Here is a 334,348-nt window from a genome sequence, read left to right on the forward strand (position 1 = left end):
GCCGACGGATCCCCTTGAGGACAGCCAGTCGGCGTCGGTCAGTCCATGAGTCAGACCCACCCGGAGAAGCCACCAACATCCTCACTGTCAGTCCATGAATCGCCTTTTCCCCCTCGGAGCAGCACCCGTGCTGCTGATCACGGTGGTGGGCATCAGCGGCTGCGGCGCCGACGAGGCTCCGGAACCCGCCCAGAGCGCCACTACGGTGATCAGAACCGTCACTGAACCGCCGCCGGAGCCGACGACCACGGCACCCGCGTCTGTGGCACCACCGCCGACATCCCCCAGACCGTCGCCACCCCCGCCGACGACGGTCGCCGACGCGGCATCGGTCGTCCACGCGTATGTCGCCGCCATCAACGCCCAGGACTACCAACGGGCCTGGGATCTGGGCGGCAAGAACTTGTCCTCCTCCTACCCGGCCTTCGTCAACGGCTTCGCCACGACCGCCTACGACACGCTGCACATCCTCCGCACCACAGGGGACACCGTCTTGGTCCGGATGGAGGCCGCACAGACGGACGGCACGCTGCGGATCTTCGAGGGCACGTACACCGTGCGGGGCGGCATGATCGTGGGCGCGAACGTTCACGAGGTACCGGGGCCGAGCGCCAGTTCCCCTTACTACGAGAACTGCGACGAGGCAGAGGCGGCAGGCGCAGCACCGCTCGGTCCGAACGATCCCGGCTACGGACCGCACCTGGACCGGGACGGCGACGGGGTGGCATGCGAGCCGTACGTCCCGTGACCGAAGGACGCCTAAATCGGACCCGCTCCGATCAGAGGGCTTCCTTGTTCTCCTTGGGCACCTCTCCCGACCTGCTCACGGGCGGCTCGACGCTCCACGGGAAGTTGATCCACTCATCGGTCCGCTTCCAGACGTACTCGCACTTCACGAGGGAGTGGGACTTCTCGTAGATGACGGCGGAGCGGACCTCGGCGACGTGGTCGAGACAGAAGTCGTGGACCAGCTTCAGCGTCTTGCCGGTGTCGGCGACGTCGTCCGTGATCAGGACCTTCTTGTCGGAGAAGTCGATGGCGTTGGGGACGGGAGCGAGCATGACGGGCATCTCCAGCGTGGTCCCGACGCCCGTATAGAACTCCACGTTCACGAGATGGATGTTCTTGCAGTCGAGCGCGTAGGCGAGGCCGCCGGCGACGAAGACACCGCCGCGGGCAATGGAGAGCACGATGTCGGGCTCGTAGCCGTCGTCGGCGATGGTCTGGGCGAGCTCGCGGACCGCGGTGCCGAACCGCTCGTAGGTGAGGTTCTCGCGTACGTCGCTGCTCATGCTCACACCTGCGTCCGGTGGAAGTTGAGGTAGGACCGGGAGGCGGTGGGCCCGCGCTGCCCCTGGTAGCGGGAGCCGTAGCGCTCACTGCCGTAGGGGAACTCGGCGGGCGAGCTGAGCCGGAACATGCACAGCTGCCCGATCTTCATCCCGGGCCAGAGCTTGATCGGGAGGGTAGCGAGATTGCTGAGCTCAAGGGTGACGTGCCCCGAGAACCCGGGGTCGATAAACCCAGCGGTGGAATGAGTGACCAGCCCGAGCCGCCCCAGCGAACTCTTCCCCTCCAGCCGCGACGCGAGATCGTCGGGCAGGGAGATGACCTCGTAGGTGGAGGCGAGCACGAACTCACCGGGATGCAGGATGAACGGCTCATCCCCCTCGGGCTCGACCAGCCGCGTCAGATCGGCCTGCTCGACGGAGGGGTCGATGTGCGGGTACCGGTGGTTCTCGAACACCCGGAAGTAACGGTCCAGCCGCACATCGATGCTCGACGGCTGCACCATGGATTCGTCATAGGGATCGATCCGTACCCGCCCGGCGTCGATCTCGGCCCGGATGTCCTTGTCTGAGAGAAGCACGTCCCGAGGATACGCAAGGCGCGCGGACCGACCGAATCGGACGGCACCGCGCGCCTGGTACTCCCTTTTCCTACCGCTTCTCCAGGGCCACCGGCACGACACTGCGAAGCCGGGCACAGCGCGGACACCGGACCAGCCGTCCGGGACCGAGCCGCTCGGCCTGCTGCATCGGGAACGAGGCGGTGCTGAACACGTGCCCATCGGCACACTGGACGACGGTGCGCTCCATCAAGTCCTTTGAGTCCCTTCCCCAAGAGCCGCACCCGGCTGCTGCCCGCCGGGCGACGAAACCCCACATTACGGGATGAAAGGGACGGCCCTCCAGGCGGCACTCCGATCCCACCCGGACCCTCTCCAAGACCCCCACCGTACGCCCCAACTCCGGCCCCCCGCAGCCGCATCCCACTCCTGAAAACCAGTCAGGCCCCCGGGGTCCGAGCACCGGGGGCCAGCCATGAGGTAAAGTGAGCGAGCAGTCGGACACCGACTCCGGTCGGCGTCTTACGCGGGTGTAGTTTAATGGTAGAACATCAGCTTCCCAAGCTGAGAGCGCGAGTTCGATTCTCGTCACCCGCTCCATGTGAAACCCCCAGGCCACTGGCCCGGGGGTTGTTTGTTGTCCAGGCCAGTCGCCCGGTCGTATCGACGTCCCTCCCTCCATGACTTCCTGCCCTGGTCTCAGGGAGCGATCTTGTCCGGGCGCGCGGACAATGAGCACGAGGGATGCGTGGTTCCGCGGTTCGGAGGCCGTGGGACATGGGGTCAGTACGGCCATGACGATCGAAGAGCGGACTTCTCAGGTCGCGTGCCTTCCCGTTGAGGGCTCGCGTCGTCGCCCCGAGCCGGTGGAGGGCACGGGTCCGGCTGCGTAGCCGGATCTCCCGGCACATGGTTCGCGGGACGAATGGTGCGGCTGAGTGGCGTCTGCCGAGGCGGTGGTCAGGGCCGCGTACGACTTGCTCCGTGCTGTCGGCCGCACCGCCGCAGGCCAGGCGCCCGGGGCGCGCCGTGCTCACCCGGTCCAGCGAAGGGCTGATCCTGATGTCGGACGAGAGAAGCGAACGCATCGCGGACTTCATCGGGCCGCTCCGGGTGAAACCGGGGTCGAAGGTGCGGCTGGAGCGTGACTACGACCCTGGCTACAAGGCCGGTCTGAAGAAGCGGCACGGGATCGAGCTGCTGCGGACCGGGGTGTCGCTGCTGGCCGAGTACCAGGAGCGGCTGGCCGCCCAGGACACGTACGGTGTCCTGCTCTGTCTGCAGGCACTCGATGCCGGTGGCAAGGACGGGACGATCCGCCATGTGATGAGCGGCGTCAACCCCCAGGGCGTACGGGTCAGCAGCTTCAAGGTGCCCTCCGCCGCCGAACTCGACCACGACTACCTGTGGCGTTATGCCGCCCGGCTGCCCAAGCGCGGCGAGATCGCCATCTTCAATCGCTCGCACTACGAGGAGGTCCTCGTCGTACGGGTCCACCCCGAGAACCTCGTCCGGCAGAAGCTGCCGGACGGCACACGCGGGCCGGGCATCTGGGAGCGGCGCTACTGGGAGATCAACCACTGGGAGCGCTACCTCACGGACAACGGGTTCAAGGTGGTGAAGATCTTCCTCAACCTGTCCAAGGAGGAGCAGCGCACCCGCTTCCTGAAGCGGATCGACCTGCCGGAGAAGAACTGGAAGTTCTCCGCGGCCGACGTCCGGGAGCGGCGCCGCTGGGACGACTACCAGCTCGCGTTCTCCGAGATGCTGTCGGCCACGAGCACGAAGTGGGCGCCGTGGTACGTCGTGCCGGCGGACCGGAAGTGGTTCGCGCGGATCTGCGCAGCGGCGATCCTCGCGCACACCCTGATGGACATCGACCCTCAGTACCCCGACGTGGGGAAAGCGGCACGGAAGGAACTGCTCGTCACCAAGCGGGAGTTGGAGCGGGAGGCCCCCGTCGGGGCATCGGCCGATCCGTACGCCGACCGACATCCGTACGCCGACCGGCATCCGACCGCCGACCGGCATCCGTCCGCCAAGAAGAAGCGCGGCTAGGACCTGTCGGGCCGATGCGCGACCATCCCGGACGCGTCCGCGGCCACAGATCGGGCCACGCATCGGGCCACGCATCGGAGGCAGAACCATGGCGGTGCAGTCCAATTCCGTGGGGGAACAGCCTCGGCCGCATGGCTCTCCGGAGGATGACTGGTACGCGCGCGCTCCCGAGGAGGTCGTCGCGGCGTTCGGCGTCGATCCGGCGGTCGGTCTCCCGGAGGCACGGGCCGCGCAGCTCTTGACCACGCACGGCCCGAACGCGCTGCCCGAGGAGAAGCGGACTCCGGCCTGGCGCCGCTTCCTCCGGCAGTACCGCAGTTACATGCAGATCGTCCTCGTCGTCGCGGCCGTCGTCTCGCTGCTCATCGAGGAGTGGACCACCGCCATCCTGTTGATCGTCCTGACGCTGCTCAACGCGGTCGTGGGCCTGCGCCAGGAGGGCAAGGCCGAGAGCGCGATGAACGCGCTACAGTCGATGATGAAGGCGACGGCACGGGTACGCAGGGACGGCACGGAGGCCGAGATCCCCGCCGAACAGCTCGTCGTTGGTGACATCGTGCTCATCACCGCCGGTGACCAGGTCGCGGCGGACGGACGCCTCATCGAGGCCAGTGCCCTGCAGATCGACGAGTCGGCGCTCACCGGCGAGAGCGTGCCCGCCGCGAAGGACGCCGGCACCCTGCGGGGCCCCCTGCCCGCGCCCGGCGACCGGACGAACATGGCGTTCATGAACACCCCGGTCACCCACGGCAGCGGCGTACTCGTCGTCACCGCGACCGGTGCCGGAACCGAGGTCGGCAAGATCTCCGGAATGCTGTCGGCCACCGAGAAGGAGGTACCGCCGCTCACCAAGGAGCTCGACACCCTGACGCTGTGGATCACCGGGGCGGCCGCCCTGACCATGATCGTGATGTTCGCCCTGGGACGCCAGCGTGACCAGGCCTGGGACGTCCTGTTCGTCAGCGCGGTCTCGCTGGCCATCGCCGCCATCCCCGAGGCCCTGCCGACTGTGACCCAGGCGATCCTGTCGGTGGGCAGCCTCAACCTGGCGAAGCGGAACGCCATCGTGAAGGAACTGCCGTCGGTCGAGACCCTGGCGTTCACGTCGGCGATCAACTCGGACAAGACCGGCACCCTGACGATGAACCAGATGACCGTCGTCGAGGTGGTGAGTCCCACCGACCGGTACACCGTCTCGGGCACCGGATACGGGCTCGACGGGAAGATCCACCATGCCGCGGGTTCCTCCGCGGCATCGAGGACGCGATCCTGCCGTATGTGGTGGCCAGCGACGCGAAGCTGGTGGACGGGAAGGTAGTGGGCGATCCCACCGAGGGCGCGCTGCTGGTGCTCGCGCACAAGGCCGGGCTGGACGTCGATGCCACCAGGGAAGGTCTTCCCCGGCTCGCCACCCTGCCGTTCGACCCGGAGTACAAGCTGATGGCCACCTTCAACTCGGTGGTCGACGCCTCGGGGCGGCAGGGCGTCCGGTGCTTCGTCAAGGGCGCGGTCCCGGCGGTGGTGGCGCGGGCTGCCACCGCGCTCGCGGCGGGCGAGACCGTCCCGTGGGACGCCGAACTGATCGCGCGCGCCGAGGCGCAGACCGAGCGGATGGGCGGCGAGGGGCGCCGGGTGATGGCCGCGGCCACCCGGGATCTGGACCCGGCCGGCTTCGATCCGGACGGCGACCTGCTCGCGTACGTCACCGACCTGCGGATGACCAGTCTCGTCGGCATGGTCGATCCGCCCCGCGAGGACGCCAAGGCAGCCGTGGCCGGCGCGCAGGCGGGGCACATCCGGGTCCGTATGGTGACCGGTGACGACGTCACCACCGGCGCGGCGATCGCGCGGCAGCTCGGCATCCCTGGCGAGGCGGTCCTCGGCGCCGATTTCGCCGCCCTGAGCGAGGAGGAGCAGTTCGCCCGCATCGACGGCATCGGCGTGGTGGGGCGCGTCGCGCCGGAGCACAAGGTGCTGCTCGCCGACACGCTCAAGAAGAAGGGCGATGTCGTGGCGATGACCGGGGACGGCGTCAACGACGCGCCCGCCATCAAGGCCGCCGACATCGGTATCGCGATGGGCAGCGGGACGGACGTGGCGAAGAACGCCGGACGCATGATCCTGTCCGACGACAGGTTCGCCACCATCGTCTATGCCGTGGAACAGGGCCGGAGAATCTACGACAACCTCACGAAGTACATCCGGTTCGTCCTGCTCCTGCTGGTCACGTTCGTCCTGACCTTTCTCGGGGCCACCGTCTTCGACATCGCCGCCGGTGAGCCCTTCACCCCGCCGCAGGTGCTGTGGATCCACTTCGTGGTCAACGCCTCCTTCGGCTTCGCGCTGGGCTTCGACCGGGAGAGCCCCGGGCTCATGCTGCGCAGGCCGCGCCCGCGAGGGGAGTCGGTCCTGACCCGGCCCGTCCTGGTCACGGTCGCACTCGGCGGGCTGGCGATCACCGTCCTCCTGCTGGGGCTGATCAAGCTGGGGCAGGCCCTGTTCGACAGCGTCGGGACCGGTCAGTCGATCGCGTTCACCGCCTTCGCCCTGTGTCTGATCGTGGCCGCGTTCGAGTGCCGCAGCGAGACGGAGTCGGTGCTGACGACGTCCACCTTCGACAGCAGGCAGATGAACTGGGTGGCGCTGGCCCAGTTCGTGCTCGCGGTGCTGGTGACGCAGATGGACGGGTTCCGCCGCGTCCTCGGTACGACCGAGATCAACGCGCGGCAGTTCGGCTGGGCGTTGCTGGCCGCCCTGGCGCTTCTGCTTCTGTGGGAACTGGGCAAGCTCCTGGCACGTCGGTCCAGAGGCGCCTGACGGGTCGGGACCGGTCGGAGAGGACCGGGAGCGGCAGGGCGGAACGAAGGGACCGTCTGTGACAACTCCACGCACCACCCCCGGACTTCTCTCGCGGTTGCGGGCTGTTCCCGGGATCCGTGCCGTGTCGTCGTACCGGCGGGAATGGCTGGTCAAGGATGTGGTCGCGGGAGTCGTCCTGACCACGCTGCTGGTCCCGCAGGGCATGGCGTACGCCGAGCTGGCGGGCCTGCCGCCCATCACCGGCCTCTACACGTCGGTTCTCTGCCTGCTCGGATACGCCGTGTGCGGGCCGTCCCGGATCCTGGTGCTGGGCCCTGATTCCTCGCTGGGGCCGATGATCGCCGCCACCGTGCTCCCCTTGGTGGCGGCCGACGGGGACCCCGACCGGGCCGTCGCGCTGGCGTCGGTGCTCGCGCTCATGGTGGCGGCCATCATGATCCTCGCCTCGGTGGCGAAGCTCGGGTTCATCGCCGACCTGATCTCCAAGCCGACGATGATCGGCTACATGAACGGCCTGGCCCTGACCATTCTGATCGGTCAGCTGCCCAAGCTGCTCGGTTTCAAGGTCGAGGCGGACAACCTGATCGGCGAGTGCGTCGGCTTCGTACAGAAACTCGCCGACGGGGCGGCGGTGCCGGCCGCCGCCGCGGTGGGTGTCGGCGGGATCGTCGTGATCCTGGTCCTGCAACGCCTGATGCCGAAGATCCCGGCCGTGCTCGCGATGGTGGTCCTGACGATCGCCGCGGCCACCGTCTTCGACCTCGGCGAGCACGGTGTCAGCCTGGTCGGTGAACTGCCGGAAGGCTTCCCGCCGTTCACGATCCCCGACATCCGGCCCGCCGACCTGGCGCCGCTGTTCGCCGGTGCGCTGGGCATCGCCCTGGTGTCCCTGGCCGACACGATCTCCAACGCGTCGGCCTTCGCGGCCCGCACGGGGCAGGAGGTCCGCGGCAACCAGGAGATGGCGGGGATCGGTGTGGCCAACCTCGCGGCCGGTCTCTTCCAGGGCTTCCCGGTCAGCACGAGCGGATCCCGTACGGCGGTCGCGGAGCGCGCGGGGGCCAGAAGCCAGCTCACCGGGGTCGTCGGAGCGGCGCTCATCGTCCTCATGCTCGTGCTGGTTCCGGGCCTGTTCCGCAATCTCCCCCAGCCGGCCCTCGCGGCCGTGGTCATCACCGCGTCACTCTCCCTTGCCGACCTCCCCGGAGTGGTACGGCTGTGGCGGCAACGCCGGGCGGAGTTCCTGCTGTGCCTCTCGGCCTTCGCCGGGGTGGCCCTGCTCGGCGTACTGCCCGGCATCGCCATCGCCGTGGCCCTGTCCGTACTCAACGTCTTCCGGCGCGCCTGGTGGCCGTACAACACCGTGCTGGGGCGGGTGCGGGGCCTGGAGGGCTACCACGACATCCGCTCCTACCCGCAGGCCCTGAACCTGCCGGGCCTGGTGATCTACCGGTTCGACGCCCCGCTCTTCTTCGCCAACGCCAAGGCCTTCCGCGACGAGATCAGGCGTCTGGCCGACGCCGACCCGCGGCCGAGCTGGATCGTGATCGCGGCGGAGCCCATGACCGACGTGGACACCACCGCCGCCGACGTCCTGGAGGAACTCGACGAGAACCTCAACGCCCGGGACGTGCATCTGGTGTTCGCCGAGCTCAAGGACCCCGTGCGGCGCAAGATCGAACGGTACGGGCTCACCCGCACCATCGACCCCCAGCACTTCTTCCCCACCGTGGAGGCCGCCGTCGCCGCCTTCCGCCTGCGCACCGGGGCGGAGTGGACGCCCCACACCACCGACGAGCGGTGACCGCGCTTCAGCCGGGTGGAATCCGTTCGCGTGGTTGCTGGTCGCGCAGCCAAGGCCAGCCGTACGGCTCCAGGGTCCGGCACAGCTGGCCCACGCGACGTCGGTGGTGCCGGTCAGTCGTCGGCGAGGTGTTTGATCTTCTCGAACGGGTACGCCCCTACGATCACCACAGCCATGCCGTAGAGCGCGAAGATCGCCAGGCCCCACGTGGAGATCGACTTGCCGCCGCCGCTGAGGACGACGCTGCCGATCGGCACGAGTGGCGCCGCGCTGAGTACGGCGGCGCCGGTGCACCAGAAAGCCACTGTAGGCCATGGGTACCTCTGGGTCTCGTCGTGCCGGGGCGAGCTGGCGGATGTACTTGATGATGAAGGCGGTGACCATATTGACGGCCTTGTTCTTGACCCGGCCGGGAAGGACCCCAGGGCTTGCGTCCGGTCGCACGGGCGGCTTCCGTCGGCACGCGGTCGCGGTCACGCCTGCGGCGGCCCCGCATTGACACCCGTCGGCACGCCACGTTGACTGGCCGCACGGCTTACGGCCACGCCGCTATGGACATCCGGCACTACGCACAGGAGAGCGGCACTTGATGATGTACGACCAGACACGCGCCCAGCAGCCCGCCGACCAGCCCCGGGGTGTGTCCGGGCGCCGTGCGCCGGGACCGGAGCCCGTGTTCCCGGCGGACGAGCGGGAGAAGGTCCTGCGTCGGCTCGGGCGGGCGCTGAACACGTTCCCCGACGCCCCGCTCGACTCTTTGGAGGAGTGCGAGGGCGCCTTCGACGAGGCCACCGCCGAGCTCATGGCGGCCCTTGCCGAGCAGCGCCGGATCCTGCGGGCCGGCTGGGAGGGCAAGGACCCGGAAACCGACGCCGCCGAACTCCATCTCGCGGTGCGGCGGTACCGGGAGATCACCCAGCGGCTGCTGGGGCTCTAGGGGTCGTACGACGCCACTGCCGCCATCAGGTATTCCGCGTCCGCCGGGGCCAGTTCGGGGGGTACGACCAGCAAGTCCCGGCGGGTGTCGTCGGGTTGGAACAGGCCCACCGTGTGGCGGCGGCGCCAGGCGGACTCCCCGCGCAGGCGGACGACGTGGTGGCCGACCAGGATGCGGCCCGGCGCCTCGGCCCACATCTGGGTGTTCACCGTAACGGTGACGATCTTTCCCCATTCCGGGGGCAAGGCGCTGATCAGGGACGGGAGTTCGGCGAGCAGGTGGTGGGAGCGGGGCCACCACGCGCCGTCGACGCGCAGGGACACAGCGCCTCGCGGGGCCAGCCGCAGACGGGCCATGGGGAGGGAGGACGCCATCAGGGCACTCCTGTCTGGGACCCGGCCCGTGGCCGTGCCCGGGTGTCCTCCCACCGTAACCCCGCACGCCGGGAAAGGCTCCGTCGCCGACGAGCTCGGCGTTCTCGCTCCTCGTCAGCCCGGAACAACCGTGGTAGCGTCGATTATTCGGTCATCAAAACATCTGGCTTGCCAACTCCCTTTCTTGTTTCGATGAAATTCGCTGGGCTCCATGGATTCCGCGCATTCCGCGCATTCCGCGTATTCCGTGGATTCCATGGATTGCATGACTTTTCGGCTGTTTCCGGTGCCTCCTAGGGCCGTTGCAACCACCGGCCCCGGTCGGTTTTCCCGTTCAACCCCGTGGAGGCATCATGCGCTGCGTCATCGCCCGCTATCCCTTCGACTTCACCAAGTTCGAGGTCGAGCAGTCGATGTCGGGCGTCAAGCCCGAAGCGGTCACCGGGGTGTCGGTGACCGTCAACCGCCGCGTCTACCCCGTCATGCAGGTCGGGGAAGTGATCACCCGGCAGAACCGCCGCGACTTCACCTCGGGCGAGGTCCGCAGGGCGCTCACCCGGCTCGGTTTCACCTGCCACGACGCCCCGGCCGCCCCGCCCGTGCAGCGGGCCGAGCCCTGGCCGGGGACGGGCACGGGGCTCATGGGCTGAGGACCAGGGCCCGGCACCTGGCGGACGGGTTCGCTCCTGGAGCCGCCGGTACGCACCGCCAGCCCCAGGAGCGCAGCGCTTCGAGCCTCCCGGTGTCGTCCCGGCATACGAGCGTGACGCCGAGGGCCGCCTCGTTATCGTCGAGCAGCCTCTTCTGCAGGCGTCGGGCGAGGTTCCAGTCGCGGCCCTGGTACTGCCGGTACGCCTCGGGCGGGACGACCGTCTCGGGGATGGCGAAGAGCCGTCCCGACGCGGCGAGTTGGTGCAGGCCGGTCGGCAAGTACGCGCCGATTCCGGCTTCCGCGCACCCCTCGGCCCGTACGGGGAATCCGTAGGCCAGTCCTACGGGGTCGGTGTTCCCTGCGAGCAGCAGGGCGAAGCCGGGGCGTCTTACGGCCGTCATCAGACGGTGCTGGAAGCGGGCGCGGGCCTCGTCCCCGCCGGCCGAGCAGTGGGTGTACACCTCGCCCAGCTCTTCCAGGCGGTCGGTGATCTGGCGTCGGGTCAGTGGCCGCAGCACCGCCCCTGCCCTGGGTGACGCGCCCCGTTCCCTGCTCGGCGGTTCCAGCACGTGCGCGGTCATGGCGCGGTCCCTGCTCCGGGAAGGCCACGACCGCCCCGGCATCGACGCTCACCGGGGACGGCACCGGCCGCGAGGGCCGGCGCGCGCGAGATCCTCGGTCCTTCCACCGTACTCCGGGCGGTTCCGTACCCCGGACGGCTCCGCACTCCGGTTCCGTGCCCACCACGGGAGGGACCGGCCCCGGCTACAGCGACTCCGCCAGGCCCGTGAGGCCTGATGGGCTGTCATGCCTCCGGTTCGAGGCGGACCGTCAGCAGGGCGACGTCGTCGTCGTTGTCCGTCGGGCGGGCCCGTGCCAGCAGTTCGTCCGCGAACGCCTCCAGTGGCCGGTGGGCCAGGGCCGCCGCGTGGTGGCGGAGGCGGGCGAGGCCCTCGTCCAGGGAGCAGGTCGGGGACTCGATCAGGCCGTCGGTGTAGAGGAGGAGGGTGGAGCCGGGGGGCAGTTCCGTCGTCGCGTCGGGGCGGGGGCGGTCGGGGGTGACGCCCAGGAGTATTCCGTGGCCGTCGGTGAGGTAGTCGGCCTCGCCGTCGGCGGTGATCAGGAGGGGCGGGGGGTGGCCCGCGTTGGTCCAGTTCAGCTCGTGGCCGCCGTCGGCTCTCCGGTGCACGCGCGCGAAGACCGACGTGGCCATGGAGACCTCGGCGATGTGCTGGGTCGCCTGGTCCAGCCACTCCACGATCCGGCTCGGCGGCTCCTGCTGGGACATGGCGTAGGCCCGGAGCATGTTGCGCAGCTGGGCCATCCCGGCCGCCGCCTCCAGGTCGTGGCCGACGACGTCGCCGACGGCGAGGGCGGTGGCGCCGTCCGGCAGGGTGAACGCGTCGTACCAGTCGCCGCCGACGTGGGAGGCGTCCGGCGCGGCCAGGTAGCGGGCGGTCATGGCGAGGCCCGGTGAGCGCGGCAGCTTCGGCAGCAGATGGCGCTGCATGGTCTCGGCGACCTGGCGCTGGCGCTGGTAGAGGCGGGCGTTCTCCAGGGCGAGGCTGGCGCGGCGGGCGATGTCCTCCAGCAGCGCGGTCTCCTTGGCGGTGAACCGTTCCGGCTGGTCGGCGCGGCCCAGGGTGAGGGCACCCAGCACCTCGTGCATGCTGCGCAGCGGGACCACGACCGCCGAGTGCATCCCGGTCGCCTTGAACAGGCGCCGCTGCTCCACCGCGATGTCGGAGTCGGGCGGGCCCTGGTAGGTCTCGGGCCCGGCGAGGGAGGACGCGACGCCGCGCAGGGCACGGGACAGGGGCATCGGGGACTCCGCCGGCACCGGCGGCATGGGGCCCTGGAGGTCGTCGCGGAAGACGAGGGTGCCGTTCTCGGCGTGGGCGACGGCGAAGCGTTCGACGTCCCCGCGCTCGTCGATGAGGTCGATGACGGACCAGTCGGCGATCCGGGGCACCACCAGGCTGATCAGGCGGCGCAGCGCCTCGTGGATGTCCAGCGTGGAGGTGAGCACGGTGGTCGTCTCGGCGAGCAGCGCGAGCCGTTCGAACTCGGAGAGCCAGCCGTACGTCGGTGGCCGCTGGGCGGGACGCTCGGGGCTCTCCGCAGAGTAGAAGAGGACGAGGGTGGCCTGTTCGCCGGTGATCGTCTCGCAGGGCGTGGCCAGCCAGCCCACCGGCACCAGTACGCCGTCCCCGCGCTCCAGCCACTCCTCCTCGCCCTGCTGCGGGCCGCCGCCGAGGACGCTGCGCCGCATCCGGCACCGGTCGCGCGGCATGGGTTCTCCGCGGCTGGTGCGGTGCAGCAGGTCGTGGGCGTCCTGGCCGACCAGGTGGGCGACGGGACGGCCCAGGAGCTGTTCGCCGTGCGTGTTCACGGCGATGATCAGGCCCTGCTCGTCCACCAGGCAGGCGCCCGTGCCCAGGCTGTCCAGAGCCCGGTCGAGCGCTTCCCGCGCACTGTCCGGGCGCATCATCGCCGCCTCCCGTCGCCGGAGCATCACCTCGGATCACACCTGTGACCCGGGTTCCCCCTGGGACCCTGCTTACCCGCGCAGGGCACGCACCACCACCCGGGGGCGGGGGCCAGGCCGCTCCGGAGCGCCCACCGTACCCCGTGGCCTCGCGTAGGCTGCGCCCCGTTCGTGCACGGTCCTGTACATCGGGGGAGAGACCGCAGGTCATGGCAACGGGGATACGGGGGCGGCGATGGCTGCCGAGCGGGCGGCTGCTCGTGGTCGTGGTGGCGGTGGTCGCCGTCGTGGCGGGCGGCGGCTGGGCGGCGAAGCCGGTGTGGCAGCCGTGGTGGTACGCCGAGCGGCTGTGCGGGGGCCATCTGTCGGGCGGTGAACTCGCCGACCTGCTGCCGACGGAACGGCTGCGGGCGGGCCGCGACACCTTCGGTTCCGGCAAGCCCGTACTGCGCTGCGGGGTGGACGAGGGCGACGGGCGGCACTTCGTCCTGCGCGTGGAGGCGCAGACCGACGCGGGCGCCCGCCTGGGCCCACTGGACATGGAGTTCTCCATCCCCAGGGACCTCACGTACCCCTTCCCCGCGTCCGTCCCCGGCTTCTACGGCAGTTTCGGCCCGGTGATCGTCCAGGACTGCCCGAAGCTCGGGCGCGATCCCGAGGGCCGCAGGCCCCGCCTGGTCACCAAGGTCTACAGCCATGGGGTGGAGGACGCCCCCTCGACCGCTTCCCTGCGTACGGCCGTGCGGATCGCCAACGGTGCCAACGCCGAGCTGGGCTGCGGTGCCGAACCGCTGCCGCTGCCGGACCGCGTCGAGCCCGTCAGGAAGCTCGCCCTGTCCCGGGCGGGGAACACCATGTGCGGCTGGCTGACGCGTACGACGCTGCCCAGGAGCCCCTCCGGCAAGGCCTGGCAGGTCGTCGCGCCCACCGACGACCGCGCCCCGATCACCAGTTGCTCGCTGATCGACTCCGGCACCGGCGAGTCCGCCGTCGACCTCTCCGGCTGGTACGGCGGCTGGACGACCGAGCCCTTCGCCCGGCTGCTCTCCAACAACGCACGGCTCCCGGACGACCGAAGCCCCCACGATGCCCTGCTCGGCACCGCCTTCGGCCGCGCCAAGGCCCGGTGCGCCGGGGAGGCGGCCAACTTCCTCGCCAACAGCTACACCCCGACGGGCACCGGATCGGCCCTGCCGATGAGCGACGTACGCAGACTCCTCGACGAGTTCGCCTCGGACCAGGCCGAACGCCGGGACTGCACCGATCTCGAACTGCCCGGACCGACCGTGTACCCGCGTCGGCACTGACACCCGGCGGGCGAGAACGTTCCGGCGAACGGGAACCTTGCGACGGCCGGGAACCTTGCGACGGCCGGGAACCTTCCGGCGACCGGGTCCGTTCGAGTCCTTACGGCAACTTGATCCGGGGAGGCGAGAGGTGTGCAGCAGCAGCTCCGCGCGCACTCCTCGCGTCCCGCCGCCGTCGTTCTGTCCGCGCTGCTCGCGGTCCTGACCGTCTTCCTGCCGGCGTCGGCCAAGTCGGCACTGGCGTCCCGGGCACCTGCCCCGGCCGGTACGACGGTCACGGCGGGTACTACACCCAGGGCCGGTACGACGGTCACGGCCGGTACGGCGCCCAGGGCCGGTACGACGCCCAGGGCCGGCACGACGGTCGGGGCCGTCCCGTCGGTCGTACGGGTCACCGTCACCGCCGACTCGCGCGCGAGCACCCCCGCCGCGACCCCCACCCCGGCCGCGCGCCCCGTCCTCGGCCCCGCCGAGACCGGGCCGTACCCCTTCCACGGCTTCCTGGGTCCGGGTGCCCAGGACAGCGCACCGCACCGCGCGGTCGGCGGCCCCGGTGGGGCCGTGGCGGACGGGGGCACCGGTGAAGGCCGGGACACCGACGCGCACCGGCCGCGCGGGCCGCCCTTCCGATGGAGCACCGAAGTCCTCGTCGACGCCTGACCCGCGCCTCTCCGCGCCCCGGGGCAGACGTCGGCTCCGTCTGCCTGCCCATCGTGGAGAACCCATGTCCCGTGCGCCCCTGTGGCGGGCGATCATCGCCCTAGGTGTGATCGCCGTATCGATCCTCGTCGCCCTCACCCAGTCCGCCCGCCTCGGCCTCGACCTGCGCGGCGGCACCCAGATCGTCCTGGAGACCAAGGACGCCCCCGGCGTCCGCGCCGACGCCGCCTCGACCCAGCGCGCCCTGGAGGTGCTGCGCCAGCGCGTCGACGCGCTCGGCGTGTCCGAACCGAGCCTGTACCGCTCCGGCGACAAGCGGATCTTCGTCGAGCTGCCCGGAGTGCAGGACCCACGCGAGGCCGCCGAGGTCATCGGCCGTACCGCGCAACTGACCGTCCACCCCGTGCAGGGCGTGACCGACAAGCAGGACAAGAAGACCGGGGCGGCCGAGGACGGCTCCCGCACCCTGCCCGACCCCGATCAGAAGGGCGCCTTCCTCCGGCTCGGGCCTACCGCGCTGACCGGTGAGGGCGTCAAGGACGCCGAGGCCAGGCTCGACCAGCAGGCGATGGCCGGCTGGACGGTCAACCTCTCCTTCCGCGGGCAGGCCGGCAAGGACTGGGCGCGGATCACCGGGGAGGCGGCGTGCGCGGCGCAGGGCGCCCCCGAGCGGCGGGTCGCCATCGTCCTGGACGGCAAGGTCCTGTCCGCCCCCGCCGTCAACCCGAGCGTGGCCTGCGACGTCGGTATCACCGGCGGCTCCACCCAGATCACCGGCGGCTTCGACAAGGACGAGGCCCACGACCTGGCCGCGCTCGTCAAGGGCGGCGCGCTGCCGGTGCCGGTGGACGTCGTCGAGCAGCGCACCGTCGGCCCCACGCTCGGCGCCGACGCCATCGAGGCCAGCACGCAGGCAGCGATCATCGGGCTCGCCCTGACCGGCCTGTTCATCGTCGTCGTCTACCGGCTCCTCGGCGCCCTCGCCACGATCGCGCTCGCCCTGTACGGCCTGATCTCCTACGCCGCACTCGTCGCCCTCGGCGCCACCCTCACCCTGCCCGGCCTCGCCGGGTTCGTACTGGCGATCGGCATGGCGGTGGACGCCAATGTGCTGGTCTTCGAGCGGGCGAGGGAGGAGTACGTCGGCGCCCGTCTGCTCAAGTCCGCCTCGGCGCGCCTGGACAAGCCGCTGCGCACCGGCTTCCGCGAGACCTTCAGCGCCATCCTCGACTCCAACATCACCACGCTGCTCGCGGCCGGACTGCTGTTCTTCTTCGCCACCGGGCCGGTGAAGGGCTTCGGCGTCACCCTCTGCATCGGCGTCCTGGTCTCGATGATCTCGGCGCTCGTGATCACCCGCGTCCTCGCCGACTTCGCAATCGGGCGCCGCTCCGTGCGCGGGCGGCCCGGCCTGACCGGGATCACCTCCACCGGCCGGGTACGGGCCTGGCTCGCCCGGCGCGAACCCCGGCTGGTGCGCCACCGGCGCCGTTGGCTCGGCCTGAGCGGGCTGCTGATCGCGGTCGCGGTCGCCGGGATCGGGCTGCGCGGGCTGGAGTTCGGGGTGGAGTTCACCGGCGGGCGGCTGGTGGAGTACAGCACCAGCAGGCCGGTCGACGTGGACACCGCCCGCGAGGCGGTCGCGGACGCCGGGTTCCCGCGCGCGGTGGTGCAGGAGTCCGGGGACGGGGACATCTCCGTACGCACCGGTGAGCTGAGCAATGACGAGCAGCACGCGATCAAGTCGGCGCTTGCCGAGGCGGGCGGTGAAGTCACCGTCGAGCGGGACGAGATGATCGGCCCGAGCCTCGGTGACGAGTTGCGCCGCAACGCGCTCATCGCGCTCGGCATCGCCGTCGCGGCCCAGATGATCTACCTCAGCGTGCGCTTCCGGTGGACGTTCGCCGCGGCGGCGGTGTCGGCCATGGTGCACGACGTGCTGCTGGTGGTGGGCCTGTTCGCCTGGCTCGGCAAGCCCGTCGACAGCGTCTTCCTGGCGGCCCTGCTCACGGTCATCGGGTACTCCGTCAACGACACCGTCGTCGTCTTCGACCGGGTGCGCGAGGCGCGGCGCCGGGACCCGTCGGCGGGCCTGGAGACCACGGCCGACAGGGCCGTCGTCCAGACGCTGCCGCGCACCGTCAACACCGGTATGGGCGCGCTGTTCATCCTGGCGGCGCTGGCCTTCCTCGGCGGGGACTCGCTCGCGGACTTCTCCGTCGCGCTGATCGCGGGCGTGGTGATCGGCATGGCGTCGACGGTGTTCACGGCGGTGCCGATCGCGGTGCAGTTGGAGGGGCGGTATCCGGGGCCCGCATTGCCTGCGGTGCCTGCCAGGCGGGCGGAGGGCAGGGAGCGGCGGGGGTCGGGGGCGGTGGTCTGAGGGCGGCGCCGGGCTTGGGGTCTAGGGTCCGGTCTGCTCCGTGACGCGTCGGTACGCGGCGCGGGCGTGGAGCAGCCGGGCCGCCGCCGTACCCACGAGCACGGCGGTCAGCAGGCAGGTCAGCCAGAACGCGTCGCGCTGTCCCGTCCAGGTGAGGGTGCCGGCGGGCGGGATGGCGAAACCGTTGAGGAACAGCCAGCACAGGACCGCCGTGCCCGGGGCGGCGGTGAAACGCGCGCGCAGACCCAGCAGGGCGGCGAGCAGGGACAGGACGGCCAGGGCCAGGGAAGGGCGGTTCGGGCCGACGAACGCGTTGAGGAGTTCCACCAGCGCCAGCGCGCCACCGCAGGCCGCGGCCCACACCAGCGGGGTCGCCACGGGCCTGGGTACGGGCCGCACCCCCGTGCTCAGGGACACCCACTCGACCATGCTCGACCTTTCCCTCGGCTGCCCTTCCGCGGTGATCGCCCCTCTTGCCGAATCAGGGCCAAGTGGGCGAAGGTCCGGTTCCGGATGCTCGTTAGGGTGTCATCAAAGTCTGGCCGGAGAAACGTGTGATTGAGACAGGGGGGCAGCCGTGGGTGCTGCGCGGATGAGCAGTACGCCGTTGCCGGGCATCGGGGTGCGGTACGACCTGGTGACGCGGGAGCAGCGGCCCCTGTCGGTGGTGGCGCATCGGGACGGGTCGCGGACGCTGTCTGCGTACCGCAAGGACGATCCGGATGCGTGTGCGTTGTCGGTGCGGCTGACGTCCGGTGAGGCGGAGGCGCTGATCGATGCGTTGATGCCGGCGCATCACAGTCCGAGTCTGCTGTCGACGACCGAGCTGGGTCTGGTGGCGGAGCGGATCGAGCTGGCGGCCACCTCGCACTGGAACGGCCGTCATCTGGGGGAGACGCGGATGCGGACCGAGACCGGGGTGTCGATCGTGGCGGTGCTGCGGCGGGCGGAGGCGATTCCCTCGCCGGGGCCGGACTTCCGGCTCGCGGGCGGGGACACGCTGATCGTGATCGGGACCCGTGAGGGTGTGGACGCGGCCGCGGCCATCCTCGGCCGGGAGTGACTCCTTCGCGCCTGTTGTCGCCCCCGCCGCCCCTTCCCTTTCCCGTCCCCTGGGGGCTCCGCCCCCAGACCCCCGTATCGGCCCTGGACGGGCCTCGTCCTCAAACGCCGGACGGGCTGAAAGAACCGGGCTCGCTGACAAGGGCCGACGGTCTGGAAGGGCCCTGGCGGGATGAAAGGGCCCGGGTGGGCTGAAAAGGCCGGGTGGGCTAAAAGGCCTGGGCGGGCCGAAAAGGCCCAGGCGGACTGAAAGGCCTTGGCGGACTGAAAGGCCCTGGCGGACTGAAAAGGCCCGGGCGGGCTGAAAAGGCCCAGGTGGGCTGAGAAGGCGCCCTACCTGTTCGCCGGCACCGTTTCCGGCTCGGTTGTCGTGGGTGTGGGGGCCGGTGTGCGGTGACGGTGGGGGGTCAGGCGGTGGGCCAGGGGTTCTGTCCAGCGGGCCGCCAGGGGGCCCAGGACGACCAGGATGAGGACGTACGCCGTGGCCAGGGGGCCGATGCGGGGCTCCACGCCTATCGCCAGGCCCGCGATGACGATCGAGAACTCGCCGCGGGCGACCAGCGTGCCGCCCGCTCGCCAGCGGCCCTTCGTCGAGATGCCCGCCCGTTTCGCGGCCCAGTAGCCCGTGGCGATCTTCGTCAGGACCGTCACGCCTGCCAGGGCGAGGGCCGGGAGGAGGACCGGGGGGATGTCGGACGGGTCGGTGTGGAGGCCGAAGAAGACGAAGAAGACCGCGGCGAAGAGGTCCCGCAGGGGGGTGAGCAGGCTGTTGGCGCCTTCCGCGACCTCGCCGGACAGGGCGATGCCGACCAGGAACGCGCCCACGGCCGCCGAGACCTGGAGTTGTTGGGCTATCCCTGCGACCAGCAGGGTGAGGCCCAGCACCACCAGGAGCAGCATTTCCGCGCTGTCGGACGACACGGCTCGGCTGACGAGCCGGCCGTGGCGCAGGGCGATGTAGAGGACCGCGCCTACCGTGGCCAGGGCGATCAGCAGGGTGATCGCGCCGCCGGCCAGGCTCACGCCGGCCAGCAGGGCGGTGAGGATGGGCAGGTAGACCGCCATGGAGAGGTCTTCCAGGACCAGGATGCTCAGGATGACCGGGGTCTCGCGATTGCCGATGCGGCGCAGGTCGCCGAGGACTTTCGCGATCACGCCCGAGGAGGAGATCCAGGTGACGCCCGCCAGCGCGACGGCGGCCACCGGGCCCCAGCCGAGCAGCAGGGCCAGTACGGCGCCCGGGGCGGCGTTGAGGACGAAGTCCACGGCGCCGGAGGGGTACTGGGTCTTGAGGTTGGTGACCAGTTCGGAGGCGCTGTATTCCAGGCCCAGGAGGAGGAGTAGGAGGATGACGCCTATTTCGGCGCCGGTGGCCACGAACTCCTCGCTGGCCTGCAGCGGCAGGATGCCGCCGTGGCCGAAGGCCAGCCCTGCCAGCAGGTAGAGGGGGATGGGCGAGAGGCCGACGCGTCCGGCGAGGCGGCCCAGCAGGCCCAGGGCCAGGATGATGGCGCCAAGTTCGATGAGCAGGGCGGTCGTGTGGTGCACGGGCGTCGGTCCTCCGTCGGTCGGAAGGCGGGCGGTGCGACACGGCACGGGTGCGTCGGCGGGTGCAGCGGCCGTAGTTCGGCCCACTGCTCGACATCATTCACGGGTGAGTAACCTCGGGCTCAACAGAGCGTAAGAGCCCAGTAAAGTACTTCAGCTTAACCAAAAAGGCGAAGATCGCCACAAGATGAGCGCAAGCCCCTGAAACCGGCTTCAGGTGGGGAGGCGGGCGGGCGAGGCCGGGCGTATCGTCCAGATATGGGTGGCGTGCGGCCGGAGCGGGTGTCCGCCATGCAGCACCCCGTAGAGGCTTCGTCCGGTGCCGACGCCGGAGCCGTGGTACCGGACTCACTCCTGACCGACGTCGTACGGGACACCGGGGCGTCGACGGCCTTCCTGTATCTGCTGCCCCCGGGGGAGCGGGTGCTGCGCATGGGGCTGGCCTCCGGTATCTCCGAGCAGATCGCCGCACCCTGGGCCCGTATCCCGCTCAACGCGGCGATCCCGGTGGCGGACGCCATCCGCGAGCGGCGCTGGATCTGGCTGTGCGACCAGGAGGAGACGGCGCGCCGCTATCCCCGGCTCGGGGTGGTCCTGCCGTACGACTTCATGCTCCTCGCGGTCCCGATCACGGGCCGGGGCGTGGTGTGGGGCGGGCTGGTGCTGCTGTGGCCCGCGTGGCATCCGCCGCGGCTGAGCTCGGCCGAGCGGGAATCGATCGCCCGGTGCTGCCGGAGCGCCGCGAAGCTGTGGCGGGGGGCCGTCGACAGCGGCCGTCCGCTGCCGCGACTGGAGCGGCCGCGGCTGCTTTCGGCGCCCCGGCCCAGCGACATCGACCCGGCCCAGGCCATCGCGGCGCTGGGCTTCACCGAGCGGTTGCCGATCGGCTGCTGCGCCCTGGACCTGGACGGGCGGCTGCTGTTCATCAACGCCGCCGGGGCGGAACTGGTGGACGCCGACGCCGCCTCGCTGCTGGGCCACCGCCCGTGGGAGGTGCTGGCCTGGCTGCAGAACCCGAGGGTCGAGGAGCGGTACCGCGCGGCCGTGGTCGCCCGTCAGCCGATCTCCTTCACCGCGCGGCGGCCGCCGGACACCTGGCTGTTCTTCCAGATGTATCCCGGCGACAGCGGCATCAGCGTGCACATCACCCCCGCCGACGGGGAGCCGCCCGGCGCCCAGGAGGAGACGCGGGTGAGGCCGGCCGAGCCGGTCTCCGCGAACGGGCTCTTCCACCTGACGCACTTCGCCACCGCCCTCACCGAGGCGGTCGGGGTGGAGGACGTCGTGGAGCTGGCCGCCGACCAGATCGTGCCCGCCTTCGGCCCCCGGGCGCTGGCGCTGGGGACCGTGCACGAGGGCAGACTGCGGATCGTCGGACACCGCGGCTACAGCGCCGAGCTGATGGCCCGCTTCGACGGCATGTCCCTCACCTCCGACACCCCCGCGGTGCGGGCCGTCAACACGGGCATGGCGACGTTCTTCCCCTCCTTCGCCGATCTCAAGAGGGCGTACCCGAGGGCGGTGCACCAGGACGGGATGGCCGCCTGGGCGTTCCTCCCCCTCATCGTGTCGGGGCGGCCGGTGGGCTCCCTCGTCCTCGGCTACGACGCGCCCCGCCCGTTCCCGCCCGCCGAGCGGGCCATCCTGACCTCCCTGGCCGGACTGCTCGCCCAGGCCCTGGACCGGGCCCGCCTCTACGACACCAAGCACGCCCTCGCCCACACCCTGCAGACGGGACTGCTCCCCCGCGCCCTGCCGCAGATCCCCGGGCTCGCGGTCGCCGCCCGCTACCGGCCCGCCGGGCGCGGCATGGACATCGGCGGCGACTTCTACGACCTCATCCCCGGCGCCCCCGCGACGGCCACCGTGGCGATCGGTGACGTCCAGGGCCACAACAGCACCGCCGCCGCCCTCATGGGACAGCTCCGCACGGCCGTCCGCGCCCACGCCACCGCCGGGTCCTCACCCGGTGAGATCCTCGCCCGCACCAACCGGCTGCTCACCGACCTCGACCCCGGTCTGTTCGCCAGCTGCCTCATCGCCCAGCTCGACCTGGAGCACGGCCGGGTCAGGCTGGCCTCCGCCGGACACCCCCCGGCCGTCCTGCGGCGGCCCGACGGCGCGACCGATGTGCTCCGGCTGCCGCCCGGCCTGCTGCTGGGTATCGTCCCGGACGCCGACTACGCCTCCACCGAGACCGCCCTGCCGCCCGGCGCCGTCCTCGTCCTCTACACCGACGGCCTGGTCGAGAAGCCCGGCACGGACATCGACGACGCCATCACCACGCTGGCCCGCCGGCTCTCGACGACACCGCCGTACGACCTGGACACCCTGGCGGACACCCTGCTGCACCACGCCGAACTGCTCTCCGCCCCCCGCCTCGACGACATCGCCCTGCTCCTGCTGTGCCCGCGGCACACTCCCTGACGCCCCGCTACCTCGCGGCGCCCGCGGCCTTCGTCCTCGGTGCCGTCGACCGGGGGAGCAGGGCCGCCGCGACCAGGCCCAGGACCGCGATCGCCGCGAGGGTGATCATCGACGCCGCGTAGGCGTGTTTCGTGAGGCCCGACACCAGGATGGTTCCGGCGACCGCTGTACCCAGGGACGAGCCCAGGTTGGAGACGCTGCGGGAGAGGCCGGAGATCTCGCCCTGCTGATGTTCGGGGAAGCTGGACTGGACGATGTTGACCGACGGGGTCAGCATCACGCCCAGGCCGAGGCCGATCAGGAGCAGGCCCGGGGCGAAGGCCCAGGGGTTCGGGGTGCCCGCGACCAGGGCCAGCAGGACGCCGATTCCGGCGGCGGTGAGCAGGAAGCCCGCCATGACCAGGGTGCGCTGGGCCCGCCGCTCGGCCAGCCGTTCGGCGGCCAGGGACGAGGCGAGCAGGCCGAGGGTGGCGGCGGTGAAGATGACGCCCGTCTCGATCGCGTTGTAGCCGCGGACGACCTGGAGGTAGGTCGCCACCACGAAGGATGTGCCCATCAGCACCAGCCACTGGACGTTCTGGGTGATCAGACCGAGGTTGGAGGTGCGGTTACGGAAGAGGGACGGGGACAGCAGCGGTTCCTCCCCCGCCCGCTCCTTGGCGCGCGCCGACCGGAAGAACCACACGAGGACCAGTGCGCCGCCCACCATCAGGCCCAGCGTCAGCCACCCGTTGTTGTCCGCCGCCAGTACGCCCATCACCACGAGGATCAGGCCCGCCGCCGACAGCACCGCGCCCCGTACGTCGAAGGGCCGCTCGGGGTCCGGGGGCAGCGGGTCCTCGATCTTGCGGCTGAGCAGGACGATGCCCGCGATCACCAGGGCCTGGAAGACGAAGGCCGCCCGCCAGGACAGGCCCCAGGTGATGAGCCCGCCGATCAGCGGACCGGCGGCGGCCCCGATGCCGCCGAGCCCCATGATCACTCCGAAGGCCCGGGCCCGGGAGGTCGTCTCGGTGAACAGCAGCGTGGTGAGGATGTAGACGGGCGGGATGAGCAGGGCCGTGCCGACGCCCTCCAGGATCGAGTTGCCGAGGATGAGCACGCCCAGACCGGGGGCGGCCGCGCTGAGCAGGGCGCCGATGCCGTAGATCACCAGCCCGGCCAGGAAGCACCGTTTGCGGCCGTAGCGGTCGGTCAGTTTGCCGCCGGGGATCATCAGGGCCGCCATGACCAGCAGGAAGACCGTGATCGCGACCTGCACGCCCTGCACCGTGGTGTCGAGGTCCTCGCTGATGTCGTTGATCATCACGTTCATGTTGGAGCCGGCGAAGCTGCAGATGAACTGGGCGAGGGCGAGTGGCAGGAGGACCCCGGACGTCCCCGGGCCGGATGTCATCCCGCTGCCCCGGACGGCACGGCCGTCATCCGCTCCGCCGCCGTGTCCAGCTGCTCGTCCAGCGCCATGGCCGCGGCGACCAGCGCGAGGTGGGTGAACGCCTGCGGAAAGTTGCCGAGCTGCTCACCGGACGGGCCGAGTTCCTCCGCGAAGAGGCCGACGTGGTTGGCGTAGGTCAGCATCTTGTCGAAGGCGTAGCGGGCCTGGGCCAGCCGCCCGGCCCGCGCCAGGGCCTCCACGTACAGGAAGCTGCACAGGTTGAAGGTGCCCTCGGAGCCGCGCAGGCCGTCCGGGGAGGCCGCCGGGTCGTAGCGGTAGACGAGGCTGTCGCTGACCAGTTCCTCGCCCATGGCGTCCAGCGTGCTCAGCCAGGACGGGTCGCGCGGGGAGAGGAAGCCGACCCGGGGCATCAGCAGCAGCGAGGCGTCCAGCACGTCGGCGTCGTAGTGCTGCACGAACGCCTCCCGCTTCGGGTTCCAGCCCCGGTCGACGATCTGCTCGAAGACGGCGTCCCGGGCCTGCCGCCAGCGCGCCAGGTCCGCGGGCCGGGACTGCCGGGCCGCCACCCGGATGCCCCGGTCGAAGGCGACCCACGTCATCAGCCTGCTGTAGGTGAAGTCCTTGCGGCCGCCGCGGGTCTCCCAGATGCCCTCGTCGGGCCGGTCCCAGGACTCGGCGAGCCAGTCGAGCATGGAGGCGAAGGAGCGCCAGCCCCGCACGTCCGCGACCGCGCCGCCGCGCGCGAGGGCGTCGGCGGCCTCGCCGTAGATGTCGAGCTGGATCTGGTCGGCGGCCCCGTTGCCGATGCGCACCGGGGACGAACCCCGGTAGCCCTCCAGGTGGTCGAGGATCTCCTCGGGCATCCGCGGGTCGCCGTCGACCCGGTACATGATCTGCAGCGGCTCGCCGGACGCCGCGCCCCCGGCCGCCAGCCGGTCGCGCAGCCAGCGCCGGAAGTCGTGGGCCTCCTCGGTGAAGCCGAGGTCGATCAGGGTGCCGACGGACAGGGAGGCGTCCCGGACCCAGGTGTAGCGGTAGTCCCAGTTGCGCTCGCCGCCCATCTGCTCCGGCAGCCCCGCGGTGGCCGCGGCGATCGGCGCCCCGGTCGGGGCGTAGGTGAGCAGCTTGAGAGTGATCGCCGACCGGTTGACCATGTCCTGCCAGCGGCCCCGGTAGCGGGAGGAGCGCAGCCAGCCCAGCCAGAAGAAGCGGCAGGCGTCGAACTCGCCCCGGATGGAGTCCCGGGACAGCGGGGGCGGCGCCGCGCCTCCGCTCGCCGCGCTGGTGAGCACGACCGCGGCGAACTCGCCCGCCGACAGCGTGAAGCGGGCGGTGAGGTCACCGGCGTCCTCGTGCAGCACGGCGGGCTTGCTGACCTGGAGGTGCAGGTCCAGGCCGGGGCCGTGGAAGACCGCCGAGCCGGTGTCGACGTGCTCCAGGGTGTGCGCGGCGCGTCCGTAGTCGAAGCGCGGTCGGCACACGAGGGTGAAGGGCAGGGTGCCGCGCACCACCCGCACCACCCTGATCAGGCGGTGCCGGTCGGTGGGCGCCGCGCCGGTCAGCGGCGGCATGAAGTCGGCCACCTCGCCGACCCCGTCCGGGGCCATGAACCGGGTGATCAGCACCGCGGTGTCCGACAGGTACAGCTGCCGGACCGTGAGACCGGTCCCGTCGGGGAGGTCGGCGGCGAGACGGCAGTAGCCTCCCCGCTCGCTGTCGAGGAGGGAGGCGAAGACGCTGGGCGCGTCGAAGCGGGGGGTGCACCACCAGTCGACGGTGCCCCCGGAGGAGACCAGCGCCGCGGTCTGGAGATCACCGACCATGCCGTGGTCGGCGATCGGCGGGTAACGGTCCACCAGATGCCTCCTTCCCCACGGGCCCGCGGGCCGAAGGGCCGGCCCGCACACCGAGGGCTTGCCTACAGAGTGCGCCCGGACGGACCGGGGCGCACTCCGTGGCGATCAGGCCCCGGGCCGCGGGATCAGCAGGTGCCCTGGATCCACTGGTTGGACTCGCCCTGGTCGTTGGCGATCGGGTCCCACTTGTTGCCCCAGCCCTTGTCCAGGCAGAAGGACTTGCCGCTGTAGTTGTTGTCCGAGTAGACGACCACGGAGCTCCACGAGGTGCCGGTGCCGTTGTTGAACCAGGAGGAGTCCTGGTGGGCGATGTAGGCGTTGATGGTGCTCGACCAGACGGGGTTGGAGTGCTTGAACTCGGCGATGCCCCATCCGTCCTGCTGGTAGTTGATGCCCCTGTACACGCACAGGGACCCGGACGGGCAGTTGCCCGGGTTTTCCCGGCTGTAGGTCGGCTGGGTGCCGTCCGCCTGGGCGGTGGTTCCGGCGATCGGGATCAGGGCGGTGGCCAGGGCCAGCCCGAGCAGGGCGCGCTTGCGCATACGCATGGAGCTCTCCTTGTACACGTGGGTTCCCAGTGGGTTGTCCCAGTGGGCTTCTCGTGGGTTCTTGTGGGTTGCTTCCGGCGGCATGCCGGGTTCGGTGGGGGCTCAGCCGGTCTCGGTGACCGTGCGGGCCCAGTCCAGCGCGGTGGTGACCGTGCGGGTGTAGTAGCGGGTCTGGCGGGCGTACTCGTGCCGCGCGGCGTCCCGTACGTGCTCCCGCTGCAGCCGGGTGCCGGTCCTGGACAGCCCGGCCGAGCGGTTGCACTCGGCGTCGGCGACCGCCACCTCCACCTCGCGCTCGCGCGCCTGCTCCGGGGTGCGGGAGTTGTTCTCCTTCGCCACGGCGCCGACGGCCCGCGAGGTGTCGGGGTAGTCCAGGCCCCGCTTCCTCATGCAGGCGCGCCAGTCGGCGAGGGCCTCGGTGTAGCGCGGTTCCGCCACTACGTCGTCGTAGGTGACGTAGGCCAGGTTCACCACGGTCGCCTTGGCCTCGGTCCACTTGCGCAGATCGCCGTAGAGCGCGCGGCGGGCGTCGGCGCGACAGCCGTCTGCGGCGGTGAAGATCTCGCCGCGGCCGGGCGCCGGGACGACGATCGCGTCGGGCTTCGTGCCGTTCAGGGCGCGCTCGTACGCGGCCAGGCGGGACGGCGTGAGGGTGGCGAGGTAGCGGTCCTGGGAACTTCTGGGCGCCGCGGACTTCCCGCCCCGGTCGCCGCTGCCGGCCGCGTCCGCCAGGCCGTACCCGTGCTTACGGGCCCAGTCCACGTCGTCCAGCCCGAACCGGCGCTCCGGTACCTTCGCGCGCGGGGCGGCCGGATCGAGCCGGTACTGGAAGCCCGCCTCCCGCATGCACGCGGCGATCAGCCGCTCCTCCGCCTCGCCGAGCAACACCCGCTCGGCGTCGGTCAGTTCGGTGCGCAGGGAGCCTTCGGCCCTTCCGTCCGGGGTGTCGGCGGCGGAGCAGGCGGTGACGAGCAGCAGGCCCGTCACGGCGAGCGCCCGGAGCAGATCCTTTCCGCCCATCGGGACTCCTCATCTCGTCGGTCTCGATCTCGTCGGTCTCGATCTCGTCGGTCTCGGTCTCGTCGGTCTCGGTCTCGTCGGTCTCGCTTCGACGCTGCGGAACGTATCCGCCTCGAAGGCGCCCGCGTCATCCGGAAGTTCACGGGATGACAGCTCGGAAGGGGCTGCGGTAGAGCCGGGCCGGCGCCCCCGGGTCTCCGTCAACTTGCGGATGTCGTACGGCTGATGGGCCGCCGTAGCGTCGGCCGGTCACCCACGGCCCGAACGAGAAGGAGCCCCCCTGTGACCCGTACGACCGCCCGGTCCCGGCGCCGGTCCGCCTGCGCCCTCACCGCCGCCCTCGCCGCCCTCGCCCTCGGCCTCGGCGGCGCCCCGCCGGCCGCCGCCGGCCCCGACCCCGCCGGGCAGGTGGAGGTGCCCGCGGGGGTGAGCGCGGGCGTCGCGGTCTTCGACCGCACGACCGGGACCTTCACCGAACGGCACAACGAGCACCAGAAGTTCCGCTCGGCCTCCGTGGTGAAGCTGCTCATCGCCCTCGACTATCTGCGCACCCACGACCCGCGCACCCTGCCCGCCGCCGACCGCACCCGGCTCGACGCGATGCTGCGCCGCAGCGACGACGCCGCCGCGAGCCACTACTGGGCGCTCGGCGGGCGGACCGCGATCGTCGACCGCTCGGTGGCCCGGCTGGGGCTGACCGACACCGACCGCCCGCCCGCCGGGTACGAGGACTACTGGGGCTATGTGTCGCTGTCGGCCGCCGACACGGTACGGATCTACCGGTACCTGCTGGACACGGCCGAGGCTCCGGTGCGGGACTACGTGATGGGCAATCTGCGCCAGTCCACGCGCTGTGGCGCCGACGGCTTCGACCAGCACTTCGGCATCCCTGGCTCCTTCGAGCGGCCGTACGCGGTGAAGCAGGGCTGGTCGGGCTTCGGTGCCTCCGGCGACTGCGGGCCCAAGCCCGCGGCGAGCAGGACCGCGCGGGCCGCCGCCGGGGTCGACCTCACCAAGGAGGCCCTGCACACCACCGGCACCGTCGGGCAGGACGACCGCGCCATCGTCGCCGTGTTCACCCTGCACCCCGACGGCACCCCGTACGGCTCGGCGTACACCGCCGTCAACCGGCTCACCCGCTCCCTCGACGTGCCCGGCGCCGTCCGCCCGGAGGGGACCTGGGTCGGCACCTGGGGCTCGGGAGTGAAGGTCCGCCCCCGCCCGACCACCGTCGACTCCGCGCCGCTGACCTCCCTGCCGGCCGGGGCGGAAGTGCTGGTGAGCTGCCAGAAGCAGGGGCAGGAGGTCAGCGTTCCGCCCTACACGAACACCTGGTGGGCCCATCTCCCGCAGTACGGCGGCTACATGACGAACATCTACCTTCGTTCACCAGGCAACCAGCTCCCCGGCGTGCCCCTCTGTTCCTCGTAGAGGACACTGGCGAGCGGCCACTTCACCACCCACCGGAGTGCCGCTCGGCCAGGCCGATTTCGGGGGAGGGAAGTCTGCCGATGAGCGGCATTCTGATCCATGTGCCATCAGCGCACCGCACGGAACAACCGACCACCCTGCGTCTGGGACCCGGGGAGTCGGCACGCTTCGGCCGGGGCTCGGCGGCCCGTCCGGTCGAGCTGGTGCTGCCCGACCCGGCGGTCTCCCGGCTGGCCGGGGAGATCCGGGTCACCGAGGACCACTGGCAGCTCACCAACTACTCCACCAGCCACAGCTACCTGGTGGAGAACCCGGAGGGCGCCGGGGAGTACCTGCGCGTCCCGCCGCGCCGGTCGGGGGCGCCGATCCCGTTCGAGTTCGCCCGGGTGGTGCTGCCCACCCGGGGTTCGACGGTGAGCTTCCAGGTGTTCGCGCCGGACCACGTCTATCTCGACGCCGACGATCCCGGGGGCGCCTGGGGGACGCGTACGGTCAACGCGTACTCGCTGGACGAGACCGCCACGTACTTCCTGGTCCTGGTGGCGCTGTGCGAGCCGCGGCTGCGCGACGAGTCGGCGGTGAGCGTGCCGACCACCCCGCAGATCGTGGAGCGCATCCGCAACCACCCGGGGCTGTCGAATCTGACCGCGCGGGCGGTGACCGCGCACCTGGACTACCTGGCCGAGCAGAAACTGCGCCTGCGGGGCGAGGCGGAGGGTACGGCCCGGCGCACCGGAAAGCGGGAGGCCGTGGTCGGGGTCGCGCTGCGGTTCGGGCTGGTGCGCGAGGAGCATCTGGCGCTGCTGCCGTCCCGTACGGCCGAGCCGGCGGGGGGTCGTCGATGAGCACGACGGGCGAGAGAGCGCTGCACATCCCCGCGGGCCTGCGGGTGGGCCGCTGGGAGGTCACCGAGCCGATCGCCGACGGCGGCTGGGGGCGGGTGTACGCGGGCCGGGACACCGAGGAGCCGGACGGACCGGCCGTCGCGCTGAAGTTCCTGCCGGTGTCGGGGCTCGCGCCGCGGCGGGCCGAGCGGCTGGCGGAGACCGCGCGGCGGGAGATCGAGTTCGGCACCCGGGCCCACCATCCGCGCCTGATGCGGCTGCTGGACTCCGAGGTGCTCGACGAGACCGGTGTGCCCGGCCTCGACGGTGCCGTCGTCCTGGTCATGGAACGGGCCGGGGGCAGCCTCCAGGACCTCCTCGACGCCGCCGACGGCAGGCCCCTGCCGGAGGCGGACCGGCTGCTGACCGAGGTCTGCGAGGGGCTGGCCCATCTGCACGGGCTGGGCTGGGTGCACGGCGACCTGAAACCGGACAACGTCCTGATCATGGCGGACGGTTCGGCGCGGCTGTCCGACTTCGGGCTCACCGCCGAACTGGACGGCACCCGCGGCACCCACGGCTACATCCCGCCCCTCGGCTCCCCCGACTACCTGCCGCCCGAGCGGTGGCGGGCCCCGCTGGACGAGCGCGGGGTGCGGGTGCGGACCACCGCCGACGTGTGGGCGCTGGGCGTGATGATCCACCAGGTGTTCACCGGGGGTGCCTCGCCCTTCCCCGGCGCCACCTTCACCTCCCGCGCCTCCGCGGTCCAGGAGTACGCCGAGGGCCGGGCGCCGCTGCGGCTGCACGCCGTCGTACCGGAGTTCTGGCGGGCCCTGGCCGCCGACTGTCTGCTGCCCACGCACACCGAGCGCGCCGCGCACACCGCCGAGAGCCTGCTGGAGCGGGTCCGGTCCGCCGGGCACGGCCAGGAGCTGCCCGCCGCCCGGCCGCGCAGGAGCAGACGGGCGGCGGCGCTGACCGCCGGCGCCGCACTGGCCGTGCTCGGCGCGGGCGGTGTCACCTGGGAGCTGTGGGACTTCGGCGCGGGCGGCTCCGGCAGGAACTCCGGGCGTACGGCGCAGCCGGTGCGGCTGACCGTCTACAACGCCGACGACACCTGCCGGCCCCGCGACGACCAGCACCCGGAGTGCAGCCTCGGCCTGGCCGTCGACCCGACCGAGGCATACGTCCTGGACAACACGGTCCGCACCCGGGTGTGGCACGGCGACCGGCTGACCGCGGAGTGCGTGCTGGAGCGCGGTGTCCCCGTCACCGACGAGGCGGGCGTCCGCTCGTCGACGTGGTTCCGGGTGCGGCTGCCCCAGCCCGAGAAGGGCGCTCAGAACGTACGGACCACCGCCTGGCTGCCCGAGGCGCGCACCCGGGACAAACCCGCGCTCCCGGCCCTGCCGGCTCAGCACTGGTCCCTGACGCCGCCGGTCTCGTCGCCCTTGAGGTAGATCGCGCTGACGTAGCCGACCCCGCCCGCGTTCAGGGGCAGGCGGACCCACTTGTCGTTGGTGATGCCCTCGTCGGTGATCCTCTCGCCGACGACCCAGCAGTGGGCGGGGTAGGTCTGGCCGGGGTAGACGACGCTCTTCTTCTCGCACGAGGTCGAGGCGCAGGCGCGCACGTTGGCCTGCGTCCACGCCGTCACCGTCGTGCCCCCGCCCCCGCCGCCACCGCCGGGGGTGCAGGGCAGGCCGACGCCGCGGTCGCGCAGGTAGGGCACCGGGTCGATGCCGCGCACCGAGGTGGAGGTGCCGACCCGGACCCTGAGGTGGAGGTGGGATCCGGTGGACTCGCCCTCGGAGCCCATCAGGGCGATGCGCTGGCCGGCCGTGACGCGCTGACCGACGGAGACGTCCCGGTGGTACATGTGCCCGTACTCGGTCACGGTGCCGTCGGGGTGCAGGATGCGGATCCACTGGCCGTAGCCCTGGGCCGGTCCGGAGGCGATGACCTCGCCGGGGCCGACCGCGTAGATGGGCGTGCCGCGGTTGTTGGCGATGTCGACGCCGTCGTGGGAGCCGCTGTAGCCCTGGGTGACGACACCGGCGGTGGGACAGGAGGCGGTGTACGCGGCGGCGGCCCGCGGTGCCGCCTGCGGTGCGGCCGCATGACCGGGGGCGGCCGCCGCGAGGGGGAGCAGCAGGGACGCCGCGGCGGTGAGGCCGGTCCGCAGCCTTCTGCCGCGCAGACCAAGACGCATGGGTTCCTCCCGGGGGACAGCGAGTGGTGACGAGTGGTCGGACTCGGACGCTAGCGGTGCGCAAGGCCCGCACGGCATCCGGAAGTTTGCGGAGAGACGGTGCCCGGCCCGGCCGGTAGTCCTGGACCGTCGTCCGCATCAACGAGGGGGGAACCCGTGCGTGTCGCATCCCTGCGGGCCCGGTGGCGTGTGCCGCTGTGGGCCACGCCGATCGCGTGTCTGCTGCTCGTCCTGACCGGCCTCGCCGCACCGCCGGCCGACGCGCGGGAGCCGCGGAGCTGGCGTATCGACCTGGCCGGGCCGGAGGCGGACGAGGGCAACGTCGTCCGCCGTTCCGGCGGCATCACCGTCGAGGACGACCGGCACCGCACCCCGTCCGAACCCGGGCACTCCCACGCGGTGTTCACCTCCCCCGCGCAGGGACTCGATCGGGAGCTGACCACGTTCACCGTGCGCACCGACGCCGGTGTTCCCCGGGGCACGAAAGTGCTGACGGAGATCCGGGGCAACGGCCGTACGGGCACCTGGACGCAGTGGCAGACCGTGTCCGGCTCCGCCCCGGTCGCGCTCCCGCGGGCCGTCTCGCTGCTCCAGGTCCGGCTCACCCTGCTCGGCGTGCCCGGGGGTGCCTCCCCGACCGTCCGCTCCGTCACCGTGAAGGCCGCCGCCGAGCAGCGGGCCGCGCCGCGCACGCCCCGTGCCGCGTCCGGTCCGACGTACCGGCTCTTCGCGACCCGGGAAGGGCTGACCGGGCAGACCACCGCCAACGGGCATGTCATCCAGCCCCGCGACCACTTCGTGGCGCTGCCCTCGCGGCGGATGCTGGCGAGCAACGGCGGGCACGAGTACCGGGTCAGGCTCTGCTACCGGGGCCGCTGCGAGACGGCGCCCGTGTGGGACGTGGGGCCGTGGAACACCCGCGACGACTACTGGAACCCCTCCTCGCAGCGGGAGATGTGGAAGGACCTGCCGCAGGGCACGCCCGAGGCGCAGGCCGCGTATCAGAGCGGCTACAACGGCGGGCGCGACGAGTTCGGGCGGCGGGCCGCCAACCCGGCCGGCATCGACGTCGCGGACGGCACCTTCTGGGACGGGCTCGGCATGACCGACAACGACTGGGTGGACGTCACCTTCATGCCGGACGGCGGGGGCGAGTCCACGACGGTGACGGCGTGGACGCAGGCCAACGTGCGCGCCTGCGCCTCGACCTCGTGCGAGAAGAAGAGCGTCGTCTACCCCGGCCAGACCTACCCCGCCCACTGCTGGGTCGTCGGCGAGAGGATCACCGACGAGGGCATCACCAACGACAAGTGGGTCCGCCTGCCCCTGAACGCGGGCGGGGTCGGCTACGTCAGCGCGATCTACCTCAAGGGCGACGAGACCGGCGGCGTCAGGGACCGCTGCTCCTGAGGGAGGTCGGCTCGGCGACGACGGCGTTGTCCGGGGTGAGCGCGCAGGTGTCGGTGACGGTGACGCCGTCCGTTCCGGTCAGCTCCACCTCGACGGCGCCGCTGGTGTCCTTGCTGTAGGCGATCGAGCAGATCAGCTGCTGCCGGGCGACACGGTTCAGGGGCCCCACGCCCAGCGGCAGCCGGGCCGCGACCCGGCCGTCGATGGGTTCGCCGACCTCGGTCTTCCCCTCGAACCTGTCGGGCAGGGCGGTCGTCAGACCGGCGGCCAGGTCCTCCTCGCTCGGCCCCAGGAGCAGATCGACGACGACCCGGTCCGTCGGCGGACGGACCGGTTCGGGTTCTCCGTCGACGAGCAGGTGCGCGTACCGGATGACGGGGTGCAGCCGTCCGTCGGCGCTGGGGAAGAAGAGCAGCAGGTCGGACCTGCTGTTGACGAAGGCGTCGATGCTGGCGGGGCCGCCCGCCTCGATGACGTCGCTCTCCTGGATGCCGCAGCCGCCCAGCAGCACCGCGGCCGCCGCGGCGACGCCGACGCCGACCCCCGTGCGGCGCCCGCGCGCACGTCTCATCCCCCGGCCCCCTCCGCGTGCAGCGGTATGACGACGGTGAAGACGGCGCCCCCCTCGGGCCGGTTCCCGGCGGTGATCGTGCCGCCGTGCAGCTTCACGTTCTCCTCGGTGATCGCGAGCCCCAGACCGCTGCCCGCCGAGCGGGTACGGGCCGCGTCCGCCTTGTAGAAGCGGTCGAAGATGTGCGGGAGTACGTCGGGGTGGATGCCGGACCCGCTGTCCGCGACCTCCAGGACCAGCGCCTTCTCCTCGGGGGCGGTCAGCCGCACGGTGACCGGGGCCTCGCCGTGCCGCAGGGCGTTGCCGACGAGGTTGGCGACGACCAGGTCGAAGCGGCGCGGGTCGAGCCGGGCGCGGATGCCGTCGGGCAGCTCGGTGACGACCCGGCCGTCGGTCCAGTGGCGGCTGAGCAGGGTCTTGCGGATGGTCTCGGCGACATCGACCTCGTCGGTGTTCAGGTCGGCGGCGCGGGCGTCGAACCGGGAGATCTCGATGAGGTCCTCGACGAGCACGGCGAGCTTGCCGGTCTCGGCGCTGACCAGGCGTACCGCCCGCGCGGTGTCGGCGTCGAGGTGGTCGGCGTCCTCGTCGAGGACCTCGGTGACGGCGAGCATCCCGGCGAGCGGGGTGCGCAGTTCGTGGCTGACGTCGGAGGCGAAGCGGCGGGCGCGCTCCCCGGCCTCGCGCAACTCCGTGACGGAGCGCTCCAGTCGGGCCGCGGACTCGTTGAAGGTGCGCGCCAGGTCGGCGAGTTCGTCGCTGCCGCGCACCTTGATCCGGGTGTCCAGTTGCCCGCTGCCCATGCTGCGGGCGGCCTTTCTGAGTTCGCGCACCGGGCGCAGCACGCTGCGGGCGGCGATCAGGCCGGGGATCAGCGCGATCACCAGGCCGGGAAGGGCGCCGTCCCGGGCGGCCAGCATCAGGGCCTCGACGTTGACCTGCTCGTCGGTCATCGGCATGACGGCGTACATGATGACGCCGCTCGGTACGGAGGTGTCCGGGCCGAACCGGGCGACGGTGGGCATGGCCATCGTCAGGTAGGGGACGCCGTCCTTGACGACCCGCTGGAAGCTGCCGCGCGGGTTGGCGCGCGCGGCGCGGCGCAGTTCCGGGGTGATGACGGTGGACTCCCGGTTCTCGCCGGAGGAGGCGCGGATCGACCCGTACTCGGCGAACACCACCCAGGGGTGTGGGCGGCCCCGGCGGGCGATGCTGCGCAGCATGTCCTCCATGGCTTTCTGCCCCTGGGGGGGCAGCCCGAAGGCGGTCTGCTGGACCTGGTCGCGGAACGAGGAGACCGCGGTGTCCTGCGCGGTCTGGAGCACCGCGTTGCGGGCCTCGCGGTAGGTCAGGGCGGCGGTCGTGCCGGCGCTGACCGCGGCCACCACCAGGAAGGCGAGCAGCAGCCGGGTGCGCAGCCCGAAGGCGCGGGCGCGCAGCGGGACCGTGCGGGGCCGCCCGGCCTGTTCGCCGGGGTGCGGGTCGGCGGCGGTCACAGCGGCCCGAAGCGGTAGCCGAAGCCCCGCAGGGTCTGTACGTAGCGGGGCCGGCCGACCTCGTCCTCGATCTTGCCGCGCAGCCGGGCGACACAGGCGTCCACCAGCCGGGCGTCGGCGTGGTAGCTGTGCTCCCAGACGTGCTCCAGCAGTTGCTGTCTGCTGAACACCTGCTCCGGGGCGGACGACAGGTGCAGCAGGAGCTTCAGCTCGGAGGGGGCGAGGGCGAGCGGCTTGCCCGCCTTGGTGACGGTCAGCCCGACCCGGTCGATGGTCAGCTCGCCGTGCGTCTCCAGGGCCGGGCGGCCCGGCCCGCTGTCGACCAGGCGGCGCAGCACGGCCCGGATGCGGGCCTCGATGACCTCGGTGCGGGCGGGTTTGACGATGTAGTCGTCGGCCCCGGCCTCCAGTCCGATGACCACGTCGAAGTCGTCGCCGCGCGCGGTGAGCATGATGATCGGCAGCTGGCTGCGCTCGCGGACCTGGCGGCAGACCTGGACGCCGTTCATGCCGGGCAGCATCAGGTCGAGCAGCAGCAGGTCGGGGCGGAACTCGGCCATCGCGGCGAGTCCGGCCTCGCCGGTCGCGGCGGCGCGTACCTCGTGGCCTCGGCGGCGCAGTCCGAGTTCGACCCCTTCGCGTACGGAAGGGTCGTCCTCGATGAGGAGCACGCGGGGCATCTGCGGTTCTCCCTCGGTGGTCAGGTCAGGTCCGGGCCGCTCTGCGGCGCGCCTTGGCGAGCAGGGCGTCGAGTTCGGCGAGCTTGAGCGGACGGGCGAGCAGGGCGAAGGTGAGGATGACGGCCAGGGCGCCGGCACCGGTGGAGACCACCGCACCCGCCCGCTCGGTTCCCACGGCCGCGAAGTGGGCCAGCGCGGTGGCGGGGACGGCGGCCATCAGCAGCCGTACGTGGGTTGCGGCGGCGGTGGAGCGCAGCGGCCGGTTGGCGCCCAGGCGCCGGGCCAGCACCCGGGCGGTCACCGCCCAGCCGACGCACAGCGCCAGCGAGTACGCCGCCGCCATGCCGGGTACGGCCCAGCGGGCGGGCAGCAGGTGGGCGGCGGCCACGGACAGTCCGGCGTTGCAGGTGACGATGACGAGGTTCAGCAGGAACGGCGTACGGGTGTCGGAGAGCGTGTAGAAGGCGCGGGAGAGCACGTACTGGCCGGACAGGGCGATCAGGCCCGGCGCGAACGCCATCAGGATCCCGGCCATGGCCGCGGTGTCGGCGGCGCTGGTGCGGCCGTACCCGAAGACCAGGGCCATCATCGGGTGGGCGAGCGCGAACAGGGCGCAGGCGGCCGGGACGACGGCGGAGCCGCAGACCCGCAGCGCGTGGGAGACGTCGCGGCGTACGGCGCCGGTGTCGCCGTCGGCGGCGGCGGCGCTCATCCGGGGTATCAGCGCGGTCACCACGGAGACGGTGATGATGCCGTGCGGGACGACCCACAGCAGGTAGGCGTTGTTGTAGGCGCCGAAGCCGGGTCCGCCCGCCAGGCCGGCGGTGGTGGCCAGGCGGGTGGTGACCAGGTACGCGGCCTGGTTGGCGAGGACGAGGAGCACCAGCCAGAACGCCGCGCGCAGCGGGCGGGTCAGTCCGCTGCCGCGCCAGTCGAAGCGGGGCCGGAAGCGGAAGCGGGCCGCGCGCAGGGCGGGCAGCAGGGCGAGGGCCTGGGCGGCGATCCCGGCGGTGGTGCCCCAGCCGAGGACGGCGGTCTCGGTGGCGGTGAGGGTGTCGCCGCCGCCCAGGGCGAACGCCAGGTACAGCCCGAACACGCCCATCACGACGAGGTTGTTGAGCACCGGCGCCCACATCATCGCGCCGAACCGGCCGCGCGCGTTGAGGACTTGGCCGAGCAGCGTGAACAGGCCGAGGAAGAAGATCTGCGGCAGGCAGTAGCGGGCCAGGGCGACGGTCATGGCGGCCTGTTCGCCGGTGTAGTCGGTGTAGGCGTCGACGATCGCGGGCGCCGCCCACACCGCGGTCGCGGTGATCGCGAGCAGCGCGAGCACGCAGACCGTGACCAGCCGGTCGGTGTACGCCCGTCCCCCGTCGGCGTGTTCCTTGGCGGCCTTGACCAGCTCGGGCACGAAGACCGCGTTGAGGGCGCCGCCGAGGAGCAGCATGTAGACGATGGTGGGCAGGGAGTTGCCCACCGCGTAGCCGTCGGCGGTGGGGCCGATGGTGCCGATGGCCGCCGCGACGACGGCGGAGCGGGCGAAGCCGGTGGCGCGGGCGACGATCGAACCGGCGGCCATGACGGCGCTGCCGCGGGCGGCGGAGACCGGCTTGGCCTTCGTCTCCGTCGCTGCCGTGTGCGTCACCGGCGGTTGAGGTACGCCTGGAAGGCGCGGTAGAGCGTGTGGTTGGCGCTGCCGGCCAAAGGTTTCTCCCATTCCCCCAGCGTCTCGACGACGTGTCCCCCGGTGCCGAGCTTCCAGCGCAGCAGTCCGTACTCACGTTCGTCCGGATCGAGTGTGGAGGGTACCCCGCGCATGTCGTACACATCGGCGCCCTGGGCGTGGGCGTCCAGCAGCATGCGCCACTGCAGGGCGTTGGAGGGGCGGACCTCGCGGCGGTGGTCGGCGGAGGCGCCGGTCTGGTACCAGCAGCGGCGGCCCACGGTGATCATCGTGTGGGCGGCGAGGATCTCCCCGCGGTGCCGGGCGAGGTAGAGCTTCATCCGGCCGGGCTGCTCGGCGTTGAGGGCGGCGTACTGGCGCTCGTAGTAGGCGAGCGACCGCCCGAGCCGGAAGCCGTCGCGCTGCTCGGTGATGGCGAGCAGCCGGTAGAACTCGGGCAGGTCGGCGGCGCTGCCCACGGTCACCTCCACGCCCTCCTTCTGCGCCCGGCGGACATTGCGCCGCCACTCCTGGTTGAGCCCGGACCACAGGTCGTCGGTGCCGCGTCCGGCGAGCGGTACGTGGAAGACGTGCCGGGGCTGGGCGTCGCCGTCCTTGTCCTCGCCGCAGCGCCGCCAGCCGCGGGCGCGCAGCCGTTCGGCGACGGCGGTGCCGAGCGGGTCGACCTCGCTGGCCAGCACGTCGGAAAGGCGCCGGCCCGGTCCGGCGAGCGGCTTGAGGTGGGCGGCGTCCCAGCGCCGGTACGCGGGCGACGGGCCGATGCGCACGGCGAAGGCGCCCGCCCGGCGCAGATGGTCCAGCAGCGGCTGGAGCCAGCCGTCGACATCGGGGTCGTTCCAGTCGGCGACCGGTCCCTCGGGAAGGTAGGCGAAGTACTTGCGGGTGCCCGGGAACTGGCGCAGCAGCACCAGCGCCACCCCGGTCAGCCGCCCGGCCTCCGGGTCGGGACCCCAGCCGAGGAGCTGGGAGCGCCAGCCGTCCTTGACGTCGGCCCAGGACGGGCACTGCAGGAATCCGGCGCCGAGCGCGGCACCCTCGGGGGAGGCGAGGAAGGCGCGGTAGGTCTCGGGGGTGACGGGACGCAGAACGGTGCCCGGGTTTCCCGCTTGCTGCGGGCGGCTGGGCGGAACGAGCAGCGCTGACACGGCGTTTGCCTCTCCTTCTCCCCGGACCTGTCGCGGGGTCGGAAAGGATGCTCACAGCGGGCCGTGACCGCCCCGTCCGGCGAATGTGACGGGACCATGACCATTGCGCACCAGAGGCCGTCATCTACCGCCGGAGGGAACTGACCTCGGGTTTTCCCGCTCTACAGTCACGACATCCACCGATTTTGTCGCTCCTTGCGGAGGCCCCGTTGTCACGCATACGTGTACTCACCCATGCCCGCACCGCAGTGGTGGCCGCCGCCCTGCTGGCACCGCTCACCGCCACCGCGTGCTCCTCCGGCTCCTCCGACTCCGCCGACGGCAAGGGCGGGTCGGGCGGCGGGGCGGACCGCCCGGTCACAGTCGCCGTCACCCCCAAGGGCGAGCAGGTACCGGCGGGCGAGCCGGTGAAGGTTACCGCGGACGGCGGCCGGATCACCTCGGTGACCGTGACCGACGGCAAGGGCGGCGAGCTGCCCGGGAAGGTCGCCGCCGACGGCCGCACCTGGGTCTCCGCCCGCAAGGCGGTGCCCGGGGCGTCGTACACGGTGACCACGAAGACCCGCAGTGCGGGCGGCACCGTCAAGAGCAGCGAGGCCGCGTTCAGCACGGCCCCGGCCGAGAAGGTCAACAAGGTCGACTGGCGGCCGGGCGCCAAGTCCACCATGGGTGTCGCCCAGCCGATCTCCCTGGTCTTCGACCACCCGGTGAAGAACAAGGCCGAGGTGGAGAAGCAGTTGAAGATCACCACCTCCGACAACACCGAGGGCTCCTGGGGCTGGATCCAGGACTACTCCGGCCGCGACCGCGTGGACTGGCGGCCCAAGTCGTACTGGAAGCCCGGCACCGAGGTCACGCTGAAGGCCGAGCTGAACGGCACCGACTCCGGCCCGGACGGCGGCTGGTTCGTCCGCGACTACGACACCAGCTTCACCGTCGGCGCCGAGCAGATCGTCAAGGTCGACCTCGACAAGCACCAACTGACCCTGCAGCGGGACGGGAAGACGGTGCGCACCATCCCGGTCTCCGGCGGCACGCCCGGCGGCGACAAGCGCTCCTGGCGGGGCACGGCCGTGCTCATGGCCAAGGAGGGCACGATCAACATGAACTCCGAGACCGTGGGCCTCGGCAACGCCTACGACAAGATGGTCGACTACTCGATGCGCCTGACCTGGTCCGGCATGTACGCGCACGCCGCGCCGTGGAACGCCGCCTACTTCGGCAACTCCAACCACAGTTCCGGCTGCATCGGCATGAGCACCGAGAACGCCGCCTGGTTCTACGGGCAGGTGCGGCCGGGCGACCCGTTCGAGATCAGCGGCGCGGAGACCAAGGGGGTCGTCGCGCCCGGGAACGGCTTCGGCGCCTGGAACCTGTCCTGGGACGAATGGCAGCAGAAGAGCGCGCTGCGGTCGTAGGGCCGTGTGTGTCGGCCAGGACCGTGTTGTCCGGGAACTCCCCCGGAATTGTCCGTGATCTGCAACGGACGGATCCTCCGGCCCCCTTTCGTCGTCCTGGCAATTGGTCGCGAGGGGGCTCGGGATCAGTGGGGCATCAGGTGAACTTCGGGAAGGCGGGGCGGACATGGCGCGGCACGTGGCTGGACGGGGCTGGTACGGCAAGCTGGTCGGGGCGGCCCTCGGGGTGACGGTGCTGGCCACCGGCGCCTCGGTGTGGGCGGCGCAGGCCGGTGCCGCGGGGTCTCCGAAGGCCAGCGCGTCGGCCGCGCCCAAGGTCAAGGCCGTCGACAAGAGCATCGCCCACGCCTCCGACGCCGGGCCGCGCGGCGTCAACATCACCATCGACGACGGCCCCGACCCCGTCTACACGCCCCAGGTGCTGGCCCTGCTGAAGGAGAACGGCGTGAAGGCCACCTTCTGCATGGTCGGCACCCAGGCCCAGGCCCACCCCGACCTGGTGAAGAAGGTCGTCGCCGACGGACACCGCCTGTGCGACCACTCCGTGTCCCACGACACCACCATGGACCGGCAGTCCAAGGCCTACCAGAAGAAGCAGATCCTCGACGCCGAGCGCATGATCACCGAGGCGTCCGGGGGGGTACGCCCGATGTACTACCGCGCCCCCGGCGGCGCCTTCACCCCCTACAGCCGCGGCGTCGCCGCCTCCCGCGGCATGCGCCCGCTGGGCTGGAACGTCGACACCAAGGACTTCGAGCAGCCCGGCGCGGAGGCCATCGTCGCCACCGTGAAGGAGCAGGTGTCCAACGGCCCCACCATCCTGTTCCACGACGCGGGCGGTGACCGCGCCCAGACCGTGGAGGCCCTGCGCCAGTGCCTGCCCTGGCTCAAGGAGCAGGGCTACGCCTTCGGCTTCCCGGAGCGGTGAGCCGGCAGCACGCAGACCGTGTCGAGCCCCAGGACGTGATTGAGCCGCCCGAACGCCAGCCACGATCCCAGGCACATCGTCAGCTCGACGATCTCCGGCTGGCTGTAGTGCGCGGTCATCCGGGACCAGAACTCGTCGTCGAGGTGGTGGTGGTCGAGGGCGTAGCGTTCGGCGTATTCGGCGGCGAGCCGGGTGCGTGCGTCGAAGGCGTCCGTGGCGCGCCAGTCGGCGACGGCGTCGAGGAAGCCGTCCTCGACCTTCTCCCCGTCCCGGTCGGTGCGCCAGTCCAGGCAGAACAGGCAGCCGTTGATCTGCGCGATGCGCAGCCGGGCGGCCTCGAACTCGCGCAGGGCCAGGGTGGTGTGCTCGTAGACGGCCAGGGAGAAGGCCCCGGCCGCCGGGCCGATCCCGGGCACGAGCTCGCCCCAGACGTAGCCGAGCGGGTCGGCGCCCTCGGGAATGTCGATCCGCATGGTCACCTCTTCCCCAGCCGTCCCACGGCGGGCCGCAGCGGGACGTCGAGCGCGTCGTAGAGCCCCGGTTCCGCCTCCGTCAGCCAGTCGATGGCGTTGACCAGCCGCCCGGCCGCGGTCGCGTTGCCGCCGGCCGCCCGGTTCTCCCCCTCGTCCGTGGCCTCGACCGTGACCTCGATCCGGGGCCGCCCCTCGATGACCACCCGGTGCGCACCGGCCCCGCCGCCCGGCGGTACGGGCCAGTCCGGGGCGCAGGAGGGATGGATCCGTGTGACGTGCTCGACGACGATGCGCGCCTCCCCGCCCACCATGCCGCGCACTTCGAGCCGTACGGCGCCCTGGGTCCCGGCGGCGAAGTCCCCCATGCCGGGTGTCGTCACGTCCGCCGCCAGCTCGCGCCGCTCCACGACCTCCTCGATCCCGTCGAGCTCGGCGCCCAGCGCCCGCGCGATCATCCGCAGCTGCCCGCCCCAGATCATGCCCGGGATGCCCTCGGCGAGCATGAGCGGCTGGTAGTCGAGGGGATGCCCCATGCCGATGAGATCGCGGACGGCGTCCGGCTGGTCGTAGGTGGAGTAGTCGAAGATCTCCTGGGCCCGAACGACGTCGATCTGCGATCCCAGCCCGCTGACCAGCGCGGGCAGCACGTCATTGGCCCAGCCGGGATCGACACCGGACACGAACAGCGCCCCGCCCCCGGCCTCGGCGGCGTCCCGCAACGGCCGGCGTATCTCCTCCGGGGCGTTCACGCAGTCGTACATCCCGTACAGGGACGGCGTGACGACGACGGCACCGGCGCGCAGCGCCCGCGCGATGTCGTCGAGGGCCCCGTCGGGCCGTACGTCACCGGAGGCGGCGTAGACGAGGGCGCGGGGCGAGCGGGCGAGCACGCCGCTTGTGTCGTCCGTGGCGACCACCCCGAGCCGCCGTCCCAGTTCCGCCAGTTCACCGGCGTCCTTGCCGACCTTGGCGGGGCTGGACACCAGCACGGCCACCAGATCGAGCAGCGGATGCGCTACGACGGCCCGGATGGCCGCACGACCGACGTTCCCCGTACCCCAGACCACGGTGGGAATCATGCGCGGAGGGTAAGGCCGGGCCGCGAAACTTCCCAGAGCCGTGCAGCGGTCAGATGAGCTCGCGCTGAGGAGCCTCGGCGCCGTCGCCCTCCGGTTGCGGCCTGGGTCCGGGCACCTCGACGCGGTCCCACGGGCCGATGACGCGCACATACCCGTACACGACGGAGGCCATGGCGAGCAGCAGCACCGGCCCGCTCAGCCAGGGCAGCTCGGCGAGCCGGACGGGGATGAAACGGTACGAGAGCAGGAGCGCGACGAAGACGACGGCGCCGTAGGCGGTGAGCCGGAGCCCGGAGCGGTCCCAGCCGCGGTCGTAGGTGCGCAGGGCGGCCTCGATGGTGAGGGTGAAGACGACACCGGCGAGGAGGTCGGCGCCGTAGTGGTAGCCGAAGCCCAGGGTGGCGGCGAGGGTGGCGACGAGCCAGATCGTGCCCGCCCAGCGCAGGCCGCGGGGGGCCTTGCGGGTGTGGATGAAGATCGCGGTGGCCCAGGCGGTGTGCAGGCTGGGCATGCAGTTGCGCGGGGTGATCCCGTCGAAGGGGATCGGGTGCGGGGCGCTGATGGTGGGCGCGGTGTCGGGCCAGAGGTCGGCCACGGCCCAGGGCAGGGTGGGCGGCGAGTCGGGCTGCCAGAAGCTGATGTCGGCCCACTGCTCGTTGCCGACGCCGTAGGCGTAGAGGGGCCCGACGACCGGGAAGATCATGTAGCAGGCGGGTCCGAGGAGCCCGATGACGAGGAACGTCCGCACGAGATGGTGGCGCGGGAAGCGGCGCTCGGTGGCGACGTTCCGCAGTTGGTACAGGGCGGCGATGACGGCGGCGACGGCGAGCTGGCCGTAGACGAAGTCGAGAAGGTTGAACCCGATCTTCCCGCTCGCCACGACGACCCGCCCGACCAGCCAGGAGGGGTTGCCGAGGGCCTGGTCGGCGGCGGCGACGTACTGGTCGAGGACGGTGTGCCGGGTCTTGGAGGTGATCACCAGCCAGGTGTCACCGGTCTTGCGCCCGGCGACGAGCAGCAGCCCGAGCCCGACCCCCTTGAGCAGCAGCACGCGCTCGGCGCCGGCACGACGGGTGAAGGCAATGACGGCGTGGGCAAGGATCACCCACAGCGCACCGGTCCCGTACGGATGCCCACCCCCGGTCCCCCAGTCGAAAACGAACCGCACGCCGACGATCACAAGATCGATGCCAACGGCAGCGGCCAGCGCCACGAATCGCTGGCGCCAGGTCAGCACGACCATCATCAGCGCCATACCGGCGTAGAGCAGCCCGCCCGACTTGGGCGCGAAGATCACCTCGCGGGCCTGGTTGGTGAGCGGTCCGGACATGCCGTAGTGGCGGGCGGCGAACTCCAGCGCAACGAGAAACCCGAGGGCCACGATGCCCACGGCGGCCCAGAGTTTTGATATTCGTCCCAATTTCAGCCACTTTGCTAGTCACCGACCACACCCGCGGCGCCCCTCACCCGCCCCGGTCAAGACGGAATAATCGCACCTCGCGTTGCCCACCCTGGACTCAGTGTGTCGGTTTCCACTCCCGGGCCAGCAGTCCGAGGACAACCTCGTCCAGGAACTCGCCCATCACCCACGCCGAGTCGCGCAGGACGCCCTCGCGGGTGAAGCCGTTGCGTTCGGCGGCTCGGAGCATGGGGGTGTTGTCGGCCAGGGTTTCGATCTGGAGGCGGTGCAGGCCGCGGACGGTGAAGCCGTAGTGGCAGAGGGCGGCCACGACGTCCGTGCCGTAGCCCTTGCCTCGGCAGGACGGCAGCAGGCCCACGCCGATGTGCGCGAAGCGGTTGTGGGTGTCGATGCCCCACAGGTTCGCGCTGCCGATCAGCGTCCCGCCCTCCAGCTCCACGACGGAGAAGGGGACGCGCGTCTCGTCGCCCTGGCCGTCCGTTTCCAGCCGCGGGTCCTTCGCGGAGACCGGGCGCCAGGGACCGCCCTCGGCGCGCGCGGAGTTGACCACGTCGTTGTAGAGCTCGGCCCGCAGGATCGCTACGTCGTCCTCTTCACGGGCCCTCAGCCCGACCTTGCCGCGTATCAGCATGCGAGCTTCCTATCCGTGCGGGGTGCGGGGCGGCAAGGCAATAAACAAGCGCGAGAGCACCTGGCAACGTTCGCCACTCCTGTCGAAATGTTTCGTTTTCTTTGGTTCGGAGTCTGATCTTGTCTTGCGGAGCGAAGGTATGTTTCTCGGGGTTCAGGTCCTTTAGCTGGCCTGATGACCACCCTTCGGCTTCGAATGTTTCGTAACTCACGCCGAAACTCTTGACACTTGTCGTGGCCCGGCCAACACTCCCACCCCATGAAGAACTCACTCGCGCGGTTACGACTACTCATCAGCGGCGCCTGTGCCGTGCTGCTGGTCGCGTTCGGCGGGGGCAGTGCGCACGCCGACACCGTGGTCACCACGAATCAGACGGGGACCGACAACGGGTACTACTACTCCTTCTGGACGGACGCCCAGGGCACCGTCTCCATGAACCTCGGCTCCGGCGGGAACTACAGCACGCAGTGGAGCAACACCGGGAACTTCGTCGCCGGCAAGGGCTGGGCCAACGGGTCGCGGCGGACCGTGACCTACTCCGGCACCTTCAATCCGTCCGGCAACGCCTATCTCGCGCTGTACGGATGGACCGCCAACCCGCTCGTCGAGTACTACATCGTCGACAACTGGGGCACCTACCGGCCCACCGGCACCTTCAAGGGCACGGTGACGACCGACGGCGGTACGTACGACATCTACAAGACGACCCGGTACAACGCCCCGTCCGTGGAAGGCACCAAGACCTTCGACCAGTACTGGAGCGTGCGGCAGTCCAAGCGGACCGGGGGGACCATCACCACCGGCAACCACTTCGACGCCTGGGCCCGCGCCGGCATGCCCCTCGGCAGCTTCAACTACTACATGATCATGGCGACCGAGGGTTACCAGAGCAGCGGCAGCTCCAACATCACCGTCGGCGGCACCGGTGGTGGAGGCGGGGGCGGCGGAGGCGGCGGTGGCGGTGGCGGGTGCAGCGCCACGCTCTCCGCCGGGCAGCAGTGGAGCGACCGGTACAACCTCAACGTCTCGGTCTCCGGCGCCGGCAACTGGACCGTCACCATGAACGTGCCGAGCCCCGCGAAGATCCTCTCCACCTGGAACGTCAGCGCCAGTTACCCCAGTTCACAGGTCCTCACCGCCAAACCCAACGGCAGCGGCAACAACTGGGGCGTCACTATCCAGCACAACGGCAACTGGACCTGGCCGTCCGTCTCCTGCACCGCGGGCTAGGGAGAGGAGGCCCCGCACCCATGCGTCCCCTACTCGCGAAAGTGACGGTCGCCGCAATGGCCGTGGCAAGCACGCTCACCGTCGACACCGCGGGCGCGGCACCCGCCGCGGCCGCCACCTGCAACGGCTACGTCGCCCTCACCTTCGACGACGGGCCGTCCAGCAACACCCCGGCGCTGCTCGGCGCGCTCACCCAGCACGGGCTGCGCGCCACCATGTTCAACCAGGGCCAGTACGCCGCCGCCAACCCGGCGCTGGTCCGCGCCCAGGTGAACTCCGGTATGTGGGTCGGCAACCACAGTTACACGCACCCGCATCTGACCCAGCTCGGCCAGTCCCAGGTCGACTCCGAGATCGCCCGCACCCAGCAGGCGATCGCGGGCGCGGGCGGCGGCACCCCGGTGCTGTTCCGGCCGCCGTACGGCGAGACCAACGCCACCGTGCGGTCGGTCGCGGCCAGGTACGGGCTGCGGGAGGTCATCTGGGACGTCGACTCGCAGGACTGGAACGGCGCCAGTACCGACGCCGTCGTGGCCGCCGCCGGACGGCTCACCAACGGCCAGGTCATCCTGATGCACGACTGGTCGGCCAACAGCCGCGCCGCCATCCCGCGCATCGCCCAGCAGCTCGCCGCCCGCAACCTGTGCACGGGGATGATCTCCCCGCAGACGGGACGCGCGGTGGCCCCGGCCTCCGGGAGGAGATAGGCACCGCCGCGCGTACGGGCCCCGCCCGTTCACCAGGTGGGGCCCACCCGCAGCAGCAGGTCCCGGACCTCGCGGACGTGCGGGTTCTCGGGAGTTCCCGGGCGCTGGACCAGGTACCCCGTGTTGATCGGCGCGTCCTCCGGGTCGTGCAGCAGGACCAACGCCCCCGATTCCAGCTCGGGTTGGCAGAGGTAGCGGGGCAGCACCGAGAAACCCGCGCCCGCGACCACCGCCGCCAGCACGCCCCGCAGGTCCGGCATCGTCACCGACGCCCGGCAGTTCAGGCGCTGCCCGAACACATGCCGCCAGTAGCGCCGCAGGATGGGGAGGTCCTCGGCGTAGGAGATCAGCGGGACGGTGTGGAGGGCGGTGGGGAGGTCGCCGCCGGTGCGGGAGGCCCACGCCGGGGCCGCCACCAGGACGAACTCCTCGTCCAGCAGGGGGGTCGAGAGCAGGGTCCGGCCCCGGGGGCGGTGGGTGGAGATCACCAAGTCGTGGCGGCCGGAGCGCAGTTCGTCCAGCAGCGGGTCGGTCAGGCCCGGGGTCACGCGGAGCCGTACGCCCCGCGCCGCCAGCGGGGCCAGTGCGGGGAGGACGCGCAGGCAGAGGAGTTCGGCGGGGCCCGCCAGGTGGACCGGGGGCGGCGGTCCCGCCTCCGCCGGGTCGTGGCCGGTGGCCGCGAGCAGCGCGTCCAGCGGGGCGGCGACCCGGGCCGCCAGGTCATGGGCGTACGGCGTGGGCGTCACGCCCCTGGGCTGCCGGGCGAACAGCTCGCGGCCCGCCTGCCGCTCCAGGGCCTTCACCTGCGTGGTCACCGTCGGCTGGGAGATGCCCAGCAACTGCGCGGCGGCGGTGAAGGAACCGGAGCGGTACACGGCGAGGAACGTCCGGAGCAGATTCAGGTCCTGGGTCACCGGCCCGGCGCCGTCACGAAGTTCGCTCACGACCGGGACCTTAGTGGGCCGTTCAGGCGAGCTTCTTCAGCAGCTCCGCGGCGGTCTCCTCGGAGGACGCCGGGTTCTGGCCGGTGACCAGGTTGCGGTCGACGACGACGTGCGACGCCCACGGCTCACCGGCCCGCACGTCCACGCCCGCCTCGGTCAGCCGGGTCTCCAGCAGCCACTTCGCCTTCGGCGCGAGCCCGGCCTGGGTCTCCTCGGCGTTGGTGAACGGCGCCACGCGGTACCCGGCGAAGGCGTTGGAGCCGTCCTCGCGGGTGGCGGCCAGCAGCGCCGCCGACCCGTGGCAGACCACGCCGAGCGGCTTGCCGGAGTCGAGGACGTCGATCAGCAGGCGGCCGGAGACGGCGTCGACCGCCAGGTCCTCCATGGGGCCGTGGCCGCCGGGGTAGAAGACGGCGGCGTAGTCGTCGAGGTTGACGTCCTCCAGCCGGACCGGCTTGTTCAGCTCGGTCATCGCGGCGAGCGCGGCGGCGATCTCGTCCGCCTTCTCCTGGCCCCCGTTGACCTCGGCGGCCAGGCTGCCGCGGTCGACGGTGGGCACGACACCGCCCGGGGTGGCGACGACGATCTCGTGGCCCTCGGCCGTGAAGCGCCGGTACGGGGCGACGGCCTCCTCGGCCCAGAAACCGGTGGGGTGCGGGGTGCCGTCGGCGAGCGTCCAGTGGTCGGCGCCGGTCATCACGAACAGGATCTTCGACATGGGGTGACTCCGAGGGGTTGGGGGGTGCGTGCGATGCCTCGACCGTAAGCCCGCTCACCCATAGGTTTCCAATGGGGAATCCAATCGGGTGTATTGGAATTCCTATACCGGCCGCACCGGCCGGTACCGGCCACCCCAGCCACCCCGGCCGGCCCTACGCCTCCGCCGGAGTCCCGTTCGCCGGCCCGCCCGCCTGCACCAGCCCCGTCTGGTACGCGATCACGACCAGCTGCGCCCGGTCCCGCGCGTTCAGCTTCGTCATCGCCCGGTGGATGTGCGTCCGCACCGTCAGCGGGCTGACCACCAGCAGCTCGGCGATCTCCGTGTTGGACTTCCCCTCCGCCGCCAGCGCCATCACCTCCCGTTCCCGGCCGGTGAGGTCGGCCAGCCGCTCCGGGGGCGCCAGCTGGGTGCCCGGGGCCGGGGAGGTGAGGAAGCGGGTGATGAGGGTGCGGGTGGCGCCGGGGGACAGCAGCGCCTCCCCGGAGGCCACCGTGCGGATACCGGACAGCAGGGCGTCCGCGGTGACGTCCTTGCCGAGGAAGCCGCTGGCCCCGGCCCGCAGCGCCTGGGCGACGTAGTCCTCGGTCTCGAAGGTGGTCAGGATCAGCACCCGGGTGGCGGCCAGCTCCGGGTCGGCACAGATCCCGGCGGTGCCGGACAGTCCGTCGGTGCCGGGCATGCGGATGTCCATGAGCACCACGTCCGGGCGGTGGGCGCGGGCCAGCTCCAGCGCCTCCGCGCCGTCGGACGCCTCGCCGACGACCTCCATGTCGGGGCAGGAGTCGATCAGGATCCGGAAGGTGGCCCGCAGCAGGGCCTGGTCGTCCGCGAGCAGCACCTTGACGGTCATACGGTCTCTCCTTGAACGGCGGCGGACGGCTGCAGCGGCAGCGCGGTGGTGACCTCGAAGCCGCCCTCGGGGCGGGGGCCCGCGCACAGGTCGCCGCCGATGGACTGGGCGCGCTCCCGCATGCCGCGCAGCCCGAAGCCGCCGGAGGCCGTGGCGGGGGCGGGCGCGGGGGCGGGGCCGTCGTTGCTGACGGTGATGAGGAGGCGGGAGTCGGCGTAGGTGAAGGTGACGTGGGCGGCGTGGGCGGAGGCGTGCTTGGCGACGTTGGTGAGGGCCTCCTGCACGATCCGGTACGCGGTCAGGTCCACGCCCGGTGACAGCGGCCGGGGCGCGCCCTCCTGGTGGACGGTGACCTCCAGGCCCGCCGAGCGGTACGAGTCCACCAGCTCGGGCAGCCGGGCCAGCCCCGGTGCCGGTTCCAGGCCCTCGCCGTCGGGCCGGTCGTCCTGGCGCAGCAGGCCGAGCGTGGCCTTGAGCTCGCGCAGGGCGGAGGAGGTGGTGCCGGTGAGGTCGTCGAGGATCTTCCGGCTCTGCTCGGGGTTGCTGCGCGCGAGGTGGGCGGCGGTGCCGGCCTGGGCGTTGGCGAGGGCGAGGTGGTGGGCGACGACGTCGTGCAGTTCGCGGGCGATGCGCATCCGCTCCTCCGCGACCCGCAGCCGCGCCTCCTCCTCCCGGGTGCGTTCGGCGTGCTCGGCGCGGGCCTTGACCGCCTCCAGGTAGTCCCCGCGCAGCCGGGCCAGGCTGCCGCCGACGAGCGGCAGGGCCATCCAGAACACCGGGCCGATCACGGTCAGCACCGGGGAGAGGTCGCGCATGCCGTCGGAGAACAGGTTCACGGTGAGCAGTGCCACGGTGACGACCAGCGCGTACCACCGGACCGTCCGGCGGTCGCAGAGCACCGCCAGCCAGTACATCGCGGCGAGCAGCGGGGCCAGCAGCAGCGGGGTGAGCAGATAGCCGCGGGCGATCGCGGCGATGGTGACCCCGGCGACCACGACGACGACCGTGCGGGTGTGGGTGCGGTACTTCAGCAGGACGAAGCAGGACAGCCCGAGCATGACCTCCAGCGACTCGGTCGTGTTCGGCCGGGTGACGCCGGGGAGGCTGAGCTGGGTGCCGAGGGAGGCGCAGCCGATGAGGGCGAGCACCATCATCACGTCCAGGAAGCGGGGGAAGCGCGGGAAGCGGGACGCGTACTGCTCCACGCGCTCGGTGTAGCGCTCCAGGCTGGTGGTCATGGTCGGCTCTCTCGGTGAGGGGGGCTGGCATCCATGGTGCGCGATGCGGGGCCGCCCGGGTGGGTGACGGACACCCGGGCGGCCCTGTTGTGCCCGGTCAGGCGCGGGCGAGATCCTTCTCGGCCGGTTCCTCGGCGGGCTCGGCCGGGCGGCGGGTGAGGGCCTCGCCCTCCACGTCGACCCGCGGCAGGATCCGGTCCAGCCACTTCGGCAGCCACCAGGCGCGCTCGCCGAGCAGGGCGAGGACGGCCGGGACGATCGCCATCCGGACGACGAAGGCGTCCAGCAGGACGGCCGAGGCGAGTCCGAAACCGATCATCTTGATCATGGAGTCGCTGTCCCCGATGAACCCGGAGAACACTGCGATCATGATCAGGGCGGCGGCCACGACCACCCGGGCGCTGTGCTGGAAGCCGGAGGTCACGGCCTGGGCGGGGCGTTCGCCGTGGACGTACGCCTCGCGCATCCGGGAGACCAGGAAGACCTCGTAGTCCATGGCGAGGCCGAAGACGATGCCCACCAGGAAGATCGGCATCAGGCTCATGATCGGGCCGGTGGTCTCCACGCCCAGGAGTTCGGCGCCGTGGCCCTGCTGGAAGACCACGACCACCGCGCCGAGGGAGGCGAGCACCGAGAGCAGGAAGCCGGCGGCCGCCTTCAGCGGGACCAGGACCGACCGGAAGACCACCAGCAGCAGGATCACGGCGAGCCCGACCACCACGAGCAGGTACGGCACCAGCGCGGACTGCACCTTCTCGGCGATGTCGATGTTCATCGCGGTGGTGCCGGTGACCTCGAAGGTCGCCCCGGTCTCGGACTCGATGCCGGGCCGGTCGCCGCGGATGGTGGTGACCAGGTCCTTGGTCTCCTGGTCGGTCGGCGCGGTGGCCGGGACGACGGAGAAGACGGCGGTGTCACCGGCCTCGTTGAACTGTGCCGGGGACACCGACACCACGCCCTCGGTGCCGCCGATCTCCTCGGAGACGGTCTCGGCGGCGGCCTTCGGGTCGTCGGCGCCCTTGGCGTCCACGACGACGGTCAGCGGGCCGTTGAAGCCGGGCCCGAAGCCCTCGGCGAGCGCGTCGTAGGCCCGGCGCTGGGTGGTCTCCGTCGACTTGGACTCGTCGCCGGGCATTCCGAGCTGGAGCTCGGTCATCGGCAGCGCCAGGGCGCCGAGGCCCGCGACGGCGGCGAGCAGCACGGGCAGCGGGCGGCGCAGCACGAAGCTCGCCCAGCGGGTGCCGCCGTTGGGCTTGGGGGTCTCCTGCGCGGCATGGCCCGCCTTGCGGGCCTTGCGGTCCTTGCGGGTCAGTACGGCGTTGGGCCAGAAGCCGAGCAGGGCCGGGACCAGGGTCAGCGCGATGAGGACGCCGACGACGACCGCGCCCGCGGCGCCCAGGCCCATCTCGGTCAGCATCGGGATGCCGACGACGGAGAGACCGGCGAGCGCGATGACGACGGTGAGCCCGGCGAAGACGACGGCGGAACCGGCGGTGCCGACGGCGAGCGCGGTGGCCTCCTGGGGCGCCCGCCCCTTGCCGCGCTCCTCGCGGTAGCGGGAGACGATGAACAGGGCGTAGTCGATACCGACGGCGAGACCCAGCATGATCGCCAGGGTGCTGGTGGTGTCGGTCAGGCCCAGGGGGCTCGCCAGGGCGGTGATGGACATCAGGCTGATGCCCACGCCGATGACGGCGGTGAGCAGCGGCAGTCCGGCGGCGGCCAGCGAGCCGAAGGTGATCAGCAGAACGACGGCGGCGACGGAGATACCGATCGCCTCGGCGGTGCCGCTGGGTCCGCCCGTGTCCTCCATGGCGTCACCGCCGGCCTCGACGGTGAGCCCCGAGTCCCGGGCGCTGTCCAGGGCCTCGTCGAGGTGGGTGCGGCTGGCGTCGGTGAGCCCGGCGGCGTCGACCTTGTAGGTCACGGTCGTGTACGCCGTGGAGCCGTCCTCGCTGACCGCGTCGTCTTTGAACGGGTCGACGGTGCCGGCGACCTGCGTACCGTCCCCGAGTTCGGCTATGGCCGCCTCGACGGCCTTCCTGTTCTCGGTGGCGGTGACCTTCTCGCCGTCCGGCGCGACGAAGACGACGCGGGCGGTGGCACCGTCGGCGGCGGCTCCGGGGAACCGCTCCTCCATCAGGTCGAACGCCTCCTGCGATTCGATCCCCGGCATGGAGAAGGGTTCGTCCTCGGCTTCCGCCGCGTTCATGCCGGCCATGGCCACGGCGGCCAGTACGGCGGCCCAGACCAGGGCGACGGTCCAACGTCGCCTGAAGGCCGAGCGGCCCATTCGATACAGGAAAGCAGCCACGGGGAGGTCTCCACATCTGGGTGTCCGAAGGTGCCTCCAGACTCCTGAAGAAGGGGGTCCCCTGTCGTCGTCCGGCTGCCGACACTGCGCGCTACTGAATCCGCAGTACTAGGCCCTTCCGTGCTCCCACCGGGGGACGAGAGCGGTGTCGCCCTCAGGTGTCATCGGACGGCCGCGTCGGCGATCGCGGAGCTCCCGGACGGCCCCCTCGTACGGCGGTCCCCGGCCCGACACCGGACGGGCGGAGACGACGCGGCCGGGCACGGGCGGGGCTGCCGCGGCCTGGCACGGGCGAGGCGGGCGAGGCGGGCGCGGGAGGGCGACCGGCACGGGAGGGCGCGGGATGGGTGGAGCGGGACGGGAGGGCGCGGGATGGGTGGAGCGGGACGGGAGGGCGCGGGATGGGTGGAGCGGGACGCGGATGCGCGCAGGCAGCGCGGGCAGGGACAGGCGGCGCGGCCGGGCGCGGAAGGCACAGGCAGGCGGGGCCGGTACGGCTGGGCGCCCACGCAGGCGGTGCGGAGGGTGGCTGCGGATCAGGCGGTGGTGACGGTCTAGTACGTCCGGCTCACGCCGTCGTCCCCGGCTCGGTCGGGGCGATGTCCGCGATCAGGGCCTCGACCAGGTGCCTGATCTCGTCGCGGATCGGGCGGACGGCCTCGACGCCCTGACCGGCCGGGTCGTCGAGCTTCCAGTCGAGGTAGCGCTTGCCGGGGAAGACGGGGCAGGTGTCGCCGCAGCCCATGGTGATGCACACGTCGGACTCCCGCACCGCGTCCACGGTGAGGATCTTGGGGATCTCGGCGGAGATGTCGATGCCGACCTCGGCCATCGCGGCGACGGCGGCCGGATTCACCCGCTCACCCGGGTTGGAGCCGGCGGAGCGGACCTCGACGCGGTCCCCGGCCAGGTGGGTCAGCCAGGCGGCGGCCATCTGGGAACGACCGGCGTTGTGGACGCAGACGAACAGGACGGACGGCTTCCTGCCGGGGGTCTGGGGCATGAGGGCTCTCTCGTCTCGCGGCGGCGGCACCACGCCGCCCATGACATCAGCATCCGCTGGTATCAGCGAACAGTGATGTGACAGTATCAGCGCATGCTGACTTCAGTCGATCCTGATGTGATCCGGGCGCTGAGCGATCCGCTCCGACTGCGGATCGTCACCCTGCTGGCGCGCGAGACGCTGTGCACCACGCACCTGGTGGAGGAGACCGGGGCCAAGCAGACCAACCTGTCCAACCACATGAAGGTGCTGCGCGAGGCCGGACTGGTGGAGACCGAGCCGTGCGGCCGCTTCACCTACTACAAGCTCAGGCCCGAGGTCCTGGCCGGTCTCTCGGACCGGTTCGCCGAGCTCGCCACCTCCGCCCGCGCCGCCGCCGAGAACAAGAGGTCCTGCCCGTGACCCGCGCCGAGGCGCCCGCGACGACGCAGGAGGCATCCGTCGTCGCCAAGCTCTCCACCCTCGACCGCTACCTCGCGGTGTGGATCCTGCTCGCGATGGCCGTCGGCCTCGGGCTCGGCCGGCTCGTCACCGGCCTCGACGACGCCCTGGCGAAGGTCGAGATCGGCGGCATCTCCCTGCCGATCGCGCTCGGCCTGCTGATCATGATGTACCCGGTGCTGGCCAAGGTCCGTTACGACCGGCTCGACACCGTCACCGGCGACCGCAGGCTGATGGTCTCCTCGCTGGTCATCAACTGGATCGTCGGCCCGGCGGTCATGTTCGCGCTCGCGTGGACCTTCCTGCCGGACCTGCCCGAGTACCGCACCGGCCTGATCATCGTGGGCCTGGCCCGCTGCATCGCCATGGTGATCATCTGGAACGACCTCGCCTGCGGCGACCGCGAGGCCGCCGCCGTGCTCGTCGCCCTGAACTCCGTCTTCCAGGTCCTCGCGTTCGGGCTGCTGAGCTGGTTCTACCTCGACCTGCTGCCCGGCCGGCTCGGCCTCGGCGACGGCGACCACCTCGACATCTCCATGGGGAAGATCGCGCTGAACGTCGTCATCTTCCTCGGCATCCCGCTGCTGGCCGGGTTCCTCACCCGCCGCCTGGGCGAGAAGAAGCTGGGCCGCGCCGCCTACGAGACGAAGTTCCTGCCGAGGATCGGACCGTGGGCGCTGTACGGGCTGCTGTTCACGATCGTCGTCCTCTTCGCCCTCCAGGGCAGGACGATCACTTCGCAGCCGCTGGACGTGGCCCGGATCGCGCTGCCGCTGCTGGTCTACTTCGCGGTGATGTTCTTCGGCACCTTCGCGCTCGGCAAGGCCGTCGGACTGGCCTACGACCGCACCGCGACCCTCGCCTTCACCGCCGCCGGCAACAACTTCGAGCTGGCCATCGCGGTCGCCATCGCCACCTTCGGCGTCACCTCCGGCCAGGCCCTGTCCGGCGTCGTCGGCCCGCTCATCGAGGTCCCGGTACTGATCGGCCTGGTCTACGTCGCACTCGCCTGGCGCAGGAGGTTCGCCGCCGACGCGCGGACGACTGCCCCGTGACCCGGCCCACCGATGCGATGGTGATCGGCGGCCGGGAAGAGCTCGCCGCCGGTCACCGCCCGTGCGGCGCCCCCGGAGCGCTGCCGACGGGCGTGGCCGCCGGTCATGCCGCGGCCGCGGCACCCACCAGCAGCTTGCCCATCGCCGCCAGCACGGACGGCTCGACCCGGTAGTAGACCCAGGTGCCGCGCCGCTCGGAGGTGAGCAGTCCGGCCTCCTTGAGCTTCTTCAGGTGGTGGGAGACGGTGGGCTGCGAGACGCCGACGTCGGAGATGTCGCACACGCACGCCTCGCCGCCCTCGTGGGAGGCCACGGCCGAGAACAGCCGCAGCCGCACCGGGTCGCCGAGCGCCTTGAACATCCGCGCCGCGGTCTCGGCCTCCTCGGCGGTCATCGGGCGTTCGGTCAGCGGCGGGCAGCACGGCGCCACACCCTGGCCGTCGGCCCCGAGCAACGGCAGCACCTTCGCATTCGACATGCATCTATGTTGACACACGTCGAATCAGACGAACAGCGGGTGAACGAACAGCCGGCCGACGGACAGCGGGTGTACGAACGGCCGGCCGACGGACAGCCGGTCAGCGGCTTCGCAGGTGCGCCGCGAGGCGGCGGGCGACACGGGCGGCGTCCCGGCCGACCCCGCGCAGCGAGTTCGAGGACAGGGAGCGCTGCCACTCCAGCCCGGTGAACACCAGCCCCGGCACGGCCGTCGAGACGCCGCCGCGGTGCCGGGGCCGCCCCGCCATGTCCAGCGCGCCGTCGAGCCCGGCCAGGTAGGGCAGGTCGGGCCGGTAACCGGTGGCCAGCACGATTACGTCGGCCTCCTCCCGGGTGCCGTCCGCCCAGCAGACCTTCGCGCCGTCGATACCGGTGAAGACCGGACGGCGGTCCGGGGCGCCCTGGGCGAGGGCGGCGCGGTAGTGGCCGTCGTCGATGACGGGCTGCACGGGCGGCCGGCTCACCAGAGCACCCAGCGGGAGAACGTCCAGCCCGGTGCGCTTCAGCCAGAAGTGCAGGTCGCGCCCGCCGATCCGCTGCCGGGCGAAGCGCACCGGCGCACGGCTGGCGAGCGTGACGCACGCGGCCGCGGCCAGCTCGGCGGCGATCTGCACCGCGGAGTTCCCCGCGCCCACCACCACGACCCGCCGTCCGGCGAAGGGTTCCGGGCGGCGGTACTCGGCGGCGTGCAGCACCGTGCCGGTGAAGCCGCGCAGCCCCGGAAGCGCGGGGCGGTGGGGGTTGCCGAAGGTGCCGGACGCCGCGACCACCGCCCGTGCCGCGAGCACGCCGCCGCCCGCCGACTCCACCTCGAAGCCGCCGCTGGCGCGCCGTACGGCGGTGACCCGGCGGCCGGTGCGGATGTCCGCGTCCAGGCGGGCGGCGTACGCCGCGAGGTAGGCAGCGACCTCGTCGCGGTGCGGGTAGCGGTCCGGATCACCGGGGAGCGGCATCCCCGGCAGGGAGCTGTAGCGGGCCGGGGAGAACAGGGTGAGGCTGTCGTAGTACCGCGGCCAGGACCCGGCCGGGGTGTCGGACGCCTCCAGGACCACCGGCCGCAGACCCTCGCGCAGCAGGGCGTGGGCGGCGGCGAGGCCGGACTGCCCGCCGCCGATCACCGCGACATCGACGTGTTCCATGGACGAACCTCCTGGTTCGATAATTGTCTATGTTGACGTCTATCGATACAGGTGTCATGCTGGGCCGCGCAAGCCATCGACAGATGTCGAAATACGCGAGGAGTCGCCGTGAACGCGCCCGCCACCACCCAGCTGCCCGTTATCGTGATCGGCGCCGGACCCACCGGTCTGGCCGCCGCCGCCCACCTGGTCGGGCGCGGTATCGAACCCCTGGTCCTGGAGGCCGGCCCGGCCGCCGGCGCGGCGGTGCGGGAGTGGTCCCACGTGCGGCTGTTCTCCACCTGGGGCGAGGTCGTCGACCCGGCCGCCGAGAAGCTCCTCGCCCCCACCGGCTGGACCAGGCCGGACCCGGCGACGTACCCCTCCGGCGGCGACTGGGCCGAGCGGTACCTGCGGCCGCTCGCCGACGCCCTCGGCGAGCGCGTGCGCACCGGCGCCCGGGTCACCGGGGTCTCCCGGGCGGGCCGGGACCGGATCGTCGACGCCGACCGCGAGCAGCAGCCCTTCGTCGTGCACGTCACCCACGCCGACGGTCGCGAGGAGCGCGTCTTCGCCCGCGCGGTCGTCGACGCCTCCGGCACCTGGACCACCCCCGCCCCGGCCGGCGCCAGCGGACTCCCGGCCCTGGGCGAGCGCGCGTCCGCCGACCGTGTCTCCTACCGCGTCCCCGACCTCAAGGACCCCGCCGTCCGCGCCCGTTACGCGGGCAGGCGCACCGCCGTCATCGGCTCCGGCGCGTCCGCCTTCACCGCCCTCGCCTACCTCGCCGACCTCGCCAAGGCCGACGACGGCACCGGCACGAAGGCCGTGTGGATCCTGCGCCGCGGCATCTCCGGATCCACCTTCGGCGGCGGGGAGGCCGACCAGCTCCCGGCCCGCGGCGCCCTGGGCCTGGCCGCCAAGGCCGCCGTCGACGAGGGTTACGCCGACGCCGTCACGGGCTTCCGCACCGAGGCGATCGAACGCGACGGCGAGCGGCTGGTCCTGGTCGGCGAGGACGGCCGCCGCCTCGACCCGGTCGACGAGGTGATCGTGCTGACCGGCTTCCGGCCCGACCTGTCCTTCCTCTCCGAGATCCGCCTCGGCCTCGACGAACGCCTCCAGGCCCCCGTCGCCCTCGCCCCGCTGATCGACCCCAACCAGCACTCCTGCGGCACCGTCTACCCGCACGGCCACCGCGAGCTGGCCCACCCCGAACCCGGCGTCTACCTGGTCGGCATGAAGTCCTATGGCCGCGCCCCGACGTTCCTGGCGATGACCGGTTACGAGCAGGTCCGTTCCGTCGTCGCCGCCATCGCGGGCGACCTCGAAGCGGCCGACGCCGTCGAACTCACCCTCCCCGAGACCGGGGTGTGCGGCGGCGCCGGACTCTTCGACGCGCCCGGGGCAGCCGAGGGCGACAGCGGCTGCTGCGCGCCCGCGCCCCAACTCGTGCAGTTCGGCGCCCCCGCCACGCTCGGCGCGGCGGCCGACGAGTCCCCGGCGGGCGGCTGCTGCGGCTCGTGACCGGACTCGGCACCCCCGCCCGCGGGGCCGCGACCGGAACGGGGTACCGGTCGCGGCCCCGCGCCGCCCTGCCCGCCCTCTGTCTCACCCAGATCACCAGCTGGGGCATCGTCTACTACGCGTTCCCGGTCCTGAACCCGGAGATCACCCACGCGACCGGCTGGTCGGCCGGGGCGACCACCGCGGCCTTCTCCCTCGCCCTCGTCGTCTCCGCCCTCGCCGGAATCCGCGTGGGCCGGATCCTGGACCGGCGCGGCCCCCGCGCCGTCATGACCACCGGTTCCGCCATCGGCACCGCCGGTCTGCTGCTCGTGTCCGCCGCCCCCAACCTGCCTGTCTTCTTCGCCGGTTGGGCGCTGACCGGACTCGCGATGGCCACCACCTTCTACCAGCCCGCCTTCGCCGCCCTCACCCGCTGGTGGGCCCCCGACCACGTGCGCGCGCTCACCGTCGTCACCCTCGCCGGCGGACTCGCCTCCACCGTCTTCGCGCCCCTGACCGCCCTGCTCGCCGCGCACCTGTCCTGGCGCCACACCTACCTGGCCCTCGCCGCGCTGCTCGCGGTCCTGACCGTCCCCGCGCACGCACTGGCGCTGCGCGCGCCCTGGCCGCCCGCCCCGATCCCCGCACGGGACACGGCCGACGGCGCCGCGACCGTCGTCAGGAGCCGCCCGTTCCGGCTCCTGGCCGTGGCGTTCACCCTGTCGGGGTTCGCGATGTACGCCGTGGTCGTCGCGGTCGTCCCGCTGCTGCTCGAACGCGGCTACTCGACGGCCCAGGCCGCCTGGGTGCTCGGCATCGGCGGCGCGGGACAGACCCTCGGCCGCACCCTGTACGCGGCGCTCGCCCGCCGCACCACCCCGACGGCCCGCACCACGGCCCTGATCGCGCTCGGCGCCCTGACCACCGCCGCCTTCGCCGCCGTCCCCGGGCCGTACGCCCTGCTGGTCGCCGTGTCGGTGGTGGCCGGCATGGTCCGCGGCAACCTCACCCTGCTGCAGGCCACCGCCGTCACCGACCGCTGGGGCACCGCCCACTACGGCCGTCTCTCCGGGATCCTCGCCGCGCCGTCCACCGCGGCGGCGGCACTCGCGCCGTTCGCCGGCGCCGCCCTGGCGGTCCCCCTCGGCGGCTACGGGCCGCTGTTCCTCCTTCTGGCGACGGTCTCCGTGGCCGCCGCGCTCGTCTCCCCGTGGACGGCCCCGGGAACGCGTCGGTCTCCGTCATCACGCCCAACGCCCGGCGGTGGATCTCCGAAATGACGCCCAAAACCCGGCGTGTATACGACCCCTGTGACTGATGAGACGTCAGTGAAGCTGGTGGGACTTTAAATTACTGAACCGTAACCTACCGACTGGTATCGATCAGTCGGTTACCGCCAGTACGGTCCTGGCGAACCGTTCCCGCACTCCTGCCAGCCGCTTCACAGGAGGTTCGCCATGCCCGTACGCAGACGGCTCCTGGCCGCGAGCGTTCTCACCGCCGCCTGCCTGGGCGCCCAGGCCCTGTGCGGAACCGCCGCCACCGCCACCGACGAGGTCGTGTCCCGGGGTGTCACGATCCCGGCCTTCTACAACCCGCCCACCACGCTGCCCGCCGCGGACGGCGCCCTCGTGCGCACCGAACCGCTGAAACTGGCCCTGAGCCTGCCGAGCCTGGACGGCCCGCTGCCGGGCCGGGCGACCCGGCTGATGTACAAGTCCACGGACTCGAACGGCAAGCCGGTCGCCGTGACCGGTGCGTACATCGAGCCCTCCGCCGCCTGGAAGGGCGGCGGTCCGCGTCCGCTGGTCGTGGTGGCGCCCGGCACCATGGGGCAGGGCGACCAGTGCTCGGCCTCCATGGGCCTTGAGCACCCGATCCAGTTCAACGGCGAGACCGTGTCCGTCGGTTACGAGGACCTGACGATCTACCGGCTGCTCGCCAAGGGCACGGCGGTCGTCGTCACCGACTACGTGGGCCTCGGCGCCACCGACCGGCTGCACACCTACGTCAACCGCCTCGACGAGGCGCACGCCGTGCTGAACGCGGCCCGCGCCGCCCGCCAGGTGTCCGGGGCCTCGGTGACGGCCGCGTCGCCGGTCGGCCTGTTCGGGTACAGCCAGGGCGGCGGGGCGAGCGCCGCGGCGGCGGAGCTGCAGCCGTCGTACGCCCCGGACGTGAACCTCGTCGGCGCGTACGCCGGTGCCCCGCCCGCCGATCTCTCCGAGGTGACGCGGGCCATCGACGGCAAGGAGCTGGCCGGGGCGCTGGGCTGGTCGCTCAACGGGTTCGTGCAGTCCGACCCGAGTCTGAAGCCGATCGCCGACGCACACCTGACCAGCAAGGGCCGGGCGGCGATGACCGACCTGTCGACGATGTGCGTGGGCGACGCGATCTTCAAGTACGCGGGCGCGGACAGCGAGGACTGGACGAACGACGGCCGCTCGATCAGCGAGATCATCGCGGCCTACCCGAATCTGACGGCGTTCATCGACCGCCAGCGCATCGGGAAGCTGAAGCCGCAGGCCCCCGTGCGGGTGGTCACGGGCATCAGCGACAACCTGGTCCCGCACGGCCAGGCCCGGCAGCTGGCCAAGGACTGGTGCGCCAAGGGCGCGAACGTGACCTACGAGGCCGAGCTGATCCCGCCGCTGGGCAGCTCGCTGCTCAACCACATGACGCCGCTGCTGACCGACCAGGGCGAGGCGGTCGACTGGATCACCGACCGGCTCAAGGGCCGCGGCGTGTCCTCCAACTGCTGGAGCATGCCGCTCCAGCCCTGACGCAAGCGGGCCTCAGTCCAGGCGGTCGGCGAGCCCGGCCGCCTGGAACGCCGCCACCACGTCCTCACGGGTCTCGGTGAAGTGGGCCCAGCTGTCGCAGTGCACCGGCACGACCCGGCGGACGTCGAGAAGGCGGGCGGCCTCGGCGGCCCCGGCGCTGTCGAGGACCAGCGCGGCGCCGCCGAAGAAGGCCGGGGAGCGGGGGGCTCCGGCGAACAGGATCGCGGTGTCGACCGGACCGAAGCGGTCCGCGATCTCCTTGACCGCGTCCAGCGAGGCGTTGTCGCCGCTGACGTAGACCGAGGGCAGGCCCTCGCCGGTCAGGACGAAGCCGGCCACCTCGCCGAGGACGCCTTCCACGGCCTCGCGCGGGCCGGGCCCGTGGATCGCCGGTACGGCCGTGACGGTGACCGTGCCGCCGCCGGGCCGCTCCAGCTCCACGCTCTCCCAGTCCGCCAGGCCCTTGGCGGTGCCGCCGAGCCGGGTACCGCCGCCCGGGGTGGTCAGGGTGAGCGGGACGTCGGCGAGCAGGGCCCGGCCGGAGTCGTCGAGGTTGTCGGCGTGCTCGTCGTGGGAGAGCAGGACCACGTCGATCCGGCCCAGTTCCGCCGGCTGGGCGTTCGGCGGGGCCAGCTTGCGCTGGGTCGGGCGGCCCGGCCGCACGTACTCGCGGGGGGTGTCGAAGGTGGGGTCGGTGAGGAAGTTCAGACCGCCGTAGTCGAAGAAGGCGGTGGGCCCGCCGAGAACGCGGATGGGCAGGTTGCTGGACATGGACCTGGACTCCTCACGGATAGAAGGTGGTTTATCCGTGAGAGACACTACCCCTTTCTCACGGATAGCCGCAACGCCTACCATGAGAAGCATGAACGGAACCGTGGCCTCCGACAGCACCCCGCCGCCGCCCGTGCCCGGCGCGGAGCAGTACCCGGCGCTGGACTTCGCCAACAGCGTGTACGCCGTACCCGGCGGGCACTACGTGGACCTGCTGGGCGCCCCCGAGGGCGCCGAACAGTGGCTGGTGGAGCACGGGCTGGCCCCCGCCGACGCGGGCATCCGGGAGACCTGCGCGGCACAGCTCAGGTCCCTGCGCGAACAGGTCCGCGCCCTGCTGGCGGCCCAGATAAACGGCACCCCGGCCCCGTCCGGTGCCCTGGCCGCGGTGAACGACGCCCTCACCCGCGCCCCGGCCGCCGCACTCCTGCACTGGGACGCGGTACAAGGCCTGCACCGCCGGACGGCCCACCCCACGAACCAGATCCTCGACCACGCCCTGGCGGCCCTGGCCACCAACGCCGCCGACCTGCTGACCGGCCCCGACGCCCCCCGCCTCACCCCGTGCGCCTCCCCGCCCTGCATCCGCTGCTTCCTCCGGCACGGCCGCCGTCAGTGGTGCTCGACGCGCTGCGGGGACCGGGTGCGGGCGGCCCGGGCGTACGCGCGGCGGACGGGCGCCCGGGAGGACTGAGCCCCGGGAGGACCGGCCTCAGTACCGGACCGCCCTGGCCACCGTCGCCTTCACGTCCCCCGACAGGTCGCGGTGGCTGCGGGCCGTGGCGTCCTTCGTGGCGCCCGCCGCGACGTCCGGGACGGTGACGACGGTCGTGTCGAGGCGGTTGTCGTTCTGGTCGGTGAAGTCGATCTGGACGAGGAAGGACTTCGTCGAGTCGGCGGTGTTCTCCGCGGTGAGCTTCACCTCGGCCTTGCCGCCGGACGTGGACGGCGTGCCCAGGGTCACCTCGTCCTTGGCGTTCACGCCGTTCTTGACGTCCTGGAACCGGCGGTCCGCCTCCGAGGCGAGCGACTCCGCCGCCGACTGGGCCCGGCTCACCACGCTGGAGGGGGTGTCGTCGTCGGAGCAGGAGGTCAGGGCCGCAGAGGCCGCCAGCGCGGCGGCGGACAGCAGGCAGAGGGTCCGGTGGCGGGACATGGGGCCTCCAGGAGCGGCGGGTTACTTCGATTGAAGGGCCCGGACAGGGCTCTCGCACCTCGGCGCCTCACCCGTACGGCCCACTCCCGTGGTGGGCGGGCGTGCCCCGTCGGAACGTGGAGCCGACGACCCACCGGCGGGCGGCGCGCACCGCGCCGGCCGCCCCGGAGGAGACGGGACGACGCCCCATGACACAGCAGCCGCAGTCACACCCCCAGCAGTCGCAGCAGACCGGTGAGGGGGCGCGGGGAGGGCAGCCCCCCGTGTGGGACGAGGCCCATCGGCCCGCAGGGCCCGCGCCGGGTACCACCGGGTGGGCCGGGCCCGTGCCCGGGGCCACTCCCTGGCAGACCGGGGGGCTCGTCTTCGCCGGTGTGCTGATGATGGTCAACGGCGTGGTCGCCGTGCTCCAGGGCATCTCCGCCATCGCCACGGACGACGTGTACGAGCGGATCAACGACTACGTCTACAAGATCAGTCTCACCGGCTGGGGCGTCATCCTGCTCTGCCTCGGCGCCGTCGCGATGGTCGTCGGCTGGGGCATCCTGCAGGGCGCCTGGTGGGCCCGGATCACCGGTATCTTCCTGGCCTCCCTGAGCCTGGTGGCCAACTTCCTGTTCCTGCCGTACCAGCCCGTCTGGTCGGTCCTCATGGTCGCGCTGGACTTCTTCGTGATCTGGGCCCTCGCCACCGCTCCCGACCGTGAGAAGAGCCGGGAGAAGAAGACGAGGGCCCAGAAATAGTCGGCCCCGACCGGTCTCACACGTGTCCCAGGCCACCACTCCCGAAGGACCCGCTCGATCCGGGCAGCCAGCGTTTGCGCCGCTGATCCTTTCCGGTCCTGCTGCCCGCGTGCCGGAGCTGGTACGGCATCAGCCGTTCCCCGCCCTCCACGCGCGGCAGCTCGTCGGGCTCCCGCATCTCCCGCATCTCGTGGACCGGCCCGCCCTCGGGCATCTTCGGATGGTCCTCGGGAGAGGGATGCGGCAGCTCACGGTCCATGACCCGCATGCCGAAGTACACCGCCAGCACCAGTGCGCCGGCGATGAACAGGCCGCCCACAAAGGCCGCGACCACGTTGAGTACTTCGCTTGACGTGGCCGCCAGAACAACCGTCGTCGTACTCATATCCCAATTATCACTCAATCGGACGATTAGGCGCTTCCTGCGCACGGGGCCCGTGCATGACGCTCGTGCACTGCGACGCCACTGAGCGCCCCCCTGCTCCCCTGCTCCCCTACGTGAGCCACACCGTCGTGTCCGGGCCCAGCCGTCCGTCCGGCTCCAGCGGCGCGCTGGCGAGGACGACCTCCCCGGCCGGAAGGGGTACGGGGGTGTCCGACAGGTTGGCGACGCACCGCCAGCCGTCGGAGCGGGCGAACTGGAGCACACCGTCGGGGGCCTCGTCGGCCCAGGCGAGGTGTTCCCCGTCCAGCAGCTTGCGGCGCAGCTTGAGCGCGCCCCGGTACAGCTCCAGCGTGGACCCCTCGACGCCCTCCTGCGCCTCCGCGGACAGCTCCGCGAACCACTCCGGCTGCGGCAGCCAGGTGCCACCCGCGCCGAAGCCGTACGAGGGGCCGCTCCGCGTCCACGGCAGCGGCACCCGGCAGCCGTCGCGGCCCTTGCGTACGTGGCCGGTCTGCTCCCAGATGGGGTCCTGGAGTACGTCCGGGGGCAGGTCGGCGACCTCGGGGAGGCCCAGCTCCTCGCCCTGGTAGAGGTAGGCGGAGCCGGGCAGCGCCAGCATCAGCAGGGTGGCGGCGCGGGCCCGGCGCAGGCCCGCCGCGCGGTCCACGGCGGGGGCGGTGCCGCCGGACAGCAGCCAGGCGTTGTCGTCGGTGCCCGGGGGCAGCATCAGCCGGGAGGCGTGCCGGACGACGTCGTGGTTGGAGAGCACCCAGGTGGCCGAGGCACCGGCCGCGTGGGCGTCGGCGAGGGAGTCGGCGATGACCCGGCGGAGCTGTCCGGCATCCCAAGAGGCTTGCAGGTACTCGAAGTTGAACGCCTGGCCGAGTTCGTCGGGGCGGGCGTACAGCACCCGGCGGTCGCCCGGGACCCAGGCCTCGGCGACGGCCATGCGGGGCGGGGAGTAGGAGTCGAGGACGGTGCGCCAGTCGCGGTAGATCTCGTGGACCTCGTCGCGGTCGTAGAAGGGGTGGCTGCCCGGGGCCATCGCGGACAGGGCGTCCTCGCCGGTGAGTCCGGGGGCGCCGAGGTCGCGCAGCGGTTCGGAGAGGTCCTTGGCGAGGGCGTGCGCGACATCGACCCGGAAGCCGTCGACGCCCCGGTCGGACCAGAACCGCAGGGTGGTGCGGAAGTCGGCGCGCACGTCCTCGTTCGCCCAGTTCAGGTCGGGCTGCTCGGGGGCGAACAGGTGCAGGTACCACTGCCCGTCCGGCACCCGTCGCCAGGCGCTGCCGCCGAACACGGACTGCCAGTCGGTGGGCGGGAGTTCGCCGTGCGCGCCGCGCCCGTCGCGGAAGACGTAGCGCTCCCGGGCCGCCGAGCCGGGGCCGTCGGCGAGGGCCCGCCGGAACCACGCGTGCCGGTGGGAGGTGTGGTTGGGGACGATGTCGACCATGACCTTCAGGCCCAGGCGGTGGGCCTCGGCGACCATGGCGTCGAAGTCGTCGAGGGTGCCAAGGCGCGGGTCGACAGCGCGGTAGTCGGCGACGTCGTAGCCGCCGTCGGCGAGTTCGGAGGGGTAGAAGGGGCTCAGCCAGAGGGCGTCCACGCCGAGGGCGGCGAGATGGGGGAGGCGCTCGGTGACGCCGCGCAGGTCCCCGAGCCCGTCGCCGTCGGCGTCGGCGAAGCTGCGCGGGTACACCTGGTAGACGACGGCCTGCCGCCACCAGTTCGGGTCCTTGAGGGAGAGGTCGGGCACGGCGGGGCGGGCAGCGGTCACGCGATCTCCTCTGCGGCGGTGCGGTTCTCCACCATCCCTGCCACCGCGTCCGCGCCCTCAACCGGACCGGGTCCGGAGTACGGGATTCCCTGTGTGGGGGAATTGTGACGGAGGCTTGAACTCCACAACCGTTGCCGCAGGTTGACAGGGGATCAGGCCCCCACCACCATGGGTTTCGCGCTGGGGCCCATGTGACCAATGAGCCCAGTGTTTCTTCGACCACCACCCCGGTACGGCACGGCCCGCCGTCGCTGTGCGCTGCCCGCCTGCCGTCGCCCGGGTTCTGCTCACGCCAAGATGGGGATTCGCATGTCCATAGCGAGACGTGTCATCGCGCGGCGCCTGCTGGGGACGGGCGCCGTGTCGCTCGCCCTGTGCGCCGCCACGGTCGCCGCCGCGTCCGGCGCCCACGCCACCGGCACTCCGGGCGGGGACGGCTGGAAGACCGGGGGCCACTACAAGCCGGGGACCGGTCCGGGCACCGAGACCGCCACGGACCGGTGCCAGTTCTCGCTGGACGGGGTCACCTTCCAGGACTCGGTCAAGGTCGACGGCGAGAACCTGAAGCCGGACGAGAACGGCAAGGTGCACATCAAGGTCCGTACCGCGGGCGACGCGACGGCCTGCACCGCCTCCCTCGCCTCCTACCTGGCGCACGGCCCGACGTTCGCCACCTCCGGCCTGCAGGTCCTGGTCGGCTTCGACACGGTCACCGTGAAGCCGGGCGAGACCGACTCCCTCGACATCCCGGTGCCGGACAAGGGCTGCTACGGGCAGATCGACCTCTACCGGGGCGCCATCAAGTACGACGGCGACTTCGACGCCGACGACGGCTTCGAGCACGGCGACGCGCCCAAGGGCCCGGACCGCCCGGTCATCAAGGACAAGCTGATCGCGGCCTGGAACGGCGGTACGTCGGACTGCACGATCGAGTCCCCGCCCGCGTCGACGCCGCCCGCGTCCACCCCGCCAGAGGAGTCCGCCCCGCCGTCGGAGCCCCCGGCGAGTGAGCCGCCGACGAGCGAACCCCCGGCCGAGGAGACCCCCGAGGAGCCGACCCCCTCGGAGTCCACCACGCCCCCGGCCCCCACCCCGAACGGCGGTGACGGCGGCAACCTCGCCGAGACGGGCGCCGACAGCACGACGCTCCCGGTCACGATCGGCGCGGCGGTGCTCCTGGCGGGCGGCGCGGCAATCGTCCTGACGACGACCCGCAGGCGCCGGGGGCAGTCAGGCTCGTAACGCAGGTACGTGAGGGCCGCGGGCACCCCCGGGGCAGGGCCTAAGCGCCCTCCACGGCCCCCAGCCACAGCTTCACGTACCGCTCCACGTCCACGTCCAGGGCCACGTCGACCAGCGCCTGTTCCCGCTCCCCGTGGTGGATCTCCGCCTCCCCGGGACGGGCGCGGCGGTCGACGATCGTCTGGCCGCGCGTGGGGCCGGGCGCGAGGGAGACCTCGACCGGCAGCAGCGCGGTGGTGAGCCCCCCGGGGTCCACCACCGCGCACACGGCCCCGGCGTCCCCCAGCCCGCCCGACGGATCGTCCCCGTCGGGATCGGGCGCCGAGGGACGGTGGGCGAGCAGTTCACCGGCGAGCCGCACCCGGGGCTCGGAACTTGCCCGCAGCCGCTCCACGTCCCCGGCGGGGACCAGCACCCGCTGGAACACGTCGAGCCCGTACATGGTGAGCGGCACCCCCGCGGTGAGCAGAATCGCCGCGGCCTCGGGATCGTGCCAGACGTTGAACTCGGCGACCGGGGTGGCGTTCCCCGTGGCCACCGCCCCGCCCATGAACACGATCCGCGAGATGTTCCGCACCACCTCCGGGTGGGTCCGCAGCAGCAGCGCGATGTTCGTGAGCGGCGCCGTGGGAATGAGAGTGACGGGAGTCGGCGAGGCGAGGATCTCGCGGCGCAGCAGGGTCACCGCGTCCACGTCCACCGGACGCCGGGTGGGCGCCGGCAGCCCCAGGTCCCCCATCCCGTCCACCCCGTGCACATGACTGGCGGGCCGCGCCGGTTCGATCAGCGGCCGCTCGGCGCCCCGCGCCACCGGGATGTCCCCGGCCCCGGCCACCTCCAGCACGGTGAGCGTGTTCCGGACGACCCCGTCGACATCGGTGTTCCCGGCCACACAGGTCACCGCCCGCACGTCGAGCCCGGGATGCCGTACGGCGAACAGCAGGGCGAGTGCGTCGTCGACCCCGGTGTCGCAGTCGATGATCACCGGAATGGGCTGACCGGTCATACGAGGGTCCCCTCTCCACCACGTGTCGCTACGACGACCTTACGCAGCGTTTCACCGTTCGGCCCCTCACCCGGACGGACCGGCGCGCTGGCCGCGAGACGCGCGGGGTGGTGCCTTGAAGGCACGTCCTTTGATCTTGGGAAGCGTCTGGAGGTCCGTGATGGCCCGCTCCTCGGCCCGTGTGCTGGTCGGTCCGGTTGTCGCCCTGGGGGTGCTGGCGGCGGTGAGTGGCTGCGGCAGCGGCGGGGCGAAGGGCGGCGCCGAGGAGTCGGCCGCGCCCAGGCCCGCCCGCAGCGCCCCGCCCTCGCCGGTGTCCGCCCCGGCGCTCACCGAGGCGCAGGCGCACGCGGCGCTGATCACCGAGCAGGATCTCGGGGAGCCCTGGTCGGCCACTCAGGGGGCCGCGACCTGGCGGGACGGGATGCTGAAGACCACCGTCGAGCAGCAGGACTGCCGGCGCCTGATGGACGCCCTGTACACGGAGGAGTTCTTCGGCCCCGAGGTCCGCCCCCGTGCCGTGACCGGGCTCGACGACGACTGGGACGGGGCGCAGATCCGCTACCAAGTCCTGGCGCACACGCCGCGGGACGTGGACCGGACGCTGGAGTGGCTGGCCTCGCTGCCGTCGAAGTGCGCCGAGTTCACCGCCGTCACCGCGACCGGGGCACGGCAGCACGCCTGGGTGAGCGAGTTCGAGCTGCCCGAGGCCGGGGACGCCCGGCAGGGACTGCGGATCACCCTCACCGCGCCCGGCGACGAAGAGGCCGAGGACGGCGGGGAGACCACGCTCACCCTCGATCTCGTCGCCGTGCGCGTCGGTGAGGACGCCCTCGTCTTCACCAACGGCGGCCTCGGCGAAGTTCCGGAGGAGGCGACCTGGGCCACCGCGGACATCGGCGCGCGGCGGCTGGAGGAAGTGCGCAAGCAGGGGCGGGCCCAGGTCTGAGCCCCGGTCACTCCGCGCGGAAGCGCAGTTCGTGCGCGACCACCGCGCGGGCCGCCTCGGTGACCGTACGGCCGTCGGCGAAGGCGCGGGCGCGCAGAAGCGCCAGGGACTCGTGCGCGGAGGTGTCCGTCTGGGCCATGACCATGCCGACCGCCTGGTAGACGCAGTCATGGCCCTCGACCAGCGTGTCCAGCCAGTCGGCACGGCCGGACTCCTGATCGAGGTCCTCCGTGTTCCGGGCCAGCGCCATCAGCGCCGTCGTCACCGCCCCGGCCAGCGCCCGCGCGGTGTGCTGCTCGGCGGCGGTGAGCGCGCCGGGGGTGTCGCGATACAGGTCGAGCGTGCCCACACACAGCTCGTCGTCGCCCAGCGGCAGCGAGTACGTCGCCCGCACCCCCGCCTCGGTCGCCTCCTCCGCGAAGACCGGCCACCGCTCCGCGTCGAGGCCTTCGGTCAGGTCGCACGCGTACACCGCCCGCCCGCTGCGCGCCGCGCTCTGACAGGGCCCCTCGCCGAGCGTGGCCTGGATGTCCGTCACATACGCGGCCTGCGCCCCGCTCTCGCACAGCCGCACCGGCATGTCCTCGTCGTGCAGGGAGACGCTGGCGCTGGTCACCGGCAGCAACTCCACGGCGACGGCGCACAGTCGGCGCGGGACGTCACCCGGCCCCCCTGCCGCGCCGGGCACGGCGGTCCCGTTGGTCCCACGGCCGTCTCCGTTGCCCTGCCGCACGGTCACCACCTCCGAAGCGGCGCGCCTGCCCCGCCGCCCATCCCGGGTTCCGGCCCCCGACTACCCGAGGCCCCCGGGGCGAAACCGGTCCCGGCCGCTCACACGGGCGGCTGGGCGGGCGCGGGCCCCAGGGTGGTGGTCCCGGGCGCCGTACGGTGGCCGAGCCCCGTCCGGTACGCGTCCAGCGCCGCCTCCACCCGTCCGGTACGGCGGAACAGATCCCCCAGCAACCGGCACAGGTCGGCCAGGTCACCGGCGGCCCCCGCCCGCTCCAGCAGGCTCAGCGCACGCACGTAGTGCTCCTCGGCGGCCTCCGTGTCCCGGGCGTCCTCGGCGATGATGCCGAGCAGCCGGTGGGCGGCGGCGGAGTGCAGGGCGCCGCGCTCGGGGCTGAGGTCGCTGAGCACCTCGCGCAGCAGGCCCGCCGCCTCCTCGGACTTGCCGCGCCGGTGCAGTACGTCCGCCAGCTCCACCGCGACCTGGCTGGTGTAGAGCGCGGCACGCTTGGCGGACAGCATCGCCCGCGCCTCCCGCAGCTCCTCCTCGGCCCGCTCCAGGTCACCGTTCTGCGCGCACACGTATCCGCGCATCCAGTGGCAGTGGGCCAGTTCGGTACGGATCTGAAGGCCCCGGTACAGCTCGGCCGCCTTCGCAAGCGACGCGTCGGCCTCCGCGATCCGGCCCTCGGCGAGCAGGGTGCGGGCCACGGATCTGTGCATACGGGCCACCAGCGCCGGGTCACCGGCCTGCGGGGCAAGCGCGAGCGCGAGTTCGGCGGCCTGGGCGGCGCGCGCGTGGGCGCCCAGGTCCATGTACGGGCCGATCGCGCTCGCGTACAGCAACAGCAGCGCGTCCGGGTCGTGCAGGCCGCTGCGGTTCAGCTCGTCGATCGTCGATTCCAGCAGGTAGACGGCGTACCGCAGCTCCCCGGCCAGGTAGTGCGCGAGCGCCCGCCCCCTCAGCGCCGGGACCCGCGCCGTCAGCGGCGCCCCGCGCAGGGCGGCCTCCGCCAGCTCGAAACGGCTCCGGGCCTCGTCCAGGTCCCCGGTGTCGATCCCGCACTCGCCGAGCCCGATCAGCGCGGCCACCCGCTCCTCGACCAGCCCCGCCGCCTCGGCCTGCGCCAGCACGGCCGAGAACGCCGTCACGGCCGCCTCGGTGTCCCCCGTCGCCAACGTCCGCTGCGCGTCGGTCAGTTGCAGCCGCAGTTCCGTCGCCACGCGGGCCGAACGGCCGGTCACCAGCTCGTCGTACGCCACGCCGAGCCGTTCGGCGATGTGCTTCAGCGCTTCGTCGGAGGGGCGGACCCGGCCGGCCTCCAGGGTGGAGATGTAGGCGGGCGTGTACGCGGGCTCCGCGAGCTGCTTCTGCGTCAGCCCGCGCTCGGCACGCCACCGCTGCACCCGGCGACCGATGGTCAATGGGTCGTCGCGCTCCGACATGGCCCAACTCCCCTAGTACCTCTTGCCGTTCGACTCCGACAGCCCCTAGGTTAAACCCGGAGTTAAGCCTGATTACCGAGGTCGCTTAATACATTTTGTCAATACACCGCTTGCGAGGTCGCCGTGCTCGAACGAACCAGCACAAGCGTGCGCTATGTCCGTGGTGTGGCCGCGGCGATCGTGGCCGTGGCCACGCTGGTGCTAGCCGCCAACACCGGACCGGCGAAGGCCGCGGAGTCGGTTCAGGAACCGACAGCCACGGCATTGACGAAGGCGGAGTAGGCCTCCGGGGAGAGGGTGACCACTCCGTGGTCGGGATTCTTCGAGTCGCGGATGGCGATGTGGGGGGTGAGGTCGGCGACTTCTACGCACTCGCCGCCGCTGCTTCCGCTGTGGCTCGACTTGCGCCACGAGACGGAGCCGACGGTGGCGCATTCCACGCAATCGCCGCCGCTGGTGCCGCTGTAGCTGGACTTGCGCCATGAGACCGCCCCGAGGGCGGCGCACTCGACGCAGTCTCCGCCGCTTGAGCCGCTGTACGAGGACTTACGCCACTCAGCTCGGGTCAGTTCCAGGCTGCTCTCCATAGCGTTCCTCCATGACGCGGGCGATCAGGTCGGCCGAGTCCTCCATGGAGAGGGCGGCGGCCTGCAAGCGAGCGTATCCGACTGAACGCTCCCTGATCACTTGTGGGTTGGCGGTCATGTGCCCCTGGTCGTAGCTCTCACAGTAGAAGAGGTCGGGGTGGTCGTCGAAGCGCAGGAGATTGAATGAGCCCATCATCCCCGGGTGCGCTCCAACCATGTACGGCAGCACCTGGATGTGCACCCACGGGTTCTCCCGGAAGCTCAAGAGGTGGGCGAGTTGGCCCCGCATGACCTCGCGGTCGCCGACGAGCTGGTACAGCACGGACTCGTCCAGCACCACCCACAGCGCGGGCGGTTCCTGGCGCTCCAGGATGCGCTGCCGATCCATGCGCGCGGCCACCATCTCGTCACCCCTGTCCGCATGGTCGAAGGTCAGCAGGGCAGTCGCGTAATCCCGCGTCTGCAACAGCCCGTACACCAACTGGCACTGGTACGCGGAGATGTACGAGGCCGACGCCTCCATTTCCGCGTACGGCTGGAACCAGCTCGGGAGTTGGCTCCGTAAGACCAGCCCCACCAACCGCGTGAACATCCCGTCCGTCATCAGCGCCGCGTCCGCCCGCTCGGCGAACTCCCGTGTCGGCACCTTCAGGGTCGTCTCGATCTGTCCGACGAGCGAACCGGTACAGAAGATGACGTCCCCCAGCTCCCGCTGGGTCAGCCCCGCTTCCTCGCGCTTCCTTCGCAGTTCGTACCCGAAGTAGTCCAACGGAGAGGCACTCGGGTCCAGTTCACGAATGTTCGCCATGTAGCCGAGAGTAACGACGCGACTACTCTCGCGTGACCCAAATCACGAAATTGACGCCAGTGAAGTCAGCCGTTGCTGCACATGATCCAGCGCCCCCTGTCGACGGCCTGGCACCCGTGCCCTCAACTCGGCCAGGGCGGAGCCCAGTTCACGCGCCGCCCGAGGGTCGCTGATCCGCCCCCACTGGTGGTGCGCCCGGTCCACCGCCGACTCCACTTCGGGGTGCTGCGGCGGCTGCCCGGCGCCGAGGCGGGCGGAGGCGACCCCCAGCCAGGCACGGCAACTGCGCACCGCGTCCCCGGCGAACATCGCGAGGTCGGCCCGGACTTCCGCCCAGTGCAGGGCCTCCGCCGAACCGGGACCGTGGGCGGCGAGCGCGAGCCGTTCGTGGTGCGCGGCCAGCGCGTCCGCGTCGCCGTGGCGGCCGGCGTTGACGGCCTCGCGGATGGTGGTGTGCGGGTCGGGCGCCGGACCGCCCGACGCGCCGAGGACGATGTCCCGCATCACCTCCCCGCCCAGCCGCGCCAACGCCTGCTGGTGCAATTCCGCCGGCTCCGGGCGCCGCCCGCTGCGCAGGATCGTGGCGACGGTCTTCATGTACGAGGGGACAGCGACGGTCCGTCTCCCCGGCGGCGGCGCGATACGGCCGTAGACCGCCGCCTCCCGCCCGGAGTCCAGCGGGCGCGTCCGCAGCAGTTCCCAGGTCTCGGCGTCCGCGTGCAGGTCGAGGATCAGGGAGGTGGTGCCCGGTGCGCGCAGGCGCAGTTCGTCGCGGACCCAGTGCCAGGGCAGGGCGGTGTAGCGGACGGTGGACGGGGTGGTGCGGGCCAGGGCGAGGTGCACCTGCCGCTGTCTGCGGTCGAGTTGGAGCTGGCCGGTGACGAAGACGGTGAGCGGTCCGGGGGCGGTCGCGGCGGCGCGCAGGCGGGTGAGGACGGCCTGCGGTTCGAGGGGGTCGGCGAGTTCGACGACGTTGGCGGTGTCGGTACCGGCCAGGACAGCGGGCGGTACGGCCGCGAGGACGGGGAGCACGGAGGCCGCGTCCACCAGGCAGCCCTTGCCCGCCGGAGCGGCGGCGAGCAGCAGCACGGTTCCGGGCATCGGTCCCTCCCCATCCCCCGGCGATCACGTACGGCAGCACCGTAACCTCTGCGGCTGCAAAGGTGGGTCCCGCCGGCCGGATCACGGCGGCCGTCCGGCGGGCCCCGCGGGCCGTACCGCGAACACGGTGGTGTCGTCGGCGAGGAGGCCGCCGCAGTAGCGCAGGGTGCCGTCGCGGACGTAGGCGACCAGGCGGTGCGGATCGGTGAGGCGGGGGTCGGCGGCCACGGCCTGGCCCAGCTTCTCGACCAGCGGGTAGAAGGCGCCGGTGCTGTCGCGGGCCTCGGTGACGCCGTCGGTGGTCAGCAGCACCGTCTCGCCGGGCGCGAGCGGGGTGCGCAGCACCGGGGGCGGGCCGGTTCTGCCGCCGAGCCAGCCGAGGCCCAGCGGGAGGCCGTCGGTCACGGGGAGTTGCCGTACGCCCGAGGGGCCGACGATGAGCGGCGGGTCGTGGCCGAAGACGATCGACTCCACGACGCCGGTGCCGCTGTCGCCCGCGGGGAAGTTCAGCAGCACCGCCGTGGCGAAGCGGTCGGAGTCGGCCCGGCCGAGGGCGGCGATATGGCCCGAGTGCCGGACCATACGGGTCTCCAGGCGCTCGGCGACCACCGCGAGGTCCTCCTCGTGGTAGGCGGCCTCGCGGAAGGTGCCGAGCAGCGCGGCGGCGGCCTCCACCGCGCCGATGCCCTTGCCCTGCACGTCACCGACCAGCACCCGGGTGCCGTGCGGGCCGGGCTGGACGTCGTAGAAGTCGCCGCCGACCGCCTCCACGTCGGCGGTGAGGTACACGGCGGCGTGGTCCAGGCCGCCCCAGACCGGCGGCAGCGGGCGCAGCACGGTACGGCGGATGGTCTCGGTGACGTCCCGCATGTGCAGCATGCGCTGCTCGCCGCTGACCCGCACCGCGCAGGCCAGCGTGGCGAGGACACCGCCGATCGCGGAGAGCATCAGGTCGCCCGGCCCGGCCTGGTACTCGTTGGGCAGGAAGCTGTCGGCGACGGCGTAGGTGGTGGTGGACAGCACCGCGAACGCGGCCGTGCCCCACACTCCGCAGATCGCGGCGGCGATACCGGGCACGAGGACCAGCCAGGAGATGATCCGGAAGTCCTTGCCGGTGTAGAAGTCGACCCAGGTGATCCCGACGAGCAGCACCAGCGGCGGCAGCCAGGCCACGCTCCGGCCGCCCAGCCGCAGCATCTGGTGACGCTGGACCGGGTTTTCGGTGGCGTCGAGCGCCAAGCGGCGGGCGGGCCGGCCGCTCACCGGTCTGAGTGCGCGCCGCCCGCTCATGCCGCCAGCGAAACACGGGGGTGTGCGGCCCGCATCTCCGACTTGCCAGGGTGCACGCCCCGGGTGTGCTCTGGATGTCGGGGGCGAGGAGGAAGGAGTGCTCTCATGGCTCACGCGGCACCCACACCCGGACGCCCGATGGCCAGGACGACCATCACACCCGACGTCTTCAGTGAGCGCACCCACAAGATGGCGCGCTACGGCATCCCCGTCGTCCTCGGTCTGATCTACGGCCTCTGGGCCGCGGCCAACCGGCGCGACGGCGGTGAGATCACCGGCTGGAACATCCTGTTCGGGTTCGTCACCGCGATCGCGTTCATGGTGCTGTGCATCGCGGTGGCCCAGTTCGCGCCCAAGCTGAAGCGGGAGCTGCACTCGCTGGTGAAGTCAGGCTTCGCCGGCGCCGCCATCGGCTTCCTCTACAGCCAGACCGGTGCGAGCGTGCTCAGCTCCGCGGGGCTGGGCCTGGCGGTGACGGCGGGCGTGTTCATGGTGTTCTTCTACCGCTACTACACGCACGAGGACGGCGAGGGGAACCCGCTCCCGCGCTGAGGGGACACCGCGAGGGAACACCCGCCGACGGACACACGCGTGGGCCCCGGCTCGAACGGCCGGGGCCCACGCGCTCCCTCACCTACCCCTCACCAGCCGCCCAGCGGGCTCCACTCGCCGGACGACGTTCCCAACGGCTCCTCCCAGTTGGTCCAGCGGCCGTCCTTCCACTGCGGACACGGGTCCGAGCAGGTCGGCACATGGGCCCGGCCGACGTCGACGAAGGCGGCGGCGGCCCAGCCCTGGGCGCCCTTGAGCCAGTACCAGTACGGGTTGCCGTTGACGCTCTGGCCGCGCACCTTGCACTCCACGCGGTCCTGGCTGCCCGGGGAGAGCCAGGTGACGACCGGCGAGTGGGTGGTCGGCGCCTGCCGGACGTTGAGCTTCGTGTGGGAAATGACGGTGCCCCAGATCGGACCGTGGTGACCGCCGCCGCTGCCGCTACCGCTTCCGTCGGCGTATGTCGGCGGGGCCGGCGCCGCCGCCGTCGCGCCCGCTGTCGCGGCGACCAGGGAGCCGCCGGTGAGCAGGGCCACGGCCAAGGTCCGCAGGGCCGGAGTGGTGCGCATGATCGGCCTCCTTCTCCCCAGCACCAGGAAACACCCGTTCGGGTGAACCCTCCACCGGAGCGCGGACAGCCCAGGTCACCCCCGGGGTGCGGCCCCTCGGCCAACCGGCGGCGCCCCGCTGGCGGCACGGGCGGGCAGGGCTTTGCCTGGAGCCGTGTCCACCCGTCTGCGGAACGCCCTGTCGGCCGCGCTGATCGCGCTGGCCTGCCTCCTGGTGCCGTTCGGGGCGCTCGCGGCCTGGGCGTCGTACGGGCTGGCCGACACCGGCCGGTACGTCACCGCGATGGCGCCGCTGGCCTCCGACCCGGCCGTGCGGGAGGCGGTCGCGGACACCGTCGGCGACCAGGTCATCACCGAGACGCGCGCGGGACCACCGCTGCGGCCCTTCGTACGGGACGCGGTGCGCTCCTTCCTCGCCACCGACGCCTTCCGCACCGCCTGGGACAGCGCCAACCGCGCCGTCCACGACGCGGTCCTGCGCGCCGTGCGCGACGGCACCGGGGGCGACGTACACGTCGACCTGGCGCCGGTGGCCGCGCAGGTGAAGGCGCGCCTCGCCGCCGACCACGTACCCATCGCCGCGCACATCCCGGTGCGGCACACCGAGGTCGCGGTGCTGCCCGGAAGCGAACTGGAGCGGCTGCGCAGGGGGTTCACGGTGCTGGAGATCGCCGGTTTCTGGCTGCCGGTGACGGCCGCGGTCCTCGCCCTCGCCGGGATCGCGGTGGCGGCCTGCCGTCGGCGGGCGGTGACCGCGATCGCGCTGGGGACCGCGCTGGGCGGCGCGTTCCTCGCCCTGGCCGTGGCGATCGGCCGCCGGCTGACCCTGGCCGACCTGCCGGACGATGTGCACCGTCCGGCGGCGGGCGCGGTGTACGACGCGCTCACCGGGACCCTGCGCACGGTGTCCTGGCTGCTGGTCGCGGTGGGACTGACGGTCGCCCTGGGTACGTGGCTGCTGACGAGGCGGCGGCAACCATCGGCGCCGACGCCCCGTCCTTGAGGGAGTGGTCCTGTTCCGGCGGGGAGGGGCTGGGAGTTGAGCACTGCGGTCGAGGAACCGGCGCGGACGCGCGCGGGCGGACGGCGCTTGCTGTCCTGGTGCGCGGGGCTGCTGCTGGCCGCGGTGAGCGTGGTGGCGGGCTGCCGGGCCGCGGACAGCGACGGCATCACCCCGATCCCCCAGTTGCTGGCCTTCTGGCCCTGGCTGCTCGTGCCCACGGGCCTGGCACTGGGCTGCACACTGCTCGCCCGCTGGTGGACCGGGCTGGTGTGGGGCGTGGTGGTGCTCGGCGTGCTGGCCTGGTTCATCGAGCCGTACGGCACGGTCGACGAGCCCCGCACCCCGCCCCTGGCCTCCTTCCGGGTGCTCACCGCGAACGTCGAGTTCGGGCAGGGCACCGACGCCCTGGTCGCCGTGGTGCGCCGGGAGAACCCGGACCTGGTGTTCATCGCGGAGTGCGACCAGGAATGCGCCGAGCGGCTGCCGACGGACGGGTACCCGCACCGGGTGGCCGAGGTGGCGGCCGGCTCGGAGGGCTCGGTGATCCTCAGCCGCTTCCCGCTGCGCGCCACCGACGGCGTCCCCGGCACCCTGCGCATGCCCGGCGCGGTCGCCGACGTGCGCGGCACCGACGTACGGCTGCAACTGGCGCACCCCATGCCGCCGTTGCCCGGCCAGGTCGACCTGTGGCGCCGTGAGCTGGGCGCCCTGCGGGACTTCGCCGCCGCCGACGGCTCGACGCCGACGATCCTCGCCGGGGACTTCAACGCCTCCCAGGACCACGCGGCCTTCCGCCGCGTCCTGGACACCGGCCTGCGCGACGCGGCCCGGCTGACCGGCGCCGCCCGCACCCCGACCTGGCCCGCCCGCACCGCGCCGACCCTGGGCGCGCAGATCGACCACGTGCTGCTGTCGGAGGACTTCTCTGCCCGCCGGACCCGCTTCCTGGACCTGGCCGGGAGCGACCACCGGGCGGTACTGGCGGACATCACCCTGCACGAACACTGACGGACATGAGTACGGCCGCCCTGTGCAGGAGGGCGGCCGTACCGGTGGGGGGTGGAGCCGGGACTTCTCGGGTGGCGCCTAACGGCCCGACTTCTCCAGCACCTTGTCCGCCGTGACCTTCTCCATCGCGGCGGCGAGTCCGTTGGCCCACAGCTGGTTGACGCGGGCCCGCTCCCGGGAGTCCGGGTAGGCGTTGGTGCAGGACGTGCCGGGGCCGCCGCCCGACATCAGCTCGCTGCACGGACCCGAGTAGTGGTCCGGCAGACCGAGCACATGGCCGGTCTCGTGGGCGGTGACGCGGGTGGAGTCGTACTGCTGGTTCTGCCGGTAGTCGAGGAAGATGTAGCCCCGGCCGTGGCCGTCGGTCGAGGCGTACGACCCGCGCGAGTCGTTGCCCTCGTAGTACCGGAAGTCGGCGTTCGAGCCCGGCTGGAGCCGGACGTTGGACACCGAGCTGTTCCATATCTGGGTGCTGCGGGCTATCTGCGCGCTGAACGACGGGGCCCGGGAGGCGTCGTAGACGACGGTGACCGCGGCCGTGCTGGTGGGGTTGGCCGCCCGCTTCTCCGCGACGGACTCCAGGACGGCCTGGAAGAACGCGCGGTTGGCGGCGGCTTCTGCGGAGGCGCCGGAGTAGCCGGCGGCCTCGGTCCCGTGGGGGGAGGCGGAGGCGGGTGCCGCGGTGGACAGACCGAGCGCCGCCAGGGTGACGGCGACGGCCGCGGCCGTGCGGGCGGACCGGGACATGGGCAGGGATCCACTCATCGATGACTCCATTGGTGGGGGGGTGAGTCGTCACCGGTGAGTCTCGGGGCCCGCGGGGGCGGCTGTGATGATGGCAACCGGCGATAGCACCGGCCTATCGGGCGCCCAATTCGCGCGCCTCGGAAGGGGTTTGTGCGTCTGGTGCAACTACCGGTTCCGTTTTAGCTTCAAGGACATGGAGCTTGAGGTCCGGCACCTCCGCGCGCTGTGCGCCATCGCCGACACCGGCAGCCTGCACCGGGCCGCCCGGCAACTCGGTGTCGCCCAGCCGTCGCTGAGCACCCAGCTGCGCCGTATCGAGCAGGAGCTCGGCGGCGCGCTGTTCCTGCGGGCGCGCACCGGCTGCCGTCCCACTCCGCTGGGCCGCCTGGTCCTCAGCCGGGCCCGTCCGCTGGTGGCCGAAATGCGCTCCCTGGTCGCCGAGGCCCGCTCCGCCGCCGCGGGCGGCCCCCGGCTGCGGGTCGGCTCCACCGCGAGCCGGGCCCTGGCGGGCTGGCTGCGCCGCCTGCGCGGCAGCGGCCAGGAACCCGCCCTGCACATGGACGTCTCCGCCAACACCCTGCTGCGCATGGTCGCCGCCGGCCAGCTCGACGTGGCCTTCGTCCACGAGGTCGAGGGCACCCCGCTGCGCGTCCCCGCCGAACTCCGCCTGCGCGTCCTGCTGGAACGCGAACCGCAGTTCGTCCTGCTCCCCGCCGACCATCCGGCGACCGCGAAGACCGAGGTCGAGCTGTACGACCTGGCCGGCGACCGCTGGATGATCGACCCGAGCGTGGACGGCGAGTGGGACGGGGTGCGCCGTATGTTCCGCGCGGCCGGGGTCGACCCCGACGTCCTGCACGGCGACTACCACACGGCGAGCGCCCTGGTGGCGACCGGCGAGGTGGTCACGGTCTGCCAGCCCACCGCCCTGCCCCGCCCCGACCTGGCGGTACGCCGGTTGCGCGGCGACCCCCTGGGCGTACGCCTGCTGCTGGCGGCCCGCACGGAGACGGAGCTGGACGGAGTGTTCCCGGCGCTGGCGGAGGCGTACTGGGAGGCGGCCCGCCAGGCCCCGGCGTACCGGACCTGGCTGGACCGCGAGCAGCCTCAGACCCTGATGCCTCAGACCCCTCAGACCCCTCAGACCCCGATGTCCCGCCCGTCCTCCCGCCACACGGCGACGACGGCGGGCCGCACATAACGCCCCGGCCCGTCGGGCCAGCTGGAAGCAGGATTCTCGACGTCCGCGCCGTCGACCTCCCCCGGATGCTGTACGGCGACCAGCACCCGCCGCTCCTGCACGATCGGCCCGCAGGTCTCGGCGCCGCGCGGCACGGTCAGGAACTGCTTCAGCTCCCCGCGCCGTTCCCCGCGCGTGGCGACCCCGAAGAGCCCGTCGTGCGAGCCGAGCGCGGAGCCGTCGGTGGAGATCCACAGGTTGCCGTGCGGGTCGAAGGCCACGTTGTCCGGGCAGGAGATCGGGCTGACCCGGTCCTTGGGGAACCCGGCGAAGTAGGTGGCGGGGTCGTCCGGATCACCGGCGACGAGGAAGAGACTCCACCCGAACCTCGTACTGTCCGCCCGGTTGCGGTGCTCGGTGAGCTCCAGGATCTGCCCGTGCTTGTTGGCGTTGCGCGGGTTGGCCTCGTCGGCGGGGGCGTAGCCCGGCTTGCCGCGGTTGCTGTTGTTGGTGAGCGCCACGTACACCTTGCCGGTGTGCGGGTTGGGCTCGATGTCCTCGGGCCGGTCCATCTTGGTGGCGCCGACCTTGTCCCCGGCGAGCCGCGTGAAGACGAACACCTCCTCGGCGGTCATCCCCTCCACATGGCTGACGGCGCCCTTGGCGGTGGCGGTGGCCAGCGGAATCCACTCACCGGCCCCGTCGAACTCCCCGTCGGCGGGAAGCCGCCCGCTGCCGTCGACCTCGATGGCGGGGGAGTCCCCGGTGAGCCGGGCGACGTAGAGGGTGCCTTCGTCGAGCAGCGACAGATTGTGCTCACGGACGCCCCGCCCGCTCCCCTTCCGCATCCGCTTACTGCCGACGAACTTGTAGAAGTAGTCGAACCGCTCGTCGTCCCCGCTGTAGACGACGGGCCGCCCGTCCGGGGTCAGCCGCACGGTCGCCCCCTCGTGCTTGAACCGGCCGAGCGCGGTGTGCTTACGGGGCGTGGAGTGCGGGTCGTACGGGTCGAGCTCGACGACGTACCCGAACCGGTGCACCTCGTTGGGCTCCTGAGCGATGTCGAACCGCTTGTCGAAGAGCTCCCACTTCCGCTCGGTGGCCCCGGAGCCGATGCCGTACCGCTTGTCGCTGTCCCGGCCGCCGTTGGCGAAGTACTGGTTGAAGTTCTCCTCGCCGTGCAGGGTCGTGCCCCACGGGGTGGTGCCGCCGGAGCAGTTGTTGAGGGTGCCGAGCACCTTGGTGCCGGTGGGATCGGCGGAGGTCCTGAGCAGCTCGGACCCGGCGGCGGGCCCGGTGATCCGGAACGGGGTGGTGGCGGTGACCCGCCGATTGAGCGGATGCCGGGACACGGGAACCAGCCGCCCGTCCCTCCTGCTCCCCTCCACCACAACGGCGGAGAGTCCGTGCGCGGCCCAGGCGATCTCGACCTGCTGCCGGGTGGGATTGTCCGGGTCGTACCCGCGGAACATGAGGATTTCGTCGGTGTACTCATGATTAGCGACGAGAATCTGCCGGTTGTGCTCGCCGGGGAGCGGCAGCAGGGAGAGGAAGTCGCAGTTGTACCCGAACTGCTGGGCCTGCGCCTTCGCGGTCTGCTTCTCGGGATTGAAGGCGGGCGCACCACGCAGGATGGGCTCGCCCCAGCGGATCACGACATTCTGCCCGTACCCCTGGGGCACGGTGACGGCGTCACGGGTGTTGGGCGCGACGGGGGTGAACCGCAGCCCGCGGGCACCGCGCTCGGGGCCGGGCTTGTGGGGAGGGTGCGGATGCGGGTGTTTCTGCGGGGCGGCGGCGGCCGGGGCGGCGACACCGGCGGCCGTCGCCGCGGTCACGACGGCGGCGGCACGCATGACACCGCGGCGGCTGAGGGCGCCGGCGATGACGTCGCCGACGTACGGGTTGGCGGTGGTGTTGGGCACCTCGTGGAAACAGGCGTCACCACACCGGAAACGGCAGGTCATGGCGGAACGGCCACCGGGGTGGGAACCGTCGGAGGTTCGGACGATCGGCAGTGGAATGCGCACGGTTGTTTCTCCCCTTGGATGCCCTGGGATGCGGCGTCTCGGACGGTAGGGGGGCGCGTGTGCGAAAACGGGGACGTGCGGTGAACTACGAATGAACTGGAGTAAGAGGAAACCCGGTTCGTCCGGGAGGTGGTCCCCGCCGAAGATCGCGGACTCGGGCGGCTAACCTTACGTGTCCGTCCTGGCCAGGGATTGACGGAACAACTCATGCGAAGGGTTGCGCACATGGGCATTCTCACTCTCCTGCGGAACGCATTCGGCCGCTCCCGAAAGGAGCGCACGGCCGAGGCAGAGGGTGCGACGGAGACGTCGACGCCCATTTCGTCCGCTCCCGAGCAGGCCTCGGCTCCGGCACCGACGGTCCCGGACCCCCGCCCGTCGACGGACACGGCGGACGACGAACACGAACTGGTAGCAGCAGCCTTCGACAACGTCACCGTCCCGAAGCAGACGTCTCCGACGGACGAGCCGGTCACCGAGCCGGCGGCAAAGGCCGAGCCCGAGCCGGTGGCGGAAGAGCCGAAGCCGGAGCCGGTGGCCGAAGAGCCCAAGCCGGTCGCCGAGCCCGAGCCGGTCGCGGAAGAGCCGAAGCCGGAGCCGGTGGCCGAGCAGCCCAAGCCGGTCGCCGAGCCCGAGCCGGTCGCGGAAGAGCCGAAGCCGGAGCCGGTGGCCGAGGAGCCCAAGCCGGTCGTGGAAGCGGCACCGGAGCCGGCGATCGAGCCCGAGCCGGAGCCCGTGGTCGAGGAGCCCGTGGCCGCGGCTGCGGCGGAGCCGGTAGCGGAGCCTGCCGCGGAGGCGGAGCCGGTCGCGGCGGAGGTTGCCGAGCCGGTCGCGGCGGAGGTTGCCGAGCCGGTCGCGGAGCCGACCCCGGACGAGCCCGCAGCCGCCGACGGCGAGGAAGCCCCGCAGGGGCCACCCGCACCCGACAACGAAAGCCGCACGGGTGGTGCGGGTGGGAACACCCCGGCCGAAGGCGAAGCCGAGGCCGAACCCCCCGCCAACGAACCCGCAGCCGGCCCCGCCACCACCCTCGCCCGCGTTAAGACCCGCGCCCCCGGCCTGGCCACCGCCTACAAGGCCGCCACCACCGCCCTCAAGAAGCACGACCTCACCGGCACCCGCGCCAAGACCTACCTCGTCCTGGACCGCTCCGCGAGCATGCGCCCGTACTACAAGGACGGCTCCGCCCAGGCCCTCGCCGAGCAGACCCTCGCTCTCGCCGCCCACCTCGACGAGGACCCCACCCTCCACGTCACCTTCTTCTCCACCGAACTCGACGGCACCGGCGAACTCACCCTCACCGACCACGAGAACAAGATCGACGAGCTGCACGCAGCGCTCGGCCGCATGGGCCGCACCAGCTACCACGTGGCGATCGAGGAGGTCATCGCGGCCCACGAGAAGACGGGCACCCCGGAAACCCCCGCCCTCGTGATCTTCCAGACGGACGGCGCCCCGGACGCGAAGACCCCCGCCACCCAGGCCCTCACCAACGCCGCGAAGACCCACCCCCACATCCACTTCGCCTTCGTCGCCTTCGGCGAGCACGACAACAAGGCGTTCGACTACCTCCGCAAGCTGAAGACGGGCAACACGTCCTTCTTCCACGCGGGCCCGACCCCCCGAGAGCTCACCGACGCCGAGCTCTACCAGGGCGTACTGGAGAACTGGCGCCCGTAGAAACACGGAGAAACACCGGGCACCGGCCGCCCCCTTCCACCCCGTAAAACGGAAGGCGGGCGGCCCACCCATGTCGGCTACGATTTCAAGGTTCGTATCCAAGGCTCGTATATCGACCCGACCCGGGAGCAGCCACACATGGCTCGACACCTCATCACCAGCGCCCTTCCCTACATCAACGGGATCAAGCACCTGGGCAACATGGTGGGGTCCATGCTCCCGGCGGACGTGTACTCCCGGTACCTCCGCCAGCGCGGCCACGACGTCCTGTACATCTGCGCGACCGACGAGCACGGCACCCCCGCCGAGCTGGCCGCGAAGGAGCAGGGCCTGCCGGTGGACGAGTTCTGCGCGCAGGCCCACGACGCGCAGAAGGCGGTCTACGACGGCTTCGCGCTGGCCTTCGACTACTTCGGCCGCAGCTCCAGCGCGGAGAACCGGGACATCACCCAGCACTTCGCCCGCAAGCTGAACGAGAACGGCTTCATCGAGGAGCGGGCGATCCGCCAGGTGTACAGCCCGGCCGACGGCCGCTTCCTGCCGGACCGCTACGTCGAGGGCACCTGCCCGCACTGCGGCTACGACAAGGCCCGCGGCGACCAGTGCGAGAACTGCACCCGCGTACTGGACCCGACCGACCTGATCAACCCGCGCTCGGCGATCTCCGGCTCCACGGACCTGGAGGTCCGCGAGACCAAGCACCTCTTCCTGCTCCAGTCGAAGCTGCAGCACGAGGTCGAGGCGTGGGTGGCCCGCCACGAGGACGACTGGCCGCAGCTCGCCTCCTCCATCGCCCGCAAGTGGCTGAACGAGGGCCTGCACGACCGCGCCATCACCCGTGACCTGGACTGGGGCGTGCCGGTCCCGGCGGACACGTGGCCGGAGCTGGCGGCCGAGGGCAAGGTCTTCTACGTCTGGTTCGACGCCCCGATCGAGTACATCGGCGCGACCAAGGAGTGGGCGGACCAGGACCCGGACAACCGCGACTGGAAGTCGTGGTGGTACGACGTGGACGACGCCGTCCGCTACACCGAGTTCATGGCGAAGGACAACGTCCCGTTCCACACGGTGATGTTCCCGGCCACCGAGCTGGGCGTGCGCGAGCCGTGGAAGAAGGTCGACTACGTCAAGGCCTTCAACTGGCTGACGTACTACGGCGGCAAGTTCTCCACCTCCCAGAAGCGCGGTGTCTTCACCGACCAGGCGCTGCAGATCCTGCCCGCCGACTACTGGCGCTACTTCCTGATCGCCAACGCCCCCGAGTCGGACGACTCCTCCTTCACCTGGGAGCACTTCACGGCGACGGTCAACAAGGACCTCGCCGACACTCTCGGCAACTTCGTCAACCGCGTGCTGTCCTTCTCCAAGAAGCGCTTCGGCGAGGAGGTCCCGGCGGGCGGCGCCCCCGGTGAGGCGGAGACCCGCCTCGGCGAGGAGATCGCCCGTCTCCTGGCGGAGTACGAGGAGCACATGGAGGCCCTCCAGTTCCGCAAGGCCGCCGCCGCGCTGCGCGCGCTGTGGTCGGCGGGCAACTCCTACCTGGAGGAGAAGGCCCCCTGGCTGGAGATCAAGACCGACAAGGACGCGGCGGCGCTCACGCTCCGCACCGCGATGAACCTGATCCACCTGTACGCGGTGGTCTCCGAGCCGTTCATCCCGGCCACCTCCGCCGCCATGCGCGGCGCGTTCTCCCTCACCGAGGACACCCGTACCTGGGTCACGGAGGACGAGGCGAAGGCCCTGGCCTTCGTCCCGGCCGGTACGCCGTTCACGGTGCCGCCGGTGCTGTTCGCCAAGCTCACGGACGAGGACCTCGAAACGTACAAGGAGCGCTTCGGCGGGGAAACAGCGGCGTAACAGCCCTTCTCGGACCCCTCACTCACCAGGTATATCTGGCCATGATCACGCGGCCGACCGAGGCCGCGTGACGTACGAGTGGGGGGTCCTCTCATGGCTCTTTTCGGCAACGCGCACCCGATCGACCCGGCGCAGGCGGCGCAGGACTACGCCAAGCTGCTCGGCCAGGGCGAGACGGTGCACACGGCCTACCTGCTGATCCGCGACACCATCCTGTTCACCGACCGTCGCCTGATCCTGATCGACAAGCAGGGCATCACCGGCAAGAAGACGGAGTACCACTCCATCCCCTACCGCAGCATCACGCACTTCGCGGTGGAGACGGCCGGCACCTTCGACCTCGACGCCGAGCTGAAGATCTGGGTCTCCGGCAGCCAGCTCCCGATCACCAAGACGTTCACCAAGGGCGTCGACATCTACGAGGTCCAGGCGATCCTCACGCAGTACGTGGCGCGATAGCCCGTACCGGCCAGGCCAGGCCCTGGTTACCCGCGGTTCGGCGGGCGATGACACCTATCTTCACTATTTAAATAAATCCCTATAGTGTTCGATTTCAACTTTCATCGCCCGCCTCTCAGGAGGCGCACCCCTACCGAGGAACGCCGTGAAGCGCATCCTGATCAGATCCGGAAAGAGCCCTCTCCGGGTCGCCAGTCCCACCGAGTTCATCCACCAGGACCTCATCGGGACGAACACCGGCAACCTGCTCTTCAGTGATTCCGCGCACAAGATGCTGACCACGCCGAACACCGTGGTCACCTCCAACGGCATCCGCACCAACCACTCCGCCGAGCGGGCCGCGGAGATCAACGAGCAGTACGACGTCTTCGTCGTCCCGCTCGCCAACGCCTTCCGCCCGCAGTTCCAGGCGTCCCTGGACCGGCTCTCCAAGCTGATCGAACAGCTCACCATCCCGGTGGTCGTGTTCGGCGTCGGTGCCCAGGCGACCGACGACTACGCCACCGACATGCTCAAGCCCATGGAAGCCTCCGTGAAGCGGTTCGCGCGGGCCGTCCTGGACCGCTCCGCCTCCATCGGCGTCCGCGGCGAGCTGACCGCGAGCTACCTCAGGGACCACGGTGTCCCGGCCGACCGCATCGACATCATCGGCTGCCCGTCGATGTTCCTGTACGGCGACACCTTCCCCGAGATCCGCGCGACCGAGATCACCGCCGATTCGCGCATCAGCATCAACATGTCGCCGAACGCCCGTCCGGTCGGCGACATCGCGGGCCTCGCCGCCCACGCCCACGCGCGCTACCCGAACTTCACCTACTACGCGCAGAACACCGTGGACGCGGAGCTGCTGCTGTGGGGCGACACCTCCCTGGAGTCCGGCGCCCAGGACCCCTTCCCGATGCTGCTGACCCACACCCTGCTGCGCGAGAACAAGGTCCGCATGCCGCTGGACCCGAAGACCTGGATCGACGAGCTGCGCGGCTACGACTTCGCCTACGGCACCCGTATCCACGGCAACATCGCCGCCCTGCTCGCCGGTACGCCCGCGGTCGTGCTCACCCACGACTCGCGCACCCTGGAGCTGTGCCGGTACTTCGACATCCCGCACCGCCCGCTGTCCGGGCTGCCCGCCGACACCGACCCGCGCGACCTGTACGAGGCCGCCGACTACTCGGCCATGATCAAGGGCCACGGCGAGCGGTTCGAGCGCATCACCGCGTTCCTCACCCGCAACGGCCTGGACAACGCCTACCAGCACGGCGACGGCGGCGCCGCCTTCGAAGCCGAGCTGGCCGCGCTGGACCTGCCGGCCTCGATGCAGGTCTGGGACGGCACCGAGGACGGCCAGTCGCGCTACCGCATCAGCAGGCTGCGCGAGCGGATCACCGTCTCGGAGACCAAGCTCGCGACGGTCACCAGGAAGAACACCGAGCTGCGCACCAAGCTGACCGGGGCCGAGAAGCGCGCGAAGGAGACCGCCGCCCGGCTCGACACGGCGGTCAAGCAGCTGGAGGCCACCCGCAAGCAGCTCGCGGCCATGGAGCGGCGCCTGTCCGGCGTGGAGAAGCGCGTCCTGGTCCGCCTCGGCCCGGCCCTGCGCCGCCGCAGCCGCAAGCTCACCGGAGCCGACGGCAAGAACTGAGGCCTGCCGCCGCCGCGGTGATCACCCGTTGGTAGCATCCGGCCACTTGTGCGAGGGCAGGGGGCCCTCGTAGGGGAGGGAACCTTCAGTGGGCAGACACGCCCTGAGACGGGGCGGTCTGGCCGCTGCCGTCTCCTCGCTCGTGGTCGCCGTAGCGGCCGTGTCCGTCGTCGTCCTGTCCGAGGGCGACGACCCGGCACAGGCGGCCGAGGCCGCCGCCACCACCCGGATCGCGCTGAGCGATCCCAGCACCTCCGCTCCGCGCGACGACCGCCCATACGTGGCGGGCGAGACCGGCTATCTGCACCGGGCGGCCGGACTGCCGGAACTGCTGTGGACGGACTACGAGACCGGTGACACGGTCACCGTCCGCACCGCGAGCGGCCCCTACACGCCGGTCGACAGCTGCGCCGACCTCTTCTCGGTGTGCCGTACGGCCTGGTACGGCACGGACCGGGACCTGGTCGCCCTGCCGTCGGCGCTGTCCGCCGCCTCCGTCACCCTGTGGGACCCGGCGACGGCCACCACGAAGGACGTGACCTGGGACGGCGACGAGCACGGCGACTACCGCGCGCTGGCCGGGAGGACGATCGTCACCGGCTACTCCCTGATCGACTTCCCCGACGGCAAGCAGCGCACCCGCCGCATCACGGGCGCCCGCGCGAACATCCTGGACCGGCAGATCGTCGCCGCGGACGCCGCGGGCGTGCTGTGGGAGCGCAACGGCTATTACCACTACCTGGACATCGAGTCGGCGACGGCCACGCCGGTGGACGAGGGCAGCGCCACGGAAGTCGTGATGAGCGAGGACCGCATCGGCTGGTACGACTCGTCCACGTCCGAGCTGCACCTGAGGTCCCGCGACGACCTCTCCGCCCCGGCGCAGGTGGTGACGATCGCCTACCCCGAGACCAACCGCGTGCCCGTCCTGGTCGGCGACTGGGTCGTGGTGCCGGCCGGCGGGGACATCGTCGCCGTCTCGCTCACCGACGGCTCCAAGCGCACCCTGCTGCGCAAGGCCGGTGACTTCGTCGTCACCGGCCCCGGCGACACCGCCCTGCTCACCGGCGGCACCGGCGCCGAGGACTGGTGGCTGCGGAGGGTGAGCCAGGCCGAGGACGGTACCCCGGCGCTGGAGAGGGTGTTCCAGGTCCCGGCGACCGAACTGCCCAAGCGGGGCCTGGCGATCGGCCGGGGCAGCCTGCGCGTCGTCGACTCGGGCCGCAGGACCACCCTGCGCACCCTGACCACCGACAACTCCGCCAAGCTGACCTCGACGGCCCCCGCGGACAGCGCCCAGCTGTCGTCCACGGCGGTCTGCCCGCAGCAGGGCAGCACCACCTGCATCCCGCTGTGGGGCAACACCGGCCACGACCCGAGCGACGTCTACCTCAGCAAGTCCAGCACCACCGACCGGCTCAACGCCATCGGCGCGAGCACTCCCCTCACCTTCGGCACCACGGGCGGCGCCGTCGTCGACGTCTCCGACGACTACGCCGTCTACAACGCGGGGAGCAGCCAGTACATCGGCAAGTTCCACGAGGGCCAGCTGCTGAAGCGCTCGGTCCGCGCGGCGGCCCTCAACGGGCCCATCCTGTGGAGTGCCACCACGACCGCGGGCAAGCTCACCTCGTACGACCTGCGCACGCAGAAGAGCCTGTCCACGGTGACCGTGCCGGGCCTGGGCTGCGTGCCGAGCGAACTGCAGGCGGCGGGCCGCTGGGTGTACTGGGCGTGCGGCGCGTCCTCGGCGGGCGTGTACGACACCAAGGCCGGTACGGCGAAGGCGGTCACCCCCGGTGACGTGCTGCTCGGCGACGGCTTCACGGTCCGCCACGACCACAGGGCGGCCACCCTGGTGCTGACCGAGGCGGCCACCGGCACCACCCGTGTGATCGCCTCCCACCTGCCCGACAGCGGGGTCACGGCGGACCGCCGGTACCGCTGGACGGTGGACGAGTACACGGGCCTGGTCGCCTGGTTCGACCTGTTCGAGCGGGTTCAGGTCACCACGACCGGCGTCGCCCCGTCCGCGCCGACGGAGTTCCACACGGAGACCGACTACGAGATGGAGCCGTCCAGCGCATACCCCTGGAACGGCACCTGGCTGCTGTCCCGCCCGGTGACCTCCTGGTCGCTGACCCTCACCTCCGTCCAGAGCGGCCCGAACGGCAAGGGCACCCGCACGCTGACGGGCGGCGCGGCGCAGACGTACGTCTCCGCGTCCTGGAACGGCACCACATCGGGCGGCACCCGCTTCCCGAACGGCTGGACGAAGTGGACCCTGAAGGCCACGGGCCTCGGCACGACCACCGCGTCCACGGTGACGACCGGCGAAGTGTACGTGGACCGCGGCCTGCCGATCCGGCACGACTTCGTCAGCCCCGACGGCCCCGACGGCCGCGGCGATCTGCTTACCCTCAGCTCCTCCGGCGGCCTGACCTGGCACTCCGGCACGGGCACGGGCAAGTTCGACGAGAAGAGGTCGGGCAGTGGCTGGCCCACGACCGCCCGCGCGATCCCCTTCGGCGACCTGAACGGGGACCACTGCAACGACGTCCTCGTCCGTTACAGCAGCGGCGCCCTGCGCCTGTACAGGCCGGGCTGCGGCTCGGCGGTCAAGCCGACGACGTCGTACACGACCCTGGCGACCAGCGGCTGGACCCAGTACGACGTCCTGACCTCCCCGGGCGACGTGACCGGCGACGGCCGCCCCGACCTGCTGACCCGCAACTCCTCCACCGGCACGGTCTACCTGTACAAGGGCACCAGCACGGGCAAGCTCTCGGCCCGTGTGAAGCTCTACGACAACTGGAAGACGTACAAGAAGATCGTGGGCGTCGGCGACATCACCGGCGACGGCAAGCCGGATCTGCTGGCCCAGGACAAGGCCAACACCCTCTACCGCTACAACGGCAAGGGCGACGGCACCTTCGCGTCCCGCGCGAAGCTCTTCACCGACTGGGGCGCCTCGTACAACACGGTCGTCGGCGTCGGCGACATCACTGACGACGGCCGCCCCGACCTCGTCTCCCGCGACTCCAGCGGCTACCTGTGGCGCAACAGCGGCGACGGAAAGGGCTCGTTCGGCTCCCGGACGAAGATCGCGACGGGCTTCGGCGGCTACAAGTTCCTGTCCTGAGCGGCTTTCTGCCCTGAGCGGCGGGCGGCACCCCACGCGGGGTGCCGCCCGCCGTCAGGCCGCCAGGACCTCGATGCCGTGGGCGAAGAGGGCGGCCTGGACGCGGTTGTCGACGCCGCACTTGGCGTAGACGGTGCTGATGTACGACTTCACCGTGCCCGCGCTGAGGCTGAGCCGCTTGCCGATCTGCTGGTTGGTCAGGCCCTGGCCGAGCAGTACGAGAATCTCCCGCTCACGCAGGGAGAGGGGCGGGGGTGCCGCTCCGGTCTCCCGAGCTTCGGCCCGGACGGCGGCGGCCCCGGCCTGGCGGACCCAGGAGGCGGGCAGGACGGCGGCGCCCGCGGCGAGCGTGTGCACCGCGTGCGAGAGAGCTCCCACGTCCGCGTCCTCGGGCAGATATCCGCAAGCTCCCGGAGGCAGACCGACCGCGGAAGGCCGCGCGGCGCCGGCCTCGCCGAGCAGGGCGACCGGGACCTCCGGCTCGTCGCCGCTCTTCAGCGCGGAGAGCAGCCGGCCGACTCCGGGCAGGGTGCGCGACGCGAGCACGACCGAGCGACGCCCGGTCCGTGCCCAGGCGAGCACCTCGTCGACGTCGCCATGGCCTGCGACCGCGAACTCCCCGTGGCTGGAAAGCGATTGCACGAGCGCGTCCCGAATCAGCCGATGGTGATGGGCAATTGACACATTCAGCACAGTTCCCCCGAGAAAAAGCAGTGGGCCAACAAAATGTCAAGCATGGTCAGGGGCAAGTTACTTCAAAGTACTGTCGAGCGTGCCAGCCGGGTCACCTAGTGCACCGGTTCGCCCGGTTTCGCATATCGCGTACGGATTCACGATGCTTACTGGCCAGTAACTGCCGAACGGCCCCGCCGACAGGCGGTAAGGGACTTCTCCGCCGCCGTCCATGATCGACAAGGCTCGGCGTCGCGCCGGGCCGGTGGTGTGCTCGCCCCGCTCCAATCGGGGCGAGCACACACACCATCATCATGAACGAACGCGAAGGAACACTCTTCATGAACCGCTCGGCAGCACGCCGTCCCCTGTCCGCCGCCGCCGTCACCGCCACGGTCCTCGGCGCCTTCATGATCGCGGCCACCGCGACGCCGTTCTTCCTGAAGAGCGCGCTGAACATGAGCAAGGACTCCGCCAGCACCGCCTACCAGGCGATCATGACCGGCATGGACGTGGCCTCCGCCATCGGCCTGGTCTCCGGTGGTCTCGCGGTGGGCTCCATCGTGATCTGGGGCGTCAAGCAGGCCATCAAGAAGGGCGGCAAGAAGGCCGTCATCGCCTAAAGCCTTTCGCTCGGGCGACACAGGCGCAGGCCGGCTCCCGAATCCGGGGGCCGGCCTGCCCGCCCCCTACAGAAGTCCCGGACAGGCAGGCGGCGAGAGGTACGTGGAGATGACCGGCGCGCTCTTCCGGAGGCAGTGGCCCGCCGTGGTGTGCGGCGCCCTGCTGTGGCTCATGGCGTTCGGCGCGGGCTGGTGGTGGGCGCCCGCCGACCCCACCGGGGTGACCCGTGCGCCCAAGGACGGCGACTGGGACCTGTTCACGGAGATCCTGGCGCGGAACGCAAGTGTCTCCGCGGCCCTCTTCCTGGGTGTCGTCACGCTCGGCGTGATGACGATCCCACTGACTCTCCTGACGGGCGTCCTCGCCGGTTACTACGGCGGGCAGGGCAGCGCCGTCCTCGGCGCGGGCGGCGTCGTACGGCACTTGCTGCCGCACATGCCCCTGGAGCTGGCCTGTCTCGCGCTCGCCGCGGCGGCCGGACTCGTGCCGCTGGTGGCCTGGGCACGGGTCGGGCTCACGGGGACATCGGGAGAACCCGTGCGGGGCACCGCGCCGCGCGGGGTGGCGGGCTTCGTCGCCCGCTCGGGGTTCCCGGACGCCTGCCGACTGTGGGGTGTGGCGGTTGCGGGACTGACAGTGGCTGCGGGAATCGAGACTTGGGTGAGCACATGAGTACGGCCGCGTGGGACACGGACACGGCGGAGGAGAAGGACGGGCGACGGCCGTCCGCGCACGGAGCCGGGCTCCCGGCCTACCTCGGGGACGAGACCGGCGAGGTCGGCGAGCCCGCCGCACCGAAGGCCACCCGCCTCCCGGGACGGCGCGCCCACGCCCTCGGCGTCTGCGCCCTCGTCCTCGCCACCCTGGGCTTCGGCATCCCGTTGAGCGGCGAGATACGCGAACGCGTCCGGGACCGGGTCGGCCCGGTCTCCGACGGCGCGATCGACATCGGCACGGCCATCGCCTGGTGCACCACCGCGCTCGCCAACATCGTCACGCTCGGCGTCCTCGGTGTCCTCGTGGGCGTCCTCGGCGCGCTGGCGCTGCGCCACCTGCCGCTGCCCGGGGAGCGCCGGCCCCGCTTCCCCGGTGAATTCACCGACCTGCGGCGGGCGTTCACGCTCGGCTGGATCGCGTTCGTACTCACCAAGCTGACCGGCTGGACCCTGGCCCGGCTCGCCACGGGCGGCTCGACGGCGTGGGCCGTGCCGTCCGTGACCCACCTCGACGCCTGGCTGCCCCTGCTGCCCTGCGCGCTGTTGCTCACCGGCCGCGTTGTCGGGGCGTCCTGGCCGCGCGCCGCCGCCGTCGCGGCCGGGATCACCGCCCTGTACGCGACCGCGCTGTGGTCACTGCCGAGCTGATCCTCCGGGCCGTTACGGCCCTGCCCCGCCCCCACACCACATTTCGAACCACCCCGCGTTTCGGACCACCCCGCGTTTCGGAGAACCATGCTGCACCGCCTCCTCTTCAGCACCCTGGGGAACCCCAAGCTGATCCAGTTCCTGCTGCGCTGCTGGACGGTGGTGACGGACGGCATCGCCCGGCCGGGCGTGCGGATCGCGGGCGGGGTGCTCGCGGCGGCGGCCGGGGCGAGCGCCGTGGCGTACAGCGCGGTCTTCCGGGCCACGACGGAGGAGACCCGGCGGGCCGTGGAGGCGTCCCCGGACCTGCGCGGTGACCCCGGGAACGTCATGGACGTCCTCCACCTGCTCAGCGCGGTCTGGCTGGTCAGCGGTATCGCCCTGCTCGTGCTGGGGCTGCTGGTCGCCCTCGCCCGCTGGGGCAGCGTCCTGATGATCGCGGGCGGTGTGCTGTGGTGGGCGCCGCTCGGCCTGCTCGGCGTGTACCTGCCGACCGCGTCCGCGCCGAAGGTGCTCGCCGTGCTGTTCGTGGCGCTGGTCGTTCCGGCGACCGTGCTGTGCCCCGCGCAGCGGTTCGGCGGTACGCGGGCCGGCGCGACGTCATGACCCGGCCGCGTCACCCCGCGTGGTTCCGCACCGTCGTCGCGCTCTGCCTCGCCGACACGCGCCGGCGGCTCAACCTCCTCGCCGGCACGGGCCCTTCGGCACGGCGGCGCCGGAAGGCGGCCTGGACGGTCGCGGGCGCCGGCGCCGCCGCGGTGCTGGGTGCGCTGACGGTCGTAGGACGCACGCTCGGGGCCCTGGCCCCGCCCGGTCCCGAGGTACGGACCGAACTCGCGGCCTGGACGTGGGCCCCCGTCGCCGTGTGGTTCCTGCACCGGATCCTGACCGCGGAACCGGCGAAGGCCCGCGCGCTGGTGAGCCCGCCGGACGCGGACGTGCTGCGGACGCTCCCGGTCTCCCGCGCCCAGCTCGTCGCCGCCCGGCTGGTCCTGCCCGCCGCCGGCATCGCCGCCGCCGTGCTGTGCGCCACCGCCGCGATCGGGGTGCCCTGGCTCGCGGCGGACGCGGAGGGCCGCCGGATGCTGCCGGTGTTCCTGGTGCACTGCGCGGGCGCTGCCGTGGCCGGTACCGCGCTGCACATCGCCCTGGTGACGGCACTGATGGTCCGGGTCGTCCGGATCCCTCATCTGCCCCGGCTGATCGTCTCGGCGGTGGCGGGCGGGCTAGCCGGTGTCCTCGCAGCGCCCTTCGTGCAGGCTCTGACCGGCGGCGACGGTCCCTCCCGGCAGGACGCCGCCCGGAGCGTCGGACGCGCGCTCACCGACGCGCGCCCCGAGCTGTGGACCGAGGCGCACCGGCCGGAGTCGGCCGCCTGGACCGCGCTCGCGTACGCCGCCGTCACGCTCGCGCTGGCCGCCGCGGCCGTGCTCCGGGTGCGTGCGACGGTGCGCCGCGACGCCGGTACCGGTGAGGGCCGCCCGGCGGTCGCCCCGCGCCGGGGCGCCGCGACCGGGGCGTGGCCCTCGTCGCCGTACGCCCTGGTCGGCCGGGTCACCTGGCTGCGGTTCCGGCGCGGGCACCCGCAGACCGTCGGCGGGCTGGCGCGGCTCCAGCGGCTGGGCGTGCTGCTGGGCGCGGGGTGCCTGGGCCTCGTACTGAGCCTCGGCGAACCGCTGTGGAACCTGCCGTTCGCGGCCGTGGGCGGGATCTTCGTGGCCGCCGCGCTGATCACGACGGGTGAGGTCGTGCAGGTCTGCGGCATCGAGGCGGACCGCGCGGGCTGGGAGGCGCTGCGGCAGTCGCCGCGTGCCGCGGGTGGCTGGGTGGCGGCGAAGGCGGCCACCGCCTCGGTCGCCGTGGCCACGGTGACCGGACCGTTCGCCCTGGGGGCCGCGGCGCTGTGCGGGGTGCACGGCCCGGCCGGATGGGCGCGGGCGGTGCTGGCGCTCGCCGTGGTGTCCGCGGCCGCCGGATGCGCCGTCGTGCTCACCTACTTCTGCGTGCCCCGCTCCGAGTCCTTCGCCGACGGCCGGATCACCCGCGCCCCGGCCGCCGAGGTCACGGAGGGCCTGCTCACCGCGCTCCTCACCGTGCCGGTCACGGCGGGCGCCGCACTGGGCGACCTCGCGCACGCGGCCCTGCTCCTCCTGTCCCTCGGTGCCGGGTACGCCGCGCTGCGCGCCACGGCCCGCAACGACTTCAGTCCCCGGAGTTCCTCGTGATCGACATCAAGAACCTCGTCGTGCGCCGTGGCGAGGAACGCGTGCTGCGCGACTTCGACGCCCATGTGCCCGAGGGCACGTCGGTACGCGTCACCGGACCGAACGGCAGCGGCAAGAGCACCCTCCTGCGCGTGATCGCCGGGCTGACCGCACCGGACGCGGGCCACGTCACCGTCGCCGGGCACCCGCCCGCCGACCCCGCCGTACGGGCCCTGCGCGGCTTCGTCCAGGAGCCACCGCCGCTGTACGAACACCTCACCGCCGACGAGCAGTTGTGCCTGATCGCGGGCGTGTGGCGGCTGCGCGCCCGGGACCTGCGGGAACGCGCCGCCGCGCTGGGGCTCGGCGACCGCTTCGACGTGCTCGTCGGCGAACTCTCCCTGGGCCAGCGCAAGAAGCTCGGCTACCTCTGCGCCACCGCGCACGAGCCGCGCCTGATCCTGCTCGACGAACCCTTCAACGGGCTCGACGCGCAAGCCGAACAGGCGGTACGCGACGACCTCGCCCGCTGGCGGGCCGACGGCCGCACCCTCGTCCTCGTCTCCCACTCCGACGCCTCGGTGGCGGGCCTGGTGGACGACACCCTCACCGTGGGGGCGGACGCGTGATCGAGGTCAGGGATCTGGTGAAGTCCTACGGCGGACGCCGGGTCCTGGACGGTCTGACGTTCACGGCCGAACCGGGCCGCGTCACGGCGTTCCTGGGACCCAACGGCGCGGGCAAGAGCACCACCCTGCGCATGATCCTCGGCCTCGGCATCCCCGACGCCGGCCACGCCCTCGTCAACGGCGTCCGCTACGCCGAACTCCGCGACCCGCTGCGCACCGTGGGCGCCCTGCTCGACGCGTCGGCCTGCCATCCCGCCCGCGGCCCCCGCGCCCACCTCACCTGGCTCGCCCGCACCCAGCGCATTCCCGCGGCGCGCGTGGACGAGGTGCTCGGCCTGGTGGGTCTGGCTCCGGCCGCGCGGCGGCCCGTACGGGGCTTCTCGCTCGGCATGCGGCAGCGGCTCGGTATCGCCGTCGCCCTGCTCGGCGACCCCGGGACGGTGATCCTGGACGAGCCCATGAACGGCCTCGACCCCGAGGGCATCCAGTGGCTGCGCGGCCTGCTGCGCGCCCTCGCCGACGAGGGCCGTACGGTCCTGGTCTCCAGCCACCTCATGCGCGAGATGGCGGTGGTCGCCGACCAGGTCCTGGTGATCGGCCGGGGCCGGGTCCTCGCGGACGGCGGCCTCACCGAGTTCCTGGAGACCGACCTTCCACCGGTCCGCCTGGTCACGCCCCGGCTCGACGAACTCTCCCGCGCCCTGCGGGCGGAAGGCGCCCGGGTGACCCACGACAGCGACCCGCACTGGGCCACCGTGACCGGCCTGACGAGCGCCCGCATCGGCGACATCGCGGCCCGCAACGCCTGGAGCGTGCACGAACTGACCCCCGTACGGCCCTCGTTGGAGGAGGCGTACCTGCGCCTGACCGCGGAGGCGGTGGAGTACCGATCGGCGACGGCCGCGTCGACCAAGAAGGAGGCCGCGTCCCATGCGTCCCTCAAGTGACCGCCAGGCGCCGGGCGGTGGCCTGCGCGACTTCGCCGCCGCCGAGTGGACGAAGCTCCGCTCCCTGCGCTCCACCTGGGCCCTGCTCGCCCTCGGCACCGTGCTCACGGTCCTGGTGAGCCTGCTGTTCTGCGCGCTGATCGGTCCCGAGTTCCGCCGCGCGGACCCCGCCCAGCGGCGCGCGCTCGACCCGGTGGGGCTCACCTTCACCGGGCTCCAGTTCGGCCAGGTGCCCCTGGTGATCCTCGCGGTGATCGCGGTCGGCAGCGAGTACGGCACCGGCATGATCCGCACCAGCCTCGCCGCCGTACCCCGCCGGGGCGTACTGCTCACCGCCAAACTGACCGTACTCGGCGCGACCGGCGCCGTCTGGGGCCTGCTCACCGGCGCGGTCGCCCTCACCGCCGGAAGCACCGTGCTCGGCGCGTCGGTCCCACTGCACACGGACGCGGTACGGGCGCTGGCCGGGGCGGGGGCGTACACGGGCCTGCTCGCGGTGCTCGCGGCGGCGCTCACCTTCATGGTGCGCCGCTCGCTCACCGCACTCGGCGTGCTGCTCCCCTTTCTGTTCGTCGTCTCGGGCGCCCTCGCCGCCACCCCACAACTCCGCTCCCTGGCCCGCCTCCTCCCGGACCGCGCGGGCCTGCGCCTGACCCAGGTCCACCAGGACACGGGCGACCTGTCCCCGGCGGCGGGCGGCGGGGTGCTGCTGCTGTGGGCGGCCGCGGCGGCGACGGGCTCGTACGTCGCGCTGCGCCGCCAGGACTGCTGAGCCGGTCAGCTCTTAACGGCGTACGCCACGAAGCCCACCCACGCCTCCGGCGCGACAGCGAGATGCGGGCCGGTGTCCTGGCACTTGGAGTCGCGGACGTGGATGGTGCCGGGGGTGGTGGCTACCTCTACGCAGGAATCGCCGTCAGGGCCGCTGCTGTAGCTGCTCTTGAACCACGCCAGTTCGCAGGCGTCCCCGGAGGTGGAGGTGCCACTCATGCTCTGCCCAGCCACAGGACCGTCAGCTCGCAACCACATACGTGACGAAGTCGGCCCACGCCTCGGCCGCGACGGCGAAGCGGCGACCGGTGTCGCGGTGCTTGGAGTCACGGACGTGGATGGTGCCGGGGGTGTGGGCGACCTCGACACAAGAGTTGCCGTCACCGCTGCTGCTGTAGCTGCTCTTGAACCACGCCAGCGCGGGGCCGTCGCCGGAGGTGGGGTTGCCGCTCATGATTCTCCAAGCATCTGCTCGATGAACGCCCGCGACTCTCGGGGCGTGAGCGCCTGGGCCCGGATCATGCTATAGCGCAGGTCAAGGATGCGGATCTGCTTCGGATCAGTCACCGGGCGGCCGTTGAACGCCCCCTCGGAACGCCCGACTGCCGTGCCGTCCGGGAACTTCAGCACCTCGATGATCCCGCCCGTGCCGAAGTGTTCCTCAACGTCTATCGGCATGACCTGGATCGAAACATTCCGCAACTCCCCCAGCTCAAGCAAGCGTTCGAGCTGTCGACGCCACACCATTCTGCCCCCGACCGGTCGCCGCAGCGTCGACTCTTCTTGGACGAAACTGAGCGTCGGCGCGGGAGACCGCTCCAAGACCGAACGGCGGGCCATACGCGCGGCCACCATGCGCTCCGTCTCCTCGTCCGAGTAGGCCGGAAGCCACGCGCCGAACAGCGCCCGCATGTGGTCCTCGGTCTGCAGCAGACCAGCGACGTTGCTGTTCTCGTACACCCCGATCTCAACCGCCCGCGCCTCCATCTGGGCCAGGTCCCGCACCTTCTTCGGATACCTGACCTTCTTCACGTCCTCCCAGGCCGCGGCCACGAGCCCGCCCGCGCCCAACACCTCGTCGGCCCTGTCCAGATACTCCTTCCTGGGAATCCGCTTCCCGCCCTCGATCTTGTAGACCATGTCCTCGCCGTACCCCACGGCCTTGCCGAAGTCGGCGGCGCGCATCCCCACCGCCTCGCACCGAAGCTTCAACTGCCGCCCCACGGTGGCGACTACGGCCACGCCCCACTCGTCGTCCGGGTCCACCTCCCACCCCGGCTCGTCCGCCTCGGTCCGTAGCCGTGCCGCCTCCGCGTCCACCGACATGCCCCGCGCCGCCCCTCCGTCGTACCGCCTCGAACCCGCCACGCCTCTACCCGTACGGGGCGCCCCGACAGCCCGGACAGCACCGGACAACGACCGGACAGTCACCGTACGCAAACGCAGCGTCACTCCTCACGGTAGGCAAACGCGGCCACGCTGAGTGACGTGATCCAGAAACTCACCGCACCGGCAGGACAGCCCGCGCACCCCGAGGGCCACATCCGCAACTTCCGTGTCCTGCTGTCCCCCACACCACGCGACGCCCGCCTGGCCCGCCTGCTCGCCACGGAGCAACTGCGCACCTGGGCACTGCCGGTGGACCCGGCGGCGAACATCGTCGCGGAGCTGGCGGCCAACGCGGCCACCCACGGCCGCGTACCGGGCCGGAACTTCCAGCTCATGCTCTACGTGGTCGGCGACACCCTGCGCATCGAGGTCACCGACACACAGGGTGACGGGCTACCGCAGCCGAAGGAAGCCACCGCGGACACCTCCGAAGCCGGCCGCGGCCTGCTCGTCGTCGCCGCCTTCGCCGACCGCTGGGGAGTCGACCGCAACCTGCCACCCCGCAAGACGGTCTGGGCCGAGGTCACCGTCCCTCGGCAAGCGCCGTGAACACCGCCCCGGACAACGCGCGGCCCGTCCTCAGGGCGAAGGCGACACCACGGACTGAGGGCCACCAGCCCGGTGACCTGACACGGCCGTACCCCGGGCGGTACGGCCGTGTCGCGCCGTTCCCGGCCGTCAGGTGCCGGTGTTCGTCGCGTCCGGGTCGACGCCCATCGTGATCGAGCCGGTGACGCCCTTGGCGATGTTCTTCTTGTTGTACTTCAGCTTCAGGAGGCCGCCCGTGGTGCCGGACTGGTCGTAGATCGTGTCCTCCTCCAGCGTCGTGCGCTCCGTCGTCGACGTGGAGTACGGCTCGACCTCGGCGGCGGCGAGGACGGACTCCTCGTCGAAGAAGAACTGGCCGGTGTGGCAGGTGTGGCCGCCCTCGTAGCCGGAGTCCGTCCACGTGCCGTCCACATGGACCTTGGTGTGGATGTGGACGGTGCGGCCGCGGTACCAGCCCGGGAAGATCGTGCGGAAGGTGACCCGGCCCTGCTTGTCGGTCCTCCACGTGCCGCGCAGATAGCGCTCGTCGTCGGTGGGCTCCTCGTGGACCCCGCCGCCGGTGCCGCCGGACGGGGGCTCACCGGTCGGTTCACCGGACGGGGGTTCGCCCGTGGGGACGTCCGTCGGCGCGTCCGTGGGGGGCGTGCCGCCGCCGCCCGTCGACAGGCTCTCGTAGCCCGAGTAGATGCCGAGCGCGTCGCAGTGCCAGATGTCGACGGCGGCGCCCGCGATGGGCTTGCAGGTCTCGCTGTCGATCACCTTGAGGTTCAGGACGAGCGGGATGCCCTCCTTGTCCTCGGTAATGTCCCGCCGGATCTTGTCGGCGTCGATGTAGTACGGGCCCTCGGTGGTCTCCGAGGTGAGGCGGTAGCAGGTCTCGGCCGTGTCGCTCTTCTTGCCGGTCGCGCCGCCCGTACCGCTCTTGCCGCTCTCGTCCGCGAAGGCGCCCGCCGCGAAGGAGGCGCCGACGCCCACCGCCACGGCGGCGCCCGCACCGGCCACGACGACCTTGCGACGCGTCAGATCCCGTTTGTGCTTGGGCCCTTGGGCCGTTTCGTTTCCCGTCATGGGAAGGAACGTAGGGAGCCAGCCTGTCAGGAACATGAGGAGGAGCTGGGGTCCACCCAGGAAACGGGAAACGGGAAACGGGCAACAGGAAACACGAAGGCGCCCGGACCGGGTGGGGTGGTCCGGGCGCCGGTCGTGGGTTACTTCGGCTGCGGCTTGCGCACCGACAGGTGCAGTTCCTTCAGCCGCGCCTCGTCCAGCTCGGTCGGCGCGCCCATCATCAGGTCCTGGGCGTTGCCGTTGAGCGGGAAGGCGATCGTCTCGCGGATGTTCGGCTCGTCGGCGAGGAGCATGACGATACGGTCCACGCCGGGCGCGATGCCACCGTGCGGCGGGGCGCCGAAGCGGAATGCGCGCAGCATGCCCGCGAACTGCTCCTCGACGGTCTCGCGGTCGTAGCCGGCGATCTCGAAGGCCTTGAGCATGATCTCCGGCTCGTGGTTCCGGATCGCGCCGGAGGACAGCTCGACGCCGTTGCAGACGATGTCGTACTGCCAGCCGAGGATGTCCAGCGGGTCCTGGGTCTCCAGGGCCTCAAGACCGCCCTGCGGCATCGAGAAGGGGTTGTGCGAGAAGTCGATCTTGCCGGTCTCTTCGTCCTTCTCGTACATCGGGAAGTCGACGATCCAGCAGAACTGGAAGACGTCCTCCTCGAAGTGCCCGGCGCGCTTGGCGGCCTCGACGCGGACCGCGCCCATGATCTTGGAGACCTCGTCGAACTCGCCCGCGCCGAAGAACACGGCGTGACCGGCGGCCAGGGACAGGCGCTTGGTCAGCTCGGCGACGTTCTCCTCGGTGAGGAACTTGGCGATCGGGCCGGTCAGCGAACCGTCCTCGGCCACCCGCACCCAGGCCAGGCCCTTCGCGCCCAGCGAGACGGCGAAGTCGCCGAGCTGGTCGAAGAACTTGCGCGGCTGGTCCTGGACCGCCGGCACCGGCAGGGCGCGCACGTGCTTGCCCGCGAAGGCCTTGAACTCCGAGCCCTCGAAGATGTCGGTGATGTCGACGAGTTCGAGCTGGGCGCGCAGGTCGGGCTTGTCCGAGCCGTACTTCAGCATCGCCTCGCGGAACGGGATCCGCGGGAACGGCGAGGTGACGTGGCGGCCGTTGCCGAACTCCTCGAACAGCTCGGTCATGAGCTTCTCGATCGGCTGGAAGACGTCCTCCTGCTCGACGAAGCTCATCTCGACGTCGAGCTGGTAGAACTCGCCCGGCGAACGGTCGGCGCGGGCGTCCTCGTCACGGAAGCAGGGCGCGATCTGGAAGTACCGGTCGAAGCCCGAGATCATCAGCAGCTGCTTGAACTGCTGCGGAGCCTGGGGGAGGGCGTAGAACTTGCCCGGGTTCAGACGGGACGGGACGACGAAGTCGCGGGCGCCCTCGGGGGAGGTCGCCGACAGGATCGGGGTCGCCATCTCGTTGAAGCCGAGGGCCGTCATCTTGTGACGGATCGCCGAGATGACCGCCGTGCGCAGCATGATGTTCTTGTGCATGCGCTCGCGGCGCAGGTCCAGGAAGCGGTACTCAAGGCGCCGCTCCTCGTTGACCCCGTCCTCGGTGTTGATCGTGAACGGCAGCGGGGCGGCCGCGCCCAGCAGCTCGACCTCGGAGACCTCGACCTCGATCTCGCCGGTCGGCAGGTCGGGGTTCACGTTCTCCGCGCCACGCGAGACGACCTTGCCGTCGACCCGGACCGTGGACTCCTTCGACAGCTTGTCCAGGGCCTCGTAGGCGGCGGTGCCGGGCCGGGCGACGAGCTGCGTGATGCCGTAGTGATCCCGCAGATCGATGAAGAGGATGCCGCCCAGGTCGCGCCGATTGTGCAGCCAGCCACTCAGCCGGACGTCGCTTCCGACGTCAGAGGCGCGGAGCTCGCCGCAGGTGTGGGACCTGTACCGATGCATCGTCGTTCATCCAGTCTTCGCGGATCGGGGATCTGTTTCACGTGAAACGCCCTCCAAGACTACCGGCCGGGCCAAGATCGCCTCCCCTCATTACCGCGGGGCCGGTGCGGGTGCCTTCGGTGGCAGGGTGCGATCGCCTGTTCTTAGAGTGGGTCAATGCGCACTGGTGAGCCCCTGCCCGCCGTGGGGGAGGTACTCGCCGCCCTGGCTACCGGGCAATGGCACTGGTCCACCGCAACCGGTCTGGTCACGGTGGACGCGGAGGCGGCCAGGCTCCTCGGGCTGCCCGAGGAGGCCGCCACCCTGCGCGAGAACCAGGTGCGCGCCCGGCTCCACCCGGTCGACTGGAACGAGATCACCGGGGTCATCCAGCTCGCCGTCGCCGAGGGCACCCTCGGCGAGGTACGGGTACGGATCATGGACGAGCGGGGCGAGGTCGTCCGCATCACCCGCTCCCGCTTCAAGCCCTCCTTCGACCCGCTCAGACGGGTCTACGAAGTGATCGGCACCCTTCAGGAGGTCACCGAACCCGCCCCGGGCACCCCGGCCGGGCGGCGGGCGGTCACCGGGGACTGGCGGCGCTCCCGGGAGGCGTTCCTGCTGGACGCGGGCCGGGCACTGGCCGAGGCCCGCTCCACGGCGGAGGTGCTCCGGGTGGCGGCGGGGCTGTCGATGCCGGGGTTCTCCCCGGACGGGCTCGCGGTCTTCGGCGTGGAGGGGGACCGGCTGACGATCATCGGCCACCACGGGCAGCAGCCCGGCGACGAGGACCCCTTCACCCATATGTCCCTGGAGACCGACTACCCGGCCGCCGAGGTGGTGCGCACCGGCCGGGCCGTCTATCTCTCCTCGCCCGAGCAGTACCGCGCCCGCTACCCGGTGACCTGGCCGCTGGCGGCCCACTTCGGGCGCCGTTCGTGGGCGTTCCTGCCGCTGACGGTGGCCGGGCGGACCATGGGCGCCTGGATGGCGGCCTTCACCTACCCGGTGGCGTTCACGCCCGACGAGCGCTCGGTGCTGACCACGGTGGCCCGGATGCTCGCCCAGGCCCTGTCCCGCGCGGGCGCCGCCGAGACCCAGCGCGAGCTGACCGACGGACTCCAGCGCTCCATGCTGCCGGTGCTGGGCGTGCAGGAGATCCCCGGCATGAGCGTGGCCGCGCGCTATGTGCCCACCGGCGGCGGACTGCAGGTCGGCGGCGACTGGTACGACATGATCCCGCTGCCGGGCGGCCGGTTCGCCCTGGTCATCGGGGATGTGCAGGGCCACGACGTACGGGCGGCGGGGCTGATGGGCCAGCTCCGGATAGCGCTGCGCGCCTACGCCTCCGAGGGCCACCGCCCGGACGCCGTCCTCTCCCGCGCCTCCCGCTTTCTGCACGGCATGGCGGAGGACGACCCCGACCTGCTCGACCTGCGCTTCGCGACCTGCCTGTACGTCGAGGTGGACCCCGCCTCGGCGACCCTGGACATCGCCCGCGCCGGGCACCCGGACCCGGCGATCCGGATGGCGGACGGCACGGTGCTGACCCGGCCCACGGCGGGCGGGCTGCCGCTCGGGATCGACCCGGACGCGGACTATCCGACGACCCGGCTCACCCTGGAGCCCGGCGAGACGATGCTGCTGTGCACGGACGGCCTCATCGAGACCGGCGGCCACGACCTGGACTCGGGCTGGAAAAGGCTGCGGACGATCCTGGAGGACCACGACGGCGACCTGGAGGCGCTGGCCGACGCCCTGGTCCAGGCGGTGCACGGACCCTCCTCGCACCACACCACGGGCCCCCTCGCGGACCGCCGCGAGGACGACATCGCGGTGCTGCTGCTGTGCCGGGAGGGGGAGGGCTGCGGCTGCGGGGAGACGGTGACGGCGGCCCGGCCGCCGGTGCGCCGCACCGTGCTCACCGTGGCCCAGGACGAGCCCGAGCGGGTCGCGGTGGCCCGGCACCAGCTCAGGGAACTGCTGCACGACTGGGAGTGCGAGGAGCAGGTGGACTCCGCGGTCCTGCTGCTCTCCGAGACGCTGACCAACGTCCTGGTGCACACCGACGCGGACGCCCTGCTGCTGGCGGAGGTGCACCACGGGCTGGGCAGACGCCGGATGCGGGTGGAGGTCACCGACACCAGCGACGACCTGCCGCACCGGCGCAGCCCCGGCGAGCTGGCCTCCTCCGGCCGGGGCCTGATGCTGATCGAGCTGCTGGCGGACACCTGGGGCGTGGACCCGCGGGGCGAGGGCAAGAGCATCTGGTTCGAGCTGGTGGAGCCCGCTCAGGACGAGGAGCCGTAACCGGCCAGGGCCGGGAGCCGGTCCGCTCAAGCCGAGGGGGCCTGAGGCCGGTCCCGCTGGAGCCCGCTCAGCCGAGGGGCCCGGAGTCGGTCCCGACGGAGCCCGTTCAGGACGAGGGGCCCGTAACCGGGCCCGAATGACCCCGCTCAGGACGAGGAGCCGTAGCGGGTCCGCAGTTCTTCCACGACGCCGAAGGCCGCCGCGGTGAGCGGTACGGCGAGCAGCATGCCGAGGATGCCGGCCACGGAGGCACCCGCGGTGATCGTCACCATCACCATCGCGGGGTGCATCTGCACGGTCCGGCTCTGGATCATCGGCTGGAGCACATGCCCCTCCAGCACCTGTACGGCGAGGACGACGCCGAGCGCCCACAGCGCGATCACGAACCCCCGGTCCGCGAGCGCGACCAGCACGGCGACGGCTCCGGAGAGGAAGGCGCCGAGGTAGGGGATGTAGGCGCCGACGAAGACCAGGGCGCCGAGTCCGGCGGCGCCGGGCACGTCGAGGATCAGCAGGCCGATGGTGATGCAGACGGCGTCGATGAAGGCGATGAAGGTGGTGCCGCGCATGAACCCCTCGACGGCCTGGAAGGCCCGCCGGGCCATGGCCTCCAGCATGTCGGCACTGCCGGGCGGGGAGAGCGAGCGCAGGGTCTCGGCGGCGCGGTCGGAGTCGCGCAGGAAGAAGAAGACCAGCAGCAGCGCCAGTACGGCCATGGCGATGGTCTCGCCGACCACGCTGACCCCGCTGATGACGCCGGAGGCGGCGGTGCCGCCGAACTTGGTGAGCAGGTCCCGGGCGTTTTCGGCGATGTCGTCCAGGGAGGTCCCGGCCGCCCCGAAGTGCCGGGCGAGATCCCGGCCCGCGGTGCGCAGCGACCGTACGATCTGGTCCCCGCTGTCGATGAGCGCGGCGACGACGATGTACACGGCGCCGCCTACCACGGCCACCACGGCGACGCAGGTCAGCGCGGCGGCGACGGAACGGTGGACGTGGGCGTTGACGAGCCGCCGGTGGAGCGGCCCGAGCAGTGCGGTACCGAGCAGCGCGAGCAGCACCGGCACCACGGCGGTGCGCAGTTCGGCGCAGAGCAGGACGCCGACGTAGCCGACGCCGGCCACCAGGAGGATGACGGCGCACCACGCTCCGGCGCGGCGCACGGGTTCGGGGAGCAGCGGTCGTGAGTCCTGCACGCTCCCAGCCGATCACGCGCCGGGTGGACCCACCTTCCGGCAGGCCCACCCGGGTGACGGAGCGTCAGTCCTCGCTCTGCGGACCGCTCTCGGTCATGCCGTGCACGGCCGGGATGGTGCCGAGCCGGCCCTTCTGGAAGTCCTCGAACGCCTGCTGGAGTTCTTCGCGGGTGTTCATGACGAACGGGCCGTAGTGCGCCATCGGCTCCCGGATGGGCTGCCCGCCGAGGAGGACGACCTCCAGGTCCGGCGTGTGCGAGTCCTGCTTCTCGTCCGCCCGCACGGTCAGGGACCCGCCCGCGCCGAAGACCGCCGTCTGGCCGAGGTGGATCGGACGGCGCTCGGCACCGACCGAGCCCTTGCCCGCCAGCACGTACGCCAGCCCGTTGAAGTCCTCCCGCCACGGCAGCGTGACCTCCGCACCCGGCGCCACCGTCGCGTGGATCATCGTGATCGGGGTGTGCGTGATGCCGGGACCGGCGTGGCCGTCCAGCTCACCGGCGATGACACGGAGCAGCGCGCCGCCGTCGGGGGTGGTCAGCAGCTGGACGTTGCCGCCGCGGATGTCCTGGTAGCGCGGGGCCATCATCTTGTCCTTGGCCGGGAGGTTCACCCACAGCTGCAGGCCGTGGAAGAGGCCGCCGGACATGACCAGATGCTCCGGCGGCGCCTCAATGTGCAGCAGGCCCGCGCCCGCCGTCATCCACTGCGTGTCGCCATTGGTGATGGTGCCGCCACCACCGTTGGAATCCTGGTGGTCGAAGATCCCGTCGATGATGTAGGTGACGGTCTCGAAGCCGCGGTGCGGGTGCCACGGGGTTCCTTTCGGCTCCCCAGGCTGATACTCAACCTCACCCATCTGATCCATCATGATGAACGGATCCAGGTGGCGATAGTTGATCCCCGCGAACGCCCGACGGACAGGGAAACCCTCACCTTCGAAGCCGCTCGGCGCGGTCGTCACAGCCAGCACGGGACGCGCCACGGCATCCGCCGACGCAGCCACGCGCGGCAGGGTCAGCGGGTTCTCGACAGTTACAGCAGGCATGGGTCCGACTCTCCTTTAGGTGGAAGTTTCCGCAGGTCAGCGAGCATCCGTCGAGATACTCCCCCAACTGGTAGAGTCCTTGGGCTCGCCCGGCGCGTAGTCCACCTCTCCCATCTGGTCCATCATGATGAACGGGTCCAGATGGCGGTAGTTGATCCCGGCGAACGCGCGGCGCACCGGGAAGCCCTCGCCCTCAAAACCGCTCGGCGCGGTCGTGACGGCGAGCACGGGACGGGCCACGGCCTCCGCGGGTGCGGCGACACGGGGCAGCGTCAGCGGGTTCTCGACGGTCACTGCAGGCATGTCGGTACCTCCTTGTGCGGCCAGTTTAGTTGAGCATTGAACTTCCTGCCACTCCTAACGGAAGGAGCCCGGAGGGCATTCCCCCCGGGCTCCCCACGTGCGAGCCGTGGCGGCGTCAGTTGCTGAAGTACAGGTACTTCCAGGTGCCGTACGTCGTGGAGTTGACGTTGTCGCCCGACGAGCCGTTGATGTACGCCGAGCGCATGCGCGCCTTGATGCCCGCCTGGCCGGGGGCCTCCAGGGTCACCGCGGACTTGCCGTTGGTGCCGAGGGAGAAGTACTCCGAGGCCGTGTCGTACCACTTGCCCTGGTAGTAGACCTGGAGGTCGAAGCGCTGCTGGCGGCCCGCGTAGTAGTTCATCGTGGTGGTCAGCAGCGGGTCGGTGTTCTTGTGGAACCAGTAGTACGTGGTCGAGCCGATCTTCGCCTTCTTGTAGTGCTTGGCGACGGTCGTGGACACCTTGGCCTTGGCGTACGCCGTGACCTTCACCGTCTTCGGCTTGTAGCGGGCGTCGCCCTTGAAGACGGCGGTGACGGTGGTGTCGCGCTTCATGTCGACCACGGCGGAGAGGTTGCCGCTGGAGTTGACCTTGCCGGTCTTGATCAGCTTGTTGGGCTTGTCCGAGCCGTAGGGGTTGGCCCAGATCTCGACCGTGCGGTTCTTGTACGTCGTGCCCAGGTGCGCCGTGAACTTCACGTCCGCGCCGTAGCCGTACAGCTTGCCGTTGTTGTTCAGGCTCAGCTTGGTGGAGGCACGGGAGACCTCGACGGTGTCGGAGGCGCTCACGGGGGCGTGCGTGGCGTCGCCCGCGTACTTCACCGTGTACTTCACCTTGCCGCCGGCCGGCGGGGTGTTGGTGAAGGAGTAGGTGCCGTCCGCCTTCACCTTGACCGCGGGCAGCGCCTTGCCGTTCGGGCTGTCCAGGTCGGTGCGGGTGACACTGAGCTCGATGCCCTCGGGCAGCGGGACCGTCGCCGAGATCTTGCCGGTGACGGTGAGCTTCTTGTTCCGCGTCGCGGTCGACGGGGCGTTGACCTTGAGCGTCGGGACATTGAGGTTCGGGCTGGTCAGCGCCTTGAGGCTGTAGCCGCCTGAGCTGTTCGGGACCAGGGCGAAGATCCGGGAGGAGTCCGGGGCCCAGGCCAGGTCGGCGGCGGCGGTGCTGTACGTACGCACCGGCTGGGTCGCGTCCGGCCGGTAGACGGCTACCTTGCTGCCCGTGCTCTGGGCGACCAGACCGCTGCGGCCGATGTCGGCGCGGTGCCCGCCCGGGTAAGCGCCGGCCTTGGTGAACGTGCCGTCCGCGTACGCGTCCCGGTCGGTGCCGTTGACCAGCACCTGGTCGTTGCCCGCGACGAGGTCGATGTCGCCGATCCCGTGGTTCAGCGAGTAGTCGCCGTTGTGCCAGGCGGTCAGCTTCGCGGTGCCGTCCGACACGTCGAGGACGGCCATCGAGCCGGTGGACAGACCGGTCTCGCCGACGGCCAGCAGACCGGGCCGCAGCGGGTCGGTGTCCAGCAGCGCCTGGCCCCACATCCCGACGGAGGTGCCCTCCTTCGGGAACTGCGCCAGCGCCACCGGGTCCGTGCCGCTCGCCGGGTCCACGGCCGGGTCGACCGAACCGAGGTCGCCGTCCCACTGGTCGCCGTAGCTGAACCAGACCTTGCCGCCCGCGTACGCGACATGGACCGGACCGGTGTCGGTGGCGACCGGATAGCGGGCCTTGACATCGAAGGTGGCCGCGTCCAGGGCCACGATCTCGTGCGTGCCCGGGGCAGCGGCGTACAGGGTGGCGCCGTCGTCGGACAGCGCCAGGTCGGACACCCCGGACACCCCGCTCACCGAGGCGAGGACGGTACCGGAGTGATTGGCGGCCAGGACGGTACCGGCCTGCCGGTCGCCGAGGAAGACCCGCTGGCCGCTGGCGACCATGCCCCCGGGCGCCTTGACCACGGCGGTGGCCGCCGACGCCGGAGCCGCGGCCACGACGCTCAGCGCGGCCGAGCCGAACAGGACCGCGAGCGCCGTCGCGGCCGATGTGCTGCGCATGCGCACAGTAATGAACCCCCACACAGGAAACCGGCCCGAGGCCGGTAGATGAGAGCGCCGCGCGGCACCCGGACGCGGACCGCGAAAAAGCGGTGGCGTGCGGGGCGCGGCTGCCTCCGGCACTCTATGGCATGGCTGTGACAATCCGGCAGGGGATATTCCGGCCCCGGGGGGCGCTGCTCCTCGTCGGGGGTTCGGTCAGCCGTACATCCTGCGCATCGCGAACTCCACCATCTGCTCGACCGCCTTGGCGTCGAAGACCATGCGGTGCTCGCCCTCCATGTCCAGGACGAAGCCGTAGCCGGTGGGGAGGAGGTCGATCACCTCGGCGCCGGTGATGACGAAGTACTTGGACTCCTTGCCCGCGTAGCGGCGCAGTTCCTTCAGCGAGGTGAACATGGGGATCACCGGCTGCTGGGTGTTGTGCAGGGCGAGGAAGCCGGGGTTGTCGCCGCGCGGGCAGTACACCTTCGACGTCGCGAAGACCTGCTGGAAGTCCTCCGCGGACATCTGCCCCGTGGTGAAGGCCCGTACCGCGTCGGCGAGCGAGGGCGGGGACGGCTCGGGGTACAGCGGTGGCTGCTGGCCGTACCCGCCGGACATGGGCTGCTGCGGCGGGGCGTAGCCGGTCTGAGCAGCGCCTCCGTCCATGGGCTGGCCGTATCCATACATGGGCGCAAGCCTAGTACCGCCATCGCGGTGAACCGACAGCTGATTGACAAGCAATTGCCCTGGTTCTCACGGCGCCCCGGCTCGTAGCGTCGATGTCATGCGGAGCGACCACGCCGACGGACCCCATGAGCACGACCGCGGGCTCTCCCACGACCTCCCCGTCCTCGCCCGCCGCCGGATGATCCGGCTGATGGCGGGCGCGGGGCTGATCCCGCTGGTGGGCTGCACCTCCGAGACCTCCGAGACCCCCGGGACCTCCGGGGCCTCCGGGGCCTCCGGGACCTCTGGGGCCTCCGGGAAGGCGGCGGGCGGCGCGGCCTCGTCGTCTGCGGAGGAGTGCGCGGCGATCCCCGAGGAGACCGCCGGGCCCTTCCCCGGCGACGGGTCCAACGGCGTCAACGTGCTCAAGGAGAGCGGAGTCGTCCGCTCCGACATCCGCTCCAGCTTCGGCGACTCCGCGGGCGGCACCGCCGAGGGCGTACCCCTGACCGTGACGCTCACCGTCGTCGACGCGGCCGGCGACTGCGGTACGCCCAAGGAGGGCGCCGCGGTCTACGTCTGGCACTGCGACCGGGAGGGCAACTACTCGCTGTACTCGGAGGGCGTCACCGAGGAGAACTGGCTGCGGGGTGTGCAGGAGACCGACGCGAAGGGGCAGGTCAGCTTCACGACCGTGTTCCCCGGCTGCTACCCGGGCCGCTGGCCGCACATCCACATCGAGGTCTACGGCAGCCTCGCCGACGCCACGGCGGCCACCGCGATCACCAGCACCTCGCAGCTCGCGTTTCCCAGGGATGTGTGCGAAAGGGTGTACAAAACGGACGGCTACCGCGAGAGTGGTGTCAATCTCCGCTCACTCTCGATCGAGACGGACACCGTGTTCAGCGACGGCCACGACCGGCAGCTCGCGACCGTGGAGGGCAGCCCAGGGGCCGGATTCACGGCCTCGCTGGTGGTTCCGGTGTGACCCGTCACAGATGAGCGGATCGGGGTTGCGGCTTATTACTGACGGGTAGCATCATCGTAGCTACTTGTTGGTACGTGAACTAGCGCGAGGATTTAGTGCCTCGCCGATTCTCTCTACGGAGCCGTCGCCATGGGGCACTACAAGTCGAATCTGCGGGACATCGAGTTCAACCTCTTCGAGGTGCTCGGTCGCGACAAGCTGTACGGCACCGGGCCCTTCGCCGAGATGGACACGGACACCGCCAAGAGCATCCTTGAGGAGATGACCCGCCTCGCGGAGAACGACCTCGCGGAGTCCTTCGCCGACGCCGACCGCAACCCGCCGGTCTTCGACCCGGAGACCAACACCGCGCCGGTCCCCGCGTCCTTCAAGAAGAGCTACAAGGCGTTCATGGAGTCCGAGTACTGGCGGCTCGGCCTCCCGGAGGAGATCGGCGGCACCACCGCTCCCCCGTCCCTGATCTGGTCGTACGCGGAGCTGATCCTGGGCGCCAACCCGGCCGTGTGGATGTACTCCTCCGGCCCGGCGTTCGCCGGGATCCTCTACGACGAGGGCAACGACGTCCAGAAGAAGATCGCCCAGATCGCCGTGGAGCGGACCTGGGGCTCCACCATGGTGCTGACCGAGCCCGACGCGGGCTCCGACGTCGGCGCCGGGCGCACCAAGGCGGTCCCGCAGGAGGACGGCTCCTGGCACATCGAGGGCGTGAAGCGCTTCATCACCTCCGGTGAGCACGACATGGAGGAGAACATCCTCCACTACGTCCTCGCCCGCCCCGAGGGCGCCGGCCCCGGCACCAAGGGCCTGTCCCTCTTCCTCGTCCCGAAGTACCTCTTCGACTTCGAGACCGGCGAGCTGGGCGAGCGCAACGGCGTCTACGCCACGAACGTCGAGCACAAGATGGGCCTGAAGGCCTCCAACACCTGCGAGATGACCTTCGGCGACCGGCACCCCGCCAAGGGCTGGCTGATCGGCGACAAGCACGACGGCATCCGCCAGATGTTCCGCATCATCGAGTTCGCCCGCATGATGGTCGGCACGAAGGCGATCTCCACGCTGTCCACCGGCTACCTCAACGCGCTGGAGTACGCCAAGGAGCGCGTCCAGGGTCCGGACCTGGCGAACTTCATGGACAAGTCCGCGCCCAAGGTCACCATCACCCACCACCCCGACGTGCGCCGCTCCCTGATGACGCAGAAGGCGTACGCGGAGGGCATGCGCGCCCTGGTGCTGTACACGGCCTCGATCCAGGACGCCATCGCCGTCAAGGAGGCCGCGGGCGAGGACGCCAAGGCCGAGCACGCGCTGAACGACCTGCTCCTGCCGATCGTCAAGGGCTACGGCTCCGAGAAGGGCTACGAGCAGCTCGCCCAGTCGCTGCAGACCTTCGGCGGCTCCGGCTTCCTGCAGGAGTACCCGATCGAGCAGTACATCCGGGACTCCAAGATCGACACCCTGTACGAGGGCACCACCGCCATCCAGGGCCAGGACTTCTTCTTCCGGAAGATCGTCCGCAACCAGGGCGCGGCGCTGAACTCCCTCGCCGAGGACATCAAGAAGTTCCTGGCGCTCGGCACCGGCGGCGAGGAGCTGGCCGCCGCCCGTGAGCAGCTGGCCAAGGCCGCCGTCGAGCTGGAGGCCATCGTCGGCCTGATGCTGACCGACCTGGCCGCCACCGAGCAGGACGTCAAGAACATCTACAAGGTCGGCCTGAACACCACCCGCCTGCTGATGGCCTCCGGTGACGTGGTCGTCGGCTACCTGCTGCTGAAGGGTGCCGCGGTCGCGGCGGAGAAGCTTCAGACGGCCTCCGCGAAGGACAAGGCGTTCTACACCGGCAAGATCGCGGCGGCGAAGTTCTTCGCGGCCAACGTCCTGCCCGGTGTCACCGGCGCCCGCAAGCTCGCCCAGAACGTCGAGCTGGACCTGATGGAGCTGGACGAAGCCGCCTTCTAGGACAACTCCCCTTTCCCACCAGGGCCCGCCCTCCTCATGAACGGGGGGCGGGCCCTGTTACGTCGTTAAGGTGAACCCCATGAGCGAACCCTCACGCTTCGACCGCGGCCACACCGACGACCTCATGACCTTCCTCGCGGCCAGTCCGTCGCCGTACCACGCCGTGGCGAACACCGCCGAGCGGCTGGAGAAGGCCGGGTTCCGGCAGGTCGCCGAGACGGACGCCTGGGACGCCTCCAGCGGTGGCAAGTACGTCGTCCGCGGCGGCGCGATCATCGCCTGGTACGTCCCCGAGGGCGCGGCCCCCCACACCCCGTTCCGCATCATCGGCGCGCACACCGACTCCCCCAACCTGCGCGTCAAGCCGCTTCCCGACTCCGGCGCCCACGGCTGGCGCCAGGTGGCCGTGGAGATCTACGGCGGCCCCCTGCTCAACTCCTGGCTCGACCGCGACCTGGGCCTGGCCGGCCGGCTCACCCTGCGCGACGGTTCCACCCGCCTCGTGAACATCGACCGCCCCCTGCTGCGGGTCCCCCAGCTCGCCATCCATCTGGACCGCGCGGTCGCCTCCGAGGGCCTCAAGCTCGACAAGCAGCGCCATCTGCAGCCCGTGTGGGGGCTCGGTGACGATGTGCGCGACGGCGACCTGATCGCCTTCCTGGAGGACGAGAACGGGCTCAAGCGGGGCGAGGCCACCGGCTGGGACCTCATGGTGCACTCCGTGGAACCGCCCGCCTACCTCGGCCGCGACCGGGAACTGGTGGCCGGGCCGCGCATGGACAACCTGCTGTCGGTGCACGCGGCCACCGCCGCGCTGGCCGCGGTCTCCACCGGCGGCGACCTGCCGTACATCCCGGTGCTGGCCGCCTTCGACCACGAGGAGAACGGCTCGCAGTCCGACACCGGCGCCGACGGCCCGCTGCTGGGCGGGGTGCTGGAGCGCTCGGTGTTCGCCCGCGGCGGCTCCTACGAGGACCGGGCCCGCGCCTTCGCCGGCACCGTCTGTCTGTCCTCCGACACCGGGCACGCCGTCCACCCCAACTACGCCGAACGGCACGACCCCACCCACCACCCGCGCGTCAACGGCGGCCCCATCCTCAAGGTCAACGTCAACAACCGCTACGCCACGGACGGTTCGGGCCGCTCCGTGTTCGCCGCCGCCAGCGAGCGGGCGGGCGTGCCGTTCCAGTCCTTCGTCTCCAACAACGCCATGCCCTGCGGCACCACCATCGGCCCGATCACCGCGGCCCGGCACGGCATCCGCACGGTCGACATCGGAGTCGCCATCCTCTCCATGCACAGCGCCCGCGAACTGTGCGGCGCCGACGACCCGTTCCTGCTGGCGAACGTGCTGACCGCGTTCCTGGAGGGGTAACCGGCGGCGACGGGGGTACCCGCCCGCGACCGGAACCACCGGACAGGGAGGCGGGACCTCATGGGCCTCGGCGGATGCATCATCCTCATCGGCGTGGGAGCCATTCTCACGTTCGCGACCGACTGGGACATGGAGGGCGTCAACCTCGACCTGGTCGGCATCATCCTCATGATCGTCGGACTGATCGGCGTCACCACCTTCAGCAGCATCGCCCGCCGCAGGCGAGTGGTGGTGCCGCCGACCACCCCGGTGGTCGAGGAGGACCCCAACCGGCCGGGCTACCACAACGGTTACGGCGGCTGACCGGGCGTCAGGGTCAGCGGCAGCCGTGCCGGACCGTCCGGCACGGTCCGCACCGGCACCTCCCAGTCCCGCCGGTGCAGATGGCAGGCCGGGTACGGGACCTCCGTGTCGTCGTCGCAGGCCGCCACCGTGGCCGAGATGTGCAGGACGCCCTCCCCGACCTCCGGGTCGAACCGCAGGGTGCGGGACAGCGCCGGGTCCGCGCCCGCGCCCGCCAGCAGCAGTCCGGGCGGGGTGGCGGCGACCAGGAGGCGGGTGGCGGGGCCGTAGCGGGTGTCCGGCTTCTGGCCGGGCGGGGCCTCGAAGGCCACCTCCAGGCGCAGCTCCCCGGCCGCGACCTCGGTGACGTCGACGGCTGCGGGCGGCGGCGCGAGCGTATGCTCGGGCAGCCTCAGCCGGGTCAGGCGGTGCCGCGCGGACTCCACGACCACGATGTCCTCCCCGTCGACCACGGCCCCGCTGGGCTCGCGGAGGTCGGTGGCGAGGGTGGTCAGCTCGCCGGTGCACGGGTCGTAGCGGCGCAGGGCATGGTTGTAGGTGTCGCTGACGGCGACCGAGCCGTCGGGGAGCGCGGTGACACCCAACGGGTGCTGGAGCAGGGCCTGTCCGGCCGCGCCGTCGCGGTGCCCGAAGTCGAACAGACCGGTGCCGGCGGCGGTGCGCACCACACCGTCCGGGTCGATCCAGCGCAGGGCGGAGGTCTCGGAGTCGGCGATCCAGAGCCGGTCGGGGGTGGCGGCGAGCCCGGAGGGCTGCGCGAACCAGGCCTCGGCGGCCGGGCCGTCGACCAGCCCCTCGTTGCCGGTCCCGGCGGCGACGGCGACCGTCCCGGCCGCCGGATCGTAGACCCACAGCTGGTGGATGCCCGCCATGGCGATCCACACCTTGCCCCGCCACCAGGCCACGTCCCAGGGCGAGGAGAGGCCGACCTCCCGCGCGGGGCCCGCGGTCCGGTCCCCCCACCGCCACGGTGACCCCGTACCGGCGAGGGTGGACGTCCGCCCCGACCCCGGGTCCAGGCGCCGGAGCGCGTGATTGACCGTGTCGGCGACGACGACCGTCCCGTCCGGCAGCAGGGCGAGCCCCTGCGGCTCGCTGAACAGCGCCCGCGCCGCGTCGCCGTCCTCAAGACCCCGCCGGTCCCGCTGCCCGATCCGCCGTACGACGCTCTCCCCGTCCGCCGCCAGCTCCACCAGCTGATGCCGGGTCGTGTCGCTGACCAGGACGTCCCCGGACGGCAGGAGCAGCGCCTTCCCCGGGAACCGCAGCACCGTCGGCTCCGGCTCCGGTGCCACGTACGGCCCCTTCCCGCGCCGCAGCGTCCCCTTGGCCGCGTGCTCGCTCTCCAGCTCCGTGACCAGCCGCTCGATCGCGGGCACATGCCCCTCGCCGGAGTACTGCGCCACGACGTACCCCTCGGGGTCGATCACGGCCAGCGTCGGCCAGGCCCGTACCGCGTACTGCTTCCAGGTGACCAGCTCCGGGTCGTCCAGCACGGGGTGCGCCACCCCGTACCGCTCCACCGCGTCCACCACGGCCGCGTGCTCGCCCTCGTGCGCGAACTTCGGCGAGTGCACCCCGACCACCACGACCGTGTCCGGGTGCCGCTCCTCCAGGTACCGCAGCTCGTCGATGACGTGCAGACAGTTCACACAGCAGAACGTCCAGAACTCCAGGACGACGATCCGCCCCCGCAGCTCGGCCAGGCCGTACGGCCGCCCGCCCGTGTTCACCCAGCCGCCCCGGCCGACCAGCTCGGGGGCGCGGACGCGGGCACGTCGGCGGGGCGCGGCATCAGTCATACGGCAAGGGTGCCACCGGCCACCGACAGTCACCCCAGGGCATGGCCCGTGGTCACGTCGACGTGGCCGGGGACCTCCTCGTGCCGGTCCCCGACGGTCGACGTGCCCGAGGGTTCCAGCAGCAGGATGTCGGTCGGGACCGGGGCGAAGGGCTTGTGCTCCACACCGCGCGGGACGGTGAAGACGGACAGCGGCGGCAGGACGACGGTGCGCTCCCCGGACGGCTCGCGCAGAGAGATGCGCAGCTCACCGGAGAGCACCAGGAAGAACTCGTCGGTGTGGTCGTGGGTGTGCCAGAGGTGCTCGCCCTCGACGTGGGTGACGCGTACGTCGTAGTCGTTGACCGTGGTGGCGATGCGCGGGCTCCACTGGTCCGTGAACGAGGCGAGGGCGGCGGGCAGCGATACGGGTTCCTGGGTCATGGAGTCATCGTGCGGTGGCCGGGGCACGCGCACGAGTGCTAGGAATCGCACATGGCGCAAGATTCCTCGCACGCTCCTCGGCCGCACCGGGTCGCCGTCGTCGTCGACGAGGGCACCAACCCCTTCGAAGTGGGCGTCGCCACCGAGCTGTTCGGGCTGCCGAGACCCGAACTGGGGCTGCCGGGACCGCTGTACGAGGTGGTCCTGTGCACGCCCACGCCCGACGTCCGTATGAACCACGGCTTCTTCACCATGACGGGGACGGCCGGACTCGACGCCGTGGACGGCGCCGACACGCTCGTCGTGCCGGGTCGGCCGGACAACGTGGTGCCGCGTTCGGCCCCCGTCCTGGACGCCGTCCGGCGTACCCACGCGCGCGGGGCGCGGGTGGTGAGCTTCTGCACCGGCAGTTTCGCGCTCGCCGAGGCCGGGCTGCTGGACGGGCTGCGGGCCACCACGCACTGGATGTGGGCCGACCGGTTCCGCGCACTGCACCCGCGGGTGCGGCTGGAGCCGGACGTGCTGTTCGTGGACGAGGGACCGGTCCTCACCGCGGCGGGCAGCGCCGCGGCTCTCGACCTCGGCCTGTACCTGGTCCGGCGGGACCACGGCGCCGAGATCGCCAACGCCGTCTCCCGACGGCTCGTCTTCGCCGCGCACCGGGACGGCGGGCAGCGGCAGTTCGTGGAGCGGCCGGTGCCCGAGGTGCCGGACGCGTCCCTGGGCCCGGTGATCGCGTGGGCGCAGCAGCGGCTGGGCGAGCCGCTGACGGTGGCGGACCTGGCGGCGCGGGCGGCGGTGTCACCGGCCACCCTGCACCGCCGGTTCCGTGCCCAGCTGGGGACGACTCCGCTGGCCTGGCTGACCGGGGAGCGGGTGGCGCTGGCCTGCCGGCTGATCGAGCGCGGGGAGGAACGGCTGGACGTGGTGGCGGCGCGCTGCGGGCTGGGCACCGCGGCGAACCTGCGGGCGCGGCTGCGGCGGGCGACCGGACTCAGCCCGTCGGACTACCGGCGGCGTTTCGGAACGCGTGGCGGGGAACCCCTCGTGCCATGAGATTCCTCGTACGCGACCGGCTGCTGGGCTTCGGCGACGACTACTGGATCGAGGACGACCGGGGCGAGAAGGTCTTCCTCGTCGACGGCAAGGCCATGCGGCTGCGGGACACCTTCGAGCTGAAGGACCGGCAGGGGCGGGTGCTGATCGACATCCGGCGCAAGATGTTCGCGCTGCGCGACACCATGGTCATCGAGCGCGGCGACGAGCCGCTCGCCACCGTCCGCCGCAAGCGCCTGTCCCTGCTGCGCAACCACTACCGGGTCTCGCTGGCCGACGGCTCCACCGTGCTGGACGTCAGCGGCAGGATCCTCGACCGGGAGTTCGCCGTCGAGTACGAGGGCGAACTGCTCGCCGTGGTCTCCCGCCGGTGGCTGACCGTCCGGGAGACCTACGGCGTGGACGTCGTACGGGAGGACGCGGACCCGGCGCTGCTGATCGCGGTGGCGGTCTGCGTGATCCACCTGGCGGAGAGGGAGCGGGAGGGCGACTGATACGCCGTCATGGGCGGCGCTGTCGGCGTCGGCGCCCACGGAGCCGGTTCCGTCGAGCTGGCTGAGTCGAGCTGGTCCCGTCGAGCTGGTCCCGTCGAGCCGGTTCCGTCGAGCTGGTCCCGTCGAGCCGGTTCCGTCAAAGGGCGCGCAGGACACGGTCCTTCAGGGCGGGGAACTGTTCCCTGGTCTCGGTGACCTTCTCCGGGTCGAACTCCACCGTCAGGACCTCCTCGCCGGGCCCCGCCTCGGCGAGCACCTCGCCCCACGGATCCACCACGATCGAGTGACCCGCCTGCGGAACTCCCGCGTGCGTCCCGGCCGTTCCACACGCGAGCACGAACGCCTGGTTCTCCACCGCCCGCGCCTGGGCCAGCAGCGTCCAGTGCGCCCGGCGGCGCTCCGGCCAGCCCGCCGACACGATCAGGGTCTCGGCGCCCGCGTCGACGAGACCGCGGAAGAGTTCGGGGAAACGGAGGTCGTAACAGGTGGCCACGCCCAGGGTGGTGGCGGGCAGACGGACCGTCACCAGCTCGCTCCCGGCGCCCATCAGCACCGCCTCGCCCTTGTCGAAGCCGAAGCGGTGGATCTTGCGGTAGGCGGCGGCCAGTTCACCGGAAGGAGCGAAGATCAGGGAGGTGTTGTAGAGCGGCCCCTCGGGGTCCCGCTCGGGGATCGAGCCCGCGTGCAGCCAGACGCCCGCGTCGCTCGCGGCCTTCGCCATGGCCTCGTAGGTGGGCCCCTCCAACGGCTCGGCCTCGGTGCCGAACAGCTCGTAGGAGAAGGCGCCGACGGTCCACAGCTCCGGCAGGACGACCAGATCGGCGCCGGTCTGCTCGCGGACGAGCGAGGCCGCCCGCACCCGACGCGATTCGACCGATTCGCCCTCGTCCACGGCGATCTGGAGCAAAGAGGCGCGCACGCTACCACCGTCCTGGCATTCGACCCGTCCACACAGGCCTACGATCGTCACACGAAAGCACTGCCGGGGTGCCTCTCAGCAGCGTAACTTAACGTCCAAGACGCCCGCCGACAGCCACCTCCCACTGGCATCGCCGCCACCACCTGCCCGTGTACCGACCGCCGAGGGGTCCCGTTCCGTGAGTCTGCATCCCACCCTCCAGCCCTACGCCGACGCCTGGACGCACTCCATCGAAGCGATATCCGAGCTGGTGCAGCCGCTTGTGGAGGGCGAGTGGAACCGGCGCACGCCGTGCCCCGGCTGGTCGGTGCGCGATGTGGTCTCCCATGTCATCGGCCTGGACTGCGAGATGCTCGGTGACCCGCGGCCCATCCACACCCTGCCGCGCGACCTCTTCCACGTCACCAACGAGGCCCAGCGCTACGCGGAGATGCAGGTCGACGTCCGCCGCCACCACACGGCGCCGGAGATGACCGCGGAGCTGGAGTACACGGTCATCCGCCGCAACCGTCAGCTGCGCAACGAGTCCCGGGACCCGGGGACGAAGGTGCGCGGTCCGATGGGCCGCGAGATCACCCTTGAGGACTACATGCGCAAGCACGCCTTCGACGTGTGGGTGCACGAGCAGGACCTGCGCACCGCGCTCGGCAAGCCCGGCAACCTCGACTCGCCGGGCGCGCTGGTCGCCCGGGACGTGCTGCTCGACGCGCTGCCCGACGTGGTCGCCAAGCGGGCTGACGCGCCCCGGAGTTCGGCGATCGTCTTCGACGTGCACGGCCCCGTGGAGTTCCTGCGCACCATCCGCGTCGACATCCAGGGCCGCGGCACGCTGGAGACGGCACCCGCGCTGGGCCCGGCCGCGACGCTGACGCTGGACTGGGAGACGTACGTCCGCCTCGCCTGCGGCCGGGTCACCCCGGAGGCCGTCTCGGACCGGCTGAAGACCGAGGGGGACACCATGCTGACGCAGGCGATCCTGCGGAACTTCGCCGTCACCGAGTAGCCGCCCGGCGGGCCTACGCGGGGACGTGCACCGTCTCCACCCGGCTCGCCACCAGCCGTTCCCGCTCCCGCCGGGCCGCCCGCCCGCGCAGCCGCAGGATCTGGCTGACGCCGAGCGCCTGGAGGACGAACACCGCCGAGAAGGCGACCGCGTAGTCGTCCCCGGTGGCGTCGAGGAGGACGCCGATCGCGAACAGGGTCGTCATGGAGGCGACGAAGCCGCCCATGTTGGTGATCCCGGAGGCGGTGCCCTGCCGCTCCGGCGGGTTGGCCGGGCGGGCGAAGTCGAAGCCGAGCATGGAGGCGGGGCCGCAGGCGCCGAGCACCACGCAGAGCACGATCAGCAGCCACATCGGCGCGTGGTCGCCCGGGTAGCCGAGGGTGACCGCCCAGATGAGCGCGGTCGCGCCGACCGTGCCGAGCGCCAGCGGCAGCCGGGCCCCGTGGTGCCGGGCCACGAGCTGGCCGTAGACCAGGCCGAACGCCATGTTCGCCAGCACGACCAGGGTGAGGAGTTCACCGGCGGTGGCCCGGGACAGGCCCTGGGCCTCGACCAGGAAGGGCAGTCCCCACAGCAGCAGGAACACCATCGCCGGGAACTGGGTGGTGAAGTGCACCCACAGGCCGAGGCGGGTGCCCGGCTCGCGCCAGGAGGCGGCGATCTGGCGGCGGACGTAGGCGGCGCCGTGGTGCGGGACGGGCTGCGGTTCGTGGCCCTCGGGGTGGTCCTTGAGGAAGAGCACCAGCAGGACCAGGACGACCGCTCCGGCCGCGGCGCTGCCCGCGAACGCGGCCTCCCAGCCGACGCCGTGCAGCAGCCGGGACAGCACCAGTGTGGAGACCAGGTTGCCGGCCATTCCGGCGAGCCCGGCGAGCTGGGCGACCAGCGGTCCGCGCCGGGCCGGGAACCAGCGGGTGCCGAGCCGCAGCACGCTGATGAACGTCATCGCGTCCCCGCAGCCGAGCAGCGCCCGCGAGGCGAGCGCCATGCCGTAGCTCGGGGAGAAGGCGAAGCCGAGCTGTCCCGCGGTGAACAGCACGACGCCGATGGTGAGCACCTTCTTGGTGCCGAGCCGGTCCACCAGCAGGCCGACGGGTATCTGCATGCCCGCGTAGACCAGGAGCTGGAGGATCGAGAAGGTGGACAGCGCGGAGGCGCCCACGTGGAAGCGGTCGGCCGCGTCGAGTCCGGCGACGCCGAGCGACGTACGGAAGATGACGGCGACGAAGTAGACCGAGACGCCGATGCCCCAGATCGCGTAGGCCCGCCGGCCGCCCGGGGGATCGCCGGGGAGCGATGCCGTCATCGGACCTCACCCCGGGCCAGGTGGGAGAACCAGCCGACGTGCCGGTGGACGAGGGCGACCGCCTGCTCGGCGTCACCGGCGCGCAGTGCCTGGAGGATCTCCTCGTGCTCGGTGAGGGTCTTGGCGATCCGGTCGGGGTGGGAGTGCATGATCGCCACGCCCATCCTGAGCTGGCGGTCGCGGAGCTGGTCGTAGAGGCGGGAGAGGATCTCGTTGCCGCCGCTGCGGACGATCTCGGCGTGGAAGCAGCGGTCGGTGACGGCGGCCGCGGCCAGGTCACCGGCGGCGGCCTCGGCCTTCTGCCGCTCCAGCAGTTCCTCCAGGCGCTCGATGAGCCCGGCGGGGGCGGGCACGGCCTTGCGCGCCGCGTGCTCCTCGACCAGCAGCCGGGTCTCCACCACGTCGGCGATCTCCTGTGCGGACACGGGCAGGACCAGGGCGCCCTTCTTCGGGTAGAGCTTGATCAGCCCCTCCACCTCCAGACGCAGCAGCGCCTCGCGCACCGGGGTGCGGGAGACGCCGGTGGCCTCGGCCAGCTCGCCCTCGGTGAGCAGGGTGCCGCCTTCGTAACGGCGGTCCAGAACGCCCTGTTTGACGTGGGCGTAGACACGGTCGGCGGCGGGCGGCTGCTTGACGGGGGCAGGGGTCCCGGCGGTGGGAGCGGACGGGGCTGACGGCATGCGCACATCTTAGATACAACACGTACGCAAGCGGGATCCGCGTCCATCATGCGGACCCGGCGAACCCGTGCGCGAAGATCGCGAAAATTCCCTGCCCGTCCGCGCAACCATCCACGGCTCTCGTGTGTCACACACATGCGGCCTTAGCTCCGTGCCCGCCAACTCGGCCGCGTTTATGGGGCATTCAACAGCAGACGGGGTATTTGTCTTGAAAACCGCATATCGGGGATTCCGGGTCCGCAGAGCCGCCGCCGTCGCGCTCACGGCCGGAGCGATGTTCACCACCGGAGCCCTCACCGCGGCGCCGGCCCAGGCCGCGACCAAGCCGACCATCACCGCCAAGGGCGGGTACCTGATGAACGGCGCCACGGGCAAGACGCTGTTCACCAAGGCCGCGGACGACAAGCGGCTGACGGCGTCCACGACCAAGATCATGACTGCCAAGGTCGTGCTGACGCAGCCGAACCTGAACCTGGACGCCAAGGTCACCATCAAGAAGGAGGTCAGCGACTACATCGTCTCCAGGGGCGCCTCCTCGGCCCGGCTGATCGTGGGTGACAAGGTCACGGTCCGCCAGCTGCTGTACGGGATGATGCTGCCCTCCGGCTGCGACGCCGCCATGGCGCTCGCCGACAAGTTCGGTTCCGGCTCGACGGTCAAGGCCCGCACGAAGAACTTCATCGCCAAGATGAACAAGAAGGCCGAGCAGCTGGGCATGACGAAGACGCACTTCGACTCGTTCGACGGCATCAGCAACGGCTCCAACTACTCAACGCCGCGCGACCTGACCAAGCTCGCCCGCAGCGCGATGAAGCACTCCACGTTCAAGACGGTCGTGAAGACCAAGTCGTACACGGCCAAGACCATCACCAAGACGGGCGCCACCCGCACGATGGCGCCGTGGTCGAACACCAACACCCTGCTCGGCTGGAACGGCACGCTCGGCGTGAAGACCGGCTCCGGCGCCGAGGCCAAGTACTGCCTGGTGTTCGCCGCCACCAAGAACGGCGAGACCGTGATCGGCACCGTCCTGACCGCGTCCTCGGCGGACAACCGCACGGCGGACGTGAAGAAGCTCATCAACTACGGCTACGCCGCGATCAGCTGACGCCGGTACCCGGTCCACGCGAAGGGGCCCGCCACGAACCACGTGGCGGGTCCCTTCCCGTCGCTCTACGCCCAGGTGATCAGGCGCTTGGGCTGTTCCAGGACGGCCGCCACGTCCGCCAGCACCTTCGAGCCCAGCTCGCCGTCGACCAGGCGGTGGTCGAAGGAGAGGGCCAGGGTGGTGACCTGGCGCGGCTTGACCTTGCCCTTGTGGACCCACGGCTGCGGCTTGATCGCGCCGACCGCGAGGATCGCGGACTCGCCGGGGTTCAGGATGGGCGTGCCGGTGTCGACGCCGAAGACGCCGACGTTGGTGATGGTCACCGTGCCGCCCTGCATCGCGGCCGGGGACGTCTTGCCCTCCCGGGCCGTGGAGACCAGCTCGGCGAGGGACTCGGCGAGCTGCGGCAGGGTCTTGGCCTGCGCGTCCTTGATGTTCGGCACGATCAGGCCGCGCGGGGTGGCCGCGGCGATGCCCAGGTTCACGTAGTGCTTGACCACGATCTCCTGGTTCGCCTCGTCCCAGGAGGCGTTGATGTCCGGGTTGCGCTTGATGGCGACCAGCAGGGCCTTGGCGATCAGCAGGAGCGGGTTGACCCGCAGGCCCCGCATGTCCTTGTCCTGCTTCAGCTCCTCGACCAGCTTCAGCGTGCGGGTCACGTCCACCGTCACGAACTCCGTGACGTGCGGGGCGGTGAACGCCGAGCCGACCATCGCGGCGGCCGTCGCCTTGCGGACGCCCTTGACCGGGATACGGGTCTCGCGGGCGCCGTCGAAGCCCGCCACGGGGGCCGGGGCGGTGGCCGGGACCGCGGGGGGTGCCGCCACGGGCTCCGGGGCCTTCGGCGGGGCCACGGCTGCGTGCACGTCCTCGCGGGTGATGATGCCGTCCGGGCCGGTCGGCACGACCGTCGCCAGGTCGACGCCGAGGTCCTTGGCGAGCTTGCGCACCGGCGGCTTGGCCAGCGGGCGCTCCTTCACCGCGGCGTGGCCGTTGCTGCGGCCGTTCAGCTCGCCCTGGACCGCCGCGGCGGCCTGCGCCGGGGCCGGGGAGCCCTTGCGCGGGCGCCGCTTGGTGGAGGAGGCGGCCACGCCGTAGCCGACGAGCACCGGCTGACGGCCCTGCGGCTTCTCCTCCTCCGGCTCGGGAGCCGGCTCGGCGGGCGCGGCGGCGGCCGGGGCGGCCTCGGCGGGCTCCGCGGGGGCGGCGCCGCCCGCGACGTCGACCGCGATGATCGACGTGCCCACGTCCACCGTGGTGCCCTCGGGGAAGTGCAGCTCGCGCACCACACCGTCGTAGGGGATGGGCAGCTCCACGGCGGCCTTGGCCGTCTCGACCTCGCACACCACCTGCCCGTCGGTGACGGTGTCACCGGGCTGGACGTACCACTTGAGGATCTCCGCCTCGGTGAGGCCCTCACCGACGTCCGGCATCTTGAACTCGCGTACGGACGCTTCCGTCATCGTCGTCACGACCCTCTCCTCAGTACGCCAGGGCACGGTCGACCGCGTCGAGCACCCGGTCCAGGCCCGGCAGGTACTCCTCCTCCAGACGCGCCGGCGGGTACGGGGCGTGGTAGCCGCCGACCCGGAGCACCGGGGCCTCCAGGTGGTAGAAGCAGCGCTCCGTGATCCGGGCGGCGATCTCCGCCCCGGAGCCGAAGAACACCGGCGCCTCGTGGACCACGACCAGACGGCGGGTCTTCTCCACGGACGCCTGGATGGAGTCGAAGTCGAGCGGGGAGACCGACCGCAGGTCCAGGACCTCCAGGGAGCGTCCCTCCTCCGCGGCGGCGTCGGCGACCTCCTGGCAGAGCTTGACCATGGGGCCGTAGGCGGCCAGCGTGAGGTCGGTGCCGGAGCGGACGACCTGCGCCTTGTGCAGCGGGCCGGGGATCGCCTCGGTGTTGACCTCGGCCTTGTCCCAGTAGCGCCGCTTGGGCTCGAAGAAGATCACCGGGTCGTCGCTCTGGATGGCCTGCTGCATCATCCAGTACGCGTCGGAGGCGTTGGAGGGGCTGACGATCTTCAGACCCGCCACGTGCGCGAACAGCGCCTCCGGGGACTCGCTGTGGTGCTCCACGGCGCCGATGCCGCCGCCGTAGGGGATGCGCACCACGACGGGGAGCTTGACCTTGCCCAGGGAGCGGGCGTGCATCTTGGCGAGCTGGGTGACGATCTGGTCGTAGGCCGGGAAGACGAAGCCGTCGAACTGGATCTCCACCACCGGGCGGTAGCCGCGCAGCGCCAGGCCGATCGCGGTGCCGACGATGCCGGACTCGGCGAGCGGGGTGTCGATGACCCGCTCCTCGCCGAAGTCCTTCTGCAGTCCGTCGGTCACCCGGAACACACCGCCGAGCTTGCCGACGTCCTCACCCATGATGAGGACCTTGGGGTCGGCCTCCAGCGCCTTGCGCAGCGACTCGTTGATCGCCTTGGCGAGTGCCATCTTCTCGGCCATCTCACTTGCCCCCTTCCGCGTCCGCGAACGACGCCTGGTAGGCGGCGAACTGGGCCCGCTCCTCGTCGACGAGCGCGTGCCCGTCCGCGTACACGTTCTCGAAGACGGCGAAGTGGTCCGGGTCCGGCATGGCGCGGACCGCCTCGCGTACTCGCCTGCCCAACGCCTCGGACTCGGCGTCGAGTTCCGCGAAGAATCCCTCGTCCGCGTGGTTTGCGGACTCCAGGTACTGGCGAAGGCGCAGGATCGGGTCCTTGGCCTCCCAGGCCGCGCGCTCGTCGTCGCCGCGGTACCGGGTCGGATCGTCGGAGGTGGTGTGGGCGCCCATGCGGTAGGTGTACGCCTCGACCAGGGTCGGGCCCTCACCGCTGCGCGCCCGCTCCAGCGCCCACTTGGTGACCGCGAGACAGGCCAGCACGTCGTTGCCGTCGACGCGGACGCCGGGGAAGCCGAAGCCCTGCGCGCGCTGGTAGAGCGGCACGCGGGTCTGCTTCTCGGTCGGCTCGGAGATCGCCCACTGGTTGTTCTGGCAGAAGAACACCACCGGCGCGTTGTAGACGGCCGAGAAGGTGAACGACTCCGCCACGTCGCCCTGGCTGGAGGCGCCGTCGCCGAAGTAGGCGATCACCGCGCTGTCCGCGCCGTCCTTGGCGACGCCCATGGCGTAGCCGGTGGCGTGCAGGGTCTGCGAGCCGATGACGATCGTGTACAGCTGGAAGTTGTTGCTGTTGGGGTCCCAGCCGCCGTTGTTCACACCCCGGAACATGCCCAGCAGGTTGGTCGGGTCGACCCCGCGGCACCAGGCCACGCCGTGCTCGCGGTAGGTCGGGAAGACGTAGTCGTCGTCGCGCAGCGCCCGCCCGGAACCGATCTGGGCGGCCTCCTGGCCGAGCAGCGAGGCCCACAGGCCCAGCTCGCCCTGGCGCTGCAGGGAGGTGGCCTCGGCGTCGAAGCGACGGGTGAGCACCATGTCGCGGTAGAGACCGCGCAGGTCCTCCGGGGTGATGTCGGCGACGTACTTGTCGTACTGCGCGTTCTTCACGCGCTTGCCCTCGGGCGTCAGCAACTGAACGAGTTCGGGCTTGGTGCTCGGGGACTTCCTGGTCCCGGCGCTGCGTCGCGGTTTGCGCGCGGCAGTGCTCTCCACGGTCACGTGTGCTCCTCCGTCGGTCCGGTCCCCCGGGGTTGCCGGGTAAACCAGTGCGGCTCACCTGGTCCGACACCCGTGCACGGGGTGGGTGTCACTCGGCCGGAACAGGCGTGACAGGTGCCCCGGCGAGCGCCCTGCAATCATCACGTTACCCAGTGCTCCACATTTCTGTGAAACCCCATTTGACCTGCGATTTTGCTTGGATTTCCAAGTAAATCGCGAGGAACTCGAAGGGTGCTGGTCACAGCCTTGCAGGAGGCCGGAGCAACGGCACGTTATCCCGGGCACCCAGCTCACCGGAAGACTTTTCGTGTTTGACTTGTCGAGTGCGCGAAGGCGGAAAAATCCGGGTATTTCTGCTGGACGACCACGAGGTCGTGCGGCGGGGGGTGCAGGATCTGCTGTCCGTCGAGGGCGACATCGAGGTGGTCGGCGAGGCCGGTACGGCCGCCGAGGCGCTGACCCGGATCGCGGCCACCCGGCCCGATGTGGCGGTGCTGGACGTACGCCTTCCGGACGGCAGCGGGGTCGAGGTGTGCCGGGAGATCCGGTCCCGGGACGAGTCGGTGAAATGCCTGATGCTGACCTCGTACGCGGACGACGAGGCGCTGTTCGAGGCCATCCTGGCGGGGGCCTCGGGCTACGCCCTCAAGGCGATCTGCGGCACCGAGCTGCTGGACGCGGTGCGCGGCGTGGCGGCGGGGAAGTCGCTGCTGGACCCGGTGGCCACCGCGCGCGTACTGGAGCGGCTGCGCGACGGGGAACGGGCGAAGTCCGAGGACCGGGACGGGAAACTGGACGCGCTCACCGACCAGGAGCGCCGGATTCTCGACCTGATCGGCGAGGGGCTCACCAACCGGCAGATCGGCGAGGAACTCGGTCTCGCCGAGAAGACGATCAAGAATTACGTCTCCGTCCTGCTCGCCAAGCTCGGAATGCGGCGGCGTTCCCAGGCGGCCGCGTATGTAGCGCGAATGCAGGCGGAGAAAGGCTGATCGTCCTCTCCGGGCCACTTCCGGAGCATCCCGTGACCGAATGCGACTGACGTCGACTTTCTGTGACAACGCCCAGCTCAGGGCCCCGGCTTGTGCCCTAGCATCTGGCGCGTGCCGCGCCCTTGTGTACCACCCCCCGTGCATCCCGCGCCCCCATTGGGCGCCCTCCTGCGCCAGTACGCAGCCGGATGCGCCGTCACCTGCGAACCGGTCGACCAGGGGCTGCTCAACCGCGGCTACCGGCTGCGCACGACACACGGCCGCTACTTCCTCAAGCACCACTTCGACCCCGAGACGGCCGACCCCGCCGCGATCGTCCGCCAGCACCGGGCCACTCGGCGGCTGGCCGACCTCGGCGTCCCGGTGGCGCCGCCACTGCCCGCGCGGGACGGCCGCACGGTCGCGGTGATCGGCGGCCACGCCTACGCCCTTCACCCCTGGATCGACGGCAGGCACCGCCACGGCGGCCAGCTCACTGCGGGCCAGTGCACCCGGCTCGGCGCGCTGCTCGGGGCCGTGCACGCGGGCCTGGAGCGCGTGATGCCGCCCTCACCACGGCAGCCCGCGGAGTCTGCCGACCCCGAGGACACGTTCGCCCTGATCGCGGACCTGCTGGCGCGGGTACGCAGGCACCGGCCCGCCGACTCCTTCGACGCCCTCGCCCGGCACCGGTTGCTGGAGCGGCGCGAGCTGCTTCAGCGGCACGCCGACCGGCGTCCCCCGACCGGGGGCCCGGTGGGCTGGGTCCACGGCGACTTCCACCCCTTCAACCTGCTCTACAAGGGGGACGCCCCCGCCGCGATCGTCGACTGGGACCGGCTGGGCGTCCAGCCCCGCGCGGAGGAGGCCGTCCGCGCCGCCGCGATCTTCTTCGTCCGCCCCGCCGGCACGCTGGACCTGCCGAAGGTGCGCGCCTACGCGCGCGCGTACCGGCGCGCGGCGGGCGCCACCGCCTCCGAACTCGCGGCGGCCGTCCACCGCGTGTGGTGGGAACGCCTCAACGACTTCTGGATGCTCCGCTGGCACTACGAACGTGAGGACACCCGTGCGGACCCCCAGTTCCCGGCCGCCTCGGCGCTGGCGGTGTGGTGGACCCGGGAGTACGAGACGGTGTGCGACGCGTTCGTGGACTGAGCCTCAGTCGGACTCGTCGCCGCCCGTGACGCCCCCGGCCGGGTCGCCCGTCGGGTCGCCCGTCGGGTCCGTCGGCTCGGTCTCGGTCTCGGTCGGGTCGTCCGTCGGCTCGGTCGGCTCGGTCGCCGTGTCCGTCGGGTCCGGCGGCGGCGTCGTGGCCGTCTGCGACGGCGTGTACGTAGGCGTCGGGTCCGGGGTCCAGCCCGTGCCGCCGTCCGTGTTGGTGCCGTTGTCCGTGCCGGTGTCGTCCGTGGGGAAGTCGTCCTCGTCGTCCGTCGGGGTCTCGTCGGCCGTCTTGTCGTCCTCGGACTGGGTGACGCTCGGGGACTTGGTGGTGTCCGTGCCGGGGTTCTTGTCGCCGCCGCCGTTCAGGGCGAGGGCGACGCCCGCCGCGATGGCGATGACCGCGAGCACGGCGAGGATCCACAGCTTGCCGCGGCCGCTGCCCCGGTTGCCGTGGCCTTCGAAGCCGCCGTCGTCGCCGCCGTAGCGGCCGGGCAGGATCGGCTGCGGGATCTGCGTCGTACCGGAGGCGTCGCCGCCCGGGTGGCCCATCACGGCCGTCTGCGCGAAGCCCGCGGACGGGGTGTGGCGGCCCTCGTGCATGTCGACCGGGCCGGTGTTCCAGGTACCGGTGTGCCCGCCCTGGTCGTACAGCATCTGCAGGCCGTACTGGACCAGCCCGCGCATCTCCTCGGCGGTCTGGAAACGGTCGTCGGGCTCCTTGGCGAGGGAGCGCATGACCAGGCCGTCCAGCTCCGGCGGCGAGGCGTCGGAGACCTCCGACGGGGGCGTGGGGATGTCCTGGACGTGCTGGTAGACCACCGACAGCGGGGTCTCACCGGTGAACGGGGGCCGCAGCGCGAGGAGTTCGTACAGCAGACAGCCCGTCGCGTACAGGTCGGAGCGGTGGTCGACGGCCTTGCCGAGCGCCTGCTCCGGGGAGAGGTACTGCGGGGTGCCCATCACCATGCCGGTCTGCGTCATCGTCGTGGACGCGCCGTGCAGCGCGCGGGCGATGCCGAAGTCCATCACCTTCACCGCGCCGTTGTTGGTGATGATGACGTTCGCCGGCTTGATGTCGCGGTGCACGATGCCGTGCTGGTGCGAGTAGGCGAGCGCCTCCAGCACCCCGGAGACGATGATCAGCGCCTGCTCGGGCCCCGGCGCCTCGGCGTTGATGAGCAGGTCGCGGATGGTGCGCCCCTCGACCAGCTCCATGACGATGTACGGCACGCTCTGGCCGCCCACGACGTCCTCGCCGGAGTCGTACACGGCCACGATGGCGTGGTGGTTGAGCCCGGCGACCGACTGGGCCTCGCGCGTGAAACGGGCCTTGGAGACCGGGTCCTCGGCGAGGTCGGCGCGCAGCAGCTTCACCGCGACGGTCCGTCCGAGCCGGACGTCCTCCGCGGCGAACACCTCGGCCATGCCGCCCCGGCCCAGCCTGTGGGTGAGCCGATACCGGCCGTCGCCGACCAGCCCGCCGTTACCCCACATCTCCGGCGCATCTGACATACCGCCGCCAGTCGCCTCGGGGTCGGACGGGCCCTGAGCGCGCTGCTGCTGTGCCATCAGTCCTCGCCGTCGTTTCTGCCCGCGGTGCGCGCGGTGTTGTTACGGTCTCCGTCGGCCACGCTACAGCCTCCGCGCGGGCCGCCGGTCCGGGACGGTGCCCTCGGCCGGTCCGGGACGGACCGGTCATGAAACCCGCAACCCGTGCGTCGTGCAAATTCTGTGTACCGGCCGTACGCCCCCTGTAACGCTTGCGCGACGCTTCTTTCGCGTACGGTCACGGAACGGGCACCGAGCTTGACGTGTCAGTGCCCTGGGGCAGACTTGGCCGGGAATAGCACTTTCGATCAACGACTGATCCACGACAATCGCCGGCGCCAACGGGCTATGGGGGACACGGAGACATGAGCCAGGACGGCGCACAGGGGCGGTACGCGGGACGGGCGCTGGCGGACGGCCGCTACCAGCTGCGCGACTTGCTCGGCGAAGGCGGCATGGCCTCGGTGCATCTCGCGTACGACGCCGTGCTCGACCGCCAGGTGGCGGTCAAGACCCTGCACACCGAACTCGGCCGCGAGCAGGCCTTCCGCGAGCGCTTCCGCCGCGAGGCCCAGGCCGTGGCCAAGCTCACGCACACCAACATCGTCTCGGTGTTCGACACCGGCGAGGACGTCGTCGACGGCATGACGACGCCGTACATCGTCATGGAGTACGTCGAGGGCCGCCCGCTCGGCTCGGTGCTCGACGAGGACATCCGCCAGTACGGCGCGATGCCCGCCGACAAGGCGCTCAAGATCACCGCGGATGTGCTCGCGGCGCTGGAGATCAGCCACGAGATGGGGCTGGTCCACCGCGACATCAAGCCGGGCAACGTGATGATGACCAAGCGCGGCGTGGTCAAGGTCATGGACTTCGGTATCGCCCGCGCCATGCAGTCCGGCGTCACCTCGATGACCCAGACCGGCATGGTGGTCGGCACCCCGCAGTACCTCTCCCCGGAGCAGGCGCTGGGCCGGGGCGTCGACGCCCGCTCCGACCTGTACTCGGTCGGCATCATGCTCTTCCAACTGGTCACCGGGCGGCTGCCGTTCGACGCCGACTCGCCGCTGGCGATCGCGTACGCGCACGTACAGGAGGAGCCGGTGGCGCCCTCCTCCGTCAACCGCTCGCTGCCTCCGGCGGTGGACGCGCTGATCGCCCGCGCGCTGCGCAAGAACCCCAACGAGCGCTTCCCGAACGCCGAGGCCATGCGGGACGAGTGCCTGCGGGTGGCGTCCTCCTTCCAGGCCGCCGCGCCGAGCATCGTGCCGGGCGCCCAGACCGCCAGCGGCTCCGGTGTCGGCTCCGCGGTCTTCCCGCCGGTCGACCAGTCGACCCCGGCACCCACCGGGCCGGTGCAGACGCCGTACCAGCCCGCGCCGACGCCCAACCCGTACGGCACCCCGACGCCCGCGCCCGCGCCGTCCTACGGCTATCCGCAGGCGCAGCAGGGCTACCCGACCCCGGCACCGGCCGGGTACGCCACCACCCCGCCGCCGTACAACATCACCCCGCAGACCACCGCCGTCTCCCCTGGCGGGGGCGGGCGCCGCGACAACAAGCCGGTGATCATCGGCTCGATCGTGGTGTCGGTGCTCGCGGTGGGCGGTCTGATCGTCGCGCTGACGCTCAACGGCGGCTCCAAGGACGACCCCAAGGCCGACGGCAGCGCGTCGCCCACGGTGGTCGAGGGGCACCGGGGTCCGGACAAGTCGCGGACCATCGACACGGAGAAGTGCACCGAGCCGGTGGAGTCGTACAACGACCCCGACAAGGTGGAGATCCCGAACTTCACGTTCAAGGACTACGACTCCGTGCGCGCCTGCGCCCGTGCCGCCGGCTGGGAGGTCGAGCGCAAGGACGTGGACGAGAACACCTACGGCCAGGACACGGTGATGGAGCAGTTCCCGGAGGCGGGGACCGACATCGACCCGCAGAACCCGCCGAAGATCCAGCTCAACGTCTCCACGGGCAACCCGTCGGCCTGACGGCCCCTTCCGCGAGGACGGAGAAGGGCCCGGCGGTCGCACCGACTCGCACCGACCGCCGGGCCCTTCGTCTCGTTCCGAGTCGGACACCGCCTAGAGGTACGGTCCGCCCGACCGGCCCCCGGTGCGCGGGTCGTCGCCGCCCTCCTGCAGGGCGCCCGGCGGGAGGGCCCGGCGCATCTGCTCCAGCTGGGCGCGGGCCGCCATCTGCTGGGCGAACAGGGTGGTCTGGATCCCGTGGAAGAGTCCCTCCAGCCAGCCCACCAACTGGGCCTGCGCGATCCTCAGTTCCGCGTCGGACGGGGTGCCCTCGTCGGTGAACGGCAGGGACAGACGCTCCAGTTCCTCCACCAGCTCCGGGGCGAGGCCGTCCTCCAGCTCCTTCACCGAGCTGGCGTGGATCTCCTTGAGGCGGACCCGGCTGGCCTCGTCGAGAGGAGCCGCGCGCACCTCTTCGAGCAGCTGCTTGATCATGCTGCCGATCCGCATGACCTTCGCGGGCTGCTCCACCTGCTCCGTCACCGGAATCTCGCGGGAGTCCTCGTCTGCGTTGCCACCACTGAGCGCCATACCGTCCTGGCCCACGACCAGGATCTGCGGGTTCTCGGGCGACCTTTCGTTCCTCGGCATCTCCATGCCGCCATTCTCTCGCACCCGTACATCTCATCAGCGTGGTGCCCCCTGGGAGGGGTGATCCACCGTTTACGCGGGGTTCGACCCGGTGGCGGCGCCGGAAATGCCCGCTGCGTCCAGTGATGTGAGGCTTGTATCTGTGACGCGATGGCTGCGGACAGTACGGGCGACAGCAGTGCTCGTCGTGCTCGTGGGCGGATTCGGGGGCGGGGTGGCGTACGGCGAGCCGTCCACCCCGCCCTCCGCCTCGGCGTCCCGCGCCGGAAGCGCGGCCGGGGAGGGCCGGGAGCGCCCCGGGCGGCCGGACGTGGGAGTGCCGGAGCCGGTGGAGGAACAGCGGCCGGTCGCCGCCTCCCCCACCCCGGAGCCCGGCCCGGCGACCGGCGAGCCCGTGGACGCCGTCGTACCGTCCGGGCCGGTGGTGGAGGTGCTGCCGCTGGGCAGCGGGCTGGTACTGATCGGGCTCGGCCTCGGCCTCGCCTTCCTGGGCCTGCGGCTGCGGCGTACGGACTGAGACCGCTCAGCCGGTGACCAGCAGGACCTTGCCGATGTGGGCGCTCTCCTCCACGACCCGGTGCGCGGCGGCCGCGTCGCTCATCGGGATCTCCCGGTCCACGACCGGACGCACATGCCCGCCGTCCAGCAGCGGCCACACATGCTCGCGCACGGCGGCCACGATCGCCGTCTTCTCGGCCAGCGGGCGGGCCCGCAGCGAGGTCGCGCTGATCGCGGCCCGCTTGCTCAGCAGCGCACCGAGGTTCAGCTCGCCCTTCACCCCGCCCTGCAGGCCGATGACCGCCAGACGCCCGTTGACCGCGAGGGCGCGCACATTGCGGTCGAGGTACTTGGCGCCCATGTTGTCGAGGATGACATCGGCGCCCGCCCCGTCGGTGGCCTTCGCGATCTCCTCGACGAAGTCCTGCTCCTTGTAGTTGATCAGGATGTCCGCGCCCAGCTCGGCGCAGCGGTCCAGCTTCTGCCGGGTCCCCGCGGTGACCGCGACCTTGGCGCCGACGGCCTTCGCGAGCTGGATCGCCATGGTGCCGATGCCGCTGGAGCCGCCGTGCACCAGCAGGGTCTCGCCGGGCCGCAGATGGGCGACCATGAAGACGTTCGACCAGACCGTGCAGACCACCTCGGGCAGCGCCGCCGCCTCCACCAGGCCGACGCCCTTGGGCACCGGCAGCACCTGCCCGACCGGCACAACGACCTTCTCCGCGTAGCCGCCGCCCGCGAGCAGCGCGCACACCTCGTCGCCGACCGTCCAGCCGGAGACCCCGGGGCCGAGCGCGCCGATGCGCCCGGAGCACTCCAGGCCCGGATAGGGGGACGCGCCGGGCGGCGGGTCGTAGAAGCCCTGCCGCTGGAGCAGGTCGGCCCGGTTCACGGCGCTCGCCGCCACCTCGATGAGGACCTCGCCCTCGCCGGGCACCGGGTCGGGGGCCTCGGCCCACACCAGCGCCTCGGGTCCACCGGGTTCGTCAATCGTGATCGCATGCATGGGGGCGACGCTACTCCTCGGAAAAATCGGGGTGCGATCACCGATGAGTTCGGGCCACCGTGGCGGTCTCTGATGCGTAACCCATGTACGCGGAAGGACAACCCACCATGAGCCAGCACACGCCGGCCCTGGCCATCGAGACAGCGGGCCTGGTGAAGACGTTCGGCGAGACCAGGGCCGTCGACGGAGTCGATCTCGCGGTACCGGCCGGCACGGTCTACGGCGTCCTCGGACCCAACGGCGCCGGGAAGACCACCACGGTGAAGATGCTCGCCACCCTGCTGCGCCCGGACGGCGGTGAGGCCCATGTGTTCGGCCACGACGTCGTGCGCGAGGCCGACGAGGTACGCGGCCGGGTCAGCCTCACCGGCCAGTACGCCTCGGTCGACGAGGACCTCACCGGCACCGAGAACCTGGTCCTGCTGGGCCGGCTGCTCGGCCACTCCAAGCAGGCCGCGCGCCGCCGCAGCGAACAGCTGCTTGAGGCCTTCGGGCTGACCGACGCCGCCGCCAAGCAGGTCAAGCACTACTCGGGCGGCATGCGGCGCCGGATCGACATCGCCGCGTCCATCCTCAACACGCCCGATCTGCTCTTCCTCGACGAGCCGACCACCGGGCTCGACCCGCGCAGCCGCAACCAGGTGTGGGACATCGTGCGCGCGGTGGTCGCCCAGGGCACGACCGTGCTGCTGACCACCCAGTACCTGGACGAGGCCGACCAGCTCGCCTCCCGGATCGCGGTCATCGACCACGGGAAGGTGATCGCCGAGGGCACCAAGGGCGAGCTGAAGGCGTCCGTGGGCGCCGGTTCGGTCCACCTGCGGCTGCGCGACCCGGGGCAGCGGCCGGACGCCGAGCGGGTGCTGCGGACGACGCTGGACGCCGACGTACAGCTGGAGCCCGACCCGGTGGCGCTGACCGCGCGGCTGTCCTCCGCGACCGGGGACAGCGCTGCGCAGGAGGCGTCCCGGGCGCTGGCCGAGCTGGCCCGCACCGGGATCACCGTCGACAACTTCTCGCTGGGCCAGCCCAGCCTGGACGAGGTCTTCCTCGCCCTCACCGGACACGACACCGGCCACGACAGCAGCCGTGACAGCAAGGACGAGGTGGCGGCATGAGCACTGCGACAACCTCCGAGGCCAGGGAACTCGCCCCGGTCAGCGCCGAGTCGCTCGCCGAACTGCTCGTCACCGGGGAGCGACCGCCGCGGCCGAGCGCGCTGTCGGCCTCGCTGACCTTCGGCTGGCGGGCGATGCTGAAGATCAAGCACGTCCCGGAGCAGCTCTTCGACGTCACCGCGTTCCCGATCATGATGGTGCTGATGTACACGTACCTGTTCGGGGGCGCCCTGGCCGGGTCCCCGAAGGAGTACATCCAGTTCCTGCTGCCGGGCATCCTGGTGATGTCGGTCGTGATGATCACGATGTACACCGGTGTCTCGGTCAACACGGACATCGAGAAGGGTGTCTTCGACCGGTTCCGCTCGCTGCCCATCTGGCGGCCGTCGACGATGGTCGGCTATCTGCTCGGCGACGCCGTGCGCTACACCCTCGCCTCCGCGGTGATGCTCACCGTCGGGATCATCCTCGGCTACCGCCCGGACGGCGGGATCGTCGGCGTGGTCGCCGGGATCGCGCTGCTGGTGGTGTTCTCGTTCGCCTTCTCGTGGATCTGGACGATGTTCGGGCTGCTGCTGCGCACCGAGAAGTCGGTCATGGGCGTCAGCATGATGGTGATCTTCCCGCTGACCTTCCTGTCCAACGTCTTCGTCGACCCGAAGACGATGCCGGGCTGGCTGCAGGCGTTCGTGAACAACAGCCCCATCACCCATCTGTCCTCCGCGGTGCGGGAGCTGATGGCGGGCGACTGGCCGGCCGACGAGATCGCCTGGTCCCTGGGGTGGGCCGCGGTGCTGGTACTGGTCTTCGGGCCGATCACGATGCGGCTGTACAACCGCAATTGACATCCTCGCCGCCCTGAAGGACGGCGATTCCCGCCTACCGCGCCGTTGAAGGCTGCGGTGTCGGGTGGGTTCCTGCTTCGCCGCGCGGTGCCGGGACGAGTCCCGGTCTTACCTGCGCTCCACAGGCTGTCACGGCCAGTCCGGCCGCCTTGGCGACGTTGACCGCCGCGTTGATGTCCCGGTCCAGGACCGCCCCGCACGCCCCGCACGTCCACACACGGACGTGCAGCGGCTTGGGGCCGTCCTTGACGCCGCACTGCGAGCACACCTGTGAGGTCGGCTCGAACCGGCCGATCCGGATGAAGGTGCGCCCGTACCGGGCGGCCTTGTACTCCAGCATGCTCACGAACGCCGACCATCCGGCATCGTGGACGGACTTGGCCAGGCGCGTGCGGGCGAGTCCCTTCACCGCCAGGTCCTCCACGGCGACCGCTTGGTTCTCGCGGATCAGCTTCGTGGAGAGCTGGTGGTGGAACTCGCGGCGTGCGTCGGCCACTCGCGCGTGTGCACGGGCGACCTTGATCCGGGCCTTGTTCCGGTTGCTGGAGCCCTTCTCCTTGCGGAAGAGGGCACGCTGCGCCTTCTTCAGGCGCTTCTCGGCGCGGCGCAGCAAGCGCGGGCTGTCGACCTTCGTGCCATCGGAGAGGACCGCGAAGTGCCCGAGCCCGAGATCGATGCCCACCTCGTGCCTGACCTCCGGGAGGACTTCCTCCGGGCCGGTCTCGATGACGAAACTCGCGAAGTACCTGCCCGCGCTGTCCTTGACCACCGTCACCGTGGACGGCGTCGAGGGCAGGAAGCGGGACCACTTCACCTTCAGGTCGCCGATCTTCGGCAGGCGCAGCTTCCCGCCGGTCGTGATCGACCAGCGGGCGTTCGCGGTGAAACGGACCGACTGCCGGGTGTCCCGCTTCGACTTGTACCGGGGTGCGCCCATGCGGGGGCGCTTGCCCTTCAGGCCGTCGAAGAAGTTCCGGTACGCGGCGTCCAGGTCGCGCAGGGACTGCTGCAGGACGACCGCGGAGACCTCGGCCAGCCACGCCCGTTCCGGGGTGCTCTTCGCCTCGGTGATGAGCTGCTTCGACAGGTCCCCGGTCCTCGGGAACGGCATGCCTTCGCTGCGGGCGGTCTCCCGGGCCCTGAGGGCGTCGTTGTAGACCACCCGCGCGCACCCGAACGCCCTCGTCAGCGCCACGCGCTGACCGGCGCTCGGGTACAGGCGGAAGCTGTACCGAAGCTGCACCCGGATCACGGTACGCAATTGGTTTATGGGTATCGATGAGAACATTCGTGCCGGTCGTCACTGTGTCTTCCGGATGCATGTCCACTCGGTTTTCGTGACGAACTACCGGCACAAGGTCTTCGCCGACCGGCACCTGACACGGTGCGAGGAGATCATGCGGGCCGTGCGCGAGAACTTCGAGGCCGAGCTGGTGGAGTTCGACGGCGAGAACAACCACGTCCACCTGCTCGTGAACTCCCCGCCGAAGGTCGCCGTGTCCAAACTGGTTAACAGCCTCAAGGGCGTCTCTTCCCGGTGGTTGCGCCAGGAGTTCCCCGACCTCGTCCGCCACTACTGGCGGGCACAACGCCTCTGGTCCGGCTCGTACTTCGCCGGTTCCGTCGGCGGCGCAACGCTCAGCATCGTGAAGCAGTACATCGAGCAGCAGAACCGGCCCTCTGACCTGGGCCGAGGTGAACAGTGCACACACATCCGAGGTCAGAGCAGCTCTCAGATTCGCTTCACCACCGGACTGAAGCCCGGTGCCCTGCGAATAGCCCGCGGTAGCCGTTCCTTGCCGCCATTTGAGGGCTCAGTCCTGGGGAATGGGGCGCATGTCCGGGGCGACCTGGACGGTCGGGGTGGCCCGGACGATGGTGATGACCCGGTCCGTCGCCTGGAGGGTGCCGATGGCCGGGTCGTCGTAGCCGAGGACGCGGTGGCCGCGCAGGACGCTGATCACCAGATCGCCGATCTCCCGCGGCCCCTTGCCCACCTCGGCCTTTATGACCGGCCGTTCGACGATGTCGAGCCCGGTGCCCTGCTGGATCAGGTCCTCCATCACCATGCCGGCGGCGGGGCTGAGCACCGACAGACCGAGCAGCCGTCCGGCCGCGCTGGCGCTGGTGATGACCGCGTCGGCGCCGGACTGCTTGAGCAGCGGGGCGTTCTCCTCCTCGCGCACCGCGGCCACGATCTTGGCGCCGCGGTTCATCTGGCGGGCGGTGAGGGTGACCAGGACGGCGGTGTCGTCGCGCTGGGTGGCGATGATGATCTTCCGGGCGCGCTGCACCTCGGCCCGCTTGAGCACATCGCTGCGGGTCGCGTCGCCCACGACACCGGCGTAGCCCTCGGCGGTCGCGGCGTCGATCACCTTGCTGCTGGGGTCGACGACGACGACCTGTTCCTTCTTCAGGCCCGTCGCGCAGACGGTCTGGATCGCCGAGCGCCCCTTGGTGCCGAAGCCGACGACGACGGTGTGGTCGCGCAAGGTGGACCTCCAGCGGTTGAGTCGCCATTCCTCCCGGGTGCGTTCGGTGAGGACCTCCAGCGTGGTGCCGACCAGGATGATCAGGAACAGCACCCGCATCGGTGTGATGACGAGGATGTTGATGAGCCGGGCGGCGTCACTGACCGGGGTGATGTCGCCGTAGCCCGTGGTGGAGAGGGTGACGGTCGCGTAGTACAACGCGTCGAGGTAGTCGACGCTTCCGTCGGAGCTGTCGTTGTAGCCGTCGTGGTCGGCGTAGACGATGAGCGAGCAGAGCAGCAGCAGCGTCAATGCCATGATCACGCGCTTGGCGACCTGGCGGAAGGGGTGCTCGACCACCTTCTGCGGCAGTTTGATCCGGTGGGTGACCAGGTGTTCGTCCGGCTGGCGGGCGATGGCGTCGTTGCCCGGAAGTTTCACGTGAAACACACCCCGATCCCCGAGGAAGCCCAGGGCAGATCCAGCAGTTCCGTCTCCTGACCGGCCGCGGTCCCGCCGGGCGGTACGACGGCCAGGGCGTCGGCGGCCGCCATGCCCCGCAGCATCGCGGGGCCGTTGTAGTGCAGCGGCACGGCGTGGTCGCCGCGCAGCACGACCGGGACGAGCCGGGTGTCGTACGGGTGCCCGTGCGCGGCGTCCCGCAGCGGCAGTGTGTACGGCTCCGGGGCGGGGCGGGCGGCGAGGGTACGCAACAGGGGCTCGGCGAGCGTGAGCAGGCCGGAGACGGCCGCGAGGGGGTTGCCGGGCAGGCCCACCAGGTGCTGGTTCTCCTTGAGGCGGGCCAGCAGCATGGGGTGGCCGGGGCGGACCTTGACGCCGTCGACCAGCAGCTCGGCGTTGAGCCGGCGCAGGGTGGGGTGGACGTGGTCCACGGGTCCTGCGGCGGTGCCGCCGGTGGTGACGATCACCTCGGCCTCGGAGTAGGCGAGGGCCTTGCGGAGCGCTTCGGGGTCGTCGCCGAGGCAGCGCACGGTGGTGACCTCGGCGCCGAGCGCGCGCAGCCAGGGCGGGAGCATCGGGCCGAGCGCGTCCCGGATCAGCCCGTCGTGGGGCAGGCCCTCGGTGAGCAGTTCGTCGCCCAGGATCAGCACCTCGGCGCGGGGGCGGGGGACGGCGGTGACGGTGTCGTAGCCCGCGGCGGCGGCGAGGCCGAGGACGGCCGGGGTGACCAGGGCACCGACCGGCAGGAGCTGGTCCCCGGAGCGGCACTCCTGGCCGCGGGGGCGGATGTCCTGGCCGTGCTGCAGGTCGCGGTCGGCGTGCAGGCGGCCCTTGTCGTCGCTGCGGCCGTGCTCGCTGCGCAGGATGGCCGTGGTGTCCGGGGGGATCCGGGCACCGGTGGCGATCCGGACCGCCTCGCCGTCGGTGAGCGGGGCGGGCTCGGCGTGCCCGGCGAGGACGCCGGTCTCGCGTACGTCCCAGGGGCCCGGTCCGGCGACCGCCCAGCCGTCCATCGCGGAGGTGTCGAAGGAGGGCAGGTCGGTGAGCGCGGTGAGCGGGGCGGCCAGGGTGAGGCCGAGCGCGGCGTCGAGGGGGACCCGGGTGGCGGGGCGGCGGGTGCCGGGGCCGCGTCCGGCGCGGGCGGCGACGGCGCGGGCCTCGGGCCAGGGGGTGGCGCGGTGCCGCTCGGGGCGGTCACCGTGGCCGTGCGTGGGCTCCTGGGGCGGCCGGGGGGCGCCGCCCGCCGGGTTCTCCTTCACGAGGGCGAGCACCTCCTCGACGTCGAGGTCCTCGGCATCCGGGTCGCCCTGGACGCTGCGGGGGGTCATCAGGCGTCCGGGGTGGCGTCGGTCCGCTGTTCCCCGGCCCAGCGGTTGGCCAGGTCGGCGGTCTTGCGGGCGGCCTCGGCGACCGCCTCGGGGCCGCCCTCGGCGCGGGCGGCGGCATAGCCGACGAGGAAGGTGGTCAGCGGGGCCGCGGGCCGCGCCACGCCGTGCGCGGCGTCGCGGGCGAGGTCCAGCAGCACCTTGGTGTCGACGTCGAGGTCGATGCCCAGCTCGTCCTTGACTGCGGAGATCCATTCATCCAACACGTGCCCATGCTCCCTGATGCGTGCCCTGGCAGTGGCGATGTCGTCCCAGGTGTCGCAGTCGAAGGACGCGACGGGGTCGGGGACGCGGCTGAGACGGAGACCGGCGGTGAGACGGCGCAGCGGCAGGCCGGTCAGGGTGCCGTGCTCTTCGGTGAGCGCCGCGAGGGCCGCGCGCAGCGCGGGGGCCCGGTAGGCGGCGACAAGCGGCTGGTCACGGCCGTCGGCGTCGGTGACCAGCGCCCCGTCGGTGTCACCGGAGCCGAGTTCGGCGAGCAGCCGCCGCACGGTCGCGGCGTCGAGGAAGGGGAGATCGGCGGAGAGCAGCACGAGGTGGTCGGCGGTGGTGGCGGCCAGTCCGGCCCCGAGGGCGGCCAGCGGGCCGCCGCCGGGCGGCTCTTCGCGGGCCCAGATCACCGGCCGGGGTACGGGCCTGGGATCGGCGACGACCACGGTGGTCCGGGCGCCGGCGCACGCCGCGAGCACGCGCTCCAGCAACGACCGCCCGCCGACCCCGACACCGGGCTTGTCGACACCCCCGAGCCGCCGGGCGGCGCCCCCGGCGAGCACGACGGCGTCGTACGCCTCGGTACCCGGATCCTCCGGCGGCTCGTACGCGGTCACCCCCTGAGTATGCGTGTCCCCCACGATCACGCGGAACGCGGGGGAGGTGGTGAGGGGGCCGGGGCGTTTCGGGGCGCCGGGCGGAGTGCGGCTCCGGCTGCCACGGGGCGATCGACGGCCTCGGGTCACCGGGACGGGGCCGGTCCCGCCGTAGCCGGGCGGGGGACGGCCCGGAATCGCCGGGACTCCCGATCGTCCGCTCGCCCCAGGACGCCGCACCGGCCCAGCGCTGCCGAAGAGGAACGCCTCGCGACAAGAGCCGCCGGACACCGGGAAAGGGGCAGCCTCGGGTCACCGGGACGCGACCGGACCCGGCACCGCAGGTAGGCGAATGGCCCGGAGCCGCCGGGCCGAGGGTGACCCGGAGTCGCCGGGCCGGGGGACCCGGAGTCGCCGAAAGCTCCCAGGCCGTCCCCCGGCGTCGACCGCCCCGCGTCGCCGACGCGGACTCCCACACGCCGGGGCGGCATCGGGACGCGGACCCCACACGCCGGGACAGCAGCGGGCGCCCCGGCATGTCAGGGATGCGGGGCGCCCTCGGTCAGCGGCCGTGCGGCCTCACAGGGTGCGCAGCAGTACCGCCGGCTGTTCGACGCAGTCCGCGACGTAGCGCAGGAAGCCGCCCGCTGTGCCGCCGTCGCAGACGCGGTGGTCGAAGGTGAGGGAGAGCTGGACGACCTGGCGGACGGCGAGTTCGCCCTCGTGGACCCACGGCTTGGGGATGATGCGGCCCACGCCGAGCATCGCGGCCTCGGGGTGGTTGATGATCGGCGTGGAGCCGTCGACGCCGAAAACGCCGTAGTTGTTCAGCGTGAACGTGCCGCCGGTCAGCTCCGCGGGCGTCAGCGTGCCGGTGCGGGCGGACTCGGTGAGGCGGGCGAACTCGGCGGTCAGCGACTCCGCGTCCCGCGCGTGGGCGTCCCGGACGACCGGCACGACCAGACCCCGTTCGGTCTGCGCCGCGAAGCCGAGGTGGACGTGGTCGAAGCGGACGACCTCCCGGGCCTCCTGGTCGACCGTGGAGTTCAGCTCGGGGAACCGGGCCAGCGCGGCCGTGCAGATCCGGGCCAGCAGCGCCAGCAGGGAGATCTTCGGGCCGCCCGCCGCGTTCATCGCGCTGCGGGCGCGCATCAGCTCCGTCGCGTCGGCGTCCACCCAGCAGGTGGCGTCCGGGATCTCGCTGCGGCTGCGGGAGAGCTTGTCGGCCACCGCGCCGCGGACGCCCTTGAGGGGTGTACGCGTCTCGCCGCCGACGACCGGACGGGCCGCCACGGGCGGGGGCGCCGGAGCCGGCGTACGGTTCTGCGCCGCCGCGGCCCGCAGCGCGTACTCCACGTCCGCGCGCAGGATCAGTCCGTCGGGGCCGGAGCCGGTCAGTTCGCGCAGGTCCAGGCCGTTCTCGCGGGCGAGGCGGCGGACCAGCGGAGAGATGACGGGGACGGGGCCGTCGGACGGGCGGGCGGGTTCGGGGGCCGCCGGGGCCTCGGGAGCCCCCGGTGCCTCGGGCGCCTCGCGCGGCTCCACCCGGCCGTTCCTCGCCGCGGGCTCCACCCGGCCGTTCCCCACCGCGGGCTGTGCCTGGCGCACCCGCCTGCGGCGCGCCGGGGCCTCGGACGTGCCGTAACCCACCAGCACGTTCCCGGAGCCCTCCGAGGAGCCGCCGCCGGAGGCGTCCGCGCCCACGGCGACCGTGATCAGCGGGGCGCCCACGGGCAGTTCGGAGCCCTCCTCGCCGAAGCGGGCGGTGACCACACCGGCGTAGGGGCAGGGGACGTCGACCATCGCCTTGGCCGTCTCGACCTCGACGACCGGCTGGTCGACGGCGACGACATCGCCGACGTTCACCAGCCAGCGCACGATCTCCGCCTCGGTGAGCCCCTCGCCCAGATCGGGGAGCTTGAACTCCAACACCTGTGCCATCAGCTCTCGGCCTCCCACTGCAGACGCCCCACGGCGTCCAGGATCCGGTCCACGCCGGGCAGGTGGTGACGCTCCAGCATCGGCGGCGGATAGGGGATGTCGAACCCGGCGACGCGGAGCACCGGCGCCTCCAGGTAGTGGAAGCAGCGCTCCGTGACGCGGGCCGCGATCTCTCCGCCCGGGCCGCCGAACCCGCCCGACTCGTGCACGACGACCGCTCGCCCGGTCCGCCGTACCGAGGCGCAGACCGTCTCGTCGTCGAACGGCACCAGCGAGCGCAGGTCGACGACCTCCAGGTCCCAGCCCTCCTCGCGGGCCGCCTCGGCGGCTTCGAGGCAGACCGGTACGGACGGACCGTACGTGATCAGCGTGGCGCTCCGGCCGGGGCGCCGCACCACCGCACGGCCGATCGGTTCAACGCTCGTCGGCGCGTCCGGGTTCCAGGTGTCCTTGGACCAGTACAGCCGCTTGGGCTCCAGGAAGACGACCGGGTCGTCGGAGGCGATGGAGGCGCGCAGCAGTCCGTAGGCGTCGGCGACCGTGGCGGGCGTGACGACGTGCAGGCCGGGCGTGGCCATGTAGTACGCCTCGGAGGAGTCGCTGTGGTGCTCGACGCCGCCGATGCCGCCGCCGTAGGGCACGCGGATGGTGATGGGCAGGGGCATGGCGCCGCGGGTGCGGTTGCGCATCCGGGAGACGTGCGAGATCAGCTGCTCGAAGGCCGGGTAGGCGAACGCGTCGAACTGCATCTCCACGACCGGCCGCAGCCCGTACATGGCCATGCCGACCGCGGTGCCGAGGATGCCGGCCTCGGCGAGCGGGGTGTCGGTGCAGCGGTCCTCGCCGAACTCCTTGGCGAGTCCGTCGGTGACCCGGAAGACACCCCCGAGGGTGCCGACGTCCTCGCCCATGACGTGCACGGACGGGTCGTCCGCCATGGCGTCGCGCAGGGCGCGCGTGAGGGCCTGTGCCATGGTGGCGGGCTTCACCGCGACAGTGGTCATCGCATGTCCCCTTCGGCCTCCAGCTCGGCCCGCAGCTGGGCCTGCTGCTCGCGCAGCTGCGGGGTGGGCTCGGCGTACACGTGGGCGAACAGGTCCATCGGGTCCAGGACCGGGTCGGCGTTCATCCGCTCGCGCAGGTCGGCGGCCATCGCCTCGGCGGCGTCCTTGGCGGCCTGCTTGCCGGCCTCGTCGAGCAGTCCGCGCTCGGTCAGCTCGTGTTCCAGCAGGGCGATCGGGTCGTGGCCGCGCCAGGTCTCCACCTCGGCGTCCGCGCGGTAGCGGGTGGCGTCGTCGGCGTTGGTGTGGGCGTCGATGCGGTAGGTGATCGCCTCGATCAGGGTGGGTCCGCCGCCCGTCCGCGCGCGGTGCACGGCGTCGGTGAGCACCTCGTGCACGGCGACGGCGTCGTTGCCGTCCACCAGGCGGCCGGGCATGCCGTAGCCGACGGCCTTGTGGGCCAGCGACGGGGCCGCGGTCTGCTTGGCGAGCGGTACGGAGATGGCGAAGCCGTTGTTCTGGACCAGGAAGACGACCGGCGCCTGCCAGACGGCGGCGAAGTTCAGCGCCTCGTGGAAGTCGCCCTCGCTGGTGCCGCCGTCGCCGACCATGGCGAGCGCGACCACGTCGTCGCCCTTGATGCGGGCGGCGTGGGCGAGCCCCACGGCGTGCGGGAGCTGGGTCGCCAGCGGCGTGGAGAGCGGGGCGATGCGGTGCTCGCGGGGGTCGTAGCCGGTGTGCCAGTCGCCGCGCAGCAGGGTGAGCGCCTGCACGGGGTCCAGGCCGCGGGCGACGGCGGCGAGGGTGTCGCGGTAGCTCGGGAAGAGCCAGTCGCGCTCCTGAAGGGCGAGCGCGGCGGCGATCTCGCAGGCCTCCTGGCCGGTGGTGGAGGGGTACACGGCGAGCCGGCCCTGCTTGGTGAGCGCGGTGGCCTGGGTGTTGTACCGACGGCCGCGCACCAGTTCCGCGTAGAGGCGGCGCAGCAGACCGGGGTCGGCCTTGGCCGCCGCATCCGTGCCGAGGACGCGATGGGGCTCTGCGTCCGGCAGCAGCGGCGCGGGGTCGGTACGGGGCTGCCAGGCGGGCGGCGGCGATGGCCGGTACGCGCCTCGCTGCTCCATGACCGTCATGACGGCACCTCCTCGTGGGAGCGGCTACGGGAGGCGTGTCGCCTGTGACCCGCCTCACCAACCGATTGTTCGGTCGTCGGCACATTTTGGCTACAGGCGGCGCCAGGCTGTGGACAAACGGTTCTCCACAGCCTCCAATGAACGCAGTACGTCCACGACAGGGAGGCGGGGGGACATGGCGCCTGAACAAATGGCCGACGGCCCCGAGGGGGCCTCGCTCCCGCCGCCCCGCCCGCTGGACGCCATCGATCAGGACATCCTCCAGATGCTCCAGGCCGACGGCCGCGCCTCGATACGGTCGGTCGCCGAACGGGTCCACGTCTCCCGCGCCAACGCCTACGCCCGTATCAACCGTCTCATCGAGGACGGCGTCATCCGGGGCTTCGGGGCCCGCGTCGACCACGAGCGCGCCGGGCACGGCACGTCGGCGTACATCACCCTGAAGATCGTCCAGAACACCTGGCGCACGGTCCGCGAACAGCTCCGCCAGCTCCCCGGCGCCTCCCACATCGCCCTGGTCGGCGGTGACTTCGACGTCCTGCTCCTGGTCCACACCCCGGACAACCGGGCTCTGCGCGAACTGGTCCTCACCCGCCTCCAGGCCATCCCGGAGGTCCTGAGCACCCGCACCCTGCTGGTCTTCGAGGAGGAGGACCTGGAACCGCAGGGCTGACGACAGACCCTAGGTCAGCGTCACCACGAGGAAGACCAGGAACAGCAGTGGCACAACCGTGCAGACCAGCCCCGTCACGGCGGCCGTGATGCGCAGCGTGCGCGTGCCCCGGTGGCGCGGCAGCGGCCAGGAGGCCGCGAGGAGGCCGAGTCCCCACAGGACCACTCCGTCGAAGACCTCGAAGGTGACCGCGCCGAACATGGCGTACTGCCACGCCAGCAGCGGCAGCGCCACCAGCGTGGCCAGGAGGGGCGCCCGCCACCAGCCGGGGTCGGCCACGCGCGCGGGGAGGTCGTCTCGGCTCATGCGCCCCAGTCCACCCGCCCCGGCGGCCGGGGACCATGGGGTGCCGTACTCATCCGGGCACGCGCGCGTGCTCAGACGCTCCGGCGCAGCCCCTCGAAGACCACCTTGGCGACCGCGTCGGCGACTTCGCGCTCGCCCATGCCGCGGATCTCCGGGCGGTACCACTCCACGATGGAGTTGATCATGCCGAAGACGAGGCGGGTGGCGAGGCGGCCGTCGACGTCGGAGCGGATGTCGCCGTCGGCCGCCGCCGCCTCCATCAGGGCGGCGACCCGGTGGTCGAAGTCGCGGCGGCGGTCCAGGGCCCAGCGTTCGGTGTCGGTGTTGCCGCGGACGCGCAGGAGCAGGGTGACGTAGGGCAGTTCGGCTATGAGGACCTCGACCATGCGGTGGACCACGTGTTCCAGGCGGTCCGAGGCGCGGCCGGTGCGGGCGGGCTCCTCGTCGAGGATGCCGAAGAGACCGTCCAGGGCGCGGCTGACGGCCCGGCGGAGCAGTTCCTCCTTGCCGGTGACGTGGTGGTAGATCGAGGACTTGGAGATACCGGCCGCCCGCGACAGGTGCTCCATGGAAGTGCCGTCGTAGCCGCGCTCGTTGAAGACCTGGACGGCCACCGACAGCAGGGTCTCGGGGGTGTAAGTGTCGCGCTTGACGGTGGTCATGAGGCGCTGCCCTCCCGCTTGTCGGTGGCGTAGGCGTGCCGGTAGAGGGCCAGGGAGGGGGCGTACCGGCCGGAGGGGTCCCGCAGGTGCAGGTCGTCCAGGAGGGAGTAGGCCCAGTTGCGGCCCAGGCGGCGGCTCCACTCGAAGGGGCCGAGCGGGTAGTTCACGCCGAGGCGCATCGCGGTGTCGATGTCCTCCTCGGTGGCCACGCCCTTGGCGACGGCGTCGTGCGCGAGGTCGACGATCCGGGCGACCGTACGGGCGACGATCATGCCGGGCACGTCGCCGATGACGCTGACCTTCTTGCCGAGCGCCTGGAACAGCCCGGTGGCCTCGGCGAGGGTCTGCGGGGAGGTGTCCTGCGAGGCGGACAGGGCGATCCGGGTGGCCCGGCGGTAGTCGAGGGCGAGGTCGAAGTAGACGACGTCCCGGAACTCCACCGAGGTCTGTCCGTCGGCGAGGGCGAGCTGTCCGCCGCTGGGCAGGACGAGCCGCGTGCCCTGGTCCTCGTCCTCCTCGCGCACCTGGATGCCCGCCTCGCGCAGCAGCGTGAGCAGTTCGGCGGCGGGGCCCAGGTCGCCCTCGGCGACGACGTACGCGGGCGCCCGCTCCGGCTCGGCGGTGTGCGGTTCGGGGCGGTCGGCGTCCGGGGCGTAGTCGTACCAGCCGTGTCCGCTCTTTCGGCCCAGGCGGCCGGACTCGACCAGGCGGCGCTGGGCCAGCGACGGCGTGAAGCGCACGTCCTGGAAGAAGGACTGCCACACCGAGTGGGTGACGGACTCGTTGACGTCCTGGCCGATCAGGTCGGTCAGTTCGAAGGCGCCCATCTTGAAGCCGCCGCTCTCACGCAGGACCGCGTCGATGGTGGCGGGGTCGGCGCCCTGGGACTCGTGGACCGCGAACGCCTCGGCGTAGAAGGGGCGGGCGATGCGGTTGACGATGAAGCCGGGGGTGTCGGCGCAGGCGACCGGGGTCTTGCCCCAGGCGCGGGCCGTCTCGTACGCGCGCGTGGCGGACGTGACGTCGGTGGCGAACCCGGAGACCACCTCGACCAGCGGCAGCAGCGGCGCCGGGTTGAAGAAGTGCAGGCCCACGAAGCGGCCGGGGTTCGCCAGCGCGCCGCCGATCGCGGTGACGGAGAGGGAGGAGGTGTTGGTGGCGAGCAGGCAGTCCTCGGCGACGGCCTCCTCCAGCGACTTGAACAGCTCCTGCTTGACGTCCAGGCGCTCCAGCACGGCCTCGATGACCAGGGCGCAGTCGGCGAGGCCGGCGACGCCCTCGACGGGCTCCAGCCGGGCGCGGGCCGCGTCCCGTTCGGTGTCGGTCAGCCGGTCCTTCTCGACGAGCCGGTCCAGGCGCGCGCCGATGGCGTCGGCCGCCTCCCGCGCCTTGCCGGGGACCGCGTCGTAGAGCCGTACGGGGTGGCCGGCGACCAGTGCGACCTGGGCGATGCCCTGGCCCATGGTGCCGGTGCCGACGACGCCCACGGGGCTGCTGAGGTCGAGTGCTGTCATGAGCGCGATCCTCCCGCACGGGGTTTTCCACAGATGCGGCGGACCCCCTTGTACCGACCGTTCGTTCGGTTACTCTACTGGGGACTGGCTGTATCCGCCCATGTTTCTGCCCAGGTCATGAACTCGACGAGGAGTTCTTGAAACCAAGGAGTTGGTCTCGCATGGCCGCCGCCCTCACCCCCCACGACCTGATCGCCAAGCACCGGCCCACCCTCGACCAGGCGCTCGAAGCGATCCGCACGCGCGCGTACTGGTCACCGCACCCGGAGCACCCGAAGGCGTACGGGGAGAACGGCAGCCTGGACATGGCCGCGGGCAAGGCCGCCTTCGACGCCCTGCTCGGCACCCGCGTCGACCTCGGCCAGCCCGGCACCGACGGCTGGGTGGGCGGCGAGGTCTCCCCGTACGGGATCACGCTCGGCGTGGAGTACCCGCACGCGGACGTGGACGTGCTGCTGCCCGCGATGAAGGCCGGTCAGCGGGCCTGGCGGGACGCGGGCGCGGAGATCCGCGCGGTGGTCTGCCTGGAGATCCTGAAGCGGATCAGCGACCGCACCCACGAGTTCGCGCACGCGGTCATGCACACCTCCGGGCAGGCGTTCATGATGGCGTTCCAGGCGGGCGGCCCGCACGCGCAGGACCGCGGCCTGGAGGCGGTGGCCTACGCGTACGTGGAGCAGGTCCGCACGCCCGACACCGCGGAGTGGAGCAAGCCGCAGGGCAAGCGGGACCCGCTCAACCTCACCAAGCAGTTCGTGCCGGTCCCGCGCGGCATCGCACTGATGATCGGCTGCAACACCTTCCCGACCTGGAACGGCTACCCGGGTCTGTTCGCCTCGCTGGCCACCGGCAACGCGGTGCTGGTCAAGCCGCACCCCCGCGCGGTGCTGCCGCTGGCGCTCACCGTGCAGGTCGCCCGCGAGGTGCTCGCCGAGGCCGGGTTCGACCCCAACCTCGTCGCACTCGCCGCCGAGCGGCCCGGCGAGGGCATCGCCAAGACGCTCGCCGTGCGGCCCGAGATCCGGATCATCGACTACACCGGCTCCACCGCCTTCGGCGACTGGCTGGAGACCAACGCCCGCCAGGCGCAGGTCTACACCGAGAAGGCCGGCGTCAACACCGTGCTCGTGGAGTCCACCGACAACTACAAGGGCATGCTGTCCAACCTGGCCTTCTCGCTGTCGCTGTACAGCGGCCAGATGTGCACCACGCCGCAGAACCTGCTGATCCCCCGCGACGGCATCCGCACCGAGGACGGGCCGCGCGGCTTCGACGAGGTCGTCGCGGACCTCGCCCGCGCGGTGGACGGACTGCTCGGCGACGACGCGCGGGCCAACGCCCTGCTCGGCGCGATCGTCAACCCCGACGTCAAGGCCCGCCTGGAGGCCGCGGCCGGGCTCGGCGAGGTCGCCCTCGCCTCCCGTGAGGTCGCCAACCCGGACTTCCCCGAAGCGGTCGTGCGCACCCCGGTCATCGTCAAGCTGGACGGCGCCAAGCCGGACGACGAGGCCGCCTACATGAGCGAGTGCTTCGGCCCGGTCTCCTTCGCGGTCGCCATGGACTCCGCCTCGGACGCGGTGGAGCTGCTGCGGCGCACCATCCGGGAGAAGGGCGCGATGACGGTCGGCGCGTACACCGTCGACGCCGAGGTCGAGGCCGCGGTGCAGGAGGTCTGCCTGGAGGAGGCGGCGCAGCTGTCGCTGAACCTGACCGGCGGGGTGTACGTCAACCAGACGGCGGCGTTCTCCGACTTCCACGGGTCCGGCGGCAACCCGGCCGCCAACGCGGCACTGTGCGACGGGGCGTTCGTCGCGAACCGGTTCCGGGTGGTCGAGGTGCGCCGGGAGGCCTAGAGGCCGGTCTAGAGGGCCTGCTGCCCGAGGCTCCAGTGGTACAAGGCCATCCCCACGCTCGTCGCCAGGTTGTAGCTCGACACCTGAGGACGCATCGGCAGGGAGAGCAGGTGGTCCGCCCTGGCGCGGACCACCTCCGACAGGCCCGTGCGTTCCGAGCCGAAGGCGAGGACGGCGTCGTCCGGGAGCTTCACCGCCCGGATGTCGTCGCCCTCGGGGTCGAGGGCGAAGAGCGGACCGTCGGGGATCTCCTGCGCCGTGACGCGTTCCACCGCCGTCGCGAAGTGCAGCCCCGCGCCGCCCCGGATGACCGTGGGGTGCCAGGGGTCCAGCGTGCCCGTGGTGACCACGCCCGTCGCCCCGAAGCCCGCCGCCAGGCGGATCACCGCGCCCGCGTTGCCGAGGTTGCGCGGCTGGTCGAGGAGGACCACCGGGGCGGTGCGCGGCCGCTCCGCCAGCCGCCGGAGGTTCGCCGCGCGGGACGGCCGTACCGCGAGCGCCGCGACGGCCGTGGGATGCGGGCGCGGGACCAGGGAGCGGTACGTCTCCTCGGGCACCTCGGTGAGCAGGGCGGCGAGCCGGTCGCGTACGTCGGGGGCCAGTTCGTCGGCGAGGGCGAGGGCCGCCGCGCGGTCCGCCGCCACCGCCACGGGCACCTCGGCCCCGAACCGCACCGCGTGCTTGAGGGCGTGGAAGCCGTCCAGGAGTACGGCCGTGCCGGCGAGGCGGTGCCAGGTGGTGACGGGGGCGGTCATGACGGGGATGCTACGTGGCTCTGCTCGGGGTTCTCCGGGCTGCGCTGCTCCGGGAGCGCCGCCTCGCCCTTGCGCCGGCCCGGCAGCCGGGCCGGTATCCGTGCCGCGCGGGCGCCGAGACGGCGCAGGAAGCCGGTCGGCAGGAAGACCGCGTCCGCCGCGATCATCGCCAGCGAGAAGAACGGCAGGCCGAGCACGACCGCGATCACCGCGTGCTCGAACATCATGAAGGCCAGCAGGACGTTCTTGGCCCGCCGGTTGAAAAGCGTGAACGGGAAGGCGACCTGGACCAGGACCGTCCCATACGTCACCAGCAGCACCATCACCCCGCTGGCCGCGAGCGCGTCGGCGAGGGCCGGCCAGGGGGAGAAGTACTCCAGGTGCAGCGGGTAGTAGACGGCCGTGCCGTCCTGCCAGCGGGAGCCCTGGATCTTGTACCAGCCCGCGGTGGCGTAGATCAGACACGCCTCGGCCATGATCACGAACAGGGCGCCGTTGTGCACGATGTTCCCGATCACGTCCAGCAGTACGCGGGGCTGCGCGGTGCGCGCGTACCGCCCGACCAGCCACCACACGGCCAGTGCGACCCACACCGTCCACAGGATCAGCGGCACCGTCCGGTCGCCGTCGAGCCGGCCCGCGAGGGTGGCCATGATCAGGACGGCACCCCACAGGCCCCACAGCAGCGGCCCCACGCGGTCGGTCACCCGCTCGCCACGCGCGCGTGCCGCGCTGTCCCGGTCGGCCCGGCGCGCGTCCAGGGACCAGACCCGGCCGCAGCGGGTGAAGACCAGGTAGATCGACATCAGGTGCAGGACGTTGTCGCCGCCGTCGCCCATGAAGATGGAGCGGTTCTGGAGGGACAGCACCCCGACCATGAACAGCACCGACGTGGTGCGGGTGCGCCAGCCGAGCAGCAGCAGGACCGCGAAGAGCACGGCGAGGGCGTAGACCAGCTCGAACCAGAGGCGGCTGTCGGTCCAGATCAGGGCTGTGAAGGCGCCGTTCGCTTCGATCAGCTGCTGGCCGAGGGCGAAGCTCCAGGGCCCGTCGGGGCCGTACAGCTCGTGGCGGTGGGGCAGTTCGCGCAGCAGGAACAGCAGCCAGGTCGCGGCGAAGCCGATGCGGATGACGGCCGTCTGGTACGGGCCGAGCGGGGACTCGGTGACCTTGGCGATGGCGGCCGAGAGGCACAGGGCGATCCGGTTCATGCCCGGTCCTTTCCGGACTCGTCCCCGGGGACCTCCCACCAGGGCAGTTCCCGGTAGACCGGCTTGTCCGGCACCTTCTCCTCGCTCCAGTCGGGCGGGGGCACGTTGGTGGTCCGGGAGCGGAACCGGATCCGCTCGACGACTCCGTCCTCCCCGGCCGCGTCCACCCGGTCCAGGCGCAGCAGGGCGATCCGGCGCAGATAGGACTCGGACAGGTCGCCGCGCAGTTCGACCGGACGGTTGTCGCTGTCGTGGGTGGCGACGAGGAAGTCCCAGGCCCGGCGCAGTTCGTTCTGCTGGGTGTGGCTGGGCAGCGGGTTGCCGTCGATGGCGCGGCCGTCCTGGGCGGACAGGTCGTACCAGCCGGTGGTGCGTATCGTGCCGTCCGCCTCGCGGATCTCGGCGCGCACCTCGACGGCGATGTTCTGCTGGAGCGGGTTGGGCGCGAAGAGCTTCCAGTTCTGCTCGAACTCCGGGTAGACCCAGTCCCCTATCGCCTCGCCGTGCCGTTTGCTGACCGTGTTCGAGGGGGCGACGTGCAGGAACACCATCCCCAGGTGGACACAGACGCCGACCGCGACCACGGCGAGGGCGAGCGCGGCGACGATCTGGTAGCGCAGGGAGAGGGCGGCCACACCGGTGCGGGGCCCCGGCCCGTGCCGGACCTCACCCTGTGTGTCGTACGCGTCCATGGCGCCCCGTCTCCCCGATTACGGCCCCGGAAGTCGGCCCGGCGGCCCTGTCCCGGGGGGACACCTTACGGCTCCGGGCTCACGGGAAGGTCACGTCCGCCGAGCATTCGGTAGGACCTCGGTCGCACCGGCGGGCCCGGGGCGTTCCCTTCTTCTAGAACCTGTTCTATCTTGACGCACCGTCAGGTCTCGTGGGCGCGGGAGGGCAGGACCGTGGACTTCACCTTCACCGAGGAGCAGCAGGCGGCGGCCGAGGCGGCGCGGGGGGTGTTCGCGGGGGTCGCGCCGGACTCCGTGCCGAGCCCCGCGCTCACCCCGGGCGCCGTCGCCGAGGACTTCGACCGCGCCCTGTGGTCGCGGCTCGCCGAGACCGACCTGCTGAGCCTGCCGCTCGCCGAGGAGTACGGCGGGGCCGGGCTTGACGCGGTCGCGCTCTGCCTGGTGCTGCGGGAGGCCGGTGAGGTGCTGGCGCGGGTGCCGCTGCTGGAGCACGGCGCCGCGCTGGCGGTCCTCCAGGCGTACGGCGGAGCGGAGCTGAAGTCCGAGCTGCTGGCGCGTGCCGGGCGGGGCGAGGTCGCCCTCACCGTCGCCGCGCACGGCCGCAGCGGGCACGATCCGGCGGAGCTGGCGGTGACCGCGCGGCGGGACGGCGCGCAGTGGGTGCTGGAGGGGGCGCAGACGGCGGTGCCGTGGGCCTTCGACGCCGACGCCGTCGTCGTACCGGCACACGCGGACGGCGACCGGGCCGTGCTCGCGGTGGTGCCGCGCGGGCGGGCCGGGGTGCGGCTCGCCGAGCAGTACTCCACCAGCGGGGAGCGGCTCGGGGAGGTACGGCTGGAGGGCGTGCGGCTCGCGGAGCGCGAGGTGGTGGACGCGGAGGGCGCCTGGGAGCGGCTGCGGGAGCTGCTGACGGTCGGGACGTGCGCGCTGGCGCTCGGGATCGGGAACCGGGTGCTGCGCATGACCAGCGCCTACACCGGCAAGCGGGAGCAGTTCGGGCATCCGCTCGCCACGTTCCAGGCGGTCGCCGTGCAGGCCGCCGACCGCTACATCGACCTGCGCGCCATGGAGGCCACCCTGTGGCAGGCCGCCTGGCGCGTCACGGCCCGGACGCCGGGCGCGCTGCCGGTCGCCGGGGACGTGGCGGTCGCCAAGATCTGGGCCGCGGAGGGCGTACGGCGCATCGTCCAGACCGCCCAGCACCTGCACGGCGGCTTCGGCGCGGACGTGGAGTACCCCCTGCACCGGTACCACGCCTGGGCCAAGCAACTGGAACTGTCCCTCGGCCCGGCGTCGGCCCACGAGGAGGCGCTGGGGGATCTGCTGGCGGCACATCCTCTCGGCTGAGGCCGCTCCTCCGGCACGGCTCGAAGAGCACGCGGCAGATACGGCAGACGGCCCGCACACACACGCCCTCCGCGGCCGACCGTCCCCGCACGGCCCCACCCCTCGGCCAAGCCGGGAAACTCTCGCTCGGGCCCGCCGCGGCACACAAGGAGAAGCTGGGGGATCTGCCGACGGCGCATCCGCTGGGGTGAGGCCCGCTCGGAGCGCAAGCCGGGCTTGCCCTCGGCCGAGGCCCGCTCGGAGCACAAGCCCGGCCGCCCTCGGCCGGGCTCCTCCGGCAGCCCCCGAGGGCGTCAGAGTACGAAGCCCGGCTTGCCGTCGTTCGTGACGACCGGGCGGCCCGTCGCCGCCCAGACCTGCATGCCGCCGTCCACGTTCACCGCGTCGATGCCCTGCTGGACGAGGTACATCGCCACCTGGGCGCTGCGGGCGCCGGAGCGGCAGATCACATTGACCCGGCCGTCCTGCGGGGCCGCCTCGGTCAGCTCGCCGTAGCGGGCGACGAACTCGCTGATGGGGATGTGCAGCGCCCCCTCGGCGTGGCCCGCCTGCCACTCGTCGTCCTCCCGGACGTCCAGGAGGAAATCGCCGTCCTTGAGGTCCGAGACCTCGACCGTGGGCACGCCAGATCCGAAATGCATGCCCCCGACGGTACCCGGTGGGCTACGCCTTCAGTTCCGCCAGTTCCGCCTCGCGGGCGGCGACGTCCGCCAGGAGCTGCTCGGCGATCTCCTCCAGCAGCTTGTCCGGGTCGTCCGGGGCCAGCCGCAGCATGGAGCCGATCGCGCTCTCCTCCAGCTCCCGGGCGACCGCGCCGAGCATTTCCTTGCGCTGGGCGAGCCACTCCAGGCGGGCGTAGAGCTCCTCGGCCGGGCTCGGCTGCCGTTCCTTGGGGACGGGACCGGCCGCCCACTCCTCGGCCAGCTCCCGCAGCAGGGCCTCGTCGCCCCGGGCGTACGCGGCGTTCACCCGGGTGATGAACTCCTCCCGGCGCGCCCGCTCCGCGTCCTCCTGGGCCAGGTCGGGGTGGGCCTTGCGGGCCAGCTCGCGGTAGAGCTTGCGGGCCTCCTCGCTGGGGCGCACCCGCTGCGGCGGCCGTACCTGCTGGTCCGTGAGCATCGCGGACGCCTCCGGGAACAGGCCGTCGCCGTCCATCCAGCCGTGGAACAGCTCCTCGACGCCCGGCATCGGCATGACCCGGGCGCGGGCCTCGTCCGCCTTGCGCCGGTCCTCCGGGTCACCGGAGCGCTCGGCCCTGGCCTCGGCGATCAGGGCGTCCAGTTCGTCGAGGCGGGCGTACATCGGACCGAGCTTCTGGTGGTGCAGCCGGGAGAAGTTCTCGACCTCCACACGGAAGGTCTCCACCGCGATCTCGTACTCGATCAGCGCCTGCTCGGCGGCCCGCACGGCTCGCTCCAGGCGCTCCTCGGGGCGCGGAGAGGCCTCTTCGGCGGGCTCTTCGGCGGGCTCTTCGGCGAGCTCTTCGGCGGGCTCTTCGGCGGGCTGGGAGGAGGTCTCCTCCCCGGGGGTCTCGGCCCCTGGAGAGGTCTGCTCGGCGGTCTCCTCGCCGGGCCGGGGAGCGGTCTCCTCGTCGGGCTGGGGGGGCTGCTGCTCGGCTTCCGGGGTCGTCACGCGACCAGCGTAGGCCACGGCTCGCCCGCGGCCTACGGCCGATCATGGCCCCGGGGTCTCCGGGCAGTCCGCCGGGACCCAGGACGCCGTCAGATCGCGGCAGACCACGAACAGCGTGCCCGGACGGCAGGCGATCTCATGGCTGCAGCCGCCGTCGGGACGCGGCAGCACCTCGTCGAGGATCACCTCGCCGAGCCCGCTGACGTCGCAGGCGCCGAGGAAGCCCGCCTGGAAGCGGGAGACCCCGCGGTAGCGGATGACCAGGTCCTCCTCGTGCTTGAAGCAGTCGTGCCGAAAGCGCAGCTCGACCTCGTCGGCGGCGGTCCGCCGGGCCAGGTCCGGGCGCAGGTCCTTCACGCACCGGGCGCCGGAGAACGCGTAGTGCCCCGGGTCCGTGGCGAACGCGCGGGCGCCCGGCGGGAGCCGGTCCGCGAACTCCGGCAGGTGCTCCAGGTACGGCCGCGGGTCGATGACGCCCGTCGTCTCACCGGCCCGCCCGTCGAGGTCGACGTATTTCACACCCCCGCCTCCGCGGCGATGCGGCCCGCGCGTACGGCCGCGACCAGGTCGGCGTGGTCCGCCTCGGTGCGGTCCGCGTAGGCGACCGCGAAGGCGGCTATCGCCTCGTCCAGTTCCTCGTTCTTGCCGCAGTAGCCGGCGACCAGGCGGGGATCGGCGCTGTGCGAGTGGGCGCGGGCCAGCAGGGCGCCGGTCATCCGGCCGTAGTCGTCGAGCTGGTCGGGGGAGAGGGCGGCGGGGTCCACGCTGCCCTTGCGGTTGCGGAACTGGCGCACCTGGTAGGGGCGCCCGTCGACGGTCGTCCAGCCGAGCAGGATGTCGCTGACGACCTGCATGCGCTTCTGCCCCAGCACCACCCGGCGGCCCTCGTGCTCCGGCTTCGGCGCCTCGAACCCGGCCGCCGCCAGATGCGGCAGCAGCGCGGACGGGCGGGCCTCCTTGACCTGGAGGACGAGGGGTTCGCCGCGGTGGTCCAGGAGGAGGACGACGTAGGAGCGGGTGCCGACGCTGCCGGTGCCGACCACCCGGAAGGCGACATCGTGCACCGCGTGCCGGGCCAGCAGCGGGAGCCGGTCCTCCGGGAGGGTCTCCAGGTACTCCTCCAGCGACGCCGCCACCGCCGCGGCCTCCTCGTCCGGCACCCGGCTCAGGACCGGCGGCGCGGGCACGAAGCGGCGGCCGCCGTCCTCGGTGCGCTCGGTCGACTTCGCCGCGAACCGGCCGCTGGTGTTGGAGCGGGCCTTGGCGGCGACCCGCTCCAGGGTGCCGATCAGGTCGTGGGCGTCGGTGTGGGAGACCAGTTCCTCGTCCGCGATGGCGTTCCAGGCGTCCAGCACCGGGAGCTTGGCCAGCAGCCGCATGGTGCGCCGGTAGGCGCCGACCGCGTCGTACGCGGCCTCGCGGCAGGTGTCCTCGGCGGCGCCGGCCTCCCGGCCCGCCAGCACCAGCGAGGCCGCCAGCCGCTTCAGGTCCCACTCCCAGGGGCCCGGCACGGTCTCGTCGAAGTCGTTGAGGTCGATGACCAGGCCGCCGCGGGCGTCGCCGTACAGGCCGAAGTTGGCGGCGTGGGCGTCGCCGCAGATCTGGGCGAGGACGCGGGTCATGGGGGTGTGGGCCAGGTCGTGGGCCATGAGCCCGGCCGAGCCGCGCAGGAAGGCGAACGGGGTCGCCGCCATCCGGCCCACCCGTATCGGCGTCAGCTCCGGAATCCGGCCGAGACTGGACTCCTCGACCGCGGTCAGCGCGTCCGGGCGACCGGGGTCGACCTCGAACTCCGCGTGCGCCGAGCGCGGCACGCGCTCCCGCAGCGCCTTGCCCTCCGCCTTCGCGCCACCGTTGCCCGGCCACTGGGCGAACCCGCGCACCTGCGGCAACCGCCGGGACGCGCCGCGCGCCTCCACCGAACCGTCGACCACACCAACCGCCTCCCCCCGCACCGGACCGTCCCCGGCCCGCACGAACATCAATTCGTGCCGACGGTACAGCGAGGTGGCCGAAATCCGGCAGTCCCCGTGGACGGGCGGAGGGATGTGGATATCCCGTCCCGGGCCCGCCCTCACCCGGGGTCGGCCGGGTCCCCCCGCGCCCCCAGCAGCACCGTGAACGCCTCGATCACCAGGCGCAGGGACGCCTCCACGGCCGCGTCCCCGCGGGCGGTCGGCGCGGGGACGGGCAGGCGTGGGCCGAGGTGGGTGCCCCGGCCGGTCTCCAGGTAGGTCAGGACGTCCTCGGCCCGCGGGGGCGCCCCGTCGGCCGGACGGGGCAGGGCGTCGAGGAGGGACTGCAGGGTGTCGAGCAACTGCCGCCGGTCCGGGCCGGGTTCGGGATTCATAGGGCAAGGCTGCTGAAGACCGGTCGAGGACCGTTCAAGACACCGCCAACGCCTCGGCGGCTATGCCGTGGGCCTGCCGTCCACCACCCGGTCCACCAGGCCCGGCGCCGCGCCCAGATAGCCCGCCGGGTCCAGCAGGGCGTCCAGTTCCTTCGGGGACAGGTGCCGGGTCACCTCCGGGGACTCCGCCAGGACCTTCACCAGGGGCACGCCCCGGTCCGCGGACTCGTGGCTGGCGCGGGTGAGCAGGGCCCGGGACTGGGCCTTGCCGAGGAGCGGGGCCAGTACGGCGGCGACGCGCTCGGAGACTATCTGGCCCCCGGTCAGGTCGAGGTTGGCGCGCATGCGGTCGGCGTCGACCGTGAGGCCGGTCAGGAGTTCCACCGCCGTACGGGTCGCGCCGCCCGCCAGCCGCAGGCACTCCCGCAGCGGCTGCCACTCCGCGTGCCAGGCACCGGCCGACCGCTCGTCCTCCGCCAGCATGGTGCCGTACAGCACCGCGGCGAGCTGCGGCACTTGGAGCGCGGCCGAGCGGATCAGCGTGGCCAGGACCGGGTTGCGCTTGTGCGGCATCGCCGAGGACGCGCCCCGCCCCGCCACCGCCGGCTCGGTCACCTCGCCGACCTCGGTGCGGGCCAGCGACTGCACATCGACGGCGATCTTGCCGAGCGCGCAGGCCAGGAAGGCGCACACCGCCCCGGTGTCGGCGATGGGGGTGCGCAGGACGTGCCAGGGCAGGGGCGCCGGGGCCAGGCCCGTCTCCTGCGCGTACGCCTCCACCAGGCGGCCGGCGTAGCCGTCGTCGGGCGCGTCCGCGTACTCCAGGTACCCCGCCAGCGTGCCCGCCGCGCCCCCGATCTCCACCGGCAGGGACGCCGCCAGGTCCGCCACCCGGCCGCGGGCCTCGCGCACCAGGTGCAGCCAGCCCGCCGCCTTCAGACCGAAGGTCGTCGGCACGGCGTGCAGGGTCAGGGTGCGCCCCGCCATCGGCGTGTCCCGGTGGGTGCGCGCCAGCGACTCCAGCGCCGCCGCGCACCGGTCGAGGTCCGCCCGGATCAGTACCGTCGCCCGGCGCACCACCAGCATCGCGGCCGTGTCCAGGATGTCCTGGCTGGTGGAGCCGCGGTGCACGTACTCCGCCGCGGCCGGGTCCTCGGCCGCGACCACCGCCGTCAGCGCCTTCACGAACCCCACGACCGGATTGGCGGTCTCGCGCGCCGCGCGGGCCAGCGCGACCAGGTCGAGCCGCTCGGGCCGGGCCGCCGCCGCGATCGCCGCCGCGGCGGACTCCGGCACCGTGCCCAGCCGGGCCTGCGCCCGTACCAGTGCCGTCTCCGCCTCGACCATGGCCGCCAGCCAGGCCGCGTCGGACACCGCCGCCTCCACGGGCGTGCCCGCGCGCACCGGGGACAGCAGCCCGGAGTCGACCACCGCGGCGAGTTCCGGGGAGAGTTGGAAGGTCATGGCTGTGTCTCCTCCGACCATGGGTGTGCCTCCTCCGACATGGTGGGTCCTTCCTCCGCTCTCACGCGGCCGTCCGTTCCAGCCCGGCCCGCCGCTCCAGCACCGCCCCGAGCGCCGCCTGGGCGATGGCGTCGGAGTCGGTCAGGGTCACCGAGTTCACCCCGGGCCGGATACCCGCCGCCGTCACCCAGTGGACCGACTCGGTGGGCACCCCGAAGGCGTACCGGCGCGGATGCGGGCGCCGGGCGGCGTCCAGCAGCCGGAACGGGCGGGAGGTGACCGCGAGGCCCTCGGTGTAGACCCAGGTGCCGTTGCGGGTGGCGATGCGGTGCGGGGCGCACTGCCCGGTGTCCAGCAGGTGCCGCAGCAGCGGGTCCTCGGTGCGGCTGAGCGTGATGTCGGGCAGCCGCGCCTCGATCAGCACCTCGGCGCTGATCCGGGAGCCGGGCACCAGCGGCGAGTGGGCGTAAAAGCCCTGCCGGTCGACGTCCACCCGCAGGTCGGGGCCGACGATGTGCAGCACGCCCGCCTCGATCAGCGCCACCGCCTCCTCGATCCGGGACGCGGGCGGGCCGATGGACAGGAAGGCGTTCAGCGGCGTGTACCAGCGGTCCAGGTGCTCGCGGTGGGAGTCGCCGTGCAGTCCGCCGTGGTCGACGACCAGCCGGATCTCGTTGCGCAGGTCGCGCAGCACGTCCAGGGCGGCCTTGAGCGGGCCGCTGACATTGCCGCTGCGGGCCTCGTCGACGTCCTCGCGCAGATAGTCCAGCAGCCAGGCCGTGAAGTCCTCCGGGCCGCCGAACTCCTGGTCCCGGTACGGCCGGGCCAGCCGGTCCCAGTCCCAGCGGTCCTTCTCGCCGATCTCGTACGCGTCGAGCACCGCGTCCTCGGCGGACGTGCCGGGCAGCGCGCTCAGGAAGTCCCGCTGGAACGCCTCGGCGCGGTCGCCCCGGCCGCGGGCGGTGAGCAGCGTGCGGTAGTAGACGGTCTCGGCCTCCTTGGCGACCAGCGGCCACACGTCCCGCAGGAAGTCGGCGCCGTCCGCGCCGCGCGCGGCCCGCATCCGGGCGATCCGGGCCGGGGTGAGCAGCAGTGGCTCGTGGCGGCCGTGCGGGCCCTTCTCGTTCTCGCCGCGCGCCTGGTAGGGCACACCGCGCCGGGAACCGGCGTACATCTTGGGCTCCCGGCCGGAGGGCAGGTAGACCAGCCGGCCGGAGACCCGGGTGAAGCTGCCGCCGCGGCCGGTGGTGAGCAGGGCCATGTAGTCGAAGAAGTTCAGGCCGAGGCCGCGCAGCAGTACGGGCTGTCCCGGCCGGATGCCCTCCAGGTCGCTGTCGGCCGGGTTGGCGGGCGGGACGACGGGGTGGCCGAACTCGCGGGCCAGGGCGGTGAACTGCTCCTCCGCCGCGGTCGGCCGGGCGGGCAGGTGGCCCTGGGAGAGGACGACGGCGTCCAGGTGCTCCAGTACGCCGCCGTCCTCCAGCGTCACGCGCTGACGCGGCGGATGTCCGGTCGCCAGGGCGACGCCCTCGTCGTCCAGGGCGACGGCCCGGGAACGGTGCCAGGTGACGGTGACGCTTTCGGGGGCGCCGGCGACGACACGCTCGAAGGCCCAGCGCAGGTAGTGGCCGTAGAAGGCGCGGGTGGGGTAGGTGTCGGGGCCCAGCGTCCGGGCCTCGGCGAGGACCTGCTCGGGATAGTGCCCGGGTATCCGCCCGGCGACCAGCTCCCGTGCCCAGCCGTGCAGGCTGGGGCCCGGCTCCAGGGGGCCGGTGAGCTCCACGCTGGCGTCGGTGAACACCGAGATCTGTCCGGCGACCGTGTTCATCAGCAGATGCGCGGACTGGCTGGTCCGCCACACCTGCCCGGCGCCGGGCGGCTGCGGGTCCACGACGTGGATCCGGATCGCGGTCCCGGCCACGGCGGACCTCGCGGCGGCACACAGCCGCTCCACCACGGAGAGCCCCCGCGGTCCCGCTCCGATCACACACACGGTGTGCTGTCTGGTGGTCATGTCTACTGTCCGTCCTGCGAGTTACGGGGGGCGAGGGGGTGGGTGGGGGCGGGGGCGCGGCCCGGGTCGGCGTGGCCACGGCCCGAGTCGGCGGCACCGGGCCCCGAGTCCGGCCCACCCGCGCCCAACGGCGCGACGGAGACCGGGCGGGGACCCTTGGCGTCGGAACGCGGGGCCGGGGAAACCGGGGAGACCGGGGCCGAATGCGGGGCGGGTGTGCCCTGACCCACGGGGCCCGCGTCCCGGCCCGCCGGTCGGCGGCGCAGCGCCACCGCGGCGACCATCCGGCTGCCGATGACCGCGCAGCGGCCCTCCGTGCCGGGGGCCGGGCCGCGGTGGACGCGGAAGTGGACCGGGACGGCGGGGTCGGTGCCGTCCGGGGGTTCCTCCCACTCCAGGGCGACGGACTGGAAGGAGACGCCGTCCTGGTGGTCCGGCGGGAGCGCCTTGTAGAGGGCCTCCTTGACGCAGAAGAGCCGCAGGACCGCGAGGGCCGGGTCGGCGGCGCCGCGCAGGCGCTCGCGCTCCTCGGGGGTGCACACGTAGTGCACGGCGGACAGCAGCTCCTCGCCCGTCTCCAGGGGCTCGATGTCGATGCCGAGACCGACTCCGTCGTCGGGGCCGGTCACGCACAGGGCGACCCGGTTGGTGTGGCTGAGCGAACCGGCCACCCCGTACGGCCAGCTCGGCGCCCCGCGCCCGTCGGCGCTCAGCCACCGGGGCATCCCGGTCAGCGCGGCGGTGGCGCGGGCGGCGGCGAGCCGGCCCGCGGTGAACGTCTCGCGGCGCAGCGGCGCGGTGTAGCCGTGCAGCAAGTCCCGTACCGGCGCGGGCAGTTGCCCGAACTCCAGTTCCCCGGTGTGCGCCTGCGCCGCGATCACGCGCGGCTCGAACAGCGCCGTCACCGCGTCCAGGTCGACCGGCTCGGGCGCGAGCACGGCGCTCACCGCACCGCTCCGACCGGCGTACGGGTCAGGTGGGCGACCGCGTTGTGGACGATGAGGCGGCCGGTGTGCCCGGCGTACGTCATGATCGACTCGGGGTGGAACTGGACCGCCGCGAACCGGTGTCCGGGCGCCTCGACCGCCATCGCGACCATGCCGTCCTCGGTGGCCGCGGTGACCCTGAGGGAGTCGGGCAGCGTGGCCGGGTCGGCGTACAGCGAGTGGTAGCGGCCGACGGTGAAGCTCTTGGGCAGCCCGTCCAGCAGCAGCGAGTCGGCCTCGGTGCGGCGCACCCGGGAGGGCTTGCCGTGCACCGGCTCGGGCAGCACACCGAGGGTGCCGCCGAGGTACTCCACGATCCCCTGCAGGCCCAGGCAGACGCCGAAGACGGGGATGCCGAGCCGTTCGGCCTCGGCGAGCGTGGCGGCGGTGCCGAAGTCGGCGGGGGTGCCGGGGCCGGGGGAGAGCACCACCAGGTCGGGGCGCTGCTCGGCGAGGAGCGGCAGATGGGTGCCGCTGCGGTACGTACCGACCTCGGCGCCGGTCTCGCGCAGGTACCCGGCGAGGCAGTGCACGAAGGAGTCGCGGTGGTCGACCAGGAGGATGCGGCGGCCGGCGCCGGGCCCTTCGGAGACCGCGGATGCCGCACGCGGCGGCCGGGCGGGCTCGTCCAGGACACCCAGCAGCGCCTTCGCCTTCAGCTCGGTCTCCAGCTCCTCGTCCTCGGGGGAGGAGTCGTGCAGCAGGGTGGCTCCGGCGCGGACCGTGGCCACGCCGTCGTGGAGGTGGATGGTGCGCAGGGTCAGCACGGTGTCCAGGCCGCCGTCGAACCCGATCCGCCCGACGGCACCGCCGTACCAGCGGCGCGGGGAGCGCTCGTGCCGTTCGATGAACTCGATCGCGGACAGCTTGGGCGCGCCGGTGACGGTGACCGCCCACAGGTGGGCGAGGAAGGCGTCCAGCGCGTCCCGGTCGGGCCGCAGGACGCCCTCGACGCGGTCGACGGTGTGGATGAGGGTGGAGTACTTCTCGATCCGGCGGCGGGCGGTGACCTGGACCGTGCCGGGCAGGCAGACACGGGACTTGTCGTTGCGGTCGACGTCCGTGCACATCGTCAGCTCGTGCTCGTCCTTGGAGGAGTTGAGCAGGGTGCGGATGCGCTCGGCGTCCTCCAGGGCGTCCCGGCCGCGGGCGATGGTGCCGCTGATCGGGGAGGTCTCGACGAGGGCGCCGGCCGCGGCGCGCGGGGTGACCCGGACGAACATCTCCGGGGAGGCGCCGACCAGGTACTCGTCCTCGGCGAGGTTCATCAGCAGGCTGTGCGGGGCGGGGTTGCGGTCGCGCAGGGTGCGGAAGAGCCGGGACGGCGGGCGGGTGACCGCCCGGTGGAAGGACTGGCTGGGCACGACCTCGAACAGGTCGCCGGAGCGGAACAGCGGCCGGGCCCGCTCCACGACCCGCGCGTACTCGCCGGGCGCGTGGTCCCGCTCGGGCGCCTCCTGGGCGGCCACGAAGGGGCGGGCCGGGGTGGCCCGGTCGAGCCCGTCGGTGCGGGAGGCGCCGACCCGGAACTCGTAGTCGTGCCGGACGGCTTCGTCGGCCTTGAGGTCGAGTTCGTAGACGGTGTCCGGCAGGTGCAGCACCATGTCGCGGTCGCCGGGGCGGCGCTGCTGGCTGAGTCCGATCGGGTCGACCTGGAAGATCAGGTCGTAGCCGAAGGCGCCGTAGAGCCCGAGCAGCGGGTCGTCGGGCAGCGCGAGCCCTTCGACCACGGACCGCACCACGGCGAAGACACCGACGTGCCGGGTCCGGTCCTCCTCGGCGAAGGTCCCGTCGGGGACGGCACCGGTCATGTGCAGGGTGTCCCCGTCGGCCTCGACCCGTCCCCCGGGCCCGACGGCACGGGAGAACAGGGCCAGCAGGGCCGGGAGGAGCACCCGGCCGCGCGCGTTGAGCGCGGTGGCGCGTATCTCCCTCCCGCTCGCGGTTATCTCCACCGGTGGATCGCTGTAGCCGATGATCCGGTCGGGGCCGCGGAACAGCAGCATGCCGCGGCGTTCGTCGAGGGTGTCCTCCAGGGCGGTACGCAGGGTGGCGGCGGAGCCGAGCGACTCGGAGGTACGGACGACCTCGACTCCGACGGGCGTGGTCCACCGTGCGGACGGCGCTGCCCGACCGGTGCGCGGGCGGGACGTTTCCAGCTGGGGCATCCCCCAAGTTCCTTTCTCGAACCCGGCGTTCGGAGCCGGGGCAGCGTTCGGGGCGGTCGGGTGCGGAGGGGGCGTGGCCCGGGGCGGGCGGCCGGGTTCGTGCCCGGCGCGCCGCCACGGCCTCCGTCACTCCCGCGTCGCCCACACCTCCGCCGCGCGGCCCGAACGGACGTGGGTCCAGCCGTGGTTCAGGTCGGTCGGGCGGCAGACGTAGACGGTGTGCAGGCCCCGGGCCGTGAGGCGTTCGGTGAGGGCCGAGCGGGACGTGCGGTCGGCGGCGGGCAGGGAGGTCCCGGAGGTCACCGCGACGACGGCGAGCGGGAGGGACTCGGCCAGGGACGTCACCGAGTCGATCAGGGACGCCACCGGTCCCTCCGCCGGGGCCGGGGCGCTCACCAGCAGGCCGAGCGGGGCGGAGGGGCGTTCGCGGCGCAGGGTGTGCAGCCGCTCCCCCGCCGCGGCCACCGCGAGGGCGTCGGGGGCCGTCGGTACCAGGACGGGGCCGCCCGGCCGGCCGGCCAGGGACAGCGTGCCGTCCGTGTCGGGCACCAGCTGCGGGACCTCGTGGTCCGGCAGGGCCGTCACCCCGTCGCCGATCTTGGCCAGTTGCGGGTCGAGCTGCAGCAGGACGTCCGCCGCCGACTGGCCTGTCCGGGTCAGCAGGCGCAGCATCAGCGTGGCCGGGTCCAGGGCGCGGTGCTCGGACGGGTGGGACCACATCCGCTGGCTCGCCCAGGCGACCTGCTGCACGGACTCCACGATGGGCCGCCGGTTCGCCTCGTACCCGGCGAGGGTCGCGTCGATGTCGTCGCCCTCCCCGTGCTCGGCCAGTCGCCGCGCCAGCTCCACCGCGTCCTCCAGGGCCAGGGTCGTCCCCGAGCCCACGGAGAAGTGCGCGGTGTGCACGGCGTCCCCGAGCCCCACCAGGCGCCCGGTGGACCAGCGCGTACTGGAGATCTTCGGGAAGGTCAGCCAGCGCGAGCCGTTGGACAGCAGCCGCGCCCCGCCCAGGTGCTCGGCGAACACCTCGGCGCAGAACTCCATGGCGCGCTCGTCGTTCCAGCCGGGCGGCATGCTCGCGCCCTCGGTGAAGGAGGCCCGTTCCCACTCCCGCTCGCCGAGTTCCACCAGGAATGTCGAGCGGTCCGGGCCGTACGGGTAGACGTGGGCGCCGACCGGGCCGTACGGGCTGTCCGCGAAGAGGAACGTCATCGCGTCGAAGGCACGGTCCACGCCGAACCAGGCGTACCGCCCGGGGCCGGGCAGGACCGACGCCCCGAACTCCTCGGCGAACGCGGCCCGGGTGCGGCTGCCGGCGCCGTCCGCGGCGACCACCACGTCGTACCGCCCGAGCAGGTCGCGCGCATCGGCCTCGGTGCCGAAGTGCAGCCGGGCACCGGCCTGTTCGGCCAGCTCGTTCAGCGCGGTGAGCAGCGCGCGCCGCTCCACGGCGGCGAAGCCGTGGCCGGTGGAGCGGACCCGCTCGCCGTCCCGGCGCACCTCCACGTCGTCCCAGCGGGCCCCGCGGTCCAGCAGGGCGGCGACCACGTCGGGGGCGGCGCGGCGCAGCCGGGCCAGGCTGAAGCGGGAGAAGACGACACCGAAGCCGTAGGTGGCGCCGGCGGGGCTGCGCTCGAAGACGTCGACCTCGTGGCCGCCGAGGCGGCGCAGCAGCAGGGCCAGCATCAGACCGCCGGGCCCGGCACCTATGCAGGCGACTCGCACGGCGCTCACTCCCCCCGCTCGCCGGGCGGCACCGGGGCCGCGCCGGGCATGCCGTCGGCGAACCGCTCCCGCAGCTTGCGGCGCAGGATCTTCCCGGCCGCGCTGCGCGGGATCTCGTCGACGAACTCGATGCGCACCGGCCGCTTGTAGCTGGCCAGTTCGCTGGCGCAGGCCTTCACCAGACCGGCGGCGGAGACCTCCTCGCCCTCCTTGACCACGAAGGCGACCGGGACCTCGCCCCACTCCTCCGAGGGCGCGCCCACGACGGCCGCGTCGGCGACCCCGCGCTGGGCGCCCAGCACCCGCTCGATCTCGGCCGGGTAGACGTTCTGGCCGCCGCGGATGAGGACGTCGTTGATCCGGTCGACCAGGTAGAGGTAGCCGTCGGCGTCGGAGTAGCCGAGGTCGCCGGTGCGCAGCCAGCCGTCGCGCAGCGCGGACTCGGTGGCGGCAGGGTTGCGCCAGTAGCCGCGCATCAGACCGTCGCCGCGGACGCAGACCTCGCCGATCTCGCCGGGCGGCAGCGCGCGGCCCTCCTTGTCCTGGATCTCGATGTGGCAGCCGGGCAGCATCCGCCCCGCCGAGCGCAGCCTGAGCTCACGGGCGGCCGCGTCGGCGCCGTGGTCCTCGGCGCCGCCGAAGAGGACCGTGGCGATGGGGCCGCCGCCCTCGGTGATGCCGTAGATCCCGCGGAAGGGGCAGGGGAAGCGCTCCAGGGACTCGCGCAGCAGCTCCTCCGGCATGGGGGCGCCGCCGAACATCACGTCGACCAGGCTGGTCAGGTCGGTGGTCTCGAACGCCTTGGTGCGCAGCGCGAAGCGGACCATCGACGGCACCACGAAGGCGCGGGTGGCGCGGCGCTGCTCGGCCTCGGCGAGGAAGCGCTGCGGGGCGAACTCCCTTTGCAGCACCAGGGTTCCGCCGGCCGCCAGCAGGGCCAGGCCGATCACCATCGAGCCGTGGAAGAGCGGGCAGGGGTTGAGCATCACGTCGTCGGCGGTGAAGCGGGCCTCGGCGGCGAGGGCGGTGTAGCAGGCGGACACCGAGCGGTGGGTGACCGCGACGCCCTTGGCGCGGCCGGTGGTGGCCGAGGTGTGCAGGATCGCGAACAGGTCGTCCATCCGCGGCAGCGGCAGCGTGCGGCGGGGTGTGGCGAGCAGTTCCTGGTAGCCGGGACCGTCCAGGGCGATCTTCCAGGTGTCGCCGAAGGCGTCCCCGAGCCGGTCCAGGACGCCCTGCTCGGCGATCACGCCGCGGGGCGCGGAGTTGGAGACGACGTGCTCGACCTCGGGGGCGGGGAAGGAGTGGTTGACGGGGCAGACGATCGCCCCGGCCTTCCCGGCCGCGATGTACAGCTCCAGCACCTCGACCCGGTTCGGCGAGCTGACCACCAGACGCTCCCCGGGCCCGACCCCGCGGTCGATGAGGGCGGCGGCCAGGGAGTCGGTACGTTCGTCCAGCTCACGCCAGGTGAGCGAGAGCCGCTCGTCGGCGAGGGCGAGGGCGTCGGGGCGCTGTCCGGCGTGCCGCCGGACGAAGTGGGCCATCCACATCAGCGGGCCTCGCTCACGGTCGCGGCGCGCGCGGTGAGCACCTCGTCGATCCCGGCGATGGTGTGCAGCGCGGTCAGTTCGTCGTCGTCGAGCGGGCTGCCGGTGCGCTCCTCGATGGCGAGGGCGAGCCGGATCAGGTCGCCGGAGTTCAAGCCGGCCGTGGTCAGGTCGTCGTCGCGGCCGATGCCGTCGAGCAGTTCGGGCAGATCGACGAACTCCAGCAGGAGCGCGTGGCCTTGGGTCAGCTGGTCGGACATGGTGGTCCCCTCGGAGTGTGCGCGGTGGTGCGGTGGGTGAGGTGGTGGGTGGGTCCCGGCGGGGCGCCCGGCTGCCGTGGGGCGCCCGGTGGCCTCGGGGCGGCCGATGGCCTCGGGGCGGCCCCGCCGGGAGTCGGTGCGGTGCGTACGGTCAGCTGCCGATGTCGGCGGGCGCGCGGCCGGAGTCGGCCTGCTTGCCCGCGGCGGTGGTCACGGGGGCGGGGGCTTCCTCCCCCTCGCTCAGCCCGAACCGCTCGTAGATCCGGGTCAGCGGGCGCGGGGCCCACCAGTTGTAGCGGCCGGCCAGGCGCATGAACGCCGGGACCAGGACGCCCCGGACGAGGGTCGCGTCCATCAGGACGGCCAGGGCGAGACCGAGGCCGAGCAGCTTCATGTAGGTGATGCCGGAGACCAGGAAGGAGACGAACACCAGGGCGATCAGGGCCGCCGCCGCGGTGACCAGGCCACCGGTGCGCTGCAGCCCCAGCGCGACCGCGCTCCTGTTGTCGCCGGTGCGGTCGTACTCCTCCTTGATCCGGGAGAGCAGGAAGACCTCGTAGTCCATGGAGAGGCCGAAGGCGACGCAGAACATCATGATCGGGGTGGTCGCCACGATGCCGTCGGTGACGGTGAAGTCACCGGTCAGCCACATCAGGTTGCCGTCCTGGAAGACCCAGACCATCGCGCCGAAGGTGGCGGTGAGGCTGAGCAGGTTGAGCACGAACGCCTTCACCGGCATCAGCACGCTGCCCGTCATCAGGAACAGCAGCACGAAGGTGGAGACCGCGATCAGCAGCAGCGCCCACGGCATCCGGTCGGTCAGCGAGGTCATCGTGTCCTTGAAGGAGGCGGCGGTGCCCGCGACCTTCACGTCCTCGAACGGTGCCTCGGCGGCCCGCACGTCACCGACCAGGTCCTGCCCCTCGTCGGTGTAGGAGCCGACCTCCGGGATGACCGACAGCCAGGTGCCCTCGCCCTTCTCGTAGCGCTCGTTGAGGGCGCCGGCCGGGGCGATCTGCTCGCCGTCGGCGTAGGAGCCGGTCTGGGCGTCGACGCGGGCCACGTTGTCCAGCTTGGACAGCGTCTGGGCGTACTCCGCGACCTTGGCGTCCCGCTCGGCCGGGTCGCCCGCGTTCTCGGCGACGACCATGAGCGGTTCCATCTCGCGGGCCGAGTAGTCCTCGACCAGGACCTGGCCGACCTGGTGGGCCTCGGCGTCCTTGGGCAGGGTGCGCTCGTCGGCGAGGTTGAGGTTGATGCCGAGGAACGGCGAGCCGAGGAAGAGCAGGATCACGATGACGCCGGTGGCCAGCGGCAGCGGGCGGCGCATCACCAGGGTGGCGAGCTTGTGCCAGAAGCCGCTCTCGACGGCCCCCTCGGGCTTCTTGCGGTTCCAGGACCACTTGTTGATCCGGGTGCCGATGACCGCGAGCAGCGCCGGCAGCAGCACCAGGGCGGCGACCACCGCGAACGCGACGACCGCGATACCGGCGTAGGCGAAGGAGCGCAGGAAGTACATCGGGAACAGCAGCAGCGCCGACAGCGACAGCGCCACGGTGATCGCCGAGTACAGGACGGTACGGCCGGCGGTGCGCAGGCTGGTGCCGATGGCGTCGTTGACGCTCGCGCCCTTGCGCAGCTCCTCGCGGTACCTGCTGACCACGAAGAGGCTGTAGTCGATACCGAGGCCGAGCCCGAGACCCGTGGTGAGGTTCATCGCGAAGACCGACACATCGGTCAGCTCCACCAGCACCCGCAGCACACCGAGCGCGCCGATGATGGCGACGATGCCGACGGCCAGCGGGAGCAGGGCGGCGATGACGCCGCGGAAGATGAAGACCAGCAGGATCAGGGTGAGCGGCAGCACCAGGGTCTCGGCGAGCGCCAGGTCCTCCTGGGTCTGCTCGTTCATCTCCGCGTACGCCTCGGCCCGGCCGCCGAACTGGATCTGCAGGCCCTCGAAGCCGTCCTCGTAGTGCGGGCGCAGCTTCGCCAGGTAGTCGTCCACCTCGTCCTCGTTGCCCTCAAGGTGGGCGAGGACGAGCGCGGAGTCGGACTTCTCGGCGCGCAAGCTGGGCGCCTTGTCCAGGGTCCAGTAGGAGGCGGCCTCCTGGACGCCGTCCTCGGCGGCGAGCTTCTTCGTCAGCTCGGCGCCCTTGGCGGCGGTGTCCGCGTCGTCGACGCCCTTGGGGGTCTTCACCAGCAGCACGAGGTTGGGCTCACCGGTGCCGAACTTCTCGCTGAGGATCTCGTTCGCCTGCGTCGACGGTGCGTCGGGCACCTCGTAACCACCGGAGGACAGCTTGCTGTTGACGGCGCCGCCCAGTCCTCCGGCCACGACACAGAACAGCAGTCCCAGCCAGAGAACCAGCTTGCGGCGGCCGGTCGCGAGCGCGGCCAGCTTGTTGAACATGGGTGTTTCCTCCAGAAAAGACGGGGCGGGGCGTCGCCCCGATGGGGGGATGTGTCCGCCCGTACGCTCAGGCGGGGGTACGGGCGGCGGGGAGCTGACGGCAGTCGACGCGGACGTGTCCGCCGGCCACGCACTCGTGGTCGGCCAGCGACTCGTCGACGGACCGGTCCCAGACCAGGAGCCGGTTGTGCACCGAACCTCGGGTGAAGTCGGCGAACTCGGGGTGGGTGGCCTTGTGCCGGGAGCCGAGGTACGCCAGCACCGGGTCCAGGAGCAGCCAGCGGCCCTCCTCGAACACCTCGGTCCAGGCGTGCTCGACACCGACCAGGCCGAGCAGGAAGCCGCGCCGGGTGCGGGCGCGCACGCCCGCCTCCTCGGCCCACCGCTGCATCTGCCAGGCGGCCACGACACAGTCCACGGTGCGGTGCCCGATCGCCTCGGCGGGCCGGGAACGCAGGCCCTCGGGCACCCAGCCGTACTGGTACTCGCCGGAGACCAGCCGCTCCAGCAGGTCGTCGTGGATACGGCGGACGGTGTCGGTGCGCGGGGCGTCCCGGTGGCCGCGGGTGGTGACCGTGGCCAGCATGGTGTCCGCCCGCCCGGGTTCCTTGGCCCACTCGGTGAGCCGCCCCTCGTAGAGCTTGGGCGCGGGCTCGGCCGGTACGGGCGGGGTGACGCAGCTGGTGCAGCCCGCGGCGGAGCAGGTGGCGGTGAGCCGGATGCGGGTGACCTTCTCGGTGAGCCAGCCCTCGGGCTGCCCGGCGGCCAGCCGCATGCACTGGCGTTCGCCGAGCTCGGCCAGGGAGCGGCCGAGGCCGGACTGGAGGCCGAGGTTCATCACGTCGTGGTAGTCGTAGCGCAGCCCGTCCGGGGTGTCCTCGGCGGGGAAACCGGCGCCGACCAGGTGCTCCAGCACGTCCGGGGCGAGGGCGAGTTCGCGGGCCGCCTCCTCGTGGGCGAGGGTGGCCGAGCGGTGCTCCTCGGGCACGGGGACGAGCCGTTCCACCGCGGGCAGCCAGTGCTGCCAGAGTTCCGTCGCCGTGGTGGTCCGGCGCGGAGGGGCGGTCGTCATCGTTCCTCCCTCGCCGCGGCCAGCACCGGCAGGTCTCCCGCCGCCAGCCGGCGGGCCACCTCCAGACGCTTGACCTTCCAGGTCGCGGTGTGCGGGATGTCGTCCCAGCGGCACTGCACGGGCGGGGACAGCTCGGGGAGTCCGGCGACGGCCGCGGCCCAGGCGGCGCGGTCCAGCGGCAGGTCGCCGCGGGTGCACACCAGCGGGACGGCGGGGCCGCCGTCGCCCATCGGGATGATGGCGACCTCGGTGAGCTGCGGCAGCGCCTCCAGGATGTCGTCCTCGGCGGCCAGCAGGCTCTCCACGCCGCTGCCCCGGTCCACCAGCCGGTCGTACAGGTGCAGACAGCCGCGGGCGCTGACCATGCCGTAGTCGCCCATCGCCCACCAGCCGTCGACCCGCTGGTCGGGGGAGCCGAGGTAGCTGGGGGTGACGCCGGAGGAGCGGGCGAAGATCTGGCCCGGGGTGCCCTTGGGAGCCTTGTCGCCCTCGTCGTCGACGACCCTGATCTTCGTGTGGCCGAGGACCCCGCGGCCCACGCAACGGCCGTGCTCGCAGCGGCTCTTGAGCTTGTGCGACTTGACGGTGACCGGTCCGGTCTCGGTCTGGCCGTACGCCTGCATGTAGCGGGCGCCGGGCCGGGCGGCCTTGAGCAGGGTGCGGATGGTGCGCGGGTGGGCGGCGTCGAAGGAGCTGACGAACAGCCGGGTCTGCGCGAAGAGTTCGGGGCGGGTCTCGGCGACCTCCTCCCAGCGGATGAAGGCGTTCGGGACGGTCTCCACCACGCCGGGCCGGACCGCGGCGAGCAGGTCGGCGGCGTTCTCGGGGGAGGTGTCGGTGAGGAAGCCCAGCGGCAGGCCGAGCGCGAGGATGGCGAGCATCCCGGACATGCAGCGGGCGTGCACCGGCGACAGGCACATCAGGTACGGGTCGCGCACCCGCAGCACCTTGCCGATGGTGATCTGCGGCCGGGCGTGCCCGGCGAAGCTGTGCACGGAGTGCAGCACCAGCTTGGGCACGCCGGTCGTGCCGGAGCTGTGGGTGACGAGCTGCGGGGTGTCCACGCTCGGCACCACGGCGGGCGGGATCGCGCCGCGCTGGGTGTCCAGCAGCGACAGTCCGTGCTCGCCGCGCTCACCGACGTACCAGCGGGGCAGCGTCGGGTCCACGGAGTCGAGCACCCCGGCCGACTCGGTGACGGCGTCGCTGATGACGGCCGCCGGGGCGGCCCGCTCGGTCATCACGCCGAGCGCCTGGAAGCCGACCGCGGAGTGCACCAGCACCGGCACGGCGCCGATCCGGGCGCAGGCGAAGGCCAGCAGCGGGATGTCGAAGTTGGGCTGCTTGACGACGAGGACGCGCTGCCCGTCGCGGATGCCCGCGCCGGAGAGCATGGTGGCGGCCTCCTCCACCAGGTCGGCGAAGGTGGCGTAGTCGAAGTTCCGGCCGGCCTGCGGGAACAGGTCGAGCGGCTTGTCGAGACGGATGGGGACGGCGCCGTGGCGGCGGGCGGCCTCGGCGGGGGCGGTGGCCAGCGCGAGCCGGCGGTTCACGCGGGCCATCACGCGACACCCCCCGCCTTGGCGGCGCGGCGCTCCAGGTGCGCGGTGACGTGGGCGAGCAGGGCGTCGTAGGACGAGAACGCGTCGGTCGGCTCGTCCAGGTCCCACTCGATACCGAAGGCGTCCTCGGCCTCGGCGAGCAGGCGCATGAAGCCCGCCGAGGTCAGGCCCAGGTTCCACAGGGACGCGGCACGGGCCGCGGGGTCCTCCAGCGGCAGCGGGCCGCCGATCGCGTTCTCCAGCAGGCCGCGCAGGTGCTCCGCGACCGTCGTGCTGTCGTACATGTCTCCTCCAGTGACGGCCTACGGAGGTACGCAGGCTCAGGGATGGGTCCGTCGGGCGGACCGGGGACGGGGCGGGCCGGTCAGGCGGCGACGGGGTGGACGACCCGCTCGCTGCCGGTGTTCTCCTGGAATCCGCGCAGGGTGCGCAGGTAGTAGAGGAGGTACTCGGCCATCTCCTCCGGGCCGGTGGGGGCGTAGGAGGCGTCCGGGCCGCAGACGGCCGCGGTGTTGCTGAGGTCGAAGCGCTTGTTGTAGCGCAGGTAGGAGCGGTAGAAGTTCATGCCGCCGTCGAGGGCCTCGTCGATCGCGGTGAAGCCGTCCCGGTCGTCCACCCACAACGGCTCGCGCAGGCCGAGCAGTTCGAAGATCTGGGTGACCATGTCCCGGACCTTCGGCCCGTCGGAGTTGCCGAGGTGGAAGTACGTCTCCGGGGAGTCCGACAGCGAGATGGCGACCGCGTTGCGGGCGACGATGTCGACGGGGACGAGGTTGACCACGGTGTCGGGGTCGGCGAGCAGCCGGACCCGGGCGTGCGAGAGGAAGGTGCCGAGCTTGCGCGAGGCGGTCTTCTTGAACACCAGCACCTGACGCGCGAAGCCGTACAGGCCGGACCAGTTCAGGCCGTGCCGGGTGACGCTGTGGCCGATGACGACGGTGGGCCGCAGGATGCGGATCCGCAGGTCGCCGGCGGCGGCCTCGACGAGGGCCTCGGCGCGCATCTTGGTCTGCTCGTAGCAGTTGTTGGCCACCGACGGGTCGGTGACCGGGCCCTCGGTGATCAGGTCGGTGCGGGAGCCCGCGACATAGGCGGTGGAGACGTAGTTGAAGGTGCTCGCGCCCACCGTGCGGGCGAGGTCGAGGACGTTGGCGGTGCCCTGGACGTTCTGCGCCTCGATCTCGGTGCGGTACTCCTCCTCGTAGCGCAGGGAGGCGGCGCAGTGCCAGACCTCGTCGACCGGGGGCAGTGCGGAGACGTCGGCCCCGCAGCCGTCGACGGTCATGTCGCCGTGCACGGCCACGGTCCGGCGCAGGATCTCGGGGCGCAGGTCGGAGCGGCCGTAGCCGTCCGCCATCGCGGAGAGGGTGTCGTGCAGGCGCCGCGTCGCCTCGGAGTCGTCCTTGCCGCGGACCAGTGCGATGACGGGGTCGTCGGTCTTGTCGAGGAGTTCGAGGACCACGGCTCCGCCGACGAAGCCGGTGGCCCCGGTCAACAGACGTGTTGTCATGAGTGCTTGTCTCCAGCGTCGTGACGTGGTGTGCGTCGTGGGTGGTGCTGCGGTGGTGCAGCGGGTGGGTCCGGGGGGCGAGGGCCGGGGGCGCCGGAACCGGGATCACCGGTGGTTTCGCCGGGCGCCCCCGCGCCGTCGTCCGTCCGTCCGCGCTACGCGGCCTCGGTGGCGGCCACGGTGGGACGGCGCGCCTCCAGCTCGTGTACGAACTCGGAGACGGCGGTCTGGAAGCCCTGCGGGTCGTCGAAGAACGGCACGTGACCGGCGTGCTTGAGGGTGACGGCGCGGCTGTCCGGGATGCGGTTGAGGGCGTCCTCGATGACGGACTCGCTCCAGGCGAAGTCGCCGTCGCCGTTGATGATCAGCGTCGGGGCGGCCAGGCGGGCGAGTTCCTCGGGGCTGTCCTCGATCTCCAGGGAGGCCAGGAGGTTCTCGCGGATGGAACCGACGGAGAGCAGGGACAGGAAGTTGTCCTTGAGCGCCAGGTAGGCCGCGGTGCCGCCCTCGTGGATCATCTGGTCCGGGAAGACCAGCGGGTAGAGGTGGTTGAAGAGCTGGGTGGTGCCGCCGGACTCCAGGCTGGCCAGCCAGGAGCGGCTGACGAGCTTGCGGCGCAGGGTGCCGTTGGGCGAGAACGCCGGGCCGACGAGGACCAGGCCGGCCACGCGCTCGGGGTACTTCAGCGCGAACTCGCGGGCGATGAGGGTGGATATGGACGTGCCGACCAGGTAGGTCTTCTCGATGCCGAGGTGGTCCAGCAGACGGCGCACGTCCTCGACGTGGTCCATGAACGAGACCGGCTCGGGGCCCGGGTTGGAGGCGCCCTGGTTGCGCAGGTCGTAGTGGACGAGCCGGAAGTCGTCGGCCAGGGCGGTGGTGAAGTTCCGCCAGATCGGGCTGACGATATAGAAGTTGTTCAGCAGCGTCACCGCCGGGCCTTCACCGCTGTCCTCGTAGTACAGCTCCCCGCCGCCGGGCAGGGCGAGCGCGGAGTGGTTGAGGTAGCGGACGTCGAGCTGACCGAACTGCTGGTCCGTCATGAGGGTCTCCTAGATGATTCGTTTCCGTCGCCGTTGACCACCCTCCGCGCCCCCGTTCAACACCCGCCCAAGGCCCATCCAAGGGCGGGGAAACGTGCAGGTGGGAGGGGTTTTTCAGGGGTTGTGCGGGGGTGTTCCCAGCGGTGTTGCCAGGGGTCTTGCGGGTGCGCTTCCTGGACGGCGGTGCCTGGCCGGAACGGGCCGGTGAACTCAGCACCCGGTACCGGCGCTTGAGGTCAAGGCCCCGTCAGGGCCGATCCCCACCCACCCGCAGGTGGCCGCGAGGCCCGGCCCCTCCAGCCCGTCCGGCGTTTGAGGGAGGCCCCTTCAGGGCCGATGGGGGTCCAGGAGGCAAGGCCCCCTGGTGGGGTCGAAGGGGCGAAGCCACCGCCGGGTCTTGCGGGGCCCTTGCGGTACGCTCGCGCCCGGCCGGAACGGGCCGACGGACTCAGCACCCGGTACCGACGGACCGCCGCCGCGGCGCCCCGGGCTGCCCGGCCCCGTGTGACCGGACGGCCCCACGCCGCCCGACCCCGTGCACGGGTACGCGGCCGGCGTCGTGGCCGGACACGCGGTGCTCCGCATCACCCGCGCCGGACACCCGGTCCGCCCCGGCACCGAGCACCGGGGCACGACGGGCGTCGACACCCGCGCCGGACGCCCGACCGGCCTCGCCGCCAAGAGCAGGAGCACGACGGGCCTCGGCATCCGCGCCGACGTGGTCCGCCCCGGCGCCTACGACGGGTGGCCGATCGGTTCCGGCCTCGATGCCGGACACCTCCGCCCGCCCGTCCTCGGATCCCCTGAGGCACGCCTGCCGAGCATCGCCGGCCCGAGCACTCCCGACCCCGGCCTCAGTCGTCCCGCCCCCGGACCCGACGGTCCCCGCCCCGCCGGTCCCGGACGTTGCGGTGTCGGCACACCCGGACCCGGACCCGGGCCCTACGCCATCGGCGTCACCCCCGGCCCGGGGCAGCTCCCCACGCCCCGCCTCAACCGACCCGGCGGCCGCCCGCCCGGCTCGGGCCGGGACGCCGTCCGCCGGACCGGTCGCGAACCCCGCGATATCGCCGAGCCCAGGCGCAACGGCGCAGACCCGCCGCGCAGCCCCCCGGGCCTCGGTACGTACGACGCCGCCCCGCCCGGCCTCGGACGATCCGCCGTCACCGCGGCCCGCTCCGGACCAGGCGGCCTCCGCCCCGCCGGTCCCGGGCCGTACGGCGTCGGCGCGGCCGAAGTCGGCCGGTCCCGAGGTCGGCTCGGCGGCATCCCGAGCCCGTGCCAGCACCCCCACCCGAACCAGCTCCGGCACCCGGAACATCGCCGAGCCGCCGGGGGTGCTGTCGGACAGGACCAGCACATGCCGGTCCAGCAGGCGGCCCACCAGGGACTGGGCCGTCCAGGTGTCCAGGCCGAGCACGCGCTTGACGTACTCCGTGTCGAAGGGGCCGGGTTCCGCCGCGGCGAGGGCGTACACGGCCTCGCGGAGCCAGGGGGGCAGGCGGTCCAGGGCACTGTGCGCCCGGGAGGGTGCCGCGCAGGCCTCGTCCTGGAGTTCGGCGACCAGGCGGTCGTCGTCGACCAGACCCTCGGCCAGGTCGGTCAGCGTCCACATCGGGCGGGCCGCGTACAGCTCGCCCACGGCCCGCAGCATCAGCGGGTCGCCGCCGAGCCGGGCGAGCACGTGACGGAGTGCCGGACGGTGCCCCGCGACCCGGTCCTCCCCCACCAGGCGGACGAAGAAGCCCTCCGCCTCCTCCGCCCCCAGCGGCCCCAGCGTCAGCCGCCGCGCCCCCGGCAGCGACAGCCGCACCCGCGACGTCACCACCGTCAAGCAGGACTCCCCGCCCGGCAGCAGCGCCAGCACCTGGTCCGCGCCGGCCGCGTCGTCGAGCAGCACCAGCAGCGCACGCTCCCGCGCCGCCGCCCGGAACAGCGCGGCCAGTCCCTCCGTGTCCTCCGGCTGCCGCTGCCGCGCGACGCCGAGCCCGTCCAGCAGGGACCGCAGCACCGCCTCCGGGGAACGCGGCCGGTCCGCCGTATCGTGCAGGGACGCGTACAGCAGCCCGTCCTTGAACCGCCCCGCCATCGCCCGGGCCGCCCGCACGGCGAGCGCGGTCTTGCCCACGCCCGCCGGTCCGAGCAGCGTCACCACGGCGGCGCCGCCCTCGGCGATACGGGCCAGCTCCGGCTCACGCCCCACGAAGTCCGGTGTCTCCAGGGGAAGTTGGTCGACTACCGGAGCGGACGGCACGGGCACCGGCCGCCGTTCCGGCTTCGCCGCCGGGGGCAGCACCTCCCGCAGGATGTCCTGCTGAAGCTTGCGCAACCGTTCCGACGGCTCGATCCCCAGCTCGTCCACCAGCCGCTGCCGCAGCCGCAGATACGCGTCGAGCGCGGTACTGCGCTGCCCCGACCGGTGCGCCGCGATCATCAGCTGCGCGGTGAACCGCTCGTCCAGCGGATGGTCCACGGTCAGCCGCCGCAGCTCGGCCACCAGCCCCTGGTGGCGCCCCAGTTGGAGATCGGCCTCGATCCGCAGCTCCAGCGCCGCGAGCCGGGCCTCGCCGATCTGCGCGATCCGCGCGGCGAGCAGCGGTCCGGCCTCAAGCCCGGCGAACGGCTCCCCGCGCCACAGCGCGAGCCCCTCGCGCAGCAGCCGCGCCGCGTCCTCCGGCGCTCCGGAGGCCAGCGCGGCCCGGGCCCGGTTCACCCGCTGCTCGAACTCCCACAGGTCCAGCTCCCCCGGCCGCGCCATCAGCCGGTACCCGCCGGAACCGGTCTCCAGCCGCTCCCCGGTGTCGCCGTCGCCGCTGCCCTTGAGGGCCTGGCGCAGTTGGTAGATGTAGGTCTGCACGGTCTTGCGGGCCAGCCGCGGCGGCTCCTCGTCCCACAGCTCCTCGACGAGGGCCTGCACGGAGACCAGGTGGTTGGCGTCCAGCAGCAGCACGGCCAGCGCCCGTCGCGCCATCGGCGCGGTGAGGGTGCGCGGTTCGCCGCCGACGTGGATCTCCAGCGGCCCGAGCACCTTGATCCGCAGCTCGGACAGGCCGGTGGCGGTCGCGGTCATGTCGTCCTCCCGCGTCCGGAGCGGGTGCGCCGCTCACCGCGCCCCGCCGCACGCGGCGCCGGGCCGCCCTGGTGGGTCACCGTCCGCGCCGACACCAGCCGCCCGGGGCAGGCCGACTCCGGCGGCAGTCCGCCCGGCAGCAGCAGCCCGAGGAAGTGCTCGACGGTCCCGTACGCCGCCTCCGGGGCGGCACCCGTCGCGCTCACGACCGCGCTCCGGCGTTCGAAACGCGGTCGCTGTCCAGGTGGTGCATGGCGCGGCGCTCCTTCCGGAACTCACTGGGGGTGACCCCGTAGCGGCCGCGGAAGAGCCGGCTGAAGTGGGAGGCGCCGTACAGGCCCGCCCGTTCGCCGATCAGCGCCACGGGCAGGTGGTCGAGGGCGGGGTCGGCCAGCTCGGACCGGCAGCGGGCGAGCCGCTCGTCGCGGATCCAGCGGGCCGGGCTGACCCCGAACTCCTGGAAGATCTTCTGGAGGTAGCGCAGCGAGATGTTGTGCCGCCGGGCCACCTCGTTGGGGCTGAGGCTCGGCTCGGCGAGGTGCTCGCGCACATGCGCCTGGATCCGCAGCATCAGCGCCTGCCGGGCGATCTCGCTGTCGGGCGCGACCTCGCGCATCCGCTCGGCGAACAGCACCGCGGTCAGTCCGGCGACGCTCCCGCCGAGCAGGTCGACAGCCGTCTCCACTTCCTCCCCGTGCCGGTCGAGCCCTTCGAGCATGCCGCTCAGCAGCGCGGCGACGCCCTGGTCGCCGTTCCAGGCGCGGGCGGTGAGCCGCTGGGTGTCGGTGGCGGTGAGGCCGACCAGGGAGTGCGTCACCATGACGTCGACCATCCGGAACTCCTCCGGCATGATCACCTTGAACGGCCGTCCGGTGTCGAAGGAGATCAGCTGCGGCGGCCGTACGACACCGTGCCGCCCGTCCTGGAAGACCCAGACCTCGCCGCGCAGCGGACGGCACACCCGCAGCCGGGCGCGGCGCCCGTCCGCGATGAGCCGGCCGGGCCGGACCAGTTCGCGGGGACCGCCCTGCACCAGCGAGACGGTGACCTCGCCGAAGCGGTGCCGGACCGTGGTCCCTTCGAGGATCTCCTCGTGGTTCCTGACGATCTGCAGTCCGCCGCGCTCGGCGGGCGGCGGATCGGCGGTGCACCGGCGCACCTGCCGCGGCCTCACCTCACTGACACGTTGCATCGCGTACCCCCTGTTCCGATGTCGGAGCTCTCGTCGAAGCCCTACCAGGGAAACATACCCGCATGCGGGTTTTCTACTTCGATCGAGAGTTTCGATGGATCACCGGGGGCGGGCACACCGCCGAGGCCGGACCGTCATCGGCCCGGCCTCGCCGAGAACACCCAGCTCAGGCCACCCGCGCCAGCCGCGGCCCGGGCACGGCCGGCACCGCGCGGTCGGCGTACAACTCGGCGACCTGGAAGGCGAGATCGAGCGCCTGGTACCGGTTGAGCCGGGGGTCGCAGGCGGTCTGGTAGCGCCGGTGCAGGTCGGTCAGACCGATCGGGTGGCCGCCGCCCACGCACTCGGTGACGTCGTCCCCGGTCAGCTCGATGTGGATGCCGCCGGGGTGCGTGCCCAGCTCCCGGTGCGCCTGGAAGAAGCCGGTCACCTCCTCCAGTACGTCGTCGAAGCGGCGCGTCTTGTGGCCGCTGGCGGCGGAGAAGGTGTTGCCGTGCATGGGGTCGCAGATCCAGGCGACCGGCGCCTCCGCCTCGGTCACCACCTCCACCAGCGCGGGCAGCACGTCGCGCACCCGGTCGCGGCCCATCCGCGTGATGAACGACAGCCGCCCCGGCTCCCGTTCGGGGTCGAGCCGGTCGATCAGCCCGAGCACCTCGTCCCGGGTCACCGTCGGACCGAGCTTGACGGCGACGGGGTTGCGCACGGAGGCCGCGAACTCCACGTGCGCGTGGTCGAGTTGCCGGGTCCGCTCGCCGATCCACACCATGTGCCCGGAGACGTCGTAGGCGTGCCCGGTGCGCGAGTCGATGCGGGTCAGGGCGGCCTCGTAGTCGAGCAGCAGCGCCTCGTGGCTGGAGTAGAACTCCGCGAGGTGGAACTCCCCGGGGTCCGCGCCGCAGGCGGCGAGGAAGGTCAGGGCGCGGTCTATGTCCCGGGCGAGCGCCTCGTAACGGGCGCCGACGGGGGAGCTGTTGACGAAGTCGCGGTTCCACTCGTGCACCTGGCGCAGATCGCCGTAGCCGCCGGTGACGAAGGCCCGGATCAGGTTCAGGGTGGAGGCGGAGGCGTGGTACATCCGTTTGAGGCGTTCCGGGTCGGGCCGGCGGGCCTCCTCGGTGAACTCCTGGCCGTTGACGGCGTCACCGCGGTAGACGGGCAGGGTGATGTCGCCGCGCACCTCGACCGGCTGCGAACGCGGTTTGGAGTACTGCCCGGCGATCCTGCCGATCTTCACGACCGGCACGGAGGTGGCGTAGGTCAGCACGGCCGCCATCTGCAGCAGCGTCTTGACCTTGTCCCGCACCTGGTCGGCGGTGATCGCGTCGAAGGTCTCGGCGCAGTCGCCGCCCTGGAGCAGGAACGCCTCGCCCCGGGCCACCCGGGCGATGCGCTCGCGCAGTTGGTCGCACTCCCCGGCGAACACCAGCGGCGGGTAGGTCGCCAGCTCCGCCAGCACCCCCTTGAGGGCGTCCGGGTCGGGCCATTCGGGCTGCTGGGCGGCCGGGAAGCGGCGCCAGGAGTCCACGTCCGTCATGCGCTGATCAGCATTCATATCGAGCTGTGCCTCACTTGTGTCCGGGGAAGGTGTCGGATCGCGTGTGCGGCGGATCGCCCGCTGCGTCACGGGCTCCGGGTTGCGTCACGGCTCCGGGGTACGAAGCGGCCCTCCCGCCGCCGGGGCACTCCTCGCCGGGGGATGTACGAGGAGGACGCCGGTCGGGGGGAGGGCCGCGATGGGGGGCGAGCGGCGTCCGGCCCGTCAACGGCCCCGGACTCACCGCGATGCCCCGACTCTACGAACGCCCCCGCCCGCCCGGTTGCCGCACCGCGCACCGCCCCTTGCCGAAATACGCGCGAACGGACAACGCCCCCGGAATCTCACATTCCGAGGGCGTCGGGCTTACCCAGTTCCAGCACAAGGATCTCTTCCGGTCACTCCCCAATCGTCGGCAACCACATGAAGGACCAGTTCCGCACAGCTACGGCGGGAACGGTCACGACGGCACACGCGCCCGCCGCACCCGGCGGACCCGCCCGTCGCAGCGGGGCGTCGCCTGTGCCGCGGACACCGCCCGCCGCCCCTCCTCCGCCGCGTCGATGATGATCCGGGCGTACGGCAGCAGCCGCGCCCCCGCCTCGGTCAGCGCCAGCCGCCGGTGGCTGCGGTCGAACAGCGCCGCCCCGACCGACTCCTCAAGCCCCTGGATCTGCGCCGTCACCGTCGACTGCGCGTAGTTGAGGTTGCGGGCCGCCCGGGTCACGCTCAACTCGGCCGCCACCTCGCGAAATGCCCGTAGCTGCTGGATCTGCATGTGCCGCTCCCTTCGACCGGCCCCGTCGGGGCCGCCCGGAAGACGCCTCAGACGGAGCCGGAGACGGCGGCACCGCGCGAGAGCGCCTTGCCGCGTTCCGCGGTGATGTCGAGCCGGCCGTACACCTCGGGCCGGCCCAGTGACCGGGCCATCAGGTCGTAGAGAACGGCGATCCGCTCCTCCACGTCCGCCCGGTTCGTCATGATCTCCGACAGCAGCTGCACCCCGGTGAAGGCGCCGACCGCCGCCTCGGACACGGTCGCCACATCGATCCCCGGCACCAGTTCGCCCCGCTCCTGGGCCTCCCCCAGCAGCCGGGTGCTCACCTCGATCCAGGCCTGGTACGGCACCTTGCGGTCGATGACGTCGTGCCCCTGGTCCACCGCGAGGCGGATGCTGCCCTGGAGCATCCGGTCGAAGGTGAGCCGGTGCGCCACGAGCAGGGTGACGTCCACCCACTCCTGGAGCTTGGGCGCCCCGGGCTCCTGCGGCGGGGCGAAGTACCGGATCTGGTCCGCCACTTGCTCGTCCAGCACCGCCTGCGCCAGCTCGGCCTTGGAGGTGAAGTGGAAGTAGAAGGCGCCCTTCGTCACACCGCATCGCTGGTAGACGTCCGAGATCCTGGTGGCGGCGTAGCCGCACTCGGCGAAGACCTCACCGGCCGCCTCCAGAATCGCCTGACGTGTCCTGATGGCTCGATCCTGCTGTGCCACTGGGCCCCCTTCCTTCGTCGTAGTTGATGGAGTGTCCAGAGCGGGCGCTTATGCGGAACCACCCGCTCTCATTGAAAAACATACCCGCATGCGCGTATCTTACCGGCGGGGTTGGAACCAGTCACCCGTCATGCACCTTCTCGTTCCAGAAGGAAGAGCAATGACCACGAACATTGGTATTCACAGGGGCCGACACCGCCACGGGGGGATCAGGAGACCGGTGTTTCCGGTCAGGCCGGCAGCACCGGTCAGGCCGCACATCCTGCCGCCCGCGACGGCCGTCGACACCCGGCTCGTACACCGCACCGACCGCAAGGACGTGCTGCCGACCGGCATCACGAAGCTCGACGAGAGCCACTACACCGTCTTCACCCACTGGCCCGCGGACCACCGCCGCTTCACCGACCAGGACGGCGACTTCCTGCCCTCACTGGTCATCGAGTCCATACGCCAGGCCGTGATCCTGGTCGCGCACGACGGCCTCGGGGTCCCGCTCGGCCACCAGTTCCTCGTCTCCACCGCCCACCACCGCATCGACCCGGCCCGGTTACTCGCCCCAGGCGCGCCCTCCCAGCTCGAACTGGACGTATCCGTCCATGACGTGAAACACCGCCGCGGCATCCCGTCCGCCCTGGAGGCCCGGGTGGTCATCCGCGCCGGCGGCGAGATCATCGGCACCGGCGGCGGAGAGTGCTCCGTCATGACCCCCGAGGTCTACCGCCGACTGCGCCGCGGCCGTACCGAGACCGCCTGGCCGGCCGCACTGGCCGCGCCGCTGCCCGCCCCCCTGCCGCCGCACTCCGTCGGCCGGACCCACGCCTGCGACGTCGCGCTGTCCGCCGGGGACGCACCCGACGAGTGGCTGCTGCGGGCCGATGTGTCGAACCCGCTGATGTTCGACCACCCGAACGACCACATGCCCGCGATGGTCCTCCTCGACGCCGCCCAGCAGGCCGCGCACCTGACCTTCGGACCTCGCCCCTTCCGCCCCTTCTCCTGCGTCGTCTCCTGCTCGCGCTACGTCGAGTTCGACGCGCCCTGCACGGTCCGGACCGACCTCACCGAGGAGGCCGACGGCGGATACACGCTGTCCGTCACCGGCCACCAGGGTGGTGAGCAGGTCTTCGAGATCCTCTTCCGCGGCTCGGCCGGGGCCGGCTAGCCCGCCGGGCGACCGCCGAGCCCCCAGGTGGGCCGACCCTCCGTCGGCACCGAGCGCGCCACCTCCCGTACGAGCAGTACGCGCCCCACCTCTAATACGCGCACCATCGGCCCCGTCGCCCGCCCCGCGCCGGAACCCGGCCGGCCACCCGGCCCGCACACCGTTCCCGCGTCCGCCCGCCGCCCGCACCCAACCGCTCCCGGCGCCCGATCCGCACATCCGTACCCCGGCATACGTGGATCCGCGCACGGTCCCGTCCGCTTCCGCCCTCCACCGGCACCGCCCTTCGCTCGACCCCGGCCCAGCGCCGGGCACCGCACCTTCAGTTCCGCCACAGCACAGGAGCTCGTCCCATGACCCGCACCGACGCAGCCCCACCGGCCGGCCGACCGTCCCGGCGCCCGCCTTCGTCCTCGCACCGAACCGGTCCGGACGTCCGCCGCTCACCGCACCGTCCACCCGCCGTCCACCGGCACCGTCGCGCCGACCACGAACGAGGCCCGGTCGCTGCTCAGCCAGGCCGCCGCCTCGGCGATCTCCTCCGGCACCGCGATCCGCGGCAGCAGCGCCGCCCGCGCCATTTCCTCCGCGACCCCGGGAACCCGCGCCATCCACGTGTCCAGCATTTCGCTGTGCGTCGCCCCGGGCACAATCGCGTTGACCCGAATTCCGCTCGCCGAATATTCCGCGGCGACCGCTTTCGTCAATCCGATGACAGCATGCTTGGCGGCTATGTACGGGGCGGCGACCGGGGTTGCCACAAGCCCCGCCGTACTGCTCGTGTTGACAATGGAGCCACCGTGCTCCAGCATCGCCGCGACTTCCTGGCGCAGGCAATTCCACATTCCGCGGACATTGGTGTCCATGACGGTGTCGTAGACCTCGTCACCCATCAGGTGCATGGGCGTTCCCTCGGCCCCGACCCCGGCGTTGTTGAACGCCACATCGAGCCGCCCGAAGCTCTCCACGGCCCGCGCGATCCCCTCCTCGACCTGCGCTTTCTCCACCACGTCAACCACCACGTACTGGGCTTTCCCGCCCTCGGCGCACAGTTCGCCCACCAGTTTCGCGAGCCGCTCCTCGCGGCGGGCGGCCAGGGTGACCGCGGCGCCCTCCCGGCAGAAGACCCGGGCCGCCGCGGCGCCGATCCCGCTGCTCGCGCCCGTGATGAACGCGTGTTTTCCGTGCAGAAGTCCGCCGTAGCGCATGGCCTCACATTACCCGTGATTTAAGTCCGTGATTCGCGTCGCGCTCAAATCTGACTCGAATCCATTTCCCGGCCCTTTCCACAGGGCCACCGGCACCCCCCACGCGCCGTTTCCTCCCCCCTCCGTTCCGCATTGCCTGGCCTGATCACTGTTCCCGAGACAAGATCGGAAGAAATTCGCATGGCACCGACGCGACGGATTCTCATCACCGGCGGCACCGGCTTCGTGGGCTCCCACGTGGCCGCCCTGCTGACCGGCGGCCCGGACGCGGCGAACGCTCCGCGGCTGCGCCTGCTGGTCCACCACCGCCCGACGGCGCCCGACGAGACGGGCAGGGTGGAGGTGCGCCGCGGCTCCCTCACCGACCCGCGCTCGCTGCGCGGGGTCTGCGACGGCGTGGACACCGTGCTCCACCTGGCCTCGCTGATCGGCGGCAGCCCGGCGGACTGCGCGGCCGTCAACGACTCCGGGACCAAGGCCCTGCTGGAGGAGGCCGCCCGCGCGGGGGTCGAGCGGATCGTCCAGCTGGGCACGACGGCCGTGTACCGGGACGAGCCGCACACCGGCGCCCGCGAGGGCGAACCGGCGCTCGGGCCGTCCTCGCCCACCAGCGTCAGCAGGCTGGCCGGGGAGGAGCGGGTCCTCGCGGCCGGCGGCGTCGTCCTGCGCCCGCACCTGGTGTACGGCCCCGGTGATGTCTGGGTGGTACCGGCCCTGGTGGATTTCCTCACCGCCTTCCCCCGCTGGATCGACGGCGGGCGGGCCCGCACGTCGCTGATCGGTGTGCACGACCTGGCCCGTGCCGTGGCCGCGCTGGCCCTGCGGCCCGAGCTGCCGCGCGGACAGGTCCTGCACGCCGCCCGGCCGGAGCCGGTGGCCGTGCGGGACCTGGTCGGTGCGGTCTGCCGCGAGCTGCGGCTCCCGCTGCCCGAGGGCGAGGTCTCCCGCGCCCGGGCAGCCGCCCTGACCGGCGCCGACCGGGACCCACTGATCCGGCGGCGTCTGTCGCTGCTGGCGGTCGACCACTGGTACGACAGCTCCCGTCTGTGGCAGTTGCTCGACATGGCGCCCCTGGACGACTTCGCCCGCGACTTCGCCGTGGGCGCCGCCTGGTACCGGTCGCTGCTGTCCCGCCGCACGGACGGGGAGCTGTTCCCCACGAGGTGACGACCGGGCTCCCGCCGGGCTTGTCCCCGGCCCGGCGGGGGCGCCGCTGCACCGAGGTCACGCTAGGCGGCCGCCCGGCGATCTTCTCGCCCGCCCGCGCACGCGCAGTGGCACATCCGCGCACGCCCCCCCGACCGGCCGGAACGCCGCTTTGACCACCCCGCCGCCAACCGACACCCACCGCCCCGCAGGCACGCGCCGCACCAAAGACCGCCCAGCCCACGCCCCGGGCAGGCCCACGGCCCCCACCGCCCCGCGCCACCTGCCCCGCGCACTCGCCCGTACTCGCCCCACGGCCCGCCGCAGCCACCGCCCCGCACGCACACCACCGCACCAAACACCGCCCAGACCGCGCCCCGGGCAGACCCACCGCCCCACACAACCCGCCCCGCGCACTCACCGGTTCGCACCCACAGGCCACCGCGGCCACCGCCCGGCACGCACACCACCGCACCGACACACCGCCCAGACCGCGCCCGGGCACACCCACGGACCGCACGACCCGCGCCCGGGCACACCCACCGACCCCACGACCCGGCCCCGGGCAGACCCCCGGACCGCACGACCCGGCCCCGGTGCCACATCCACGCAGGATCTCTTGCCCGTTCGCGTCCCGCGGGCCGCCGCGGCCGACGGCCGGGCGATGGTGAGGGGACGTATCGACGACTGCCCCGCGATCGAGGAGACGACAGATGGCCCCGCACACTGACGACGTACTGGTGACGGGTGTGGGCGCGCTGACACCCCTGGGCGCGACCGCCGACTCCTCCTGGGCCGGCCTGCTGGCCGGGCGCTCCGGCGTCCGCGACCTCGGCCCCGACTGGCCCGAGGAGCTGCCGGTGCGCATCGCCGGCACCGTCGAGGCGGATCCGGCCGAGCCGATCGGCCGGGCACGGGCCCGCAAGCTGGACCGGGGCGAGCAGCTGGCCGTGGTCGCCGCCCGCGAGGCCTGGCAGGACGCGGGCGTGCCGCAGGTGGAGCCGGAGCGGCTCGCCGTGGTCGTCGGCACCGGCATCGGCGGCGTCCTCAGCACGCTCGGCCAGAACGACCTCTACGCGTCCTCCGGGATGCGGCGGCTGTCGCCGTACGCGGTGCCGATGCTGATGCCCAACGGCCCGGCCGCCTGGGTCTCCATGGAGCTGGGCGCCCGGGCCGGCGCCCGCGCCCCCGTGAGCGCCTGTGCCTCCGGTGCCGAGTCGCTGGCGCTGGGCCTGGACCTGATCCGGGCGGGCCGCGCCGATGTCGTCGTCGCGGGCGGCACCGAGGCCACCCTGCACCCGTTCATGATCGCCGCTTTCGCGCAGATGAAGGCGCTGTCCGCGCAAGGGGGCGACCCGGCGGCGGTGTCCCGACCGTTCGACGCGGCCCGCTCCGGGTTCGTGATCGCCGAGGGCGCCGCCCTGTTCGTCCTGGAGCGCGCCGACTTCGCGCGGGCGCGCGGGGCACGGGTGTACGGCGCGCTCGCGGGCGCGGCCGTGCACTCCAGCGCGCACCACATCACCGCCTCCGACGCGGAGGGCCAGGTGCAGGCCATGCGCACGGCGCTGGCCGACGCGGGGGTCGAGGCCCGGGACATCGGCCACGTCCACGCGCACGCCACCTCCACCCCGAGCGGGGACATCGCGGAGGCGGAGGCGCTGACGAAGGTCGTCGGCGATCAGACCCCGGTGACCGCCACCAAGTCCATGACCGGCCACATGCTGGGCGCCTCCGGGGCCTTCGGCGCTATGTCCGCGCTGCTCTCGCTGCACCACGGGGTGGTCCCCGCGGTCCGCAACCTCGACGAGCAGGACCCCGAGGTCCGCCTGGACGTGGTGCGCGGCGAGAACCGCACCGGCTCCTGGGACGCCGCCCTCGCCAACTCCTTCGGCTTCGGCGGCCACAACGTGAGCCTGGTCATGAAGCGGGCCTGAGAGAGACGGCGAGGACCTGAGAGCTTCCTCACACGGGGGCGGGCGCGACAGTGAGGAGAGCGGCGGGAACGGGCGAGAGAACCGTCACAGTCACCGCGGACAACGAGAAAGGGCGGCATCGGATCGATGCCGCCCTCTCAGCGGTGCGCGAGGGGGGAGTTGAACCCCCACGCCCTTGCGGGCACTGGAACCTGAATCCAGCGCGTCTGCCTATTCCGCCACCCGCGCATTGGGTGTGTCCTCGGGCCCCGTTCCTTGCGGTCCGGCGCCTTCCGACACCCAGAACATTAGCACGCTGGGCGGGGTGGATTCACATCCCTTCCGCCTGGGCAGCCGCTCACCTGCACCGGAACCCCGGGCGCCGCATCTCGGAGCCGTCCCGCACGTCTCAGCGTGTATCTGTTCACGTATCAACCTCGTACCGGTCGGCCCTGTCTCCCCACGAGCCGGTCCGGGTGCACAGTCAGGTGCGGGACACTGGTCTGCGGCCGCCTCTACGATCCTTGGCAGGAGGAGCCCCGAGAAGCGTTCGAAGGGCGGCTCCACAGGGAACTTCGACAGGCGTCGACACCCGTCGACTGGGCCGACAGGGGGAACCAGCCGATTTACCGGCGCGTGGATACGATCAGTAAGCAGTACGAGGTTAGAGACGGAAGCAGCTACGGAGGAGGTGCCCCATGGGAGTCCTGAAGAAGTTCGAGCAGCGTCTCGAAGGCTTGGTCAACGGCACCTTCGCCAAGGTGTTCAAGTCCGAGGTCCAGCCCGTGGAGATCGCGGGTGCACTGCAGCGCGAGTGCGACAACAACGCCACGATCTGGAACCGCGACCGCACGGTCGTCCCCAATGACTTCATCGTGGAGCTCAGCGCCCCCGACTACGAGCGCCTGAGCCCCTACTCCGGGCAGCTCGGCGACGAGCTGGCGGGCATGGTGCGCGACTACGCCAAGCAGCAGCGCTACAGCTTCATGGGCCCGATCAAGGTCCACCTGGAGAAGGCCGACGACCTCGACACCGGGCTCTACCGCGTACGCAGCCGCACCCTGGCCGGCTCCACCGACCAGCAGGGCGGCCACCCCGCTCCCGCCCCGGCCGGACGGCCCGGCGCCGGTGGCTACGGCTACCCGCCCGCCGCCCCGCCCGCGCCCGCGGGAGCCCCGCCGATGCCGGCCGCGCCACCCCCCGGCGGCGCCCGCCCCGGCGGCTACGGCTACCCGCAGCCCGCGGGCGGCCCGCGTCCCGCCGCGCCCATGGCCGGCGGCCGCACCCGCTACTGGATCGAGATCAACGGCAACCGCCATCAGATCTCCCGCGCGACGCTGGTGCTGGGCCGCAGCACCGACGCCGACGTGCGGATCGACGACCCCGGCGTCTCCCGCCGGCACTGTGAGATCCGGACCGGAACGCCCTCGACGATCCAGGATCTCGGGTCCACCAACGGCATCGTGGTGGACGGGCAGCACACCACCCGCGCTACGCTCCGCGACGGCTCGCGGATCGTCGTGGGCAGCACAACCGTTATCTATAGGCAAGCCGAAGGGTGAAGCGGGGGCAATGTCAGAGCTGACCCTCACGGTCATGCGGCTGGGTTTCCTGGCCGTCCTGTGGCTGTTCGTGATCGTGGCCGTGCAGGTCATCCGCAGCGACCTGTTCGGTACGCGCGTCACCCAGCGCGGAGCGCGCCGGGAGGCCGGCCGCCAGCAGCAGCCGGCCCGGCAGGCGGCGACCCCGCCGCAGCAGCGCCAGCAGGCCGGCGGGGGCGGCCGCCAGCGTCGTAACGCCCCCACCAAGCTCGTGGTCTCCGAGGGCACCCTCACCGGTACCACCGTCGCGCTGCAGGGCCAGACCATCACGCTGGGCCGGGCGCACGACAGCACGATCGTGCTGGACGACGACTACGCCTCCAGCCGCCATGCCAGGATCTACCCGGACCGCGACGGGCAGTGGATCGTCGAGGACCTGGGTTCCACCAACGGCACGTACCTCGACCGATCGCGGCTGACGACCCCCACACCGATTCCGCTGGGCGCGCCGATCCGTATCGGCAAGACCGTCATCGAGCTGCGGAAGTAGTGCTACATCATGAATGAGCGCGAGCGGAGCGAGCACGCATCGGCGGCCCTCACGACGGGCCCCGGCGCGCTCCCGACCGGAGGGTGGGCACCGTGCGGATGTATCCGGAGCCGACGGGCGAGGTGCGCATGAGTCTGTCACTGCGTTTCGCCGCCGGATCGCACAAAGGCATGATCCGGGAGGGGAACGAGGACTCCGGTTACGCCGGACCGCGCCTGCTCGCCATCGCCGACGGCATGGGCGGCGCGGCCGCGGGCGAGGTCGCCTCCTCCGAGGCGATCTCCACCATCGTCGCCCTCGACGACGACATCCCGGGCTCGGACATCCTCACCTCGCTCGGCACGGCCGTGCAGCGCGCCAACGACCAGCTGCGCTCGATGGTCGAGGAGGACCCCCAGCTGGAGGGCATGGGCACCACGCTCACCGCCCTGCTGTGGACGGGCCAGCGCCTGGGCCTGGTGCACGTCGGCGACTCGCGCGCCTATCTGCTGCGCGACGGGGTGCTGACCCAGATCACCCAGGACCACACCTGGGTGCAGCGCCTGGTCGACGAGGGCCGGATCACCGAGGAAGAGGCCACCACCCACCCCCAACGCTCCCTGCTGATGCGGGCGTTGGGCAGCGGCGACCACGTCGAGCCCGATCTGTCGATCCGCGAGGTGCGGGCCGGCGACCGCTATCTGATCTGCTCCGACGGCCTGTCCGGCGTGGTGTCCCACCAGACCCTGGAGGAGACCCTCGCCAGCTACCAGGGCCCGCAGGAGACCGTGCAGGAGCTGATCCAGCTCGCGCTGCGCGGCGGCGGCCCCGACAACATCACCGTGATCGTGGCCGACGTCCTCGACCTGGACACCGGTGACACCCTCGCGGGGCAGCTGCACGACCAGCCGGTCGTCGTGGGAGCGGTCGCAGAGAACCAGCTCCAGGTGCACGACAACGGCATCATGCAGACCCCGGCCGGCCGCGCCGCGGGGCTCGGCCGCCGCCAGGTGCCCGGTCAGGGCGGCGGAGGCGGCGAGTTCGGCCCGCCCGGCTCCGGCGACATCACCGGGTTCATCGACACCTCCGGGTTCGCCCCGTACTCCGACGAGGACCTGGTCAAGCCGCGCAAGCGCAGGTGGCTGAAGAGATCCCTCTACTCCGCGCTCGCGCTGGCCGTGATCGGCGGCGGTCTGTACGGCGGCTACAAGTGGACGCAGACGCAGTACTACGTCGGCGTCAACGGCGAGCACGTCGCGCTCTACCGAGGGATCAGCCAGGACCTGGCCTGGGTCTCGCTGTCGAAGGTGGAGAAGGACCACCCCGAGATCGAACTCAAGTACCTGCCGCCGTACCAGCGGGAACTGGTCGAGGCCACGATCGCCGAGGGCGGCCTGTCCAACGCCCAGAAGAAGATCGACGAGCTCGCCCTCCAGGCCTCCGCCTGCAAGAAGCAGGCCGAGCGGCAGGAAGCCCAGAGCGAGCAGAACTCCAAGACCGGCGAGGGCGAGGCCGGAGGCACCACGGGAACCACCCGTACCTCTCTTACGTCCAAGGCGTCACCGACACCGAATCCGTCGAACACGCCGTCGGGTACGCCCTCGGGCGACTCGACCAAGTCCCCGTCCCCGTCCGCGACCTCACCCGCTCCCACTCCCGGCCCCACCCTCTCGGAGGAAGAGAAGAAGGTCGTCTCGAAGTGCGGTACGCAGTAGGCACGTGAGAGGCCCCGTCACACGATGAGCAGTACTTCCCACACCTCGACGCACCACACGTCCACGATCGGCTCCATCGGCGCGCCGAGCCGACGCAACACCGAGCTAGGACTGCTGGTGTTCGCCGTCGTCATCCCGGTCTTCGCCTACGCCAACGTGGGCCTGGCGCTCAACGACGAGGTACCCGCCGGCCTGCTCGGCTACGGCCTGGGCCTCGGCCTGCTGGCGGGCATCGGCCATCTCGCGGTACGGAAGTTCGCGCCGTACGCGGATCCGCTGATGCTGCCGCTGGCCACGCTGCTGAACGGTCTGGGGCTGGTCGTGATCTGGCGCCTGGACCAGTCGAAGCGGCTCCAGGTGAGAGACGAATACTTCGAGGCCGCTCCCCGCCAACTGCTGTACTCCGCGATGGGCATCACGCTGCTGGTGGTCGTCCTGCTGCTGCTGAAGGACCACCGGGTCCTCCAGCGCTACACGTACATCTCGATGGCGGGCGCGCTCTTCCTGCTGCTCCTGCCGCTCGTGCCGGGCCTCGGTGCGAACGTCTACGGCGCCAAGATCTGGATCAAGATCCCCGGTCTCGGCACGCTCCAGCCGGGCGAGTTCGCGAAGATCGCGCTGGCGGTCTTCTTCGCCGGCTATCTCATGGTCAAGAGAGACGCGCTCGCCCTGGCCAGCCGCCGGTTCATGGGTCTGTACCTGCCGCGCGGCCGCGACCTCGGTCCGATCCTCGTGGTCTGGGCGATGTCGATCCTCATCCTGGTCTTCGAGACCGACCTCGGTACGTCCCTGCTGTTCTTCGGAATGTTCGTCATCATGCTGTACGTCGCCACCGAGCGGACCAGCTGGATCGTCTTCGGTCTGCTGATGTCCGCGGTCGGCGCCGTCGGTGTGGCGAGCTTCGAACCGCACATCCAGACCCGTGTGCAGGCATGGCTGGACCCGATGCGCGAGTTCACGCTCAGCCGGGAAGGCGCCCAGGACGGCATCCTCCACTCCGAGCAGGCCATGCAGGCGCTGTGGGCCTTCGGCTCCGGCGGCACCCTCGGCACCGGGCTCGGCCAGGGCAACTCCGACCTCATCGGCTTCGCCGCCAACTCCGACTTCATCCTCGCCACCTTCGGCGAGGAGCTGGGCCTGGCGGGCGTGATGGCGATCCTGCTGATCTACGGCCTGATCATCGAGCGCGGCATCCGTACCGCCCTCGCGGCCCGCGACCCGTTCGGCAAGCTGCTCGCGGTCGGCCTGTCCGGCGCCTTCGCGCTCCAGGTCTTCGTGGTCGCCGGCGGTGTCATGGGGCTCATCCCGCTGACCGGTATGACGCTTCCCTTCCTGGCCTACGGCGGTTCGTCCGTCCTCGCCAACTGGGCCCTGATCGGCATTCTGCTGCGGATCAGCGACACCGCGCGCCGCCCGGCACCCGCCCCCGCTCCGAACCCCGACGCCGAGATGACCCAGGTGGTCCGCCCGTCATGAACAAGCCCCTGCGCCGGATTGCCCTTTTCTGCGGACTGCTGATCCTCGCCCTGCTGATCCGGAACAACTACCTCCAGTACGTCAAGGCCGACGATCTGGCCGACGACGACGAGAACCGCCGCGTCAACATCGCGCGCTACTCCACCCCGCGCGGCGACATCATCGTCGAGGGCAAGGCCATCACCGGGTCCGTCGAGTCCGAGAGCGGCGACTACAAGTACAAGCGCACCTGGACCAACGGCCCCATGTGGGCGCCGGTCACCGGCTACTCCTCGCAGGCGTTCGGCGCCAACCAGCTGGAGAAGCTGGAGGACGGCATCCTCACCGGCAACGACGACCGGCTGTTCTTCCGCAACACCCTCGACATGCTCACGGGCAAGCAGAAGGAGGGCGGCAGCGTCGTCACCACCCTCAGCGCCGCCGCGCAGAAGGCCGCGTACGAGGGGCTCGGCGACAAGAAGGGCGCCGTCGCCGCGATCGACCCGTCCACCGGCAAGATCCTCGCGCTGGTCTCCACTCCCTCGTACGACCCCTCCAAGTTCGCCGGGACGTCCAACAAGGACGCCGAGGCGTGGAACGCGGTCCAGAAGAAGAACAACCCGGACGACCCGATGCTGAACCGGGCGCTGCGCGAGGTGTACCCGCCCGGCTCCACCTTCAAGGTCGTCACCGCCGCCGCCGCGCTGGAGAACGGCGAGGTGTCGGGCATCGACGACGCGACCAAGACGCCCGACCCGTACCAGCTGCCGGAGACCACCGGCAAGCCGCTGACCAACCAGCACGGCGAGTGCAAGAACGCCAGCCTGAAGTACGCGCTCATGGTGTCCTGCAACACCGTCTTCGCGAAGCTCGCCGACAACGTGGGCAACGAGAAGATGATCGAGCAGGCGGAGAAGTTCGGCTTCAACAACCCCGAGCTGGACACCCCGGTCCGCGCCGCCCAGAGCGTCTACCCCGAGGACAACCGGCCGCAGAACGCCATGGACGGCATCGGCCAGGCCTCCAACCGGGCCACCCCGCTGCAGATGGCCATGGTCGCCGCGGCCGTCGCCAACGACGGCAAGCTGATGAAGCCGTACATGGTCGACCAGCTCAAGGCGCCGAACCTGGACACCATCGAGACGAACGATCCGGAGGAGCTGTCCCAGGCGGTCTCCGCCGAGACCGCGCAGAAGCTCCAGCAGATGATGGAGGCGGTCGTCAACGACCCGCAGGGCACCGGCTCCAGCGCCCGGATCGACGGCGCCACGGTGGGCGGCAAGACCGGTACCGCCCAGCACGGCCTGAACAACAGCGAGAAGCCGTACGCGTGGTTCATCTCCTACGCCAAGCTGTCCGACGGCAGCTCGCCGGTGGCCGTGGCGGTGGTCGTCGAGGACGGCGCCGCCAACCGTGACGACATCTCCGGCGGTGGTCTCGCCGGTCCGATCGCAAGGGACGTGATGAAGGCCGTCATCGACAGCAAGAAGTGACCCCGCTCACGTCGCCTTCACATCGGTGCACGTTGCGATACCGGTCCTGTATCGGCTGACGGGCTTGGCCAGGTCACACAGAGCGAGCCGGGTACGGTAGGCCCGGACGGCAGCCTCGAACCGTACGAGCGTGCGGTCGGGACCGACGGAGAGGGCTGGTAGGTAGCTTATGGAAGAGCCGCGTCGCCTCGGCGGCCGGTACGAGCTGGGCCAGGTGCTCGGCCGTGGTGGCATGGCGGAGGTCTACCTCGCGCATGACATCCGCCTCGGCCGGACCGTGGCTGTGAAGACGCTGCGCGCGGACCTCGCGCGTGATCCGTCCTTCCAGGCCCGCTTCCGCCGGGAGGCCCAGTCGGCCGCCTCGCTCAACCACCCCGCGATCGTCGCGGTCTACGACACGGGCGAGGACTACATCGACAACGTGTCGATCCCGTACATCGTCATGGAGTACGTGGACGGCTCGACTCTGCGTGAGCTTCTGCACAGTGGCCGAAAGCTGCTGCCGGAGCGCGCGATGGAGATGACGATCGGGATCCTCCAGGGCCTGGAGTACGCCCACCGCAACGGCATCGTGCACCGTGACATCAAGCCGGCGAACGTCATGCTGACGCGCAACGGCCAGGTCAAGGTGATGGACTTCGGCATCGCCCGCGCCATGGGTGACTCCGGTATGACGATGACCCAGACCGCGGCCGTCATCGGCACCGCCCAGTACCTCTCCCCGGAGCAGGCCAAGGGCGAGCAGGTCGACGCGCGCTCGGACCTGTACTCGACGGGCTGTCTGCTCTACGAGCTGCTGACGGTACGGCCGCCCTTCGTGGGCGACTCCCCGGTCGCCGTGGCCTACCAGCACGTACGGGAGGAGGCCCAGCCGCCGTCGGTCTTCGACCCCGAGATCACGCCCGAGATGGACTCCATCGTCCTGAAGGCGCTGGTCAAGGACCCCAACTACCGCTACCAGTCCGCGGACGAGATGCGCGCCGACATCGAGGCGTGCCTCGACGGCCAGCCGGTCGCGGCCACGGCGGCGCTCGGTTCGGTGGGCTACGGCCAGTACCCGGACGACCAGCCGACGACCGCGCTGCGCTCCGCGGACGGCGGCGCGACGTCGATGCTGCCCCCGATGAACCCGGACGACGGCGGCTTCGGCTACGACGACCGTCCGGACCGGCGGCGCCAGAAGAAGTCCAACACCTCCACGATCCTGCTGGCCGTGGCCGCCGTGCTGGTCCTGGTCGGCGCGATCCTGATCGGCAAGTGGATCTTCAACGGCGAGGGCGTGGCCAACAACAGGACCGAGGCACCGGCCATGGTGGGCCTGACGGTGCCGGAGGCCGAGAAACTGGCCAAGAACGCCGAGGTCAAGCTGGAGCAGACCGAGAAGCCCTGCGAGGACCAGCCGAAGGGCAAGATCTGCGACCAGGACCCGGAGGCGGGCACGAAGGTCGACAAGGGCGACACCATCAACATCGTGGTGTCGACCGGCGCGCCGAAGGTCGCGGTGCCCAGTGTGCTCGGCCAGGACTTCGAGGTCGCCAAGCAGACGCTGGAGGCCGACAAGTACGGCTTCGAGGTCAAGAAGGTCGAGAAGGTGTCGTCGGAGACGCCGGGCAAGGTCACGGCTCAGGACCCCGAGCTGGGCGAAGAGGTCGAGAAGGGCTCCACCATCACGCTCACCGTGGCCAAGGAGCAGGAGAAGTCGACCGTCCCGGACGTCGTCGGCTCGACCTGTGACGAGGCCAAGGCGCGGATGGAGGAGAACGACCTGGTCGGTGAGTGCACCGACGTGGAGACCCAGGACCCGAACCAGGTGGGCAAGGTCATCGCGACCACCCCGGGCTCCGGTCAGCAGGCGGTCCCCGGTTCCAAGGTCACCATCCAGATCGGCAAGGCGCCCGAGAACCAGCAGGTCCAGGTGCCGAACCTCCAGGGCCAGAAGCTCAAGGACGCCAAGAAGGCGCTGACCGACCTGGGTCTGGTGGTCGGCAACATCACCGGCTCCCAGGACGACAACGCCACCGTCTTCAGCACCAACCCGGGCGCGGGCAACACGGTCAACAAGGGCCAGCGGGTCGACCTGGTCGCCTTCGACGGCGGCCCGGGCGGCAACGGAGGCAACGGCGGCGACGGCGGCCTCTTCGGCTGACCTGCCTCGTTCAGAAGCACCAAGGCCTCGGCTCCCTCTTGAGGGAGCCGAGGCCTTCGTCATGTCCCGGCCGGTGCTTCCGGTTACGCCCCGCTGAGCTCCTTCGGCGGAGTGCGCTGGTCGTCGACCTTCTCCACCCGGTCCAGTTCGCCCCAGACGACGTAGCGGTAGCGGCTGGTGTAGATCGGGGTGCAGGTCGTCAGGGTGATGTAGTGGCCGGCCTTGGTGCGGCCGGACTCCTTGGGGACGGCGCCGAGAACCTTGACGTTGTACTTCGAGGTCTCCGGGAGGATGCCGTAGACCTTGTAGACGTACCACTTGTCCTTCGTCTCGAAGACGATCGGGTCGCCCTTCTTGAGCTTGTGGATGTTGTGGAACTTCGCGCCGTGGCCGTCGCGGTGGGCGGCCAGGGAGAAGTTGCCCTTCTTCCCGGAGGTGGGCAGCACCGCCTTGACCGGGTCGGTGTAGTAGCCGGCGACGCCGTCGTTGAGGACCTTCGACGTGGTGCCCTTCTCCACCAGGATCTCGTCGCCGGTCATGCCCGGGACGTGCAGGAAGCCGATGCCGTTCTTCGAGTCGTAGGCGACCGGGCCGCCCTTCTCCTCCTGGGCCCAGCTGTCACGGACCTTGTCGCCCTGCTGGTCCGCCTTGCGGTCCGCTATCACGTTCGTCCACCACAGGGAGTAGACGACGAACAGGCCCAGCACCAGGCCCGCCGTGATGAGGAGTTCACCGAAGACGCTCACCGCGGCCGCGACACGGCCGGTGCCCCGGCGGCGCGGGGAGGCGGGGCCGCCCGTCAGCTCTTGCTGCTCGGTGGTCGCTGCCACTGTTCATCTGCCCTTACTGCACGAGCGCATCCGGCTTGCCCTTGCTGCGCGGCCGTTCCTCGACCATCTTGCCCCACACGATCAACCGGTACTTGCTGGTGAACTCCGGCGTGCACGTGGTCAGCGTGATGTAGCGCCCCGGCTCCTTGAACCCCGAGTCCGGCGGCACCGGGTCCAGCACGCTCACATTGCTCGGCGGCGTCGACGGCAGCATGGACGCCATCTTGTAGACGAAGTAGTCGTCCTGGGTCTCCACCACGATCGGATCGCCCGGCTGGAGCCGGTTGATGTAGCGGAACGGCTCCCCGTGCGTGTTGCGGTGCCCGGCGAGACCGAAGTTGCCGCTCTTCGCCTCCGGCATCGCCGTCTTCAACTCGCCCTCGCCGTAGTGCCCGACCATCCCCCGGTCCAGCACCTTCTTGTTGCTGATGCCCTCGGCGATGGGCACCACGACGTCCAGCTTCGGGATGTGCAGGATGGCGAAGCCCTGCCCCGGCTCGAAGGTCCCGGGGTTGCGCTTGCCGCTCTCCCAGTCCTTCTCCAGATTGCTGCGCGCCTTGTCCGCCTGCGCGTGCGCCCGCACATTCGTCCACCACAGCTGGTAGCTGACGAACAGCAGCATCAGCACGCCGGTGGTGATGAACACCTCGCCGATCGCCCGGCTCACCAGCACCCCGGCACTGGGCTTGCGGGCCCGCGCCTGCCGCCGGGCCTCCACCCGGGACAGCGGCCGGCCGGAGGAGTCCGCGGACTCCGCGCCGCCCGGCGTCTCGCTCCGGGCGCCCCCATGACGCCCATGACGCCGCTTGGCGGCCTTTCTCCGGGCCGCACGGCCCCCCGCCGGGGGGCGAGCGTCGGAAGCGGTGGAGGAGGCTCCAGAATCGGCCACAGCGCCGGACGCGGCCGGTATCCGCAGCGCCACCGTCTCCTCGTCGGCCGGCGGCAGCCAGGGCTCGCTCGGCTGGGCGCTCTCGTACCACTCCCCGAGCGCGCCGGACGCCCCGTACGGGTCCTGCCCGTACGAGGCACCGGACTCGCGCTCGGGGCGCAGCTGGGTCACGCCGTGGCCCTGCCCACCACCGGGGCGAGCCCCGCAGACCTCGCCACAGCGCCCTGGTCACCGCACTCCACCAGCCAGTTCGCCAGCATCCGGTGGCCGTGCTCGGTGAGCACCGACTCCGGGTGGAACTGCACGCCTTCGACGGGCAGTTCACGGTGGCGCAGCCCCATGATGATGCCGTCGTGGGTGCGGGCGGTGACCTCCAGCTCGGCCGGGACGGTGGCCGGCTCGGCGGCCAGCGAGTGGTAGCGCGTGGCCGTGAAGGGGGAGGGCAGACCGGCGAAGACGCCCTTGCCCTCGTGCTCGACGGGGGAGGTCTTGCCGTGCAGCAGCTCCGGCGCCCGGTCCACCACACCGCCGTACGCGACCTGCATGGACTGCATGCCCAGGCAGACGCCGAAGACGGGGACCCCGGTGGCGGCGCAATGGCGGACCATCTCGATGCAGACGCCCGCCTCCTCGGGGGTGCCGGGTCCGGGCGAGAGCAGGACACCGTCGAAGCCGTCCTGGGCGTGGGCGGTGGACACCTCGTCGTTGCGCAGGACCTCGCACTCGGCGCCCAGCTGGTAGAGGTACTGAACCAGGTTGAAGACGAAGCTGTCGTAGTTGTCGACGACGAGAATGCGCGCGCTCACTGGTTGTCCACCGTCACATCGTTGAAGGGAAGCAGCGGTTCGGCCCACGGGAAGACGTACTGGAACAGGACGTACACCACGGCCACGACCAGCACGAGTGAGAGCAGGGCCTTCACCCACGCGTTTCCCGGCAGATGCCGCCAGATCCAGCCGTACATGCCGTCCCTTCCATAGCGCCACGGCACCGGACTCACGCCGTACCGCCCACCAGACTAACGGCGCAGGGCCGCTGGTTTCCCGGCCTCCACAGGCTGTGTGGAGTCCAGATGCGCCCACACGATCAGCCGGTGACTGTGCCCCCACTCCGGATCGCAGGTGGTGAGCGTCAGATAGCGGCCCGTGCGCTTGTACCCCGACTTACGTGGCACAGGGTCGATCACCTCAATGTCCGACGGCACGGTTTTGTAGGGGCCCCTGTCGACGCGGTACGTGAACCAGGTCGTGCCGTCGGTCAGCACCACCGCGTCCCCGGGGCGAAGTCTGGGGAAGTCCTTGAAGGGGTCGCCGTAGGTGCGCCGGTGGCCCGCCACGGAGAAGTTGCCCTTCTGGCCGAGCCGCGCGGTGCGCTCGTAGTGGCCGAGGCCCTTCTTCAAGGTCCCGGTGTCGGTGCCCTCCAGCACCGGTTTGTTCCACGTGAAACCGAGCCGCGGGATGTACATGATCGCGAAGGGCTTGCCGTGCCGGTACGGCGCCGGCTTCGGCGGGGCGCTCGCCGAGGCGCCCGGTGCCGGGCTCGCCGTGGGCCGCGCGGACTGCCGCGCCCACTGCTCCTCCAGTTGGTCGATCTGGTCGTCCATGATTCGGTCGGCCTTCACGCCGGTCCAGAAGAGCACGTAGACGACGAAGAGCACGATCACCGTGCCGACGGTGATGAACAGCTCGCTGACGGTCCTGACGACAAGACGCACCGGCGGCTCCCGGTCGGGGTCACTCCACGGGCTGGGCGTACTGCAGATCCACTGTGCCCGAGTAGCCGGGCAGAGTCACCGTGCCGTCCTCGGTGACTTTCCAGCCCAGCCCGTAGACGTTCACATAGACCATGTAGTTCTGGATCGCCGGGCTCTTGGCGAGGGCCTGCTGGAGCTTGCCGGGGTCCCCCACCGCGGTGATCTTGTAGGGCGGGGAGTAGACCCGGCCCTGGAGGATCAGGGTGTTGCCGACGCAGCGCACCGCGCTGGTGGAGATCAGCCGCTGGTCCATGACCTTGATGCCCTGGGCGCCGCCCTGCCACAGGGCGTTCACCACGGCCTGCAGGTCCTGCTGGTGGATGACCAGGTAGTCGGGCTCCGGCTCGGGGTAGCCGGGGAGCTTGGCGGTGGCGTTGGGCGGGGCGTCGTTCAGGGTGACGGTTATCGCCTCGCCCTTGAGCTTCTGCGTGCCCGCGCGCTTCTCCAGGCCCGCGAGCTTCGCGTCCTCCGTGCTGGTGCTGCCGTCGTCCCGCTCCGCCAGCGTCTCGACCTCGTCGCGCAGCGCCGCGTTGGACTCGTCCAGCTCGCCGTTCTTCTTGCTGCGCTCGTGGATCAGGTCCGAGAGCTTCAGCAGGGAGTCGTCGGTGCGGATGTTGGTGCCCTTGGCGGTGTTGAAGCTCGTGAAGAAGATCAGACCGGCCAGCGCGAACACGGCAGCGGTGAGCACCCGCACGGGCCTCAGACGTCGGCCCGGGGCAGGACTGGATTGCGGTGGGGGGAAGTCGGCAGAATTGCTCAACGTACCCTTATCTCCTTCGGCGCCACGGAAGCACTACGCTAACGGACGCCCGGGGGAGCACTCAGAGTCCCCAGTTACGCTGCCCCGAGCCAGCCCCCGTTCCCTGCGCGGCCACGCAGCGCATCGACAGGAGAGACCCTCGTGCCGAAGTCACGTATCCGCAAGAAGGCCGATTACACGCCGCCGCCCGCCAAGCAGGCGACCGCCATCAACCTGAGCAGCCGCTCCTGGGTCGCCCCCGTGATGCTGGCCCTGTTCGTCCTCGGGCTGGCCTGGATCGTGGTGTTCTACGTGACCGACGGCTCGCTGCCCATCGACGCCCTGGACAACTGGAACATCGTGGTGGGCTTCGGCTTCATCGCGGCCGGGTTCGGCGTCTCCACGCAGTGGAAGTAGCTCTGCCCAGGGTTATCCACTGAGTTATCCACAGGCTTTTTCCACATGGGGAAAAGAAAGACGATCTGTGGATAACCTCTCGGATGTTGACGCCGGTGTGACGGAAGTACCGGCAATCGAAAACCCGTTCGCCCCCTGCCTGACCTGCGGAAACACCGGTCAGTGACAGGGGGCACAGCTGTTCCCGCACACTGTGCACAAGATCCGGCACATGCTGTGGACAACATCGTCGCTCAGCTGTGGACAGCGGCGGCTCAGGTGAGCTGGGCGGTCCGCAGCAGGGTCAGCACGACGACCGCCGCCAGCACCAGCGCGACCGTCCCGTACTGCACCAGGGCCCGGTGCTCGCGGGGGGCGTGGACCATGCCGTACCCGATGATCACGCCCGCGACCAGGCCGCCGATGTGGGCCTGCCAGGAGATGTTGAAGCTCGGGTTGAAGGTGAAGACCAGGTTGATCGCCAGCAGGGCGATGATCGGCCGCATGTCGTAGTTCAGGCGGCGCATCAGCACGGCGGTGGCGCCGAAGAGGCCGAAGACGGCACCGGAGGCGCCGAGCGTGGCCGTGGTCGGGGAGGCCAGCAGATAGGCGAGGGTGCTGCCGGCCAGTCCGGAGACCAGGTAGAGGCAGAGATAGCGGGTCCGGCCGAGGGCGGCTTCCAGCGGTCCGCCGAGCCACCACAGGCTGAGCATGTTGAAGCCGATGTGCCAAATCTGCTCGTGCGTGAACATCGAGGTGACCATCCGCCACCACTCGCCGTCGGCGACGCCCTGGGTCGGGGCGAACGGCGCGGGTGGCCAGGTGCCGAGCAGATAGAGGTCGTTCAAGAGCGACGGCTCGATCTGCACGGCGAGGAACACCGCGAGGTTGATCCCGATGAGGATCTTGGTGACCAGGTGCGGATCTGCCGTGACGGTGCCGCCCGCGAGGGTGCGCGGGCTGCTCGCGGCGGGCGGATGCCCGGTGCCGGAGCCGGAGCGGACGCAGTCGGGGCACTGGAAGCCGACCGAGGCGCTGACCATGCACTCGGGGCAGATCGGGCGCTCGCAGCGGGTGCACCGCACACCGGTCTCACGGTCCGGGTGCCGGTAGCAGCCGGGCAGGCCCTGGGCCTGATGCGCGCTGTCTGGCGCCTGGTCCATGAGATCCCCTAAGTGCTCGTCCGGAATGCACCCGTTCCGCTCATGTCTACGGATGAGCGGGACGATTGGTTCCCTTCGGACACGACAGCGCCGCCAGACGGGTCCTACCGGGTCTCGACGACCACGGACTCGATGACGACGTCGTTGACCGGGCGGGAGGTGCGCGGGTTGGTGGGGGTGGCGGCGATGGCGTCCACGACCTTCTGGCTCGCCGGGTCGACGACCTCGCCGAAGATGGTGTGCTTGCGGTTCAGGTGCGGGGTCGGGGCCACCGTGATGAAGAACTGCGAGCCGTTGGTGCCCGGGCCCGCGTTGGCCATGGCCAGCAGATACGGCCGGTCGAAGCGCAGGTCGGGGTGGAACTCGTCCGCGAACTCGTAGCCGGGGCCGCCGATGCCCGTACCCAGCGGGTCACCGCCCTGGATCATGAAGCCGCCGATCACCCGGTGGAAGACCGTGCCGTCGTAGAGCCTGTCGGTGGTGCGCTCACCGGTGGCGGGGTTGGTCCACTCCCGCTCGCCCTGGGCGAGCTCGACGAAGTTCCGCACCGTCCGCGGGGCGTGGTTCGGCAGGAGCCTCAGTTCGATGTCGCCTTGGCTGGTCCGCAGGGTGGCATAGAGCTGCTCGGCCACGGTGTGCCTTCTTTCGTCATTCCGGTGACCGTCCGATCCTTGCAGAAATCCGGCCCCGTCGGCCCGGGCCGGGGGCGCGCGGCAGCGATCCGTGGCATTGTCGACGACAAGCGCCTGTTGCCCCTAATTCATCCGTGTGACCCGGATGCCCGTCCTCACATGCCCCCGGGCCGATTGACAGGCATGATCCCTAAAAGGGTGGAAAGTCGAAATACCGTACGCCACCGAGGAGGAGGATCCCGTGACCCGCAAAGACAGCGTGCGCGCCGCAGCCGGCTCGGCGAAGGACAGCGTGCGGCACGCCGCGGAAGTGGTGGCGCCCTACGCCGGTACGGCCAAGGACCAGGCCGCGCACTACGCACACGAGGCACGTGTACGGCTCGCGCCGAAGGTGTCCCAGGCCGCGGAGCAGGCCCGCGTGCAGTACGACTCCCATGTCGCACCGCTGCTGGAGCAGGCCCGTACCCATGTACCGCCGAAGGTCGACCACGCCGCCCAGGAGGCAGCCGTCCGTACCCGTATCGCTGCCCGCCAGGCCGCCGAGTACTCCCGGCCCCGGATCGAGCACGCCGTGGCGGTCGCCGTACCGGTACGGGACGAGGCCGCGGCCCGGAGCCTGGCGGCGCTGGCCGCGCTGCGCGGCCAGGTCCCGCCCGAGGAGGTCCAGAAGCTGGTCCGCAAGCACCAGCGCCACTCCCGCTCCGGCCGGTTCGCGAAGGCGCTGCTGGTGCTGGGCGTCCTCGGGGGCGCGGCGTTCGCCGCCTGGAAGTGGTGGGACAAGCAGGCCAACCCGGACTGGCTGGTCGAACCCCCGGCCGCCACCGAGGTCCCCGAGTCGGGCCGCCTCAGCTCCGTCGACGGCAGCTCGTCGGTCCTCGACCCCGAGGTCGAGGCCAAGGAGGCCGAGGAGGCAGCCAACCGCGACGAGCGCCCCTGAAAACGCGCCCGCGCACCCGCACTCCGCGGGACGGGAGACCTGTCGGGGGTTTCCCGCCCCGCGGCACTGAACGGAAAAAGAACCCCTCCGACCACATCTGTACTGGTCGGAGGGGTTCTGTCTGTGGAGCCTAGGGGAGTCGAACCCCTGACATCTGCCATGCAAAGACAGCGCTCTACCAACTGAGCTAAGGCCCCGGAACGGGTGCGCCGACGGAAGAAGACCGCGCTTCCGGTGGGCGACCCGAACCAGAGTACCGGGTCACCCCGGGTGTCTCGCAAAAAGATTGGGGCTCCCTACGGGCGACCACTCTCCGTAAGATGCTCCCGCGCGGTTCGCTACAGCGAAGCGCGGTTCAGGGGAAGCGATGGGGAGACGCAATGGACGCCGCACAGCAGGAAGCGACCGCAAGAGCGCGGGAACTGCAGCGGAACTGGTACGGGGAGCCACTGGGGGCGCTCTTCCGTAAACTCATAGATGATCTTGGTCTCAACCAGGCTCGTCTGGCGGGGGTACTGGGACTGTCCGCGCCGATGCTGTCGCAGCTGATGAGCGGTCAGCGCGCGAAGATCGGCAATCCGGCCGTGGTGCAGCGGGTCCAGCTGCTCCAGGAACTGGCCGGGCAGGTCGCGGACGGCAGCGTGAGCGCCGCCGAGGCCACCGAGCGCATGGAGGAGATCAAGAAGTCGCAGGGGGGCTCGGTGCTCAGCAACACCGGGCAGTCGACGAACAGTTCGGGTGCGCCCACGGTCAAGCGGGTGGTCCGCGAGATCCAGTCGCTGCTGCGTTCGGTCGCCGCCGCCGGCGACATCATCGAGGCCGCCGACTCCCTCGCCCCGACCCACCCGGAGCTGGCGGAGTTCCTGCGCGTGTACGGCGCGGGCCGCACCTCGGACGCGGTGGCGCACTACCAGTCCCACCAGAACTGACGGGCGGGACGCGAGGGGGTCGCGTCTCACAGTGCGCGGGGGAGTCGTTTCGCTCCGACCGGGGGAAGCAAGGGGGGTAGGCGCAGGGGGAGGAGCGACGCGCAGCCATGGGTGAGGTCTTCGCGGGGCGGTACGAACTGGTCGACCCGATCGGTCGCGGCGGGGTGGGCGCGGTGTGGCGCGCCTGGGACCACCGCCGCCGCCGGTACGTGGCCGCCAAGGTGCTCCAGCAGAGCGACGCCCACTCCCTGCTGCGGTTCGTACGGGAGCAGGCCATCCGGATCGACCATCCGAATGTGCTGGCCCCCGCCAGCTGGGCCGCCGACGACGACAAGGTCCTGTTCACCATGGACCTGGTCGGCGGCGGCTCGCTGGTCCACCTGATCGGCGACTACGGCCCCCTGCCCCCGTCCTATGTGTGCGTCCTGCTCGACCAGCTCCTCGCGGGGCTCGCGGCGGTGCACGCCGAGGACGTGGTGCACCGTGACATCAAGCCCGCCAATGTGCTGCTGGAGGCCACCGGCACGGGCCGGCCGCGGCTGCGGCTGTCCGACTTCGGCATCGCGATGCGGCTGGGCGAGCCGCGGCTGACTGAGACCAACCTCGTGGTGGGCACGCCCGGTTACCTCGCCCCCGAGCAACTGCTCGGCGCGGAGCCGGACTTCCCCTCGGACCTGTTCGCCGTGGGCCTGGTGGCGCTGTATCTGCTGGAGGGCGCCAAGCCGGACGCCAAGGCGCTGACCGACTATTTCACCGCGCACGGCACCCCGGGGGCGCCCAAGGGCATACCCGAGCCGCTGTGGCAGGTCGTGTCGACGCTGCTCCAGCCGGACCCCCTGGCGCGGTTCCGCACGGCGACCGGCGCCCGCAAGGCGCTCGCCGCGGCGGCGGAACTGCTGCCGGAGCCGGGCCCCGACGACGAGCAGATCGAGATCTTCGACCAACTCGGGCCGCTGCCGAAGGGATACGGACCGAACGGACCGCTCAAGCGCGCCCCGGGCGTGGACCACACCCCGGTCACCGAGCAGCGCGTACCGCAGTACCCCGCGCATCCCCCGACCCCGGCGCCCTCGCCCGTACGGACGCCGGTACCACCGCCGCCACCCGCACTCCCACAACCGCACCCCCCGCACCCGCACCCGCACCCGGCCACCGAGACGGCCTCCACCGCTTCATACACCGCCCGCGTCCCGGAGGTTCCCGCTCCGCCCGTCGGCCGGGCCGCCCGCCGCCGTGCCGCGCGCCGCCCCGGACCGCCCGCGAAGGTCGCGATCCCGCTGCTGCTCCTGGCCCTGGCCTGCTACGCCACCGGCTTCTGGGCCCTGGCCCACATCTGACGCACCGCACACCATTCGGCACGACGGGACCTCGCGGACACGGTCTACGGCACCGCGCGCCGTCGCGCCGCGACCGTCCACACCCCGAGCACGGCCAGGATCGCCGTCCCGCCGCCGATGCCGCTCACCGCGACGATCGTCATGGTCCGGCCGTCGTCGTCCGAGCCCCCGCCCCCGGAGGGCAGCCCGCTCGCTCCGCCCACCCCGGCGACCGGAGCGAACACGCCCCGCGGCGCGAACTGCCCGCCGTACGCGGGCCCCGCCTGCTCCGAGCCCTCGACCCGCACCCGCAGGGTCACCGCGAACGGCCCGTCACCGAAGCGTTCGGTCATCCGGGCGGACAGGTGCACGGCCAGGTAGTACGAGCCCCCGAAGCGCGCCCCCTTCACCTCGTCCGAGCTGCTGTAGCGGTTCTCGTAGGCCACCGGCGGTGTGGGGTCCAGGGACGCCGAGCGCGCCCTGCCGTCGAAGTTGAGGTTCTCCTCGTCGAGGACGGCCCGCACCGGACTGTGCAGCGACAGCTCCAGCGCGCCCACGACGACCCTGCTGCCCGCACCGGAAGCGGCCAGGTCGGCGGTGGCCTGGAGCCGCTCGCCCCAGCCGAGCGGCACCTTGTAGAAGGCGGTCTGCCCAGGAGTGAGGTCGGTGCGCCACACGCCCTGTGCGACACCGACGGCCGAGGCGAACCCGGTGCCCCCGTCCCGCCGTACCTCCTCGCCCGTCAGGGGCGCGGCGGACTCGGAGTTCCGGGCCTCGGGAGCGTCCGTCGGTTCGGGCCGGGTCAGGGCGGGCTCGGAGTACACGGCGAGCTCCAGGTCCCAGGCGGCATCGCCCACAGCCGTCGTACCGACCCGCTCGACGACGGCGTAGTACGTGCCCGCCGTCGCGCAGCGCTGCCTCGCCCGGTTGAGCAGGCGCTCGGCGACCGCGGTGAGCGGGCGGGCGCTCTGGCCGCCGCCGAAGGTCTCCGTCTCGGAGGAGCAGATGTGGTCGTCGCCGTCCCGCACGGAGACCCGGACCCCGTCGGAGGCGGAGACGGCGGCGTCCGGCGGGGGTACGGCGGTGGCGGAGACGTAGGCGTTGGAGGTGGCGTCGAGGTCGAGGCGGTAGTGGACGGCCTCGCTCACCGGGAGGGAACTGCGGTAGACCCGTCCGGCCGTCAGAGGGACGGCCTGCGCCGTACCGGCGACCCCGGGGACGGTCCGCGCGTCCGGCGCGAACCCATACGACGGCTCCGCGGCGGCCGCAACCGCGGACGGTACCCACAGCCCAAGGACCGCCGCCGCCACGGCCCCGCGGCACACCGCACGCCACCCAGGGCCTGTCGTACGCCGCCCCATCACGCGCCCCCTCCTCGTCGTCGCGGCACTCATCCTGCCCACCCCGCCCGAACCGCGCAGCAGCAACACAAAACCCCGACCGCGTCACGGCCGGGGTCTGTTCTCAGTTCAGCTTGTCGATGCTCACGAACCCGTGGGCACGGAGTCAGTCGCCTCCGTCCACAGATCCTGCTCGGCGCGATCCGCCTGGATCTGGCGGTACACGAGGAGCCCGCCGATGGCGGCCAGTGCGACCAGGAGAAGCTTCTTCACCGCGCGACCTCGTCTTTCCTTGACGTAGGGGACCTCTGGCGCCCGACTATACACACCGATCGATACCGATCGGTGACCTGTGTTCGGGCCCTCAACTCCCCGTCGAGGGGCCGCAGTAGAACGGAGGACACCGTTCCGATCTGAGGGTGATCACACTCTCACGGACGGTCACTTTGGGCGCTCTTCGCCACTTTCCGCCTGTCTTGCACCCATCCGAGTGGTGTTCATCTGAACATCGACGCGCCACGGGCCCGGGTCCACCACTTCCGGACCGCCATACACATCATGAGGAAAGTACGCAAATCGCCCAACCTGAAAGTGAGGGGCCATGACCGGGAACCGGGTCATGACGCTGTGGACCGCCGTCGTCTCCGCCTTCCTCGCGCTGTTCACGGCGCTCGGACTGATCTCCGCCACCACCGCCACCGCCGTCGCGCCGCGCACCGACTCGGCACCGGACACCGGCAGCGACCGTGACACCACGAGCGATCGCGCCGAGGAGGTCACCGTGCCGGCGCTGTCCCCCTGGCCCTGGGCCTACGTCAGGTCACTGCCGCCCACGATGAAGCAGCGCATCCGCGCCGAGGCGCACGGCAAGACCCCGACCTGCCGCAAGCGCCCGCTCGCGGACACGGAGACCGAGTCCAGGACGGCGCCGGTCGCCACCCTCGACTGCGAGCCGGCCGAGGACGCCACGCGCACGGCACGCATCCCGCTCCAGCGGTGACCGGGCCCGTCGCCCGCCCGGCTCAGGCACACACCGCCCGGCTGACTCCCGAGCACACGGCCCGACCGGCCCCGGCACCCATCGCCCGGCCGACTCCGGCACACACCGCCCGAGCACTCCGGCGCACACCGCGCCGATGCCCCTCCAGGCTTCACCGCTTGACCCGACGCTGACTCAATCCCCCTCTTACTTACGGAACTTGTTCAACACCGCACGACCTACGGCCGCACAGCTCCGCCGCCCGGTCGCGTCGTAGCCTTGACCCATGCCTCGCACGCCCACGGTCCACGACAGCCGTCGTCATCGGTGGGACAAGGCCCGGTCAGCACGCCACGGCACCCACCGCGTCACCGTCGTCACCGCCGTCCACGGCCCCTCCGCCCGCTTCCTGCCCGAGGCTTACGCGTCCTTGTGCGCGCAGGAAATGCCGGACGACTGGGAGTGGCACTGGATCGTGCAGGAGGACGGCAGCAGTGACGCCGTCGCGCCCTTCGTGCCCGACGACGACCGTGTGACCTTCCGGCAGGGGAGGCCCGGCGGCCCCGGTGTCGCCCGGACCATGGCGCTCGCGCACGCGGACGGCGCCTATGTGAAGGTGCTGGACGCCGACGACCGGCTGACGCCCGGCGCGCTCGCCCGCGACCTGGCCGCCCTGGAGGGCGGGCACGGCATAGCGTGGACGACCTCGCGCGCCCTCGACCTGCATCCCGACGGTTCCACGACCGGATTTCCCGGCGACCCCGACGAGGGTCCCGTCGAGCGCGGTGCGGTGCTCGCCCACTGGCGCGCCCATGACTTCCTGGCCCAGGTCCACCCGGCCACCCTCTGCGTCCGCCGGGACCTGCTGCTCGCGCTCGGCGGCTGGATGGCGCTGCCGGCCTCCGAGGACACCGGGTTACTCCTCGCCCTGAACGCCGTCAGCCGCGGCTGGTTCACCGCCGAGCCCGGCCTGCTCTACCGCAAGTGGCAGGGCCAGGCCACCGGCCAGTCCGCCCACGTCGACCCGGCGGAACGGGCGGCGAGGATGGCCGTGGCGGAGGCGAGGGCACGGGCACTGACATCCTCGGCGTGGACCTACTAGGCCGTGTCACCTCAAGCCGTGTCACCCCAGGCCGTGTCACCCAGGCCATGTCCCCCTAGGCCGTGTCACCCAGCACAATCGCCTGCGAAGGGCACCTCTCCGCCGCCTCCCGTACCTCCGGGTCGTCCCCGCTGTCCTCACGGCCCTCTTGGACGGCCCCGAAGCCGTCCGCCACGGTGAACACGGACGGCACGCGGTAGACGCACTCACCGGATCCGTAACACAGCTCCGGGTCCACGGAGACCTTGGTCATCGCCCCTCCCGTCTCTCTGAGGGGTCACTGCCCGGCGACCGCGGCCGTCAATCCGCGGTACGGGACGGGGCTCAGGCGACCGGCCGTCAATCCGCGCTACGGGACACGGCTCAGCGGTCGAACGGCAGATCGAGCATCCGGATCGCGTTGCCGCGCAACAGCTTGTACGCCACCTCGTCCGACAGCCCCGCCACATGCTCGGCGGCCACCTTCTTGGTGTGCGGCCAGGTCGAGTCGACGTGCGGATAGTCCGTCTCGAAGGTGGCGTTGTCCACCCCGACGGTGTCGATCGCCTCGATGCCGTGCCGGTCCCGGAAGAAGCAGCAGAAGATCTGCCGGTAGTAGTACGTCGAGGGCGGTTCCGGAATCAGGTCCTTCACCCCGCCCCAGGCCCGGTGCTCCTCCCACACGTCGTCGGCGCGCTCCAGGGCGTACGGGATCCAGCCCATCTGTCCCTCGCTGTAGGCGAGCTTCAGCCGCGGGAACTTCACCAGGACCCCGGAGAAGAGGAAGTCCATCATCGAGGCCATGGCGTTGTTGAAGCTCAGCGAGGCCTGCACGGCGGGCGGCGCGTCCGGGGAGGCGGCCGGCATCTGGGAGGAGGACCCGATGTGCATGTTCACGACCGTGCCGGTCTCCTCGCAGGCCCGGAAGAAGGGATCCCAGTAGCCGGAGTGGATCGAGGGCAGGCCGAGATAGGTGGGGATCTCGCTGAAGGTGACCGCCCGCACCCCGCGGGCCGCGTTGCGGTGGATCTCCGCGACGGCCAGGTCCACGTCCCACAGCGGGATCAGGCAGAGCGGGATGAGCCGGCCGCCGCTGTCGCCGCACCACTCCTCGACCATCCAGTCGTTGTAGGCGCGCACACAGGCGAGCCCGACCTCCTTGTCTTTGGCCTCGGCGAACGTCTGGCCGCAGAAGCGGGGGAAGGTCGGGAAGCAGAGCGAGGCCTCCACATGGTTCAGGTCCATGTCCGCGAGCCGCGCCTTGGGGTCCCAGCATCCCCGCCGCATCTGCTCCCGGGTGATCCCGTCCAGCGTCATCTCGTCCCGGGAGAACCCGACCGCCGCGATGATCCGCTTGTAGGGGAAGAACTCGCCCTCGTACTCCCACCAGTCGGTGATCTGACCGTCCGGGTCGGTGGTGAAGCGGTACTTCCCGCCGACGTACTCCAACTCACCGATCCCCGCGGTGAAGGGTTTGGGGCCTTTGTCCCGATATTTGGCCGGGAGCCAGGTCTCGAAGAGATGTGCGGGCTCGATCACGTGGTCGTCCACGCTGATGACCCTGGGCAGTTCCCGCTCGCTGGTGTCACTCACGACCTCGGCCCCTCCCGTCTCGCATCTGACGGTTCGTCAGAAACGACGGTACGGCCACGGCGGGAAAGCGGCAAGCGCCGGGCCGGGCGGGAGGGCGGGGGAAACCGGCAGCCGCGTCGTTCGGCACCGGTCCCTCCCCTCGCGGGGACCGGTGCCAAACGACGCGCTGGGGACGGTCCGCGACCGGGTCGCGGACCGTAGCTCGGCAGGGCCAGTAGGGCTCGTGGACCGGGGACGGAACCCGTTCGCGACGGCAGGGGCGAGGGGTACCGGCAGCCTCTCCGGACGACACGCGGTTGACTGGCTACGCGGTGTGATCCTGCCAGTTGGGGCTCTTCCCGAGGAGGTTCCGGTTTTCCGCCCTGGGTTTTCGCGCAGGTCAGCCGTATAAAGTGAGTTTTCCGGTCCGGACGCCCGTACCGGTCCGGACGTCCAGCCGCGGAGGAAGTAAGGGGTGGATGCCTTGAGTTCCGACTCACAGGCACGCACAACCTTCGCGGAACGTCTTGCCCTGCTGTACCGGGAGGCCGGCAACCCTCCCCTCAAGCGGGTCTCCGAGGCGGTCGCCCAGCTCCAGCGGGTCGACGAGCGGGGCCGCCCGGTACGGGTCTCCGCGCAGCGCATCAGCGACTGGCGGCGCGCGAAGAACGTGCCCGCCCAGTTCCCCGCCCTGGCCGCCGTACTCCAGGTCCTCGTCCCGCAGGCCCGCCGCGCCCGCCCCTCGCCGGTCTCCCCCGGCCTGTACGACATGACGCAGTGGCAGCTCCTGTGGGAGCGGGCGGTGGCCGACCCCGTGGAGACGGCCGAGAGCGCCCCGGCGGCGGAGGAGGAGCCCCCGGCCGTCGGCACCGTCTGCCCCTACCGCGGCCTCGCCTCCTACCGCCAGGAGGACGCCCGCTGGTTCTTCGGCCGGGAACGCAGTACGGCCGCCCTGCTCGGCCAGCTGAGCGCCGCCGAGCGCTCCGGCGGGCTGCTGATGCTGGTCGGCGCCTCGGGCGCGGGGAAGTCCTCGCTGCTCAACGCCGGTCTGGTGCCCTCCCTGCGGGAGGGCGAGCGGCAGGTGCTGCAACTGGTCCCCGGCGCCGATCCGCTCACCGAGCTGGCCCGCCGCCTCCCCGGGCTGGCGCCGGTGCCCGACCCGGCCGGACCCGGCTTCGGTGACCGGGTCCGTGAGGCCGTACGGGCGTGGGCGGGGGAGAGCTCCGGTGGGCGGCCGGTGCTGATCGTGGACCAGTTCGAGGAGACCTTCACGCTCTGCGCCGAGGAGGACGACCGGCACACCTTCGTCCAGCTCCTGCACGCCGCCTGCACCCCCAAAGAGGACGGCACCCCGGCCCCCGCCCTCGTCGTCCTCGGCATACGGGCCGACTTCTACGAACAGTGCCTCGGCTACCCCGAACTCGCCGACGCCCTCCAGCACCGGCACATGGTCCTCGGCCCGCTGACCGGCACCGAGCTGCGCGAGGCGGTGACCGGACCGGCCAAGGCCGTGGGACTGGAGCTGGAGCCCGGCCTCGCCGAGCTGATCGTGCGCGAGGTCAGCGCCGACGGCCCGCGCGGCGCCCACGACGCCGGCGTGCTGCCGCTGCTCTCGCACGCCCTGCTGGCGACCTGGCAGCGCCGCAAGTCCGGACGGCTGACCCTGGCCGGGTACCGGGCGGCCGGCGGCATCCAGGGCGCGGTCGCGGCGACCGCCGAGCGGGCCTGGTCCAGTCTGGACCCGGCAGCGCGGACGGCGGCCCGGCTGTTGCTGCTGCGCCTGGTGCGGCTCGGCGAGGACACCCAGGCCACCCGCAGGCGGGGGACCAGACGGCAGCTGGCGGCGGAGTCCAGCGACCCCGACAAGACCGAGGAGTCCCTGGAAGCGCTGGCCCGCGCCCGCCTCGTCACCCTCGACGCGGAGACCGTCGAGATCACCCACGAGGCCCTGCTGCACGCCTGGCCCCGGCTGCGCGAGTGGATCGACGAGGACCGCGGCGGCAATCTGCTGCGCCAGCGCCTGGAGGAGGACGGCCGGGCCTGGGAGGAGTCCCGCCGCGACTCCTCCCTGCTCTACCGGGGCTCCCGGCTGGAACAAGCGCACGCCTGGGCGAAGTCGGCCGGCGACACCTTCCTGACCCGCAGCGCGATGGAGTTCCTCGCGGCATCGGTACGGCTACGGCGGCGCATCCTGTGGATCAGCCGGGGCGCGGTGTCGGCGCTGGTGGTGCTGGCGCTGGTGGCCGTGGGGGCCGCGGTGGTGGCCTGGCAGCAGCGCAATGACGCCGTGTTCGAGCAGGTGGTCGCGGAGGCGGACCGGGTGCAGTACACCGACCCCTCGCTGTCGGCCCAGCTCGATCTGGTGGCACACCGGCTGCGCCCCGACGACCAGGGCACCGTCAACCGGCTGCTGTCCATCGTGAACGCCCCGCTGGCCACCCCGCTCCTCGGCCACACCGGCGCCGTCTACCTCACCTCCTTCAGCCCCGACGGCAAGCTCCTGGCGACGGCCAGCTACGACCGCACGATCCGCCTGTGGGACGTCTCCGACCCGCGCCGCCCCTTCCCGCTGGGCGGTCCCCTCCACGGCCACACGAGCTGGGTGAGCAGCGCGGTCTTCAGCCCCGACGGCCGCACCCTCGCCAGCGCGGCGGACGACGGCACGATCCGCCTGTGGGACGTGTCCGACCCCCGTCACCCCAAGCCGCTGCACACCCCGCTGACCGGCCACGAGGGCACGATCTACCTGATCGCGTTCAGCCCCGACGGCCGCACCCTGGCCTCCGCGGGCGAGGACCGCACGGTCCGCCTGTGGGACGTGTCCGGCAAGGACCGCCCGCGGACGGTCAACACCCTGACCGGCGCGAAGGAGGCGGTGCGCTCGATCGCGTTCAGCCCCGACGGCGAGACCCTGGCCGCGGGCGGCGACGACGACACGATCCGCCTGTGGAACGTGACCGACCCCCGCCACCCGAAGCGCTACGACACCCCCCTGACCGGCCACACCGACCTGGTGCACTCGGTCGCCTTCAGCCCGGACGGCCGCACCCTGGCCAGCGGCGGCGCCGACGACACCATCCGCCTGTGGAACGTGACGGACCCCGGCCGGGCGAGCGCGCTGGGGCCGCCCCTGACCGGCCACACGGGCCCCATCTGGTCGGTGGACTTCAGCCCGAACGGCGACACGCTCGCCGCGGCCAGCGCGGACAGCACCGCGAGCCTGTGGAACGTCAGCGACCCGGCGTACCCCTCCCAGGTCGGCGAGCCGCTGGCGGGCAGCAGCGGGGAGATGTACGCGCTGGGCTTCAGCCCCGACGGACGGACCCTGGCCACGGGCAGCGGCGACAGCAAAGTACGGCTGTGGGCGGTCCCGACCGCCGACATGTTCGGCCGCAGCGGCGCCTTCCGCCCCGACGGGCACGTCCTCGCCACGGCCGCCCGCGACGGCAGCGTCCGCCTGTGGAACGTCCGTGATCCCCAGCGTCCACAGGCCCTGAACAAGCCGTTCATGCCGGACGACGGGGGCCAGCGCTCGGTGCTGTTCTCCCCCGACGGCCGCACGCTGGCGGTGCTGACCGGCGACCGCTCGGTCTATCTCTGGGACGTCTCCGACCCCGCCCACCCGGTCTCCCACGGCCCGCCGCTGACCCTGCGCACCCGCTTCATGGGCCCCGACGCCCTCGCGTTCAGCCCCGACGGCCGCATCCTCGCCACGGCGTACGACGACCGCACCCTGCAACTGTGGAACGTCTCCGACCCCGCCCACCCGTCGCCCTCCGGCCCCCCGCTCACCGGCCACCGCGGCTACGTCAACGCCCTGCGCTTCTCCCCCGACGGCCGCACGCTGGCCAGCGGCAGCGCGGACGGCACGATCCGCCTGTGGAACACCGCCCACCCCCGCCGTACGACCCTGCTGGGCCGCTCGCTCACCGCCCACGACGGCCCCGTCAACGTGGTCGCGTTCAGCCCCGACGGCCGCACCCTCGCCAGCGGCAGCGACGACGACACGGTCCGCCTGTGGGACGTCACCGACCCGGCCGGCACCCGCGCCCCGGTCGCCACGCTCACCGGCCACACCGAGGCGGTGGTCTCCCTGACCTTCCGCCCCGACGGCAACACCCTCGCCAGCGGCGGCAACGACAACACGGTCCGCCTGTGGGACGTCACCGACCCCTCCGACGCGGCACCCATCGGCCAGTCGATGAGCCCCAACGCCAAGACGGGCAACTTCCTTTCCTTCAGCCCCCGCAGCCGCCTCCTGGGCGTCTCCAGCGGCACCGACACGGTCCGCCTGTGGAACCTGGACGTGGACCGCGCGGTGGCCCACATCTGCGCGACCACCAGGAACGTCCTCACAAAGGCGAAATGGGACGAGTACCTGTCCCGCCTCTCCTACGACCCCCCGTGCGAGACCTGATCCGGGAACGTGATCCCGCTCACAACACCCGCCCCCTCCCGAACGCCCGCTCCCCCCGCCCAACCACCCTTGTTACTGTTGCACCAGCCCGATCGCTGGTGCATCCCCCGTCGCCAGCGATCGGGCGCTTTCATGCGCCCCGTACGCCGCCGCCGTCCACAGCGCGGCGATGCTCCTGATCACCGGACAGAGAGCGGTTGGTGTCACCGGTAGACGTCAAAGACCCCCAACCGTGACCGGTTGGGGGTCTTTTCGCTGGTGGGGCTAACAGGATTTGAACCTGTGGCCTCATCCTTATCAGGGATGCGCTCTAACCAACTGAGCTATAGCCCCGCCGCGCTCTGCGGTGTGTGTCCCGCGCGCTGACTCCTGAAGATTAGCGCACGTGGTGCGCAGTCCCAAAATCGGTTCTCGCGGGGCCGTCACTCGTCCTCGGCCAGCGTCAGCTCGACGCCGCCGACGAAGCCGGCCGAGAGGTTGTAGATGAAGGCGCCGAGCGTGGCCAGGGCCGTGGCGAGGACGACGTCGATGACCGCGATGATCGAGGTGAACATCAGGACGTTCGGCAGGGAGAGGAAGGACTGCAGGTCGAAGCCGTTGGACTCGTTGGAGCCGGTGGCCTCCGAGATGGTGCCGCCGACCGTGGAGAAGACGCCCATGGCGTCCATGACCATCCACAGCACCGCCGACGCCACGATCGTGCAGATGCCGAGCGCGATGGAGAGCAGGAAGCTGACCTTCATCACCGACCACGGGTCGGCCTTGGCCACCCGCAGCCGGGCCTTGCGGGTGCGCGGCTGGGTGCGGGCGCCCGTGCGCGGCTTGCGCATCGCGCCGGTCGCCCCGACCGGCGCCGGCGCGCCCGCCGGGTACGCCTGCGGCGGGTGGTAGGGCCCCGAGGAGGGCTGCGGCTGCCGTTCGCCGGGCAGCGGCGAGGGCGCCGCCTGGGCCGGCTGCTGCTGGTTCGCCGGGGCCGGGCCGGCCGCGTACTGCTGGGCCTGCGGGCCTCGGGTGTCCGTCACAGTTCCCCCCTGGGATCCATGCGTGTCGGGCGAGGGTGAGTTGGTCGTCTGCGCGGCGGAGCCACGGCCGCCGCCGTCCGTGTCCGTACCCGTAGAGGTACCGGCCGATCCGGCGCCCGTGGCTCCGCTCACGTGACTCACTCCTCGTGCTACTCGGCCGAGGGCGCCTCACCCTCGTCCGTGCCGTCGGCGGCGGCGTCGGTGGAGTCGAGGTCGCCGTCGACCTCGTCCGCCTCACGCCCCTCCTCGGCGTTTCGTGCGATGCCGACCACGGCATCGCGCTTGCCCAGGTTGATCAGTTGGACGCCCATGGTGTCACGGCCGGTCTCCCTGACCTCGTTGACTCGCGTGCGGATCACACCGCCGCCGAGCGTGATGGCGAGGATCTCGTCGGTCTCCTCGACCACCAGCGCGCCGACGAGCGACCCACGGTCCTCAACGATCTTGGCGGCCTTGATACCGAGACCGCCACGCCCCTGGACGCGGTACTCATCCACGGCGGTCCGCTTCGCGTACCCACCGTCTGTAGCAGTGAACACGAACGTACCGGGTCGAACAACATTCATCGAGAGCAGCTCGTCGCCCTCGCGGAAGCTCATGCCCTTCACACCCGAGGTGGCACGGCCCATTGGGCGCAGCGCCTCGTCCGTGGCGGTGAACCTGATCGACTGGGCCTTCTTGCTGATCAGCAGCAGATCGTCCTCGGGCGAGACCAGCTCGGCTCCGATCAGTTCGTCGTCCGAACCGTCCTCGCGCTCGCGCAGATTGATCGCGATGACACCGCCGGAACGCGGCGAATCGTAATCCTTCAGCGGCGTCTTCTTCACCAGACCGGCCTTCGTGGCGAGCACCAGGTACGGCGCCGCCTCGTAGTCCCGGATGGCGAGGATCTCGGCGATCGACTCGTCCGGCTGGAAGGCGAGCAGGTTGGCCACGTGCTGGCCGCGCGCGTCCCGGCCGGCGTCGGGCAGCTCGTAGGCCTTCGCGCGGTACACCCGGCCCTTGTTGGTGAAGAACAGCAGCCAGTGGTGGGTGGTGGAGACGAAGAAGTGGTCGACGATGTCGTCTTCCTTCAGCTTCGCGCCGCGCACGCCCTTGCCGCCGCGCTTCTGGGCGCGGTAGTCGTCCGTCTTCGTCCGCTTGACGTAGCCGCCGCGGGTGACGGTGACGACGATGTCCTCCTCGGCGATGAGGTCCTCGATGGACATGTCGCCGTCGTAGGGCACCAGCATGGTCTTGCGGTCGTCGCCGTACTTCTCGACGATCGCGGCCAGTTCCTCGCTGACGATGCCGCGCTGGCGGACCGGGGAGGCGAGGATCTGGTTGTACTCGTTGATCTTGGCCTGGAGCTCGTCGTGCTCCTGGACGATCTTCTGCCGCTCCAGGGCCGCCAGCCGGCGCAGCTGCATCTCCAGGATGGCGTTGGCCTGGATCTCGTCGATCTCCAGGAGGTCCATCAGGCCGGTGCGCGCGACGTCGACGGTCTCACTGCCCCGGATCAGCGCGATGACCTCGTCGATGGCGTCCAGGGCCTTGAGCAGACCGCGCAGGATGTGCGCCCGCTCCTCGGCCTTGCGCAGCCGGAAGCGCGTACGGCGGACGATGACCTCGATCTGGTGCGTCACCCAGTGGCGGATGAACGCGTCCAGGGACAGCGTGCGTGGCACCCCGTCGACCAGCGCCAGCATGTTGGCGCCGAAGTTGGTCTGCAGGTCGGTGTGCTTGTACAGGTTGTTCAGGACGACCTTGGCGACCGCGTCCCGCTTCAGGACGATCACCAGGCGCTGGCCGGTGCGGCTGGACGTCTCGTCGCGGACGTCCGCGATGCCGCCGATCTTGCCGTCCTTGACCAGGTCGGCGATCTTCTGCGCGAGGTTGTCCGGGTTGACCTGGTAGGGCAGCTCGGTGACCACCAGGCACTGACGGTTCTGGATCTCCTCGACCTCGACGACCGCCCGCATGGTGATCGAGCCGCGGCCCGTGCGGTACGCCTCCTCGATGCCCTTGCGGCCCACGACCAGCGCGCCGGTCGGGAAGTCGGGGCCCTTGATGCGCTCGATGAGCGCGTCCAGCAGCTCCTCGTGCGAGGCCTCGGGGTTCTCCAGGTACCACTGGGCACCGGCGGCGACCTCGCGCAGGTTGTGCGGCGGGATGTTGGTCGCCATACCGACCGCGATCCCGGCCGAGCCGTTGATCAGCAGGTTCGGGAAGCGGGCGGGCAGGACGGTCGGCTCCTGGGAGCGGCCGTCGTAGTTGTCCGTGAAGTCGACGGTCTCCTCGTCGATGTCGCGGACCATCTCCATCGACAGCGGCGCCATCTTGCACTCGGTGTAGCGCATGGCGGCCGCCGGGTCGTTGCCCGGGGAGCCGAAGTTGCCGTTGGAGTCCACCAACGGCATCCGCATCGACCACGGCTGCGCGAGGCGGACCAGCGCGTCGTAGATCGAGGAGTCGCCGTGCGGGTGGTAGTTGCCCATGACGTCGCCGACGACGCGGGCGCACTTGTAGAAGCCGCGCTCGGGGCGGTAGCCGCCGTCGTACATGGCGTACAGCACGCGGCGGTGGACGGGCTTGAGTCCGTCCCGGACGTCCGGCAGCGCACGCGAGACGATGACGGACATCGCGTAGTCGAGGTACGAGCGCTGCATCTCCGTCTCAAGCCCGACGGGCTCGATGCGCATCACGACTTCGCCGCCCTCTTGCGGGGTGACAGGAGTGTTCTCGTCGGCCATTGCTGGTGAAGATCCTTCCTGGTGCGGTCAGCTGAGACCGACTCAGATGTCGAGGAAGCGGACGTCCTTGGCGTTGCGCTGGATGAACGCGCGGCGGGCCTCGACGTCCTCGCCCATCAGAACCGAGAACAGGTCGTCGGCCTGGGCGGCGTCGTCGAGGGTGACCTGGCCGAGGACCCGGTGCTCCTGGTCCATGGTGGTCACGCGCAGCTCCTCGGCGTTCATCTCGCCGAGACCCTTGAAGCGCTGGATGGAGTCCTCGCGAATGCGCTTGCCGCGCTGGCGGCCCAGCTCGATCAGGGCGTCGCGCTCGCGGTCGGAGTAGGCGTACTCGGTGTCGTCCCGGCCCCACTTGATCTTGTACAGCGGGGGACGGGACAGGAACACGTGCCCGGCCTCGACCAGCGGCCGCATGAAGCGGAACAGGAAGGTCAGCAGCAGGGTGTTGATGTGCTGGCCGTCGACGTCGGCGTCCGCCATCAGGATGATCTTGTGATAACGCAGCTTCTCGATGTCGAAGTCCTCGTGCACACCGGTGCCGAAGGCCGAGATCAGCGCCTGGATCTCCTGGTTCTGCAGGATCTTGTCGATCCGCGCCTTCTCGACGTTGAGGATCTTGCCGCGGATCGGGAGGATCGCCTGGTACTGCGGGTTGCGGCCGGACTTGGCCGAGCCGCCGGCGGAGTCACCCTCGACGATGAAGATCTCGCACTTGGTCGGGTCGTTGGACTGGCAGTCGGAGAGCTTGCCCGGCAGCGACGCCGACTCCAGCAGGCCCTTGCGCCGGGTCAGGTCGCGGGCCTTGCGGGCCGCCACGCGCGCGGTGGCCGCCTGGATGCCCTTGCGGACGATGTCCGCGGCCTCGTTCGGGTTGCGGTCCAGCCAGTCGTTGAGGTGCTCGTAGACGGCCTTCTGGACGAAGGTCTTCGCCTCGGTGTTGCCGAGCTTCGTCTTGGTCTGGCCCTCGAACTGAGGCTCGCTCAGCTTCACCGAGATGATCGCGGTCAGACCCTCGCGGATGTCGTCACCCGTGAGGTTGTCGTCCTTCTCGCGGAGCAGCTTCTTGTCGCGCGCGTACTTGTTGATCAGGTTCGTCAGCGCCGCGCGGAAGCCCTCTTCGTGGGTACCGCCCTCGTGGGTGTGGATGATGTTGGCGAAGGAGTACACGCCCTCGCTGTAGCCGCTGTTCCACTGCATGGCGACTTCGAGCGAGAGGGCCTTGTCCTTGTCCTCGGCCTCAAGGTCGATCACCGTCGGGTGGACCACGTCCCCCTTGCGGGAGTTGAGGTACTTCACGAAGTCGACGATGCCGCCCTCGTAGTGGTACGTGACGGTCTTGACCTCGGCCTTCTCGTCGGCGCCCGCCTCGTCCGCCCCGGAGGTGGCCTTCGCCGACTCGCGCTCGTCGGTGAGCTTGATGGTCAGGCCCTTGTTGAGGAACGCCATCTCCTGGAAGCGCCGCGAGAGCGTCTCGAAGGAGTACTCGGTGGTCTCGAAGATGTCGCCGTCGGCCCAGAAGGTGACCGAGGTGCCGGTCTCCTCGGTGGCCTCGTGCTTGGCCAGCGGAGCCGTGGGGACGCCCATCTTGTAGTCCTGCGTCCACCGGTGACCGTCCGTCCTGACCTCGACGGCGACCTTCGAGGACAGCGCGTTCACCACGGAGACGCCCACGCCGTGCAGACCGCCGGAGACCGCGTAACCGCCGCCGCCGAACTTTCCGCCCGCGTGCAGCACGGTGAGCACGACCTCGACGGCCGGCTTGCCCTCGGAGGGGACGATGCCGACCGGGATGCCACGGCCGTTGTCGACGACGCGTACGCCGCCGTCGGCCAGGATCGTCACCTCGATGGTGTCCGCGTGGCCCGCCAGCGCCTCGTCGACGGAGTTGTCCACCACCTCGTAGACGAGGTGGTGCAGTCCGCGCTCACCGGTGGAGCCGATGTACATACCGGGTCGCTTGCGGACCGCGTCCAGACCTTCGAGGACGGTAATGGCACTCGCGTCGTACGCCGTGGCACTGGCCTCGGGTACGCCTGCCACGGCGTCGGCGGACGGGATGTTCTCGTTGGGGTTGCCGGAATCGGCCACGAAGCGCCCTTTCTGGCACAGCACGAGCCGGGCTCGTCGGCGGTTTGCCGGAGCGGCTGCGGCATGTTGCGTTGGTAAGCCTTGATCAGCGTTGCTCAGCTTTTCCCGGGCGGTCCCCACGTTTGGGGCGGGATTGCCTTCTAGTCTACCGGTAGCACTGACACTGATGGGGGTTTGCCGGTACCTGAGTCCGCATGTGCCGCCCTGAACCGGACTGAGATGGGTCCCCATATGCGGAGCGGGGCTCCAAGAGGCTCACAGCGGCACTCAGCGCTTCGGGGCGTCAACCCTTTGCTACTTGGGAGTCAGTTAGCCCGCGCAGCCGCCCGCGCGCCCGCGCGCGACAGCGCGAACGGACCGCTTCATCAGCCGTTTACGTGATGTACGTCACCCATAGGTGTCGCCGGGACCGGTGCTCCCCGGGGCCCTGAGAGGGCCGTAGCGGCGCTCGGGGCCGCCGGGGCCCAGGACCTTGATCACCTTGACCGTGCCGTGCCCGAGGTCCTCGTTCAGCCGTGCGACGAGCTGGGGCGCGAGCAGCCGCAGATTCGTCGCCCACGCCGTCGAGTCGCACCGCACGACCAGCACCCGCTCGTCCTCGTCGTACGTCTGCGGCACGCAGTGATTGGCCAGATCCGGGCCCACGATCTGCGGCCAGCGGCCCATCACCCCGCCCACCGCGGCCGGCGTCTCCCAGCCGCGCTCGGTGATCAGCCGGTTGATGGCCGCGCCCAGCGCCATCGGGTCGCGGCCGTCGGCGCGCGCGCCCGAGCGCAGGCCCCCGCCGCGCCGGGCCTGCTTCTTCTGCTGCTGCGCGTCACCACGCGCGCGTGCCTGCTCCTTGGCCGCCCGCAGCGCCACGCGTGCGAGGTCGACACCGGACGGCTCGGCGGCCTTCTTGGGCTCCTCGGCGGTCATACGCGCTCCACCGTCCCCTCCGACACCGCGTACCGCGCCCCGGTCAGCACATGCGGTACGTCGTCGTCGACGGCCGCCGTCACCAGCACCTGCTCGCCGGGCGCGACCAGCTCGGCCAGCCGCTCCCGGCGCCGGGTGTCCAGCTCCGCGAACACGTCGTCCAGCACCAGCACCGGCTCGTTGCCCTCGGCGCGCAGCAGGTCGTAGGAGGCGAGCCGGAGCGCCAGCGCGTACGACCAGGACTCGCCGTGCGAGGCGTACCCCTTGGCGGGCAACTGGCCGAGTTTCAGCAGCAGATCGTCCCGGTGCGGCCCGGCGAGGGTGACACCGCGCTCGATCTCCTGCTTGCGGACGTCCGCCAGCGCCGCCATCAACTGCGTGTACAGGTCCTCGCGGGTCTGGGCCTCGCCGGGGGCCGACGGCTTGTACTCCAGCGCCAGCGGGCCGCCGCCGGGCGCGAGTTGCTCGTAGGCCTTGTCCGCCAGCGGCTGGAGCGCGGCGATCAGGTCGAGACGCTGGGCGAGCAGTTCGGCGCCCGCGCGCGCGAGGTGCTGGTCCCACACGTCCAGCGTGGACAGGTCCATCGAGCGGCCGCCGTGCCGCCGGGCGAGCGCGGCGGACTTCAGCAGGGTGTTGCGCTGCTTGAGGACGCGGTCGTAGTCGGAGCGCACGCCCGCCATACGCGGGGAGCGCGCGGTGATCAGCTCGTCCAGGAAGCGGCGCCGCTCGCCGGGGTCGCCCTTGACCAGGGCCAGGTCCTCCGGCGCGAACAGCACCGTGCGCACGATCCCCAGGATGTCCCGGGGCCTGACCTGCGAGGACCGGTTGATCCGGGCGCGGTTGGAGCGGCCCGGGTTCAGCTCCAGCTCCACCAGCTGCTGCCGCTCGCCCTGCCGCGCCTGGGCGCGGATCACCGCCCGCTCGGCGCCCATGCGCACCAGGGGCGCGTCGGAGGCGACGCGGTGGCTGCCGAGGGTGGCGAGATAGCCGACGGCCTCGACCAGGTTGGTCTTGCCCTGGCCGTTCGGGCCGACGAAGGCGGTGACGCCGGGGTCGAGCGGGACCTCGACGCGCGCGTACGAGCGGAAGTCGGCCAGCGACAGATGCGTGACGTGCATGGTCGTTCGCCGACCTCCCCCGGCGTTGTGGACCGCCGAAACGGTCCTGTGGATTACTTCGTCTCGACCGCGTGGCCGCCGAACTGGTTGCGCAGCGCCGCGATCATCTTCATCTGCGGAGAGTCGTCCTGCCGCGAGGCGAACCGCGCGAACAGCGAGGCCGTGATCGCGGGCAGCGGCACAGCGTGGTCGATGGCGGCTTCCACAGTCCAGCGGCCCTCGCCGGAGTCCTGTGCATAACCGCGCAGCTTGTCCAGGTGCTCGTCCTCGTCGAGGGCGTTGACGGCGAGGTCAAGCAGCCAGGAGCGGATGACGGTGCCCTCCTGCCAGGAGCGGAAGACCTCGCGCACGTCGGTGACGGAGTCGACCTTCTCCAGCAGCTCCCAGCCCTCGGCGTAGGCCTGCATCATGGCGTACTCGATGCCGTTGTGGACCATCTTGGCGAAGTGCCCGGCGCCCACCTTGCCGGCGTGGACCGAGCCGTAGTCGCCCTCGGGCTTGAGCGCGTCGAAGATCGGCTGGACCCTGGCGACGTGCTCGGCGTCGCCGCCGTACATCAGCGCGTAGCCGTTCTCCAGGCCCCACACACCGCCGGAGACACCGCAGTCCACGAAGCCGATGCCCTTCTCGGCCAGCTCCCGGGCGTGCTTCTCGTCGTCCGTCCAGCGCGAGTTCCCGCCGTCCACGACGACGTCCCCGGGCTCCAGCAGCTCGGCGAGCTCGTCGACGGTCGACTGGGTGGCGGCACCGGCCGGGACCATCACCCAGACCACGCGCGGGCCCTTGAGGCTGTCCACAAGCTCTTTCAGGCTGTGGACATCCGCGAGGTCCGGGTTGCGGTCGTATCCGACGACGGTGTGGCCCGCGCGGCGGATCCGCTCGCGCATGTTGCCGCCCATCTTGCCGAGGCCGACGAGACCGAGCTCCATCAGTGGTTCCTTAGGTTGCTGTGGCGTGAAAGCACTTACGTGCCCACGTCCGAGCCTAAACCCGGACGCTCACGCACACCTGTGGGCATACGCGCTCAAACGCACGCCCTCACCTGCGGTGATGCCTCAGCCGCTGAGCCGGACCGGCATGATCAGGTACTTGTACGCCTCGTCCGCCTCGGCGTCCACGGCGGGCTTGCCGCTGAGCAGGGCCGGCTTGGTGGACGTGGTGAACGACAGCTGCGCCACCGGGGAGTCGATCGCGCTCAGACCGTCCAGCAGGAAGGTCGGGTTGAAGGCGATCGAGATGTCGTCGCCCTCCAGCTGCGCGTCGACCCTTTCCACAGCCTGTGCGTCGTCGCTGGAGCCGGCCTCCAGGATCAGCACGCCCTGCTCGAAGCTCAGCCGCACCGGGGTGTTCCGCTCGGCGACCAGCGCCACACGCTTCACGGCCTCCACGAAGGGCGCCGTCTCGATCACCGCGACCGAGTTGAACTCGGTCGGGAACAGCGTGCGGTACTTCGGGAGGTCGCCCTCCAGCAGCCGGGTCGTCGTACGCCGTCCCGCGCCCTCGAAGCCGATCAGGCCCTCACCGGCACCGGAGCCCGACAGCGCCAGCGTCACGCTGTCGCCGCTGGTCAGCGCCTTGGCGGTGTCCAGCAGGGTCTTGGCGGGCACCAGGGCGACCGCGGAGGCGTCCGGGTTCTCCGGCTTCCACAGGAACTCGCGGACCGCGAAGCGGTAGCGGTCGGTGGAGGCCAGGGTGACCCGGTCGCCCTCGATCTCGATGCGCACACCGGTCAGCACCGGGAGCGTGTCGTCGCGGCCCGCGGCGATCGCGACCTGCGCGGCGGCGGAGGCGAAGACCTCACCGGGGACCGTGCCGGTCGCCGACGGCATCTGCGGCAGCGCCGGGTACTCCTCCACCGGCAGGGTGTGGAGGGTGAAGCGGGAGGAGCCGCAGACCACGGTCGCCCGTACACCGTCTGTGGAAATCTCCACCGGCCGGTTGGGCAGGGCGCGGCAGATGTCGGCGAGCAGGCGGCCGGAGACGAGCACCGTGCCCTCCTCCTCGACCTCGGCGTCCACCGATACCCGCGCGGAGACCTCGTAGTCGAAGCCCGACAGGCTCAGCTGGCCGTCCTCGGCCTTGAGGAGGAGGCCGGCGAGGACAGGCGCCGGAGGACGGGCCGGGAGGCTGCGCGCCGCCCAGGCCACGGCCTCCGCGAGTACGTCGCGTTCCACCCGGATCTTCACTGTTGCCGCCTCCTGCTGTTGCCGGCGCTTCTCGCCCTGCCTGGCTTCGTCGTCTGTCGTCGGTGTCAGCGGTCCCTGTGACGGGGAGGACACCGGGGAACAGTCTGACGCACCCCACTGACAGTAGGTGCCCCTCGGGGTCAAGTCGTGACGAGGGGCAGTCGGGCGCCGGAGAGCGAGTTGTGCACAGGACCCCCTTCGAAACGGAATCCCCGCTCTCTCTAGTTGTCGGTAGTAGTAGGGCCTGTGGAAACCGTGGATAACTCCGTTTGCCCAGCTCAGAGCGGGAATTTTATCCACCGGTCCTGTGCATGGAGGCAGTGGACAACTCGGGCTTCCTGTGGAGAACAGAAAGTTCTGCACACCTCGTACACAGGTTGGGCCGAGTTGTCCCCAGCTGCGTCCCCAGGTTTACCCAGTTTTCCCACAGGGCAACCCGGCAACTTCGTGTGACGCCTTTCACTCGACCCGGCGATCGGACGCGTCGGGTTGCCGAACAGTGGACAGCGATGTGGAGAACCTGGAGATCGCTGGGGACAACTACCCTCAGCCTGTGGGTAGTCGGTGGATAACTTTGTGCACACCCTGTGGAACGGAGAGTTATCCACAGTCTGTGGAGATCGGTTGTCCACGAATCCACAACCAGCTGAGCTGGGCTGATGGTCTTTCAACAGCACAGCCTGTGGACAGATTCTGGACAACTCGGCAGTCCCCAGGATGTGGACGGAAAAAAGTCACCGAATCTGTGGAGGAAGGCCGTAACCCCGCAGGTAATCGAACAGCGGGTGGGGGTCGGGGTGTGCGGCGTGAGGGGGTGGAGCGGGGCAGGCGGTGCTGTGTCCGGCGGGTTCGGGTCGCCGAGGGGCCCGGATTCCGGTGAGGGTCCGGCCCGTAGCCGCCGGAGGGCGCGGTGCGGACACCGCGGCGCGGCCATGGCCTCCCAGCCACCGCTCCCGTCACCGGGGCGCAGCCCCACCGCGGCGCCAGGTCCGCCCTCACCGCCAGGAACGGCGAAGGGTGCCGCCGGAACACTCCGGGGGCACCCTCGCGCCTTCGGCCCTGTGGCGGCGGCTGTCAGCCCGCCTTGATGCGGTTGGTCAGCTCGGTCACCTGGTTGTAGATGGAGCGCCGCTCGGCCATCAGATTGCGGATCTTGCGGTCCGCGTGCATGACCGTGGTGTGGTCGCGGCCGCCGAAGAGCGCGCCGATCTTCGGCAGGGACAGGTCCGTGAGCTCACGGCACAGATACATGGCGATCTGCCGGGCCGTGACCAGCTGGCGGCCGCGCGAGCTGCCGCACAGGTCCTCGACCGTGAGGCCGAAGTAGTCGGCGGTGGCGCTCATGATGGCCGTGGAGGTGATCTCGGGCGTCGCGTCGTCGCCGCCGGGGATCAGGTCCTTCAGGACGATCTCCGTCAGGCCCAGGTCCACCGGCTGCCGGTTGAGCGAGGCGAACGCCGTCACCCGGATCAGCGCGCCCTCCAGCTCGCGGATGTTCCGCGAGATGCGGGAGGCGATGAACTCCAGTACCTCCGGCGGGGCGTTGAGCTGTTCCTGCACCGCCTTCTTGCGCAGGATCGCGATGCGCGTCTCCAGCTCCGGCGGCTGGACGTCGGTGGTCAGGCCCCACTCGAAGCGGTTGCGCAGCCGGTCCTCCAGCGTCACCAGCTGCCGGGGCGGCCGGTCGGAGGACAGCACGATCTGCTTGTTGGCGTTGTGCAGCGTGTTGAAGGTGTGGAAGAACTCCTCCTGCGTCGACTCCTTGTCCGCGAGGAACTGGATGTCGTCGACGAGCAGGATGTCCATCTCGCGGTACCGCTTGCGGAAGCTGTCGCCCTTGCCGTCGCGGATGGAGTTGATGAACTCGTTGGTGAACTCCTCCGAGCTCACGTACCGCACGCGCGTGCCCGGGTAGAGGCTCCGCGCGTAGTGCCCGATCGCGTGCAGCAGGTGGGTCTTGCCGAGCCCGGACTCCCCATAGATGAAAAGGGGGTTGTACGCCTTCGCCGGTGCCTCGGCGACGGCGACCGCTGCCGCGTGGGCGAAACGGTTCGACGCGCCGATGACGAAGGTGTCGAAGAGGTACTTGGGGTTCAGGCGTGCGGTCGGCTCCCCGGGACCGGGGGCGGGCGCGGGCTGCGCGGCCAGGGGGCCGGGGGCGCCGCCGGCGCCTGCGCCGGGTCCGCCGCGGTACGCGGGGCCGGGGCCGCTGGGGCCGCCGGGGCCGGTCGAGGGCTCGGGCAGTTCGCGGCGGGCGTCGGGCTGGCCGTAGTCGGACCGCTGTCCCTCATAAGAAGGGCGGTCGGTGCCGGCGCGGTCACCCGGCTGCGGACGGTAGTCCTGGGACGACTGGCCGTAGGAGTCCTGGCCGTAGGCGTCCTGCGTCGGGCTCGCGTACGGGTCGCGCTCGGGGAAGCCGAGGCGCTGCTGCTGCCAGCTGTACTCGTCCTGCTGCGGGCGCGGCCAGGCGCCGGGCTCGGGGCGCTGGTACTCCGAGGGGTAGGCCGGGCGGGCGGTCGGCAGCGGGTCGTTCTGCTCCGGGTGTTCCGGACGGTCCGGGCGGGAGGGGTAGGCGTCGCCGTCGGCACCGCGGTGGCGGCCGTAGCCCTCGTACTGGCCGGTGGGGAGCTCGGGCTCCTCGTAGCGCGGCTGCGGGCGGGGCGCGGGGGCCAGCGGGGCCGGGGGCTCACCGGCGGAGTCGTCGACGGTGATCGCGATCCGGATCGGGCGGCCGCACTCGCGGCTCAGGGTCTCGCTGACGATCGGGGCGAGCCGGCCCTCCAGGACGCCCTTCGCGAACTCGTTCGGTACCGCGAGCAGGGCGGTGTCCGCGACCAGCGCCAGCGGCTGGCAGCGGCGGATCCAGTGCTCGTCCTTCGCCTCGACTCCCTGGCCACGTCCCTCGCCGAGGAGCTGCTCCAGTACTCGTGGCCACACTGCGGCAAGATCGGCAGGTACGTCAGCCACAGGGCACGCTCTCTCACGGGTCCCACGAACGTGTGATGGTGGGACGGGTCGGGATTCAAATCGGTCGGGACGGGCGAATCGGAGTTCAGCCACGGTAGTCAGGGCGACCGGTGCGGTTCAAGTTGTTGTCCCCAGGCTGTGGATAGTGTCTCCCGGTGACCGCTGGTTTGACCGGATGGCGTAGCCCCGCGTACCGTGGCGAGGTCGAGTTGTCGACGGCTGTTGCCGCCTGCCTCCGATGGGCACCGATCGCTGAGAGTGAGTAGTCCCCGCCGCTGCGGGGGTGTTCCGCGGTGCACTCGGGCGTAACGCGAGCTACTCGTGGGCGCACGGTGACAGCCAGGACGGCACCCGCCACCACCGATTTGATTTCTGGAGCCCCCGAGTGAGCAAGCGCACCTTCCAGCCGAACAACCGTCGTCGCGCGAAGACCCATGGCTTCCGGCTGCGTATGCGCACCCGTGCCGGCCGCGCGATTCTCGCGTCCCGCCGTAGCAAGGGTCGCGCCCGTCTGTCCGCCTGATCCCGGTCAGGTCATGACGTCGTGCTGCCCACCGAGAACCGGCTGAGGCGGCGCGAGGACTTTGCGACCGCGGTACGACGAGGACGCCGGGCCGGACGCCCGACTCTCGTCGTCCACCTTCGTAGCGGTGCCACGGACCCGCACGCGCCTGGGGAGAGCGCTCCCCCGACGCGTGCGGGTTTCGTCGTGAGCAAGGCTGTCGGCGGTGCGGTGGTCCGCAACAAGGTGAAGCGCAGACTTCGCCACCTGGTGCGCGATCGAGTCGATGTCTTTCCCCCCGGTAGCCTGGTAGTCGTACGAGCGCTGCCCGGTGCGGGTGACGCCGACCATGCACAGCTGGCCCGAGACCTGGATGCCGCTCTGCAGCGGCTGCTGGGAGGGGGCGCACGATGAAGTACCCGCTGCTGGCTCTGATCAAGATCTACCAGTGGACCATCAGCCCACTGCTGGGGCCGGTGTGCAAGTACTACCCGTCGTGTTCCCACTACGGCTACACGGCCATCGACCGGCACGGTGCCATCAAGGGCACGGCGCTCACGGCCTGGCGCATCCTGCGCTGCAATCCGTGGTCGCTGGGCGGTGTGGACCATGTCCCGCCGCGCAAGCGTCCGCGGTGGCACGAAATGCTGCGGGGCGCATGGCGCGCACGCAAGGGCGGGCCCTCCGCCGCCGAAACGGCCACCGAAGAGAATGTGCCTACGAGTGACAGCTCTTCGAGCCCGGCCGCAGAGACCCCGTCCCATGCCCAAGGAGCATGATTAGTGGACACGATTGCCAGCCTCTTCAGCTTCATCACGACACCCGTCTCCTGGGTCATCGTCCAGTTCCACAAGGTGTACGGCGCCCTCTTCGGCGATGACTCCGGGTGGGCCTGGGGCCTGTCCATCGTGTCCCTGGTGATTCTGATCCGTATCTGCCTGATCCCGCTCTTTGTGAAGCAGATCAAGGCGACCCGGGCCATGCAGACGCTGCAGCCCGAGATGAAGAAGATCCAGGAGCGCTACAAGAACGACAAGCAGCGCCAGTCCGAAGAGATGATGAAGCTGTACAAGGAGACGGGTACCAACCCGCTCTCCTCGTGCCTTCCCATCCTGGCGCAGTCGCCGTTCTTCTTCGCCCTGTATCACGTGCTCAACAGCATCGCGAACAACGAGAAGGTCGGCGTCATCAACGACCGGCTGCTGGAGAGCGCCCAGAACGCGCACATCTTCGGCGCGCCGCTCGCGGCCAAGTTCACGGACAGCGCGGCCAAGGTCGAGTCCCTCGGCTCGACGATCACCGATGTGCGTGTCGTGACCGCGGTCATGATCGTCCTGATGTCGGCGTCGCAGTTCTTCACCCAGCGCCAGCTGATGACGAAGAACGTCGACACCACGGTGAAGACGCCGTTCATGCAGCAGCAGAAGATGCTGATGTACATCTTCCCGATCATGTTCGCCGTCTTCGGTATCAACTTCCCGGTCGGTGTCCTCGTCTACTGGCTGACCACCAACGTGTGGACCATGGGCCAGCAGATGTACGTCATCCACAACAACCCGACCCCGGGTTCCAAGGCCCAGGCCGCCTACCTGGAGCGTCTGACCAAGCGCGTCACGCACCACGGCAAGGTCAGCCGGCGCGGTGAGCGCAACATCGTCAAGGCGATCGTCGCCAAGGGCCGCGACCGCAACGAGTACGAGCGCAAGTTCATCAACGGCCTGAACAAGGCGGGTCTCGCCGCCCAGGCGGACGGCTCTGTGGTGAAGAGCGAGACGTCCGTGGCCGTCGACACCGAGGACGGCGCGCCCACGGCGGCTCCCAAGCGCCAGCAGCCCAAGCGGCAGAGCAAGTCGCAGCGGCAGGGCGGTGCGAAGGCTGCGGGCGACCCCGAACCCAAGACGTCGCTGACGAAGTCCGACACCCCGCAGGACGCCAAGCCCACCGCCGCCAAGAAGCCCGGCGCCGGTACCCGCAGCAAGGCCCAGTCCGGGCAGCGCAAGGGTCCGCAGCGGCCGAAGTCCCCCTCCAAGAAGTAAGAAGGAGTCCATCCCGTGACGGAAGGCACCACCTCCGCCGCTGCCGAGGGCGCAGACACCCTGACCCGCCTGGAGCAGGAGGGCGAGATCGCGGCGGACTACCTCGAAGGTCTGCTGGACATCGCCGACCTCGACGGCGACATCGACATGGATGTCGAAGCCGACCGTGCCGCTGTCTCGATCATCAGCGACACGGGCAGCCGCGACCTGCAGAAGCTGGTCGGCCGGGACGGTGAGGTGCTGGAGGCGCTCCAGGAGCTCACGCGCCTGGCCGTGCACCGGGAGACCGGCGACCGCAGCCGGCTGATGCTGGACATCGCCGGTTACCGTGCCAAGAAGCGTGCCGAGCTCTCCGAGCTGGGTGCCAAGGCCGCGGCGGACGTGAAGAACACGGGCGAGCCGGTGAAGCTCAAGCCGATGACCCCGTTCGAGCGCAAGGTCGTGCACGACGCGGTCAAGGCCGCGGGACTGCGCAGCGAGTCCGAGGGCGAGGAGCCGCAGCGCTTCGTCGTCGTGCTGCCCGCCTGATCGGTTCGTACGATCCTCCGGCCCCGTCTGCCCGGCAGGCGGGGCCGAACTTTGTCAGCCTGATAGTTCTGGTGGTTCTGGTGCCGGCGCCTGGATGCGCCGACACGGTACGGAAGGACGGTCCCCCGTGACGGAGGCAGCGGAGCTTCCCCCCGCGCCCGAACAGGCCCGCGAGGTCTTCGGCGATCGCTTCGCGGACGCGGTCCGCTACGCGGAGCTGCTCGCGGAGGCGGGCGTGCAGCGCGGTCTGATCGGGCCCCGTGAGGTGCCCCGGCTGTGGGAGCGGCATCTGCTGAACTGCGCCGTGCTCTCCGAGGTCGTGCCCGAGGGGGTGACGGTGTGCGATGTCGGTTCCGGTGCGGGGCTGCCCGGCATTCCGCTGGCCCTGGTCCGGGAGGACCTGAAGATCACGCTGCTGGAGCCGCTGCTGCGGCGGACGACCTTTCTGACCGAGGTCGTGGAGCTGCTGGGCCTGGACCATGTGACCGTCGTCCGCGGCCGTGCCGAGGAGGTCATGGGCAAGCTCCAGCCGGTTCATGTGGTGACGGCCCGGGCCGTGGCCCCGCTGGACCGCCTCGCCACCTGGGGTATCCCGCTGCTGCGTCCCTACGGTGAGATGCTCGCGCTCAAGGGGGACACCGCGGAGGAGGAGCTGAAGAGCGCAGCCACCGCCCTGAGCAAGCTCGGCGCGGTGGGGACCTCCATCCTCCATGTCGGTGAGGGCATCGTGGACCCGCAGTCGACGGTGGTCCGGGTGGAAGTCGGGGAGAGCCCCGGCGGTGTGCGCTTCGCGGCGAAGCGGGCGAAGGCGGCCCGGACGGGGCGGACGCGGCGACGGCGCTGATCCGTCCTGGCGTGGGAGCCGCTTGATCCGCAATGCGGAGACGAGACGTACTCCACACAAGCTGCCCAACCTATGCATGCCGGAGTGTCGCGACAGTTCGGCCCCCGCTGCTGTGCATCGTGTTTCACGTGAAACGTCGCTCATTGCTGCACGGCATCATCAGCCGGGGCCGCGCCGCGGCCGAACCCCGTGACCGCAAGCCTCTCGGGTCACTCGGAGAGGTAACGGAGTTGTCCACAGAGGTGGATTTCTCCACAGAACGCCAGGGCTCACTGGTTCACGACCCCGAAGGCATGGGAGGCTCTGTTCATTGCGAGCCTGAAGTCGAGGAGAGTGAATCCTTGCGGTCCGACGCCAACATCGCGGGACCGATGACCGATCCGGTCCCCGGTCCCCGTACCGAGTCGATGGGGGAGGATGTTTCACGTGAAACACCGCCCCCGATGGACGACACTCCCATCGGTCGTGCCGCCCAACTGGCGGTAGAGGCTCTCGGCCGCGCCGGGGAGGGTCTCCCGCGACCCGAACAGACCCGGGTCATGGTGGTTGCCAACCAGAAGGGCGGCGTCGGCAAGACGACGACGACCGTCAACCTTGCCGCGTCCCTGGCCCTGCACGGTGCCCGCGTCCTGGTGATCGACCTCGACCCCCAGGGCAACGCGTCCACGGCTCTGGGTATCGACCACCACGCCGAGGTTCCCTCGATCTACGACGTGCTGGTGGAGAGCAAGCCGCTCTCGGACGTCGTCCAGCCGGTGCCCGATGTCGAGGGTCTCTTCTGCGCACCCGCCACGATCGATCTCGCCGGCGCGGAGATCGAGCTGGTCTCCCTGGTGGCACGTGAGAGCCGGCTTCAGCGGGCCATTCAGGCCTATGAGCAGCCCCTGGACTACATCCTCATCGACTGTCCGCCCTCGCTCGGTCTGCTGACCGTGAACGCGCTGGTGGCCGGCCAGGAGGTCCTGATCCCCATCCAGTGCGAGTACTACGCGCTGGAAGGTCTGGGACAGCTGCTGCGCAATGTCGACCTGGTGCGGGGACACCTCAACCCCACCCTGCATGTATCGACGATCCTGCTCACCATGTACGACGGCCGGACCCGACTGGCGTCCCAGGTCGCGGAAGAGGTGCGCAGTCACTTCGGTGACGAGGTGCTGCGGACGAGCATTCCCCGCTCGGTCCGTATCTCCGAGGCGCCGAGCTACGGACAGACGGTGCTGACCTACGACCCCGGATCCAGCGGTGCGCTGTCCTATCTTGAGGCGGCACGAGAAATCGCGCTGAGGGGTGTCGGTGTCGGCTATGACGCGACGCACGCCCACATCGGCGCCCAGAACGACCCGAGCATGGTGGAGGGGATCCAGTGAGTGAGCGACGGAGGATTGGTCTGGGCCGCGGCCTGGGCGCGCTGATCCCTGGGCCGGCGGACAGCACGGCGGCTCCGGCCGCGGTGGGGGGAGCCGGGGCCGCGTCTCCGGCCCCTGTGCTGACCTCCGACCGTGGCGTGGCCGCGGCGAAGGTGACGGCGCTGCCGTCGGTTTCCCATGAAACGGTGGAGCCGTCGGCGGATGTGCCCCCGCCTCCCATGGGCGCTCACTTCGCCGAGATCCCCCTGGACTCCATCACGCCGAACCCGCGCCAGCCGCGTGAGGTCTTCGACGAGGACGCGCTGCAGGAGCTCATCACCTCCATCAAGGAGGTCGGTCTCCTCCAGCCGGTCGTCGTACGGCAGTTGGCTCCCGGGCGCTACGAGCTCATCATGGGCGAGCGGCGCTGGCGGGCCTGTCGTGAGGCGGGCCTGGAGGCCATCCCGGCCATCGTGCGGGCGACGGACGACGAGAAGCTTCTCCTGGACGCGTTGCTGGAGAACCTGCACCGTGCCCAGCTGAACCCGCTGGAAGAGGCCGCCGCCTACGACCAGTTGCTGAAGGACTTCAACTGCACCCATGACCAGCTGGCGGACCGCATCGGCCGGTCCCGTCCGCAGGTCTCCAACACGCTGCGGCTGCTGAAGCTGTCGCCGAAGGTGCAGAACCGGGTGGCTGCCGGTGTCCTCTCCGCCGGCCACGCACGGGCGCTGCTCTCCGTGGAGGATCCTGAGGAGCAGGAGCGGCTCGCCTACCGCGTGGTGGCGGAGGGCCTGTCCGTCCGGTCCGTCGAGGAGATCGTCACCTTGATGGGCTCCCGCTCACAGAAGGCTCCGCGAGCCAAGGGGCCGCGGGCCGGTGGCCGCGTCTCCCCGGCGCTGTCCGACCTCGCGACCCGGCTCTCGGACCGCTTCGAGACGCGGGTGAAGGTCGAGCTGGGCCAGAAGAAGGGCAAGATCACCGTCGAGTTCGCCTCGCCGGAGGACCTGGAGCGGATCCTCAACACCCTTGCCCCGGGCGAGCGGCTGGCTCTTCAGAAGAGCCTGACGGAGGACGGCGCGGAGGACTCCGAGGACTGACCCGTGGGGCCTTGTGCCCAGGGGCGCCGACGCAGGGCGGGCCGTGTCCGGTGGTTACCGGAACACGGTCCGCCCTTTGCTTTCCGGCGGTATCGACGCCATCACTTCGTGGATACGATGCGATCGGGTAAGGCGCATCCACCTGGCGGCACCTCTTAGGGGAGGCGGGGGCCATGCGAACGGTGAGCCGGACCGGACTGGTGAGCGCGGGCCTGGGCCTCGGCGCGGTCGGCGGATTCGTCGGCAGCCTGCTCAGGGAACGGAGCGCCCTGACAGCCGCCCGCAGCGCAGCGGGCGAGGGAAGCGAGGATCAGCCTTCATGGGGCGTCGGCTCGTACCGCTCACGCTGGACAACCTTCAGGACCTTCCCCAGCGTTGTCGGACGTGTGTCTTCTGGGAGCTGGATCCCGTCAGCGGCGAAGCAGCGGTAGCCGCCGGCACCGCGGCGGTGGAGAAGGAGGCCTGGATCTCCGCCGTTCTGCTGGACTGGGGCTCCTGCGGCCGGGTCGTCTACGTCGACGATGTCCCCGTGGGCTTTGTGCTGTACGCGCCCCCGGCCTACGTCCCCCGGTCGAGCGCGTTTCCCACGAGCCCCGTCTCCTCCGACGCCGTGCAGTTGATGACGGCGTTCATCGTGCCCGGGTATCAGGGGCAGGGGCTCGGGCGGGTGATGGTGCAGACGGTCGCCAAGGATCTGCTGCGACGGGGCTTCAAGGCGATCGAGGCGTTCGGGGATGCGCGCTGGAAGGAGCCCGCGTGTCTGCTCCCTGCCGATCATCTGTTGGCAGTGGGCTTCAAGACCGTACGGCCCCATCCCACGCACCCCAGGCTGAGGCTGGAGCTGCGGACGACCCTCTCTTGGAAGGAAGACGTGGAGATGGCGCTCGACCGGCTGCTCGGGGCCGTGCAGAAGGAACCGGTGCTGCGCCCTCTGTAGGGCGTGGGCCGCGGACACGTGAATGGGCCAACCCGTCGGGGTTGGCCCATTCGTGTTTCACGTGAAACAACGCCTACTCGGCGATGAAGTCCTCAAGGTCACGGACGATCGCGGCCTTCGGCTTGGCGCCGACGATGGTCTTGGCGACCTCACCGTTCTGGTAGACGTTCAGCGTCGGGATGGACATGACGCCGTACTTGGCGGCCGTACCCGGGTTCTCGTCGATGTTCAGCTTGACGATCTCGATCTTGTCGCCGTACTCGGCGGCAATGGCCTCCAGCGACGGGGCGATCTGGCGGCACGGACCGCACCAGGCGGCCCAGAAGTCCACCAGGACAGGCTTGTCGCTCTTGAGGACGTCCTGCTCAAAGGTGTCGTCGGTCACGTTCTTCAGGGTGCCGGCCACTGCGGGCTCCTTAACTCTTGGTGCGTGGGGCGGGTGGGGTGTCAGACGGTCGTCTTTTCGGGCTCCACCGTCTGCTCACCGTCGGCGAGAGCGGCGAGGAAACGCTCGGCGTCGAGAGCGGCGGAGCAGCCGGTGCCGGCCGCGGTGATGGCCTGACGGTAGGTGTGGTCGACGACATCACCGGCGGCGAAGACGCCGGGGACGTTCGTACGGGTGGAGGGCGCGGCGACCTTGAGGTAGCCCTCCTCGTCCAGGTCCAGCTGACCCTTGAAGAGCTCGGTGCGCGGGTCATGGCCGATCGCGATGAACAGGCCGGTGACCGCGAGGTCGGAGAGCTCACCGGTCTTCACGTTGCGCAGCTTCAGGCCCGCGAGCTTCTGGTCGCCCTGGACCTCGGCGACCTCGCTGTCCCACACGAACTTGATCTTCGGGTCGGCGAAGGCACGGTCCTGCATCGCCTTGGAGGCGCGCAGGGAGTCGCGGCGGTGGACGACGGTCACGGACTTGGCGAAACGCGAGAGGAAGGTGGCCTCCTCCATCGCGGTGTCGCCGCCGCCGATCACGGCGATGTCCTGGTCCTTGAAGAAGAAGCCGTCACAGGTGGCGCACCAGGAGACACCGCGGCCGGACAGGGCGTCCTCGTTCGGCAGCCCGAGCTTGCGGTGCTGGGAGCCGGTGGCGACGATGATGGCCTTCGCGCGGTGGACGGTGCCCGCGGTGTCGGTGACGGTCTTGATCTCACCGGTGAGGTCGACGGAGACGATGTCGTCCGGGACGAGCTCGGCGCCGAAACGCTCGGCCTGCCCGCGCATGTTGTCCATGAGCTCGGGGCCCATGATGCCGTCCTGGAAGCCGGGGAAGTTCTCGACCTCGGTGGTGTTCATCAGCGCGCCACCGGCGGTGACAGCTCCCTCGAACACCAGCGGCTTCAGCGACGCGCGTGCGGTGTACAGCGCCGCCGTGTAGCCGGCGGGCCCGGAGCCGATGATGATCACGTTACGGACGTCGCTCACGGCTTGATTCCTCGTCTCTGGACTGCGTCATAGGTCCGGCGGGAGCCCCTCTCAGAACTCTCACCCCACCCAACGGATCCTAAGGGGCGTGCATTCCCGCTGTGTCCGGGCACACGGCGGGGCGCCACCGTAGCGCTTTCCACGGCGGGCGGAGGAGACGCGTCCGCACAGTGAGAGAGGTGTTCAGGAGGCCCGCGGATAGGTGTGGGTCAACAGCACCTCGGCCTTGCCCACGGACGGGTCAGTCACGCAGGTCGCGTCGACGATGTAGGCGGTGACCTTGCTGGTGTCGGCCGGGTCGGTCAGCACAACGAGCATCGCCCGGGTGCCCTGGTAGACGCCCTCCTCGGTGGCGAGGGCGGTCTCGTCACGACCGATGCCTTCCTGGACGCAGCCCGGCACGTCCGTCGGCTGGTTGAAGATCCTGGGCCCCCGAGAGTCCGGAGCGGACTCCATCCCCGTGGTGCTGCGCGGGGAGCGTCCGCCTTCACTGCTCTTTTGGGCGAGAAGATCGGAGACGTGCTGCTTCAGGGTGCTCGCGGCGAAGGTGTCCCCGGCCTGGGTCGTCACCTCGCTGTCGCCGTCAGGGCCTCCGGAGTCGTCCCCGAGGGAGGTGAGCAGGACGGAGCCGAGCCCCAGGGCGGCCACCGTGAAGACGGTGCCGAGGACGGCGACGCGACGGCGTCCACCGTGCCGGCGGTTCCTGCGGCCGGGGCCGGTAGTGGAGGTACGGGCGTGACCGGCGGGGCGGTCGGCGGCGACCGATGTTTCACGTGAAACACGCGCCTCGTTCTCGGCGACCGCGCTCACTGTTTCCTCGGGGGCCGTGGAGTTCAGCAGTGCCTCCGCGGCGAGCGCGGCGTCGATCCTGCCCGCGACGTCATCGGGCATCCGCGCCGGGCCCGGCAGGGTGCCGAGCAGGTCGCGGATCTCGCCCAGGGAGGCGTAGACGTCCGCGCACAGCTCGCACGAGTCCAGGTGCCGGCGTACGTCCGCGCTGCGGGAGGCGGGCAGCAGGCCCTCGGCGAGGTCGGAGAGCTCGGTGACTTCCGGATGCCCGGCCATGTCCGTCGACGTCACGCTCGCCCACCTCCGCCCTTCACAGCAGCTGAATCACTCGGCCCGGTGTCGTCCGGCCCCGCGGTCTGCGACCCCGTGGCACGCGGTCCCGCTGCCGGTGGGACGGATGTACCCTCCCCGCGGTTCCGTCCCCCGTCCGCCTCTTTGCCGCTACCGGCGTTTTCCGGCCGCAGATGGGTGAGGAGCGGCAGCAGTCTGGCCCGGCCCCGGGCACACCGGCTCTTGACCGTGCCGGTGGGCACGTCGAGGATTCGGGCGGCCTCGGCGACGGGGTAGCCCTGCATGTCGACGAGGACGAGGGCCGCGCGCTGATCGGCGGGAAGGGTGCCCAGGGCTTCCAGGAGCTGCCGGTGCACATCGTTGCGCTCGGCGGGTGCCGCGGCCGACTCGTGCGGCTCCAGGAGCTGCTCCAGGCGCTCGGTGTCATCGACGGGGGAGGTCTTCCTGGAGGCCGCTTTCCGGGCGCGGTCGAGACAGGCGTTCACCGTGATCCGGTGCAGCCAGGTCGTGACGGCCGACTGCCCGCGGAAGGTGTGGGCGGCGCGGTAGGCGGAGACCAGCGCGTCCTGAACGGCGTCCGCGGCCTCCTCGCGGTCCCCCAGGGTGCGCAGGGCGACGGCCCACAGGCGGTCACGGTGCCGACGCACGAGCTCCCCGAAGGCGTCCTTGTCACCCGAGACATGGCGCGCCAGAAGATCGGCGTCCGAAAGATCGGCTCGGCTCGATCCGCTCTCCACACCATCCCCCGACCCGGTCAGCTGGTCACCTTGATGTCCATGACCCTTCCGCGCCACTTGCCGTCGTCAGCCTGTATCGGCAGCTTGGTCAGCCACACCAGCAGGTAACGGGAGTTCACGCTCTCCTTCGGCTTGAGCGTCACCGTGGTGCCCGAACCCGCGGCGACCTTGCTGTAGCTCTCGAACGACGTGGGCATCGTGCCCGAGTCACCGGACGCCGTGAGCAGTTCGACGGACGTCTCGCCCATGAAGCTGACCGTGACCTTGCCGACCTTCTGAGCCTTGCCGAGGTCGAGGACGACACCGACGCCCGGCTTCAGGTTTCCGAACTCGGCGCCCTCGTAGTAGCTGGTCTCCCAGTACGACTGCGGGTCGTTGTCGAAGGCCTTCGGCACGTTCGCCGGGTACTCCGACTTGTCTCCGCCGAACGGGTCGAAGTCGTGGGCGTCCTGGATCGCGATCGGCTTGCCCGCAGCGGGCTTCTTCGGGCTCTTGTCGCCGTCGTCCGTCGTCTGCGTCTGGTTGGTGTCGTCGCCCTTGCCGCCGCGGTCCATCAGGGCGTCCGCGAGCTGCCAGCTGCCCAGACCCAGGGCGGCGATGAGGAGGGCCGAGACAGCCCACTTCAGGGCCTTGCCGGTGCGGCTCTGCAGCGGGGGCGGCGGGGTGGGGGTCGGCTGGGTGGCGCCCGGGTGCGGGGACGGGCGGCCGTATGTGCCCTGCTGGTACGTGGTCCGCTGGTACTCGGGGGGCGGGGTGAACGCCGGCTCCGGCGGGCGGATGCGGGGCATCTCGCTGATCGCCTTCACCAGCTCCTCCGGAGTGGTGCAGGCGGACTCGTGGCGTGAGGCCGTCGCCCCGTCGTTGGCGAGCGCCCGCATCGACAGCTCGGACAGACCGCGGTGGACGCCCGCCCGTACCTGGTCGGGTGCGATCAGACCGATGTCCTTGGGCAGCCCGGACAGGCCGTAGGCGTCGTTCTCGTACGGCCAGCGCTGGGTGAGCGCCGCGTACAGCAGGGCGCCGATGGACTCCGTGTCGGTGCGCTGCGGGGTGTCCGAACTGATGCCGCGCAGCGCGGCGTTGACGGCGAGTCCACGAATACGCCACTGCCCGGTCGAGGTGCGCAGCACGGCGTTGGGGTTCAGCCGCAGATGCGCCAGGCCCTCCCGGTGCGCTGCGGCCATGGCGGCGGCGATCTGGGACACCATCTGGTAGGCGTCGTACGGCTCCAGCGGGCCGGCGGAGAGCAGGGTGGTCAGCTCGGTGGCGTCGGGCAGCCATTCGTGCACGACATAGACGAGGTCGTTCTCCTCGACGGCGTCGAGCACCTGGACGAAGCGGGGGTCGCCGAGCAGGGCGGAGGACCTGGCCGCGGCCAGGACGGAGCGCGCCCGCGCGTGATCCGCGGGCAGGATGTGAACGCCGACGGCACGCCGCAGCTTCTCGTCGACCGCACGCCAGCTGCTGAAGCCGTCCAGACGGGTGACGCACTCCTCCAGGCGGTACCGCCTGGCGAGCTTGTGACCGCTGTGCAGTTCGGGTGGTGAGGTCTTTTCGGAACCTTCGGTCCCGCCACTCCCCTGTGCCTCGTCGGTGTCCGTGTCCCGCTCCCGATTCTGGGCCACCCCGTCGGCCGTGGACTGGTCCGCCTGTGCGGTCAGCGGCTCGTCACCGCTGTTGTCTGCCACGTCGACGGCAGCCGTGCTCCGTTCCGCCACCGTCGCTCCTGCCTCCCCATCCGTTGCGCGCTCCGAGACGCCGAAACCAATTGTGCCCACAGTCCGCCGCTATGCACGACACACGGTGGCGATCGATGGTTGTGCGAGTACCCCGGGCTCAGCGGCCCAGACGCCCACGGACCATGCCTACCAGGGAGTTCAGCTCCTCGATCCGCATTCTGCGAGCGGCCACGAAGAAGATCCCGAGCAGCACGGCACCACCGAAGACGAGGGCGGACAGCGAGCCGACCACACCCTGACCGAGGGTCTTGGCGACGCCGTAGCAGACGGCTCCGCTCAGCAGTGCCGCCGGGATCGAGGCGATGCACAGCCTCGCGTACGTCCGCATCACGCGGGCACCGTCCAGGTCGCCGCCCAGTCGCTTGCGCAGCCTGCTCCAGGCGACGCCCACACCGATCGCGTAGGCGAGGCCGTAGGAGGCGGCCATGCCGACCACGGCCCAGCGCGAGGGGAGCACGAAGAAGCAGGCGGCGGAGGCGGCGGCGTTGACCGCGGCCACGATGACCGTGTTGTAGAAGGGCGTTCGGGTGTCCTCGTACGCATAGAAGGCACGGAGGACGACGTACTGCACGGAGTACGGGATCAGGCCGAGGCCGAAGGCCATCAGCATCAAGCCCATGTTGGTGGCCTCGCTGGTGCCCGAGGAGCCGAAGATCAGCGTGCACATCGGGATGCCGAGGGCGAGGAAGCCGAAGGCGATCGGCACGATCGCGACGGCCGTGGTGCGCAGGCCCTGCGAGATGTCGTCGCGTACGGCGCCGGAGTCCTCCTCGGCGGCCGAGCGGGACAGCCGGGGCAGCAGGGCGGCCATCAGGGAGACCGTGATGATCGCCTGGGGCAGGCCCCAGATCAGCTGGGCGTTGGCGTAGGCCGCGAAGCCCGTGCCGTCGACGGGGGATTCCTCGCCCGCCGCGGTGGAGAGCTGGGAGACGACGATCGCGCCGGCCTGGTTGGCGAGGACGAACAGCACGGTCCACTTGGCGAGGGTGACCGCCTTGCCGAGCCCGTGGCCCTTCCAGTCGAAGCGCAGCCGCAGCTTGAAGCCGGTCTCGCGCAGGTACGGGATCATCGCCAGGGACTGCACGACCAGGCCGAGCAGGACGCCGATCCCGAGCAGCCGCTCGCCCTCCGGCGGAATGTTGGTGACCGTCATGCCGGACTCGGCGGCGCTGCCGTAGACCCAGATGAACGTGCCGAGGGTGACGATGATGACGATGTTGTTGAGGACCGGGGTCCACATCATGGGGCCGAACGAACCCCGCGCGTTGAGGATCTGACCCATCACCACGTGGATGCCCATGAAGAAGATGGTGGGCAGGAAGTACCGGACGAAGGTGACGCCGACCTCGTTGGCCGCCGGGTTGCTCGCCACCGAGTCCGACAACATGCGGACCAGCAGCGGTGCGGCGAACATGGAGAGCACGGTGAGCCCGCCGAGGGCGACCATCACCAGCGTCAGCAGACGGTTGGCATAGGCCTCGCCGCCGTCCTCGTCGTCCTTCATCGCGCGCACGAGCTGCGGAACGAAGACGGAGTTCAGACCGCCGCCGACGGTCAGGATGTAGATCATGGTCGGCAGCTGGTAGGCGACCTGGAAGGTGTCACCGAGCAGGCCCACACCGAGGGCGGACACGATCAGCGCGGAGCGGATGAACCCGGTGAGCCGGGACACCATCGTGCCCGCGGCCATCACCGCGCTCGACTTCAGCAGACCCGCCGCCTTGCCGCCCTTCTTCGCGGCGGGCGTCGGCGCGGCCGGGGGCGGCACGGGCGCGGTGCCGAGGTTCATGGTCGCGTCGGCGGGCGGGGCGGACTGCTGCTGCGGCTGCTGCGGGTAGCGGGCGGGCTCCCCGGCCGGGCCGGGGACGGGCGCGCTCTCCTGCGCCGGACGGGCGCCACCCTGCTGCTGGTCCCTGAACAGGTGCGCGAAGGCGTCCGGCTCGTGGCGCTCCTCGGCGGAGTGGGTGACCAGGTCGTCGACGCCCACGTACTGAGTGGTGCGCGGGTCGTCGCCGTAGGGCAGGTACTGGGTCGCGCCGTCCGGCTCGGGCGCCGGGGTCTGGGCCCACACATTCGGGTCGGGCGCGTACGGCGACTGCTGGGGCTGGGCGTACAGCGGCTGCTGCGGGGGGTAGGTGCCGGGCGGCGGCGGGGGGTGCGCGGCACGGTCGTAGAGCGCCTCGGCGACCGGGTCCTGGGCGGAGAGGTCCTGGTCCCGGTAGGGGTCCTGGTCGTAGGCGTCCTGGAGGTACATGTCCGCGGGAGGCTGCGGCGGTACCTGGCCGTGCTCGGGCGGCGGGCCCTCGGGGTACCCCGAGCTGCCCGCGGCGGCCTGGCCGCGGTCACCGTCGTACGGCGCGTTCATGGTTACCCACCCTCATCGTCCCGGGCCCACCGGCCACGACATCCTCAACGGTCCACTCTCTCACCCGTCCCGGACGGGTCGGCGCTTTCCGCTGGGGTGTCCGGGGTCGGGTCACTCGGCTGCTCCGGGTCGCCTGCCCCGGCATCCGCGCCGGACTCCTGTTCGGGACGCTCGTCGGGCCCCTCGGGGTTCCCGGGGTCGTCCACGGCCTGCTCGGCGGCCTCGGGGCCCGTCTCGGAGCCGTTCTCGGGACCGGCCTCCTCGGCCTGCCGCGCGGCGCGCTTGCGCTGGGTGTACATCCGGAAGCCCGCGAGGACCAGCAGCAGGAAGCCGCCGCCGATGACCAGCATGACCGTGGCGGTGAACTCGGTCACCTTGACGTCGAACCGTACCGGAGGGCCGTACTTCTGCCCGTCCTTCGTGTAGAGCTGCGCGATCACCTCGGCCTGGCCGTTGGCCTCGGCGGACGTGGTGAACTTCACCGTCTGGCTGTGGCCGCCGTTGACCGTGACCGGCTGCTCGTCGTAGGCGGCGCCGTCGATCTTCAGGCGCCGCGGGCTGGTCGAGGTGAGCCGCAGCACCAGGTTGTCGACGCCCTGCACCAGGTTGTTCTGCACGGTCACCGGGATCGTGGCGCTGCGCCCGGAGAGCTTGGTCTCGGACTTCTCGATCAGGGAGACCTGGTCGGCCAGGGAGTCGAGGTAGGTCTCCACGTCATTGCGGTACACGGCCGCCTCGGTGGCCCGGCCGCGCCACGACGTGGACATCGCGCGGTTCATGGCCCGGCCGAACGGCGTCACGACCCGTGACTCGTCGCTGAGGATGACCTTGAACTTGTCGAGCTTGCGCTGGGTGGCCGCGATCTGCTCGAAGGCGGACCGCTGGAGCTCCTGCTTGCGCAGCTTCTTGGGGTACGCCGACTTCGCCGGGACCTTGGTGGTGGCGCCGGGGTCGGGCTTGGCCGCAGCGGTCGTCGTGAGGTCCTGGAACTGGGTCCAGCCGCCGTTCTGCAGGGCGGTGACCGCCGCCGCGAGGGCACCGGCCTGGCTGGCCGTGGGCATGCGCTGCGGGGCGACGAGGATGGTGCGCTGGTCGTCCGTCTGGAGGTTCAGGGCCAGGCTCTGGGCCAGGAACCGCTGGACGGCGAGGGTCGAGTCGGAGGCGCGGGCCATGTCGCCCTGGAAGGCCGTGGACAGCCGTGCGTCGGCCACCACCGCCGTGGTGCCGCCGCCGATCGGGCGGGCCGCGGAGGGCGTGTAGGTGAGCCCCGCGGTCTCCTCCAGGCTGTCGCTGCGCGCGATGACCTTGTCCGCCCCGGCGGAGGTGGCGACCTTGACGATCGAGGGGTCCACAGCGCCCTCGACCGGCCAGGCGAAGTCGGTGGTCGGCTCCACGTGCAGGATCGACTCGACCGTGTCGCGGGCGACGTCGGTCGCCTCCTTGAGGTGGCCGAGCGAGCCGGTGACGGCCGTGCCGTTGTGGGCGAGGGAGGCCAGGTCGGGGTCTGCGAAGGGCAGCGCGACGACCTCGTCGCCCGCCACCGCGTCCTGGAGCTCGGCCAGCCACTGCTTGGCGATCTCCTGGTCGGCGCGGGTGCTGGGGGTGGTGGTCTCGCCGTCCTCGCTGCGGATCTGGTAGCTGTCGGTCATGGCGTCGACCGAGGCCAGCAGGTCCGGGTCGACGACCCAGGTCACATCGAGGTCCTCACCCAGGGTGACCAGTCGCTCCAGCCGTCCGCCGGGGCTGATCTCGTGGATCAGGTCGTTGTTGCGGAAGACAGGGGTCTGAGCCTCGTTGGAACCCGTCTCCGCCGTCATGTGGGCGGTGGAGATCAGCGGCCACAGCACGGTCGTCCGGGTCTTGGTGTCCGCCTCGTCGGACTGGTACGGCAGGAAGGTGCGCTGGACGCCGAGCACCTGCGGCCAGCCCTGGGCGGCCGTCTCTCCGGTCAGGGAGACCGCGAGCTGGTAGATGCCGTTCCCGTCCAGATCCAGCTCGTCCACCGGGACGGAGATGGTGAAGGGCTGCGAGACGCCCGGAGTGAGCTTGTCGAACGTCTCGACGTACTTCCCGCCGAGCGGCAGCCCGTCGGTGCCGGGCTGGTAGCCGGTGGCCTTGGCGGCGGTGTCGATCCCGGAGCGGGTGATCAGCTCCTGGCCGATGCGCAGGTCCACCTGGGCGTCGGTGACGGCCTGCTTGCTCTTGTTGGTCACCGTGCCGGTCACGGTCAGGGTGTCGTCGTCCGTCGCCACGCTCGGTGTGAGGTGGTCCACGGACACGGCGACCGTCTCGTCGATGTCGGCGGCCTGGGCCGGGGCGGCCGCGGGCAGCTGAAGCAGCCCCGCCAGCAGGGGCGCACCGGCGAGCAGCGCCCCGGTGCGCCGCAGCCACCGGCGGGCAGGTGAGGGACTGGTCCCCTGGAAGTCTGCCGCCTCGGCCACGCGCTCGCCCGTCCCTCGTCGTCGTCAGTGGTCGTCGGAATGTGCGTCCACGCATGGTAACGATGCGCGCTGAGGGGAAGTGCCGCGGTCTGCGCCACAAGATCGCTCACAGGGCCGGGCTGTCCTGTATGTGCCCGTATGAAGTGGAGCGGATCTGTGCGCGTTTAATGGAGGCGCTGAGGGCCGTTCCCGGCACGTACCCTGTTTTGTTGTGCCGAACGCCAACGAAGACAACCTCAGTGTCCTGAGCCAGGTGCAGCACCGCGCGGTGAGCGAGCTGCTGCGGGTCGCGCCTGTCGCCGACGACCTCGCCCGCCGCTTCAAGGAGGCCGGGTTCTCACTCGCCCTGGTCGGCGGGTCGGTCCGGGACGCGTTGCTCGGCCGGCTCGGCAACGATCTGGACTTCACCACGGATGCCCGTCCCGAGGACGTTTTGAAGATCGTGCGCCCGTGGGCGGACGCGGTCTGGGAGGTCGGGATCGCCTTCGGCACCGTAGGTGCGCAGAAGGACGGCTACCAGATCGAGGTCACGACCTACCGGTCGGAGGCGTACGACCGTACCTCCCGCAAGCCCGAGGTGTCCTACGGCGACTCCATCGAGGAGGACCTCGTCCGCCGGGACTTCACGGTGAACGCGATGGCCGTCGCGCTGCCCGAGAAGGAGTTCATCGACCCGCACGGAGGGCTCGAAGACCTCGCGGCACGCGTGCTGCGCACGCCGGGCACCCCCGAGGCGTCCTTCTCCGACGATCCGCTGCGGATGATGCGGGCGGCGCGGTTCGCGGCGCAGCTCGACTTCGAGGTGGCGCCCGAGGTGGTCGCCGCCATGAAGGCGATGGCCGAGCGCATTGAGATCGTCTCGGCGGAGCGGGTCCGGGACGAGCTGAACAAGCTGATCCTGTCCGACAACCCCCGCAAGGGCCTGACGCTGCTCGTCGACACCGGGCTCGCCGACCGGGTGCTGCCCGAGCTGCCGGCCCTGCGGCTGGAGAGCGACGAGCACCACCGGCACAAGGACGTCTACGAGCACACGCTGATCGTCCTGGAGCAGGCGATCGCGCTGGAGGAGGACGGCCCCGACCTGACGCTCCGCCTGGCCGCGCTGCTGCACGACATCGGCAAGCCGCGCACCCGGCGCTTCGAGAAGGACGGGCGGGTCTCGTTCCACCACCACGAGGTGGTCGGCGCGAAGATGACCAAGAAGCGGATGACCGCGCTGAAGTACTCCAACGAGCTGGTGAAGGACGTCTCCCGGCTCGTCGAGCTCCACCTGCGTTTCCACGGCTACGGCACGGGCGAGTGGACGGACTCCGCGGTCCGCCGCTATGTCCGGGACGCGGGGCCGCTGCTCGGCCGCCTGCACAAGCTGACCCGCTCCGACTGCACGACCCGCAACCGGCGCAAGGCTGCGGCGCTCTCACGGGCGTACGACGGTCTGGAGGAGCGCATCGCCAAGCTCCAGGAGCAGGAGGAGCTGGACTCCATCCGCCCGGACCTCGACGGCAACGACATCATGCAGATCCTCGGCGTCGGCCCGGGCCCGGTCGTCGGCCGCGCCTACAAGCACATGCTGGAACTCCGCCTGGAGCACGGCCCGATGGAACGCGACGCTGCGGTGGCGGCCCTGAAGGAGTGGTGGGCCGAGGAGGAGCAGGGCTGAGGATGTGAAACGGGGTCATGTTTCACGTGAAACATGACCCCGGGCAAGACGCAGAGGGGCGGTGTTTCACGTGAAACACCGCCCCTGCTGTGTTACTTGACTTCCTTCAGGCAGAGGACGACGTCGTGGCCGTCACCCGTCTGGTAGTAGGCGATCTCCGCGGAGGCGACGGCCTCGCACTTGGAGTCGTCACTGGTGTTGTCGAACTTCTCGACAACCTCGTACTTGGCCTCGGAGGAGGAGCAGTCAACCGTCTTGAGGTCGGGGCTGAACTGCGTGCCCTCGTTCTTCATGCAGCTGCCCACGGACGCGGACTCGGCGTCCGTCTTCCCCAGGTACCACTTGCCGACGGCTATGAGGATCGCGACGACGATGAACGCCACGATGCGAAGGACCTTCTTGCTGACGCGCCGGGCCGGAGGGGTCGGCGGGACCGGGGCGTACGGAGCGGCGCCCTGCTGCGGGACCGGCAGCTGGCCCGGCTGCTGGCCGTACGGGTTCTGGCCCTGAGCGAACGGGTTCTGGCCCTGGGGTGGAGTGGACACTTCGGGGGTCCCCCTAAAGAACATGGGTGAGTGACGCGAGCGGAGCGCGCATAAGACCCACGTAAGTTATCGGCCACCACTGACATGCCCATAGTCAGGAGGGGCTCTGTGGCATTGATGTGACACTTATCGGCGCTCAAAGCGGAACATAGCTACAGCTACTGCCCCGTAGATAACGGCGACCGTTACCACCAGTGGCACCGAGCGGCCGTCCGGCGGGAGCATCAGGGCGGCGACTCCGGCCGCGCCGACGAAGGCGACGTTGAACAAAACGTCGTAGAGGGAGAAGACCCGGCCGCGGAAGCCGTCGTCGACGGAGGACTGGACGATGGTGTCCGTGGCGATCTTCGCGCCCTGGGTGGTCAGCCCGAGGACGAACGCCGCGACGAGCATGGGAGCGGCCGCGAACGGCAGCCCCAGCGCGGGCTCCAGGACCGCCGCCGTCCCGGCGCACACGACGATCCAGCGGCCGGGACCGAGCCCCCGTGCCGCCCACGGCGTCAGTACGGCCGCCGCGAAGAAGCCCGCGCCGGAGATGCCCAGCGCCAGCCCCAGCAGGGCGAGTCCGTCGTCCGTGGTGGTGGAGAAGGCGTACCGGCACAGCATCAGCAGCATGACCAGCAGGGCGCCGTAGCAGAAGCGCATCAGGGTCATCGCGGCCAGCGCCCAGGCAGCCTCCCGGCGCGGCGGCGCGGCCAGATGGCGCAGCCCGGCCGCCAGGTCCCGCGCAGTGCCGGCGATCGCCGCCCGCAGTTGAGGCCGTACCAACTCCCGGTCGGGGCCCAGCAGCTCGCGTGACATGCGCAGGGAGGCCAGTGCCGCGCACAGGTACAGGGCGGCGCCGAGCAGGACGACGGCGGCGTCGGAGTCCGAGGCCAGCAGCCGTACGGCGAAGGCGAGTCCACCGCCCGCGGTCGCGGCGAGCGTGCCGGCCGTCGGGGACAGGGAGTTGGCCATCACCAGGCGCTCCTCGTCGACGACGCGGGGCAGGGCGGCGGACAGGCCGGCGAGGATGAAGCGGTTGACGGCGGTGACGCACAGGGCGGAGGCGTAGAACAGCCAGTCCGGGGTGGGGCTGAGGATGAGCACGGCCGTCGCGGAGGCGAGCAGGGCGCGTAGCAGACTGCCGTAGAGGAAGACCTGACGGCGCTCCCAGCGGTCCAGGAGGACTCCGGCGAACGGGCCGACGAGGGAGTACGGCAGGAGCAGGACAGCCATCGCGGAGGCGATCGCGGCGGCCGAGGTCTGCTTCTCGGGGGAGAAGACGACGTACGTGGCGAGCGCGACCTGATAGACGCCGTCGGCGCCCTGGGAGAGCAGCCGAAGTACGAGCAGACGCCTGAAGTTGACGAAGCGCAGCAGCACGCGCAGGTCGCGGGCGACGGACATGGGGCCCAGCCTCACATACGGGAAGGTCCCCGGGCCGTATGACCCGGGGACCCTTCTCGGCTCTGGCAGGAGCAGAACTAGCCGATGCGCGTCAGCGCTCGACCTCGCCCTTGATGAACTTCTCGACGTTCTCGCGGGCCTCGTCGTCGAAGTACTGGACCGGCGGGGACTTCATGAAGTAGCTGGACGCGGAGAGGATCGGGCCGCCGATGCCGCGGTCCTTGGCGATCTTCGCGGCGCGCAGGGCGTCGATGATGACACCGGCGGAGTTCGGGGAGTCCCAGACCTCCAGCTTGTACTCCAGGTTCAGCGGGACGTCACCGAACGCGCGGCCCTCAAGGCGGACGTAGGCCCACTTGCGGTCGTCGAGCCAGGCCACGTAGTCGGACGGGCCGATGTGGACGTTCTTCTCGCCGAGCTCACGGTCGGGGATCTGCGAGGTGACGGCCTGCGTCTTGGAGATCTTCTTGGACTCCAGGCGCTCGCGCTCCAGCATGTTCTTGAAGTCCATGTTGCCGCCGACGTTCAGCTGCATCGTGCGGTCCAGGATGACGCCCCGGTCCTCGAAGAGCTTCGCCATGACGCGGTGCGTGATGGTGGCGCCGACCTGCGACTTGATGTCGTCACCGACGATCGGCACGCCCGCCTCGGTGAACTTGTCCGCCCACTCCTTGGTGCCGGCGATGAAGACCGGAAGGGCGTTGACGAAGGCGACCTTGGCGTCGATGGCGCACTGGGCGTAGTACTTCGCCGCGTCCTCGGAACCCACCGGCAGGTAGCAGACGAGCACGTCGACCTGCTTGTCCTTCAGGACCTGGACGATGTCGACCGGCTCCTCGGCGGACTCCTCGATGGTCTCGCGGTAGTACTTGCCGAGACCGTCGAGGGTGTGGCCGCGCTGGACGGTCACGCCCGTGGAGGGCACGTCGCAGATCTTGATGGTGTTGTTCTCGGAGGCGCCGATGGCGTCCGCGAGGTCGAGTCCGACCTTCTTCGCGTCCACGTCGAACGCGGCGACGAACTCCACGTCACGGACGTGGTACTCGCCGAACTGCACGTGCATCAGGCCCGGGACCTTGGACGCCGGGTCGGCGTCCTTGTAGTACTCGACGCCCTGCACCAGCGACGCGGCGCAGTTGCCCACGCCAACGATGGCTACGCGAACCGAACCCATTCCGGTTGCTCCCTGTGTGTACGAGTGAGGCCCAGGTGGGCTCTCACGTGGCGGTGTCGTCGGGCGTATCCGTGCCGGGTTCGTCCCCGGCGCGGGGCAGGCCGCCCGTCGCTCCAGTTGTGGTGTCCTGCTGAGCGGCCCCCCGGGGGGCGGACCCCTTGAGGTCCCTCCCGGCCCGCTCGCTCTCGATGAGCTCGTTCAGCCAGCGCACTTCGCGCTCCACGGACTCCATCCCGTGGCGCTGGAGCTCAAGTGTGTAGTCGTCGAGGCGCTCCCTGGTGCGTGCCAGTGAGGCGCGCATCTTCTCCAGCCGCTCCTCCAAGCGGCTGCGGCGGCCCTCCAGCACGCGCATGCGGACGTCGCGCGAGGTCTGCCCGAAGAAGGCGAACCGGGCGGCGAAGTGCTCGTCCTCATACACGTCGGGACCGGTCTGCGAGAGCAGCTCCTCGAAGTGCTCCTTACCTTCCGCCGTCAACCGGTAGACGATCTTGGCGCGGCGGCCGGCGAGGGACGCTGCGAGGGCGTCCTCAGGTGCGTTCCCCGGCTCTTCGATCAACCAGCCGTTGGCGACCAGCGTCTTGAGGCAGGGATAGAGCGTGCCGTAGCTGAACGCCCGGAACACACCCAGTGATGTATTGAGTCGTTTGCGCAGCTCGTAGCCGTGCATTGGAGACTCGCGGAGCAGACCGAGGACGGCGAACTCAAGGATCCCGGAACGTCGGCTCATCCCCTCGCCTCCTCGCCTTATCTCGCGCTGATGTATCGACTCGATACATCACGACGATAGAACGGCCTTCCGTGTGCGACAAGAGGGAGGATCGTGAACGGGATCACATCACTGATTCACGGGATGCGAGTTGCCTGATTTGGGGTGAACTTCAGGGCTCGGCGGGTTTTGACGGTGCGTAGTCTGTGCGCCATGCAATCCACCGGGAACCAAGTGACGTGTGGGGGCGTCGTCGTCCCCGGTGCAGTACGGGTGAATGCGGAACGGTCCGCATCCGTACTTCGGGGGGACCGGAAACCTGCCGCCGTTTCCAGGCGCGTCACACGGGTGCGCCTGCCCGAGGAGTAGTCGTTCGATGAGCGAGCACCGTCGCAAACCGCCGCAGCCGCAGGGAGGCGGACGTGCCGCTGCCCGACGCGGCCAGTCCGGCGCGTCCTCCGGCCGCAGAGCGGCTCCGCGCGGGTCCCTGTCCGATTCGTACGGGACCAGCTCCCATGCGTCGGAGTCGTACGGCCAGGGAGGGCGCGCCGAAGCCCGTCGCGCCGCCCAGCGGAACGGAGGCGGCCGCCGCAGAGCGCCCGAGCCGGGCCGGGGCCGTGGCCCGAGCGGTCCCGGCCGGGGCCGTGGACGGGCCGCAGTGTCCGCCAAGAAGCGGTTCATTGACTATCCGCGCGCGGGCCGGGAGGGCCCCTCGCGCTGGGTGCCGTCGTGGAAGCTGGTCTCCGGCCTCTTCCTCAGCTTCATGGGCAGCCTGGTGGCCATCGCGGGCATCGGCTACGCGATGGTCGGCGTCCCGAACGTCGCGGACACCGCGGAGGCGCAGAACAACGTCTTCTACTGGTCCGACGGCTCCGTGATGGTCGCCACGGGTGGCGAGATCAACCGCCAGATCGTGAACCTGGACCAGATCCCGGAGGACATGCGCAACGCGGTCATCTCCCAGGAGAACAAGACCTTCTACGAGGACAGCGGCATCGACCCCAAGGGCATCGCGCGCGCGGTGTTCAACATGGCGCGCGGCGGCCAGACGCAGGGCGGTTCGACCATCACCCAGCAGTTCGTCAAGAACGCGATGCTGGAGGACCAGTCGCAGACCCTCACCCGCAAGTTCCAGGAGATCTTCGTCTCGGTCAAGGTGGGCGCCAAGTTCTCCAAGGACGAGATCATGGCGGGTTACCTGAACTCCGCCTACTACGGCCGCGGCGCCTACGGCATCCAGGCCGCCTCACGGGCCTACTTCAACAAGGACGCGATCGACCTCGACACCGGGCAGTGCGCCTTCCTCGCGGCCATGCTGAAGGGCGCGACCTACTACGACCCGGCGGGCGCCACCTCCATCGACCAGACGGCGACCCCCGAGGCCAACACCAAGCGTGCCAAGATCCAGATGCAGGACACGCTGGACAAGATGGTCGAGTACGGCCACCTCAGCGCCGAGGTCCGGGAGAAGTACCGGGATCTTCCCAAGACCCAGAACCCCCGGTCCAACACCGCCCTGGGCGGTCAGGTCGGTTACCTCGTCGACCTCGCCAAGGCGTACGTCATCAACAACACGAACATCTCCGCCGAGGATCTCCAGCAGGGCGGCTACTCGATCTACACGACCTTCGACAAGAAGAAGGTCAAGGCGCTCGAAGCCGCGGTGAAGAAGGTCGAGAAGGCGAACATCGACCCCAAGAAGCGCCCGGACACGGACACCCACGTCCAGTTCGGCGGGGCTTCGGTGGACCCGGCGACGGGTGCCATCAAGGCGATCTACGGTGGCGCGGACGCGACCAAGCACTTCACCAACAACGCCGATGTCACCGGCGCCCAGGTCGGTTCGACGTTCAAGCCGTTCGTTCTGGCGGCCGCGATGAAGTGGGGCGTGAGGGATCCTGACAGCGAGCCGACACAGGCGCAGGACGAGCGGACCAAGGTGTCGCCGAAGAGCCTGTACAGCGGCAAGCACAACCTCAAGATCTTGAACTACGACAAGACCGTCTGGCAGGACGACAAGGGCAAGGAGTGGCTCCAGGCCAACGACGGCAACCAGTCGCTGGGAGACCCGCCGAAGTACATGGTCGACCTGCGCACCGCGATGCAGTTCTCGGCGAACTCCGCCTTCGTGCAGCTCGGCATGGACGTCGGCCTGGACAAGGTGAAGGAGGCGGCCGTCGACGCGGGCCTGCTGGAGAGCAGCCTGACCGGCACCACCTTCCCCTCCTTCTCGATCGGCATCTCCGAGCCCAGCGCGATCCGGATGGCGGGCTCCTACGCCACCTTCGCCGCGAGCGGCAAGCAGCGTGAGCCGTACTCCGTCAAGGAGGTCAAGAGCAAGGACGGCACGGTCTACACCCACGAGGTGGAGACGGAGCAGGCGTTCACCGCGCAGGTGGCCGACAACGTCACGGACGTGCTGAAGACCGTGGTCGAGAAGGGCACGGGTACCAACGCCCAGCTGACCGGCCGGGAAGTCGCCGGCAAGACCGGTACCACCGACGGCAACAAGTCGGCCTGGTTCGTCGGGTACACCCCGCAGCTGTCGACCGCGGTCAGCATGTTCCGGTACCCGGACGACGAGAAGGTCAAGAACCGCAAGTTCCTTGAGATGTACGGCACGGGTGACCAGGAATCGATCCACGGTGCCTCGTTCCCGGCCGAGATCTGGCACGACTACATGGAGAAGGCGCTCAAGGGACAGCCGGCGAAGGACTTCCCGGAGCCCGAGCCCATTGGCGAGGTCATCAACGAGGAGCCGTCCCCGACGCCGACTCCCACGGAGACCGAGACCGAGGAGCCGACCCCGACGCCGACTCCCACGCCCACGAGGACGCCCGGCAACCCGAAGCCCACGCAGTCCCAGCCGGAGTGCGGATTCTTCGGCTGCGACGACGACGATGACGAGACCGTCGGCGGTAACGACAACGGCGGCACGGACGGAGGCGTGACCTCCTCGCCCACGGCCACAGCCACCGATGGTGGCAACAACAACGGCGGCAATGGGAACGGCAACGGAGGGTTCTTCGGAGGCGGAGGAGGGGATCTCTCCGGCTAGCCGGGGCGTTTCACGTGAAACATGGGCCGCCGCACCTGTCAGGTGCGGCGGCCCTCGGCGTGTTCCCAGGCTTGTACGGCAGGATGTGCCCCATGCCCAGTGCAGAGACGACGCAATCGAGCGTGCACGAGCCGGACCCCGTGCGGCCGACGAAGGACGACGAGGTGGCACGCAGCGGCAGTGAGCTGATCGGCGGTCCGCTCGGACGGTTTGCCCTGGTGGGCACGTCGTGGTGGACACCGGTACGGATCATCTCGCTCGTGGCGATCGGCATGTTCGCCCTCGGCCTGGTCCAGAAGGCCCCCTGCTACAACGGGGGCTGGTTCTACGGCGCCGGCTCGCAGTACACGCACGCCTGCTACTCCGACATTCCGCACCTGTACCAGGGGCGCGGTTTCGCCGACGGTCTCGTGCCGTACTTCGACCGGCTCCCCGGCGACATGGAGTACCTGGAGTACCCGGTGCTCACCGGTGTCTTCATGGAGGTCGCCTCCTGGCTCACCCCGGACGACGGCAGCGCCCAGGCCCAGGGGCAGTGGTACTGGTTCGTGAACGCGGGGATGCTGATGGCCTGCGCGGCCGTCATCGCCGTCTGCGTGACCCGTACGCACGCCCGGCGCCCCTGGGACGGACTGCTGGTCGCGCTGGCACCGGCCTTCGCCCTCACCGCGACCATCAACTGGGACCTGTTGGCCGTCGCTCTGACGGCCGCCGCGATGCTGATGTGGTCCCGGGGCCGCTCCCTGGCCTTCGGCATCCTCCTGGGCCTCGCCACGGCCGCCAAGCTCTATCCCGTCCTGCTGCTGGGTGCCCTGTTCGTGCTGTGCTGGCGGGCGGGAAAGTGGCGGGACTTCGGCAGGGCCCTGGGCGGTACTGCGGCCGCCTGGGTGATCGTGAACGGTCCGGTGATGGTGCCCGCCTTCGAAGGCTGGTCGAAGTTCTACCGGTTCAGCAAGGAACGCGGCGTGGACTTCGGGTCCTTCTGGCTGATCATGGCGCAGAACTCCAGTGACCCGCTCAGCACCGACACGGTCAACACTCTGGCGACGCTGCTGATGCTGCTGTGCTGCGTCGGTGTCGCCGCGCTGACGCTGACCGCTCCGCGCCGGCCGCGCTTCGCCCAGCTCGCCTTCCTGCTCGTCGCGGCGTTCATCCTCACCAACAAGGTCTACTCGCCGCAGTACGTACTCTGGCTGATCCCGCTGGCGGCGCTGGCCCGGCCCAAGTGGCGCGACTTCCTGATCTGGCAGGCGTGCGAGGTGATCTACTTCCTCGGTATCTGGATGTACCTCGCCTACACGACCAGCGGTGACGCCCACAAGGGGCTGCCGACCGACGGCTACCACTGGGCGATCGGCGTGCATCTGCTCGGCACGCTCTACCTGTGCGCCATGGTCGTCCGCGACATCTTCCTGCCCGAGCGCGACCCGGTACGCAAGGCGGGCGACGACGATCCCTCGGGCGGGGTGCTCGACCAGGCGCCGGACGTCTTCGTGCTCGGCGCCGGGGGGTATCCGCACCAGCGCGCGGTCCCCTTCGAGAAGCCACAGGTGGAGTGGGGTGCCTCGGGACCGGACGGGCGTTCGCTCTGAGCGAACGGCTCCCGGGGGGCCACGTCAAGGAAAAGGCCGTGCGCGGGAAAACCCGTGCACGGCCTTTGTGTTGCTCAGGCGCAGTCGGCTCAGCGGTCGACGAGACGGTCGAACTGCGTGGTGGTGTGACGCAGATGGGCCACCAGCTCGTCACCGACCTTCGGCTCCGGCGCGTCGGCCGGTACGAAGAGGATCGAGACCTGCATGTGCGGCGGCTCCGCGAACCAGCGCTGCTTGCCGCCCCAGACGAACGGAGAAAGGTTCCGGTTGACGGTGGCGAGACCGGCGCGGGCGACGCCCTTGGCGCGCGGCATGACGCCGTGCAGGGCCTTCGGGGCCTCCAGACCCACACCGTGCGACGTTCCGCCCGCCACGACGACCAGGAAGCCGTCCGAGGCCGCCTTCTGCTGCCGGTAGCCGAACCGGTCGCCCTTGGCGACGCGCGTGACGTCCAGGACGGCGCCGCGGTACTCGGTGGCCTCGTGGTCGCCCAGCCACAGCCGGGTGCCGATACGGGCGCGGAACCGGGTCTGCGGGAACTGCTGCTGCAGACGCGCGAGTTCCTCGGCCTTGAGGTGGCTGACGAACATGGTGTGCAGCGGCAGCCGGGCCGCGCGCAGCCGGTCCATCCAGCCGATGACCTCCTCGACGGCGTCCGAGCCGTCGGTGCGGTCCAGCGGCAGGTGGATGGCGAAGCCCTCCAGCCGCACGTTCTCTATGGCCGCGTGCAGCTGAGGCAGGTCCTGCTCGCTCACGCCGTGCCGCTTCATCGAGGACATCACCTCGATGACCACCCGGGCGCCCACGAGGCCGTACACGCCGTCGACCGAGGACACCGAGCGGATGACCCGGTCGGGCAGCGGCACCGGCTCCTCGCCCCGCCGGTACGGCGTCAGCACCAGCAGGTCGCCGCTGAACCAGTCCTTGATGCGCGCGGCCTCGTACGTGGTGCCCACGGCGAGGATGTCCGAGCCGAGGCGGGTGGCCTCTTCCGCCAGCCGCTCGTGCCCGAAGCCGTAGCCGTTGCCCTTGCAGACCGGGACCAGGCCCGGGAACTGCTCCTGCACGTGCTTGTGGTGCGCCCGCCAGCGCGCGGTGTCGACGTAGAGCGTGAGCGCCATGGCCGGACCTGGAACCTTTCTGGTGGCTGCGGTGTATCAGAGGTATGGAAGCTATCGAAGCAAATGCCCGGGGCTCAGCGACGCGACATGTAGATGTCGAGCGCCTTGTGAAGCAGCTTGTTCAGCGGGAAGTCCCACTCGCCGAGGTACTCGGCGGCCTGGCCGCCGGTGCCCACCTTGAACTGGATCAGACCGAAGAGGTGGTCGGACTCGTCCAGCGAGTCGGAGATGCCCCGCAGGTCGTAGACGGTCGCGCCGAGCGCGTAGGCGTCGCGCAGCATCCGCCACTGCATCGCGTTCGAGGGCCGGACCTCGCGGCCGATGTTGTCGGAGGCGCCGTAGGAGTACCAGACGTGCCCGCCGACGATCAGCATCGTCGCTGCCGACAGGTTCACCCCGTTGTGCCGGGCGAAGTACAGCCGCATGCGGTTGGGGTCCTCGGTGTTGAGGGCCGTCCACATGCGCTGGAAGTAGGCCAGCGGGCGGGGCCGGAAGTGGTCGCGCACGGCCGTGATCTCGTACAGCCGCTGCCACTCCTCCAGGTCGTGGTAACCGCCCTGGACGACCTCGACACCGGCCTTCTCGGCCTTCTTGATGTTGCGGCGCCACAGCTGGTTGAAGTTCTTGTGCACCTCTTCCAGCGAGCGGTTGGCGAGCGGCACCTGGAAGACATAGCGGGGCTGGACGTCGCCGAAGCCGGCGCCGCCGTCCTCGCCCTGCTGCCAGCCCATACGACGGAGCTTGTCGGCGACCTCGAAGGCGCGCGGCTCGATGAAGTCGGCCTCGATGTCGCGCAGCCGCTTCACATCGGGGTTCTGGATGCCCGCCTTGATGGAGGCCGCCTCCCAGCGGCGGATGATCACCGGCGGGCCCATCTTCACGGAGAAGGCACCTTGCTGCTTCAGGTGCGCGAGCATCGGTTCCAGCCAGTCCGTCAGATTTGGCGCGAACCAGTTGATGACCGGGCCCTCGGGCAGATAGGCGAGGTAGCGCTTGATCTTGGGGAGCTGCCGATAGAGCACCAGGCCCGCGCCGACCATCTCGCCGGTACGGTCGTCGAACCACCCGAGGTTCTCGGAGCGCCACTCCGCCTTGACGTCGGCCCAGGCCGGGACCTGCATGTGGCTCGCCGCCGGCAGGCTCTGGATGTACGCCAGATGCTGCTCGCGACTGATCGTCCTCAGGGTCAGGCTCATTCGGGGCGCTCCTCGGGCTGGTGTGTCCCCATGCGGTCAGGGGCTCCGGCTCTAGCCCGGAAGCCTACTGCGCCCCGCAAGCGGCCCGATCGGGCGTACGGACCCCGCGCCCCGGCCTGTGGGCCGCCGGGGCGCTGCTGGGAGGTGTCACAGGGAGCCGCGGACGGTCCCCACGGGTGTCAGCCGACGACCCCGCCGAAGAGCCCGCCATGCGCCATCCCCAGGAAGAAGCCGAACGCCGAGGCACCCAGACCCAGGATCAGACCGAAGCGCTCCCGCGTCGTCTCCGAGATCCACTGGCCGTAGGCGCCGGTGAGGATGCCCACCAGGCCGGTCCACGAGCTGACCAGATGCAGGTCGTCGAACATCGCTGTGACGAAGGCCGTGATGCCCATGACCAGGGTCACCGCGAGCAGCGTGTCCTGGATGGGATGGGGCTTTCCGTCCGTGGCGAAGAGGCCTCCGGCGGTGTTGGGTCGCATTGCCTGTGCCATGTGGCACCTCCTGCGGAAGACGGCGCATCGTAGCGCCATACACACCCGATGTATCCAGATTGTCGGCTCTCACGGCCGGATTTCAACCGGAAGCGGGTGTGCAGGTACTCTGTACCGTCTGCAGCGGTGTCTGCCCACACCAGGACGAGGGGTTCCCGAGAGGGGACCCCGATTGTCAGTGGTGGCCGATACCGTTGCGTACGCATCACAACCCTCCTGCCACGGAACGACCGTGGCCGCTGAGTCCAAAGGAGGTGGGTTCCACATGCGTCACTACGAGGTGATGGTCATCCTCGACCCCGATCTGGAGGAGCGCGCTGTCGCCCCCCTGATCGAGAACTTCCTCTCCGTCGTCCGTGAGGGCAACGGCAAGGTGGAGAAGGTCGACACCTGGGGCCGTCGTCGTCTCGCGTACGAGATCAAGAAGAAGCCCGAGGGCATCTACTCGGTCATCGACCTGCAGGCCGAGCCTGCGGTCGTCAAGGAGCTCGACCGCCAGATGAACCTGAACGAGTCGGTCCTCCGGACCAAGGTCCTCCGCCCCGAGACCCACTGAGCTCTCCAGCTCAGCTGATCTCGGGATTCGAGTAGCAGCAAGCAGCCAGCAGCAAACCCGCCGAGAGGTTCCCCCATGGCAGGCGAGACCGTCATCACGGTCGTCGGCAATCTTGTCGACGACCCCGAGCTGCGCTTCACCCCGTCCGGTGCGGCGGTCGCGAAGTTCCGCGTCGCGTCCACCCCTCGCACCTTCGACCGTCAGACCAATGAGTGGAAGGACGGCGAGAGCCTGTTCCTGACCTGCTCGGTCTGGCGTCAGGCGGCGGAGAACGTCGCCGAGTCGCTCCAGCGAGGCATGCGCGTCATCGTGCAGGGCCGGCTGAAGCAGCGGTCCTACGAGGACCGTGAGGGCGTCAAGCGCACGGTCTACGAGCTGGACGTCGAGGAAGTCGGCGCCAGCCTGCGCAATGCCACGGCGAAGGTCACCAAGACCTCCGGCCGCGGCGGCCAGGGCGGTGGCTTCGGCGGCGGTGGCGGTCAGGCCGGCGGCGGCTGGGGCGGCGGCCCCGGCGGTGGCCAGCAGGGCGGCGGCGCTCCCGCCGACGACCCGTGGGCGACCGGTGCTCCCGCCGGTGGCCAGCAGGGTGGCGGCGGTGGCTGGGGTGGAAACTCCGGCGGCGGTGGCGGCGGCTACTCGGACGAGCCCCCCTTCTAGGACCTAGGGCCTCGTGCCCCTGGTCGAGGGCGGGTCGTAACCCCAACTTCTTGATCACACAGGAGATACACCATGGCGAAGCCGCCTGTGCGCAAGCCGAAGAAGAAGGTCTGCGCTTTCTGCAAGGACAAGGTCACGTACGTGGACTACAAGGACACGAACATGCTGCGGAAGTTCATTTCCGACCGCGGCAAGATCCGTGCCCGCCGCGTGACCGGCAACTGCACGCAGCACCAGCGTGACGTCGCCACGGCCGTGAAGAACAGCCGTGAGATGGCGCTGCTGCCCTACACCTCCACCGCGCGATAAGGGAAGGGTGACCGACACATGAAGATCATCCTCACCCACGAGGTCTCCGGCCTCGGCGCCGCGGGCGACGTCGTCGACGTCAAGGACGGTTACGCTCGCAACTACCTGATCCCGCGGAACTTCGCGATCCGTTGGACCAAGGGTGGCGAGAAGGACGTCGAGCAGATCCGTCGTGCTCGCAAGATCCACGAGATCCAGACCATCGAGCAGGCCAACCAGGTCAAGGCCCAGCTTGAGGGCGTCAAGGTCCGCCTGGCCGTCCGCTCCGGCGACTCCGGTCGTCTCTTCGGTTCCGTCACCCCGGCCGACATCGCCTCGGCGATCAAGGCGTCCGGTGGCCCCGAGGTCGACAAGCGTCGCATCGAGCTGACCGCTCCGATCAAGACCCTGGGCGCCCACGAGACGTCCGTGCGTCTGCACCCCGAGGTTGCCGCCAAGGTCACCATCGAGGTTGTCGCGGCCTGATCACCGCGCTCGGCTTGAAGCTGTTCGGCTTGAAGAGCTGAGAGAAGGGGCCGTACCCGTTGGGTGCGGCCCCTTCTCGCTGTCTCGGTGTGTGTGGGCGCTGAGCCCGCCTCGGTGTTTCACGTGAAACACCGACCTTCCGGGCCTCGCGTGTTTCACGTGAAACGGTCAGCGGGTCGCGCCCGTCACCAGCCAGCGGCCCGAGCGGGCACGCAGCCACAGGGTCAGCAGGCGGACCGTCATCATCAGCGTCATGGCAGCCCAGAGCGCCGTCAGCCCGCCGCCCAGTGCCGGGACGAGCAGGGCGACCGGAGTGAAGACGGCCAGGGTGAGGAGCATCGCCCAGGCCAGATAGGGGCCGTCGCCGGCGCCCATGAGGACGCCGTCCAGGGTGAAGACCACTCCCGCGATCGGCTGGGAGAGGGCCACGATCACCAGCGCGGGCAGGGCCGTTTCCTGGACGCCGGTGTCGCTGGTGAACAGCGGCAGCAGCAGGGGCCGGGAGATGACGACGAGCAGGCCGAGAGCGACGCCGACAGCGATGCCCCACTCCACCATGCGTCGGCATGCCTGGCGGGCGCCCTCGGTGTCGTCGGCGCCCAGATAGCGGCCGATGATGGCCTGGCCCGCGATGGCGATGGCGTCCAGGGCGAAGGCCAGCAGGCTCCACAGGGACAGGATGATCTGGTGGGCGGCGATGTCGGAGTCGCCCAGGCGGGCCGCGACGGCTGTGGCGATCATCAGGATCGCGCGCAGGGAGAGCGTACGGACCAGCAGGGGAACGCCCGCCTGGGCACAGGCTCTGATCCCGGCGGCGTCGGGGCGCAGCGAGGCGCCGTGCCTGCGGGCGCCGCGTACGACGACCACGAGGTAGGCGACCGCCATGCCGCACTGGGCCAGGACGGTGCCCCAGGCGGAGCCCGCGATGCCGAGGTCGACGCCGTAGACGAGGAAGGCGTTCAGCGCGGCGTTGGCGACGAAGCCCGCGACGGCGACGTAGAGCGGGGTCCGGGTGTCCTGGAGGCCGCGGAGGACGCCTGTGGCGGCGAGGACGACGAGCATCGCCGGTATGCCGAGGGTTGAGATGCGCAGATAGGTGGTGGCGTAGGGGGCCGCAGTGTCGGAGGCGCCGAAGAGTTCCACCAGGGACGGCGCCGTGGGCAGGACGGCCGCGACGACGACGGCACCGAGGATGAGGGCCAGCCAGATGCCGTCCATGCCCTGACGGATGGCGGCCGGGAGGTCGTCCGCGCCGACCCGGCGGGCGACGGCCGCGGTGGTGGCGTAGGCGAGGAAGACGAAGACGCTCACCGCGGTCATCAGGAGCGCGGAGGCGACACCGAGTCCGGCGAGCTGGGCGGTGCCGAGATGGCCGACGATGGCGCTGTCGGCGAGGACGAACAGGGGCTCGGCGACCAGTGCGCCGAAGGCCGGGACGGCCAGCGTGATGATCTCTCGATCATGCCGACGGCGGACCGCCTTGGGGGTCGCGGGAGCCTGTGTCATGAGCACCAATCTAATCGTCCACAGGTAAGAGATGCAATTGGCATGTGACCATTACAGGTCGTCTCGGGGTGTGTGCTTTCGCGCACCGTTCGAAGCGATCTTGGGCCGACTGGGGAAGTTTTTCTTCTGCACAGCCGGTGGATGGGGAAAGTGCAGGTCAGAGCGGCTGTTTCAGAAAGAGGCGCGGCTTGTTCACAGGGCTGTCCACCGAGTCGTGCACAGGTTTCGCGGAGTTGTCCACAGCATCTGGGCCGTCGTCCACATGGCCTGTGGATAACCAGATTGGCTGACGTCGCCGAGGGGCCTACCGTAGTCCGGCGCCCGCTCCGTCCGTCGGTCGAGAAAACACCACAAAACCGACGCGCCAGAACCGGAGTTGGGCCTCTTATTTGTCAGTGGCGTGCCGTACAACAGAGGGGCACGCGAAGGTCCGCTCGGCGGACGGGAGGAGGTGGCTCGGTGAGCATTTCCGAGCCCTTGGACGACCCGTGGGCCGACAGCGGGCCCAGCGATCGTCTGCCTGCGTCCCGTCGCCGCGGTGACGGTGGCCGAGGCCGCGACGAGCAGCACGACCGCGGCCGGGAGAGCAGCGAGTGGGACGGCGGGGGCTCCGCGTTCGAGCGCGTGCCGCCCCAGGACCTCGATGCCGAGCAGTCCGTCCTCGGCGGCATGCTGCTGTCCAAGGACGCCATCGCGGACGTCGTCGAGATCCTCAAGGGCCACGACTTCTACAAGCCCGCACACGAGAAGATCTTCCAGGCGATCCTCGACGTCTACGCCAAGGGCGAGCCGGCCGACCCGATCACCATCGCCGCCGAGCTGACCAAGCGCGGTGAGATCAACAAGGTCGGTGGCGCGGCCTACCTCCACACCCTCGTCCAGACGGTCCCGACGGCTGCGAACGCCGAGTACTACGCGGAGATCGTCCACGAGCGGGCCGTCCTGCGCCGTCTGGTCGAGGCGGGCACGCGGATCACGCAGATGGGATACGCGGCCGACGACGACGTCGACGAGATCGTCAACCGGGCCCAGGCCGAGATCTACGCGGTCACCGAGCAGCGCACCAGCGAGGACTACCTGCCGCTCGGCGACATCATGGAGGGCGCGCTCGACGAGATCGAGGCGATCGGCTCCCGCACGGGCGAGATGACAGGTGTGCCCACCGGGTTCTCGGACCTCGACTCGCTCACCAACGGACTGCACCCGGGCCAGATGATCGTCATCGCGGCCCGTCCCGCCATGGGCAAGTCCACGCTGGCGCTGGACTTCGCGCGGGCGGCCTCCATCAAGCACAACCTGGCGAGCGTCATCTTCTCCCTGGAAATGGGGCGCAACGAGATCGCGATGCGTCTGCTCTCCGCCGAGGCCCGGGTGGCCCTGCACCACATGCGGTCGGGCACCATGACGGACGAGGACTGGACCCGGCTGGCCCGCCGGATGCCCGAGGTCTCGGCCGCGCCGCTCTACATCGACGACTCCCCGAACCTGTCGATGATGGAGATCCGCGCCAAGTGCCGCCGGCTCAAGCAGCGCAACGACATCAAGCTGGTGATCATCGACTACCTCCAGCTGATGCAGTCGGGCGGTTCCAAGCGGTCCGAGAGCCGTCAGCAGGAGGTCTCGGACATGTCCCGCAACCTCAAGCTCCTGGCGAAGGAGCTGGAGGTGCCGGTGATCGCGCTCTCCCAGCTGAACCGTGGTCCCGAGCAGCGCACGGACAAGAAGCCGATGGTGTCCGACCTGCGTGAGTCCGGCTCCATCGAGCAGGACGCCGACATGGTGATCCTGCTGCACCGCGAGGACGCCTACGAGAAGGAGTCACCGCGCGCGGGCGAGGCCGACATCATCGTGGGCAAGCACCGTAACGGCCCCACCGCGACGATCACGGTCGCCTTCCAGGGCCACTACTCGCGCTTCGTCGACATGGCACAGACCTGATCCCTCCGCCCCGGCGATATGCGCTCGACTCCCCGGGGCTCCTCGGGGTGGACTGGGGCAATGACGACACCTCAGGAAGAGTTGCTGCCGGGTACCCGGCGGGCATTGCTGCACCGGATCGCCGTGGCCCAGTCCGAGGGGCGTACGCCTTCACTGGTCGCGGCCGTCGTACGGGACGGGCGCACGGTGTGGCACGGCGCCCGCAGCTGTGTGGACGGGGAGGTGCCGGACGAGTATGTGCAGTACAGGATCGGTTCGATCACCAAGACCTTCACGGCCGTTCTGGTGCTGCGTCTGCGCGACGAGGGACTGCTCGACCTCGGGGACCCACTGGAGAAGCATCTGCCGGGCACCGGCGCGGGGGAGGCCACCATCGCCGAACTCCTCGCCCACACCGGCGGACTGGCCGCCGAGTCCCCCGGGCCGTGGTGGGAGCGGACGCCCGGGTCGCTGCGCCCCGAACTCTCCGACGTCCTGGGTGAACAGCCGCTCCTGCACCCCGTCGGCCGCCGTCACCACTACTCCAACCCCGGCTACACCCTGCTGGGCTCGCTCGTGGAGAAGCTGCGCGGAAAGCCCTGGGAGGACATCCTGCGCAGGGAAGTACTCGAACCCCTGGGCCTGAACCGGACCAGCGGGCAGCCGCAAGCGCCGCATGCCGGTGGCTGGGCGGTGCACCCCTGGGCCGACGCGATGCTCCCGGAGCCCGCCGAAGACCTCGGATTGATGGCCCCGGCCGGTCAACTGTGGTCCACCACCGCCGACTTGGCGCGGTTCGCGGTCTTCCTGCTGCGCGGTGACGACCAGGTGCTCAGCGCGAGCAGCGTCCGGGAGATGCGCACACCGGCCGCCCCGGCCGAGTCCGCGGACGTCGTCGACGGGGTGGCCTACGGGCTCGGCATGCAGCTCATCAACTGGGACGGCCGCCTGCTCGTGGGGCACTCGGGGTCGCTGCCGGGCTTCCTGGCGACCATGCTCTTCAGCGAGAGCGACGACATCGGGGCGGTGGTGCTCACCAATTGCACCTCGGGCCCGATGCCCGCCCTGATCGCCGGCGACCTCGTGCGCATCGTCGCCGAGGCGGAGCCGCGCATCCCCGAGCCGTGGCGGCCGCTGGCGGAAGTCGATCCGGCCGTACTGGAGTTGGCGGGGCAGTGGTACTGGGGGACGCATGCCTTCGCGCTGAGGGTGTCGGCCGACGGTCTGGTCTCCTTGGAGCCGCTGTCCGGCAGGGGCCGCCGCTCGCGGTTCCGGGCGAACGGGGACGGCACGTGGACGGGCCTTGAGGGCTATTACGCCGGGGAGCTGCTGCGGGCCGTACGGCGTCCGGACGGGACCGTGAGCCACCTGGACCTCGGGTCGTTCGTGTTCACGCGTCAGCCGTACGAGGAGGGGGCCGGGGTGCCCGGTGGTGTGGACCCGGAGGGGTGGCGCGGCATCGGGTAGCCGACGGTGGGTGAGCGAGGGGTGTCTGTTTCACGTGAAACAGACACCCCTCGGCGCTGTACGGGGTCTACAGCGCGAGCTTGAACCCCACATGGGACGCCTCGAACCCGAGTCGTTCGTAGAAGCGGTGCGCGTCCGTGCGGGAGGCGTCCGAGGTCAGCTGGACCAGGGAGCAGCCTTGGCGCCGGGACTCCTCGATCGCCCACTCGATGAGCTGTGTCCCCAGCCCGCTGCCGCGCTCGTCGGCGTGGATCCGGACTCCCTCGATGATCGAGCGGGTCGCGCCCCTGCGGGAGAGGCCGGGAACGATTGTGAGCTGGAGGGTGCTCACGATCCGCCCGCTCCGCTCGGCGACCCTCAGGAGCTGGTTGGGGTCGCCGCTGAGGCGTTCCAGCGCCGCCAGATAGGGGGACAGGTCGTCGGGCGACTCGCGCTGGGCCCCGAGGGGGTCGTCGGCGAGCATCGCGACGATCGCCGGGACGTCGTCCGTGGTCACGGGGCGTATTTCAAGATCTCCCATGGGGCTCACTCTAGGCGCGGACTGCGGGACCGGTAGCCTTCGCTTGCAAATATAACGCGCTTGCAAGTATTGTTCTGGCACGTAAAGCTCTCCTGCAATCTTCTGGAAGGTGGCACCCCCATGCCGCTCGCGCTCCTGGCCCTGGCGATCGGGGCCTTCGGAATCGGAACCACCGAGTTCGTGATCATGGGTTTGCTGCCCCAGGTCGCCGGTGACTTCGGGGTCTCCATCCCCACGGCCGGCCTGCTGGTGACCGGCTACGCACTCGGCGTGGTGGCCGGAGCGCCGCTGATGACGGTCCTCGGCACCAAGATCTCCCGCAAGCGGATGCTGATGCTGCTGATGGCCCTCTTCATCGTCGGGAACCTGCTGTCCGCGCTCGCCCCCGCCTTCGCCGTCATGCTGATCGGCCGGGTCGTCGCCTCCCTCGCCCACGGTGCCTTCTTCGGTATCGGCTCGGTCGTCGCCGCCGAACTGGTCGCCCCCGACAAGAAGGCCGGCGCCATCGCGATGATGTTCACAGGTCTGACCGTCGCCAACGTCGTCGGCGTACCGCTCGGCACGTTCGTCGGGCAGTCCGTCGGCTGGCGGGTCACCTTCGGCATCGTCGCCGCGCTCGGCGTGGTCGGCCTCGCCGGTATCGCCCGGCTCGTCCCCGACCTGCCCCGGCCGGAGGGCGTACGGCTGCGCCATGAGCTGGCCGCCTTCAAGAACACCCAGGTCCTGCTGGCGATGGCGATGACCGTCCTCGGCTTCGGCGGTGTCTTCGCGGCCATCACCTACATCGCGCCGATGATGACCCACGCCGCCGGCTTCGCCGAGGGCTCGGTCACCTGGCTGCTGGTCCTCTTCGGGCTCGGCATGGTCGGCGGCAACCTCGTCGGCGGCCGGTTCGCCGACCGCGCCCTGATGCCGCTGCTGTACGTCTCCCTGGGCGCCCTGGCCGTGGTGCTGGCCCTGTTCACCCTCACCGCCCACAACAAGGTCCTCGCGGCCGTCACCATCGCCCTCATCGGCGCTCTCGGCTTCGCCACCGTCCCGCCGCTGCAGAAGCGCGTCCTCGACCAGGCGCACGGCGCTCCGACACTGGCCTCCGCCGTGAACATCGGCGCCTTCAACCTGGGCAACGCGCTCTCCGCCTGGCTCGGCGGCATGGTCATCGCGGCCGGCTTCGGCTACACCTCCCCCAACTGGGTCGGCGCCGCCCTCGCCGCCGCCGCGCTGCTGCTGGCCTTCCTCTCGGCCGCCCTGGAGCGCCGGGACCGCAAGGCGGGCACCGTGGTCGCCGGGGCCGTCCCGGCCCGGGAGCAGGCCCTCGCGCACCGCTGACGGCAACGCCCTGACACAAGCACGGACGCCGGTTCCCGAAGGAACCGGCGTCCGTCGTGTCCGTACGGTTCAGCCCGCCGCCACCGTGAGCGGGGCGAACCGGCGCTGCCAGTCGCCGGGAAGCTCGTCCATGCCGTACGACATCACCGCGTTGAAGGCGACGGACTCCAGGCCCCGCGCCTTGACCCAGGCCAGCAGTTCCTCGTGCCGTACGTCGATGTCGGTGCGCAGCGGGCGGTCGGTGTCGGCGGCGAGGGAAGCGATCAGAGCCTGGGCGGTTTCGGTGTCCCGGGCGATCAGCGGGCCGACGACATGGGTGTGCATATTGGGCCAGGCGGCCGCGTACCCGGTGATCCGGCCGTCCTCCTCGGCGACCCGCAGTTGGTCGGCGAAGGCGGGCAGCCGGGTGATGAGGGGAGTGCGGTCGGAGCCGAAGACCTCTTCGTCGAGCCGGAGGATCGCGGGCAGGTCCTCGGCGGTGGCGGCGCGGGTGGCGACCTGGGGGTCGTCGGCCCGAGGAGTGAACCGGCCGGCGACCATCTCGGCGCGGCCGGTCGCCTTGAAGCCCAGCTCCTCATAGAGCGGCCGCCCGTTCGGCGTCGCGTGCAGGGTCAGCGGGACGGTGCCCAGGGACTCGACGACATGGCGCATCAGGCGGCGTCCGACGCCCTGGCGGGCGTGCCGGTCGGCGACCAGGACCATGCCGATGGCCGCCAGGTCGGGCTGCTCGGCCGGGCCGTACCGGGTCACCACACAGGCGGCCACCAGCCCGCCCTCGGGGTCGTCGATGCCGTAGCCCTGCCCCGCGGTGAGGAGGAACCCCCATTTGTGTTCTTCCCGGGGCCACCCCCGGTTCTCGGACAGGTCGGCGCAGGCGGTGAGATCGCGGAGCGTCAGGCGGCGGATGGGCAGAGCGGTGGGGATAGGTGTCGGCACGCAGGTCAGGCTGTCCGACAGGTGGCCCCGGCGTCCACCTGTTTCGGCTGAGACATACGTCCTTTTGGCCAGGTCATGGCGGACCGGGCCGCGGAGGATCAGCCCAGGTCCGGTGCGTGCATCGCCCGTACGCCCTCGATGTTGCCGTCCAGATAGTGCCGCAGTGACAGTGGAACGAGGTGGACCGAGGCGATGCCGACGCGGGTGAACGGCACCCGCACGATCTCGTACTCGCCGATGGGCTCGTCCACTTCGGGCCCGTGCCGCAGGGAGGTGTCCATCGACTCCAGTCGGCAGACGAAGAAGTGCTGGACCTTCACCCCGGTCGCGCCGCCGTCCTCGCCGATGTGCTCGACGGTGTCGACGAAGCAGGGGACCACATCGACGATCTTGGCGCCGAGTTCCTCGTAGACCTCGCGATGGAGGGCGTCCACGACGGTCGCGTCCGTGGGCTCGACCCCGCCGCCGGGGGTGAGCCAGTAGGGATCCATGCCCGGCTTGGTGCGCTTGATCAGGATCAGGTCGTCACCGTCCAGCAGAACGGCACGGGCGGTGCGCTTGACCACGGGTCGGACGGTCATGGGAGAAATGTGGCCCGGCTGGTTCCACGTGAAACCTCACGGGTGGTTCCACGTGAAACATCGCGGTCAGCACCATTGGGACGCCGACTGCAGCAGCCACTCGTGGGCCCGGGCGACATGTGGCATCGCCAGGGTCCCGGTGCGTACGACCAGGAAGTACGTCCGCAGCGGCGGTACGGCCGGTTCGTGCAGGGCGACCACCTCGCCGCGCTCCAGTACGGGCGCGCACAGATAGCGGGGCAGTACCGCGAGACCTGCCCCGGCGGCGGCACAGGCCAGCACCGCCCGCAGGTCGGGGACGATGACGGTGCCGGGTGCGGCCGGGCGGGAGTCGAAGACGGAGGCCCAGTAGCGGGAGACGAAGGGCAGTGACTCGTGCACCTCGATGACCGGGATGTCCTCCAGCGCCCGAGCGCCCTCGTGCCGCGGGGCCTGGGGGCCGATCTTCTCCGCCCAGCGCGGGGCGGCCAGCAGGACGTGCTCCTCGTCGCAGAGCGCAGTCGCGGTGAGCAGCGCGCCGCGCGGGCGGGCGGTGCTGATGGCCAGATCATGATGTCCTGCGGCCAGCCCTTCCAGCGTCTCCTCGGCGGTGCCGAAGGAGGCCCGCAGCGCGAACGGCTGGCCGTCCTCGCCGGTCAGCTCGGTGAGCGCGGGCAGCGCCCGCTCGGCGGTGAACTCGGGCGGTCCGGCGAGGTGCAGGGTCCGTAAGGAGGACTCGTCGTCCAGGCCGGCCTCGGTGATCTCGACCAGGGCGTCCAGATGCGGGGCCGCCTTGTGCGCGAGCTCGTCGCCGATGCTCGTCGGTGTCACTCCGCGGGCCTGGCGCAGGAAGAGCGGCCGGCCCAGCTGGCGTTCGAGAGTGCGGATCTGGGAGGTCACCGCGGGCTGGGACAGACCCAGCAGCGCGGCGGCACGCGTGAAGGAACCGGCCCTGTGCACCGTCACGAAGGTGCGTAGCAAGGCCAAGTCCATGCCAACACCCTCCCCTCTTCGGCCCTCCCTCGGCCCCCCGACCGCGCTCAACTATAAATAAGTCGATAGGTCGCTGTCGCTACTGTGATTGGACACTGACACAGAGTCAACTAGCCTTGTTCGCGCGGTTCTTCGCGCGCGGAACCGAAGGCGGTCCGAGCCACGAGGGGGGAGGCTCGGACCGCCCGTTGTACGGAGCATGCTCCCCACCCGGGCGTAGCCGCCCTCCCCCGGAGCCGGTCACCGCGCCGACTCCCGGAGCGCACGCAGCACATCGGCCACCAGGTCCTCGGGATCCTCGGCGCCCACGGAGAGCCGGATGAAGCCCTCCGGCACCGCGTCCCCGCCCCAGCGTCCGCGCCGCTCGGCCGTGGACCGCACCCCGCCGAAACTGGTCGCGTCGTCCACCAGCCGCAGCGCGTCCAGAAAACGCTCGGCACGCGCGCGTGAGGGCAACGTGAAGGAGACCACGCACCCATGGCGCCGCATCTGCCGTACGGCGATCGCGTGGGAGGGGTCGGACGGCAGGCCCGGATAGCGCACGTCCAGGCCCTCGGGCCAGTCCCGCAGCGCCTCGGCGACCGCGAGAGCGGTGGCGTCCTGCCGGTCCACCCGCAACGGGAGCGTGGCCAGGGAGCGATGCGCGAGCCACGCCTCCATGGGCCCCGGGATCGCTCCGACGATCTTGCGCCAGCGGCGCACGGCGGTCATCGCCGCGTCGTCGCGGCCGCAGACGTAGCCGAGCAGGATGTCGCCGTGCCCGGTGAGCTGCTTGGTGCCGCTCGCGACCGAGAAGTCCGCGCCGAGCTCCAGCGGGCGCTGCCCGAGCGGGGTCGCGAGGGTGTTGTCGACGGCCACGAGGGCGCCACGCGCGTGTGCCGCCTCGGCCAGCCGCCGGATGTCGCAGACGTCCAGCCCCGGATTGGAGGGCGTCTCGATCCACAACAGGCGGGCCCCGTCGAGGACGTCGAGCTGGGCGTCGCCGCCGGTCGGCGCGGTGCGCACCCGGACGCCGTACGCCTCCAGCTGCTCGCGCACCAGGGGCAGTGCCTGGTAGCCGTCGTCGGGCAGGACGACCGTGTCCCCGGCGCGCAACTGGGAGAACAGGACCGAGGAGACGGCGGCCATGCCGGAAGCGAAGGCGAGCGTGTGCACTCCGTCCTCGCTGGGCGCCTCCAGCTCGCCGATGGCCCGCTCCAGACGGGTCCAGGTCGGGTTCTCGTCACGGCCGTAGGCGTACGGGCCGGTCGGGTCGCCGGGCAGATGGAAGTGGGCCGCGAACACCGGTCCGGGCAGGGTGGGCTCGTGCTTGACCGGGTCGGGCAGCCCGGCACGCACCGCGCGGGTGCCCTCCCCGAGGGGCCGCGCGGCTCCGCTCATGCCGCCCGCCCCCGAATCGCCTCCCGCACGGCGTCGAGCAGCCCGACGCTCGCCGCCTCGACCATCTCCAGGCACTCCTCGAAGCCGTCCATGCCCCCGTAGTAGGGGTCCGGCACATCGAGGTCGTCGCCCGCGGCGGGGTCGTACGAGCGCAGCAGCCGCACCTTCGCCGCGTCCTCCGCGCTGGGCGCGAGCCGGCGCAGCGCCTTGAGGTGGCCCGCGTCGAGCGCGACGACCAGGTCGAGGCGGACGAACCAGGAGGGCTGGAACTGGCGGGCGGTGTGGGCTCCGTCGTAGCCGTTGCTCTCCAGCACCGACACCGTGCGCGGGTCGGCCGGGTCGCCCTCGTGCCAGCCGCCGGTGCCGGCGCTGTCGACCTCGACCAGGCCGTCGAGCCCGGCCTCGGCCACCCGCTCCCGGAAGACCGACTCGGCCATCGGGGAGCGGCAGATGTTGCCCGTGCAGACGAAACAGACGCGGTACGTCATCGGCGCTCAGTCCCCGTCGGGCAGGAACGCGTTGAGCGCCCAGGAGACCACGGAGATGATCAAGGCGCCGAGCACCGCGGTCCAGAAGCCGTCGACATGGAAGCTCAGGTCCAGCTTGTCGGCGAGCCACGAGGTCAGCAGCAGCATCAGCGCGTTCACGACCAGCGTGAACAGGCCGAGCGTGAGCACGAGCAGCGGCAGGCTGAGCAGCGTCACGAGCGGCTTCACCACCACGTTGACCAGCCCGAAGATCAGTGCGACCAGCAGCAGGGTGCCGACCTTCTTGCCCGTGCTGTCACCGGTGAGGGTGATCTTGTCCAGCAGCCATACGGCGACCGCCAGGGCGCCCGCGTTGGCGATCGTCTTGACTACGAAATTCTTCATGTGTCTGATCGTGGCAGACGAGATCGGAAACGAGCAGTGGCAGAGGGCGGGCAACTAGCGATGAAGGCATTCCGGCTGGACGAACTGGAGGCGGAGCGCGCCGCCAACGACGGCGCATACCTCCAGTTCCTGCGGGAACGGAACATGTCGGTCGGTCTGTACGCGCTCAACGCCGGCGAGCACGACCCTCAGCAGCCGCACAACCAGGACGAGGTCTACTTCGTGGTCAGCGGCCGCGCGGCGATCACCGTGGGCATGGAGACCACACAGGTCGCGCGGGGCAGCGTGGTGTACGTGCCGGCCGGGGTGGCCCACAAGTTCCACCACATCAGCGAGGATCTGCGGGTCCTCGTCGTGTTCTCTCCGCCGGAGAGCTGAGGGTCGGCCCCCCAAATCCCTAGGGGATCGATCAGGGGAGGACGGGGGGTGTGACGCACCCGCCGGTCCCCTCCGCCGCCCTAGCATCGAAGCAGGCAAGAAAGACGGCTCCGCGGTCACAGCGCGGAACCGTCCCACAGGACCCGGCACTGCGACGGGCAAAAGAGGTAAGGACGAGGACGATGGGTGAGTTCTTCGCGGGACTGCCGTGGTGGGTCAAGTGGATCGCGGTGCCGGTCATCGCCCTGGTCGTGTTCGGCGGGCTGATAGCCAGCGTGGTCACCTTCGTCATCGGGCTGCTGTTCAAGGTGCTGGTCTTCGTGGCCCTGGTCGGCGGACTTGTCTACGTCGTACGGAAGTTCACGTCGAGCTCCTCCTCGCGCGGGGACTTCTGAGCGACACCGCGGGCACCGGTGGACGGTAACCAGAATCACCGGTTCCCTCGGGCGAGGGAAGTTTCGCGGGCAGGCCGTCTACGAGCGCTGATGGACGAATAGAGTCCGGGAAATCGACGCGGGGACGACCCCGCGAGCGGCGTACACCCCCACCCGTGTTTCCCCGCACGGGCTGCCCCCTCGCGCTTCGGGAGTGACCCTTGGCCACGGCTGACACCGCCCTCTCCGAAACCCACGCAGCCCGAGCGTCCGCCCGGGCCCCCTACCCCGGCACCGGCACCTGCGCCCGCCCCCCGGCCCAGCCGACACCGCAGGACCCCGCGCCCGCCCATCCCTCCGGCGGCGCGCACTCCGCGACCCTCATCGGTTCCGTGCAGCGCGCCATGCGCCTGCTGGAATCCGTCGCCGAGCACGAACACGGCGCTCCCGCCAAGCAGTTGGCCCGTGAGACGGGCCTCGCCCTGCCGACCGCCTACCACCTGCTGCGCACCCTGGTCCACGAGGGCTATCTACGACGTGACAAGGGGCTGTTCTTCCTCGGGGAGGCGGCCGAGCGGCTGGGCAGCAGCGGAGCACAGCAGAAACGTCGCAGCGCGGTCGCCGACGCGCTCGCCCACTGGCGGGACGCCATCGGTGTGCCCGTGTACTACGCGATGTACCGCGACGGCGAGATCGAGGTCATGTGCGTCTCCGACACCCCCGGCAATCCTGCCGTCGAGGAATGGGCCGACTTCCGGGAGACCGGGCACGCGCACGCCATCGGTCAGTGCCTGCTGGCTCAGTTGGACGAGGGCTCGCGCCGGGACCATCTGGAGCGCTATCCGGTGCAGCCCCTCACCCCGTACACCGTGGGGACCGACCGCACCCTGCTCCGGCGGCTGGACCGGATGCAGCGCATGGAGCTGGTGACCGAGCGTCAGGAGTACGCGCTGGGCACGGTGTGCGCCGCCATTCCGATCACTGTGGGTACAACAGCGGCGACCATGGCGATCTCCGTACCGCGTCATCAGACCGACCGCCTGATGGCCGCAGCCCGGCAGTTGCAAGGCGAGATCGGGCGACATCTGGGGTCGCTCGCGATCTCTATCAGCATCTGAAAACTCACTCCTTGTGATCTCCTGTGTACGTTCAGCAAGATTCCCTCAGTGTCAGGCGGATCATTCCTGGCCGATACGACGGCAGATGACGGGGTAGGCGATGCGCGAGTCCGTACAGGCAGAGGTCATGATGAGCTTCCTCGTCTCCGAGGAGCTCTCCTTCCGCATTCCGGTGGAGCTGCGGTACGAGACCTCTGATCCCTATGCCGTGCGGCTGACCTTCCATCTGCCCGGGGACGCCCCGGTGACCTGGGCGTTCGGGCGGGAGCTGCTGATCGACGGGGTGGGCCGCCCGTGCGGTGAGGGCGATGTGCGGGTCGCCCCGGCCGACCCCGACAGCCTCGGCGATGTGCTGATCCGGCTTCAGGTCGGCGGGGACCACGCGCTGTTCCGGTCCTCCTCTGCACCGCTCATCGCCTTCCTCGACCGTACGGACAAGCTGGTGCCGCTGGGGCAGGAGGCCGCGCTGTCCGACTTCGACGCCAGCCTCGACGAGGCCCTGGACCGCATCCTGGCCGAGGAACAGAGCGCGGGGTGAAGCGTTACGGCAGGAGCCGTGGGACGCCCTGCCGTAACGTCTCGGCTTCGGCGGAGGGTGCCGTGCAGGAACGCTTCTTCCGGGGGAGGGCGTCCGCAGCTTGAGGGCACCCGCACTGCGAGCGCCCTCGCAGACGCGTCACCGCTTGCGGCGGCGCCCCCGCCCTCCGCGTGCCGGGGCCGGCTGGGCGCCGGTCGTGGGACGCGCGGGAGCCGATCGGCCTTCGGCCGTCGCGAGTTGCCCCTCCGGCCGGTCCGCCGAGACCACCAGCGCGGCCAGCGCCGTCGTCAGCGGCACCGAGGCGACCAGGCCGATCGAGCCGACCAGCGTGCGCACGATCTCCTCCGCCACCAGCTCACTCGTGGCAACCGTGCCCACACTGCTCTCCGCGATCGTGAACAGCAGCAACAGTGGCAGCGCGGCGCCCGCGTAGGCGAGGACCAGGGTGTTGACCACCGATGCGATGTGGTCGCGGCCGATCCGGATGGCGGCGCGGTAGAGCCCGCGCCGGCCCAGCGCTGGGTTGGCCTCGTGCAGCTCCCAGACGGCCGAGGTCTGGGTGACCGTCACATCGTCGAGCACACCGAGCGAGCCGATGATGATGCCGGCCAGCAGCAGACCGCTCATGTCGATCTCCGGGTACAGCCCGTGGATCAGGCCGGTGTTGTCGTCCGTGTTGCCGGTGAGCGCGGCCCAGTCGATGAAGACGGAACCGAGGACGCCGATCAGCAGCAGCGACATCAGCGTGCCGAGCACCGCCACGGATGTTCGCGCCGACAGCCCGTGGCACATGTACAGGGCGATCAGCATGATCGCGCTCGACCCGACGACCGCCACGAGCAACGGGTTCGACCCCTGGAGGATGGCCGGGAGGATGAACAGGGTCAGCACCAGGAAGCTGACCGCCAGCGCGATCAGCGCCATGACTCCGCGCATCCGCCCCACCAGCACCACGGCGAGCGCGAAGATACCGGCGAGCACGATCATCGGCACCCGGCGGTTGACGTCGGTGACCGCGTACTGGAGGTCCTTCGGCGCCGAGGGCTCGTAGGCGACGATGACCTCCTGGCCCTCGCTCAGTTTCCGGGACTGGTCGGGCTGCACGATCTCGGTGAAGGTGCGGCCCTTGTCCTTGCCGGTGTCGACCCGGATCGTCGCCTTCTCGCAGGTGCCGTCGGCCTGTTGCTGCGCCGAGGAGCCCTCGGCCGTGGAGGTGTCACCGGTCGGCGGGACCCCGGAGGCGTTCACCGAGGAGCAGCTGACCTTCTCGACCTGGGTGACCGTGGCCTGCTGGGTCTGGCGGTCGAAGCCGACCCCGGTGCGCTCGTGCCCGGGCGCACCGCCCGGCCACAGTACGGCGAGCCCGACCACCACGGCGGCGGCGAACGGGATGAGGACGGCCGCGATCACCTTGCGCAGGTGCTTGGAGACCGGAGCGGCCGGACCGTGGGCGTGAGCGTGGGAATGCCCGTGTCCTGGCCCGTGCCCGTGTCCCTGCGGATGCCTGTGGCCGTCGCCTGGCGCTTCGGTGCCGCCGCGGGTACGGGGCGGACCGGGCGGCGGAAGCGGGGGTTCATGCATCGAGGTCACCGCCCGATCATCGCAAGAACGACAGAGGCCCCCTGGTCACCGCGCCCGAATTGACGCTAGCGTGGGGGCACCTTTGTACACGCGGGAGCTCGGAGCACCGGGCTGAGAGGGCGCTGACCTCCGTCCCAGCGATGTTTCACGTGGAACATCACCACGACAGTGATGTTGCCCACGGGGCATCGGCAGACGGATACCGCTGCGTCGACCGCCGAACCTGTTACCGGGTAATGCCGGCGTAGGGAGTAGGTCTCATGACCATCAAGGACGTACGCACGCCTGCCTCCAGCCAGGACGAGAAGGCGCAGGAGGCCGGGAAGTCCATCGGCTGGCACAAGGGGTACATCGAGGGCTCGCGCCCCGATCTGCGAGTGCCGGTCCGTCAGGTGCATCTCACCAACGGGCAGTCGGTCACGCTGTACGACACCTCGGGCCCGTACACCGATCCAACCGTCGAGACCGACGTCCGCCGGGGCCTGGCCCCGCTGCGGGAGAACTGGATCATCGCCCGCGGGGACACCGAGGAGTACGCGGGCCGTCCCGTCCGCCCCGAGGACGACGGGATCAAGCACACCTCGCCGCGCGGCGGCAATCTGCGCAACCTCGACGCGGTCTTCCCGGGAAGGCCCCGGCTGCCGCGCCGCAGCCGTGACGGCAGCGCGGTTACCCAGCTCGCGTACGCACGCCGAGGGGAGATCACGCCCGAGATGGAGTACGTGGCCATCCGGGAGAACGTCTCGCCCGAGGTGGTGCGCGAGGAGATCGCGGCGGGGCGGGCGGTGCTGCCCGCGAACGTCAATCACCCGGAGATCGAGCCGATGATCATCGGCAAGCGGTTCCTGGCGAAGGTCAATGCCAACATCGGCAACTCCGCGGTGACTTCCTCCATCGAGGAGGAGGTGGAGAAGATGACCTGGGCGACCCGCTGGGGCGCCGACACGGTCATGGACCTCTCCACCGGCCGCAATATCCACACCACGCGCGAGTGGGTGCTGCGCAACTCCCCTGTGCCCATCGGCACGGTGCCGCTCTACCAAGCCCTGGAGAAGGTCGACGGCAAGGCCGAGGAACTGACCTGGGAGATCTACAAGGACACGGTCATCGAGCAGGCCGAGCAGGGCGTGGACTACATGACCGTCCACGCGGGCGTCCGCCTGCCGTACGTGCCGCTGACCGCCAACCGCAAGACCGGCATCGTCTCGCGCGGCGGCTCGATCATGGCCGCGTGGTGCCTCGCGCACCACAAGGAGAGCTTCCTGTACGAGAACTTCGAGGAGCTCTGCGAGATCCTGGCCGCCTACGACGTGACGTACTCCCTCGGCGACGGCCTGCGGCCCGGGTCGATCGCGGACGCCAACGACGAGGCACAGTTCGCGGAGTTGAGGACGCTCGGCGAGCTCAACCGCATCGCCAAGAGCTTCAACGTGCAGACCATGATCGAGGGTCCGGGCCATGTCCCGATGCACAAGATCAAGGAGAACATCGACCTTCAGCAGGAGATCTGCGAGGAGGCGCCGTTCTACACGCTCGGCCCGCTGACGACGGATGTGGCACCGGCCTACGACCACATCACCTCCGGCATCGGCGCCGCGATGATCGCCTGGTGGGGCACGGCGATGCTCTGCTACGTCACGCCCAAGGAGCACCTGGGCCTGCCCAACCGTGACGACGTCAAGACCGGCGTCATCACCTACAAGATCGCCGCCCACGCGGCCGACCTCGCCAAGGGCCACCCGGGTGCCCAGGAGTGGGACGACGCACTGTCGGACGCCCGCTTCGAGTTCCGCTGGGAGGACCAGTTCAACCTGGCCCTCGACCCGGACACGGCCCGTGAGTTCCACGACGAAACCCTCCCGGCGGAGCCCGCCAAGACGGCCCACTTCTGCTCCATGTGCGGCCCGAAGTTCTGTTCGATGAAGATCTCCCAGGACATCCGCCGTCAGCACGGTGGTACGCCGGAGGAGATCGAGGAGGGCATGGCTCAGAAGTCGAAGGAGTTCGCGGCGGCGGGGAATCGGGTGTATCTGCCGCTCGCGGACTGAGTTCCGAGTGTCCCGGCCAACCGTTCGAGGGTGACGTTTCACGTGAAACGCCTGCCCCGGGCGGTGGCCGGGGGCGACTCGGACACCCCGAAGGGGTTGTCGATCGCTTGACGTCCTCCCCAGCCCGAGCGGGCCACGCTGACCGAGGCGGGGCTCGCCCTGCGGCCGCGGCTCGTCCAGCTGTAGGCCTCGGGGGAAGCGCTGCTGCGGCTCACCGCGTCCCTTCCGGCAGAACGTGATCAGTCGGCACACTGATTCCATGACAGCACTGAGCAAGGGCGCCAATCTGGCTGTGGATGCCGCGGCCGTACGTGTGGAGTTGACCTGGTCGGAGGGGCCGGGGGTGCCCGATGTGGATGCTTCGGCGCTGCTGCTCACCGCGGCGGGGCGGGTGCGGGACGACGGGGACTTCGTTTTCTACAACCAGCCGCAGCACGCCTCCCAGGCTGTGAGTCATCTGGGGAAGCAGCGGGATGCGGGCACTGTTACCGACACCCTCACCGTTGACTTCGGGGGGCTGGAGCCCGCCGTTGAGCGGATCGTTCTGTGTGCCTCGGCCGACGGGGGCACCTTCGGGCAGGTGCCGGGGCTCAGACTCAGGCTGGTCGATGAAGGGACCAGGGCCGAGATCGCTCACTTCGTCATGGAGGCGAGCACCGAGACCGCCTTCATCGGCGGGGAGCTCTATCTGCGGCAGGGGAAGTGGAAGTTCCGGGCCGTCGGGCAGGGGTATGCCTCGGGGCTGGCCGGGCTGGCGACCGACTTCGGTATCACCGTGGACGAGGAGGAGGCCCCAGCCCAGGCCCAGGCCGCCCCAGCGGCGGCCGTGGCTCCGGCTCCGGTACCAGCGGCTCCGGTGACACCTCCCGCTCCCGCCGCCCCCTCCCCCAACCTCAGCAAGGACGAGGAACGGCTCCCGGTCGACATGCGCAAGCGGCTCGATCTCCGGAAGAAGCAGGTCGCCGTCAGTCTCCGCAAGCACGGGGCGGAGGGGATCACCGCCCGCGTCATTCTCGTGCTGGACGCCTCCGGGTCCATGTCGTTCCTGTACTCCAAGGGCGTCGTCGCCGACGTAGTCGAGCGGATGGCCGCCGTGGCCGCGCAGTTGGACGACGACGGGGAGATGCAGGCGTGGACCTTCGCCTCGAATCCGGCCCGGCTGCCGGACTTCCGCATCGGTGAGCTGCCGGAGTGGACCCGGCTGCACGTGCGCTGCGGTGAGCTCAGCCTCTTCGGTGGCAGGAAGCGGAAGAAGGGCCTGGTGGAGGGCCAGGTCGACATGCGCGCGGTCGGGATCCAGAACGAGGAGCAGAAGGTCATCGCCGAGGTCCGTGACTATGTCCGCAAGACGCCGGTGCCCGCGCCCACCCTGGTGCTGTTCTTCTCCGACGGCGGCATCTACCGCAATGCCCAGATCGAGAAGGAGCTGCGCGCGGCCGTCGAGGAGCCGATCTTCTGGCAGTTCGTGGGGCTCGGCAAGTCCAACTACGGTGTGCTGGAGCGCTTCGACACCCTGCCCGGCCGCCGCGTCGACAACGTCGGCTTCTTCGCCGTGGACGACATCAGCACCGTCCCCGACCAGGAGCTGTACGACCGTCTGCTGTCGGAGTTCCCGAGCTGGACGGTCGCAGCACGCAGCGCCGGCATCCTCTGAGCGGAGCCACCCCTGACGATCGGCTTGCGTCCCCTCGTGGGGGCGCAAGCCGAGGGACCAGGGTCACTCCGGCTGGTGTTCCGGGCCCCCGTAATCCGGGCTGGTGTAGTCCGGGCTGGTGAAGCTCGGACGGGAACCCGAGGCGGGACCTTCGCCGGGGCTGCTGAATCCCGGGCGGTCGTAGCCGAGGTGGGGGATTCGGCTGGTCGGCGCCGTGGGGGCGGTGCGGGGCAGGGCGACGGCGGTGCCGGGGTCGGCGAGGGCGTCCCGCAGGAACGGCACGATGCCCCGTTCCAGCAGGGCTTCCCGCCATGCCTCCCTGGCCCTGGCCACCTCACCGTGCATCTCCCCGTAGGCACCGTCCGTCGCCGGGCGGTTGCGCAGTGCGGTGAGCAGCAGCCCGATGGCGGCGACGAGGATCGCGACCGCCGTCACGGCGCCGAACACCCAGCCGGTGGTGAGCATGGTCTGGGCGAACGCCGGCTCGGGGTTCAGCATCTTCAGGATGTAGCCGACGAGCAGGAAGATCGCCGCGGCGATTCCGGCGAGGACAGGGGTGAGGACGGCCGCGACGGCGACGACACCCGCGCCGGCGGTCTCGGCGGTGGCCTCTCCCATGGTGGCGGCGAGCCCCATCGCGCCGGATGTCGGCTCACTGGAGCCGGATTCCCGCACGGACGGGGTGGACGGCGCCGGATGGCGCAGTTCCTCGCGGACCTTCACATAGTGCTGGTACTCGGTCGCCGCTGCCGCCGTGATGATCGCGGAGGCGTTGAGCGCCATGGTGCGCAGCTGTTCGGTGTTGAGCCGCTGTCCGACAGCGGCCAGTTCAGGGCGAGTGGGTGCGGAGCGCAGCGCCTCGTCGAGGAGCCGCTCGTACTCTTGGCGGTCCTCACTGTGCAGGTGCTGCGGAACGCTGTTCATGTGCATCCCCCGATGCTCCGTAGGGCTTGGGGCTCGCGCATGGCAACGAGCCGTCGGGCAGAAACGGAGGGGAGCCTGCTACGGATAAGCCGATGGTAGAGCGGTGACGGCACACGGTGACAGGGGGTTTGCAGAAATTGGGCCCTGGCCTGCATCGTCCCCGGCGCTTCCGGCCGGGGACGGGTGTGCCCGGTGAAGATTCAGTTGTCCAGCGGGAGTTGTTGGACCAGTAGTTTCCCGGCCATGGTCACGCCGCCGTCCATCGCGATGGCCAGACCGTCGGCGTAGACGTGCGGTCCCTCGACGACCGGGCCGCCGTTGTCCTCGCCGTCCTCGGAGCCGACCTCGCCCAGCAGATAGGGGATCGGGCTGTGGCCGTGAACGATCCGGGTGCCGCCGTACGTATCGAGCAGGGAGCGTACGGCGTCGGAGCCGCCCTCGTCGCGGAAGGAGAAGCGCTTGGTGAACTTGCGGAACAGGTCCCAGCACTCGTCCGCGTCGTTACGGGTGAGGGTTTCCCGGACGGTGTCGTTGACCTCCTCGATGGAGCGGCCGTAGTCCAGGTAGGCGGTGGTGTCGGAGTGGACGAGCAGATGCCCGTCGACCTCCTCCATGGCGTCCAGGCGGGCCATCCACTGCAGGTGATGGTCCTGGAGGCGGTCCATGTCGGTCTTCTGGCCGCCGTTGAGCAGCCAGGCCGCCTGGAAGGTGGCGGTGCCCGCGCCGGAGTTGACGGGGGTGTCGGAGAACCGCTTGGCGCCGATCAGCAGCAGCTCGTGGTTGCCCATGAGGGCCTTGCAGTAGCCGCCGGCCGCGGCGGCCTCGGCGGACAGCCGCATGACGAGGTCGATGACGCCGATGCCGTCGGGGCCGCGGTCGGTGAAGTCGCCGAGGAACCACAGCCGGGCGGTGCCCGCGCACCAGTTGCCCGCCGCGTCGATCAGGCCCTTCGCCTGGAGGGCGGCGATCAGTTCGTCGAGGTAGCCGTGGACGTCGCCGACGACGAACAGTGGTCCGGGTCCGTCGGCCCGCTGGGGGGCCGGGGCGGGCATGGGCTCGACGGTGACCTGGAGCGTGTCGCCGCGGCGGTTGATGACGGGCAGGTCGCGCTGGGTGGGGGTGTACCCCTCCGGGTAGGCCTCCTGGGCCGACGGGGGCGGGGCGATGCCGCCCGGGTGTCCGCCGTGCGGGTCGGCCGGAGTGCCGTGCGGGGCGGGGGGCGAGGCGGGGGCGTGGGGATGGGCGGGCTGGCCGTACGGACCGGTCTCGTGGACGTACGCGGGCACCCGGAAGTCGCGCAACGTCGCCGTCCGCTCCACCTCGGGTCCCTGACCGGCCCCCTGAGTCATCAGACCCCTCCACCATCGCGCCGCATCTGCACCGCTTCGGACTGCCTGGTCGCAGCGGCCCGCGGTGTCGTGGGCCCATCATAGGAATGCAGATCGCGCCATGTGATGACCCAGGGGTGGTGAATCAGAACAGGGCTCTGGTTCACCGCGGCTTTCGCCCCGATTGGGCAGGGCTTCTACCGCCCGTCTCCGGCCCTGTTCTACCGCTCCTCGGGTGACCGGGGCGGGCTGACGGTCGTCCGCGGGGGACGTCGCTGGGACGAGGTACGGACGATCAGCTCGGTAGGTATCACCTGCTCGACCGGTTGGTCCGATTCGACCCCCTCGATCGCGTCGATGAGCAGCTGCACCACGGCCGTGCCGATCCGGCGCGGTTTGAGCGAGAGCGTGGTGATGGGTGGCTCGGTGTTGGCGTAGACCGTGGACTCGCTGCAGCAGACCAGCAGCAGGTCGTCCGGGACGCGCAGCCCGTAGCGCCGGGCGGCGGCGAGCAGGTCGGTGCCGTTGGGGTCGAACAGCCCGTAGACGGCGTCCGGGCGGTCGGGGCGGGCCAGCAGCCGGTCGGCGGCGACGGCTCCCGCGCAGGGGTCGTGCGCCGGGTACGCCTCGTACACGGGGTCCTGGCCGACCCGCTCGCACCAGTGCAGGTAGGCGGTGGTGGACAGGTGGGTGTACGTGTCCGTGGTGGTGCCGGTGAGTAGGCCGATGCGGCGGGCGCCGGCGTCGGCGAGGTGGTCGAGGATGCCGAGGACGGCGGCCTCGTGGTCGTTGTCGACCCAGGCGGTGACCGGCAGCGAGCCGACGGGGCGGCCGTCGGAGACGACCGGTAAGCCCTGCCGGACCAGTTCGCTGACGACCGGGTCCTGGTCGGACGGGTCGATCACCACGGTTCCGTCCAGGGCGACGTTGGACCACACGTCGTGGCGGGAGGTCGCGGGCAGGATGACCAGGGCGTAGCCGCGGGCGAGCGCGGCGGAGGTGGCGGCCCTGGCCATCTCGGCGAAGTAGGCGAACTCGGTGAAGGTGAAAGGTTCATCCCCGTATGTCGTCACGGTCAGGCCGATGAGTCCTGACTTGCCGGTACGGAGGGTTCGGGCCGCGGCCGACGGGCGGTAGCCCAGCCGGTCGGCGACTTCACGGACGTGGCGTCGGGTGGCGTCGGGGAGCCGGCCCTTGCCGTTGAGGGCGTCGGAGACGGTCGTGATGGAGACTCCGGCTGCGGCGGCGACGTCTCTGATACCCGCCCGCCCCGGCCTGTTGCCCCGGCGGGCGGTCTCCGCGCGGCTCACCTGGTGCTTCCCTGCTGCTGTCATGGCGAGCCGATAGTAGGGCTCATCAGGTGGGGTAGTGCGGACGCATATGCAGGCGTTGACAGGCACGTTTCTGCATGGTCACCAAGCGCCAAATGCCTTGGATTGCAAGGGAGTTAAGCGCTCCCATGGCAATACGTGACTTGTCGGCGCGCGCAGGCCTGCCAAGTTCCCGATGTTTCGAAGAGGTCTCAACTCACCTTCACGAGGGATGCGCGCCACGGCGCGAGCCACCGGCGCATAGATATATGTAGAGCGCGCCCCCCGATTCGTACAGCTTGCGGTGTGATGCCCGTGATGCCGGTGTGACGGAGGAGGTCCTGCCTCACCTGTACGCAGGAGGGCCGAATCCTCATAAGGTGAGAAGCATTGGAAAGCCGGGGGCGAGGATGCCGCCGGTTGTCGCGAGGAGGACTGCGGTGAGCGAGACAAGCCCCAAGCTGCGCGCCGAGCTGGAGGGTATCCCCACCTACAAGCCGGGCAAGCCCGCCGCGGCCGGCGGGCCGGTCGCCTACAAGCTGTCCTCCAACGAGAACCCCTACCCGCCGCTGCCCGGCGTGATGGAGAGCGTGACCGCCGCGGCCTCCTCCTTCAACCGCTACCCGGACATGGCCTGCACGGGCCTGATGAACGAGCTCTCCGAGCGCTTCGGGGTTCCGGTCTCCCACCTGGCCACCGGCACCGGCTCGGTCGGCGTCGCCCAGCAGCTGCTCCAGGCCACCGCCGGCCCCGGCGACGAGGTCATCTACGCCTGGCGGTCCTTCGAGGCGTACCCGATCATCACGCAGATCAGCGGCGCGGCCTCGGTACGGGTGCCGCTGACGCCCGGTGATGTGCACGACCTGGACGCCATGGCCGACGCCATCACCGAGCGGACGCGGCTGATTTTCGTCTGCAACCCCAACAACCCCACCGGCACGGTCGTGAAGCGCCCCGAACTGGAGCGGTTCCTGGACCGGGTGCCCGGTGACGTGCTGGTGGTGCTGGACGAGGCGTACCGCGAGTTCATCCGCGACCCCGAGGTGCCGGACGGCGTGGAGATCTACCGGGACCGGCCGAACGTCTGCGTCCTGCGCACCTTCTCCAAGGCGTACGGGCTCGCGGGCCTGAGGGTCGGCTTCGCCATCGCGCACGAGCCGGTCGCGGCGGCGCTGCGCAAGACCGCGGTGCCGTTCGGGGTGAGCCAGCTCGCGCAGGACGCGGCGGTGGCCTCGCTGCGGGCCGAGGACGAACTGCTGGGCCGGGTCGGCTCGCTGGTCGGCGAGCGCACGCGCGTGGTCGACGCGCTGCGCGCCCAGGGCTGGACGGTGCCGGAGACCCAGGCCAACTTCGTGTGGCTGCGGCTGGGGGAGCGCACGGTGGACTTCGCCGGCGCCTGTGAGCGGCACGGTGTGGTGGTCCGGCCGTTCGCGGGTGAAGGCGTTCGCGTGACGATCGGTGAGACCGAGGCGAACGACATCTTCCTGAAGGTCGCGGAGGACTTCCGCAAGGAGCTCTGAGCCGGCGAGCTCCGGTCAGGGAGTTCTGGTCATGGAGCTCTAGTCGGTCATCTCCTCGACCCGGACGGGGTCACCGTTGCGTACGGTCGCGAGGAGGCGGGGGTCGCCGTCGAGGCGGCCCAGGACATTGCACGGGCTCGCGAGGCGGCATTCGTCGCCTCGCGAGATCGGTGTGGGCCCGTAGGGGAGGGCGAGCGCGTCGCCGTCCGTCCAGAAGGCCACGGTGCCCGGTTCCACGATCTGCCGGGCGCCGGTTTCACGTGGAACCGAGACCTCGGTGTCGAAGTACACCTCCTCGCCCCAGGTGCGGGCGGTGGAGGTGAGGGGCAGGGCCTTGGCGAGGGCCTGGGTGGTCGGGCTGTCGTCGTCGAGGGTCGCGGTGAGGTTTCCCGCGGGCCAGGAGATCCGTATCTGCATGGCGAGTAATTCAACAATATGTTGAAGGTGCCGCCAAGGGCCTGGCGGCAAGGGTCTGTCGTCGTGGGCTGCCGCCAGGGGGCTGTCGTCAAGGGCCTGTCGGCGAGGATCCGACCCCGACGGCACTAAGGGGACCCCCTGCGAGTGACGAAAATCAGTGCGTCATAATTGCTTGTGAATGTGAACGCGTTCACAAGCATGCCGGGGTGGTCCCGTGATGCGCGGGATGTTCGGGGGATAGATCACGGCAGTGTTCGCGCCGAAGTAAGGAGACTGACACGTGGATCTGGCTCTGGCGCCGGAGACTCTGGCGCGATGGCAGTTCGGCATCACCACCGTCTACCACTTTCTGTTCGTCCCCCTGACGATCTCGCTCGCCGCCCTGACGGCCGGCCTGCAGACCGCCTGGGTGCGCACGGAGAAGGAGAAGTACCTCAGGGCCACCAAGTTCTGGGGCAAGCTCTTCCTGATCAACATCGCGATGGGTGTGGTCACCGGCATCGTGCAGGAGTTCCAGTTCGGCATGAACTGGTCCGACTACTCGCGCTTCGTCGGTGATGTCTTCGGCGCCCCGCTCGCCTTCGAGGCCCTGATCGCGTTCTTCTTCGAGTCCACCTTCATCGGGCTGTGGATCTTCGGCTGGGACAGGCTGCCGAAGAAGATCCACCTCGCCTGTATGTGGATGGTGTCGATCGGCACGATCCTGTCGGCCTACTTCATCCTCGCCGCCAACTCCTGGATGCAGCACCCGGTCGGCTACCGCATCAACGAGGAGCGGGGCCGGGCCGAACTCACCGACTTCTGGCTGGTGCTGACCCAGAACACCGCGCTGGCCCAGGTCTTCCACACGCTCTCCGCCGCCTTCCTCACCGGTGGCGCCTTCATGGTCGGCATCTCCGCCTTCCACCTGCTGCGCAAGAAGCACATCCGCGAGATGAAGACCTCGCTGCGGCTCGGCCTGGTCACGGTCACGATCGGCGGTCTGCTCACCGCGGTCAGCGGCGATGTGCTCGGCAAGATCATGTACGAGCAGCAGCCGATGAAGATGGCTGCCGCCGAGGCCCTGTGGGACGGCGAGGCACCCGCGCCGTTCTCCGTCTTCGCCTACGGCGATGTCGACGAGGGCCACAACAAGGTCGCCATAGAGATTCCGGGTCTGCTGTCCTTCCTGGCCAAGGACGACTTCAGCTCCTTCGTGCCCGGCATCAACGACATCCAGAAGCTGGAGGAGGAGCAGTTCGGGCCCGGCGACTACCGGCCCAACATCCCGGTCGCCTACTGGGGCTTCCGCTGGATGATCGGCTTCGGTATGACGTCCTTCGCCATCGGTCTGCTGGGTCTGTGGCTGACCCGGAAGAAGTTCATGCTGCCGCAGCACCTCAGGGTCGGTGACGACGAGGTGCCGCATCTGGCGCTGCTCCCGAACAAGGCCCTCGGCCCGAAGCTGACCACGTGGTACTGGCGCATCGCGATCTGGACACTGGCCTTCCCGCTGATCGCCAACTCCTGGGGCTGGATCTTCACCGAGATGGGCCGCCAGCCGTGGGTCGTCTACGGCGTGCTGCGCACCCGCGACGCGGTCTCCCCCGGCGTCTCCCAGGGCGAGGTCCTCACCTCGATGATCATCTTCACCGCGCTCTACGCGATCCTCGCCGTGATCGAGGTCAAGCTGCTGGTGAAGTACGTCAAGGCAGGACCGCCCGAACTCACCGAGGCCGACCTCAACCCGCCCACGAAGATCGGCGGCGACCCCCGTGACGCCGACAAGCCGATGGCCTTCTCGTACTAGGCCGAGGGAGCTGCACAGTCATGGAACTGCACGACGTCTGGTTCGTCCTGATCGCCGTCCTGTGGACCGGCTACTTCTTCCTGGAGGGCTTCGACTTCGGGGTCGGCATCCTCACCCGGCTGCTGGCCCGCGACCGCACCGAGAAGCGGGTGCTGATCAACACCATCGGCCCCGTCTGGGACGGCAACGAGGTCTGGCTGCTGACCGCCGGCGGCGCCACCTTCGCCGCCTTCCCCGAGTGGTACGCGACCCTCTTCTCCGGGTTCTACCTGCCCCTGCTGATCATCCTGATCTGTCTGATCGTGCGGGGCGTCGCCTTCGAGTACCGCGCCAAGCGGTCCGAGGAACACTGGCAGCGCAACTGGGAGACCGCCATCTTCTGGTCCTCGCTGGTCCCGGCGTTCCTGTGGGGTGTGGCCTTCGGCAACATCGTCCGCGGCGTGAAGATCGACCAGGACTTCGAGTATGTGGGGAACCTCTGGGATCTGCTCAACCCGTACGCCCTGCTCGGCGGCCTGGTGACGCTGACGCTGTTCACCTTCCACGGCGCGGTGTTCGTGGCGCTGAAGACCGTCGGGGACATCCGGGAGCGGGCGCGGAAGCTGGCGCTCATGGTCGGTCTGGCCACGGCCGTGTGCGCGCTGGTCTTCCTCCTGTGGACGCAGGTCGACAACGGCGACGGCCAGAGCCTGGTCGCGCTGGTGGTGGCCGTGGCCGCGCTGGTCGCGGCGCTGGTGGCCAATCAGGCCGGCCGTGAGGGCTGGGCGTTCGCCCTGTCGGGCGTGACCATCGTGGCCGCGGTGGCCATGCTGTTCCTGACGCTCTTCCCGAACGTCATGCCGTCCACGCTCAATGAGGAGTGGAGCCTGACGGTCACCAACGCCTCGTCGAGCGGGTACACCCTGACGATCATGACGTGGTGCGCGGTGATCGCCACGCCGATCGTCCTGCTCTACCAGGGCTGGACCTACTGGGTGTTCCGCAAGCGCATCGGTACGCAGCACATCGCTGAATCCGTGCATTGAGGTGTGTTTCACGTGAAACCAATCGATCCCCGACTGCTCCGGTACGCCCGCGCCACCCGGATCTTCCTGGTGGCCGTGGTCGGCCTGGGCGTCATGGGGGCCCTGCTGGTCGTCGCGCAGGCGATGCTGATCGCCGAGACGGTGGTGGGCGCGTTCCAGCAGGGCATGTCCGTCGCCGAGCTGCGCACTCCCCTGCTGTTGTTGGCGGCGGTGGCGGCAGGGCGGGCGGTCGTCGGCTGGCTGACCGAGCTGGCCGCCCACCGGGCGAGCGCGGCGGTCAAGTCCGAGCTGCGCGGGCGGCTGCTGGAACGCGCCCCCGCGCTCGGCCCGGGATGGCTGGCCGGACAGCGGACGGGGTCGCTGGTCGCGCTCGCCACCCGCGGGGTCGATGCCCTGGACGACTACTTCTCGCGCTATCTGCCGCAGCTCGGGCTCGCGGTGGTGGTGCCGGTGGCGGTGCTGGCGAGGATCGTCACCGAGGACTGGGTCTCGGCGGCCATCATCGTCGGGACCCTGCCGCTCATCCCCGTCTTCATGGTGCTGATCGGCTGGGCGACGCAGTCCCGGATGGACCGTCAGTGGCGGCTGCTGTCCCGGCTGTCCGGGCACTTCCTGGACGTCGTGGCGGGGCTGCCGACGCTGAAGGTGTTCGGCCGGGCCAAGGCGCAGGCCGAGTCGATCCGCAGGATCACCGGCGAGTACCGGCAGGCGACGATGCGGACCCTGCGGATCGCCTTCCTGTCCTCCTTCGCTCTGGAGCTGCTGGCCACGATCTCCGTCGCCCTGGTCGCCGTCACGATCGGCATGCGGCTCGTGCACGGCGAGATGGACCTCTACACCGGCCTGGTCATCCTGGTGCTGGCGCCCGAGGCGTATCTGCCGTTGCGCCAGGTCGGCGCGCAGTACCACGCGGCGGCCGAGGGGCTGGCGGCGGCCGAGGAGATCTTCGAGGTGCTGGAGACGCCCCTGCCGGACTCGGGCGGTGCCCCGGTCCCGTCGGGCGCCCTGGCCTTCGAGGGCGTCACCGTCCGCTACCCCGGCCGCGCCGGGGACGCCGTGTCGGGAGTGTCCTTCACGGTCGAACCCGGCGAGACCGTGGCCCTGGTCGGGCCGAGCGGGGCGGGCAAGTCGACGCTGCTGAACGTCCTGCTGGGCTTCGTCCGGCCCGCCGAGGGACGGGTGCGGATCGGGGGAGCCGATCTCACCGAACTGGACCTGGAGCAGTGGCGGTCACGGATCGCGTGGGTGCCGCAGCGGCCCCACCTGTTCGCCGGGACGATCGCCGAGAACGTACGGCTGGCCCGTCCCGATGCGGACGACACCGCCGTCACACGGGCCCTGGAGGACGCCGGGGCGCTGGAGTTCGTGTCCGCGCTCCCCGAGGGCGCCGACACCGTGCTCGGCGAGGACGGCGCCGGGCTGTCCGCCGGGCAGCGGCAGCGGCTGGCGCTCGCGCGGGCGTTCCTCGCCGACCGGCCGGTGCTGCTGCTGGACGAGCCGACGGCCGCGCTGGACGGGCACACCGAGGCGGAGGTCGTGGCGACGGTACGGCGCCTGTCGGCCGGGCGCACGGTTCTGCTGGTGGTGCACCGGCCGGCGCTGCTCTCGGTGGCCGACCGTGTGGTGCGGCTGGCGGAGCCGGTCGTGCCCGCGTACTCGGTCTCGGCGGATTCGGTGGTCGCCGCGTACTCGGTCTCGGCGGATTCGGCGGTCACCACGCACCCGGTTCCGGCGGAGCCGGTCGTCACCCCACACCCGGTCCCCGCGGAGCCGGTCGTCACCCCACACCCAATCCCCGCGGAGCCGGTCGTCCCCCCGCCCCCCGTCCCGGCGGAGCCGAAGTCCGTGCCCACCGCGACCGGCACAGCGCCGGAAGCCCCGGCAGCGGAAGCCTCAGCCACCCCCGCCGACGGCCGTGACGTCCTCGCCCGGGTCCGGGCCATGTCCGGCGCCCGGCGCGGCAGGCTCGCCCTCGCGCTGCTGCTCGCGAGCCTCGCCCTCGGCAGCGCCGTCGGACTGATGGCCACCTCCGGCTGGCTGATCTCCCGCGCCTCCGAGCAGCCGCCCGTGCTCTACCTGATGATGGCCGTCACGGCGACCCGCGCCTTCGGTATCGGGCGCGCCGTCTTCCGGTACGCCGAGCGGCTGGTCTCGCACGACGCCGTGCTGCGGATGCTCGCCGATACCCGGGTCGCCGTCTACCGGCGCCTGGAGCGGCTCGCCCCGGCCGGACTGCGTACCACCCGGCGCGGCGACCTGCTCTCCCGGCTCGTCGCCGACGTCGACGCCCTCCAGGACTACTGGCTGCGCTGGCTGCTGCCCGCCGGGGCCGCCGCCGCGGTGTCCGCGGTGTCCGTCGGCTTCACGGCCTGGCTGCTGCCCGAGGCGGGCGCGGTGCTCGCCGTCGGCCTGCTGGCAGCCGGCGTCGGAGTCCCCCTCGTCACCGGCGCCGTCGCCCGCCGCGCCGAACACCGGCTGGCCCCCGCCCGGGGTGTACTGGCGACCCGCGTGACGGATCTGCTCACCGGCACCGCCGAACTGACCGTCGCCGGCGCCCTGCCCGCCCGTACCGCCGAAGCGCGCCGCGCCGACGCCGCGCTCACCCGGATCGCCTCGCGCGCCGCCACCGCCACCGCGCTCGGCGACGGGCTCACCGCGCTGATCTCCGGCCTGACCGTCGCGGCCGCCGCTCTCGTGGGCGCCCAGGGCGTCGCCGACGGGCGGCTGAGCGGAGTCGCCATGGCCGTGGTCGTACTGACCCCGCTGGCTGCCTTCGAGGCGGTCCTCGGGCTGCCGCTCGCCGTCCAGTACCGCCAGCGGGTGCGCCGCAGCGCGGAGCGGGTGTACGAGGTGCTGGACGCCCCCGAGCCCGTACACGAGCCGGAGCGGCCCCGGCAGGCGCCCGCCGCGCCCTTCCCGGTCGTCGTCGAGGGCCTGGCCGCCCGGTACGCGGGACAGGACCGGGACGCGCTCGCCGGGCTCGACCTGACCCTGGAGGAGGGCCGCCGGATCGCCGTGGTCGGGCCGTCCGGCTCGGGCAAGACGACGCTGGCCCAGGTGCTGCTGCGGTTCCTGGACGCGCGGGCGGGCACGTACACGCTCGGCGGTGTCGACGCCCGCGCCCTCGCCGGGGACGACGTACGGAGGCTGGTGGGGCTGTGCGCCCAGGACGCGCACCTCTTCGACAGCTCGGTGCGCGAGAACCTGCTGCTCGCCCGGAAGGGCGCCACGGAGGACGAACTGCGGGACGCCCTGAAGCGGGCCCGGCTGCTGGACTGGGCCGAGGCGCTGCCCGAGGGGCTGGACACGCTGGTCGGGGAGCACGGCGCCCGGCTCTCCGGAGGTCAGCGGCAGCGGCTGGCGCTGGCCCGCGCCCTGCTCGCCGACTTCCCGGTGCTGGTGCTCGACGAGCCCGCCGAGCATCTCGACCTGCCCACCGCCGACGCGCTCACCGGCGATCTGCTCGCCGCCACCGAGGGCCGCACAACCCTGCTGATCACGCACCGGCTGGCCGGTCTCGACGCCGTGGACGAGGTTGTCGTCCTCGACCGGGGACGGGTGGTCCAGCGCGGCTCCTTCGCCGAGCTGGCGGCCGTGGAGGGGCCGTTGCGGGCGATGGTGGAGCGCGAGGAGCAGGCGGATCTCCTGGCGTCGGCGGGGCAGCCCGTCCGAGTTTCCTGAACAAAACGGCGTACTTAGGCTCAGGTCATGTCACAGTCCCCCGGTCTCCCCACCCCGCCGCCCGCTCTGCCGGACGCGCAGGCGGGGCGCCTGCTGCGGCTGCTGGAGGCGGTGCGGTCCGTCGGCAGCGAGCTGGAGCTGCACTCCACCCTCGACCGGATCTGCGAGACCGCCGCCGCCCTCACGGACGCCCGGTACGCGGCCCTCGGGGTGGTCGACGAGGAGGGCGAGGGGCTCTCGGACTTCGTTTACTACGGGGTGGACGAGGAGACTGCGCGCCGCATCGGGCGGCGGCCCGACGGCCACCACGGTGTGCTCGGCGCCCTGATCCACGACCCGGTGCCGCTGCGGATCGAGGACGTGACCAAGGATCCGCGCTTTTCCGGCTTCCCCGACCACCACCCGCCGATGCGCACCTTCCTGGGCGTGCCGATCCGGGTCCAGGGGGAGATCTTCGGGAACCTCTACCTGGCCGAGAAGCACGGCGACGGACCGTTCGGCGAGGAGGACCTCGACCTGGTCCGCGTCCTGGCCTCCGAGGCCGGGATCGCCATCGGCCACGCCCGCCTGTACGAGGCGGCCCAGCAGCGCGAGCGCTGGATCGACGGCTCGGTCGCCGTCACCACCGCGCTGCTGTCGGGCCAGGACACCGACGACGCCCTCCAGGTGGTCGCCGAACAGACGCGCCGCCTGTCCGACTCGGCCGCCGCTCTGGTGCTGCTGCCCGCCGACGAGGACGGCCTGGAGATCGTCGCCGTGTCCGCCGAGCGGCCGTGCAGGGTGCTGGGCACCGTCGTACCGGCCGAGAACGAGCTGGTGCGCGAAATCCTCGACGGGCGGGCGGTGTTCCTCCAGGACGCGGCCACGGATCCGCGCACGGCCACCGATCCGGAGGCCGTGGCCCGGCTCGCCCGCGCGTGGGGGCCGACGATGATGCTGCCGCTGCAGAGCGAGGGCCGCGTGCTGGGCGGACTGGTGATGGCGCGGGGGCGCGGGGAGCGGGCGTTCACGCGGGCCGAGCGGGTGCTGGCGGTGCAGTTCGCCGCGCAGGCGGCGCTCGCGCTGATGATGGCCGAGGCCCAGCGCGACCGGGAGCGGCTCGCGGTCTACGAGGACCGCGACCGGATCGCCCGCGACCTGCACGACCTCGTCATCCAGCGGCTGTTCGCCACCGGGATGATGCTGGAGAGCGCGCAGCGCCGGTCGGTCGTGCCCGAGGTGCGGGAGGGCGTCGGCAAGGCGGTCGACGAACTCGACACCACCATCCAGGAGATCCGCACCGCGATCTTCGCGCTCCAGCAGAACCCGGCGGAGGCCGCCACGAGCCTGCGCACCCGGGTGCTGCGCGAACTCACCACGGCGGCCGTGCCGCTCGGCTTCCGCCCCGGGCACCGCTTCATCGGGCCCGTCGACACCCTGGTCGGCGAACTGACCGGCAAGAATCTCCTCGCCGCCCTGCGTGAGGCGCTCTCCAACGCCTTCCGGCACGCGAACGCGTCCCGGATCGAGGTCGTCGTCGACGCGATCGTCGAGCTTCCCGACGGCACTCCCGGCGTGCGCCTGACCGTCGCCGACGACGGCGTGGGCGTCCCCGAGGGCGGTCGGCGCAGCGGCCTGCGCAATCTCAAGCGACGCGCCCAGTCGCTGGGCGGCGACAGCTGGCTCGAAGCCGGCATCGGGGAGAACGGCGGCGGGACGACGGTGGTGTGGCAGGCACCGCACTGAGGGGCGGGCGCGGTGTTGGGTGGCGGGCGCCGAACTGGGGCCCGGAGCTCGTACCGGGGGCGGACCCCGTGGTGGATCGGGGATACCGCACCGAGTGGCAGGCGCCGGACTGAGAGGCGGACTCCGTACTGAGTGGCGGGTGCCGGACTGAACGGCGGGCGCGGTGTTGGGTGGCGGGCGCCGAACTGGGGCCCGGAGCTCGTACCGGGGGCGGACCCCGTGGTGGATCGGGGATACCGCACGAGTGGCAGGCGCCGGACTGAGTGGCGGACTCCGTACTGAGTGGCGGGTGCCGGACTGAACGGCGGGCGACGCGCCGCGGCGACGCCGTCGTGGCCCGTTGGGACCAACCGTTCCCCCAGCCGTACCCCTTGAACAGGACCGGGCACCCGGTACGGGGACACGATCGCTGACATGCGCTCACTTCGCCGTCATCCGCTGCTCGTTCCGGTGCTGCTGTGCGCATGCGCCGTGCTCGCGGCCCGCCCCGCCACTACGAACGACACCTCCGACACCGCCGAGACCGCCGCCACGGACGGCGACTCCGCGCTCAGCGCGAAGGTGACACAGCTGTACGAGGAGGCGGCCGTCGCCACCCGGCACTACGAGGCCGGTCAGCGGGACGCGGACGAGCAGCGGGCGAAGGCCGAACGGCTGGAGGCCCTGCTGGACCGCCAGCGGGCGGAGATCGCCGTCCTGCGCGAGGACCTGGGCCGGATCGCCCGCGCCCAGTACCGCGACGGCGGCGGGATGCCGGTGACGGCGCAGATCATCCTCGCCGACAGCCCCGAGGAGCTGATGCGCGGTCAGCATGTCTTCTCCCGAACCAACCTGGCGGTCAACAACGCCGTCGAGAAGAACCGCCGGGCCGAGGCGCGGCTCACCGCCGACGAGGAGATGGCCAAGGAGGCCTGGCGGGAGCTGGACCGGCGCAGCACCGAACTCGCCTCGCTGAAGCAGGACATCGAGGCCAAGCTGGAGGAGGCCCGCGAGGAGCTGCAGGGCCGCGCGGAGGCATCGGTGGCGGCCGGTGCCTGCCGGGGCGCCGTCCGGCTCGACCAGCCGGAGACCCACTTCGCCAGCCGCTGGGTCGCGCCGGTGGAGACCTACGAGCTGTCCGCGTCCTACGGCAGCGGCGGGGACCGGTGGGCGCGGCGGCACACCGGGCAGGACTTCGCGGTGCCGATCGGCACCCCGGTGCGCGCGGTGGGCGAGGGGCGCGTGGTGCGGGTGTCCTGCGGCGGACCGTTCGGCATCGAGATCGTGCTCCAGCACCCCAACGGCTACTACACGCAGTACGCCCATCTCGCGGCCGTCGCCGTCGACCAGGGCGAGCGGGTGAGCACCGGGCAGTGGATCGGGCAGTCCGGCAGCACCGGTAACTCCACGGGCCCGCATCTGCACTTCGAGGTGCGGGTCACCCCGCAGTCCGGGTCGGCGCTGGACCCGGCGGCCTGGCTGGCCGACCGGGACGTGACCCTGGGCTGACCGCGCGAGCCCCGGTCAGGCGTGCAGGGACAGCAGCCGCTCGATGACGACCGCCACACCGTCGTCGTTGTTGGCGACGGTCCGACCGGAGGCGGCGGCGATGACGTCCGGGTGGGCGTTGCCCATCGCGTACGACTGTCCGGCCCAGGTGAGCATCTCCACGTCGTTGGGCATGTCGCCGAAGGCCACGACCTCTTCGTGGGAGATCCCGCGCTCGGCGCAGCACAGGGCGAGCGTGCTGGCCTTGGAGACGCCGGGGCCGCTGATCTCCAGCAGGGCGCTGGGGCTGGAGCGGGTGACGTTGGCGCGGTCCCCGATGGCGACGCGGGCCAGGGTGAGGAAGGCGTCCGGGTCGAGGTCGGGGTGGTAGGCGAGGATCTTGAGCACCGGTTCGTCGGCGCTCGGGCTCTCCCCGGAGAGCAGTTCCTCGGCCGGGGCCAGGGTGTCGGGGATCTCCATGTGCAGCTTGGGGTAGTCCGGCTCCTGGTGGAAGCCGTACGTCTGCTCGACGGCGTACATGGTGCCGGGCGCCGCGTCGCGCAGGAGGCGCACGGCGTCCAGGGCGTTCTCCCGGGCCAGCTCGCGGACCTTCACGAACCGGTGGGCGCCGGGGCCGCCGTGCAGGTCGACCACCGCGGCGCCGTTCCCGCAGATGGCCAGGCCGTGGCCGTGGACGTGGTCGCTGACGACGTCCATCCAGCGAGCGGGCCGGCCGGTCACGAAGAAGACCTCGATGCCCGCCTCCTCGGCTGCGGCGAGGGCCGCGACCGTGCGCGGGGAGACCGACTTGTCGTCCCGCAGCAGGGTGCCGTCGAGATCGGTGGCGATCAGCCGGGGCGGAAGAGCGGCGGCCGGGGTCTCGGGCTGTCGAGTCGCTGAGGTCACCGCGCCATTGTCCCGCATATGCCTGCACGCCCGTGCGGCAGTGTGCGCATCTGAGTAGTTAACGCCCATGAACCAGGCCCGGACGGGCCTCAGCAGTCCCCGGAGTCACCTTCACCCGAGCTGGCCCACCGCCTCCATGGCGATCTGCTCGAAGACCTTCTCGTCCGCGGCGAAGTCCGAGCCCGGAATGGGCCAGTGGATCACGATCTCCGTGAAGCCCAGCTCGCGATGGCGCCCCGCGAAGTCCACAAAGGCACCGAGGGACTCCAGGGGCGTCGCCCGGTCCGGGGTGAACCCGGTGAGCAGGATCTTGTCCATCGCACCCACGTCCCGCCCGATCTCGGCGCAGGCGTCGGACAACCTCTCCACCTGCCCGCGAATGGCCTGAACCGACTGCTCGGGAGTGCCGTTCTCGTACAGCTTCGGGTCACCGGTGGTCACCCAGGCCTGCCCGTGGCGGGCGGCGAGCCGCAGTCCACGTGGGCCGGTCGCGGCCACCGCGAAGGGCAGCCGGGGCCGCTGGACGCAGCCGGGGATGTTGCGGGCCTCGTGGGCGGAGTAGAAGTCGCCCTCGTAGGAGACGGCGTCCTGGGTCAGGAGGCAGTCGAGGAGCGGGACGAACTCGGCGAAGCGGTCCGCGCGCTCCCTCGGCGTCCAAGGGTCCTGGCCGAGGGCCGTGGCGTCGAAACCGGTGCCGCCGGCGCCGATGCCGAGGGTGACCCGGCCGCCGGAGATGTCGTCGAGCGTGATCAGCTCCTTGGCGAGGGTCACCGGGTGCCGGAAGTTCGGGGAGGTTACGAGAGTACCCAGCCGCATACTCTGCGTAGCCGTCGCCGCTGCGGTCAATGTGGGCACTGCCCCGAACCACGGCCCGTCCCGGAATGTGCGCCAGGAGAGGTGGTCGTAGGTGTAGGAGGCGTGAAACCCGAGGGCTTCGGCTCTCTGCCAAAGCTTCTGTCCTTGGCCCCACCGGTGAATAGGAAGGATTGCGGTGCTCAGTCGCATGCCCAACCCTATGTTCTGGTGACTGCGAGCAATGCTGAGGGATTTGTACTACATCCCGGCGCGTAGCCAGATCGCGGTGAGCGCGGAAACGGGGTCGGTGTCGGCCGGTGCCGCCGGCCACCATTCGCCGTCGTCGTCCTGGAGGTAGGGGTACCAGCGGGCGTCGGGCCCCAGGCGCAGCTGGATGCCGTGGTCGGGGAGGGTGAGGCGGTTGCGCCAGGCCCTGAGGCGGACGGGGGTGTTGGTCATCTCGGCGAGGGCCACGGTCAGGGCGGTACGGGCTGCCGTCATCGCTGACGGTTCCGGGCTGTGGGGCTGTTCGACGACGGTGATGCCGGTGGGGCCGCCGTGGCGCCATGCGCGGGTGAGACGGGCGAAGGCGGTGGGGTTGGCGCCGGTGTTCTGGACCAGGTTGTGGAACCACTCAGGGCCAGGCCCGCTCGCGGCGATGCGTACGGCGTCCTGGTGCTGAGTCAGGTGCAGGGTGGTGGCGTCGCCCGACAGCAGCCGTGCCGCGCGTGCTGAGACATCGGTCATCAGGCGTTCCAGGTCCGCGCCGGCGAGGCCGCTGCCGGCCGGTGGGGGGACCGGCAGCGCGGCGTCGTGAGCGGACGGTTCAGGCAGGTCGGGCCACCCCGGGGCGTGCTCGGCCAGGGCGGTCCACGCGGCGTAGGCGCCGGCCGCGTGGACACCGGCCGGAGCGGGCGGGGCGTCCGTGGTCCGACCCGCTGTCCGGCGTGCGCGCAGTTCTGCGAGGACGTCGTCCCGTCCGCGGCCCCGCAGCGCGAACAGCACGAACGGGTCGTCGTCGATGGTCGCGGCGATGGCGTAGCAGAGCGCGGCGGCGTGTTTACAGGGGTGGCCCCAGTCAGGGCAGGAGCATTCGGGGTCGAGCTCGGTGGGTTGCGGGAGGAGGGGGACGCCGGCGTGGCGGGCGTCGTCGATGAGCTCTGCGGGCATCTCACCGTCGAGGAGTGCCGCGAGATGCCCGGCTCGGGCCGCGATGGTGTCGAGAAGGGTGTGCCACTGGGCGTCGGTGAGGACGGGCAGGTGGACGGCGGAGCGGTACGGGCGCGGACGGCTGCCCTGGACGGCGGCCTTGACCTGGCCGGGGGCGATGGTGACCGCGCCGACCATGCCCTGGCGGGCGTAGGTGCGTCCGCGGGACAGCCGCCCCGAGTCCAGGGTGGAGTCCTCCAGCGCCGTCACCCACGCCTGGCCCCACCACGTCGCCGCGAAGGCACGCCTGCCGCGGCCGGGTGCACGGCGAGGGCCGGGGACGGACGGGCTCATGACTGCCTCCCCAGGGTGACGAGTTCGGCGAGGTCGGCGTCGGACAGTTCGGTCAGAGTGGCTTCGCCTGAGCCGACGACGGCGTCGGCGAGCGCCCGCTTGGATTCCAGCAGTTTCGCCACCCTGTCCTCCACGGTGCCTTCGGCGATGAGCTTGTGGACCTGGACGGGCTTGTCCTGGCCGATGCGGTAGGCGCGGTCGGTGGCCTGGTCCTCGACGGCAGGGTTCCACCAGCGGTCGTAGTGCACGACGTGGGAGGCGCGGGTGAGGTTGAGGCCGGTGCCGGCCGCCTTCAACGACAACAGGAACACCGGCACCTCGCCTTGCTGGAAGCGTTCCACCATCTCCTCGCGTGCGGTGACGGGCGTGCCGCCGTGCAGGAAGAGGGTGGGCATGCCTCGTTCCGCCAGATGTCTCTCCAGCAGAGCCGCCATCTGCTTGTACTGGGTGAAGACCAGTACCGACTCGCCTTCGGCGGTGATGGTGTCGACGAGTTCGTCGAGAAGGTCGAGTTTGCCCGAGCGGCCGTGCAGGGGTGTGGACTGGCGCAAGTACTGGGCGGGGTGGTTGCAGATCTGCTTCAGCGCAGTGAGGAGCTTGAGAATCAGTCCGCGGCGGGCGATGCCGTCGGCTTCGGTGATCTTCGCCATGGTCTCGCGGACCACCGCCTCGTACAGGCTCGCCTGCTCGGCGGTGAGCGGGACGACGTGGTCGGTCTCGGTCTTGGCGGGCAGTTCGGGTGCGATGCCCGGGTCGGACTTCCGGCGGCGCAGCAGGAACGGGCGGACGAGGCGGGACAGCCGTTCGGCGGCCTGTGGGTCCTCGCCCGACTCGATCGCGCGGGCGTGGCGGTCGCGGAAGGCGGCGAGGGGGCCGAGGAGTCCGGGGGTGGTCCAGTCGAGGAGCGCCCACAGTTCGGAGAGGTTGTTCTCCACAGGGGTGCCGGTGAGGGCGACGCGGGCGCGGGCGGGCAGGGCGCGCAGTTCGCGGGCGGTGACGGCGTAAGGGTTCTTGACGTGCTGGGCCTCGTCGGCGGCGATCAGCGACCAGGCGCTCTCGGCGAGGGCATCGCGGTCACGGCGCAGGACACCGTAGGTGACCAGGACGATCTCGTCCCCGGCCAGGTCCTTCAAGTGCCGGCCGCCGCCGTGGTAGCGGCGCACGGGGGTGGTGGGCGCGAACCGGGCGGCCTCGCGCTGCCAGTTGCCGAGCAGGGAGGTGGGGCAGACGACGAGGGTGGGGCCCGCGGTGGCGGGGTCGCTCTGGCGGTGCAGGTGCAGGGCGAGCAGGGTGATGGTCTTGCCCAGGCCCATGTCGTCGGCGAGGCAGCCGCCGAGGCCGAGCTCGCACATCTCCGCCAGCCAGGCCAGACCCCGCTTCTGGTAGTCGCGCAGCGTGGCCTTCAGAGCGGCGGGCTGGGTGGCGGGAGTACGGGACTCGGGGTCACGGATACGGGCGACGAGGTCGCCGAGCGCCCCGACCGCAGCACAGGTGATCGTCTCCCCGTCCCGCTCCACCTCGCCGGTCAGCGCGGCACCCAGCGCCTCCATGGGAGTGAGCGATTCCATCCGGCGGCGTCGGGCGCGGGCCACCAGCTTCGGGTCGGCGACCACCCACTGGTCGCGCAGTCTGACGAGGGGACGGCGGGCCTCGGCGAGGGCGTCCATCTCGGCCTCGGTGAGCGGCTCACCGCCGAGCGAGAGCTGCCAACGGAAGTCGAGGAGGGCGTCGGCGTCGAGCAGACCACCGGCACTGGAGCCGGGCGCGGTGCGCTGCCCGATCTCGGCAGTCGCGCTGAGCGCCTTGACCAGCTCGCGCGGCCAGTGCACGTCGATACCGGCGGCGCGCAGCGTGTCGGTGGCGTCGCCCAGCAGGTCGAACGCCTCGTCGTCGGTCAGCCGCAGCTGGTCCGGAGCGGCGTCTTTCAGCAGCCGGTCGAGCGGAGGCCAGACGCGGGCGCCGCGGCGCAGTGCGAGCAGCGTCTCGGTCTCGGCGCGAGGGGCGAGGAGGCGCTTGGTCTCGGACGGCTCGTTCCACAGCCGTGCGGCCTCTACGACGAGCGCCGGATCCGCCGTGGTGTGCAACTGCAGAACGGCCCGGAACTGTCGGCGCCGCCCTTCGGGCAGGTCGACACGCAGCGAGACGCCGACGTCGGCGGTGAACGCGGCGGCGGTCTCCTCGGCCCACTCGCGCAGGACGGGCACGGCACGCGCCTCGCGCCAGGCGTACGGCAGCGCCCCCATCGCGAGCGGCGCGGCCGGAGTACGGACCATGTCGTCCGCGACCGCGTCGCAGAACTGGCTTATCAGCGCGACCGGTTCCGCGATGCGCAGTGGAGCCGAGCCGGGTTCGGGCAGGCAGTGGGCGTGGGGTGGGAAGGCGGCGCCGAGGGCGTCCAACGTCTGCCGCTGTACGGTGGTAAGGGGACCCGCCTGCCATGTGTCGTAACCGGCGTCGGTGAGGGCCGGATGGAGACGGCCGTCGGCGAGCAGCCGCAGCGCGAAGCGGGAGGCGGCTTGCCAGGCCGCGGCGGACGGGTGCGTCGGCCTGGCGTCGGCCAGGGCGGCGACAGCGACGGCGGCGGGCAGCGCATAGCCCTCGACTCTGCGGCGTCGGACCGACCGGCCGTGCGGCAGCACCAGTTCCACCGACTCGGATTCGATGCCCTCGGGCACTGTGCCGGCTGCCGCCGCTGCCCCGGTGGGCTTCCAGAGCAGCAGCCGTCCGAGGCGGGCGGGTTCGCCGGGCAGGAACACCGCCGCCCAGCCGCCGTCGAGCAGGGCGACCGCGAAGGCGGTTGCCTCCGGTGTGGCGAGCGGTGGCGTGATCCTCGTGCTGGTGCGTGGTTCTCGTACGACGACCCGTGCCACGCCCATTCGCCCCATCATTTCCAGGCGGCCCTCACCGCGTCCCGCTCACCAGGCAGGCCCATCATGGCGGGTCGGCGCAGCCTTGCTCAAACCCGGATGTCGGCGGCTGTTCCCTTTCGGCAAGCATGGCCCCTGTGTGGCTGGCAGTGGGTATGGTGCGCTCGCGTGCGGACGTGTGCCGAGCGAGACGGCCATGGGGTGCATATCGCAGTATGCTCGGGTCATGGCGGACACCACACGTGTCACTGTGACGCTGCCGAGCGAGCAGGTCGCCGAGCTCAGGAAGCTCACCGACAACGTCTCCGGCTATGTCGCCGAGGCGGTGGCGCGGCAACTGCGGCACCAACTGCTCGGTGCCGACCTGCAGCGTCACCAGGAGGAGCACGGGGCCTTCACCGAGGAGGAGTTGACGGAGGCGCGCTCCAGGATCTTTGGGACGACGGGTACGGGCGGATCGGCCGGCGCGGCGTGAAAGAGCATGTCGAGACGGTCGTTCTGGACTCCCAGGGGCTTACCGCCTGGATCGCCCAGGACCGCAAGATCCTCGCGATGTTCCAGGTGTTTCATGCCGTGGGTGCCGATTTCGTGATCGGTGCCAACGCCATCGCGGAAGTCAGCCATGCGCGGGTGAGTATGCCCCGGCTGCGCTGGGTGCTGTCCCGCGTCAAGGTCGAGCCGGTGACCGAGGATGCGGCGAGGGCGTCCGCGGAACTGCTCAAAGCCGCCGGTCTGCACGGCCACAAGTACGCCATCGACGCGACCGTGGCCGAGGTGGCCCTGCGTCAGCCCGGCCCGGTGGTCATGCTGACCTCCGACGTCGACGACATGGCCCGGTTGTGTGGCGACCGTGTCCGGCTCATCGGCATCTGAGACGGGCCGCTGCGGCACCTGGCCGAAGGAAATCTTCGCGAGTCAGGCTGCGATAGGGATCACGGTGCTCAGGTGCAGACTCATCATCCGAGCGTATGCGGCCGAACGGGTTTCACGTGAAACAGTCACCGTGCGCTGTGGTGCGACTCCGGAAAGCGCAGATACCGCGGGGGTACGGCCTCGGTCAGCCAGACGCCGTTGGCGCTGACGTGGAAGACATGCCCGTCCCGGTGCATGGCGCCCGCGTCGACGGACAGGACGACCGGACGGCCCCGCCGGGCGCCCACGCGGGTCGCCGTCTCGCGGTCCGCGGACAGGTGCACGTCGTGGCGGTTCATGTGCCGCAGCCCTTCGGCCCGGATCGCGTCCAGGAAGCGCGCCACCGTGCCGTGGTAGAGGTACGGCGGCGGGGTCGCCGGGGGCAGTCCTAGCTCCACCTCGATGCTGTGGCCCTGGCTGGCCCGGATCCGGGTGCCCTCGACGGCGAAGCGCCGCTTGTCGTTGTGGGCGACCACGTGGTCCAGTTCTTCCCGGGTGAACCGGAAGCCGTGCGCGGCCGCGGCGGCGATCAGGGTGTCGATCTCCACCCAGCCGCCCTCGTCGAGGGTGAGCCCGATGCGCTCGGGCTGGTGCCGGAGGTGTTTGGAGAGGTATTTCGACACCCTCACCTTGCGGCGCTCGTCCATCGGTTCGTCGGGTGGTCTCTTGTCCATCCGTTAAGGGTGGCGGGAGAGACCCGAATCACGCGAATGATTTTGCCGACGAGGTTTGATCCACAGCCAAGTGCGGTTATCCACAGGGGAATTGGCGACTCTGTGGACAACGAGCGCCAGCCTCAAGGGGTTTCGTCAACTCTTCTTGACCGCCGATGGAGTTGACGAACTCCTCGCTCAGACCGGCGACTTCACCCGCGCGAGCCTGCGCAGCACCCCCGGCGCGAACCGCGAGAGCACATGCGCCCCACGCGCCTCGGGCGTCACAGGAACAACCGCCTCGTTATTGACGATTGCGCGCAGAATCGCCTCGGCCACCTTTTCCGGCGGGTAGTTGCGCATTCCGTACAAGCGCGCCGACTTCTTCTGTCGCCTGGCCTCTTCCTCCGCGTCAACTCCCGCGAAACGGGCGGTCGATGTGATGCTGGTGTTCACCAGTCCGGGGCAGATCGCGCTCACCCCGATGCCCTGGTCGGCGAGTTCGGCGCGCAGGCACTCGCTGAGCATGAGCACCGCCGCCTTGGAGGTGCTGTAGGCGGGAAGGAGGCGGGAGGGCTGAAAGGCCGCCGCGGAAGCGATGTTGACGATGTGGCCGCCCTGCCCCCGGTCCGCCATCTGCCGCCCGAACAGTCGGCAGCCGTGGATCACACCCCACAGATTGACATCCAGCACCTTGCGCCAGTCCTCGGACGTGGTGTCCAGGAAGCTGCCCGCGAGCCCGATCCCGGCGTTGTTCACCAGCACGTCCACCATGCCGTACTCGGCGGCGACCCGCGCCGCGAGCTTCTCCATCGCCTGCTCGTCGGAGACGTCAACGACCTCCGACCAGGCGTCGGTTGCGCCGACCAGACGGGACAGCTCCGCCGTACGCGCCGCCGCCTCGCCGTCCCGGTCGACGGCGATCACCCGCGCACCGGCTTCCGCGAACGCGTACGCCGTCGCCCGTCCGATGCCGCTGCCCGCGCCGGTGACCAGCACCAACTGCCCGGCGAAACGGTCGGAATGGCGCCCGGTGGCCTTCGGCGCGGGCTGGCCGCCCTCCACCGAGGTCACGAACTCCCCGATCCACAGGGCCAGCTGGTCCGGCCGGGTCCGCGGCACCCAGTGCTTGGCCGGGATCGTCCGCCGCGTCAACTGCGGAACCCACAGCTCAAGTTCGTCGTAGAGCCGCTCGGAGAGGAAGGCATCGCCCAGGGGCGTGATGAGCTGCACCGGCGCGTGCGCGTAGGCGTCCGTGCGCGGGCGGCGCAGGCGCGGGCGTACGTTGTCGCGGTACAGCCACGCCCCGTGCGCCGCGTCCGAAGGCAGCGACGAAGTCGGGTAGTTGCCCGCGGGCACGTCCTCCAGCCGGGACAGCAGACGCGGCCACCGCTTGCCCAGCGGTCCGCGCCACGCCAGCTCGGGCAGGACCGGGGTGTGCAGCAGGTACACGTACCAGGACTTGGCGCCCTGGCCGAGGAGTTGGCCGACCCGGCGCGGGGTCGGGCGCTTCACGCGCTGCTGGATCCAGTGGCCGAAGTGGTCCAGGGACGGCCCCGACATCGAGGTGAAGGAGGCGATCCTGTTCTCGGCGCGCTTGACCGTCACGAACTCCCAGGACTGCACCGAGCCCCAGTCGTGGCCCACCAGATGCACCGGCCGCCCGGGGCTCACCGCGTCCGCGACGGCCAGGAAGTCGTCCGTCAGCTTCTCCAGCGTGAACCCGCCCCGCAGCGGCTTCGGCGCCGTCGAGCGGCCGTGGCCCCGTACGTCGTAGAGCACCACGTGGAAGTCCTCGGCCAGCCGGACCGCGACCTCCGACCAGACCTCCTTGCTGTCCGGATACCCGTGCACGAGCAGTACGGTCGGCCGCTCGGGGTCCCCCAGCTCGGCCACGCACAGCTCGACCCCGCCGGTCCGCACCCAGCGCTCGCGCGCACCCGTCAGCACCGTCGCTCTCCCCTCGCCCGCGCACCCGTCAGCACCGTCGCTCCCCCTCCACGCGGCGCCATTGCGCCCTCTCCGTCCAGCCCCACCGTCGCTCCCCCTTCGCCCCGCCCACCGTTCAGCACGTGACCTCCCCTTCCGCCCACCGCCGCACATGCGGCAGATCGTCGTCCAGCCAGAAGGCGCTCTCCTCCGGGTTCCGGGAGTCGGTGACGACCAGGATCTCCTCGAACTTCGCGCCCGTGCCCCGGAACCCGAGGTGGGGTTCGACCGCCCACAGCCCCGGCCGTGGCGGATGGTCGGAGAAGCGGTACGGCGACCACAGCGGGGACCAGCCCTCGCGGTGGCCGTGCAGCGCGTCCGCGGCCAGGCCCTTCAGGGACTGCGTGCCGAACCCGAACAGCCGGGGCGAGAAGCGGCGTTCGCGCACCCGGTCCACCTTGTGGGCGATCACGCCGAAGGGGTAGGCGCGGTGCCGGTTGGTGTAGCCCTGGCGGACCATGAGGCGGTCCACGTCCTCGTAGATCTCCCGCAGCGACCGTCGCTCGCGCACCTCGCGCAGGATCAGCTCGCGGTGGGCTTTCAGGTCGTCCATGAGCTTGTGCTGGACCGGGTTGGCGCCGAGCGAGCCCGAGTAGCCGATGTCGGCGGTGAAGCCCTCGAACACCGGTGCCATGTCGAGGATGAACGGCATCCCCGGCTCCAGCCGGCGGTTCGTGGGGAAGAACTGGAGCGGGACGCGGAAGTTCACGAAGGCCGTGCGGTCGCCGAACCAGGCGAAGGGCATGTGGAACCAGTCCCGCACCCCGCGCTCGCCGAGCCATTCCCGCTGCATCCGAGCGGCCTCACGCTCGGTGACCCCGGGTTCCAGCCGCGCGGCGACGGCCTCGGCGCACTCGTAGGCAAGACGCTGCACTCTTCGGAAACCTTCGAGCTCCGCCGTGCGTTCACTGGTCAACGCCGTAGCCATGGCACCCCGTCCCACCGGTTGCGGTACGCGCTCGTAACTTGACATCGCAGAATCTGGCACTTGTTAGACCCGGCGTCAATAGGAGGAAGCCAAGGGGAGACCAAGGGGAGGTCAAGGCAGAAAGCACCCCGGGCCGGGCCGGCCGGTGTTCGACTTCAGGGTGACCCCTACGGACCCGTACGACTCCAGAGGGACCCCAAGACTGCTCCACGGTCTGACGACCGGCGTGTCCACGGTCACTACTGTCGTCGTTGTGACTGTGATCGCGACCGAAAGCCTGAGCAAGCGGTTCCCCCGGGTGACCGCGCTTGACCGGCTCTCCGTGGACGTCGGGCCCGGTGTGACCGGACTCGTCGGAGCCAATGGAGCCGGCAAGTCCACACTGATCAAGATCCTGCTGGGTCTGTCCCCCGCCACCGAGGGCCGCGCCGAGGTGCTGGGCCTCGACGTCGCCACCAAGGGCGCCGCCATCCGTGAGCGCGTCGGCTACATGCCGGAGCACGACTGTCTGCCGCCGGACGTCTCGGCCACCGAGTTCGTCGTCCACATGGCGCGCATGTCCGGGCTGCCGCCGACCGCCGCCCGCGAACGCACCGCGGACACGCTGCGCCATGTCGGCCTGTACGAGGAGCGCTACCGCCCCATGGGCGGCTACTCCACCGGCATGAAGCAGCGCGTGAAGCTGGCCCAGGCCCTGGTCCACGACCCCGACCTGGTCTTCCTGGACGAGCCGACCAACGGCCTCGACCCGGTCGGCCGCGACGAGATGCTCGGTCTGATCCGCCGGATCCACACCGACTTCGGCATCTCGGTCCTGGTCACCTCGCACCTGCTGGGCGAGCTGGAGCGGACCTGCGACCACGTCGTCATCATCGACGGCGGCAAGCTGCTGCGGTCGTCCTCCACCACCGACTTCACCCAGACCACCACCACCCTCGCCGTCGAGGTCACCGACACCGACGAGCACCCCGACGGCACCCGCACGGTGCGCGAGGCGCTCCAGGCGCGCGGGATCACCGTCGAGTCCGGCAGCGGCCTGCCCGGCGCCGGGCACATCCTGCTGCTGACCGCGCAGGGCGAGGAGACGTACGACCTGGTCCGGGACGTGATCGCGGACCTCGGGCTCGGCCTGGTCCGCATGGAACAGCGCCGGCACCACATCGCCGAGGTGTTCACCGAGGGCGACGAGCAGCGCAAGGAGGCGGCCGTCCATGGCTCTTGACCAGCCCATGGCGGGGAACCAGCCCATGAGGGGCGACCAGACCCGCATCCACGACATCGGCTACCGCGGCTACGACGGCCCCCGCCTCGGCCGCAGCTACGCCACCCGCTCGCTGTACTCGCAGTCCCTGCGCGGCGCCTACGGCCTCGGCCGCTCGGCGAAGTCCAAGGTGCTGCCGATGCTGCTGTTCGTGGTGATGTGCGTGCCCGCGGCCATCATGGTCGCCGTCGCGGTCGCCACCAAGGCCAAGGAACTGCCCGTCGACTACACGCGCTACGCGATCGTCATGCAGGCGGTCATCAGCCTGTACGTCGCCTCGCAGGCGCCCCAGTCGGTCTCCCGCGACCTGCGCTTCAAGACCGTGCCGCTGTACTTCTCGCGGCCGATCGAGACCGCTGACTACGTACGCGCCAAGTTCGCGGCACTGGCCTCGGCGATGTTCGTCCTCACCGCCGCCCCGCTGCTCGTCCTCTACGTGGGCGCGCTGCTGGCCAAGCTCGACTTCACCGACCAGATCAAGGGATTCGCCCAGGGACTCGTGTCCGTCGCCCTGCTCTCACTGCTCTTCGCCGGAATTGGCCTGGTCATCGCCGCCGTCACCCCGCGGCGCGGCTTCGGCATCGCCGCCGTGATCGCCGTACTGACCATCTCCTACGGCGCCGTCACCACCCTCCAGGCCATCGCCCACGAGCAGAACAGCGGCGACGCCATCGCCTGGATGGGGCTGTTCTCACCGGTCACGCTGATCGACGGGGTGCAGTCGGCCTTCCTCGGCGCCGCCAGCAACTTCCCCGGCGGCGTGGGTCCGTCGAACGGCGAGGGCGCGGTGTACGTCCTCGTCACGCTCGGCCTGATCGCCGCCACCTACGGGCTGCTGATCCGCCGCTACCGAAAGGCCGCACTGTGACCACGCTCAGCATCGACCACGTCTCGCGCTGGTTCGGCAACGTGGTCGCCGTCAACGACATCACCATGACCATCGGCCCCGGCGTCACCGGCCTGCTCGGCCCCAACGGCGCCGGGAAGTCCACCCTCATCAACATGATGGGCGGCTTCCTGGCCCCCTCCACCGGCACGGTCACCCTCGACGGCCAGCCCGTGTGGCGCAACGAGGAGATCTACAAGCACATCGGCATCGTCCCCGAGCGGGAGGCGATGTACGACTTCCTCACCGGCCGCGAATTCGTGCTCGCCAACGCCGAGTTGCACGGTCTGGGCGCCAAGGCCGCCCAGCGGGCGCTGGCCACGGTCGAGATGGAGTACGCCCAGGACCGCAAGATCCAGACGTACTCCAAGGGCATGCGCCAGCGCGTGAAGATGGCCTCCGCCCTGGTCCACGACCCCTCGCTGCTCCTGCTGGACGAGCCCTTCAACGGCATGGACCCGCGCCAGCGCATGCAGCTGATGGACCTGCTGCGGAAGATGGGCGACGAGGGCCGCACGGTCCTGTTCTCCTCCCACATCCTCGAAGAGGTCGAGCAGCTCGCCTGGCACATCGAGGTCGTGGTCGCCGGACGCCACGCGGCCAGCGGCGACTTCCGCAAGATCCGCCGTCTGATGACCGACCGTCCGCACCGCTACCTGGTGCGCTCCAGCGACGACCGGGCGCTGGCCGCCGCGCTGATCGCCGACCCGTCGACGTCCGGCATCGAGGTCGACCTCGCCGAGGGCGCCCTGCGCATCCAGGCAGTCGACTTCGGCCGCTTCACGGCCCTGCTGCCGAGGGTGGCGCGGGACCACGGCATCCGCCTGCTCACGGTCTCGCCGTCCGACGAGTCGCTTGAGTCCGTCTTCTCGTATCTCGTCGCGGCGTAGGAGGCCAAGATGTACGACCCCACAGTCGCCCGGCTCACCTACCGGGCCCTGCTCGGCCGCCGACGGGCCCTCATCCTCGGCGCCCTGCCCCTGCTGCTGATCGTGATCGCGGTGCTCGTGCGCTTCCTCGCGGGCGCCGACGACCAGACCGCCTCCGACCTGCTCGGCGGGCTGGCGCTGGCCACCATGGTGCCGATCATCGGTGTCATCGCGGGCACCGGTGCGATCGGTCCCGAGATCGACGACGGCTCGGTGGTGTACCTGCTCTCCAAGCCGATCAAGCGCCCGACGATCATCTTCACCAAGCTGATCGTGGCCATCGCGGTGACCATGGTGTTCTCCGCGGTCCCGACGCTGATCGCCGGCTTCATTCTCAACGGCAACGGCCAGCAGATCGCCGTCGCCTACACGGTGGCCGCGCTGGTCGCCTCCATCGCCTACGCCGCCCTGTTCCTGCTGCTCGGCACGGTCTCCCGGCACGCGGTGGTCTTCGGACTGGTCTACGCCCTGGTCTGGGAGGCGCTGTTCGGCTCCCTCGTCGAGGGCGCCCGCACGCTGAGCGTCCAGCAGTGGTCGCTGGCGGTCGCCCACGAGGTGACCGGCGGGGACTTCGTGGTCTCGGACGTCAGCCTGACCACGGCCACGGTGCTGCTCGTCGCGGTCACCGTGCTGGCGACCTGGTACGCGGGCCAGAAGCTGCGCTCGCTGACGCTGGCGGGCGAGGAGTAGGCCGCGCCGCACGCCTCACGGTTTATTCGGTGGCGTCCAACTCCGCGGCCGGGCACCATGATTGGTGTCCGGCCGCGAGGCCTTGCGGCGCCGTCGACTGGGAGAGGAGCGGGGCGATGTCCATGCACGGCAGTACGTCCGGCTCCCGTCAGGGCAGCCCGCGGCGGACTCCGGTGTAGTTACCCCACCGTCGAGTCCCCACCGCACGGGGAGCTGCCCGGGGCGGCCGCTTCGAGCACGCGATGTCCCACGTCGCGTGAGGCCGCCCACCCGGAGGATTGGCCGAGTGGTAAGGCACCGGCTTGCTAAGCCGTGGTCGGGGGAAACCCCGCGCACGTTCGATCCGTGCATCCTCCGCGAGACGTTGTCACTGGGACTGGGCCGCATGGGTAGTGGGGCGCGCGGTTGAGATCTGGCTGCGGACCGGCTGTGGCTGGTCGCGCAGTTCCCCGCGCCCTTTGGGTCGGACTGGTTCCCCGCGCCCTTTGGGTCGGACTGGTTCCCCGCGCCCTTTGGGTCGGACTGGTTCCCCGCGCCTCTTGGGTCGGACCAGTTCCCCGCGATCCCTGGGCCGGACCAGTTACCGGAGCAGACGCTCCACGACTACCGCGATCCCGTCCTCGTCGTTGGACAGCGTGACCTCGTCGGCGACCGCCTTCAGCTCCGCGTGCGCGTTGGCCATCGCCACGCTGTGTCCCGCCCACGCGAACATCGGCACGTCATTGGGCATGTCCCCGAACGCGATGGTCTCCGCGGCCTTCATGCCGAGGCGTCGGGCCGCGATGGACAGCCCCGTCGCCTTGGACAGCCCCAGCGGAAGCAGCTCCACGATGCCCGCGCCGGCCATGGCGACCGTCACGAACCCGCCCGCGGCCCGCCTCGCGGCGTCCGCCAGCTCGTCGTCCGACAGCTCCGGGTGCTGTATGTAGATCTTGTTCAGCGGGGCGGACCACAGATCCGCCGCGTCGGTGAAGGGCGTCGACGGGAGCTTGCCGGTGACCGAGTAACCCGGTCCGACCAGCACCTCCCCGTCCAGGCCGTCCCGGCTCGCCGCCAGGAAGAGGGGACCGACCTCCGCCTCGATCTTCGCGAGCGCCACCCCGGCCAGTTGCCGGTCCAGCGTCACCGAGGTCAGCAGCCGGTGCTCACCGGCGTCGTACACCTGCGCGCCCTGGGCGCACACCGCGAGCCCCTGGTAGCCGAGGTCGTCGAGGATGTGCCGGGTCCAGGGCGCCGCACGTCCGGTGACGACGATGTGCGCGGCGCCCGCCGCGGTGGCCGCGGCGAGCGCGTCACGGGTGCGCACGGAGACCGTGTCGTCGGACCGCAGCAGCGTGCCGTCGAGGTCCGTCGCGATCAGCCGGTAGGGGAACGAGCCGCTCACTTCGCGACCGGTTCCAGCAGCTCCCGCCCGCCCAGGTACGGACGCAGCACCTGAGGCACCCGCACCGAGCCGTCGGCCTGCTGGTGGTTCTCCAGGATGGCGACGATCGTGCGCGGTACGGCGCACAGCGTGCCGTTGAGCGTGGCCAGCGGCTGCACCTTCTTGCCGTCGCGCATCCGCACCGAAAGGCGCCGGGCCTGGAAGCCGTCGCAGTTGGAGGCCGAGGTCAGCTCGCGGTACTTGCCCTGGGTCGGGATCCACGCCTCGCAGTCGTACTTGCGGGAGGCCGAGGCACCGAGGTCGCCGGAGGCCACGTCGATGACCTGGAAGGGCAGCTCAAGGCCGGTCAGCCACTGCTTCTCCCACTCCAGGATCCGCTTGTGCTCGTTCTCCGCGTCCTCCGGGGCGACGTAGGAGAACATCTCCACCTTGTCGAACTGGTGGACGCGGAAGATGCCGCGGGTGTCCTTGCCGTAGGTGCCGGCCTCGCGGCGGAAGCAGGGGGAGAAGCCCGCGTAACGCAGCGGCAGCTGGTCGGCGTCCAGGATCTCGTCCATGTGGTACGCGGCGAGCGGGACCTCGGAGGTGCCGACCAGGTAGTAGTCGTCCTTCTCCAGGTGGTACACGTTCTCCGCGGCCTGGCCGAGGAAGCCGGTGCCCTCCATGGCGCGCGGGCGGACCAGCGCGGGGGTGAGCATCGGGACGAAGCCGGCCTCGGTGGCCTGCGCGATGGCGGCGTTGACCAGGGCCAGCTCCAGCAGGGCGCCGACGCCGGTGAGGTAGTAGAAGCGCGAGCCGGACACCTTGGCGCCGCGCTCGACGTCGATGGCGCCCAGCTTCTCGCCGAGTTCCAGGTGGTCCTTGGGCTCGAAGCCTTCGGCGGCGAAGTCGCGGATGGTGCCGTGCGTCTCCAGGACGACGAAGTCCTCCTCGCCGCCGACGGGCACGTCGGGGTGGACGAGGTTGCCGAGCTGGAGCAGCAGGCGCTTGGTCTCCTCGTCGGCCTCGTTCTGCGCGGCCTCCGCGGCCTTGACGTCCGCCTTGAGCTGCTCGGCCTTCTGCAGCAGCTCGGCCCGCTCCTCCGGAGTGGCCTTGGGGATCAGCTTGCCGAGCGCCTTCTGCTCGGAGCGCAGCTCGTCGAAGCGGACGCCGGACGACCTGCGCCGCTCGTCGGCAGACAGGAGAGCGTCGACGAGCGCGACATCCTCTCCACGGGCACGCTGGGAGGCGCGCACACGGTCGGGGTCCTCACGGAGCAGGCGAAGGTCAATCACGCGGTCAAGGCTACCGGGGCAGGGTCCCTGCTCACGACTCGCATTTCCCCGGCATGGCGAATCGCGGCTTACTTACCGTTATGACGGAATTGCGCACTGTGTCAATAAAATCCGCACCAATCCCTGGGGCGGGGCACACGGCGGGCGCTCGGTTGACCCGATTCCCTTGTGAGAACCGGGACTTGGGAGAGGTTCATCCACAGGCGTCCACAGGTGCCGGGGGGTTATCCACAGGGTGTGTGGAAGATCTGTGGATTCCGGAATTGATCACTCCGAATAGCTCGGTCGATCCTGTGGATTCCCAGGCCAAACCTCCTTTACGCCCACGTTCGAGTGGAAATGCGTCGCTCCAAAGGATTGCTCGCAGGAAACACGTGGACGAAGGGTGAACTGCGCGCCGGTGGACGGAGTGGGGTGCTGTAGGGCGATTTGTCGACCGAGTCGCCCTGCGATGTCGACTTGTCCCCAGGTCGAGAGGCCGACCTGTGGATAACTTCTGTGGATAACGATGAGCGGCTGGTACGACCGGCGCTCAGAACCGCCCGTCCTGGCACCGGGCCACCCACTCCGAGGCGGACACGAACTCCGCGTCCGAGGTCCCCGGACGCGGAGCGGACACGTCCTTCGCGGTCACATCCGCGCGCGGATACGAGCCGAGGAACCGCACCTCCAGGCAGATCCGCTTCAGCCCCATCAGAGCCTCCGCCACCCGCCGGTCGGAGATATGGCCCTCCGCGTCGATGCAGAAGCAGTAGTTGCCGATACCGGCGCCGGTGGGCCGGGACTGCAGCAGCATCAGGTTGATGCCGCGGGTCGCGAACTCGCCGAGCAGATCGCGCAGCCCGCCCGGGTGGTCGTCGCGCTGCCACAGCACGACGGAGGTCTTGTCCGCGCCGGTCGGCGCCGCGGGCCGGGCCGGGCGACCCACCAGCACGAACCGGGTCTGGGCGTTCTCCGCGTCGTGGATCCCGCTCTCCAGCACCTCCAGGCCGTACAGAGCGGCGGCGAACTCGCCCGCGAAGGCCGCGTCGTACTGGCCCTCCTGGACCAGCCGGGCGGCGTCCGCGTTGGAGGCGGCCGACTCCCAGTGGGCGTCGGGGAGGTTGGCCTTGAGCCAGTTGCGCACCTGCGGCTGGGCGGCCGGGTGGGCGGAGACCGTCTTGATGTCGGCGAGCTTGGTGCCCGGCCGGACGAGCAGCGCGAAGGTGATCGACAGCAGCACCTCGCGGTAGATCATCAGCGGCGTGCCCGCGACCAGTTCGTCGAGGGTGGTGGTGATCCCGCCCTCGACGGAGTTCTCGATCGGCACGAAAGCGGCCTCGGCCTCGCCGACGCGCACCGCGTCGAGCGCGGACTGCACGGAGACGTACGGCACCAGCTCCCGGGTGGCCGCCTCCGGGAGCGTGCGCAGGGCGGCTTCGGTGAAGGTGCCCTCGGGACCGAGATACGCATAGCTCGCTGGCATGTCCTCACCCTAATGGCCCCGGCGCGGACCCGGGCGCGCACGTCTCACGACCGGGTGATCCCGACCGGCTTCACCCCTCCAGCAGCGCCTGTCCGACGTACTCTCCCTCGCCCGCGCCGCCCGGCACCGCGAACAGGCCGCTCGCCTCGTGCCGGATGTACTTCGAGAGCGCGTCACCGCGGTCGAGCTTGCGCTGGACGGTCACGAAGCCGCGCAGCGGGTCCGCCTGCCAGCAGACGAACAGCAGGCCGGCGTCCGGGGTGCCGTCGGCGTCGATGCCGTCGTGGAAGGAGAACGGCCGCCGCAGCATCGCCGCCCCGCCGTTCTGGTCGGGCCGGGAGATCCGGGCGTGGGCGTTGATCGGAACGACCAGTTCACCCTTCGCGTCCAGCTTCTCCAGGTCCATCTCCGTGGTCTCGGTGCCCCCGGACAGCGGCGCCCCGTCCGCCTTGCGGCGCCCGATGACCGCCTCCTGCTCCTTCAGGGACAGCCCCTCCCAGTCGTCGAGGAGCATGCGGATCCGGCGTACGACGGCGTAGGAGCCGTTCGCCATCCAGGCCGGTTCGCCGGAGGCGGGTACGAAGATCCGCTTGTCGAAGTCGGGCTCGGAGGGCTTGGGGTTGCGGGTGCCGTCGACCTGGCCCATCAGATTGCGGGCCGTCATGGGGTGGGCGGTGGCGCCCGGTGAGCGGTTGAAGCCGTTCATCTGCCAGCGCACCTTCGCCGCCTTCCCGGCGTCCTTCTGGATCGCGCGCAGGGCGTGGAAGGCGACGAGTGCGTCGTTGGCGCCGATCTGCACCCACAGGTCGCCGTCGCTGCGGGACTTGTCGAGGTGGTCGGAGGAGAAGTCGGGCAGCGGGTCCAGGGCGACCGGGCGCTGCTTCTCAAGCCCCGTACGGGCGAAGAAGCTGTGGCCGAAGCCGAAGGTGACCGTCAGCGAGGACGGTCCCGCGTCCTCGGCCACCGCCGTGTCGCCGCTGCCCGCCGGTTCGCCCGCCATCAGCCTGCGTGCCGTGTCCGACCAGCGGCGCATCAGGGCGGCCGCCTCCTTGCGGCCCGCGCCCGGAGCCAGGTCGAAGGCGATGAGGTGGCCGCGGGCCTGGAGGCCCTGGAGGATGCCGGGCTGATGTTTCCCGTGAAACATCACCTCGTCCGTGCCGACCGAGCTGAGCGGGGTCTCCTGGGCGGGGGCGGCCGCGTAGCCGACGGCGGCGCCCGCCGCGCCGAGCACCAGTCCGGTGGCTCCGGCGGTGCCCAGGAGTGCGCGGCGCGTCACGCCCGCCGGGGCGGGGGACGGGCCGCTGTCGTCGGCGACGGGGGTGCGCGCCTCCGGGATGGACGGGTCAGCCATGGTGGTTCAGCCGATCTTCGCGTTCTTGGAGACGGTGGCCTGGTCGATGTCGGAGGTCCGCACGGTCACGGCGATCTTCCAGTCGCCGCCCATGGGCACCTGGATGCCGTTCGCCGACCAGTGACCGGTGGTGATGTGGTCCGGGACGACCGGCAGCGGGCCGATGTCCTGGGCCTCCAGGGTGAAGGCGACCTTCACCTCGGGGACGTCGAAGGCGCGTCCGTTGGGGCGGGTGACGTAGACGTGCATCTCGTTGTTGCCCGCCCGCGCGGGGTCGAGTTCGACGCGGACGACTCCCTTGCCGTCCTCGCCGCCGGTGTCGAAGGGCATGTCCAGCGTCAGCGCCCCGGAGGAGTCCCCGGCGTCGGAGGCGGCGGCGGCGACGGCCTTCGCGGCCTCCTGCTCCGTACGGCCCGGCTCCGTGGACGTCAGCGCGGTGGTCACCGCCAGCAGCACGACGGCCACTGCCGCCTCGGCCAGGACCGACCGCCGCAGCCCGAACCGGTTCGGATCGGCGTCCCGCATCCGCTTCTGCCGAGCGGAGTCCGCGGCGGCCCGCTGCCGCGCGAGCTGAACGGCACGCTCGGAGTCGGCGGAGTCCTCGCCCTCACCGGTCGCGTCATCCTCGGTGCCGCCCGAAGCGGTCGCGGTGACGCTGGTCCTGGCCGACGCCACGGAGTCGGACACGGCGCGCTCGCCGTCCCCGGCCCCGCCCTGCCCGGCCACGCCGGACGCCGCGCGCCCGCCGTCCCCGGAGGCGGTGCGCTCGGCTCCGCCCGTCGCCGCGCGCTCGGTGTCGCCCGTCGCCGACGCCGGGACCTTCTCCGTCGGTGTCGCCGTGGCCTCCGGGTCCGTCAGCCGTCCCGTCCACCGGCGGGAGATCCAGGCGACCCCCACCAGGAGGACCACCAGGCCGATCTTGACGAGCAGGAGTTGCCCGTACCGGGTGTCCGTCAGGGCCGACCAGGAGCCGAGCTGGCGCCAGGACTGGTAGACGCCGGTGACGACCAGGGTGAGCACGCTGCCGAAGGCGAGGGCCGAGAAGCGGCGTACCGCCGTGCCGTCCGGCGGCAGTTCGGGGGAGCGGTACAGGGCGACGAGCAGGGCCGTGAGGCCGCCGAGCCAGGCGGCGACGGCGAGCAGGTGGACGACGTCCACCGGCATCGCGATCCCGGGCTGCAGGCCGGTGGAGGCGTGCTCGGACATCGCCCAGCTCGCCGCGAGCCCGGCCGCCACGACCGTGCCGCCGATGGCGAGCCCGAAGGTCAGGTCCCGCTTCTCGGTGCCCTCCCGCTTGTCGTACGCGCCGAACAGCACCGCGATGAACAGCGCCGCCGCGGCGAGCAGCAGCAGCCGGGAGACCAGGGCCGCGCCGGTCTTGGTCTGCAGTACGTCGCCCAGCAGGTCCAGGTCGAAGATGTCGGCGACCTTGCCGGACCCGGTGTACGAGCCGCGCATCAGCAGCAGCGCCAGCGTGGCCGAGGTCAGCGCCAGCCAGCCGGAGACCACCAGCCGCTGCACCGCCCGCACCCCGGACCCGCGCTGCCAGCAGGCGAGCACGAAGGCGGCACCGCCCACCAGGACGACGAACCCGGCGTAGGAGACGTACCGGCCGAAGCCGTAGAGCACGCCGACGACCCCGCCGCCCGCGGTCTGGTCCGAGACGGAGACGGAGGTCGCCGAGGGAGCGCCGATGGAGAAGGTGTAGGCGCCGGCCACGGGGTGGCTGTCTGCCGAGACGACCTGGTAGGAGACGGTGTACGTGCCGTCCGCGAGGGAGTCGCGCAGCGGCACCGCGTACGTCGTCCCGCTGACCTCCGCGGGCTTGCCGGTGTCGACGCGCTCGCCCTTGGGGTCGAGGACGCGCAGCGAGTCGTCGGAGAGGGCGACCTGCTCGGAGAAGGTGACCTGGACCCGGTCCGGGGCCTGTTCGACCACCGACCCCTGCTGCGGGTCGCTGCCGGTGAGCACGGCGTGTGCGGAGACCGGTCCGGCACCGGCCAGGAGCAGTCCGGCGGCGGCCAGGAGCAGCAGCACCAGGGTCCGCACGCGGGGAGCGATGGTCGCGGTCAAGGGATCTCCCTCAGTGTCCGGTCGTCGGTGTGTACGTGGCCGGCTTCACCGGCATCTCGACCGTGACGGGGTCGGAATCGGCGAAGTGCAGCTCCACGGAGATCGTGTCGCCCTCCTTCGGCTTCCGCTTCAGCTTCTCGAACATCAGGTGCGTGCCGCCGCTCTTGAGCACCACGCTTCCGTCGGCGGGCACGGCGAGCTTCGACACCTCCCGCATCGCGGAGTCGACGGTCTCGTGCACGGTGACGGTGCCCGCGATGTCGCTGCTGACGGAGGTCAGTTCGTCGCCGCTGCCGCCCTTGTTCTCGATGGTCAGAAAGCCCGCGGCGGCGCTGTCGGACACCGGCTGCGGCATGTAGGCGCCGCTGACGGACAGTTCGGGGCCGGAGTCGTCGGACCCGCAGGCGGCCAGCAGCAGGCCCAGGGCCGCGGCCGCGGCGGTCGTGCCGAGCCGCCTCACGGGTTCTCCCCCTTGATGAGCTTGGGGAGGTCCGCGGTGTAGTCCTCGACGGTGGCGTCCTCGCCGTAGAGGACGTAACCGGCGTCGGTCTTCGGCGAGAAGGCGATGACCTGGGTGCCGTGCTGGGAGACCACCTTGCCGTTCTTCTTCACCGGCGGGTCGATGGTGATGCCCATCGTGCGGGCGCCGGCCTGGATGGTGTCGAAGTCGCCGGTCAGACCGATGACGTCGGGGTCGATGCCCTTGAGCCACTTGCCGAGCGCGGGAGCGGTGTCGCGCTCGGGGTCGGTGGTGACGAACACGATCCGCAGCTTGTCCTGGTCGGCCTTGGACAGCTGCTTCTTGGCGACGGCGATGTTGTTCATCGTCAGCGGGCAGACGTCGGGGCAGTTGGTGTAGCCGAAGTAGACCAGCGTCGGCCTGCCCGCGGTCGCCTCGCGGAAGTCGTAGGACTTGCCGTGGGTGTCGGTGAGGACCAGGTCCGGCTTCTCGAAGGGCTTGTCGAGGACGGTCGCGGCCTTGTCGGCGCCGGCCTCCTCGGAGACCACGGTGACCGGCGAGGAGCCGTCCTTCTCGCTGCCGCAGGCGGTCAGGGTCAGGGCCGCGGCGGCGAGCAGGGCGGCCGCCGCGTATGTCTTGGTGCGCATGGCGAAAGTTCCCGGAGATAAAAAGGGGTTCCGGGCGCGCGCCGGGCCGCGGGGGCACCGGCGCGCGCCGGGAGAGGACTCAGGCGTTGGTACGCCGACGGCCGGCGAGGACGCCGTAGGCCACGCCCAGGGCACCCACGACGATGCCGACGATCGCCAGGACGCGGGCGGTGGTGTCGGTGCTGTCGGAGTCGGCCTCGGCGGCGGTGCTCGCGGCGGCCTTCTCGGTGTCGTCGGCCTTGTCGGCGTCCTCGGACTTGTCGTCCGCCGCCGCGCCGTGGTGGCCCTCCTCGGCCGCCGACAGGGTCAGCACCGGAGCCGGGTTCTCCGGCTCCTCCTGGCCCTCCTGCGGGACCTCGATCCAGCGGGCGACCTCGTCGTCGGAGTAGGTCTGGACGGCCTTGAAGACCAGTTCGTCGGCGTCCTCGGGCAGGGCGCCCATGGAGACCGCGAACTTCTGGAAGAAGCCGGGCTCGATGCCCTTGCCGGTGGCGGTCCAGGTGATCTTGCTGATCGCCTCGTTGATCTTCTGCCCGTGCAGCTCGATCGGCTTGTCGAGCTTGGTCTTGCTGACCTTCGCGGTCCAGCCGGGAATGGGCTCGGGCCGCGCGGAGGCGAGCGGGTGCTCGGTCGGGAAGCTGACCTCCAGCTTCACGGTCGAGGCGGTGTCGCTCTCGTTCGGGACCCGGAAGTCCACGACCGCGTAACCGCCCTTGGCGGCCGTGCCCTCGGGCTGCACGGAGACGTGCGCGAGCGCCGGGGCGGACAGGGCGAACAGGGCGGTGCCGGTGAGGGCGCCGACAGCGGCGAGGCGAGAAGCCTTCATGGGAAGCACTCCACAGTGAGATTCGGTTGTTCCGGTGAGGTAGAGGGGCGCACGCGCGGGGTGGTGGCGTGCGCGGGCCGCGCGTCGGCGGCCCCACCGGAATCCGGGGTGGATCTCCCAGCGGCGGGTCGCGTCAGGCGGCGAGCACGAGAACGGGCGCGGTGGCGGGCGGGCCGCGCCGGATCACCGTGTGCTGGAGCGCGGTGGTGTGCGGCGGGGGCGGCGCGAGGTCCGCGGTGCGCGGGCGCGGGCCCGTGACGGGCAGCGCGGGCAGCCCGGCGCGCAGGGCGCGCACCAGGGCGAGGGCCGCGCGCAGGGACCGTACGGCGGCCGCCTCGGCGACGGAGTGGGCGGAGAGCCCGACCAGGCGGCGCAGGGCCAGGTCGCCGTGGCGCAGCAGCCAGCCGGCCACCAGGGCGGCGAGCAGATGGCCGAGGAACATCGGCAGGGACGGCAGCAGCGACGCGGACTCGGTGACCGCCCCCGCCGGGTGCTCCGGGTGGGCGGAGGGGGGCCGCAGCCGCGCCTCGGTGAGTATCCGGTGCGCCTGGGCCGGGCTGATCGCCGACGCCGGGACCCCGCACACCAGGCGGGCGGCCTCGGCGACGAGGGAGGCGTCGGCGGCGGTGGCCGCCCGGGTGGCGTCCGCCCCGTGCTGCCCTATGCCGAACACCGTGTGCAGCGCGGTCTGTCCGAGCGCGAGCACCGCCGCGATGCCGGGCATCGAGCGCTCGCGCCCGGCGAGCGGTACGGCGACGGCGAGGACCGCGAGGAATCCGGCGCCCAGCGTCCACAGCGGGATCGACACACAGGAGCCGAGCGCGTGCCCGCCCGCGGCCAGCACGACGCAGACCGCGGCGAACACCGCGGCCCGCAGAACCCGGACGTCCCGTCCGGCGCGCGTCGTGCGCTGGGGGTGGAGGGCACTCATGGCGGCCCCATCATCGCACCGGCCCGTCGGCCTCCACACGGCAGGTCCGCAAGATGACCTACGCGAGGAATCCCCCTTACGTGTGAAGCAGCCCCACATACACCGTTGACGACTTCCGGCGCATCGCCCATATGGGCGGTATCACGTCAACAGTGCGCTTACACACGGGCGCGGACGGCAATACGTAACCGTATGTCGAGCCGCGGCCGGGAGGCTGGAGCATGAGCATCTGGTGGTCACTCCATTTGCGGCGTGAGGCTGCCAGCGTGCCGCTCGCCCGGCGGCTGCTGCTCGGCACGATGGAGAGCGCGGGCGTCGACCCGGACATCTCCTACGACCTGTCCGTCGCGCTCAGCGAGGCCTGTGCGAACGCCGTGGAGCACGGCGGGGACGGCGCGCTCGACGGTGCCGCGGAGGCGTACCGGGTCACCGCCTATCTGGACGGCGAGACCTGCCGGATCGAGGTCGCCGACTCCGGGCCGGGCTTCGGCGCCGCGGGCGGGGACGCGGGCGGGGACGCGGGGCGGCTGTCCGCGGAGGCGGAGAACGGCCGGGGGCTGTACCTCATCCAGGAGCTCGCGGACCATGTCCACTTCGGCACCGAGCCGGGTCTGGGCGGTGCCGTGGTGAGCTTCGACAAGATCCTCAAGTGGCGGAAGGGCGCCTCTCCTTTGATGGCCGTCTAGTGTTTTCCGTCACCATTTTGGAAAAGCGGGCACCCAGGTATGTGAACCGCGAATCAGAATTGCGTCCTGGCTGAAAGTGGAGGTCTGAAATCCGCCTTTATGCAGGGGTTGGATTCGGCCACTCGGCGCGCCGGAAACCAGGTCGAGGATCGCTCAAGACCTGCTGTTCTGCAGGAGGATGGGCCTAGGTTGGCGTTTTCAAGCCACCCTTGACGAACCTTTTGCTTGACTGGTTATTGCCCTTGATACAGCCTCATGATTCATGACGATAGGTCGCCGAAAGCGTCAACTAGAAGAGTTGTCTCACTTTCTACGGACCCGGCGAATGCGACTGTCCCCGGCGGAAGTCGGGCTCACCGCCTCGGGTCGCCGGCGCACTCCGGGACTGCGCCGGGAAGAGGTCGCCGTCCTCGCGGGCGTCGGCACGTCCTGGTACACCTGGCTGGAGCAGGGCCGGGACATCAACGTCTCGGAATCCGTACTCGGCGCGATCAGCGGCGCGCTCCGGCTCAACCCCGCCGAGGAGATCTACCTGCACCGGCTCGCCGGTCTGAAGACACCGGAGGTCGACCAGCGCGCCGACAGCGGTCCCGCCGACCCGGCGCGGCTCGCGGAGATCGTGAACCACTGGTTCCCCAACCCGGCGCTGGTCCGGGACCGCTGCTGGAACATCCTGGCCGCCAACTCGGCTGTCTCGGAGTTCCTGGGCATCGGGGGACCGGGGCAGAACATCCTGGTGGAGTACTTCACCAATGAGGCCTGCCGCCGCCGCTACGTCCACTCCGAGGCACTCGCCCGCAGCACGGTCGCCCGGTTCCGCGCGGACGTGGCCGACTGCTACGGCCGCCCCGAGGTGGAGCGCGTGCTGGCCGAGCTGACCGAGCGCAGCCCGGAGTTCAAGCGGCTGTGGGGCAGCCACGAGGTGCTGGAACCGAGCCCGAGCCGAGCGAAGGAGATCTCCCACGACACCGTCGGAGGGCTCAGCTTCGACGTGCACGAGTGGGAGCTGGCCGCCGACCACGAGGTCCAGCTGGTCCTGCACATGCCGACGGTGCAGGGGACGCGGGACAAGCTCGACGCCTTCTTCGCCGCGGCCGGCCCGGACGAACCGGACCGGCCCGGCGAGGACACCGCGGGCGACGACGGTCAGTCGGAGCCGAAGGCCATCGCGGCGGCGTAGGAGTCCTCGAAGGTCTGGTACCGCTGGATGAGCCCGTCCCGGACCGTGATCCGGATGGTGAACGGGCCCGAGAAGGACCTGCCGGTCGAGACCACCTTGTGCGTGAACTCCCCGAGGACAAAGGCGTCCTCGCCGTCCACCGCTATCCGCTCCACATCGAAGAGCTGGGTGTCCACGGCTGCCACGAACCGCTCGAAGTACCCCTCCACTTCATGGCGGCCGACCAGGCGCCCCGTCCACGGGACGACGGGGGCGCCCGCCACCACCAGCTCCGCCTCCTCGGCGAACAGCTCCGGCAGCCCGGCGAGATCGCCCGTGCCGAAGCGGCCGAAGAACTCCTGGACCGTGTCCGCGGTGCCGCGGACCTGCTGCTGCGTCATGCGCTGTGTCCTTCCTTGGTGAGCGCGGCCGGGGCCAGCGTGGCCAGATGGCCGAGGATGCGGGTCAGTTCGGGGCCGTGGTCCTGGGCGGCGACGTAGTGGTCCGGGCGGACCAGGACCGCCGAGAAGCGCCGGCCCGGCTTCGTGCGGACCGTCACCAGCTCGTCGTACGACCTCTCCACCTCGGCCAGCCGCGCGGGGCGCGGGCCGGAGGGGAGCGTGACCAGGAGCGTGTACCGGTCGACCGGCAGCGAGGCGCGCAGGGCGGCGTCCTCCACCAGGTGGCCGTTGCGCGGCCCGGTGCGGCGCGGCCGGCGGCCCTGCTCCTCGTCGACCGCCGGTCCCGCCGGGTAGTGGTTGGTCAGGCCCGCGAGCCACGGCGAGTAGAACCGGTCGAAGACACCGGAGCGTTCGGCCAGCCGGGCGGAGACGTCCCGCAGCCGGATCTGCCAGCGCTTGGAGAGCATCCACGCCTTCGTCTGCACCTCGGCCTGCTTCACCACGCCCTGCGCGACCGCCGCGCGCTCGCTGCCGTAGCTGTCCAGCAGCTCCGGGGCCGCCGCCCCGCGGTGCACCAGGGCCAGCTTCCAGGCGAGGTTGTGGGCGTCGGTCACCCCGGTGTTCAGACCCTGGCCGCCGGCCGGGCTGTGGATGTGCGCGGCGTCGCCCGCGAGGAAGACCCGCCCGGCCCGGAACCGCTCGGCGTGCCGGGCGTGGATGGCGAACGTGGTCTTCCAGGAGACGTCGTACAGCTTCAGCCCGCCCGGACCCCGCTTGTCGACGAAGTCCTGCAGCATCTCCTCGGTGAGGTCCTCGCCGCGCAGGCCGGGCGGGCCGGCGGTGAACACGCGGAAGCGGCCGTTGTAGAGGGGGATCAGGACCATGATCCCGTTCTCGGTGCAGTAGTAGTGCACGGCGTCGCGCTGGAGGTCGCCGTCGATCTCGGTGTCGGCCAGGATGAAGACGTTCGGGTAGGTGGCGCCCTTGAACTCGATGCCCAGCGCCTTGCGGACGGTGCTGCTCGCGCCGTCGCCGCCCACGACGTAGGCGTACTCCTCGGTGGTCTCGGTGCCGTCCGGGGCGCGCACGGTGGCCAGCACCCCGTCCGGGTCCTGGCTGAGCCGGGTCAGCTCGGTGTCCCACTCGATCCGGCCGCCCGCCCGGGTGAACGCCTCGCGCAGCAGCTCCTCCACGTCCGGCTGGATGATCACCATGGGCCGGGTGCGGTCGCCGAAGACGATGTCGCAGATCGGGTCGGTGCCGGAGTTGTAGCGGAAGGAGTGCACCGGCAGGCCGTGCTTGTCGAGGTAGCCGTCGGCGCCGAGCCCGCGGAACACCTCCAGGGTGCGCGGCCAGACCATCAGCGCCTTGGTCAGCGGGCTGGGCGCGTCGGTCCTGTCGATCAGGCGCACCGGGGTGCCGCGGCGGGCCAGTTCGGCGGCGGCGGTCAGGCCGACCGGGCCCGCGCCGACGACCAGCACCGGCCGTGCGTCGGGTGTGCTCATGAGGTCTCTCCCATCGTGATCGGTTCCCGGGTGTCGTCGCGGTCGGCGGCCGCCGGAGCCTCGGCGGCCGGGGCGGGGCGCAGCATCCGCATGATCAGCGGGGCGCCCAGCGCGCACACGGCGGCCAGCAGCCACAGCACGGTGTGCAGGGCGTCGGTGTAGGCGTCGGCGGCGAACGCCGTGAAGTCGGCCTGCTGGGCGGCGGGCAGCTCGTCCGCGGCGGCGCCGATCTCGCCCTGCACGACCTGGTTGGCGAGGCCGTCGACGTCGCCGCCGCTCCAGCCGCGCAGATTGCTCTGGGTGAGGCTGACCAGCACCGAGCCCATGCCGGCGATCGCGACGGCCTCGCCGGTCAGCCGCATGGTGTTGAACAGTCCCGCCGCCATGCCCGCCCGGCTCGCGTCCACGGAGCCGACCGCGGCGCCGTCGAGCAGACCGAACGAGATGCCGACACCGGTGCCGATGACCAGCAGCGGACCGGCGAGCAGGGCGGTCGTGGCGTCCTGGTCGAGCACGGTCAGCCAGGCCGCGCCGCCCGCCACCAGCAGCAGGCTCACCCCGAGCAGCACCGAGGTGGACACCTTGCGGGCGAGCACCCCGCTGACCACGGGCAGCGCCAGCACCGGGCCGCTGAGCAGCAGCATCGTCAGACCGGCGCGCGAGGAGCTCATGCCGTTCACGCCGATGAAGAACGACGGCAGGAAGACCAGCAGGCACACGAAGCCGAACGCCAGCAGCACCGGCATCAGGCTGACCGCGGCGAACTTCGGCTCGCGCAGCAGCGACAGCTCCAGCATCGGCCTGACGCGCCGCTTCTCGATCCGTACGAACGCCGCCATCAGGGCGACCGACAGCACGGCGAGCGCCAGTACCACCGGGTGCGCCCAGCCCAGTTGCGGGCCCTCGACCAGGGCGAGGGTGAAGGCGAACAGGGCGCCGCTGAAGGTGGTCGCGCCGCCGTAGTCGACGCCGACGGCCCGCGGGTCGCGCGACTCCTTCAGGGCCGGGCCCAGCAGCAGGACGGCGGCGGCCACGGCGGCGTGCGTGAGGAACACCGAGCGCCAGCCCCAGGCGCCGACCAGCAGCCCGGACAGGGACGGGCCGAGCGCGAGGCCCAGGCCGAAGGAGGAGCCGAGGAAGCCGAACGCCCGTGCGCGGGCGGCGCCTTCGTAGGACTGGGCGAGCAGCGCGGTCGCCGCGGTGAGCACCATCGCCGCGCCGACGCCCGCGGCGCCGCGCAGCACGTCGATCACCACGACCTCGGAGACCAGCGCCGAACCGGCCGTGCACAGCACGAACACCACGAGCCCGGCCGTGAACAGCCGCCGCCTGCCGAGCAGATCGGCCAGCGAGCCGGCCACCAGCATCACACTGGCGAAGGTGAGGTTGTAGGCGTTGACGACCCACTGCACGGTCACCAGCGAGGCGTCCAGGTCGCTGCCGAGGTCGGGCAGCGCCACGGAGGTTCCGGTGAGGGAGGCGGGCAGCAGTCCGCAGGAGACACAGACCGCGATCAGGGTGAGAAGGGGACGGGACCGAGCGGCACCCGTCGAAGCAGTGGACACGAGAACTCCAGGGTTGGAAATGGTCCTGAGCGGAGAAATGCACAAAAGGGACGCGCTACGCCCGCGCCTGTTCCAGGCCCCACAGCAGCAGTACGAGCGCGGCGAGCCCGCCCCCGGCCGCGCACACTCCGGCCCACCCGGCGGTGGACTGCACGGCGCCCGCGAGCGCCGAACCCGCCGCCCCGCCCAGGAAGTAGGCGGTCATGTAGGCCATCGTGATCCGGGAGCGGGCCTCGGGGCGCAGCCGGTAGAGCACGCCGAGGTTGGTCACCTGGGCGCCCTGCACACCAAAGTCGAGCAGCAGCACCCCGAGCACCAGGCAGACCAGCAGGTGGCCGCCGTCCAGGGCGAGCAGCCCCCAGGCGGCGAGGTTCGCCCCGTACAGCAGGGTCGAGGCCAGTCGGTCCCGGCCCCGGTCCACCAGCGGACCGATGGCCCGCGCGGCGATCGCCCCGGCTGCCCCCAGCAGCCCGAACGCGCCGATCAGGGCCTCGCCGTACGCGTAGGGCTCCTCGGCGAGCAGGAAGGCCGCCGAGGTCCAGAACACGCTGAAGGAGGCGAAGGTCAAAAAGCCGTACAGGCAGCGCAGCCTGAGCAGCGGTTCCTCGGCGAACACCGACACGACCGAGCGCAACAGCTTGGCGTAGCCGAGCTGTTCGGCCGGTTCGAGGTCGGGCAGCAGCCGCCACAGCAGGGCCGCGAGCACCAGCATCCCGGCCGCGGCGACCGCGAACACCGAGCGCCAGGTGCCGGTCCACTCGGCGAGCAGGCCCGCGCCCGTCCGCGCGAGCAGCACACCGAGCAGGACCCCGCTGAGCATCCGGCCGGTGACCCGGCCGCGTTGCTCGGGCCGGGCGAGGGCGGCGGCGAACGCCACCAGCAGCGGGGCGCCCACCGCCGTCACCGCCATCAGCCCGGACAGCAGCACCAGCGCGCCGATGCCGGGCGCGGCGGCCGAGGCGGCCTGCCCCAGCGCGGTGACCAGCAGCAGCGCCACCAGCAGCCGGCGCCGGTTCACCGTGTCGCCGAGCGGCACCAGCAGGGCCAGGCCCACGGTGTACCCGGCGGTGGAGGCGGTCACCACCAGGGAGGCGGCGGTGCTGCCGACGCCGAACGAGTCGGCGATCGACGTCAGCAGCGGATGCGCGTAGTAGATGTTGGCCACCGCCAGACCGGCGGCCACGGCGAGCACCGTGACCAGCCGGTCCGGCAGCCCGCCGCCGGGGCGCAGTGTCCCGGACCCGGAGCGGCGCCTCCGGGACCGGGTCCCGGAGGCGGGGCCGCCCGCGGGGCGCGGAAGGTGCCGTGCCCCTCGGGCGGGGGCGCCTCCCTCGCCGTCGTGCGACGCGGCCGCGAGCCGCCGATCCTTCCGGCGGACCTGAACTGCCGGACGGATACGGGCGAGAAGGCGTCCGGCCGGGCCGTGCGCGGCGAAGGGTGACGTCATGGGACCAGCACGATCTTTCCGGTGGTGCGGTCGGACTCCCCGTACTCGTGCGCCTTGGCGGCGTCGGCGAGCTTGAACACCTGGTCCACGCGGACCTTGAGCCGGCCCCCCTCGACCAGCGCGGCGAGCGCTTCGAGCCCGGAGTGGTCCGGCTCGACCAGGAAGCCCGTGACCCGCACGCCCAGGCTGGCGGCGTGGGTGGCGAGTTCGGGGCTGACCTGACCGATCACGGTGATCAGCAGCCCGCCCGGCCGCAGGGTGCGCAGCAGCTCGAAGCTGTGCTCCCCGCCGAGCAGATCGAGCACCACGTCCTGCCCGGTGACCGTGTGGTGCAGCGGGCCGGTGCGGTAGTCGACCGGGTGGTCCACGCCGACCTCGCGCAGGAAGTCGTGCTTCTCGGCGCGGGCCGTGCCGGTGACCTCGGCGTCGTGCGCGCGGGCGATCTGCGCGGCCAGGTGGCCGACGCCGCCCGCCGCCGCGGTGATCAGCACCTTGTCGCCCCGCTGGATCCGGGCCGTCTCCACCAGCGTCTGCCAGCCGGTGAGCCCCGCCAGCGGCAGCGCGGCCGCCTCCTCGAAGCTCAGCCGGGTCGGCTTGCGGGCGAACTGCCGCGCGGGCGCGGTCACGTACTCGGCGTACGTGCCGCCGGGCCGCGGGAAGCCGATCAGCCCGAACACCTCGTCGCCCGGCTCGAACCGGGTCACCCGGGGCCCGGACTCCACGACCCCCGCGACGTCCCAGCCCTGCACGAACGGCGGTGCGCCGAGCGCGCCGGACGGGAAGTGGCCCGACCGGATCTTCCAGTCCACGGGGTTGACCCCCGCGCCCTCGACCCGCACCAGTACCTCGGTCGGCAGGGGTGCCGGCCGCTCCACCTCGGTCAGCCGCAGCACGTCCGGCGCACCGACTGCCGTGGTGACGACGGCCTTCATCGTGCTCATCGGCCGCTCCGCTCGTCCAGGTAGGCGGTCCACTCGGCCAGCTTCTGGCTGAGGACCAGGTCGCCCTCGGGCACCTCGATGCCGTACTCCCGCTGGATGAACAGGGCGATCTCGATCAGGGTGAGCGAGTCCAGCGAGAGGTCCTCCAGGGTCCGCTCCGGGTCGATCTCCTCGACCTCGATCTCGGCCTTCTCGGCTATGAACGCGACCAGTTGGGGATATGCCGTGACAGGCATCTCTTACTCCCTCCTCGGAGCCGTGCTCCGGGGCGTTGCGTGGATTCGGTGAGGCGGGGGTGAGGTGTGCGGGCGCCGGTCGGATCAGGCGGCGGCGGGATGCGGCGCGTCGGCGGGCCGCAGTCCGTCGGGCCAGGTCAGGGTGATGGCGCCCCAGGTCGTGCCGGCGCCGAAGGCGGTCAGGAGCACCTTGTCCCCGGCCCGCAGCCGCCCTTCGCCGAGCGCGTCGTCCAGGGCCAGCGGGATGGAGGCCGCGGCCGTGTTCCCGGTGTGGCCGATGTTCACGTAGGCCCGCTCCCGTCCGATGCCGAGCTGGTCGGCGACGGCGTGCAGGATGCGGACGTTGGCCTGGTGGCCGACGAACAGGTCCACGTCGGCGGTGGACCAGCCGGTGCGCTCCAGGACGGTGCGGGAGGCCTCCGTCATGCGCAGGACCGCGTTCTTGAAGACCTCGCCGCCGCGCATGGTGAGGTAGTGGTCCTCACGCAGGGCCGTGTTGTGGTGGCTGCGCTGCCGTGAACCCCCGGCCGCGACCCGGATCAGATCGGCCTGCAGGCCGTCGCTGGCCAGTTCGGTACGGCGCAGCGCGCCCGGTTCGTCGGCCCGGCCCGCGCGCAGCACCACCGCTCCGGCGCCGTCCGCGAAGATCGGCGCGGTGTTGCGGTCGTAGGGGTCGACGATGGTGGTGAAGGCATCGGCGCCCACCACCAGCACGCTGTCCACCACCTGGGAGGCGATCAGCCCGGCGCCGGTGGCCAGGGCGTACAGGAACCCCGAGCAGACGGCGCCGACGTCGAAGGCGGGCACCGTGCCGAGCCCGAGTCCGGCGGCCACGATCGGACCGGTGGCCGGGCAGGGGTGGTCCGGAGTGGTGGTGGCGACCACCACGGCACCGATGTCCCGGCTGCCCGCGGAGTCCAGGGCCCGCCGTCCGGCCTCGACGGCGAGGTCGCTGGTGGCGGTGCCGGGGTCGACGATCCGCCGCTCGGCGATACCGGTCCGGGTGCGGATCCACTCGTCGGAGGTGTCCATCCGGGCCGTCAGCTCGTCGTTGGTCACCACCCTGGGCGGCACCGCGGAGCCGAGACCGGCCAGAACGGCGGTCGGCACGGTCATCGCACGATCACCGAGGCCCGGTCGGACTCGGTGCGCATGTCCAGCGCCTCGTACTCGGCCTGCGCCCGGGCGATGGCCTCCTCGGGCGACATCAGCGCCGGCAGGTCGAACAGCCGGGCGATCTCCACCAGCCGCTCGGCGACGGTGCCGCCCACCACGTGCGCGGGGATGCCGAGCTCGGCGGCGACCTCCAGCAGCCGCTCGTCGGCCATCGAACGGAACCGCTCGTTGACCGGGCGGTGCCCGTCGGCGGCCAGCGCCAGCTCGTTGGGCAGATGCACGAACACGTCGTACGTCTGCTTCACGTGCTGCTTGAAGGCGATGCCGAGCTGCTCCATGACGGCGTCGAACACCCGGATGTCCGCGGTGCGTTCGACGCTCTCCAGCTCGCTGAGGTGCAGCGACTCATTGGGGTTGATGCCGACGATGACGCGGACGGAACCGTAGATCCACTCCTGCAGCGAGGAGCCGTCGGAGATGAACGAGCCCTCGAAGCGGCTCTCGTGGACCGCCCGGTCCACATGGCGCCGGACGATCAGCTGGACCAGCTCGGCCGCGGTGCACTGCTCCAGGGTCTTGCCCGGCACGGCCTCGGGCAGCAGCTCGCGCATGGTGCGGGCACGGGTGCGCGGAATTCCCACGTAATGCGCGAGCGCATACGACGTGAGGGTCTTTCCGGAGGAATAGGTACCGGATATGGCGATACGCATGACGCGCTCCAGTTTCTGAAAGGGGTGGCCGATTTTGGAGCCCTTGAAAGAGACGGCCGGTAAATCAGCCGGGCAGCCGGTGCGCCACGGAACAGCGCACGGTGTTTCCGGCGAGCCGTCCGACAATGTCGGCGGCCCGCCAGGTCTCGTTCTCCCGCCGCAGCAGCGTGCTGTTCTCCAGCCGCACGTCGAGCGGGGTTTCGTAGCGGATGGGATCGGGTTCCGCGCTCGCCCTGAGGACGGTGGTGCGCATCCACAGGGTGTTGCTCGCGCCGCGGGAGATCCGGTCGGTCTCGTACAGCAGGATCTGACCGAGCTGGAGGCTGGTGACGAAGGTGTCGATCAGCCCGACGAAGGGCTGGTACAGGCCCTCGAAGCCCTCGGTGGCCAGGGCGGTGCCGGACTCCTGCGCCACGTCCACGACCGCTCGCGCCCGCGCCTCGGCGGCCCGCACCGCGACCTTGCGCACGCTCTGCGTGCGGGCGGTGAAACCGGTGCCGTAGTACTGCCGCTCCACCGGCCCGAGCAGCTCCGCCGGACCGGTGTAGGCGGCGGTGGCGATGGGGGCGGCGGGTGGTGGAGTGGGCAGCGGATGGCGCAGGTCGGTGCGGACCCGCATGGCTCCCACCAGGGTCTGCAGCCGCGACACCGCCTCGCCCTCGCCGCCCCGGACCGGCTCGCCGAGCACGGTGGTGCGCACCGGCAGACCGGTCAGCTCCTCGTCCGGCTCGGTGCCCGCCTTGATCCGCACCGACAGCACCCGGCCCGCGCGCCGGCTCTCCGGCCCGAGCCCGAGCGAGTGGGTCAGCGCCGCCTCGCTCAGGTGCACGGCGATGATCAGCCCGTCGACGGTACTCAGGTGCGGGCGCAGATCGCCGCGCGCCGTCGCCTTGCGCGACCAGTCGGCGGGGTAGACGACATCGAGCCGGCTGCTCAGTTCGGTGGGCGCCTCCCGGCCGCCGGTCACCTCGACCTTGTCGTAGCCGTAGCGCACGCGCCGGAATCCGGAACCGAAGAATCGCTTTTCGCCCGGCCCCAGATAGTCGTCCACCGAGTCGAGGAGTAATTCCTGGGCAGGCAGCATTCCAGACAAAGCCATCTCCCTTGCGTCGGGGACCACCGGGGTTTTTCGGGCAGCCCGAAGCTAGCCGAAATATTTCGACGCAACGAGAGTCGGCTCATGCGGTTACTGCCAACACCACCCTGGACACCACCAGCTGTCGCCCTTTTCCGCCCGCCGGTGAATTGACTAGCGTCGACGGTGTTCGCGGACACGGATTCCAGTGCCGCACACGGGGGAGGCAACCATGTCCGACAGCACGCTCGGCCCTTGGGCCGTGACACCGGAGTTCAGCCATCAGCAGCTCGTCACGAAGATGGGCATCGAGCTGGTGCGCTGCGAAGCGGGCCTGGTCATCGGCACCATGCCCGTGGACGGCAACCGCCAGCCCGTCGGCATCATGCACGGCGGCGCCAACGCCGTCCTGGCCGAGACCCTGGGATCCCTAGCCGCGTACCTGTACACCGGACCCGGCGGCCGCGCCGTCGGCCTGGACCTGTCCTGCACCCACCACCGCTGGGTGGCCGGCGGCACGGTGACCGGAGTGTGCCGGCCCCTGCACGAGGGCCGCACCACCGCCACCTACGAGATCGTCATCACCGACAGTTCCGGCCGACGCACCTGCACCGCCCGGCTGACCTGCGCCGTCAGCGTCCGCGCCCGCTCGCGCGACGTCCTGCGCACGGCGTGAGGGACCCGGAACTCCCCCCGCAATCACCATCGAAGAGAGGCCAACACCCCATGTGCCACAGCACCGACAGCAGGCCCCCCGCCGTCGAGAACCCCGGCAGCGTGGCCGAGGAGGGGCTGATCGAGCTGACCTCCCAGGACGGGACGGCGTTCAGCGCCTTCCACGCGCATCCGGGTGAGCCCAACGGACGCGGCGTGGTGATCCTGCCGGACATCCGCGGGGTCCACGCCTACTACCAGGACCTGGCCCGCCGGTTCGCCGAGGCCGGGTTCGCCGCCGTGGTCCTCGACTACTACGGCCGCACCGCCGGACTCGGGCCGCGCGACGACGAGTTCGAGTGGCAGCCGCACTTCAAGCAGCTCGTCCCGGACAGCGTGGCCGACGACGCGGCCGCCGCGGTCGCGTACCTCACCGGGAAGAACCCCGGCATCACCGTCTTCTCCGTCGGCTTCTGCCTGGGCGGCGGCCACTCCTGGCGCCTGGCCGGCACCGACCTCCAACTCGCGGGCTCCATCGGCTTCTACGGCCTCCCGGGCCTCGTCGAGGACCGCCTGACGGACATCTCCGCGCCGCTGCTGCTCCTCCTCGCCGGCGACGACGTCGCCACCACCCAGGAGGACTTCGAGGCCTTCCGCGGCAAGCTGGACGAGGCGGGCAAGGCCTACGAGTACCAGGTCTACGACGGTGCCCCGCACTCCTTCTTCGACGGCGGCGCCCCCGAGTGGAAGGACATCCAGGCCGACGCCTGGCAGCGGGTGCTGGACTTCACCGCCCGGCACGCGCAGGTCGCTGCCTAATGCTGTTGTCAAGCCACGAGACGAAGAGGCGGCCGGGCCTCGTAGGGGCGACGGTCGCGCAGGATGGCGTAGAGAACGTTGATCT

Annotated in this window: 295 protein-coding genes, 5 tRNA genes and 3 pseudogenes; 124 read left to right on the plus strand and 179 right to left on the minus strand. The window is 71.3% G+C overall.

What is annotated here, in order from left to right:
* The first annotated feature begins 94 nt into the window (after nt 1-94).
* Complete coding sequence (locus ACZ7L7_RS15095) at nt 95-748, plus strand: excalibur calcium-binding domain-containing protein (protein ID WP_285514345.1); 654 nt, start codon at nt 95-97, stop codon at nt 746-748.
* 31 nt (nt 749-779) lie between these two features.
* Here ACZ7L7_RS15095 and ACZ7L7_RS15100 read toward each other — a convergent pair whose 3' ends face one another.
* Both ACZ7L7_RS15100 and dcd read right to left on the minus strand, forming a co-directional pair.
* Nucleotides 780-1,292, minus strand: coding sequence for a phosphoribosyltransferase (locus ACZ7L7_RS15100; protein ID WP_285514346.1), 513 nt, complete (start codon nt 1,290-1,292; stop codon nt 780-782).
* A gap of 2 nt (nt 1,293-1,294) precedes the next feature.
* A complete protein-coding gene (gene dcd / locus ACZ7L7_RS15105) occupies nt 1,295-1,870 on the minus strand; it encodes a dCTP deaminase (protein ID WP_285514347.1) in 576 nt (191 codons plus the stop codon).
* 505 nt (nt 1,871-2,375) lie between these two features.
* On the opposite strand from dcd, the gene ACZ7L7_RS15110 reads away from it, so the two are divergent.
* From ACZ7L7_RS15110 to ACZ7L7_RS15125, 4 genes and pseudogenes are all read left to right on the plus strand, one after another.
* Nucleotides 2,376-2,449, plus strand: a tRNA-Gly gene (locus ACZ7L7_RS15110).
* A gap of 384 nt (nt 2,450-2,833) precedes the next feature.
* Nucleotides 2,834-3,907: a polyphosphate kinase 2 family protein gene (locus tag ACZ7L7_RS15115; protein ID WP_453608516.1), complete on the plus strand. Its 1,074-nt coding sequence runs from the start codon at nt 2,834-2,836 to the stop codon at nt 3,905-3,907.
* Nucleotides 3,908-3,995: 88 nt separating this feature from the next.
* Nucleotides 3,996-6,724, plus strand: a pseudogene (locus ACZ7L7_RS15120) (cation-translocating P-type ATPase).
* Nucleotides 6,725-6,821: 97 nt separating this feature from the next.
* On the plus strand, nt 6,822-8,531 hold the full coding sequence (locus ACZ7L7_RS15125) for a SulP family inorganic anion transporter (RefSeq protein ID WP_472076204.1): 1,710 nt from the start codon (nt 6,822-6,824) through the stop codon (nt 8,529-8,531).
* Between the two features lie 113 nt (nt 8,532-8,644).
* On the opposite strand, the gene ACZ7L7_RS15130 is transcribed toward ACZ7L7_RS15125, so the two are convergent.
* Nucleotides 8,645-8,836, minus strand: a complete 192-nt coding sequence (locus ACZ7L7_RS15130; RefSeq protein WP_453608519.1) for a hypothetical protein — start codon at nt 8,834-8,836, stop codon at nt 8,645-8,647.
* Nucleotides 8,837-9,120: 284 nt separating this feature from the next.
* Here ACZ7L7_RS15130 and ACZ7L7_RS15135 point away from each other — a divergent pair, with 284 nt between their 5' ends.
* Nucleotides 9,121-9,468 carry a hypothetical protein gene (locus ACZ7L7_RS15135; RefSeq protein WP_453608522.1) on the plus strand — a complete coding sequence of 116 codons (348 nt, stop codon included), beginning with the start codon at nt 9,121-9,123 and terminating at the stop codon, nt 9,466-9,468.
* Here the strand turns inward: ACZ7L7_RS15135 and ACZ7L7_RS15140 are convergent.
* On the minus strand, nt 9,465-9,842 hold the full coding sequence (locus ACZ7L7_RS15140; RefSeq protein WP_285515652.1) for a DUF5994 family protein: 378 nt from the start codon (nt 9,840-9,842) through the stop codon (nt 9,465-9,467). The genes ACZ7L7_RS15135 and ACZ7L7_RS15140 overlap by 4 nt on opposite strands.
* A gap of 353 nt (nt 9,843-10,195) precedes the next feature.
* Here ACZ7L7_RS15140 and ACZ7L7_RS15145 point away from each other — a divergent pair, with 353 nt between their 5' ends.
* Entirely contained in the window at nt 10,196-10,492 is a 297-nt protein-coding gene (locus ACZ7L7_RS15145) for an SCO5918 family protein (protein ID WP_285515651.1), read from the plus strand.
* Here ACZ7L7_RS15145 and ACZ7L7_RS15150 read toward each other — a convergent pair.
* Both ACZ7L7_RS15150 and ACZ7L7_RS15155 read right to left on the minus strand, forming a co-directional pair.
* Nucleotides 10,482-11,075, minus strand: coding sequence for a hypothetical protein (locus tag ACZ7L7_RS15150; protein ID WP_285515649.1), 594 nt, complete (start codon nt 11,073-11,075; stop codon nt 10,482-10,484). The genes ACZ7L7_RS15145 and ACZ7L7_RS15150 overlap by 11 nt on opposite strands.
* A gap of 224 nt (nt 11,076-11,299) precedes the next feature.
* The gene (locus ACZ7L7_RS15155; protein WP_472076053.1) at nt 11,300-12,985 is read right to left on the minus strand and encodes a PP2C family protein-serine/threonine phosphatase; all 1,686 of its coding nucleotides are present in this window, start codon (nt 12,983-12,985) and stop codon (nt 11,300-11,302) included.
* 206 nt (nt 12,986-13,191) lie between these two features.
* Between ACZ7L7_RS15155 and ACZ7L7_RS15160 the strand changes: the two genes are divergently transcribed.
* The 3 genes from ACZ7L7_RS15160 to secD all read left to right on the plus strand — a co-directional run bounded on the left by ACZ7L7_RS15160 (nt 13,192) and on the right by secD (nt 17,332).
* The gene (locus ACZ7L7_RS15160) at nt 13,192-14,289 is read left to right on the plus strand and encodes a hypothetical protein (RefSeq protein WP_471592712.1); all 1,098 of its coding nucleotides are present in this window, start codon (nt 13,192-13,194) and stop codon (nt 14,287-14,289) included.
* 132 nt (nt 14,290-14,421) lie between these two features.
* Nucleotides 14,422-14,949, plus strand: coding sequence for a hypothetical protein (locus tag ACZ7L7_RS15165; RefSeq protein WP_471592713.1), 528 nt, complete (start codon nt 14,422-14,424; stop codon nt 14,947-14,949).
* Between the two features lie 64 nt (nt 14,950-15,013).
* Nucleotides 15,014-17,332, plus strand: a complete 2,319-nt coding sequence (gene secD / locus ACZ7L7_RS15170; RefSeq protein ID WP_472076055.1) for a protein translocase subunit SecD — start codon at nt 15,014-15,016, stop codon at nt 17,330-17,332.
* Nucleotides 17,333-17,353: 21 nt separating this feature from the next.
* On the opposite strand, the gene ACZ7L7_RS15175 is transcribed toward secD, so the two are convergent.
* Nucleotides 17,354-17,761 carry a hypothetical protein gene (locus ACZ7L7_RS15175; protein WP_472076057.1) on the minus strand — a complete coding sequence of 136 codons (408 nt, stop codon included), beginning with the start codon at nt 17,759-17,761 and terminating at the stop codon, nt 17,354-17,356.
* Between the two features lie 163 nt (nt 17,762-17,924).
* On the opposite strand from ACZ7L7_RS15175, the gene ACZ7L7_RS15180 reads away from it, so the two are divergent.
* Nucleotides 17,925-18,395: a cation:proton antiporter regulatory subunit gene (locus tag ACZ7L7_RS15180; protein WP_471431126.1), complete on the plus strand. Its 471-nt coding sequence runs from the start codon at nt 17,925-17,927 to the stop codon at nt 18,393-18,395.
* Nucleotides 18,396-18,727: 332 nt separating this feature from the next.
* On the opposite strand, the gene ACZ7L7_RS15185 is transcribed toward ACZ7L7_RS15180, so the two are convergent.
* Nucleotides 18,728-19,942: a cation:proton antiporter gene (locus ACZ7L7_RS15185; RefSeq protein ID WP_453606454.1), complete on the minus strand. Its 1,215-nt coding sequence runs from the start codon at nt 19,940-19,942 to the stop codon at nt 18,728-18,730.
* Between the two features lie 291 nt (nt 19,943-20,233).
* Here ACZ7L7_RS15185 and ACZ7L7_RS15190 point away from each other — a divergent pair, with 291 nt between their 5' ends.
* Complete coding sequence (locus ACZ7L7_RS15190) at nt 20,234-22,369, plus strand: SpoIIE family protein phosphatase (RefSeq protein WP_472076059.1); 2,136 nt, start codon at nt 20,234-20,236, stop codon at nt 22,367-22,369.
* 7 nt (nt 22,370-22,376) lie between these two features.
* Here the strand turns inward: ACZ7L7_RS15190 and ACZ7L7_RS15195 are convergent, their stop codons facing one another.
* The 4 genes from ACZ7L7_RS15195 to ACZ7L7_RS15210 form a co-directional block, all read right to left on the minus strand.
* Nucleotides 22,377-23,765, minus strand: a complete 1,389-nt coding sequence (locus ACZ7L7_RS15195) for an MFS transporter (RefSeq protein WP_453606450.1) — start codon at nt 23,763-23,765, stop codon at nt 22,377-22,379.
* Nucleotides 23,762-25,621 carry a glycoside hydrolase family 15 protein gene (locus ACZ7L7_RS15200; RefSeq protein ID WP_453606448.1) on the minus strand — a complete coding sequence of 620 codons (1,860 nt, stop codon included), beginning with the start codon at nt 25,619-25,621 and terminating at the stop codon, nt 23,762-23,764. The genes ACZ7L7_RS15195 and ACZ7L7_RS15200 overlap by 4 nt, the downstream gene beginning before the upstream one ends.
* 125 nt (nt 25,622-25,746) lie before the next feature.
* Nucleotides 25,747-26,169, minus strand: a complete 423-nt coding sequence (locus ACZ7L7_RS15205; protein WP_285515640.1) for a peptidase inhibitor family I36 protein — start codon at nt 26,167-26,169, stop codon at nt 25,747-25,749.
* 102 nt (nt 26,170-26,271) lie between these two features.
* Nucleotides 26,272-27,189, minus strand: coding sequence for a hypothetical protein (locus tag ACZ7L7_RS15210; protein WP_285515639.1), 918 nt, complete (start codon nt 27,187-27,189; stop codon nt 26,272-26,274).
* Between the two features lie 282 nt (nt 27,190-27,471).
* Here ACZ7L7_RS15210 and ACZ7L7_RS15215 point away from each other — a divergent pair, with 282 nt between their 5' ends.
* The 3 genes from ACZ7L7_RS15215 to ACZ7L7_RS15225 all read left to right on the plus strand — a co-directional run bounded on the left by ACZ7L7_RS15215 (nt 27,472) and on the right by ACZ7L7_RS15225 (nt 30,907).
* Nucleotides 27,472-28,620, plus strand: a complete 1,149-nt coding sequence (locus ACZ7L7_RS15215) for a serine hydrolase (RefSeq protein ID WP_471430983.1) — start codon at nt 27,472-27,474, stop codon at nt 28,618-28,620.
* An 80-nt stretch (nt 28,621-28,700) separates the two neighbouring features.
* Entirely contained in the window at nt 28,701-29,465 is a 765-nt protein-coding gene (locus ACZ7L7_RS15220; protein WP_285515637.1) for a serine/threonine protein kinase, read from the plus strand.
* Nucleotides 29,462-30,907, plus strand: coding sequence for a serine/threonine-protein kinase (locus ACZ7L7_RS15225; protein ID WP_472076062.1), 1,446 nt, complete (start codon nt 29,462-29,464; stop codon nt 30,905-30,907). The genes ACZ7L7_RS15220 and ACZ7L7_RS15225 overlap by 4 nt, the downstream gene beginning before the upstream one ends.
* Here the strand turns inward: ACZ7L7_RS15225 and ACZ7L7_RS15230 are convergent.
* Nucleotides 30,862-31,659 (minus strand): peptidoglycan DD-metalloendopeptidase family protein, encoded by a 798-nt coding sequence (locus tag ACZ7L7_RS15230; protein WP_453606440.1) that lies wholly within the window; start codon nt 31,657-31,659, stop codon nt 30,862-30,864. The genes ACZ7L7_RS15225 and ACZ7L7_RS15230 overlap by 46 nt on opposite strands.
* 156 nt (nt 31,660-31,815) lie before the next feature.
* Here ACZ7L7_RS15230 and ACZ7L7_RS15235 point away from each other — a divergent pair, with 156 nt between their 5' ends.
* A complete protein-coding gene (locus tag ACZ7L7_RS15235) occupies nt 31,816-33,069 on the plus strand; it encodes an SH3 domain-containing protein (protein WP_285515635.1) in 1,254 nt (417 codons plus the stop codon).
* Here ACZ7L7_RS15235 and ACZ7L7_RS15240 read toward each other — a convergent pair.
* The 5 genes from ACZ7L7_RS15240 to ACZ7L7_RS15260 form a co-directional block, all read right to left on the minus strand.
* Nucleotides 33,050-33,640: a hypothetical protein gene (locus ACZ7L7_RS15240; RefSeq protein WP_472076064.1), complete on the minus strand. Its 591-nt coding sequence runs from the start codon at nt 33,638-33,640 to the stop codon at nt 33,050-33,052. The two genes, ACZ7L7_RS15235 and ACZ7L7_RS15240, sit on opposite strands and share 20 nt — an antisense overlap.
* Nucleotides 33,637-35,136: a sensor histidine kinase gene (locus ACZ7L7_RS15245; protein ID WP_453606436.1), complete on the minus strand. Its 1,500-nt coding sequence runs from the start codon at nt 35,134-35,136 to the stop codon at nt 33,637-33,639. The genes ACZ7L7_RS15240 and ACZ7L7_RS15245 overlap by 4 nt, the downstream gene beginning before the upstream one ends.
* The gene (locus ACZ7L7_RS15250) at nt 35,133-35,816 is read right to left on the minus strand and encodes a response regulator transcription factor (protein WP_250753360.1); all 684 of its coding nucleotides are present in this window, start codon (nt 35,814-35,816) and stop codon (nt 35,133-35,135) included. The genes ACZ7L7_RS15245 and ACZ7L7_RS15250 overlap by 4 nt, the downstream gene beginning before the upstream one ends.
* Nucleotides 35,817-35,841: 25 nt before the next feature.
* Nucleotides 35,842-37,395, minus strand: coding sequence for a murein biosynthesis integral membrane protein MurJ (murJ, locus tag ACZ7L7_RS15255; protein ID WP_472076206.1), 1,554 nt, complete (start codon nt 37,393-37,395; stop codon nt 35,842-35,844).
* 62 nt (nt 37,396-37,457) lie between these two features.
* Complete coding sequence (locus ACZ7L7_RS15260) at nt 37,458-38,645, minus strand: lipid II:glycine glycyltransferase FemX (protein ID WP_472076066.1); 1,188 nt, start codon at nt 38,643-38,645, stop codon at nt 37,458-37,460.
* A gap of 209 nt (nt 38,646-38,854) precedes the next feature.
* Here ACZ7L7_RS15260 and ACZ7L7_RS15265 point away from each other — a divergent pair, with 209 nt between their 5' ends.
* Nucleotides 38,855-40,063 carry a L,D-transpeptidase gene (locus ACZ7L7_RS15265; RefSeq protein ID WP_472076068.1) on the plus strand — a complete coding sequence of 403 codons (1,209 nt, stop codon included), beginning with the start codon at nt 38,855-38,857 and terminating at the stop codon, nt 40,061-40,063.
* 166 nt (nt 40,064-40,229) lie between these two features.
* Nucleotides 40,230-40,991: a polysaccharide deacetylase family protein gene (locus ACZ7L7_RS15270; protein ID WP_285515630.1), complete on the plus strand. Its 762-nt coding sequence runs from the start codon at nt 40,230-40,232 to the stop codon at nt 40,989-40,991.
* On the opposite strand, the gene ACZ7L7_RS15275 is transcribed toward ACZ7L7_RS15270, so the two are convergent.
* The 4 genes from ACZ7L7_RS15275 to ACZ7L7_RS15290 all read right to left on the minus strand — a co-directional run bounded on the left by ACZ7L7_RS15275 (nt 40,964) and on the right by ACZ7L7_RS15290 (nt 44,594).
* On the minus strand, nt 40,964-41,464 hold the full coding sequence (locus tag ACZ7L7_RS15275; RefSeq protein ID WP_453606430.1) for a carboxymuconolactone decarboxylase family protein: 501 nt from the start codon (nt 41,462-41,464) through the stop codon (nt 40,964-40,966). The genes ACZ7L7_RS15270 and ACZ7L7_RS15275 overlap by 28 nt on opposite strands.
* A gap of 2 nt (nt 41,465-41,466) precedes the next feature.
* A complete protein-coding gene (locus ACZ7L7_RS15280; RefSeq protein WP_471593347.1) occupies nt 41,467-42,543 on the minus strand; it encodes an NAD(P)H-dependent amine dehydrogenase family protein in 1,077 nt (358 codons plus the stop codon).
* A 49-nt stretch (nt 42,544-42,592) separates the two neighbouring features.
* Nucleotides 42,593-43,933 carry a phosphatase PAP2 family protein gene (locus ACZ7L7_RS15285; protein WP_472076070.1) on the minus strand — a complete coding sequence of 447 codons (1,341 nt, stop codon included), beginning with the start codon at nt 43,931-43,933 and terminating at the stop codon, nt 42,593-42,595.
* Nucleotides 43,934-44,060: 127 nt separating this feature from the next.
* Complete coding sequence (locus ACZ7L7_RS15290; protein WP_285515626.1) at nt 44,061-44,594, minus strand: GNAT family N-acetyltransferase; 534 nt, start codon at nt 44,592-44,594, stop codon at nt 44,061-44,063.
* Nucleotides 44,595-44,852: 258 nt separating this feature from the next.
* On the opposite strand from ACZ7L7_RS15290, the gene ACZ7L7_RS15295 reads away from it, so the two are divergent.
* Together ACZ7L7_RS15295 and ACZ7L7_RS15300 are read left to right on the plus strand one after the other, a co-directional pair.
* Nucleotides 44,853-45,824, plus strand: coding sequence for a glycoside hydrolase family 11 protein (locus ACZ7L7_RS15295; protein WP_472076072.1), 972 nt, complete (start codon nt 44,853-44,855; stop codon nt 45,822-45,824).
* Nucleotides 45,825-45,880: 56 nt separating this feature from the next.
* On the plus strand, nt 45,881-46,531 hold the full coding sequence (locus ACZ7L7_RS15300) for a polysaccharide deacetylase family protein (protein ID WP_453606422.1): 651 nt from the start codon (nt 45,881-45,883) through the stop codon (nt 46,529-46,531).
* Between the two features lie 29 nt (nt 46,532-46,560).
* Here ACZ7L7_RS15300 and ACZ7L7_RS15305 read toward each other — a convergent pair whose 3' ends face one another.
* The 6 genes from ACZ7L7_RS15305 to ACZ7L7_RS15330 all read right to left on the minus strand — a co-directional run bounded on the left by ACZ7L7_RS15305 (nt 46,561) and on the right by ACZ7L7_RS15330 (nt 53,601).
* Entirely contained in the window at nt 46,561-47,475 is a 915-nt protein-coding gene (locus tag ACZ7L7_RS15305) for a LysR family transcriptional regulator (RefSeq protein ID WP_472076074.1), read from the minus strand.
* Between the two features lie 22 nt (nt 47,476-47,497).
* Nucleotides 47,498-48,193: a type 1 glutamine amidotransferase domain-containing protein gene (locus ACZ7L7_RS15310; protein WP_472076076.1), complete on the minus strand. Its 696-nt coding sequence runs from the start codon at nt 48,191-48,193 to the stop codon at nt 47,498-47,500.
* Nucleotides 48,194-48,347: 154 nt separating this feature from the next.
* Nucleotides 48,348-49,046 carry a response regulator transcription factor gene (locus ACZ7L7_RS15315; protein WP_285515621.1) on the minus strand — a complete coding sequence of 233 codons (699 nt, stop codon included), beginning with the start codon at nt 49,044-49,046 and terminating at the stop codon, nt 48,348-48,350.
* Nucleotides 49,043-50,284, minus strand: a complete 1,242-nt coding sequence (locus ACZ7L7_RS15320; protein WP_285515620.1) for a sensor histidine kinase — start codon at nt 50,282-50,284, stop codon at nt 49,043-49,045. Before ACZ7L7_RS15320 ends, ACZ7L7_RS15315 begins: the two co-directional genes overlap by 4 nt.
* Nucleotides 50,285-50,381: 97 nt before the next feature.
* Complete coding sequence (locus ACZ7L7_RS15325) at nt 50,382-52,598, minus strand: MMPL family transporter (protein WP_285515619.1); 2,217 nt, start codon at nt 52,596-52,598, stop codon at nt 50,382-50,384.
* A 568-nt stretch (nt 52,599-53,166) separates the two neighbouring features.
* On the minus strand, nt 53,167-53,601 hold the full coding sequence (locus tag ACZ7L7_RS15330; protein WP_285515618.1) for an arsenate reductase ArsC: 435 nt from the start codon (nt 53,599-53,601) through the stop codon (nt 53,167-53,169).
* 93 nt (nt 53,602-53,694) lie between these two features.
* On the opposite strand from ACZ7L7_RS15330, the gene ACZ7L7_RS15335 reads away from it, so the two are divergent.
* Together ACZ7L7_RS15335 and arsB are read left to right on the plus strand one after the other, a co-directional pair.
* Nucleotides 53,695-54,003 carry an ArsR/SmtB family transcription factor gene (locus ACZ7L7_RS15335; protein ID WP_285515617.1) on the plus strand — a complete coding sequence of 103 codons (309 nt, stop codon included), beginning with the start codon at nt 53,695-53,697 and terminating at the stop codon, nt 54,001-54,003.
* A complete protein-coding gene (arsB, locus tag ACZ7L7_RS15340) occupies nt 54,000-55,097 on the plus strand; it encodes an ACR3 family arsenite efflux transporter (RefSeq protein ID WP_285515616.1) in 1,098 nt (365 codons plus the stop codon). Before ACZ7L7_RS15335 ends, arsB begins: the two co-directional genes overlap by 4 nt.
* A 103-nt stretch (nt 55,098-55,200) precedes the next feature.
* Here the strand turns inward: arsB and ACZ7L7_RS15345 are convergent, their stop codons facing one another.
* Nucleotides 55,201-55,575, minus strand: a complete 375-nt coding sequence (locus ACZ7L7_RS15345; protein WP_285515615.1) for an ArsR/SmtB family transcription factor — start codon at nt 55,573-55,575, stop codon at nt 55,201-55,203.
* Between the two features lie 100 nt (nt 55,576-55,675).
* Nucleotides 55,676-56,734 (minus strand): flavin-containing monooxygenase, encoded by a 1,059-nt coding sequence (locus ACZ7L7_RS15350; protein WP_285515614.1) that lies wholly within the window; start codon nt 56,732-56,734, stop codon nt 55,676-55,678.
* A gap of 108 nt (nt 56,735-56,842) precedes the next feature.
* Between ACZ7L7_RS15350 and ACZ7L7_RS15355 the strand changes: the two genes are divergently transcribed.
* The 3 genes from ACZ7L7_RS15355 to ACZ7L7_RS15365 all read left to right on the plus strand — a co-directional run bounded on the left by ACZ7L7_RS15355 (nt 56,843) and on the right by ACZ7L7_RS15365 (nt 61,005).
* Nucleotides 56,843-58,240 (plus strand): NAD(P)-binding domain-containing protein, encoded by a 1,398-nt coding sequence (locus tag ACZ7L7_RS15355; RefSeq protein WP_285515613.1) that lies wholly within the window; start codon nt 56,843-56,845, stop codon nt 58,238-58,240.
* Nucleotides 58,237-59,502, plus strand: a complete 1,266-nt coding sequence (locus tag ACZ7L7_RS15360) for an MFS transporter (protein WP_471430967.1) — start codon at nt 58,237-58,239, stop codon at nt 59,500-59,502. Before ACZ7L7_RS15355 ends, ACZ7L7_RS15360 begins: the two co-directional genes overlap by 4 nt.
* Nucleotides 59,503-59,679: 177 nt before the next feature.
* Complete coding sequence (locus tag ACZ7L7_RS15365; RefSeq protein WP_285515611.1) at nt 59,680-61,005, plus strand: lipase family protein; 1,326 nt, start codon at nt 59,680-59,682, stop codon at nt 61,003-61,005.
* Between the two features lie 12 nt (nt 61,006-61,017).
* On the opposite strand, the gene ACZ7L7_RS15370 is transcribed toward ACZ7L7_RS15365, so the two are convergent.
* Complete coding sequence (locus tag ACZ7L7_RS15370; RefSeq protein ID WP_285515610.1) at nt 61,018-61,776, minus strand: MBL fold metallo-hydrolase; 759 nt, start codon at nt 61,774-61,776, stop codon at nt 61,018-61,020.
* 82 nt (nt 61,777-61,858) lie between these two features.
* Here ACZ7L7_RS15370 and ACZ7L7_RS15375 point away from each other — a divergent pair, with 82 nt between their 5' ends.
* Entirely contained in the window at nt 61,859-62,470 is a 612-nt protein-coding gene (locus tag ACZ7L7_RS15375; RefSeq protein WP_472076081.1) for a CGNR zinc finger domain-containing protein, read from the plus strand.
* 18 nt (nt 62,471-62,488) lie between these two features.
* Here ACZ7L7_RS15375 and ACZ7L7_RS15380 read toward each other — a convergent pair whose 3' ends face one another.
* Entirely contained in the window at nt 62,489-62,932 is a 444-nt protein-coding gene (locus tag ACZ7L7_RS15380) for an FxLYD domain-containing protein (RefSeq protein ID WP_285515608.1), read from the minus strand.
* 188 nt (nt 62,933-63,120) lie between these two features.
* Here ACZ7L7_RS15380 and ACZ7L7_RS15385 point away from each other — a divergent pair, with 188 nt between their 5' ends.
* Nucleotides 63,121-63,675, plus strand: coding sequence for a DUF7144 family membrane protein (locus tag ACZ7L7_RS15385; protein ID WP_285515607.1), 555 nt, complete (start codon nt 63,121-63,123; stop codon nt 63,673-63,675).
* A 16-nt stretch (nt 63,676-63,691) separates the two neighbouring features.
* Here ACZ7L7_RS15385 and ACZ7L7_RS15390 read toward each other — a convergent pair whose 3' ends face one another.
* Nucleotides 63,692-64,060, minus strand: coding sequence for a DUF6479 family protein (locus ACZ7L7_RS15390; protein ID WP_285515606.1), 369 nt, complete (start codon nt 64,058-64,060; stop codon nt 63,692-63,694).
* Between the two features lie 109 nt (nt 64,061-64,169).
* Complete coding sequence (locus ACZ7L7_RS15395; protein ID WP_472076083.1) at nt 64,170-65,837, minus strand: glycoside hydrolase family 13 protein; 1,668 nt, start codon at nt 65,835-65,837, stop codon at nt 64,170-64,172.
* Nucleotides 65,838-66,146: 309 nt separating this feature from the next.
* Here ACZ7L7_RS15395 and ACZ7L7_RS15400 point away from each other — a divergent pair, with 309 nt between their 5' ends.
* A complete protein-coding gene (locus ACZ7L7_RS15400; RefSeq protein ID WP_471593241.1) occupies nt 66,147-67,079 on the plus strand; it encodes an LPXTG cell wall anchor domain-containing protein in 933 nt (310 codons plus the stop codon).
* Between the two features lie 40 nt (nt 67,080-67,119).
* Here the strand turns inward: ACZ7L7_RS15400 and ACZ7L7_RS15405 are convergent, their stop codons facing one another.
* Complete coding sequence (locus ACZ7L7_RS15405; RefSeq protein ID WP_472076085.1) at nt 67,120-68,085, minus strand: nucleoside hydrolase; 966 nt, start codon at nt 68,083-68,085, stop codon at nt 67,120-67,122.
* Between the two features lie 160 nt (nt 68,086-68,245).
* Here ACZ7L7_RS15405 and ACZ7L7_RS15410 point away from each other — a divergent pair, with 160 nt between their 5' ends.
* A complete protein-coding gene (locus ACZ7L7_RS15410; RefSeq protein ID WP_285515602.1) occupies nt 68,246-69,031 on the plus strand; it encodes a hypothetical protein in 786 nt (261 codons plus the stop codon).
* Between the two features lie 7 nt (nt 69,032-69,038).
* Here ACZ7L7_RS15410 and ACZ7L7_RS15415 read toward each other — a convergent pair whose 3' ends face one another.
* The 6 genes from ACZ7L7_RS15415 to ACZ7L7_RS15440 form a co-directional block, all read right to left on the minus strand.
* The gene (locus tag ACZ7L7_RS15415; RefSeq protein WP_285515601.1) at nt 69,039-69,764 is read right to left on the minus strand and encodes a GAF and ANTAR domain-containing protein; all 726 of its coding nucleotides are present in this window, start codon (nt 69,762-69,764) and stop codon (nt 69,039-69,041) included.
* A 98-nt stretch (nt 69,765-69,862) separates the two neighbouring features.
* Nucleotides 69,863-71,206: a helix-turn-helix domain-containing protein gene (locus tag ACZ7L7_RS15420; RefSeq protein ID WP_093719813.1), complete on the minus strand. Its 1,344-nt coding sequence runs from the start codon at nt 71,204-71,206 to the stop codon at nt 69,863-69,865.
* 242 nt (nt 71,207-71,448) lie between these two features.
* A complete protein-coding gene (locus tag ACZ7L7_RS15425; RefSeq protein ID WP_285515599.1) occupies nt 71,449-71,793 on the minus strand; it encodes a DUF397 domain-containing protein in 345 nt (114 codons plus the stop codon).
* The gene (locus tag ACZ7L7_RS15430) at nt 71,762-72,601 is read right to left on the minus strand and encodes a helix-turn-helix domain-containing protein (RefSeq protein ID WP_285515598.1); all 840 of its coding nucleotides are present in this window, start codon (nt 72,599-72,601) and stop codon (nt 71,762-71,764) included. Before ACZ7L7_RS15430 ends, ACZ7L7_RS15425 begins: the two co-directional genes overlap by 32 nt.
* 42 nt (nt 72,602-72,643) lie before the next feature.
* Nucleotides 72,644-73,702, minus strand: a complete 1,059-nt coding sequence (locus ACZ7L7_RS15435) for a hypothetical protein (protein WP_285515597.1) — start codon at nt 73,700-73,702, stop codon at nt 72,644-72,646.
* 81 nt (nt 73,703-73,783) lie between these two features.
* The gene (locus ACZ7L7_RS15440) at nt 73,784-74,992 is read right to left on the minus strand and encodes a PP2C family protein-serine/threonine phosphatase (RefSeq protein ID WP_472076088.1); all 1,209 of its coding nucleotides are present in this window, start codon (nt 74,990-74,992) and stop codon (nt 73,784-73,786) included.
* Between the two features lie 105 nt (nt 74,993-75,097).
* Between ACZ7L7_RS15440 and ACZ7L7_RS15445 the strand changes: the two genes are divergently transcribed.
* Complete coding sequence (locus tag ACZ7L7_RS15445) at nt 75,098-75,544, plus strand: hypothetical protein (protein WP_285515596.1); 447 nt, start codon at nt 75,098-75,100, stop codon at nt 75,542-75,544.
* 89 nt (nt 75,545-75,633) lie between these two features.
* On the opposite strand, the gene ACZ7L7_RS15450 is transcribed toward ACZ7L7_RS15445, so the two are convergent.
* Nucleotides 75,634-76,113: an SH3 domain-containing protein gene (locus ACZ7L7_RS15450; RefSeq protein ID WP_285515595.1), complete on the minus strand. Its 480-nt coding sequence runs from the start codon at nt 76,111-76,113 to the stop codon at nt 75,634-75,636.
* 154 nt (nt 76,114-76,267) lie between these two features.
* Here ACZ7L7_RS15450 and ACZ7L7_RS15455 point away from each other — a divergent pair, with 154 nt between their 5' ends.
* Both ACZ7L7_RS15455 and ACZ7L7_RS15460 read left to right on the plus strand, forming a co-directional pair.
* On the plus strand, nt 76,268-77,116 hold the full coding sequence (locus ACZ7L7_RS15455) for a hypothetical protein (protein ID WP_285515594.1): 849 nt from the start codon (nt 76,268-76,270) through the stop codon (nt 77,114-77,116).
* A gap of 36 nt (nt 77,117-77,152) precedes the next feature.
* Nucleotides 77,153-78,124, plus strand: coding sequence for an endonuclease/exonuclease/phosphatase family protein (locus ACZ7L7_RS15460; RefSeq protein WP_471432148.1), 972 nt, complete (start codon nt 77,153-77,155; stop codon nt 78,122-78,124).
* 78 nt (nt 78,125-78,202) lie between these two features.
* Here ACZ7L7_RS15460 and snpA read toward each other — a convergent pair whose 3' ends face one another.
* Nucleotides 78,203-78,889, minus strand: a complete 687-nt coding sequence (snpA, locus tag ACZ7L7_RS15465) for a snapalysin (RefSeq protein ID WP_472076090.1) — start codon at nt 78,887-78,889, stop codon at nt 78,203-78,205.
* 175 nt (nt 78,890-79,064) lie between these two features.
* On the opposite strand from snpA, the gene ACZ7L7_RS15470 reads away from it, so the two are divergent.
* Nucleotides 79,065-80,072 carry a LysR family transcriptional regulator gene (locus tag ACZ7L7_RS15470; RefSeq protein ID WP_285515591.1) on the plus strand — a complete coding sequence of 336 codons (1,008 nt, stop codon included), beginning with the start codon at nt 79,065-79,067 and terminating at the stop codon, nt 80,070-80,072.
* Here the strand turns inward: ACZ7L7_RS15470 and ACZ7L7_RS15475 are convergent.
* Nucleotides 80,012-82,018: a PhoX family protein gene (locus tag ACZ7L7_RS15475; RefSeq protein ID WP_453607892.1), complete on the minus strand. Its 2,007-nt coding sequence runs from the start codon at nt 82,016-82,018 to the stop codon at nt 80,012-80,014. The genes ACZ7L7_RS15470 and ACZ7L7_RS15475 overlap by 61 nt on opposite strands.
* A gap of 288 nt (nt 82,019-82,306) precedes the next feature.
* Between ACZ7L7_RS15475 and ACZ7L7_RS15480 the strand changes: the two genes are divergently transcribed.
* The 5 genes from ACZ7L7_RS15480 (at nt 82,307) to ACZ7L7_RS15500 (ending at nt 90,861) form a co-directional block, all read left to right on the plus strand.
* Entirely contained in the window at nt 82,307-83,761 is a 1,455-nt protein-coding gene (locus tag ACZ7L7_RS15480) for a VWA domain-containing protein (RefSeq protein ID WP_472076092.1), read from the plus strand.
* Between the two features lie 138 nt (nt 83,762-83,899).
* Nucleotides 83,900-85,618: a methionine--tRNA ligase gene (gene metG, locus ACZ7L7_RS15485; RefSeq protein ID WP_285515588.1), complete on the plus strand. Its 1,719-nt coding sequence runs from the start codon at nt 83,900-83,902 to the stop codon at nt 85,616-85,618.
* Between the two features lie 93 nt (nt 85,619-85,711).
* The gene (locus ACZ7L7_RS15490; RefSeq protein ID WP_285515587.1) at nt 85,712-86,077 is read left to right on the plus strand and encodes a PH domain-containing protein; all 366 of its coding nucleotides are present in this window, start codon (nt 85,712-85,714) and stop codon (nt 86,075-86,077) included.
* Nucleotides 86,078-86,222: 145 nt separating this feature from the next.
* Nucleotides 86,223-87,719, plus strand: coding sequence for a polysaccharide pyruvyl transferase family protein (locus ACZ7L7_RS15495; RefSeq protein ID WP_453607871.1), 1,497 nt, complete (start codon nt 86,223-86,225; stop codon nt 87,717-87,719).
* Between the two features lie 88 nt (nt 87,720-87,807).
* On the plus strand, nt 87,808-90,861 hold the full coding sequence (locus ACZ7L7_RS15500) for an FG-GAP repeat domain-containing protein (RefSeq protein WP_285515585.1): 3,054 nt from the start codon (nt 87,808-87,810) through the stop codon (nt 90,859-90,861).
* Nucleotides 90,862-90,915: 54 nt separating this feature from the next.
* Here ACZ7L7_RS15500 and ACZ7L7_RS15505 read toward each other — a convergent pair whose 3' ends face one another.
* A complete protein-coding gene (locus tag ACZ7L7_RS15505) occupies nt 90,916-91,503 on the minus strand; it encodes a helix-turn-helix transcriptional regulator (protein ID WP_472076095.1) in 588 nt (195 codons plus the stop codon).
* A gap of 371 nt (nt 91,504-91,874) precedes the next feature.
* Here ACZ7L7_RS15505 and ACZ7L7_RS15510 point away from each other — a divergent pair, with 371 nt between their 5' ends.
* The 8 genes from ACZ7L7_RS15510 (at nt 91,875) to ACZ7L7_RS15545 (ending at nt 98,073) form a co-directional block, all read left to right on the plus strand.
* Nucleotides 91,875-92,156: a hypothetical protein gene (locus ACZ7L7_RS15510; protein WP_285515583.1), complete on the plus strand. Its 282-nt coding sequence runs from the start codon at nt 91,875-91,877 to the stop codon at nt 92,154-92,156.
* Between the two features lie 109 nt (nt 92,157-92,265).
* Nucleotides 92,266-92,829 (plus strand): stage II sporulation protein M, encoded by a 564-nt coding sequence (locus ACZ7L7_RS15515; RefSeq protein ID WP_453605665.1) that lies wholly within the window; start codon nt 92,266-92,268, stop codon nt 92,827-92,829.
* Nucleotides 92,826-93,521 carry a hypothetical protein gene (locus ACZ7L7_RS15520; protein WP_285515581.1) on the plus strand — a complete coding sequence of 232 codons (696 nt, stop codon included), beginning with the start codon at nt 92,826-92,828 and terminating at the stop codon, nt 93,519-93,521. The genes ACZ7L7_RS15515 and ACZ7L7_RS15520 overlap by 4 nt, the downstream gene beginning before the upstream one ends.
* A gap of 87 nt (nt 93,522-93,608) precedes the next feature.
* On the plus strand, nt 93,609-94,127 hold the full coding sequence (locus ACZ7L7_RS15525) for a hypothetical protein (RefSeq protein WP_453605661.1): 519 nt from the start codon (nt 93,609-93,611) through the stop codon (nt 94,125-94,127).
* Nucleotides 94,124-95,746, plus strand: coding sequence for a hypothetical protein (locus ACZ7L7_RS15530; RefSeq protein WP_471593234.1), 1,623 nt, complete (start codon nt 94,124-94,126; stop codon nt 95,744-95,746). Before ACZ7L7_RS15525 ends, ACZ7L7_RS15530 begins: the two co-directional genes overlap by 4 nt.
* On the plus strand, nt 95,743-96,354 hold the full coding sequence (locus ACZ7L7_RS15535) for an ABC transporter ATP-binding protein (protein WP_285515578.1): 612 nt from the start codon (nt 95,743-95,745) through the stop codon (nt 96,352-96,354). Before ACZ7L7_RS15530 ends, ACZ7L7_RS15535 begins: the two co-directional genes overlap by 4 nt.
* Nucleotides 96,351-97,301 carry an ATP-binding cassette domain-containing protein gene (locus tag ACZ7L7_RS15540; RefSeq protein ID WP_471593233.1) on the plus strand — a complete coding sequence of 317 codons (951 nt, stop codon included), beginning with the start codon at nt 96,351-96,353 and terminating at the stop codon, nt 97,299-97,301. The genes ACZ7L7_RS15535 and ACZ7L7_RS15540 overlap by 4 nt, the downstream gene beginning before the upstream one ends.
* On the plus strand, nt 97,285-98,073 hold the full coding sequence (locus ACZ7L7_RS15545) for an ABC transporter permease (protein WP_472076098.1): 789 nt from the start codon (nt 97,285-97,287) through the stop codon (nt 98,071-98,073). Before ACZ7L7_RS15540 ends, ACZ7L7_RS15545 begins: the two co-directional genes overlap by 17 nt.
* Before the next feature lie 5 nt (nt 98,074-98,078).
* Here ACZ7L7_RS15545 and ACZ7L7_RS15550 read toward each other — a convergent pair whose 3' ends face one another.
* Genes ACZ7L7_RS15550 through ACZ7L7_RS15560 form a run of 3 tightly spaced genes read right to left on the minus strand, consistent with a single transcriptional unit; the run spans nt 98,079 to nt 99,398 of the window.
* Entirely contained in the window at nt 98,079-98,291 is a 213-nt protein-coding gene (locus tag ACZ7L7_RS15550) for a DUF397 domain-containing protein (RefSeq protein WP_093719888.1), read from the minus strand.
* A gap of 22 nt (nt 98,292-98,313) precedes the next feature.
* On the minus strand, nt 98,314-98,526 hold the full coding sequence (locus ACZ7L7_RS15555) for a DUF397 domain-containing protein (protein WP_471593231.1): 213 nt from the start codon (nt 98,524-98,526) through the stop codon (nt 98,314-98,316).
* Nucleotides 98,523-99,398, minus strand: coding sequence for a helix-turn-helix domain-containing protein (locus tag ACZ7L7_RS15560; RefSeq protein ID WP_472076100.1), 876 nt, complete (start codon nt 99,396-99,398; stop codon nt 98,523-98,525). Before ACZ7L7_RS15560 ends, ACZ7L7_RS15555 begins: the two co-directional genes overlap by 4 nt.
* A gap of 162 nt (nt 99,399-99,560) precedes the next feature.
* On the opposite strand from ACZ7L7_RS15560, the gene ACZ7L7_RS15565 reads away from it, so the two are divergent.
* Nucleotides 99,561-100,010 (plus strand): ATP-binding protein, encoded by a 450-nt coding sequence (locus ACZ7L7_RS15565; RefSeq protein WP_472076102.1) that lies wholly within the window; start codon nt 99,561-99,563, stop codon nt 100,008-100,010.
* Nucleotides 100,011-100,139: 129 nt separating this feature from the next.
* Here the strand turns inward: ACZ7L7_RS15565 and ACZ7L7_RS15570 are convergent, their stop codons facing one another.
* Both ACZ7L7_RS15570 and aspS read right to left on the minus strand, forming a co-directional pair.
* Entirely contained in the window at nt 100,140-101,078 is a 939-nt protein-coding gene (locus ACZ7L7_RS15570) for a dioxygenase family protein (protein ID WP_453605647.1), read from the minus strand.
* Between the two features lie 140 nt (nt 101,079-101,218).
* Nucleotides 101,219-102,982: an aspartate--tRNA ligase gene (aspS, locus tag ACZ7L7_RS15575; RefSeq protein WP_472076104.1), complete on the minus strand. Its 1,764-nt coding sequence runs from the start codon at nt 102,980-102,982 to the stop codon at nt 101,219-101,221.
* A gap of 156 nt (nt 102,983-103,138) precedes the next feature.
* On the opposite strand from aspS, the gene ACZ7L7_RS15580 reads away from it, so the two are divergent.
* Nucleotides 103,139-105,271 carry a SpoIIE family protein phosphatase gene (locus tag ACZ7L7_RS15580; RefSeq protein WP_453605644.1) on the plus strand — a complete coding sequence of 711 codons (2,133 nt, stop codon included), beginning with the start codon at nt 103,139-103,141 and terminating at the stop codon, nt 105,269-105,271.
* Nucleotides 105,272-105,417: 146 nt separating this feature from the next.
* Here the strand turns inward: ACZ7L7_RS15580 and ACZ7L7_RS15585 are convergent, their stop codons facing one another.
* The 5 genes and pseudogenes from ACZ7L7_RS15585 to ACZ7L7_RS15605 all read right to left on the minus strand — a co-directional run bounded on the left by ACZ7L7_RS15585 (nt 105,418) and on the right by ACZ7L7_RS15605 (nt 110,537).
* On the minus strand, nt 105,418-106,464 hold the full coding sequence (locus ACZ7L7_RS15585; protein WP_285515570.1) for an AI-2E family transporter: 1,047 nt from the start codon (nt 106,462-106,464) through the stop codon (nt 105,418-105,420).
* Nucleotides 106,465-106,528: 64 nt separating this feature from the next.
* A complete protein-coding gene (locus ACZ7L7_RS15590) occupies nt 106,529-107,512 on the minus strand; it encodes a pirin family protein (protein ID WP_472076106.1) in 984 nt (327 codons plus the stop codon).
* Between the two features lie 63 nt (nt 107,513-107,575).
* Nucleotides 107,576-107,815 (minus strand): annotated as a pseudogene (locus ACZ7L7_RS15595) (pirin family protein); the annotation flags it as partial.
* 115 nt (nt 107,816-107,930) lie between these two features.
* Entirely contained in the window at nt 107,931-109,865 is a 1,935-nt protein-coding gene (locus ACZ7L7_RS15600; RefSeq protein WP_471593229.1) for a YncE family protein, read from the minus strand.
* A gap of 198 nt (nt 109,866-110,063) precedes the next feature.
* Nucleotides 110,064-110,537, minus strand: coding sequence for an SseB family protein (locus ACZ7L7_RS15605; RefSeq protein WP_093719847.1), 474 nt, complete (start codon nt 110,535-110,537; stop codon nt 110,064-110,066).
* 97 nt (nt 110,538-110,634) lie between these two features.
* Between ACZ7L7_RS15605 and ACZ7L7_RS15610 the strand changes: the two genes are divergently transcribed.
* The 4 genes from ACZ7L7_RS15610 to ACZ7L7_RS15625 all read left to right on the plus strand — a co-directional run bounded on the left by ACZ7L7_RS15610 (nt 110,635) and on the right by ACZ7L7_RS15625 (nt 115,138).
* Nucleotides 110,635-111,504, plus strand: coding sequence for a dioxygenase family protein (locus ACZ7L7_RS15610; RefSeq protein ID WP_472076108.1), 870 nt, complete (start codon nt 110,635-110,637; stop codon nt 111,502-111,504).
* Between the two features lie 129 nt (nt 111,505-111,633).
* The gene (locus ACZ7L7_RS15615) at nt 111,634-113,460 is read left to right on the plus strand and encodes an acyl-CoA dehydrogenase (protein WP_472076110.1); all 1,827 of its coding nucleotides are present in this window, start codon (nt 111,634-111,636) and stop codon (nt 113,458-113,460) included.
* A gap of 79 nt (nt 113,461-113,539) precedes the next feature.
* The gene (locus ACZ7L7_RS15620; protein ID WP_472076112.1) at nt 113,540-114,835 is read left to right on the plus strand and encodes a M18 family aminopeptidase; all 1,296 of its coding nucleotides are present in this window, start codon (nt 113,540-113,542) and stop codon (nt 114,833-114,835) included.
* Nucleotides 114,836-114,895: 60 nt separating this feature from the next.
* Nucleotides 114,896-115,138, plus strand: a complete 243-nt coding sequence (locus tag ACZ7L7_RS15625; protein ID WP_285515566.1) for a DUF6458 family protein — start codon at nt 114,896-114,898, stop codon at nt 115,136-115,138.
* Here the strand turns inward: ACZ7L7_RS15625 and ACZ7L7_RS15630 are convergent.
* A complete protein-coding gene (locus ACZ7L7_RS15630) occupies nt 115,126-116,940 on the minus strand; it encodes an NHL domain-containing thioredoxin family protein (RefSeq protein WP_472076113.1) in 1,815 nt (604 codons plus the stop codon). The genes ACZ7L7_RS15625 and ACZ7L7_RS15630 overlap by 13 nt on opposite strands.
* A gap of 29 nt (nt 116,941-116,969) precedes the next feature.
* Nucleotides 116,970-117,362 (minus strand): cupin domain-containing protein, encoded by a 393-nt coding sequence (locus tag ACZ7L7_RS15635; protein ID WP_285515564.1) that lies wholly within the window; start codon nt 117,360-117,362, stop codon nt 116,970-116,972.
* Nucleotides 117,363-117,413: 51 nt separating this feature from the next.
* On the opposite strand from ACZ7L7_RS15635, the gene ACZ7L7_RS15640 reads away from it, so the two are divergent.
* Nucleotides 117,414-118,418, plus strand: coding sequence for a GlxA family transcriptional regulator (locus tag ACZ7L7_RS15640; protein ID WP_453605631.1), 1,005 nt, complete (start codon nt 117,414-117,416; stop codon nt 118,416-118,418).
* A complete protein-coding gene (locus ACZ7L7_RS15645; RefSeq protein WP_453605629.1) occupies nt 118,415-118,912 on the plus strand; it encodes an LURP-one-related/scramblase family protein in 498 nt (165 codons plus the stop codon). The genes ACZ7L7_RS15640 and ACZ7L7_RS15645 overlap by 4 nt, the downstream gene beginning before the upstream one ends.
* A gap of 136 nt (nt 118,913-119,048) precedes the next feature.
* On the opposite strand, the gene ACZ7L7_RS15650 is transcribed toward ACZ7L7_RS15645, so the two are convergent.
* On the minus strand, nt 119,049-119,831 hold the full coding sequence (locus tag ACZ7L7_RS15650; protein ID WP_285515561.1) for a carbon-nitrogen family hydrolase: 783 nt from the start codon (nt 119,829-119,831) through the stop codon (nt 119,049-119,051).
* Nucleotides 119,832-120,009: 178 nt separating this feature from the next.
* On the opposite strand from ACZ7L7_RS15650, the gene ACZ7L7_RS15655 reads away from it, so the two are divergent.
* Nucleotides 120,010-120,834 carry a maleylpyruvate isomerase family mycothiol-dependent enzyme gene (locus tag ACZ7L7_RS15655; protein ID WP_285515560.1) on the plus strand — a complete coding sequence of 275 codons (825 nt, stop codon included), beginning with the start codon at nt 120,010-120,012 and terminating at the stop codon, nt 120,832-120,834.
* Nucleotides 120,835-120,847: 13 nt separating this feature from the next.
* Here ACZ7L7_RS15655 and ACZ7L7_RS15660 read toward each other — a convergent pair whose 3' ends face one another.
* Together ACZ7L7_RS15660 and ACZ7L7_RS15665 are read right to left on the minus strand one after the other, a co-directional pair.
* Nucleotides 120,848-122,140 (minus strand): MFS transporter, encoded by a 1,293-nt coding sequence (locus ACZ7L7_RS15660; protein ID WP_453605626.1) that lies wholly within the window; start codon nt 122,138-122,140, stop codon nt 120,848-120,850.
* The gene (locus tag ACZ7L7_RS15665; RefSeq protein WP_285515558.1) at nt 122,137-122,820 is read right to left on the minus strand and encodes a GntR family transcriptional regulator; all 684 of its coding nucleotides are present in this window, start codon (nt 122,818-122,820) and stop codon (nt 122,137-122,139) included. The genes ACZ7L7_RS15660 and ACZ7L7_RS15665 overlap by 4 nt, the downstream gene beginning before the upstream one ends.
* Before the next feature lie 274 nt (nt 122,821-123,094).
* Between ACZ7L7_RS15665 and ACZ7L7_RS15670 the strand changes: the two genes are divergently transcribed.
* Nucleotides 123,095-123,928: a D-alanyl-D-alanine carboxypeptidase family protein gene (locus tag ACZ7L7_RS15670; protein WP_453605667.1), complete on the plus strand. Its 834-nt coding sequence runs from the start codon at nt 123,095-123,097 to the stop codon at nt 123,926-123,928.
* Between the two features lie 65 nt (nt 123,929-123,993).
* Here the strand turns inward: ACZ7L7_RS15670 and ACZ7L7_RS15675 are convergent, their stop codons facing one another.
* Genes ACZ7L7_RS15675 through pdhA (ACZ7L7_RS15685) form a run of 3 tightly spaced genes read right to left on the minus strand, consistent with a single transcriptional unit; the run spans nt 123,994 to nt 127,541 of the window.
* Nucleotides 123,994-125,400, minus strand: a complete 1,407-nt coding sequence (locus ACZ7L7_RS15675; RefSeq protein WP_453605622.1) for a dihydrolipoamide acetyltransferase family protein — start codon at nt 125,398-125,400, stop codon at nt 123,994-123,996.
* A 10-nt stretch (nt 125,401-125,410) separates the two neighbouring features.
* Entirely contained in the window at nt 125,411-126,388 is a 978-nt protein-coding gene (locus tag ACZ7L7_RS15680; RefSeq protein WP_285515555.1) for an alpha-ketoacid dehydrogenase subunit beta, read from the minus strand.
* Nucleotide 126,389: 1 nt separating this feature from the next.
* Nucleotides 126,390-127,541 (minus strand): pyruvate dehydrogenase (acetyl-transferring) E1 component subunit alpha, encoded by a 1,152-nt coding sequence (gene pdhA, locus ACZ7L7_RS15685; protein ID WP_285515554.1) that lies wholly within the window; start codon nt 127,539-127,541, stop codon nt 126,390-126,392.
* A gap of 323 nt (nt 127,542-127,864) precedes the next feature.
* Between pdhA (ACZ7L7_RS15685) and ACZ7L7_RS15690 the strand changes: the two genes are divergently transcribed.
* On the plus strand, nt 127,865-128,533 hold the full coding sequence (locus tag ACZ7L7_RS15690) for a response regulator (RefSeq protein WP_285515553.1): 669 nt from the start codon (nt 127,865-127,867) through the stop codon (nt 128,531-128,533).
* 138 nt (nt 128,534-128,671) lie between these two features.
* Nucleotides 128,672-129,667: a phosphotransferase enzyme family protein gene (locus ACZ7L7_RS15695; protein ID WP_285515552.1), complete on the plus strand. Its 996-nt coding sequence runs from the start codon at nt 128,672-128,674 to the stop codon at nt 129,665-129,667.
* A 3-nt stretch (nt 129,668-129,670) separates the two neighbouring features.
* Here ACZ7L7_RS15695 and ACZ7L7_RS15700 read toward each other — a convergent pair whose 3' ends face one another.
* On the minus strand, nt 129,671-131,242 hold the full coding sequence (locus ACZ7L7_RS15700; protein WP_471432181.1) for a protein kinase domain-containing protein: 1,572 nt from the start codon (nt 131,240-131,242) through the stop codon (nt 129,671-129,673).
* 344 nt (nt 131,243-131,586) lie between these two features.
* On the opposite strand from ACZ7L7_RS15700, the gene ACZ7L7_RS15705 reads away from it, so the two are divergent.
* Nucleotides 131,587-133,209 carry a protein kinase domain-containing protein gene (locus tag ACZ7L7_RS15705; protein WP_472076118.1) on the plus strand — a complete coding sequence of 541 codons (1,623 nt, stop codon included), beginning with the start codon at nt 131,587-131,589 and terminating at the stop codon, nt 133,207-133,209.
* Between the two features lie 93 nt (nt 133,210-133,302).
* Here ACZ7L7_RS15705 and ACZ7L7_RS15710 read toward each other — a convergent pair whose 3' ends face one another.
* The gene (locus ACZ7L7_RS15710) at nt 133,303-133,845 is read right to left on the minus strand and encodes a bacterial proteasome activator family protein (protein ID WP_093719866.1); all 543 of its coding nucleotides are present in this window, start codon (nt 133,843-133,845) and stop codon (nt 133,303-133,305) included.
* Between the two features lie 136 nt (nt 133,846-133,981).
* Here ACZ7L7_RS15710 and ACZ7L7_RS15715 point away from each other — a divergent pair, with 136 nt between their 5' ends.
* On the plus strand, nt 133,982-134,356 hold the full coding sequence (locus ACZ7L7_RS15715) for a hypothetical protein (protein WP_285515549.1): 375 nt from the start codon (nt 133,982-133,984) through the stop codon (nt 134,354-134,356).
* A gap of 6 nt (nt 134,357-134,362) precedes the next feature.
* On the opposite strand, the gene ACZ7L7_RS15720 is transcribed toward ACZ7L7_RS15715, so the two are convergent.
* The gene (locus tag ACZ7L7_RS15720; protein WP_285515548.1) at nt 134,363-135,343 is read right to left on the minus strand and encodes an NAD(P)H-quinone oxidoreductase; all 981 of its coding nucleotides are present in this window, start codon (nt 135,341-135,343) and stop codon (nt 134,363-134,365) included.
* Between the two features lie 107 nt (nt 135,344-135,450).
* On the opposite strand from ACZ7L7_RS15720, the gene ACZ7L7_RS15725 reads away from it, so the two are divergent.
* Both ACZ7L7_RS15725 and ACZ7L7_RS15730 read left to right on the plus strand, forming a co-directional pair.
* On the plus strand, nt 135,451-136,461 hold the full coding sequence (locus ACZ7L7_RS15725; RefSeq protein WP_285515547.1) for an ATP-binding cassette domain-containing protein: 1,011 nt from the start codon (nt 135,451-135,453) through the stop codon (nt 136,459-136,461).
* Nucleotides 136,458-137,306 carry an ABC transporter permease gene (locus ACZ7L7_RS15730; protein WP_285515546.1) on the plus strand — a complete coding sequence of 283 codons (849 nt, stop codon included), beginning with the start codon at nt 136,458-136,460 and terminating at the stop codon, nt 137,304-137,306. Before ACZ7L7_RS15725 ends, ACZ7L7_RS15730 begins: the two co-directional genes overlap by 4 nt.
* A gap of 34 nt (nt 137,307-137,340) precedes the next feature.
* Here ACZ7L7_RS15730 and ACZ7L7_RS15735 read toward each other — a convergent pair whose 3' ends face one another.
* Entirely contained in the window at nt 137,341-138,549 is a 1,209-nt protein-coding gene (locus tag ACZ7L7_RS15735; RefSeq protein WP_472076120.1) for an RNA-guided endonuclease InsQ/TnpB family protein, read from the minus strand.
* Between the two features lie 25 nt (nt 138,550-138,574).
* On the opposite strand from ACZ7L7_RS15735, the pseudogene tnpA reads away from it, so the two are divergent.
* A pseudogene (tnpA, locus tag ACZ7L7_RS15740) lies at nt 138,575-138,985 on the plus strand (IS200/IS605 family transposase); the annotation flags it as partial.
* 135 nt (nt 138,986-139,120) lie between these two features.
* Here tnpA and ACZ7L7_RS15745 read toward each other — a convergent pair.
* From ACZ7L7_RS15745 to pdhA (ACZ7L7_RS15770), 6 genes are all read right to left on the minus strand, one after another.
* Nucleotides 139,121-140,218, minus strand: coding sequence for a potassium channel family protein (locus ACZ7L7_RS15745; RefSeq protein ID WP_285514369.1), 1,098 nt, complete (start codon nt 140,216-140,218; stop codon nt 139,121-139,123).
* Nucleotides 140,215-141,567 (minus strand): molybdopterin molybdotransferase MoeA, encoded by a 1,353-nt coding sequence (locus ACZ7L7_RS15750; protein ID WP_472076122.1) that lies wholly within the window; start codon nt 141,565-141,567, stop codon nt 140,215-140,217. The genes ACZ7L7_RS15745 and ACZ7L7_RS15750 overlap by 4 nt, the downstream gene beginning before the upstream one ends.
* Nucleotides 141,567-142,451, minus strand: coding sequence for an NTP transferase domain-containing protein (locus tag ACZ7L7_RS15755; RefSeq protein WP_471592613.1), 885 nt, complete (start codon nt 142,449-142,451; stop codon nt 141,567-141,569). The genes ACZ7L7_RS15750 and ACZ7L7_RS15755 overlap by 1 nt, the downstream gene beginning before the upstream one ends.
* 558 nt (nt 142,452-143,009) lie before the next feature.
* Nucleotides 143,010-144,371: a dihydrolipoamide acetyltransferase family protein gene (locus ACZ7L7_RS15760; RefSeq protein WP_285514372.1), complete on the minus strand. Its 1,362-nt coding sequence runs from the start codon at nt 144,369-144,371 to the stop codon at nt 143,010-143,012.
* Nucleotides 144,371-145,375: an alpha-ketoacid dehydrogenase subunit beta gene (locus tag ACZ7L7_RS15765; RefSeq protein ID WP_285514373.1), complete on the minus strand. Its 1,005-nt coding sequence runs from the start codon at nt 145,373-145,375 to the stop codon at nt 144,371-144,373. The genes ACZ7L7_RS15760 and ACZ7L7_RS15765 overlap by 1 nt, the downstream gene beginning before the upstream one ends.
* A complete protein-coding gene (pdhA, locus tag ACZ7L7_RS15770) occupies nt 145,372-146,502 on the minus strand; it encodes a pyruvate dehydrogenase (acetyl-transferring) E1 component subunit alpha (RefSeq protein ID WP_285514374.1) in 1,131 nt (376 codons plus the stop codon). The genes ACZ7L7_RS15765 and pdhA (ACZ7L7_RS15770) overlap by 4 nt, the downstream gene beginning before the upstream one ends.
* A gap of 190 nt (nt 146,503-146,692) precedes the next feature.
* On the opposite strand from pdhA (ACZ7L7_RS15770), the gene ACZ7L7_RS15775 reads away from it, so the two are divergent.
* Nucleotides 146,693-147,175 carry an Lrp/AsnC family transcriptional regulator gene (locus ACZ7L7_RS15775; RefSeq protein ID WP_285514510.1) on the plus strand — a complete coding sequence of 161 codons (483 nt, stop codon included), beginning with the start codon at nt 146,693-146,695 and terminating at the stop codon, nt 147,173-147,175.
* Nucleotides 147,176-147,184: 9 nt separating this feature from the next.
* On the opposite strand, the gene ACZ7L7_RS15780 is transcribed toward ACZ7L7_RS15775, so the two are convergent.
* The 3 genes from ACZ7L7_RS15780 to ACZ7L7_RS15790 form a co-directional block, all read right to left on the minus strand.
* A complete protein-coding gene (locus ACZ7L7_RS15780) occupies nt 147,185-147,481 on the minus strand; it encodes a hypothetical protein (protein ID WP_285514375.1) in 297 nt (98 codons plus the stop codon).
* Nucleotides 147,482-147,552: 71 nt separating this feature from the next.
* Nucleotides 147,553-148,143, minus strand: coding sequence for a TetR/AcrR family transcriptional regulator (locus tag ACZ7L7_RS15785; RefSeq protein WP_472076125.1), 591 nt, complete (start codon nt 148,141-148,143; stop codon nt 147,553-147,555).
* On the minus strand, nt 148,140-149,657 hold the full coding sequence (locus ACZ7L7_RS15790; protein WP_472076127.1) for a 3-hydroxyacyl-CoA dehydrogenase: 1,518 nt from the start codon (nt 149,655-149,657) through the stop codon (nt 148,140-148,142). The genes ACZ7L7_RS15785 and ACZ7L7_RS15790 overlap by 4 nt, the downstream gene beginning before the upstream one ends.
* A 161-nt stretch (nt 149,658-149,818) precedes the next feature.
* Between ACZ7L7_RS15790 and paaN the strand changes: the two genes are divergently transcribed.
* The gene (paaN, locus tag ACZ7L7_RS15795; protein WP_285514378.1) at nt 149,819-151,510 is read left to right on the plus strand and encodes a phenylacetic acid degradation protein PaaN; all 1,692 of its coding nucleotides are present in this window, start codon (nt 149,819-149,821) and stop codon (nt 151,508-151,510) included.
* An 8-nt stretch (nt 151,511-151,518) separates the two neighbouring features.
* On the opposite strand, the gene ACZ7L7_RS15800 is transcribed toward paaN, so the two are convergent.
* From ACZ7L7_RS15800 to ACZ7L7_RS15810, 3 genes are read right to left on the minus strand one after another with little or no spacing between them, the layout of a single operon-like run.
* Nucleotides 151,519-152,265, minus strand: coding sequence for a TrmH family RNA methyltransferase (locus ACZ7L7_RS15800; protein WP_472076129.1), 747 nt, complete (start codon nt 152,263-152,265; stop codon nt 151,519-151,521).
* Nucleotides 152,262-153,476 (minus strand): HTTM domain-containing protein, encoded by a 1,215-nt coding sequence (locus ACZ7L7_RS15805; RefSeq protein ID WP_472076131.1) that lies wholly within the window; start codon nt 153,474-153,476, stop codon nt 152,262-152,264. The genes ACZ7L7_RS15800 and ACZ7L7_RS15805 overlap by 4 nt, the downstream gene beginning before the upstream one ends.
* Nucleotides 153,473-154,168, minus strand: coding sequence for a DUF5819 family protein (locus ACZ7L7_RS15810; protein ID WP_285514381.1), 696 nt, complete (start codon nt 154,166-154,168; stop codon nt 153,473-153,475). The genes ACZ7L7_RS15805 and ACZ7L7_RS15810 overlap by 4 nt, the downstream gene beginning before the upstream one ends.
* Nucleotides 154,169-154,381: 213 nt before the next feature.
* Between ACZ7L7_RS15810 and ACZ7L7_RS15815 the strand changes: the two genes are divergently transcribed.
* Nucleotides 154,382-155,515 carry an acyl-CoA dehydrogenase family protein gene (locus ACZ7L7_RS15815; protein ID WP_472076208.1) on the plus strand — a complete coding sequence of 378 codons (1,134 nt, stop codon included), beginning with the start codon at nt 154,382-154,384 and terminating at the stop codon, nt 155,513-155,515.
* A 293-nt stretch (nt 155,516-155,808) separates the two neighbouring features.
* Here the strand turns inward: ACZ7L7_RS15815 and ACZ7L7_RS15820 are convergent, their stop codons facing one another.
* The 24 genes from ACZ7L7_RS15820 to ACZ7L7_RS15935 form a co-directional block, all read right to left on the minus strand.
* Entirely contained in the window at nt 155,809-156,138 is a 330-nt protein-coding gene (locus ACZ7L7_RS15820; RefSeq protein ID WP_472076210.1) for a rhodanese-like domain-containing protein, read from the minus strand.
* A 40-nt stretch (nt 156,139-156,178) separates the two neighbouring features.
* Nucleotides 156,179-157,147 carry a J domain-containing protein gene (locus ACZ7L7_RS15825; RefSeq protein WP_471592617.1) on the minus strand — a complete coding sequence of 323 codons (969 nt, stop codon included), beginning with the start codon at nt 157,145-157,147 and terminating at the stop codon, nt 156,179-156,181.
* A 42-nt stretch (nt 157,148-157,189) separates the two neighbouring features.
* A complete protein-coding gene (locus ACZ7L7_RS15830) occupies nt 157,190-157,666 on the minus strand; it encodes a hypothetical protein (RefSeq protein ID WP_471431428.1) in 477 nt (158 codons plus the stop codon).
* A complete protein-coding gene (locus ACZ7L7_RS15835) occupies nt 157,663-159,129 on the minus strand; it encodes a DUF2252 domain-containing protein (RefSeq protein WP_472076212.1) in 1,467 nt (488 codons plus the stop codon). The genes ACZ7L7_RS15830 and ACZ7L7_RS15835 overlap by 4 nt, the downstream gene beginning before the upstream one ends.
* Before the next feature lie 92 nt (nt 159,130-159,221).
* Nucleotides 159,222-159,497, minus strand: coding sequence for a hypothetical protein (locus ACZ7L7_RS15840; protein WP_250745091.1), 276 nt, complete (start codon nt 159,495-159,497; stop codon nt 159,222-159,224).
* Nucleotides 159,498-159,557: 60 nt separating this feature from the next.
* On the minus strand, nt 159,558-160,961 hold the full coding sequence (locus ACZ7L7_RS15845; protein ID WP_472076134.1) for a nitrosuccinate lyase: 1,404 nt from the start codon (nt 160,959-160,961) through the stop codon (nt 159,558-159,560).
* Between the two features lie 61 nt (nt 160,962-161,022).
* Nucleotides 161,023-162,975, minus strand: a complete 1,953-nt coding sequence (locus ACZ7L7_RS15850) for an FAD/NAD(P)-binding protein (protein ID WP_285514386.1) — start codon at nt 162,973-162,975, stop codon at nt 161,023-161,025.
* Between the two features lie 2 nt (nt 162,976-162,977).
* Nucleotides 162,978-163,922 carry a 4'-phosphopantetheinyl transferase family protein gene (locus tag ACZ7L7_RS15855; protein ID WP_285514387.1) on the minus strand — a complete coding sequence of 315 codons (945 nt, stop codon included), beginning with the start codon at nt 163,920-163,922 and terminating at the stop codon, nt 162,978-162,980.
* The gene (locus ACZ7L7_RS15860) at nt 163,919-166,129 is read right to left on the minus strand and encodes an anthranilate synthase component I (RefSeq protein ID WP_453605033.1); all 2,211 of its coding nucleotides are present in this window, start codon (nt 166,127-166,129) and stop codon (nt 163,919-163,921) included. Before ACZ7L7_RS15860 ends, ACZ7L7_RS15855 begins: the two co-directional genes overlap by 4 nt.
* Nucleotides 166,130-166,255: 126 nt before the next feature.
* Nucleotides 166,256-167,863 (minus strand): FAD-dependent monooxygenase, encoded by a 1,608-nt coding sequence (locus tag ACZ7L7_RS15865; protein WP_471592619.1) that lies wholly within the window; start codon nt 167,861-167,863, stop codon nt 166,256-166,258.
* A complete protein-coding gene (locus ACZ7L7_RS15870) occupies nt 167,860-169,401 on the minus strand; it encodes a class I adenylate-forming enzyme family protein (protein WP_453605030.1) in 1,542 nt (513 codons plus the stop codon). Before ACZ7L7_RS15870 ends, ACZ7L7_RS15865 begins: the two co-directional genes overlap by 4 nt.
* Before the next feature lie 5 nt (nt 169,402-169,406).
* Nucleotides 169,407-169,664 (minus strand): phosphopantetheine-binding protein, encoded by a 258-nt coding sequence (locus ACZ7L7_RS15875; protein WP_093724880.1) that lies wholly within the window; start codon nt 169,662-169,664, stop codon nt 169,407-169,409.
* Nucleotides 169,665-169,815: 151 nt separating this feature from the next.
* Entirely contained in the window at nt 169,816-172,077 is a 2,262-nt protein-coding gene (locus tag ACZ7L7_RS15880) for an MMPL family transporter (RefSeq protein ID WP_285514391.1), read from the minus strand.
* Nucleotides 172,078-172,144: 67 nt separating this feature from the next.
* The gene (locus ACZ7L7_RS15885) at nt 172,145-173,149 is read right to left on the minus strand and encodes a transglutaminase-like domain-containing protein (RefSeq protein WP_285514392.1); all 1,005 of its coding nucleotides are present in this window, start codon (nt 173,147-173,149) and stop codon (nt 172,145-172,147) included.
* Nucleotides 173,146-174,711 carry a class I adenylate-forming enzyme family protein gene (locus ACZ7L7_RS15890; RefSeq protein ID WP_472076139.1) on the minus strand — a complete coding sequence of 522 codons (1,566 nt, stop codon included), beginning with the start codon at nt 174,709-174,711 and terminating at the stop codon, nt 173,146-173,148. The genes ACZ7L7_RS15885 and ACZ7L7_RS15890 overlap by 4 nt, the downstream gene beginning before the upstream one ends.
* On the minus strand, nt 174,711-174,995 hold the full coding sequence (locus ACZ7L7_RS15895; RefSeq protein WP_453605025.1) for a hypothetical protein: 285 nt from the start codon (nt 174,993-174,995) through the stop codon (nt 174,711-174,713). The genes ACZ7L7_RS15890 and ACZ7L7_RS15895 overlap by 1 nt, the downstream gene beginning before the upstream one ends.
* An 80-nt stretch (nt 174,996-175,075) precedes the next feature.
* The gene (locus tag ACZ7L7_RS15900) at nt 175,076-176,221 is read right to left on the minus strand and encodes an SDR family oxidoreductase (RefSeq protein ID WP_285514395.1); all 1,146 of its coding nucleotides are present in this window, start codon (nt 176,219-176,221) and stop codon (nt 175,076-175,078) included.
* A 155-nt stretch (nt 176,222-176,376) separates the two neighbouring features.
* Complete coding sequence (locus ACZ7L7_RS15905; RefSeq protein WP_285514396.1) at nt 176,377-177,264, minus strand: alpha/beta fold hydrolase; 888 nt, start codon at nt 177,262-177,264, stop codon at nt 176,377-176,379.
* A gap of 448 nt (nt 177,265-177,712) precedes the next feature.
* A complete protein-coding gene (locus tag ACZ7L7_RS15910; protein ID WP_472076142.1) occupies nt 177,713-180,334 on the minus strand; it encodes an AfsR/SARP family transcriptional regulator in 2,622 nt (873 codons plus the stop codon).
* The gene (locus ACZ7L7_RS15915; RefSeq protein ID WP_453605021.1) at nt 180,331-180,540 is read right to left on the minus strand and encodes a hypothetical protein; all 210 of its coding nucleotides are present in this window, start codon (nt 180,538-180,540) and stop codon (nt 180,331-180,333) included. The genes ACZ7L7_RS15910 and ACZ7L7_RS15915 overlap by 4 nt, the downstream gene beginning before the upstream one ends.
* Nucleotides 180,537-181,526, minus strand: coding sequence for a helix-turn-helix domain-containing protein (locus ACZ7L7_RS15920; RefSeq protein WP_285514399.1), 990 nt, complete (start codon nt 181,524-181,526; stop codon nt 180,537-180,539). The genes ACZ7L7_RS15915 and ACZ7L7_RS15920 overlap by 4 nt, the downstream gene beginning before the upstream one ends.
* 166 nt (nt 181,527-181,692) lie before the next feature.
* Nucleotides 181,693-183,081, minus strand: coding sequence for a class II 3-deoxy-7-phosphoheptulonate synthase (locus ACZ7L7_RS15925; protein WP_453605020.1), 1,389 nt, complete (start codon nt 183,079-183,081; stop codon nt 181,693-181,695).
* Between the two features lie 442 nt (nt 183,082-183,523).
* Entirely contained in the window at nt 183,524-183,841 is a 318-nt protein-coding gene (locus tag ACZ7L7_RS15930) for a LysR family transcriptional regulator (protein ID WP_285514401.1), read from the minus strand.
* Nucleotides 183,842-183,888: 47 nt separating this feature from the next.
* A complete protein-coding gene (locus tag ACZ7L7_RS15935) occupies nt 183,889-184,554 on the minus strand; it encodes a ScbR family autoregulator-binding transcription factor (RefSeq protein ID WP_285514402.1) in 666 nt (221 codons plus the stop codon).
* 220 nt (nt 184,555-184,774) lie between these two features.
* On the opposite strand from ACZ7L7_RS15935, the gene ACZ7L7_RS15940 reads away from it, so the two are divergent.
* Entirely contained in the window at nt 184,775-185,716 is a 942-nt protein-coding gene (locus ACZ7L7_RS15940) for a ScbA/BarX family gamma-butyrolactone biosynthesis protein (protein ID WP_471431441.1), read from the plus strand.
* A gap of 443 nt (nt 185,717-186,159) precedes the next feature.
* Here the strand turns inward: ACZ7L7_RS15940 and ACZ7L7_RS15945 are convergent, their stop codons facing one another.
* Complete coding sequence (locus ACZ7L7_RS15945) at nt 186,160-186,924, minus strand: SDR family NAD(P)-dependent oxidoreductase (RefSeq protein WP_471592622.1); 765 nt, start codon at nt 186,922-186,924, stop codon at nt 186,160-186,162.
* 180 nt (nt 186,925-187,104) lie between these two features.
* Between ACZ7L7_RS15945 and ACZ7L7_RS15950 the strand changes: the two genes are divergently transcribed.
* Entirely contained in the window at nt 187,105-188,091 is a 987-nt protein-coding gene (locus ACZ7L7_RS15950) for an NAD-dependent epimerase/dehydratase family protein (RefSeq protein ID WP_472076146.1), read from the plus strand.
* Between the two features lie 692 nt (nt 188,092-188,783).
* Nucleotides 188,784-190,004 (plus strand): beta-ketoacyl-[acyl-carrier-protein] synthase family protein, encoded by a 1,221-nt coding sequence (locus tag ACZ7L7_RS15955; protein ID WP_285514406.1) that lies wholly within the window; start codon nt 188,784-188,786, stop codon nt 190,002-190,004.
* A 144-nt stretch (nt 190,005-190,148) separates the two neighbouring features.
* Here ACZ7L7_RS15955 and ACZ7L7_RS15960 read toward each other — a convergent pair.
* Nucleotides 190,149-190,232: transfer RNA gene (locus ACZ7L7_RS15960), tRNA-Leu, on the minus strand.
* A gap of 449 nt (nt 190,233-190,681) precedes the next feature.
* On the opposite strand from ACZ7L7_RS15960, the gene ACZ7L7_RS15965 reads away from it, so the two are divergent.
* The 6 genes from ACZ7L7_RS15965 to pknB all read left to right on the plus strand — a co-directional run bounded on the left by ACZ7L7_RS15965 (nt 190,682) and on the right by pknB (nt 198,862).
* Nucleotides 190,682-191,545, plus strand: coding sequence for an FhaA domain-containing protein (locus tag ACZ7L7_RS15965; RefSeq protein WP_285514407.1), 864 nt, complete (start codon nt 190,682-190,684; stop codon nt 191,543-191,545).
* A gap of 10 nt (nt 191,546-191,555) precedes the next feature.
* Complete coding sequence (locus ACZ7L7_RS15970; protein WP_285514408.1) at nt 191,556-192,074, plus strand: FHA domain-containing protein FhaB/FipA; 519 nt, start codon at nt 191,556-191,558, stop codon at nt 192,072-192,074.
* A gap of 128 nt (nt 192,075-192,202) precedes the next feature.
* On the plus strand, nt 192,203-193,768 hold the full coding sequence (locus ACZ7L7_RS15975) for a Stp1/IreP family PP2C-type Ser/Thr phosphatase (protein ID WP_472076149.1): 1,566 nt from the start codon (nt 192,203-192,205) through the stop codon (nt 193,766-193,768).
* Nucleotides 193,769-193,792: 24 nt separating this feature from the next.
* Entirely contained in the window at nt 193,793-195,244 is a 1,452-nt protein-coding gene (locus tag ACZ7L7_RS15980) for an FtsW/RodA/SpoVE family cell cycle protein (protein ID WP_285514410.1), read from the plus strand.
* Nucleotides 195,241-196,716 (plus strand): penicillin-binding transpeptidase domain-containing protein, encoded by a 1,476-nt coding sequence (locus tag ACZ7L7_RS15985; RefSeq protein WP_093724217.1) that lies wholly within the window; start codon nt 195,241-195,243, stop codon nt 196,714-196,716. Before ACZ7L7_RS15980 ends, ACZ7L7_RS15985 begins: the two co-directional genes overlap by 4 nt.
* Before the next feature lie 169 nt (nt 196,717-196,885).
* Entirely contained in the window at nt 196,886-198,862 is a 1,977-nt protein-coding gene (gene pknB / locus ACZ7L7_RS15990; protein ID WP_471592625.1) for a Stk1 family PASTA domain-containing Ser/Thr kinase, read from the plus strand.
* Nucleotides 198,863-198,945: 83 nt separating this feature from the next.
* Here the strand turns inward: pknB and ACZ7L7_RS15995 are convergent, their stop codons facing one another.
* Genes ACZ7L7_RS15995 through ACZ7L7_RS16020 form a run of 6 tightly spaced genes read right to left on the minus strand, consistent with a single transcriptional unit; the run spans nt 198,946 to nt 203,094 of the window.
* Complete coding sequence (locus ACZ7L7_RS15995; protein ID WP_250747371.1) at nt 198,946-199,692, minus strand: class E sortase; 747 nt, start codon at nt 199,690-199,692, stop codon at nt 198,946-198,948.
* Between the two features lie 13 nt (nt 199,693-199,705).
* Nucleotides 199,706-200,752, minus strand: coding sequence for a class E sortase (locus ACZ7L7_RS16000; RefSeq protein ID WP_250747373.1), 1,047 nt, complete (start codon nt 200,750-200,752; stop codon nt 199,706-199,708).
* Nucleotides 200,749-201,387: an aminodeoxychorismate/anthranilate synthase component II gene (locus ACZ7L7_RS16005; protein ID WP_250747374.1), complete on the minus strand. Its 639-nt coding sequence runs from the start codon at nt 201,385-201,387 to the stop codon at nt 200,749-200,751. Before ACZ7L7_RS16005 ends, ACZ7L7_RS16000 begins: the two co-directional genes overlap by 4 nt.
* The gene (locus ACZ7L7_RS16010; protein WP_019324742.1) at nt 201,384-201,545 is read right to left on the minus strand and encodes a hypothetical protein; all 162 of its coding nucleotides are present in this window, start codon (nt 201,543-201,545) and stop codon (nt 201,384-201,386) included. The genes ACZ7L7_RS16005 and ACZ7L7_RS16010 overlap by 4 nt, the downstream gene beginning before the upstream one ends.
* Nucleotides 201,546-201,599: 54 nt before the next feature.
* Nucleotides 201,600-202,295 carry a class E sortase gene (locus ACZ7L7_RS16015; RefSeq protein WP_472076152.1) on the minus strand — a complete coding sequence of 232 codons (696 nt, stop codon included), beginning with the start codon at nt 202,293-202,295 and terminating at the stop codon, nt 201,600-201,602.
* A 19-nt stretch (nt 202,296-202,314) separates the two neighbouring features.
* Nucleotides 202,315-203,094 carry a DUF881 domain-containing protein gene (locus ACZ7L7_RS16020; protein WP_285514415.1) on the minus strand — a complete coding sequence of 260 codons (780 nt, stop codon included), beginning with the start codon at nt 203,092-203,094 and terminating at the stop codon, nt 202,315-202,317.
* A gap of 141 nt (nt 203,095-203,235) precedes the next feature.
* Between ACZ7L7_RS16020 and crgA the strand changes: the two genes are divergently transcribed.
* A complete protein-coding gene (gene crgA, locus ACZ7L7_RS16025) occupies nt 203,236-203,490 on the plus strand; it encodes a cell division protein CrgA (RefSeq protein WP_285514416.1) in 255 nt (84 codons plus the stop codon).
* A gap of 254 nt (nt 203,491-203,744) precedes the next feature.
* On the opposite strand, the gene ACZ7L7_RS16030 is transcribed toward crgA, so the two are convergent.
* Nucleotides 203,745-204,632 carry a rhomboid family intramembrane serine protease gene (locus tag ACZ7L7_RS16030; RefSeq protein ID WP_471592627.1) on the minus strand — a complete coding sequence of 296 codons (888 nt, stop codon included), beginning with the start codon at nt 204,630-204,632 and terminating at the stop codon, nt 203,745-203,747.
* 104 nt (nt 204,633-204,736) lie between these two features.
* Complete coding sequence (locus ACZ7L7_RS16035; RefSeq protein ID WP_471592628.1) at nt 204,737-205,264, minus strand: peptidylprolyl isomerase; 528 nt, start codon at nt 205,262-205,264, stop codon at nt 204,737-204,739.
* Nucleotides 205,265-205,505: 241 nt separating this feature from the next.
* On the opposite strand from ACZ7L7_RS16035, the gene ACZ7L7_RS16040 reads away from it, so the two are divergent.
* The gene (locus ACZ7L7_RS16040; protein WP_285514419.1) at nt 205,506-206,201 is read left to right on the plus strand and encodes a DUF5324 family protein; all 696 of its coding nucleotides are present in this window, start codon (nt 205,506-205,508) and stop codon (nt 206,199-206,201) included.
* Nucleotides 206,202-206,325: 124 nt separating this feature from the next.
* On the opposite strand, the gene ACZ7L7_RS16045 is transcribed toward ACZ7L7_RS16040, so the two are convergent.
* Nucleotides 206,326-206,398 (minus strand) — tRNA-Ala (locus tag ACZ7L7_RS16045).
* A 183-nt stretch (nt 206,399-206,581) separates the two neighbouring features.
* On the opposite strand from ACZ7L7_RS16045, the gene ACZ7L7_RS16050 reads away from it, so the two are divergent.
* Nucleotides 206,582-207,130 (plus strand): helix-turn-helix domain-containing protein, encoded by a 549-nt coding sequence (locus tag ACZ7L7_RS16050; protein ID WP_093724206.1) that lies wholly within the window; start codon nt 206,582-206,584, stop codon nt 207,128-207,130.
* Between the two features lie 107 nt (nt 207,131-207,237).
* Nucleotides 207,238-208,467: a serine/threonine-protein kinase gene (locus ACZ7L7_RS16055; protein WP_285514420.1), complete on the plus strand. Its 1,230-nt coding sequence runs from the start codon at nt 207,238-207,240 to the stop codon at nt 208,465-208,467.
* A gap of 44 nt (nt 208,468-208,511) precedes the next feature.
* Here ACZ7L7_RS16055 and ACZ7L7_RS16060 read toward each other — a convergent pair whose 3' ends face one another.
* A complete protein-coding gene (locus ACZ7L7_RS16060) occupies nt 208,512-209,594 on the minus strand; it encodes a hypothetical protein (protein WP_472076156.1) in 1,083 nt (360 codons plus the stop codon).
* Nucleotides 209,595-209,930: 336 nt separating this feature from the next.
* Nucleotides 209,931-210,059, minus strand: a complete 129-nt coding sequence (locus ACZ7L7_RS16065; protein ID WP_003999697.1) for a DLW-39 family protein — start codon at nt 210,057-210,059, stop codon at nt 209,931-209,933.
* 328 nt (nt 210,060-210,387) lie between these two features.
* On the opposite strand from ACZ7L7_RS16065, the gene ACZ7L7_RS16070 reads away from it, so the two are divergent.
* The gene (locus tag ACZ7L7_RS16070) at nt 210,388-210,786 is read left to right on the plus strand and encodes a DUF6344 domain-containing protein (protein ID WP_453599964.1); all 399 of its coding nucleotides are present in this window, start codon (nt 210,388-210,390) and stop codon (nt 210,784-210,786) included.
* 265 nt (nt 210,787-211,051) lie between these two features.
* On the plus strand, nt 211,052-211,867 hold the full coding sequence (locus ACZ7L7_RS16075) for a glycosyltransferase family 2 protein (RefSeq protein ID WP_471592632.1): 816 nt from the start codon (nt 211,052-211,054) through the stop codon (nt 211,865-211,867).
* 55 nt (nt 211,868-211,922) lie between these two features.
* Here ACZ7L7_RS16075 and ACZ7L7_RS16080 read toward each other — a convergent pair whose 3' ends face one another.
* A complete protein-coding gene (locus tag ACZ7L7_RS16080; protein WP_285514424.1) occupies nt 211,923-212,120 on the minus strand; it encodes a ferredoxin in 198 nt (65 codons plus the stop codon).
* A gap of 110 nt (nt 212,121-212,230) precedes the next feature.
* Nucleotides 212,231-213,439, minus strand: a complete 1,209-nt coding sequence (locus ACZ7L7_RS16085; protein ID WP_453599968.1) for an amidohydrolase family protein — start codon at nt 213,437-213,439, stop codon at nt 212,231-212,233.
* A 454-nt stretch (nt 213,440-213,893) separates the two neighbouring features.
* Between ACZ7L7_RS16085 and ACZ7L7_RS16090 the strand changes: the two genes are divergently transcribed.
* Nucleotides 213,894-217,835 (plus strand): nSTAND1 domain-containing NTPase, encoded by a 3,942-nt coding sequence (locus tag ACZ7L7_RS16090; protein WP_472076159.1) that lies wholly within the window; start codon nt 213,894-213,896, stop codon nt 217,833-217,835.
* A gap of 256 nt (nt 217,836-218,091) precedes the next feature.
* On the opposite strand, the gene ACZ7L7_RS16095 is transcribed toward ACZ7L7_RS16090, so the two are convergent.
* The 9 genes from ACZ7L7_RS16095 to dnaA all read right to left on the minus strand — a co-directional run bounded on the left by ACZ7L7_RS16095 (nt 218,092) and on the right by dnaA (nt 230,866).
* Nucleotides 218,092-218,168, minus strand: a tRNA-Ile gene (locus ACZ7L7_RS16095).
* Between the two features lie 89 nt (nt 218,169-218,257).
* On the minus strand, nt 218,258-218,989 hold the full coding sequence (locus tag ACZ7L7_RS16100) for a DUF3566 domain-containing protein (RefSeq protein ID WP_471431462.1): 732 nt from the start codon (nt 218,987-218,989) through the stop codon (nt 218,258-218,260).
* A gap of 17 nt (nt 218,990-219,006) precedes the next feature.
* Nucleotides 219,007-221,589, minus strand: a complete 2,583-nt coding sequence (gene gyrA / locus ACZ7L7_RS16105; RefSeq protein ID WP_471431464.1) for a DNA gyrase subunit A — start codon at nt 221,587-221,589, stop codon at nt 219,007-219,009.
* Nucleotides 221,590-221,631: 42 nt separating this feature from the next.
* A complete protein-coding gene (gyrB, locus tag ACZ7L7_RS16110; RefSeq protein ID WP_285514429.1) occupies nt 221,632-223,701 on the minus strand; it encodes a DNA topoisomerase (ATP-hydrolyzing) subunit B in 2,070 nt (689 codons plus the stop codon).
* Between the two features lie 363 nt (nt 223,702-224,064).
* Nucleotides 224,065-224,595 (minus strand): DciA family protein, encoded by a 531-nt coding sequence (locus ACZ7L7_RS16115; protein WP_285514430.1) that lies wholly within the window; start codon nt 224,593-224,595, stop codon nt 224,065-224,067.
* Nucleotides 224,592-225,713, minus strand: a complete 1,122-nt coding sequence (gene recF, locus ACZ7L7_RS16120; protein WP_285514431.1) for a DNA replication/repair protein RecF — start codon at nt 225,711-225,713, stop codon at nt 224,592-224,594. The genes ACZ7L7_RS16115 and recF overlap by 4 nt, the downstream gene beginning before the upstream one ends.
* 53 nt (nt 225,714-225,766) lie before the next feature.
* Nucleotides 225,767-226,642 carry a phosphogluconate dehydrogenase (NAD(+)-dependent, decarboxylating) gene (gene gnd, locus ACZ7L7_RS16125; protein WP_285514432.1) on the minus strand — a complete coding sequence of 292 codons (876 nt, stop codon included), beginning with the start codon at nt 226,640-226,642 and terminating at the stop codon, nt 225,767-225,769.
* Nucleotides 226,643-226,768: 126 nt separating this feature from the next.
* A complete protein-coding gene (dnaN, locus tag ACZ7L7_RS16130; RefSeq protein WP_285514433.1) occupies nt 226,769-227,899 on the minus strand; it encodes a DNA polymerase III subunit beta in 1,131 nt (376 codons plus the stop codon).
* A 1,074-nt stretch (nt 227,900-228,973) separates the two neighbouring features.
* On the minus strand, nt 228,974-230,866 hold the full coding sequence (dnaA, locus tag ACZ7L7_RS16135) for a chromosomal replication initiator protein DnaA (RefSeq protein ID WP_471431468.1): 1,893 nt from the start codon (nt 230,864-230,866) through the stop codon (nt 228,974-228,976).
* 385 nt (nt 230,867-231,251) lie between these two features.
* Between dnaA and rpmH the strand changes: the two genes are divergently transcribed.
* The 9 genes from rpmH (at nt 231,252) to ACZ7L7_RS16180 (ending at nt 238,159) form a co-directional block, all read left to right on the plus strand.
* Complete coding sequence (gene rpmH / locus ACZ7L7_RS16140) at nt 231,252-231,389, plus strand: 50S ribosomal protein L34 (protein WP_003956500.1); 138 nt, start codon at nt 231,252-231,254, stop codon at nt 231,387-231,389.
* A gap of 21 nt (nt 231,390-231,410) precedes the next feature.
* On the plus strand, nt 231,411-231,782 hold the full coding sequence (gene rnpA / locus ACZ7L7_RS16145; protein WP_078598854.1) for a ribonuclease P protein component: 372 nt from the start codon (nt 231,411-231,413) through the stop codon (nt 231,780-231,782).
* Nucleotides 231,779-232,147: a membrane protein insertion efficiency factor YidD gene (yidD, locus tag ACZ7L7_RS16150; RefSeq protein WP_285514435.1), complete on the plus strand. Its 369-nt coding sequence runs from the start codon at nt 231,779-231,781 to the stop codon at nt 232,145-232,147. Before rnpA ends, yidD begins: the two co-directional genes overlap by 4 nt.
* Nucleotides 232,148-232,150: 3 nt before the next feature.
* The gene (gene yidC, locus ACZ7L7_RS16155; protein WP_285514436.1) at nt 232,151-233,404 is read left to right on the plus strand and encodes a membrane protein insertase YidC; all 1,254 of its coding nucleotides are present in this window, start codon (nt 232,151-232,153) and stop codon (nt 233,402-233,404) included.
* Between the two features lie 15 nt (nt 233,405-233,419).
* Nucleotides 233,420-233,932 (plus strand): Jag family protein, encoded by a 513-nt coding sequence (locus ACZ7L7_RS16160; protein ID WP_093724469.1) that lies wholly within the window; start codon nt 233,420-233,422, stop codon nt 233,930-233,932.
* Nucleotides 233,933-234,059: 127 nt separating this feature from the next.
* Nucleotides 234,060-234,776: a 16S rRNA (guanine(527)-N(7))-methyltransferase RsmG gene (gene rsmG / locus ACZ7L7_RS16165; protein WP_093724468.1), complete on the plus strand. Its 717-nt coding sequence runs from the start codon at nt 234,060-234,062 to the stop codon at nt 234,774-234,776.
* A gap of 293 nt (nt 234,777-235,069) precedes the next feature.
* A complete protein-coding gene (locus tag ACZ7L7_RS16170; protein WP_285514514.1) occupies nt 235,070-236,143 on the plus strand; it encodes a ParA family protein in 1,074 nt (357 codons plus the stop codon).
* Nucleotides 236,140-237,222 (plus strand): ParB/RepB/Spo0J family partition protein, encoded by a 1,083-nt coding sequence (locus ACZ7L7_RS16175; RefSeq protein ID WP_285514437.1) that lies wholly within the window; start codon nt 236,140-236,142, stop codon nt 237,220-237,222. Before ACZ7L7_RS16170 ends, ACZ7L7_RS16175 begins: the two co-directional genes overlap by 4 nt.
* A 319-nt stretch (nt 237,223-237,541) precedes the next feature.
* The gene (locus ACZ7L7_RS16180; RefSeq protein ID WP_285514438.1) at nt 237,542-238,159 is read left to right on the plus strand and encodes a GNAT family N-acetyltransferase; all 618 of its coding nucleotides are present in this window, start codon (nt 237,542-237,544) and stop codon (nt 238,157-238,159) included.
* Between the two features lie 73 nt (nt 238,160-238,232).
* Here the strand turns inward: ACZ7L7_RS16180 and trxA are convergent, their stop codons facing one another.
* From trxA to ACZ7L7_RS16215, 7 genes are all read right to left on the minus strand, one after another.
* Nucleotides 238,233-238,565 carry a thioredoxin gene (gene trxA, locus ACZ7L7_RS16185; RefSeq protein WP_037674879.1) on the minus strand — a complete coding sequence of 111 codons (333 nt, stop codon included), beginning with the start codon at nt 238,563-238,565 and terminating at the stop codon, nt 238,233-238,235.
* A 41-nt stretch (nt 238,566-238,606) separates the two neighbouring features.
* Complete coding sequence (trxB, locus tag ACZ7L7_RS16190) at nt 238,607-239,578, minus strand: thioredoxin-disulfide reductase (RefSeq protein WP_471431471.1); 972 nt, start codon at nt 239,576-239,578, stop codon at nt 238,607-238,609.
* Nucleotides 239,579-239,761: 183 nt separating this feature from the next.
* Nucleotides 239,762-240,643 (minus strand): anti-sigma factor family protein, encoded by an 882-nt coding sequence (locus tag ACZ7L7_RS16195; RefSeq protein WP_285514515.1) that lies wholly within the window; start codon nt 240,641-240,643, stop codon nt 239,762-239,764.
* Nucleotides 240,644-240,654: 11 nt separating this feature from the next.
* The gene (gene sigM, locus ACZ7L7_RS16200; protein WP_285514441.1) at nt 240,655-241,395 is read right to left on the minus strand and encodes an RNA polymerase sigma factor SigM; all 741 of its coding nucleotides are present in this window, start codon (nt 241,393-241,395) and stop codon (nt 240,655-240,657) included.
* A gap of 17 nt (nt 241,396-241,412) precedes the next feature.
* Nucleotides 241,413-243,113 (minus strand): protein kinase family protein, encoded by a 1,701-nt coding sequence (locus tag ACZ7L7_RS16205; protein WP_472076168.1) that lies wholly within the window; start codon nt 243,111-243,113, stop codon nt 241,413-241,415.
* A gap of 118 nt (nt 243,114-243,231) precedes the next feature.
* A complete protein-coding gene (gene murJ / locus ACZ7L7_RS16210) occupies nt 243,232-245,499 on the minus strand; it encodes a murein biosynthesis integral membrane protein MurJ (protein WP_471592637.1) in 2,268 nt (755 codons plus the stop codon).
* Between the two features lie 44 nt (nt 245,500-245,543).
* Complete coding sequence (locus ACZ7L7_RS16215; RefSeq protein WP_453599990.1) at nt 245,544-247,940, minus strand: DUF6049 family protein; 2,397 nt, start codon at nt 247,938-247,940, stop codon at nt 245,544-245,546.
* Between the two features lie 211 nt (nt 247,941-248,151).
* Here ACZ7L7_RS16215 and ACZ7L7_RS16220 point away from each other — a divergent pair, with 211 nt between their 5' ends.
* The gene (locus ACZ7L7_RS16220; RefSeq protein ID WP_471431476.1) at nt 248,152-249,600 is read left to right on the plus strand and encodes a CCA tRNA nucleotidyltransferase; all 1,449 of its coding nucleotides are present in this window, start codon (nt 248,152-248,154) and stop codon (nt 249,598-249,600) included.
* Between the two features lie 92 nt (nt 249,601-249,692).
* On the opposite strand, the gene ACZ7L7_RS16225 is transcribed toward ACZ7L7_RS16220, so the two are convergent.
* From ACZ7L7_RS16225 to ACZ7L7_RS16240, 4 genes are all read right to left on the minus strand, one after another.
* Nucleotides 249,693-250,145 carry an LppU/SCO3897 family protein gene (locus ACZ7L7_RS16225; RefSeq protein WP_285514446.1) on the minus strand — a complete coding sequence of 151 codons (453 nt, stop codon included), beginning with the start codon at nt 250,143-250,145 and terminating at the stop codon, nt 249,693-249,695.
* Nucleotides 250,146-250,271: 126 nt separating this feature from the next.
* On the minus strand, nt 250,272-251,534 hold the full coding sequence (locus tag ACZ7L7_RS16230; RefSeq protein ID WP_285514447.1) for an MFS transporter: 1,263 nt from the start codon (nt 251,532-251,534) through the stop codon (nt 250,272-250,274).
* A gap of 91 nt (nt 251,535-251,625) precedes the next feature.
* The gene (locus ACZ7L7_RS16235; RefSeq protein ID WP_285514448.1) at nt 251,626-252,708 is read right to left on the minus strand and encodes an inositol-3-phosphate synthase; all 1,083 of its coding nucleotides are present in this window, start codon (nt 252,706-252,708) and stop codon (nt 251,626-251,628) included.
* 43 nt (nt 252,709-252,751) lie between these two features.
* Nucleotides 252,752-253,435: a PadR family transcriptional regulator gene (locus ACZ7L7_RS16240; protein ID WP_285514449.1), complete on the minus strand. Its 684-nt coding sequence runs from the start codon at nt 253,433-253,435 to the stop codon at nt 252,752-252,754.
* A 355-nt stretch (nt 253,436-253,790) separates the two neighbouring features.
* Between ACZ7L7_RS16240 and ACZ7L7_RS16245 the strand changes: the two genes are divergently transcribed.
* Both ACZ7L7_RS16245 and ACZ7L7_RS16250 read left to right on the plus strand, forming a co-directional pair.
* On the plus strand, nt 253,791-256,472 hold the full coding sequence (locus ACZ7L7_RS16245; protein WP_285514450.1) for a transglycosylase domain-containing protein: 2,682 nt from the start codon (nt 253,791-253,793) through the stop codon (nt 256,470-256,472).
* A 92-nt stretch (nt 256,473-256,564) separates the two neighbouring features.
* Nucleotides 256,565-258,064: a glycosyltransferase family 87 protein gene (locus tag ACZ7L7_RS16250; RefSeq protein ID WP_285514451.1), complete on the plus strand. Its 1,500-nt coding sequence runs from the start codon at nt 256,565-256,567 to the stop codon at nt 258,062-258,064.
* Between the two features lie 89 nt (nt 258,065-258,153).
* Here the strand turns inward: ACZ7L7_RS16250 and ACZ7L7_RS16255 are convergent, their stop codons facing one another.
* The 3 genes from ACZ7L7_RS16255 to ACZ7L7_RS16265 all read right to left on the minus strand — a co-directional run bounded on the left by ACZ7L7_RS16255 (nt 258,154) and on the right by ACZ7L7_RS16265 (nt 260,875).
* On the minus strand, nt 258,154-259,185 hold the full coding sequence (locus tag ACZ7L7_RS16255) for an alanine racemase (RefSeq protein WP_285514452.1): 1,032 nt from the start codon (nt 259,183-259,185) through the stop codon (nt 258,154-258,156).
* 74 nt (nt 259,186-259,259) lie between these two features.
* A complete protein-coding gene (gene femX, locus ACZ7L7_RS16260; protein ID WP_285514453.1) occupies nt 259,260-260,381 on the minus strand; it encodes a peptidoglycan bridge formation glycyltransferase FemX in 1,122 nt (373 codons plus the stop codon).
* A 179-nt stretch (nt 260,382-260,560) separates the two neighbouring features.
* Entirely contained in the window at nt 260,561-260,875 is a 315-nt protein-coding gene (locus ACZ7L7_RS16265) for a hypothetical protein (RefSeq protein ID WP_093725089.1), read from the minus strand.
* Between the two features lie 265 nt (nt 260,876-261,140).
* On the opposite strand from ACZ7L7_RS16265, the gene rpsF reads away from it, so the two are divergent.
* The 4 genes from rpsF (at nt 261,141) to rplI (ending at nt 262,862) form a co-directional block, all read left to right on the plus strand.
* A complete protein-coding gene (gene rpsF / locus ACZ7L7_RS16270) occupies nt 261,141-261,431 on the plus strand; it encodes a 30S ribosomal protein S6 (protein WP_003956532.1) in 291 nt (96 codons plus the stop codon).
* Nucleotides 261,432-261,506: 75 nt separating this feature from the next.
* Nucleotides 261,507-262,088 (plus strand): single-stranded DNA-binding protein, encoded by a 582-nt coding sequence (locus ACZ7L7_RS16275; protein WP_285514454.1) that lies wholly within the window; start codon nt 261,507-261,509, stop codon nt 262,086-262,088.
* A gap of 72 nt (nt 262,089-262,160) precedes the next feature.
* The gene (gene rpsR / locus ACZ7L7_RS16280; protein WP_003949403.1) at nt 262,161-262,397 is read left to right on the plus strand and encodes a 30S ribosomal protein S18; all 237 of its coding nucleotides are present in this window, start codon (nt 262,161-262,163) and stop codon (nt 262,395-262,397) included.
* An 18-nt stretch (nt 262,398-262,415) separates the two neighbouring features.
* Nucleotides 262,416-262,862, plus strand: a complete 447-nt coding sequence (gene rplI / locus ACZ7L7_RS16285; protein ID WP_285514455.1) for a 50S ribosomal protein L9 — start codon at nt 262,416-262,418, stop codon at nt 262,860-262,862.
* A 168-nt stretch (nt 262,863-263,030) separates the two neighbouring features.
* On the opposite strand, the gene ACZ7L7_RS16290 is transcribed toward rplI, so the two are convergent.
* Nucleotides 263,031-264,368, minus strand: a complete 1,338-nt coding sequence (locus tag ACZ7L7_RS16290; RefSeq protein ID WP_285514456.1) for an MATE family efflux transporter — start codon at nt 264,366-264,368, stop codon at nt 263,031-263,033.
* Nucleotides 264,369-264,827: 459 nt separating this feature from the next.
* Here ACZ7L7_RS16290 and dnaB point away from each other — a divergent pair, with 459 nt between their 5' ends.
* Entirely contained in the window at nt 264,828-266,306 is a 1,479-nt protein-coding gene (dnaB, locus tag ACZ7L7_RS16295) for a replicative DNA helicase (RefSeq protein ID WP_285514457.1), read from the plus strand.
* A gap of 60 nt (nt 266,307-266,366) precedes the next feature.
* Nucleotides 266,367-267,752 (plus strand): serine hydrolase domain-containing protein, encoded by a 1,386-nt coding sequence (locus tag ACZ7L7_RS16300; RefSeq protein ID WP_471432701.1) that lies wholly within the window; start codon nt 266,367-266,369, stop codon nt 267,750-267,752.
* A 67-nt stretch (nt 267,753-267,819) separates the two neighbouring features.
* On the opposite strand, the gene ACZ7L7_RS16305 is transcribed toward ACZ7L7_RS16300, so the two are convergent.
* Nucleotides 267,820-268,272, minus strand: a complete 453-nt coding sequence (locus ACZ7L7_RS16305; RefSeq protein ID WP_453600003.1) for a GNAT family N-acetyltransferase — start codon at nt 268,270-268,272, stop codon at nt 267,820-267,822.
* Nucleotides 268,273-268,392: 120 nt separating this feature from the next.
* Here ACZ7L7_RS16305 and ACZ7L7_RS16310 point away from each other — a divergent pair, with 120 nt between their 5' ends.
* Nucleotides 268,393-269,601, plus strand: a complete 1,209-nt coding sequence (locus ACZ7L7_RS16310) for an MFS transporter (protein ID WP_285514460.1) — start codon at nt 268,393-268,395, stop codon at nt 269,599-269,601.
* A 69-nt stretch (nt 269,602-269,670) separates the two neighbouring features.
* Here ACZ7L7_RS16310 and ACZ7L7_RS16315 read toward each other — a convergent pair whose 3' ends face one another.
* The 6 genes from ACZ7L7_RS16315 to ACZ7L7_RS16340 form a co-directional block, all read right to left on the minus strand.
* Nucleotides 269,671-270,537 carry a GNAT family N-acetyltransferase gene (locus ACZ7L7_RS16315; RefSeq protein ID WP_472076174.1) on the minus strand — a complete coding sequence of 289 codons (867 nt, stop codon included), beginning with the start codon at nt 270,535-270,537 and terminating at the stop codon, nt 269,671-269,673.
* Between the two features lie 98 nt (nt 270,538-270,635).
* Nucleotides 270,636-271,118, minus strand: coding sequence for an NUDIX domain-containing protein (locus ACZ7L7_RS16320; protein ID WP_285514462.1), 483 nt, complete (start codon nt 271,116-271,118; stop codon nt 270,636-270,638).
* Nucleotides 271,119-271,184: 66 nt separating this feature from the next.
* Nucleotides 271,185-272,090, minus strand: a complete 906-nt coding sequence (locus ACZ7L7_RS16325) for a LysR family transcriptional regulator (RefSeq protein ID WP_285514463.1) — start codon at nt 272,088-272,090, stop codon at nt 271,185-271,187.
* 240 nt (nt 272,091-272,330) lie between these two features.
* Entirely contained in the window at nt 272,331-273,470 is a 1,140-nt protein-coding gene (locus tag ACZ7L7_RS16330) for a cystathionine gamma-lyase (protein WP_285514464.1), read from the minus strand.
* On the minus strand, nt 273,467-273,958 hold the full coding sequence (locus ACZ7L7_RS16335) for a low molecular weight protein-tyrosine-phosphatase (protein ID WP_285514465.1): 492 nt from the start codon (nt 273,956-273,958) through the stop codon (nt 273,467-273,469). The genes ACZ7L7_RS16330 and ACZ7L7_RS16335 overlap by 4 nt, the downstream gene beginning before the upstream one ends.
* Before the next feature lie 6 nt (nt 273,959-273,964).
* The gene (locus tag ACZ7L7_RS16340) at nt 273,965-274,342 is read right to left on the minus strand and encodes a phage holin family protein (RefSeq protein ID WP_285514466.1); all 378 of its coding nucleotides are present in this window, start codon (nt 274,340-274,342) and stop codon (nt 273,965-273,967) included.
* A 60-nt stretch (nt 274,343-274,402) separates the two neighbouring features.
* Here ACZ7L7_RS16340 and ACZ7L7_RS16345 point away from each other — a divergent pair, with 60 nt between their 5' ends.
* From ACZ7L7_RS16345 to ACZ7L7_RS16360, 4 genes are all read left to right on the plus strand, one after another.
* Nucleotides 274,403-274,720, plus strand: coding sequence for a cupin domain-containing protein (locus ACZ7L7_RS16345; RefSeq protein ID WP_093722668.1), 318 nt, complete (start codon nt 274,403-274,405; stop codon nt 274,718-274,720).
* A gap of 182 nt (nt 274,721-274,902) precedes the next feature.
* Nucleotides 274,903-275,115 carry a DUF5326 family protein gene (locus tag ACZ7L7_RS16350; RefSeq protein WP_093722669.1) on the plus strand — a complete coding sequence of 71 codons (213 nt, stop codon included), beginning with the start codon at nt 274,903-274,905 and terminating at the stop codon, nt 275,113-275,115.
* A gap of 200 nt (nt 275,116-275,315) precedes the next feature.
* Nucleotides 275,316-276,212 carry an IclR family transcriptional regulator gene (locus ACZ7L7_RS16355; RefSeq protein WP_453600011.1) on the plus strand — a complete coding sequence of 299 codons (897 nt, stop codon included), beginning with the start codon at nt 275,316-275,318 and terminating at the stop codon, nt 276,210-276,212.
* A 100-nt stretch (nt 276,213-276,312) separates the two neighbouring features.
* Nucleotides 276,313-276,750, plus strand: coding sequence for an SsgA family sporulation/cell division regulator (locus ACZ7L7_RS16360; RefSeq protein ID WP_093722670.1), 438 nt, complete (start codon nt 276,313-276,315; stop codon nt 276,748-276,750).
* A gap of 138 nt (nt 276,751-276,888) precedes the next feature.
* On the opposite strand, the gene ACZ7L7_RS16365 is transcribed toward ACZ7L7_RS16360, so the two are convergent.
* Nucleotides 276,889-278,331, minus strand: a complete 1,443-nt coding sequence (locus tag ACZ7L7_RS16365; protein WP_472076214.1) for a YibE/F family protein — start codon at nt 278,329-278,331, stop codon at nt 276,889-276,891.
* 260 nt (nt 278,332-278,591) lie between these two features.
* Here ACZ7L7_RS16365 and thiC point away from each other — a divergent pair, with 260 nt between their 5' ends.
* Nucleotides 278,592-280,379 (plus strand): phosphomethylpyrimidine synthase ThiC, encoded by a 1,788-nt coding sequence (gene thiC / locus ACZ7L7_RS16370; RefSeq protein WP_472076177.1) that lies wholly within the window; start codon nt 278,592-278,594, stop codon nt 280,377-280,379.
* Between the two features lie 259 nt (nt 280,380-280,638).
* Nucleotides 280,639-282,033 carry a VWA domain-containing protein gene (locus ACZ7L7_RS16375; RefSeq protein WP_472076179.1) on the plus strand — a complete coding sequence of 465 codons (1,395 nt, stop codon included), beginning with the start codon at nt 280,639-280,641 and terminating at the stop codon, nt 282,031-282,033.
* Between the two features lie 63 nt (nt 282,034-282,096).
* Here ACZ7L7_RS16375 and ACZ7L7_RS16380 read toward each other — a convergent pair whose 3' ends face one another.
* The 3 genes from ACZ7L7_RS16380 to ACZ7L7_RS16390 all read right to left on the minus strand — a co-directional run bounded on the left by ACZ7L7_RS16380 (nt 282,097) and on the right by ACZ7L7_RS16390 (nt 285,619).
* Entirely contained in the window at nt 282,097-282,963 is an 867-nt protein-coding gene (locus ACZ7L7_RS16380) for a hypothetical protein (protein ID WP_285514470.1), read from the minus strand.
* A gap of 194 nt (nt 282,964-283,157) precedes the next feature.
* Nucleotides 283,158-284,306, minus strand: coding sequence for a metallophosphoesterase family protein (locus ACZ7L7_RS16385; protein WP_285514471.1), 1,149 nt, complete (start codon nt 284,304-284,306; stop codon nt 283,158-283,160).
* A 200-nt stretch (nt 284,307-284,506) separates the two neighbouring features.
* Nucleotides 284,507-285,619 (minus strand): LacI family DNA-binding transcriptional regulator, encoded by a 1,113-nt coding sequence (locus ACZ7L7_RS16390; protein WP_093722677.1) that lies wholly within the window; start codon nt 285,617-285,619, stop codon nt 284,507-284,509.
* A gap of 416 nt (nt 285,620-286,035) precedes the next feature.
* Between ACZ7L7_RS16390 and hisC the strand changes: the two genes are divergently transcribed.
* Nucleotides 286,036-287,115, plus strand: a complete 1,080-nt coding sequence (gene hisC, locus ACZ7L7_RS16395) for a histidinol-phosphate transaminase (RefSeq protein WP_285514472.1) — start codon at nt 286,036-286,038, stop codon at nt 287,113-287,115.
* Between the two features lie 39 nt (nt 287,116-287,154).
* Here the strand turns inward: hisC and ACZ7L7_RS16400 are convergent, their stop codons facing one another.
* Nucleotides 287,155-287,532, minus strand: a complete 378-nt coding sequence (locus ACZ7L7_RS16400; protein ID WP_471432694.1) for a cyclophilin-like fold protein — start codon at nt 287,530-287,532, stop codon at nt 287,155-287,157.
* Between the two features lie 280 nt (nt 287,533-287,812).
* Here ACZ7L7_RS16400 and ACZ7L7_RS16405 point away from each other — a divergent pair, with 280 nt between their 5' ends.
* From ACZ7L7_RS16405 to ACZ7L7_RS16425, 5 genes are all read left to right on the plus strand, one after another.
* Nucleotides 287,813-289,321 (plus strand): cytochrome ubiquinol oxidase subunit I, encoded by a 1,509-nt coding sequence (locus ACZ7L7_RS16405; protein WP_453600027.1) that lies wholly within the window; start codon nt 287,813-287,815, stop codon nt 289,319-289,321.
* 20 nt (nt 289,322-289,341) lie between these two features.
* Nucleotides 289,342-290,346, plus strand: coding sequence for a cytochrome d ubiquinol oxidase subunit II (cydB, locus tag ACZ7L7_RS16410; RefSeq protein ID WP_453600030.1), 1,005 nt, complete (start codon nt 289,342-289,344; stop codon nt 290,344-290,346).
* Nucleotides 290,347-290,358: 12 nt separating this feature from the next.
* The gene (gene cydD / locus ACZ7L7_RS16415) at nt 290,359-294,027 is read left to right on the plus strand and encodes a thiol reductant ABC exporter subunit CydD (protein WP_472076182.1); all 3,669 of its coding nucleotides are present in this window, start codon (nt 290,359-290,361) and stop codon (nt 294,025-294,027) included.
* Between the two features lie 27 nt (nt 294,028-294,054).
* Entirely contained in the window at nt 294,055-295,752 is a 1,698-nt protein-coding gene (locus ACZ7L7_RS16420; RefSeq protein WP_472076184.1) for a sensor histidine kinase, read from the plus strand.
* A 414-nt stretch (nt 295,753-296,166) separates the two neighbouring features.
* On the plus strand, nt 296,167-297,240 hold the full coding sequence (locus ACZ7L7_RS16425; RefSeq protein ID WP_472076186.1) for a M23 family metallopeptidase: 1,074 nt from the start codon (nt 296,167-296,169) through the stop codon (nt 297,238-297,240).
* A gap of 15 nt (nt 297,241-297,255) precedes the next feature.
* On the opposite strand, the gene ACZ7L7_RS16430 is transcribed toward ACZ7L7_RS16425, so the two are convergent.
* From ACZ7L7_RS16430 to ACZ7L7_RS16445, 4 genes are all read right to left on the minus strand, one after another.
* The gene (locus tag ACZ7L7_RS16430; RefSeq protein WP_471432501.1) at nt 297,256-298,143 is read right to left on the minus strand and encodes a Cof-type HAD-IIB family hydrolase; all 888 of its coding nucleotides are present in this window, start codon (nt 298,141-298,143) and stop codon (nt 297,256-297,258) included.
* A gap of 93 nt (nt 298,144-298,236) precedes the next feature.
* The gene (locus ACZ7L7_RS16435) at nt 298,237-299,136 is read right to left on the minus strand and encodes an LLM class flavin-dependent oxidoreductase (RefSeq protein WP_472076188.1); all 900 of its coding nucleotides are present in this window, start codon (nt 299,134-299,136) and stop codon (nt 298,237-298,239) included.
* Nucleotides 299,137-299,178: 42 nt separating this feature from the next.
* Nucleotides 299,179-300,423, minus strand: coding sequence for an SWIM zinc finger family protein (locus tag ACZ7L7_RS16440; RefSeq protein WP_472076190.1), 1,245 nt, complete (start codon nt 300,421-300,423; stop codon nt 299,179-299,181).
* On the minus strand, nt 300,420-303,299 hold the full coding sequence (locus ACZ7L7_RS16445; RefSeq protein ID WP_137208659.1) for a DEAD/DEAH box helicase: 2,880 nt from the start codon (nt 303,297-303,299) through the stop codon (nt 300,420-300,422). Before ACZ7L7_RS16445 ends, ACZ7L7_RS16440 begins: the two co-directional genes overlap by 4 nt.
* Nucleotides 303,300-303,516: 217 nt before the next feature.
* On the opposite strand from ACZ7L7_RS16445, the gene ACZ7L7_RS16450 reads away from it, so the two are divergent.
* Entirely contained in the window at nt 303,517-303,765 is a 249-nt protein-coding gene (locus ACZ7L7_RS16450; RefSeq protein ID WP_285514482.1) for a type II toxin-antitoxin system CcdA family antitoxin, read from the plus strand.
* Nucleotides 303,762-304,163, plus strand: a complete 402-nt coding sequence (locus tag ACZ7L7_RS16455) for a DNA-binding protein (protein ID WP_285514483.1) — start codon at nt 303,762-303,764, stop codon at nt 304,161-304,163. The genes ACZ7L7_RS16450 and ACZ7L7_RS16455 overlap by 4 nt, the downstream gene beginning before the upstream one ends.
* 125 nt (nt 304,164-304,288) lie before the next feature.
* On the opposite strand, the gene ACZ7L7_RS16460 is transcribed toward ACZ7L7_RS16455, so the two are convergent.
* From ACZ7L7_RS16460 to ACZ7L7_RS16470, 3 genes are all read right to left on the minus strand, one after another.
* A complete protein-coding gene (locus tag ACZ7L7_RS16460) occupies nt 304,289-304,849 on the minus strand; it encodes an RNA 2'-phosphotransferase (protein WP_453600094.1) in 561 nt (186 codons plus the stop codon).
* A 204-nt stretch (nt 304,850-305,053) separates the two neighbouring features.
* Entirely contained in the window at nt 305,054-306,805 is a 1,752-nt protein-coding gene (locus ACZ7L7_RS16465; RefSeq protein ID WP_472076192.1) for an SDR family oxidoreductase, read from the minus strand.
* A 115-nt stretch (nt 306,806-306,920) separates the two neighbouring features.
* Entirely contained in the window at nt 306,921-307,772 is an 852-nt protein-coding gene (locus ACZ7L7_RS16470; protein WP_453600054.1) for a M24 family metallopeptidase, read from the minus strand.
* 259 nt (nt 307,773-308,031) lie between these two features.
* Here ACZ7L7_RS16470 and ACZ7L7_RS16475 point away from each other — a divergent pair, with 259 nt between their 5' ends.
* The 5 genes from ACZ7L7_RS16475 to ACZ7L7_RS16495 all read left to right on the plus strand — a co-directional run bounded on the left by ACZ7L7_RS16475 (nt 308,032) and on the right by ACZ7L7_RS16495 (nt 311,895).
* On the plus strand, nt 308,032-308,994 hold the full coding sequence (locus tag ACZ7L7_RS16475) for an ABC transporter ATP-binding protein (RefSeq protein WP_285514517.1): 963 nt from the start codon (nt 308,032-308,034) through the stop codon (nt 308,992-308,994).
* The gene (locus ACZ7L7_RS16480) at nt 308,984-309,901 is read left to right on the plus strand and encodes an ABC transporter permease (RefSeq protein ID WP_472076194.1); all 918 of its coding nucleotides are present in this window, start codon (nt 308,984-308,986) and stop codon (nt 309,899-309,901) included. The genes ACZ7L7_RS16475 and ACZ7L7_RS16480 overlap by 11 nt, the downstream gene beginning before the upstream one ends.
* Complete coding sequence (locus ACZ7L7_RS16485) at nt 309,898-310,809, plus strand: ABC transporter ATP-binding protein (RefSeq protein ID WP_285514488.1); 912 nt, start codon at nt 309,898-309,900, stop codon at nt 310,807-310,809. The genes ACZ7L7_RS16480 and ACZ7L7_RS16485 overlap by 4 nt, the downstream gene beginning before the upstream one ends.
* A 9-nt stretch (nt 310,810-310,818) precedes the next feature.
* Complete coding sequence (locus tag ACZ7L7_RS16490) at nt 310,819-311,538, plus strand: ABC transporter permease subunit (RefSeq protein ID WP_285514489.1); 720 nt, start codon at nt 310,819-310,821, stop codon at nt 311,536-311,538.
* 272 nt (nt 311,539-311,810) lie between these two features.
* A tRNA-Ser gene (locus ACZ7L7_RS16495) sits at nt 311,811-311,895 on the plus strand.
* A 223-nt stretch (nt 311,896-312,118) separates the two neighbouring features.
* On the opposite strand, the gene ACZ7L7_RS16500 is transcribed toward ACZ7L7_RS16495, so the two are convergent.
* The 9 genes from ACZ7L7_RS16500 to ACZ7L7_RS16540 form a co-directional block, all read right to left on the minus strand.
* A complete protein-coding gene (locus ACZ7L7_RS16500) occupies nt 312,119-312,922 on the minus strand; it encodes an HAD family hydrolase (protein WP_285514490.1) in 804 nt (267 codons plus the stop codon).
* Nucleotides 312,919-314,196 (minus strand): serine--tRNA ligase, encoded by a 1,278-nt coding sequence (gene serS, locus ACZ7L7_RS16505; protein WP_285514491.1) that lies wholly within the window; start codon nt 314,194-314,196, stop codon nt 312,919-312,921. Before serS ends, ACZ7L7_RS16500 begins: the two co-directional genes overlap by 4 nt.
* A gap of 532 nt (nt 314,197-314,728) precedes the next feature.
* Nucleotides 314,729-315,661 (minus strand): prephenate dehydratase, encoded by a 933-nt coding sequence (gene pheA, locus ACZ7L7_RS16510; RefSeq protein ID WP_285514492.1) that lies wholly within the window; start codon nt 315,659-315,661, stop codon nt 314,729-314,731.
* A 70-nt stretch (nt 315,662-315,731) separates the two neighbouring features.
* Nucleotides 315,732-317,012: an iron uptake transporter deferrochelatase/peroxidase subunit gene (gene efeB, locus ACZ7L7_RS16515; protein ID WP_472076196.1), complete on the minus strand. Its 1,281-nt coding sequence runs from the start codon at nt 317,010-317,012 to the stop codon at nt 315,732-315,734.
* Nucleotides 317,013-317,018: 6 nt separating this feature from the next.
* Nucleotides 317,019-319,085, minus strand: a complete 2,067-nt coding sequence (locus tag ACZ7L7_RS16520) for a copper resistance CopC/CopD family protein (protein ID WP_472076198.1) — start codon at nt 319,083-319,085, stop codon at nt 317,019-317,021.
* Nucleotides 319,086-319,095: 10 nt separating this feature from the next.
* Nucleotides 319,096-319,545: a copper chaperone PCu(A)C gene (locus tag ACZ7L7_RS16525; protein ID WP_285514495.1), complete on the minus strand. Its 450-nt coding sequence runs from the start codon at nt 319,543-319,545 to the stop codon at nt 319,096-319,098.
* Entirely contained in the window at nt 319,542-320,192 is a 651-nt protein-coding gene (locus ACZ7L7_RS16530) for an SCO family protein (RefSeq protein ID WP_285514496.1), read from the minus strand. The genes ACZ7L7_RS16525 and ACZ7L7_RS16530 overlap by 4 nt, the downstream gene beginning before the upstream one ends.
* A gap of 79 nt (nt 320,193-320,271) precedes the next feature.
* Nucleotides 320,272-321,018, minus strand: coding sequence for a YcnI family copper-binding membrane protein (locus ACZ7L7_RS16535; RefSeq protein ID WP_285514497.1), 747 nt, complete (start codon nt 321,016-321,018; stop codon nt 320,272-320,274).
* 133 nt (nt 321,019-321,151) lie between these two features.
* A complete protein-coding gene (locus ACZ7L7_RS16540) occupies nt 321,152-321,949 on the minus strand; it encodes a hypothetical protein (RefSeq protein ID WP_285514498.1) in 798 nt (265 codons plus the stop codon).
* 221 nt (nt 321,950-322,170) lie between these two features.
* On the opposite strand from ACZ7L7_RS16540, the gene ACZ7L7_RS16545 reads away from it, so the two are divergent.
* Together ACZ7L7_RS16545 and ACZ7L7_RS16550 are read left to right on the plus strand one after the other, a co-directional pair.
* Nucleotides 322,171-322,635 carry an ATP-binding protein gene (locus ACZ7L7_RS16545; protein WP_453600076.1) on the plus strand — a complete coding sequence of 155 codons (465 nt, stop codon included), beginning with the start codon at nt 322,171-322,173 and terminating at the stop codon, nt 322,633-322,635.
* Nucleotides 322,636-322,897: 262 nt separating this feature from the next.
* Complete coding sequence (locus ACZ7L7_RS16550; protein ID WP_285514500.1) at nt 322,898-323,815, plus strand: helix-turn-helix transcriptional regulator; 918 nt, start codon at nt 322,898-322,900, stop codon at nt 323,813-323,815.
* Here the strand turns inward: ACZ7L7_RS16550 and ACZ7L7_RS16555 are convergent.
* From ACZ7L7_RS16555 to ACZ7L7_RS16595, 9 genes are all read right to left on the minus strand, one after another.
* On the minus strand, nt 323,782-324,195 hold the full coding sequence (locus ACZ7L7_RS16555; protein ID WP_285514501.1) for a nuclear transport factor 2 family protein: 414 nt from the start codon (nt 324,193-324,195) through the stop codon (nt 323,782-323,784). The genes ACZ7L7_RS16550 and ACZ7L7_RS16555 overlap by 34 nt on opposite strands.
* Entirely contained in the window at nt 324,192-325,700 is a 1,509-nt protein-coding gene (locus tag ACZ7L7_RS16560; RefSeq protein ID WP_285514502.1) for an FAD-dependent monooxygenase, read from the minus strand. The genes ACZ7L7_RS16555 and ACZ7L7_RS16560 overlap by 4 nt, the downstream gene beginning before the upstream one ends.
* The gene (locus tag ACZ7L7_RS16565) at nt 325,697-327,265 is read right to left on the minus strand and encodes an MFS transporter (protein ID WP_472076201.1); all 1,569 of its coding nucleotides are present in this window, start codon (nt 327,263-327,265) and stop codon (nt 325,697-325,699) included. Before ACZ7L7_RS16565 ends, ACZ7L7_RS16560 begins: the two co-directional genes overlap by 4 nt.
* 55 nt (nt 327,266-327,320) lie before the next feature.
* Nucleotides 327,321-328,712, minus strand: coding sequence for an MFS transporter (locus ACZ7L7_RS16570; RefSeq protein ID WP_285514504.1), 1,392 nt, complete (start codon nt 328,710-328,712; stop codon nt 327,321-327,323).
* Entirely contained in the window at nt 328,709-329,653 is a 945-nt protein-coding gene (locus tag ACZ7L7_RS16575) for an NADP-dependent oxidoreductase (RefSeq protein WP_285514505.1), read from the minus strand. Before ACZ7L7_RS16575 ends, ACZ7L7_RS16570 begins: the two co-directional genes overlap by 4 nt.
* Nucleotides 329,650-329,889, minus strand: coding sequence for an acyl carrier protein (locus ACZ7L7_RS16580; protein ID WP_093725029.1), 240 nt, complete (start codon nt 329,887-329,889; stop codon nt 329,650-329,652). The genes ACZ7L7_RS16575 and ACZ7L7_RS16580 overlap by 4 nt, the downstream gene beginning before the upstream one ends.
* Before the next feature lie 84 nt (nt 329,890-329,973).
* Nucleotides 329,974-331,005: a beta-ketoacyl-ACP synthase III gene (locus ACZ7L7_RS16585; RefSeq protein ID WP_471592654.1), complete on the minus strand. Its 1,032-nt coding sequence runs from the start codon at nt 331,003-331,005 to the stop codon at nt 329,974-329,976.
* Nucleotides 331,002-331,715 (minus strand): AAA family ATPase, encoded by a 714-nt coding sequence (locus ACZ7L7_RS16590; protein WP_250744529.1) that lies wholly within the window; start codon nt 331,713-331,715, stop codon nt 331,002-331,004. The genes ACZ7L7_RS16585 and ACZ7L7_RS16590 overlap by 4 nt, the downstream gene beginning before the upstream one ends.
* Before the next feature lie 64 nt (nt 331,716-331,779).
* A complete protein-coding gene (locus ACZ7L7_RS16595; protein ID WP_285514507.1) occupies nt 331,780-332,814 on the minus strand; it encodes an AvrD family protein in 1,035 nt (344 codons plus the stop codon).
* A 208-nt stretch (nt 332,815-333,022) separates the two neighbouring features.
* Between ACZ7L7_RS16595 and ACZ7L7_RS16600 the strand changes: the two genes are divergently transcribed.
* The gene (locus ACZ7L7_RS16600; protein WP_093725037.1) at nt 333,023-333,466 is read left to right on the plus strand and encodes a hotdog fold thioesterase; all 444 of its coding nucleotides are present in this window, start codon (nt 333,023-333,025) and stop codon (nt 333,464-333,466) included.
* A 50-nt stretch (nt 333,467-333,516) separates the two neighbouring features.
* Nucleotides 333,517-334,263: a dienelactone hydrolase family protein gene (locus ACZ7L7_RS16605; protein ID WP_285514509.1), complete on the plus strand. Its 747-nt coding sequence runs from the start codon at nt 333,517-333,519 to the stop codon at nt 334,261-334,263.
* Nucleotides 334,264-334,348: the final 85 nt, after the last annotated feature.

It is taken from the genome of Streptomyces sp. NPDC110618, from assembly GCF_055657065.1.

Excerpts from the sequence above, each read along its gene's own strand:
- ACZ7L7_RS15605 (WP_093719847.1), bottom strand. The coding sequence starts at position 110,537 with ATGTATGGATACGGCCAGCCCATGGACGGAGGCGCTGCTCAGACCGGC.
- murJ (WP_471592637.1), bottom strand. The coding sequence starts at position 245,499 with ATGAACGCGCCGTACGACGGTGACCGCGGCCAGGCCGCCGCGGGCAGC.
- ACZ7L7_RS15290 (WP_285515626.1), bottom strand. The coding sequence starts at position 44,594 with ATGCTGATACGCGGCAAGGTCGGGCTGAGGGCCCGTGAAGAGGACGAC.
- ACZ7L7_RS15805 (WP_472076131.1), bottom strand. The coding sequence starts at position 153,476 with ATGAACCGGATCGCCCTGTGCCTCTCGGCCGCCATCGCCAAGGTCACC.
- ACZ7L7_RS16550 (WP_285514500.1), top strand. The coding sequence starts at position 322,898 with ATGACGATAGGTCGCCGAAAGCGTCAACTAGAAGAGTTGTCTCACTTT.
- ACZ7L7_RS16055 (WP_285514420.1), top strand. The coding sequence starts at position 207,238 with ATGGGTGAGGTCTTCGCGGGGCGGTACGAACTGGTCGACCCGATCGGT.
- ACZ7L7_RS15445 (WP_285515596.1), top strand. The coding sequence starts at position 75,098 with ATGGCTCACGCGGCACCCACACCCGGACGCCCGATGGCCAGGACGACC.
- ACZ7L7_RS15240 (WP_472076064.1), bottom strand. The coding sequence starts at position 33,640 with ATGAGACGTGCGCGCGGGCGCCGCACGGGGGTCGGCGTCGGCGTCGCC.
- ACZ7L7_RS16075 (WP_471592632.1), top strand. The coding sequence starts at position 211,052 with ATGCCTCGCACGCCCACGGTCCACGACAGCCGTCGTCATCGGTGGGAC.
- ACZ7L7_RS16255 (WP_285514452.1), bottom strand. The coding sequence starts at position 259,185 with ATGGCGCTCACGCTCTACGTCGACACCGCGCGCTGGCGGGCGCACCAC.
- ACZ7L7_RS16575 (WP_285514505.1), bottom strand. The coding sequence starts at position 329,653 with ATGAGCACGATGAAGGCCGTCGTCACCACGGCAGTCGGTGCGCCGGAC.
- ACZ7L7_RS15155 (WP_472076053.1), bottom strand. The coding sequence starts at position 12,985 with ATGATGCGCCCGGACAGTGCGCGGGAAGCGCTCGACCGGGCTCTGGAC.
- ACZ7L7_RS15515 (WP_453605665.1), top strand. The coding sequence starts at position 92,266 with ATGACCGGCGCGCTCTTCCGGAGGCAGTGGCCCGCCGTGGTGTGCGGC.
- ACZ7L7_RS15720 (WP_285515548.1), bottom strand. The coding sequence starts at position 135,343 with ATGCATGCGATCACGATTGACGAACCCGGTGGACCCGAGGCGCTGGTG.
- ACZ7L7_RS16080 (WP_285514424.1), bottom strand. The coding sequence starts at position 212,120 with ATGACCAAGGTCTCCGTGGACCCGGAGCTGTGTTACGGATCCGGTGAG.
- ACZ7L7_RS15180 (WP_471431126.1), top strand. The coding sequence starts at position 17,925 with ATGAGCAGTACGCCGTTGCCGGGCATCGGGGTGCGGTACGACCTGGTG.
- ACZ7L7_RS15910 (WP_472076142.1), bottom strand. The coding sequence starts at position 180,334 with ATGACCGCGACCGCCACCGGCCTGTCCGAGCTGCGGATCAAGGTGCTC.
- ACZ7L7_RS15870 (WP_453605030.1), bottom strand. The coding sequence starts at position 169,401 with ATGGCCCACTTCGTCCGGCGGCACGCCGGACAGCGCCCCGACGCCCTC.
- snpA (WP_472076090.1), bottom strand. The coding sequence starts at position 78,889 with ATGAGTGGATCCCTGCCCATGTCCCGGTCCGCCCGCACGGCCGCGGCC.
- ACZ7L7_RS15730 (WP_285515546.1), top strand. The coding sequence starts at position 136,458 with ATGAGCACTGCGACAACCTCCGAGGCCAGGGAACTCGCCCCGGTCAGC.
- ACZ7L7_RS16265 (WP_093725089.1), bottom strand. The coding sequence starts at position 260,875 with ATGGCACAGGCAATGCGACCCAACACCGCCGGAGGCCTCTTCGCCACG.
- ACZ7L7_RS15275 (WP_453606430.1), bottom strand. The coding sequence starts at position 41,464 with ATGCGGATCGACATTCCCGAGGGCGCCGACCCGCTCGGCTACGTCTGG.
- ACZ7L7_RS16335 (WP_285514465.1), bottom strand. The coding sequence starts at position 273,958 with ATGACGTACCGCGTCTGTTTCGTCTGCACGGGCAACATCTGCCGCTCC.
- ACZ7L7_RS15760 (WP_285514372.1), bottom strand. The coding sequence starts at position 144,371 with ATGGCACAGGTGTTGGAGTTCAAGCTCCCCGATCTGGGCGAGGGGCTC.
- ACZ7L7_RS15725 (WP_285515547.1), top strand. The coding sequence starts at position 135,451 with ATGAGCCAGCACACGCCGGCCCTGGCCATCGAGACAGCGGGCCTGGTG.
- ACZ7L7_RS16310 (WP_285514460.1), top strand. The coding sequence starts at position 268,393 with ATGCCGCTCGCGCTCCTGGCCCTGGCGATCGGGGCCTTCGGAATCGGA.
- ACZ7L7_RS16340 (WP_285514466.1), bottom strand. The coding sequence starts at position 274,342 with ATGAAGAATTTCGTAGTCAAGACGATCGCCAACGCGGGCGCCCTGGCG.
- paaN (WP_285514378.1), top strand. The coding sequence starts at position 149,819 with ATGGCCGCCGCCCTCACCCCCCACGACCTGATCGCCAAGCACCGGCCC.
- ACZ7L7_RS15420 (WP_093719813.1), bottom strand. The coding sequence starts at position 71,206 with ATGTCGGAGCGCGACGACCCATTGACCATCGGTCGCCGGGTGCAGCGG.
- pheA (WP_285514492.1), bottom strand. The coding sequence starts at position 315,661 with ATGCCAGCGAGCTATGCGTATCTCGGTCCCGAGGGCACCTTCACCGAA.
- ACZ7L7_RS15980 (WP_285514410.1), top strand. The coding sequence starts at position 193,793 with ATGAGCAGTACTTCCCACACCTCGACGCACCACACGTCCACGATCGGC.
- ACZ7L7_RS15280 (WP_471593347.1), bottom strand. The coding sequence starts at position 42,543 with ATGATTCCCACCGTGGTCTGGGGTACGGGGAACGTCGGTCGTGCGGCC.
- ACZ7L7_RS15490 (WP_285515587.1), top strand. The coding sequence starts at position 85,712 with ATGGCTCTTTTCGGCAACGCGCACCCGATCGACCCGGCGCAGGCGGCG.
- ACZ7L7_RS15920 (WP_285514399.1), bottom strand. The coding sequence starts at position 181,526 with ATGCAACGTGTCAGTGAGGTGAGGCCGCGGCAGGTGCGCCGGTGCACC.
- ACZ7L7_RS16390 (WP_093722677.1), bottom strand. The coding sequence starts at position 285,619 with ATGACAGCAGCAGGGAAGCACCAGGTGAGCCGCGCGGAGACCGCCCGC.
- ACZ7L7_RS15800 (WP_472076129.1), bottom strand. The coding sequence starts at position 152,265 with ATGACCGCCCCCGTCACCACCTGGCACCGCCTCGCCGGCACGGCCGTA.
- ACZ7L7_RS15095 (WP_285514345.1), top strand. The coding sequence starts at position 95 with ATGAATCGCCTTTTCCCCCTCGGAGCAGCACCCGTGCTGCTGATCACG.
- ACZ7L7_RS15710 (WP_093719866.1), bottom strand. The coding sequence starts at position 133,845 with ATGGAGATGCCGAGGAACGAAAGGTCGCCCGAGAACCCGCAGATCCTG.
- ACZ7L7_RS15510 (WP_285515583.1), top strand. The coding sequence starts at position 91,875 with ATGAACCGCTCGGCAGCACGCCGTCCCCTGTCCGCCGCCGCCGTCACC.
- ACZ7L7_RS15425 (WP_285515599.1), bottom strand. The coding sequence starts at position 71,793 with ATGGAGAGCAGCCTGGAACTGACCCGAGCTGAGTGGCGTAAGTCCTCG.
- ACZ7L7_RS16330 (WP_285514464.1), bottom strand. The coding sequence starts at position 273,470 with ATGAGCGGAGCCGCGCGGCCCCTCGGGGAGGGCACCCGCGCGGTGCGT.
- ACZ7L7_RS15600 (WP_471593229.1), bottom strand. The coding sequence starts at position 109,865 with ATGCGCAGCACATCGGCCGCGACGGCGCTCGCGGTCCTGTTCGGCTCG.
- ACZ7L7_RS16420 (WP_472076184.1), top strand. The coding sequence starts at position 294,055 with ATGTCACAGTCCCCCGGTCTCCCCACCCCGCCGCCCGCTCTGCCGGAC.
- ACZ7L7_RS16070 (WP_453599964.1), top strand. The coding sequence starts at position 210,388 with ATGACCGGGAACCGGGTCATGACGCTGTGGACCGCCGTCGTCTCCGCC.
- ACZ7L7_RS15975 (WP_472076149.1), top strand. The coding sequence starts at position 192,203 with ATGAGTCTGTCACTGCGTTTCGCCGCCGGATCGCACAAAGGCATGATC.
- yidD (WP_285514435.1), top strand. The coding sequence starts at position 231,779 with ATGAAGTACCCGCTGCTGGCTCTGATCAAGATCTACCAGTGGACCATC.
- ACZ7L7_RS16375 (WP_472076179.1), top strand. The coding sequence starts at position 280,639 with ATGACAGCACTGAGCAAGGGCGCCAATCTGGCTGTGGATGCCGCGGCC.
- ACZ7L7_RS15900 (WP_285514395.1), bottom strand. The coding sequence starts at position 176,221 with ATGACAACACGTCTGTTGACCGGGGCCACCGGCTTCGTCGGCGGAGCC.
- ACZ7L7_RS15620 (WP_472076112.1), top strand. The coding sequence starts at position 113,540 with ATGAGCGAACCCTCACGCTTCGACCGCGGCCACACCGACGACCTCATG.
- secD (WP_472076055.1), top strand. The coding sequence starts at position 15,014 with ATGTCCCGTGCGCCCCTGTGGCGGGCGATCATCGCCCTAGGTGTGATC.
- ACZ7L7_RS15375 (WP_472076081.1), top strand. The coding sequence starts at position 61,859 with ATGAGAAGCATGAACGGAACCGTGGCCTCCGACAGCACCCCGCCGCCG.
- ACZ7L7_RS15150 (WP_285515649.1), bottom strand. The coding sequence starts at position 11,075 with ATGACCGCGCACGTGCTGGAACCGCCGAGCAGGGAACGGGGCGCGTCA.
- ACZ7L7_RS15785 (WP_472076125.1), bottom strand. The coding sequence starts at position 148,143 with ATGACCACCGTCAAGCGCGACACTTACACCCCCGAGACCCTGCTGTCG.
- ACZ7L7_RS15295 (WP_472076072.1), top strand. The coding sequence starts at position 44,853 with ATGAAGAACTCACTCGCGCGGTTACGACTACTCATCAGCGGCGCCTGT.
- efeB (WP_472076196.1), bottom strand. The coding sequence starts at position 317,012 with ATGGCTGACCCGTCCATCCCGGAGGCGCGCACCCCCGTCGCCGACGAC.
- ACZ7L7_RS15270 (WP_285515630.1), top strand. The coding sequence starts at position 40,230 with ATGGCGCGGCACGTGGCTGGACGGGGCTGGTACGGCAAGCTGGTCGGG.
- ACZ7L7_RS15810 (WP_285514381.1), bottom strand. The coding sequence starts at position 154,168 with ATGGACGCGTACGACACACAGGGTGAGGTCCGGCACGGGCCGGGGCCC.
- ACZ7L7_RS15590 (WP_472076106.1), bottom strand. The coding sequence starts at position 107,512 with ATGCCTGCTGTAACTGTCGAGAACCCGCTGACCCTGCCGCGCGTGGCT.
- ACZ7L7_RS15470 (WP_285515591.1), top strand. The coding sequence starts at position 79,065 with ATGGAGCTTGAGGTCCGGCACCTCCGCGCGCTGTGCGCCATCGCCGAC.
- ACZ7L7_RS15705 (WP_472076118.1), top strand. The coding sequence starts at position 131,587 with ATGAGCCAGGACGGCGCACAGGGGCGGTACGCGGGACGGGCGCTGGCG.
- metG (WP_285515588.1), top strand. The coding sequence starts at position 83,900 with ATGGCTCGACACCTCATCACCAGCGCCCTTCCCTACATCAACGGGATC.
- recF (WP_285514431.1), bottom strand. The coding sequence starts at position 225,713 with ATGCACGTCACGCATCTGTCGCTGGCCGACTTCCGCTCGTACGCGCGC.
- ACZ7L7_RS16440 (WP_472076190.1), bottom strand. The coding sequence starts at position 300,423 with ATGAGCCCGTCCGTCCCCGGCCCTCGCCGTGCACCCGGCCGCGGCAGG.
- ACZ7L7_RS16195 (WP_285514515.1), bottom strand. The coding sequence starts at position 240,643 with ATGGCCGGGCATCCGGAAGTCACCGAGCTCTCCGACCTCGCCGAGGGC.
- ACZ7L7_RS15520 (WP_285515581.1), top strand. The coding sequence starts at position 92,826 with ATGAGTACGGCCGCGTGGGACACGGACACGGCGGAGGAGAAGGACGGG.
- ACZ7L7_RS15365 (WP_285515611.1), top strand. The coding sequence starts at position 59,680 with ATGCCCGTACGCAGACGGCTCCTGGCCGCGAGCGTTCTCACCGCCGCC.
- ACZ7L7_RS15140 (WP_285515652.1), bottom strand. The coding sequence starts at position 9,842 with ATGGCGTCCTCCCTCCCCATGGCCCGTCTGCGGCTGGCCCCGCGAGGC.
- ACZ7L7_RS15320 (WP_285515620.1), bottom strand. The coding sequence starts at position 50,284 with ATGACCACCAGCCTGGAGCGCTACACCGAGCGCGTGGAGCAGTACGCG.
- ACZ7L7_RS15925 (WP_453605020.1), bottom strand. The coding sequence starts at position 183,081 with ATGAATGCTGATCAGCGCATGACGGACGTGGACTCCTGGCGCCGCTTC.
- ACZ7L7_RS16250 (WP_285514451.1), top strand. The coding sequence starts at position 256,565 with ATGCCCAGTGCAGAGACGACGCAATCGAGCGTGCACGAGCCGGACCCC.
- ACZ7L7_RS15890 (WP_472076139.1), bottom strand. The coding sequence starts at position 174,711 with ATGGCCCGCGTGAACCGCCGGCTCGCGCTGGCCACCGCCCCCGCCGAG.
- ACZ7L7_RS16300 (WP_471432701.1), top strand. The coding sequence starts at position 266,367 with ATGACGACACCTCAGGAAGAGTTGCTGCCGGGTACCCGGCGGGCATTG.
- ACZ7L7_RS15195 (WP_453606450.1), bottom strand. The coding sequence starts at position 23,765 with ATGACATCCGGCCCGGGGACGTCCGGGGTCCTCCTGCCACTCGCCCTC.
- ACZ7L7_RS16580 (WP_093725029.1), bottom strand. The coding sequence starts at position 329,889 with ATGCCTGTCACGGCATATCCCCAACTGGTCGCGTTCATAGCCGAGAAG.
- ACZ7L7_RS15570 (WP_453605647.1), bottom strand. The coding sequence starts at position 101,078 with ATGACGGGAAACGAAACGGCCCAAGGGCCCAAGCACAAACGGGATCTG.
- ACZ7L7_RS16605 (WP_285514509.1), top strand. The coding sequence starts at position 333,517 with ATGTGCCACAGCACCGACAGCAGGCCCCCCGCCGTCGAGAACCCCGGC.
- ACZ7L7_RS15100 (WP_285514346.1), bottom strand. The coding sequence starts at position 1,292 with ATGAGCAGCGACGTACGCGAGAACCTCACCTACGAGCGGTTCGGCACC.
- ACZ7L7_RS15310 (WP_472076076.1), bottom strand. The coding sequence starts at position 48,193 with ATGTCGAAGATCCTGTTCGTGATGACCGGCGCCGACCACTGGACGCTC.
- ACZ7L7_RS15160 (WP_471592712.1), top strand. The coding sequence starts at position 13,192 with ATGGCAACGGGGATACGGGGGCGGCGATGGCTGCCGAGCGGGCGGCTG.
- ACZ7L7_RS15790 (WP_472076127.1), bottom strand. The coding sequence starts at position 149,657 with ATGACAGCACTCGACCTCAGCAGCCCCGTGGGCGTCGTCGGCACCGGC.
- ACZ7L7_RS16230 (WP_285514447.1), bottom strand. The coding sequence starts at position 251,534 with ATGTCCGTCGCCCGCGACCTGCGCGTGCTGCTGCGCTTCGTCAACTTC.
- ACZ7L7_RS16275 (WP_285514454.1), top strand. The coding sequence starts at position 261,507 with ATGGCAGGCGAGACCGTCATCACGGTCGTCGGCAATCTTGTCGACGAC.
- ACZ7L7_RS15480 (WP_472076092.1), top strand. The coding sequence starts at position 82,307 with ATGGGCATTCTCACTCTCCTGCGGAACGCATTCGGCCGCTCCCGAAAG.
- ACZ7L7_RS15220 (WP_285515637.1), top strand. The coding sequence starts at position 28,701 with ATGAGCGGCATTCTGATCCATGTGCCATCAGCGCACCGCACGGAACAA.
- ACZ7L7_RS15175 (WP_472076057.1), bottom strand. The coding sequence starts at position 17,761 with ATGGTCGAGTGGGTGTCCCTGAGCACGGGGGTGCGGCCCGTACCCAGG.
- ACZ7L7_RS16490 (WP_285514489.1), top strand. The coding sequence starts at position 310,819 with ATGTACGACCCCACAGTCGCCCGGCTCACCTACCGGGCCCTGCTCGGC.
- ACZ7L7_RS16030 (WP_471592627.1), bottom strand. The coding sequence starts at position 204,632 with ATGGACCAGGCGCCAGACAGCGCGCATCAGGCCCAGGGCCTGCCCGGC.
- thiC (WP_472076177.1), top strand. The coding sequence starts at position 278,592 with ATGACCATCAAGGACGTACGCACGCCTGCCTCCAGCCAGGACGAGAAG.
- ACZ7L7_RS16560 (WP_285514502.1), bottom strand. The coding sequence starts at position 325,700 with ATGAGCACACCCGACGCACGGCCGGTGCTGGTCGTCGGCGCGGGCCCG.
- ACZ7L7_RS16180 (WP_285514438.1), top strand. The coding sequence starts at position 237,542 with ATGGGGCGTCGGCTCGTACCGCTCACGCTGGACAACCTTCAGGACCTT.
- ACZ7L7_RS15665 (WP_285515558.1), bottom strand. The coding sequence starts at position 122,820 with ATGCCGTCAGCCCCGTCCGCTCCCACCGCCGGGACCCCTGCCCCCGTC.
- ACZ7L7_RS15615 (WP_472076110.1), top strand. The coding sequence starts at position 111,634 with ATGGGGCACTACAAGTCGAATCTGCGGGACATCGAGTTCAACCTCTTC.
- ACZ7L7_RS15555 (WP_471593231.1), bottom strand. The coding sequence starts at position 98,526 with ATGAGCGGCAACCCCACCTCCGGCGACGGCCCCGCGCTGGCGTGGTTC.
- ACZ7L7_RS15230 (WP_453606440.1), bottom strand. The coding sequence starts at position 31,659 with ATGCGTCTTGGTCTGCGCGGCAGAAGGCTGCGGACCGGCCTCACCGCC.
- ACZ7L7_RS15860 (WP_453605033.1), bottom strand. The coding sequence starts at position 166,129 with ATGCCCCAGCTGGAAACGTCCCGCCCGCGCACCGGTCGGGCAGCGCCG.
- rpsR (WP_003949403.1), top strand. The coding sequence starts at position 262,161 with ATGGCGAAGCCGCCTGTGCGCAAGCCGAAGAAGAAGGTCTGCGCTTTC.
- ACZ7L7_RS16350 (WP_093722669.1), top strand. The coding sequence starts at position 274,903 with ATGGGTGAGTTCTTCGCGGGACTGCCGTGGTGGGTCAAGTGGATCGCG.
- ACZ7L7_RS16570 (WP_285514504.1), bottom strand. The coding sequence starts at position 328,712 with ATGACGTCACCCTTCGCCGCGCACGGCCCGGCCGGACGCCTTCTCGCC.
- ACZ7L7_RS15635 (WP_285515564.1), bottom strand. The coding sequence starts at position 117,362 with ATGACCCAGGAACCCGTATCGCTGCCCGCCGCCCTCGCCTCGTTCACG.
- ACZ7L7_RS15190 (WP_472076059.1), top strand. The coding sequence starts at position 20,234 with ATGCAGCACCCCGTAGAGGCTTCGTCCGGTGCCGACGCCGGAGCCGTG.
- ACZ7L7_RS15630 (WP_472076113.1), bottom strand. The coding sequence starts at position 116,940 with ATGACTGATGCCGCGCCCCGCCGACGTGCCCGCGTCCGCGCCCCCGAG.
- ACZ7L7_RS15835 (WP_472076212.1), bottom strand. The coding sequence starts at position 159,129 with ATGTTCGTGCGGGCCGGGGACGGTCCGGTGCGGGGGGAGGCGGTTGGT.
- ACZ7L7_RS16425 (WP_472076186.1), top strand. The coding sequence starts at position 296,167 with ATGCGCTCACTTCGCCGTCATCCGCTGCTCGTTCCGGTGCTGCTGTGC.
- ACZ7L7_RS15210 (WP_285515639.1), bottom strand. The coding sequence starts at position 27,189 with ATGGGCGGAAAGGATCTGCTCCGGGCGCTCGCCGTGACGGGCCTGCTG.
- ACZ7L7_RS16115 (WP_285514430.1), bottom strand. The coding sequence starts at position 224,595 with ATGACCGCCGAGGAGCCCAAGAAGGCCGCCGAGCCGTCCGGTGTCGAC.
- pdhA (WP_285514374.1), bottom strand. The coding sequence starts at position 146,502 with ATGACGGTCATGGAGCAGCGAGGCGCGTACCGGCCATCGCCGCCGCCC.
- gnd (WP_285514432.1), bottom strand. The coding sequence starts at position 226,642 with ATGGAGCTCGGTCTCGTCGGCCTCGGCAAGATGGGCGGCAACATGCGC.
- ACZ7L7_RS16470 (WP_453600054.1), bottom strand. The coding sequence starts at position 307,772 with ATGGCTACGGCGTTGACCAGTGAACGCACGGCGGAGCTCGAAGGTTTC.
- ACZ7L7_RS16595 (WP_285514507.1), bottom strand. The coding sequence starts at position 332,814 with ATGGCTTTGTCTGGAATGCTGCCTGCCCAGGAATTACTCCTCGACTCG.
- rpsF (WP_003956532.1), top strand. The coding sequence starts at position 261,141 with ATGCGTCACTACGAGGTGATGGTCATCCTCGACCCCGATCTGGAGGAG.
- ACZ7L7_RS15250 (WP_250753360.1), bottom strand. The coding sequence starts at position 35,816 with ATGCCCCGCGTGCTCCTCATCGAGGACGACCCTTCCGTACGCGAAGGG.
- ACZ7L7_RS15225 (WP_472076062.1), top strand. The coding sequence starts at position 29,462 with ATGAGCACGACGGGCGAGAGAGCGCTGCACATCCCCGCGGGCCTGCGG.
- ACZ7L7_RS16240 (WP_285514449.1), bottom strand. The coding sequence starts at position 253,435 with ATGAGCCGACGTTCCGGGATCCTTGAGTTCGCCGTCCTCGGTCTGCTC.
- ACZ7L7_RS16290 (WP_285514456.1), bottom strand. The coding sequence starts at position 264,368 with ATGACACAGGCTCCCGCGACCCCCAAGGCGGTCCGCCGTCGGCATGAT.
- ACZ7L7_RS15640 (WP_453605631.1), top strand. The coding sequence starts at position 117,414 with ATGGCGCAAGATTCCTCGCACGCTCCTCGGCCGCACCGGGTCGCCGTC.
- ACZ7L7_RS15405 (WP_472076085.1), bottom strand. The coding sequence starts at position 68,085 with ATGACCGGTCAGCCCATTCCGGTGATCATCGACTGCGACACCGGGGTC.
- ACZ7L7_RS16050 (WP_093724206.1), top strand. The coding sequence starts at position 206,582 with ATGGACGCCGCACAGCAGGAAGCGACCGCAAGAGCGCGGGAACTGCAG.
- ACZ7L7_RS15135 (WP_453608522.1), top strand. The coding sequence starts at position 9,121 with ATGATGTACGACCAGACACGCGCCCAGCAGCCCGCCGACCAGCCCCGG.
- ACZ7L7_RS16245 (WP_285514450.1), top strand. The coding sequence starts at position 253,791 with ATGAGCGAGCACCGTCGCAAACCGCCGCAGCCGCAGGGAGGCGGACGT.
- ACZ7L7_RS15660 (WP_453605626.1), bottom strand. The coding sequence starts at position 122,140 with ATGACGGCATCGCTCCCCGGCGATCCCCCGGGCGGCCGGCGGGCCTAC.
- ACZ7L7_RS16385 (WP_285514471.1), bottom strand. The coding sequence starts at position 284,306 with ATGACTCAGGGGGCCGGTCAGGGACCCGAGGTGGAGCGGACGGCGACG.
- ACZ7L7_RS15955 (WP_285514406.1), top strand. The coding sequence starts at position 188,784 with ATGGCCCCGCACACTGACGACGTACTGGTGACGGGTGTGGGCGCGCTG.
- ACZ7L7_RS16380 (WP_285514470.1), bottom strand. The coding sequence starts at position 282,963 with ATGCACATGAACAGCGTTCCGCAGCACCTGCACAGTGAGGACCGCCAA.
- ACZ7L7_RS15840 (WP_250745091.1), bottom strand. The coding sequence starts at position 159,497 with ATGAATCCCGAACCCGGCCCGGACCGGCGGCAGTTGCTCGACACCCTG.
- ACZ7L7_RS16555 (WP_285514501.1), bottom strand. The coding sequence starts at position 324,195 with ATGACGCAGCAGCAGGTCCGCGGCACCGCGGACACGGTCCAGGAGTTC.
- ACZ7L7_RS16400 (WP_471432694.1), bottom strand. The coding sequence starts at position 287,532 with ATGCAGATACGGATCTCCTGGCCCGCGGGAAACCTCACCGCGACCCTC.
- ACZ7L7_RS16540 (WP_285514498.1), bottom strand. The coding sequence starts at position 321,949 with ATGAGTGCCCTCCACCCCCAGCGCACGACGCGCGCCGGACGGGACGTC.
- ACZ7L7_RS15965 (WP_285514407.1), top strand. The coding sequence starts at position 190,682 with ATGGGAGTCCTGAAGAAGTTCGAGCAGCGTCTCGAAGGCTTGGTCAAC.
- ACZ7L7_RS16585 (WP_471592654.1), bottom strand. The coding sequence starts at position 331,005 with ATGACCGTGCCGACCGCCGTTCTGGCCGGTCTCGGCTCCGCGGTGCCG.
- ACZ7L7_RS16305 (WP_453600003.1), bottom strand. The coding sequence starts at position 268,272 with ATGGGAGATCTTGAAATACGCCCCGTGACCACGGACGACGTCCCGGCG.
- ACZ7L7_RS16460 (WP_453600094.1), bottom strand. The coding sequence starts at position 304,849 with ATGGACGAGCGCCGCAAGGTGAGGGTGTCGAAATACCTCTCCAAACAC.
- ACZ7L7_RS15145 (WP_285515651.1), top strand. The coding sequence starts at position 10,196 with ATGCGCTGCGTCATCGCCCGCTATCCCTTCGACTTCACCAAGTTCGAG.
- ACZ7L7_RS15895 (WP_453605025.1), bottom strand. The coding sequence starts at position 174,995 with ATGTACGACAGCACGACGGTCGCGGAGCACCTGCGCGGCCTGCTGGAG.
- ACZ7L7_RS15380 (WP_285515608.1), bottom strand. The coding sequence starts at position 62,932 with ATGTCCCGCCACCGGACCCTCTGCCTGCTGTCCGCCGCCGCGCTGGCG.
- ACZ7L7_RS15475 (WP_453607892.1), bottom strand. The coding sequence starts at position 82,018 with ATGACCTGCCGTTTCCGGTGTGGTGACGCCTGTTTCCACGAGGTGCCC.
- ACZ7L7_RS16360 (WP_093722670.1), top strand. The coding sequence starts at position 276,313 with ATGCGCGAGTCCGTACAGGCAGAGGTCATGATGAGCTTCCTCGTCTCC.
- ACZ7L7_RS15330 (WP_285515618.1), bottom strand. The coding sequence starts at position 53,601 with ATGCCCCAGACCCCCGGCAGGAAGCCGTCCGTCCTGTTCGTCTGCGTC.
- ACZ7L7_RS15580 (WP_453605644.1), top strand. The coding sequence starts at position 103,139 with ATGCGCACTGGTGAGCCCCTGCCCGCCGTGGGGGAGGTACTCGCCGCC.
- ACZ7L7_RS15625 (WP_285515566.1), top strand. The coding sequence starts at position 114,896 with ATGGGCCTCGGCGGATGCATCATCCTCATCGGCGTGGGAGCCATTCTC.
- ACZ7L7_RS16430 (WP_471432501.1), bottom strand. The coding sequence starts at position 298,143 with ATGCGGGACAATGGCGCGGTGACCTCAGCGACTCGACAGCCCGAGACC.
- ACZ7L7_RS15875 (WP_093724880.1), bottom strand. The coding sequence starts at position 169,664 with ATGTCCGACCAGCTGACCCAAGGCCACGCGCTCCTGCTGGAGTTCGTC.
- ACZ7L7_RS15315 (WP_285515621.1), bottom strand. The coding sequence starts at position 49,046 with ATGACCGTCAAGGTGCTGCTCGCGGACGACCAGGCCCTGCTGCGGGCC.
- ACZ7L7_RS16590 (WP_250744529.1), bottom strand. The coding sequence starts at position 331,715 with ATGCGTATCGCCATATCCGGTACCTATTCCTCCGGAAAGACCCTCACG.
- ACZ7L7_RS16345 (WP_093722668.1), top strand. The coding sequence starts at position 274,403 with ATGAAGGCATTCCGGCTGGACGAACTGGAGGCGGAGCGCGCCGCCAAC.
- ACZ7L7_RS15530 (WP_471593234.1), top strand. The coding sequence starts at position 94,124 with ATGACCCGGCCGCGTCACCCCGCGTGGTTCCGCACCGTCGTCGCGCTC.
- ACZ7L7_RS15945 (WP_471592622.1), bottom strand. The coding sequence starts at position 186,924 with ATGCGCTACGGCGGACTTCTGCACGGAAAACACGCGTTCATCACGGGC.
- ACZ7L7_RS15905 (WP_285514396.1), bottom strand. The coding sequence starts at position 177,264 with ATGACGGACCAGCAGTTCGGTCAGCTCGACGTCCGCTACCTCAACCAC.
- ACZ7L7_RS15680 (WP_285515555.1), bottom strand. The coding sequence starts at position 126,388 with ATGGCCGAGAAGATGGCACTCGCCAAGGCGATCAACGAGTCGCTGCGC.
- ACZ7L7_RS15300 (WP_453606422.1), top strand. The coding sequence starts at position 45,881 with ATGGCCGTGGCAAGCACGCTCACCGTCGACACCGCGGGCGCGGCACCC.
- ACZ7L7_RS16445 (WP_137208659.1), bottom strand. The coding sequence starts at position 303,299 with ATGGGCGTGGCACGGGTCGTCGTACGAGAACCACGCACCAGCACGAGG.
- ACZ7L7_RS16325 (WP_285514463.1), bottom strand. The coding sequence starts at position 272,090 with ATGGACTTGGCCTTGCTACGCACCTTCGTGACGGTGCACAGGGCCGGT.
- rplI (WP_285514455.1), top strand. The coding sequence starts at position 262,416 with ATGAAGATCATCCTCACCCACGAGGTCTCCGGCCTCGGCGCCGCGGGC.
- gyrA (WP_471431464.1), bottom strand. The coding sequence starts at position 221,589 with ATGGCCGACGAGAACACTCCTGTCACCCCGCAAGAGGGCGGCGAAGTC.
- ACZ7L7_RS16320 (WP_285514462.1), bottom strand. The coding sequence starts at position 271,118 with ATGACCGTCCGACCCGTGGTCAAGCGCACCGCCCGTGCCGTTCTGCTG.
- ACZ7L7_RS15350 (WP_285515614.1), bottom strand. The coding sequence starts at position 56,734 with ATGGAACACGTCGATGTCGCGGTGATCGGCGGCGGGCAGTCCGGCCTC.
- ACZ7L7_RS15390 (WP_285515606.1), bottom strand. The coding sequence starts at position 64,060 with ATGAGTACGACGACGGTTGTTCTGGCGGCCACGTCAAGCGAAGTACTC.
- ACZ7L7_RS15845 (WP_472076134.1), bottom strand. The coding sequence starts at position 160,961 with ATGACCTTCCAACTCTCCCCGGAACTCGCCGCGGTGGTCGACTCCGGG.
- ACZ7L7_RS16010 (WP_019324742.1), bottom strand. The coding sequence starts at position 201,545 with ATGTACGGCTGGATCTGGCGGCATCTGCCGGGAAACGCGTGGGTGAAG.
- ACZ7L7_RS15385 (WP_285515607.1), top strand. The coding sequence starts at position 63,121 with ATGACACAGCAGCCGCAGTCACACCCCCAGCAGTCGCAGCAGACCGGT.
- ACZ7L7_RS15645 (WP_453605629.1), top strand. The coding sequence starts at position 118,415 with ATGAGATTCCTCGTACGCGACCGGCTGCTGGGCTTCGGCGACGACTAC.
- murJ (WP_472076206.1), bottom strand. The coding sequence starts at position 37,395 with ATGGCCGCCGGTTCGATCGTCGCCCGCGCCACCGGCTTCGCCCGCTCC.
- ACZ7L7_RS15410 (WP_285515602.1), top strand. The coding sequence starts at position 68,246 with ATGGCCCGCTCCTCGGCCCGTGTGCTGGTCGGTCCGGTTGTCGCCCTG.
- ACZ7L7_RS15345 (WP_285515615.1), bottom strand. The coding sequence starts at position 55,575 with ATGTCGAATGCGAAGGTGCTGCCGTTGCTCGGGGCCGACGGCCAGGGT.
- ACZ7L7_RS15435 (WP_285515597.1), bottom strand. The coding sequence starts at position 73,702 with ATGCCCGGAACCGTGCTGCTGCTCGCCGCCGCTCCGGCGGGCAAGGGC.
- ACZ7L7_RS16535 (WP_285514497.1), bottom strand. The coding sequence starts at position 321,018 with ATGAAGGCTTCTCGCCTCGCCGCTGTCGGCGCCCTCACCGGCACCGCC.
- ACZ7L7_RS15560 (WP_472076100.1), bottom strand. The coding sequence starts at position 99,398 with ATGTCGGTGGACGCGGAGGCGGCACGGCTACGGACCGAGGCGGACGAG.
- ACZ7L7_RS15450 (WP_285515595.1), bottom strand. The coding sequence starts at position 76,113 with ATGCGCACCACTCCGGCCCTGCGGACCTTGGCCGTGGCCCTGCTCACC.
- ACZ7L7_RS16450 (WP_285514482.1), top strand. The coding sequence starts at position 303,517 with ATGGCGGACACCACACGTGTCACTGTGACGCTGCCGAGCGAGCAGGTC.
- ACZ7L7_RS15205 (WP_285515640.1), bottom strand. The coding sequence starts at position 26,169 with ATGCGTATGCGCAAGCGCGCCCTGCTCGGGCTGGCCCTGGCCACCGCC.
- femX (WP_285514453.1), bottom strand. The coding sequence starts at position 260,381 with ATGAGCCTGACCCTGAGGACGATCAGTCGCGAGCAGCATCTGGCGTAC.
- ACZ7L7_RS15775 (WP_285514510.1), top strand. The coding sequence starts at position 146,693 with ATGGCCGACGGCCCCGAGGGGGCCTCGCTCCCGCCGCCCCGCCCGCTG.
- ACZ7L7_RS15750 (WP_472076122.1), bottom strand. The coding sequence starts at position 141,567 with ATGACCCCCCGCAGCGTCCAGGGCGACCCGGATGCCGAGGACCTCGAC.
- ACZ7L7_RS15970 (WP_285514408.1), top strand. The coding sequence starts at position 191,556 with ATGTCAGAGCTGACCCTCACGGTCATGCGGCTGGGTTTCCTGGCCGTC.
- ACZ7L7_RS15950 (WP_472076146.1), top strand. The coding sequence starts at position 187,105 with ATGGCACCGACGCGACGGATTCTCATCACCGGCGGCACCGGCTTCGTG.
- ACZ7L7_RS15400 (WP_471593241.1), top strand. The coding sequence starts at position 66,147 with ATGTCCATAGCGAGACGTGTCATCGCGCGGCGCCTGCTGGGGACGGGC.
- ACZ7L7_RS16545 (WP_453600076.1), top strand. The coding sequence starts at position 322,171 with ATGAGCATCTGGTGGTCACTCCATTTGCGGCGTGAGGCTGCCAGCGTG.
- ACZ7L7_RS15525 (WP_453605661.1), top strand. The coding sequence starts at position 93,609 with ATGCTGCACCGCCTCCTCTTCAGCACCCTGGGGAACCCCAAGCTGATC.
- ACZ7L7_RS15370 (WP_285515610.1), bottom strand. The coding sequence starts at position 61,776 with ATGTCCAGCAACCTGCCCATCCGCGTTCTCGGCGGGCCCACCGCCTTC.
- ACZ7L7_RS15335 (WP_285515617.1), top strand. The coding sequence starts at position 53,695 with ATGCTGACTTCAGTCGATCCTGATGTGATCCGGGCGCTGAGCGATCCG.
- ACZ7L7_RS15850 (WP_285514386.1), bottom strand. The coding sequence starts at position 162,975 with ATGACCACCAGACAGCACACCGTGTGTGTGATCGGAGCGGGACCGCGG.
- ACZ7L7_RS16480 (WP_472076194.1), top strand. The coding sequence starts at position 308,984 with ATGGCTCTTGACCAGCCCATGGCGGGGAACCAGCCCATGAGGGGCGAC.
- ACZ7L7_RS15440 (WP_472076088.1), bottom strand. The coding sequence starts at position 74,992 with ATGAGCGGGCGGCGCGCACTCAGACCGGTGAGCGGCCGGCCCGCCCGC.
- ACZ7L7_RS15765 (WP_285514373.1), bottom strand. The coding sequence starts at position 145,375 with ATGACCACTGTCGCGGTGAAGCCCGCCACCATGGCACAGGCCCTCACG.
- ACZ7L7_RS15610 (WP_472076108.1), top strand. The coding sequence starts at position 110,635 with ATGCGGAGCGACCACGCCGACGGACCCCATGAGCACGACCGCGGGCTC.
- ACZ7L7_RS15885 (WP_285514392.1), bottom strand. The coding sequence starts at position 173,149 with ATGACGACCGCCCCTCCGCGCCGGACCACCACGGCGACGGAACTCTGG.
- ACZ7L7_RS16530 (WP_285514496.1), bottom strand. The coding sequence starts at position 320,192 with ATGCGCACCAAGACATACGCGGCGGCCGCCCTGCTCGCCGCCGCGGCC.
- ACZ7L7_RS15930 (WP_285514401.1), bottom strand. The coding sequence starts at position 183,841 with ATGCAGATCCAGCAGCTACGGGCATTTCGCGAGGTGGCGGCCGAGTTG.
- ACZ7L7_RS15430 (WP_285515598.1), bottom strand. The coding sequence starts at position 72,601 with ATGGCGAACATTCGTGAACTGGACCCGAGTGCCTCTCCGTTGGACTAC.
- ACZ7L7_RS15880 (WP_285514391.1), bottom strand. The coding sequence starts at position 172,077 with ATGTTCAACAAGCTGGCCGCGCTCGCGACCGGCCGCCGCAAGCTGGTT.
- ACZ7L7_RS15545 (WP_472076098.1), top strand. The coding sequence starts at position 97,285 with ATGCGTCCCTCAAGTGACCGCCAGGCGCCGGGCGGTGGCCTGCGCGAC.
- ACZ7L7_RS16365 (WP_472076214.1), bottom strand. The coding sequence starts at position 278,331 with ATGCATGAACCCCCGCTTCCGCCGCCCGGTCCGCCCCGTACCCGCGGC.
- ACZ7L7_RS16600 (WP_093725037.1), top strand. The coding sequence starts at position 333,023 with ATGTCCGACAGCACGCTCGGCCCTTGGGCCGTGACACCGGAGTTCAGC.
- ACZ7L7_RS15780 (WP_285514375.1), bottom strand. The coding sequence starts at position 147,481 with ATGAGCCGAGACGACCTCCCCGCGCGCGTGGCCGACCCCGGCTGGTGG.
- ACZ7L7_RS15670 (WP_453605667.1), top strand. The coding sequence starts at position 123,095 with ATGTTCACCACCGGAGCCCTCACCGCGGCGCCGGCCCAGGCCGCGACC.
- aspS (WP_472076104.1), bottom strand. The coding sequence starts at position 102,982 with ATGCATCGGTACAGGTCCCACACCTGCGGCGAGCTCCGCGCCTCTGAC.
- ACZ7L7_RS15700 (WP_471432181.1), bottom strand. The coding sequence starts at position 131,242 with ATGGCACAGCAGCAGCGCGCTCAGGGCCCGTCCGACCCCGAGGCGACT.
- pknB (WP_471592625.1), top strand. The coding sequence starts at position 196,886 with ATGGAAGAGCCGCGTCGCCTCGGCGGCCGGTACGAGCTGGGCCAGGTG.
- ACZ7L7_RS16235 (WP_285514448.1), bottom strand. The coding sequence starts at position 252,708 with ATGGGTTCGGTTCGCGTAGCCATCGTTGGCGTGGGCAACTGCGCCGCG.
- ACZ7L7_RS16170 (WP_285514514.1), top strand. The coding sequence starts at position 235,070 with ATGGGAGGCTCTGTTCATTGCGAGCCTGAAGTCGAGGAGAGTGAATCC.
- ACZ7L7_RS15985 (WP_093724217.1), top strand. The coding sequence starts at position 195,241 with ATGAACAAGCCCCTGCGCCGGATTGCCCTTTTCTGCGGACTGCTGATC.
- ACZ7L7_RS15550 (WP_093719888.1), bottom strand. The coding sequence starts at position 98,291 with ATGAGTGGCACCTCCACCTCCGGGGACGCCTGCGAACTGGCGTGGTTC.
- cydB (WP_453600030.1), top strand. The coding sequence starts at position 289,342 with ATGGAACTGCACGACGTCTGGTTCGTCCTGATCGCCGTCCTGTGGACC.